Genomic DNA, 461373 nt, shown 5'->3' on the forward strand with positions numbered 1-461373 from the left:
GATGATTTCTCAAAAAACAGTGAATTAAAAATAAACACTTGCCTTAAACATATCTATAATAATCTTCCCGAAAAACTTGATCTTTATTTTTCAGATTATTACAGAGGTAAAATTGATGAGATTAGAAAAATGTTAACTGAGAAATATTCAAACAGAAAACAAATTTTAAATGAAGCTTTTGATGCTCATAATAAAGGACTTTACCACGCTTCTATTTGTATATTATTAACTCAAATTGATGGAATTTGTAATGATGTTTTAGATGCTAAATTTTTTATAAATAAGAATTACTTGCCACAGATTAAAGAAAAATTAGAGAGTAAAAATCTAAAATATTCAGACTTTATATTATCTCCTATAATTAAAAAAGCAAGTATTGATAGTTGGGAAAAGGAAATTGAAAAATTCCCAATTCGATTAAACCGTCATGAAATTTTACACGGTGTTGATATTCAATATGGAAATGAAACTAATTCATTAAAAGTAATTTCAATGATTTCCTATATAGATTTTGTATTATCCCATTATAGTTCGAACTAAATAAACAATTGCCAAGTCGTTTCATCGCAAATAACCCTTTTTGCCGAAAAAGTGTAATTTTAGAAACCAGGAAAGAAAGCATTAATCCGACAAGCCCGTCTCCCTATTTCCGCTACTTTTCCATAACCAATATCAATGAAAACACTATATCTATTTACCGCACTAATATTTACATTTTTAAATTCTACAGCCCAGGAATTAAATTGTGAAGACTTTAGAAATGGAAACTTTATTATGCCGGCAGAAGATGGATTTTCAAGTGTCCGGATCGAAAGAAACGGGAATTATCAAATTGAAATACCTTTAAATGAAGAAGGCTTACCAGACAAAAACAAGAAAGCAGAATTTATCAACCTCAAGTGGATTAATGATTGTTCTTACATTGGAAAATATGATGGAACTAAAATGGAATTAACAGAATTTCAACATTTCGTAAATAGCAATGGTGGAATTAAAGTAAAAATGAAAAAGATAGAAGATGGATGTTTCTATTTCCTTTCAACTTTAAGCATTGAAGGAGAGGAACAAAGGCTAGATGGTAGAATGTGTATTGAATAAACTTGAAATGAAAAGACTCCAAATCATATTAATTGCTTTAATAATTTTAAGCTCTTGCAAAGAAGAAAATAGAAAAATTTAACCTCAGGAAAAATAAAGATTTACGGAATAGATAATGCAAACAAGAGATTATAAAATTTTCTATTCCAGAGAAAATTTACATAAATTTAATATTAAGGGTGGAATAGAATATGATAGGGGCTCTCGGCAAAAAATAGAAGACTTAAAATAAGGAATGACGAAATGCTTCAACCACCCCGGCCTATAGGCCACCCCTCCTTAAAAGGAGGGGAGCTTAATAAGCTTTAAAAATCATTGTATTTTATTCTAATTAATTCCCCCTTCGGAGCCAGGTGCTTACACGCCAATACTCTGTACCACTTCTTTTTTGGCTTCTTTTTTACTACCGTCAAATCCGGTCACGCCGCCAACGGTGGTGTATTTAAGTACATATTTTTTATCAGGGAAAATTCGCTGGTAAGCACTTTGACACATAATCGCGGCTTCGTGAAAACCGGAAAGGATCAGTTTTAATTTTCCTTTATAGGTGTTTACATCACCAATAGCATAAACGCCGGGAATATTGGTTTGATAATCGTAAGAATTATCAACTTTAATCGCGTTTTTCTCTATTTCCAGTCCCCAGCTTCCAATCGGGCCCAGTTTTGGAGACAATCCGAAAAGTGGAATAAAATCATCCACATCTTTAAATTCCTCTCCGCGGGCTTCATCTTTATGCCTAATTACCACCTGTTCCAATTGATCTTCACCTCTAAGGCCAACAACTTCAGCATTGGTAATCATTTCAATCTTACCGAGTTTAGCCAATTCTGAAACCCTTTCCACAGAATCCAATGCGCCACGGAACTCTGCTCTACGGTGCACCAGGGCAACTTCCGCAGCAACATCGGCCAGGTAAATGGCCCAGTCTAATGCAGAATCCCCTCCACCGGCAATCACTACTTTTTTATCGCGGTAAACTTCCGGATCTTTAATAAAATAAGAAACGCCTTTATCTTCAAAATCGGTAATATTAGCGATTGGGGGTTTTCTTGGCTCAAAAGAACCTAATCCACCCGCAATTGCTACTACCGGCGCGTGGTGTTTTGTGCCTTTATTGGTAGTTACTATAAAAGTACCGTCGTCCAGTTTTTCCAAAGTTTCGGCGCGTTCTCCCAAAGTGAAGCCTGGTTCAAAAGGTTTTATTTGTTCCATTAGATTTCCAACCAAATCTCCCGCTAAAATTTCAGGAAATGCCGGAATATCATAAATTGGTTTTTTAGGATAAATCTCAGAACATTGCCCGCCGGGTTGTGGCAGCGCGTCTATTAAATGCGTTTTTAGTTTTAATAATCCCGCTTCAAAAACGGTAAACAAACCGGTTGGGCCAGCCCCAATTATCAGGATATCTGTTTTAATCATCACTCTTGTTTTTAACTTTTAAAGATTCGGTTATAGAATTCATTTGATCAACTTTCGCCTCAAAATCACCTTTTATATTACTTCGGTATTCATTTAAATTTTCTACCATCTGGTTTACATTTTCGGGAATTACTTCTTCAAAAAATTGCCGTAAACGTTTTGCCGCGGTAGGCGATTTACCGTTGGTGGAAATCGCGATTTTTACGTGGCCTTTATTTACAATGCCGCCCATATAGAAATCGCAGAGTTCGGGCGTATCGGCTATATTAGCCAGTAAATAACGTTTTTTGGCATGTTTGTAAACTCGTTTATTCAATTTTGCATCGTTCGTAGCCGCAATTACAAAATGACGGTTTTTAAGGTATTTTCTTCTATACCTGCCTTTTGTTAATTTTGCGCCGTGTTTTTTTGCCAGTTCTTCTGTTTCCGGTAAAAACCATTTTGCGACCACTTCCACCTTAGCATTAGGACTCGATTTAAACAGGAAATGCAATTTTTCGTGTCCCACCTGTCCGCCGCCAACGACCAGAATATTCAGCTTATTGACCTTTAAAAAGACCGGGTATAATTCGTTTCTTTCTTCCATAGGCCCCCTAGCCCCCAATGGGGGAATTTTTAAATTCAAACTCCTTGACGTTTTCAAAAACTGCTTTAAGCTGTCCGCTTTCTTTTACTACTTCGCCAATCACGATAATTGCCGGGGCGGTAAGTTGTTTTTCGGCAACTACTTTTTCTATACTTATAATGGTCCCAAAACCAGATTTTTCATTATCGGTAGTTCCATTTTGAATAATCCCCACCGGAGTATCTTCTTTGCCGTAGTAGCTAAAAATGTTCACGATTTCAGCGAGTTTCGCCATTCCCATCAGTATCACCACCGTAGCGGTAGATTGTGCGGCCAGCCGAACATCTTCTGAAAGTTTCTTTTGAGTTGTGGTTCCTGTTATAACCCAAAAACTCTCGGAAGTTCCCCGTTGGGTTAGCGGAATTCCAACATTGGCTGGTACCGCAATAGAAGAAGTAATCCCGGAAACAACTGCAGTTTCCAAACCTTTACTTTTAGCGTAATTGATTTCTTCAGATCCCCTTCCGAAAATAAAAGGATCTCCTCCTTTTAACCGAACCACGTGACCTCTTTCCAGGGCATATTTTACAATAAGCTCATTTATTTCGTCCTGAGAATATCTATGTTTATCTTTTCGTTTGCCAACAAAAATATGTTCAGCCTGCGGTGCATATTCCAAAAGATCACGGTTTATAAGCGCATCAAAAAGCACTACTTTCGCATCTTTTAAAGTATTTAAAGCCTTTAGGGTGATTAGTTCCGGATCTCCCGGCCCGGCACCAACCACACTTAATTTTGGTGAATTATACATTTTGTACCTCCTTTGTTCTAAATGCATCCACTCTTTTTAAAAACAAATGCGCGTCTTCTAAATATTTATTGGCAAAAGCTTCGGTTGGCTCGTGCTCGTTCATTTGATAAGCGAATTCTTTGAAGGAAGTCGATAATTCAATTTTACCGGTGTCTACAAAAAGCTCATCAAACTGAGAAATAATTCCCGCCTGGGTATTGGTTTTTACATCCTCAGCAAGTAATAAAGCCTTAGCAGAATTTACGATTGAGGTATAGGAATGATAAATACTATCGGCCCAGGCTTTTCTTTCCAGTGCACTTTTTGCGTTATCAATTTTCTCTTCACTTTCAAATAAAAGTGTTGCGATAAGGTCTATAACCACGCCGGCACATTCGCCTACTCCTACTGCTTTTATATAAGGTTCTTCGTGGCCCCAATCTACAAATTCGTTTTCTGTTAGGTTTGAAGTATCGGCCAGTTCTTTTAATAAATCATAGAAATAAGTTTTGCCCTGCCTGTCATAATATTCCGCAAATTTTTCTTCGGAATTGGCATTTGCTTCAAAGTCGTTTAGCAAGAATCGCAAAGCTTCTGGCCCGCGTTTACTGGGCACTTTCACCACCTTATCAGCAAAACGGCCCTGGCCGTCCCCAAGGGTTCCGCCACCAAGTAAAACCTGAAGTGCCGGTGCCACGGTTTTGCCAACTTTAACCGACATTCCCTGGAAACCGATCTCCGCCATATTATGCTGCCCGCAGGCATTCATACAACCGCTTATTTTTATAGTGATATCTTTTCCGTTTATAAACTGCGGATACTCTTCTTTTAAAACATCTTCCAGTACATCGGCAATTCCCGTACTACTGGCAATCCCCAGGTTACAGGTATCGGTACCGGGGCAGGCCGTGATGTCTACGGTTTTATCGTAACCGGTATCAGCATAGCCCAGTTTTTTTAATTCTGAATAGAAAAATGGCAAAAATTCTTCCCGAACGTGACGAATTAAAATATCCTGTCTTAAACTCAGTCTGATCTCATTTCCGGCGTATTTCTTTACCAAATCGGCAAGTTTTCTTGCGCCACCGGTATAAAAATCCCCTAACGGAACCCTGATTCCAACCGCAAATAAGCCTTCCTGTTTCTGCGGAAGAACATTGGTGTTTTTCCAGGTTTCAAAATCCTTCTTATCTTCAATTGTTACTGCAGGCACCTCAACATCCTGAAGCGGCGGTGCAGTTTCAAATTTTTCAACTTCAAATTTAGGATGGTTTTTTGAAAGCGCCGTGTTTTGTTCGGCTACAAGTTCCATAAAAGCCTCTTTTCCTATATCTTTTACAAGAAATTTCATCCTTGCTTTTAATCGTTTTGCACGTTCGCCGTACCGATCAAAAACCCGAAGTACACCCTCAATTAAAGGAAGGGTTTCTTCCACAGGAAGAAAATCATAGAGTTCATCGGCGTGTCTTGGTTGAGAACCGAGCCCGCCGCCTAGCATCACTTTAAATCCGCGTTTTCCGTCTTTCAACTTGGCGATAAAACCAAGATCATGAATGTAACTCAGCGCAGTATCTTCATCTGAAGAAGAGAAAGAAATTTTAAATTTTCTTCCCATTTCCTGGCAAATTGGATTCCGAAGGAAAAACTGAAAAGTCCCATGTGCGTATGGAGAAACATCAAAAGGTTCGTTTACATCAATTCCCGCGGTTGGCGAAGCGGTTACGTTTCTTACCGTGTTTCCGCAGGCTTCACGCAAAGTGATATCATCTCTTTCCAGCTGCGCCCAAAGCTCCGGTGTTCTGTCTAAACTCACGTGGTGAATCTGGATATCCTGGCGCGTAGTGATATGCAAACGGCCTTTGGAATATTCATCAGAAACATCCGCTATTCTGTGCAGCTGTTCTGAAGTTACTTTTCCAAATGGCAGTTTTATTCGAACCATTTGTACTCCCGCCTGTCGTTGCCCGTATACCCCACGCGCTAAACGAAGGCTTCGGAATTTCTCTTCATCTGCTTTTCCCTCACGAAACAACCTGATTTTCTTTTCTAAATCAAGAATATCCTGCTCTACGATTGGGTTTTCTATTTCGGTTCTAAAACTTTGCATTATCGATAATTTTTAAATTGAAACCTGAAAAACAGGTATTAATAAAAAAGTCCTTTTTTGATTTTTCATTTAAAAGGACTTCCTATATTTTTTTATAAAAAGTTTCCTTTAAGTGCAGCGAATACACATTTTTGAACGGTACATCTCGGTATAACTCTGCTCTTTTTTCATTGGGATTCATTAAGCGTGGAGGCCACATTCACGGTTTTCTAAAACTTTGGTGGGATCAAAATATTTAAATTCGTTTGGCAGTTCATGTTTTTCTAAATAGGCATCCAGTTTTTCGTCACTCCAGTGGTAAAACGGACTCACTTTTAAAATTCCGTCTTTGCTATAGCTTAAAATATCTATACTATCTCTAAAACTGGTTTGGCCCTTTCTAAGATTTGTAAACCAAACATCCGGATTTTGCTGGCGCATAGCGCGTAAAAAAGGTTCCAGTTTTACCTGTCTGGTAAATTCTTCGTGTTGCGGATTATTAATATCGGGGATTCCTCCAAACAGTGCATCACGATAAGCAGCGGTTTGCTTTGGGGTGTAAAGCTTAACATTAAGTGACAACTGGTCTATCACCTGCTTTGCGTGCTTATAAGTTTGAGGAGTATTGTAACCGGTATCGCACCAAATTACTTTTATTACCGGATCTATCTCTGAAACTGCGTGTAAAATTGCAGCTTCATAAGGTCTAAAATTAGTGGTAATCACCGGCCTGGCCGAGTTGGATACTACCCACTGTACAATCTCAGCCGGCGTAATTCCTTTAAACTGCTGGTTGAGGATTTTTAATTCTTTTTCGCTGTACCGTTTCATCTTTTACAAATTTTTTGGCCCTGCCCGAGCCTAACTATACTTTATATACTTTCTGAAATATATTTTATTCCTTACCAAAACTTATCATATTCCAAAGCCGCTCGTGGCCAAAATACAGGATCATTTTAGTGACCAATTCTACCGACCCAATGGCCAGTGCAGTTTCAATTTCTCCTGTTAGAACCCACGAAATAACTATGGTATCTACGGTTCCTACAATTCTCCAACTCACTGTTTTTAAAATACTGCGTAAGGGTTTTTCTGAAGTCCTGTCTTTTTTATAAGTGGTTTTAGATTTTGCCTGATCCAGTATCATACTCTCTTCGTTTAAATTCTATTAACCTATCGGATTAGTAGGTTATAAAACAAAAGTAACTTTGTTTTTTTATCAGACCAACTATTAAAGGCCTAAATTTCAGTATTTAACATTTAATTTTTGAATTCTTATTTTTTCGCAGAAATATCAGCTAAAGTGTTATCGCCCAGCACTTTTAATGTGCTATCCCTAACCTGGATCATTAAACTATGAACAGAACAGGCTTCTTCACTGGGGCAATCGTCGCACTTTTCGTAATAATTTAGGCTCACACAGGGCACCATCGCTATAGGACCTTCCAGTACTCTAATTACCGAAGTCATTCGGATATCTTCCGGTTCTTTTATTAAATAATAGCCGCCGCCTTTGCCTTTTTTAGACCCCAAAAATCCCGATTTTCGCAATTCCAGAAGTATGCTTTCAAGGAATTTTTGCGAGATATTTTCACTTTTTGAGATTTCAGAAGTTTGCACCGGTTTTCTATCCCCTTTTTTTGCGATAAACGCCAGGGCTTTAATACCGTATTTAGTCTTTTTAGAAAGCATACTGCGAATATACTTAAATATTGACTTTTTCGCATTTATTATTGAATTCTCTACGGAAAAATCAAAAAGCTCTATGTCTGCTGAAATTACCATAACTAAATTGAATTTAGAGCCTGTTTTAAATCTGCTATTACATCATCTGCATGTTCCAATCCTACTGAAACTCTTACCAATCCTGGCTTTATCCCGGCTTCTAACCTGTCTTCTTCACTTAATTTACTATGTGTTGTAGATGCTGGATGCGTAACAATACTGCGTGTATCGCCAAGATTTGCCGATCTTGAACAAAGTTTTATAGCATCTATAAACTTTCTACCCGCTTCAATCCCTCCTTTAATCTCAAATGAAACAATATTCCCACCTTTTTTCATCTGTTTTTTAGCAATTTCATATTGCGGATGCGACTTTAAAAAAGGGTATTTCACATTTTCAGCATTGGCTTCGGTTTCCAGGAATAGAGCAACTTTTTCTGCGTTTTCACAATGTTTATCTAAACGTACCGCTAAAGTTTCCAAACTTTTAGAAAGTACCCAGGCGTTAAAAGGCGACAAAGCCGGTCCCGTATTTCTTGAGAACAGGTATATTTCCCTTATTAAATCGGCATTTCCTACTGTTACACCACCCAAAACGCGGCCCTGACCGTCTATTAATTTTGTAGCCGAATGTATTACCAAATGCGCCCCGAATTTTATAGGATTCTGAAGCCAGGGCGTGGCAAAACAATTATCTATAATTAATATAAGATTGTGCTTTTTAGCTATTTCACCCAAAACTTCTAAATCCAATACATCTACACCTGGATTAGTAGGTGTTTCAGCAAAAATAATTTTGGTTTCGGGCTTTATTAAACTTTCAATTTTATCAACTTCATTCACATTAAAATAGGAATGTGAAATATTCCATTTTGGAAAAAACTTGGTAAACAAACTATGCGTAGAACCAAAAACCGATCTTGCCGAAATAATATGATCTCCACTATTTAAAAGAGCCGCCAAACTTGAAAAAACAGCACTCATTCCCGTTGCAAAAGCAAAACCTGCCTCTGCCCCTTCCATCTTCGCTATTTTCTCAGTAAATTCTGAAGTATTGGGATTGGTAAATCGACTGTAAATATTGCGTTCCTTTTCTTCAGAAAATGAAGCTCTCATATCTTCGGCATCATCAAAAACATAACTGGACGTTAGGTACAGGGGCGTAGAATGCTCCTGGAACTGTGTACGTTCGTTTTGTGTTCTAATGGCTTCGGTTTCAAAATGCATAATTGTTGGTTTTGTTGGATTTTTAATTAAGTCTTTGCGATAATCTAAGCACATCGCTAACTACACCGCGAGCGGTTACCGCTGCTCCTGCGCCGGCTCCCTGGATTACCAGTGGCTGGTCGCCATAAGACTCGGTATAAATTTCAAAAATATTATCGGCGCCTTTAATTTGACCCAGAGCGGTACTTTTTGGTTCAGAAATAAGTTTTGCCTCCAGGTTGGCGCTCTCTACTTCAATTTCCCCAATGTATCGTAGCACATGATCTTTGTTTTGTTCCTTTTTATGCTGAAAAAATATTTCATCCAGCTCCCCTATTCTTCGCTGAAATTCTTCTGCGGAAGTTTGTCCGTTTAATTTTTCGGGAATTAAAGATTGAATTTTAATCTCCTGAAATTCTTTTTCTAACTGAAGCTCACGAGCCAGAATCAATAATTTTCTTCCCACATCATTTCCTGAAAGATCTTCGCGGGCATCAGGCTCGGTATATCCCAATCTTCCGGCTTTTCGCAATACATCAGAAAACTTCTCTTTATTTTCAGAATAAGTATTAAAAATGAAGCTCAGCGAACCGGAAAAGACCCCTCGAATTTTGGTAACCTTTTCTCCCGCCTGGTGCAAGCCCTGTACGGTTTGTACAATTGGCAATCCTGCGCCCACATTGGTTTCATAATAAAAATACTTGCCGTGGTAATCTAATTCTTTTCGTAATTTGTTGTAGAAATCGGCAGAAAGTGTGTTCGCAACTTTATTGGCGGCTACCAGGTTAAAGCCATTTTGTATTAACCGAATATAAATTTCAACAAATTCCTTGCTGGCCGTGGCATCTATTGCTATAAGATGTTCCAGGTCATTTTCTTTGGTGAAATCCAGGATATCTTCCAGTTTGTACTTTTCGGAAGATTTTTTAAAATCTTTTTTCCAGTTTTCTGAAATACCTTCAGCATTAAAAAGCGCTTTTTTTGAATTGGCAATCACAGGAATATTTACAGAAACCCCCGAATGCTTTTCCCATTGTTTTTTTGCGTCGAGTAATTGCTGAATTAAGGTACTTCCTACATTACCTATTCCAAACAAGATGATGTTCACTTTTTTCATTTTTTATATTGTTGGTTTTAAATACGGGTTTTAAAAATCTGGACAGTTGCGAGGCTTCTATTAAAAAAGCATCGTGCCCGTGAATTGATCTTATTTCGTGAATACTTACATTATTTTTAATCAGGGAAAGGTTTACATAAGTTTCCCAATTCTCATCGGCCAGGAAAAACCAGTCAGAATTCACTGTTACAATATGAATATTTCCCTCAATTTTCTTTGCGACTTCCAGGTAATTACCGCTGCCTTTGCTAATGTCTATAGTAGTTAGCAAGTGGTTCATAAATTTATAGGAAGCGAGTTGAAAACGTTCTTCCAGTTTAACACCATGATATTGCAACCAGCCTTCTACTTTATAGCAAGGTTTTATTTCTTCTTTTGTTCTGTTAAATTTCTTACTTAAAGATTGCGGAGTACGATAAAAGGTCATTGCATGCATTCTTGCATCTTTCACCGGCTCTTTAGAGTTATTAAGAATTTGCTCCTGCACTTTACAGTTTGCCAAAACCCAATCTGTGGCTTTATAATCTGTGGCAATAGGAATAATATTTTCAGCTAGATCAGGTTTTAAAGCGGCCAGTTCCCAGGCGAGTGCGCCGCCTATTGAGCCTCCAATTATGGCAAAAAGTTTCTCAATTTTTAATTGCTGAAGTGCTAAAACCTGGATTCTTGCAATATCTCTAAGCGTAAATTCTTTATAATTTTCAATTAAATGTTCTTTTTTTCCGTTGAAACCATTACCCGGAATATTAAAAGCCAGAATGCTGAATTTTTCGGTATCAATACATTTTTGAGGCCCCACAATTTTGGTCCACCAGCCAAGCTTTCCCGTAATTTGAGAGTTACCCGTAAGCGCATGATTTATTAAAACCACCGGCGCCGTTTCTGGGTTTTTCCCAAATTGCTGAAAGCTCAAATAAATATCCTGAACCGTTCCCGCGGAATTTTCAAAATCTTTTAAACAGAGTTCCTGAAGCATTTTTTTCGTTTTTTGATTTAGAAAGAGCAAAAGGAAAAAGACTTAACCTGGCTGCTTTTTCCTTTGCCTTTCCACCAACAATAAATTATACCAGAGCTTTTTTCTCAATTTTAGCAAAAGCTTCTTTTAAATCTGTTTTTAAATCTTCAACATCTTCCAGCCCAACCGATATACGAATAAGGTCTTGTGTAACTCCAGCAGTAGCCTGTTGTTTTTCGTCCAGTTGCTGGTGTGTAGTACTTGCCGGATGAATAATTAGTGATTTCGTATCTCCAATATTGGCAACGAGGGAGAAAAGTTTGGTTTCATCGGCTACAACTTTAGCCGATTCAAAGCCTCCTTCAACTCCAAAAGTCACTACGCCGCTTTGCCCTTTAGAAAGATACTCTTTAGCGAGTTTATTGTATTTACTGCTCTCCAGCCCAGGGTAGTTTACCCATTTTACTTCTTTTTGCTGCTCCAGCCAGGTGGCCAGTTCCAAAGCATTTTGACTATGCTGCTTTATCCTTATTTCAAGAGTTTCTAAACCCTGTAAAATCTGAAAAGCATTGTACGGACTTAAAGCCGCGCCGTGATCTCGAAGCCCTTCAATTCTCACTTTTGCAATAAATGCGGCTTCTTTTAAGGCTTCGTGGTAAACTAGCCCGTGATAACCCGGTGAAGGTTCAGTGAATTCGGGGAATTTCCCATTTGCCCAGTTAAAATTACCGGCGTCTATAATGGCACCTCCAAGTGAAGTTCCGTTACCGCTAATATATTTGGTAAGCGATTCAATTACAATATCGGCGCCGTGCTCTATAGGTTTTAGCAAAGAAGGTGTAGCCACGGTATTATCTACTATAAATGGAACCTTGAGCGCGTTGGCTTCAGCAGAAATTGCTTTAAGGTCCAGAACATCAAGCTTCGGGTTTCCAAGCGATTCTACAAAAATGGCACGCGTGTTTTCTTTTGCAGCCTTTTTAAAATTTTCTGGATATTCAGGGTCTACAAAGGTGGTTGTAATTCCAAATCTTGGTAAAGTTACACTTAGTAGATTATAAGTTCCTCCATATAAACTACTGGATGCTACAATATGATCTCCAGATTTTAAAAGCGTTAAAAGCGTGGTATTAATTGCAGCTGTGCCTGAAGCTGTAACTACAGCTGCTATCCCGCCTTCCAGTGCTGCAAGACGTTGTTCTAAAATATCGTTAGTAGGATTATTTAATCGGGTGTAGATATAACCGGGTTCTGCCAGGGAAAAGAGATTGGCAGCGTGATCTGAATTATTAAAAACATAAGAAGTTGTTTGGTAAATTGGTACTGCCCTTGTTCCTCCGTTTTTTTTTGTATCGTGACCTGCGTGTAATGCGTTTGTTGAAAATTTTTGAGTACTCATAATTTCTAATTTTTTAAAGTTTTGCTTCTATTTTGAAAGCTTAATTATGTTTTTGTTATGGATTTCCGCCTTCACGGAAATGACGGTGTTTTAAATAAAAAAGTCCCCTTAAGTAGCTATTACCAAGGGGACCTTTTAATTGAACTCTAAACAAACTAAGTTACATTCGGTTTTGGCAATAGCAATTCATGTGTTGCATACACATACACATCATCATAATGCGCATCATCATTTTATTTATTGCCTTAATCATCATATTTGTTTTTGTAATTCCCATACCGATGGGAATCTAATTTTTACTAACCTATTTTCTTAATCTGGATTTCCGCCTCCGCGGAAATGACTAAGTTTTAAATAAAAAAAAGCCGCTGCGATTGGCAGCGGCTTTTTGCAATTTATCTCTTTTCAGAATTAAGCAATTGAGCGCGCTGCGGAAGTTTTCCACATCATCATACGCATCATATTGCAAATTATCTGGTACATTTCGTTGTTTTGTTGGTTACAAAGATAAGGGCAGAAATTTTTAATAACCAAATCCAAACTTCACTTTTACGAAAAATAAATTTTTATTCCTTTAAACTGATTAATCAATAATTTAATGGCTGTAAAATTATTTATTATCTATTTTTATCTAAAACACAAACCTAATTAGCTATATTTCAATAGTATAAAACTATAATTTTATACGCTATAAATTGAAGTCGAAATTTTAAAGTCTTCAACCCTATAAAAAAGAAAGTTAAAGAAAGTATGAGTTTGGGTTATTTTTATACATTTGTAACCGAATTATTAAAGGGAAGGATTTGACTGATTGCAACCCTTTTATGCTTTTTAAAGTATAAGAAAAATGCTAAAGCAGTATCACTACTCCCTTAGCTTTTCGTCAAATTCAACCCGTATTTTTTAAAATAAATTAAAAATATGGCTTATTTATTTACTTCAGAAAGTGTTTCTGAAGGACACCCCGATAAAATCGCCGATCAGATTAGCGATACCTTACTCGATAATTTCCTTGCTTTTGATGAAAATTCTAAAGTCGCCTGCGAAACTTTAGTAACTACCGGCCAGGTGGTGCTTGCCGGTGAAGTAAGAAGCGACACTTATTTAGACGTTCAAAACATTGCCCGGGAAGTAATTAATGATATTGGTTATACTAAAGGAGCATACAAATTTAGTGGTGATTCTTGTGGCGTAATCTCTTTAATCCACGAACAATCCCAGGAAATTTACCAGGGTGTAGATCGTGAAAATAAGGAGGAACAGGGCGCCGGAGACCAGGGAATGATGTTTGGTTACGCCACCAACGAAACCGAAAACTATATGCCGCTGGCTTTAGATATTTCTCACAAAATTCTTATTGAGCTGGCAAAATTAAGACGCGAAGGCAAAGATATCCCCTACTTACGTCCCGATTCTAAAAGCCAGGTTACTATAGAATATAGTGACGATAATGTGCCGCAAAAAATTGTGGCTATTGTGGTTTCTACCCAGCACGACGATTTTGATGAAGATGATGATGCTATGTTGAAAAAGATCAAGAAAGATATTCTTGAAATTCTTATTCCGCGGGTAAAACAACAATTACCAGATTATGTTCAGAAACTTTTTAATGATGATATTACTTATCATATAAATCCTACCGGAAAGTTTGTTATTGGGGGGCCTCACGGGGACGCGGGACTTACCGGAAGAAAAATTATTGTAGACACCTACGGCGGAAAAGGCGCGCACGGTGGTGGTGCATTCTCGGGAAAAGACCCAAGTAAAGTCGACCGATCGGCTGCTTATGCATCGCGTCACGTTGCCAAAAACCTGGTTGCCGCCGGGCTTGCAGACGAAGTTTTAGTACAGGTTTCTTATGCGATTGGGGTGGTAGAACCTACTTCAATTTCAGTAGAAACTTATGGTACTTCCAAAGTGGATATGAAGGATGGGGAAATTGCAAAAAAAGTAGCCCAGATATTTGATATGCGCCCCTGGGCCATAGAAAATCGTCTAAAACTTAGGAGTCCTATCTATCGTGAAACTGCTGCTTACGGGCATATGGGGAAAGAACCAAGAACGGTCACTAAAATCTTTAAAAGTCCATATTCTGGGGAAGTAAAAAAGGAAGTAGAACTTTTTACCTGGGAAAAACTGGATTATGTAGACAAGGTGAAGGAAGCCTTTAGTCTCTAAATTCTAAGCCATAATTATTACTTAAATACCGCTGCATTCAGCGGTATTTTTTTTGACGTTTTCTTCGGAAAGCTTTAACAACCGGACGCAGTTTTAATTCCTAATTTTAGAATTCCACCAATCAAACACCTTATGTCCGTTTTTAGAAAAGTAAGAAACACCATCAACCTATTAAAGTCGGTTGATATGGATCAATTAGCGAAAATTAATAAGCAGATAGACCTTTCAGAAGCGATGAAAAGTTTAGGCCAGTTAGATGAGCGTCAACTCAAGGGTTTGATGAAAATGTTAAAAACCAAGCAGAAAAAAGGCCAGAGTGACCTTCCTCCCATTACCGGCGATTTTTACAATTTAGACCTTAAACTTACCGAGGAGCAGCGCAAGCTCCAAATGGAGGTGCGAAATTTTATGGAAGATGAAGTTAGGCCGTTGGTAAACGACCATTGGAATCGTGCTAAATTTCCTCACGAAATTATTGAGAAATTCAAGAAACTAAATATTACCGGTGTGCCTTACGAAGGTTATGGCTGCCCAAATCTTCCTTTTTTAATGGAAGGTATTATAGCACAGGAAATTGCACGTGTAGATGTTTCTATTTCAACTTTTTTCGGCGTACATAGCGGCCTGGCAATGGGATCTATCTACCTATGCGGAAGTGAAGAACAAAAGCAGGAATGGCTTCCGAAGATGCAAAAATTAGATGCTATTGGTGCCTTTGGATTAACAGAACCCAATGTTGGCTCTGGTGTGGCCGGCGGACTTGAAACTACATGCAAGTTTGACGGTGAAAACTGGATTTTAAACGGACAGAAAAAATGGATTGGGAACGCCACTTTTGCTGATGTAATTATTATTTGGGCGCGGGATGTAGACAGCAACCAGGTTAAAGGATTCCTGGTAAGAAAAGGAAATCCTGGTTATAAAGCAGAAAAAATGGAAGATAAAATGGCCTTGCGAATTGTGCAGAATGCCATTATAACTTTAACCGATTGTGTAATACCCGAAAGTGACAGGTTACAAAAAGCAGATTCCTTTAAAGATACTGCAAAAGTACTTAGAATGACTCGTGCTGGAGTAGCCTGGCAGGCGGTTGGTTGCGCCCGGGGCGCGTATGAAAGCGCTTTAAAATACACCAGGAAAAGAGAACAGTTTGGGAGACCAATTGCTTCTTACCAGTTAATTCAAAATCATTTAGTAGAAATGGTTTCCAATCTTACCGCAATGCAAACACTGGTTTTTAGGCTTTCTGAAATGCAGGATGCCGACTTACTAACAGATGAACACGCATCTTTGGCGAAGGTTTTTTGTAGTATGCGTACCAGGGATGTGGTAAGCCGTGCCCGCGAAGTTATGGGCGGCAATGGTATTCTACTAGAACACGATGTTGCCCGTTTTGTAGCCGATGCCGAAGCCATTTATAGTTACGAAGGAACAAAAGAAATTAATTCGCTAATTGTAGGCCGTGCCATTACGGGATACAGTGCTTTTGTAAGTTAAATATTAACCATTCAAAAATAAAGAATAGAATGTCATTATTAATTGTTAGTCCGGGTAAAGACCCGAAAGCTTGGGTTGAAGCTTTAAAAAATCAACATCCGGGTTTAAATATTTACGTGTATCCAGAAGATCACGATAAAGAAGAGGTAGAATTTGCCTTAACCTGGAATCATCCCCGTGGAATCTTTCAAAATTATCCCAATTTAAAAGTCGTTGCTTCTATGGGCGCCGGGGTAGATCATATTACCAGCGATCAGGAACTTCCCGAAAATATAAAAATCACTAAAGTGGTAGACGATCGGCTGGAACAAGATATGGGAACCTTTGTACTTACCCTTATTCTTGCGCACCAAAGAAATTTACTCCATTACAGGGAAAGCCAAATAAACGAAAAATGGGAACCTGTTTCTTATACTCGCAATAACGATGTAAAAGTTGGGATCTTGGGGATAGGTAACCTTGGGCAAAGCGTGGCCAATAATTTATTAAAAAATGGCTTCCAGGTAATAGGATTTTCCAGGCATAAAAAAGAATTTGAAAACGTAGAAAGCTTTGCCGGAGAAGATGAATTTGATGAGTTTTTGGAGCAGTCTGATATCCTGGTAAATATGCTTCCTTTAACTCCCGATACCGAAAAAATACTCAATAAAGAATTATTCGAAAAATTACCCAAAGGCGCATACGTAATTAATGTTGCCCGTGGTGAACATTTAGTGGAGCAGGATTTACTGGCAAAAGTAGACGATGGCCATCTTTCTGGTGCGGCATTAGATGTATTTTGGGAAGAGCCAATAAGAGACGAGCATCCATTTTGGAAACATCCAAAAATAAGGATAACACCGCATATTGCCAGCGTTACTCATCCAAACTCTGTAGTGCCGCAAATTATTGAGAATTATGAAAGATTGCAGGATGAAGAAGAACTTAAGAACGTGGTAGAACGAGATAGAGGTTATTAATTAAAATATCAGCGTATGAAAACTTTCAAAAACATTTTGGTTGCAGTAGATTTTAATGATGCCGTTGGAGAACTTATGGCATACGCTGAAAGTATAGCAGAAAAATTCGGGGCTAAGATCTGGGTGGTTCACGTAGCCGCCCCAGATCCCGATTTTGCCGGTTTTGATGCCGGCCCGCAATATATTAGAGATATGCGAGCCGATGAATTAAGAGACGAGCACAAAGAATTACAGCAAATTCGCGATATGTTTATTGATAAAAATATAGAATCTGATGCGCTTTTAATTCAGGGCTCTACTGTGGAAACCGTATTGCAGGAAGCCAAAAAGCTTAAAGCCGATATTCTAATTGTAGGTACCCACAAACACAGTTTCTTCTATAATCTTTTTGCCGAAAGTGTTTCGGTAGAATTGTTTAAAAATGCCGAAATCCCTGTGCTGTCCATTCCTATTGAAGAAGAAAAATAATTTTCTCTATAATTCAAAATCTTGCTTCTGAAATTAAGCACTAAATTTTTTATTAAATCACTTCAGGATAGATTACTCAGCTGGATTATACTTTTTTACTGAATTAATTTCTTTTAATTTTATTGATTGAAATAAGTCACAATGATCAGTAAAGAAGATTTTACCAAACTACATTTAGAAATTTCACCATACACACACCGCACCCCGGTATTAACTTCAGATTTATTAAACAAATTAGCCAAAACTGAAATTTACTTTAAGTGTGAGAATTTTCAGAAAATGGGTGCTTTTAAAATGCGAGGTGCAACCGCTGCAATCCTGGCTTTAAGCAAAAAGGAACGAGCGAAAGGCGTGGTAACACATTCGTCTGGTAACTTTGCGCAGGCAGTTTCGTTATCGGCTAAAAATTTGGGAATCCCGGCTTATATCGTGATGCCTTCTTCGGCTCCACAGGTTAAAAAAGATGCGGTAAAAACTTACGGCGGCCAGATTACCGAGTGTGAACCCAACATAAAAGCTCGCGAAACCGCGGCCGAAAAGATTCAAAAAGAAACCGGTGCTACTTTTCTTCATCCTTCAAATGACCTGAATGTAATTTATGGCCAGGGAACCGGGGCAAAAGAACTCCTTGAAGATTTTCCTGATCTGGATATAATTATTACACCCGTTGGTGGCGGTGGACTTATAGCCGGAACCGCGCTGGCAGTAGATTTTTATACTAAAAAATGCAAAACCATTGGTGCCGAACCTTTTGAAGTTGACGATGCTTATCGATCTCTGAAAACTGGAAAAATCGAAACCAATTCCAGCACCAATACAATTGCCGATGGATTAAAAACCCAGCTTGGAGATAAGAATTTCCCTATAATTCAAAAGTTTGTTTCTGAAATTATACGAGTTGAAGAGGAGGAAATTATCAATGCTATGAAACTCATCTGGGAACGTATGAAAATTGTAGTAGAACCTTCCAGTGCGGTGGCTTTTGCTGCGATTTTACGCGAAAAAGAGAAATTTCGAAATAAAAAAGTTGGAATTATTATCTCCGGTGGGAATGTAGATTTAAGTAATTTGCCTTTTTAATCATCATTGAATTGCTTTTTCTGCGAGTTTTTTATACCTCGCAGGTATAATTTCTAATTAACCAAAGACCTACAAGGCTTGCTAAACCTTGTAGAAAATTAAAATGCCGAATCAATAGCGGCATACCGAAAATTTATCGTGAAATTTGAAGTGATGGCACCGTAAAATTTTAGGCTGTTTGAGCTAAATGAATTCCTTAATTTACTTTAATTCCTCTTGCGAGTTCCTAAAATTTAGGTGACGAACGATAAATTTAGATACAGTTTCGTAAGCCTAGATTTTTTGGTTCTTTTTTATCAATGGAAAAAGAACAAGTATATATTATTTAGGACTGTAACGAATCTGAACTATCTTTCAAAACACTCACCGTTACCAAAAGTTGCCCCACGTGTCGCTGACTATGTTCTGCAGCGTGAAAAAGCAATCCGATTATCGTTGAAGGCAGTTCCTTTCTTCCTACCGGTCTATATTCGGTTAAAATATTTTCAGGTGTATTTTTAAGAAAATCGATTGCTTCATTTACTTTTTCCTGAAATTTCTGAACAAGAAATTCTACAGAAATATCGTCATTTGGTTTTCCTTCATCTTTTAAATACCGAAATTGAGATTCAGATAATTTTTTGGCTTTAGCATAGGTTAGCATTCTATCGGTTACTCCGGTTAAATGCTGTAAATGAAATCCAACCGAAGCTCTTCCTGCAGGCTTTTTCCAAAGCAATTCTTCAGGAAAATCGATCATATATTTCTCCACTTCTTCCGCCGATTGCAAGAGAGCGTGCGCAGCAGGTTGTAGTAAATCTGGAACATCAGGAATTTTTCCCCGTAACCACACTTCAGGTCTATTTTTATTCATTTTTCAAGAATTAAAGTTTAGAAAATCTTAAATCAAACTTACTTAAAAGACGGAATTAGATAAAATAATCTCCAAATATTAAATCCCTTAATGCAATTAGAGCTTTTGAGCTTTTCATAGTATATTTAGCCTCGTTAAAAAATCACACTATGTTTAAAAAATTCCTCCCGGCCTTATTTATTTTATTGGCCGCTCCAAACCTATTTTCACAAGAAAAAGAAGAAGAAAAGAAATGGGACGTAAATGATCCTTATTCTGATGACTGGAACATTAAAGAAGTTCCGCTTAAAACTGATGAAGGCACCTGGATGAATCTTGATGTCTCTCCCGACGGAAAAACCATAGTTTTCGATCTTTTAGGTGATATCTATAAAATGCCAGTTAGTGGTGGAAAAGCAACACTTTTAAGAAGCGGAATGGCTTATGAAGTTCAGCCGCGATTTAGCCCAAATGGTTCTAAGATCTCTTTTACCAGCGATGCCGGTGGAGGCGATAACATTTGGATTATGGATGCCGATGGAGAAAATGCCAGCCAACTTACTAAAGAAAATTTTAGATTGCTAAACAATGCGGTTTGGACTCCAGACGGAAATGCCATTGTAGCCAGGAAACATTTTACTTCTGGCCGTTCTCTTGGGGCCGGAGAAATGTGGCTATACCACATTGGTGGCGAAGGAGGTTTACAACTTACCGAACGTAAAAACGACCAACAGGATGTAAACGAACCCAGCATTTCTCCAGATGGGCGCTACCTTTATTACAGCGAAGATATGTACCCTGGCGGAATGTTTCAGTACAATAAAGATCCTAACAAGCAAATCTATGTTATAAAAAGATACGATTTTGAAACCGGTGAAAACACTACTATTACAGGTGGTCCCGGCGGAGCAGCAAGACCACAAGTTTCACCTGATGGGAAGAAGCTTGCTTTTATAAAAAGAGTGAGAACAAAATCGGTTTTATTTATTCACGACCTGGAAACCGGCGAAGAATGGCCGGTTTATGATAAATTGAGTAAAGACCAACAGGAGGCCTGGGCGATTTTCGGGGTTTATCCCGGATTTAGCTGGATGCCTTCGGGAGAAGAAATCGTTTTTTGGAGTGAAGGAAAGATCAATAAAGTAAATATTGAAGATTATTCCTCTGAAATTATTCCTTTTGAAGTTGAAAACACCATAGAGATTGCAGAAACCCATAGAAGCGAACACCAGGTATTTTCGGAAGAATTTAATCCTAAAGTGATTCGTCACGCGGTAACTTCGCCAGATGGGAAAACCCTTGTTTTTAACGCGGTAGGTTATTTATGGAAAAAATCCTTACCAAACGGAAAACCTCAGCGAATCACCAACGGCGAAAATTTTGAATTTGAGCCCGCTTTTTCTCCTGACGGAAAAGAGATCGTTTACGTTACCTGGAGTGACTCCAAAATGGGCGCTTTAATGAAAGTAGATTTGAGTGGTAGAAATCCGCAAAAACTCACTTCAGAAAAAGGTATTTATAGAAACCCTGCTTTTTCCAACGATGGCGAACAAATCGTTTTTGTAAAGGAGCGCGGTAACAGTGACCAGGGACAAACTTTTAGTAAAGAACCGGGTATTTATACGATTAGTGCTTCCGGAGAAAATAAAAAGAAGATCTATGATTCCGGAGATTTCCCAATATTCAGTAAAGACGATTCCCGAATTTTCTTTCAAACCGGTGGCGCGCTTATGGGCAGTCTGGAAAAAAGTTTAAAAAGTATTGATCTAAGCGGAAACGACGAGCGTACGCATATCAATTCAAAACACGCCAATAGATTAGTGCCAAGCCCAGATAATAAATGGGTTGTTTTTAGTCATTTGCACCAGGCTTATTTGGCACCGCTTACTATGACGGGGCGACCATTGGATTTAGACAATAACACCAAAACTATCCCGGTAACACAAATCACTAAAGATGCGGGGATGAACCTGCACTGGTCGAACAACAGCCAAAATGTACACTGGACTTTAGGTGACGAATATTTCACTAATAAAGTTTCAGAGCGTTTTACTTTCCTGGAGAGTTCTCCTGATTCTATTCCTGATATTACCGAGGAAGGAACCAAAATCGGACTTAAACTAAAAACCGATATTCCGGAAGGGCAAATTGCTTTTACCAACGCCAGGATTATTACTATGAATGGTGATAAGGTTATTGAAAATGGAAGCATTGTAATTAAAGAAAATAAAATTGTTTCTGTAGGTGAAACTTCCGAAGTAAATATTCCGAATAATGCGAAAGTTTATGACCTGGAAGGAAAAACAATAATGCCTGGAATTGTTGATGCCCACGCGCATATTGGCGCTTTTAGATATGGCTTAACGCCAGAAAAGCACTGGCCTTTATATGCAAATATGGCATTTGGAGTTACCACCGTGCACGATCCTTCGGCTTTAAGTGAAAGCATTTTTAGTATGGCTGAAATGGTAAAAGCCGGTGAAATGGTAGGCCCACGAATTTATTCAACAGGAATTATTCTTTACGGTGCTGAAGGCGATTTTAAAGCAGTAATTAATAGCCTGGAAGATGCTAAATCGGCTTTAAGGAGAACGAAAGCCTTTGGTGCGACTTCGGTAAAAAGTTATAACCAACCTCGCCGTGAACAGCGCCAGCAAATAATGCAGGCGGCAAAAGAACTGGAGATGAATGTGGTTCCCGAAGGCGGAAGCACCTTCTTACATAATATGAATATGATTGTAGACGGGCATACCGGGATAGAACATAATATTCCCGTGGTTCCGGTTTATAAAGATGTAAAAACGCTTTGGGGAAACAGCAATACTGGCTATACGCCAACACTGATTGTAAATTATGGCGGAATAAACGGTGAGTATTACTTCTATCAAAAAGATAACGTTTGGGAAAATGAACGTTTGCTCAATTTCACACCGCGACAAATTGTAGATTCCAGATCAAGACATCGTACCAAACTTCCTGAAGAAGAATATAAAAACGGACCTATTTTGGTTTCAGAAACCGCCAAAGAACTTTCTGATATTGGCGTAAAGGTAAACCTTGGTGCACACGGACAGCTACAGGGACTTGGCGCTCACTGGGAACTTTGGTTACTGCAAATGGGCGGAATGACCAATATGGAAGCTTTACAGGCAGCTACAATTAACGGTGCCGAATATATTGGAATGGGTAGCGAAATTGGATCTTTAGAAGAAGGAAAACTAGCCGACCTGATTGTTATGGAAGAAAACCCATTAGAAGATATTCGTAATTCTGAATCGGTTATTTACACGATGGTAAACGGCAGATTATATGATGCTGAAACGATGAACGAAATTGGAAATAACCCGAAAGAACGCGGTGAATTCTATTGGGAAGACAACAAATACAATGCAGCTTTCCCGTGGCACGAAAGCACCCAGAGCTTTACCGCTCCCGGTTGTACTTGCCATAGGTTGACTAATTAAAAAACCAAAAAACACAAACTGGATAGTTAAATTTAAGTCTTGCTTAAACAAACCGAATTTGGTAACTTTTAAAGCAAATTAACTATCCAGTTTCTATGCTGAAATATGAAATTTTATGAGAAGGGTTAAATTTGGAAAGCTTTTCACTCACAGAAAGATAGATGAAAGCATCATTCGTGAACATCTGGCGCTGGAAAGAACTAAGCTTGCCAATGAACGTACGTTGTTATCCTATACCCAAGCGGCTATGTATTTTCTTTTGGGTGGTTTGGCATTAATTCAGCTAAAGGAATACGAAGAGATGCATTATATTGGCTATCTGGCCCTGGTCATTTCTGTATTGTTTCTTACTATCGGTATATGGCGATTCATCGTACTAAAAAATAAGATGAAGGATCTTTTAAAGGGCAAAATAGAGTCTTCAGCTGAAGAGGAAGAAGAGCCTGAAAATAATTAATAATTTTACTGAGGTCCAGGGTTTGATATTTTTTTAGAAGCTTCAATTTTTTAAAAACTTCAATTGCAAACATTCACCCATTATTTTCTTCATTTTATAGCTATTGCCGCTATTGCCTGGTTTTACGACAAAAAGAACTGGAAAAGGAACTGGCTTATCTTACTCGCCACTATGGCCGTAGATCTGGACCATGTTTTTGCCAATCCTCTATTTGACCCCATGCGCTGTGGAATTGGCTATCATCCTTTACATTCTCATTTTGCAATTATCGGCTATGTTTTAGGGGTTCTTTTTATTAAAAATAAGCTTCTGAAGTTAATATTCATCGGTTTGCTCTTTCATATGCTTACCGATTTTATAGACTGCCTGTGGATGTTTTCTAAATGCAATGAATGCTATACTTCTTCTGAAATTTATAAGCGGTTTAATTAAATTTTTCAGAAAAATTAAGACATCAAATTTTAGAGTCAAGCCTCGGAGCATTAAATCTCGATTATCGAGTAAAAAAACCTGAAAAACTGAATATTTAGGGTATAAACAGTTTTCAGGCATTGCTTAAGCAACAATTTAAGGGTTTAAATTCTTGTTTTCTTCATCATTCAGCATTCTTGATTTTATTAGAAAACGATAACCGGTAGGAATATCAAGCGAAAAACTTCCGCCTCTACCTTTTACAATATCTACAGTTAAATGGGTATGTTTCCAATATTCAAATTGGTCGTGGCTCATATAAAAATTTACACCGCCAACTTCCCCCAGTAGAAAATCATTATCATCAATATAAAAATCCTCTTTTGGCAGTAACATAGGTGAAGACCCGTCGCAACAGCCACCGCTTTGGTGAAAAATCACCTCACCGTGCTGTTGCTTAAGTTCTTGCAGTAGTTTTTCTGCTTCAGGAGTTATTTCTACTCTTTTATAGTCCATTTCTAAAAGAATCCTAATTTATTCTTATCATAAGAAATTAGCATATTCTTGCTTTGTCTATAATGATTCAGCATCATTAAGTGATTTTCCCTTCCGAAACCAGATTTTTTGTAACCTCCAAATGGCGCGTGTGCGGGATAATCGTGATAACAATTTACCCAAACCCGCCCGGCTTTTATAGCGCGCGGAATTTGATATAATTGATGCGCATCTCGCGTCCAAACTCCGGCACCCAAACCATACATCGTATCATTTGCAATTTCAATGGCTTCGGCTTCATCTTTAAAGGTGCAAACCGCTACCACAGGTCCAAAAATTTCTTCCTGAAAAACCCTCATTTTATTATGGCCTTTTAAAATAGTCGGCTGAATATAAAATCCGTTGGCTAAATTTCCCTCAAGTTTTGCTGCATCACCACCGGCTAAAACCTCAGCGCCTTCATCCTTACCTATCTTAATATATTCCAGGATTTTCTGATGCTGATCACTGGAAGCCTGTGCGCCCATCATCGTAGACTCCTCAAACGGATTACCCATTTTTATAGCTTTGGTGCGCTCTATCACCCTTTTAATGAATTCATCATAAATATCTTCCTGGATTAAAATCCTGGATGGTGCGGTACAAACTTCACCCTGGTTAAACGCGAAAAGCACAGCGCCTTCAATACATTTATCAAGGAAAGCATCGTCGTGATCCATAATACTATTGAAAAAGACATTAGGCGATTTCCCTCCAAGCTCCATGGTTACCGGGTGCAGGTTTTTTGAAGCATATTGCATAATTAACTGCCCGGTAGTGGTTTCTCCTGTAAAGGCCACTTTATCTACATTTGGGCTGGAAGCCAAAGGTTTCCCTGCTTCAGGACCAAAACCGTGAATAACATTAAAAACTCCCGGAGGTAAAAGATCTGCAATTTTTTCAGCTAAAAATGTTGCAGAAGCAGGCGTTTGTTCTGCAGGTTTTAAAACTACGCAGTTTCCAGAAGCTAATGCGGGTGCCACTTTCCAGGCAAGCATTAATAGTGGAAAATTCCAGGGAATAATTTGAGCAACCACGCCAAGTGGCTCGTTGATAATTAAGGAAAGGGTATTTTCGTTAAGTTCTGTAGCCGATCCTTCTTCTGCTCTAATAGCTGAAGCAAAATATCTAAAATGATCTACCGCCAGGGGAACATCAGCATTCATTGTTTCGCGTATAGACTTCCCGTTATCGGCGGTTTCCATTTGCGCGAAAGTTTCCAGGTTTTCCTGTATCACATCGGCTATTTTATGCAAAATCGCAGCCCGTTCTGAGGCCGAAGTTTTGCCCCATTCATCTTTAGCATTGTTAGCAGCTTCTATCGCGCTTTTTACATCCTTATCGTTAGATCTTGGATATTTGGCTAGTAATTTATTATCTACCGGCGAATGGTTCTCAAAGTATTTCCCATCTATGGGATCCTGAAATTTCCCGTTAATAAAATTGCCATATTTTTCTTTAAATTTTGGTGCTGAATAGCTCATAGAAATATTTTTTAAATTACATTCCTAATATCCCTAATTTTAAGAGTAAATAATTGAACTTTTCTACAAATAAGTATTACATTACTATTAACTTATTAAATTAAACGGGTTTTGAATACCAATATATCAAACTATAATCGCAATTTAAAGCTGAATACTTCTATTGAAAACAGGACGATCTACAGTGCTGATTATGCTGAATTAAATGTTTTTGAAACCCGGCAGGTAGCAGAAAGTGTAAACCTTCAGTTTAGTTTTCCAATTATTGCGAGTATGCTTACGGGCAAAAAAATAATGCACCTGGAAGGAATGAAATCTTTTGATTTTTTCCCGGGAGAATCGGTGGTGTTACCTTCAGATAAAAAAATGCTAATAGATTTTCCCCTTGCCAATTCAAAAAATCCTACACGTTGCCTCGCCCTGGGAATTGATCCCGATAAAATAAAAGAAACCGTAGAAATCTTTAATGAAAATACTCGAATAGATTTCGAAAATGATCATCATAGCTTTGATGCCAGCGCTGTTCATTTAGCTAATAATCATCAGGTTCAATTTGTGCTAGACCGCATTTTTAGCACTTTCCTGGAAGATGGTAAAGCTAAAGATGCATTGTTAGATTTAATGGTAAAGGAACTTATTATCAGGTTACTTCAAACTAAAGCAAAAGTAATGCTGCTGGATAATGAAACGCTTTTTGATAATAATAGAATGGCGTTTATCGTAAAATATATGCGGGAACATCTTACCGAAAACATTCAGGTAGATAAACTGGCAGATAAAGCCTGCATGAGTACTTCAAATTTTTACCGAAGTTTTAAAAATACGCTTGGTGAAAGTCCTATAGATTATCTAAACGGGGAACGAATTAAATTTGCGAAGAAACTAATCCAAAGAACAAATAGCAAGTTTGCCGATATCGCTTATAAGAGCGGATTTAACAATACCAGCTATTTTAACCGTCAATTTAAACGTTTCGAGAAAATAACTCCAAATCAATACAGAAAACTGGTTAAAGATAATCTCACTTAATATTTCGCTGCATTTTTACTCAAATTCTCTAAAGCATTTTTCATAGTTTCCAACTGCGAAATATTTTGGGTTAGTTTAAACCTTTTGGCTAAAAAAGCAGGATCGTTATAAGAAATCTTTACTATCCCGGCCTCGTCCCGCCAAACCAGAAATTTAACCGGAAACTCCAGGGCAATTCTGGAGTTCTCCTGCATAATTGGTGTACCAACTTTAGGATTGCCAAAAATGATTAACCTGGTAGAACGCAATCCCACACCCACCTCCTCTGCATTTTTAAAATGATCTATTTCTGAAAAAATTTTTAGATTAGGATTTTCTTCAATAGCAGTGATCAGTCGGTCGTAAGTAGTTTTAAAATCAAATTCGCTTATTTCTGAAATAATGCCTTCATGGGTATCTACTTTAAATTTTCCCGATTTCTTAACCTTTCCGCCTGAAGCTTTTGAAGCCATATCTTTAAGCCCTTTTTTCACCTTAGATAGATTCCTGACTTCTTTAAATTCAAACCTTGATTTCAGGTAATTTATACTGCAGTATGTTACTTCGGTTATATCAGCATTATTATACACCAACATTTTAAGCGGAAGATCCAAACCGGCAAGCTGATCTTTCTGTATAAGTAAACTTCCCTGCTTAGGGTTTCCAAAAATTAGAACACTGGCTTTGTTAAGTTCTAAATTCGCATCTTCGGCATTTGCAGAATGATCTATTTTAGCAAAAAGTGAAAGGGCTTCATTTTGCTTCACCACCGATTCTAATCTTGATACGGTACTTTCAAAACCATACTTACTTTCAGTAATCATAAGATGGTCGTTTTGCTTTTCCTGCGCCGAACCGATAAAAATTCCGAAGAAAAATAAAAAGAAAATAAATTTTAACATTGATGTCATAAGCCGTAATTCTTGTTTTAATTTAATCAAATTTAGGGAGATATAGATTCAAATCCTTTAGCTTTTCAAGATTTATGAGTATTTTGACAGGGTGTAAAATACAGGCCGCCTTAATTCTTGTATCTTTACACCCGCGCTTTTTTAGCGCCCCAAATAACTATCTAATTTAATGAATTTATGCACGTAGCGATTGCAGGGAATATAGGAGCAGGTAAAACCACGCTTACTAAATTATTGGCAAAACATTACAACTGGGAAGCGCAGTATGAAGATGTATTGGAGAATCCCTATCTCGAAGATTTTTATAATAAAATGGAACGCTGGTCTTTTAACCTGCAGATCTATTTTTTAAATAGCAGGTTTAGGCAAATCTTACAAATTCGTGAAAGCGGAAAAAAGATAATACAGGACAGAACTATTTATGAGGATGCCCATATTTTTGCACCAAACCTACATGCAATGGGTTTAATGACCAATAGGGATTTTAAAAATTACAGTTCGCTTTTTGACCTTATGGAAAGCGTGGTGCAGGGACCCGATCTTCTTATTTATTTAAGAAGTAGTATTCCTAATTTGGTGTCGCAGATACATAAACGAGGTCGGGACTACGAAAACTCGATTTCAATAGATTATTTAAGCAGGTTAAATGAAAGATATGAAGCCTGGGTACACAATTATATCAAAGGAAATTTGTTAATAATAGACGTAGACAATATTAATTTTGTAGATAACCCCGAAGATTTGGGAGATATTATCAACCGTATTGACGCTGAAATTCATGGTTTATTTTAAATCTAATAAAAATGGAATCAACAAAACTTAAAAGACCAAAACATAAGGGTTCTCCAAAGTTATTTGACAACCCAATTTTAGAAAAACTTACGCACACGCATATTTCTTTTCCGTTGATTATTTTTGGAGTAATTGCAGTGGCATTAATTTACTACGGAATTATCGAAAAAGGGTTTGAAACACCAATAATGGTAGGCCTCTTCGTAGCCGGACTTTTCTTTTTCACTTTTGTAGAATATATAATGCACCGGTATTTGTATCATATTCCCGCAACTAGTGAACGTAAAAAGAAAATTTCTTATACTATGCACGGGGTGCACCACGATTATCCTAAAGATAAATCACGATTGGCAATGCCTCCGGTTTTAAGCCTTATAATCGCTACAGTACTTTTTATAATTTACCGGGCAGTTTTAGGCGATTATGTATTCGGATTTTTAGCCGGATTTTTAATAGGATACGCGGGTTACCTGGCTGTGCATTATTCGGTACACGCTTTTAAAGTGCCCAATAATTTCCTGAAAACTTTATGGCACCATCACAGTATTCACCATTATCGCGAATCAGACAGGGCCTTTGGGGTTTCCTCTCCGTTATGGGATCATATATTTAGAACAATGCCAAGAAAAGCGCCTGCAAGTAGAAAAACAGCAGTTGGGCAAAGTATAGACGATTAAATTTTTAGTTTTCTAAATAAAACCGTGTCCCCTGGCATGTTCTACGGCTTCTTGAGAGGTCTCAACCATTAGTACAGGCGTGGTTTCAAAATTATCTATGATACTGCGCACGCGGCTCATTTGTTTTTTATGCTTTACGCTTCTTAAATAAATTGCCAGAATTCTATCTGGATACTGGGCAGCGATTTCGGTGTAAATAGATGCATCGTGCTCGCCACTATCACCAATAAGAATAAAATTCATTTCAGGATAAGTCTTTAAAATATTTGCGATCTCTTTTTGTTTGTGCGGTTTTTCAGGTTTTATACTCCCATCAAAAGGCGTTCTGAATTTTCGAAGCAAAATTGGCCCTTTCGGGAAAGCATTGTGCTCTAAAAATAGTTTGAGATATTCGTATAAATTCCACGGACTGTTACTTAAATAAAAAATAGGATTATTAGGCGTACCATCTCTACCGGTGTGCAGTTTTTGGTAAAATTCAGCTGCACCCTTTAGTGGGATTCTATTATAAGCATTGGTAAGCAGTGAATTTTTCAGCAACCGCAGTTTTAAAAATGAAGTTACGCCGGTGTGCAAAATAGTATCGTCTATATCGCTAATTACTCCATATTCAGCATTTGGATCGGGAATTAAAAAATCTCCCTTAAAAGGATCTTCCAACAATTCTGTCTTTTTTCCTAACGGACCTTTATAAAAAATATCATAATCCAGCCAGCCCTCTTCGTCGGCGTGTTCTGCCAGGTTTTGTTCTATTATATTATCAAATAAAAAGAAACCTTCGTCATCAGTTTGTGTGGTGGCCTGTACTTTTCCCGGAAGACTTAAATCTACCTGCGCATCAGGAATTTCAAACGTATCAAATTGTTTATAAGTGGTTTTTATCGTTTTAAAAATATTCGCATCCTGGGTGATTTTTAAGGGTTCATTATCCAACACGCGCCCTTTTATATAAAGGTGTGAATGGGTTCCATAGCTTCTATAGGGCGTAATTAAAACCTGGTCTATAAGCTTATACCGGCCAGCAAGTTTGCGTAATCTTTTCTTCATTAATTTGCACTTTACATAAATTACCCCCCGAGCAAGCTCAAGGGAGTATTTATAGAAAATATATTTAAATTTCGAGGTAAACCTGGAGCTATCAAGACTCGATTATCCAGTCAATTTAAAAATTATAAAGAAGCCTGGCCCTGCTTTTAAATAAACTTTAGGAAGATTCCAGGTTTTGCATGGCCTTCTCCATATCAATCCCCTCTTCCAGTACTTTGGTAAATAGATCTCCTTTTTTCTGAATTCGCTGCGGCATATCTGTAATGGTAAAATCGAGAATTTTAAGTCCGCTTTTCACTTCTTTCCATTCTAAAGGAGCGGAAACAGGCGCACCGGGTTTTGGGCGTGCACAATAGGCAGAAGCTAAAGTTTGGCCTCTTCGGTTTTGTAAATAATCCAGGTAGATCTTGTCTTTTCGCTTCTTTTTAGCACGATCCATACTGGTTAATTTTGGAACTTTATCTGCGATATAATAACACAGCAATTTGGTAAAATCCCGTGCTTCATCATACGAATAATTTCCGCCCAGCGGAATATAAATATGAAGTCCACTTGAACCTGAAGTCTTGCAATAACCCTCAATTTTAGCCAAATCCATCACTTCTTTTGCAGCCTGGGCAACTTCAATAACCTCTTCAAAAGTATTTTTATCTGAAGGGTCTAAATCTATTACCGTATAATCTGGTGAATCAAGATTCTTCACCCGGGAATTCCACGGATTGATCTCTATACAACCCAAATTAGCCATATATAAAAGCGTGGGTTCATTTTGGCAAAGCAAATACTCAATATCCTTTTCAGAAGATTCCGAATAAATTTCTGTGGTTGCTATCCAATCGGGTAAATTTCCTTCGTTGTCTTTCTGGTAAAATCCCTGTTTTTTAATGCCGTTAGGATGCCGATGTAAATTTTGGGGACGATCTTTTAAGTAGGGTAACATCACTTCTGAAACCTGGATGTAATAATCTATTAAATCGTATTTCCTGAACCCGGAATCAGGCCAGTATACTTTGTCCAGATTAGTAAACGGAACATCTATCCCATCTATTTCCAGGCTTTCTCCTGACTTCCTTATAGAAGATGATTTTGTTGATTTCTTTTCTTCGGAAACTTTATTTTCAACAATGTCTTCGGCTAAAATTTCTTCCGGTTCTTTATCTTTTCGCAAAGCCTTAAAAACCGGATGCCTTAATTTACCGGTTTTTGTAATTTCTGAAAACTTTACTTCAGCAATCAAATCGGGGCGCATCCAAACCGGTTCTCTTCCTTTTAAATTTATTTTTTCTGAAAAAGGAGAGGTTTTACGCTCACGACTTTTAAACTTTTTTAGCAATGCTTTCTGTTCGTCGTTCGAAAAACCGGTGCCGCAATTTCCAATATATTTTAAATCTTCATCTTCATAAGCGCCCATAATTAAGGAACCAAAAACAGCACCTTCTGAAGTGGTGTAACCGCAAATAAGCACTTCCCGGGTGTTTTCACCTTTTAACTTTAGCCATTTTTCAGTTCTATACCCGGGAGAATAGGTAGCATCGGCTTTTTTGGCGATCACCCCTTCCAATCCAAGGTCTATGGCTTTATTATAAAATGCGGTGCCCATTCCTTCTATATGATCGCAATATTGAACCATGTCCAGATCTTCCAAAACTTCAGGGATTAAACTTTTGCGTTCTAAAAGTGGTAAATCCAGCATAGAATGGCCATTGAGAAAAAGCATATCAAAAACATAAAAACGCAAGGCTCCCGGCGTGTTTTCATTATAATTTTGCAAAGCCTGGAACTGCGGAATTCCCTCTTTATTCAATACCACGATTTCACCATCTAAAATCACATCGTGCTCAATCTGTTCTAAATCTTTAACCAATTTTGAAAACTTAGAATTAAAGGAAATCCCATTGCGGGAATAAAGATCTACTTTGCCGTCTTCAATATTGGCCAGCGCGCGGTAACCGTCCCATTTTAACTCGTAAATCCAATCGGGATCGTTAAATATTCTTTTGCCCGTGGTAGCGAGCATGGGCTTTATAAATTCTGAAGGTTTTATTTTCCTGACTTTTCCTTTAGATTTATCGGAATCCTTGCTTTTAGAAGATTTTTCAGTAAAAACTTCCGCATCGTAATCCAGATCGGTAGAAAAATCGTCTTTCTTTTTAATCAACAACCACTGGTTCTTTTTATCACCTCGCTTAGTTTTCACTAACGCAAATTCACCTTTAATTTTGCTGCCACTAAAGACGATTTTCAGGTTACCATCTTCCCATTGTTCTTCAAGATTATCATTGGTTTTTGCCGCAGCTTTAAACGTGCCTTTATCCCAAATTTGCATCTCCCCTGCACCATAATTTCCTTGAGGAATTGTACCTTCAAAATGTAAATATTTTACGGGGTGATCTTCGGTTTCTATGGCAAGACGTTTGTCTTTAGGATTCATGGAGGGACCTTTAGGAACAGCCCAACTTTTTAAAACGCCTTCCATTTCCAGGCGTAGATCGTAGTGCAGGCGCGTAGCCTCGTGCCGCTGAATAACAAACCTTCCCCGGTTTTCGGTAGAAAAATCGGCACCGGGTTCGGGTGTGTTATTAAAGTTACGTTTCTTTTTATAATCTTCTAAACCCATCGCTTAGGATGCTTTAGATTTTTTCTTTTTATCTAAACTGGCTTTTAGTTTAGCCATAAGATCTTTGGCCTGGGTAGGTTCATCTTTAAATTTTTGCGGCTTCGGCTTTTTACCGGTGCTCTTAGATTCAATGATCTTCATTAATTGATCGTTATAAACATCTTTAAACTTATCTGGATCAAACTCTGTAGTGTATTGTTCTATAAGAGAAATAGCCATATCTACCTCTTTTTTGGCGACTTTAGTTTTTGGCAATTTCAGGTCTTTGGTTTCCCTGATTTCATCTGAAAACCTTATTACATGAAGTACCAGGGCTTTATCATAAACGCCAACCAGGCTTAAATGCTCTTTTTGGCGCATCACAAAAGTAGCCACACCCAGTTTCCCGGTTTTTTTTAATGCATCTCGGAGTAGATTATAAGATTTTCCTCCTTCTTTTTGTGGTTCGAGAAAGTAGGGTTTTTTATAAAGCACCTCGGCCACATCATCTTCGGCCACAAATTCTTCAATATCTATGGTTTTACTCTTTTTAAGGTTTGCATTTTCAAAATCCTCTTTCTCGAGCACAATATAATCTTCATCCTTTTTAAAACCCTTTACAATATCTTTCCACTCCACTTCTTTCCCGGTATCTTCATTCACACGTTTATACCTTATTCGGGCATTATCGTGCTTATCAAGCATATCTAAATCGAGTTTTCTACTTTCTGAAGCAGAATATAATTTTACCGGTATGGAAACCAGTCCGAAGCTAATAGAGCCGTTCCAGATAGATCTCATTCTAGTGGTTTCTAAGAGCTTTAATTAACTCATCCTTGGTCATATCGCTTCGGCCTTCAATACCAACCTCCTGGGCTTTCTCATAGAGTTCTTCTTTAGAGCGTTCTTCATATTTATCGGCTTTTCCGCCTTTTTCACCAGACTTAGAATCGTTTGCAATTCTCGCGGCTTTAGATTTACTCATTCCTTTATCGCGAAGTTCCTCATACTGTTCATCATTCTTAATTGATGGTCCGTGATCTTTAGCCATAACATTCAATTTTGGTTAATAAAAAGTTTCTAATTAAAATTAAGGGAATTACTGCGGAAGCTTAGTTGTAGCTTTGTTAAAATTAAAAAGGTAAACTTCCGCTTAAAAAATTTTAAGGAATAAACAACAAAGCTTTATCACTCATTTAACTTGCTTTAGTTCAGTTTGCTTATAATTTTATCTAACAATTTTAACCATTAAATATTTAATTATGAAAAAGTTAGAAGATCTATTCGAACACCAATTAAAGGACCTTTATAGTGCCGAAAGCCAGTTAGTAAAAGCCTTACCAAAAATGGCAAAAGCTGCGAACGATGAAAAACTGAAGAAAGCTTTTGAAGACCATTTGGAAGAAACTAAAGAGCACAAAAAACGTTTGGAAGAAGTAAGTAAAGACTTAGGGTTTAAACCTACCGGTGAAGAATGCAAAGCGATGAAAGGCCTTATTGAAGAAGCAGAGTCATTTCTAAAAGAAGATGCAGAAGATGATGTAAGGGATGCCGGTCTTATTGCAGATGCCCAGCGGGTGGAACACTATGAAATTTCCGGATACGGTACTTTGGTGAGATATGCCAAAGAATTAGGCCATAAGGATGCAGCAAAAACATTGCAGAAAACCCTTGATGAGGAATACACCGCAGATGAAGACCTAAATAAACTCGCTGAAAAACGCGTAAATAAAAAGGCTAAATAAGTCTGTATTTTAAAGAAAAGAGGCTGTTTGACATCCTATTAAAACGTCATCCTGAATTTATTTCAGGATCTAACATGATTATAATTTATTTCATGTTAGAAGCTGAAACAATCCCGAAGCATCGGGACAGCTTGACGAAAACAGAAAAAATCAAACAGCCTTTTTATTTTCTAAAAACCTTAAAATACTAGGCTTTATCTTTTAAATCCTGTACTTGTTTTTCAACTTCAGCTTTAGTACCTGTAAAGGTTTTTTGCTGAACTGTGGTTTTCCCTTTTTTGGTAGTGGTGATTCTTACTTTAGCGATGGTTTTATTTCCTTCCGAAGTCATATTTACTTGAATTTCTTCTGAAAGATCTTCAGCATTTATACTTTCTTCCATTTCTATAGAAGCCCCTTCGTTAGGAATATCGCCTTCGGTATGGCCTCCAAGAATGGGGGCGATTACCAAACCAATTAAACAGGTTAATTTTATTAGAATATTCATCGAAGGTCCTGAAGTATCTTTAAAAGGATCACCAACGGTATCTCCGGTTACTGCCGCTTTATGTGCCTCAGAACCTTTGTACGTCATTTCTCCATTAATCATTACTCCTGCTTCAAAAGATTTTTTAGCATTATCCCAGGCACCACCTGCGTTATTCTGAAAAATTGCCCAAAGCACTCCGCTTACCGTCACTCCGGCCATATAACCTCCAAGCATTTCAGCAATCAATACATTTTCATATCCAAAAAGCATCGGGATAAGGGCGATCGCGATAGGGAAACCAATGGTTAAAACTCCCGGCAACAACATTTCTTTTAAAGCCGCTTCAGTAGAAATCGCCACACATTTATCATATTCAGGTTTCGCGGTTCCTTCCATAATCCCGGGAATACTTTTAAACTGTCGTCTAACTTCTTCCACCATTTTCATCGCTGCTTTCCCAACAGATTTCATTGCTAATGCGGAAAATACGACCGGCACCATTCCGCCAATAAACAACATCGCTAAAACAGGAGCCTTAAAAATATTGATTCCGTCAATTCCGGTAAAAGTTACATACGCGGCAAAAAGCGCCAGAGAAGTAAGCGCTGCTGAAGCAATCGCAAAACCTTTCCCTGTAGCCGCGGTAGTGTTTCCTACGGAATCCAGGATATCTGTACGTTCTCTAACCTCAGCCGGAAGTTCACTCATTTCAGCAATTCCACCGGCATTATCGGCAATAGGGCCAAAAGCATCAATTGCCAACTGCATTGCCGTAGTGGCCATCATTGCTGAAGCTGCTAGCGCAACACCGTAGAAGCCTGCAAAAGCGTAAGATGCCCAAATTGCAATTGCAAATAATAATACGGAAAGAAATGTTGAGATCATCCCGGTAGCTAAACCGGCAATAATATTGGTTCCGGCACCCGTACTTGAGTTTTGTACGATAGAAAGCACCGGTTTTTTACCAAGACCTGTATAATATTCGGTTACTGCTGAAATCACACCCCCAACAACAATTCCTACTAAACAAGCGTAAAACACCCTGATAGATGAGATATCCATATATTCAAAACCTTCGGCCCCGCCAACAAAAAAGCCCATTGTTAGGGTTTCTTCAGGAAGCATCCAGGTTACCAGAAAATAACTGGCCACAGCTACAAGAATTATAGCTGTCCAGTTCCCAATATTTAATGCTTTTTGAACCTCAGCTTCTTTAGCCGAGTTACTGCTAATTTTCACTAATAAAGTTCCGATTATAGAAATGATAATTCCGGCACCGGCAATAGCCATAGGCAGTAAAATAGGGCCAATTCCACCAAATCCGGAATCAACGATATTTCCGCCCATATCTTCAATAATATAGTTTCCTAAAACCATCGCCGCAAGAACGGTAGCTACATAACTTCCAAAGAGATCGGCACCCATTCCGGCTACATCCCCAACGTTATCACCTACATTATCAGCAATGGTGGCTGGATTTCGAGGATCGTCTTCAGGAATTCCTGCTTCAACTTTACCTACTAAATCGGCACCAACATCGGCCGCTTTAGTGTAAATTCCGCCACCCACACGGGCAAATAAGGCTATAGATTCGGCACCCAAAGAGAAACCAGCAAGAGTTTCCAGGACTACCGTCATTTGTGTAGTATCTGTCCATTCGCCCCCCATGAAATAATGAAAGAAAAGAATAAAAAAACCGGTAAGTCCCAATACGGCGAGACCGGCAACGCCAAGCCCCATAACGGTACCGCCACCAAAAGAAACTTTTAATGCTTGCGGTAGACTTGTTCTGGCCGCCTGGGTGGTTCTAACATTAGTTTTGGTAGCAATTTTCATTCCCATGTTTCCGGCAAGGGCAGAGAAAAACGCACCAAAAATAAAAGCAACGATAATCAGGTAATGCGTGGTTGGCACTACATAAGCAATAGCAGCTAGTGCAATACTGGCTCCTACTACAAAAAAACTAAGTAATTTATATTCTGCATTTAAAAAGGCGAGCGCCCCTTCGTAGATGTGTGAAGAAATATCTTTCATCTTGCCGTCTCCGGCATCCTGTTTTAATACCCAGGAACGTTTGGCCCACATAAAAACGAGGCCAACGACTGCAAGTATTGCAGGCATATAAATCATCATTGATTCCATATTAATTGTTAAGTTTTAGTTAATATGGCTAATGTAGTAAATCAATGATAATTAAAAAAGCAATAACTTTTTAAGGTTATTGCTTTTAAATCATCAAAATTATATGACTGAAATTAAGGTTGTATTCCAAACTGACCTTTATCACCATCAAAATTCTCAAAGCGCTCTACACATTGTTTTATAATTTCTCGAGCTTCTTTTGCATCTCCCCAACCACCAACATCTACTTTTTTCTTCTCAAGATCTTTATAAACTTTAAAGAAATGTTCAATTTCTTTAACCATGTGACCGTTCAATTCATTTAGATCATTCAATCTATTCCAAATAGGATCTGAAACCGGTACACAAATAATTTTCTCATCGGGTCCTTTTTCATCGGCCATATGGAAAACACCAATTGGCTTAACTTCCATTACTACTCCTGGGAAAGTTGGTTCACTTACCAACACCAGGACGTCTAATGGATCACTATCCTGCGCAAGGGTGTTTGGTATAAAACCGTAATCGGCCGGGTACATCATAGAAGAAAAGATCATCCTGTCGTAACGGACTTTCTTTAGCTCAAAATCGTACTCATATTTGTTTCTACTCCCCTTTGGGATCTCTATTAATACATCAAAACTTTCTGACATTTTTCTTTCTTTTTTCTCATTTAAGGGCGGCAAATATAGTGAAAATCAATATTAATTCGGCGTATTTAGAAGTGAAAACCAAAGGAAGCTGTTACCGCAAAAGACCGCGACTCTGGAACATCAAAATAATTTCCTCTAAAATGGGCTTCAATACTTAGAAATTTAAGAATATTTCCTACTCCTACACTATACTCGTAATATGGTGCTTTACTTGGTGCTCTCAGCGGAATTCCGGACGCATTTAAAGCTTTATTTTCTTCTGAAATCTCTCCCCAAACAGCTCTGGCGCCTACCAATTCCCGTAAATTTAATTCTCGTAAAAGCGGAATTCGGGCAAATAATCGTCCATTGAAATTATGATCAAAATGCGCTGAAATATAAGTATCGGTTACAAATTCATAGAAATTAAGCACCGGAAATGAATTATACATAGCGAAATAAGTTTGGTTTCCCGGCACCACGTTTAAAAGTCCCAATGGAACTTCCCCAAAGGTTTTTCCGGCTTCTAAACTGGCATTTGCCCTTCCAAATCCGCCAATTTTAAGTGGCTGATCGTAAAAAAACTGCACCTTCTTGTAATTAAAATCGCTATTTAATACGTTTTTTAAACCCAGGGTGTAATTAAGGAAAAAGGTAGGAAATTCTTCTTCGTTCACTACATTTCGTTCAACTCCAAATCCAGAAGTTTGCCTGCCGGGAGTATAAGTGAAAATGGTAGAAATTTCGGTTTGTTTTATGGTTGAAGCAGTTTCGGTTCGAGCTTCATTAGGATAATAATCTAAACTAAACGCCGGGGAGGCCGAACTTAACTCGCGGTAAGAAGCACCAAACCGAACATTAAAATTATACCATGGCTCAATTTCAAGATTTACGGTACTTAAATCTATATTACTCAATTTATTATTATCGCCCACGCTTACCAAACCAGATGATGCTAAGCTACGCCCCAAAACATCTGTAGTATTATTGGTTAAACTTGCGCCCAGTTGTTCTATATCCCTTCTTTTTCCGCCAGAAATAATTAAACGCGACCTGGAATCTAAAAGCCATTTCCCTGAAATTCCATATTTAAATTTATCATCTTTAAAACCATAGGCTAAATAACCTTCAATTCGCCAGGGATCGTGCTGCCCAAAATAAGTTCTACCGCCCACACGGGTTCTAAATCCTTCTACCTGATTATAGTCGAACAAAGAATACACAGGGCCAAAATCCCAACCGTTAAATTCTACATAACCAGATTCTGCGATGGTTGCGATATCGTAAATTCTATTAAAGGCGGGGACATTGGTTAAGCTATCCAGCATCACATAAATATCTTCCTCTTCCTTATTTAGCTCTTCCAAACGGTTTTCTTTCCAAAATTTCTGATCCCGTTTATAGACCTCTTCGTTAAATTTATAAGCTCGTTTATCGTAAAAATCTTCTGCTTTCTTTATGTTGAATTGATACTCTTCAAAAACCCGGGTGCGTTTTGCGTAAACTCCTTTTGAACTTTCTTTTTTGGTTAATGAGAAATTAGCCTGGAAATAATCTTTAGAAATCAGAAAAACCGAATCGTTAAGCACCTCAAATTCCTGCTCTATATACAGCTCCTTTACCCAGTTTATATTGGCATCGCGGGAAGCTTCAAGATTTATTTTCTTCGCCGCCCAGGTAGTATCGTTTACCCAAAAATCTCCTTTAAAAGTTAATTCGTTCTCACGACGCGGATAATAAATTATATTGTAACACCATTTATCTTCTATATACGTACTATCGCTCAATACATAATTGTAGTTGTTGATGCCTGTTGTAGAAAGCGGACTTACAAAACTTTTATCAAAAACCTTGATATAGTTGTTGTAGACATTATATTCATCATACACATCTTTTACCACAGCAATTAGGTTTTGATTTTGCTCAAAACCAGAATTCTTATTTCCCAAGAGATCTTCGCGTTCTTCATTTTCAATATTATCGCCATAAACCTTAGAAACCGATTCGTTAATAAAAACTGGAAGAATGGTTTTCCCCGAAATTCTATTGGTATCAGAATAGTCAAAAATGAATTCCATACCATTAAAAACCGGGTTTTTCACTACAGAGCTATCAATCCCGTCTAAATCGAATTCCAGTTTTTCGTATTTTTTATACTCATATTGTTTAAAAGCAGAAACCCCATTATCGCGTTTATTTTCCCATATCTTTTTTAAAATATCTATAGCGGGATTATTCTTTTTTGAAGTTTTTCCCCTGACAATTTTAACCTCTGCAAGACTGGAGGCCTCTTCCTGTAATTCAATTTCAAGAGACAGATTGGTTTTTTGCTGAAGCGGGATTATTTCGGTTTTATAACCGATAAAAGAAATTTTGAGTTCGGTGTGGTTATTTTCACTTTGTAAATAGAACTTCCCGTTTTCACCAGAAGTTGTTCCTTCCGAAGAATTATTAAAGATCACATTTACAAATGGAAGTGCTTCGCCGTTTTGGTCTTTAACCACGCCGCCAACTTTGGTTTGTGCCATAAGCATGGTACAGCACATTAATAAGAATAGGGAAAGAAAATTTGCTTTCGTCATCTTCATTCTTCAGGGCAAAAAAAAACTTCACCGAATCAGCATCCGATGAAGTTTCAAATTTATAAGGATTTTCTATCTATTTGTAAGTTTGTTCCAAAAATGGAATTACTCACAGACTTATAATTAAATGACTGTTTATTACTAATTTTTGCGTCCAGCATCATGCTGGTTTAGTCAATATACATAACCTGTTTCACTGCTTTAATTACATCGTCGCTGTTTGGCAACCATTCTTTAAGCAATACAGGAGAATAAGGTGCCGGGGTATCGGCAGTGTTAATTTTTACAATTGGCGCATCTAAATAATCAAAAGCTTTGGATTGCACCTGGTAAGTAATTTCAGTAGCAATATTTCCAAAAGGCCAGGCTTCTTCTAAAATCACCAAACGATTGGTTTTCTTAACCGACTCTAAAATGGTCTCGTGATCCATTGGGCGAATTGTTCTAAGATCTATAATCTCGCAAGAAATATCGTCTTCAGCCAATTTATCAGCTGCCTTGTAGGCTTCTTTTATAATTTTTCCGAAAGAAACAATAGTTACATCACTACCTTCCCTTTTAATATCGGCTTTCCCAATTTCGATAACATATTCTTCTTCCGGCACCTCCCCTTTATCGCCATACATTTGCTCACTTTCCATAAAGATCACAGGATCGTCATCTCTAATTGCGGCTTTTAGCAAACCTTTAGCATCGTAAGGGTTTGAAGGAACAATAACTTTTAAACCCGGACAATTAGCAAACCAGCTTTCAAAAGCCTGGGAGTGCGTTGCACCCAATTGTCCTGCAGAAGCAGTTGGTCCCCTAAAAACAATAGGAATATTAAACTGCCCACCACTCATTTGGCGCATTTTGGCCGCATTGTTTATTATCTGGTCAATTCCAACTAAAGAGAAGTTAAAGGTCATAAATTCAATGATTGGTCTGTTACCATTCATTGCTGAACCTACTCCAATTCCCGAAAATCCAAGTTCAGCAATTGGGGTATCTATCACGCGCTCAGGGCCAAACTCGTCCAACATACCTTTAGAGGCTTTGTAAGCACCATTATATTCTGCTACTTCCTCGCCCATTAAATAAATAGACTCGTCTTTTCGCATCTCTTCGCTCATCGCTTGCTGAACGGCTTCCCTAAATTGAATTGTCTTCATTATATGCTATACTATTTATATATCTTGAAAGAACAAAAATAGTAATTCAATAAAGTTTTCACCACTAATAATCCACAAAAATTTGCAAACAGGCTATATCAATTAAAAATACACGCCTTTCAATTAATAAATAAGGAATTTTACTATTATTTTATGCTGTTAAATTATATTATTTGCTGTTTATTTAAGAATTCAATAAAATTTAAAGAACTAAAATTCCTGAAATTTATTATGCGTGCATAGCATTTTCTGAATTAAATTATGTAACTTCGTAAACGAAATCGTTATAAATTTTAAAAACTCGCTATAATGAAAATATTAGTATGTATTAGTCATGTTCCTGATACTACCTCAAAAATCAATTTTACCGAAGGCGATTCAAAATTCGATACCAACGGAGTGAATTTTGTAATTAACCCAAATGATGAATTTGGACTTACCCGTGCCATGTGGTTTAAAGAAAAACAAGGCGCAAGTGTAGATGTAGTAAATGTAGGTGGCGCTGAAACTGAACCAACTTTAAGAAAAGCCCTGGCTATTGGAGCCGATAATGCTATAAGAGTAAATACTCCTGCAACCGATGGTTTTCAGGTAGCAAAACAATTGGCAAAAGTTGCTAAAGAAGGTGGTTACGATCTTATAATCGCCGGCCGCGAATCTATTGACTATAATGGTGGAATGGTACCGGGAATGCTTGCTGCAATTCTTGACGCTAACTTCATTAATACCTGTATAAGTTTGGAAGTTGAAGGTGATAAAGCTACAGCAATTAGAGAAATAGATGGTGGTAAAGAAACCTTAACCGCTTCCCTTCCATTAGTAATTGGAGGACAAAAAGGTTTGGTTGAAGAGAGCGATCTTAAGATTCCAAATATGCGTGGAATTATGCAGGCCCGTAAAAAGCCGCTTAATGTTGTAGAACCCGATGAGGCAACTACTCACACCGAAGCTGTGAAGTTTGAAAAACCAGCTCCAAAAGGAGATGTAAAACTGGTAGATCCTGAAAATCTTGATGAATTGATAGATTTACTTCACAACGAAGCCAAAGCGATATAAATTAGAAAATAAGATTTCCGCCTTTACTGAAATAAATGTGGAAAGGAGTATAAAATAGATTTCCGCCTGCGTGGGAATGACAAAAAAATAAATAATATGTCAGTTTTAGTATATACAGAAACCGAAGATGGCAAGTTTAAAAAAGCTGCTTTTGAAGTTGCTTCTTACGCAAAAGAAGTAGCCGGCGGTGATGAAGTAGTTGCAGTAAGTTTTAACGCTACTGATGCTTCTGAACTTGGAAAATATGGTGTTAGCAAAGTGCTTAACATCCAAAACGATAAATTAAGCAAATTCAATGCTGAAGCTTATGCTGATGCCTTGACACAAGCCGCAAAGAAAGAAGGAAGCAAAATAGTTGTGGTAAGCCAAAGCGCGAACAGCAAATATGTGGCTCCACTTTTAGCCGTGCATTTAGAAGCTGGTTATGCTTCTAACGTAATGGCAGCACCAGAAAGCACAGATCCTTTTACAGTAAAAAGAAGTGCTTTTACCAATAAAGCTTTCAACTTTACCAAAATCACTACAGATATTAAGATCGTGGGATTATCTCAAAATGCTTTCGGCTTAAAAGAAAATGCAGGAGATGCTACTGTTGAAGATTTTTCACCAGAATTAAAAGAAGGTGACTTTACTGTAAATGTAGAATCGGTAGATAAAGCAAAAGACAAGGTAACAATTGCCGATGCGGAGATCGTAGTTTCTGGTGGCCGCGGACTTAAAGGTCCGGAAAACTGGGGAATGATAGAAGAAATGGCCGATATTCTTGGCGCAGCTACCGCTTGTTCTAAACCTGTTAGTGATATGGGTTGGAGACCGCACAGCGAACACGTTGGGCAAACAGGAAAACCTGTAGCTTCTAACCTTTATATTGCTGTGGGAATTTCTGGCGCTATTCAACATTTAGCCGGAATTAACGCTGCCAAGACTAAAGTAGTGATTAACAACGATCCTGAAGCACCTTTCTTTAAGGCCGCAGATTACGGGGTAGTTGGTGATGCTTTTGAGATCGTACCTAAGCTAAACGAAAAACTAAAGGAATTTAAAGCGAAAAACGCATAATTTTTATAACTTGCACCCCTTAAAAGGGCTGTCTAAATACGGTGAAAGTCCTGCTTTAGACAGCCTTTTTTAATTGATGATATATGAGTTTAGTGCGCCTTAATATAAAAGGAATTTCTTATAGTCAAACCCAGAACGGAGCTTACGCTTTAATCTTAAGCGAGGTAGAGGGAGAACGTAAACTCCCCATTGTTATTGGAGCTTTTGAAGCGCAATCTATCGCGATTGCCCTGGAAAAAGAGATTAAACCTCCCCGCCCCTTAACCCACGACCTTTTTAAAAATTTTGCCGACAGGTTTGAGATCACCGTTAAACAGGTAATTATTCATAAACTGGTAGATGGAGTTTTTTACTCCAGCCTTATTTGCGAACGCGATAAGATTGAAGAAATTATTGATGCGCGTACCAGCGATGCTATTGCTTTAGCGCTAAGGTTTGATGCTCCTATTTTTACTTATAAAAACATTCTTGATAAAGCTGGAATCTTCCTGAAAGGAGATGAAGCAGAACAGGAAGCCGCCGAAAAGCAGGAAGAAGAAATAATTTCAGAAGAATTACTTCCAGATGATATTGATATAAAATCTGACGACACCAATTACAAAAAATTATCTTTAGACGAACTAAAAACTTTGCTCTCCCAGGCCGTAAATAATGAAGATTACGAAAAAGCGGCACGTATACGGGACGAAATCTCCAAACGCAAATAATGCCCGACTTTATGAATAAAACCTGGTTTTGCCTGATTTTAGTTCTATTTAGTGTGACCAGCACTTTTTCTCAAGACATTTCAAAAACCTGGACTTTAGACCAGGACCAGCAGGAATCTGCACAGGAAAACTTTATTAATGGCAACACCTTAAACTTAGACGAGGGAATATTTAGCATCATTAAAACCGATGATACGCTTGCCAGGGGAAATTATATTTTTCAAAATAAACTGCTCGTATTATTTTACAACACTCCTAAGGATAGTATTGTAAATTATCGTGTTTCTACTCTTACAGATTCTAGCCTGGCAATTAACCACGCCAATAAAGAATTTCATTTTAAGGATACCTCATTTAATGATCCAAAAGAGGTAATTCCGGCACCAATGGTAAAAGAAATGATTCCCAGTGCGGGACTTTCAGTTAGCAGTATTGCCCGTGGAGCTTTAGGAATGCTCACCTTGCTTATTATCGCTTTCTTATTCAGTAATAATCGTAAAGCCATAAACTGGAAAACAATTGGTATTGGTCTTGGAGCCCAATTATTATTAGCAATTGGAGTTCTAAAAATTACTTTTATCCAGAATATATTTGAATTCGTAGGAAATATCTTCGTGCTAATCCTTGATTTTACCGCGGCAGGAAGTGAATTTCTTCTCGGGGGAATGATGGATGTTGATAGTTTCGGCTTTATTTTCCTTTTCCAGGTTTTACCCACCATTATTTTCTTTTCAGCATTAACCTCAGTGCTATTTTACCTGGGCGTTATCCAGATTGTAGTAAAGGGAATGGCGATGATCCTTACCCGATTATTAGGAATTTCGGGAGCCGAAAGTTTAAGTGTGGCCGGGAATATCTTCCTGGGACAAACCGAAGCACCACTTATGATTAAAGCTTACCTGGAACGAATGAATCGTTCTGAAATTTTGCTGGTAATGATTGGTGGTATGGCAACAGTTGCCGGTGGTGTACTCGCCGCGTATATTGGTTTTCTAGGTGGTGACGATCCCGAACTTAGACTTCAATTTGCAAAACACCTATTGGCAGCATCAGTAATGGCGGCGCCGGGAGCGATTGTAGTTTCCAAAATATTATACCCGCAACAGAATAAAATTAATACTAACGTTGATGTTTCTTCAGATAAAATTGGCTCCAATATTCTTGATGCCATTGCCAATGGAACTACAGAAGGTTTAAAACTTGCCGCCAATGTAGCAGCAATGCTTTTAGTATTTATTGCATTTATCGCAATGATTAATTATATACTGAACTGGACAGGTTCCTGGACGGGTATAAATGCATTTTTAGCTGAAAACACCCCATATTCAGGGTTTTCCCTGGAAGCTATTTTAGGAACTATTTTCGCTCCTTTAATGTGGCTTATTGGCGTTGCAAAAGAAGATATGATGCTTATGGGGCAATTGCTGGGAATTAAACTGGCAGCAAGTGAATTTGTAGGCTACGTTCAACTGGCCGATCTTAAAAATACCGCAAACGCGCTTAGCCTTACCTACGAAAAATCGGTAATTATGGCGACATATATGCTATGCGGATTTGCAAACTTTGCATCAATAGGAATCCAAATTGGAGGGATTGGCTCGCTGGCACCGGGGCAAAGAAAAACTTTATCTGAATTTGGGATGAAAGCTTTAATTGGCGGAACTATTGCATCGCTACTTTCGGCAACAATCGCCGGAATGATCATTGGATAATTTATAAAAATACCTTTCAGAATTTTATTTGAGAAGCTTTTGCTATTTTAGCAAAACTAATCTTCTGCACCCTAAACTTATGAAACAATATCACGAGCTTTTACAACATATTTTAGATAACGGAACCGATAAAGGCGATAGAACCGGCACGGGCACAAGGAGTATTTTTGGTCATCAATTAAGGTTTGACCTTGGCGAAGGTTTCCCAATGGTTACTACCAAGAAACTGCATTTAAAATCTATTATTTATGAATTGCTGTGGTTTTTAAAAGGTGATACTAACGTACAGTACCTACAGGAAAACGGCGTTAGAATTTGGAATGAATGGGCCGATGAAAATGGTGATTTGGGCCCTGTTTACGGTAAGCAATGGCGTAATTGGAATGGCGAAGAAATAGACCAGATTAAAGAAATTATTGAAACCCTGAAAAAGAATCCCAATAGCAGGAGAATGTTGGTTTCTGCCTGGAATCCTTCTGTACTGCCAGATTCTTCAAAATCTTTTTCAGAAAATGTAGCTAACGGAAAAGCAGCACTTCCGCCCTGCCACGCGTTTTTCCAGTTTTATGTAGCAGATGGAAAATTATCCCTTCAGCTTTATCAAAGAAGCGCCGATGTTTTCCTTGGGGTACCTTTCAATATAGCTTCTTACGCGCTTTTAACAATGATGATGGCGCAGGTTTGCGGTTATGAAGCAGGCGATTTTATTCACACCTTTGGGGATGTTCATATTTACAGCAATCATATGGATCAGGTAAAATTGCAGCTTTCCAGGGAGCCAAGAGCCTTACCAACAATGAAAATAAATCCTGAAATAAAAAATATTTTTGATTTCGACTATAAAGATTTTAAATTAGAAGATTATAATCCGCATCCTGGCATAAAAGCAAAGGTGGCGGTATAACCCAAAATAATTTAATTAAAATTTTAAAGTTTATGAAAAAGTTAATGCTTATCGCATGTTTTGTAATTGGAGGCTTAACCAGTGCCCAGGCACAACAAACTTCGCCGGTTTGGCCCGGTTGTGAAGACGCCGAAGACGTAAAAGCCTGTTTTAATCAAAAACTATCACAACACGTGAGAGAAAATTACGAATACCCGCAAACCGAGGACGGTGATTATATTCGCGGAAAAGTAAAGATCTCTTTTACAATTACTGAAGAAGGTAAAGCAGTAGTAAATTCGGTTGACGGTCCTGAACCTAAAGTAAACGCTGCCGCTAAGAAAATGATAGAAAAAATTCCTGATATGGAACCGGGAACTTTACAGGGCGAACCAGACGACCGCAATTTTACCGTTCCTTTTAATTTCTAGAAAAACAGTAAGGAAACCCACATCCCCCAAGCTATGAAAAAATTAATGTTTTGCTTCTTTCTTTTAACCGGCAGTTTTGCATTTGCTCAAGACGATGTAAATGTAGAAGGAAATACGGTTACCGTACGAGAAAAAGCACCGGTATGGCCTGGGTGTGAAAGCAGTGAAGACCTAAAAAACTGTTTCAACCAAAAATTAATGGAACACGTTAAAAACAATTATAAATACCCAAGAAATGATAAAGGGGAATTTATAAGAGGAAAGGTTGTAGTAAAAATGCACGTAGACGAAGAAGGGAAAACGGTGGTAAATTCTGTAAAAGGTGATCAAAAACCGGTAATCGCAGCTGTAGAAAATATGCTGAAAAAGATTCCCGAAATGAAACCGGGAACCCGTGGAGGAAAACCTACAAAAATAAGTTACACCCTTCCATTAAATCTATAGTAAGCAAGTTATACTTTAACTTGGCCTTAACTAGCGTTGGTTTCAGACCGAAAGAAAAAATTGTAAATTTGAGTGGTACCCAAAAAAGTACCACTCTTTTTTATGCTGTCACAAGAACAATTACTCGATTTTTTTAAGAAAACCAGGGCACATTCTGAATTGATTTGTTCCTTTCTGGAAACCGAAGATTATGTGGTACAACCTATAGAAGATGTTTCTCCCCCCAAATGGCACCTTGGCCATACCACATGGTTTTTTGAAGAATTTGTTTTAAAACCCAATGTTAAGAATTATAAACTTTTTGATAAGAATTCAGCCTACGTTTTTAATAGTTATTACGAAAGTGTTGGCGATAAGGTAATTCGTACCAATCGGGGAAATTTATCACGTCCCACCGTTGCCTGGGTTTATGAGTACCGAAACTATGTATCAAAGGCAATGCAGAAATTTTTAAAAGAAGAGAAAATTTCAGAAGAACTTTGCGGGGTAGTAGAAATTGGTTGCCACCACGAAAAACAACACCAGGAACTTTTATTAACCGATATTAAATATATCCTCGGGAATAATCCATTATTTCCTGAATATAACGATCAATTTAAAGAGAATCCTATCCAGGATTTTAAACAAGAATGGATTTCGATTTCTGAAGGCGTTTACGAAGTTGGCCATAAAACCGATGATTTCTGCTACGACAATGAACAGGGCGTTCACAAGGTTTATTTAAACGATTACCAGATTTCGAACAAATTGGTTACCAATGCCGAGTTTATAGAATTTATAGAAGCCGGAGCTTATAAAGATGTTTTGCTTTGGCACGCCGAAGGTTGGGATTGGGTAAACAATAACAATATTGAAGCGCCATTTTACTGGCATAAAATAGATGGAGAGTGGCATCAATATACATTAAACGGACTTACAAAACTGGTGCCTGAAGCCCAACTAAGTCACATTTCATATTTTGAAGCTTTTGCATTTGCCCAATGGAAAAATTTAAGATTACCAACCGAATTTGAATGGGAAACCGCACAGCAATATTTTAACTGGGGCACCCGCTGGGAATGGACAGAGAGCGCCTATTCCCCCTACCCTAATTACACTAAACCCAAAGGTGCACTTGGCGAATACAATGGTAAATTCATGGTAAGCCAAAAAGTGCTTCGCGGTTCTTCAGTTGCCACATCACCAAATCATTCCCGCCCTACTTATCGCAATTTTTTTCATCCACATTTACGCTGGCAATTCACCGGCTTAAGATTGGCTAAATAACCAACAAATTTAAATGAAAACCACACCAACCACATTTCAGTCTGCTTTTGAAGAAGACGTGTACAAAGGCCTAACCAGCTTTCCAAAATATTTACTTTCAAAATATATTTATGATGAAAAAGGAGATAAACTTTTTCAGCAAATAATGGCAATGCCAGAATATTATCTCACTAATTGCGAGTTAAATATTCTGAAAAAACATAAGTCGGCTATTGCTGAAATCATCAATAAAAAAGGCGGATTTGACCTTATTGAACTCGGCGCCGGAGACGGCAAGAAAACCAAAGTTTTATTGAAAGAACTGGTAGACAAGGAATACGATTTTAATTATTTACCTATTGATATTAGCCAAAGTGTTTTGAAGGAGCTGGAAAACTCTTTAAAAAACGAAATACCAGAAGTGAGTGTTAAAATCCAACAGGGCACCTATTTTAAAACCCTGGAAAACCTGGCCGATTATAGTAGCCGCAGGAAGATAATTTTAGTTTTAGGCTCTAATATTGGTAATCTTTTACACGAAAACGCCATTGAATTTCTTCGGAATATTCAGGAAGCAATGTCATCAGAAGATATGCTTTTTATGGGCTTTGATCAGAAAAAAGACCCTCAGAAAATATTAGATGCTTATAACGACGCAGCCGGAATTACGGAAGCTTTTAATAAAAATTTATTGAACCGAATCAATAAAGAATTAGATGCAAATTTTAATCCTGATAATTTTATTCACTGGGAAACTTACGATCCTGAAAGTGGTACTGCAAAAAGCTACCTGGTTAGCAAGGAGAATCAAAAAGTGGCTATAAATAAACTGGATTTAGAAGTAAGTTTTGATGCCTGGGAAAGTATTCATACCGAAATTTCACAAAAATACGATGATGCAGTGGTCGAGTGGCTGGCAAAAGAAGCCGGATTAGAAATCCAAACCAGTTTTGAGGATAGTAATAAATATTATAAAAATTATATTTTCAGGAAAAAAGTATAAAAAATTCAGATCCCAAAATTCCTCAATTCCTTTAAAAGCAAATTCAGCTCCTTTTCAGTATTAAAATAATGAAAACTCACGCGTATTCCTTCTCCGCGTTGTGATGTAATAATTTGTTTGCTTCTTAGGTATTCAAACAATTTATTGTTGCCTTTTATATTAAAGATAGAAGAATGTTCAGCGCGATTTACCACGCTTTCTTCCAAGAGATTCATTTTGGTAAATTCAGATTTAGCTTTCCTGCTTAAAGCCTTAATTCTGGATGAAATTTCACCTATTCCTATCTTTTTAATCAGTTTTAAAGCTTCGGCCAAACTTCCATAATTCAGCGTATCCTGGTGGCCGGGCTCAAACTTTCCTATAAAATTTCCCTCGTGAGCTTTGTATTTTCCCTGTAAAGAACCAAAACCTAAAGCTTTTGGAGCAATCTTTCCTTCCACTTCTTTTTTAAAGAGCATAAATGCATTTCCATACCCGGCGTTTAGCCATTTATAGGTGCTGCAAATTAGAATATCAATAGCACTCTCATTAAAATTATAAGCTTCAGTGCCGCAAAACTGGGTTCCATCGGCTATAAATAATGTTTCAGGATATTCCTTTTTTAGATTTTGAAGAAATTCCAGGTCTATTTTAATTCCGTTAATGTATTGTACGACGCTAAAAGCAAAGAAATCGGGTTGCTGTTTCTCGAAAGCTTCAGCGATATTTTTCTCTAGACTTTCATTAATTTCAGCATAAGATATTTCAAAATCCCTGGATTCTACGGCCCAGTTTAGCGACGGATAATCATTTTTAACCAGTAGTGCTTTTTGAGGTTTTTCAAGCCCTTCCAGCAAAGTATTAAATCCGTAAGAGAAATTGGGCACTAAAGCCACCTGTGCATGTGGGCATCCAAAAGTTTCGCCAACAAGCTCCCGGGTTTTGCTTAAAATCCCGGCTTGCTTCTCTTTAAAAACGCTTGCTCCAAGAAGAAAATCTAAATCGTGATTTTGCCTGAATTCCCAAACCGCTTCCGGCAATAATCCCGAAGCCGCGGTATTTAAATAGGTATATTGTTCTAAAACCGGAAAGCCTTTTCTTAAATTCTCCATTTTCCTCTACGAATTGTTAACAAAAACTGTAAATTTGGAATAGACACTAAAGTAATTCTAATTATGTTTTCTAAAAAGAAAAACACTTCCAAACTCGATGCAGAACAGCGTGAACTCTATGAACACGCACGTAAACGCACCCTGCAAAAAAAGAGATTATTTCAGCATTTTATAATATTTCTAATCGGGGCCGTATTTCTCATCGTTTTAAATGTGGTTATTGGCTATCAGGAGAATTTTATGCCATTGGGCTATAACTGGTTTGTATGGGCCATTTTACTTTGGGCGTTTATCTTTTTGGTTCACGTATTTAATGTTTTTATCACCAATAAATTCCTGGGTAAAGAATGGCAGGATAAGCAAATGGCAAAATTAGTACAGAAACAAAAAGAAAAAATTGCGAAAATGCAAACGCAGGTTGAGAAAGATTTTCCTGCAAATCCGCCGCAAAAAGAAACTACCCAAAAACCAGAAAATACGCCGGAATTAAAAAGCGGAAACGAGCGTTTTAAACCAAAGACTAACGATCCCGAAAAGCCAGATCAACCATACAATACTTAAAATATGATAACAATGATTGCCGCTGCCGCGGAAAATAATGCGCTGGGAAAAGATCAGGATTTAGTGTGGCACCTGCCAGACGATTTTAAGCGTTTTAAAAGACTTACTACCGGGCATCACATTATTATGGGAAGAAAAACTTTTGAAACTTTCCCGAAACCACTTCCAAATCGCACCCATATTGTAATTACCCGAAAAGATAATTATCTGCACAAAGATGCCACCGTGGTTTCTTCTTTAGAAAAAGGGCTGGAATTTGCCAGAAAAGATGAACAGCCTTTTATAATTGGTGGCGGTGAAATTTATGAATTAGGAATGGACGTGGCCGATAAAATTGAACTAACAAGAGTGCACGGTACTTTTGAAGCCGATACTTTTTTTCCGGAAATAGATGAAGAAAAATGGAAGTTAATAGCCGAAGACTTTCACCCGAAAGACGAAAAACACGATTACGCCTTTACTTACCTTACCTATGTTAGAAAATAACATTCTAAATAAAATAGCTGAAGAACATAACCTAAACAACGCAAAATTTAACCGACTAACCGGTGGAGATATCAATGATGTTTTCCTAATTACTTCGGAAGAGAAAAAGCAGGTAGTAAAAATAAATAATGCTGAAAAGTTCCCGGGAATGTTTGAAGCCGAAAAAGCCGGCCTGGAAGCTCTTCAAAAACCAAAAGTAATTGATGTTCCCACTATTCTGGGAATTGGTAAAATTGAAAATACTTCATATTTACTTTTGGAATACAAAGAGAGTACCGCCAAATCCTCCACTTTCTGGGAAGATTTTGGAAAGCAAATGGCCGCTTTGCATAGAACCACTTCAGAGGAATTCGGATTTCACCAGGATAATTATATTGGTAGTCTTCCGCAACAAAACAATGCTGCAGCCTCAGCAGCCAACTTCTATATTTCTGAACGACTGGAACCTCAACTAAAGATAGCGAAAGATAGAGGTTATGACCTTGGTGTCACTAGATCGTTTTTCAGCAATATTTCAGCAATAATTCCAGATGAAAAACCCTCGCTAATTCACGGTGATCTTTGGGGTGGTAATTATCTGGTTAATGGAAATGGCGATCCCTGCCTTATAGATCCTGCCACAGCTTTTGCTCCACGTGAAATGGACCTTTCAATGATGCAACTTTTTGGCGGATTTGATAAGGAATTATTTAATAGCTACAAAAAGGATTTTCCTTTAGTATCGGGTTTCGAAGAACGAATTCGGCTTTGGCAACTTTACTATTTATTGGTTCATCTTAATCTTTTTGGTGCCGGATATAAAGCTCAGGTTACCAGTATTATTAAGCAATTCAGCTAATTTCACAATTCTTAACAGGACACTTTATTCTTTTAGGAGTTTATTAGCGCAGATAGGCGTGGATACTCATTAAATTCAAACTTCCAACTTAAACTTAAAAAAAATGAGTACTGAAAATTTGAATAAAAACGAGGCTTTAGATAAAATGAAGTCAATGGTAAAAGACATTAAAACCTGTATGTTCGTTACAGATTTTGGCAACAAACCCTTAAGTGCCGTACCAATGACTACCAAAGAGGTAGATAAAGAAGGAAATATCTGGTTCTTTAGCAGGCTGGATAGCGACCATAATGGAGATATCGCCAAAGATAATGATGTTCAACTTCTATATAGTGATACCTCAGATATGGAATTTATCAGCATTTACGGGAAAGCTACTATAGAAACCAATAAAAATGTTTTAGAAGAATTCTACGGAAAAATGGATGATGCCTGGTTTAATGGGGTAGATGATCCTAATTTAACCGCAATAAAAGTAGTTCCAAAAGAAGCTTATTTTTGGGATAACAAGCAAAATAAATTTGTAACCTTTTTAAAAATAGGAGCGGCAGCAGTAACCGGTGACAAAAAAGGAGATATTGGAGAAAAAGGAAAATTGAATCTTTAGATTTAGAAATTCTCAAGGAAAGACCTCGTAACAGCGCATTTGTTATGAGGTCTTTTTTATTATTTCTATTTTAGCCGAATCTAAATTGAATATTATGAACGCATATATTTTTCCCGGTCAGGGAGCCCAGTTTTCAGGAATGGGATTAGACCTTTTTGAAAAATCTACTAAAGCACAGGATCTATTTAAAAAAGCCAACGCAATTTTAGGTTTTTCAATTACCGATATTATGTTTGAAGGTACTGCTGAAGACCTAAAGCAAACCAGAGTTACACAACCAGCCGTATTTTTACACTCGGTTATTTTAAGCAAGGTTTTAGGCGAAGATTTTAAACCAGATATGGTTGCCGGACATTCTCTGGGTGAACTTTCTGCACTCGTGGCCAATAACACCCTTTCTTTTGAAGACGGATTAAAGCTGGTTTATAAACGTGCTATGGCAATGCAGGAAGCCTGCGAATTAGAACCTTCTACTATGGCCGCTGTTTTAGGCCTGGAAGATAAAGTTGTTGAAGCTGTTTGCGCCGAAACAGATGGAATTGTAGTAGCTGCCAATTATAACTGCCCGGGGCAATTAGTGATTTCTGGAGATATAAAAGCGGTTGAAGCTGCTTGTGAAACTTTAAAAGAACGCGGTGCCAAAAGAGCAATGATCTTACCTGTAGGCGGTGCTTTCCACTCGCCATTAATGGAACCAGCCCGAAAAGAACTTGCTGCTGCAATAGAAAACACAACATTTAATACCCCAACCTGTCCAATCTATCAGAACGTGAGCACTTTTGCTGTAACCGACCCAGAAGAGATTAAGAAAAACCTGGTTTTTCAATTAACCGCCCCAGTGAAATGGACACAAAGTGTTCAAAATATGATTAAGGACGGTGCTACTAATTTTACCGAAGTAGGCCCCGGAAAAGTTTTACAGGGGTTAGTTAAAAAAATAGACCGACAAATGGAAACCGCTTCGGCTTCTATCTAGGACTGAAAAATCAGAATTAAAGTAGGCTTTCTGAATAACAATCTTTCGTCAAGCTGAACGCGTTTCAGCTTCTAATACGTTAGATCCTGAAATAAATTCAGCGTGACGGTAGAAACTTGGATTCCAAGAGACAGAAGAAATTCCTGAAAGTAAAAAATCCTGAAGTTGTGAACTTCAGGATTTTTTATTTCTATCTGTTTACAGAAAAAACTTCACAACTCCGCTGGAAGTGATAAAGGAATTTATTTTTTATAAATCTTTCCTTCTTTCATTACGAATTTCACTTCTTTTAAAGTCTCAATATTTTCGGTTGGATCTTCGTCTACTGCAATAATATCGGCATAAAAGCCTTCGGCAATCTGACCAATTTCATCCTCCATTTTTAAAATTTTAGCTGCCGTAATTGTAGCACTTTGAATTGCTTCTATTGCCGGCATTCCGGCTTCTGTCATATAAACAAACTCCCGCGCATTTTCACCGTGCTTAAAAACTCCGGCATCAGTACCAAAAACAATACCTACTCCCCTTTTATAGGCGCGCGCAAACATATCCTGAATTTGAGGTCCAATTTCCTTTGCCTTTGGTACTACAAGCTCAGGATAGTAATTTTCAATTTCGGCATTTTGAGTCACCTCTTTCCCGGCTGTAATTGTTGGTACCAGGTAAGCATCGTGTTCTTTCATTAAATCCATTGTTTCTTTGCTCATCTTTGTACCATGCTCAATGGTTTTTACACCGGCTCTAATGGCGCGCTGCATCCCCTCATCGCCGTGAGCGTGCGCTGCCACGTGAAAATCATAATCATTTGCAGTTTCTACGATTGCTCTTATTTCGTCTTCGGTAAACTGCGGATTAGAACTGCTTTTAGCTACACTTAGAACTCCGCCGGTAGCTGTAATTTTAATTAAATCGGCACCATTTTTATAACGTTGCCGAACTGCTTTTGCAGCATCTTCAGGACCGTTAACCACACCCTCCTTTGGCCCGGGGTCTCCGGTTAATTCCTTATTCATTCCGTTGCTTGGATCGGCGTGACCTCCTGTAGTTGCTAAAGATTTTCCGGCGGTAAAAATTCTAGGACCGTCAATTTTTCCTTTATTTATAGCATCGCGAAGGGCAATATTTACCCCGCTTCCGCCTAATTCCCTAACTGTAGTAAAACCGGCCAATAGCGTGGTTTTAGCAAAACCAACCGAGTTAAATGCCGCATCTTCTGGATCGTTTATAAAACGCTCCATATATTTTTGCGGATTTGTTTCACTTTCCAGATGCACATGCATATCGGTTAGCCCCGGAAGCACGGTTTTATCACGTAGATCTATTAGTGAATCATTTTCACTTTCCGGATTTACAAATCCGTTTTCTATACTTTTAATCCTTTTTTCAGAAACAATTATTGTTTTTTCAGTTAGTACTTTTCCTGATTTTGTATCTACCAATTTCCCGGCCTGTATGTAGAAATCCTGTGCCTGAAGCCCTGCAGATAAGAATATTCCGAAGCAAAAAATTAAAAGTTTTTTCATATTAAAAATTTAAGTGTCTAAAAAATTCTTGATGGTAGCGGTAATATACTCAATTTGTTCATCATCCAATTCGGTATGCATTGGTAAGGAAAGTACTTCCTGAACCAATTGATTGGTCACCGGGAAATCGGCTTCATTATATCTTGAATCTGTGTAGGCTTTTTGCTTATGTAGGGGAATTGGATAATAAATTCCGAATGGAATTCCCTTCTCCTGCAGGTGCTTTGCCAGGGCATCACGTTTTCCGTTTTTAATTTTCAAGGTATATTGGTGATAAACGTGAGTATCTTCTTTGTCTAGTAGTACCGGTGTAATTATATCTTCCTGGCCTTTAAAAGCTTCAGAATATTTATTGGCAGATTTTCTTCTGGCTTCATTATACGAATCTAATTTTGGAAGTTTGGCTCGTAAAACTGCCGCCTGCAAACTATCTAACCGGGAATTAACTCCCACTACATCGTGATGATAACGCTCGTACATACCGTGATTTACAATTCCTCGAATAGTGTGCGCCAAATCATCATCATTGGTAAAAATAGCACCACCGTCACCGTAACACCCTAAATTTTTAGAAGGAAAAAAAGAAGTAGCACCAATATGGCCAATTGCACCAGTTTTTTGAGTTTCGCCGTTTTTAAAATGATAATTTCCTCCAATGGCCTGTGCATTATCTTCAATTACATAAAGATTGTGCTCTTTGGCAATTTCCATAATCGCATCCATATTGGCAGCCTGACCAAAAAGATGAACAGGAACAATGGCCTTGGTTTTTGGCGTGATTGCCTTTTTTATGGCTTCGGGGTCTATATTAAAACTATCGGGTTCAACATCTACAAGCACAGGGGTTAACTGAAGAAGCGCTATCACCTCAACGGTAGCCGCAAAAGTGAAATCGGCAGTAATTACTTCGTCTCCCGGTTTTAGATCAAGACCCATCATCGCTATCTGTAGAGCATCGGTCCCATTGGCACAGGGAATTACGTGCTTAACCTGGAGATATTCTTCTAAATCTTTTTGAAATTGCTGAACTTCAGGACCATTAATAAATGCCGCATTTTCTATAACTTCCTGAAAAGAAGAATTTACCTGATCTTTTATTCCATCATATTGACCTTTAAGGTCAACCATCTGTATCTTTCTCATCTATCTATATTTTTTCTTCCCAATTTAAATTAGCAGGGACTAATGATTCTGTTCATTTACTGCCATTATTTGGGACCCGCATAATGCCGGTTTCATGTGTTTTTTTAGAGTCACGAAAATACGAAATAAGCTCCCTATTGCCAATCAATTTTAATTAAAGGCCTATTTTCGCATAAGAAACAAGTTATTTTGAAGTCACTTTACAACTTAGCTACGAAAATTGCCGGAAAAGCATTACCGCTGGTAGGCAGGTTTAATCATAAACTCAAATTGTTTACCGAGGGCAGAAAATCGGTTTTTGATAAATTAGAGGCTGAAATAGATCCTGCTTCTCAATACTTATGGTTTCATGCAGCTTCCCTGGGCGAATTTGAACAGGCTTTGCCCATTATTGAAGAGGTAAAAAAGGAATTTCCCAAGTATAAAGTATTGATTACTTTTTTTTCTCCTTCGGGTTACGAAAACAAGAAAAACCATCCGCTGGCAGATGTAATTACCTATCTGCCGCTGGACACCCCGGGCAACGCAAATCGATTTCTTGAGCTAGTTAAGCCAAAAATTGCATTTTTTATTAAATATGAGATCTGGCCAAATTTCTTAACCGAATTGGATAACCGAAATATTAAAAGTTTATTGGTTTCGGGAGCTTTTAGAGAAAACCAAATATATTTTAAACCTTATGGCGGACTTATGCGGAAAGCCCTCTCAAGATTTGATCATTTTTTTGTGCAAAATGAAGCTTCAGTAGAATTACTTAAATCTATTGGTTTTAATAATATTACCCTAAGCGGTGACACGCGATTTGATCGCGTATCAAGGCAAATACAATATGATAATAAGCTCGATTTTGCCGAAGAATTTATAAATAATGAAATCTGTCTCGTTGCTGGAAGTACCTGGCCTGAAGACGAAGAAATCTTGCTTCCATTTATCAATAAAACCTCAGCAGAAATAAAGATAATAATCGCACCTCACGAGATTAAGGAAGAAAAAATAAAGGTGCTGGAGCAAAAAATTAAGAAGAGAACTATTCGATATTCAAAAAAGGAGAACCACGACCTGGCAAATTTTGAGGTATTAATTTTAGACACCATAGGTTTATTGGGCAAGGTTTACAGTTATGCCAGTATTGCGTATGTAGGCGGCGCTGCGGGAACTTCGGGACTTCATAATATTTTAGAACCCGCAACCTTCGGAATTCCTGTTATTATAGGGAAGAATTATAAAAACTTCCCGGAAGCTATTCGGTTACGGCAGCTTGCCGGTTTATTTTCAGTAGAAAATTCTTCAGAATTTAACGAGGTATTAGTAAAGTTAGTTGCTAATAAAGACTACAGAGAAAAAACCGGAATGATTGCCGGCCACTTTATTAATAGTAATACCGGGGCTACCCAAACCGTAATTAATTACCTAAAGCGCTTACCCGGGTTTAGCTAAAGTTTCCTAAAAAATAAATACAGCTAACATTTATATTGTAATTTCGACATATAAATTAATAAACTAAACATTATGAAACGAGTACTTATTACTGGAGTAATTTTACTGTTTACCGCTGTGAGCTTTACCTCCTGCCGTGAAACTACAGAAAAAGAAACCGTGGTTAGGGAAGTTGAAGTTGAAAAAGAGGAAACAGCAGAGCCTGAAGAAGAACGTAAAGGAATCCTGGAACGTGCCGGCGAAAAAGTAGACGGCAAGGTAAATGAAGAAATAGACGAAGAATTAGATAAAATTGACGATAATTAAACAAAAGCAATAAAACAGACCTAAAGGAAGTGTTTTCGTGATTTTTTATGAAAATTTTAATATTGTTTCTGTTAAAATACACTTTTACATTTCTAATTTTGCTTTAACAAACTAGAAACAACCAAATTTATGAAACGATCAATTTTAATGCTCGCTATGTTTTTTACCCTTAGTACAGCTTTTACTTCCTGCCGTGAGGTTAATGAAGAAGAGAACGAAATGGAAATGGAGGGTGAAGAAATGGAAAGAGAGATGGAAGGCGAAATGCACGATATGGAGGATGATATGGATCATGTTGGAAACGACATTGAAGACGCCGCCAACGATGCCGGAGACGCTGTAGAAAATGCGGCCAACGAAACCGGTGAAGCAGTGGAAGATGCTGCCAACGAAGTTGAGGATGAAGTTGAAGGTAACGACGACTATTAATTCTATTAATAATTAACTAAACTTAGAACTATGAAAAAATTAATTTTAATGCTCGCTATTACCTTTAGTACCGCTGCGGTTTTTACTTCTTGTAGAGAAGAAAAATCTGGTGTGGAACAAGCTGCAGACGATGTTGAAGACGCTGCAGAAGACGTAGGAGATGAAGTAGAAGATGCTACAGACGACATGTAGGATCTAACAAATTAACCAACCAAAGAGAAAATCCTTTTTGATTAAATTCAAAAAGGATTTTTTTTATGCTTGCTTTTTAAACGATTTTAGTTCCCGTTTAAGATCTTCCATAGATTGCTTTAATTCTCTAAACAGTCCGCTTTCTGAAGGGTTGTCTAAATTAAAGGTAAGTTTAGAATTTACCTGCCAGAGTTCCTGTACTTCATTAATATTTACTTCTATAGGAAGATATTCTTCATTTAATGAAATTAAAAGGATTTTAGAAGCATCGGGCAGTTTTTGAAGTTTTTTAACCAGCACAGAATCCTGTAAAACCACCACATAAATTTTATTATTACTCGCCTGGTCTAAATCTGGTACCGCTTTGGCCAAAACCCATTCTTTGGGATAATAGTTGGGCAACATACTATCTCCTTCAATTTGAAACCCACGATAGGTGGCGTTTCTAAATTCCGGCAGGGGAATATCAAATGCTGGTAATTGCTGGTACCATTCTACATCCTGAACGTTATGAGGATAACCGGCAGCCGCTTTTTGGTTTACCATTACCATATTTTCATTATCTGAAGAATCTACGGTAACAACCTTAGGGCTCACATCGCCTTTGCTTAACTGTAAATACTTTTGACCACTCTGCCCAAATAGCCATAGAGGGTTTATTCCAAACTGACTTAAAAGCTCGGCGACCACTTTTCCAGAAAGTTTGGTACGCCCGCGTTCAATATCGGCTGTTGAGTTTTTTATCCCTAAAAGCTCGGCAAATTCAGATTGGGTAAAGTTATTTTCTTCCCTTACTTCTTTAAAATGTTTGATGTCTATAGATGGAGGCTGGCCCATAATTTCTAATGTTTAGGAATTTATCCAATATTAATCAAATTTATTGGATAAATTCCATATCTACAAAAGAAATGTATTCTATTCTTTTTGTGCGCCAAGTATTTTTTCTATCTTTTCGGTAAGGTCTTCTACTTCAAAAGGTTTTGCAATAAAATCGTTAGCGCCTGCATCTTTACATTTTGGACCGGCATCGTGCAAGGCCGACATCATAAGAACAGGAGTTTTTTCAATCTCGGAATTTTTTCTTATTCCGGCGCAAACATCGGTGCCATCAACGCCAGAAATTAACATATCTAAAAGTACGATATCTATATTTTCCCGCTGGATTAATTCTTCAGCCAATAATGGCTTTTCGGTTACAATTACTTCATAACCGTAAAATTCCAGTAATGTTTTTAACATTTCACCAATTCCCGAATCATCATCTACAACCAGAATCTTTGTATTTTTCTGCATATTTATATATTAAGAGGTAATTTGCGCAGCATCCAGAATGAATGAAAATTCTGAACCTTCGCCTAATTTGCTTTTCACTTCTATTTCTCCATTATGTCTTTCCATAATTTCATTCGCCAAATATAATCCTATACCAAAACCTGAATAAGTCTCTTCACTTTTAACCCCCACTCTATAAAATCTTTTAAAGATTTTTTTATGGTTTTCGGTACTAATTCCAATACCGTAATCTTTTATAATTACTTTTATTTTATCGCTGGCTTTCTTTACGATCTTTACGTTAATATTGAGGCTGCCAGGTGAATATTTTATGGCATTTATTATTAAATTAATAATTACCTGCCCAATACGATCCCTATCTGCCACTACCATAGCCTGCACTTCACTTTCCAGGTCTATTTTATGCTGTGTATTGGTATAATTTATATCCTGAATAGTCTCGGCAACCAGTTCATTTAAATTGAATTCTTCCTTCTTTAATTCCAACTGATTTTCCCGTATTCTGGAAAGATCCAGTATTTCTGAAATTAATCTTGTTAATCTTGAAACCTGGTGATTTATACGTTCTAAGGAAGGTTTTAATGGTAGGTTAGAAGCTTCTGCTTCCCCCTGTTTTTTAAGTAAGCTTAATAATAATTGTACATAACCTTTTATAGAGGTAACCGGGGTTTTTAACTCGTGACTAACCATTTTAAGGAATTCTTCTTTACGTTTTTCCTCTTCCTTAATTTTATCGATTTCGGTATTTGCGGCAATCCACATTTTTATGGAGCCATCGTCTTCCTTAACCGCTTCACACCTGCTTAGATGCCAAATATATTTTCCTTCTTTATTTTTTAAACGCAGTTGCATTTCAAGATCGCAGCCGGTGTCAAGGCAATTTTCCCAGGCTTCTAAATACGTTTGTTTTTCATCGGGATGAATAAATTCTACCCAGCCAATTTTCTTAAGGTTTTCACTCGCCTGCCCTGTAAAATCTAACCAGTTTTTATTAAAATAAATATCATTTCCACGGGCATCGGTTTTTGAAACCATTCCCGGCATTAAATCGGCCATTTGCCTAAAATGAAATTCACTTTCCTTTAATAGCATTTTAGACTTCACAGATTCGGTTACATCTATTGCCATATTTAAAATCCCGTAGATCTCCCCGTTTTTATCCCGCAATGGTTTGTAAGTAAAATTGTAAAAACCGGTTTGCATTTCACCATCTATAAGAAGATCTACTTTATCTTCTTTTCCCCAATAGGTTTCGCCGGTTCTATAAACATTTCTAAGTAATTCTAAAAAAGGTTGTCCGTCTAACTCGGGAAGAGCCTGGGCTAAGCGCTTTCCTATAACCGAAGTATCTTTTCCCCAAAGTTTAAGCATGGCATCGTTAGCCAGCTCAATATTCATGTCTATCCCGGTATAAATAGCGGTTGCTACCGTAGCTTCTTTTACAATTCCCTGCATGCGGTGTTCTTTTTCCCGCACCAGGTTTTCTTTTATTTTTTCGTCGTGCACATCTATTACCGTACCTATCATCCCCTCATATTCCCCGTTCGCGTCAAACCTGGGGCTTCCTTTATCCATAACCCAACGGTAATCCCCTTTTGCACTTTGAAGCCTAAAGGTAGAGCTGTATGGTTTTCTTTCTTTTTGCGCTTCAAGAAAACTCGTTTTAGCTCCATCATAATCTTCAGGATGAATTGTTTCCAACCAACCAAAAACCTTTGCAGCTTCCACTTTTTGACCAGTATAGGAATACCAATTTTTATTTAAAAAGGTACTTTCTCCTTGATCATTGGTAATCCAAATAATTGCAGGAACGGCATCAATAACTTCTTTTAACCGGTCTTCATTTTCTTCAATCTTTTTACGAGCCAGGACCTGCTCGGTCACATCAATAGCATGGACAAAAACACCATCTATTTTACCTTTTTTATTCCGGGTGGGTTCATAAACAAAATTGAGAAATGAATTTTTAAATTCCCCCTTTTTGTCCTGAAGATTAATAGCAAGCTCGTTACCAATATATGGTTCGCCTGTTGAGTAAACGGTATCTAAAAGATCTATAAAACCTTGATTCCCTACCTCTGGCAGGGCTTCCTTTACCGTTTTCCCTATAATATTCCTGTTACCAATTAATTTAAGATAATTTTCATTTGCTACCTCAAAAGTATGCTCGGGCCCTCTAAGAATACAAATTGCAGCTGGCGCATTAGAAAGAATATTGTCTACAATTCTATTAAAAACTTTTTCCTGACGGGATAACCTGCCAATTGATTTAAGCCTTTTAAAATTTATAAGAATTAACGGGTTTGTAGCTGGCAGTGAAAGTAAAGAAGCATTTACAGAGAATTTCTTTTTTGTATTTTCGGAAAAATGTAGCGCTACAATTCTATCAGAAATAGATTTCTCTCCATTTTGAAGCTCTTTCAGAATTTCTCTAAATTCAGCAGTATCTAATTGTTTCTGATTAAAATTAAAAACTGAAACCCCTTCCTCTTTTTCACTAATTTTAAATTTTTTCTCAAAATTAGCGTTGTATGCCACTACATTTTGGTTTACAGTCAATACCAATAGTGGTTCTCTAACGGTTTTAAGTAATCCGCTGGCATAATTTTTAAGATTGGCTAATTCCTCTTTAGGAAGTTTAGAGGTGTCAGATTCTACCATAAATATTATCTAAATCTTCAGTTTAAATGTGCTAAATTAAAGCCACTAAATTACTATTTTAAAACAGCAATTTCCTTTTCTATTTCTTATGAAAATCATAAAGTTATAGCTCATAAAAAGGAGAAACAAACTTCAATAAAAAAACCGACGAAAATAATTTTTCATCGGTTCTTAAGCAATTAATTTAAAAAGAATTATTGCGCTAAATACCCACCATCAATAGGATAGTAAGCGCCAGTAGCAAAAGACGACTTCTCGCTTGCCAGCCATAAAAATAACTGGGCTACTTCATCTGCCTCTCCCAATCTCCCAATTGGATGTGCATTTACCAACTGCGATAACAAATCTTTATCTAAATCTTTTAACATTGGGGTATTTATAAACGCAGGGCCAACAGAATTTACCCTTATAGCTTTGGCAGAATATTCCAGGGCTGCAGATTTTGTTAAACCTACCACCCCGTGTTTTGCCGCAACATATGCTGCCGAATTCGCAAAACCTACGCTTCCCAAAATAGAAGCCACATTTATAATTGAACCTTTACCATTTTTAAGCATTTCTGGAATTTGATATCTCATCCCGTAGAAAACGCCCGAAAGATTAATAGCAATCACCTTATCCCAGCCTTCAACCGGATATTCGCCCACGGGGTGTTGTGGCCCTCCCACTCCCGCATTATTCACTGCAATATCTAATTTACCGAATTTCTTTACTGCCTGAATAACACTGTTTTCAGAGTCCTGGGCTTTAGAAATATCTGCCTTAAAAAATACAGCTTCTCCACCATCCTCATTAATTTTCTTCGCCAGTTTCTCTCCTTTTTCAATATCTATATCGGTTAGAAAAACCCGGGCACCTTCTTTTGCAAAAAGCAAAGCTGTACTTTCTCCAATTCCCGACGCTGCTCCAGTTATGAGCGCTACTTTACCTTTTAATTCCATGGCTTGATTATTTAAATTAAACAGCTTAAAATTAGCCTTTTAAATACCAAAATAATATGAGGAATATCAGGGAATAATATTTTAAGTAACTTGGCTTAAAATTGAATACAAATGAAAAGCTTAACCTACCTTTTATTAATTTTAATTAGTTTTAATTTCGTCACGGCCCAGGATAAAAAGCTACCGGAAGGCTTTATTTACCTCAAAGAGAAAATACCTGATATTAAGCTTGACATTCGATATGCCGGAAGTAATAATTTTATCGGAAAACCGGTAAACGCCTACCAAAAGCCGGTAGCCATTTTAACCGAAGCGGCTGCAACTGCACTGCAAAAAGCTCAAAAAGATTTAATGGCAGAAGGTTATTGTTTCAAAATATTTGATGCATACCGTCCGCAAACAGCGGTTAACCATTTCATTGAATGGGCTAGAATTCCTGCAGACACGCTTACCAAACAAAAATTCTATCCAAATGTTGCCAAAAAAGACCTGTTTCAGCTAGGTTACATCGCTACTAAATCGGGGCATTCCCGAGGCAGCACTGTAGATCTTACTATTATTAATATCCAAACCGGAGAGGAGTTAGATATGGGAAGTGGTTATGATTTCTTCGGAGATATTTCTCACCACAACACAAATAAAATCACTAAAGAACAAAGAGCTAACCGTTCGTTATTGAAGCGAATAATGATTAAAAATGGCTTTAGGCCCTATCCCGAAGAGTGGTGGCATTATACCTTGAGAAATGAACCATATCCTGAAACTTATTTCGATTTTCCGGTACAATAGATTTTTAGGTGATTAAGTCTTAAGTTAAATCGCATGAGGTCTTTCACCTTCTTCTAATTCTTCCTTAAATTCAAAATTAAAGGTGTTTCTTAAAACCTCCTGGTCTAAAATTTCGGAAAGCTCCTGAGTATCTAAAAATTTATCATAGTAACCAATAACCCTACTGTATTTTAAAGCTCGATTTTGGTCTGGTTCATACATAGAAGCACTTAGTATAACTACATAAATAGAATTTTTATATTTAAAATCTTCAAGAAAATCCAAAACATCCCAGCCATTTACCCGTGGCATATTTAGATCTAAAAAAATAAGTTTTAAATGCTCTGAGTTTGCAGTTTGTTTTAGGTGATCTATTAATTCGCCACCCTGCCAGAAGCCTTTTATTGGGCAATTCACTAATTTCTTTAAACTTCTTAATTCTAACTTTAAAATAAGTGAATTGTCTTCGGCTAGTAAAATTTCATACCTGGGGGGCTTCTGCATATGCTCGCTTTTGGAGCTAAAGTTTATAGGTAACTTTAACGCCATAAAGATACGCTGTAAAGCTTCCTTCGCAATAAGAAAAATGCAATATTTATGAGGTTAACCAAAGAAAAATAATTGGTAATCCTATAAAATTAAAATTCATTATGAAATTTTAGTATTTTCACTAAAATTTTTGTTGGATCAATGAAGATAAAATTAGACGAGGAGAACAGGCAGCTAAAAATTGATGATAATATCAAAATCACCTATTGGATGCTAAAATTCGTGATGTTTACAAATATATTTCAAATGTTACTCCGGGTTTTTAAAACTCCGGTAGCCAACTGGGATTTTCTCACCTGGCTTTGGATTCCGATTGGTCTCGTGTCGCTTTTTACATTGTATTATTTCACTAATCTTAGCACTAAAGAAGTGATTCCTTTAGATGAAATTCAGCATCCTATTCTAAAAAATTTCTTCGGAAGAAAACGCTTAAGCCTAAAACTTAAAAACGGCAAAGCAAGACATATTCCAACCAATTCGATTAAAGAAATGGAACAAATTCAGAAATTTATAAACTCATCACAGAAAGCAACAACTTAGATTCTAAAATGATCCCGAAGCGTCGGGACAGAATATTGAGCAAAAAATAAAACCCCGAAAAACGTTTACGCTTTTCGGGGTTTCTATGGATTTTGCTGCTAAAAATTAAGATTCTACATCTAAGGCAGCATCTATCCTGGCGATTAAATCTTCCCAGTGATATTGAGTCAATGAATGATTCACTCCAGATTTTCTACGATTTATCTCACGCTTTAATGTTTGCATTTCACCGCGCATAAGAGGTAAAATATCAGATTTCAATAAAGCTTCGTTATCTTCAGCATTTAATTTTTTAAGATATTCTGAAGCAATATCTACATAAGAACGCTGAAGGTTTCTCCGGTAAGCATCAACCTTATTTCGATTATAAAGTTCGCTGAAAATACCTTTTCGTAAATCGCTCATTAAATTCACCGCGGAATAGGCTTTATCACCATTTACTTCTTCATTGGAGATCATTCTGTTTAAACGATCTTCATCCAGCAAACTACTTAAGGTACGAGTCTGCAAATTCTGCACTCGTTCTATAGCTCCCGAAGCTTCAATTCGGTTTAAAATTTCCTGGTTAAGCAACCAATCTGGTGTTGTGAAAGCCTCTTTAACTAAAAAGTTCACAGCTTCTTCCTGCTTTTCCTTCGGAACATTTTCATAAACCACGCCATCCTGATTAGAGGTTTTACGAGTTTCGTAAACCCCGCCAACATTGGCGACCACGTGAGATACATAACCTCTCCACATATAAGTTAACTCTCTGTACACTTCTTCAAGATCGTCATAACCGTAACCGTCTTTAGAAGTCCACTCAATTAAGTTTGGCACTACTCTTTTAAGATTCGCCAATCCGTATTCACTGGCTTTCACCTGGTCATCTCCCAAACTTTCTCGCTGCGATTGTGGATCTACTCCGCCATAACCATTTCCAAATTCATACCATGGATTTCCAGCTTTTTCTAAAATCCATTCATCTAATTTTTCTTTTTCCGCTTCGGCGGACTCGGCTTCAGGCAAATATCTATAACCCCAGTTGATGGCATATAAATCATAAGGTCCCATCATTCTAATATATCTCACTCCTTCATCTTCCGGTTGCGCAACATAATTTACCCTTGCATAATCCATGATAGATGGCGTTAAACCATATTTCTGGGTAAACTCAGCCGATCTTAACGAATCTGTTGGGTAAGCAGAACTCGCTTTCATATTATGCGGAAGTCCAAGCGCGTGGCCAACTTCGTGAGCAATTACCATACGCATCATTTCTCCGATTTCAGTTTCGGGGGTATTTAAAGTCCTGGCATCTTCGGTTTGCGCTCCGGCTTCAATCATATACCGGTTTCGGTAAGAACGCAAATGGTTATGATACCAAATAATGTCACTTTCAATAATCTCCCCGGTTCGCGGATCGGTTACCGAAGGCCCCACCGCATTCCTGGTAGTACTGGCTACGTAACGCACCACCGAGTAACGCACATCTTCAGGGCTAAACTCGGGATCTTCTTCTTTGGTTGGCGGATCTTTAGCGATAATCGCATTTTTAAATCCTGCTTCTTCAAAAGCCACATTCCAGTCTTCAATTCCCTGTTTAAAATAAGGTCGCCATTTTTCAGGCGTGGCAGGATCTAAATAATAAACTATAGGCTCTTCAGGCTCTACCAGTTCACCACGTTTGTAAGCTTCAATATCTTTAGGCACTAATTCCCAACGGCGAATCAGTTCATAATCATCGGCTTTTAATTCTTCTGAATTATAATCGTATTTATCTATAGTAAACCAGCCCACTCGATGATCTGCAATTCTTGGCTGCATTTTATCGTCTGGCAACAAGATCATAGATTGATTCATCATCATAGAAATAGCCCCAGCCTGGTCGCGTGTTGGCGGCTCTTCAGCCTCGTAAGTCATTACGTGTTTTACCTCTACGTTTTTTGGGTAAGAACTGGCAGACTCTATATAAGACCTGCTCTGGTCCAGTTTCTTTACTTTATAACGTTTCCGAAGAGAAGAAGAAAGTCCATTAATAGCTTGCACCTCGTTTTCAAACAAATCACTTACCTCAATTACCACACTTGTGGAATCTGCGTTATAAGTTTCAATTTCTGAACTAAAGAGGATCGGGAAATAATTATTGGCCTGCACCGATTTGTAAATAGGCGATTCTTCATCGCTCATATTTTCAAAACTAATCACCTTTACATCAATATTTCCTTTTCGTTTCGTCCAGCGCACTACCTGCTCGTTAACTTTAGAACCGGCATTCACATAACCGCCGCCATAACCATCGGGCACACCGGCGATACGGCTTACCAATAGCATATCTTTCTCCAGTAAATCTACAGGAATTTCAAAGTAAAGTTTATCATCTACAAAATGTGTTGTAAAAAGTCCTTCATCAGATTCAGCTTCTGAAGTGATGACTTCATCGTAGGATTTGAGTCTGCTTGTAGATTTTTTTGAAGTGTTTTCAGCCGACTTCTCTTTACTACTAAAAACAGATTTCTCACTTCCGCAGCCAGCTGCAAGTATTGCGGCCAACCCCAGAATAGGTAATTTTCTTATCATGAATTTTTTATTTTGGCTTCAAGATAAGGAAACCTGAGAAAATGTTTGAAATATAGGAAAGGAAGAATTGTTATTTATAAATAAATCAACCGTTGAACTGAACATGTTTCAAATTCTAACAGGACTAAAATACCCATAACTTAGATCCCGAAACAAGTTCAGGATGACGGGGAAAAGTTCTTAGCACCTTATTCCGAAGAAATTTTTGAGTTGCTTTCGGTATTCATCCATCTGTCCCAGAAAGTGAAATAAAGTCCGAAATTAGTTTTAAACTCGGCGTGATGAAAATGATGGTGCGTGGCACCAATAAACATTTTTCCGAAGCGGCTATTCATAAAAGCTTTAGGATAAATTTCAATATCCAAATGATTTATCACGCTGCTAAGCGTCATAAAAATCAAATAAACACCAATCACAATGGGATGAACGGGCAGAAAGAGTAGAATTACCGGAACTACTATAGCTTCTAGCAGCGATTCCCACGGATGAAAGGAAAAAGCCGTCCATGGGCTGGGCACTAAACTATCGTGATGCACTTTATGAATATTCCTAAAAACTTTTGGCTTGTGCATCCAGCGATGCACCCAATAATAATAAGTTTCGTGAAGCAGAGAAAGTAAAATAAAACTGGCTGGTAAATACCATAATCCAAATTTATCTAGCTCCAAATAAATTGCAGTAAAGCCTTTTTGCCAAAGAAAATAGGTAAGCGCGCCAAAAAAGCCAAAAATCACCGATGACCACATGCTCCAGTAAATTTCCTTTTTTAACTGCCCTTTTCTAAAACCGCGTTTACTTAACCTTTTATTGCTGAATTTTTCACTTTTCAGTCTATAATAATACCAGTAGAATATTCCCGCGGAAATTAAATATCTTAGAAAAACCGCGGCAAAAAAGATAAGCACACAAATAAAGAAAAGCCCCGGGTTATTAATTTCGAAGAAAACCATATTAACCGAATGTAGCGAATAAGAGCGTTATTTGGAAATCAACTTTTCAGAAAATATTCTTAAACTTTAAAGAATTTAATTACCCGTAAGGTTTGTAAAACCTTATAATCTTTACAATTTAGTATCTTCGGTTTAACTTAGCCAATTTCCCAGTTATGAAGAGAGAATTCAAGCCTTTTTATGTAAAATTCATATTCTTAATCGCTTTCCTATTCATTAGCAGTATACCTGCTAACGCCCAGTTTCCGTTAGGGAATAGTCAAAATAATGAAGCTGATGCCCAGGAAATTCCTGAAGATATTTTAGGCAGAAGAACCCCACGTGGTACGGTAACTGGGTTTATAAATGCTGTGGCCGGGCAAAATTATAATCGCGCCTCGAGATACCTCAATTTCCCGGGAAATATTACTTCTGAAGAAGAGAAAGAACGGGTGGTCCTGGTTTTGCAACGCCTATTTGACCAAAAGGGAAGTATGCTCCCCTATTATCTAATAAGCGATGATCCCAAGGGAAAAACCGATGATGATTTTGAACCAAAACTGGAGAAAGTAGGAAGTGTAAGCCCTGACGATGAATTGATTGAGATTTTTCTAAAACGGCACGATGATGAAACCGGAAATGGAATCTGGCTTTTTTCAGCTGAAACAGTCGAAGCCATAAGTTCGGTTAGCCTTCAAAATTCGGCTTTTGTAGACCAAATAATTCCGGGATTTCTTAATAAATATCTTTGGGGTGGGGTACCTGCCGGACAATGGATTGTGGCCTTATTACTTATTGGATTAAGTTATCTTATTTCTTTTTTGATTATTTCTTCAATAATTTTTCTATTAAAAAAACTTTGGAAAAGGATTAGAGAAGAACCCATTTCAGGAATAATTACCGCGGTAAAACTTCCCTTAAAATTATATGTAGCCGTCTGGATTTTTGTTGCATTTTCAAGAAACCTGGAACTATCTATTATTTTGCGTCAAAAATTTAGTGCTATCACCATTATAGTTGGTATTGTAGCTGTTCTTATTCTCCTCTGGCGACTATCAGATTTTATAGGAAAATTTAGTCAGGAAAAAATGTTATTACGCGGAAATCCGGCGGGAGTTTCAATAGTATTATTTCTGCAGCGGGCGGCTAAGATCGCAATTGTTATTTTTGGTATAATATTTAGTTTAGGGGCAATTGGCATTGATGTAACTACCGGTTTGGCCGCCCTGGGAATTGGTGGTATTGCTCTTGCCCTGGGAGCTCAAAAAACGATAGAAAATTTTGTGGGAAGTGTGACCCTAATTGCCGACAGGCCCATTCGTGTTGGCGATTTTTGCCGGGTGGGGCAAATCACTGGAACAATTGAAAAGATTGGTATTCGATCTACCAGAATTAGAACTTTAGACCGCACCGTAGTTACCATTCCCAATGGAGCATTTTCATCTGACACGATTGAGAATTATGCCCACAGGGACAGGTTTAGATTTATAAGTGTTTTAAATTTTAGATACGAAACATCGCCAGATCAGCTACGCTATTTACTTACCGAATTGAGAAAAGTGCTTTATGCGCACCCTAAGGTCTATGAAGAACCGGCTAGAATTAGGTTTATTGGTTTTGGAGCCCATTCACTGGATATTGAAATTTTCGCCTATTTGGAAGCTAAGGATTATAATGGATTCCTGGAAATTCGTGAAGATCTCATGCTACGAATGATGGATGTTGTAGACCGTAGTGGTACCGATTTCGCTTTCCCATCGCAAACTATTTACTTCGGAAAAGACCAGGGACTTTCTAAAGAAAAAACTGCTGAAGCAGAAGCCGTAGTTGAAAACCTGAAGAAAGAAAGAGAAATGCCACTTCCGCAATTTACCCGCGAACAAATTGACGCATTAAAAAACAAATCCAGTTACCCACCTGAAGGTTCGAGTACATCTATTTAGAATACTCAGCATTCAAAATCGAGTAGGAAGATAGGGATTATCTTATTAAGATTATTGTTCCCTATCTGTCCTCTCACACCACTCAGCGTACGGATCCGTACTGAGCGGTTCCCTAATTTACGTTCTAACTTTAAGATATTAATCCAGCAGAAAAGGGTAGCCAGCCTTTCTCAGTCTGTGCGTGGTAATGGTCCTTGTGAGGATAAAGCTGTTGGCGATATGCCAGTGACTTCTCCTCGTGTTGGCATATTCCCACGCTTTCCACTTGTTCAAGCCAAGCTTGATAAGCATCTTTTCTTTCGTGCGAATGCGTTTCCATTGTTTCCAGATACACATCCTTAGACGTCGACGATACCAGCGATCTATGTTTCTCAGCAGGCTTTTTATATCTGCCATTTTAAAGTAGTTCATCCAACCTCTAACGTAGTGGTTGAGTGTTTCCTTTCTCTGGTCTTCACCCCATCCATTGTTCCTTGATGTAAGCTGTTTTAACCGCTGTTTCATTTTTCGGATACTTGTTGGATGGGCTCGGAGTCTACTGATACACATCCTGATTTTTATAAATAAGAACAATGATTCTTAGTTTGCGGCTAATGCTGTTAAATAGATCAAATAAAAGAACCACAATCCTATGCGACCTATGCTGTTTTTACTTAACGCTTAACTTCCCGTATACTATAAAAACAGCATAGGATCCGGCGCAAGGTTATGGTAGATATGGGGCAAAAGACAGAATAAACCTAATTACTGGGTTTATTATAATACACATATTAAGATTTTTAGCTATATTTGTTTATTATAACATACATTATGCTCGAACTCGTCACTATAAAGCAAACCAAAGAAGAACTAGGTAAATGGTGCAAACTTCAGAGAGGTCGTTTTGAATTAAGCCAGCAAGAATTGGCTGATCAACTGGGAATATCCCGATATACTATTCAAAAATTTGAAAGTGGTAAAAACTCAACAATTGATACCATTTTAAAAATTGCCCACCATTTCGATGATTTGGAGAAGTTTTATAAAGGTGTAAAAGCTTATAATGAAAAAAATACTAATCGCTCCTTATATTAACCATTATGGCTAAAAATACTATCTTAAATGTAAAGCTATTTGATTATGAGGTTGGAAAGTTAGGTTACGATTTGGATCAACGAAAAAGTTTCTTTCAGTATAATCCTGAATTTTTAGAAACCAATGAATTGCGAAACATTTTTCCATATATCATTAAACGAATAAAACCTGTACAGGTATTCTCTGAATTTGAAGGAAATACTTTTAAAGGTCTTCCTCCGGCCATAGCTGATTCCCTTCCAGATATGTTTGGAAATATCATTTTCAAGGAATGGTTTAAAGCCAATAATAAAGATAAAACTAAACTCACCCCACTGGAGCAGTTAACCTATGTAGCTAATCGTGGTATGGGTGCTTTGGAATATGAACCGGCACAAAATATCCCAAAAACTTCAGCAATTGACCTTGAAGAAATTATTAGTGTATTAAAGCAAGTTATAGATCAAAAAGAGCAAACTTCAGAAAAGAAATTTGATAATCTTGCTTTATTAAATATTTTTAAAATGGGAACCTCTGCTGGTGGAGCCAGGCCTAAACTTTTAATTTCCGAAAACATTGAAACAGGAGAGATTATTCCGGGTGATATCGTTTCCTCTAAAGATTACAAGCATTACCTGGTAAAGCTTTCTCTAAATGAAGATAGTTATAATAAAGAAGTAATAGAATATGCTTACTACAAGGTGGCTACCGCTGCAGGAATAACAATGATGCCTTCTAAACTGATTAACGATAAACATTTCACCACCTTGAGATATGATAGGCAAAATGGAACAAAACAACACGTTTTAACCGCAAGCGGACTGACCGGATGGGACTTTCAAAAACCAGAGAACTCATCTTATGAAAACCTTTTCAAATTAGCTCTGGATTTAAAAGTACCTTACAATGAGATTCAGGAACTTTTTAAGCGAATGGTTTTCAATTTGGTCTTTGCCAATATTGATGACCACTTAAAAAATCATTCCTTTATATATGACAAAAAAACAGACAAATGGAACCTCGCTCCTGCTTACGACCTCACCTACCCATTAAACGTAGACTTTAATTATCATAAAGTGAGTCGTGTACTTTCCTTAAATAATAAGCGAGAGAACATACAGTTACAGGATTTGCTTACGTTAGCAGAAGAATTTTCGATAAAAAATCCAAAAGGCATAATTGAGAAAGTCCAGGAACAGATTTCTAATTGGCCGGTATTCACAAAGGAACTTAATATCCCAGAATACGTAGTAGAAAAAATCTCCAAAGAATTCAAAATCTTATCGTAAAATAGATTTCAAAGATTTTGAATAAAGATGCAATTTTATATACAATTCACACTCAATATTAAATATTGTCATTCCAGTTTCAATCTAATGGCAATTCATTAACTTAAAAAAGCTACTGAAACATCATTATTTATATCACGTATCGCGATGCGCAATATTTAAAATTCAGTTGTTCCGTAATTTATAAACTTCGATAATGAACCTGGAATATATAACTCCAAAAAGAAAAACCAACTAAAAGTATTGAGAAGAAAAATATAGGTTATTTCCAATCATTTTTAAAATCACCCATAAAATATAACTGATCGATAAAATATATTATTTAGTGTTATTCTTCAATATTTATTGTTATTAGTGGTTACTTAATGTTATTTGTGAGTTTTTATAAGTAGTAAAGCAATTTATGTTAGATTGATTCAATAATATCGGAAAAATCTTACAGGAGAAAGTTAAAATAGTGAATCTGATATTTTTTAACATTTTGCGTACAATTTAACGTACAAATACAATTTTCAAAAACAAAAAAGCCTTGAAAATCAAATGATTAACAAGGCTTTAAGTACTCGGGACGGGACTTGAATAAAAACACCTCTTAACCTCTCTTAATACCTAAACTCCTTAATATACAGGCTAAAGTACATATAAGTAGGGTTTTGAAAGTATCATTAGATATCATAAAAGTAAATAAAGGAAACAAATTAGGGCGAAAATAGGGCGAAAGAATTATCTTTGAATATTCTTAATCAAACTATATGGCTTCAGTTAAATTCGAGATAAGAGGAAAAAAGAATCCCGCTACAATATTTTTGAGGTTTAGAGATAGTGGAATTAGTATTTACAGGAAAACCGGAAAAGTGATTAATCCGATCGATTGGAACCACGATAAGAAAATGCCTTATGGACGATCTCCACAACTCAAGAACCTTTCTAAGAATTTAAGAGACCTGGGGAACTTTATTGTAGATGCTTATAATGAAACTAATTTTAATGAAATTAATCCAGAATGGGTCCAAGAGCAAGTAGATAGATTTAACGGGGTTTACGCCGAAGAAGATCAGCAAAGCGATCTCTTGATAGATGCTATTCATTATATGATTGATAATGCAAATTCAAGAGAGAACTCTAAAGGTGGTCTAGGACTTTCAGCAAGCCGGATTAACTCCTACAAAACACTCCTGAAATTACTGAAAGAATACCAGGGCAAAAAGAAATTCAAAGTTCAGGATGTGGATATAAAATTTGGCAAATCATTTGTCACCTGGATGCTGGAGAAACGCAATTACGCTGAGAGCTATGCTAAGAAGAAAATAGATGATTTAAAAACAGTATGCTTAGAAGCTGAAATAAATGGAGTAAAGGTAAGTTCCCAGTTAAAAAGAGTGAAAGGCGGTAAATCCAAAACTGATTACATTTTATACCTCAGCCCTGAAGAATTGAATTCCGTAAAGAAAACTGATATGGGGGGTGAAGCTTTGGAAAATGCTAAGAAATGGCTATTACTTGGATGTAACATAGGTCAGAGGGGATCCGATTTATTGGCCCTTAAGGAATCAAATTTTGTAACTCGTCAAGGATTAGATTTAATCGAACTAAAACAGCAAAAGACCGGTAAAGATGTTACTATTCCAGTTTTAGAAACCACGAAAGAAATATTACGAGAAGGTCTCCCTCATCCCATTTCAATTCAGAAATTCAATAATTATTTAAAAATAATTTGCAAGGAAGCTGGTATAGACGAAATAATCCCTGGCAGCAAAATAGTAATGGTGGATAAAGAGGGGAAAGAATTGCCAAAAGATGAGAAAGGCAAATATATCGGTAAAGGAGTAAAAAGAAAACTGGCCGGAAATTACCCAAAGTATGAACTTGTAAGTTCCCACGTGTGTAGAAGATCTTTTGCAACAAACCTTTATGGGAAGTTGCCTACTCCATTGATAATGCAAATAACCGCGCACGGAACCGAGAAAATGTTTTTAAAGTACATAGGAAAATCTTCTATGGACTATGCACAAGCTATTGCTAATTTTTATTCTGTTCAATCAAGTGAAGAAAATAGGGAGAATAGCCTGAGGGTTATAAGAAATGCTTCAAACAGCAATTAAGAGTTAAAAAGAGTAGAAATAGGATTTTAATAATTACTACAATCCATTAAAAGCGTTTAAATGATACTTACAGAAAAGCAAATAGAAAAAAATTTAGTGGCATACAAGGCTTTAAGTTATCCAGAATTTATAAGTAATTATGAAATTGTTTTCGTGGAGTATTGCGAGAGCCACGCAGAAATACCTCCTGCTCCTTTTTCAACAACAAACGAATATGTTTTAGATAATACTGAGTACCCCTCAATTAACTATTCAGATTTAGAAATTAATTTTATTAAAGACCTAAACGCCTATAGAATAAAGAGATTGAGGATTATGATGAGTTATTTTGCTCATGTTCAAAAAACAGAAAAATACCCTGAAAATTTTTTTTATAGGAAAGTTCATGAAGAAATTACAAATGCAAAATTGAAGTATCATTTTCTATCTAAGAAAATGTATTCCTTAGATAGCTCGATTAAACTGCAGCAATCTTTAGATCAAATTGAAAGCAAAGAAATTTTAGATTTAAGGAGCGCTAATGGAAGAGAAAAAATAATTTATTTACAAGAATTGGGAATTTTAGATTTTTTGCTATCTAAACAACCTTTTAAGTCTTCTACAAATTCATTAGCCACAGCGCTAAGCGCCTTAACGGGCGAAGATGTTGGAACCCTGCAATCATATTTAAATCCTATTATCAATAGTGGAGTAGGGCAAAAAAACAATCCCTTAAAATCTATTAAGAAAGTAGAAAAAGTAAAGCAAGCATTAATTAATATAGGCTACAAAGTGAATTGATATGGCAATATTTAAAAATCTCTTATTTGATGTGCAATTATTTCTACGGGATAAAAAGAAATATGAAGATGAAATAGAAGCTTTTTACGCGGATGATTTAACGATTAGTATTCTAAATAAAATACAAAAACCCTTGTTTTATTGGGGGAAGGAAGGCCATGACAGTGAATGTTTATATGAAGATATTCTAGTGGATTCGGAGTATTACGAAATTACCCATTTAACCAAAACCCTACTCCACTACCTTCCATTGATTAAAGAAGAATTAAATCCAAATCTTTCCGACAAAATTAATAAAGCAGAAGATTTAAATAAGCAGACCACCCCTCTACAAACAGTAGAAAATTTTATCTATTCATTACGTTTATTAAATCTACAAATCAAATCTGCTGAAGGTTTGATAGAATACTTAGAGGACATTCTTCATTGCCCTCCCAATACCTGGTTAACAGATTCATATATCAGAAAAATATCCTTTGTAATAGCCGAGTTGAAAATGAAGAAAAGCATGCTTAACTATGAGGTTGAATTGTCTAATCTAAATAAGGCTAAGACCCCGGAAATTCAAAACGAAGAAACCTTTAATAATCCTGGTACGGAAAGAATGATATTCCTTAAGGAATTAGGTATTATAGATCATCTACAAAAGTTCGAGTGTTTTCAAGGCTCTACACACGCTATGGCCGCCGTAATAAGTTCTTTCACTAATATGCCTACATCCACCGTTCAATCCTACCTAAATCCAATGGTAAACCCTCAAGTATTACAGAAAAACAATCCATTATCAAACGAAAAAAAGGTCAAGAAAGTAAAACAAACCTTGATTAATTTTGGTTTTGAACCTAAAGATCAAAACAACTCATAGCGTATGCTGAATACTGAAAATGAGCGAATAAATGATTTTATTGAACCTTAATTTTATCCTTTTTAACTATTTAGGGAAAACCTAAAAAAAACCTAACTCAGATTTGTACCATAACATTAAAACAATAGTTATGGGTTTACAACTTATTCAAGACACCGAGGAATTTTCAGATCAATTAGAGAAAAGAATAACTCGCGGATTGGTTCCCTCGCTTCTTGAGGAACTGAAGAAAGAATTCCAACAAAAAAAACCTGAAGAGTACCTTACTCGTGATGAGGTATGTAGTTTATTAAAAATAAGCCTGCCCACTCTCAACCGCTATACTAAAGAAGGAAAATTAAAAAAATACAGTCTAATAGGCCGGGTTCTTTTTAAACGATCAGAGATTGAAGATAGCCTTATCCTCTTAGAGCAGTAAATCACTTACTTAAACCCATCAGGAATATGAGTAAGTTAAGATCGCTCAATACAAGCTTCTGGTCCGATCCCTGGATTGAAATATTAACCCCGGAAGAAAAACTTCTCTTTATCTACCTAATCACAAATGAGAAAACCAATATGCTTGGTATTTACGAGGTATCAACTCGTAAAATATCATTTGAAACCGGCATAAAAGAAGATACTATTTCCAATGCTTTGGAAGCCTTTGAAAAGGTTGGTAAGGTTAAATATAAAAATAACCACGTGGTCCTGGTTAATTATATGAAACATCAAAAATACAATCCTAATATGAAGAAGGCTGCCATTGATGTTCATAACAACCTGCCTAATGATATGAAGATCAAAGGTTCTAACCTCTCCAAATCTAACCCTTCGGAAGCCTTCGAAAGCCTTTTAAACCATTACGGAATGGTTTCGAAAGTAGAAGATGAAGTAGAAGAGGAAGAAGAAGATAAAACTGAAGAGGGAAAAAGAAAATTCACCCCTCCCATTTTAAAAGAAGTTTTTGCCTATATGAGGGAAATAAACCTTGATGAGAAGGCAGCGCAAACCGAATCCGAAAAATTCACAAATCACTTTCAGTCAAATGGATGGAAAGTTGGCGGAAAATCCAAAATGAAAAATTGGAAAGCAGCAGTAAGAAATTGGGTTAAAAGAGATTTCAGTGATCGAAAAAATGCCAGTAAGAAACCAACAGAGAATATTACTGTAATATGATTAACTGGGAAGACATAGATACTAAAGGAAGATCTAGCGGGCAAATAAAAGTAAAATGTCCGGCTTGTATCGATAGACGTACCAACAAAAGGGATAAGTCTTTAAGCGTTAATTTAAATACAGGGAGGGCTAAATGTCATTATTGTGATGAGGTATCATTTCGGGAATCAGAAGAAACAGAATCGCCTGTAGAATATAAATTACCCGTACAGACCTGGAAAAACTACACCACTCTTTCTGATAAGGTGGTAAAGTGGTTTAAAGAATCTCGAAATATCTCACAATCGACGCTTATAGACTGTAGAATTACCGAGGAAAACTACTATCAACCTCAGCTTAATAAAAAAGTTAACAATATAGTTTTCAACTACTTCGAAGGAGAAACTATAGTCAACAAAAAATATAGATCAGGAGACAAAAAATTTACTCAGTCTGCAGGAACTAAAAATATTTTCTATGGTATCAATGATATTATAGATGCTGATGAGGTGTACATCGTTGAAGGTGAAATGGACAAACTAGCATTATGGGAGATCGGAATTAAAAATGCCGTCAGCGTTCCCAATGGCGCAAATGACAATGATGATGTCTGGAAAAATTCTGAAAAGTACATTAAGAATATCCAGAAGTTCTATATAGCAACAGACTGCGATAAAAAGGGACAGGAACTCAGTGAGAAGATCGCTCAACGATTAGGTAGATGGCGATGCCTTAGAATTGAATTTAAAAACAAAGACGCAAATGATGACCTAATGGAAGGCAGAGATGTCTTGGAAAAGTCAATTAGTAGCCCTAAGCGTTATGCTGTTAGCGGAACCTTTAGAGTAGATGATTTATATCCATCAATTCTTGATTTATACGATAACGGTCTTCCTGAAACAATCTCTCCAAAAAGAGAATATTTTGGAGATTTAAAAGAAATATTCTCAACCATGCGCGGTCATTTAGTGACTGGTACCGGAATACCTTCTCACGGTAAATCAAACTTCGTGGATTGGTATGTATTGAATATAGTGAATGATTATAACCTGAAGGCCAGCTTCTTTAGTCCGGAACATAGCCCGATGGAACTACATCAAACAAGCTTCATCCAGAAATTTACCGGTAAACCATTCTTTGAAAACACTTATGGAGTAGAAAAAGTAACAAAAGCTGAAATTGAAAAATATCGAGATTGGGCAAATGAAAGAATTTACCTTACTGGTCCTGAAGGGAATGAATCGCCTACCTGGGGATGGCTTTTAAATAAATTCAAGGAGCAAATGTATTCCTTTGGAATTGATGTTTTCGTTATAGATGCGTTTAATAAGGTTCTATTCGACAGGAGAGGGAATAAACTGGATTTGATAAACGAATGCCTTACGGAGCTCACCAGCTTTGCACAGCGTAATAATGTTATCATCTTTCTAATTGCTCACCCAACAAAGATGCAAAAGAACGAATCCGGTGTGTACGCCTGCCCCACGCTTTATGATGTTGCAGGAAGTGCGGATTTCAGAAACCAAACCCACGATGGATTCACAATCTACAGATACTTTGGAGATCCAGATAAAGGCACTACAGAGGGTACTGAATTCATAAACATGAAAACCAAATATGGTTTCCAGGGTAAAATTGGAGAGAGCATATCATTTAACTACCACAAACCAAGTGGAAGATACTACGCAAAAGGAATCCCTTTTTCTACCGAATGCCTAATTGACAAACCTGATCCTAATACACCTCAACAAGCCTCGGAAAGTTTATGGAATGTAGAGGGTGATGAGGACGATGAAATTCCATTCTAATGAAAATAGAAAATAAAAGGCTCAGTCTTAACCCAATGATTACCCAAACTAGCCCCAATAAGAAGAAATTTAGGGTAATAGGTATTGAAAAAGATGCAAGTAAGGCCCCGGTATGGGTTTCAGGATCACTCAAGCATTACTGGATTGTGTGCATAAAGTTTATTGAATCCAAGACTGTAGTAAAATTTCATTTTGATGAATTTGAGAACTGTATAAAAAAAGAAAAATACTAACTGAAATGCCAATAACCGTGGACAGATTTAAACCTCATCCAAAGAATCCAAATATTCTAGTTGGGAAAAAATATAAGATTAAAAATTACAAGCCTCCTTATTGGGCTCAGATTGATTTACCTGATCAAAAACTAACTGAAGAAAAGAAATAACAATGTTTTATAATCAGCATAAATACAAACTCAAAGGTCAAACCGGAAGCTTAGAGCTTTCTATTGATCCTATGGGGTGGAAAGATTCTCAAACAGAGATAAGACGTAGCGAAAATACTTATGGGGTTTTCCTTACAATTTCCAATAACTTAGAATTCTACGGTGAAGCTAAAGAATTTTTAGATCGAGAATACGCTATTTATAAATATCAAGCCGATGTTGTTTTAACTAAATTTATTGCCCACCCCATCACCAACGAATGGCAGCTTGCCTATACCGGTAAGCTAAACTTTTCGAGTCGTAGAATTGAAAACAAACGGTTTATTTGTGATTTTGTGGAGGGCGGATTACGTGAACTTCTAAATAGTCAAATCCGTGAAAAGCACGAGTTGAATCGAAAAACTGATATCAAAGGGAATCCGATCAGCGACCTGATTAAAAACAAAGCTGTTATTGAGGGGCGGGATATTGACTTGGTTAGTAATTGGGAAGCTGCAAAAAGTAAATTTGAACATTACTCAGGTGAATGGGCGTCAGTAGATGAAGATAGAGAAAGTTTTCACCCTTTTCCAATTCAGCCGAGAACAAACGCTGACCCTGAACTAAATAGATCCCCCTCTCCTACTTATGAACTTGAAAGAAGATGGGAGTTGAATCCTGCTAATATGTTTAGAGCAAGGAGTGATCGCGATAGAGGTCGAACAACTTTCCAGGTGAACAACCTTAAATTTAAAGTAGATTCAGGTGATGGCAATCGTGTAAACAAGTATAATTTAAAAGTAGTCCTAAGAAAATACACCTCGGACGACAATGGTGAAAACCTTAATCTAATAGCGGATTTAATTTCTATTGATTTAGGAGGTATACCAGAAGTGGGACAAGAATTTAATCTATCTATAGATAAAACAGAAATTGAAGTTAATAAGAATGATAGCTTTGCATTTGGACTCTACGCTGTAGGGCAATACGGGGGTGGGATTGTTATAATAAGTCCAGGTTGGTTAGATGTTACTTATTCGGATTTCAGTGCGAATATTACCTGGGCTGAAGATTCATTCTTTAGAACTACTACAACCGATTTTATAAGATTAAAAGAAGTAGGCGAAAGACTTACTGAAATCTATTCAGGAAAACCAAAGTTTAAAAGCCATTTCCTTGATAATGATTGGCGAGATTTAGGACTTGCAGCCGGTGGTTGGATTCGTAATATCGATAAAGTAGATGAAGAAACAGGCGAAACCGTACAATGGCCCCTTACAATTAGTTGGGAAGATTATTTTAAAACCATTGAAGGGATTTCACCGGCCGGGTATGGAATTGTAAACCGTGGAGCCACACAAGAAATTGTTTTGGAAGATAAACGTTATTTCTTTCAGCCTTATGTTACTATAAAACTCCCGCAACTCTCAAGCATTAAAAGAAAAGATGCCACTGAGCTGATTTTTACTTCTTACAAACACGGTTTTACCGAGGGTGGCGACTACGAAAAACCTTTAGGATTAGATGAACCTAACATTCAATCAGACTGGATAAATGAGATTACTATTACGGAAGGAAAGTATGAAAAATTAAGCCCTAGCCGGGGAGATTCCTATGCCGTTGAAGATGCACGGAGATTGCAAGGATCAGATTATTCTGAACGAGATAGTCCATACGATAATTCTAATTTTTTACTCGATGCCAAATTAGAAGATAAAAACATTTACCACCTTAGAAAGTGGCAGGATGATTTTGAGGTTAAACCCACGGGAATTTACAGCCCCGAAACTGCATTCAACCTTAGATTAAGCCCTGCCAATAGTTTGCGCAGGCACGCATATTGGAGTACAGCCGCGATTAAGTTAGGAAAGATTCATTATGCCAGTACCCAGGGGAATGCACAATTAGAAACAAAATTCCCTGGCAAGCCTGAAGTAAAAGAAAATCAACCTACAGTAGATCCAATAGAGCTAAGCAATCCAATTTTTAAAACGGAATGGATAGAAGCGGAATTAGCATTCGACCAGTTAATAATGGACCAGATACAAGGTCAAAGCCAAATTAACGGGGAATGGCTGAATAATTACTACGGCTTAGTAGAATTCATAAACGAAGAAGGATTAAAAGAAAGAGCCTGGTTCTTTTCAGCAAAAATAAAAGACAAATTTCATTTTAAATTCCTGAGCGCAAACCTGTAAAGACTTTGTTGGAATCATTACGTGGATACGGGAATCAACATCAAACCTTACAAAACCTGACATCAAAAACGCGAAGTATGAAAAAGAACAAAACACCTCAACTTAAAAACCAAATTGAGGAAAGCCGTAAAAAATTAAGGGGCAATCATAGACGAATTCTTAATCTGGTAAAAGATGCCGATGGTCCCAAAATTAATGCTAAAAGCTTTAAAGAGCTTGACGATCAAATTAAGAAAATTGCGGAATATCAAGATCAGCTTAGCAAACATCAAAGCGAATCGAATAATATTCAAAATTATTTAACTGGTTTAATACAATTAGAGATTTCTGGGCTTACAGACAAGTATAATAGAGCGGTTTGTGCGCTTAATTTGTTCACCCACTCCTATTTATCCAAAAAAGACCTGCAAACGATTCTATACCTTTTAAAAAATGATGGATTTACTTTAAAAGGTGTTGACCCGGTTTCTATTGTTGAACAACTCAACAAGCAACTTGATTCTCTTATTACCTCTATTGAAAAAGGAAAAGACCAAATCATTAATCTAAATATAACCAACCTATGAGCGATAGTATTAACACCATAGTAGACAAACAAGCCTACCGGGAATTACAGGAATTAGAAGATCGATTGAGCAGCACTAATAAAGCTTTCATTAATCTTTATAAATCTTCTCAGGATCTATCCAAACAGAAACTGAACCTGGAAGTGCCAGATCAATTTGAAAGAAGCCTTAAAAAATCTACCGAACTCACGAAGCAATTAAATGCGCATCAAAAAGAAAGCGAGCGTATAAATAAGGCCCTGGCAAGTGCGCAGGCTAAGTTCTATTCGGCTCAATCAGGTACAAATAAACAATTGCATCAAACCCGATTAGAAACGAGCATTTTAAATAAAGAGTTCAAAGAAAATGCTATTTTAAACTCTACTCTGACCGGGGCCTATAAAAAATTATCAACCGAACTAAATCAAGCTAGACGAAGAGCTAAAGATTTAGCCGCAGAATTTGGAGAAGATTCAACGCAAGCAAAGAAAGCGGCCGCTGAGGTTCGGAATTTAGATAATCGTTTAAAAGACATTGATGCCTCGGTAGGCCAACATCAGCGAAATGTAGGTAATTACCAATCTGCTTTAGGAAATTTACACCCTGCTTTTGACCGCATTAATATGGGTTTGGAAGGAATGGGGACCAACTTAGACGAAATCTCTAAAAATAAAAACCCATTTAAAGCCCTTACTACTGGAATAATAAACTTCGGGAAAGCTACCTTGACTTTTTTATTATCTCCCGTAGGATTAGCTATAACGGCTTTAGGTTCGTTATTTATGCTTATCCAGAGAAATAAAGATACAGTTATAGGTTTTGATTCTGAATTACGAAACGTAGGCAAAACCACCGGATTAATGGGCGCGGAATTAGAAGGCCTGGGGAATGATATTATCAAACTCTCCCGTAACCTTCAAACAGTTGGAACCCCTGCCCTGTTAGAATATGCAACGGTAGCTGGACAGTTAGGAGTAAAAGGCCGCGAAAATATACTTGCTTTTGCTGAAGGACTTGCTAAACTTGAAACCGCTTCAAATATTTCAGGGGAAGAAGGAGCCGCTCAAATAGCCCGTTTACTTACTCTAACAGATGGCGGAGTTCAAAACATTCAGGATTTTGGTGATGAAATAGTAGAACTGGGTAATAACTTTGCTGCAACAGAAAGTGAAATTTTAAGTAATGCCACCGCTATTGCTCAGAATACAGGACAGTACAAATTCGGTAGACGTGATGTACTGGCATACGCAACCGCCACTAAAGCCGTAGGAATAGAAGCCGAGATAACCGGATCTACAATAGGTAGGTCTTTAGGGCAATTCGAGAAAGCGATAAGAACCGGTAAGAACTTAGAAACGATACTTACTCTAACAGGTCAAAGCGCAGAAGAAATAGGTGTAAATTTTAAAGAAAATTCCGCAGGTGTTTTTACTGATTTTATAATAGGACTAAGCAAAATAGATAAAGCTGGGGGAAGTGTTAATGAGCAACTGGAAAATATTGGAATAGTAGCTATAAGAGATCAAAGAGTTTTAGCTTCTTTAGCGACCGGGGGCTTTAACACGCTTGAGAAAGCAATTAAAGATGTTACCACAGCATCAGGTGCATTAGATGAGGAGTTTTCAGCCGCAAGCCAAAAATTAGATAATCAATTAAACCGTGTGGGTATTGCCTGGGATAACTTAGTATTATCTATTGAAAACGGACAGGGAATATTCGGAAAGTTTTTTGCATTCTTAGCCGGTACAGCTGCAACCGTTTTAGAGCACCTCAACAGGAATGTAACAATATTAAGTGCGTCTTGGGGAGGGTTTACCAATATGATTAAACAGTTTAAGGATGAGTTTATACAGTTATTTGAAACTATCTCAAGATTCGGGGATATCGAAATAGACTTACTGAATCCTGGTAAAATGGCAGAAAGTGCCAAGACCATATTAGGTGATCTGAAGAACCAATTAGGCGGAGAAGCAGCAAAAAATATCGGGTCTGCGTTTAAAGAAGGTTTTGAAAATACCATCTCAAAAATAAGTGCTGAAAAAGCATTAAAGGAAATCGCCAACTCCGTAAATGCAGATCCTGCTGAAGAAGATCCAGAACCGGATGATTCAGAAAAATACAATGCCGGGTCGATAAAAGCTATTGAAGCTTCTATTTCGGCATTAGAAGAGCAACGAGATAAATACGCGACTACCAAAGAAGAAGTGCAGGAATACAATAAGGCAATTGCTCATCTGGCACGTAAGTTAGAAGAAATTCAGGGTAAAACTTTTAGTGTTGGCTCTATTGGTGGACCAGTAAATGATATCCAGAAGATCGGAACTCCTGAAATGGAAACCCCGGAGGATACTTCAGAGCTTGAAATTTATCAATACGAGAAAACCGAAAAGGCGAAAACCGATATACTCAGAGAACAAGAGGATACAAGGCGGCAATTAGTCGCTGATACTTTTAGCCAGTTCGCTGAATTTTACGGAATAGACTTTTCCGCATTTGAAAACCTCATAACTAAAAAAACAGAATTAACTCAAGAAGATTATGTAGATGCCGCAGCTTCCGCTGCAACTACAATCCTAAATATGACCAGGCAAAGGTATGATGATGAAATTGCCATCGCCCGTGAAAATATGGATAGGGTTCTTAACAATGAATATGCTACCGAACAGCAGAAAGAGGAGGCTCGGGAAGAATTCAGGAAAAAGGAAAAGGAGTTAAAAAGAAAGCAGGCTGAGGAAGAGAAAAGAGCGGCTTTGTTTCAAATCGCTATTAATACCGCAGTAGCCATATCTAAAGCAATACCTAATCCTTTAGCAATTGCATTGGCCGCTGGTTTAGGTGCCGCTCAAGCCGCTTTTGTTGCCGCCCAACCTATTCCCCGATTCAAGGACGGCCATTTACTAGGAACTTATGAAGGTCCAGCTATTGTGAATGATGCCCCTGGAAATAACTACCGGGAAGTAATAGAACATAAGGACGGATCTCTATCGCTACCAACTAAAAGAAACCAGTTAATTAATATGGATAAAGGCGATAAGGTGCATAAAAATTATGAAAGTTTTTTCGGAGATATAGCTGATATTGTAAATTACGATGAGGTGCGTAAAGCATCTGTAATGCAGGATTTAGAATATAAGTTTGCCCTCAATAATACAGCTATTCCAGATAGAGATTTTCAGAAAATAATAATGGATAACAGCAGTAAAATGGAATCCGCAATTAAAAAAGGATTTTCCAACGTCAAAATGATAAACAACAATAATAATTCTGAACTTGTACTGGAATTAAGAAACAAACGACTAGCCGACAACATGTAATTTAATCCGGCTAATACACTCAATAAAGACACAATAATTTAAAAACCTTATTTATGGATCAAAAAAAAATAGAAAACGCTTATAACAGCCTCGTAAAAGACCTCAACCACCTCGATAATTCCATAATGGATCACGCAGTTATGAGCGCAGACCTAAATGAGAATATTGAGAAGGTACCAACATATTTAAAACGATTGATGAAGGAAGAGGAGTTATCTCCATTACAAAGAGAATTTAATAATGTTCTTATGGAAGTTCTTCAGAAGCACATGAAATTAGTTCATAAGCACGCTGAAATAATGGCTGCTCTGAAACAAGCTAAAACTAATGCGGAGAAAAAAAGCAGTAATCTTTATCCGCCTAACCATCCTCTCAATTAAATTAAAAGCTAATTCAAACGAAGATTTTGTAACGGCATAGAGGATCTTGAAAGTCCTCCTTTAAACTACTTTTTCTGTTTCTCAGATATATTTTTTAATTTTTGTATTAGAGATCCTACTAAACCTAAAACCGGAAATTCGATTATAAATGCTACCCACCATTCTACGTATCCGAATAGCCACAAATATGGAACTAGAAAAATAAAAATAATAGGTAGATCGTGCCAATTAACTTTCTTATTTAAAACAAAATCTCTTGCATATGCGTAGATAGTCAGAAGGTTAAAAATATTTAAAATAAAAAATGTTATCCTACGCGGAATACTAGCTAATACCACCCAATCTATGTCAAGGTATAAGATAACAAACTGACCTAATAAGAGTATCCAAATTACAATATCTAGTAAAAGAGCCAGCCTTCTTCGAGTATTATTTTTGTTTTTTTCTAAAGAGACATATGTTAGGTTTAAATTGATTGACTTCGTTGTATCTATACAAAAATTATCTCCTGGAACTTTGCGGGCTTCTGTTTTTGTTAAAATCCCTTTGTCATCATAAATGCTTTTCCATCTGGTAACATCTTTCAGAATAATTGTTTCTAATTTATTGTTCTGAGACGAAAGAAAATAATCTACAACTTTACCTGAATAAAGTTTAGGTTTTTCATTTGTTTCAACCAAGATGTCTGCAGACGTATATCCGTAAACTTTATCCGGATCAAATTTCTTATTCCTATAAGACCCTTTTATAATACTTTCCCAGTAATTATTGTATTTAAAAATTTTTAGAATTCTGGAATTTAAAAAGTATATAATGAAACCTGCTATTATAGAGAAGATGTAAAGTGCTGAAATAAAAATAAAAAAATCAAAATATGTCTTTTCAATATCCTCTACACTAGGGAATTGATTATTGCCAAGGGATTCAAAAACATTTTTGATATTAACGTACGACAAAGATTCTAATAAGGGAAGTTTTAAAACCGTTCTAACAAAGAAGAAAACTATTATTACTAAAATGAGCATGAAAACACTTGAAAACATTGTCCACAAGAATCTTTCAAAGAGATTCCCTTGATCAAATTGTTTAGAATGTGCCGCCGTATAATAAAATTTCCGGAACAAGATGCCCGGAAATAAAAATAACATTAGATAAACTATAGTGTTTAGAGCAATTTCAAACTCCATTAATCAACAATAATTGTTACCCTTTCATTGTTGCTAAGCTTTATTTCTTTTTTTCGTTCTCCTGAACTTTTAAGTTTCATGACGGTTTGATCCAAAAGCTCCTTGTCCTCTTGATTACTAAACTGATCAGTAAAGTCTGAATTAATTAAGGGTTCTTTTGAGAAAATGGAAAGTTGCGTTGAAGTCAATGCTCCAAATAAATACATCATACCCTCGATAAAATTTGGAAATAGGCTTTTCATAATATTCTTTCTCTAAACAGTCTGAAACCATACAAGAAACGAGACCAAGGATGAGTTCTTGACGGGTTAGACCTTATTTACGGTTCAAATATAAACTAAAAATACATTTTCTTATGTTAATGACAATATAACTAAATTTAAATAAAAGAAGTCTGAGTTGGGAAATCCCGCTACTATTTTGTTACCTAACAATCAAACAACCCTTACACAACCTACTAGTAATATTAATAAAAAAATTTCAAACCATTTCTTTAGACATCTTAGTCAATTGCCCCCTGAACGAACCAGATATAAATAGTAACTTAAAAAATAAGAAAGCCTAAAAACATAAAATCCAGACAATAATGAAAACAAAAGACAAAAAAAAGATGAATTAAATCAGTTGATACATAGTTTCTTTTATTTTAAAAACCTCTCCGATAAAGAAACGGTTCTACAAGAATTAACAAACTTAATGGTAAGAGCAGAATATCTCTCGGAAGGTATTAATACCCTTGTACTCACTCAATAACTGCAGTACAAATTATAGCCCAGGAATATTTTGAAAGCATAGATGCATTTGAGGAGGAATCGACTATTAAAGTAGAGAGAGATCTTGCAATGAAAACATTAAAAATACATCAGTCTCTACTCTCTCTTGAAAATATAATAGATTTATCTCAGGAATCTAATGAAAATAAGTACAATAACCCAGATGAAGATGTTTATGTTTATGTTTAAATAGAGATAATTATTTTTTAAGATTTTCTTTAATTGTTAAACTTCTTGCTAATCCGGAGAATAATCAAACGTTAATTTCCGCATTTTCTCCTGCAAGTTGTGTATTTGTACTGACAATTTCATGAAATTGACCCGAAAAATACTTCTTTGCCTACTATGTAGGAGCTATAAATGGGTTGAAAACTCATCTATTTTAACATAATTAGAAATGAGCTCAGAGGATTGAGATTTAATTAGATTCAGGCTTTACTTTGAGTAGAAATCAATTATAGAATTTTTCCTTTCAATTCAAGGAACTCTTTTTCAAAAGCTTCAGGTTTCCGATGGTACTCATTATCCACTTCGAAAAACCGCAATGAACTAGTAATAAATCCAGCACCAATATTAATAACCGCCATTAGGTCTTTAATCTGGTTTTTAATAGCTTCTTTCCACCCGTCGGAATTCCCCATATAACTGCAATACCTCACGAAAATATTTTCATCTGCATCGATTATCCAGGTAAAGACAAACATATCTATTACTTCACCTCTACGGCTTCCCGAAAAGCGATAATCAAAAGTGAATTCTGCGAGATCATTTTGAACATACTCCGCTGAAAAAATATCAGTGCAATTACTCTTCCTTAGTGGTGTTCTTCTCATGCATTACTTGAATCATTCTATAATTGATCTCTTTTGCCAGAATATCAACGACAAGTTTATTATCCTCTTCCATTACGTCCGCCATAACTCGTAACAGTATTGGCGTTTTAAAACAATTGAAGACACCATTTGTAAAGTCTTCTATATCGGGATCATCCCCTAGCTTTTTAAGCTCCTCAATCATCTCTACATTCATAAAGTAAGATGGATCAAATTCCTCCTTGGCCATAACTTTAAAGTTTTGATTTCCTACAAGTTAAAAAATTATATTCTATATTCTCTATTTCTGACTTTTTTAAAATAAAAAATAAAAACTATATTTTATATTATTTATTTAATAGTATAATTTCTAAGGTATATTGAAAATAGGTTAAAGCCTGAGCATATCAATAACTCTTAGAGTATATTTCACCCATAGAATCTGAATAAATGGAAATAATTGAGAGTATAGTCGTAATAATAGCCTCTTTGGTTGCTGTTTGGGGTATCATTAGATGGCGTTTGGAGGAGAAATGGAAAAGGAAATATGAATTAGCAGAGGAAATATTAGCATCAATTTATGAGTTTGAGCAAAATGTTGATTATATGCGGTTAGGAATCAGTACTAAGGAAGAGGTTAGTGATCGCGTGCGCCAGGAGAATGAGACACCCGAAATTTCCAGGGCCCTAGACCAAGCTTTTATAATTCGTACTCGATTTAATAAAAACAAGGAAGCATATGATAAACTAAGGTCATTAAGGTTCCGTTTTATGGCGGTATACGGAAAAGATCATGGAAAGCATATTTTAGACTTTATCACTATTGTTAACAAAGTATTCTCTGCGACAGATGAATTTATTTGGTTAAGCGCAGGTGAATTTGATTATGATCCAGAATATAAAAGAGAAAGGTTAAAGGAGATTAGGAAAATTTTATATTCTAGCTCAAAAGAAGATCCAATTAAAAAAGAATTAGGAGAAAAAATTGCAGCTTTAGAACGTATTTGTAGAACTATAATTGATAAAAACTTCTAATTAATCATTCCTGATTGTTTTACCGGAAATGAATTAAATATACTACCTAGGCCAATGTAAGTCTCCTTTTTCATTCGTTGAGGCATTTAATCAAATTTTTAGGATTGGGGTATTAACATAGAATCGTTATATTTGTTTAGAAACATTCTAAATAACAATGGCGGCCGAAAGGAATAATAAATATGCAGAAGGAGAAGGGCGACCTTCAAAGTATGACGAGTCTATGAATGACCTTGCGTATAAGTACTGTTTATTGGGAGCCACTGATGCGCAGCTAGGGAAACTTTTTGATGTTGATGAGAGAACTATAAACAACTGGAAGAAACAACATCCAAGTTTTTTTCAGTCCATAACGCAGGGAAAGGAAATAAGCGACTTAGAAGTAGCCCAATCGCTTTACAAAGGCACTCAGGATAGAATTGTTACCGAGCAACAAGCATTCAAAGTAAAAGAGGTTTCCTGGAATGATGAAGGTAAGCGAATTGAAACCGAAAGAATCGAACTCGTAGACGTTGAAAAGACTATTCCGGCCGACTTCAGAAACCAACAATTTTGGCTTAAAAACAGAAGGCCAAAAAACTGGCGAGATAGTCAGAATATCGACCACACCACCGGAGGTGATAAGATCAGTTCTAAAGAACCCGATTTAAGCAAACTCTCGGTAGAAGAATTGAAAACCCTTCAGAAACTTCATAGGAAGGCTAAACCTTCAAATGAGTAATTGTACAGATCATTCGAAATTTAAATAAACTATGCCTCAACTAACTCCTAAGCAGGAAAAATTTATAAGCGAATACCTGGTTGATCTAAATGCAACACAGGCTGCAATCCGTGCAGGATATTCAGAAAGTGGAGCGAGAACAGAGGGGGCTAGATTGCTTGCAAATGCTAACATTCAGCAAAAGATACAGGAAGAACGAGAAAAGGCAGTAGAACGCAACAAAATAAGCGTAGACGAATGCGTAGGTATTCTTGCAAACTTAGCAAGATTTGATATTGCTGAAATATACGATTCGAATGGAAATCTAAAACCATTAGATCAAATTCCTAAAGCACATAGAATGGCTATAGAGGGACTTGACACTGATGAAATGAATGTAGACGGTCGAGTAGTCGGAAACATCCGCAAAGCTCGCTTAGCAGGCAGAAAAGGAGCAATAGATATGCTTTTAAAGTATTTGGGCGGATACGAAAGAGATAATAATCAACAAGGTGGGAAAATTACAGTTTTTCAAATCCCCGATAACGGAAGAGGTTAACATTATCCAAGATGAGGTAAAAAGCAATAAGTGATGACAGACAAAACTTTCCAAAAATATAAGCTTGTTATAGACGAATGGTTTACAAATGGCTTCAATGGAGCCAAAGCTTATCAGAGAATTTATCCTAGATCTTCTGACGAAACAGCCAAGGTAGAGTTTAGCAGAATCCTAACAATTCCTAACGTTGAAAATTATAAAAAAGAGAAGCAGGAGAATGCACAAGAAGCCCTAAGAACTTCACACGAGGTGCTTTTAAAGGAGTTAGAAAATTGGGCATACTCCGATATTACCCAAACGCTTTTATTATCACCAGAAGATTTAAAAAAGCTTACGCCGGAAGTAAGAAGATTAATCGCCAGATTTGAAACTAACACCCGGAGCTACACGATAAGGACCGGCTCGTTACAGAAACAAATGTGAAACTATGGTTTGTATCCAAAGAAAAGGCTATGGATATGATCCTTAAACATACTGGTTTCTACCTCGAAGATAACATTCAAAGAAATCCGGTTATGACGGAAGATGAAAAGCTAAAACGCCTAGCAGATCTAAAAGAAAAAATTTTACAGTGAAGAACGCAAAATGATGCGAGATGGGAATAATACTCCCAATAATTAGATTTGGTTTAGTAAATTTAATTATAGCCCGTAATTATGGATTTATTAAATTCTGATATCTGAAAGTGAGAGTTCACATCGAACCACCCACATTTACAAAAATCTTCATACACTTCAACAATAGTCATTGCTGGTCCACCGCTATTCAATATTACTGATTGTCCTATTTTAAAATCTTCTTTACTAGACATACTTTAATTAATAAGTTACTCTTCTTCTACTTCCGCATAAGGTACTGAATCACTAGACTCATTTCTACCCTTCTTCCTGCCTCTATTTATACCAATGAAATAACCCCCCAAAGTTGAAGGCACAACATAGGCTAACACCTTCATAACACTTACAATTAAACCTATATTTCCCGTATAAATACAACCTCCAACGAAGGCTGATAGTAATAAGAGAACAACAATTGTGAGTGCAAACCCATATTTCATAAAAGAAGTAGCTTGCTCTCTAGATTCCTTTCGGTCTTGTTGTTGAACTTCTAAAGCCTTACATCCATACGAATAGGCATTTTTTTCATTTAATTTTCGAAGCTCAATTTCTTCTTTTTGGTTAGAAAGTTCTTTGGACTGGTTACTTAAAAATTCCCTAATTAGCTCGGTTTCATTGACATTAACCGGAGAATTATTACTAGTACTTTTTCTCGAATTCTGCTTTCCTTGGGACATTGTTAAAAGACTTTAATTTAACCTCTATTGATCCAAAACCATCAGAACCTAACTTGGGAGGGTGCACTTTTAATCTCTCCATATTATTTCTATTTCTTGAAAAGAAATCTAAAAATGAATCGAAATTACTAAAGACCCTAGTCCTAGCATCAATGTGGGTAGTATATTTAGCCCGATGAATTTTCATATTTTGAAAGTTTATTGGATACAAATTAAATAAAAATGTTTATAAAAACTAACCTATTAACAATTTGTAAATTAAAGATCCGAGGTTTTAGTCGATAAATTTAAAAAAACCTTACGGAATTCCGTAAATATAAACTAAAACATTTTACAATAACCTTTCGACATAAACTATAGCTTTGACCTAAAATAAGTTACCCCTTTATCCGGCTGTAATGTTCAATAGCATCCTTTGCCCGTTCATTTTGATTATCTGAGATCTCTATCACTTTTCTAATTGTGGAATTGTGTATTTTATTGATTTCAACCACCTTTTCAGTGAGTTTAGTCAACTCTTCCATTTCTTCTTCATTTAGTTTATGAAGAATTTTTTGAGAGAATTCCATCATATCTTCTGCGAGATTATCAAACCTCCTTTCAGATGCATTAAATGATTCCATTAAATCTCTGATCTCTACATTAGCGTCATTAGCATTATGAGCCATTTTTTTAGCTAATTCTACCCTTTCATAATAATGATCTTTATTGCCAAATAAACCCATAATATTTAATTTTTAATGGTTTGTCTTAGTGTAAGCTTATTGAGATTTGCAAGCAACTCTATAACGGCCTTATTGTAAGATTTTCTCAAGTTATTTTTAGCTGTTTTCATTCCTCCAAAATTAGCGTTAGCCTTAGATTTTGATATTTCAAATTGTGTATTGATATCCTCTCCATTACGGTTATCCGTAAATACCACGTTCATTTCGGTTTTGCCTTTCCAGGCAGCAGTATGGAATTCTGAATAATAAGCTGTTATTTGTATCTGGATAGTTATTTCACTATTCTCTTTACTTTGAGTGTATTCAGCATTAGGATAAGAGATAGCAATTAGCTGCTCTAAAGATTCTACAAGTTCCTCAGAAGAACATTTTTCCTTTCTCTTTTTGGATAGCAAACGGACATCTTCAATGTTGAGGTAAACTTTAGTTCCGTTTAATCTACCAGTTTGTTCAACCGGCTCCATTTCCTCCGGACACCATATATACATTTTTTGAGAATAAGAAGAAGCGGTAAAAAACACCGCCAGTAATAAAAGTAGAAGTTTATTCATATTTAATTTCTAATTAGGACATTGATAGATATCCGGATCCGCACCTTTCTGCAAATAACCAAAAGAAACACGAGCCCAGGGGGTACAATGTTCGTCAGGTATACAGTAATATCCTTCGCTCTCTGAAGACATTAATTCTCCATCAATATAAACATTCATCGACTCAATTGTACCGATACTCTTTCTCGCATAAGCAGAAAAGCTAATTTCATCGCACCCGGTAGAACCGTTCTCCCCTGCTTCTTCCGTATGATAAACTATTTCTTTGACAAAAGGTAACGTAACACCAAGGTCGACCAGTTCGGCTCCAGGATCTCTCTCAACCTCAGCGTTGCCTTCATTAGTTTTATAAGTTACCATATCTACTTTCCCCTGACCTATAATCTCATACTTTACAGAGTACGTTTCAGGTATTTCTTCAGTGGAAATATCCTCATCTTCTGTGCTGCATGAAAAGAGAAATAAAACAAAAATGCTTATCAATAGATTTTTCATAATTACCAGTCGGAATTTTTACTATAATTTTTCACATATTCTTTTAAGGAATCGACGAAAGCTAATAATTTATCCTCACCCTTAGGATAGAAGAATTTATTCATTTCCACAAAGCCAGCAACTTGTTTCTCTACTTCTCCACTTTCTTTAAGCTCCTGGAACTCCGAAAGCTTTCCTTGCTTTATATACATCTCTTCCATTTGATCTAAAGCTACTTGAGTGTTTACATTTTTTTTGTCTGTAAAAGGAGCTTTATTGTTCAATAAGATCTCGTCTATTAAAATCCTGTACCTCCCCTCTTTAAATTCAGTATTCAAAACGATATTTAAATGATTTGGGCCAACTATCGGAATATTTCCTTTGGAAAGAATTTGATCTTCCTTATTGATTTTAATAGCATAATTGGAATCCCCTGCATAGGTTGCTAAAAATTCCTCAATTGCATCGTGAATTGCAGATACATCTTTCTCTACACTAACAACTTCTTCGTAATATAAAATCCCCTCCTCTGTATGCTTGAGTTGGCCAAATGAAATAAAGGGAATTAGTAGGAATAGTAAAATTTTCATCATAAAGTTTTAATTGGATAGTTAGGCAATATAAGCACAAAAAAGGGAAGATGTATAAGTGGAAAATACAAGGGGATTTTTCCCCGAAAATAAAGTTGGGTTTTTTACAGCCTATACGGGCGGACGAAATAAAGGGCATTTTGTATTTTAGGAAAATAAAAGCTTAACCCATGAATACTGTTTTTCAATTAGCCATTCAACAACTTTCTCTGGAAGAAGCCAGGGAAGTAGTAGCTGTATTGGAAAGCAAAAATTCTAAGGTAGAAAAGCAAACCAGGAGGCAAAAACAAATCAACGAACTAAAAAAGCTTTTTAAATGAGCGCTTTCTTAATTTTATAATTTACTACTTTTTCAGTATCAAATTCATAATCCCCTCGGCTATTTTTTCTTCGGCCGTTAAATACGTCTCGATTATTGTAAAGCCATTTCCTGTCACACTCTAAATACTTAACCACTTCAGTAGTTTTCATCTTTGGTTTAAAGGATGTTAACTTGGATATACTTAAGCCTTTTTTATTCAAGGTTTGCATTACAATCGTTTCAACTTCTTCTTTTGTCATAGTATGATTTATTAGTTAATAATTAATTATCTGCTTAAATCCAAGGAACCTATTTCAATGTATTTTCCATCCTTCAACCGATATACAGCTTCATTTACCTGATTGACCTTGGTTGAAACGAACAACTCTTTTAAGTCTACATCAAAATTTTCAGCAATTTTTAATAGTAGCTCAGGCCGCGGAAAAGAATTGCCGCTTGCTATATTGGACATTGCTACAGGGCTTATACCTAACTGTTCGGCAAATTCCTTTCCCGTGATACCTTTTTGTTTCAAAAGCTCTTTAATTCTAAGTAGTTCCATTGATTTATATTTATTAAACAAAGATATAAAATTAAAGTAATAGATTAATATTTATTAAAATAATTAAACCATTACTTGGTTTATATATAACTATTACTTAAATTGCTGTCATAATAATTAAAGAGTTACATTAATAATAAACATTAAACCTATGCAAATTGACAGTAAATTATTCGATGAAGCGATTATTGCAATAATCTCAGATGCCATTATTGCGGATCGCATTGAGGAAAGTCTTAATGACCTCCTTTCCCTGGGTCAGAATGATGGAGAGGAATGGTTGTCTAATCACACTGGATTCTGTAACGCAATGTACCTTCTCCTTAAGCCTGAAGAATTTAAAGACGGAACAGACGTTAGGCTTTATGGGGTTTATTCCACCCGTACGAAAGATGTAAAAGGGTCTGCAATATCTAAACCGAAAGACCTGGCAACATTAATCTACAATGATGCAAAACAGTTTTTAGAGAATCACCGTAATAACAAATAATATTAACCCCTTAAATCTTAAATCATGAAAATTAATAAAGAACAATTAGCACAGAAAATAATAGTTGATACTATAATTTTTGAAAGAATGCATAACGGACTCCAAATAATGAAAGGGGCTTTTGAGCCGTCTGGAACTTGGTGCAAAAACGAGCCCATCGGACAATATAACGGTTTGGGTTTAGTGGTTGATCTGCTCTTGGTTCAAGAGAATAGTAGTTTAGAAGATGAAATTTTCAACATCTACGATAAACACCTGGAAGCTGACTCATTAAATCCCTTATCAGAGAGAGAAGCGGCCGGCCCATTGTCAAAAAGAATATTTAAGGAGATTGTATTGAAGTTAACACACGCTGAGGTAAAACAAGAAGCCATAGCTTCTCAAATATAAACCTCGTTTATATCCGGTTTTACACTAAATTCAGAAAAAGGGCGAAAATAAGGCGAAAAACAGCCCTATAAACACAAAAAAGCCTTGAAAATCAAATGATTAACAAGGCTTTAAGTACTCGGGACGGGACTTGAACCCGTACGGACACATTGTCCATTGGATTTTAAGTCCAACGTGTCTACCAATTCCACCACCCGAGCGTGGTAATTTTATGTATGAGCGAAAAACGGGATTCGAACCCGCGACCTCCACCTTGGCAAGGTGGCGCTCTACCAACTGAGCTATTTTCGCGTGTTTAAAAGAACTTCCACGTTTAACGTGGCTGCAATAGCGTATTGCGGATGCAAATTTAATATAAATCTTATAATGTCAAAGGCTTTTTATAAAAAATAAGGAAAATTTGAAATAAAAAATTTCTTCAGTAATTCTTGTCGAAAGTTTACAAACTACAACTCATTGTTTACCAATACTTAATAATATATTCCCCTATTTTTTACTTAAAACCCATAAACGAAGACTGGAAACTACCTAAGCTTTGGCTTTAGCCTTTTCTTTACCAACCAGTGTCCTTTTAATCTCATTAAGCTTCATTAATGCCTCTACGGGAGTAAGCGTATCAATATCTATATGTAAGACCTCCTCTTTTAATTCCTGTAAAATAGGATCATCCAGATTGAAAAAACTTAGCTGCATCTCTTCCTCGGCCGATTTCTTTAAAAGCTCACTGGAATCTTCCATTTTATGGGATTTCTCCAGTTTCTTCAGAATTTTATTTGCGCGGTGTAAAACCTGCTGTGGCATTCCGGCCATTTTGGCTACGTGAATCCCAAAGCTATGCTCACTACCTCCCGGCACCAGTTTCCGAAGAAAAAGCACATTATCTTTCAATTCTTTTACCGAAACATTAAAATTTTTGATCCGCTCAAAAGTATCGCACATTTCATTAAGCTCGTGGTAATGCGTAGCGAAAAGTGTTTTCGGTTTCGCGGGATGTTCGTGCAAATATTCGCTTATAGCCCAGGCAATAGAAATACCATCATAGGTGCTGGTACCACGGCCAATTTCGTCTAGAAGCACCAAACTTCTGTCAGAAATATTATTAAGAATACTGGCGGTCTCATTCATTTCTACCATAAAAGTAGACTCACCCATAGAAATATTATCGCTGGCGCCAACCCGGGTAAAAATTTTATCTACCAAACCTATGTTTGCCGCTTTTGCAGGTACAAAACTTCCCATTTGCGCCATTAAAACAATAAGCGCGGTTTGCCTTAAAATAGCCGACTTCCCACTCATATTTGGCCCGGTGATCATAATTACCTGCTGATTTTCGCGATCTAAAGTAACATTATTGGTCACATAAGATTCGCCAATAGGCAATTGCTTTTCAATAACCGGGTGCCGGCCTTCCTCAATATTTAAATCGTGATGTTCTTCAATATCAGGTTTGCAATAATTTTCAGCTTTAGCTTGCTCAGCAAAAGAGCACAAGCAATCTAACTGCGCAATAAGTTGGGCGTTTTGCTGCACAGGCTGAATATAATCGTTCATCCAAATTACCAGCTTGTTAAAAAGCTGCTGTTCCAGCTGCAAGATCTTTTCTTCAGCTCCTAAGATCTTTGCTTCATATTCCTTTAATTCTTCGGTAATATACCGCTCGGCATTTACCAGGGTTTGCTTTCTAATCCAGCTATCGGGAACTTTATCTTTATGCGTGTTGCGCACTTCAATATAATAACCGTAAACATTGTTACTACCAATTTTCAAAGAAGAAATCCCGGTATTTTGGGTTTCGCGTTTCAGCATATTATCGAGGTAATCTTTTCCTGAAAAAGCTATTTTTCTAAGCTCATCCAGTTCTTCCGAAAAACCTTCAGCAATACAATTCCCCTTTAAAATATTTACCGGTGCATCTTCGTGTAAACTTTCAGTAATTTTACTTCGCAAAACCTCGCAAGAGTGTAAATTATCGCCAATCACTTTAATGGCTTCATTCTTACTTTTCAGCGCGAGCTCTTTTATAGGAATTATGGCTTGTAAAGAATGATTAAGCTGAATTACCTCTCGTGGAGTTACCTTCCCTGTAGCAACTTTAGAAATAAGCCTTTCCAGGTCACTTATCTTTTTAATGTTTTGCTGAATTTCAGCTAAAACTGAAGGATTTTCGAGTAAAAAACCAACTACTTCGTGGCGCTTTTTTACTTTCTCGGCATTCTTTAAAGGCAATGCAAGCCATCTCTTTAAAAGCCTTCCACCCATCGGCGAAATAGTTTTATCAATCACATCCAATAAGGTCACCGCATTTGCGGCGTTAGAATGATATAACTCCAGGTTCCTAATCGTAAACCGGTCCATCCATACATATTCCTCTTCTGCAATTCTGTTTACTGAGGTTATATGCTGAAGTTTTCGATGCTGGGTTTCGGCTAAATAATGTAAAATAGCACCGGAAGCAATAATTCCTTCTTCCAAATGCTCGATTCCAAAACCTTTTAAAGATTTGGTCTGAAAATGTTCATTTAAAGTTTCGTAAGCAAAATCCTGTTTAAACACCCAGTCTTCCTGGTAGAACGTATGGAAATCTTCGCCGAAGATCTGCTTAAAATCCTTCTTATTTTTCTTCGGAATCAAGACTTCACTAGGGCTAAAATTCTGAAGTAATTTATCTATATATTCTGAATTTCCTTGCGCCGTTAAAAATTCACCGGTAGAAACATCTAAAAACGAAACTCCAAAGATTTTCTTTCCGAAGTGAATAGCGCATAAAAAATTATTCGATTTACTCTGAAGCACCTCATCGCTTAAAGCCACACCCGGAGTCACCAATTCGGTCACACCACGTTTTACAATGTTTTTGGTCATTTTAGGATCTTCTAATTGATCGCAAATGGCCACCCGTTCTCCGGCTTTTACTAATTTTGGCAAATAGGTGTTTAAAGAATGATGTGGAAATCCGGCAAGCTCGGTACGCTCGCTGCCATTGTTCCTATTGGTGCAAATAATATTTAAAATCCTAGCTGTTTTTACCGCGTCTTCACCAAAAGTCTCATAGAAATCACCCACACGAAACAAGAGCAAAGCATCTGGATACTTTGCTTTAATAGCATTGTACTGCTTCATTAACGGGGTAACTTTAGGGGATTTCTTGGCTGCCAAAATTTTAAATTTTATTTCCCGCTAAAGTACAGAATCCCATATTTTAAAGGAAAATTATCTCTGGAAGTTATTCAATTTTTTCCACAATTATTCTACAAGTATTTCCCCTTTAGATCCATTTTCTGATGGAATTAGATGGTAAATAGCCTTTGGTTCCAGACCTTTCTCTTTTCTATGCGAAACAAAAATCACCGCGGTAGGACTTTCCCTGACGATTAAATTAATGAGCGAAGTGATTTGCAGCGCACTTTTATCGTCTAGCGAGGTTGTGGGTTCGTCTAAAATAAGTAAAGGCGGATGCTTAATCATCGCCCTGCCAATAAGAACCATTCTTTTATGAAGTTCAGATAATTCTGTAAAAATCTTAGCTGATTTATCTTCCAAATTCAGGATTTTTAACCATTCTTTAGCCAACCTGATATCTGCATCTCCAGGTTTTTGGTACAAACCAACGCTATCTACCAAACCTGAAATTAGCATCTCCAAAACAGTATTTCTTCGGTGAAAAAGTTCGGTAAGCGCAGGCGAGAAATACCCGATTTTCTTTTTAATCTCCCATACACTTACACCACTGCCTTTTTTGTTTCCGAATAAGTATAAGTCTACGCCATAGGCTTTGGGATTATCGCCGTAAATCATAGAAAGCAAAGTAGTTTTCCCTGCACCATTGGACCCAGTAAGTTGCCAAAAATCTCCTTTTTTAATTTCCCAGCTAATATTTTCTAAAACCGGTTTACCCCCATAAGAAACCGAGACATTTTTCATTTTCACCAATATATTTGGCACGTCCTGGAATTTTACTGGTGCTGGAGGAATATTTACTTCTGAAAAATTGCTTTCATTATTCCCCTGGAATTCTGAAACCTCAAAGCTTTCGACAACTTGTTCGTTTTCGAGTTTCAATATTAAATCTACAAAAGGCAGTAAATCTTCTTTTCGATTAAAAATCTGAATGATAACAGTTGTTTTAGAAATATGCTGCAAGGTCAATTTTAAATCAGATACCGATGTTTTATCAAGACTATCAAAAGGATTGTCTAAAACCAGAAAATCAGGCTCCTGACTAAGTAAATATTGCAGCAAAGCTTTTCGTTTCTCCCCACTGGAAAAAGTTCGTAAGGAACGATTTTCATTAAAAATCAAGGCAGAGTTCCCGTGTTTATAATCTTCCTCAATAAATTTATTTAAAATCGATTCAGAAAAAAGCAGGCCTTTCTTTCCCTGCAATTCCTTTAATTCTTCTGGAGAATTTCCTTTCAAAAGTTGCGGTAGCCATTTTCCCAGTAGAGAAAAATCGGGTGTAAAAATTGCGTAATGATTTAAGCTCATTGTTTAAAGATCTCTTATTGATATCCCTGCGCCTGTAGGTTGAACAATTCGGCATACAGCATATCATTTTGCATCAATTCTTGATGCGTTCCAATTTCCAGTACGGCACCGTTTTTTAAAACCATAATTCTATCGGCTATTCTTACTGTGCTGAAACGATGCGAAATAATTACCGCAGTTTTCCCCTCAGTAAGCTTAATAAATCGGTCAAAAGCTTCGGTTTCAGCGCGGGCATCTAGCGCCGAAGTCGGTTCGTCTAAAATTAAAACCTCTGCATCTTTCATATAGGCACGGGCAATCGCAATTTTTTGCCACTGCCCACCCGAAAGATCTTTTCCCTGCTTAAAGCGTTTCCCCAATTGCTGATCGTAACCTCGCGGCATATCAGAAATTACCTCGTTCGCCAGACTTTTTTGCGCAGCGCTGTCAATTCGATTTTGATTACCGATTTCTTCAATTTCGCCCATGGCAATATTTTCACGAAGCGTTAATTCAAACTTTACAAAATCCTGAAAAATCACCCCGAAGTATTGTTGATATTGGGATTGATTATATTCTTTAACCGGAATATCATCGAGTAGAATCTCACCTTCAGTAGGTTCATAAAACCGAAGTAATAATTTTATCAGCGTGGTTTTCCCAGCGCCGTTTTCTCCTACAAAGGCCAGTTTTTCTCCTGCTTTTAATTCAAAATTGATGTTTCTAACCACCCAGGCTTCAGATTTAGGATATTTGAATCCGACATTTTTAAATTCAAATCCTTTTTTAATTTTCTTTGGAAGCGGTAATTTTTCTTCCGAAGTTTCATCGGAATATTTAAGGTCCAGAAATTCAAAATAATCCTGAAGGTAGAGTGCACTTTCGGTAATTGCGGTAAAGCGGGTAAAAAAGCCCTGCAATTTAGATCGAAGTCTGTTAAAAGAACCCGATAGGAAAGTAAGATCACCAATTGTAAAAATTCCCGCTACGGTTCTAAAAACGATTAAAAGATAAGCACCATAATAGGCTCCTGTACCAATCACGTTGAAAACTGAACCCCAACCGGCGCGCTGTTTTGCCAGTTTTTTACTCATTAAATAATAAGTGTCGGAAAGGTTTTTAAATCGGTTTGCCAGGTAATCTGAAAGTCCGAAGAGTTTTACCTCTTTTGCCGTTACATCACTAGCGCCTACATAGCGCAAATAATCCAGTTCCCGACGTTCTTGGGTCCAACTTCTGGCCAGGGAATAACTGGTGCCACTAAATTTGATTTCATTTATTATTGTAGGAACTACGGAAACCACCAGTAAAATTATTAGCCAGGGTTCAAAGGCGACTACCCCAGCAAGTAAAGTGAAAATTACCACCAAATCCTCAGCCTGGGTAAGAATATTAGACATTAATCCAACCCTACCGGTGGTTTGCTGCCGGGCTCGTTCCAGTTTATCGTAAAACTCAGAATCTTCTAACTGATCAAGGTTTAATTCTGAAGTTTTCTTAATAATTCGAACCGAAGTATCTATGCTATATTGGTCTCCCAACAAACCATCAGTCAAACTAATCGCCCTACTCATTAGATCTGATAAAATAGCCAGACCGAATTCTGCTGCTACCAGTAACCATAACCTATCAAGGTCTTTTTCTTCGGCCGCAATTTGTAAAACCACCTCATCAATAATCAATTTTCCTACAATAAGGATAACAACCGGTAAAATGGCGTTAATGGTCCTTGCCAATACATTAGCGTAAAACAGCAAAGGGTTTACTTTCCTGATTTCCTTAAAAAATCTAGGTACAAATTTTAAGGATGCAAAACTTCCTTTAAAACTGACTTTATTGGCTTCTAATGACTTTTTAGATCTGGGCAAGAATTATTTTTTCTTTGCAAGTTAGCTAAGATTTGAAAAAGATGGTAGTAATAAAAAAGAAGAAACACTGAAGATCTTCAATTTAAACCTTTTCCTTAGACATTATCCTTACCAGTCGATATGAAATTGAAGAACCATCCATAGGCGGATTTTTTATTTTCTTCTTCTTCACTTTTAAATGATAAATATAACCGGGCTCATAATCAAAGCCTTCTATGCTGTCCTCATAATAAAAAAGGCTCCAGTTATCTGTACCTATATGGTCTCCTTCCTGCACGAGTAAGCAATTTCCTTCCCTTTCTCCCACACATTCTTCGGTATAGCTATTCACAACCATATCTACCACTCTTATATCATCGCTAAAGCTAATACTAAGCAAAAACACCAAACCTATAAGACCACCCTGTATCATAACATTCCATTTTTATCCTATTAAAGATAAGCGATTGTATGATTTGCGAACTGGGGTTTTTCCCTTATTTATACTTGAAAATTGAATTTCGAAAATAATATATCCTAACTAATTAACTATGCTAAATTGGGCAGCTGAAACTATTATTGAATATCCTGAAGCATTTTTCCCAAATCTTCACGGGTAAACACCTTTCCGCTTTTTATTACCGCTGTGATTTCCTTTAGGTTCTGCAAATTTTCAAGAGGATTATTTTCCAAAAGCAAGAGATCGGCTATTTTTCCTTCTTCCACACTTCCATAATTATCTCCAAGATCCAGAAATTCGGGGCCGTTAATTATAGAGCTTTTTAATACCTGGGCATTACTTAAACCTGCTTTAGAAAGGGCATTTAATTCCCCGTGCAAAGATTCGCCGGGATAGACATAAGAATTAAATGCCCCACAATCTGAACCTGCTAAAAGCTTAACGCCCGCATTCTCCATTGGCTCAATCATTCGCACACTTATTTCTTCCATTTTTTCCCTCATCTTACTACCGGATGCTTTTGCTCTTTTTGCTCCTTCTATTCTACCTTGGTAGGTTTTTTGAATTCCGGGACCAATATAGTTTAACAATGAATCCTGCCTGTGATCTACTTCCAAAATTTCCGCCAAGGTTTTACCTATATAAAGTGTGGGGGTTACGTATACATTTTCTTGACTCATTTTAGCAAAAACCTCTGCTGCAAGTTCGGGATCGTAGGTATCTATTAATGGTTCTATCATTCCGTAGCCAAGATCGGGTTTAGTAAGACTGTCGGCGGCAGGAGAACAGGCTTTCAGTGGATAATACATATGCTCGGCACCATCAAGACCTAACGAAACCGCTTTCATGAAATCGGCGCTCATGGGCATATGGCCGGTGATTTTTAGGCCACGTTTTTCAGTTTCTTTAATGATATTGTAATAATTTTCTGCGGAAAGATTTCCATCATAGGTCTTTACGTAATCTACATCTAATTTCTCCAGGGAATCTAAGGCAGCTCCAATATCGCTCGAATTTGAAACTTTTATAGACCCAGGCCAGGCCGGTTTATCACCATCCAGCTTGGGCCCCGAACTAAAAATCCTGGGACCATCTAATTCACTATTAGCAATTTGATCTTTCCATTCCATTACACTCGGAGTGATATCACCACCGGCATCGCGTACAGTGGTAATTCCGTATGCTAAAAAAAGTGGTAGAAGGTCTTTGTTTTCTTCTACCAAAGTATCACCCCCTCTAAAATGAACGTGGTTATCCCATAGTCCCGGTATTACAAACTTTCCTTCGGTATCAATTAATCGATCGGCAACAAATTTCTCATTCTCAATACTTTCACGAACCTCAACAATTTCACCATCTGAAATAAAAATTGATTGTCCTTTGCTTAGACTTTCACTCTCTACATCTATAATTTGAGCATTATAAATAACAAGATCGTAGGCTTTGACTTCCTTATTCTTGCAAGATGACAGGGTAATTGCTAGCAATAAGAAATAAGTGAGTTTATTCATTTTTATAAGACTTTTAGACGCGCACCTGGTAATTCAAATTCCCGCTTTCTAAATTTAAATTAAGTCGAAAGAATATTAGTTATCAGTTTTATCAGGATATACCGGGGAAGGCACTTCTGCCGGCGGATTAGCCTCCAGCTGTTTCAGCACAATCTCAATGGCTTTTTCCAGTTGAGGGTCTCTTCCTTCAAGAACTTCTTCCGGCCATTGTTCCACCTCAACATCTGGTGCTACTCCTTCGTTTTCTACACTAAAACCTTCTTCGGTATAAAAAGCAACATTAGGTGCGGTAACAGAGCCGCCATCTATAAATTCAGGATAACCCAATACGCCTACCAGGCCGCCCCAGGTAGTTTTTCCAACGATAGTTCCAAGATCAAATTTTCTAAACATCCACGGCAGATAATCCCCACCGGAACCTGCAGTTTCATCAGTAATCATCACTTTTGGCCCCTGTATAGAAGCACTTGGCGATTTTAGATCTTTTCCATAGCGAAACCTCCAGTGTGCCTGCTCTGGTTTTTTAAGAATATCTATAACATAATCTGCCAGTTGGCCACCGCCATTAAAACGTTCATCTACAATAATCGCCTGCTTGTTCGCCTGCGGAAAGAAGTAGCGTTTGAAGTACTCATGTCCCTCCGTGGCAGTATTTGGCACATAAACATAGGCAACCCGGCCATCGGTAGCTTCGTGAACTTTTTGAATATTGCCTTCTATCCAATCGCGGTTTCTTAAAGCAATTTCATTTTCAACCGGAGTTACTTTAATTTTTCTTGAATTCTTCATATTAGGATTAGGACCCACGGTGAGCATCACTATTTTCCCGGCCGTATTTTCAAATAACTTATAGATATTATCACTAGCCTCTAGCTCTTCTCCATCTACTGCCAATAGATAATCGCCTTCTTTCACATCTACTCCGGGTTCGGTAAGGGGAGAACGCAAATTAGGGTTCCAATTGAGCCCGCCATAGATTTTTTCAAACCTATACCTGTCATCTTCTATACTGAAATCTGCTCCCAAGAGACCTCCTTTTACAGATTCTTTAGAATGAAGCCTGTCACCTCTACCGGAAAACCTGTGATGCCCAACTCCAAGTTCACTAAACATCCATTCCATCACCCGGTAGAGGTCGCTTCGGGAAGTAACATCTCCTATAAAAGGCTGATATTTTTCTTTCATTTTATCCCAGTCTACGCCGTGCATCCCGGGATCATAAAAGTAGTCTCGATTAACTCGCCAGGCCTCATCAAAAATATTTGGCCATTCTGCTACGGGATCAATTTTAACCTGAATATCACCGGTATTAAGCGTTCGCTTTTCTTCAATTTTATCAATTTCAACGAGACCCCATTTTTCTTCTGCCTTATAAAGTATCTTTTTTCCATTGGCAGATATCTCGTAAAAAGTGGCAGGCATTATCTTCTTATTCTCCCTTTCTTTAAGATTGTACAGATTTAGAGTTCCCTTGTTTTGCTCGTGAGGAGGATAAGCTAAATAATAGAGATTTCCTTCTTTTGGCGAACTTAGGTTAGCATACTTGCCGGCAGGAAGCGGTACATCCACGATCCTGTTTTCTATTCCCTCGAAATCAATTTTCAAGTCGGGAACTTTGATTTCTTTATCCTCTTCTTCCGCCTTCTTCTTTTTCTCTTCCTCTTTTTCTGCCTGCTCAATCTTTTCAACATCGTTTTCTCTTGCAAATGGAGATTCTACATCCTTCTGTAAAGTCACCAGGTAAATCGAACTGGTCATTTCCATATCCTGGTTAGACTGATCAAACCAATTCACCACCGGCCCGGCATCTGTAGAAGCTAACATATAAAGATATTTTCCGCTTGGATCAAAAACCGGACTTGAAACGCTGGAGAAACCATCGGAAATTGCATAAGATTTATCTTCTGAAAGCGAATACACATAGGCCTGTTCAAAGCTGGTTCCTGTTACTATGGTGTAACTAATCCAATTAGAATCGTGAGACCAACTACCAAAAAGGTTCCTAAAAACTCCCGGTATATATCGTTCATCCTGAGAAACTTTTGTCACTTTTCCGGAATCTATGTTTAACACATAAAGATTACGCCCATTATCTACAAAACTTATTTTCTTACTATCTGGCGACCACTTTGGATAAGCATAAAAACCTGCACCCTCAAGTTTAAATTTTTTAGCCTCTTTTTGTTCGCTTTGATCCTGAACGTGCAGTGCATATTCTCCGCTTTCATCGCTAACATACGCGATGAATTTTCCATTTGGAGACCATACAGGGTCTTGTTCGTGCACCCCCGGGGTTTCAGTTATATTAACCACATCGCCTTTTTCAGCGGGCACCGTTACTATTTCCCCTCTAAAATCCATTACCACCCTTGCACCGGTAGGCGAAACGGAGGCGGTACGAATATATTCATCACCCTTTACAAACCTTGGGCGCAGTTCAAGAAGATCTGTCGCGATCCCAACCTCTATTTTTTCAGTAGTATTAGTTTCCGGATTATAGGTATGCAGGTATCCGGCTTGCTCAAAAATGATTTCATCATTTCCTGCGGAAAGATCTAAAACCGGGAAATCTTTAAAATTGGTAAGTTGAGTAATCTCTTTGGAATTCATATCATAACTGTACAAATTGAATTCTCCATTCCTGTCACTCCTGAAATAAACTTTATCACCCAGCCATTGAGGCCTGGTATCGTTGCTTCCACCTTCCGGTTTCGAAATTTCTGTAACAGAATGGTCATTGGTATCAAAGATCCAAATTCGAGAAGCAGTACCACCACGATAATATTTCCATTGATTAAAAGCTTCGAAAAGTGGCGTATAAGCAATGTATTTTCCATCGTCTGAATAATCTGCCCAAAAGGCATTTGGAATCTCCAGTTCTTTAACCTGGCCACCCTTTACTGAAACCTCAAAGAGTTTCATATATCTATTTGTAAAAACACTACGCTGAGAACCAAATAGTACAGCAGAACCATCTGGTGTAAAACCACGAACCAGGTCGCTCCCGGGGTGCCAACTAAGGCGCTCAGGCACGCCACCATTAGCAGGAACCACATATACATCGGTATTTCCATCATATTCTGCATTAAAAGCTATTAAACTTCCGTCTGGTGAAAAAACAGGATTGGATTCAATCCCATCATCTACTGTAAGTCTTCTTGGTGAAGAGCCATCTTTATTTGCCACCCAAAGATCTTCGGCATAAATAAAAGCGATTTGAGAATCACTCATCGCGGGTTTTGAAAGTAAACGGGTATCTTCTTTATTAATATCCTGGGCTGCAAGAGTGACAGACAGGAAGAAAAAAAGTAGCAGGGAAGTAGTTTTATATATCATACTAGAGGAATATTTTATCATTTACTAATATAAAACTAAAATGTAAATAACCTATGAAACCCGTAATTACGAAAGATTCGAATTAAAAATCCCTGCTTATCAACTCCAGTCTTTTTAGATTTAAATTAATTTATTTCCTCGCATTCTTATTAATTTTGCCGCTATGGAAAACCGAAAATTAAAAAACAGCGAACTGGACCGAAAATCTATTGAGGAATTCAAGAAAGCTGAGAAGACACCTATTATTCTGATTCTAGACAATATTAGAAGCTTAAATAATATTGGTTCGGTTTTTCGTAGTGCCGATGCTTTTTTAATCGAAAAGATTTATCTCTGCGGAATTACCGCACAACCACCTCATAAAGATATTCAGAAAACCGCTTTAGGCGCAACTGAAACCGTAGACTGGGAATATACGGAAAACACGCTGGAGGTAGTGGAAAAACTTCAACGAGAGAAAACAAAAGTATTTTCAATTGAACAAGCTGAAGGCTCGGTGATGCTAAATGATTTTAAAGCCCAACCGGGTGAAAAAATCGCCGTGGTTTTTGGTAACGAGGTAAAAGGAGTACAACAAAAAGTAGTTTCGGCGAGTGATGGAATTATTGAAATCCCGCAATTAGGTAGTAAACATTCGCTAAATATTGCGGTTAGTGTAGGCGTGGTTTTATGGGATCTATTTTCTAAAATAACCACCAATAATCGTGAGCAATCTTATATGGCTCACTAGAGGAACTTCCTACTTCTAGGAAATCATTAGGCTTTGATCTCTTCTAAAATCGACAAATAATCCAGGCGGTTATTTACAAAGTCTTTCCCGGAAATATCTACAATCTGCACCTTCATATTGGTTTGGGTCTTTATAAAATTCAGGTAACTTTTATTGATTTCCACTAAATAATCTGGCTGAATATTCTGCTCGTAATCACGACCGCGAGCCTTGATATTCTCCAATAGTCGATCTGTATTTTGGTAGAGATAAATGTAAAGATCTGGCTTTACCAATTCCTTGTACATTAAATGAAAAAGCTTGTGATATAAAGCATATTCGTCTTCAAGCAGCGTGATTTTAGCAAAAATAAGCGACTTAAAAACATCGTAATCTGAGATCACAAAATCTTTAAAAAGATCATATTGCGCTAAATCGTCTGAAAGTTGCTGATAGCGATCGGCCAGAAAAGACATTTCCAAGGGAAAAGCATATCGCTCTTTGTTCTCGTAGAATTTTGGTAAAAACGGATTGTCTTTAAACCTTTCTAAAATGAGTTTTGCATTAAAATCTTCGGAAACCATGGTAGAAAAGCTGGTTTTCCCGGCACCAATATTTCCTTCAACCGCGATATAATTCAGGTTATTTAAATTGAATGCTTTTTTAGGAATCTCTAGCTTTTCAGGAATCGCTTTTATTTCTGAATTGTCCTCAACCCGCTTCAGTAATTTTTCAATAGAAACTTGAAAAATAGGATGATGCTCCTTAGCAGCGATATCGGCCAAAGGTAACAACACAAATTTTCGGTTTTGCATTGCAGGATGCGGCACTATCAAATCTGAGGTTTCTAAAATTTCATCTTCAAAAAGAAGAATATCCAGATCCAGGCTTCGGTTTTGGTAATTTTTAGCATCAGAGCGAACTCGACCGGCATCAGCTTCAATCTTTAATAATTTCCGAAGAATTTCTTCCGCAGAAAATCTGGTAGAAACGGCAATACAGGCGTTTAAAAAAGCATTGCCCTCAAAACCCCAGGCGGGCGTTTCATAAACCTGCGATACCTGTTGCACCTCGCCAATTTCTAAATATAATTTATGCAGTGCATTTTGCAGAAGCTCAAAGCGGTTGCCCACATTGCTTCCCAGGGCGATATGTACTATTTTTGGGGAATTCAAACTAACTGAAGAAAAATTATTAAAGCTTATCCTGTAAATTTCACAGCAAATTAAGTAAAACAAAATCACATACCCCTAATTTTGTAGGAAGACTTAAAAAATAAATTTGGCTAAACTTTTACTGAAAGACAAACTTGCGGCACAGCGCGTATATTTAATATTGGCCGGGCTTTTTATCGCCTCATTGGTTGTTTCGAACCTAATATTTCAGAAATTCTTTAGCTGGGATTTTTTTGGGCTCTATACATTTGAAATTTCTGTTGGAATTTTACCGTATCCGGTTACTTTTTTGATCACCGATATTATTAGCGAGATTTACGGTAAGAAAAAAGCCAACCAGGTAGTAACCACGGGAATTTTTGCTTCGTTCTTTTCTTTGTTGATAATTTACACTGCAGATGCCGTGCCCGCTACCGAATGGTCTCCCATAGGCGACGCTTTGTTTACACAGGTTTTTGGCGCTACCACTATTGCCGTTTTTGCCTCAATGGTTGCCTATTTATTGGCACAGTATATAGATATTCACTTATTCCATTTTTGGAAAAGATTGACCAAAGGAAAACATTTATGGCTCCGGAATAACTTTTCTACCTTTCTCTCGCAGTTTGTAGATACGTTTTCGGTCTTGTTTTTGCTCTGTAGTTTTAATAAAATTGAATGGGACTTATTTGGCGCACTTTTACTTAGCGGATTTTTATTTAAAGTAATCGTTGCCGCGCTGGATACTCCGCTGCTCTACGCTTCGGTCTTTGCTTTTAGAAAGCGATTTAAATTGAAGCAAGGCGAAGAATTAAAATATGATTAATTTAAATAAACCAGCTTAATTGGTTTGAATTAAATAATATAGAAATGAAACCAACATGCTGCTGGACCCAAAGATTGGTAATTCACAGGATAAAATTTGGAGCTTGTGTTTAATCTAAAATTGGAATAAAAATTTTTAAGAAATGAAAAAAGCATTAAAAATAATTGGAATTGTATTGCTGGTAATTGTAGTAATACTGGTTGCCGCTCCATTTTTGTTTGAATCACAAATAAAAGATTATGTTCGAAAAACGGCCAATGAGAGTGTGGATGCACAGGTTGAATTTAGCGACATAAGCCTTAGCTTTTTTAGGAGTTTCCCGCAAGCTACGGTGGTAATTGAGAATTTCAGCGTGATCAATAATGAACCTTTTAAAGGCGATACGCTTGCGATTGGGGAGGAAGCGCAACTGGAAATGTCTATTAAAGAATTATTTAAAGGTGCCGATGAACCTAAAATTTTAGACAATATAAAAGTCAACAACACTTATCTAAATATTAAAGTGGACTCTCTTGGCAATGCCAATTACGATATTGCAGTTGAAGATACTACCGCTGTAGCTTCCGACTCCGCTTCCACGGGATTTAGTTTCGATCTTAAACATTACGAGATCAATAATTCCCGGGTAAAATATTTAGACGAAGGCCAGAAACTGTTACTGGATGTAGAAGAGTTGCATCACGAAGGAACCGGAGATTTTTCTTTAGCTGAAAGCGAACTGGACACTAAATCTAACGCCCTGGTTTCTCTAGATTACGATGGAACAAATTACCTGAACCGAAACAAGGTTTCCCTTGATGCCGTGATCCAGATGGATCTGGAAAATATGCGTTATACTTTCCTTGAGAACGAAGCAATTATCAATCAGTTGCCGTTAACATTTGAAGGGTTTGTGCAGGTGAATGAAGATAATAACGAGATAGATCTAAGTTTCCAAACGCCTTCTTCAGACTTTAAAAACTTTTTAGCGGTAATTCCTGCGACCTACGCAAAAAACATTGAAAATGTAGAAACTAGTGGAGATTTCATTGTTAATGGGAAAATTCAGGGAATTGTAGACGAAACCTATATTCCAAAAATGGATATTAAAGTGAGCTCAGATAATGCCTCCTTTAAATATCCAGATCTACCAAAAAGTGTTCAGGACATCAACATAGATCTCCAGATATTAAACGAGACCGGGATACTTGAAGATACTTACCTCACTTTTGATAATGTAACCTTTAGAATAGACCAGGACAGGTTTGCCACCAACGGAAGCATAAAAAACCTAATGGGAAATATGTTAGTTGATATGGCGCTGCAGGGGACTTTAAACTTAGCGAACCTAGACCAGGCTTATCCGCTGGAACTGGAACAAGATCTCAATGGAATCTTAACCGCCGATGTTACCACGCAATTTGATATGAATTCTATTGAAAAAGAACAATATCAAAATGTAAAAAGTAGCGGTACGGCAAGCATTAGAAATTTCAGTTATAAATCGCCAGAAATTCCTAACGAGGTAAAGATCGCTAATGCGAGATTGAATTTTAATCAGGGTAATGTTCGCGTACCTGAATTAAAACTTACCACGGGGCAGACAGATATTACAGCTTCGGGAAATATTGAAAACCTAATGGGCTTTTTGTTTACTGAACAAAATTTAAAAGGAAATTTCAATGTAAATTCTAATGTTTTTGCCATCAACGATTTTATGATCGCTGAAACCAAAAATCAATCTCAGAGCGAAACCAAACCAGAAGATACTCCGGGAGAAATTTCTACTCCGGGCACCAATGAAGCGGTAAAAATTCCTTCATTTTTAGATACCGAACTTGCGTTTAATGTAAACACGGTAATCTATGATAACCTGGAACTTAAAAACGCTAAAGGAACTATTATCTTACGCGATGAAACCGCCACTTTACAAAACATCACAACCAATATTTTTGGTGGAAATATCGCGCTGGCAGGAAATGTTTCTACTAAAGGAGCAACACCAACTTTTGATATGGACCTGGCGCTAAACGCACTCAATATCGCAGAATCTTTTAACGGATTGGAGATGTTACAGGGCCTCGCACCGGTAGCCCAGGCTTTACAGGGTAAATTACAGACCAGCCTTAAGTTAAACGGTAATTTAAATAACGATCTTACTCCGCAATTATCAACCCTTGCCGGGAATGCACTGGCGGAAATACTAACTGCAGAGGTAAATCCTGAACAACTTGCTTTACTTTCACGTTTAGACCAGCAGTTAGACTTTATAAATTTAAAGGATATTGACCTGGACAAACTTAAAACACGTTTGACCTTTAATGATGGAATGGTGCAAATTGAACCCTTTAATTTTGATGTAAATGGCGTAAATGTAGAAGTTTCCGGGGGCCACGGCTTTGATATGAATATGAACTACAACCTGAGTCTCGATGTGCCTGCAAGAATGCTGGGAAGTCAGGTAGGTAATGCCCTTAGCAGATTAAGTGGAGATGAACTTAAGAATATGGTAGTAGCGCTGCCAATAGGTTTAAAAGGAACTTTTCAAAATCCGCAGATAAATATCAATATGGAGCAGGCGGTTAGCAATCTTACCCAGAAAATTGTTGCAAAACAAAAAGAAAACCTTAAAGAACGCGGGCAGGATGCAATTAGAGATATTATTAATAAGCAAACCGGTGGAAATCAAAAGCCACAAAATGATAGCATTACTTCTCAGGATTCTACACAAACCCAAACCCCAAAAACTGACCAAACCCCAAAAAGTCAGGAAGAGCAGGTTAAAGATGCTGCCCGGAATATTTTAGGCGGAATTCTGAAAAACAGAACTCAGAAAAAGGATACGACAAGCAATTAAAAAATTAAACCCTCACAGATTTTTAGTAATTTCAGAAATCTGGGAGGGTTTATTATATTATATCTTCAGGAATAAACTTTTCTAAATGTTAGATGCTGAAATAAATTCAGCATGACGTGTTTTCACAGCTTTTTTAAATTAAAGCACACCCAACTCCACTACAAAACCTTCGTGGGCCCGGACGTTAAAAACGGTACCGTCTTCAAAAATTAAATATTGTCCTTTAATTCCTTTTAAAACCCCTTCGTAGAATGGGTTTTTACCCAAATTGAGAGTTTTAATCTTTTTCGGAAATTCTAATACCGGAAATTCAATTTCTAATTCTTTTCTATCGCCCAGATAATATTCTTTGGCTTCGTCGGGAATAAACTCTTTAAGTTTATCTCTTTCTTCCGCCAGATTCAGATCCAAAACTTCATTGGTCAACATTTTCCGCCAATTGGTTTTATCCGAAACATGACTTTTCAAAGCCACTTCAGTTATTCCGGCGAGATATCTATTGGGAACTTCTACAATTTCAATGGCTTCGTGCGCTCCCTGATCTATCCAACGCGTAGGAATTTGCGTTTTTCGGGTTACTCCAACTTTTACATTGCTGGAATTTGCCAGGTAAACCACGTGCGGTTGCAACTGAGCTTCTTTTTCGAAATCCAGGTCTCGATCTTCTTCATCTAAATGTGCTTTACTAAGTTCGGGACTCATAATCCAATCTCCGGCTTGCGGAATGGAAGTAAAACAATCGTAACAATACCCCTGGCGGAAAATTTTCTTTTGCAATCCACAGTTTAAACACTGAAATCGAAGAAAATTAAGGCTTATTTTCTTCCCGAGAATCTGGTTCATATTAATAAAGTCTTCCTCAAAAATGAGGTAATATTGCACCTTATCGGTGATCTCAGTTCTCATTTTTCTAAACACCCCTTCGTATCTCATCTTTTTTTCCCTATTTTTAACCGAAGTTGATTTGTAAGCTTCGAAGTTTAAATTAATTTTAGCCAGCCAAACAGCTGAAGCATTGTCAGCGATAAAGATATAAAGAATAATGCCAATTCCATTAGTAAACTCCATTGCTTCGTGGTTTCTCAAGAAGCGAATTCATCAAATGGAGTTGTTTATAAAATACCCCCACGAAGTTCAGGACGAGCTACTTAGACATTTGCTTTCTAAAGCAAAAAATACCGAAATTGGCAAAAAGTATGGCTTTTCAGAAATTAAAAACCACAGCCAGTTTGCGAGCCGGGTACCTATTCAGCAATATGAAGATTACCAGGCTTGCATAGAACGCAGCCGGCAGGGAGAAACCAATATTTTTTGGCCTACGCCTATAAAATGGTTTGCAAAATCCAGCGGCACCACCAGCGCTAAAAGCAAATTTATTCCGGTTAGTGAGGATTCCCTGGAACATTGTCATTATAACGCAGGCAAAGATTTGCTTTGCATGTATTTAAATAACAATCCTCAATCCCAGTTATTTACGGGAAAGAGTTTAAGGTTAGGTGGCAGTAAAGAAATTTACAAAAATAACGGTACGGCTTACGGCGATCTTTCGGCGATTTTAATTGCCAACATGCCATTTTGGGCAGAATTTAGCAGCACGCCCAGCAACGAGGTTTCCCTAATGAACGATTGGGAAGTGAAAATGCAGGCGATTGTTAACGAAACTATTAAAGAGAATGTGACCAGCCTTGCCGGGGTTCCCAGTTGGATGCTGGTTTTACTGAATAATATTTTAGAAACCACAGGAAAAGAAAATCTATTTGAGGTGTGGCCTCACTTAGAAGTTTATTTTCACGGTGGGGTAAGTTTTGATCCTTATGCTCCGCAATATCAAAAGATATTACCCAAAGAAGATTTCAGGTTTTACGAGATCTATAATGCTTCTGAAGGATTTTTTGCCTGCCAGGACCAAAACGATTCCAAAGAATTATTGTTAATGCTGGATTACGGAGTTTACTACGAGTTTATTCCTATGGATAGTTACGGAAGCGAAAATGAAAAAGCAATTCCCCTGGCCGAAGTTGAAACCGGGAAAAATTATGCGGTGGTAATAACCACAAATGCAGGTTTATGGCGCTATAAGATAGGCGATACCGTTAAGTTCACTTCTACTAGTCCTTACCGTATAAAAGTAACCGGAAGAACCAAGCACCATATTAATGTTTTTGGGGAAGAATTAATTATTGAAAATGCTGAAGCAGCCTTAAAAAAGACTTCTTTAGTTACCAATTGCGAAATTGTAGATTATACCGCAGCGCCTGTTTTTATGGAAGGCAAAGAAAAAGGTGCGCACGAGTGGATTATTGAATTTAAAAATCCGCCACGGGATTTTGAGAAATTCAAATACGAACTCGATTTGGCATTGCAACAGGTAAACAGCGATTATGAAGCAAAACGTTATAATAATATGACGCTGAATATGCCTAAAATTCACCAGGCACGTGAAAAATTATTTTACGACTGGCTTAAGAAAAATGATAAACTGGGCGGGCAACATAAAATCCCGAGACTTTCTAATTCCAGAAGTTATGTAGAGGAATTGTTGGGGATGAATTATTTGTAATACAAAGATATACAGCTCCCCTCGTTAAAAGGATGGAAACGGATTCAGCTTTAGCCGAGGAAAGGGGTGGTTAAACATTTAATAATTAAAATAAAATTTTTAAAAATCACCCCTCCGACCTGAGACCACCTCCCTTTGAAAAAAGGTGAGGAGCTCTTTTATTTTTCTATCAACTTATTATCTTTTCAGTGTAAAATTGGCGCCAAAATGATCGTTGGTACCATCTTTTTCAAATTCAACTCTAAACCAATAATCGTCTGCGGGCAAGGTTCTACCATTGTAAGTGCCGTCCCAGCCTGCGCCTCCGGGAGTTAACTCTTTAATCAGTTTCCCATAGCGGTCAAAAACATAGAGTTTTTTAATCTGAATTTCAGTGGTATTTTCAATATTCCAGGTATCGTTATACCCATCAGAATTTGGGGTAAAAAAACGCGGATAACCAACCAGGTAGAATTCTTCAGAAGTTGTAATTCCACAGCCATTAATTTCTCTGGCACTAATGGTATGATTTCCAGGGTCTAAATTTCTAAAAACTGTACTTTCCTGCCAATTACCGTTATCAGCACTATATTCAAAAGTGGTTTCATTTCCTGGCCCAGGAGTTGCTTCTGCACTAATTATATAACCGCCGGTAAAATCACTTCCTTCAATCTCTACCTCAACCGTTTCGGGGCGGGAATAAACAAGTAAAGTAGTGTTAAATTCTATAGAACAGCCAGAGTGATTATCGGTTACAATAAGACTTACACTATTAAAATTGGGAGTTTCAGTGAAATTTAAAACCGCTTCGGTACTAATAGTATTCCCCCCGGCTATCCACTCGTAAGTATAATCGGTACCTAAATCTTCGCCTATTCCTTGTTGATCAAGCACAGTTCCGTCTACATCTACACAAATCACGCTTTCTGCCGGTAGAAAGTTTTCCGGCACAAAAGTTAATTCTACATTGAAAATAACCTCGTTTGAAAGACAACCGCTTTCGGTTCCTTCTACCTGAGCAACAATTTCCCGGGACTCTTCTACCGGGAATGCAGTGGGATTAGAAATAGGATTTTCAGCTTCAAGCTCCTGGATAGATTCATAAAAATTCACCCTGTAATTTTCTTCAGCGGAATTTCCATTCAGAATTTCGGCTGAGGCAGCGCTTAAATCTATAGTGGTTTGATTGGGATCACAGAGGTAAAGATCTTCTGGAGTATTAGCAACGGGCTCACTATAAAACGTAACTTCAATTTCATCTTCATCAGCCTGTCCCGTAATATTTTCATATACAATCACCTTATAACGTCCAGAATTTGTTATGGTTAAGGTAGGATCTTCTTCATTAGCAATTATCTCGAAATTGTTTGTGGTATTATCAAACCTAAACCATTCGTAGCGCTCTACCCCATCTGTAGTAGCATCTAAAGTTGTTTCATTTTGCCCACATAGAAACCTGTCTGGCCCCAACACTTCGTCTAAAATCCCACAATCTGTAGAACCGGAATTAGCCTGATCTGAATTTGTTTGCCGTAAACTTATAAACCCGGGCAATTCTTCATAATTAGTAATTAAAACCACGTAAACCTGTCCTTCCTCAGCATTTGGGATAAACATTTGTTCTACGGTATCGGGTTCGTAACTGCAGTCTACAATATTTAGTTCGCTTAAAGAATCGTCTGTACAATAATCTTCAGTACGGTCAAAAGGTCCCCACACAATAAAATCTACATCGTATTGAGAACCGCCACCATCTTCATTTTGAAATTGAGAAATATCAAATCGAAGATTTCCGGTTTCTTCTACCTGCAAATAAAACCAGGCAGGATAAGGTTGCGAAAGCAAACAGCCATAATCTGGTCCCGGTTGCCCATTTACAATATTACTGTTTGTTGTATTAGAATTAGGAAAAACAAGCTCCTCGTCTCCGGCGCAAAATGGATCTAGATTTTCACAAGAACTACCCTGGCCAAAAACGCTAAAACTCCCGTAAAGAAGAATTATACAAAAAAGAAGTAGGGTTTCTTGTTTCATAATAAGTTCTAGAAGTTACAAAATAACAAATATCTATTTAAACCCCGGCTTTTATGATTACATAAAAACCTATTAAATATGTATCTTTGCAAGCCAAACAATCGGTTTACGACTATTATTGTAAAAACGGTATGAAAATAGATAAAATTTTGAATGAAATTGATGAGCAGGGAGATGCCCACGTAGGCAGCAGTGCAGAAACCCCTATTCGTGAAGATGCTTTTGAATTGAGCGATATTGAAAAAGTAGCGCTCATCAATAAAGATGTAAAACATATTATGGAAACTTTAGGCCTGGATCTTACAGATGACAGCCTAAAAGGAACTCCACAACGTGTGGCAAAAATGTTTGTAAATGAGATTTTTGCAGGATTAGATCCTGAAAAAAAACCCATTGCATCTACTTTTGAAAATAAGTATAAATATGGCGAAATGCTGGTAGAAAAGAACATTACCGTTTATTCTACCTGTGAGCACCATTTACTTCCTATAGTTGGAAAAGCCCACGTAGCCTATATTTCTAAAGGTAGGGTTATTGGACTGTCAAAAATGAACCGAATTGTAGATTATTTCGCAAAAAGACCACAGGTACAGGAGCGAATGACGATGCAAATTGTTCAGGAATTACAAAAAGCTTTGGGTACTCCAGATGTTGCTTGTGTTGTTGATGCCAAGCACCTCTGTGTAAACAGCCGCGGAATTAGAGATATAGACAGTAGCACCGTAACCAGTGAATTTGGCGGAGCTTTCAAAGAAAAATCTGTAAAAAGAGAATTCCTTGACTATATAAAATTAGACACTACTTTTTAAAAAATTCTATTTCTTAATAACCAACAACTAACTATCTATGGCGCTATACCAGGAACAAAGCTTGAAAATGTACAATTCTATGACGGGGGAAAAGGAAGTCTTTAAACCCATAAACGAAGGAAACGTTGGAATGTATGTTTGCGGCCCTACTGTTTACAGTAATGTTCATTTAGGTAATTGCCGAACTTTTATCTCTTTTGATCTGGTTTTTCGCTACCTAAAACATTTAGGCTATAAAGTAAGATATGTAAGAAATATTACCGATGCCGGTCACCTTGAAAATGATGCCGATAGCGGGGAAGATAGAATTGCCAAAAAAGCACGTTTAGAACAAATAGAACCTATGGAAGTGGTACAACGCTACACCATAGATTTTCATAATATTCTGCAAAAATTCAATAACCTGCCGCCGAGTATAGAGCCTACGGCTACCGGCCATATCGTTGAGCAAATTGAGATCATTAAAACCATAATCGAAAAAGGATTTGCCTACGAGGTAAACGGATCGGTTTATTTTGATGTAAAGAAATTCAATGAAACCAATCATTATGGTAAGCTAAGCGGAAGGGATATTGACAATATGATTGCTAACACCCGCGAACTTGCTGCACAAAGTGACAAGAAGAATCCGCAGGATTTTGCGCTTTGGAAAAAAGCCGAACCACAGCATATTATGCGCTGGCCTTCACCCTGGAGCGATGGTTTTCCCGGCTGGCATTTAGAGTGCACCGTGATGAGCACAAAATATTTAGGTGAAGAATTTGATATTCACGGCGGCGGAATGGATCTAAAATTTCCACACCACGAATGCGAAATTGCCCAGGGAGAAGCGGCTACGGGTAAAAACCCCGTTCATTATTGGTTACACGCCAATATGCTTACTTTAAACGGGAAGAAAATGGCAAAAAGTACCGGCAATAATATTCTTCCCGAGGAAATTTTCTCTGGAAATAATGATGTTTTAGATAAACCATTTTCACCGAATGTGACCCGCTTCTTTATGCTTCAGGCGAATTACCGTAGCATCCTGGATTTTTCAGATGAAGCATTAAAAGCCAGTGAAAAAGGTTTTAACCGATTGATGGATGCTTACCATGCTATAGATGAGCTTCCGGTTTCAGATAAATCGAGCGTAGATATTAAGAGCTGGAAACAGTCTTGCTACGATGCGATGAACGATGATTTTAACAGCCCGATTTTAATCGCCAAACTTTTTGATGCGGTTAAGATGATCAACAACATCAAGGAAGAAGCTGCTACGATCACTTCAGAAGATAAAGACGAATTGCAAAAAACAATGTCGGCTTTTATGTTTGATGTGTTAGGCCTTTTAGACAAAGTTTCTGAAAATAATGACACTTCAGATAAGCTTTCTTCAACCGTAGAATTGCTTATAAAACTGCGTGCTGAAGCAAGAAACAATAAAGATTTTGCTTTAAGTGACCAGATAAGAGATCAATTACAGGAAATGGGTATTCAGCTTAAAGACGGAAAAGAAGGTACCACTTTTACTATTAAGTAATTAATAAAACAGGAAAAACGATGCTTAAAAAATGGTTAGCATATCCGTTTATCCTGTTGGTGAAATTTTACCAGAATTTTATTTCCCCGCTTACACCGGCAACCTGCCGTTATAATCCAACCTGCTCGCAATACAGTCTAATCGCTTTACAGCGTTTTGGTGTTTTTAAAGGTGGCTGGCTTAGCTTAAAACGCATTTTTAGCTGCAACCCGTGGGGCGGAAAAGGCTACGACCCGGTTCCTGAAAAAACAGAAACCAAAATATAGGGCAACTACTTGCAAATATGTATCTTTACCCTACTAATCAATTTTAATTTATGCTTTTTAACGCGATCACCTGGAGCCCTTCAGAAGGTTTAGACTTAGGTTTTTTCACCCTTCACTATTACAGTTTAATGTTTTTGATAGCCTTTGGACTGGGCTGGTACATTATGAAAAGTATTTTTGTAAGGGAAAAAGTCTCGATAGAGAAACTGGATTCGCTTTTTATTTACACGGTTTTAGCCACATTGATAGGTGCGAGATTAGGTCACGTTATTTTTTATGATTGGGATTATTTTCAAAATCATTTATTAGAAATATTCTTACCGGTTCGTTTTGAACCAGAATTTGAATTTACCGGCTTTAGAGGTTTGGCCAGTCACGGTGCCGCTATTGGGATTATTATCGCAATGTACCTTTACCGTAAACGCGTTTTAGACAAACCCGTACTTTGGGTTTTAGACCGAATTGTAATTCCGGTAGCTAGTGGGGCTATTTTTGTAAGAATAGGAAATTTTATGAATTCTGAAATTATAGGAAAACCCACCAATTCAGATTATGGAGTGATTTTCGCAAATTTAGGAGAAACTTTTCCAAGGCATCCGGCACAGTTATATGAATCTTTTTGTTATTTATTAATTTTTATCCTGCTATGGTATTTATACTGGAAAACCGAAAAACGCCATAAAGTAGGCTATCTTTTTGGCTTGTTCCTGGTTTTACTTTGGACGGTAAGATTCTTTGTAGAATTTGTAAAGGAAGCCCAGGTAGAAGAACGCACCACCTGGTTATTAAATACCGGGCAATGGCTTAGTATTCCGTTTATTATCGCCGGATTATACTTTATGTATCGTCCTACCAAACCCAGAACCGTATGATACGTAAATCCATAATTTTATCAGCGCTTATAGCGGTTTCATTCTTATCTTCCTGCAAGGATGATAATACTGTTGAAGAACCTATTGAAACCGAAGAAATAACTTTCACTAAAGAAGGCGAAGCAACCTTGCTGAAACCTAACGGAGATACAATAAAGCAAATTGATATTGAAATTGCCGATAATACTTACGAAAGAGAAACGGGTTTAATGTACCGTGAGAGTATGGAAGACGACCAGGGAATGCTTTTTATTTACGATGATGAAGCGCCCAGGGCTTTTTATATGAAGAATACCTATATCCCCTTAGATATTATATATTTCACTTCAGATAGAACTGCGGTGAGTTTCCAAAAGAATGCGCAACCGCAAGATGAAACTTCACTACCCTCTGGAGAACCGGCTCAATTTGTACTTGAATTAAACGCAGGACTTGCAGACGACTGGAATATTGAAGTTGGGGATAAAATAGATTTTGAGCGGGTAGATTAGGTTTTAAAGCTAAATATTTCATTTATTGAATTAGAAGTATTTCTATCGAACCCGAAATTTGTGTTGTAGTTTTCTGAAAAAGTGTACTTCTTAACGATTTTTAGATTAAATATTGCTTAAATCCTGTTTTCCGATTATTGCCATAATTTCTACAATATCGTTTTCTATGCGATAATAGATACTATCAACGCCACATACACATCTTCTATACCCAGGTTTTATGAAATCAACTGCTTCGAAAGAGAAAGGTTGCTCTGCGATTAATTCGAAATATTCAAAAAATATTTCGAAACAGATATCTGCATGAGTGACTCCAAACCTTTGTACTCCAAATTGATGAATTCTTATTAAATCTTCTTTAGCAACATTACTTAACCTATACTTACTCATTAAGTAAAGACTTTGATTGTGCTAAAATCTGTTTTTTACTATCATTTGTAAATCCGCTTTCTTCTGCTTTTTCTAATTTACTTTTAATCCAATCAATTTGAACCTGCTGATTTCTGACCTGTCTTATCAGGTCATTAATCAATTCACTTTTACTTGAATATTCCAGACTCTCAATTTGAGATTTTAACCATTCATCATTTGGTTTTGTAAATGAAATACTTTGTCTGGGCATAATAATTCCTTTTGATGTAAAATTGCACCATATTTACATCAGAAGCAAATTTTTTATTTTAAGTAATAAATTGGTTTTGCCGACCACTGGAATATTGAAGTTGGTGATAAGATAAATACTTAAAGGATAGATTCAGTTTTAAAGCTAAATATTTCATTTACTGAATTAGTTTAGCACAGGGATTTTTTATAATCTTTTGTAGTTTTTTGTTTTGATCTATCACTGAATGATCCCGGTTATTGGCAGTTGGGAGTAAGGGAACGCAGATTTGTCGACTTAATATTGGTTTCTTCATCAAGTTAACTATTTTCTTCCTATCGCTGCCACCTATTTGTAGCGAACCGTTGTTCTATGCAGGTTTTTTATTTCGTTAACTGGTAATTTGATACTAAAACAGAAGCAGAAATATGTAGAATTCCTTCAAGCTCTCTAATCATATCTACTGTCAATCTTTTCTTTTTATTCAGGATTTCTGAAACTCTACTTTTTCCTCCAATAACTCCAACTAAATCTTTTTGTTTTAGATTCATTTCTTCCATTCTGATTTTTATCGCTTCAATAGGATCAGGAGCATCAATTGGATAATGTTCATTTTCGTAATTATTAATCATCATAGAAAGGATCTCCGCTTCATCCCCCTCCTCAGAATCAGTTGGAGCATCAAATATTACGTCTAGCCTTTCTAAAGCTTTCTCGTAATCCTCTTGGTTTTTTAAAGGTTTAATTCTCATAGCTCTAATTTTTAAATTGTGTTAGCATCTATTTTATCATATTCTGCATGTGTTCCAACAAATCTTATAAAGGCCCACTGTCTTTCATAGTTGAATTTCACAATTAATCTATATGAGTTTCCTTTAATATTGAAAACAACTCTATTATCTTTTAAAATGCAAGCATTTATATAAGTTTTCTTTGCATCATTTGGAGAACTCCAATTGCAACTTTTAGCTGTTTCATGCCAGGTCTTTAAATATTGCTCTGATTCAGAATGCTTTTCCCAGAATTCTCTCAATGTCTTTTTTGAAACTATAGTCTTCATTTTAAAAAATCTAAAATAAAGATAATTAAAGTTCTCTAATTTAGAACTTTAGAATAAAAAAATTGCAATTGGATTTCCCAATTTCAAGGCGTTAAGGTTTATGCAATCAAAAACCCCATTTCAACAAAACCAAGCCATAAAAAAAGCGCCCCATTTGGAGCGCTTTTTAGTTTATCTATTTCCAAAGAAATCTTAAGCAGTAGTTGCTTCAGAATCTTCTTCAATTTTCTTCTTCTTTTCGATCTTAGATTTATCGGTCACACTGTCAAACATAACAGGTGTTGCGATAAATAAAGAGGAATAAGTACCTACAATCACACCAATGATCAAGGCAAACATAAAGCCTCTAATGCTCTCTCCACCAAAAATGAAGATGGCAAGTAAAACGATCAAGGTAGTAAGCGAGGTATTCAACGTACGGCTAATAGTACTATCTAAAGCGCTGTTTACCGTTCTGCCTAATGGCCAGCTGGTATGCTCGTTTACAAATTCTCTAATCCTATCAAATACAACCACGGTATCGTTTAATGAGTAACCAATTACCGTAAGGATTGCAGCGATAAATGCCTGGTTAATTTCCATACTAAATGGCATCACTTTGTAGAGTAAAGAGAAAATACCCAATACAATAATAACATCGTGAGCTACTGCGGCTACGGCACCAATACTAAACTGCCATTTTCTAAATCGTAATAAGATATAAAGGAATATTACCACTAGTGATCCTAAGATAGCCCAGAAAGAGTCGTTCTTAATATCATCGGCAATAGTTGGACCTACTTTCATAGACTGCATAATACCAATATCTTTCCCAGCTCCACCTGTAGTAAATTCATCAAAAGTAAGATCCTGCGGAAGGTAAGATTGTAAAGCATCAAACATAGATTGTTGAATCTCGTTATCTACTTCAGTGCTCTCTTCATCTACTTTATATTTTGTAGTTATCTTTAGCTGATTATTTGGCCCGAAAGTTTTTGCTTCGGCACTTCCAAATTCAGCGATAAGATCCTGTTCAACATCGGTAGGATTCACATCCTGATCAAAACGAACAGTGTAAGTTCTACCTCCAACAAAATCAACCCCCTGGTTTAATCCCTGTACTAATAAAGAACCAACACTTAGAATAATTAAAATTCCGGAGATTACATAAGCTACCTTACGTTTCCCAAGCCAGTCAATTTTTACATTTCTGAAAAGGTTTTTGGTAGCGCCGGTTGCGAATTCTAAAGATTTTCCGTTTTTACCATAACCATCAATAAATAACCTGGTAATGAAAATTGCGGTAAATAACGAAGTTGCGATACCTATTAATAAAGTAGTAGCAAAACCTTTAATTGGTCCTGTTCCTAAAATTAATAGAATAAAACCAGTTAAACCGGTAGTAATGTTGGCATCTAAAATTGAAGAAAGTGCATTGTTGAATCCATCTTTAATCGCATCTTTCTGCATTTTTCCTTTAGCAAGCTCTTCCCGGATTCTTTCAAAGATAAGTACGTTTGCATCTACCGAGATACCAATAGTTAATACAATACCGGCAATACCAGGTAATGTTAACACGGCACCTAAACCGGCAAGAATTCCGAAGATAAATAAGATGTTTACAGCAAGGGCAACATCGGCAAAAAGACCGGCCTTACCATAGTAAAATACCATCCATATCAATACAAAAACGAGGGCGATCCCGAAAGACCAAATCCCGCTGTCTATAGCTTCCTGACCTAAACTTGGTCCAACAATTTCACTTTGGATAATATCTGCGGAAGCCGGAAGTTTACCAGCTCTAAGCACGTTGGCTAAATCCTGACCTTCGGTTATGCTAAAATCTCCACTAATTTCACTTCTTCCACCTGAAATAGGCCCGGTTGAAACACCTGGAGCCGAATAAACAGTATTATCTAAAACAATAGCTATATTGCTCTGTTGGGTTGAAGCCTGACCGGTCATTTCTTCCCATACCTTAGCTCCTCTTCCGTCCATTTGCATAGATACTGCAACACGACCCATTTGGTCATAAGTTTGTTGAGCATCTGTAATCACATCACCACTAAGAGGCGGCTCCATGTTACGGTTTCCTTTTAATGCATAAAGACCAACTACACCTTCTTCATCTTCCGGGATTCCCCAGGCAAATTTAGCGTAACGTTGCTCGGCAGGAAGAATAGATCTTACCTGAGACATTTCAAGGTAGTTATTAACTTTTGCGGTATCCTGTACAGAAAAATATGCAATTACAGGACCTCCCTGGAAGCCTGGACTTTGCACTAATTCAAATAAAGGATTGTTTCCTGTAGCTACATCTGTAGTATCTTCACTTTCAGCAAGAAGTTCATCAATATCACTATCGGCAGCAGCCGTAGTATCAGCTTGAGTTTCTGCTTGCTCACTTTCTTTATCTACAACGTTTTTAAGAACATTATTAGCCTGAGCAAGGAAGTTCCCTAATTCAGTATTTTTATATACGTGCCAGAATTCAAGTTGTGCAGTACTCTGCAGCAAACCTTGTACACGATTAATATCTTTGGCACCTGGTAATTCAACAAGAATTCTTCCTGAATTTCCTAAACGCTGAATATTTGGTTGGGTTACCCCAAACTTATCAATACGTTTTCTCAATACTTCAAAAGCAGAAGTAATAGACTCATCAACTTTTCTTCTAATAACGGTTTCAACCTCGTCATTAGACATATCAAAATTAATCTCGTCACTTAAGGTTTTATTAGCAAAAATATCTGGAGATGCCAGTTTAGCATCTGGAATACTATTAAAAGCTTCAAAGAAAAGATCAATATAATCGTCCTGGCTATCTGTTGCAGCTGCATCAGCTTCAGCAATGGCCTGGTTAAAAGCAGGATCGTCGGTATTATTCGCTAGTCCGGCAAGAATATCTTTAACCGAAATTTGAAGAATTACGTTAATTCCTCCTTTAAGGTCAAGGCCTTTATTTAGCTCCTTGTCTTTCGCGTCACTGTATGTGATACCGGCAATTACCTCATTATTCGCTACCGAATCCAGATACCTTTCTTCTTCAGCATCTCTCAACGCCGAGTAATCTTCTACATTTTCGCTAATTCTTTGCCTGGCAAAATCTTCAGCTTCACTTTCTACATTATTGGTAATAAAAGTAAAAGACAACTGATATATACATACCAGCCCAAATAAAATTGCAAAAACCTTAATCAGTCCTTTGTTCTGCATTATTCCTTAAGTTATAATTAATTAGGTCGATTTTAAAAACGGACAAATATAGGGTTTCAAAAATGAAATGCCAACAATTTTTTTTTGAATAATTTAACTTTTAAACATAAAAAAGGCCGCAAATTCTGCGGCCTTTTTTAACATATATTCAAGTTTAAAACTACTTATAGTTCTAATAGGGCATTGGTTTTATTCACACCCTCTGCACTTTCTTTAATTTTATTAGACTCTGTATCATCAAGCTCGATCTCAACAATTTTCTCAAGTCCGTCTTTTCCAAGAATTGCAGGAACACCTATACAAATATCATTTAATCCGTACTCTCCTTCTAACATTGCCGAGCATGGGAACATCTTTTTCTGATCGCAAGCAATAGCCTGAACCAAAGCCGAAACTGCAGCTCCAGGTGCATACCAGGCACTGGTTCCTAATAACTTAGTTAGGGTTGCTCCACCAACTTTAGTATCTTCTGAAACCTGGTTTAAACGATCTTCAGATAAAAATGCTGAAACAGGAACCGAATTTCTTGTTGCCAATCTTGTAAGTGGCACCATCCCGGTATCACTGTGACCTCCAATTACCATTCCATCAACATCTGATGGTGGGCATTCTAAAGCTTCACTCAATCTATATTTAAAACGGGCGCTATCTAAAGCTCCACCCATTCCAATAATTTTGTTCTTTGGAAGTCCGGTAGTTTTATGCACAAGGTAAGTCATAGTATCCATAGGATTACTTACCACGATTAAGGTCACATTTGGAGAATGCTTAATAAGGTTTGAAGAAACTTCTTTTACGATCCCGGCGTTTATTCCTATTAGTTCCTCACGTGTCATTCCCGGTTTACGCGGAATACCACTGGTAATTACTGCCACATCACTGCCTGCAGTTTTAGAATAATCGTTTGTAGTTCCTGTAATTTTAGTATCAAAACCGTTTAAGGTTGCGGTTTGCATTAAATCCATTGCTTTCCCTTCGGCTACTCCTTCTTTAATATCGAGTAAAACCACTTCTGAAGCAAAATCTTTAATGGCTACATATTCTGCACAACTGGCACCCACGGCACCTGCTCCTACTATAGTAACTTTCATCTTATATTTTATTTAAATCGATTAATATTTGATTCCAAAAATACGAATATTGATATAGTATTACTATAAGATATGGTTAAAACTATGGGTTTTATATTCTGAAATGCATACCGGCATTAAGATGAAAAAACTTCCCGGCAGTTGCCATTGTACTAATCTTAAAACGGTCGAAATACAAATTAAAACCTAAATCGGCTTTAAATTGCGCCTGACTTTGATCTAAACCGCGTAGTGCCGAATTAATTGGCCCTAAAGCAACCCCCGAACCGCCCATTGCGTAATTAAAGCTTGAGTTTGTTACTCCTAAAGCTCCAAAAACTTCAAAACTATCGCCGTACAATTTAGATCCCATAACTGATGCCATCCATAGGTTAGAGTTTACGTTAACCAAATTCAAGTTTACTACGTTATCTATATTTACAGGACTAAATTCATACTCTACATCAAATTTACTGTAAGCGATTATAGCAGCGGCTTGAAAGTCTTCTTCATTATTAAATTTAAAATATTGCGAGAAATTATGTTTTACTCCAGCACCATAAGTTGTGATAGCTACTCCATCTACAGTTAACTGAGGTAAAAATCTTGCCGAAAATTCTGTTTCATAAGGTAAACCTACATTAGCCTGAACAAAAGGATATGCTACCACACTTTTATTCACGCCTTCGAGAGCCTGAAATTCAAAAGATTCTCCTAATAAAGTTCCTTCAAAATAAACATCAGTTTCTCCACCAAAGGCTGTAGGTACTACAGCATTACTTTCATCTCCTTTAAGACTCAAAATTGGACCACCGCTCTCGTGAACACCCGCAAGATCACCATTTGATATTGTAAAAGATTGCCTGTTAGAAGGAACAAATAAAGCATTTCCCTGAAAGGAAATCTCTACTTTCCATGGTTTTAAAGCAGTTGCTGAAGTAAACCAACCGGCCCCGGCCTGATAAGCAACCCCTTCGGCTGCAGGTCCTGCAAATTCATCCGCAATATACAGCATCTCATTTGCGAATTTTGTAACATCGCCCTCCTGAGCGTAGGAATTAACTGAAAATAAAATAAATAGAATGAGGTATTTAGCTTGAAATTTCAAAATAAGTAGGTGTTAAGTTAGGCGGTAAAAATAATAAAAAAAGCACTCCTAAAACAAGTTTAAAAAAATCATAAAAAAACCCGTAAGCTCACTTACGGGTTTTCCTTTTCAAAATATTCTCAATTATGCATCAATATTAGCATATTTAGCATTCTTCTCAATAAATTCACGTCTTGGCGGCACCTCATCTCCCATAAGCATAGAGAAAATTCTATCGGCTTCACTACTATTATCAATATTTACCTGTCTAAGTTTACGTCTTTCAGGATCCATAGTAGTATCCCAAAGTTGCTCAGCATTCATCTCACCAAGACCTTTATAACGTTGAATTTGTACGCCACCGCTGTAACTTTCAGCAATCTCATCACGTTCTTCTTCACTCCAGGCATAGCGTTTTCTGCTACCCTTTTTAACCAAATATAAAGGTGGAGTTGCAATATAAATATGACCTCCTTCTATTAATTCTTTCATATATCTATAGAAGAAAGTTAAAATAAGCGTTTCAATGTGACTACCATCTACATCGGCATCACACATTATCACTACTTTATGATATCTTAATTTATCGGTATTCAGAGCTTTACTATCTTCCTCAGTACCAATAGTAACCCCAAGAGCAGTGTAAATATTTTTTATCTCTTCGTTATCAAAAACACGATGCGTCATCGCTTTTTCAACATTCAGAATTTTCCCTCTTAACGGAAGAATAGCCTGGAATCTACGATCTCTACCTTGTTTGGCTGTACCACCTGCAGAGTCACCCTCAACAAGGAACACTTCACTTTGAGTAGGATCCTGCTCAGAACAGTCAGATAATTTCCCGGGCAAACCGCCAATACTCATTGCGGTTTTACGTTGAACCATATCTCGCGCTTTCTTGGCTGCATTTCTAGCCTGGGCCGCAAGAATTACTTTTTGAATAATGGTTTTGGCATCATTCGGGTTTTCTTCCAGGTAATTTTCAAGCATTTCTGAAACCGCCTGAGAAACCGCCGAAGTTACCTCCCTGTTCCCAAGTTTTGTTTTTGTTTGTCCTTCAAATTGAGGCTCGGCAACTTTTACTGAAATTATCGCAGTTAGACCTTCACGAAAATCATCTCCAACGATTTCAAATTTCAGCTTATCCAACATTCCAGAAGCATCGGCATATTTTTTAAGCGTAGTGGTTAAACCACGTCTAAAACCAGATAAATGCGTACCTCCTTCGTGGGTATTGATATTATTTACGTAAGAATGAAGATTTTCATTGAACGAAGTATTGTAAACCATAGCAACCTCAACCGGGATATCGTTCTTCTCACCTTCCATCGCGATCACATCCGCAATAATTGGCTCACGGTTCCCATCAAGGAATTTTATAAATTCTTTTAATCCTTCTTCAGAATAAAATCTCTCAGAAAGATATTCTCCTTTTTCATTAACCTCACGCTTATCGGTAAGTGTAATTTGAATTCCCTTATTAAGGAAAGCTAACTCACGCATTCTGCTAGACAAAGTCTCATAGCTGTAATCTACGCTCTGCTGAAAAATACTGGAATCGGGCTTAAAAGTAATCACCGTTCCATTTAGATCGGTTTCACCAACAGGCTTAACCGGGTAAAGCGGTTTTCCTATTTCATACTCTTGTTCCCAAATTTGTCCGTCACGGTAAACCGTTGCTTTTAGAGAAGTAGACAGTGCGTTAACACAACTAACCCCAACCCCGTGTAAACCACCGGAAACTTTATAAGAATCTTTATCGAATTTACCCCCGGCACCAATTTTTGTCATTACCACTTGTAGGGCAGAAACGCCTTCCTTCTTGTGAAGGTCTATTGGAATTCCCCTTCCGTTATCCTCGGTGGTTACAGAACCGTCTTCGTTAATGGTTACTTTAATTGTATCACAATGGCCGGCCATAGCCTCATCTATAGAGTTATCTACCACCTCGTACACCAAATGGTGCAAACCTCTTACACCGGTATCCCCAATATACATTGAAGGCCTAAGGCGTACGTGCTCCATACCTTCTAAAGCCTGGATACTATCGGCCGAATAACTGTGTTTTTTGGGTTCTTCGCTCATATATTTTGCTAATTAAATTCGTCTATTTTGAATAACGAACAAATATAACAAAACGCACATTTTTAATAGGCTAAGAAGCTTGACAAGGGTTTTAAGTTATTAACAATTTGTGCAAAAAAAAGCCCAAAATACAGCAAAATAAAAGCTGCATTTCGGGCATAACAAACCACACGATTGTTTACTCTATATTTGGGCTAATTCCTCAAGCTGTTTTTTAGCATTTGTTGCTACGTGAGAAGTGTTTGCTCTTCCGCTTGGATCAAGGTCTTCCTGCCATTTCGGAATCCATCTTTTTACTGTTTTTGCAGCATTTTCCTGCGGGAAATGACTGTGGAATATTTCTCTATAGAAATATGCTTCTTTAGTAGCCGGTGTGTTGTAAGGATACTTCTCTGAAGCCTTTGCTATTTGCTCATCACTAACTTTGGCTGAAGCGTAGGCAATCAACTCGTCTATCCAGCTGTAACCAACACCATCACTAAATTGTTCCTTTTGCCGCCATAAAACCTCGTCTGGTAAAAATGGCTGCTCTGGAGTATCAAAAGCTTTTCTAAGAATATATTTCTCAACGCCATCATAGGTTTTTGGCAGTTTATGCACAGCTTCAGTTTCCATTGCTGTTTTTAAGAATGCTTTATCTAAAAATGGAACCCTTGCTTCCAGCCCGTGGGCCATTGTAGATTTATCTGCTCTTAGGCAATCTGCAGTAGCCAATCTTTGCACTCTTCTTATAGTTTCCTTCTGAAAATCATCAGCCGTAGGTGCGTTTTTAAAGTAAAGGTAACCTCCAAAGATCTCATCGGCTCCTTCCCCACTTAAAACAACTTTTACGCCTTTCTCCTTAATTCCTTTTGAAAGAAAATACATTGGGGTGCTAGCCCTTATAGAAGTAACATCATAAGTTTCTAAATGCCATACCAGTTTTTTAAGGATATCAATTCCTTCTTCTACGGTAAAATGAAATTCGCTATGCTCGGTGCCCAGAAATTTAGCAACTTTTCTTGCTGCAACTAAATCTGGCGCGGTTTCATCTAAACCTATTGAAAAAGAATGTAATTTTTGGCCGCTGTCTTTCATTAATCTTGCTGCGATAGAAGAGGTTAAAGAAGAATCCAAACCTCCGCTTAATAAAACTCCCAGGGGAACATCGGCCATTAATCTTTTACGGGTGGCTTCAATTAAACTTTCTCTTATTTTTGAAAGATCTAATTCCTTCGTTGCTTTTTTATAATCAAACCAATCTGGCGTGTAATACTCTACAAAACCAGTTTCAGGCGTGTAATAATGCCCGGGAGGAAAAGCTGCAAAACTACTACATTGATCAACCAAAGTTTTCATTTCACTGGCAAACCAAATAGAACCTTCATCATCTGTTCCGTAGTAAAGTGGCTTTACCCCAATTGGATCTCTTGCTACGATAAAATCTTTACCATCTACCACTACAAAAGAAAATACGCCATCTAATTTATTAAGAAAATCTACACCGAATTCTTCATATAAATGGACAATTACTTCTGAATCTCCTGTGGTTCTAAAAGTATGATGTTTCAATTCATTATTTCGCAATGCCTGGTGGTTATAAATCTCGCCGTTGTGAATCATCCAGGCAGTGAAGTACCCTGGATAGGTTGTTTTCCGGTTTCAAGATCTACAATAGACAATCTTTCGTGACTTAACATACCCTTCTTCGGTTACATGCACATCACTTTCATCTGGACCGCGGTGCGACATTCTTTTTGATAGCCCGCCAATCTTTTCTTCTGATAATCGTTTTCCGATTACTGCTAAAATTCCACACATAACATTTGCATTATTAATTCCATTCAAATATGCGCCAGAGAATACATTATGTAAACACAAATTAGTATATTGGTATAATCTGAAAATAATTTTTGGAAAATTAGGATTCAGAAGTAAGTAAATTATACCTAAAAAACTTTCAAACTTTACATCTGTAAAAACTCAATAATTTAACAGCAACTAAATAAATCTTTAACACCTTAAGAAATAACAGTAAACTATCTTTAACCTTAAAAATCTAACACAATGAAGAAAATACTTTTAACTACGCTATGTTTAATTGGATTTTTGGGATTCCAAGATTTAAACGCCCAGGAAACAGAAAATACCAACGGACCTAATTTTCCGAAATTAGATACCAGCCCAATGGATATGATTATACATCGCGATCAAAAAGACGAGGTAATTATGCGGGTAATTTACAGCCGACCTCAAACCCGGGATCGCGAAATTTTTGGTAAACTGGTGCCTTACGGAGAAGTTTGGAGAACCGGTGCTAACGAAGCTACCGAAATCACTTTTTACAAAGACATGGAAATTGGTGGTGAAACTGTAAAGGCAGGTACTTATACTTTATACACTATTCCAGACGAAAAAGAGTGGACTGTTATCCTAAATCAATCCACGCATACCTGGGGAGCTTATGAATATACCGACAAACAAGACTACGTAAGAATTAAAGTGCCTGTAAGAAATTCCAGCCAGAAAATTGAGAATTTCTCTATGGCCATAGAGCAGAAAGAAGGGGACGCAGGAGCAAACCTATTAATGGGTTGGGCCGATAAATATATTAAAGTGCCTTTCTCTCCCGCTGGATAATATTAAATACAATTTTTACTAAAAACGGCTGTTTGATTTATAAACAGCCGTTTTTTTATGGAATATTAAGATATTTATGGGTTTGTAGTGAAACCTTCCACTTCGGGTGTTTCATCACAAAGTCTACAATAAGTGGCATCATTTTATCTCTATTACTCCACTCTGGTTGCAGATAAAGAATACAATTTTCGCTCACTTTTTCAGCCTGCTCCTCAGCAAACTTGAAATCGTGTTTGTTAAAAATAATCACTTTAAGCTCGTGGGCCAGCGGATAAATTTCTTCGGTAGGTAATTTTATTTTCTTGGGCGATAAACAAATCCAATCCCATTGGCCGGTTAGTTTATAAGCTCCAGAAGTTTCTATATGAATATCACAACCTTTAGCTTTTAAAGCGCCGGTAAGCCTCGTCATATCCCAGGTTAATGGTTCTCCACCTGTAATCACAATGGTTTTGCTACTTGCAACTGCTTTTTCAACAATCTCCCCAATATGCGTTGGCGGGTGAATATTTGGGTCCCAGCTCTCTTTCACGTCACACCAGTGGCATCCTACATCACAACCTCCAATTCTAATAAAATAAGCGGCCGTTCCTTTATGAAATCCCTCTCCCTGGATGGTGTAAAATTCTTCCATAAGCGGAAGCATAATCCCATCGTCTACCAATGCCTTAGTCTCTTCTGTAATCATAGCCTGCAAAGATACGTAATCTCTTATTTTTAAGCTGTGCTTATGGCTGAATTACTTTCTAATCTAAAATAAGCGCATTTTCTACCTGGAATTTTTCTTCGGAAAGGTCTATCAAAAATCCGTTAATAACCGCGTATTCTAATTCCCCATCTTTTTCGAGGAAGAAATGAGGCTGTAGACTTTCTGAAATTTCAAACTCTTTAGAAACAATATTAATAGGAATTTCTGCAAAATCTTCTTCTGGAAGTTCATTTAAAGCGACATAAGCATACCCTTTACGAAGTATTTCTGAAATATTTTCCTGCTGAAGCTCAGCTAAATTTTCAAAACTTTCAGGATAAATTTTTCCTTCTAATAATTTAAAACCCGAAGCATCCAGGTCTTCATAACCGTAAAACGTAGAAAGATCGCCCCTGTCTGCTATATAGGCATCGTAAAAATAATCAAGGTTTTCATCCTGAACTTCTCGCTGATTAATTCCTAAATCTAATATATATTCTTTTCCTAACAGCTCATAGGTAAGTCCGGTGAGCTTAAGATCAAAAAGTTTGCGGTCATTATTCGGTATTTTCTCGTATTCAGATATCTCAGCATTTTTATAATCTTCTTCAGCAATAGAAAAAACTGCAGCAAGAATTGAAACGAAATTTAACTTTCTAATCTCCTGCTTTTCGGGATCATTTGGGTAGCCACCAGATTCAATTAAAATAGTGCTGGTTCCCCATTTTTGAATATTATCGCCAAAAGCTCGCGGCTCGAAATCGTCGTTATATCGCCCAACCTGGCCGGGAGCGTATTCCTGAAGAATATTATTCATTTGAACAATTACCTGCATTGCCGCGGCCCGAACATCATTTATAGATTTTTCATAATTATAAGCGGGAGCCAGATATGAAATAGTTGCCGGTTTTGGAGTTCTTTCGGCATTATAATAAGTGCTTTGATCGTGAAGGTTAAATCCAAAATCGGCATCCAGACTATCCCGCACTCTTTTTAAAGTTTTACTTTCTGGCGATTGTAAACGTAGAGCATCGCGATTAATATCTACTCCCAATAAATTTCTACGCTGAAAACGCTGAGCGCCATCAGGATTCAGCATTGGTAAAAAATGAAGTTTTACCTTTTTCAACATTTCCTCTTTTTCTTCTGAAAATGCTTCGGAATCCAGGAAATTAAGAATATCAAAAATAGCCATCGTAGCTGTAGATTCATCGCCGTGCATTTGCGACCAGAGAAAAACGTCTACCTCACCTTCACCATTTGAAATTAACTGAAGTGGCCTGCCCTCAATAGATTCTCCAACTTTTGCCACTTCAAAATTCTCTTTTTCCTTAAACTTCTCAATTAAAGTTTGAATTTCAGAATGTGTAAATCGACGTTGTTCAATAGATTCTTCCTTGAAATCTTCATAGGAATTATACAATTCTTTATAAAGTTCCTTTTCCTGTGCAGAGCTGACTGAAACATTAAAAAAACCGCACAAAAACAACAGCAAGCTTATATTTTTAAAATTCATTTTAAGGATTTTTGGGTACCGGTTTAAAATTAAGGTTTTTAGTTTTTTCACGTACTTTTTGCATAAAATCTTTTCCAGGATCGGTCTTTTGGGTTCGGTAGCCCTCGTCTTTTTCCAGCCATAACTCATGGCCTTCAAACTGCGGATATTCGTAATGCCCCAGCAAATATTCTATATCATATTTTTCATTTAAATATTTCACTAAATCAATATTAGCTTTAAGTTGAGCTTTGGTAAGCGGAGTTTCTCTTGTGCCGCCAACATTTTCTACCCCAATCGCGACATGGTTTAATCCAATTACGTGCCTGGCCATAGTAGTTTCCGGCATTAACCGGTAAATTGTTCCATCACGGTCTACCAGAAAATGGGCGGAAACATTTAAAGCACCGGCTTGCTGAATATCTTCTCTAGCACCCGGTAATTTAACAGGATTAAATGCTCTAAAAGAACTTTCTAAATCTGGAATAGCGGTCCAGTGTAAGACAATCATTTTTGGAGTAATTTCTGGAGAAGATTGTTCTAAATTGTAGCGTTCCTTTAGATATTCTAAGCTAAATTCTTTTCGTTCTTCATTAAAAATGATTGGACGATCAATAATCCTTTCTGAAACATCTGCACTTTTACAACTAAACAGGAAAAGGGTGAAGATTATAATTATATACCTCATTTTATAAGTATTTAAAACCAAAATCTCCCGGGCAAGCCGGGAGATTTGAAATTATTGTTTTAATTAGGGATTATTCGTCCCAAAAAATTCTGTCTAATAAAGTTACATCTGGAACATTGCTACCGTTTCTTCCAATTTCAGAATCGGGATAACGCAATCTTCTAATAAACTGCCCATTAAGATCTGGGTTTAAGTTGGCCGGAAGATCAAAATTCTCATAATCATAATCATGTCTTCTGGCATCTACCCAGGCTTCTGGATGTAAGAACATAGCCACCCATTTTTCTTTAAAAATATGATCTATGGTGAAATTATCTTCCCCTACACTTACTGCCGAGCTATTTACATAGGCATCTATCTTTGATTGTTCTACACCCAACATTCTCATATGCGCTCTTATTCCTTCAAGATAGGCATTATAAGAACGTGTTTTATCTATTTCAAAAGCTGCTTCGGCTTCAATAAATTTTTGTTCTGCGTAGGTAGCGATTAATACAGGAGACTGTTCTGAAGTATAAAAGTCTCCCGGAACCAGCGTAGAACGCTCACCAGATTCGGCTGCACTACCGCGGCCTTCTCCATTTGGAACTCCAATATACTCTCCATCGTCAGTAGTTCCGATCATATACGGCAAACGGGGATCTTCTACACCAAAGGTGGTACCATCGGTAGCTTCTACAAATTGTTCAGAAATCCAGCCGCCCAGGATTAGGTTTTCGTTATTAATAGCCACATTCGCCCAGGGATTGAATTCTTCTTCAAAATATTCTACCTCGGCATTATCTTCATTACTTTCAAAACCTGCATCAATCGCTGCCAAAATTTCGGTAGGATTATATTGATCGGTTTTACTTAAGTGATTAGCATAACGCGCCTTTAGCATATTTCCAAACTTAATCCATTGATCTGCATCTCCATTATAGATATAATCATCTGAACCTATGGGTAAATCTGTTTCTTGCGATAGGTTTGCTATTCCATTATCAAGTAATTCAAAAACCCTATTATACAAAGCTGCATCATCATCGTAAGCCGGAGTGATGGTTTCAAAATTGAAACTTTCGCTAAACGGAGCATCTCCAAAAGCATCCACGGTCATGGCTAAATTCAATGCCATTAGAATCTGGCCAGCACCTTCGTAATGGGAAGCGCCTGTTTCGTTAGCTTCCAGAATCATATCATTAAGATCGGTCATTACATTATACAAAGAAGACCAGGTGGTATTAAAACTAAGTTCATCCATAACATCAGAGGCACTTCCCTGGTTGGGGGACGCCAAATACTGTACATAGTTGGAAGTTGTATTTCCAATTCTAAATGTATTTTGAGCAGTTTCAAATGTAGAATTCACCATCAATCCGCTCAAAGGAGCAGTAGTAGGGTTATTTGGATTCTCATTTATATCCAGGTAATCCTCACAGGCTGTAAATGTGAGAAACAGCCCGGCGATTGCTATAAAACTATATGTTTTTCTTAAAATTTTCATATTCAATATTTTTTATAAACCTAAGTTAAGTGTAAAAAACAAGCTTTGCACGCCCGGATATCCAAGTCCTGTAAAGCCTGTAGCATTCCCACCGGCACCGGCACTAAAAGATTCGGGATCAAAACCATCCCAGGGTGTGTAAAGGATGATATTATTAGCAGCTACCGATACTCTCGCGGTTTCAAGGAAAGAAATAGCATCTAACACGTTATCTCCAAAATTATACCCAAGGGAAATGTTACGTAGTTTAATAAAAGAAGCATCGTGCACAAAGTTTTCACTAACCGTACGATAATTATTTCTATAGTAACCTGCGCCATAATCCCTACCATCAGGACCTTCACCCTGGCCTAACCAAACTTCTTGAGTATTGGGCGTTCCATCGGCAAGTACGCCTTCAAAAACCCGGGTTTCGTTTCTATCTAAAGTATATTCAGCTATACCAAAAGCAGAGAAAAAGTTATCGTATTGGCTATATTGTTCTAAACCGGTTCTAAAATCAATAAGGAAAGAAAGGTCAAAATTCTTATAGGTGAAATCATTTTTTAAACCACCAATCCATTTTGGGGTGGTATTTCCTAAGATTAACTGATTACCATTTCTAACCGGAAAACCATTTTCCCCAATTACCTTAGGTAAATCTTCATTTAAGAAAAGGTTATTTGCATCGGCTCCATATCTTTCATAACTACTTCCAAATATATTACCATACGCCTCTCCTTCTATAAGTTGCATAGTTACGGTACTACCAGCGTAGCCATATTGGCTTCCCACCTGAATTTGCTCAATACCTTCTCTAATGCTTACAACTTCGTTTTGGTTATATGCAGCGTTCAAAGTAACATTCCAGGTAAAATCTTCGGTTCTAATAGGATTCCCGGTAATTATGAATTCAACACCCTGGTTTTCTATTTCCCCGGCGTTGGTTATGAAAGTAGAAAATCCTGATGATTCAGAAACAGGAACAGGAATAATTTGATCTTTACTATTAGACTTATACCAGGTAAAATCAATTCCCAAACGGTTTCCGAAGAATCTAAGATCTGTACCTAATTCTATAGAAGTAGTTCTTTCAGGTTTTAGGCCAAGATCACCAAATTGGCTAAATCTAGTAAAACCAACTTCCCCGCCTAAAGGGAAAATACCCGGTGAAGTATAGGTTTGACCTATTCTATAAGGATCGGTGTCTTTACCCACTTCAGCATAAGAAGCTCTAAGTTTACCATAAGAAAGTACTTCTGGCATTTCAAAAGCTTCAGTAAATGCAAAACCTAAGTTTACAGATGGATAAAAGAATGAATTATTCCCTTGTGGTAAAGTTGATGTCCAGTCGTTTCTCGCAGTAATATTTAAGAATAACATATCATCATAATCTACCATAAGGTCTCCATATAACCCCACCAGCCTTTTCTTACGCTTATCTTGTGAGTTTGAAATCTGGCTTGCGTAACTAAGGTCATAAAATTGAGGAATTACAAAATTCTCCCCGGTAGCATCTACTCTTTCATAATCACGTTCAAAAACATCGTTACCAACACGTAAAGTAGTGTTCCATTTATCGTCCCATTGTTTTTTTAGCGTAATAAAAAGGTTAGAGTTTATATCTCTACTATCTATCCTGGTTTCAGTTATAAACCCTTGCGAACTTAAAGGAACTTCACCTTCAATTCCTAATGGCCCCGGCGTAATTTCTGTTCGGGAATCTGTATAGAAATCGGTACCAATTAGGTAATTAACATCCATCCATTCAAACGGACTGTAAGTAAAATTAAGGTTACCAATTATACGGTTTACTTCGTCTTCAAAAGTACTAAAACGTGCATCGTAAATAGGATTGGTATTGGTTCCTATACTTTTCATAGTACCATCTTCATTTATATAATCATTTATATCCTGCATAGGAGTATTATAAACCATACGTTCCATAAATCTATCGTGTGGCACCCGGTTACCACCGGAAATTGTATAACTCATATTACCGGCAACCTTAAACTGGTCACTAAATTTCAACTCTCCATTTAATCTTGCAGAAGTTCTTCCCCAGTCACTAAAAGGAATAATCCCTTCCTGATCTAAATTATTAAGTGAAGCGTAAAAATTAGCTTTTTCATTACCGCCTGAAATATTAAAAGAATTATCTATTTGAACTCCAGTTCTCATGGCATCTCTCCAAATATCATTTATTTGAGCATCAGGATCTATTTCTCTAATTTCATCTATGGAAGGACCCCAGTTTGGCCAAAAAGAATTAGGATCGTAAACGCCACCAAATCCCTGGCCATACACATCCTGAATTTCTGGATATTGATTTACTTCTTCAAAACCAATAGAGCTGTTTACATTTATTCTTACATCTCCTGCTTTACCTTTTTTAGTGGTAATAATTACGGCTCCATTTGCAGCCCTAACCCCATAAAGTGCTGTAGCGGCAGCACCTTTTAGTACGTTCATAGATTCTATATCGTTCGGGTTAATATCTGCAGCACGGTTAGATAAACCACGAGGTGTACTACCGCTTTCGGTAGTAGAGTTATCTACCGGAACCCCATCAATTACAAATAACGGCTGGTTATCGGCATTTGGATCTAAAGAGTTTACACCCCGAATAATTATTCTTGCACTCTGCCCTGGAGCACCACCTGAATTAGTAATTTGCACCCCTGCAGTTTGTCCTTGCAGTGCGCTTACAATATTAGGCTGATTAGTTTTCGTAATATCTTCACCCTGTATTTCCTGTACAGCATAACCCAGTGCTTTCTTCTCTCTTTCTATTCCCAGGGAAGTTACTACTACTTCATCAAGACCCTCCATGTCTTCGATCATAGCAACATTAATTACACTACGGCCTTCTATGGCTTGTTCCTGGTTTTCAAAACCTAGGGAAGAAAATACCAGCACTGCATCTGCAGCAACTTCAATAGCATAATTCCCATCCATATCAGTTACCGTTCCGTCATTAGTTCCCTTTACCAAAACGTTTACCCCTGGCAAAGGCATTCCATCACTGGCCACAGTAACCGTACCGGTCACTTCAGTTTGTTGGGCCAGCACTCCAGTAATCTGGAAAAATGCCAGCAAGGCCATAATTGTTAGTTTGTTTCTCATTCCTTTTGTGTTAAAGTTTTCTGAATTATAAATTAAATATACCGAAAAGCGCCAGAACTGGGCAAATTTGTTGACTTAAAAATTAAACTTTTATTAACTTCTTGGTAATTAAATTAACTTTGTGCTAATTTTTTAAAAATATGTAAACCTGTTTAAAATTTTATAATTGTGAAAATCTACCCCACTTTAAAATTATCCTTGAAAATTGTAATTTTCCTCCTAATTACTATCTCGATTTCCTCATGTTCCACCACACGCAAAATAAGCAAGCCTTTAGATAAGATTTTTACCCAATCTCCGGTTTTTGAACAGGGATTTGTAGGATTTATGCTCGTAGATCCAGAAGAAAATAAAACTATTTATAGCCATAATGCCGGTAAATATTTCACCCCGGCCTCCAACACCAAATTATTTACATTTTATGCAGGTCTAAAAATTCTGGGAGATTCTATTCCTGCACTTAAATATTCTATTGAAAACGACACGCTTTATTTTAAAGCTACTGGAGACCCATCATTTTTAAATGAAAATTTACCAAATTCCTCAGTTTTTCAATTTTTGAAGAAAAACGAAAATCATTTGGCCTATGTGGCACCAACATATACCGAAAAGCACCAGGGACCTGGTTGGGCCTGGGACGATTATAACGCCTACTATTCGGCAGAGCGTACTGCTTTTCCCATTTATGGCAATATGGTAGGATTCAAGTTTAAAAAAAATAAGGAGTTCCCCTTGGTTTCCCCTACAATTTTTAAAGATTCACTGGTTAGTTCTAAAGACAGCCTGGTTTCAGCCCGGCTTAGACGTGATATTGTTAAGAATAATTTCCAGTTCAATAATCAGGAAAAGGAATCAGATTTTTCTCAATCTGTACCCTTTAAATATTCTTCAGAAATTCTCCTGAAACTTCTAAGTGATACGCTACAAAAACCGGTTAGCCTGGTTCAGAATTCAGAAATAAATCAAAAACTTCAAAAAACACGCTACAGTATTCCCAGCGATAGTGTGTATAAAGAAATGCTGAAAGTAAGTGATAATTTTATTGCAGAACAGATTTTAATAATGGCGGCAGGAAAATTATCTGATACTCTTAAATCTGATATCGCTATAAATTTTATGAAGGAAAATCATCTAAAAGATCTTCCAGATGAACCTATGTGGTACGATGGCTCCGGACTTTCACGCTATAACCTTTTTACTCCTCGAAGCATTGTGAAATTACTAACGAAAATTAAAGCCGAAGTACCGGAAGAAGAATTATTAGATATGCTGCCCACCGGCGGACATTCGGGAACTATCAAAAATTATTACAAAGCCGATGAGCCTTATGTTTTTGCAAAAACCGGAACTTTAAAAAATAATCACAGCCTTAGCGGATACCTAAAAACCAAAAGCGGAAAACTACTAATTTTTAGCTTTATGAATAGCAATTACACGGTTCCTACTTCAGTTTTAAAGGCTGAAATGGAAAAGGTATTGCTGCAGATTCGTGATAATTACTAACTTTAATTCTTCAAAATCTTCATACATGCAACGTAGAAAATTCATTCAAAATATAGGAATTGGGAGCTTAGCTTTTCCGCTGGCTAATTTTACTGAAATTGATAAAATTAAGCTTTCAAATAATTCGGTGATAATTCCGCAGGGATTAAAAGAAGGAGATACGGTTGGCGTTGTAAGTCCGTCTAGCGCTATTTTTGAAACCGAACCCTACGAAATTGCTAAAGAAAGTTTGGAAGCTATGGGCTTAAAAGTGAAATTCGGCAAATTCGTAAAAAGTAGCTATGGCCACCTGGCAGGAACCGATGAAGAACGGGCCGAAGAACTCAATAACATGTTTCGCGACGAAAATATTCAGGCCGTAATGGCCCTTCGTGGAGGATCTGGCGCGGCGAGAATCCTGGATAAATTAGATTATGAATTGATAAAAAACAATCCAAAAATTTTTATTGGCTACAGCGATATTACGGCCTTACACCTGGCGATTTTCGAAAAAACCGGACTCGTTACTTATCATGGACCATTGGCGGTTTCTACCTGGAATTCTTTTAGTTTTGTTCATTTTAAACGTTTGTTATTCGATAAGGAAAAAATCACTTTTACAAATCCTAAAGATAAAGGTGATAACCTGGCTCAAACTAAAAACCGTATTAGAACTATTCAACCCGGCGAAGCCACCGGCCGACTTATAGGCGGAAATCTTTCGGTTCTTACCGGAATTATGGGATCGGAATATTTTCCTACAAATTGGAAAAACAATATTTTATATTTAGAAGATGTTGGCGAACAAATTTATGCTGTAGACAGGATGATGAGCCAGTTACAATTGGGAGGAGTTCTGGATAAAATAAGCGGATTTGTCTTTGGAAAATGCACCAGCTGCAATCCCGGCGGCTCAGGTTATGGTTCTCTAACTATGGAAGAAGTTATGGATCATTACATAAAACCTTTACATATTCCTGCTTTTTCTGGAGCGATGATTGGCCATATAGACGATAACATTACCGTTCCTAACGGATTGAAAGCGAAGATAAACGCTACAAACGGAAGTATAGAACTTTTAGAAAACCCCGTAAAATAACCTGAGATTTAAAAGTAAATTGACTGAAAACCGGCAATTATTCGCAACAATTCTTATTTTTAAGGAAATTTGAAACGTGGATAAAAAACAAGAATTTGTAGATCATATTCGCAATGCCTACCAACCAAAAGGAGATTTTATTCATTTAGGTGCGGCAATGCTAGATGGTGAAACTTTCGCCGATGCGGCGGTTAAAATCCCGCTAAAAACCATGAACCGCCACGGATTAATCGCCGGAGCAACAGGAACAGGAAAATCTAAAACATTGCAAATTCTTGCTGAAAACCTTTCGCAAAAGGGTGTCCCGGTTTTATTGATGGATGTAAAGGGAGACCTTAGTGGGATCGCCAAACCATCAGCCGGAGAAGAATTTTTACATGAAAGACATAAAAAAATAGGTTTTCCGTTTGAAGCTTCAAAATCACCCGTTGAATTTCTTACAATTTCAGAACAGGATGGTGTTCGTTTAAGGGCCACGGTCAGTGAATTTGGTCCTATTCTTTTATCTCGAATTTTAGATGTTACCCCAACCCAGGAAGGAATTCTCGCTATCATTTTTAAATACTGCGACGATCATCACTTACCATTATTAGACCTGAAGGATCTTAAAAAAATGCTTCAGTATGTTACTAATGAAGGTCGCGAAAATATAGAAAACGAATACGGAAGAATTTCAAGCGCATCCACCGGTGCTATTCTTAGAAAAATTGTAGCCCTTGAACAGCAGGGAGCCGAACGCTTTTTCGGGGAACGTTCTTTTAACGTAACCGATCTTACCAGGAAAGACGAAAATGGCCACGGTTATGTAAATATCATGCGACTTACCGATATTCAGGATAGGCCGAAGTTATTTTCAACATTTATGTTGAGTTTACTCGCAGAGATCTACACCACTTTCCCCGAAGAAGGCGACAGCGACAAGCCAAAACTGGTTTTATTTATTGATGAAGCCCATCTTATTTTTAAAGAAGCTTCAGGCGCGTTGCTGGATCAAATTGAAAGTATTGTAAAGTTAATTAGGTCTAAAGGCGTAGGGCTTTACTTTGTCACTCAAAACCCCACCGATGTACCTTCCCAAGTATTGGGCCAACTGGGTTTAAAAATTCAGCATGCATTAAGAGCATTTACCGCCAAAGACCGAAAAGCGATAAAATTATCGGCTGAAAATTATCCAATTTCTGAATATTACGATACCAAAAACCAGCTTACCTCGTTAGGTATTGGTGAGGCGCTGGTTTCGGCATTAGACGAGAAAGGAAGACCTTCTGCCCTTGCTGCCACCATGTTAAGAGCACCAATGAGCAGGATGGATATTTTAACTGATACTGAACTGGAAGAACTTATTTTTCAATCTAAATTACGTCCAAAATATAACGAGGAAATAGATCGTGAGAGTGCATACGAACTTCTAAATAAAAAAATAGAAGAAGCTGAAGTTAAAGAAGCCAAAGAAAAGGCTGAAGCTGAAGCTTTAGAACGGGAAAAAGCCAGTAGTAAAACTTCCCGTAAAACCTCTGGCAAAACCCAGGGAGCAGTAATTAAAGTGCTTACCAGCGCAACATTTATTAGAGGCGTTATGGGCGTACTCAACAAATTATTAAAATAAATATCATCAATATTCAATCTAAAAAATGAAAAAATCTTTGCTACTTATTCTTGGTTTAACTTTAGGTTTAACCTCCTGCCAAAAAGATGAAGACAATCCTTTTTTAATTACCGCTAACCAGGTGGGGCCAGTAAACCGGGATATTAAAATTAATCAGTTAGATTCCCTGTTTTCTGAAGATTCTCTTGTTAAACAAAAAAGTGGCGCCGAAGAATTTCGGGCTACCAGTGAGATTAAAGTTTTTGAAAAAGGAGGCAAACCCTTAATGATCTTAGAACCACTGCAGGAATTTGATTCTACCAGCACTATTGGCTACATAAGAGTTCTTGACCCAAGGTATGAAACCAAAAGCGGCTTAAGTACGGCGAGTACATTTAAAGATATTATGAAAGATTATAATATTTCCAGAATTGAAAATACCCTTAACGCGGCAGTGGTTTTTTTAGATGAGATAAACGCTTATATCACTATAGACAAAAAGGAACTACCTTCAGATTTAAGGTATGATACCGATTCCAAAATTAGGGCGTCACAAATTCCAGACGAGGCCAGGATCAAGTATTTTATGATTTACTGGGACTAAAATTTAGAAAATGAAAATTTTTCGCTTCGGTATTTATTTAGGATTATTTCTAATTTTTTCAGCCTGTAAAACCTCAAAAGATTTGGGGAAATTACCAACCAAAACCAGTAATGGAAATTACCAGGCAGTAATTGAAATCCCGGCGGGAACCAATAAAAAGATTGAATACCATAAAACCCAAAAGAAATTTTTGGTAGACCAAAGAGATGGTAAAGATCGTATTATAAACTTTCTGCCTTACCCAGGGAATTATGGGTTTATTCCTTCAACATTTTCTGATCCCAGGAAAGGAGGTGATGGTGATGCGGTAGACGTGTTGGTACTTGGCGAAAGTCAAAAAACGGGTAGTATTATAGAAATTATCCCTATTGCGGTGCTCAAGCTAATAGACGAAAATGAATTTGATTATAAAGTTATTGCTATTCCGGCCCAAATAAAAGATCAAATTATTAATGTTGAAAATTATAAAACCTTCAGTTCAAATTATCCTGAAGTAATTAAGATCCTGGAAAGCTGGTTTACTTATCACGATAAATCCCAGGTTTTAGAAATTAAAGGCTGGGGCGATGAAGCCGATGCAATTTTAGAAATAGAAAAGTGGATTTCTAAACCTTAACCATTAAGCTCGTTTCTTTAAGAAATGTTAATCGCGCTTTGATTTTCAAACATTTGGTTACCTTTAATCTCCTAACCAAAACATTTTAGTTATGATTAAAGTCTTAGGAATTATCTTAACTGTTGGCGGTGCTATTGCACTGGTAATGGGAATTCTGGGAATTTTTGGAAGTATTGCTCTTATGTTAAGCCCCTGGGCGCTGGCCATTATTGGTTTTATTTTCTTTATTTCAGGAATTTCTCTCATTAAAAGAAGAAAGGATACCGAAGATATTGAAGCCGAGAAAAAAACTTAAATAAGAGGTTTTATAAAATCAAAAAAGGTGCCCATTGCGAGGCACCTTTTTTTATGAACAGTAATATAAAAAAGATTGGTGTTAGTCTACATTATCGTGTAAAAAAGAATTGTTTCTTCTAAAATGAAGATCATCATTATCGTCTTTCCCTAAGGTAGTGCGCGATAATTTTCCTTCTCCCGGTTGATTTTTATCCAGGTCTACGCCCTGTCTTTTGTAAGCAGGTTGTTTTTCAATTTCATCAATTTGGGCGGCATTACTTCTAAACTTGTAATTAAATTCTTTCATTTTCGCCCTACGCTCGGCAGCACGCTCAATTAAAACTTCAGAAATAGGATTATTAAACGGGTCTTCTTCGCCTTCATTTTCTTCCTGTTTCTTTTCAGGAGTTTGAGGTTCGGGTTTTACCGTTTTCTTTTCAAAAGCAATGGTTTCATCCTTTGGCTCCTCTTTCTTCTTAGTTTGTGGTTTAGACCTGTCTAAAGATTGCTCAAATTCCATATAATCGTCCAGGCTGTAACGTTTCACTCCACGAGTAGAACTCTCGGTTACCGGTACGATTTCTACCGGTTCGTTCACTTCAATATTCTTAGACTCATCTTCTTCAAGCTGATGTCTAATTTCCTTTTGCTCTGGTTTTGGCTGTTTAGTTTGAGCTTTAGGATCTTCCCGTTTTGCTTGTTCCTTTTTTGGTTCCTCTCTTTTCTCCTGATTTATAGGAAAATCGAAAGTGAACATTATTTGCTCTTCATTATCATTTTGAACCTCTTCAGGCTCATTCACTTCCATAGATTTAATTTCTTCTGAAGTATCATTAATGATAAAATCATCAGGATTTATTTCTTCATAAGAAACTTCCATATCCCGCGCTGATTTTGGCGTTTTGTAAAGCTCGTCTTCCTTTACCTGAATATTCCCGACCTCGTCTACTTCTTCTACACTATCGTCCAATGTGTGTACAATGGTATTATCAGGCTCCGGTGTATTTGATTCTTCTTCCTGTTTTGGTTCTTCAACCTGTTGATTGTGTTTTGGATAAAAACCTCTTTTCTTAGGATCTAATTTTTGTTCAGCTTTTTGATCATCCTCCAGCGTGTGGATAATCTTTTTGGTTTCGGTATTTACAATTTCGTTTTGTTGCTCTACGTTAAACCCCGTAGCGATAATTGTTACTGAAATTGCATCATCTAAAGCTTCATCTTCACCAACACCCATAATAATATTGGCGCTGTGCCCGGCTTCTGCCTGGATATGGTCATTGATTTCTCCAATCTCATCAATAGTAATTTCCTCGCCACCCGAAACAATTAGCAGTAATACGTTTTGGGCACCGGTAATCTTATTATCGTTTAATAAAGGAGAATCCAATGCTTTACTTATAGCATCCTGAGCCCTGGTTGCACCAGTGGCCTGGGCCGATCCCATAATTGCTGTTCCACTGTTACTTAATACCGTCTTAGCATCCCTAAGGTCAATATTTTGCGTGTAGTGATGGGTAATTACTTCAGCAATACCCCTTGAAGCGGTAGCTAAAACCTCATCGGCTTTAGAGAAACCGGCTTTAAAACCAAGGTTCCCATAAACTTCCCGAAGTTTATTATTATTGATCACGATTAAGGAATCTACGTGACTTCTAAGTTTTTCTACCCCAAGTTGGGCTTGCTCGTTCCTCATTTTCCCTTCAAACTGAAAAGGAATGGTCACGATCCCAACGGTAAGGATATCCATATCTTTTGCCTGTTTCGCAATAACAGGGGCTGCCCCTGTACCGGTACCACCTCCCATACCTGCGGTGATAAATACCATCTTGGTATTTACATCAAGCATTTGTTTAATTTCATCAAAACTTTCTACGGCTGCCTGCTCCCCAATTAACGGGTTAGCACCGGCTCCTAATCCTTCGGTTAGGCTTACACCTAATTGTATTTTGTTAGGAACGGGACTATTATCAAGGGCTTGTGCATCGGTATTGCAAACCACGAAATCTACTCCTTTAATTCCTAACTGGAACATGTGGTTTATAGCATTGCTGCCTCCACCACCTACACCAATAACCTTAATGACGTTCGATTGATTCTTTGGCAAATCGAATGCAATGTTGTCGAATTCTGTACTGCTCATAAATTCTGTTTTACTGGTTCTCTCTTTTACTCACTAAGTGAGATTTAATATGCTTCAACGCTTACGTTGAAATGTTTTTACTTTTTACTTCTATTCCTCGTAGGATTACCTCGAGGTATTTACTCTGCGTTATCTAAAAAATCTTTAAACTTCTCTGCCCATTTATCAAAAATGCTCTTTTTGGGCGGTCTTTTTGAAGCTTCGGGATCCTGCCTCAAATCTTCACCTTCCGGTGGATTTTGCTCAAAATCTTTCTGCAACTCCTCTTCTTCTCTTTCTCTTTCTTCTTTGCTTTTTAGCACAACTTCTTCCTGAAACTTCTTTTCACCGTGTTCCAGGCTATTCATTACCAATCCTACCGCTGTGGCATAAACCGGGCTGGTAGTTTCGGTATCGTTATTTCCTGCAAGGTGCTCGTTAGGATATCCAATTCTGGTATCCATCCCGGTAATATATTCGGCAAGTTGTTTAATATGCTTCAACTGTGCTCCACCACCTGTTAAGACCATTCCGGCAATTAACTTCTTCTTTTGTTCTTCGTGCCCGTAGTTTTTAATTTCCAGGTAAACCTGCTCAATAATTTCAACTACACGAGCGTGGATAATTTTTGAAAGGTTTTTTAAGGTGATTTCCTTAGGTTCCCTTCCGCGTAAACCGGGAATGGAAACAATCTCATTGTCTTTATTTTCTCCAGGCCAGGCAGATCCAAACTTAATCTTAAGCAATTCTGCCTGTTTTTCTATAATTGAACATCCTTCTTTAATGTCTTCGGTAATTACATTTCCCCCAAAAGGAATTACGGCGGTATGTCTAATTATTCCATCTTTAAAAATGGCTAAATCGGTAGTACCACCACCTATATCTATAAGTGCCACCCCTGCTTCTTTTTCTTCCTGACTCAATACGGCATTAGCTGAAGCCAATGGTTCTAAAGTCACTGCCGAAAGTTCTAATCCGGCGCTTTTCACACATCTTCCAATGTTTCTAATGGAAGAAACCTGGCCAACCACTACGTGAAAATTAGCTTCTAACCTCCCGCCATACATTCCAATAGGTTCCTTGATCTCTGCCTGGCCGTCTACCTTGAATTCCTGAGGTAAAACGTGAATAATCTCTTCACCAGGCAACATCACCAATTTGTGAACCTGGTTGCAAAGGCTATGTATATCATCGGCATCAATCACCTCTTCGGGGTTTGGCCTGGTAATATAATCGCTATGTTGAAGGCTTCTTATATGCTGGCCGGCAATACCAACCACTACATCACTAATTTTTAATCCTGAATCTGCCTCAGCTTCCTGAATAGCCTGCTGTATAGACTGAATAGTTTGGGTAATATTATTTACCACCCCGCGGTGAACACCAAGGCTTTTGGATTTCCCAATACCTACGATCTCTACCTTTCCATATTCGTTCTTACGTCCAATCATGGCCACAATTTTTGTGGTACCAATATCTAATCCTACGGCTATCTCGTTGTGTTCCATAATTTACTTTTTAGTGCAAACAACCTGATCTCCAAATTGTAAATTCACTTTTTTGTAGGTCTCTAATTTCTCGTCTTGTAAAGCTTTTTTATAAAATGCTTTAAAATTATTGAACTTTAAGGCTATATCATTGGCTTTGCCGAAATACACCTTAAAGTCTAATTTTCTCATTTCCAGTTCAAATTTATCTCCGGGCAAACGTTTAACACCGGTGATATGTCGGGTTAAAAATTCATCTTTCTGAATATAATCTACCAGCGGATATGCTGTAATTACGTTGCTGGAGTCTACTCCCATAAGCAGTGGTACCCGTGCAGCATAGTATGGGGAAAGCGGCATTACCTGCCCATTCCTGTCTAAATAAAAAGAAGAATTCCCCACTATTCTACCAATGGGTTTACGCTGACTTATTTTAGTTTGGAGTTTCCCATCCAGACTTAAAAAAGCTTCAGCATTTTCTATCATATCGTGATTATTCAACAGGCTCTCTACCCTATTCAAATCTAAAATTTCTTTGTCTATGCCCGCCGCGGCCACATCATTTTGTATCAACAACTTATTAACCGCTTCCTCAGTAACATACAGGTTTTCACCCGTTACAAATTGCACTTTTACCTCACTCACTTTTCGGGAATTATTCCGTTTTTCTGCAAAACCGAACAGAAATCCCACTAAAAGGAGTAAAACGGGCAGTTTTATGTAGTTTAGCTTAAGCTTCATCCTGCAATCCATTTTTTATAGATTCCACTTCTTCCCCAATACTGCCTGCGCCCATTAGCACCACCACTTCCGGATTTGATCTTTTTACTTCTTCAATAATATTTTCTTTTTGAATTAATTTCTTTGAATTATTATTTACTTTTTCCAGTAGCCAGCCTGAAGTAACACCTTCAATTGGCAATTCTCGCGCCGGATAAATATCCAGCAACATCAACTCATCAAATAAAGACAGACTTTCAGCAAAATCATCAACAAAATCTTTCGTTCTGCTGAACAAATGCGGCTGAAAAACTGCCAAAACCTTCTTCCCGGGATGCATTTCCCTTATGGCCTGGTTCACCGCAGCGATCTCTGCCGGATGGTGTGCATAATCGTCTATAAGCACCAACTTATCTGACTTAATTTTATAAGAAAATCTACGTTTAACACCTTTAAAACTATATAACGCCCTGGATAGCCTGGGGATTGGGGATCCATATTGGATAGCCATCGCCAGGGCGGTTATAGCATTTAGCAAATTGTGTTTGCCGGGTAGATTAAACTTAAAATCTTCAATAACTCCGTTAGGAGTTTTTAGATCAAAATGATACGTTCCATTTTCGATCTTTATATTTTGAGCCGAATAATCGGCATTGTCTTCTATTCCAAAAGTAATTCCATCCAGCGGCAAGCCATTTTTCACCAATAAAGTTCCATTTTGAGGAACTAGCTTTGCGAATTGCCTAAAGGTATCTTCCAGCTCTTCTTTTTTGCCATAAATATCTAAATGATCGGCATCCATAGAGGTTACCGCTGCAATATTTGGTGAAAGATGAAGAAATGAGCGATCAAATTCATCGGCTTCAACTACAATAACTTCGTCACCTTTTAGGATTAAATTGCTTTGAATATCTTCACTAATTCCACCTAAGAATCCGGTTACTTTCGCATTGGTTTCTTTAAGCAAATGCCCTAAAATTGCCGTAGTGGTAGTTTTACCGTGAGTTCCAGCTACCGCTAAAGTGGTTTTTCCTTTAGAAATTAATCCGAGCACAGAGGCTCTTTTCTTTAGGTTGAAATCATTATTCTTAAAGTAAACCAGTTGTTCGTGACCGGCAGGAACCGCGGGTGTGTAGACAACCAGCGTATTTTCTTTATCTGTAAATTCAGCTGGTACCAACTTCATTTTTTCATCATAAACCACAACAATATCTTCAGCTTCCAGCGTTCTGGTAAGTGAAGTTGAAGTTTTATCGTAACCGGCCACATTTTTTCCCAAGAATTTAAAGTAACGCGCCAACGCACTCATCCCAATACCGCCAATACCGATAAAATAAATGTTTCGTATGTGGTTTAAATCCTGCATTTATATTTTAATCTCACGTCATTCTGTCCCAATCTTTCGGGATTATTTCAGAATCTGATTTGCTTACTTCTTAATCAATTTCTCTACTTCGTCTACAATCCTTGCGGTTGCATTTGGCAAAGCCAGTTTTTTAATATTTTCTCCCAGTTCTTCTTGCTTCTCTTCGGAAGCCATTAATGCGAAAAACTCGGTCTCAAATTTTTCATCCAGTTCATTTTCCTTCAACATCATCGCGGCATTTTTCTTTACTACCGCCATTGCATTCTTGGCCTGGTGGTCTTCAGCTACATTTGGGGACGGAACAAAAAGCACCGGTTTTCCCACAATACTTAATTCTGAAACCGTGCCCGCTCCAGCTCTTGAAATAATAACATCTGCAGCGCCATAAGCCAAATTCATTTCATTCAGAAATAAATGCGTTTGCACCAAACCTGAATTGTACTTTTTATATTCTTCGAAATACAGCTTCCCGGTTTGCCAGATAAGCTGAATATTTTCTTCTTTAAATCTTTCTAAATTGGCTTCCACCAATTGATTTATTCTTCTTGCGCCAAGGCTCCCACCTAAAACCAGCACTACTTTTTTGTCTTTTTCAAGACCAAAATGTGCAAGAGCTTTTTCCCTGTTTTCGTCAATTTTCAATAAATCCTGTCTAACCGGGTTACCGGTAATTACAGTTTTTTCAGCAGGAAAAAATCTTTTAACCTCTTCATAAGCGGCACAAATCTTATCGGCCTGTTTTGCCAAAAGTTTATTGGTTATTCCTGGAAAAGAATTCTGCTCTTGAATAAGAGTTGGAATGCCATTCGAGTTTGCCACTTTTAGTAATGGCCCGCTAGCAAAGCCGCCCGTTCCAATCACCACATCTGGTTTAAATTCCCTAATTATTCTTCTGGATTTCGCCAAACTGCTTAACAGCTTAAACGGAAACATTAGATTGCTCATCGTTAACTTTCGCTGAATTCCACTAATCCAAAGACCTTCTATTTTGTAACCGGCTTGTGGTACTTTCTCCATTTCCATCCTGTCACTGGCACCAACAAACAATATTTCGGCTTCAGGATAACGTGTTTTTATCTCGTGGGCAATAGCAATGGCCGGGTAAATATGCCCGCCTGTGCCGCCTCCAGATAATATTACACGTAAATCCTTTTTCATTTTTTTAAATTTCCATCCCTATTTTTGGAACTTAATTACATTTATATCTTTCGCAATTTCTTTCGTCCAGCATCATGCTGGTTATATAGCTTCGCTTAAAATATCTAGTGGATTTTCATTATCCAGTTCCTTTTCAGCTTCTTCCCGTTCTTTCATTTCCTCACGTTTGGCGCTTACACTTAAAATAATTCCAAGTGCCATACAGGTCATCCAAATGGAAGTTCCCCCGCTACTTATTAAAGGCAAAGTTTGTCCTGTAACCGGAAATAACTCTACCGCAACTCCCATATTTATCAATGCCTGGAAAATTATTGGTAAACCAACTCCCATAACCAGTAGTTTTCCAAAAATCGTATTAGCCTTGGTAGCTACGATCACAATCCGGAAAAGCAATAGCAAATACGCCAACATTACTCCGAAGGCACCTATTAAGCCCATTTCTTCAACAATTATCGCGTAGATAAAATCTGAAGAAGATTGAGGTAAAAAATTTCTTTGCACACTTTTACCAATTCCTGTCCCTGCAACTCCGCCAGTGGCTATGGCAATTTTTGCTTTTTCAATCTGGTAATCGGCTTCGGTATCTTCATCGTTAGAAAAACTTTCAATTCGGCTTGCCCATGTATCTACCCTATTTGGTAAAAGCCCCGGAAAAGCTTTAGCCGTAAGAATAAACATAGTCAACAAAATCAAACCTGCCGCTACAATAATTCCAAGGTATTTTATTGGATATCCTCCTAAAAACATCAACACCAGCACCATAGAAAAAACGATGGCAGTTGTGGAGAAATTGGCCGGCAAAATTAAGGATAATACCACTCCTACAGGCAACCAAAGCGGTAAAATTGACTCTTTAAAAGTGAGATTCTCATTGGTTTTTTTAGAGAGGTAACGCGCCACATAAATCATTAAAACTACCGATGCCAACGTAGATGACTGAAACGAAACCCCTAAGCCCGGAATTTGGATCCATCTACTCGCATAAGCACCGTCTATCATTGTTCCCTGGGCAACCGTATAAATTAACAACACAATTACAACCGGCAAAAATAAGATGGAAAGCCCCCGGAAATAATGATAGGGAATTTTATGTACAGCAAAGAGCAAACAAAAACCTAAAAGCAAATGGAAGAAATGCACCACCACATACTGGAAAGTGCTGCCATCTCCATATAAATACGCAAGATTACTACTGGAACTGTAAACCGGCAAAAATGAAAATATTGCCAACAGCCCGGCCGTAGCCCAGATAACCTTATCGCCTTTAAGATTTGAAAAAATGTTGCTCATTTAATTCTTTAATTTCCTTTTATCGAACCTCATCCTGAACTTGTTTCAGGATCTAAGCTCTTTTTATAGATCTCTAACGGCATCTTTAAACTGACGTCCTCTGTCTTCGTAATTTTCAAAAAGGTCAAAACTTGCACAGGCAGGAGAAAGTAAAACCGAATCTCCTCTTTCAGCGAGACTATAAGCCATTCTTACAGCTTCTTTCATAGATTCTGTTTCAACAATTGTATCTACACAATTCCCAAAGTTTTGCATTAGCTTTTGGTTATCTACTCCCAGGCAAATAATTGCTTTTACTTTTTCATTTACCAGTGGTAGAAGATCGTCGTAAACATTTCCTTTATCTACTCCTCCAACAATCCAAACGGTTTCACTTTCCATACTTTCCAAAGCATAAAAAGTTGCGTTTACATTAGTTGCTTTAGAATCGTTTATATACTGAACATTATTAATTTTCAGCACTTTTTCCAGGCGGTGTTCTACCCCCTGAAAACTCTCCATACTTTCACGAATAGTTTCTTTTCTAATTCGCAATAATTGGGAAACAGTGGCCGCAGCCATCGCATTTTTAGTATTGTGTTTACCCTGTAAACCTAATTTTGTTGTTGGCATATTAAATTGTTTGTTTTTTATATTAACTATAATATTTTCGTTCTCTATGTATGAGCCATTTTCTACTTTTTGCTGAAGGGAAAACGGTATTTTTTGCGCTTTTACCGGGTGTCTATCCAACCAGTTTGTGATAATTTCATCGTCTAAATCGTAGATAAAAAAATCATCTTTAGTTTGATTTTCGGCAATCCTGAATTTTGAAAAAACGTAATTCTCCAGTTTATGTTCATAACGATCTAAATGATCGGGCGTGATATTGGTTAACACCGAAATATCAGGCCTAAATTCTTTAATCCCGTCTAATTGAAAACTGCTTAATTCCAGCACAAACCAGTCGGGATTTGTTTCAGCGACCTGTTTTGCAAAGCTGTCGCCTACATTCCCTGCCATTCCCACATTTACGCCTGCATTTTTTAAAATATGGTGCACAAATTTTGTAGTGGTGGTTTTCCCGTTGCTGCCTGTAATCCCAATAATTTTTGCTGAAGTAAAAGCGGCAGCAAATTCAATTTCTGAAATCACCGGAATACCTTTCTCTACTAATTGTTTTACAATTGAAACAGTTTCCGGGATTCCGGGACTTTTCATCACTACATCGGCATCTAAAATCTTAGCTTCAGTATGAATTTCCTCTTCCCAATCGATCTTCAATTCTTCAAAAACCGATTTATATTTTTCTTTTATTTTTCCTTTATCTGAAACAAAAACCTTAAAACCTTCCTTCACGCCTAAAATAGCAGTCCCAGCACCGCTTTCGCCGCCGCCAAGGATCACCAGTTTTTTACCGGAATTGTTAGTATTTTGAGTTTCAGTTTTCACTATTTCTTATCTTACTTTTAGCGTGATTATAGTTACAATGGCCAGAAAAATTCCAATAATCCAAAAGCGCACTACTATTTTACTTTCGTGGTATCCTTTTTTCTGATAATGATGATGTAAAGGAGACATCAGGAAAATTCTTCGGCCTTCGCCATATTTTCTTTTGGTAATCTTAAACCAGGCTACCTGCATAACCACCGATAGGTTTTCCATTAAAAAGATTCCGCATAAAATGGGGATCAATAATTCTTTTCTTGTGGCAATTGCGAGTACGGCTATAATTCCACCAATAGTTAAACTACCAGTATCGCCCATAAAAACCTGTGCAGGATAAGTGTTGTACCATAAAAATCCGACCAAAGCACCCGCAAAAGCACTTATAAAAATCGTCATCTCACCAGATCGCGGGATGTACATTATATTGAGATAATCTGAAAAAATTATGTTACCCGAAACCCAGGCAAATATCCCAAGCGTGAGCACAATTATTGCTGAAGAACCAGCGGCGAGACCATCTATTCCATCGGTCAAATTGGCGCCATTGGAAACTGCAGTCACAATAAATATTACGATTGGAATAAAGATTAACCAGGCATAATTTGCCAAAGCAGGATTTATCCAACTAATCAAGCTGGAATAATCGAACTCGTTATTTTTCACAAAAGGAATTGTGGTAGTGGTAGTTTTAATTTCCGGGCCCATTTCCCTAATATTCTGAAAGCTATCTACCAGCTCTTGTTGCTCTGGCGCCGGCTCATTTGTTTCTTCTTTTACGGTAACTCCCGGATGCAGATACAAAGTGCCACCTACAATTATTCCCAGGCCAACCTGCCCCAGGATTTTAAATTTCCCCTGCAGGCCTTCTTTATCCTTTTTAAATGTTTTAATGTAATCGTCTATAAAACCTATAGCTCCCATCCAAAGGGTGGTTACTATAAGCAGGATTACATAAATATTCTCCAATTTAGCAAAGAGTAAAACAGGAATTAGCGTGGCGAAGATTATAATAACCCCGCCCATAGTTGGTGTACCCGCTTTTTCGCTTTGTCCTCTAAGTCCTAAATCTCGTACACTTTCCCCAACCTGTTTTGCCTGTAAATAATTGATTATTCTTTTTCCGTAGATCGTAGAAATAGCCAAAGAAAGGATTATAGCCATCGCCGATCTAAAGGAAATGTACTCAAACAAGCGCGCCCCGGGCACCTGGTATTCTGCATCTAAATATTGAAATAAATAGTATAACATATTTTCTGGTTATTCTTCCAGTGGAAAAAGTGGGCTTACTTATTTAATTGTTTCAAAAATTCGGTCACTATCTTAAGGTCATCGAAATCTTTACGCTCTCCATTTACCTCCTGATAGGTCTCGTGACCCTTACCTGCGATTAAAATAATGTCGTTTTCACCGGCCATTTGGCAGGCAGTTTTAATTGCCTGTTTTCTATTGGTTACCGACATAATTTTCTTAAAATTCTGCGGTTCAACCCCGGCTTCTACATCCTCAATAATTTTATCGGGATCTTCAGTTCTCGGGTTATCACTGGTAAATATCACTTTAGTACTTAAAGCCGAAGCAATATGACCCATTTTTGGCCTTTTAGATTTATCGCGATCTCCGCCGCAGCCTACAACCGTAATAAGCTCCTCGTTTTTTGTACGAATGCTATTTATGGTTTCCAGAACATTTTTTAAAGCATCTGGCGTGTGGGCGTAATCTACGATCGCCGTAATTTTCTCTTCTTTTGAAATGATATATTGAAACCTTCCACTAACCGAATTTAACTCACTAATAATCTTTAAACTTTCCAGATTTTCAAGGCCTAAAAGTTCTGCCGTAGCATAAATAGCCAAAACATTGTAAGCGTTGAAGCTTCCTATGAGGCGTGTCCATAATTCCTGGTCGTTTACTTTCAGCAATAATCCAGTGAAAGAATTTTCAAGAATTTGCGCTTTATAATCGGCGTAAGATTTTAGGGCGTAAGTATATTTTTGAGCTCTAGTATTCTGAAGCATTATCTGCCCATTCTTATCATCGGTATTGGTTAGCGCAAATGCTGAAGCCGGTAATTCATCGAAAAACCGCTTTTTTACATCGCGGTATTCAGCGAAACTGCTGTGATAATCTAAATGATCGTGGCTAAGATTGGTGAAAATTCCGCCGGCAAATTCCAGGGCGGTGGTTCTATGCTGATCTATCCCGTGCGAGCTCACTTCCATAAAGCAAAACTCCACACCTTCATCATTCATCTGCTTTAAATACTTATTGATGGTAATAGAATCTGGAGTGGTTCTCACTGCATCATAAGAGTTTTCAGCAACCATTACTTTTACCGTAGAGAGTAAACCGACTTTAAAACCTGCTTTTGTAAATAAATTATATAAAAGTGTAGCAATCGTAGTTTTTCCGTTGGTCCCGGTAACACCTACAAGTTTTAATTTTTCTGAAGGATTATCGTAATAATTTGCAGCCATAAAAGCTAAAGCCTGTTGGGCATTTTCTACTTTTATATAGGTTATTCCATTTACAATTTCCTTCGGAAATTCTTCACAAATAACCGCGAGTGCGCCCTGATTTATAGCCTGCTCAATGAAGTTATGCCCATCTGAGATACTACCCCGAATAGCTACAAAAGCATCGTTTAATTCAACCTTTCTTGAATCAAACTGAAGCTTATTTATAGTTACCGAAGTATTTCCAACCACGGCATCGATCTGTACTTTATATAATATGTCTTTTAAGACTCTCAACCTATATTTAAATTTACTTGTTGATTAGTTTTTATTTTCTGCCCTGCCGTAATTGATTGTCCGTTAACTTTTCCGGTGCCATTGAAATTGACTTTTAAACCAAGGTTTTCTAAAAGCGAAACAGCATCCATAGCCGGCATCCCGGTCACATCTGGCATTACTATTTTCTCATTATCAATTTTCGCAAAATATGCATCAAAATCGTCTGTCACTTTATCATTCTGAATATCGAGGGAAGGCAGGGTATCCATTACCGGGGTATCAGTATAAATCTTTTGGGCGATTTGTTTAAAAACCGGTGCGGCAACGATATTTCCATAATATCCTTTACTCCTTTTCGGTTTATGAATAATCACAATACAGGAATATTTAGGATCTTCAGCTGGAAAATATCCCGCGAAAGAAGAGATATATCTTCCCGGTTCAATCCAGTATTCTACCTGACAGGTTCCTGTTTTTCCGGCCATAGAAAAGTTTGGCGTATAAATATTTGCAGCTGTACCTTTTTCTACAGTTTGCTGCATCATTTTTTGAAGTTTTTTAGCAGTTTCGGGAGAACAAATTCTAGGATTCATCACCTCACGTTCAACCTTTAAAATACTTTTGTCCCACTCTTTTACCTCTTTAATAAACCGCGGCTTTACCATTTCCCCATTATTGGCAATAGCATTGTAAAAGTTCAGAGTTTGCAAAGGTGTAATGGAAACTCCATAGCCAAAGGCCATCCAGGGGAGGCTTAAACCATTCCAGTTTTTATCTTTAGGATGAGGAATTCTAGGCGATCCTTCTCCTTTTATATCCAGGCCAATTTTACTATTTAAGCCCATATCGTATAACTTATCTACAAATTTGGCCGGATTGTCTTTATAACCTTCAGTAATAATTTTAGTGAATGCTGTATTGGAAGAAACCTCAAATGCCTTGGCCGCAGATATCTTTCCATAGCCACCGTGACGCGAATCCCTTACCGGCCTTCCATAATATCGTACCACACCATTTTCAGTATCTATAACCGAGCTGGTATCTATCACGCCATCTTCTAAAGCGGCGGTCATGGCCATTAGCTTAAATGTAGAGCCTGGCTCGTGCGACTCGTAAACCGCATAATTTCTTTTTTCAAAATAAGTCCCTGTTTCAGTCCGACCAAGATTAGACATTGCTTTGATCTCACCGGTTTTGGTTTCCATAACCACTACAGTACCGTGATCTGCTTCAAAATATTCAAGTTGCTTCAGTAAAGCGTGGTGCGCAATATCCTGAATATTCACATCTATAGTAGAGATCACATCATAACCATCTTTAGGCTCTACCTCATTATTATCACTTATAGGTTTCCACTGGCCTTTGGCAATTTTTTGTTTTAATCTACGGCCATCTGTTCCTCTTAAATAAGAACTAAAAGCACCTTCCAGTCCTACACGGGTAAAATAGCCATTCTCATCCTGGCGTTCGTAACCAACCGTACGCTCTCCCATTTTTCCAAGTGGATGCTCCCGAACTGTTCTTTGCTCTACAATCATTCCACCTCGGTAAGTTCCCAAATTGAACATAGGAAAGCTTTTCACTTTCATATATTCTGAATAGCCAAGATTTTTTGCAATAGGTAAATAACGCTGGCCGTTAGCTCTTGCCTGTCTTAAATATTGAGACCAATATGCTGCAGATTTCCCAAACATCTCGGTTAGGCTATTGGAAAGAGGCACTATATTTTCCTGGAAATTTTTATCTGAAACGGTAACCGCATCAAACCGGATATCGTATTTAGGAACTGAAGTTGCTAAAAGATTGCCTTTGGCATCATAAAGATTTCCACGGCTGGCGGGAATTTTAAAACTTCTTACCGTGCGCTCTTCTGCCAGGTTGCGGTAATGATCTCCTTCTACAAACTGAATATCCAGCAGCTTCACGCCCACCCCCACAGCGAAAATGAACATACAGGCCGCAACCACGTATAATCTATTCAATATGCCTTTTTCAGATGTAGCCATTTACTCCTTTATATTCACTTTTATTTTATAAGGAGGATTCTCGGAAGGTAGAATACCTCTATCTTTCATTTTTTGCGTAATTGTAGATTCCATTTTAATACGCATAAGCGCTGAACGGCGATCTACAAACTCACTTTTTAATTCTCTTACTTCTGTATGAAGTTTTGCAATTTTATGCACCTTCCTTTCTGCACTGTGCGAACTCGCAATCATAATAATAGCGAGCAGCGTACAAAAAACTATAAAGCGCCAGTTGTTTACCGCATCCCTGCTAATAAGAAAATTAGCCCGTAGTATGTTGTAAAAACCCTTTTTCATAAAGTTTCAAAAAACTATAATTTCTTAGCTACTCTTAGCTTGGCACTTCTTGCCCTGTTATTCTCCTTAATTTCTTCCGCCGAAGGCACTATAAGTCCGCCCACTTTTTTAAAGGGAACTGAAATATTTCCGTAGAAATCTTTTTCGGGTTCACCTTCAAACAATCCGCTTCTTATATATCGCTTCACCAATCTATCTTCCAGTGAGTGGTAAGAAATAAGACTAATTCTCCCATTTTTCACCACCAGCTCTTCGGTTTGCTTCAAAAACTCTTTTAAAGCTTCAATTTCCTGGTTTACTTCTATACGAATTGCCTGGTAGATCTGCGCCAGGATCTTATTTTCTTTTCCTTTAAAAAGGTGCGGTTTCAGCAAATCATTTAATTGTTCACTACTTTCTATAGCTTTTTCTTTTCTTGCTTCAACAATCAAATTCGCCAGCTTTGGCGCATTTTTTAAATCGGCATAATCATAAAACAGCTTTTTAAGCTGTTCTTCAGTATATTCATTGATTACCTCAAAAGCACTTAAATTGCTTCCCTGGTTCATTCTCATATCAAGACGCGCATCAAAACGCGTAGAAAAACCTCTTTCAGCTTCATTAAACTGATGAGAGGAAACTCCAAAATCACCTAAAATTCCATCAACTTTTTTTATTCCATAAAACCTCAAAAACCTTTTAATAAACCTGAAGTTTTCGTGAATAAGTATAAATCGCGGATCTTCAATTTTATTTTCCAGCGCATCCTTATCCTGATCGAACGCAAAAAGTTTTCCTTTTGGCCCGAGCCTGTTTAGAATTTCTCTGGAATGACCACCGCCACCAAACGTAACATCCACATACACGCCATCTTCTTTAATATTAAGACCGTCTACAGATTCTTTTAATAAAACCGGATTATGATATTGCATCTAAATCATCGTTTCCCATTACTTCTTCAGCCAATTCAGCAAAATCGTCTGAAGTTTCATCAATGGTGTTTTCGTATTTATCTTTATCCCAGATCTCTATAATATTTACTGCTGAAGAAAGCACGATCTCTTTGCTAATCCCGGCAAAAGCCACAAGATCTTTCGGAATTAAAAGTCTTCCATTTGAATCTACCTCCACCATCTTCACACCAGCCTGAAATTTTCTAATAAAATCGTTATTCTTCTTTTTGAAGCGGTTTAGCCCGTTAATTTTTTGCATTAAAACATTCCATTCCTGCATTGGATATAACTCCAAGCAAGACTGAAAAACCGAACGTTTTAGCACAAAACCATCCTGCAACATAGGCGCAAGCTGCTTTTTTAACGCCGAAGGGACCATTAACCGGCCCTTGGCATCTGCTTTACATTCGTATGTTCCTATGAGGTTTACCACTTCTATACTTTATAGAGTCAAATATATTGAAAATTTTACCACATTTTACCACTTTCTACCACTTTGTTGATAAGTTTCTCCACTGTATTTAGCTGAAAGACTATCAAATAGCGCTATTTGTTTAGGTTTCAGAGGCTTGGTTTTTATTGTGCTTTTAGTGTTAAAAAATTTAATTTTTGAGGCAGAAATGCATTTCTTAAATGGCTTTGCTATTTCTCAAAAATGATTATACTTGTAATGAAATCGCTATATTTGCGATTGCTAACCGCAAAGCCAATCAATGAAGAATAATTTAAGGCAAGAGGGAAAGTTTACGTACCTGGAGCAAGGAGAAGGAACCCCGATAGTTATTTTACACGGACTTATGGGCGGTTTAAGTAACTTTGATGGGGTTACAGAGTATTTTCCGAAGCATGGTTATAAAGTGGTAATTCCAGAACTACCCCTCTATTCCATGTCGCTACTTAAAACCAGCGTACAGACTTTTGCTAAATATTTAAAAGAATTTGTAGATTATAAAGGTTACGATAAAGTAATCCTGTTGGGAAACTCTCTTGGCGGGCATATTGCTCTACTGGCTACTAAATTATATCCTGAGATAGTTAAAGGGCTGGTAATTACCGGGAGCTCGGGACTTTATGAAAATTCTATGGGTGAGAGCTATCCGCGCCGTGGTGATTACGAATTTATAAAGAAAAAAGCACAGGATGTTTTTTACGATCCTGAAGTTGCAACAAAAGAAGTGGTAGACGAGGTTTACGAAACGGTAAGCGATCGTAACAAATTGGTAAAAACCCTTGCTATTGCAAAAAGCGCCATAAGACATAATATGGCCAAAGATTTACCAAAAATGAAAACCCCAACCTGTATAATTTGGGGAAAAGACGATAATGTTACTCCGCCCGAAGTTGCTGAAGACTTTCAGCGTTTACTTCCCGATGCCGATCTGTACTGGGTAGATAAATGCGGCCACGCTGCAATGATGGAACACCCAATTGTTTTTAATGAATTGCTTCACGCCTGGCTGAAAAAACGGAATTTTAAATAAGAAAGTTTAAAGATTTAAAGCTTCTTTTTAGGTCTCTTTCAAATATTACTTTTAAACATTTTAAGATGAAAATTAAGTCGGCTGAATTTGTGGTGAGCAATACGCGGGTAAATCAATGCCCTGATAGCAAACTGCCCGAATACGCTTTTATTGGCCGCAGTAACGTTGGTAAATCTTCTTTGATAAATATGCTTACCGGCAGGAAAGCACTTGCTAAAACCTCGGCAAAACCCGGGAAAACACAACTTATTAATCATTTTTTGATCAATAAGAACTGGCACCTTGTAGATTTACCTGGTTATGGTTATGCAAAGGTTTCAAAATCTACTAAAAGGACTTTTCAGAAATTCATCACCAAATATTTTGAGGATCGAGCGCAAATGATATGTGCTTTTGTACTTATAGACAGCAGGCACGAACCTCAACCTATAGATATGGAATTTATGCAGTGGCTTGGCGAACACAACGTTCCCTTCTGTATAATTTTTACCAAAGCCGATAAAATGAAGCCCAAAGCCCTGGAAAGAAACATTAATAATTACCAGGATAAAATGCTGGAAGTATGGGAAGAGATGCCTGAATTCTTTGTAAGCTCTGCTACCTCAAAATTGGGACAGGATGAGATTTTAGATTATATTGAAGCAATAAATACCGAGTTAAATTCTTCTAATTCTCCCAAATAATCAATTAAAGTTTTTCTTCAACCAAATTAATTAGGTCTTCCTCATTTTGAATTCTTTCTAACTCTTCAGTAGAAATAAATATTCCCATTTCGCCTTCATCTTCCCACAAAACTATAGGAAACGTGTATTTATACCCGAATTTTGAAGCATATCGCTTCTGAAATTCGTCTATATGCAAAAACTCCATTTTTACTTCTGAAGCCAGCCTATAATTTTTCCACCTTGAATTTTCCGAAAAAATGCCGTGGGTAACTTTGCAAATACTGCAGGCATAAGTATTAGGCCTAATTAATTTATGCAGCGCATCCAGCACCACGTGGCGGGTACCGGAATACGCGTTATATACAAAAATGAGTTTTTCCACTCGGTAATCCAGATTTAATGCACCGTCACGGAAGTATTATTTCTATATACTTCATAAACTTGCTCCAAGGTAGTTTACTTTTGAGTGATTTCAAGCTTTTCAGCAAAATAATCGCAAAAATCTTTCATTGTAGCAGTCATTTTTTCATCCTGGGTGGCACGGTTAAAAGTATCACTCATAGAAACCAGGGTTTGATGAAAGAATTTCTTCATTTCGTCTACCGGCATATCTTTGGTCCAAAGATCTATACGCAGTGTTTCCTGCGATTTGCTGTCCCAAACCGAAAGCATTAAAGCTTTGGCTTCTTCTTTATAAACGTTGCCATCTTCGGCACTCCAGGTAATTCCTTCCGGCACACGATTTTCATCGGTAACTACTTCTATGTTTATTTCTGATTTTTTAAATTCTGACATTACTTTCTTGGTTTAAAATTCGCTTTATTAAATATCGTTTCGGCATCGGTTTTTATCATTTCTTCTAAAGATGCATCGGTTTTTTTCATATAACTACGCACAATCTGCCAGCCAATATACTGGCCAAGTCTGTCGGGAGATTCGGCATCAAGTTGCAGGTAGAATTTTGAAAAAGGTGCAGGATATAGAAACCGCGAATAAAGTTCGGTATCGGTATCAAAAAACAATTCATTTTCTACAAAATACCGCCACATTTGCGCTTCATTCTTTTGGGCCCAATTGAGCTCTTCTTCAGTATATCCTATTTTTTCAGCATCAGTTACTTCAGGAATAAACTTATCTTTTAAATACAATAACTTGCCATAATATACCATATGGGCAAGAAAAGTTCTGGAACGCGGCCTTTCTACATATTTTTCGGCATACGCATTGGCAACATCCGGGATTATCTGGTCTTTTCTAAAATTCTTTTTTAAAAAATCCTGGATCCCAATATAAAAATGATGCTCTTCCCCTAAATAAGTATCCAGTGAAATAAATAAATAATCATCCTGAAGAATCACCTTGTTTTTATAATCCACTTCAGAGGTTAGCGTAAATACTTTTGGCGCCTCAAACTCGGGGAAATAATATTTTATATGCTGAAAAAGACTGTGAATTTCGGCCTTTTGATTTTCAAAAGAAGGAAAAGCCTTAGCTACTTCGGCATCTATTTCCTGCTGAATGGTATCGGTAAGTTTATAAATCCAAACGCTATCTGAAAACTGCTGTGGGAATAAGAACGGATATTCCTGTTTTAAATCCATAAGTTTTTGCGGCGTGGCTTCGGCAAATTGCCTGTCAAAACGAACCACTTCAAAATCTACCGGCACTTTTGCAATCTCTTTTTCAATTTTAGCATCCTCATTACAGGAAACAAAAACAATTGTACAAAGCAGGAAAATTATTTTCTTATACATAGGCATTCTTTATGAAGGCTTTAACGCCCTGCCCTTTTAATAATTATGTTTAAATAGTAGATTTGTGTGCAAAGGTATTATTTACAAACTTAATCACCCAAAATTATGCAAACTGAAAAAGTGGTAGATCACATAGTTAACTGGTTAAAGGAATACGCTACAAATGCCGGAATGAACGGTTTTGTGCTTGGAATAAGCGGTGGAATTGACTCGGCAGTAACCTCAGCACTTTGCGCCAAAACTGGTTTGCGTACACTTTGTGTAGAAATGCCTATTCACCAACATACAGACCAGGTGACCAGGGCCCAAAAGCATATAGACTGGTTAAAGCAACATTATGCTAATGTTACCAACCTGGAAGTTGATCTAACTCCGGTTTTTGATGAATTTAAAAAAGCGGCTCCACAGGTTGAAGCTTCAGATACTTTAGATCTCACATTAGCAAATACCCGGGCAAGATTAAGAATGTCTACTTTATATTATTTTGCCGGCCTACATAGCTACCTGGTAGCAGGAACCGGAAATAAAGTAGAAGATTTTGGCGTGGGATTTTTTACAAAATACGGAGACGGCGGCGTAGACTTAAGCCCTATTGCCGACCTTATGAAAACTGAAGTTACTGAAATCGCTAAGTTTTTAGGAGTTACTCCTGAAATTGTAAATGCCGCACCAACAGACGGACTTTTTGGGGACAGCCGTACCGACGAAGATCAAATTGGCGCATCTTATCCCGAATTGGAATGGGCGATGAAAGAAGCCGAAAACGGAAAAACCGCTGAAGATTTTGAAGGAAGAAAACAGGAAGTTTTTAAAATTTATAAAAGTAGGCATGGGGCTAATTTACACAAAATGAAACCTATCCCGGTGTGCAATATTCCCGTTAATCTTAAAAAGTAATCTTTTTATCGATTATTGTACTCAAAAAACGGAAGTAGAGGGAAAATCGGTTATTTTTAATAGTATATACGCGCTTGTCCTACCCCGGCGTGTTTTTTAACCAACCTTTTATTATGAGTACAGTATTAATTGCAGATCACCACCCTGTGGTGCATGAGGGTATCAGGTGTATCCTTAGAAAAAACCCGGCGCTTGAGTTAGTAGGCAGCGTACATAGCGGGATGGAGCTGTACGGATTTTTAAGCGAAAGCCAACCAGATGTTTTAATTATAGAAATTGACCTTCCCGAAATAAACGGGATTAACGCGCTTCGCACCATTAAAACCGATTATTCAAAAGTAAAAATTCTCGTTTGTACCGGTCATCCTGAAGAAGTTTATGCGTTAAGCGCTATAAAAGCGGGAGCGGCAGGTTATATTTCTAAACTTGCAAAACCAGAAGAACTGGAAAAAGCCATTTACCAGGTAGCCAGAGGCGGAATTTATCTCAACAAAAAAATTACCGATAAACTAAACGCAGGGATGTCTCCGGGAAGAAATTTAATCGCAAAATTTAAGAAACTTTCTACACGCGAATCTGAAGTTTTAAACCTTATCGCTTCCGGAAAACGAAATAAAGACATTGCCGAGGCACTTTCTATTAATGAAAAAACGGTAAGTACTTATAAAACCAGGCTACTTAAAAAATTACAGGTAGACAATATTGCCGATCTTATTACCAGATCAAGATTATTACAAATAAATACTACATAACGCGATTAAGCTTCTCTGAGAGAACCTTCTTCAAACTAAGATAATCTTTTACGTCTTCAAGAACATGTTGGGTGTCCTGCTCTTCAGCTGGAGTTTTTACCTTTTCTGAAAGTTCGTTTATTTTTTGATTTATTAAAAATCTGCGCAGCGAGAGGATGGTTTCACTAACGTGCCTTGAAATAGTTTCGGTTTTTGCTTTCACAAAAATGTTTTGCCGATCCCATTCATGCAATTTATATTGCTCTTCCTCCATTAAAATTGAAGTGATCTCAGAAGCCTGCTCCGGATCTATATCATTAATAAAATTCTTAACTTCAAATTTTTCTTCACTATTTAGCCGAGCCATTAATTCAGTATAAATATCCCTGAATTTAGGATTGGTAAAAGCAATTTCATCTTCCTGCAGGTCTAAAAATATTTTCTCAAAAACTCTTGTTCTTTGTATTTCCTTTTCTAAACCCAGCTCCCCGTCTTCTTTTTCTTTAAGCACCAGATCTTCAAAATCTTCCTCCACAGTTCCATACTGAAGCAGCAGACTAATAATTTTTTTCTCAAGCTCGTATTGCTCGTCTACTTTAGCTGCCTTTGGTTGCGGTTCTTCTTTAACTACATCAAAAGATTTCTTTTTCTGCTGTTGTTGAGGAGAAGTTCTTCCACTTTTCGCATTGAGCTGTGCAAGGCTGGAAAACAATACATTTTCAGAAATATCCATAATTCGGGAACATTCCTGTAAATAAACTTCCTGCTGAATAGTATCTGGAATCTTCGAAATACTATTTACTATATCCCGAATTAATTCTGCTTTCTTGACCGGATCTTTCTTCGCTTCTTCCATTAGTAAGGAAGCTTTATAACTAATAAAATCCTGTGCGTTCTCTTGAAGATATTCAGCTAAAGCTTCATCTGAATTATTCTTTGCAAAACTATCGGGATCCTCACCTTCAGGGAAAGTACAAACCCGCACATTCATTCCCTGCTCCAGGATTAGGTCTATTCCGCGGAGCGAAGCTCTTATTCCAGCGGCATCACCATCAAAAAGTACAGTAATATTTTTGGTAAGTCTGTTAATTAAGCGAATTTGTTCAGGAGTTAATGCAGTTCCTGAAGAAGAAACTACATTTTCAATCCCACTTTGATGAAACTGAATTACATCGGTATAACCTTCAACCAAAAAACAATTATCTTCTTTGGCGATGGCTTGTTTCGCAAAATTTATCCCGTATAAAACCTTACTCTTATGGTAAATATCACTCTCGGGTGAATTCAGGTATTTTGCCGCCTTTTTTTCATTGGTAAGAATTCTACCTCCAAATCCTAACACCCTGCCAGACATAGAATGAATAGGGAACATCACTCTTCCTTTAAATCGATCAAACTGCTTTTCGCCTTTTACAATGGTAAGTCCGGTTTTTTCCAGGTATTCCAATTTGTAGGCCTCAGCGAGCGCTTCTTTAGTAAAATCGTCCCATTCGTCTAAAGAATAGCCAAGTTCAAACTTTTTGACGGTTTCTAAAGTGAAACCACGCTCCTTGAAATAGCTTAATCCAATAGCTTTCCCTAAAGCGGTTTTATGCAGGTTTTTCTGAAAATGTTTATTAGCAAATTCTGAAACCAAATACATGCTTTCCCGCTCATCGGCTTGCTGTTTTTGCTCGTTGCTTTGCTGGGTTTCCTCGATCTCAATTCCGTATTTTTTAGCGAGGTATTTTATGGCTTCAGGATAGGTGAAATGTTCGTGCTCCATAAGGAAAGCAACGACGTTTCCACCCTTTCCGCTTGAGAAATCCTTCCAGATCTGTTTTACGGGAGAAACCATAAAACTTGGCGTTCGCTCATCACTAAACGGACTTAAACCCTTAAAATTAGATCCTGACTTTTTTAGCTGAACAAAATCACCAATAACCTCCTCTACCCGGGCGGTTTCAAACACATTGTCTATAGTGGATTTTGAGATCAAATTGATGTTGTTTAAGCGGTTAGACCCCACAGGTTTTGGAAACCTATGGGGTCTGTAAATTCAAAACAAAATTACAATTTAAAATTGGCTAATAATAAAAATTAATAAAGGATGGTTTCATTAATCAACATCAAACCTTAGTCCTAAAGAAAAGTTGTGTAATTCTTTATTTGGGTCTTGAAATATTGGATTTAGATCGTATTTCCCATAGAGCGTGGCACCACCCCAGCCCAGGTAAGCACTCAATCCGTAAACCAAATCGTTAGTATTATAATTGTTTTTAAGCTTCTCCTTCACCTTATCGCCATCATCCTTATACTTTAGTTTTTGGCGTTCCCCAATATTAAAACCGGCATAACCACCAAATCCAATTTTCAGCATTTTATAGGTAGAAAAATGTAACCGATCTTCGGTTTCGGTTTTTGTAGAAGGACCAATTTCAAAATGAACCGGAACTACCAGGTTGTCCATTCTAAATTTAGATTTATCAAGATCTAATGCGAATTCCTGCAGGTAAGTTTCGTCTCCATCTTCTACAAAAATGCGATTATCGGTAGGTTTTAATCCATTAAATTGAAAAGAAAGTCCGTAACGAATGCGCAACCAGTTTGTTTCTTTAAAAACCCGTGTTTTCCACGCCCAACCAAGTTCAAAAAATCGGCTACCTCCCAATTTAAAATCTGAATCGTTGAGAGATTGGCCTTCTTCCAGGGCATTATTAAAACCGGCAGCGACTACCAAATCACTGGTGGTACGTTTATCGTATTTCTTCTTTGTATTAATATTAATATCCAAGACTTTTCCCTTACCGCCAATTGCAATATAATTTCCAGAAGAATCATTTCTATCCCTCAGTTCCATTTCATTCTCCAAAATGGCTATTTTATTTTCAATATTTTTTGCGTGCTTTTCAGCGTATTCTTTTTTTTGTTTTTCGGCTTCTTCTTTAGTGATTTCACTTCTTTCCAGTTGGCCGTTTATACGCTCAATCTGGTATTTTAGTTTTGTTTTCTCCTTTTCAATAATTTCAGCTTTTTGCTTTTCAAAAAATTCTCTGGCTTTCTCATCTGAAGATATTTCTGTCTCTGCAGAAGCAACTTCTTGGGCAGAAACCTGCTGATGCGCAAAACTAAATACTAAAAGCGCGACGTAAAAAGTAAGTGTTTTCATAATAATTGATTTTGATGTTTGATGAATGACCCGTTGGTGGGATTTTGATGATTAATAGTTTCTATTGGCAACCGCAGTTTTAGCCTTGAGATATCCTTCTTTTAAAACTTCAAAAACTTTTGCTTTAAAAGATTGGTAAATCTCGTCTTCTACTTCGGCCAAAAGTGCATTGGCACTAATCTCGTTATTTGAATTGTAAAATTGCGACCTGTCTCTTTCCCTACTTATTTCTGAAGCCGCCTGGGCTAATAACGCGTCTACTTCATCTTCAGAGATTTTATCATTTTTGCTAGTGGCCGCAATCACTTCTTCAAGTTTAGATTGAATTAATTTTTCTTCTAAAATTGGAGGTTCCAAGCTTATTGGCTCTAAAACAACAGCTTCTTTATATCTATTTTCTTCGAAAATTGGCGTTTCAGCATTCTCTTCTTCTACTGAAATTTCAGGTACTACTACAATATCATTTTTCGTATTATTTTCAGTTGAAATTTCTTCCTCCTTTTTAATTTCTTCAGAAGCTATTTGTGTCTTATTTTCTTGCGTAAATTCTTGTTTTACTTCAGGTTTTTTTATGATCTCGTTTACCGGTTCTTCAACAACCTGCGGACTTTCGGAAAAATTGTTATTCCACATAAAAGTTCCTGCAATTAATAGCACTGCCACTGCAGCAGCAATATATTTCCAGGGGGTTGGAGAGGTTTTGTGTGCTTCAGCATCTAATTTAGCCTCCAACTTTTCCCAGCTTTGGGCAGAAGGCTTAATTTCCCTTTTTCCTAATATTTCCCTGGTGTTTTCTTCGAATTTATTTAATTCCATAATCCGATGTGTTTTGTGTATTTAACTGCTCCTGCAACATTTTTCTCGCTTTAGATAATTGCGATTTTGAAGTCCCTTCGGTTATCTTCAGCATTTTCGCAATCTCGGCGTGCTTATATCCTTCTACCGCATACATAACAAAAACCATCCTGTAGCCTTCCGGCAAATTGTCTATGAGGTTTTGAATATGTGCCACGTTTAGCTCTGTATTCATTTCTTCAGAAAAACCAGTGTCTGCGATTTCTTCGTTACTAAAAACAATTTTCTTTTGTGATCTTAAAAAAGAAATTGATTCCCTCACCATAATTTTTCTTATCCAGCCTTCAAAACTTCCTTTGGATTCAAAATCTTTAAGGTGGGTGAAAACTTTTAGAAATCCGTTAAGCATAACTTCTTCGGCGTGGTGCATATCCTTTATATACTGCCGGCAAACGCTAAGCATTTTTCCCGAATGCAACTCATATAATTCGCGCTGCGCCTTACGGTCTTTTTTAGCCGCACGCTTTATTAATTGAGTTTCGTTTTTAAAGAGTTGAATTACTTTCACCCGATTTTTCTAATTAAAAGGCCTTCTATTTACATAGACGCAGGAAAGTTACAAAAGGTTGCCTGTACCTTGATTATTTTTTAAAAAATTAGTTTCGCGGCGAATTCTTGTATCTTTGCAGCACAATCTTTTTTATGTCTGAACAGAAGCTTACCCGAATAAATAAATACTTAAGTGAAATAGGTTACTGCTCACGCCGCGCGGCTGATAAACTCATAGATCAGGGCCGGGTGACCATTAATGGAGCTGTACCCGAAATGGGCACCAAAATTGGTCCCGATGATGTGGTAAAAGTAGACGGGAAAACGGTTTCTGATGCAGAAAAAAAAGAACCAAATGTTTATATCGCCTTCAATAAACCGGTAGGCATTGTTTGCACCACCGATACCCGTGTGGAAAAAGACAATATTATTGATTATATAAATTATCCGAAAAGAATTTTTCCTATTGGCAGACTGGATAAACCCAGTGAAGGACTTATTTTTCTTACCAACGATGGGGATATTGTTAATAAGATTCTACGCGCCAGGAACAACCACGAGAAGGAATATATAGTTTCAGTCAATAAACCCATTACTCCAGATTTTATTAGAAGAATGGGCAATGGAGTACCTATTTTGGGAACCACCACTAAAAAATGCGAAGTAGAGAAATTAGGAAAGAATGATTTCAGAATTATACTTACCCAGGGACTAAACCGACAAATTCGTAGAATGTGTGAGTTTTTAGGTTATGAAGTTACCGCGCTTAAACGCATTAGAATTATGAATGTTAGCCTGGACGTCCCGGTGGGGCAATGGCGTGACCTTACCCAGGAAGAACTTAATACCATCAACCACATGGTAGACGAATCCAGCAAGACAGAAGAAGCTTCCCGTCTTAAAGCTTCTGCTTTAAAATCTAAAACAAAACTGCGATCTGGCAAAAGACCTCGTAAAGATTAAATCTTAACACATTATTAGCGCTGTGGCTTGCCCGCATGTTAAGATTACTTGTTAATTTTAATAGCGTATAATAATGTAATTCTATTAAGATTTATGAAGGTACAACCGTTTCATTTAGCAATCCCGGTATCAAATTTAGAAAAAGCCAGGAAATTTTATAAAGAAACCCTGGGTTGTGGCGAAGGCCGCAGCAGTGATCATTGGGTAGATTTTAATTTTTTCGGGCACCAATTGGTAATTCATTATAAACCGGCTAACGAAACCGAAAAAGCACATAGCAATCCTGTAGATGGTAAAGATGTGCCTGTACCGCATTTTGGAGTAGTTCTGGAATGGGAAGTATTTCAGGAATTTGCTAATTTATTACGATCAAAAAATATTGATTTTGAAATTGAGCCTTACATCCGTTTTGAGGGCCAGGTAGGGGAACAAGCCACAATGTTTTTTAAAGATCCCAGCGGAAATGCACTGGAATTCAAAGCCTTTAAAAATAAAGAACAACTATTTGCAAAATAACCAACCAAGCACAAAAATATGGATAGATTAAAACCGGCACTGGTACGGCAAATTTTCGTACTAATGCTCATTATCTTTTTAACGGTTTTAATTTTTAAAGAAATTATCCCATACCTCTCGGGGGTTTTAGGGGCAATTACTTTATACGTTCTTTTGCGCAATTGGATGAAAAAATTACTGGCCAGGGGTTGGAAACCTCCGGTAGCAGCAGCGCTCTTAATGGCAGGATCTTTTGTAGGTATCCTGGTGCCTATTATACTAATTGTAGTAATGCTTACTTCTAAAATTAGTAAAGCGGTTGCAAACTCTGAACGTGTCATTAGGGCCGTTAAAGAACAACTTACCGAAGCTGAAACCTATATAGGTTATAGTTTAAGTGAGTCTATAGATACCTCTTCTGTAACAAACTGGATGTCTGGAAACCTGCAAAGTTTGGCAGGCGGCACATTTAATGCCTTTATTGCTATTGGTATTATGTATTTTATGCTTTACTATATGCTGGTTAAAAGAGAGTCTATGAAATCTTCTCTTATTTCTTATATCCCGCTTGGGAATGATAACCTGGAGATAATTGCACAAGAAAGTGATCAACTTGTTAAATCTAACGCATTGGGTATTCCGCTGGTGGCTATATTCCAGGGAATTATTGCACTTATTGGATACTTAATTTTTGGTGTACCAGATCCTTTCTTTTGGTTTGTAATAACCGCCATAGGATCTATGATTCCTTTTATAGGTACGGCAATTGGTATTCTCCCGGTAGTAATACTGTTAATAGCCCAGGGCGATAACTGGCAGGCCATTGCAATGCTAATCTACGGCTTTGTTGTAGTTGGTTCTACCGATAATATTATTAGACTTTATATCCTGGATAGACTCGCCGCTGTGCATCCGCTAATCACCCTTTTTGGTGTAATTGTTGGAGTACAGCTGTTTGGTTTTATAGGATTAATTTTTGGGCCTTTGCTTATTTCCCTGTTTTTATTAATTCTGAAAATTTATAAAAAGGAATACGGAAATGCCCACGACCGACTTTAAAAAATAACTACTAACCACAAAATGAAGAATTATGAATATGTTTAGTAAAAAGAAAGAAGAAATTGATGAGAAATACCTAAAAAAAGGAGCTACTCAAATTAAAGATGGCGATATTGATATTGCCGTAAAAAATCAAAAAGAAATTGATGATAAAATTAATAATTCTGGTGCTTTAAGAAAATATACTGAGCTGGGAAAAGTGATGTTTGGGATGCTAAAAGATTACCGAAAAGGTGTTTACAAAGATATCCCGTGGTTTTCTATAGCCGCCATAGCTTTTGTGCTCCTGTACGTGCTTAATCCGTTAGATATAGTACCCGATTTTCTGCCCGGAATTGGTTATGTAGATGATTTTGCGCTACTGACCATTACCTTAAGATTTATTGAAACTGACCTTCATAAATATTTAGATTGGAAATTAGAAGAAGATTAGTTTCTATTTTTTTCTGAATCCCAATCAATGAAAAAGTCCTGTTAAATCTACTAAATGTAAGATCTAACAGGACTTTTTTTTATACTGAAAACCTGCTTAAACAGATCTGGCTTTACTGTTTTCTTTTGCTCTTTTCTTATGTCTTTCTGTAGCAAGCAAAGTGTTTTTAAGCAACATTGAAACCGTCATTGGTCCTACTCCACCAGGCACAGGCGTTATATAAGAGGCACGTTTACTTACATTATCAAAGTCTACATCACCTTTAATTACATAGCCTTTTTCCGCTTCATCATTTGGCACCCTGGTAATTCCAACGTCAATAATTACTGCATCATCCTTAATCATTTCCGCCTTCAGAAAATCTGGAATTCCAACGGCAATTATAATAATATCCGCCTGAGAAGTTATTTGGGTAATATTTTTGGTGAATTCGTGAGTTAAAGTTACGGTTGAGTTTCCAGGGAAACCACTCCGTCCCATTAAAATACTCATAGGTCTTCCCACTATATAACTTCTACCAATAACCACGGTATGTTTTCCTTTGGTAGGAATATCATAACGCTCCAGTAATTCTAAAATGCCAAAAGGAGTAGCCGGAATAAAAGACGTCATATCCAAAGCCATTTTTCCAAAGTTGGTAGGATGAAAACCATCTACATCTTTATCGGGGTCAACGGCGTTTAATACTTTTTGCGTATCAATTTGCGGAGGCAATGGAAGCTGAACAATAAATCCGTCTATATCATCATTCTGATTTAGTTCTTCAATCTTGTCAAGTAACTCCAACTCGCTTACCGTATTTGGTAATCTGTATAGAGAAGATTGAAATCCTACGCGTTTACAGGATTTTACTTTTGCATTTACATAGGTTAAGCTGGCACCGTCGTTCCCAACGATAATTGCAGCTAAATGAGGTACTTTTTCACCTCTTTTTTTAATCTTTTCAACCTCAGCAGCAATCTCATCTTTAATATCGTTGCTGGTTTTTTTTCCGTCTAAAATGATCATTATCAGTAATCTATAAGCCCCTCCCGACCTCCCCAAAGGGGAGGAGAGTTGCGATTTGTTTTTCATTAATTCCCCCCTTTGGGGGTTAGGGGGCTTTTTACTTCATTCCCTTCATCATTTGCATCATCTTCTGGCCGCCGCCACCTTGCATCATCTTCATCATTTTACCCATCTGGTTGAATTGCTTCAACAATTGGTTAACTTCCTGTACCGATGTTCCCGAACCTTTACTAATTCGTTTCTTTCGGCTGGAATTTATAACTTTTGGATTGCTTCTTTCTTCGGGAGTCATCGAGTGAATTATTGCTTCAATTCCTTTAAAGGCATCATCATCAATATCTACATCTTTCAGCATTTTTCCGGCTCCCGGAATCATTCCCATAAGGTCTTTCATAGACCCCATTTTCTTGATTTGCTGTAATTGCTTCAGGAAATCGTCAAAACCAAACTGGTTCTTGGCAATTTTCTTCTGAAGTTTTCTTGCTTCCTCTTCATCATATTGTTCCTGGGCACGTTCCACAAGAGACACCACATCTCCCATCCCAAGAATCCTATCGGCCATACGGTCTGGATAGAACACATCTAGTGCGTCCATTTTCTCACCGGTACCAATAAATTTAATAGGCTTATTAACTACAGATTTAATGGAAATCGCCGCACCACCACGAGTATCACCATCTAATTTTGTAAGGATTACCCCATCAAAATTCAACCTTTCATTAAAAGTTTTGGCTGTATTCACCGCATCCTGACCCGTCATAGAATCTACCACGAATAAAGTCTCGTGCGGTTGGATTGCTTCGTGGATATTGGATATCTCGGTCATCATCGCCTCATCTACAGCTAAACGACCCGCGGTATCTATAATAACCACATTGTGGCCATTTTGCTTAGCGTGTGCAATGGCAGCTTTAGAAATAGCAACCGGATCCTGGTTACCTTCATCTGAAAACACCTCAACGCCAACCTGCTCACCAACTACGTGTAACTGGTTGATCGCTGCAGGACGATAAACATCACAAGCAACCAAAAGTGGTTTTTTGGTCTTTTTAGTTTTTAGAAAATTAGCAAGTTTTCCAGAGAAAGTTGTTTTACCACTACCCTGTAATCCAGACATAAGAATAATAGAAGGATCTCCGGAAAGATTAATTCCTTCGGCTTCCCCACCCATTAACTGGGTAAGTTCATCCTTCACCAATTTCACCATCATCTGGCCTGGTTTCAGAGCGGTTAAAACGTCTTGACCAAGCGCTTTTTCCTTTACGGTATTGGTAAAGTCTTTGGCAATTTTATAGTTCACATCGGCATCCACCAAAGCACGTCTCACTTCTTTTAAAGTTTCGGCAACGTTTACCTCGGTAATTTGCCCGTGGCCTTTTAAAACGTGTAAGGCATTATCTAACTTATCACTTAAACTATCAAACATAATTTTTCCTATGGTTTAATTTCCCATAAAGGGTATAATTCTGCCGAGGCTCGCCCCGATATTTTGAAAACTTTTTTCAATTTAAACCTTCAGGACTTATCCCGAGGTTTTATTCTCCGTTTTTCAACGAATTGCAAATTTAATGATTTGAGCCTGAAGTGAAAACTTTTTATTTCACCTCATTTTAAATATTTAATCTATCTTTTTATTCTCCTTTCGGGGACAAGGGGGGCTTTCTACATTCTTTCTGGCACCTGGATTCCCAATAAGCCAAAAGAAGATTTTATAACATTCCCAACACTATTGGCCAATTGCACTCTTAAAATTTTTTCGGTAATATCCTCAGTACCAAGGATAGTTACATTTTGATAAAATGAATTGAATTCTTTTACCAGATCGTACGTGTAGTTAGCAATCAACGCCGGACTATGATTTTCTGCCGCCAACTGAATTGTTTCAGGATATAACTGAAGCTGCTTGATTAACGAACGTTCTTTTTCGTGAAATTCATAGCCATCGGCTACCGGTTTCTTAAAGTCGAAATCGGCTTTCCTGATTATAGATTGAATTCTCGCGTAAGTATATTGAATAAACGGACCGGTATTCCCCTGGAAATCTACAGATTCTTCAGGATTAAAGAGAATTCGTTTTTTAGGATCTACTTTTAAAATATAATATTTCAAAGCCCCTAAACCAATAATTCGGTAGAGCTCTTCTTTTTCAACTTCGGTATAACCGTCTAATTTCCCTAATTCTTCAGAAATATTTCTGGCAGTTTCGGTCATTTCAGCAATAAGATCATCGGCATCTACAACGGTTCCTTCCCTACTTTTCATTTTTCCGCTAGGTAAATCTACCATTCCGTAGCTTAAATGATATAGATAATCTGCCCAATCAAATCCGAGTTTCTTCAGAATTAAAAACAAAACTTTAAAGTGATAATCCTGTTCGTTTCCTACGGTATAAACCATCCCACTAATATCAAAATCCTTTACCCTTTGAATAGCGGTTCCAATATCCTGCGTCATATAAACAGCAGTCCCATCGCTTCGTAAAACGATTTTTTCATCCAGGCCTTCATCGGTAAGATCTATCCAAACACTACCGTCTTCTTTTTTATAAAAAACACCTTTTTCAAGTCCCTGGTTCACCACGTCTTTCCCAAGCAGGTAAGTATCGCTTTCGTAATAATTTTTGTCGAAATCTACGCCTAAAGCATCGTAGGTTTTTTCAAAGCCATCATAAACCCATTGGTTCATTTTTTCCCAAAGTGCAACCACTTCTGGATCGCCGGCTTCCCATTTTAGCAACATTTGCTTGGCTTCCACCAAAATTGGTGCTTCAGCTTTCGCGGCTTCTTCAGAAATTCCTTTGGTTTCGATTAATTCGGAAATTTCCTTTTTGTATTCCTGGTCAAACTTTACGTAGTAATTCCCAACCAGTTTATCTCCTTTTATGCCCACAGATTGGGGAGTTTCTCCATTCCCGAAGCGCTCCCATGCCAGCATAGATTTACAAATATGAATCCCACGATCGTTAATAATCTGGGTCTTATAGGCTTTATTTCCGGCAGCACTTAAAATTTCGGCAACAGAAAATCCTAAAAGTATATTCCTAATATGCCCTAAGTGCAAAGGTTTATTGGTATTTGGCGAAGAATATTCAACCATAATTCCTTTAGCATCTTCAGCGGCGGGAAGTATCCCAAAATCTTTTCTATCTTTCATTTCAATGAAGAAATCTAGAAAATAAGCATCGCTTAAAACAATGTTCAAAAAGCCTTTCACCACATTAAATCCAGAAACTTCAGCAACATTTTCAGTTAAATAATTTCCAATTTCTTCACCCAATTTCACAGGATTGGTTTTGAGCGTTTTCAGCATTGGGAAAGTCACCAAAGTAATATCTCCTTCAAAATCCTTGCGCGTAGGCTGAAATTCTAAGTGATCAATTTCAACATCATAGATCTTTTTAACAGCATCTTTTACGTGGGTAGAAAGGGTACTTTGGAGTTTCATTTTTTACTTTTATTTGTTGTTTTAAGCCCTGCAAAGATAACAGAAAATAGGCTTTTGCCTATAATTTACTCGATAATCGAGATTAAATGCACCGAGACTTGTTTCGAAATTGTAAATTATTTTTTCTTATTACTTCATGAGCATGTCCCGAAGTAATTTACTTATCTTTAAACAAAAAGCTATGTTATTAAATATCTCTTATAACCGCAGTAAAACCAAAGAGAAAATTGATAAGGAAGTTGGCAAGCCTTTTACGCTGCTTGCGCGAATGAAATTAAACGGCACAGGGTCTCCAAAACTACATATTACCGAGACAAGTATTGATATTCATAACTTATTGGTTCTGGATAATAATGCCAATACCTGTAATGTTGAAATGCGGCCCAACGGAATTATCGTGATGTTTAGGTCTTTACTGGAAACCTACGCGCTGGTTATTCCTTATTATAAACTTCATCTTTATAAGGGCAAAGCTGAAGAATATTCTATCTATAAAGATCATTCTAAAATTAAGGTAAAGGCCGATACGCCTGCGATACATAAATATTTTAAAAAGATTTTGGATTATAAAGCCGATAATGCACTTACCCAAATAGGTGATCTTTAGGTTTGTTTAGCGTTTCCCAAAAGCGAGGCCACCTATAAGAGCCAAAATACCAAAACCTATCATAGCGTAAGATTGTGTATTATCGCCGTGAGCTTCAATTTGGAGAGGTCCGGCATCGAGAGCAAATTCTGGTGTAATTAGCCGGTATAACCCATAAGCAATCATTCCAACACCAATTACTAAAAGCACTATTTTCAGGACGTTATTCATTTTATAAAGTTTTACTAATCAAAATGAAAAGTACTAATTTAATTGGTACTTTAAGCTTAAAATCTTTCTATGAGAATTCTTCTAACAGGTGCTAACGGATATATTGGGATGCGTATGCTCCCCGAACTTCTTGAAAAAGGGCACGAAGTAATTTGTGCGGTTAGAAATAAAAACCGCTTTACCTCTAACGAGGAATTACTGGAAAAAGTAGAGATCGTAGAACTCGATTTTTTAAAAGATGAAGAAGCACCAGCTATAATAAAAAATATAGATGTAGCCTATTATCTTATTCATTCTATGAGTGGTTCTACAGATAATTTTGACACGCAGGAATCCCAGGCCGCAGAAAATTTTAATAAAATTATGGCCGGCACCTCGGTGAAGCAGGTAATTTATTTAAGCGGAATTATAAACGAAGAAGAACTATCCAAACATTTAAAATCAAGAAAAAAAGTTGAAGAAATCCTTTATAAAGGAAATTTTAACCTTACTGTTTTAAGGGCGGCGATTATTGTAGGCTCGGGCAGTTCTTCATTTGAAATAATAAGAGATTTATGTGAAAAATTACCGGTAATGATCACCCCAAGCTGGGTAGAAACTAAATGCCAGCCAATTTCTATTCGGGATATTATTAAATTTCTAACCGGCGTTATTGGAAAAGAAGAATGCTATAATGAATCTTTTGATGTTGGCGGTCCAGATGTGCTCACTTACAAGGAAATGATGCTGAAATATGCCGAAGTGAGAAAACTTAAATTATGGATTTTAAGTGTTCCGGTAATGTCGCCAAAATTATCTTCCTACTGGCTTTATTTTGTAACCTCAACCTCGTACAAACTTGCACAAAACCTGGTAGATAGTATGCGGGTTGAAGTAATTACCAATGACACTCGTTTACAGGAAATACTCAACATTGAACCCATTTCTTATACCGAAGCTATTGAACTGGCCTTCTATAAAATTGAACAAAACCAGGTTATTTCCAGCTGGAAAGACTCGTTAAGCAGCGGCCGTTTTCGTAAAGAATTAAATAAATACATACAGGTACCAAAATATGGATGTCTCCAGGATAAACAAGCCGCCAAAGTGGAAAATCCCGAAGAAGTACTGGAACGCATTTGGGCTATTGGCGGACTAAATGGTTGGTATTACGGAAATTGGTTATGGAAATTTCGTGGTTATATAGACAAACTTTTTGGCGGGGTGGGTTTACGCCGCGGAAGAACACACCCTAATAAAATTGCCTCAGGCGATTCTTTAGATTTTTGGCGTGTACTTTTAGCCGATAAAGAGGAAAAAAGACTCTTACTTTTTGCCGAAATGAAAGTTCCCGGCGAGGCCTGGTTAGAGTTTTGTATCGATAAAGAAAATGTGCTGCACCAAACCGCCACGTTTAGACCCAAAGGTATTTGGGGCCGGTTATATTGGTATGCAATGTATCCCTTTCACTATTTTATTTTTGAAGGAATGCTGAATAAAATTGCTAAAGGCGAACCCAAAAAACAAATAGCCTGATTCTTTCTGAATTGTTTAAATTTGAAAAAACTACCTGTTGAAGAACTAATTATAACCTGAAAAGCAATAAATTTTGAAGCACCTTTTTCAAGCTTTTCTAAGAAATCCGCTGCTTTATATCGCTTCTGGGATTCTGTTTTTTCTTGCGCTTTTTATCTTTTTCTTTACTGAATTTTTCTATGAATTAATAGAAACCGGTTCCCTTTGGGTTCGGGAGTATTTCGGCAGATTTTATCTATGGCTGGGATTGTTGTGCGTATTCTTCCTCATTTTTATCGCTTTTTCAAGGTTTGGAAAAATAAGATTGGGAAATTCCCCGCCGGAATTTGACCGACTTTCCTGGATTGCCATGTTATATAGTGCCGGAATGGGCGCCGGTATTCTACTAAGAGCAGTGCAGGAACCGGTGTTTATGTTTTTAAATTCGCCTATAGAAACAACTTCTTCTTCTCAAGTAATCGCTTTAGAATATACATTCTATCAATGGGGTTTTACTGCCTGGGCGTTCTATGGAATTTTCGCATTACTCATCGCCTACGCTCTTTTTGTAAGAAAATCTGATATTCTTTTAGGCAGCAGCTTACCCCAACTTAAAACGATAAAATATTTGTCGCAAGGCGTAAATCTGCTCACTATTCTCACCACTGTTTTTGGCCTGGTAGCGGCAATAGGTTTGGGAACCACTCAAATTGAAGGTGGCATTAGTCATCTTACTTCAACACCCGCCGGAACCTTATGGATAACAATTCTGCTAGTTTTTCTAGTTTGTCTATTAGCTTTTATTTCGGCTTTTGCCGGAATTAAAAAAGGGATAAAACGAATTTCAAACTGGAATATTTATGTAACTGTTATTTTAATGTTTTTCGTGTTTTTCCAGGTAGATATATTAAATGTTTTCAGTCAGTTTTTTGAATCAATTTACAGCTACATTATAGATTTTGTTCCGCTTAGTTTAGCACTGGGAAAATACAATCCCGGAAAAGAATTTTTAACCGACTGGACTTATTATTACTGGGCGTTTTGGGTAGCCTGGGCACCTTTTACCGGAATTTTTATTGCCAGAATTTCAAAAGGTAGAAATATCAGGGAAATGATTTTAGGAGTTTTGCTCATTCCCTCCCTGGGAAGTTTTTTCTGGTTTAGTGTCTTTGGTTCTGCTTCTTTTGATCTTATTGAAAATATGGATTCTTACAGCGGTGAATTTGATAATGTATTTACTTCTTTATTTCGTTTTTTCGAAGCCTTTCCTTTATCTAATTTCACAAATATTGTAACGATAATTTTACTGATTAGTTTTCTGGTAACCTCTGTAGATTCGGCTATCTATGTTCTCAGTATGTTTAGTGATAAAGGAAAGGAACACCCGAGGAAAAAATTCAGGTTTATCTGGGCGGTACTGATCCTTCTTTTTTCAGAAGCAATAATTCTGCTGGGAAATATAAAACCTAATAGCGATGTACTCACCGCCATGCAGAAGTTTTTAATTATAAGTTCCCTTCCTTTTGCTTTTTTTACCGCAGGGATTATGGTCTTGTTTTTAAGGGAGTTGTATAAGAAGTATTAAACCCCTCCGGCCTGTGGCCACCTCCCTTTGAAAAAAAGGTTAGGAACTTCAAAATCGTCATTCTGAACTTGTTTCAGGATCTAAGTTGTTTATACTCTACATCATGTTAGAAGCTGAAATAAATTCAGCTTGACGAAGATCTTTAATTATTTTTTCTGAAAAATATGTAAAACTAAGCTTTTGGCAAGAAAATCTCGGCCATCATACAACGGGCGCTGCCGCCTCCGCAGGTTTCAATTACATCCAGGTCACTGCTTAGAATTTCGCAATGCTTTTCAATTTTACTTAGTTGATCCTGGTTTAGACTTTTATGAGCTCTGGCGCTCATAACCAAATACTTTTTATCAAAAGCACCCTGTACCTGTAACATATTTCCGGCAAATTCGTGCATTTGGGCTTCAGTAATTGCAATTATTTCTTTACCATCTTCTTTTAAATGTTTAAGCACATTTTTACGCTCTTTGCTATCGTCTATGGTATCCAGACAGATAACTGCAAAATTTTCAGCTAAACACATCATCACATTAGTGTGATAAATGGCTTTTCTTTTTCCGCCTACACTTTGGTTTGCATTAAAAATAACCGGGGTGAATTCAAAATCTTCACAGAATTCTATCAAAAGGTCTTCATCGGCGCGGGGCGATAGAGCACAATAGGCTTTTTGGTTTTGTCTATCTAACAAAAGGCTGCCTGTGCCTTCAAGGAATAAATCGTGCTCTTCAGCCGAAGTGTAATCTACTAATTGGGTAATCTTAAAACCGTTTTCTTCCAATTTCGCAAAATACTCCATTCGGCGCTCTTTTCTCCTGTTTTCAGCAAACATAGGATATAGAGCAATGTGTCCATTTTCGTGAAAAGAAACCCAATTATTCGGAAAAATAGAATCGGGAGTATCATCTTCCTGCTTATCGTCTACCACAATAACATTCACTCCCACTTTTTTAAGTTTTGAAGCAAACTCATCAAATTCAGCCTGGGCTCGTTCATTTACATTATCGGCAGTAAGATCTTTTTGAAAATAATTATTAACCGCGGTTTGCTCGTTCATTCTAAACGCAACCGGGCGCACCATTAAAATTGTATCTGTAATCTGTCTCATAATCTATTCTCTTATTAACGGTAAAGTTGAACAACGCAAAAGTCCTTCTTGCTTAGAAATTTCGGCATAAGGCACTTCTTCTACAGTAATGCCCTGCTCTCTTAACCAGGCATTTAATCTTGTAAAATTCTTTTCTGAAATCACTACATCTTCATCAATAGAAAATATATTAGAATTCATATAATACATTTCATCCCGGGAGATTTCGAAAACATTTTCTTTTCCAAAGAGATTTACCAGCCAGTTATACTCTTCTTCTTCCAGAAAACCGTTTCTATGAATTATAGCCTTGCCTTTTCCCACCGGCTGAAAGCAACAATCTAAATGCAAAGCATTATCACGAGGTTCAGTATTAGATTTTCTTAAGTTGAAAGAAACCACTTTTTTATGCGGAAATAACTCTTGTAAAGCTTCTACCGCCTGCACGTTGGTACGCGCCGTGATATAATCTTTATAATCTGCACCGCGGTAGGTGCCCACCAGGATATAATCTCCCAACGGCATAACATCACCACCTTCTATATGCGCTTCCTCAGGCAACTGAAGTATTTTTGAAGGATCTATTTGCTTAATTACGTGACTAATAGCTTCAATTTCCTGTTCGCGATCTGGTAAAATATTTGATTTTATAAATTTATCTTCTATTACAAAAGCAATATCGCGGGTAAAAATCTGGTTATAATCTTTTATAACTTTTGGTCTAAAAACCTGCACTTTGTACTTCTCCAGTATTTTGGCAACGGCTTCCATTTCCTCTACCATATCCTCTTCTTTGGGATAGGAACCCATCCTGATGAATTCGGCTGATTTTGGGTCGTAAGCCTCTTCAAGAGATGGAACGGGACCGTTACTTTCTGCTGTGCCTAAAACCACCGCTTTAAGGCGGGAAGTCTCATTATTGATATTCAATTTCACAAGTAAAATTTTCATCAAATATAGAAAAAGCTTCATACGATGATGAAGCTTTTTCCGAATTTATTAATATATGTAAGATATTCTTATCTTTTCTCAACCTCTTTAAATTCACGCAGGTTTGCACCGGTGTAAATTTGGCGTGGACGGCCAATTGGTTCTTTCATTAACCTCATTTCTCTCCACTGCGCAATCCATCCCGGAAGTCTACCAAGTGCGAACATTACGGTAAACATTTCTACTGGAATTCCCAATGCACGGTAAATAATTCCTGAATAGAAATCTACGTTTGGATATAATTTTCTATCTACAAAATATTGATCTTCTAAAGCTTCTTTTTCAAGACCTTTGGCGATATCCAAAACAGGATCGTCTACACCCAGTTGGGCAAGAACTTCATCGGCAGATTTCTTGATAATCTTAGCTCGTGGATCAAAGTTTTTATAAACACGGTGACCAAAGCCCATTAGACGGAAAGGATCTTCCTTGTCTTTAGCTTTTGCCATAAATTTCTTAGTATCACCACCATCTTCTTTAATTCTTTCCAGCATTTCTATCACCGCCTGGTTTGCACCACCATGAAGTGGCCCCCAAAGTGCAGAAATTCCTGCTGAAATTGAAGCAAAAAGACCTGCGTGAGAAGAACCTACCATTCTTACCGTAGAGGTAGAACAGTTTTGTTCATGATCTGCGTGCAGAATTAATAATTTATCTAAAGCATCAATAACCTCTTTGTCTACTTTGTAACTCTTTCCAGGTTTTTCGAACATCATTTTATGGAGGTTCTCCACATACCCAAGCGAGTCGTCACCGTAATTTAGCGGAAGACTATTTTTCTTTCTAAGTGTCCAGGCTGCAAGAACCGGGAATTTACCAAGAATTTTTACTATAGCCTTATACATATCTTCTGCAGAATCTACATTTACTGAAGAAGGGTTAAATGCAATAAGCGCACTGGTTAAAGATGAAAGAACGCCCATTGGGTGAGCCGATTTTGGAAAACCATCAAGGATTTTCTTCATCTCTTCATCTACCGTAGACTCCTCCTTAATATCGGCATAAAACTTATCTAATTGGGTTTTAGTTGGTAATTCCCCAAAAATAAGAAGGTAGGCTACTTCAAGAAAATCGGCTTTTTCTGCCAGGGCTTCTATAGAGTAGCCGCGGTATCTTAAAATACCTTCTTCTCCGTTAAGAAAAGTAATGGCACTCTCACAACTTCCTGTATTTTTATAACCACGATCCAGGGTAATAACACCTGCTTCAGCTCGCAGTTTCTTAATATCTATTCCCAGTTCGTTTTCAGTTCCTTCTACAACGGGAAATTCGTATTTTTTCCCATCTATTTCAATCGTCGCAACTTTTGACATATCTTAATTTTATATACTTGATTCAACTATTTTTTCGAGAGTTGCTAATTTAAGAAATCTACTGTTAATTTTGCGTTAAGCAGCGATAAGATTTTCACTGAAACAAGGGATTTTGAAAGGTTTTTTGCTGAATTATCTCAAAAAAAAATCCCTTTTGAAATTTCTTCAAAAGGGATTTGATTTTTATTAGAATCCTGTAATTAGATTTTAAAAGCTTTACGCTTTGGGAAATAGGCTACTTCGCCAAGTTCCTCCTCAATTCTAATTAACTGGTTGTATTTTGCCATACGGTCACTTCTTGAAGCTGAACCGGTTTTTATCTGCCCGGTATTTAAAGCTACAGCAAGATCGGCAATAGTATTATCTTCTGTCTCTCCAGAACGGTGTGACATTACTGAAGTAAAGCCGGCGTTGTGCGCCATATTTACTGCTGCAATAGTTTCAGTTAAGGTACCAATTTGGTTTACTTTAATAAGGATTGAATTTGCAATTCCTTCTTCAATTCCTCTTGAAAGTCTTTCTACGTTAGTAACAAAAAGATCGTCACCAACCAACTGAACTTTATCTCCAATCTTATCGGTTAAGGCTTTCCAACCATCCCAGTCATTTTCATCCATTCCATCTTCAATAGAAATAATAGGATATTTAGAAGAAAGTTCGGCAAGATACTCAGCTTGTTCCTCGCTAGATCTTATTTTTCCGCCTTCACCTTCAAATTTCTTATAATCGTATTTTCCATTTTCATAGAATTCTGCTGCGGCACAATCCAGAGCGATCATCACTTCGTCGCCACCTTTGTAACCCGCATTTTCTATGGCCTTAAGAATAGTATCTAAAGCATCTTCTGTCCCGTCTAAAGTTGGAGCAAACCCACCTTCATCACCAACAGCAGTACTTAAACCACGATCGTGTAGCACTTTTTTAAGATGGTGGAAGATCTCAGTTCCCATTTTTAGAGCGTGAGAAAAGCTTTCGGCTTTTACAGGCATAATCATAAATTCCTGAAAAGCGATAGGAGCATCACTATGTGAACCACCATTAATAATATTCATCATTGGTACCGGAAGCGTATTGGCACTAACACCGCCAATGTAACGGTACAACGGCAAACCAAGTTCGTTAGCCGCAGCTTTGGCCACAGCAAGCGAAACACCTAAAATTGCATTCGCACCAAGTTTCGCTTTATTTGGCGTTCCGTCTATTTCAATCATCGCCCTATCAATTAGGTTTTGTTCAAAAACAGAATAACCCAATAATTCTTCAGCAATTACATCATTTACATTTTCTACGGCTTTGGTTACCCCTTTGCCCATATAATCATCGCCACCATCACGAAGTTCTACAGCTTCGTGCTCTCCGGTAGAAGCTCCAGAAGGCACTGCTGCTCTTCCTAAAATTCCATTCTCGGTTAAAACATCTACTTCTACGGTTGGATTTCCTCTTGAGTCAAAAATCTGACGGGCGTGAATATTTATTATTACACTCATAATCTTTTTTAATTAGTTAATTGATTTGAATGCAAGATACAAATTGAAGCCTAAAAAATCGAGGGAAACAGGTAGTTTTAAAGCATTTATAACATTATGGAAACACGAAATGGTTTTCTAAAAGAAAGTGTTTAAAAGAATCTCAGGAAATAGTAAGATTTTTTATGAATTTACCGAAAACTGAAATAGAATAACATTTTATAAAATTCAGAAGATTTTAAATGCCGAAATTATTTGAAAAATAATTTTAGTCATTTCCTGAAGCAAAAGGATTGTAGTAAAAACGAAAACCCAGCCCAATGACAGAAGTTGAAGTTGACTGTATAAACGCATCTTCTGAAGAAAATTAGTTTGAAAGAAGCCATCCAAGCCTAATTCCTATGATTGGTGAAAAATATGAATCACCCAATTCATCAAAACCATATCCAGCTCCTAAATTTAGGTCTAATTTAAAACCGCTGCCATAGTAACGTTGCAAACCCCAAACCGGCCCTATAACTCCAAAATAATCGGCAGTATATTCAATATTCCCAATAATAGGTTTTCCCGATTGGAGGTTACCACTTAGTGCTATATAATTGGCGCTATTATTTTTTACTCTTTTATTCTTTTCAATTCTATTTTTAAAATTATAATAATAACGATACTGAGCAGAAAAGACGGGGAAAATACCAAAAAAATCTCCCGCTGAACCGGTACCAAAAGCAATACCTGAGCCAGCTCTTAAATCAATTGTAGTAGAATTTGTAAGTCCGAATTCGTATTCTAAACCGGGAGTTAAGATGTTTACTGATAAAAGTCCGTCTTCAACCGAAGCCTGATCTTGTGCATTAATGAATAGAAATGAGAAGAGAAAAAAGCTGAGTAGTAATAATTTTTTCATTGATGATTTTTTGATGAATGAGATCGCAATTTAGAATAAATTCACTTTTAAGAAAAGAAAAGCCCAAAATCTTTAAATTTTGGGCTTTTTATTCAAATTTTATAAAAAATATTTAAGCTTTCACTCTCTTTATTCGATCCATAAATTCATCAAAAAGGTAACTGGCATCATGAGGCCCCGGACTTGCTTCCGGGTGGTATTGTACCGAGAAACAGTTTTTATTTTTCATCGCGATTCCACCAACAGTATCGTCGTTTAAGCAAATATGAGTGATTTCCACTTCATTATTTGCTTCAGTTTCTGCTTTATCTACCGAGAAACCGTGGTTTTGAGAAGTGATTTCTCCTTTTCCTGTTTTAAGGTTTTTAACCGGGTGGTTTATCCCGCGGTGACCGTGATGCATTTTATAGGTTTTAATTCCATTTGCAATGGCGATTATCTGGTGCCCCAAACAAATACCAAACAACGGATGATCTTTTTCTATAATCGTTTTTGTAAGATTAATAGCACTATCTAAAGGGGCGGGATCTCCGGGACCGTTAGAAAGAAAATAACCATCTGGATTCCATTCACTCATTTCTTCGTAAGTAGCATTGTATGGAAACACTTTTACATACACATCACGTTGATCAAAATTGCGAAGAATATTCTTTTTTATGCCAACATCAAGCGCAGCGATTTTATAAGTTGCATTTTCATTCCCGAAATAATAAGGTTCTTTAGTTGAAACTTTAGAAGCTAATTCCAAACCATTCATATCAGGAACTTCAGCAAGTTCTTTTTTTAGGCCTTCAATATTATCAACATCAGTAGAAATAATTGCATTCATTGCACCATTTTCCCGAATATAAGTTACAAGGGCTCGTGTATCTACATCGGAAATTGCGAAAAGATTACTATCATCTAAAAATTCCTGAAGTGATTTGTTTGCAGCCGGGCGGGAATGGGTATAACTAAAATTCTTACAGATAAGTCCGGAGATCTTAGCTTTATCAGATTCACTTTCTTCGGCTAGAGTTCCATAATTCCCAATGTGGGCATTGGTGGTAACCATAAGTTGGCCATAATAGGAAGGATCTGTAAAGATCTCCTGGTAACCGGTCATACCGGTGTTAAAACAAACTTCACCTACGGCTTTACCATCTTTGTCTCCAACAGCCTTACCGTGAAAGATAGTACCGTCTTCCAGTAGGATAATCGCTTTTTTTCGGGTTTGATATTTCATTTTGCTTTATTTGTTGTGTTGCTGGGATTTCCGCAGCTACGGAAATTTTTTTAATCTTTAGATTTCCGCCTTCGCGGAAATGACTATTTCACTTTAATATATAAAAAAAGGATAAACCCTGAGAGTTTATCCTTTTTAAAAATTAGAACTTTAAAAGATTCATTTCTATTCCTCTTTTTTGTCTTCTTTATTTTCTGAAGATTTCTCTTCTGTTTTTCCTTCTGCCTTTGGAGCATTTGGAGTAGCTTCAGTAGATTTCTTTCTACCCGCTCTACGTGTAGATTTCTTCTTCTCTGTTTTACCAAGTTTATAAGTTTCGTTGTAATCAACTAACTCAATAAGGGCCATATCGGCATTATCTCCAAGACGGTTACCTAATTTAATTACCCTTGTGTATCCACCCGGGCGGTCACCAACTTTAGGAGCTACCTCACGAAACAATTCGGCTACAGCTTCCTTTTGGCGAAGTTTACTAAATACTAACCTACGGTTGTGGGTTGTATCTTCTTTAGACTTAGTTACCAAAGGCTCTACAAAAACTTTTAAAGCTTTTGCTTTAGCTACGGTGGTATTGATTCTCTTGTGCTCTATAAGAGAGCAGGCCATATTGGCTAGCATAGACTTCCTGTGAGCGGTCTTTCTACCTAAATGGTTTGTTTTCTTTCCGTGTCTCATTGTTTTGTTCTTAATTCATTTTCCCAAAGCGCGATCTTTTGCCGGCTTTTATGGAAAACTACTTATATATTAGTCCTTATCTAATTTGTATTTTGAAAGGTCCATACCAAAGTTAAGTCCTTTGTTACTTACCAGTTCTTCAAGCTCTGTCAAAGATTTCTTTCCGAAGTTTCTAAACTTCATCAAGTCGTTTTTGTTGTATGAAACAAGGTCTCCTAGAGTATCAACTTCAGCCGCTTTTAAGCAATTTAAAGCTCTTACTGAAAGATCCATATCTACCAACTTAGTTTTTAACAACTGTCTCATGTGAAGAGATTCTTCATCATAAGTTTCAGTTTGTGCTATCTCATCAGCTTCAAGCGTAATACGCTCGTCAGAGAATAGCATAAAGTGGTGGATAAGTGTTTTTGCAGCTTCAGTAAGTGCATCTTTTGGATGTATAGAGCCATCGCTTACGATTTCAAAAACCAATTTTTCATAATCGGTTTTTTGTTCTACACGATAGTTTTCAATGCTATACTTTACGTTCTTTATTGGTGTATAAATAGAATCTGTAAATATAGTTCCAAGAGGTGCGTTGGCTTTTTTGTTTTCTTCGGCCGGAACATAACCTCTACCTTTCTCTATGGTCATTTCCATATTCAGGTTAACTTTCTTATCTGCAGTACAAATAACCTGATCTGGGTTTAGTACCTGAAAGCCTGAAATGAATTTTTGAAAGTGACCGGCAGTAATTTGTTCTTCTCCAGATACAGAAATGGTAACGGCTTCGTTATCTATTTCATCAATTTGCCTTTTGAACCTAACTTGTTTAAGATTCAGGATAATTTCTGTTACGTCTTCAACAACTCCAGGAATAGCGGAGAATTCGTGATCTACGCCTTCTATACGAATTGAAGTGATTGCATAACCTTCTAACGAAGATAAAAGCACTCTCCTTAAAGCGTTACCAACGGTTAATCCATAGCCGGGCTCCAAAGGGCGAAATTCAAATTTCCCTTCGAAATCGGTTGAATCAATCATTATAACTTTATCGGGCTTCTGAAAATTTAGTATTGCCATATTACGACTTCTGTGAATTATTATTTCGAATATAATTCGACGATGAATTGTTCATTTATGTTTTCCGGAATCTGAATACGTCCGGGTACTGAAACAAAAGTTCCTTGTTTTGTTTCGTTATTCCAGGTAATCCATTCGTAAACACTGCTATTGTTAGCTAGTGAATCCTGAATAGCCTGTAAAGATTTTGATTTTTCACGAACACTTACTACATCACCAGGTTTCAATTGGTAAGAAGGTATATTCACCAACTCGCCATTTACCGTAATGTGCCTGTGAGATACAAATTGTCTTGCTGCGCTTCTAGTTGGGGCAATACCCATTCTATAAACTACGTTATCAAGACGTGATTCACAAAGTTGAAGTAGAACTTCACCAGTAATTCCCTGTGCTCTAGTAGCTTTCTTAAACATATTGCTAAACTGACGCTCAAGGATACCGTAAGTATATTTTGCTTTTTGCTTTTCCATTAACTGGATAGCATATTCAGATTTCTTTCCGCGACGACGGTTGTTACCGTGTTGTCCCGGAGGATAATTTCTTTTTTCAAAAGATTTATCGTCTCCAAAAATAGCTTCACCGAATTTACGGGCTATTTTAGTCTTTGGACCAGTATATCTTGCCATTAATTTAAATTTTAGAAGAAAGGGATTATGAATTAAGGTCTCTGTCCTTCGATAATCTTAACTCCTCTCTTATTATTATACTATTTATTAAACTCTACGTCTCTTAGGAGGACGACATCCATTGTGTGGTAATGGAGTAACATCAATAATTTCTGTTACCTCAATCCCGTTGTTATGAAGCGAACGAATAGCAGATTCTCTACCATTCCCCGGCCCTTTAACGTAAACTTTAACTTTGCGCAAACCAGCTTCGTGAGCTACTTTAGACGCGTCTTCTGCAGCTAACTGGGCAGCATAAGGAGTATTCTTTTTAGAACCTCTAAAACCCATTTTTCCTGCAGATGACCAAGCAATAACGTCTCCCTTTTTATTGGTTAGGGAAACAATAATGTTATTGAAAGAAGCCGTAACGTGTGCTTGCCCTACGGACTCCACGGTTACTTTACGCTTTTTTTGAACTGTCTTCTTTGCCATATTACTTACTATTTAGTTGCTTTCTTCTTGTTAGCAACTGTTTTTCTTCTACCTTTTCTGGTTCTTGAGTTATTTTTGGTTCTTTGACCTCTAAGTGGCAAACCACTTCTGTGGCGAATACCTCTATAGCATCCAATATCCATTAGACGCTTAATACTCATTTGAACTTCTGTACGTAATTCTCCTTCGATTGTAAATTCACCAACAGCTTCACGAATACGACCAATTTCTTCATCGTCCCAATCTGAAACTTTTTTGCTTTCATCTACTTTGGCCTGGCTAAGGATCTTTTGAGCCCTGCTTCTACCAATTCCGAAGATATAGGTCAATGCTATAACTCCTCGCTTTTGTTTAGGTATATCTACCCCTGCAATTCTTGCCATAATTAGCCTTGTCTTTGTTTAAATCTAGGATTCTTTTTGTTAATTACGTAAAGGCGCCCTTTTCTGCGTACAATTTTGCAGTCGGCACTTCTTTTTTTTACTGATGCTCTAACTTTCATCTCTTTAGTTTTTTTCAATTCACTGATTTTGAAATAGGCTCAAAATCAGGATTTCAGCATTCATATTTTTTTCAGGTTGCAAAAGTACTGAAAATTTTATAAATAGCTCAAATTACTTTTAGTATCTGTATGTTATACGAGCCTTACTTAAATCGTAAGGGCTCATTTCCAGTTTTACTTTATCTCCAGGTAACAATTTAATGTAGTGCATACGCATCTTCCCAGAGATATGAGCTGTCACAACGTGACCATTTTCCAATTCTACACGAAACATTGCATTAGATAATGCTTCTATAATTGTTCCGTCTTGTTCTATTGCCGGTTGTTTTGCCATAATTAAGCTACTGCTTTTCTGTTTTTACCTGTTTTCATTAATCCGTCGTAATGTCTATTCAGCAAGTAAGAGTTTACTTGTTGCATAGTATCTATTGCAACTCCAACCATAATTAAAAGCGAGGTTCCTCCAAAAAACAATGCCCATCCTTGTTGCACACCTAAGAGTTGCACCACAATCGCTGGGAACACAGCAATAAGCGCAAGGAAAATAGATCCTGGCAAGGTAATTTGAGACATAATTCTATCTAAAAACTCAGCGGTTTCAGTACCAGGACGAATGCCCGGAATAAATCCTCCACTTCGTTTTAGATCATCAGCCATCTTATTGGTAGGTACAGTAATCGCGGTATAGAAGTAAGTAAACACAATAATTAATAGTGCAAAAACTACATTATACCAAAACCCAAATATATCGCTAAAGGCAGCGGTAACCCCTTGTGCAGCATCAGAATCTGATAATCCTGCTACAGCAGCTGGGATAAACATAATTGCCTGCGCAAATATAATTGGCATTACACCTGAAGCATTAAGCTTAAGTGGAATGTACTGTCTTGATCCAAATACGTTTTTCTCGTAACCTCCAGAGGCGGTTCTTCTGGCATATTGCACCGGGATTTGGCGCACTGCCATCACCAACATTACCGAAGCAAGAATAATAGCAAACCAAATTACCAATTCAATAAGAATCATAATAAGGCCACCGTTAGATTCAAATACCCTGGAAGCGAATTCCTGAATAAATGCTTGTGGTAAGGTAGCAATAATACCTACCATAATTAATAGCGAAATACCATTACCAATACCTTTGTCGGTTATCTTTTCACCCAGCCACATTGCGAAAATGGTACCTGTAGTAAGAATTACTACTGCAGAAGCTACAAACGTAACAGTATCACCTAATAAAAAGGCTTGCTGCGGAAGTGTAGCAAAAAGGTTATAGATATAACCGGGTCCCTGTACTAATGTAATTGCAATAGTTAACCAACGGGTGATCTGATTGATCTTACGTCTACCACTTTCACCTTCTTTTTGCAGTTTTTGCAGGTAAGGTATAGCAATACCCATTAGCTGCACTACAATAGAAGCCGAGATATATGGCATAATTCCCAATGCAAATACAGAAGCATTAGAAAAAGCTCCACCTGTAAATGCGTTTAAGAGGCCTAAAAGACCTCCATCTGTTTGGGATGCCAGGTTAGATAGCTGCGAAGCATCTATCCCGGGAAGCACAACTTGCGCTCCAAAACGATAAACTAATAACAGACCGAGGGTTACTAAAATTCTATTTTTTAGCTCCTCGATCTTCCAAATATTTTTAATAGTATTGATGAATTTCATTTGGCTATCTATTATAAAGTAACAACTTCACCTCCAGCAGCTTCTATAGCTTCTTTAGCTGTGGCTGTAAATTTATGAACAGATATTTTCAACTTTGCCTTTAATTCACCTCTACCTAATATCTTTACTGGTTTGTTTTTACTCACAAGACCGTTTTCGATCAAAGTATCAACATCTACAGTATCTTTAATTTTACCTTCATCAACCAAACGCTGTAAGGTATCAAGGTTAACACCCTGGTATGCTACACGATTTCTGTTAGTGAAACCAAATTTTGGAACACGACGTTGAAGTGGCATCTGCCCTCCTTCAAAACCAATCTTCTTGGAGTAACCAGAACGAGATTTAGCCCCTTTGTGACCACGGGTGGCAGTACCACCTTTACCTGATCCTTCTCCACGGCCAACACGCTTGTTGTTACTCTTAACTGAACCTTTTGCAGGTTTTAAGTTATTTAATTCCATGTGAATTTATTATTTTGTTTCCTCAATGGAAACTAAATGTTTAACTTTATTTACCATACCAAGGATGTTTGGCGTATCGTTGTGCTCTACCGTTTGGCCAATTTTCTTAAGACCAAGAGACTCTAAAACCAGTTTCTGGTTTTTAGATCGGTTAATTGCACTCTTTACTTTTGTAACTTTTATCTTTCCCATCTTTCTCCTTGATTTATCCTTTAAAAACCTTTTCTAATGAAATACCACGTTGTTTAGCAACAGTATCCGCACTTCTTAATTGAAGTAGCGCATCAAAAGTAGCTTTTACCACGTTGTGTGGGTTTGAAGAACCCTGGTTTTTAGAAAGTACGTCGTGTACACCAACAGCTTCCAGTACGGCACGAATTGCACCACCGGCTATAATCCCGGTACCAGTTGCAGCAGGTAGCAAAAGAACTCTTGCTCCACCATACTTACCTTTTTGCTCATGAGGAAGGCTTCCTTTATGTAAAGGAATACGCACTAAATTCTTCTTTGCATCTTCCACAGCTTTAGAGATAGCATCGGCAACTTCTTTAGATTTACCTAAACCTTGCCCTACAACACCATTCTCATCTCCTACTACAACAATAGCAGAAAATCCAAAAGCTCTACCACCTTTGGTTACTTTGGTCACACGTTGTACTCCTACCAAACGGTCTTTTAATTCAAGTCCGCCCGGTTTTACATGTTCTACGTTTTTATAATCTTGATACATAATTTTCTAGAATTTTAGTCCTCCTTCTCGAGCACCTTCTGCTAATGATTTAACTCTTCCGTGATACAGGTAACCACCTCTGTCAAAAGAAATGGTTTCTACACCGGCTTTCAAAGCTTTTTCAGCAAGGGCTTTACCAACCAATTCTGCTTGTTTGGATTTATCACCTTCTACTGATACGCCCTTATCTCTTGAAGAGGCTGCAGCTAGTGTTTTTCCTTCTACGTCATCTATAATTTGAGCATAAATTTCTTTATTACTTCTAAATACAGATAATCTTGGACGGCTAGCGGTACCCGTAATTGACTTACGAACACGCTTTCTTATCTTATTTCGTCTATCTTGTTTTGAAACTGCCATATCTAAACTTTATTAAGCTGATTTACCTGCTTTTCTACGTAATTGTTCTCCAACATACTTAATACCTTTACCTTTATAAGGCTCTGGTGCTCTAAAGGAGCGTATTTTAGCAGCTACCTGGCCCACAAGTTGTTTATCGTAAGAAGTTAATTTCACGATTGGGTTTTTCCCTTTCTCAGAAATTGCTTCTACTTTAACTTCCGGTGCCAAATCTATTACAATATTATGGGAAAACCCAACGGCTAAATCTAATTTTTGTCCCTGGTTAGAAGCTCTATATCCAACTCCAACCAATTCTAAAGATTTTGTATATCCGTTAGTTACTCCTTCAATCATATTGTTTATCAAAGCACGATAAAGACCGTGTTTTGCTTTCTGATCACTTTTCTCTGAAGAACGTTCAAAAGTAATTACGCCATCTTCAATTTTTACATCAATGTCGCTAACTTCCTGCTTAAGTTCTCCTAATTTTCCTTTTACCGTTACAACGCCATCTTTAAGGTCTACATTTACACCTTCTGGAATTGTAATTGGGCTTTTACCTATTCTTGACATTTCTTTAGTCTTTTAAGTATTAGTAAACGTAACACAATACTTCACCACCAACTTTCTCGGCTTTAGCCTGCTTCCCGGTCATTACACCGTGAGAAGTAGAAACTATAGCGATACCAAGACCGTTTAAGATACGTGGCAATTCGTTAGCGCCGGCATACTTACGTAAACCAGGTTTACTTATTCTCTGGATATCTTTAATTACAGGTTCTTTTGTGATCTTGTCGTACTTAAGGGCAATTTTAATTGTTCCCTGGGCACTAGCATCATCAAACTTGTAACTAAGAATATATCCCTGATCGAATAATATTTTTGTAATCTCCTTTTTAAGGTTAGAAGCTGGTATTTCTACCACCCTGTGGTTTGCAGCCACAGCGTTCCTAACTCTTGTCAAATAATCTGCAATAGGATCTGTATTCATCTATCTTAATTTGCGGATGTGGTTTTCGTCCCGTCACTCGGGAGAACCTGCAACCAATTTATAATTTTACCAACTAGCTTTTCTAACTCCAGGAATTAATCCCTTATTAGCCATTTCTCTAAACATTACACGAGAAAGACCAAACTGTCTCATATAACCTTTTGGCCTACCAGTTAGCTTACAACGGTTATGCAAACGTACAGGAGAAGAATTTTTTGGTAATTTTTGTAGTGCTTCCCAATCGCCAGCTTCTTTTAAAGCCTCGCGTTTTTCAGCATACTTTTTTACCATTTTTTGTCTCTTCACCTCACGGGCTTTCATTGATTCTTTAGCCATAATTAATTCTTTTTAAAAGGTAATCCTAGTTCGGTTAACAACGATTTTGCTTCCTTATCGGTCTTGGCAGTAGTCACGAAGGTAATATCCATACCATTAATTCGGTTTACTTTATCAATATCAATCTCCGGAAAGATGATTTGCTCAGTAATTCCTAAATTATAGTTTCCTCTACCATCAAAACCATTAGCCTTAATCCCGTTAAAGTCACGAACACGTGGAAGTGCTGATGTGATTAAACGATCTAAGAATTCGTACATTCTGTATCCTCGCAAAGTTACTTTTGCCCCAATAGGCATACCTTTACGAAGTTTGAATGAAGCAACATCCTTTTTAGAAATGGTTTGCACCGCTTTTTGACCGGTAATTGTAGAAAGTTCATCTACAGCATGGTCAATTAGCTTTTTATCTGCTACAGCTGCACCAACGCCACGGCTCAAAACTATTTTTTCAAGTTTTGGGATCTCCATTACGTTAGCATAGCTAAATTCTTCTTTTAATGCAGGCTTTACTCGCTCTGCATATTCTGCTCTAAGTCTTGGTACGTATGCCATAACTAAATTACTTCATTAGATTTTTTGGAAAATCTTACTTTCTTTCCATCCTCTTCTTTATATCCAACTCTGGTAGTGTTACCATCTTTGTCTAACAAAGAAAGGTTAGAAATATGAATAGGAGCTTCTTTCTTTACAATACCACCTTGTGGGTTAGATGCACTTGGTTTCTCATGTTTTGAGATAGTGTTAACACCTTCCACGATGGCTTTATTCTTTTCTATGAGAACTTTTTGAACTTTACCTTCCTGACCTTTGTGGTCTCCAGCAATAACTCTTACAGTATCTCCAGTTTTTATTTTAAGCTTTCTCATCTTGTTAATGTATTAAAGCACCTCTGGTGCCAATGATACAATTTTCATGAATTGCTTATCACGAAGTTCTCTCGCAACCGGTCCAAATACACGAGTTCCGCGCATTTCTCCGGTTGGATTTAATAATACACAGGCATTATCATCAAAACGGATATAAGACCCGTCTGCTCTGCGTACTTCTTTCTTGGTACGAACAACAACTGCTGTTGAAACTGCACCTTTTTTGATATTTCCGTTAGGTGTAGCTTCTTTAACGCTGACAACTATTTTGTCCCCAACAGAAGCGTATCTTTTCTTTGTACCGCCCAATACACGTATGGTCAAAACTTCTTTTGCCCCGGTATTGTCTGCTACTCTTAGTCTAGACTCTTGTTGTACCATTACTTCGCTCTTTCAATTATTTCTACTAATCTCCAACATTTAGATTTACTTAAAGGTCTTGTTTCCATGATCCTTACAGTATCCCCTTCGTTGCAGTCGTTTGTTTCGTCGTGCGCTACGTATTTTTTCGTTTTTAAAACGAATTTTCCATACATAGGGTGTTTTACTTTCTTAACTTCAGAAACCACTATAGATTTCTGCATTTTATTACTTGTAACAACGCCTATACGCTCTTTTCTTAAATTTCTTTTTTCCATCTTTCAGCAGAATAACACTTATTGTTGTTCTCTTTTAGTTAACTCTGTAGCAAGTCTCGCTATAGTTCTTCGTACAGCTCTAAGCTGTATTGGGTTCTCTAATGGCGAAACTGCGTGAGCCATTTTCAAATCTGAATATGCTTTTCTAGATTTCCCAAGCTCTTCTTGTAATTCTGCCACAGACAGTTCTTTTACTTCTGATTGTTTCATAACTTTATAATATTAAGCTTGATAATCTCTAGCTACAATAAATTTGGTTCTTACCGGAAGTTTCTGTGCCGCAAGCCTTAAAGCTTCTTTAGCAACATCCATTGGTACTCCACCAATTTCAAACATAATTCTTCCTGGTTTTACAACAGCAGCCCAATATTCTACAGCACCTTTACCTTTACCCATACGTACCTCTAGAGGTTTCTTAGTGATAGGCTTGTCTGGAAATATTTTAATCCAGATAGAACCTTCCCTTTTCATATATCGGGTAGCAGCAATACGTGCAGCTTCTATTTGACGGGCAGTAATGAAACTAGAATCCATAGATTTAATTCCAAAGGTACCATTAGAGAGTCTATGCCCTCTTCCGGCGTTGCCTTTCATACGGCCCTTCTGCTGTTTACGGTATTTTGTTCTTTTAGGTTGTAACATTTTTCTTTACTTTAAAAAATTACTTTCTACGACGTGATTTGTTACCACCTCGCCCGGCTCCAGGTTTTCCTCCTTGTTTCTTGGACATTCCAACAAGTGGAGAAAGATCTCTTTTACCATAAACTTCGCCTTTCATGATCCATACCTTAACACCCAACCTACCATAAGTAGTGTGAGCTTCAACTAAAGCATAGTCAATATCGGCCCTAAAAGTAGACAGAGGAATTCTACCATCTTTGTATGCTTCTGAACGTGCCATTTCAGCACCATTTAAACGTCCGGAAATCTGAATTTTGATTCCTTCAGCATTCATTCTCATAGCAGCCGCGATAGCCATTTTAATTGCACGACGGTAAGAAATACGATTTTCAATTTGTCTTGCAACACTAGATGCTACTAAATGCGCATCAAGTTCTGGCCTCTTAATCTCAAAGATGTTAATTTGAACTTCCTTGTCGGTAATTTTCTTAAGTTCTTCTTTAAGCTTGTCTACCTCCTGGCCGCCTTTACCAATAATAATACCCGGTCTGGCAGTGGTGATAGTAACGGTTACAAGCTTAAGCGTACGCTCAATAATTACCCTGGATACACTCGCTTTAGAAAGACGAGCATGGATGTACTTTCTAATCTTATCGTCTTCGGCTAATTTGTCGCCGTAGTCATTTCCTCCATACCAGTTGGATTCCCATCCTCTTACGATACCGAGGCGATTCCCGATTGGATTTGTTTTTTGTCCCATACTCTACTTAGCTTTGTGTATTATTGTTTTCTCCAAGCACCAAAGTAACGTGGTTGGATCTCTTTCTAATTCTATGTGCGCGACCCTGTGGTGCAGGACGCAGCCTCTTAAGCATCGCTCCTCCATCTACACGGATTTCTTTTACAAACAATTCAGCATCTTCAATACTTGCATCTTCGTTTTTAGATTGCCAGTTGGCTATTGCAGAAAGCAATAATTTCTCTAAACGTCCAGAAGCTTCTTTTGAACTGAATTTTAATATTTGAAGCGCTTTTTCTACTTTCTCTCCTCTTACTAAATCCGCAACTAAGCGCATTTTTCTAGGCGAAGTAGGGCAGTTATTCAACTTTGCAAAAGCTACCTGTTTTTTGGCTTCTTTTATTTGCTCTGCTCTTTCTCTTTTACGAACTCCCATAGCTTCAATTATCTTTTACCTTTATTTTTTGCACCAGAATGCCCTCTAAAAGAACGTGTTGGTGAAAATTCTCCTAATTTATGCCCTACCATGTTCTCTGTCACATATACAGGTACAAATTGTTTCCCGTTATGAACAGCGATAGTTTGCCCTACGAAATCTGGAGTAATCATTGAAGCTCTAGACCAGGTTTTGATCACGGCTTTTTTTCCAGATTCAACATTTTGAGCAACCTTCTTATCTAACTTATAGTGAACGTAAGGTCCTTTTTTTAATGAACGTGCCATATCTTATTATTTCTTTCTACGTTCTACAATATATTTATTACTCGCTTTTGTTCTTGAACGGGTTTTGAAACCTTTAGCAGGTAAACCTTTTCTAGAACGTGGGTGACCACCGGAAGCTCTTCCTTCCCCACCACCCATTGGGTGATCTACAGGGTTCATAGCTACAGGTCTTGTTCTTGGTCTAATACCCAACCAACGTTTTCTACCAGCTTTACCAGAAACCTGAAGTTGGTGATCACTATTTGATACAGCTCCAATTGTAGCCATACAAGTAGACAACACTCTTCTAATTTCTCCTGAAGGTAGTTTTACGGTTGCGTATTTTCCTTCTCTTGCTAATAATTGAGCAAAAGCTCCAGCACTTCTTGCCATTACAGCACCCTGACCGGCTCTTAACTCTATACAAGAAACTACAGTACCAAGGGGAATACTAGATAACGGCATTGCATTTCCAATTTCTGGAGCAGCCGAATCTGTGCTTGATACAATATTTTGACCTACCTGTAACCCATTTTGAGCAATAACGTATCGTTTTTCACCATCCTGGTAATTCAACAACGCGATAAAGGCAGTTCTGTTTGGATCGTATTCTATACTCGCAACAGTAGCAGGAATTCCATGCTTGTCGCGTTTAAAGTCTACAATTCTGTAACGTCTTTTATGACCTCCACCTTTGTAGCGGATAGTCATTTTTCCCTGACTGTTTCTCCCACCTGATTTTTTTAACGGAGCTATTAAACTCTTCTCCGGCTTATCAGTAGTAATGGCGTCAAAACCATTAACTACTCTAAAACGCTGACCAGGGGTGATTGGTTTTAATTTTCTAACTGACATTTTTTAATCTTAAAGATTACTGTATAAATCAATAGTTTCACCTTCCGTCACCTGTACCAATGCTTTTTTGAAAGCTTTGGTTTTACCAGTGATCATACCAGATTTTGTATATCTGGTTTTGCGATCTGGACGAACATTTATAGTACGAACTTTTTCAACTGAAACTCCGTAAGCAGCTTCTACTGCATTCTTAATTTCAATCTTATTCGCCTTATTGTCTACCACAAAAGAAAAACGGTTATTCAACTCGCTATCTCCGGTGGCTTTTTCTGTAATAATTGGTTTTATCAAGATACTCATAAGGCTTATTTACTTAAATTCGACTCAATTCCTTCTAAAGAACCCTCAAGCAACACGATATTCTTAGCATTAAGAATTCCGTAAGTACTTAATTCTGAGGAATTTACAACCTCAAGTCCTTTTAAATTACGTGACGACAAATATACGTTTTTATTTGAGTCACCCAACACTATAAGCGATTTTTTGTCCTGAATACCAAGGGCTTTCAAAACATCTATCATACTTTTTGTCTTCGGCGCATCAAAAGAAAAGTCTTCAACTACAAAAATTGATTCTCCTTTTGCTTTTATTGATAAAGCCGATTTTCTTGCCAAACGTTTTAAATTTTTGTTCAATTTAAAACCGTAGTTTCTTGGTCTTGGTCCAAAAACACGTCCACCGCCTTTAAAAATTGGTGACTTAATGCTACCTGCACGTGCAGTACCGGTACCTTTTTGTTTTTTGATCTTACGGGTACTCCCAGCAATCTCAGCTCTTTCTTTAGCTTTGTGGGTTCCCTGGCGCTGATTAGCTAAATATTGTTTAACATCTAGATAAACTGCGTGATCGTTTGGCTCTATAGCGAAAACAGCGTCAGAAAGCTTTGCTTTTCTGCCTGTTTCTTTTCCTTTTACATCTAAAACTGCTACTTCCATTACTTGCTAATGATTACGTATGAGTTTTTGTGACCTGGCACACATCCTTTTACTACTAAAAGGTTTTTATCTGCCACCACTTTTAAAACTCTCAGGTTTTCTACTTTTACTCTCTCTCCACCCATTCTACCGGCCATTTTCATTCCTTTGAAAACCCGTGCAGGGTAAGACGCTGCACCAATAGAACCCGGAGCTCTTAATCGGTTATGCTGACCGTGAGTCGCCTGACCCACACCACCAAAGTTGTGTCTTTTTACAACACCCTGAAAGCCTTTACCTTTAGAAGTACCTGCAATATCCACAAATTCCCCCTCGTTAAAGTGCTCTACAGTGATAGCATCACCTAATTTATAATCTGCTTCATAGCCCTGGAATTCAACGACTTTACGTTTTGCAACGCTTCCTGCTTTTTTAGCGTGCCCTTCAGCAGCTTTATTTGCAGTCTTTTTGTCATCGAAACCAACTTGAAGTGCCTCATACCCGTCAACCTCTTTGGTTCTGACTTGGGTAACTACGCATGGACCTGCTTCTATTACGGTACACGGAATGTTTTTCCCGTTCTCGTCAAAAATACTGGTCATGCCTATTTTTTTTCCTATTAACCCAGACATAATTAATTATTGATTATTACTTATTTATTTAAAAAAATTCAGGGCAGAAAAATACTTTCGCCCTGAATGTATCTTTCTTCCGTTTTTCCCTCGCCAACTGCTCGGGACATGTTTACTTCCAAATAAATGGAAGTTTTAAGATCCCCGTCTGCACGGGGATAGACTTATACCTTAATCTCTACTTCAACTCCACTAGGCAGCTCTAATTTCATTAACGCATCAATGGTTTTTGAAGAAGAACTGTAGATATCAAGAAGCCTTTTGTAAGAGCTTAATTGAAATTGCTCTCTTGCTTTCTTGTTTACGTGAGGAGAACGTAAAACAGTAAAAAGTTTTTTGTGAGTAGGCAAAGGAATTGGTCCTGTTACCACCGCACCTGTAGTTTTTACAGTCTTCACGATCTTCTCTGCAGATTTATCTACCAGGTTATGATCGTAGGATTTTAGTTTTATTCTTATTTTCTGACTCATTTTCCTAATATTATTCGTTTGTACCCTTTGCTGCTTTAATAACTTCTTCTGAAATATTAGAAGGAGTTTCAGCATAGTGAGAAAATTCCATAGTTGAAGTTGCTCTACCAGAAGATAATGTTCTTAATGTTGTTACATATCCAAACATTTCAGCTAAAGGCACTTCTGCTTTAATAATCTTAGCACCAGACCTGTCTGACATGCTGCTTACCTGACCTCTTCTACGGTTCAAGTCACCAACAATATCACCCATGTTTTCTTCTGGAGTTACTACTTCAATTTTCATAATTGGCTCAAGAACTACAGCACCAGCTTTTTTAGCAGCGGCTTTGTAACCCATTTTCGCAGCCAATTCGAAAGAAAGTTGATCGGAATCTACAGGGTGGAAAGATCCATCCTTAAGGATTACTTTTAAAGTATCCATTTGGAAACCAGCCATTGGCCCGTTTTTCATAGCTTCTTTAAATCCTTTTTCTACCGAAGGAACAAATTCTTTAGGAATACGTCCACCTTTAATTTGGTCTACAAACTGAAGTCCTTTTCCTTCAAAGTCTTCGTCTACAGGTCCCATTTCAAAAACAATATCAGCAAATTTACCACGACCACCAGATTGCTTTTTATAAACCTCTCTATGCTCTGCAGTTTTAGTTACTGTTTCTTTATACTCAACCTGTGGCTGACCTTCGTTAACTTCAACTTTAAATTCTCTCTTTAAACGATCTACAAGAATTTCAATATGAAGCTCTCCCATTCCAGAGATAATAGTTTGTCCTGAAATCTCATCAGTCTTAACCTGGAAAGTTGGATCTTCTTCAGCTAGTTTAGCTAAGGCCATACCCATTTTATCAACATCGGCTTTCGTCTTAGGCTCTACCGCAATACCAATTACTGGTTCTGGGAAAGTCATAGACTCAAGAACGATTGGGTGTTTCTCATCAGTTAGCGTATCACCGGTTTTAATATCTTTAAAACCAACAGCTGCACCAATATCACCAGCTTCAATTCTATTAATAGGCTCCTGCTTATTAGAGTGCATCTGGTAAATACGAGAAATACGTTCTTTTTTACCTGATCTATTGTTCAATACATAAGATCCTGCATCTAAAGCTCCCGAGTAAACACGGAAGAATGCTAAACGACCAACAAAAGGATCGGTAGCAATTTTAAATGCTAATGCAGAGAAAGGAGAGTCAACGTGTGGCTTTCTGCTTTCATCTTCATTAGTATCAGGATTTGTTCCTACAATAGCTTCTACATCTACTGGAGAAGGCATATATCTCATTACTGCATCAAGCATTGCCTGAACACCTTTATTTTTAAAGGCAGAACCACACATCATAGGTATAATAGACATATCTATGGTTGCAGCTCTAAGCGCAGCAATAATTTCGTCTTCAGTAATTGAATCTTCATCTTCAAAGAACTTTTCCATTAATGCTTCATCATACTCAGCTACAGCTTCTACAAGCTCAGTTCGGTATTTATTCACATCATCCATAAGTTCTTCAGGAATATCTATAGTCTCATAGGTCATCCCGTGATCCTCATCATTCCAAATAATTGCTTTTTTGGAAATAAGATCAACAACTCCTTTAAAGTCTATTTCGTCACCGATTGGAACTTGTAATGGTACTGGGTTTCCACCTAGCATTTCTCTAACCTGCTTACACACATTAAAGAAGTCAGCTCCCTGACGGTCCATTTTATTTACAAATCCTAAACGTGGTACTTTATATTTATCAGCCTGTCTCCAAACGGTTTCAGATTGTGGCTCAACACCATCTACAGCACTGAACAATGCAACCACACCATCAAGAACACGTAAAGAACGCTCTACCTCTACGGTAAAATCAACGTGACCAGGAGTATCGATAATATTTACCGTAAATTCCTGATCTCTATACATCCACTTACAATGTGTAGCAGCAGAAGTAATTGTAATACCTCTTTCCTGCTCCTGTTCCATCCAGTCCATAGTAGCGGCACCATCATGCACCTCTCCTATTTTGTGGCTTATTCCTGTATAATAAAGGATACGCTCTGTTGTTGTAGTTTTACCTGCATCAATATGAGCTGCAATTCCAATATTTCTAGTAAATTTTAAATCTCTTTGTGCCATTTTATTTTAGAATCTAAAGTGAGAGAATGCTTTATTAGCTTCAGCCATTTTATGAGTATCAACTCTTTTCTTAACTGCAGCACCTTCTTCTTTAGCAGCAGCAAGAACTTCAGAAGCTAATTTCTGCGCCATAGTTTTCTCATTTCTCTTTCGCGCAAATGAAATTAACCATTTCATAGCGGTTGCTACTTTTCTATCTGGTCTTATTTGCATTGGGATTTGAAATGTTGCACCCCCAACTCGCCTACTTCTAACTTCAACGTGAGGCATAACATTAGAAAGAGCATCTTTCCAAATTTCCAAACCGGTTTTTTCTTCGTCTTGTTTCTTCTCTTCTATAATTGCGATAGAATCATAGAAAATTTTAAAGGCTACCGATTTCTTACCATCCCACATCATCATGTTCACAAAACGTGTAACAAGTTGATCGTTAAATTTTGGATCTGGTAAAAGCGGTCTTTTTTTGGCCTGTCTTCTTCTCATTTCTTTACATTAAAAGTTTTTAATTACTTCTTAGGGCGTTTTGCTCCGTATTTAGATCTACGCTGGCTTCTTCCTTCAACACCCGCAGTATCTAATGCACCGCGAACAATGTGATATCTAACACCTGGCAAATCTTTTACCCTTCCACCTCTAACCAATACTATCGAGTGCTCTTGTAGATTGTGACCCTCACCTGGAATATAAGCGTTAACTTCTTTTCCGTTTGTCAACCTCACCCTTGCTACTTTACGCATAGCTGAGTTTGGTTTCTTAGGTGTAGTAGTATACACACGTGTGCACACTCCTCTTCTTTGAGGACACGAATCTAAAGCAGCCGATTTACTCTTCTTGGTTATCTGGGCTCTTCCTTTTCGTACTAATTGTGAAATTGTTGGCATAATTTCTTTTACCTAATTATTAATAAATTTAATCCCCTGTTTTTTAGGGTTTGCAAATGTAGAAATAAAAACAAATTAATCAAACTATAATGAATTAATTTTCAGAAGGATAATCTGGAAGACAGAACACACCTTTTAACAACATATATATTAATAGGTATAGATCAATAAAAATAAGCTGATTAAAAAACAAGCTCATCTTACTCAAAAAGGAATATTTTAGACTTTAACTACATTTTAATAGCAAAATTCAATAATATTCTAACATTTTAACATTTCACCAATACCACTTTAACGCCTGACTCTAACCAATCTATATACAATTATTAACATTTATTTAAATAACTACCTGATATTTAAAATTAAAAGTTTGTTTTATTAACCATTTATTAGCACTTTTGGCCTTGGCTAATTCAAACAAATTTAAAAATGAGAACAAAGTTTAGTAGTATTCTAACACTATTATTAGTGTTAGCTGTGCAAATTACTTTTGCACAAGAACGAACGATTACCGGTACGGTAGTCGATGAAGACGGGCTACCCCTTCCAGGTGTAACCGTTTTAATCAAGGGAACCAATACAGGTACCCAAACCGATTTTGACGGAAATTATTCCATTCCTGCCACACAAGGAGATGTTTTGGTTTATTCTTTCGTTGGAATGGAAACCGCAGAATATACTGTAGCAAACAATGACACTATAGATGTGACATTAAGCACAGATTCTGCCCAATTAGATGAAGTTGTTGTTACCGCTTTAGGTATTCAACGTGAAAAGAAATCTCTTGGTTATGCAACTCAGGAGGTTCAAGGTGCTGAAGTTTCTGATGTACCAACCCAAAACTTTATGAACTCACTATCTGGTAAAGTAGCTGGACTTTCTATTAAAAGTTCTGGTACTATGGGGGGATCTACGAATATTGTAATTCGTGGTAATGCTTCATTAACAGGAAACAACCAGGCACTTTTTGTAATAGATGGTACTCCTATTAGTAATGACACTCCTAACACTGCCGATCAGCAAGCTGGACGTGGTGGTTATGATTATGGTAACGCTGCATCAGACATTAACCCTAACGACATTGAGTCTATCAACGTTTTAAAGGGTGCTGCTGCAACTGCACTTTACGGAGCGAGAGCTGCAAACGGAGCAATTATTATTGAAACTAAAAAAGGTTCTAAAAAACAAGGAATTGGTATCTCTATCAATTCTACTTTTATGACTACTTCAGTAGATGATAATACCCTTCCTGTTTACCAGGACCAATATGGTGCGGGATATGGCCCATTTTATGACACTCCATTTTTCAACACTTATGGAAATTTAGATCTTCCTGATGGTTTTGATCCTAATATTCCATTTACGCCATTTACTGAAGATGCTTCTTTTGGTGCTCCTTTTGATGGTCAATTAATTCACCAATGGAATTCCATTTACCCACAATTAAGCACTTATCAGCAAGCTACCCCATGGCAGGCAGCTCAAAATACTCCAAATGATATTTGGGAAAGAGGTTATACTGCTATAAACTCTGTAGCCTTAGATGGAGGAAGCGAAACCAGTACCTTTAGATTAGGTGTTACTAACCTAAACAACCAGGGAAATCTACCAAACAGTAGAATTAAAAGAAACACTATTAAATTTAGTGGAACACACGAATTTACTGATAAATTTAGCGCAGGTGCCAATATTACTTACACCAAAACAGACGGTAAAGGTAGATATGGTACAGGTTACGATTCAGAAAACCCAATGCAATCTTTTCGCCAGTGGAACCAGGCAAACGTAGATGTTTACGCACAAAGAGATGCTTACCTTGAAACAGGACAGAATATCACCTGGAACCCTAACAGTCCACTTAACAGAACTCCAATATATTCTGATAACCCATATTGGACACGTTACGAAAATTTCCAAACAGATACCCGTAACAGGTATTTTGGTAACTTTAACCTTAACTACGAAATCAACGATGTATTTAGTGTAGTTGGACGTTTTTCATTTGATACTTTTGATGAACTACAGGAAGAAAGAAGAAATGTAGGTAGTGTTGGTGTTTCTGGATACTCCCGTTACAATGGTAGAGCTGCAGAATATAACTACGACTTAATTTTAAATTTCAATACTGATATCATTGATGATTTAAACCTGGATGGTAATTTAGGTTGGAACCTAAGAAGAAATGATAATAGCTCTATTAGAGCTTCCACTAATGGTGGTCTTAACGCTCCAGACTTTTTTGCATTAAGCAATAGTGTGGATCCAATTAACCCACCAAATGAATATGATGCCACAAGAATGATTGATGGTATTTACGCAAGAGCGAGTTTAGGTTATTTAGACACTTATTATGTTGAAGGTACTATAAGAAGAGACCGATCTTCTACCCTTCCTGCAGACAATAATACTTTTTACTACCCATCTATCTCTACCAGTGTACTACTTTCTAATGTTGTAGAGGCAGACTGGTTAAGCTTTGCAAAAATAAGAGCAAATTACGCCGAAGTAGGTAATGATGCAGCCCCTTATAGTGTTCTAAATACGTATGTATTAAGTACACCATTTGCTGGAGCAGGTGTTGCTGGAAATCAAGCTACATTAAACAATGCCAACCTAAAACCGGAAAGAACTAAATCTTACGAAGTTGGACTTGAAGCTAATTTCTTAGATAGAAGAATAGGTTTTGATCTTTCTTACTACAACTCTCAAACTGAAGATCAAATTACACCGGTACCGGTATCTATGGCATCTGGGTTTACTTCTGTATTCTTTAATGCAGGGACAGTTGAGAACAAAGGTTTTGAAGCTTCTTTACGCTTAAACCCTATTAGGACTGAAGACTTTAACTGGAACATGAATATTAACTGGGCAAGAAACCGTAGTGAGGTACTAAACCTTGCACAGGGAATTGATAATCTACAAATAGGCCCTGGTTTACAAGGAGGAGTTTCTATTAACGCAACCCCTGGTGAGCCTTATGGTAGCATTAGAGGAACAGATTATATCTACGATGACAGTGGTAATAAAGTTGTTGGGTCTAATGGATATTACTTAACCACTTCAAACTCTAACGAGATTATTGGTAATATTTTGCCAGAATGGACCGGAGGTGTACAAAACACTTTCCAATACAAAAACCTTAGCTTAGGCTTCCTTATTGACGTACAAAAAGGAGGAGATATCTACTCTCTTGACACCTGGTATGGACATGCTACAGGTGTTTATGATCAATCAGTTGGAACCAATGATTTAGGTAATCCAATGAGAAATACATTAGCAAACGGTGGTGGTATTGTGCTACCAGGAGTTAACGAAAATGGAGAGCCAAACAGCACTAGAGCAGATTTCTCTACTTATGCAAACCCTTATGGTTATGCAAGAGATGCAAATGCCGGTCACGTTTATGATGCTTCTTTCGTAAAACTTAGAGAAGCTAACCTAACATATGCTTTTGGAGAAGAAATGATAGACAGACTGCCATTTACAAAAGCTTCTGTTTCATTAATTGGTAGAAACCTATGGATTATTCATAAGAACATTCCATATTCAGATCCAGAATCAGGACTTAGTGCCGGTAACGTTCAGGGATACCAATCTGGTGCATACCCTACATTTAGAGAAATAGGTGCAAGTCTTAAACTTAACTTTTAATAAATATTAAAATGAAAAAATATATATTAACATTTATTGCTCTAGCAACACTTTGGTCTTGCCAAACTGATGAGCAATATGAAGATCTCAACAAAGATCCAAAAAATCCGACGGATGTAGCCGCAGATTTCTTGTTCACTAGTGCTACAAAAGATTTAAGCAGACAAATGGCAAGTCCTAATGTGAACCTTAACATCTTCAGATTTGTAGCGCAGTATTGGACCTCTACGACTTACTTAGATGAACCTAACTACGATTTAACTAATCGTGGAATTCCACAAAATCACTGGAATAGATTATATAGATGGGTAATTTTCAACCTGGAAGATGCTAAAGTAAAAGTACAGGAAGATGAAACGCTTAGTGAAGGTGAAAGAACAGCCAGAATTGCACAAATTGAAGTATTAGAAGTATACACCTGGCAAGTATTGGTAGACACCTTTGGTGATATACCTTATTCAGAAGCTTTAGGAGGAGCAGATAACATTTCTCCCGCTTATGATGATGCAGCAACTATTTACGAAGACCTAATTTCAAGAATAGGTGCCGCCAGTGGAAATTTAAGTGCCGGCCAGGGATTTTCTGGTGCTGATATACTTTACGGAGGCGATATGGCTAAATGGGAAAAATTTGCTAATTCTGTACAATTGAGACTTGCAATGCAAATTTCAGATGTAAATCCTTCGCTTGCGAAAACTACAGCAGAGGATGCCTATACTGATGGAGTTTTTGACAGCAATGCAGATAATGCAACTTTAGAATTCCAAACAGCCCCACCAAACACTAACCCTCTTTGGGAAGATTTAGTTCAGAGTGGTCGTTCAGATTATGTTTCAGCTAACACTGCAGTTGATATCCTTAATGAATTAGAAGATCCAAGAAGATCAGCTTATCTTGATGATAATTTAACCAGTGGAGAATACATAGGTGGTACTTATGGTGGAAGTAATTCTTTTCAGAATTATACTCATGTAGGTGATGCATTTAGAGAACCTACTCATCCTGGAATTTTAATGGATTATGCAGAGGTTAGATTCCTTCTTGCAGATGCTGCCCAGAATGATTTTTCTGTAGGAGGTACTGCTGAAGAGCACTATGAAGCTGCAATAACTGCCTCTATGGAATATTGGGATATTTCTGAAGGAGAAATTGAAGATTACCTTGCAAGTGGTGATGTGGCCTATGATGGTTCTGAGGAACAATTTGCAACTCAGTTCTGGTTAGCCATGTATGATAATCCTTTCCAGGGATGGAATGTATGGAGAAGATTTGATGCTCCTTCATTCAACCTTCCAGAAGATACAGGAAATGAAGTGCCATTGCGCTACACTTATCCAGTTAACGAGCAAAACCTAAACAACGCAAACTGGAGCGCTGCTTCAGATGCTATTGGTGGTGATGATCAACAAACTCCTTTATTCTGGGATGAAGAGTAATTGGTAATTTTGAACAATAACTTTAAAAAATATAAAATGAAAAACATTTTGAAATATATAAGCTTCTGCCTAATTGCAGTAGTTGGTTTATCGTCTTGTGAACCAGATGATAACGGATATAGAGAAGACCCAAGGGATGTAGGTGGTTATGCCTACCTACAAACCCGAAGCCTTACAATTTTTGATTATGATCAGGATTTAAGTATTGAATTGTTTACCGACGAAGGTGTTACCGTAGAATCAGTAGAAATAATTGAGGATGGAAGTACGTTGACTACCGCCGATATTTCTGGAGACATGGCAACTTTCAATGCTGCTGATCTTGGATCATTTGCCGTAGACTCTACTTATTCAGTAAGGGTTCGTGCCAGTCTTTCCAATGGTAACGTATCTGATGATCCTGCCACCATCAGTGTAGTAGAAGCTGTAGCTCTTGGAGGTGATAATCCAGAAGCAGCTCCAATCAATAAGTTGGATGATGTTGAATTAGAATATAGTGTTAGCACTACTTCTGCACCTATAGATGAAGTAAATCTTTGGGTGAAAAACGGAGAAGATGCTGAATATATGATAATTGAAGATCTTGATCTTGACACTGCCGAAGGATCTGTAAGCATGAGTGATTTTGATTACAGTGGTCTTAATCTTGAAGTTGGAGATGTTATTTTCTACCAATTTGCAGCTACACGCGGTGATTTAACCGAAGGTGCTGAAGGTGAAATCACAGTTCTTGAAGAAGAAGACGATTCTGAAGACGAGGATTAATTTCCCATTCTTTTAATATTGACTACTAAGCCACCCAGATTGGGTGGCTTTTTTTATGCTTTAACTTTATTTAAATTTCCTAACAAAGCATACCTTTGCCCTATGGAAGAAACTACACGTATTTTTGGAATTAGGGCTGTTATAGAAGCTATTCAGGGAGGAAAAAGCATTGATAAGGTATATATTCAAAAAGGCCTCTCAGGACCTTTATTTCAAGAATTGAATCACCTTCTTCAAAAGGGCAGCTATAATATTTCATTTGTTCCAGAAGAAAAACTTTATAAGCTTTCCAAAGGAAATCACCAGGGTGTGGTAGCGACTATCTCCCCAATTAAATTTGGGAACCTCGAAGAAACAATTGAAAAAATTCTTGCAGAAAAAACCACTCCCCTTTTTCTATTGCTAGACCAAATTACCGATGTCCGTAATTTTGGGGCAATTATTAGAACCGCAGAATGCACAGGAGTTGATGCTATAATTATTCCTGAAAAAGGAGGTGCGCCTTTAAATGCCGATACCGTTAAAACTTCAGCTGGTGGGGTATTCAACCTTCCTATTGTAAAAGTAAATCACATTAAAGATGCTGTTTTTTATTTACAATCTTCAGGTGTGCAATTGGTAGCTGCTACCGAAAAAACAGAAGACACAATTTACGATGTAGATTTTAAGCAGGCCTCAGGAATTATTATGGGAAATGAAGCTAAAGGAGTTTCAAATTCTATATTAAAAAGCGTAGATAAAAAGGCAAAACTGCCAATGTTTGGCAAAATAGAATCATTGAATGTATCGGTTGCCTGTGGTGTATTTTTGTATGAAGCGATAAGACAAAGACAAACTCCTTAGTTATTCAAAAAGGTTTTCCCTTACTCTTTCCTGGATTCGGATTTCTTATAAAAATAGCGATAAGTAATTTTATCTCTATCATCATTTTCATTTGCAATATATTGCTCCCCTTTCGGAACCTGTCCCGAATTTACTTCGGGAGGTTGGTAAGCCTCTTCCTCTTCCTTCGTTTCAAAGCGCCGTTCAATGAAATTCCCATTTTCATCAAAATGCTGCATAAATAGATCTTCCTTCTCGCTGTATTCAGGTTTTTCCCATTCGTATTTAGGACTTTTAATAGTATTCTTCCGATAAAAAACCGATAACACAAAACCCGAGATTAATCCCGATAAATGACCTTCCCAGGAAATTTCAGGATTTATAGGAGTAACATACCATAGCATTCCGCCATAAAGAAAAACTACGATTAGAGAAAGAGCAACTAACCTATAGTATTTAGAAAAAATACCTTTAAAAAATAAAAAAGCGGCAAGCATATATATTATTCCACTCGCGCCAATATGGTTCGCAGGCCGTCCAATGCTCCAGGTAAGAATTCCGGTAAGCAGCAAACCAATAATTAAAACCGGCCAGCTTATTTTTCTGTAGAAATAGAAAAGTGACATGGAAAGCACAAAAAGCGGGATGGTATTATTGAAAAGGTGCTTTATATCGCCATGGATAAATGGTGAGAATAAAATTCCACGTAAACCTTTAACTTCTCCCGGCCGTACACCAAAACTGTTAAAACTAATTCCGAAGCGAATCTCAAACCAGAAAACTATCCATATAAGCAGCACAAACAGGATGGGATATCCCAAAACACCGGTAGTAAAAACAAAAGGACTGGACTGTTTCAAAAGAATTAGTTTCTTTTAATATTACAAAAAAGAATCCATTTGTTAATAGATGACAAAGTGTTATTCAATTTACTAATTTTGTCAGATGAGTAAACCATTAGCAGAACGATTACGGCCACAAACTTTAGACGATTATTTAAGTCAGCAGCACCTTATTGGGCCAAAGGGAGCACTGAGGCAGCAAATTCAACAAGGCATTATTCCTTCCATGATTTTCTGGGGGCCGCCGGGCGTTGGCAAAACCACTTTAGCCAATATTATAGCCACTACTTCAGACAGGCCTTTCTTTACACTGAGCGCAATTAGCAGTGGCGTGAAAGATGTTAGGGAAGTGATAGAAAAAGCTAAAAAAAGCGATGGTTTATTCACCACAAAAAATCCTATTCTATTTATTGACGAGATTCATCGTTTTAGCAAATCTCAACAGGATTCTCTGTTAGGCGCAGTAGAAAAAGGTTGGGTTACTTTAATTGGTGCAACTACTGAAAATCCGAGTTTTGAGGTGATTTCTGCCCTACTTTCCCGTTGCCAGGTTTATATTTTAAAACCTTTTACCAAAGAAGATCTGGTAGCACTTTTGGAAAGAGCGATGCGGGAAGATAAAATTATTGCGGCCAAAAATATAAAATTAAAGGAAACCGAAGCTTTACTTAGATTAAGTGGCGGTGATGCCCGAAAGCTTCTCAATATTTTTGAACTTCTCGTTACTTCTTCTGAAGGAAACCTGGAAATTACCAACGATATGGTTTTTAATAGGGTTCAGCAAAACACAGTGCTTTACGATAAAACCGGTGAACAGCATTACGACATTATTTCGGCATTTATTAAATCTATTCGCGGGAGCGATCCCAACGCGGCTGTTTACTGGCTCGCCCGGATGATTGAAGGTGGTGAAGATGTAAAATTTATTGCCCGCAGATTACTAATTTTAGCCAGTGAAGATATCGGAAATGCCAATCCTACCGCCCTGGTTATAGCTAATAACACGTTTCAGGCAGTAACTACCATTGGTTTTCCTGAAGCCCGAATTGTATTGAGCCAATGCGTTACCTACTTGGCAACTTCCCCAAAAAGTAACGCGGCCTATATGGCAATTAACCAGGCACAAAGCGCAGTAAAAAAAACAGGAAATTTATCGGTGCCACTTTCTATTAGGAATGCTCCAACCAAACTCATGAAAGATATTGGCTATGGAAAAGATTACAAATATGCTCACAACCACGAGAATAATTTTGTAGAAGCAGAGTTTTTGCCAGATGAAATAAAAAATACAAAGTTTTATGATCCCGGGAACAATCCGCGGGAAAATGCTCAAAGAGAATTTCTTAAGAAACGCTGGAAAAACAAGTATAATTATTGATTGGCTGAAGCTTTATAAACAAGCTTAACCGATTTATTTTCGGCATTTAAATACTCGACTACCAAATTGCCACCCTCGTCAAAATAGGCTACGCCTTGCCGGGTGAGGGATTTGTAGATAAAGCTATTTTTCTCACCAGATTTGGCTAAAACAGCAAAAGGTTCCTGGGAATTTTCCTGAAAAAATGAATACCCTGAATCTGATTTTTCAAGAAAATAAGAAATATTATCTTTTTCAAATTCCGATTCCTTTGCTGAATCATTATCTATCATAGGGTTTTCAACCACTACTTCGGCGGGAGCTGTTGCAGGTGTTTGAGCGTCTTCAGGAGCTTCGGGAGCTCTGGTTTCAGGCTTGCTTTGTGCTACTTCAGCTTTTTCGGCAGCTTTCGGCTTCTTATCATTAGCAGGTGCAGTCGCTGCAACTTCACCCTGATTATAGCTGTAATTTAATGCTTCAATATCACTAAAAGCATCCCGCAAAGCTTCGTGATGGGCTGCTTTATAATCTTTTTCCCTGCTTCGCCCCTCTTTGGTTTCAAAAACAATATTACCTCTGCAGTCTTCTAACTGAATCACCAGTTTAGTCACAAATAAACCCGAATTATCTTTTACTTTGGTATTGAGCCCCAAGCAATAATTCTCCTGAAGATCGGCTGGTTTTTCTTCACTTTTCATCAATGTTTCAAATCCATATTTATCAAAGAGAAATTTAGTGAGTGCGTTTAATTGAAATTGATTTTTTTCTTTAGAAAACTCAAACTCTTCAGGAACTATAACATATTTATATTGATCAAGATCTTGCGCAAGCATTGGAATAGAACCAATAAAAAAAGTGATTATAAAAATTATTCTTTTCATTTAAATATTATTAATCATTAAAAATAAGCTGCATCCCCAATTGCAGGGAAGCACTGTGAGCTTTGGCCAAATTAGGGAAAGCCAGCAAATTATTGGCAGCCAGATAAACATTAAATTTATTAAAAGTTCTTGTATACATCAAGCCAATATTAGTTAAAGAATAATCGTCTAAAGAATAAGAGACTTTTAAGCGCTGGTTTTCATTAATTTTTCTATCCCAATAAGTAGTAAAAGCATATACAAAACCTTTTGGCCTCTTTACACCGCTTAGCTGCATTCCCAGCAAATTCATATACCTCACTTTTTTCACACTTAGGTAATGACAGGGTAAAAAAGCGGGGCCAAAACCATATTCCATAGCAAAGTTTGCTTTTATAGGTCGCCAGGTAGTATAAGATTGGTTGGTAGTTTCATCTCTAAGATTTCTATCTACTTCATCTTCAAAATCGTCCCAATATGGTAATGCTTCCTCATTTGCATCCAACTCAGGGAATAGTGGTTCTATCCCGCTGGTTTCATAAGATCCAAAATACCTGTAATTTTCTACATCTTTACGCTGAAAAACAGCACCAAGATCCTGCACAGAACCTGATAGGATAAATTGTTCATGCAAAATATAGGAAAGACCCAAATCCAAGCCGAAACCCACGTTGCCTCCAAAAAAAGACCGACTTAGCAATTCGGCGGTAGCTTGTTCTACAGTCATTCCTTCTTCCTCCTTTAAGGGAGCAAAACCTGAGGTATTAATTAAAACGTTCATATCTACCACTTCGTGATTGTAGACATTTCTACCATCGGGAGTGGTATAGGTGGTAAATCTGCCTGTATTCCCGGTACTTTCGGCATTAAAAATACTGGAATATAATTTTGCCCTCGCACCTACCGTGAGCCGGTTATCAAATTTATGGTTAATTCCCAGGTGATACACTGTCATTATTTCTCCGGTAAAAGACACATCGTCAAAATAGAAAGGTTCGTTTAAATAATCGTTATTCCCTTCGTTGGCCAGAATCGCAGGGTCTTTTGGAAAATAAGAAAACACATCCATTTCCTGGTAAATACCGGTAGACAGATAATTCTTTTTATCTATTTTCCAACCCATAGAAAAGATTTCCAATTGCTGATTTATGGAAAAATAATCCCTGGAATCCATATTGCGCATGGTTTCCTGAATTCGGGTATTTATGTTAGTACCATCATTGGCAAAAACATCATAAAGATCGGCTCCCGTAGAACCTGCAGAAAGATGGATTTGTGAAAAAAACGGAATCCCAATATGGCCAGTAAAGTTAATTTGAGCCCCGGGATTACTCATTAAAGTTTGTGGCAAATCGTCTACATTAAACAGTAGCGGTTTGTTTTGGGCTACAACCGTTCCTGAAATAATTAAAAACAATCCTATTAGTCTCCACATCATTAAAATTCAAACGAAAAGAGGCCTTTGGAAGCGAAATCTAATTCCCCTTCAAACTTCGCTGATCCCGGTTGAACCTCTAATTCAACAACCATTTTTATTGTTCTACGAACTAAATGTATACGATTTTCTTCAATAAACTCAAACTGTTCTGTTGTTACGGGATTACCATTAATCCCCGGCTTTATTGTATAGTTTACCGCAAATTGTTCCCGGTTACCATCAGATAAAAATCTTATCTTACTTTCTATCTCGTGGGGAAAAGTATTAATATGCCTGAAATAAAATTCTACTGAGGTAAGATCTTTCTGAATATAATCGTCGTCCAGAAATTCTAAGCGAACTGTATCACTTATATGGTTTCTAACATTTCCGGTAGAAGGATCTTTAAATTGAGATTGGTCTATATCGTAGATAAGAAGATCTATTTGCACATCTGGGCTTAAACTAATTTCCTCTTTTTGGTTAAGATCTATATCTTTTACGCAACCGCATAACACAACCCCAATAAGCACTAGGCCAATACTTCTTAAAATAAATTTTGAAAGTAATTTCATTAGGCACGGCTTTAGGCTGCACTAACGAAATTAACAAAAGAATACTATTACAAATAGGTCTTTAGTTCATTTAACGTTTTTATATGCATTACGCCGATGTTTTCTTTATTTCCATAGTAGTCGAAGAAGATGGGTTTTATCCCACAATTTTGAGCTCCTGTACAATCGGCTTCATAATTATCTCCAATCATAATACTATTTTCGGGGGTAGCTGAAGATTTTTTGAGTGCGGCTTCGAAAATTAATCTATTGGGTTTTTTCACCCCTACTTCTTCAGAAGTAGTGATTGTAGTAAAATACTTACTTATACCGGAATTAGAAAGTTTTTTATGCTGCACCTCTTCAAAGCCATTTGTGATAATATGCAATTCATAACTTTTATGAAGATAATCCAACACCTCTTTACTACCATCTAAAAGATGATTATGGTCGGGTAGATATTCTATATAATCTATCGCAATATTATTTATTAAATCCTTATCGGCTTCAAATTTTAAAAGATCAAAACTGTCTTTTAACCGCCCGTAGCGTAAAGCTTCTTTTGTAACCTGATCATTTCTATATCGCTCCCAGTATTTAAAATTTACCGGCATATAGATTTTGAGAAAATCGTTTATCTCTAACGGAATATTTCTGAATTTAAAAACCCGCTCAAAAGCAAGGGCAGAATTTCGATCAAAATCCCATAAAGTATGGTCTAAATCGAAAAATATATGATTGATATTACTTAATTTCATAAATCTGTTTTAGTAATGCGTAATAAGCCTGGAAGTTAGAATATTCAGAAAAATTCTGATTTTTAAATACCGCTTTAAAACTTCCACCTACTTTTTTTACTTCAGCAATCATTTTGCCAATATCGCCGGTTAATTGTCCAAAATCTGTATGTTCTACGATATTTGAATTGAATACATAAGGATGAATTTTTAAAGCGAGGGTAGATTCAGTATTAATATCATAAAACAAAAAAGGACTGCAGGTCCCCGCTCTAAAACCGGCAGTTTCAGGATATCCCATAGAATAATCCTGCGGAATTTCAAGCTCTGAGAGGAAATTATAAAACTCAGGAATATTCAAATTATATTTCACATTAATCACGCTATCTAAAGGGGTATGTACGGTATTCTCCATACGCAACTTTTCCTTCCGAAGGGTTTTAAAATCTTCCATTGCAAAATAACCGGGCATTAAACCCACTTTAGCATAATCTCCCACATATTTTATAATAGAGCGATACGGGTTTCGGTTGTAATTAATGTTACGATCGTAAATAGAAAAATCACTAAGCTGAAACATAAACAGTAAAGGAACTTTGTATTCCTTTATAAAGGCAATTAGATCTTCAAAAATATTTATAGGATCTTTTTTAATCCGCATCACTACCTGTATACGATCTAAAACTTTATTAAACTGGAGTTTTATAATATCTAAATGCATTCCTGCTAAACTGCGCAAAAACCCTTTATTCTGAAAATTAAAAACGTGCTCTACTGCTATTATGGCCCTGGTATGAAATTTCCTATTAGCAAGTGAAATTTCCGGGAATCTTTCCAGCAGAATTTCCTTAAATTTATAAGCCCAGATATCTACTACGGGAGTTTTTAAAAATCCTTCCTGAAAACCTACACTTTCTGAAGCAGGAAAACGCCCTAAATCGTCTTTTACGTGCGGTAAATATTCTTCGTACCTACTCAGTAAAAAGAAAGAAGCTGCAAAAATATCAAAAGGCAAAGCACTGTTTTCTGACACTGGGAAAAAGCAATAATTATCGCCCCAGGGCTGTACTTTTATTTCTACCTCGCTTAAACCCTGTTCTAGTAAAAGATCTACTTTTTGCACAAACAATTCGTTTCCCAGGGCTTGTTTCCCGTAAGAAAGTTTCATCCCCTCGTGGGCGATAAATTCTTCAATTTTAGTAGTAAATTTTATAGAAATCCCCAGAACATTGGTGCAAATATGTTTGAAAGTGTAAACTATTCGCGGGGTGATTTTCTGGGTATAAATTAGTAGCATTTAATCAATTTAAAGTACGCCTTCGTCTGCAAAGCTAAAGTATGATTTTTCGGTAACAATAAGATGGTCTAACACCTTTATATCTAAACTTTGCGCGGCAGTTTTAAGCTTTTGGGTAAGTTGCTTATCGGCTTCACTTGGCTTTAAAGTTCCCGAGGGATGGTTATGCGCCAAAATAATAGAAGTTGCACCAACTTCCAGCGCTTTTCTAAGTGTGAGTCGCACATCTACAAGGGTGCCGGTAATGCCACCTTTGCTAAGTTGTAATTGCTCAATAACTTTATTGGAATTATTAAGATAAATAATCCAGAATTCTTCGTGATAAAGTTCGCCAATTATAGGCTGCATCAGCTCAAAAACCGAAGCACTGGAAGTAATTTTCTTCTTCTCTAAGGCTTCTTCTGTTCTTCGGCGCCGGCCCAGTTCCATCGCAGCTACAATACTTATAGCTTTTGCCGGACCAATTCCTTTAAATTCACAGAGCTTTTTTACTGAAAGTTTTCCGAGATCGCTAAGTTGATTTCCTGTAGAAGCTAGAATGCGTTTGCTTAATTGCACTGCAGATTCATTGCGGCTTCCTGAACCAATTAATATTGCGATAAGTTCAGCGTTGCTTAGACTGAGTTTACCTTTATGAAGCAGTTTTTCCCTGGGCCGATCGTCTTCTGCCCAGGATTTAATTCCAAAACCAACCTGATTTTCCTGCCCCATAGTTTTATAAAGATAAAAAATGATTTCTTATCTACAGCGGGACAATTTAAAATGAGGTATTTAACTTAAAACAAAGTTTTCATCTCTTCAAGATCTAAACTTCCAAAAGTCCCGCTACTCATTAAAAGTAAAACCGAATTTTTAAAATCTTTAGATTCCAATATTTTTTTAAATGCTGAAGTTTCAGAAACCACTTCCAGATTTGGTTCATTGAAGGCATTTTTTATTTCCTCGGGAGAAACAGCTTGCATTTGTTTTTGCGAAATTGCCTCTGGAGAATAAAATACCATAGCTTCATCCGCTTTACCTAAAGTATCTTTATACTGCTGAATAAATTCTGAATTAAGGCTGCTAAAAGTGTGTAATTCTAAACAGGCAATAAGTTTCTTATTGGGATATTGTTCTTTGACCGCCTCTGTGCTGGCTTTCACTTTAGATGGGCTGTGCGCAAAATCTTTAAAAATAATTCCGTTCTCATTTTCATAAATCTTTTCTAACCTGCGACTAGCCCCTTCAAATTCCATCATCGCTTCATAGAAATCGTCTTCATCAATTCCCATATGCTGGCAAATCCATTTTGCACCGGCAAGGTTATTCATATTATGTCTTCCAAAGATTTCTAAAGGCATATCCCCTTCAGAAGTTTCCAGGATTGTTTCTCCATCTTCTACGTGGTATTCAGGGGTAAAATAAGGATGCTTTCTTATTTGATTTTCGGTATTTTCAGCTAAAATTTTCAAAGTTTCATCTTCTTCGTTATAAACGAGGATTCCGCCTTTTACAATAGATTTTATAAAAATTTGAAACTGCTCTACATAGTTTTCAAAAGTGGGAAACACATTAATGTGATCCCATGCAATCCCACTAAGTAAGGCTATATTTGGTTGATAAAGATGAAATTTAGGACGAAGATCTATAGCTGAAGCCGGGTATTCGTCACCTTCAATGAGCATAAAGTCATTCTCATCGCTTAGATTAATAGTATTTTCAATTCCGCGAACCGGGGCACCAAGCATATAGTCAATTTCTTTCCCATGATAATGCATCACGTGCAATATCATAGCCGTAATCGTAGTTTTTCCGTGAGATCCACCAACTACTACGCGTGTTTTCTCTTTAGAAAGTTCAAAAAGGAATTCAGGATACGAATAAATTTTCAAGCCTAATTCTTCGGCTTTCTTCAACTCGGGATTATCTTTCCTGGCGTGCATACCCAATATCACGGCATCCAATTCCCGTGTTAATTTCTCAGGAAACCACCCAAATTCTTCCGGAAGCAAACCTTTGTTTTGTAAAGCAGATTTTGAGGGTTCGTAGATAGCATCATCGCTTCCGGTAATAATATTTCCTTTTGTGTGAAGTGCAAGGGCAAGACTATGCATAGCACTACCGCCAATTGCTATAAAATGAAGTTTCATTAGATTCTTTTTCGCGCCAGTAATTATGGCAATTTCAACTCTGTTAACTGGCTGCAAATATAGTTAAGACTTTAGGAAAAGCCTTTAGCCTACATCTCTAATATTTGTTGTTTGAGTTTTTCGGCTTCAGGAAAATTAAACTTTGATGCAAGGGCCTTATTTATATGAGACAAAGCTTGATCCTGATTATTCTTTGAAGCCTGAATTTTAGCAATATGAAAATGGGCCCAGGCCGGCGATTTCAAATCTTTATAATTATAATTTTTTATATACTTTTCAAGAAAATCAACTGCCATTTCCGGCTTCAGATTTAACAAAGCCGCTCTTTCGCCTAATTCATAATTCAGGTAATTACGCGCTACCAGGCTTTTATCTTTATTGGCCGCTTCAAGGGCTTTATTCACTGCTATTTTCATTGCTTCCCGGTCTTCTTCTATTTTATGAATATAAGCCTGCGCCAGGTAAGCATCTACTTTATTTATTGACTGAAGTTCTTTCACATACTGCTGCGCAAGTTCTTTGCTACCACCAATAATAGTTGGTAATTGCATATAAAGTTCTACTAACGCCCTACGGACTTCTGCATGATTTTCATCTAAATCGGCAGCTTTATTCAGGTAGGTTTTAATATCGCCCAGCATTAAAGCCGCTTTAAATTTAGATGCTTCCATAGCTTTCATTCCCATGGCTCCGCCAAGTTTGAAGTTATAAGCCGAAGAGTTAGGCTGGTTTTCCACCAGTTTTTCATAATAATCTATTGCTTCATCCCATTTTTTCTCAAAACTGGCAATATCACCAAGGTATTCTATGGCCTTTAAATTCTCCTTGTGCTCTTTAAAAACCTTCTTTGCCTGCTTAATTTGGTTTTCATTAAGATATTTCTCCCCGGTTTCTATAGAAGACTGAGCTAAAACAGGCGTTAAAATTGAATAGAGAATTATACTGAATATTAAGAATTTGTTAGTCATCCTATTAATTTTTTCATAAATTTATCGCGAATTTCGACCTAAAGCATCAAGTAACGTTTAACAAAAAAATATAGAACCAAAATAAATGGTAAAATTTGTTAAAGTACTGCTTAGTTTACCTCACAATGTTAAAAATTATTTTAATATTTGTGCTGCTAAAATTATTTAAACCTAATACTAATAATTGAATTTTAACACCTAGCCTATGCAAAATTTTACTTTTGGGAGGAAGGGAACAAATTGGTTCCTTTTCGCCTTTGTATTGTTAATTGGAACCTTGCCTTCATTTGGGCAAGAAGACTGCCCCGAAGCAGGGGATTTCCCTGCTACTCAAGATTTCTGTTATCTTGAAACAATTGATGATTTAGATACCGACGGTAACCCGGTATTTCAAACGAATCAAGTTGGTGACAACCAGCCTATTCCTGGGGATGAGCTTCTAGAAGGAACTACTTATTATATTGGGGGTGAAGATTGTGCTCCCGAGAATAGATTGCCTTTAGAAGTAAATGTAACTAGTGCGCCACGACCAGTAAACCAAATTACCGAAAGCCGTACCCAGGGATTCGAATTTACTACCTGTGCTTCAGAAGATTTTGATTCTGAAGATTTAGCATCATTATTTGAAGCAGATACGGATTACGTCATCGAAGTATACGAGTCCGAATTCGGGGAAACTCCATATAACGGAGTGTTAAATCCAGGAGGGAGTTATTTCGTAGGACAAGTTTCTACAGGTAATGATTGCCCATCTCTAAGAACTGCAGTAGGTTTCAATCCTAATGAAATTGAAGGTCCAGATGCCGAAGCTACACAAACCTTTTGTGAAGAAGCTACTGTTGCAGACCTTGTTGCTGAAGGAACTTATGATGACACTCAAGCCATTAGATGGTACCGGTCACAAACCGCAAACTCACCGATTTCAGCAGGCACACAACTAATTAATGGTGTAACCTATTTCGCCGCTCAGGTTGTAAATGAAAGAGGAAGTGTAACGCCTCCTTGTGAGACTCCTTCAGGAGAAAGAACTCCTGTTGAAGTTACTTTGGAAGAGCCAGAAATCATCAATACAGTTAATGCAGAAGTTTGTGTTGATGATATAATGGAAAATCCAGATGCTGATGATTTTGAAGGATTTTTCTTAAATCTAATTGGAAATCCAGGAGCCGGAACTTTCGATCCTATTCCAGCGGACTTGGTTGCTCAATACGAAACTAATCCTATCGACACTTTCACTACTACATACACAATAGATGGTGAATGTGAAGCGATAACAGCTTCAGTAACTGTTTTGGACACTGAAACAGCCAACGCGGGAACATTTGATCCTATAACCTTAGATTGTGAAGCTGAGACATTCTATGATCTTACACAATTAAGCAATAACGATCCCAATTACACCGAAGGCGGAACCTTCTCGGGTGAAGGGGTTGAAAACAACCAGTTTGACACTTCTGGTGAAGCTGGATCATATACCATCACTTATACCGTTGATGACTCCATTGACTGTGTAGAAGGACAAGATTCTACTGAATTTACTATTACTTTAACGGGAGAACCGCAGGAATTTGAACCAATTCTTGTTAACCTATGTGAAGATGAAGTTGATCCTAATCCTAGTACTTTTGAAGTCAACGCATATTTAAGAAATCTCATAAGCTCCAGAACTACCCTAGATGAGGAAGCGGGTACTTTTAACCCCTCACCGGCAGAGATAAGACAACAGTTTGAAGATCAAAATGGTCTTGGTAATTTAACTACTACATACACCGTAGCAACAGATTGCGGGGAAGCCACTGTAGATATAGATATTGAAATTTCAGAATTATTACCAGCCAATGCTGGAGATTTTGATAATATAACTATAGCGTGTGATGCTCCGGAAAGTGTGGATTTAAGTAATTTAGAGAATTTAGATGAAGAGGCTAATTTAGATGGAACATTCACTGGTGAAGGGGTTGAAAACAACCAATTTAATCCATCAGAGGTTGGACCGGGAACTTACCCGATTACTTATAACGTGGATGATTCGGGATTCTGTGTTGTAGCAGGAACTTCTGATTCCGTGACTTTCGACATAATAGTTGAAGAAGCTTCCTCTAGTGAAGTAAGCAGAACTCTATGTGTTTCAGAAGCAGAAGAATTGTTAGCCAACCCTGTTCAGGCTATTGCTTTATTCAATGAACTACTCGAAGAGCAAGGGGATGACATTCCTTCAGATGGGGAATTCACACCTGGTTTACAGAGTGTAATTGGAGATATCTCAGCATATTTAAACAATCCAACGGATGAAGAAACTTTTAATACAGTTTATACTTATGGTGATGAAGATTGCCAGTCTTCTATAGAGATTGCATTGACAATTCAAGAGGACCAGGAAGCAAACGCTGGATCCTTTAATGATGTTACTATTTTCTGTGACAGTGAGCAAACAATTGATCTTACCACTCTAGAAAATTTAGATCCAGATGCTTCTACAGGCGGCACTTTCTCTGGAGTAGGTGTTGAGAACAATCAATTTGATGCTTCAGGACTTGAGGCTGACACTTATGCTATTACTTACTCGGTAGACGAGTCAGCTGACTGCGTTATAGCAGGAACTTCCAGTTCTACTACCTTCGACATAACCGTTGAAAGTGAAGTTGAGAATATTGCACCTATTAATGTATCCTTATGCGAGGATGAAGTGCAAGATGATCCAAGTACATTTGAAGTTAATGCTTATTTAAGAAATCTGGTAAGAGCCAGAACTAATTTAAATGAGGATGATGGAACATTTAATCCTACTCCGGCCGAGATTCGTCAACAGTTTATTGCCACAGACGGGATTGGTATTTTTGAAACCACCTATACAGTAGCAACTGAGGAATGTGGAGATACTACTGTAGATATAAATATTGAAGTACAAGAATTACAAGCGGCTGAAGCAGGTGATTTTGATGATATCACCATAGCCTGTGAGGCAGAAGATATGATTGACTTAACTGAGCTGACAAACCTAGATGAAAATGCTAATTCAGGTGGTACGTTTACCGGTGAGGGTGTTGAAAACAACCAATTCAATACGTCAGAGATTGGACCGGGAACTTATACTATTACGTACTTCGTAGATGATTCTGCTGATTGTGTCATAGAAGGGACTTCTGATTCTGTAACTTTTGATATTACAATTGAAAGCGGAGTTCAAAATATTGAACCTATTAATATTACTTTATGTGAAAACGAAGTAGAAGATGATCCTTCTGCTCCCGGAATAAGAGAATTCTTATTAGCCCAGGTAGCTCAAAATTCAGATTTAGATTTGGATGGAGATTTTAATCCTACTCCAGCCGAGATCCGTCAACAGTATATTGATGCAGATGGGATTGGTGTTTTTGAAACCACTTATACTCTAGAAACTGAAGAATGTGGAGTTACTTCCTTAGATATTAATATTGAAGTACAAGAACTGCAAGCTGCTGAAGCGGGTGAAATTGATAATATCACTCTAAACTGTTTTAATACAGGAATAATTATTTTAGATGATTCCATTTTAGACGAAAATGCTAACACAGGTGGAACTTTCACAGCAGAGGAAGGAGTCCTTAATGAAGATGGTAATTTTGATCCATCTATCGGCGCGGGAACATACACTATAACTTATAATGTTAATGATTCTGCAGATTGTGTGATAGAAGGAACTTCTGATTCTACAAGCTTCGATATTATTGTATCTGAAGATTTAGAAGCGTTAAATCCAGTTTCTGTCATCTTATGTGAAGATGAAGTTCAGGATAACCCCACCGAGGTGCAAATTAGATCATTCTTTACAAATCTAGTTGCTAACAACACAAGTCTTGATTCAGGTGGAAATTTTGATCCAAGCCCAGCAGAAATTTTGACACAGTTTGAAAACCAAAACGGCCTTGGAATATTCGAAACCGAATATACCGTAGACACTGGCGATTGTGGAATTGTTTCAGTCATGCTAACGGCAGAGGTTACTCCTCTACAGCAAGCTGATGCGGGAGAGTTTAGTGACATTGAAATTTGTACTACAGATGATGAAATCCAATTATCAGCAGGTCAAACAGGCGGCATTGAAGGAGGTTTCTTTACAATAGACGGAGAAGTTATTGAAGGAGGAATATTTAATCCTACAATAATGGAAGAAGGTGATTATGATGTTACTTATACAATTAATGAAGATACTGCTTGTGTAGAGGGTGAAGCTTCTACCTCCTTTACGATTAGTATTTTTGAAGGTCCGAATGCAGGAAGCGACTTAGCACTATCGTATTGCGAAAGCGAAATCGAAGAGCTTATCGCGAATCCTGGGGAAGCTCAAAACTTCTTAATCACTTTACTTGAAAATCAAGAGGAAGATGTTGATTTGAGGGGAGAATTTGATGCAAATGTAGAAGAGCTTTTCGCTTACTACAATAACGGAGATTTCTCTCAACCCTTTGTTGCAACATATACCGTTGCTAATGAAAACTGTGAAGACAGTGCTCAAATTTCAATTACTATCAACGAGATTGAAGAAGCAAATGCAGGAGAATTCGATGATTACACATTCTGTACAACAGATGAAAATATAGATCTCAACAATGAAATTACCGGCACTATGGGAGGTATGTTTACTATTGAAGGTGAAATAATAGAAAATGGAATTTTTGCACCTTCTACATTTGAAGCCGGAAATTACACAGTAACTTATACAGTGGATGAAAATTTAGACTGTGTTGAAGGAGAAGACTCAACAACCTTTGAAATTGAATTAATCCAGGGTGTTAGTCTAGGCCAGGACAGAACGATTGAACTTTGTATAAACGAAATTGATCCAGAACCATCTGTTCTTGACGTTAGAAATTATTTCCGCAATTTACTTGGAAGTAATTACTCGGAGGATGGCACTTTTGAACCTTCTATTGCAGAAATAAGAACTTCATTCCTTGAAAACCCTATCGACACGTTCACAACTACTTTTAGTGTTGGTGAAGGAGAGTGTTCGGATTCAGTTGAACTTTCAGTAGTAGTATATGCTCTTGAAGAAGCCAATGCTGGAGAAATTGAAGACTTAACCATTTGTTCTACTGAAGAAGATATAGATTTATATTCCCTTATCTCAGACGAAGCGAATGAAAATGGGTATTTCGAAGGTTACGAAAATGGAATTTTTAGTCCAACTATGAACGAGGCTGGTAGTTATGAAATCACCTATGTGGTTGACTCAACAACTGCATGTGTAGAAGGAGAAGATAGCACAACTTTCACCATTGAAGTACAACAAGGTGCTAATGCGGGTGAAGATATGAATGTAACAGTTTGCAGTAATGACGGTCAACAAGATCTTTTCTCATTGATTTCTGCAGATGCAGATACTGATGGCGAATTCACTTTAGAAGGTGAAGTTATAGCAGACGGAATTATGGATCCTTCAGCTTTTGAAGTTGGAACATATGAAGTTATCTATACAGTTACTGCCGGGGAAGATGCTGATTGTGGTGGAGACGATATGTCTACAATCACTATTACTCTTGGTGAAGCTCCTGACGCTCCAACAACTGGTGAAGCGATTGCATTCTGTGCAATAGATGGTGAAACTGCGGCAAGACTTGAGGCAGATGGAACTAACCTAACCTGGTATTCTGATGTAGACCTAACTATGATGGTTAGCGAAGAAGACCTGTTGGTAGATGGAGATTACTATGTAACTCAATCATCAGATGAAGGATGCGAATCTGAGGCAGCAGTACTTACTGTTAATATTGTAGATTCTCCTGCTCCAACTATTAGTTCCAATTACGAACTATGTGAGTTTGACAATCCAACAATTGCAGACCTTTCAGCCGAGATCAATGAAAGCGGAGAAGTAACCTGGTATGATTCAGCAGATAGTATGACTGCATTAAGCAACAATGCTACCTTAACTGATGGTATCACTTACTACGCAACACTTATTTCAGATAATGGATGCGAAAGTTCAGAAAGATTAGCTGTTACAGTTACTCTGGAAGATTGTGCTTTACTATTCCCTGAAGCGATTACGCCAAATGGAGATGGTAGAAACGACAGGTTCGTGATTGAAAATATTGAAAGAGAATATCCAAACTTCAATATTACAATCTTTAACAGATGGGGTAATGCAGTTTACAAAGGCAATGCCTCTACTCCTACCTGGGATGGAACTTCTAACCAATCTGGTAGTCTTGGAGACGATGTATTACCAGTAGGTGTATATTTCTATGTGGTAGACTTTAACGACGGAAGCACAGAGCCTCGTCAGGGTAAAGTATACTTGAACAGATAATATAAAAGGATAAACATTAGAAAGAAATGAAAAAAACAATCACAAAATATTTAATATTCGCAGTCGTTATCCTTTTCTCAGTAAAGGGTATGGCTCAGCAAGACCCGCTGTTCACTCAGTATATGTATAATATGAGTGTAATAAACCCGGCCTACGCTACCGATGATCCTGGTATGCTAAACTTAGGGGGTATTTACAGATCTCAATGGCAAAATGTTGACGGTGCTCCAAGCACCGCCAACTTCTTTGCCCATACTCCTGTAAGTGAAAGGGTAGAACTTGGTTTAACCGTAGTTCATGATGAGATTGGTGGAATTGTAAAAGAAAACAATATAACTGCCGATTTCGCTTACGTAATCCCAACTGGTGGAGAAAGCAAAATCTCTTTTGGTCTTAAAGGTGGTCTTACCACTTTTGATGCCAACCTTTCAGGTTTAAGAGTAAACGACCCTACAGATCCTGCTTTGGAAAATGTAAATGAAGTATTCCCGGTATTTGGAGTTGGTGCTTTTTGGTTTGGAGATAACTACTATTTGGGTGCTTCGGCTCCTAACTTGTTTACTTCAAAATACATTGAGAACGAACAAGGACTTGCAGCTTTAGGAGAAGAAGCAATTCACTACTATTTAACCGGTGGATATGTTTTTCAACTAAACCCAGATCTTAAATTGAAGCCTGCTTTTATGGCAAGAGGTGTTCAAGGTGCGCCGTTGGCAGTAGATGTTACTGCAAACGTTTTGTTATACGACAGGTTAGAAGCCGGTGTTGGTTACAGGTTTAATGAAACTATCACAGGACTTGTAAACTTCAAGATCACTCCTTCACTACGTGTAGGGTATGCTTACGATCACTTTACTTCAGAATTCGCTAATTACAATTTAGGTGGAACTCACGAGGTAATGTTGTTGTTTGATCTTGACCTGTTTGGCCTTACCAAAGGATATGACAAATCACCTAGATTCTTCTAAAAAACGAATAATATGAAAAATTTATATAGTACCCTTTTTATTCTTTTTATAGGCCTTGCCGCTTTTGGGCAAAACGCCGAAATAAAGAAAGCAGATAAATTGTTTGCTCAAAGAGCCTACATTGATGCTGCAGAAGCTTATGAAAAAGTTGTAGATAAAAATCAGGAGGTGCTACAAAACCTTGGAGATGCTTATTTCTACACAAACCAAATGGAAAGTGCTGCGGAAGTTTACCGCACACTTTTCCTTAGACATGAAGATATCACTGAACCTGAGTACAAATTCCGATTTGCACATTCTTTACGTGCTATTGGAGAACAGGAAGAAGCCGATAAGAATATGAGTGATTATACCGGTGAGGATATAAGCTACGAGGAATTTTCGCGTGAATTAGACACCATTGCTCCTCACGTTTATACTACGAACCAAATCATGAACAATAGTGCTTCAGCTGACTTTGGTATCGCGTTTTATGGAGACCGAATTACTTTTGCTTCCACAAGAAATCAGGAGCGTCCGGTTTATCCCTGGAACAAAAAACCAACCTTAGATCTTTATTCTGCTGAAATGTCTGAAGACGGTGAACTAAGTGACATCGTTTTATTTTCTGATGAAATTAATACCGATGAGCACGAAAGTTCAGCTACTTTCAGTGAAGATGGTCAGGTAATGTACTTTGATCGTAACAGCGAGAAAAGAGTGAAGAATGAAGAGGGAATTAGAGTTGGTCACATTAAAATCTTCCGTGCAGAAATGGTAGATGGTAAATGGGACAATATTGAAGCTCTACCTTTTACAAGTGACGAATACTCTACTGAACATCCAAGCTTAAGCGCAGATGGCAGCAAACTTTATTTTGCCAGCGATATGCCAGGTACTGAAGGTTCTTTTGACATTTATGTTGTAGATGTAAATGAAGATGGTACTTACGGTGAACCAGAAAATCTTGGTATTGGGGTTAACACGCCTCACCGTGAGCAATTTCCTTACATTAGTGAAGAGGGAGTACTTTACTTCGCTTCAGATGGTCACCAGGGATTTGGTAACTTAGATGTTTTTAGAGCTGAAGGAGATTTCGCTGAAGTTCAAAATCTTGGTAACACGGTAAACAGTGGTCACGACGATTTCGCATTCATTATAAATGAAGAAAATCAAAAAGGATATCTTGCTTCTAACAGAAGAGGATCAGATAACCTTTATGTATTCACCAGGGAAGATTATGTTCCTCCTGTAGTTGATTACGATGATAGAGAAACAAACCTTGAAACAGGAAGACAGCAATTAAGAGATGTTGGAAATATTTATTTCGATTTTGATAAAGCAACTATCAAAGCTGAGTCTAAACCAACTTTAGATAAGGTGGTAAATATTATGAACAAATATCCTGAGCTTAAAATTGAAATTGGTTCTCACGCTGATGCAAGAGGATCTGATAAATACAATATGGGCTTATCTGAAAGACGTGCAGCCTCTACTTTAGAGTATCTTGTTGAAAACGGCATAGACCGCAGCAGATTAACTTCTAAAGGTTATGGAGAAAGCATGCCGCTTAACGATTGTACTGAACCAACAGGATGTACAAACGAGCAGTATGCTAAAAACCGTCGTAGTGAATTCACTATTATGAATTAAATACTGACGAAAGTTTATAGTTAACTAGTAACTAACCAACCAAATGTGAAAAGCCCCGGAAAATTCCGGGGCTTTTTTATTGATCAAAATTCAGGAAATTGATTTAATAAATAACAATTAATCATTTGGAGGATAACCTTCTAAAGCCTTATCCACGATCTTATCAAACATCGCCCTGCGTTGCTCTGGAGAAGCATTTGCATTGAATTTAGATTCTACAACCGCCTGCCAAATTAAAGAATCTTCGGTTACATCTATAAAGTCTATAGTAACTTCAAGAATTACAGAATTATTCTCAATAGGAATTCCCCCCGAAACTCCTACTCCCCCGCTTCTGCCACCTCCACCAATACCAACGCCAATACTGCTTCGGTTCCGGTCCATAAATTCCCGGGAATAAGCATTTACATATATGCCAGGTTCTTCAGAAGTTGAAAAACCCTCTTTCTCCATCTTGTTTCTTAAACTGTTAATTAACCTGGTCTCGTCCAATTGCGAAAGTCCAGACTGAAAATCGGGGAAAAGCTGATAGGTTTTGTAATTATTAAAACTTACCGTGTCATCATAATCATAAACCGCCTTTGGAGTATTACAGGATGAAACAAAGGCACAAACAAATAGTAACTTTATAAATTTCATAAGAATCAATTTTTGACTTTTTTACAAAAAAATGCAGCGTTGAAATTAATCCACGCTGCTTAAATTTAATCAAAAACCGTTCAGAAGATCTAAAGATTAACACAAATCCAAGATATCTCTACGTGTTTCAACTTTATGATTTAAGAAGTCTCCTTATTTAGCATTTCCCATAACCTGTCCTTTAGCTCGGTTAATCCCTGTTGAGCTACTGAAGAAATAAACAAATAAGGCGCACCTAAATTTTTATCTAATTCGTGCTTCATCTCCAGTTTTAATTCGGCATCCAGCATATCACTTTTTGAAATTGCAATAAGGCGATCTTTATCCAACATCTCTGGATTATACCTTCGCAATTCATCTAAGAGAATTTCATATTGTTCAGAAATATTGGGAGCATCTGCCGGAATTAAAAATAAGAGCGTAGAATTTCGCTCTATATGCCTTAGAAATCTATGGCCAATTCCTTTTCCTTCCGCGGCACCTTCAATAATCCCAGGAATATCAGCAACTATAAAAGTTTTAAAATCACGATATTCTACAATACCCAAATTAGGTTTTAAAGTAGTAAATTCGTAATCGGCAATCTTAGGTTTTGCTGCTGTAATTACAGAAAGTAAAGTAGATTTCCCTGCATTTGGAAATCCAACCAATCCAACATCGGCAAGAATTTTTAACTCTAGCGTAATATCTACCTCCGTACCATCAATTCCCGGTTGTGAATATCTTGGCGTTTGGTTCGTAGAACTTTTAAAATGCCAGTTTCCGCGGCCACCCATACCACCTTCGGCAACCAGATATTCTTTGCCGTCTTCGGTAATTTCGTGAATAATTTTTTGGGTTTCGGTGTCGCGAATTACAGTTCCTAAAGGCACTTCAATGTACTCATCGGCTCCTTCTGCCCCAGTACTGCGTTGTTTACTACCATTGCTACCATGTTCGGCACGAATATGCCTTTTAAACTTTAAATGATAAAGCGTCCAAAGGTTTTTGTTTCCCTTCACAATCACATGGCCACCACGGCCACCATCACCACCATCGGGTCCGCCTTTCGCTACGTATTTTTCGCGGTGCAGGTGTGAAGATCCGCTACCTCCTTTTCCGGAAGCTACGTGAATCTTTACATAATCAACAAAATTCCCTTCAGTCATAGTTTAAAAATTAAATCAAAAACCTCTAGAAAAGCCCAGAAGGTTTAAATCGTAACAAGCCTCTAAGAGGTATTAAGCTTGTAGCTTATCAATTACGGCGCTAAGACGTTGGGTGATTTCTTCAATAGAACCAACTCCGTCCACTCCGTAATATTTGTCTTGTTTTTTATAATATTCCTTTAAGATTGCTGTTTCGTCATAGTAAACCTTAATCCTATTTCTTATCACAGCTTCGTCGGCATCGTCTTTTCTTCCCGAAGTTTTTCCTCGTTCCAATAGTCTATTAACCAAAACCTCATCATCTACCTCTAAAGCAATCATTGCGGTTACTTCGGTATTTTTCAACTTCAGCAATTCAGCTAAAGCATCAGCCTGGGCTGCAGTTCTTGGAAAACCGTCAAAGATAAAACCATTAGCGCCTTCGTTCTTATCAACTTCAGCATTCAACATTTTTATTGTAACCTCATCTGGAACTAACTGCCCTTTATCCATAAAAGATTTAGCGTGCAAGCCTAATTCGGTTTCGCCTTTAATATTATGTCTAAAAACATCTCCCGTAGAAATGTGAATTAGTTTATATTTTTCCTTTAGAATGTCTGCCTGTGTTCCTTTGCCGGCGCCGGGAGGGCCAAACAAAACTAAATTTGTCATGTTGTTTTCTTTAAGTTTATAGATTTGAGTAAGATTTCTACCTAAACCGTCATAGTCCAGGCCATAACCTACAATAAATTTATTGGGAATTTCAATTCCCCTATATTTAATATTGAATTCCTTTTTATAAGCTTCAGGTTTGTAAAATAAAGTTGCCACCTCATAGTTCGCCACTTCCTCTTTTAAAAGAATTTTATTGATTTCTTCTAACGTATTACCGGTATCTACAATATCCTCCAGTAAAATTACATGCCGGTCTTTTAAAGATTGGTTTAATCCCAGAAGCGTTTTTACATTTCCGGTTGTTTTGGTGCCCTCGTAAGAACCAAGTTTTACAAAACTAACCTCGCAATCTGCATTAAATCTCTTTATAACTTCACTTGCAAACATAAAGGAACCGTTAAGTACTCCTAAAAATATGGGATTGGCATCCCTATAATCTTCATTAAGCTTATTGGCCACTTTATCTATAGCGGCATTGATTTCTTCTTCTAAAATATAAGGCTCAAACTCTAAATCGTGCAGTTTTATCAAATCTCAAAAATTTTAAAGGGCAAAGATAAGGATTCTTAACAACCCAAACTGCCAGATTTCCATAAGAATAATAGCACAGCTTACCCTAAAAAATTATTTTTGCTGAAACTTTTAAGGTATGATCAATTATTTTTCTTCAGATTTTAAACTGGGAATTCTCGGCGGGGGCCAGTTGGGTAAAATGATGCTTTACGAAACCCGCAAATACGATATCCAAACCAACGTTGTAGACCCAAATCCTGAAGCACCCTGTAAAATTGCCTGTGATTATTTTGAAACCGGCGATCTTATGAATTTTGATACTGTGGTTAACTTTGGAATAAAAGTTGACGTGCTCACGTTTGAAATTGAAGGCGTAAATGTTGAAGCTATAAAACAATTGCAAAAAGAAGGCGTAAAAACCTATCCTTCAGCTGAAACTTTAGAGAAAATACAGAATAAAGGAATTCAGAAGAATTTCTATAAAAGACATGAAATCCCAACCGCTAATTTTGAAGTTTTTTCAAATAAAAAGGAATTAATTTCTGCGCTTGAAAACAGTAAAATTAATCTTCCATTTGTTTGGAAAAGTACTACTGGCGGTTATGATGGCAAAGGAGTTTCGGTTATAAAAAATAAAAAAGCTTTAAACGATCTTCCCGATGCTGAATGTATTGCCGAAAACCTCGTTCCTTTTAAAAATGAATTAGCGGTGATCGTGGCGAGATCGGCTTCAGGAGAAGTAAAAACCTATCCGGTAGTTGAGATGGAATTTCACCCTACGGCAAACCAGGTAGAATATGTAATCTGCCCGGCCAGAATTGAAGATTCCGTCGCGCAAAAAGCCAGGGAACTGGCGGTTAAAGTTTCCGAAGCATTTGAGCACGTAGGCTTACTGGCGGTAGAAATGTTCCAGACAGATAATGATGAAATCCTGGTAAACGAAGTCGCTCCAAGACCTCACAACAGCGGGCATTACAGTATTGAAGCTAGTTACACCAACCAATTTGAACAACATATTCGCGCAATTTTAGATTTGCCTTTAGGAAATACCGATAGTAAAGTGGGCGGAATTATGGTAAATTTAGTGGGTGATGCAGCTCACGAAGGTGAAGTGGTTTATGAGAATATTGAGAAGATAATGAAAATGCCGGGCGTGACACCGCATATTTACGGTAAAAAAATCACCCGTCCTTTTAGAAAAATGGGCCACGTAACTATTGTAAATAAAGACCTGGCCGAAGCAAGAAAAATAGCCGAACAGGTTAAGAATTCAATTAAAGTTATTTCCAAATAATAAACTTTTCGAAGTTTTTGAACATAAAATTATGAGCAAAGTAGCAGTAATAATGGGAAGTACCAGCGATTTACCGGTAATGCAAGATGCAATAGATATCCTGGAAGGTTTTGACCTGGAAGTAGAAGTAGATATTGTTTCTGCTCACCGAACCCCGGAAAAATTATTTGAATACGGAAAAACCGCACACGAACGTGGAATTAAAGTAATTATAGCCGGTGCCGGAGGCGCAGCTCACCTGCCGGGAATGATAGCATCGCTCTCCCCCCTTCCAGTAATTGGTGTGCCGGTAAAATCCAGCAATTCTATAGATGGGTGGGATTCGGTTTTATCTATTTTACAAATGCCAGGCGGAGTTCCGGTTGCCACCGTAGCATTAAACGGAGCAAAAAACGCAGGAATCCTTGCCGCTCAAATTATTGGAACTTCAGATAAATGTACTTTAGATAAGATATTAGTCTATAAAGAAGGACTCAAAGAGAAAGTAATTGAAGGCGCCAAAAAGGTGAAAAAATAACAAAAGCCACGTCTTGCGACGTGGCTTTCTTTGTAGTAAACTCACCTAAATCTGTACAAATTATTTATTAACCATTCTAAATATTTAAACCAGAAAAAACTTTAAAAGCTACTACAATTTTAAAACGTTCAATATTTTAAAGCCGAAATATACAGTTTTTTAAAGAAAAACAACGTTTTGTGTTAAAAAAAGTTACTAAAAACGTCAAATTTAGGTTAAGTACATTACCTGTATAGCTCAGGAAATGTTTAATAGATAAATTTGAAATTATAATTAAAAGAAAAGAGATAATGACGACTCAAAATAATCCACTTTTACAGGAATTTGATCACGCTCCATTTTCAAAAATTGAGAATAAGCATTTTAAACCCGCCATAATAAAAGCCATAGAAATGGCTCGGGAAGAAATTAATGCGATTGCAACAAATGCCGATGAAGCTACTTTTCCAAATACCATTGAAACTTTAGAATTTTCAGGAGAAAAATTAGATAGAGTAACCAGCATATTTTTCAATCTTAATTCTGCGGAAACCAATGAAGATATTCAGCAAATCGCACAGGAAGTTTCCCCACTTTTATCAGAATTCAGAAATGATATTATTCTAAATAAAGCACTTTTTGAAAAAGTGAAATCGGTTTATAATAAGAAAGACCAGCTTGACCTGAATACGGAGCAAAAAACGCTTTTAGACCGAAAATACAAGGCTTTTTCGCGAAACGGAGCCAATTTGCCAATAGAAAAGCAAAACGAACTTAGAGATATAGACAAGAAACTTTCAAAATTAAGCCTTGATTTTGGCCAAAATGTACTTGCCGAAACCAATAAATTTGAATTACATCTTACTGATGAAAATGATCTAAAAGGCCTACCGGAAAGTTTTAATGAAGAAGCTGCACAAGCAGCAGCTTCTAAAGAAAAAGAAGGCTGGATCTTCACCCTTGAATATCCAAGCTACCTTCCTTTTATGAAATATGCTGAAAACAGGGAACTGCGCAAGAAAATGGCACTTGCTTTTGGCTCTAAAGGATTTCATTGTGATGAGTTAGACAATCAGGAGAATGTGCTGCAAATTGCTAAGTTAAGATACCAGCGCGCTCAGCTTCTAGGTTATAAAACGCACGCACATTTTGTATTGGAAGAGCGTATGGCTGAAACTCCCGAAAAAGTGAATAGTTTTTTAGACGAAATTCTTGAAAAAGCAAAACCTGCTGCTGAGCGCGAATTCAAAGAATTAGAAAATTTCGCAAAAGATCTGGATGGAATTGACCAGTTACAAAAATGGGATGCCGCTTTTTACAGCGAAAAACTAAAACAGAAATTATTCAATCTCGATGACGAAAAACTGAAACCTTATTTCAAACTTGAGAATGTAATAGACGGAGTTTTCACGGTAGCCCAAAAACTTTATGGCCTTAGTTTTAAAGAAGTTTTTGATGTAGATAAATATCATGAAGATGTAAAAACCTACCAGGTACTTGATGAGAACAACAAAGAGATGGCCCTGTTTTATGCCGATTTCCACCCAAGGCCGGGAAAAAGAGATGGCGCCTGGATGACGGGTTACAAATCACAATACAAGAAAGATGGCGAGGAAGAACGCCCACATATTTCTATTGTTTGCAACTTCACAAAACCTTCTAAAAAACAACCTTCATTATTAACTTTTAACGAGGTCACAACGCTTTTCCACGAATTTGGCCACGCGCTTCACGGGATGTTGGGCGATACTGAATATCCAAGTCTTTCTGGTGCAAATGTCTATTGGGATTTTGTAGAACTTCCAAGTCAGTTATTAGAAAACTGGTGTTATGAAAAGGAAGCGCTTCAGTTGTTCGCGAAGCATTACGAAACCGGAGAAGTAATTCCTATGGAGTTGATTCAGAAAATAAAAGAATCTGCTAATTTCCAGGAAGGAATGGCCACGGTAAGACAATTAAGCTTCGGGATGTTAGACCTAAGCTGGCACGGTGTAGATCCTTCAGCAATTACTAACGTTAAAGCAAACGAAGACAAAGCTTTTGAACGTACAAAATTATTTCCAAATGTTGCTGAAAACTGCATGAGTACTGCTTTTTCTCATATTTTCCAGGGCGGATATTCTGCAGGTTATTATTCCTATAAATGGGCAGAAGTATTAGATGCCGATACCTTTGAATATTTTCAGCAGAACGGGATATTTAGCCGGGAAGTCGCCAATAAATTTAAAACAAATATCCTCTCACAAGGTGGCACAGATCACCCAATGACGCTTTATAAGAAATTCCGCGGAAAAGAACCAAAACCCGATGCTTTATTAAAACGTGCCGGATTAATTGAGAAATGATTAAACTAAAGAGGCTGTCTGAAAAATTTTCAAATAGTCATTCTCAATTTATTTCAGAATCTAAGACTTTGGTAAGTAAAACGTGTTAGAAGCTGAAACAAGTTCAGCTTGATGAAATTAGACTTTTTCAACAACCTCTTTTCTTTACTAATCCAATTTCCACCTTAAAAACCTTATAAGATCTATAACTTATAATGTCAAATACTTTTGCTAATTTTGATTCGACCTTGAAGCAAGCCTATGCCAACTCATAAACTCGATCCTACAAAATGGGTGGATAAATATTCCGATTACCTATTTAACTACGCAATTGTTAGGGTGAACGATCGCGAGGTGGCAAACGATTTAATTTCTGAAACCTTTCTTGCAGGCCTAAATTCTAAAGATAACTTTGAAGGAAGGGCCACAGAACGCACATGGCTTATTTCTATTCTGAAGCGAAAAATCATAGATTATTACCGAAAGATAAACTCCATAAAAGGTCAGGCTGAAGTTCGCATCAATTATTCAGATTCTGAAAATAATGGCGATTGGATGGAGGAACAGGTAGCCGATGCTTTTGATCGTACTGCCGAGGATGAGATGGAAAACAACGAATTGGGAATGGCTATTTTAGAGTGTCTCGATCAAATCAACGAAAAACACGCCGCCATCTTTAAGATGAAAACCATTGATGAGGCTGATACTGAGGCCGTATGTAAAGAATTCAATATTAGTCCGTCTAACCTTTGGGTAATCATTCACAGGGCGCGCACCGCATTGGCCGCATGCCTTGAAAAAAACTGGTTCTAAATTATGCCGAAAAGAAAATTTTTCATTTTTGACTGTTCAAAAGCAGAAAATTGCTGCGACAAAAGCCAATATAACGAGGCTGGAACACGCGAAAAACTATCAATGCTTATGCATTTGCTTTTATGCAAACCCTGCCGCAAGTACACCTCCAAAAACACTAAACTCACCCATTTAATAAAAAAATCTAAACTTAAAACTTGTTCTGAAAAAGAAAAAAAAGCCTGGAAAAACAGCATTGAAAAAGAAATGGCTAAAGGAGAATCTTAGCTAGCAGCCAAACTAAAAGCCAAAACACCGGAATTCCTTCCACCCAAAAAGCCGAATAATAACTTCCCTGATCTATCCGCGCTGCTTTTATAAAATACGCCGAAACCAATAAGATAAGACTTAAAGCAATTAAGTTGATTACAGAAAAATAAGATTTCAGAAACTCCAGGAACAGTATAATTCCTAATAATATATAACCGATTTTCTTAGTATTCGCTATTCCTATTTGCTGCGGAATTGTATTTAAATTCCCAGAATCAAACTTCAAGTCCCTTATCTCAAACGGAAGCGTTATAGCAATAACAAAGAAAAAACGCTGAAAAAAAGTGAGACCGATTTCCTTTAAATTAACCTGATCCATCAAGGGTAAAATAACAGTCACTCCGGCCCAAACCACGGCAATAATAAAAATTTTAATCCCACCAATATTTCTAAGATTTTGCCTGTTTTTACCTAGAGGAATAGCATACAGTAAAGTAAAAACTCCCAAAATAGCAGAAGCTAAAAGTATTTTTAATTCCTGCTGAAAAGCAAAATACAGCAAAGCCACGAAGCAAAAAAAGGAGAAAATCTGTATAAGTTTTAGGTTTCGGGCAAGGCTGGCGTGATGCAGTTTAGCGATGCCGGCATACTTCACAAAATTATAGCCGGTAATGCTTCCGAAGAAAATAAAAAACAGCAGGTTTTTATTAATTTCAATATTGAATTCCAGGAAGCTTAGTAAGCTTAATGAAACCACGGCCAAAGCCACGTGCAGACTGCTATTTATATAGAAATCTAATATATTTTTAAAACACTGCATCCTGCTAAATTAATCATTCTTCTCGCAACCAAAACTGACGTCATAAATCTTAACAAGTGTATACGTCTAATCACTAAAAAATTACGTTTAAAATATGTACTTTTGCAGCACAAAACACAACTTTATTTTAATGAGAACAGATTCTTTTGCCCTACGCCATATTGGCCCCAGAGAAAGTAATCTCCAGGCAATGTTGGACACCATTGGTGTAGATTCGTTAGAACAGTTAATATACGAAACCATCCCCGACGATATTCGTTTAAAATCACCCTTAAATTTACCTGCTGCACTTAGCGAAAATCAATATGCCGAGCATATTGGCAAACTAGCTGCAAAAAACAAGGTTTTTAAGACTTATATAGGTCTTGGTTACCACCAGGGAATATTACCGGCTGTGATACAGCGAAATATTTTGGAAAACCCGGGTTGGTACACAGCCTACACGCCTTACCAGGCAGAAATTGCCCAGGGAAGACTGGAAGCTTTATTAAATTTCCAAACTATGGTAAGCGATCTTACCGGAATGGAAATTGCCAATGCCTCGCTTTTAGATGAATCTACTGCTGCGGCAGAAGCTATGGGACTTTTATTCGCTGTTCGCGATCGTAAGCAGAAGAAAAACGAAGTAAATAAATTCTTTGTTTCTGAACAGGCCTTACCACAAACCATAGATCTTATTAAAACGCGTGCAGATTTTATGGGCATAGAGCTAGTGGTTGGTAATCACGAAGAATTTGATTTTAGTGATAAATTCTTTGGAGCTTTAGTACAATATCCAGGGAAATACGGACAGGTTTTTGACTATGCCGATTTTGTATCAAAATGTAAAGATGCTGATATAAAAGTAGCTGTTGCTGCCGATATTTTGAGTTTGGTTAAACTACAGGCACCGGGAGAACTTGGTGTAGATGTGGTTGTTGGCACCACTCAGCGTTTTGGAATTCCATTAGGATATGGTGGTCCTCACGCTGCTTATTTTGCTACTAAAGAAGAATATAAAAGAAATCTTCCCGGAAGAATTATTGGGGTAACCAAAGATCTTGATGGGAACCACGCCTTAAGAATGGCACTCCAAACCCGCGAGCAGCATATTAAACGTGACCGCGCTACTTCTAACATTTGTACCGCGCAGGTTTTACTGGCTGTGATGGCGGGAATGTATGCAGTTTATCATGGACCTGATGGTCTAAAATATATTGCTGATACCGTTCATTTTTCTACAGTTACTTTAGCTGAAGAACTTGATAAAATGGGTGTTAAGCAGCTTAATTCAGCTTATTTTGATACGCTTCAGGTGAAAGCTGATGCTCAAAAAATTAAAGCTGAAGCCGAAAAGAACGAAATCAATTTCTATTACCTAGATGCTGAAACGGTTTGTATTTCTTTAAATGAAACTACAACCCAGGAAGACATCAATAATATTTTGAAGGTTTTCGCTAAAGTTTCAGGTGAAAAATCTACTGAAATTGAAAGCTTAAAAGAGGCATCTGCAATTCCTTCAGCATTACAGAGAAAAACCGATTTTTTAACGCATAAAGTTTTCAACCTTTACCATTCAGAAACTGAATTGATGCGTTACATTAAAAAACTGGAACGCAAAGATCTTTCTTTGAACCAGTCTATGATTTCGCTTGGAAGCTGTACCATGAAATTAAACGCAGCTTCAGAAATGCTTCCTTTAAGCAATCCTCAATGGGGGAATATTCACCCATTTGTACCGGTAGAACAAGCTGAAGGCTACCAGATCGTATTAAAAAGACTGGAAGATCAATTAACCGAGATCACCGGATTTTCTGCAACTTCACTTCAGCCAAATTCTGGTGCGCAGGGTGAATATGCCGGCTTGATGACTATTAGAGCTTACCATGAATCTAAAGGGGAAGGTCATAGAAATATATGTTTAATTCCTTCTTCAGCTCACGGTACCAACCCAGCTTCTGCAGTAATGGCGGGAATGAAAGTGGTGGTAACTAAAGCTTCAGAAAACGGAAATATAGATGTAGACGATCTTCGCGAAAAAGCGATAAAACATAAAGATAATCTTGCTGCTTTAATGGTAACCTATCCTTCTACCCACGGGGTTTTTGAATCGGCTATTAAAGAAATCACGCAAATTATTCACAATAATGGCGGGCAGGTTTATATGGATGGTGCAAATATGAATGCCCAGGTTGGTTTAACCAATCCTGGCGTAATTGGTGCCGATGTTTGTCACTTAAACCTACATAAAACTTTTGCAATTCCTCACGGAGGCGGTGGCCCGGGAGTTGGACCAATTTGCGTCGCAGAACAATTAAAACCATTTTTACCAGGAAACCCAGTAATAAAAACTGGTGGAGAAAATGCTATTGGCGCAATTTCTTCAGCACCATGGGGTTCTTCTTTAGTATGCCTTATTTCTTATGGTTACATAACCATGTTGGGTAGCAAAGGACTTCAAAAAGCTACAGAATATGCAATTCTTAATGCCAATTACGTAAAAGAGCGTTTAAACGAACATTACAAAACATTATATTCTGGAGAACGTGGCCGCGCAGCTCACGAGATGATCTTAGATTGCCGACCATTTAAAGAGAATGGAATTGAAGTAGTGGATATCGCCAAGCGATTGATAGATTATGGGTTCCACGCTCCTACTGTTTCTTTTCCTGTGGCAGGAACAATGATGATAGAACCTACCGAAAGTGAAAGCAAAGCTGAACTGGATAGATTCTGTGATGCATTAATTTCTATTAGGCAGGAAATTGAAGAGTTGGATAGCGAAGAAGATAACGTGCTTAAAAACGCACCGCATACTATTACTATGCTAACTTCAGATGAATGGAAATTCTCTTATTCAAGAGAAAAGGCGGCTTACCCGTTAAATTATGTGTCAGAAAATAAATTCTGGCCGAGCGTAAGACGTGTAGACGAAGCATTTGGAGACAGAAATCTAATGTGCACCTGCCCTCCTATTGAGGAGTATATGGATGCATAAGTTTTTAAAAATGCCTGAAAATTTTCTTCGGAAATAATTCCGACACTATTTTCAGGCATTTTTTATTTTGTGACTTTCATCACATTTTAGTATATTTTTCCTTTTTCTTTAAAGCTCACTATATTTGTAATTAGTACATTCGGAGTTTAATCTTAATTAAAAGTCAGATGAATATTAAAATTACCGGCACAGGTAGTTATATCCCTAAAGTTATAACCGCAAATGCTGACTTTGACAATCATGAATTTTTCAATCTTGATGGAACAGGATTTCCACAAGACAATAAAACAACAATTGCCAAATTTAAAGCCATAACGGGAATTGAAGAACGGCGGTATCTTGAAGAGAATTTAAACACTTCAGATATGGCAGTTATCGCGGCTCAGCAAGCTTTAGAAACTTCTAATACAGATCCCGAAACCTTAGATTATATTATTGTTGCCCATAATTATGGCGATGTTAAACACGAAAGCATTCAGAGCGATACCGTACCAAGTATGGCTACTCGCGTGAAATATCATTTACGAATTAAAAATCCAAAATGTGTTGGCTACGATGTACTTTTTGGATGTCCCGGCTGGATTGAAGGATTGATACAGGCACAGGCATTTATGAAAGCCGGAATGGCAAAAAAATGCCTTGTTATTGGTGCCGAAGCCCTATCTCGAGTTGTAGATAAACACGACCGTGACTCTATGATTTTTTCTGATGGTGCTGGGGCAGTGGTTTTAGAAGAAACCGAAGAAGAAGGTGGAATCCTCGCGCACGAATCTGGTACTTATGCTTTTAACGAAGCTAACTATATTTACTTTGGAAAATCTAACCGAACGGAAGCACCAGACGATTTACGATATATTAAAATGAACGGCCGTAAAATCTACGAATTTGCACTGATGCACGTTCCCGGGGCGATGAAAACATGCCTGGAAAATAGCGGAAAAGATATTAAAGACCTTAAAAAGATCTTTATTCACCAGGCTAACGAAAAGATGGACGAAGCGATTATAAAACGCTTTTACAAACTTCATAAACAAGAAGTGCCAGATAAGGTAATGCCCATGACCATTCAGGAGTTAGGTAATAGCAGTGTGGCTACCGTTCCTACACTTTATGATCTTGTGGTAAAAAATAAAATTGCCGATCAACAACTTGAAAAAGGAGATGTGGTGATGTTCGCCAGCGTTGGTGCAGGGATGAATGTGAATGCGATAGTTTACCAATACTAGATGTACGAAAATAGCTTCCCCAATAAACGATATAAGGAAACTTTAGAGTTTTTAGAAGCAAATGTACCCGCCCCTAAAAAAATTCTTGATTTAGGTGTAAAAAACCCTTTTTCAGAAATTATGGAAAAACATAATTACAAGGTGCAAAATACTGAAGGGGAAGATCTGGACTTAAACACTACAGCCGTAGAAACTACCGCTTATAATGTGGTAACCGCTTTCGAAATTTTTGAGCACCTGGTTTCTCCTTATAACGTTTTATCAAATATTAAAGCCGATAAACTAGTAGCCACCGTTCCGCTTAAATTGTGGTTTTCCAGCGCCTATCGAAGCAAAACAGATATGCGAGACCGGCATTACCACGAGTTTGAAGACTGGCAATTTGATTGGCTTTTAGAAAAAGCAGGATGGAAAATTATTAGCAGAAAAAAGTGGACCAATCCTGTCAACAAATTGGGAATTAGACCAATTTTAAGATATTTCACGCCTAGATATTACGCGGTTTATGCAGAGCGGATTTAAGCGAAATTAATCTTTGCAGAACCTTTAAATTTCGCCACTTGAAGACCTATATTATTATTCCGGCATATAATGAAGCTGAATTTATTGGCGAAACTCTTCAGTCTTTAATCGACCAAAGTCGACCGGCTGATAAAATTGTAGTGGTAGATGACGGCTCTACCGACAATACTCCAGAAATTGTCTCAGAATTTACTAAAAAACATCCCGAAATCTCGCTGATAAAGAATACTTCAAAAGGCAAGCATTTGCCCGGCAGCAAAGTAGTGAACGCTTTTAATTTAGGTTTTAAAACACTTGACGACAATTTTGACATTGTATGTAAGTTTGATGCTGATCTAATTTTTCCGAAAAATTATTTAGAGAAAATTAGCATTCATTTTAAGGAAAATACCAAAATCGGTATGGTTGGTGGTTTTTGTGAAATTCAGAAAAATGGAGAGTGGGTCCTGGAAAATCTAACGGGTAAAGATCATATTCGCGGTGCCTTAAAAGCTTATCGCAAAGCCTGTTTCAAAGATATTGACGGCTTAAAACCGGCTATGGGTTGGGACACCGTAGATGAACTACTTGCACAGTATCACGGCTGGGAAATAAAAACCGATGAAAACCTTAGAGTAAAACATCTTAAACCTACCGGAAAGAACTACAATAAAACTTCAAAATATAAGCAGGGAGAAGCTTTTTACAGCTTGAGGTATGGTTTTGTGATCACTTTTATAGCTTCAGCTAAACTTGCTTTTAAAAAGAAAGATTTGGGCTTTTTCCTAAATTGTATCACCGGATTTTTATATGCTAAAAATGAAAAACGACCTTATCTTGTGAATAAAGATGAAGGCCGTTTTATAAAGAATTTACGCTGGAAAAAAATGCAGGAGAAATTATTCTGAAATCTCAGTTTCTTCAGCATCCAGCATCATATATAATGGTTTTCCGGTAGTTCCATTTGGAAATGAGATTCCTAAAATCGCTGATACCGTTGGTGCGATATCTACAATTTCTGTTCTTTGGGTTGTGCTGCCTTTCTTCACTCCGTTTCCGTAGAAAATTAAAGGAGCATGGGTATCGTACATCAATCCGCTACCGTGGGTAGAACCGGTTTCGGAATATACAATCGTAGCAGGATCTAAAACATACACCAAATCTCCACTCCTCTTTTGGTTAAATCCGTTTTGAATAGCTGCTCCTGCACCGGTTACAAAACTACCGCTACTAAGCTGATCCCTGGTATACACTTTATCTATTTGATCTAACTGAAGAATATAATGCGCCAATTTAGCCTGTAACTCTGAAGAGCTTATTTTGGCTTCTTCCATTACTTCATAATTAAAGAAAATCTGGCTGTTATAAACACTTTCTATAAGTTCATCTTCATCAAATTCTTTTAAAACAAAATCTTTAAGTTTATCTTCAAATACATCAGATTCAAAATATCCTGCCGGTATATTTACAGATTCAAGGTAAGCGGGAACGTCTACTCCACCGTGATCTGCGGTTAAAAAGATCGTATAATTACCTTCGCCAACTTTCGCATTTAATTCTTCTAAAAGTTGTGCTATATTTTTATCAAGCCTAAGATAAGTATCCTGAATCTCTTTAGAATTCACTCCAAAGTTATGACCTATCTTATCGGGACTTGAGAAACTTAGCGCAAGGAAATCGGTATCAACATCCTGGCCCAGGTCTTCGGCTTCAATTGCCGCCAATGCAAATTCCAGGGTAATATCATTTCCATAAGCTGAATTTTCAATGATATCAAACCCACCATTTTCTTCACTCAACTCTTCAAGGTCGTATGGAAAAGTAGCATCTTCTTTTCCTCTAAAACCACCTTCAAAATTATTCTTGTCACTTCCGCTTTCGTTATAGCTTTCAATATCATGTAAAGTATTCCACGGTTTCAGGTAAGCCTCTACTTTATCTGAATCATTAAAGTCTTTAACCCATTGCGGTAGTTCTTCCATATAAAATGAACTGGTAATCCACTTCCCTTCATCAGAGCCATGAAACCAATAAGCTGCGTTTGCAGTATGGCCTGCCGGAAGAATAGACCCTCTATCTTTAATAGAAACCCCAATTGTTTTTCCGCGCATTTGAGTATGCAAGCGGTTTTCATCGGCTACCGTAGTGGTTTTCATCCTGTGAGGAGACATTTTCCCTGCATCATCTTTAGTTCCAACCGGCTCTACAGAATCGTCTCCTGCGCAATAAACCGATTCGTGTATAAATTTATCGTACCAGCCGTTACCAATAATACCGTGATTCATTGGGCTGGTTCCTGTGTAAACCGAAGCGTGTCCCGGCCCGGTATAGGTAGGCACATAATTAAAATGATTATTCTTAAAATTATAACCGTCATTTATCAATTTTTTGAAACCGTCTTCACCAAACCTATCCCAAAATCTCGTAAGATAATCGTAGCGCATTTGGTCTACCACAATTCCTACAACCAGTTTAGGTTTTTCTTCTTCATTCTCCTGGGAAAAACCCTGAAATGCCAAAAATGTGGCCAATAATAAAAATGTAAATCGCTTCATCATATTTTGTTTTATAGAAGTAGCCCAAAAATACTAAACTTATTAGGCTAAAGATTAATTCTACGTTAAATACTTTGGAGTAATTTTTTAGTATTTTAGCTTTACAAAAATTGCTTAATGAACTATCTACACTCCATTGGGGAATATTTTTTAATGCTGAAAGGAACTTTTCACCGAATGACCAAAGGTTCGGTTTTAAGAGGTTTAATTCTTAAAGAATTAGATGACCTGATTATTGGCTCCATGGGAATTGTAGCCTTTTTATCCTTTTTTATTGGAGCTGTAGTTGCTTTGCAAACTGCTTTAAATCTAAATAATCCTTTAATTCCCAAAACCCTTATTGCCTACGCGGCCAGGCAATCTATAATCCTGGAATTCGCACCTACCTTTATTTCTATAATTATGGCGGGGAAAGTGGGTTCTTATATTACATCCAGTATAGGTTCTATGAACGTTACCGAACAAATTGATGCCTTGGAAGTAATGGGTATTAACTCTTTAAATTATCTTATTTTTCCTAAGATAATAGCCATGCTTTTTTACCCTTTTGTAATCGCTATTTCCATGTTTTTAGGAGTTTTTGGAGCTTATGCCGCAGCGGTTTTTGGTGGTTTTGTACCACCAGATCAGTTTGTACAGGGACTTCAGGAAGACTTTATTCCTTTTCACCTGGTGTATGCGTTTATTAAAACATTCTTATTTGCCTTTATTTTGGCAACAGTTCCCGCTTATCATGGCTATTATATGAAAGGTGGCGCCCTGGAAGTTGGTGAAGCCAGTACCACATCTTTTGTGTGGACCAGTGTAGTTATAATTATCACAAATTACGCAGTAACCCAATTATTACTAAGTTAATGATAGAAGTTGAAAATTTACATAAAGCATTTGATGGCGAGGAAGTTTTAAAAGGGATAGACTTTACTTTCGATAAAAGTAAAACAAACCTTATAATTGGCGAATCTGGATCAGGAAAAAGTGTACTTCTAAAATGTATGCTAGGCTTATTTACACCTGAAAAAGGAGTGATTAAATACGACGGAAAACCTTATACAGAATTTACTGAAGACGAAAAGAAAGACCTTAGTAAGCAAATAGGAATGGTTTTTCAAGGCGGGGCACTCTTTGATTCTATGACGGTTGAAGAAAATGTAATGTTTCCGTTGAGAATGTTTACTAAAAAGAAAAAGAAAGAAAACCTGGATCGTGTAAGAGAGGTTTTAAAACGTGTAAATTTAGATGGGTCTGAGAAAAAAATGCCTTCAGAAATTAGTGGAGGAATGCAAAAAAGGGTTTCTATTGCCCGGGCCATTGTAAACCGACCAAAATATTTATTCTGTGATGAACCAAACTCTGGGCTGGATCCCAAAACTGCTACGGTAATAGATAATCTTATTCAGGAAATTACTCACGAATATAATATCACTACTATAATTATTACTCACGATATGAATTCGGTTTTAGAGATAGGCGAAAAAATTGCCTTTCTAAAAGATGGGGTTTTAGCCTGGAAAGGTGATAAATCTCAAATATTTAAAACCGATGATGAAACCGTGACCGATTTTGTTTATTCTTCTAACCTTTTTCAGAAGGTAAGAGAAGCACAACAACAAGGACTTTAATTAACCGATTTTACCTGCAGCGTATCCAGTTTTAAACGCACTTTTAACCACTTTTCAAAACGTTGTTTTTGCTCGGTGATCTGCCGGTTATTTAAATTATCTTTCCAGCCTACCGTAAAAGTGGGAATAGTATCGGTTTTCGAAAAATTAGTAGTAATTAAATTAGAATAGCCTAACTCGTCTATTCCGTCATAATTTATTTTTGCTTCCTGACTTAAATCACTAAATGAAAATCCGTCGCCCCGATATCTGGAAATTTCTTTTTCTAAAAGTGCTATTTTTTCATCTTTATCTTCAATTAACTCCTGGTTTTTAATATAGAGATCTTCCAGGATTCCGCTCCTAACCTGAGTAGAAAGCTGATCTATATTTCCCGTGGGGTCTGCTCCCTGGTGTACTATTAATTCAGTTTCTTTTAAAGCTTCAATATCGTCTATTTGCTGCTGCCAGGTAGAAATTGTAGCCTGCGGCACCCGGTTTCCAATAAGATAAACTTCAATACTTTTTTCATTATAATCGTAAGAAGATTTAATAGTTTCAGTACCATCATATCTCATAACAGTAGCTATAAACTCTTTAGCTTTGGTTTCAAATAACTGTTCCTGAAGTAAGAAAACAAACAAAATCACACTGGGAATCATAACAATTACAGCAATAGTAGAAGCTATTTGCGCCGTTCTTCGTCGTTTTTTACTATTTACATATTTTACTAAAGGAAAACCAAGCACTTTAGTTACTACAAAGGTGGAAAGCGCAATAAATACCGCATTAATTGAGAATAGGTATAAAGCACCGCCGGCATAAGACCAGTTACCAATAGCCAGCCCATAACCTACGGTGCAAAGTGGCGGCATAAGTGCTGTGGCTATAGCAACCCCTAAAATTACACTGGCAATAGTGCCTTTTTTGGTTTTAGCTACAATTAACGCTAAACCACCAAAAATTGCCACCAGGACGTCCAGAATTGTAGGATAAGTTCTCGCAATAAGTTCAGGGGTTTCGGTTTTAACGGGAGAAACAAGAAAATAAATATAGGCGGTAAGTACACTTAAGCTAACCATTAAACCAAGGTTGATAAAAGATTTTCTAAGGGTAAGTACATCGTTTATGGCTACAGACATTCCCACGCCCACAATAGGACCCATTAGAGGAGAGATAAGCATCGCTCCAATAACAACCGCCGTACTACTTACATTAAGGCCTACAGAAGCCACAAATATTGAAAATATAAGAATCCAGGCATTGTGACCTTTGAAAGAAATATCTTTTTTTACCGCTTCAACAGTAGATTCCCTATCGGTATCGTGCCGAATTTCAAGAAGTTCTTTTACAAGCGCTTTTATATTTTGCCAAATCCCCTTGGCACTTTTACCCAAATCTTCAGAGTTTTCCTGTGAAGCAAGGTTTTGATTATTTTCAGGTTTCTGATTATTCTCCATATATACTTAACCTAAATCTTCTCCAAATTTCTCTATAGCCTTTTCTCTAATTTCCTTAATATCCTGTATTTTTTCCTTTGGGAAGATTAATAAAACGGCATCATTTTCTACCACCACATAGTCATTAAGGCCTTCCAAAACTACTGCCTTATTATTCTGAGTTTTAATAATATTTCCGGTGGACTCAAATGGTAATAGTCGGCCGTTCACAATGGTATTATTATACTCATCTTGCGGTAATTCATCTTCCAGAGATTTCCAGGTGCCTAAATCGTTCCATTTAAATTTGGCAGGAATCACAAATACGCTATCAGATTTCTCCATAATAGCGTAATCTATAGAAACATTTTGTGCTTTGTGATAATTTTCATCCAAAAACTTCTGCTCTTCATTAGTGTTATAAACATCGTTCCCCGCCTCAAAAAGCCTAAAAGTTTCTGGTTGATGTTCTTTAAAACTTTTTAAAATAAATTCGGCGCTCCATATAAAAATGCCGGCATTCCAGGCGTAATTTCCTTCTTTGAGAAATGTTTCAGCCTTTTTAAAAGTAGGCTTTTCGGTAAACTTTAAAACCGGTTTAGCGCCATTTCCTTCTTCCTCGTTATACTTAATATAACCGTAACCGGTATTAGGGAAAGTAGGCTCAATTCCCAGTGTTATTAATTTATCATTCTCAGCAACAATTTGAAAAGCTTCTTCTATATTTTCCTGAAACTCTAAATCACCCTGAATCCAGTGATCACTGGGCGCAACCAAAATCAGCGCATCTTTATTCTTCTTTTTAATTTTTAAAGCACCAAGTAAAATACTTGGAGCTGTATTTCTCATCTTTGGCTCCAGAACAATTTGCTCTTCTTTAACTCGTGGCAACTGTTCTTTTACAACATCTTTATATTCCTTATGCGTTAGAATAATTATATTCTCTACAGGCATAAGCTTCACTAAACGATGAAAAGTAGTTTGAATAAGCGTTGAACCAACACCTAAAATATCCTGAAATTGTTTAGGGTATTTGGAAGTACTTACCGGCCAGAAACGGGAACCAATCCCGCCGGCCATTAATATTGCGTAGTGATTTGTGTTTTTCATAAAAAAGGAATTAATTTTTTAGCAACTCCACTTCTGCATTGGGCTGAAACAAATAAACTTTACCCGTATCTACTTCCAGACATTCGTAGCGTTTTATTCTTCTTTCCCCTTTTTTAAAAGTTTTCCCGTTATATATTCGGAAAATTCCTCCAAACGGAATTTCAAAAATATAGTTTTTATCGTTCTCAGGATCAAAACTTTTAAGCGCTACCGATAATTTTGCATCGGTATCACTACTGGCTTTAGGATTTCTAAAATGCTGCGCAATTACCGGAAGCAATCCTGACGGGAAAATTTCCGGTCTTATAAATGGCAACATTAACTCCCTGAAAGTAAATTTCCATTCCTGCCCGTGTGGTTTTATTTGTCTGCCAAATTTCTCAAAAGCCAGTAAATGGGCAATTTCATGAACCAAAGTGATTAAAAACCGGTATTTATTTAAATTGGCATTTACCGTAATTTGCGGAGCACCATTGGGCATTCTGCGGTAATCGCCGTGCCTTGTTTTACGTTCATTTACAATTTTTAAATGAACATTATTGGCTTTAATCATTTCAAAAACCGGGGGAACCGCTCGTTCAGGAATATATCTTTCAAGAATTTCTCTCATTGGCTACGGAGTACTGTTAGATACCTGGAGCAATTTACCATTATAATATTTATGCCCGGTGAGGCTAAAATTGGCAATGTATTCTGCCATATCTCTGGCTGAAAGTGGAACTTCCAACCCGGGAAATGCCTCTTCCAGCATTTCGGTTTGTACAGCTCCTAATGCTAAAACATTAAAAGAAGGTCCGTTTTCTTTATATTCTTCAGCTAAAAGCTCGGTTAAAGTAATTATTGCGGCTTTACTGGAACTATAAGCTGAAAGCCCCGGAAATTTAACACTGCCCTGTACGCCACCCATGGTACTAATATTTACCACGTGCGAATCTTTCTTCATAAAGGTCAATAATTTTTGAGTTAAACCGACAACCCCAAAAACATTTGTACTATATATTTTCTGAAATTCTTCTGCTGAAATTTCTTCAAAAGGTTTATTGATAAGCGCCCCCGCGTTGTTAATAACAACGTCAACTTTTTCCCATTTTGCATCGATAAATGCTGAAACTTTTTCAATATCTTCCGGCTTTGAAATATCGCAGGAAAAAGTAGTTACGTTGTCCAGTTTTAATTCAGAAACCGGCTTGTCGTTTCGGGAAAGTGCCAGTATTTTATGCCCTTTTTCGGCAAAAAATTTTACCATTTCATAGCCCATTCCCCGGCTGGTTCCTGTTATGACAATATGTTTCATTTTTTTAATAGTTTTATTTCTTTTTGAGGCGTATTCGCCATTTTCAAAATTCCGGGAATTACGCTTTCAATTACATTGGTCATATGTACTACATCAAGCTTTTCTGCTTCATCGGCTACGTGATGATAGTAATTGTAATTGGTAAAATCGAAAGTTGAAATTGTTTGCGCAGGAACATTAAATTCCTCAAAAAACGGATAATTATCGCTTCGTTTAAATAAATTATATTCTTTGGCCTGTGGGAGAAATCCAAGAACTTTTTTGCCAGAATATTCATTGAATTTTTCGGCAAAATTAGAGTTTTCGTAACCGGTGAGATAACCTATATAATCTTTATTGTGCATAGGTATACCAATCATTTCAAAATTGAATAAAGTATAAAGATCAAGCTTATCTTCCTTAAGTTGTTGCGCTATTTTTCTTGCTCCTACAAGCCCCATTTCTTCCGCAGAAAATAATACGAACATAATGCTTCGCTTATTATCATCTATTTTGGCAAATTTCTTAGCCAACTCTACAACCGCAACGGTCCCTGCAGCATTATCGTTGGCGCCATTAGCTATAGAATCTCCTTCTACGGGTTCCTGGATCCCTATATGATCGTAATGTGCTCCCAGAATAATAAATTGATCTTTAAGCTTAGGATCGTTTCCTTCCAACATTCCAACCACATTAAATCCTTCAACACCCTTTATTTCAAAATTGTGCCGATATGTGTCGAAATATTTTTGAATCCCATTTTCTTCAAAAATGCTTTCAATTTTTTGCGCGGCCAGTTCAATTCCTTCTGTCCCGGTTTCCCTTCCTTTTAATTCATTTGAAGATAAATATTTTAGTAATTCTTCAACTTCAGCTTGTTGAACATTAGTATTTAAACTGGTTTTTACTTTTTTTGAAGTTGTAGCAGATTGTGAATTTCCGCAGGAAGAAATTAGCAGAATTGCGGCTAACAAAGTGAAACTAAGTGTAATTTTTCTCATACTGTTAAAGATAAAAAAATCCCGCAAAGCTGCGGGATTTTAATAATTAGTTATTTTTAAAAAACCGGGATTATGCTAACATAGTTACCGGGTTTTCCATATAAGTTTTAAGCGTTTTTAAGAAAGCAGCACCGGTTGCACCGTCTACTGTTCTATGATCGCAGGCAAGGGTTAATTTCATAGTATTTCCTACTACAATTTCACCATTTTTAACCACCGGTTTTTCAACAATAGTTCCTACAGAAAGGATTGCCGAGTTTGGTTGGTTAATAATACTGGTGAATTCAACTATCCCAAACATTCCCAGGTTAGACACGGTAAAGGTACTACCTTCCATATCTTTTGGTTGTAATTTCTTGTTTCTGGCTTTACCGGCAACGTCTTTTACATTATTCCCAATTTGGGTCATAGACATTTGATCGGCAAATTTTAAAACAGGAACCACAAGACCTTCTTCTACGGCCACTGCAACACCCATATGAATGTGCTTAGCAATTTTCATAGATTCTCCTGTCCATTGGCTATTTACCTGTGGGTGCTTACGAAGTGCCATCGCACTTGCCTTAATTACCATATCGTTAAAAGATACTTTAACATCTGGCATTTCATTAATTTGCTTACGTGAAGCCATTGCATTACTCATATCTACCTCTATAGTTAGATAGTAATGCGGTGCGTTAAACTTAGATTCCCCAAGTCGTTTGGCAATGGTTTTACGCATTTGAGAGTTTTTAATCTCTTCAAAGCTTTCTTCTCCTGCAGGCACATAAGGTTGTGGTGCAGCAGCTGCGTCTCCTTTACTTTTTTCTTTTGCAGCAGCAGGTTTGTCTGAAGGTTTGTAATCCTCAATGTCTTTTTTCACGATACGACCATTGCCGCCGCTACCTTTGACATCTGAAAGATCTATACCTTTATCTTCTGCCATTTTTTTGGCCAATGGAGAAGCAAAAATTCTTCCACCGTCTTTTGTAGAATCTGAAGATTTCTTTTCAGAAGATTTGCTTTCTTCTTTTTCTTCAGATTTATCTTCTTTCTTCTCTGATTTTCCTGAAGATTTCTTTTTAGACTTCCCGTCTACTGAAACATTAGAAACATCTGTTCCTTCTGGTCCTATAATAGCAAGAAGACTATCTACTTTTGCTGTTTCGCCTTCTTCAAGACCTATTTTAAGCAAAGTTCCTTCGTAAAAAGATTCGAATTCCATGGTAGCCTTATCGGTTTCGATTTCGGCAAGAATATCTCCTTCTTCTACTTTATCGCCTTCCTTTTTCAACCAGGAAGCAACAGTACCTTCTTCCATGGTATCGCTTAAACGAGGCATAGTAATAATTTCTACACCTTCAGGAATCCCCCCGTCATCGCTATCGCCATCACTTTCAGCTTCGTCTTCGCCCTCGTCTTCATCTTCATCAGAATCTGACTTATCTTCTTCTTTATCTTTTTTCTCGTCCTTTTTAGAATCTCCGTCACCTTTTAGTAAATCAGAAATATCTTCACCTTCCTCACCAATAATAGCAAGCAAAGTATCTACAGGTGCAGTTTCGCCCTCTTCGATACCAATATGAAGCAGGGTCCCTTCGTAAAAAGATTCAAACTCCATGGTAGCTTTATCGGTTTCTATCTCTGCAAGGATATCTCCTTCTTCAACTTTATCACCTTTTTGTTTTAGCCACTTCGCAACAACACCTTCTTCCATGGTATCGCTCAAACGCGGCATATTAATTACTTCTGCCATAATTTACTGAGGTTTATGTGCTAAAAACGGATAATCTTTCTGTTCGTAAACAACATCATACATCACGTTCTTTTCTGGGAAATCTGACTCTTCAGCAAATTTCTCACATTCAGACACTTTATCTTTAACGCGTTTGTTGATCTTTTTTATTTCATCTTCAGAAGCATACTTTTTATCTTTAATTATATTCAACACCGTAGTGATTGGATCTAATTCCTGATATTCTGCAACTTCTTCTTTTGTTCTATATTTTTGAGCATCACTCATAGAGTGACCACGGTAACGGTAAGTTTTCATTTCTAAAAATGTTGGTCCGTCACCTTTTCTAGCTCTTTTTATTGCTTCGTCTAAAGCTTCTGCAACCTTAACAGGATCCATAGCATCTACAGGTCCACAAGGCATTTCGTAACCATTACCAAGCTTCCAGATATCTGTTCCCTTAGAAGTTCTGGCTACAGAAGTCCCCATTGCATACCCGTTATTCTCTACACAAAATACAACCGGTAAATTCCATTTTACGGCCATATTTAAAGTTTCATGAAGAGACCCCTGTCTTGCAGCACCATCTCCTAAAAAGGTAAGAGTTACTGCATCACGCTTAAAGTATTTATCTGCAAATGCAAGACCGGCACCAAGTGGAATTTGACCTCCAACAATACCGTGACCTCCATAAAAGTTATGTTCTTTAGAGAAAATATGCATAGAACCACCAAGACCTTGAGAAGTTCCTGTAGCTTTTCCGTAAAGTTCCGCCATTACTCGTTTAGGATCTACTCCCAAACCAATTGGCTGCACGTGGTTACGATAAGCGGTAATCATTTTATCCTTTTCCAGGTCCATTACATGAAGGGCACCAGCCAGGATAGCTTCCTGCCCATTATACAAATGCAAAAAACCTCTTACTTTCTGCTGAATGTAAACCTGCGCAAGTTTATCTTCAAATTTACGCCAAAACAGCATATCCTCGTACCACTTTAAATACGTGGCTTTTGTTACTTTCTTCATTTAACTTATTAATTTTAGGCCAGACAGATGGGTTTGCCAAGCGGATAACAAAAATACTATTTTCAATAAGAATGGAAAACAGTTTTTAAGCAAAAATAACGAAAACGTTATAAGACCGAATTCTCAAAGATTAAAGGTAGTAAATCTTTTATAGAATTTGCTTTCATCACCTTACCGGTCTCACCCATAAAATAGACCGCAATATCGGTTTCCTGTTTAACTTCATATTCTACCAGCGCCTGCCTGCAAGCCCCGCAAGGTGGCACAGGAGCTTCTACCAAGTGCTTCATAGATTTAGCTGAAATGGCAATGTTTTGAATTTGAGCTTTGGGAAAAGCGGCACCTGAGTAGTAAATTGCGGTACGTTCGGCACATAAACCTGAAGGATACGAAGCATTTTCCTGGTTGCTTCCGGTAACAACTTCATTATTATTTAATGCTATAGCAGCGCCTACCTTAAATTGCGAATAAGGCGCATAGGCTTTATCCCGGGCTTCTACGGCGGTTTTCATCAAACTCTGAATGGCCTGCGGAAGTTCTTCAACAGAATCATAGACCTCAAAGTTTGAGGTAACTTTTAATGGCTTCATATAAAAATTATTGGAAGGGAAAGATAATAGAAACCTGCTAAGCTGCAAATATTAAATTAACTGAAATATAATTTAATAAACAGGGAATTGGCCTCCAAAATTAAAAGTTAAACCAAAACGAAGGGTTCCCTCCAACGGACTTGGTACCGGCGAGGTAGAGAATAAATAAGAAATATCTATGTTTACCTGCTCATATTTAAAACCTGCGCCAAAAGAAGCAAATCTCCTGGAACCTTTGGTAAGACTTTCACTAAAATACCCGGCTCTAAATGCAAAAGCCTCGCGATACATATATTCGGCGCCAAGCGCCCAGGTTACTTCACGAAGTTCCTCTCCAAAACCACCCGGCGCATCTCCCCAGGAAGTGAAAATTCCTTCTATAGCACCAATATCATTATATTCGGCATCATCTTCAGCATCAATTTCTCCATCATCATTAAAATCTCTTGGCGTTGGTACTAAAAGTTTATTGAATTCAACATAAGCACCTAAACGATTTTCTATATCAAAAATAAAGTCGAAACCAGTTCCTACTTTAAAATTTGTTGGGATAAAATTTTCCTGCCCTGCATCTTCATATTTCATCTTAGGGCCAATATTAGAAATATTTGCGCCAGCTTTCCAAACTCCGTTAAAATTTGAAAAAACCATTTGATTACTCTGGTAGTATGCTGCCACATCTACCCCAAAGCTATTGGCCGCACCTAAATCTTCTTCGTCCTGCAAGCCAAGATCTGAATGCAAGTAACGCCCGGCTACTGCCATAGAAATATTATCACTTAGGCGCAAAGAATAAGAAACATCAAAGGTAAGTTCATTTGGATTAACCACTAAAGGAGCCTGTTCAAAACTTGCCCTACGTTCTATACTACCCAGGCTAAAATATCTTAAGCTTGAAGCAACGGCACTCCTTTCATTAATTCTATGGTAATAACTAATATTCCCAAGAAAGATATCACTAACAATATCACTTAAGTATGGTGTATAAGAAACCCCTATCCCGTGTTCACTGGTAGCGAAAGCATATTTCGCTGGGTTCCATTGCTGGGAAAAAACATCAGCCGATGTTGCTACTCCCTGGTCTCCCATTCCCGCTGCCCGTGCATCAGCAGCTACTAGTAAAAAAGGGACTGCGGTTGTTATAACTCTATCCCTTTCTTCTTGGGCTGTCATTTTAAATTGAGAGCTTAAAATTAACCCGAGCAATAAGATTGTAATTTTTTTCATCATATTAATTAATGATTAACAAATATATACTAATAATCTTGTTAAGAAAAGACCTTAAGTTTAAATAATTCTAAAGGCAGATTAAAACAAGGCCAGAAGTTTATCTGGAATAATAAAACTTATAAAAGTAAATAGAGTAGGTCTATCACAACTTTAAAATAGGTGTAATATTGTACGTTTTGAATTTTAGCTACTTTTTTAAGTACAGTAACCTTCAGTTAAATAAAAAACAATTAATTTTGCTGCTTCCTGCTTTACCGGGAGCAAAAATTAACGGTACACAGGAAATCAAAAAGAGCTTTGTCTAGCCTAAGTGCTAAGGGCATCAGGGTTTTAAAGAAAACCAAAGCCTTTGAGAGAACATAAAATAAACTTGTACTTTTAGCGTTAATTACTATATTGCAAAGCCTAATATTTCTACCAAAAGAGATGATGAATATGAGAATCAATATTGCTTTTAGAGCCTTTTTAACCCTCGTTCTTGGCGTTGGTTTACTAAGCTGTAATAATTCCCGGGACTATGAAGACAACTCCAGAGCTACTGGATGGGACATTAATTCAGATGAAGGCGGATTTCAATATAACACAGATTATAAGGAACAGGAAGCCGGCCCGGGGCTGGTTTTTGTTGAAGGAGGAACCTTTACTATGGGGCAGGTGCAGGACGATGTTATGCACGATTGGAACAATACTCCTACCCAGCAACATGTACAGTCCTTCTATATGGATGAGACAGAGGTTACCAATATGATGTATATGGAATACCTGGACTGGTTGAAAAAAGTTTTCCCTCCTACCCAGGAAAATTTCAGAAATATTTATAATGGTGCAGTACCAGATACCCTTGTTTGGAGAAATAGATTAGGATTCAACGAAACAATGGTAAACAACTATTTACGTCATCCTGCTTATGGAAATTATCCTGTAGTTGGAGTAAGTTGGGTACAAGCTGTTGAATTTAGTAAATGGAGAACCGATAGGGTAAACGAATTATTACTGGAGGAAGCCGGCTACACTAAAGAAGGAGCCCGTTATACCGATGTTCAAGCCGGTACTACATTTAATACCGAAACCTACTTAAACGCACCAAGTCAGGCATACGGTGGAAATACCGAAATAAGCCAGGGAGGAGACGCATCTCAGGACATGATAGATAATCAAAATACTGATGCAGAAGGAAATGCTCTTGGTGGGCAAACTTATGTACAACGTAAAGACGGAATTCTACTTCCCGAGTATCGATTACCAACTGAAGTTGAGTGGGAATATGCCGCCTCTGCTTTAGTAGGAATTAGAGATTATAATGTTTACAGAGGAAGAAAAAAATATCCGTGGGATGGTCAATATACTCGCTCTGGTGATGTAAAAAGACAGGGAGACCAATTAGCTAACTTTAAGCAAGGTGCCGGAGATTACGGAGGAATTGCAGGTTGGAGTGATGATGGCGCCGATATTACCGCTGAAGTAAAATCTTACGAGCCTAACGATTTTGGTCTTTATGATATGGCCGGTAACGTAGCCGAATGGGTTGCCGATGTATACCGACCAATAGTTGATGATGAATTTAACGATTTCAACTACTATAGAGGGAATGTTTATACAAAACACGCTATTAACGAAGACGGTTCTGTAAAAGTAGTTGGTGTAGATGAAATTGAATTTGATACTCTCGCCACCGGTAGACTGGTTGCCAGATCTTACCCGGGAGACATTGCTCAAATACCAGTTACCGAAGAAGATACTTATATGCGTACCAACTACACCGATAGTGATCAACGCAACTTTAGAGATGGTGATAAGAGCTCTAGCCGTTATTATCAATCATTTCAGCAAGCAGACGAAGAATCGGAACGTATGTATAACTCCCCAACTTATAATGTAGCAAATACTACAGATACTACGGGAACAAGACGTGGATATGACACTGCAGACAGAACTACCCTTATTAGTGACGAAGTTAGAGTTTACAAAGGTGGTTCATGGAGAGATCGTGCTTACTGGCTAGACCCGGCACAACGTAGATATTTCCCACAAGATATGGCAACCGACTATATTGGATTTAGAAATGCAATGTCCAGAGTTGGTTCAAAATCTTTAGATGACAATAAAAAAGCAAGAAATTAGAAATTCTAATCTTCTAAAAATTATGATAAAAGCCCTATTTGTTTAGGGCTTTTTTTATAGCTTTAATTTTAAAGCCCTGGAATAACTTAATTTCAGACTTAGAAAACGCTAAATATGAAAACAGCATTAATTCATCAAAGATTCCTGGTAAGTACAGGAATTTCTACCGATACCCGAAATATTGAACCAGGAAGCATTTTCTTCGCTTTAAAAGGAGCAAATTTTAACGGCAACGAATTTGCAGCACAGGCAATTGCTAAAGGAGCTATTTGCGCCATTGTAGATAATAAGGAAGCCGCGCTAAATGATAAAGAGTACATCGTTGTAAAAAATACTCTGGAAGCGCTCCAAAACCTCGCTAAATTTCACCGAAAATTTTTAAGTATTCCAATTATAGGTATTACGGGAAGTAACGGAAAAACTACCACCAAAGAACTTATATATAATGTGCTTTCAAAAAAATATGCTGTTACCGCAACCCAGGGGAATTTAAATAATCATATTGGAGTGCCACTTAGTCTACTGGCAATGGATGAAGAAACGGAGATTGGATTAATTGAAATGGGGGCTAACCATCCCGGCGAAATAGAATTTCTCTCAAATATTGCGATGCCAGATTATGGACTTATCACCAACTTTGGAAAAGCACATCTTGAAGGTTTTGGAAGCTTAGCTGGTGTGATACAGGCAAAAACCGAATTATACCGACACCTAAAAGATAACAAAAAACTGATATTTTTAAACCTTGACGATGAAGTGCAAAGGTTAGAAATAAATTATAAACATACTTTTAGCTTCGGAAATAATAGAAAAGCCCAGGTAAAAGTAGATTATCCCGACACCTCTGATTCTGCTGAGTTAATCTTTAACGATACTAAGTTTAAAAGTCAATTAAGCGGAAGTTACAACGCAAAGAATATGGCGGCTGCGCTCTGTGTTGGTCTATATTTTAAAGTTCCCTTTAACGAGATAAAAGAGGCAATAGAAAATTATGTTCCTTCCAACAACCGTTCGCAATTAATAGAACGAAATTCAAATAAGATCTATTTAGATGCTTACAATGCTAATCCTACCAGTATGATGGCAGCATTACAGCACTTTAATTATTCAAAAACCAATACTACTAAAATTGCTGTTTTGGGTGATATGGGAGAACTTGGTACGGCTTCAGAAACCGAACACCAGGTTGTGGTAAATTACCTTGAAAATGCTGATATTTCTGAAATCTACCTTGTGGGTAAACAGTTCAAAAAAACGACTACCAATAGGGCAAACATTATAAAATTTGAGAATACCGAAAATATTAAAAAGCACCTACAACTGGCTGAATTAAAGAATTGCAGCATCTTAGTAAAAGGATCCAGATCTATGGCGCTAGAAGAAATTCTTGAAGTTTTTGAACCTAAAGCTTAATCTCTTTTACGTTCACAAAACCATAGGCACTAATTTCCAAAAGGATTAATAACAAACTATCTCCGGGGATTATTTCGGCAACTTTTAGCGTGTTTACATTTCCTGAGAGGAATACTCCCGGGGCAGCTTCCATTTCGTCTCCCAGCTTTCTATTTGCTTTTCCCAAATGTTCATTAATATGTGGCTTGAGATCCAGCTTCATTTTATTTTTAATCTTTTTATAAATTAAAGTATTGGCCAGGGTTTCAAGAGAATTATCCATAAGCCAACTTTTACTTTGGCCTTCCAGTTCGTACTCTTCTACATCTACCACCTGCTCTACTTCATGAAATCCCAGTCTTAAATGGACTAACAAAGTAACCTCCTTATTTTTAAAAAGTGTGGTGAGTGTTTTCAGTCTTAAAGTGAGGGAAAGATCAAAATTGGGTTCCTGACTTTTACCTAGATTGGCGCCCAATACCTCGGCATAATTTTTTACCGTGCCTTTAGAATCTTCCATTCCTATTTGCTCTCCCACTAATTTTTCCTGAAGTACATCTTTTAAAACCCGGTAGCTAATTTTTACCGGCAAATTGAGTTTAATATTATCGTCATCAAAAAGCTTATTCATGAGTAAATTTTCAGTTTAGTTAGTATGGTCTTACCATAGATACAACTTAAGTTTTTTCTGCTGAAATATTCTGAAAACGCAGTTAAATTTAAATACAGGAAAGATCTTTCAATTAAAAATAGCGCACCGCGGAGTATTTAAAACTTGCTTAAGAAGTAAGAGAAACCGAAGAAATAAAAAACCATATTCCGTATAAAATTCCTTCAAATTTCATTTTAATTTTCATTCAGCTTAAGGGAATTAAATGAAATCGAAATATTTACTTCAGAAAAAATAAATTTTTATACTTCTCACTCTCAGAAGGTTAACTTGTAATTACGGAAATCCGTAAAATACTAAGTAACAAAAGCTCTAAATTCGGGACACATAAGTACAAATAGATCTGTATTTGAACTTATTTTAATTTGGCAATTAAAACATGTCGGCTGCAAAAGCATAAAACTGAGTAGGGTCTGTTTGAGCTTTATGTGGCCGGCATTTTTATTTAAATTTTCTCAATGTTCTCTTTTCCAAAGTAATGTTTAAGAATCCATCCTCCCAGGAAAGTTATAATTAGCGAAAAACTACCATATAAAATAGCCACCAGGCTAATATCCTGATCCTTTAATAACTGATTGGCTATAAATAGCGCCAACACACTATTTTGCAAGCCCATTTCTACCGCAATTGTGTAAGCAGCGCTATGTTTTAATTTCATACGCCTGGCTGCGAAATAACCGGCTATAATTGTAGCGAAATTCAAAATAATTAGGGGAATTAGAAGGTTTAAATGTTTTAGATATTCCACCCCTTTTTGATTTTCGTCAAAGAAAATAACTACAATAAAAGCGAGTAGCATTATCCCCGGTAAAATATAGCGTAAAGCCTTATGAAAACTTTCTCCGAACTTATGCCCGTATAATTCGTTTATTAGAATCCCGCTCATTACAGGTAAAACTACAGTTAAGAGAACGTCTCCCATGGTTTGCCCAAAACTCAGTTGGACTTTAGCTCCATTATTTCCAAACACCGCATAACTCAACTCAATTACCAGCGGAATACTAAACAATATAATCAAACTATTAAAAGCCGTAAGTGAAACCGAAAGTGCCACTCTTCCTTTCAGCATTTTTGTCACGAGATTTGAAGCGGTACCCCCGGGACAGCCGGCAAGCAACATAATTCCAATTTTATATATAGGATCTATGGGCCAGAAAAAAATTAATAGAAAAGCAATAAGCGGCAATAAAAATATTTGGGAAACAAGACCGGTAATAATAGCTCTGGGATGAGCAAAAACCCTTCTAAAATCTTTTAAACATAATTCCAGGCCTATCCCAAACATAATTAGAGCAATAGAGAGGGGCATAAAAATATCGGCAAATTGCTGCATATTCTTTTAAAAAGAAACTCAAGATAGTATTTTTTTTAAAAGGCAGGAACCGTTAAGAATTTCGAAATTAATTTTTGGCCATCTCTTTGATTAAAAATCAAATACGACTGTTTTTAAGGAAACATAAATTTTTTAATAATATCCCCGGAAATTTCGGGATTCGCACCTTCCTTCCCAGCTACCAGAGCACCTACTGCACAGGCAAAATCCAGGGTGTTTTGCGATTCTTCTTCTTTTAATAATCCGGCGATTAAACTGGCAAGAAATGAATCTCCCGCGCCTACCGTGTCTTTTACCTTAACCTTAAAACCACTATTATAATAGCGCACCCCATCCTTTAGCAAAACTGCACCGTGTCTACCTTTAGTTACACAAATAGTTTTGGTATTGGTTTTTTCAGAAATAAAATGCAGGTTTTGTTCTAACGAATTGTGCTTAGAACCCATCATTTCAGCAATTTCAAATAATTCGTCGTCATTGAATTTTATAAAATCTGCCTGCTCCATTAGTTTTTCCAAAACTTCCTTTTCATAATACGGCGGACGTAAATTAATATCAAATATTCTGTACTTTGCTTCCGGCAGAAGTTCAAAAAGTGTTTTACGACTAACCTCATCGCGGCAAATTAAACTTCCGAAGATAAAAGCATCAGCATTTTTCACCGAATTTTTTATCGCTTCTGAAATTTCAATTTTATCCCAGGCCACAGGATGTGCAATCTCGTAAGTAGCCGAACCGCTTTCTGAAAGTTTTACGTTTACAACACCGGTAGTGAAATTAGAATCTTTGGAGATATTTTCAGTTTTAATATTCTTTGATTCCAGATAAGAGATTAGCTTTTCGCCTTTTTCATCGTCTCCCACTTTACTAATCATTTCTGTTAAAATTCCTAATCCCGATAACCTTGAAGCCACATTAAGCGGTGCACCGCCAATTCTCTCCCGGTCTGGGAATACATCGTATAATATTTCGCCGAAGCAAACGGCTTTTCTATTTACCATCTTATTAAACTTATTTTTTTCTGAAAAGGACTATAAAGTCCAGACTTAATTCTTTGGCCCCGGTAGCCCATCAATATTATTGGTATACAAACTACGTAGAAAAGATTATCCCTACCAACCACTGCAGTATGCCCCACCAGTTTTACTCGCCGGTTTTCTACTGAATAAATTATGATGTAGCTTTTATTTTATTAAAGTGCATCATAATTATAATGTTTTAGTAGCCTGTGTTTTGTACATATACGTCCTGACTAAAGTTTATTTGGGCCTGTGGGATGGGTAAATATTCTTCCCGACCTTCATCAAAAGAGGCGCCTTCGTAGTACGTAGCCTCTTCTGCTTCTTCACTATAATATTTATTTAAAGTTTCTTCTGCAATACCCCATCTTACAAGGTCAAAGAAACGGTTTCCTTCCATGGCAAATTCTAACCTGCGTTCCCAACGTAAGGCTTCACGGGCTACATCCTGAGTCCAGTTGATGTTTTCTCCGTCTAAATAAGGACTTATCCCAGTATTAGTAGCATATGAAGATATTAAAGTCGTACTTTGATTAGCTCTTTCCCGAACTTCATTAATCAGAGGAAGAGCTTCATTTTGTCTTCCAAGTTCAATTAAAGCTTCCGCCCTCATCAACAATACATCAGCATATCGAATCTCAATCCTGTTTTTAGAATTTCCATAAAAAGGATCAATATTCACAAGGTATTCCGAATCTTCAGTTACATTCTCTTTTAAGGAGGCTGTATAGCCATACGTACTAGGAGACCTAACCCAGTTTTCCTGGTAAATATTTTCCTGATCGTATTTCCAGGGTAGACCAGGTATTGCTACAGTGTGGTATAATCGAGGGTCAACCCTGTAATTCTCCAGACTGTTGAAGTCAAGGTTAGATTGGTTATAATTTGAAAAAAGAGGTAATCCCTGTTCATCAACCTTGTAGGCATTTACAAGGTTCTGGCTTGGTTTATGGAAATCGCAACATCCAATTCCCTGTGGAGTAGCAAGCACATCAGAATAATTTAGTCTTCCATGTAGGGTACCATCGTTATTGGAGAACTGAATGGAGAAAACTGCTTCCTGCCCATTTTCAAAACTACCGGGAAGAAAATTATAGGCAAAATCTTCTTCAAGTTGGTGCATTCCCATTACCTGCTCTGTTGCATCTAAAACCTGCTGCAATCTTTCCTGGTTAATATTTACTACATTATGGTTTTCATCCTGTTCATAAGCCTGATAAAGTCGTGTTTTTGCCAAATATGCATATGCTGCTGTTTTATCTGCACGCCCAACTTGAGGCTGAGAAGAAGGAAGAACCTGTGCTGCGGCCTCAAAATCACCTGCAATAGCACTCCATAAGTCGTCATTACTAAGAGCCCGGTTAGAGATTGTTCCATATTCTTCCACTGGGATATCTTCTGTCACATATGGAACATATTTGTACATTATTTTTAACATAAAATAGAAATGTCCTCTTAAAAACTTCATTTCTGCGATTCTTGTGGATTTCTCAGGAAATTCTACCTCGTCGATTTGATTTAATGCAGCCAAAGCTTTGTTTACCCTGGAAATAGCAATAAAACTGTTATACCAGAAAGCATCCAGTTCACCAAAATCTGTTCTTATGTTCTCTGATACTTCAAAAAAATGAAAAACCTGTATATCATTTGTACCACTTCCCCCCTTGTAAGCATCATCAGAGCGGACATTTCCATAAGGCCAAAGACTAAAGGGTATGTCATAATGATCATTACCCAATGCAGCATAAGCTGAGGTCACAAAACCATCTACATTTTCTGGAGTTGTTAATTGTTCTTCAGATAATACTCCATAAGGTTCTTCCTCTAGAAAATCTGAACAGGCAGTAGAAATAGTTAGAAGAACTATGCCTAGTAAATATTTTATTTTCTTCATAATAAAGAGTTTGATGTTATTAAAGTGATAGGTTTAAGCCAAGAGTTAGTGTAAGTGGTTGAGGATAACCCCATCCTGCGTTTTCAGGATCAACTCCGGTAAAATCTGAAGAAGTTATCATTAGTAAATTCTGGCCACTCACGTATAATCTTGCATTGGTGAAATTCATTCTTTCCAGAAGTTCTTCCGATAGACTATATCCAACTTGTAAGTTTCTCAATTTCAGATATCTTCCATTCTCAACATAAAAAGTTGAAAATCTCGATTCGGCGTTATCATCAATAGTTGTTAGAGCCGGAACAGAAGAGTTCACGTTTTCTGGAGACCATGCGTTAAGAAGCCGGGTTCCTTTATTCGATCCTACGTCATCCACACTCCAAAAATCTGTTTGAAATTTTCGGTTATTGATCACATCTACATTTCCAACCCCTTGCCAGAAAGATGTAAAATCGAAATTTTTGTATCCAAGTGTAATATTAAATCCATAACTAAAGTCTGGATGTGGTATTCCTATCCAGGTACGGTCATCATCGGTAATCACACCATCGCCATCCAAATCTCTGTAACGGATACGGCCAAGACCTTTCCCTGCCTGTTCCGCAGAGTTCATTACTTCTTCCTCAGAAGTGAACAAACCATCAGTAACATAACCATACATTGAGTTAATAGGTCTCCCGAGAATATTATCTTCACCACCATCTCCGCCATAATTGTTCTGTACTTCCTCTGGCAGATAAGTTATTTCATTTCTATTAGTAGCAATGTTAGCAGAAATCTCATAGCTGAAATCTCCCTCGGTTTTATCACGATAAGTTAGTGCAAATTCCCAGCCTTCATTCTCCATAGAAGCTCCGTTCACCCATCTATTTCCACCTTCACCTATTGTCCCAAGATATGGAGGTAATACCAGGATATCTTCAGTTTCTTTGAAGTAGTAATCAATGTTTCCAAATAATTTATACCCGAAGAAGCCGAAATCAAGCCCAACATTGGTTTGGGTAGTAGTTTCCCATTTCAAATTGTCATTTCCTAACTGAATTCCTCTGAAACCTGAAGGCAATAAACCAGAACCGGCTCCAGAGAGATCGTAAGCAGTTCCATAAGAAGTTCCCCAGGTGGGATCACCTCCGGCATAATCTGAAACATATAATGAGTAAATAGCGTTGTTATCTATTTCCTGATTCCCTGTTTGTCCCCATCCAAGACGAAGTTTTAAATCTGATAGGAATGAATAGTTATCCGGAATGAAATCTTCCTCACTAATACGCCAACCGGCAGAAAAAGCGGGAAAAGTTCCAAAACGATTGTTTTCCCCAAATCTTGAAGAGCCATCTCGACGTATGGTACCCGAAAGCAGATATTTTCTATCAAAAGTGTAATCTATTTTCCCGAAGAAAGAAAGTAAACTGTATGAAGTGGCAGAACCACCATTATAGGCTTCTCCACTTCCCGCATCTGGATACATATATTCTGGAGTTTCAAGAATAAAACCTTCTCTTCTTAAATTTATATTTTTATAGTCGTCTCTAAACATCTCTGTTCCGGCGAGCAAATTCAAGTTATGCTTCTCCATATCTAACTCGTAAGTAGCCGTGTTAGTCCAGGTCCATTTTAAGCTTTTCCAATCTTCGATATTCACTGCAGTTTCATCGTTTTGCAAATAACCCGATTTATAACTTCTCTGAAGTGAACGACGATAAAAGTTGCTGTAATCAATTCCCAGGTTTGTTCTTACATGCAAATTTTCAATAATTTCAAGATCGGCGTAGGCATTCCCGAATATTCGGTGATATTCATAACCGTTATCCTTATTGTATTCCAACAAACGTACAGGATTCTGCCTATCGTTCATCCCGCCAACTGGTCCTCCCCATCCTTTTTCATCTGCGGTTCGAACAGGAATAATAGGAGATGCTTTCAATACCAGGTCCAAAACTCCTGGATTTTCGATCTCATTAGTTTTATTAAAGGTGAAGTTTTCCCCTATTTCCAGTCGGTCATTAAATAATTTATAGCTACTATTCATTCTCGCGGAAATCCTGTTAAATTCAGTAGTTTCTACAATTCCCTGGTTATCATAATATCCAAGGGAAAAAAGATAGTTCCCTTTTTCTGTTCCATTCGAGACAGATAAATCATAAGATTGTGCGAAGCCTGTTTGAGAAATTTCGTCAAACCAATCCGTATCCGCTGATAGTAAAGTTTGTTCCTCATCTAGATATTCAGGTACAATAATATTGTTTAGAACCGCCCCACCATTTTCATTATTATTCCAATCAAATTGGTATCTCAGGTTATTAGAATTAGGTTCAATACCGTCATTAACCTGTGCCTGCCATAGAACACGACCATATTGCTCTGCATTAAGTACATCCTGTCTGTTAGCATAATTCGAGGCTGAAACATAAGTATTAAGGTTAACCTGCATTCTACCTTCTTTACCTTTTTTGGTAGTCACAATAATTACCCCGTTGGAAGCCCTGGAACCGTAAATACTTGCAGAAGAAGCATCTTTTAATACTTGTATAGATTCAATGTCGTTCGGATTCAATTCATGCATGCCGGCCTTTGTAGGAACTCCATCAATCACATATAAAGGGTCTGTATTGTTAAGAGTACCAACTCCACGTATTACTACCTGAGTATTTGCACCACTGGGAGAACCATCTGAAGTTATTTGAACTCCAGGAAGCCTCCCCTGTAATCCTCTAATAGGATTTGGTTCGGGCTGTTTATTTAATTCATCCATGTCTACTACAGATACTGCTCCTGTAATGTCTGTTCTCCTTTGAGAGGTGTATCCCGTTACCACCACATCATCTAGTTGCTGATCATCCACAATTAGCGAAACATCAATATTTGTTTGATTATTTACAGCTACTCTTTTAGTTTGAAAACCTAAATAACTATAGACTAAAGTAGCCTGGGGATCAATGTTTTCAATTATATAGTTTCCATCAAAATCTGTAATCACACCTTCATTTGTTCCTTCCACTTGAATAGCAACTCCGGGTAATGGCATTTGATCATCATCAGAAATCACATTTCCTGATACGTCTATTCCCTGTGCCCACATAGAAAGGGGTAAAAGAAATAGTATTAATAATTTGGAATTCATAGGTTATGGGTTAGTTGAGGTTTACTTGATTAATTTTTAGATTCTTTAAATTGAATTCATTTCCTTCAGCACTAAAGTTTCTAATAGGCTGCTCCGGAAAGAAAATTTCAGTCATCACGGTTTCACCATCGTCGAAAAAGAGTTCTATAGACATATTATCTACTATCGCTTTTACTTTTAAATTTGAATCTTTTGAAAGTCGTGGTGCTGTTGAAACTTTATCACCAAAATTCTCATTGAAATCGGTCAGACCAGAATTGCTTCGATCTAAATAAAATTCTTCTGTACTATGATCGTAGCCAAATTTCAAAACATCATCTCCCTCACTGGAAAGGCTAAAATGATATTCCTGATCTTTTAAATCCTGTATTTCAAAGGAGATCACTGAATTTGAAATATCTATTTCTTCTGAAGTTGCTATTTGCGTTTTCCCTTCAACTGAAACAGTACTTTTAGTGAATTTTTCACCCTTATAATTTTGAAGTTCCGCTGCAGGAGTGGAAACTATACGGTAAGTATCTCCTGTTTTGTTAAGTTTAATTTCCCTGGCAATAGTCATGGCGCTTCTCCAGGTTTCGGTGGGAACTTCGTTTGCATATTGCCAGTTAGACATCCAGCCAATAAACAAATGCCGGCCATCTTCTTCTGGAATATTGGCCCAGGTTACCCCGGCATAATTATCTTTTCCAAAATCCAACCAGTAATGATGATCTTCACCCAAATCCTGCATAGAATCATCTAAAGTGAAGGTCTTTCCATCAAAGTCACCCACAAAATATTGAGTCCCGGAGCCTCCATTGAAACCACCCGGATTTAAGCTTTGGATCAAAACCCACTTTTTCTCTTCAGATCCTTCCACTTTCATCTGTATAAAATCGGGGCATTCCCAAACTCCTCCATGGGCACCTATCCCCTTGCCGAATTCAGAAGCTAATTCCCAATCCTTCAAATTTTGAGAAGTATAAAACATCGTTATATCATCCGCAGAAAGTACCATAACCCATTGATCGTGTACTTCATCGCGGGTTATTTTTGGATCGCGAAAATCACGAATCCCGGGATTTTCAATTACTGGATTTCCTTCATATTTAGTAAAAGTTTTTCCTTCATCCAGGCTATAAGCAATGGCCTGGGTTTGGTAGTCTTCCCGGCCTTCTTCTTCTCCTTTAGGATCGTGATAGGTAAACATCGCAATTACCGGCGCGGTTTCTCCATCCCCAAAGCCAGATGTGTTTTCAGTATCTACTACCGCGCTTCCCGAGAAAATATAGCCTTGTTCATCGGGCTTCAGTGCTATGGGCTGTTCTTCCCACTTAATCATATCTTTACTGGTAGCGTGACCCCAATGCATAGGGCCCCAGGTATTTCCTTCAGGATAATATTGAAAGAATAAATGGTAAGTTCCGTTAAGGAAAAACATCCCGTTAGGATCGTTCATCCAGTTTTCATTGGGAGTAAAATGAAAAGCCGGTCTAAAGTCGGTATCGTTTTGAGCGGTAACTTCCGGCGTTTCCTCATTAGTCTCTTTAATGTTATCCTTACACGAAAACATCAGCATCGCGCTTAACAGACAGGAAGAAAGAAATATAAATTTATTTTTCATAATAGATTATTTTATTGTTGAAAAGCTTGATTGTTAGTACTCGGGGGATAATTCTTCACCTAAATCCTCGAGAGTTTTTCCTTTGGTTTCGGGCATCATAAAAATCACAAAGATTAGCTGTAGCACCATCATAAAGGCAAAAAATGCAAATACGTAACCGGGACCTATCGTAGCAAAAAGCACAGGTACTAAAGAAGGTACGATTGCCGCCAGGACCCAATGTGTAGAAGAACCAAATGCCTGGCCCGAGGCTCTTAAGTGGTTCGGGAATATTTCAGAAATAAATACCCAAATTACCGCTCCCTGTCCTATGGCGTGCGCCGCGATAAACAGGAATAGAAAAATAGGCACCCAAAGTCCGCCCCAATTTAGAAAGAATGCTGCAGCTACCAGGGATAAGGAGATGATATAGCCTATAGAGCCCGCAAACATAAGTTTTTTCCTCCCTACTTTATCGATTAGAAAAACTCCAAGAAGGGTGAAAAGTAGATTTACCACGCCTATTCCAATACTACTTAATAAGGCTGTGTTGGCTTCTAAGCCGGCCGATTCAAAAATCCGCGGAGCGTAATAGAGAAAAGCATTTATACCGGAAAGCTGATTAAAAAACGCAACCAGGAACGCCAGGATTAATGGAAAGCGATACTTTTTCATAAAAATATTCTCGCCGGTAATCTGACTTTCAGATTGCTTTTTAATTTCTATCATTCTTTTTTCCAGATCGGCCTCTGGATTAATATCCTGAAGTATTTTAGCTGCCTCTTCGTTTCTGGATTTAGAGATAAGCCAACGCGGACTTCTGGGAATAAATACCACAAAAAGGATATAAATAAATGCAGGAATCGCTTCTACACCTACCATCCATCGCCAGGGTTGAGCTCCGGTGTCACGAAGTAAATAATTAGAAAGGTAAGCGATTAAAATCCCTAAAACGATATTGAATTGATAAAGGGATACTAGCCTACCTCTATCTTTAGGCGGTGCGATCTCGGAAACATAAGTAGGTGCGGCAATTGTTGAAGCACCAACGCCTAATCCTCCCAGAAACCGGAAAATAGCAAAGGTAATAGGATCATTAGCGAAGGCTGAACCCAGGGCCGAAAGGAGATATAGTACTCCTATTATTATAAGGGTATTTTTTCTTCCGAACTTATTTGTGGGGATTCCTCCAAAAATAGCACCCACTACAGTTCCCCAAAGCGCCATCGCCATAACGATAGAGCCGTGAAAAGCATCTGAGGTTCCCCATAATTCCTGTAGCTGTTTATCGGCTCCGGAAATAACTACGGTGTCAAATCCGAAAAGAAAACCTGCTAATGCAGCACTAATTGACCAGGCAAAAATTTTACTCATATCGTAATTTCTAAGTGAGAAACTAAGCTATGTTTAAAACTCCTGCCTGTATTTTAGGAATCCTTAAAATGATTACAAAAATGTTAATTAAATCGAAATAAATTGTAAAGTACTTTATATACAGGGCCTTACAGGAATTCATAAAAATTTACGAAACCGTTATAGTTTAACATATGATACAAAAAGTTTAATTTTGATACCTAAATAAAAATACTATTCGAAATCGATATAGTTTATTCAAGCTAGTTTCTGAACTTTTTTGGAGTAGTTCCATATTTATTCTTAAAGGAGGTGGAAAAATAGCCCGGAGAAGCATAACCTACTTCATAGGCAATTTCAGAGATATTTAAATTAGTTTCCTGTAGAAGACTCTTAGCTTTACTCAATCTTTGTGAATTTATATAATCGCTTATGCTAATTCCCATTATCGCTTTTACCTTTCGATAAAGTTGCACCCGCGAGATTCCCATTTGTTGCGCTAAATCTTCTACATTAAAATTAGCGTGCTTTAAATTCTTTTCAATAATTTGATTCAGATCTTTAAGAAAGTTCTGTTCAGAATCTTCAAATTTATTGTCTTTTACCTGATCTATCTTGTTGGTATAATAATACCGCAATTTTTCCCTGTTAAACAACGCTGAACGTAATGATTCCTTTAAAATTTCAAAATTAAAGGGTTTGGTGATATAAGAGTCGGCTCCCGCTTTCAAGGCCTTTATGCGAGATTCTTCATCGCCTAATGCTGTAAGAATCAAAGTTGGAATGTGGGAAGTTCGCAAATCCCTCTTAAGTTCCTGGCAGATCTCAAAACCGCTTTTTTCTGGAAGGTTGATATCACAAATAATTACATCCGGAATAATTTCCAATGCTTTTTCAATAGCGTCTGTTCCATCAGAAAGTTCTACCCGGTAATCTCCCAGCAATCTTTTCTTCAAGAGATAAGATAGATCTTCATTATCTTCAATAATTAAAATAGTTTCAGCATTTCCATTTAAGGACTGCGAAAGCTCTTCCGGAATAAAAGTACTTTTTAATGCCTTTTCTGACTCTTCTTTCTTAATTTCTGAAGTATCTTCTGAAAATTCATATTCAGAAAGATGATTTTTACCCTTTAATAATTCAATTTTAAATTCCGCACCCTGATGCGATGAAACCGAAATATTACCTTTATGTAGTTCAACAAATTGTCGGGTAATATAAAGTCCGAGACCGGAACTGGGTTTGGTATTATTACCGGCCTGTCTAAATGGATCAAATATTTTTTGAAAATCTTCTTTTGGAATTCCTATCCCAGAATCTTTAAAACGCACTTCAACTTTATCTTCGCCTCTCTCTTCTACCTTAATACTAATCTGTCCATTTTTAGGAGTGAATTTAAAAGCGTTGGAAAGCATATTAAAAAACACCTTGTCCATCATATCTCTATCCATATAAATCATAATCTCCTTATTGTTGGTCTCCAGACGAAGATCAATAGACTTTCTTAGCGCTTCGGTTTCAAAATCTTCATATATATTACTTATAAATTCGTATAAATTAGTTTTTAATGGCTTAAGCCTAAAGCTCCCGCTTTCCAGTTTTCTAAAATCTAGAAGTTCATTGATAAGCCTAAGCAACCTACCCGAATTTTTGCTTATAAGGTTAGTTTCATAAGCAAAATCTTTAAGCTGTTTATAAGGATTTTGTGATATACTTTCTATCGCGCTGGTAATTAATGTTAGCGGAGTTTTAAATTCGTGAGAAAGAGCTGTAAAGAAATTGATCTTTACTTCATTTGAGACCTTTAATTGTTCTGCAAATTTTTCTATTTGATTGCGTTGGGTAATTATTTTCTCATTGTTTAGTTCCAGTCTGCGTTTTCGCTTCCTTAATTTAAATACCAAATAAACTGCCCAAAATCCAAGCAATAAGAGTAAAACAATTAGGCCAACCATAATTTTTAAAAGGTTGGACTGTGAGTTATAAGTAGCTACCTGTTCTGTGATTATTTTTTGTTGCTGTTCGATATCATTTTGCTGCTGGTTCATTTTATTGAACTGATTCTGCATGATTTCCACATTCACCTTATCTATAACTACAGTACTCAGAATATTATTTTTGTCAATCTGGTCTCCCTCAAGTAGTTTAACAGCAAGCTTAATGGCTTCAGCACCACCAGTGGGGTAAAGCACGGTAGCTGCGAGAACATCTTCTTTTACAAGTTGTATTCCTCCGCTAGGGCCAAAAAGCCCGTCTACTCCAATTATTTGGATGCTATCTTCAAGATTTTTGCTACGTGCCACTTCCCAGGCACCCATTGCCATACGGTCGTTATGCGCAAAAATATAATCTATACTTCCCACTGAATCTAAAATAGATTTCAAATTATCACCTACTGAAGTTTTTTCCCAATCCCCTGCAATGGACGCCACAATATCCACGTTCTCCTGATTGGTCACGACTTCATTAAATCCCTGGCTACGTTCAAAAGCCGGGGAAGAAGTTTGAAGTCCGGTTATTTCAATCAGCTCTAAGTTTTGATTAGGCTTTGAATTGGAAACAATATAATTTGCTGCATTTTTACCTATTTCAACATTATTTGCTCCCACATATGCGGTATAGTTGCTTCCTTCAATTTTACGGTCTATCACTATGGTTGGAATCCCGGCATTCATGGCTTTTTCTATTACCGGGGTGATAGGAACCGATTGAATGGGAGAGACGATTAAAACATCTACTTCAGTAGAAATAAACTCTTCTATTTGCTTAATTTGTCTTGAGACATCATTTTGAGCATCTTTAATGTGAAGTTTATAACCGGGGTGCATAGAAGCTTCTACCTCCATCGCTCTGTTCATTTCTTTCCGCCAATTATCGGTAGTCATTGCCTGTACAAAACCAATCTGGAATTCATCCTGCTCTGGTTCGTCAGTACAGGAACCAAAAAACAAGAATCCGGCAATAACCAACACCAAACCTAAAAACCTCATAAACAAAATATTGAATGGAAAAATTCCTCTAAAAAACCCGGGAAATAAATTAATGAAAGATAGAAAATGAATTTGGATAAATAAAAACCGCTTTTAAGACTTGTAAATTTCATTCAATTTTAAATGAACGTAAAATTCACATTTATTATCTTTGAATTCTAAAAAGCAATTGCAATTGAAAGCAGTAGAGAATAATCATACTATTCCAGAAGATTTTAGGAATTTTAAAACCGAAGTAAAAGTCGCCTCCCCTGGGAGAATTAATTTAATTGGCGAACATACCGATTATAACCAGGGCTTTGTTATGCCCTCGGCCATAGACAAGAAAATCTATTTTAAATTCAGGAAAAATAATAATGATAATCTATGCCGAATTTATAGTGAAACCTTTGAAACCTATGTAGAATTTAACCTGGATAAAATTTTAAAAAGTAAAAATTCCTGGGAGAATTATTTGCTTGGTGTAATTGATGAAATTCAGAAACTGGGGAAAACTCTTAAAGGTTTTGACTGTATTTTAAAGAGCGAATTACCCATTGGTGCCGGGATTAGCTCTTCAGCAGCGTTAGAATGTGGTTTTGCAGGCGGTTTAAATTCATTATTCAGTTTAAACCTGCCGCAAATGGAAATTGTAAAACTTTCCCAACGGGCAGAAAATAATTTTGTGGGCAGTAACTGCGGAATTATGGACCAATTTGCTTCAGTAATGAGCAAAAAGAATCATTTTATCAAACTGGATTGCGAATCTTTGGAAGCAGAATTTATTCCGGCAGAAATCAAGAATTGTAAATTGCTACTTTTAAATACCAATGTGTCCCATAACCTGGCCGATAGCGAATACAATTCCCGCCGGCAGCAATGTGAAAATGCAGTGCAGATTATTCAGCAAAAATATCCGAAAGTAAAAGCTTTAAGGCACGTAAGTTTTGAAATGCTAGAAGAATTTAAAGAAAAAATTGGTCCTGTAAGTTTAAAACGCTGCCGCTACGTACTGAAAGAAAATGCACGTGTTATGAAAACCGAGAAAGCGTTAAGTAGCGGAAACTTAAAAGAGTTGGGGAAATTAATGTATGCTTCCCACCGCGGTTTGCAACATCAATATGAAGTAAGCTGCCCCGAGCTGGATTTTCTGGTTGATTTTTCTGAAGATAAAAGTTTTATTTACGGCTCCCGAATGATGGGCGGTGGTTTTGGCGGGTGTACCATAAATTTAATTGAAAGTGATAAAATTGATGAATATATCACCGAAGTAACAAAAGCTTACCAGGAGAAATTTAATATTACTCCAACGCCAATAACGGTGGTACCTGATGAAGGTACCCAAATTACTAAAGTTTAAATAGCGAAAAATGAACACAGAACTAAACAAGCACCCGCATAGAAGATATAATATTTTAACCGGGGAATGGATTTTGGTATCACCCCACCGAACCAAGCGCCCCTGGCAGGGAAAAACCGAAAAAAATAACCAGGAAAAACGGGAAAGTTACGATGCATCCTGCTATTTATGTCCTGGAAATTCAAGAATGGGTGGAGAAACCAATCCCGATTATAAAGGTGTTCATTCTTTTGAAAATGATTTTCCCGCACTTCTCCCCAGCGGCCCCACTGATGATTTTGAAAACGGACTTTTAAAAGCAGAAAGTGAAACCGGAATTTGCAAAGTGGTATGCTTTTCTCCAGATCACTCCCTCACTCTCCCATTAATGGAGGTAGAAGATATCACAAAAGTGGTGGGCTTATGGAAGAAAGAATTTGAAGAACTGGGTAGCAAAGAGAATATAAATTATGTTCAAATCTTTGAAAATAAAGGCGCCATGATGGGTTGCAGCAATCCGCATCCTCACGGCCAAATTTGGTCTCAAAGATCTATTCCTACAGAAATTTTAAAGAAATCGCAACATTTTAAAGATTACTGGAATAAAAATAAGAGCAGTTTATTGGGCGATTATTTAAAGCAAGAACTGGAATTAAATGAGCGTATTTTAGCAAAAAATGAACATTTTGTTGTGCTTATTCCATACTGGGCAGTTTGGCCCTACGAGGCGATGATTATTCCCAAAAAACAACATCAACATATTGGGCAGTTGAATGCTGAAGAAGAAAAAGCTTTTGCTGAAATTATTAAAAAGCTCACTATAAAATACGATAACCTTTTTGAAACTTCTTTTCCTTATTCTTCAGGAATTCATCAGGCTCCAACTGATGGTAAAGAGTATCCGGAATGGCATTTTCATATGAGTTTTTATCCTCCACTATTAAGATCGGCTACGGTTAAGAAATTCATGGTAGGTTACGAAATGTTTGCCGGCCCACAAAGAGATATTACCGCAGAACAGGCAGCTCATAATTTACAGGAACTCCCTGATGTTCATTATTTAGAGCGGTAGACAATTATGGGTTTGATTTTCATTTACTGATAAACAATTTATTCTTGTTCACCTGAATTAAATTACCGGTAAATCTAAGCTATAAAAAAAGCTCCTCAATTGAGGAGCTTTTTAACGTTGCGTCTCGCTATTTTCGTAAACTCTTAGCATTTCACAAAACTTTTCAGAAAACCGATTTTCGCTTTTTCTGAAATCGGCAGCTTAATAAAAGTTTAATTATTCATTATAACTGCTCTCCTTTTGTTAGTCCAGGCATAATAAAATATATAAGCATAACAGATCATCACTAAAATTAAGGCAATTTTAAAGCTATAGGAGTCGGTTAAAAATCCATAAGCCGGTGGTATAATCGCGCCTCCAACTATCATTGTACAAAGTACACCTGACCCCTGGGCTTTATCATCTCCCAAGCCGTCTAAAGCAAGGCTAAAAATTGTTGGGAACATAATAGAATTAAATAAGCCCACGGCAATAATCGTCCACATAGCTACAAGACCTACCGAAAAGGTAGATATAAGTATCATACTTATTGCTCCTACTGCAAATACACTTAAAACCCGCGCCGGGTTAAAAATAGTGGTTAAATAAGAACCAATAAACCTTCCTATCATAGCTCCTGTCCAGTAGAAGGTCACAAAAACACCAACTACCGCCATATCACTTGACGCTGAAATACCAGTGCTTAAAATCCAGCTTGCTATGGTGCGCATAAAAGATGTTTCTCTTACAGTTTCAGCCAAATCAAGACTTAAAAAATAATTTACCATATAACTTCCTAATGCAACTTCTGCCCCTACATAACAGAAAAGGCCAATAGCTCCCAGGATTAAGTTTCGATTCTTTAAAACTCCCCGGTAATCATTAGAAGCTTCTTTATCTCCAACTTTGGGGAGATTTACAAAAAAGAAAACAATTGCAATTATTATTATAAAAGCGGCAATACCAAGGAAAGGTGTTTGCACAGCAGAGGCTTCAGAAATATAATAGCTTGTTTGCGCAGTAGGATCCAGGGCTTCAATCTCGGCAGTAGTTTTCACTTTATCCTGAAGAATGAATAAAGCTCCTAAAGCTGGTGCAATTGCCGTACCCAGGGAATTAAAAGCCTGTGATAGATTAAGTCGGCTCGAAGCTGTTTTTTCAGGACCTAAAATAGTAACATAAGGATTTGCTGCTACCTGCAATATGGTAATCCCGGCTGCGAGGGTAAAATACCCAAACATAAAAATTCCGAAGATACGATAGGAAGCTGCAGGGTAAAAAAGTAAGCAGCCAACAGCCATAGTAACCAAACCTAAAATAATTCCTTTTTTATATCCAATTTTTGATAAAATATATCCTGCAGGTATAGAAAGTAAAAAATATGCGCCAAAGAATGCAAATTGTACCATCCCTGCCTGGAAATAAGAAAGGGTAAAAACTTCTCTTAATCTTGGTATAAGTGAATCTACCAGCACGGTAATAAAACCCCATAGAAAAAAGAGGATAGTAACAAATATAAAAGCTGTACGATAAGATTTCTTTTGATTCATGTTCTACTTATTTTCTCTGTAAATTTCTTTATTTGGCTCGCTACTCATATAAAATTTTAATTCTCCTCCGTCCATAATATCTGTATGGTCTATAAAAGGCTCTTTTAGGACCTCTCCATTAAGTTCTACCTTTGAAACAAATACATTTTCTGCAGACTGGTTATTGGCAATTACTGTAAAAGTATTCCCATTATCCAGATTTATTGTTGCCCTATTAATAGCCGGACTCCCTAACGCGTATTCTGTAGAGCCGGGTGCTACTGGATAAAAACCAAAACTACTGAAAATATACCAGGCGCTCATTTGGCCAAAATCATCATTTCCACCTAAACCATCTGCACCGGTTTGGTATTGATCTTTGAGAATCATTCTTATTTTATCCTGAGATTTCCAGGGAGTATCGGTCCAATTGTATAAATAAGCAACATGGTGCGATGGCTCGTTTCCATGTACATAATTGCCAATTATTCCTTCACGCGAAATATCTTCTGTGTTTTCAAAATATTTATCGGGTAATTCCATTGAAAACAAAGAATCTAAATGTTGGGAGAATTGTTGCTTTCCGCCCATCATCTCAATCATTTCGGCCGGCTGATGTGGAACATAGAGACTATAATTCCAGGCATTTCCTTCAATAAATCCCTGCCCGTGTGTATCTAGAGCATCAAATTCCTTTTTAAATTCACCATTATCCAATTTTGGGCGCATAAAGCCAGATGCCGAATCATAAACATTTTTATAATTTTCAGATCTTTTGCTGAATTCTTCAAAAACTTCCTGGTTTCCTAATTTTTTAGCGGCTTGAGCAATGGCCCAATCATCGTAAGCATATTCCAGGGTTTTAGATACTGAAGCACCATTTTTATCTTCAGGAACATATCCTTTTTCCATATAGTACTCCAGGCCATCGTAATACCCAGTTTTTGCAGTTTGTACCATCGCCTCTAAAGCACGTTCTTCATCAAAACCAGTATTGCCTTTAACTATCGCATCAGAGATTACCGAAGCGCTGTGATAACCAATCATACACCAGTTCTCATTGGCATAATGTGACCAAACCGGTAGCATTTTATGAACACTTTGGTCATAATGTGCCAGCATTGCTTCTACCATATTGCTATTACGCTCGGGTTGTAAAATATTAAACAGCGGATGTAAAGCCCGGTACGTATCCCAAAGTGAAAAACTGGTATAATTGACAAAATTTTCTGCCTGGTGAATATTCATATCTATCCCGCGGTATTTTCCATCCACATCCATATATTCGGTTGGGCCCAAAAATGAGTGATACATAGCGGTGTAAAAGTTGGTCATTTCAGCATCATTTTCAGCATCTACCACTACTTTATTTAATTCTTTATTCCACTGCTCGCGAGCATCATTTTTAACTTTATCAAAATCCCAATGTGGAATTTCAGCCTTCATATTATTAAGCGCTCCTTCTGAACTTACCGGGGAAATTGCCAGTTTAATTTGAAGTTTTTCTTCGGCTTCCATATCAAAATCAAAATACATCCTGATTTTTTCTCCTGCTATTTCCGGGAAATTCTCATCCTGATCAAACTTCCTCCAGAAACCATTATAAGGTTGTTTATCGTAGCGTGCCCGCCCGTAATTTTTTATTGGCTTATCAAAGCTCATTGCAAAGAACACTTTACGTGTTCTAGCCCAGCCATTGGTTTGTCTAAATCCTGTTATTAAGGTGTCGTTTTCTACCCTAACAAAGGTCCATACATTTTTATCGTCGTAATTATAAATACCAGACATTAAATCCAGGATTACATGCGCCTCTTCTTTATCTGCAAAAGTGTAACGGTGCATTCCTACACGAGTTGAAGCAGTCATTTCAGCTTCAATATTATAATCTTCTAATAAAACTTTATAATATCCAGCTTCGGCTGTTTCTTTTTCGTGGGAAAAACGGGAACGATAACCGCTATCGGGATTGGTTTCTGTTCCAGGATTCAATTTTAATTCTCCTGTGGTGGGCATTATTAAGAAATCACCCAAATCGGAATGGCCGGTCCCGCTAAAATGGGTATGACTAAAACCAACAATCGTAGAATCATCATACTGGTAACCCGCGCAATATTTATAAACATCGGGGTTGTATTTGCCATCTACCGCGTAAGGAATGGTATCGGTATCTGGACTTAATTGCACGCTTCCAAAAGGCACCGTAGCGCCAGGATAAGTATGTCCCATTTTGGCTGTACCAATCATAGGATCTACAAATTGAGCGAGATCTTTTATATCATCCTTAGAAGATAAATTATTCGCTTGAGTGGTTTTTTCTTCTTTCCCGCAGGAAAAAAACAACAGGAACATTAAAAATGCTCCTGTTGAAGTAATAAAATTATTGTTGAATTTCATTCTTTTTTAATTTATGTAGATTGAAAGCTTCATCTCACATATTATAATTCATTAGTCAAAGAATACGGGAAATCTGATTTTTTAGTCCCTCGATTCTTATTAGGGGTATCACCCATTTCTATATCGATTACCGCGCCTTTCATAAGTTCCTTATGACTTAAATAATTCTTTGTGTAATTTTTGCCGTTTAATTCCATTTTCTGAATATACTTGTTGGAATCACTATTTTGAGGAGCATTAATAATAAGCTCATTTCCATTTTCAAGTTTTACAGTTACTTTTTTGAAAAGCGGAGCACCCATTACGTATTCATCTGTAGCCGGGGCGACAGGATAGAAGCCCATTGCAGAAAATACATACCATGCTGAAGTTTGTCCATTATCTTCATCGCCGCAATAACCATCTGGTGTAGGTTGGTACATTCTATCCATAGTTTCTCGAACCCAATATTGAGCTTTCCACGGTTCCCCGGCATAATTATATAGGTAAATCATATGCTGAATTGGCTGATTTCCGTGTGCATATTGCCCCATATCGGCAACTTGCATTTCCCGGATTTCATGGATAACCCCACCGTAATAACTTTCATCAAAAACCGGTGGCATTTCAAATACTTTATCTAATTGATCTACAAATTCTTTTTTACCTCCCATTAGATCGATTAATCCCTGTGGATCGTGAAATACTGACCAGGAGTAATGCCAGCTGTTACCTTCAGTAAATGCATCTCCCCATTTAAAAGGATTAAAATCTTCTACAAACTCCCCGTTCTCTTTCTTACCACGCATTAGTTTAGTTTCCGGATCATAAAGTTTTTTGTAATTAAGACTTCGTTCTTTATAAAGTTCAATTTCTTCTTTAGGGCGATTCAGTTTTTTTGCCAGTTGATATATAGCAAAATCGTCATACGCATATTCTAAAGTTCTGGCGGCATTTTCATTAATACCAACATCATAAGGAACATAACCCAGATCTTTATAATATTCAGCGCCGGCACGGCCTACGGCAGTCATTGGCCCTTCATTATTTGCTCCATTTAGAAGTGCTTCATATAATAAATCGATATCATAATCAAACTTCCCATCGGTTTTTAAATAAGCATCTGCAACAACTGAGGCCGAGTTATTTCCTACCATAATATTCCTAAGACCCGGGCTCGCCCATTCTGGCAACCAACCGCTTTCTTTGTAAGCATTAGCAAGACCTTTTTGGATATTAGCATTTAGTTCGGGGTACATTAAATTTAAGAATGGAAATAAAGAGCGAAAGGTATCCCAAAAACCGGTATCGGTAAACATATAACCAGGTAAAACTTCCCCGTTATACGGGCTATAATGCACTACTTCGCCTTCAGCATTATATTCATAAAATTTTCGTGGAAAAAGTAAGGAACGGTACAAAGCAGAATAGAATGTTGCTACTTCATCTGGAGTTCCACCTTCCACTTTAATTCTGGAAAGTTCCTTATTCCATTCTTTGCGACCTTTTTCTTTTACGGTTTCAAAATCGTCATTTCCTATTTCTTTCAGGTTCAATTCGGCCTGATCATAACTTATAAACGATGAAGCTACCTTTGCATTAATAACTTCCCCTTTTTCAGTTTTAAAACTGATCACACTCCCAACGTGTTCAGCCTCAACTTCCAGGTCTTCTGAAATTTCTTCACCATTAAAGGTATGCGAAGCGGTAAACTTTTTATCGAATTCTATAATGAAATAGTTCCTGAAATTATCTGGTACTCCTCCACTATTTTTAGTGGTATACCCAATTATTTTGTTTTCTTCAGGAATAACCTTTACATAAGAACCCATATCCAATGCATCTATAACAACATGCGAACTATCAGATTCCGGAAAAGTAAAGCGGAAACGGGCAGCTCTTGATGTTGGGGTAATTTCGGTAGTTATATCATGATCGGCAAGATATACGCTATAATAGTGCGGATTTACTTTTTCAGATTTATGTGAAAACCAACTGGCCCGGGTGTCTTCATTGAAACGAATTTTTCCGGTTATGGGCATAATAGCAAACTGGCCATAATCGTTCATCCATGGTGAGGGTTGGTGCGTTTGTTTAAATCCGCGCAATTTATCGGCAGTATACTGGTAGGCCCAACCATGACCCATTTTACCGGTTTGTGGAGTCCAAAAATTCATTCCCCAGGGCCGCGCAATGGCCGGGTACACATTCCCATTTGACATGCTTGGCTTAGAATCTGTTCCCATTAACGGTTTTACCCAATCTACAGGGTTTTCAACCTTTTCTACAAGATAGTCCTGTGCATTGACAAACGTTGCAAAAAAGCAAAACGCAAGGACAAAAAAATTAGTTTTCATATAGTAATATTTTATTTATTTATTGGATTTGGTTTAACTCCCTCGTGAGTAATAACTACTGATTTTATATACCCATTTTCATCAAAATACATTCTATCTATACAGGTCATCCTGGAGTCACGTGCGGTTTCCCCTCCCGGACGGCGGTGGTACACAATATAATAATCATCTTTACCTGGTGTTTTTATTACCGAGTGATGCCCGGCACCATTGGCAATCTCTGGATCCTGTTGTAATATTGTGCCAATTCTTTTAAAAGGGCCGGTAGGTGAGTCGGCAATGGCATAAGCTACGCTGTAATCTGGACCGGTCCAGCCACCTTCAGACCACATGAAATAATATTTTCCATCTCGCTTAAACATAAACGGTCCCTCTACGTAACCCTCCGGGGTCACTTCCTTAAAAGTTTCACCATCTTCAAAAGTTTTGAACCCGGTGAAATCATCATTTAATTTTGCTACGTTACAGTGTTGCCAACCCCCGTAGAACATATAATATTCTCCATCGTCTTCAAAAACAAATTGGTCTATAGGCTGGGCGCCGTTATGGAATTTTCCAATTAAAGGTTTCCCCAAATGATCTTTGTAGGGCCCTGCTGGACTGGAAGCTTTAGCTACACCAATACCTCCAAGCTCTTCATCACTTTGAATATCGTTAGCTCCAAAAAACAGGAAATAATCTTTATCTTTTTTAATAATAGCAGGAGCCCACATAGCCCGGTTAGCCCACTTCACTTCAGCAGTATCAATTATTCTTTCGTGTTTCTCCCAGTTTACGAGGTCTTTTGAAGAAAAAGCATCAAGAAATACCTGTTCCTCGTAAGGAGCAGAATAAGTAGGAAAGATCCAGTATTTATCATCAAAAACGATTCCTTCAGGATCGGCATACCAACCGGGAAAGACGGGATTATTGTTTTGAACAATTTCTTCTTCTGTTTTCTCTTCTTTTTCTTTATTATCTTCTGCATTCATTTTGCAACTTGTAACGGCAAGCGCTGCAAACATCAATAATAAAAGGTTTCTATAAGAATTTTTCATCTTTAGCATTTTAATTTAAACTTCGTATTTGTTCCAATCCATTACCTCATTTCTAGTCACTGGATCCATAGCTACTTTTAATAAATCTTCATCGTATTTCATTCCGTGTTTCTCAAGCACATGCGCTGGGACACCGTCCCAAACATTGGGAGTATTCCCGCGATAATCGAGATATTTAAATCCGGGCTCACTTGTAAAGTAGCCGGTAACTACCAGGTTCCTGATATTCCTAAAAAATACAGGGCCTGGAGAATTTTCTTCAAAGGCTCTGGGGTAAGCCATGTTATCTATAATTTCCATTTGATTTTCTTTTGAAATCTCATTGAAAGCTGCTTCAAAACGTTTATTGCTTTCCCTATTAATCCACATTAAACCACCACGCATTGGAATTTGATGCTCGGGAATGTCTTTTACAATAAACTCGATGAATTCCGGTACGCCTGCTTCAGTAGCGGAAACCGATTCTTCATCTTCAGGAATAATAATATCTGATAATATAGAAATAGTAGCCATCTCTTCTTCAGAGAAAAATGTCTCAGAATATAAATCTTCATCTCTTTCCTCTTCCGCCGGAGTTCTTCCGTACCCCTCTCTTTCTTCAATTATATCTCCTGCAGCAATAGGTGATTTTTTATCGGTCACACAACTGCTAAGGAACAAGCTAGAGCCTACGCCTCCCAGAACCAGTGCTTTTAGTGATTCCCTTCTATCCATAATTATAAATTTTATAAATTCCCTTTTTTAAGCTGTTCGGTCAAATAATCAGTAGCACGCCAGGCCAGTGCCAGGATCGTCCAGGTTGGATTCTTATCTGCCTGGGATACAAAGGGACCGCCGTCCATAACAAATAAATTAGGTACATCGTGCGCCTGGTTAAATTCATTTACAACAGAACTTTTAGGATCTTTACCCATCCTTGTGGTTCCCACTTCGTGGATAATCTTTCCAGGATTTTCTAGTCCGTAATTTTTTTCTTTTCCAGGCTTGTCCCCTAATGGAACTGCGCCCATATTATGCATCACCTCTTCAAAAGTATCTTGCATATGCCTGGCTTGTTTTACTTCTTCATCAGACCAGCTGTAATTGAATTTTAGCACCGGGATTCCATACTTATCTACTGTATTTGAATCAATTTCGCAATAATTTTCTTTTCGTGGAATACTTTCTCCACGTCCGGCCATTCCAAAGGTAGCTCCATAGAATTTTTTTACATCTTTTTTGAGGCCCGTGCCATAAGCATTTCGTGAAGTATCACCGGTAATTTCTTTTAAGGCCTGGGTATTAAACCCAAATCCATAAGCAGGCATACTCATTCCGCCCCAATATTCAATATGATATCCACGAGTAAAACCAAGGTCTTTACTATCGTTTAGCCACCATGGTGTATAAAGGTGCATTCCGCCTACGCCGTCTTCATTATAACGTTCTCTATCTACCAGTTGGGGAATAAATCCCATCCTGGAAGATCCCGTTGAATCGTGAAGGTACTTCCCTACCACTCCGCTGGAATTTGCCAGTCCGTTAGGGTGCTGTGCCGATTTTGAATTAAGTAAAATACGTGCCGAACTACAGGCGCTAGCGGCTAAGATTACTACTTTTGCTTTGATTTCGTAATCTCTTAGATCGTCTTTATCTATATAAGAAACCCCGGTAGCTTCCCCTTCCCCATTGGTTAAGACTTCTCTAACCATGGCATTTACATAGAGGTCTACATTACCAGTTTTTACAGCTGGTTTCACTAAAACAGATGAAGAAGAAAAATCGGCATAAGCCATACAGGAACGGGAACACTGGTTACAAAAAAAGCATGCGCCACGCTCCTTATTCACCGGTTTTGTGAGTATAGATAAGCGAGAAGGAATCATAGGAACTCCTGCTTTATTAGCCCCTTTTTTGATGTATAACTCGTGTAATCTGGGCTTTGGAGGTGGTAAAAAGAACCCATCTGGTTCGTTTGGTATATTTTCTTTAGTCCCAAAAACCCCAATTAATTTATCTACTTTATCGTAATATGGTTTTACGTCTTCGTAACCTATTGGCCAGTTATCACCTTTTCCATCAAAATCCTTTCGTTTAAAATCCAGGGGACCAAAGCGAAGAGAAATACGCCCCCAATGGTTGGTTCTTCCACCTAACATCCTTGATCTAAACCAGGCAAATTCTGTATTTGCATTTTGGGTATAGGGCTCCCCTTCTAATTCCCAGCCACCATAGGCCATATCGAAATCTCCAAAAGGCCTTGTAGTAGAAGCTCCTCTACGTGGAGACTCCCAGGGCCACCTAAGTTGGGTGCGCTGTTCTTTGTTAGCAGGATCAAAATCTGGTCCCGCTTCCAGCAATGCTATTTTAAACCCGGCATCAGCAAGTAGTTTGGCCGCCATACCGCCACCAGCACCCGAGCCTACTATGCAGACATCATATTTAGTTGATTGCTTCTTTATTTGAAATGACATTAATTCAATTTATGTGGTTATACCTTCTCCTTCTTCTCCAGTACTCTTCCAGATTTCGATAAAGCTACTGCGTAAGCTCCCAACATAGTAGCATTGTTGGTGCCCAACCTGGAAATACCCACCGGGACTCTTTTATCTTCTACGAATTCAATTTCCCTGGTAGAAAATGGAACTTTAATTTTTTTCATTGCAGTTTTATAAAATGCCTGCTTAGTTTTTTGTTCTTCAAAAGAAAAAGCCTGAGATACTATTCTATTAAACCTGTCTTTGTTCCTATTCTCAATTTTTCCATTAAGATGCTCTAATATTTGTGGCAACAGTAATTTAGAAGAACCTGCTATGCCCCCACCAATAACTACACCTCCATCAATTATATTCATAACATTGGCCAGTGCTTCTGCGGCAACTTTCGCAACACTATCATAAGCCATAACTGCGGCTTCCCTATTTCCATTTTTATCTCCTACGGCAATTTGAAAAATATCTTTTGGGCTTAACTCAAAGCTTTCTTTAGAGTAATCTTTATAGTAGGATTGGATTCCCCTTACACTTACACTTTCTTCGGCAATAATTTTTGGCTCTAAGAGATTTCTCATCAACCAAATTTCTCCCCCCGCAGAATTATCTCCTGCACATATTTCCTGGTTTATAACAACCCCGGCGCCAAAACCGGTTCCTAAAGTAATACCTATTAGATTTTTAAATTCTTTTTTTATTCCGAATTCTTTAAAACCATTATTAACCTCTGGAAGAAAGCCACCAATAGCCTCTCCATAGGTAAAAAGATCTCCGTCATTATTAATATAAGTAGGCAAGTTAAAATAATCCTCCAACATTGGTCCCAAGGCCACGCCCTCTTTAAAAGAGGGGAAGTTTGGAGGGCTTATAATAATCCCTTTTTCGTATTCTGCAGGTCCTGGGAAAGCAAAACTAATAGCCACTGCCTTTTCTGGCAATAAAAGCTTTTTTACTCTTTTGAAACCTTCAATAATATTTTCCAGGCATTTTTCTAAATCTGTTGAGTTGGATGGTAAGGTGATAAGTGGAGTAATTGGTTTTCCTCCTTTTAAAGCGGAAAAAACAAAATTAGTCCCACCTGCATCTAATGTTAAAACTATTCTTTCGTCTTGAAATATTTTCATTTGCAAACTTAGCAGTAAGATTTTCGGTTTTTATAATTTTGTTATTTCAACAAATGCGGCTTTTCCTGGTAAGTTTTCCAAAGAAATTCTCCAAATAGCGTATTGGCCCAGGCAAACCATTCCCGGGAGAAATTTGTGGGATCGTCTTTATGGAAGGTTTCGTGCATAAAGCCAGTATCTCCATGAGTATTTTTAAGTGTATTTATACACCATTTAATTTCTTTATCATCCTTACTGGTTAAACCTTTCATGGTAATAGACATAGGCCAAATCATATCTAGCGCAACGTGGGGGCCACCTATTCCTTCAGCTGCAGTGCCTTCGAAAAAGAAAGGATTGTCTTTAGACCAAATATAATCTCTTGTATTTTGATAAATAGGATCATCTGCAGCTACGGCGCCTAGATAAGGTAATGAAAGGAGACTAGGAACATTAGCATCATCCATTAACAATTGGTTGCCAAAACCATCCACTTCAAAAGCGTAGATCTTACCATATTTTTTATGATCTACAACGGCATACTCATCCAAAGCTTCTTTCACCTCTTTTCTTAACTTCAGGAGTTCATTTGCTTTATCGGTCTCTCCATGGATTTCTGTTAACATTTCTGCAGCTTGCTCCAGGCTAACCACTGCAAAGAAATTTGAAGGAATTAAAAACGAAAACACCGTGGCATCATCACTAGGTCTAAATGCCGAACAAATTAGGCCTACTGGATTAACTGGATAGCCATACCCCTGCAACGCACGGGTATCGGTAGCTTTTGGAGTTTCTCTTTGAAAAGAATATGCGCCTCTATCATCCTTTTTTTGCTGATCTTTAAATACCTTAAGGATAGAATCAATGGCTTTTATCCAATTATCATCGAAAGGGCTGGTATCGCCAGTAGATTTCCAGTAATGGTAACCTAACCTAATAGGATAACATAGGGAATCAATCTCCCATTTACGCTCGTGTACACCAGGCTTCATATCGGTTAAATCGCTAAACCATTCACCTTTCTTTTCAGAATCATCATAAAAAGCATTAGCATACGGATCTTTTAATATATACTGAGTCTGCTGGTTTATAACACCCGCTATAAGTTTTTTAAGTTTTTGATCTTCCTCGACAAAAGTCATATAAGGCCAAACCTGCGCTACACTATCCCTTAACCACATGGCATCGATATCCCCGGTTATTACATAGGTGTTTGGTTTGCCATTTATTTCTGAATAGGTTACCGTGGTATCTAAAGTATTAGGGAAGCAATTATTAAAAAGCCATCCCAGTTCTTCGTCTTTTACATTTTTCTGAAATTCTGCAATAACCTTTTCAATTATTTTACTTTCGAAATTTCGATCTCCCTTAGGAGTTCTAACCACGGGGAATTTTTTAAAAAAATCGCTTATTTCTGAAGCATTAAGATGAAATGGATCCAACATTGTTAGACCGCCTGCTAATGCAGTATTTTGTATAAATTTTCTACGTTTCATATATTAAAATTTCTGTAGGACTTAATAGTGATAGTTCTTATTCCTCTTGTATATACGCTATTTTTTTTCATTAAATATTATCAGGATTTTCTGCGTAAGCTTCCCATAACTCATCGAGTGTAGCACCCGTAAGTTCTTTCCATAATACTTCGGAATAGGTATTTTCCCGCATATTTCTATCCAGAGCTACAACAAGATTCTGATTATAATTATTTGAAATCCAGGCTAAAAACCTGGCGGTTATTCTATAGCTATTTTTATAAGATTGATCGGGTGAATATTCTGGCAGAAACCATTCTGCACCTTCATTATTAACACCATATTTATAACGTACATAATCGGCAATTCCCTCGGTAAGCCACCCTGGACCCGCTTGATGTGGATAGGATTGTACAATATGCATGGCTTCGTGAGTAATTACATCTAAATCGTTTGGTTTCTTTTCAAGCCATTGGGAGCTTATTGTGATTTTACCATTGTTCGCAAAGGCAACCCCGGTATAGGAAGTATCAATTTTAACAAAAATGGTATCCTTAGCTTCAGGATTAAAATCTTTTACCATTTTTGGATAAACCTTAAAGAAGGTTTTTACTAAACCGTTCTTTACCTCGCTATCTAAAAAAGGCGAATCGTTGGTAAACATTAGAGTTTTATCTTTTTCCTTAAAAACTTCAGGTTGCTGAGCTTGCATTTCGATTACCACAAGGAGGGTAAACAAGGTGATAAGCAGGCAGGTATTTTTCATTTTTTAATTTCTTTCAATTCTATTCCAAGCTCTTTATTCTCTTTAAAGATTTCTAGAGGAAAAGATTTAATGTATTACAAGGCTAAGCTTTGTCAATACTTTCAAATAGGTATTAAATTTATATAAGAAAAAGCGGAGGTGGAATTAATTAGGCTAACAACTAAATATGAAAAAACTATTAAAACATGATTGCCTCACCTCCACTATTTCTATTTATAAATTCTTTTTAATTTAAATTGATTCACTCTTAGGTAATCCTGGATTATTATTACCAGATAAAAATTAAGAGGTCAAAATACTTAGTTTGACCTCTTTGGCTAAAACTTTATTCTGGAATTGATAATAGGCGCCACTCACTCATTTGGAATAGACCTCCGCCATTATTATTTACTACATTAAACCTATAATGAGTATAAGCCGTTTCATTCTCAAAATAAAACTCCCTGGTTAAATTTCTTCCGCTAAAAGTTTGATCAACTCTTTCATCCAAAACTTCCCAGTTTTCACCATCATTAGAACCCTGAATTTGCCAATCGCGCGGATCTCTATCTGGTGCATCATTTCCAGAGGTTAATTGATAAAAACTCACTACTTTCTCTTCTTCAAACTCAAGGTTTACCCAAAACGGTTGCTCGTAACCGGCTAAATATTTCGAATTTAAATCTCCATCAATTAATTTTAGGGAGCCTTCATTGCCCTCTGGGCCACCGCCATTCTCTCTATTTACAGATATTACCGCTTCATCAGTAATATCTACCGGGGCTGAGGCAATCACTTTTAATTGTGCTTCAGCACTTATACTCTCCTGGTCCTGAGAAACTATTCTTAAAACAGTTTCTCCAGCTCCTACGGCAGTAATAGTTACTGACTTATCTTCGTTCATAACAAGATCGGCAACACTAGGATCATCAATCTCCCAAACATAGTCCCTGGCTGGAAAAATATTGGGTACAAATCTTGCTTTAATCTCCTCTGTTTCTCCTGAAATAAGTAAAATATCAGTATTGTCTAGAGTAACTCCAGTCTCCACCAAATCTGGGAAATCCCTGCGCCCCTCACAGGAAAACAGGCCTACTAAAATAGTAGCGAGGATGATATTCTTTAAATTGAAAATTTTTGTCTTCATATTATATTTTTTTAATAACCTGGATTTTGTTCTAAATTAGGATTGGTTTGCACCTGTCTTAGAGGTATTGGATATAATGTTCTAAAATCTTCACTAGGTTCGTGATCCCACCATGTTCCCGTGGTAAATTCACCAAATCTTATAAGATCTGTACGACGTTTCCCTTCAAAAATAAATTCACGACCTCTTTCTTCCAGTAACTCATCTAATGTTAAAGTAGCCGTGGTATAAGAAGCCTCAGTCCAGTCTTCATCATTAAAATAACGACTCTTACTTTCGTTAATAAGGTCTACCGCTTCAGCGGTTGCACTTCCACCATTTAATCGCATTAAAGCTTCAGCTTTGTTAAAATACATTTCGGTTAACCTGTAAATCACAAAATCGTTTTCTAAATAGTTTTCATCTGTTTGTGTTCCCGAACGATATTTATGAAAACGAGCACCACTGTTCTCTTCTCCATCTGTCATACTTCCTTCTCCCGTTTGGCCTTCAGTATTTCTTCTAATATTGTTTACATAAACCAAAGGCTGTCCATTATATTCTTCTGATCCTAAAATTGGCTGATCTGTACCGAATCTATATTGAGGTCCGAATAAAAACCACTCCTGTTTTCTAATATCGCTCTCTTTATATTCATCAAAAGCTGAAGGAATTACAACAAAAGCATTCCAACCTGAATAATTTACATCTAATGCAGGGGCCATATTGGAGAATCCTGAATAAAAAGCGCGCCAATCATAGCCAAATCCATTTTCTCTACTAAATGGAAACTGGAAAATATTCTCTGGAGAAAGTTCATTCTGGTTACTAAAAGGACCTAATGGATCCTGGTCTAAGGCCATACTTCCCATGAGTGCCCCACCTTCTCCATTAATTACTTTATCGGCATACTCAATGCTTTCCTGCCATCTTGGTTCTCCACTCCAAACTTCGGCATTAAGATAAAGTTCAGATAACATAGCGTATCCAACAGCTTTAGATACTCTACCAAGTAAGGATTGTGACAACGGCTGAAGGCTTTCTACATTCTCCAACAATTCACTTTCTACAAAGGCAAAAACCTCTTCTCTGGATGCAGTAGCTGGATTCTGGGGCTCGCCCACTTGAGTAACAATTGGAATATTACCAAAAAGATCCATTAATTTCATATAATGGTAGGCTCTTAAAACTTTTGATTCTGCTACTAAAGATTCCAAACGCTCCTGAGATATATTTGCAGATTCAGGATCAATATTTTGGATATCAGTAATGGCCGAGTTTACATATCCTACTCCAGTCCACATTAAACTCCAGGTATTGGCCAGTCTCCCTTCCTGAGGAGTCCAGGTGTGATAATGTTGTCTAATATGATCTCCACCATCAAATCCATGAGGCCCTTTTTGAGGCCAGGCTACCTGATCAGCTGATAATTCATTGTGATAATAATAGCCATTTTGGCCAGACCAGGACAACCAGGCCTGCATGTGTGTAAAAGGTCTTAGTGTAGCCTGAATAATTTCTAATTCATTATTATAGAAATTTGATTCCTCTAGTTCAGAATATGGACTCTCATCCAAATCCATACAGCCGAAGAAACTAAATACTAGCGCGAAGCAGGCTAAATTTTTTATACTTAATAAATTCTTCATTTCTTGTTTGTTTAAAATTTAACATTCATACCAGCAGTAATCGTAGTAGTTCTAGGATAGAAATTTCTATCATCTACACCAGGATAAAGCCCGGTATCCTGAACTTCCGGATCTCTACCTGTATATCCAGTTATTACAGCAAGGTTACGTGCGTTGGCATAAACCCTAAGGGCATTGAAAGGACTATTTTCTCCAAATTTGAAGTTATATCCAAGAGTTACGTTATCCAGTTTTACAAAATCGCCGCTTTCCAGGTAATAATCTGAATATTGAGGCTGCTCACTAATATGGCTATACTGGTCTAAAGCAGAAGTCAAAACATTGCCTCCAATATTTGGGTTGCCATAAAACAAGTCTACTGTATTCAAAATATCATAGTCAAATTTACCTCTTAAGAAAACAGTAAGATCAAAGTTCTTATAGCGAAAGGTATTGGTTAAGGATGCATTGTACTTAGGCATTCCGTTTCCTATTATAGCATTATCTTCTCGCGGACTAATCTCACTGGCTGGCACTACAGAGCCATCGGCCTTATAAAAAAGCCATTGGCCATCTTGTGTGAAGCCGGCAAAACGTTTTCCGTAGAAATTTCCAATTGGCCCTCCTTCGGTATTTCTAATTGCATCTCCTAAATTTCCTGGGTTTCCAATATTTCCTCCATAAATTTCACTGGCAATAAATTGATCATTAGAAAGTGTAGTTAGTTCATTTTCCTGATAACTACCAGCCATATCTATAGTCCAGCTAAAATCTTCAGAATTAATAGCTCTAAAAGTCATTCCTAATTCTACCCCTTTATTAGTTATGGTACCAACATTAGTATAAATAGTACGCTGAACAAACGGCGGTTGTGGCACTTCATAACTTAGAAGTAAATCTTCGGTGCGGCGGTTATAAACATCTAAAGCACCAGTTAATCTATTATTAAACAGCCCAAAATCCAATCCTAAGTTCCATTCCTTTTTCCTTTCCCATCTTAAATCTGGGTTAGGGTTTTTATTAGCTCCGTAGGTTTGATAGAACGTTGGAATATACTGTCCATCGGCATTTGGAGAGTCTGGGTAAATTGGATAACGCCCACCGGTCCCAAGTGTTACCAGAGATTGATAATTGGGAATACCCTGATTACCGGTAATACCATAATCTGCTCTTAGTTTAAGATTAGAAACAAAGTCTGTATCTTCCATAAAAGCTTCATCTGAGATTAACCAGGCAGCAGAAACAGCAGGAAAATTACCCCACTTATTATTAGCTCCAAATTTAGAAGAACCTTCTCTACGCATAGATGCCTGTAGGAAATAACGATCTTTAAAAGAATAATTTACTCTGGAAAAAAACGCGATTAGCGTATTATCATTTTTAAAACTGTTTAGACCAGGTCGGGGTAAATCGGTATCAATAATTGCGTTTCCAGCACCAAAATTCCAGTCTAAAAATGCATCAGTAGTAAAACCACTGTTATTCATATCAAAAGTTTCCAAAGTAGTATACTGGTAACTATAGCCTCCTAATAGATCAAAAGCATGATCTCCTATTTCCCGTTCAAAGGTTAAGGTAGGCTCAAAAGTAGTGGTATGATCCAGTAAGTTTGATTTATAAGCATAACCAGTTCCCAGGTACTGACTTCCATCGTTGTACTGGTTCCAATCCTGAATAGATCTATACTGCCTGTCATTCCAGGTATTACGTTGGTAAGACCCAAAGGCAGCTACTATTAGACCTTCTGTAATTTCAAAGGAAGCTTTAGCATCACCAGAAAAAGTTTGCTGCTGTCTCTTATTAAACCTGTTTTCATATTCCGAAAAAGGATTGTATCCTCGCTGAGGCTGATAAAAACCGAATTTTCCTTCGTTATACAACTCGGTTCCTTCTTCAACGGAATAAGGAGCATATATAGGTGCAGTAGGGTTCCAATCGGTTACAATACCAAATTGACCTCCTCCTAATAAATTAGCATTATTAAAGTTAGTTACAATGCTAGACTGAAAATTTAATCGATCGTCAAAAGCGGATTGATTAAAACTAGCTCTAACCCCAAATTCTTCTCTTTCATTTTCCAATGCAATTCCTTCAAGATTCCTATAGTATAAGGAAACCCTGTAATTACTATTTTCGCCTCCACCAGAAGCAACAAAATTATGATACTGACTAAGGTTTGCTTCGTTAACAAGTTCATCAAATATATCTGTAGAATATCCGAAATCATTTGAAGAGAAAACGCCATCTTCCATAGCCTGCCTATACTGGGCTGCAGATAAAAAATTTGGTTTAGCGTTTACAAAATCTCTTGATAAAAACGTAGAATAATCAAAACTAGTTACTCCAGATTTACCTTTTTTGGTAGTTATTAGTATAACACCATTGTTTCCTCTGGTTCCATAAATTGCTGAAGCAGCACCACTCTTAAGAACATCAAAAGACTCAATATCATTTTGCTGTACAAGGTCTAAGTTACCACCTGGAATACCATCTATAACGATTAAAGGTTCTGTATTACCAGTTATTGAGGTAACCCCTCTAAGCTGAATTGATGTCCCTGCATTTGGGTTATTTCCGGCAGGTCGGGTAATTGACAATCCGGGTACTTTACCCTGAATAAGAGATAAAGCATTAGTTACTACTCCCTGGTTAAAATCATCTTCAGTCACCTTGGTAATAGAAGTAGTAACAGACCGTCTATTTTGGGTACCATACCCTACCAATACTACCTCATCCAGAGATTCCTGGCTAACTTCCATTTGAACATCAATCAAAGATTGTCCATTTACATTTTGCTCAATCGTTTGCATTCCAACAAAAGAAAATACCAGCACCGCATCCTGGTTTTCTAATGTAATAGAGTAATTCCCATCAAAATCGGTCTGTACTCCATTGTTCGTTCCTTTTTCCTGGACAGTCACCCCGGGAAGAGGTAATCCGTTAGAATCAGTAACAGTTCCTGTCACCGTATTTTGATTCAGCGCATAAGGATATGCCTGGGCAATCTGAAATACCATTAATAAGAAAAACAAAAAATATTTGAGATTCAATCGAAGGTAAATAGACCGAACAAACAGGCTAGTCTTTTTTTCCATATTAGTTTAAAGTTTAGTTAGTATTTAACATTAAATTAGTAAAGCTAATATACTAAAACGGTTTAGTTAAAAAAATAATATTTAAAATTTTAGTAATTTTAACATTCTATGTAGGTGTGAAATAAATGTTTAGGGGTAAAAAGATTAAGAAAAGTTCTATTTCCAGGGATAAAATGGTAACTATCTGAAAGGAAGACCAGAAAGAGATTCAATTATTTTAATAATTATTTCTCTTATTAAACATTTTATTCTGACAGATATAAATTCAGAAATATTTATTTAAATAATTGCCAGGGATTTTTATTTCTCCTTTCTAATATAATAAGCGGACTATTATATAGCAACAGTTTCCTAAGTCACATAATTAATAGCTTCAAAAAATGCTAAAAGTGATTAGAGTATAATATTATAAAAATATACCTTCAATAAAATAGCCCTTCTAACCCCCTCAGATTTTTTTTAAACCATTTCTTGTTTTGCTAAATCGTTTTAGTATATTAGCCGTAAATACTTAGGCAAGTACCTATTTAACCGATAGAAAATGAACATTCTTCTTAAATATTCTCACTATTTATCAAGAAGATACTACACAAAGAACTTTTCTCATCTTGATGGAAGCTCTAATTCCCTTATGATTTTCACAAACTTAAATACAAATAGTTTAAACGATTAACTTTTTAAACCAATTAAAATGGATAAAAAAAATAAGGATTTAAATAAACTTTCAAGAAGAAAGTTTATAAGCCGTACCGCCACAGTTGCCGCCGGTATTTCTATTGTTCCAAGACACGTACTTGGGGGAGTTGGCTACAAAGCACCGAGTGATACTTTAAATATTGCTGGAATTGGTGTAGGTGGTATGGGAAGAGCTAATCTAAGAGAAATGGCCGGGGAAAATATTGTAGCCCTTTGTGATGTAGATTGGAAATATGCTCAAAGAGCTTTTAACGATTATCCCAAAGCCAAAAAGTTTAAAGATTATCGTAAGATGTTAGAAACTATGGGTGATGATATTGATGCGGTAGTAATTGCAACCCCCGATCATACTCACGCAGTTACAGCTGCTGAAAGTATGAAAATGGGTAAACATGTTTACCTGCAAAAACCCCTTACCCATTCTATTTATGAATCTCGATATCTTACAGAACTGGCAAAGGAAACAGGTGTAGCTACCCAAATGGGTAACCAGGGACATTCGGGCGAAGGCACCCGGCTTTTTGCGGAATGGATTCGGAATGGCGAAATTGGTGATCCTATAGAAGCACATTGTTGGACCAACCGTCCCATTTGGCCACAAGGATTAGAAAGACCAGGAAACGAACCTGCTATCCCTTCTACCCTAGATTGGGACCTCTTTATAGGACCGGCTGAATACAGACCTTACCATCCAGCTTATACTCCGTGGAATTGGAGAGCATGGTGGGATTTTGGAACTGGCGCATTAGGTGATATGGGCTGTCATATTATGGACCCGGTATATTTCGCGCTAGATTTGGATCATCCTACAGCCTTTCAAGGTAGCTCTTCCCAGGTAAATACTGAAAGTGCTCCCATAGCAGAAAAAGTAATTTATTACTTCCCTGAACAATCTAAACTGAATAAAATAAATAGACCTGAATTAAAATTAACCTGGTATGATGGCGGATTACTGCCTGAGAGACCAGAAGGTATTAAACCAGGAAAAGTGCTTGGTGATAATGATGGCGGAGCTATGGTAGTTGGAACCAAAGGAACCATTATTTGCGGAACCTATGGTCGTGATCCTTATATAATAGGAAGAGAAGACAATCCACCTCAAACTAAAAAAGTGATTCCGCGTGTTGAAACCAGCCATGAGATGGATTGGGTAAGAGCATGTAAAGAATCTAAAAACAACCGCCGTGAGGCAAGTTCTCACTTCGGTTATTCGGGACCATTTAATGAGGTGGTAGTAATGGGGAATTTAGCTGTTCGTTTACAGGACCTGAATAAGAAATTAAATTGGGATGGAAAAAATATGAAAATCACCAATATTGGAGAAAGTGAAGAAATTAAGGTAGTAACTACCGATAAATTCACTGTGGTAGATGGCGATCCAAAATTTAATACCCAGTATGCTACCATTAATGCGAGAGAAGCAGCCGAACAATATATTAAACATAATTACAGAGAAGGCTGGAAATTATAACCCATTCAACTAAACAATTTATCACACAATTTAAATCACAAATACTATGACATATTTACCTAAAATCAAAAAGAAAAACATCGCACTACCCCTCTTGCTTCTTGGCGCTATCTTTACTAGTTGTAAAGATCAAAAAGAAGAAAATAAAGACCAGGACAATGCTCAAATAGAAGCTAACTCAGAAGAATTAGAAGATGAAGCAGGTTTAAATGAACTTTCAGCAAAAGAAAAAGAAGAAGGTTGGGAATTACTCTTTGATGGAGAAAGTACAGATGGCTGGCGAGGTTATGGAAAAGATTCCTTTCCTAAAGGATGGGTTATTGAAGACGGTGCCTTAAAAGTGCAGGGAAGTGGAGCCGGGGAAGCCGGTGGTGGCGGAGACATTATTTACAAAGAGGAATTTAAAGATTTTGAGCTTTCCCTGGAATGGAAGGTTTCTGAAGGTGGAAATAGCGGGATCTTTTACCTGGCGGAAGAAATTGATGGCGAACCTATTTATACCTCAGCTCCTGAATTTCAGATATTGGATAATGAAAAACATCCTGATGCAAGATTGGGAAAAAATGGAAATAGACAGTCAGCCTCTTTATATGACCTAATACCCGCTGAACCTCAAAATGCCAAGCCAGTTGGAGAATGGAATAAAGCTTCTATTATTGTATATAGAGGCACGGTAGTTCACTCTCAAAACGGAGAAAATGTTGTAGAATACCATCTATGGACTGATAAGTGGAAGGAAATGGTAGCGGACAGTAAATTTAAAGACTGGGAAAACTTCTTAAATGCTGGAGGAGAAGATAAACAAGGCTATATAGGCCTTCAAGATCACGGTGACGATGTATGGTTTAGAAACATTAAGATTAAAAAATTATAGCTAATTTATAAGCATTTCCTACGGTGATTATAAATTCAAAAGAACCTCTTTACTCCTGGTAAAAACCAGTGAGTTTAGAGGTTTTTCATTATATAAAAGTTAGAAATCTCTAAAATTATTTATTCTTCTATTATGAAATTTACATCTTCAAATCTAAGTTTAGCTGGGCTCTTAAAACCCTTCGCACCAATTTTCATATTAATTACACTCGGCGCTCATAGCCTGGTTTTTGGAAAAGAAAAACCAACTTCAGCACCTTCCAAATTGGTTACTCTAGAAAATAATAACAAATGGTCTCACCTTGCCAATTCTCTTCAGGAGTCTACCTATAAAAATTACCTGGGAGAAAATGGAGTGTTTACTCAGGATAATAAGGAACAAAATAAATTTCATTACTGGTGGAATGCTCATATGGTAGACATTTTAATTGATGGTTATTTAAGAACAAAGGACGAATCTTATTTACCAAAGATTAAAGATCTGGTTAGGGGAATAAAAAATTCCAATCAGGATAATTTTCAAATTTACTTTAATGATGATATGGAATGGCTGGGAATTGCCTGTGTAAGGGCTTATCGAGCCACGGGAGATGAAGAATACAAACAGGTAGCAGAATACCTTTGGGAGGAGGTAAAAAAAGGATGGACAGATGTACACGGCGGAGGAATTATGTGGAGAACAGATACACCAGAAGAAAAAAATGCCTGTTCTAACGGTCCGGGCGCTTTGCTAGCACTTAATTTATATGCTATTAATAGTAACGAAGATGAACTTGAATGGGCTAAAAAGATTTTTGAATGGCAAAAAAATACGCTGGTAGATCCTTTAACCGGGCTGGTTTGGGATAATATATCTTATCAAGATGAAGAAGCAGTAATAAATAAAGATCTGGTGTTGTCTTATAACCAGGGAACTTATATAGGAGTAGCTACGCAATTGTTTAACCATACCGGAAATAAAGAATATTTGGAGGAAGCCTGGAAAACTACAAACTCTTTAATGAGGAGCCCTAAACTTACTTTCGAAGGTATTCTAAGAAGCGAAGGCCAGGGTGACGGCGGATTATTTAAAGGGATTTTGGTAAGAAACCTAACTCTTCTGGCAGAAAATCCCGCGCTGGCAAACCAAAGAAAAGAACTCCTATTAGATTTTTTAGCTTTTAATGCAAATACTCTAAGAACTTTTGGATTAGATAAGAAAGAAATGGTAGTAAGTCCTAATTGGGCACAAAAACCGAAGAATCAAACAGATCTTTCAACCCAATTGAGTGGGGTTATGATGATGGAAATGGCTGCCAGGTTAAATTTGAAACAAGAAAATGTAAAAAGGTATTGCCAACAAAACGAGGCAATTTATAAAAAGCCTCATTTTACAACTTTATCTAAAGAAGAAATTGTAATTGTAGTGCTTGGATCTTCTACAGCGGAAGGAATAGGACCCACCAAAAAAGAAAATGCATGGGTACCAAGATTTATAGACTACCTTCAGGAAAGCGATACTAATTTTAAGGTTATTAACCTGGCAAAGGGGGGGTTCACCACAGCAGATCTTCTTCCTGATGGCCACCCCGATAAAAATATCTCTAAGGCACTTTCTTATAATCCCGATGCTATTATAATTAACTTACCATCTAATGATGCTGCAGAAGGCCGCAATACTCCAGAACAATTAGAAAATTACCAGAAAATATTTAATTCTACTAAAAATGAAATTCCGGTATGGGTAACCACTCCACAACCCAGAAATTTTGAAAAGGCAAAAGTTAATATTCAAAAAGATATGGTAGATGCTACTTATGCATACTTTGATAAAGAATTCATCATTGATCTATGGACCTGTTTTGCTACAGAAAAAAATCTTATTAAAAAGGATTATGATAGTGGAGATGGCATACATTTAAATGATGAAGCACATAAATTAATTTTTGAACGTGTAGTTTTAAGCTTATCAAACTTTTTGAAGCAAGGATAATTCATCACCGAATGCTATAACGTCTAATTCTTAATGGAAATAAAATAGGTCCCGGAAAAACATTAGATACTTCGCCGGGACCTATTCAACAAAAGTTACATTTTATTCTGTTATTATCTCTACTTCTCCCCCACTTTTAAACAAATCATGAGATATAAAGTAGCCTTTCAGCTCCTCATCGTTTACCATTATTTGCTTTAGATTTCTACCTGAATTTGCCCTATCTATTGTGAGTGTTTTACCGTTAGGAAGGTTCCATTTAACTTCCTCAAAAATTGGAACTGTCACTAAATATTCGGGATCTGCAGGAGATAAGGGATATAGTCCCATTGCTGAAAAAACATACCAGGCAGACATTTCACCCGCATCATCCATTCCTGAAAGCGCCAGGCCATCTTCCCCAACTCCGTAGAAATCTCCAAGAATTTCATCAATAATCTCCTGAGATTTTTCAGGTTTATCTACAAAATAATAGGAAAATGGCGCTTCATGTGCAGGTTGATTGCCGTGAGAATATTGACCTATAAAACTGGCAACATTTCTCGCTATATGGTCTGGATTCCAGGGCAACGTAAATAAAGAATCTAATTTTTCTTCAAATTTATCTGCCCCTCCATATAGTTTTACTAATTCAGGCATATTATGTGGCGCAAAAAAAGAAACCTGCCAAGCATTGGCCTCACGGTACATATATTCATAATAAGGATATTCGGTATCAAATGGACTAATCCAATCTCCGTTTTCAAGTCTTCCACGCATAAAATTAGTTGAAGTATCAAAAACGTTTTTATAATTTTCAGAACGTTTTATTAAATCTTCATATTTTTCTTCATCGCCCAATGCTTTGGCTAATTGTGCTACAGAGTAATCATCATAGGCATACTCTAAAGTTTTTGAAACTCCAGCTTTGGCTTTGGTTTCTACTTCAGGGTTCTTCACGTCTGGATCTGAAATATAACCCTTCTCAATGTATTCTTTAATATGTGGCCTGGGACCACCATCTTTATAAGCGTTATTCAGTAAGAGTTCATAAGCCTTTTCTACATCAAAGCTTGAATTTCCTCTTAAATAAGTCCCGGCAATGAAAGGTGCTGCATGATCCCCGTGAAAAAATGTGGGGATAAAACCTGTTTTTTCACCTTTATCAATTAAGGTTTTAATAATATCGGTAGTTACTTCAGGAGAAACAATACTTAAAAGTACCAGTTTATTTCGGTAAGTATCCCAAAAAGAAGGGTTGGTATAGTAATTAAAATCTTTTTTCTGAATTTCTCCTTTTACATCTTTAAATTCACCATTCACATCGCTTCTAAGTGCCGGCCATAAAAAAGAACGGTAAAATGAAGAATAAAACATTTCGTTTTGTTTTTCATTTCCTCCTGTAACTTCAATAGTTTTAAGTAAATCTTCCCAGGTATTATTCGCACGTTTTTTAATCTCCTCAAAATCAGCTTTACCAATTTCTTCTTTTAAATTTTGAGCAGCATTTTCAGTATTTACATAAGATAAACCAATTTTTAGGCTCACAGGATTCTTCCCATCTTCTAAACTTAAAATAGCGTAGCCATCTTTTTCTCCCATTTTTTGCACGTCAAGCTTTTTTATATTGACATTACTTTCTGCATAAAAATGAATTTTATCGCCTCCCACATGCTGAAAACCGGATATTGAATAATCATCTTCTTGTGTTATTTCCCAGTTAGATACCCCGTGATTTGCTTTAGCCAAATCAAAAAGGATCTTTCTATCCGTTTCATTTTCATAAGTGTACTCGTGAAATCCGCTTCTCAACGTAGAGGTAAGTCTTACTTTAATTCCATAATCGTCCAGGTTAACTTCGTAATACCCAGGAGATGCAGATTCTGTGTTATGAGAAAATGAAGATTTAAATGGAGCTTTAGCATTCCCCGAAACCGGAAGAATTGGAATATTACATAAATTCCAGTGCCCTTTATTGGTGTGGGTAAATCCAAGTATTTCGGTATCTTCATATTCATAACCAGCACCGGTCCCATACTCAGTTATAGGACTAAGTTGAACCATTGCATTAGGCAAAGAAGAACCCGGAAACACTAATCCCGCCCAAACCCGCCATCCTTCTGGAGGTGTATAACCTATAAATTCCGGATCGGTTAAAGGAGCAGTTCCTATAAATGGATTAACCATTGAAGTATAAGATTTTTGAGGCTCATCATCTTCTACTTCTTCATTATCCTGATTAGTAGAATTGCAGGAGATAAATAAAAAAGACAAGAAAAATAAAAGAAACTTTCCTGTCTGGAAATAAAGGGGTTGTACTAGGTTCATTTTAGGATGTATATTATTTTAAAATTCTATTGTCTATCTAAAAGGGCTTTAGCTTCCATGAGCATAACGCCACTTAGTTGGGTAGATAAATCTACACGACCACTGGGTTCGTCATTCCAATTTGGCCCCGCAAGCCCTGCAGTGGTTAATCCATTGTGATACAGAGTTTCTGCATTAAATTGAATAAACTCTTTGAATTCTTCCTGTTTATCATCTGGAGTATTGGGATTAAGGGTAAGTTGCGTGAAATATCTAACTAATATTCCTTTAAAAAGTCCGCCGTCTCCCTGGCCTTCATTTTTTAAAACTCCACCCGTAGTTATTTGACCGGGTGCTACAACTGAACTCGCAGATTTTATAGCATCCTCTAAGTACATTTCTTCCCCGGTGGCCTGGTGCAATAAGTTTGCAGCACCAATATAAGTTCCCACATTGTAAGTAAATATCCAGTCACGATTTATAACTGCTTCTCCATCCTGGTAATCTATGTTATCCCATACCAAACCTGATTCCGGATCTACCAGGGTATCGTTTAACCACTGGTAAATTTTCTTTGCCCATTCCAAATCTTCCTGGTCCTGGTCAATTTCATAAAGATAAAGAGCAAATATTGCAGCTGGGCCGTTAGAACAGGCGTTTTTACTATTGGGAGTATCTGTTTTCCAGGCAATACCTCCGCCGTGTACATCACTCCATCCTTTTTTCACTTCTTCCCATAGCAAATCTGCCACTTCCTTGTATTGCTCATCATTCGTAAGCTTGTAAGCACGTAGACAGGCAATCCCAAGCCACTCCATATCGTCTATAAAGACGTTTTCATATTTATTCCCATTTTTAATTTTAATTCCTTCCAGCAAAGACTTCATTTTTGGAAGGTAAGACTCATCTCCTGTTCTCTGGTAACCATCAATTAGAACATCCAGCATATGAGCATTCCACCAATAGTTAAAGTTCTCATTACCTTCATTATCCTGCCGAAAAGTTCCATTGGAGGCCAAATAAACACTATATGTTTCTTCCTGTAGGTTTTCTGCAACTTCTGCCCAATTATCTACCTCATCTTCCTCTTCATCCCCAGGGTCTAAAGGTTGTTCCTCTTCTTCCTCTTCCTGAATATCCTCAAGATTATCATTATCTGTGGAGCAGGAAATTAAAAATAAAAGGCTGCTCAGAAAAAAGATTCCAAAAACTAAAATTCTCATAATAACATAATTTTTATGTCGCATTTAATGCGGCTATCAATAATACTTTCTAAAAGATTGAAGCTAATATACTAAATCGTTTTAGTTTAAAAAAATGTTAATTTGACTGAAAATTTTTTAAGGAATTAACTAATGATTTTTTAGAAGGGTGGATTGACGCGGTAATAACTCCGTTTTTAATATAATCTCTTTAGGAGGTAAATCTTTAGTTGACTTCTTAAGTAGCATCAACATTAACTTCATTAGTTCTGAAGCCATCGCATCTTTAGGCTGAGCTATTGCTGAAATTGTAGGGGTGTGGATTTTAAAAAATTCGTGATCGTCAAAAGTCAGAATACCAAATTTATCAATAAGCTCTGGTGAATTCTCTTTGAAAACTTCCAATCCACTTTGTGTTAGATAATTTGTAGAAAAATAAATAGCATCAAGGTCTTCCTTAAATATAAATTCCTTGATAAGTTCTTTTTTACTCTGGGGGTTCCCTGCCTCAAACTCAATTTCCAGAACCCTCTCTGAGAGCCCATGCTCTTTTGTAGCTTTTAAATAACCTTTTTTTCTATTTGCCATTTGAGTTTGTGTAGTGGCAAGAGTAATAAACCCAATTTTTTTAAAACCATTCTCAATTAAATGAAGCGTCGCTTTGTAGGAGGCTTCTTCATTATCTATACCCACAAAATGAGTTTTTAAACCTGGAAAATAACGGTCAAATAATATCACAGGGATATCCTCCTGGATTAAAGCTTCTATATCCTTTTTTATCCCAGGACTAGGGTTTATAATATATCCATCTACCTGTCTATCTTTAAAAAGCTGAATAAGATCCCTGGATTTTTTATCTTTATTCTCGTTACTACAAAAGAGTACCTTATAATCCTGTTCGTAGGCCAGATCTTCTATTTTTCGGGCTATACTGGCGAAGAAATGGTTTGAAATATCTTCTACCATAAAAACTATAATCTTGGATTTTCCTGTACGTAAACTTTGTGCAAGTTGATTGGGTTTATAATTTATTTCTTTTACGTAAGCTAAAACCCTTTCTATCATCTCATCAGATATCTTCTTCTCTTTAGCTTTCCCATTAAGAACAAAAGATACAGTAGTAGGTGAAATGTTTAATTTTTCTGCAATTCCTTTTACAGAATGTTTTTTAGCTTTTTTCATAAATATGCCCCTGTTAATAATATGCACCCTGGCTTGAAATCTTCTTAAGCCGGATTTAATTAATATTAAATTTCACTGTTCAACAAAGAAAATAAGAATAATTAATTAAATTACTATTATTAGAGGAATAAAACTCTATCAATATGCCTTTTTGATTAGAATCTTTAAGTAAAATAAAGAAAAAAACCGAAAAATTTGCTTTTTACATATTTTTACAATTAGCATATAAAAAGAAAATTTCGGCTCTTTATTTAAAAAACCGATATTTTCTTAAAGTCAAATTCCAAAATGTTATTTCTTTAAAGCAAGTTTTATGAAAACCATAAAACTAATCTTTCAGGATATTTATCACTTCCTGATTTACTTTTCTAATTCTTTTAATATTCATTTTATCTTTTTTACGATCGTAAGTCATTAAACCGTTTACCTCCCCTTCCACATCTGTGGTTTGCGTATATACAGCAGCAGAAAAACCGGAACGAACAAGATCTTTTAGGGTTTCTGCATATTCAATATATTTATCAGTAACTTCCTTACTACTTTTAAATTCTACATAACCCCAATTTTTATCACTTGCCCAAAGATGGTCTTCCATAGGGAATCCAATTCCGCCATATTCGCCTAAAACAGTAACCCTATTTGCATCGTATAAATATAATTGCGGGTCTGGGTATTGATGTAAATCCAGAATATCTCCTGTTTGAAAATGGTTCCCCCCACTAGCAGAATTTATAAGTCTGGTTGAATCGTAATTACTGGTCCATTCTGTAATTTCTTTTGTCTTAAACTGCCCCCAGGCTTCATTAAATGGAACCCAAACAACAATACTTGGATATGGCATAAGATAATCAAGGATTTCCTGCCACTCTTTTCTAAAAATTTCTTCTGATTCATTAGACCTTACCAATTCATTACCCTCAAAATATTTCCGCATTTGCCAGTCTTTTTGTTCATCTCCGCTTGGCATATCCTGCCATACTAAGATGCCCAGTTCATCACAATGGGTATACCAACGAGCTGGTTCAACTTTAACGTGTTTTCGTATCATATTATACCCCATCTCCTTTGTCTTTAAAATATCGTATTTCAAAGCTTCATCGGTAGGAGCTGTATAGAGACCATCTGGCCACCAACCCTGGTCCAAAGGCCCAAAATGAAAGTAATCTTCATTATTTAACTGCATTCTAACTATCCCATTTTCATCTCTTTTTTTAGAAATTTTACGCATTGCAAAATAGCTCTTTACCTCATCTACGGTCTCTTTATTACTTATTAGCTTAACAATAGTTCGGTATAAAAAAGGAGTCTCAGGAAACCATAGTTTTGGATCCTCCAATAGGATCTCTAAACTTTCTCCAGCGGCGAATTTTGCCCTAGTAATTTCTTTATCGTCTTCTAAAACTATAACCTCAATAATATCTCCAGTTTCTAAATTTGTAGTCTCGGCCTCCAATTTAACCGTGTTATTATCAATATTAGGAGTGAAATTGATTTTTTTAAAGCTTTTAGGGTTCATTGGTTCTAACCATACGGTTTGCCATATGCCCGTTACAGGTGTATAATATATTCCTTCTGGTTCTCTAACTTGTTTTCCTCTAGGCTGCGGCCCCTCATTTGTAGGGTCCCACACTTTTACACTTATTTCCTGCTCTCCTTTTGTTAAAAAAGGAGTTATATCAAAGGAAAACGGTACATATCCTCCTGTATGACTTCCAATTTTTATATCGTTTATCCATACATCGGCTTTCCAATCTACCGCACCAAAATTTAAATTAATTCGTTGACCATCCCATTCTGTTGGTATGGTGAAATTTCTTTTATACCATAAAACCTGTGACGGTTCTACCCTTTTCATTACTCCAGATAGGCTGGATTCAACCGCGAATGGCACTAATATTTCTCCATCATTAATTTTAGAAGGAGCGCTATTTTTATCTGTAATACTGTAGTCCCAAAGGCCATTTAAATTTTTCCATTGTTCACGCTTCATAATTGGGCGTGGATATTCTGGTAAGATATTTTCAGGATCAAGCTCGCTCGCCCATTCCGTTTTTAATTTATCCCCGGCAGGCTGCCATTGGGAAAACATAGAATATGAGAATAGTACTAAAAAGGAGAAAACACTTACTTTTATCAACTTCATAATTTTTAATTTTAGGAGTTATGATTTATTAAACTAAAACCGAAATATTTAATCAAAATCTGGATAATAAACGGGTTTTAAATTATTTGAGCCTCAATTATTTATTCAGAAGAAATGTGAACTTTTTTACTTTGAGTGTTGTATTAATTGATTTAACCGATTAGGGTAATCAGTAATAATTCCATCTACACCAACAAGGTCAATTAATCTTTCCATATCAGCTTCCGCGTTCACTGTCCACGGTACAAGCTTCATCCCGGCTTTGTGACTTTTTTCTACAAGATCTGGCTTTACCAAATTAAAATTTGGACTATAAATCTGGGGGGTAAACCCAAGTTTATTTATATTTTCTTCCAGTGAATTTTCTTTATTACCGGTTAAGAATGCAGTTATAACCTGAGGATAATCCTTCTTAATTTGCTGAAGCAGTCTAAAATCAAACGATTGTAAATAATACCTGTCATAGCCTAAATCTTGTTCTCTTATAACTTCCATTATCAGATCTATAAACTCTGGGGGAGCAGGTTGATAAATCCCGTCTTTTTCGGGAGTTGCTTTAATCTCAATATTATAGATCACTTTCGGATATTTATTTTCCGCAGCAAATTGCTCTACCGAATCTATAAGTACACTGAGTAATGGTATGTGAGCTTTTGTTGTCTTTTGACCATTTCTTGAGTAAAACTTGCTACCTACATCATACTTTCGAATATCAGCATAATTCATCTGGTAGACAGCATATTCTTCAGCATTTCCCTCTTCCAATTCCTCACCATTAGGCAATAAACTAATTGACCGATTTATACGAGGATCATGGGTCACTACTACCTTTTTATCCTTACTTATATGTACATCCAATTCAATTACGTTTGCTCCCTCTTCTATAGCTTTAGTCATTGCAACAATCGTATTCTCAGGCTTAAGGCCGCTTGCCCCTCTATGAGCTTCATTTAAAAATTTAGGAAATGACTTAATAACAACTTCAGCAGGCGAAGAAGATGATTCCTGCTTTACCTTACACCCTGTTATACAAAATGAAACGATACAAAACGTAAATAGATAAAATATACTTTTTTTCATTATTCGGTAATTTTCAATTGAATTAAATTATATAAGTAATAAATTCAGAAACAAACCTCTGAATTATGGATTTCAGTTCCCTGGGCTAATACGTTTCCCGGTAATTTGCTGGTTTACCGAAATGTTTTTATGAGGATTACAGTACGATCTAAAAGTAAATCTTCAAAGTTCTGCTCCAAAGCAAGTTTTAATGATGTCTCCTCTGTCTTTTTTATTTTGATTTTTAAACGGAAACAATAAAACTAAGAAAAATACTAAAACGTTTTAGTTTTTTTCTTGATTTTCTGTTGGGATTAATCGATTATTTCTGAAACTATCTCTCTGGCGGATTTCAGTAAGTCCCAGGATCTTCAGAGAATCTTCGGTCTGCCATTTGGTTTCTATAGGTTTCTGTGCAAAACAAAAAATATGAAAAATAAGAACTTAGGAAGTAAGAATTTCTTTATAACAGACCGCCAGTAAATTATGAAGATAAAAAAGGTATTTTAAAGCCAAAAACCTATAAACTGGCCCAGTTTTTATTCTTTACTTTGATCTATACAATTCCATAGAATAATAACCAGGTTTTTATCATTTAAAATGACAAAAAATAAAAAAATAAAAAAGCCGTGGCCAACAAAGGCTGCCATGGCGCAGATTTATGAAAACAATCTTTGGGGTGGTAATAAATATGAATTTCACTCTGGTTTGGGCTCACATCATCCTGAGGTAGTAAATCCCTATATAACTATAGTATCCGGTTTCTTAGAAAAAATCGAAACACCAGCGGTTGTTTGTGATCTGGGTTGCGGCGATTTTAATATTGGTAAAAAATTGGTGAAGTACGCTCAAAAGTATATAGCTATAGATATAGTTCCAGATCTTATAACTCATAACAAACAGGCGTTTAAAGCCGATAACTTAGAATTTCATACTTTGGATATTGCAAAAGATAATTTGCCTAAAGGGGATTGTGCAATTCTAAGACAGGTGCTACAACATTTATCGAATGCTGAAATAAAATGTGTAGTGGAAAAGTTATATGACTATAAATATGTTATTCTAACAGAGCATTTACCTAAAGAAGATTTTGAACCCAATAAAGATATTATCTCAGGACAGGGAATAAGACTAAAAAAGCAAAGTGGTGTAAACCTTTTAGCGCCGCCGTTTAACTTTTTAGTTGAGGAAGAGAAACAGTTATTATCAATTAAGTCGCACGGCTTTAAAGGAATTTTGGTTACAACGCTATACAAAGTAAAATAAGTAACTAACCAAATTTTGCGATCTAGTGATTTAGACGCACTTCAATCAGAAAGAATAAAAAAAGATTAGAGAAGTGACCTCTACTGTAGCTTCAAAAATAGAACGACCCTACTCATAATATTTTCTTTGAAAACCACCCAATTAAGGTGTAGCTGCCACCTACTCTAATTTGTTATAAAACTAAAGATTTTGTTAAAGCGGCGCATGCTTGTTTAGTAAACGTATGGAATCTTAAAGTTATCGTTATACTTCAAGTTTAATGGAGACAGAAGTCCCTTCATTTTTAGCGGAAATTATTTCAACTGCTTCCTTCACATTGTAACCCAGTAGTGCTAATCGCTCTTTTACGAGGGAAACTCCTTTGGACTCGTGAAGTTTATTAGATGAATTTTCAGAAAATCCAATTCCGTTATCTTCTATTTTACATTGCAGAACATCTTCTGAAAGCATCTTAAAAGAAATTTTTAAGGTTGGATTACTTACACCAGGTGGAAAAGCGTGAACAAAAACATTTTCCACGAAAGTTTGTAAAAGCATAGTAGGGATTTCTATCGCCTGCGGATCAATTAAAGGATCTGTTTCAAATATTACCTTAATTCGATTATTAAATCGTGTATTTTCAACCCTAATATAGGATTGCAAATATTCAATTTCCTCACTCAATAAAATAGTTGGCTTGGTACAGTGATCCAGGTTTAACCTGATCAATTTTGAAAAATCTCCTAAAAATATGGTGGCCTTATCTATATCACTTTCCATAATATAATATTGAATCGAATTCATCGCGTTAAAGATAAAATGCGGATTCATTTGCGCCAGTAAAGCTTCCATTTTGGTTTCTTCAAAACGCTTTTGGATCAAGCCTTTTTGTGCTTCAAACTTTCTGGCCTGCCTTATTTGAAATTTATAAAAGCTATAAACTACCATAACTATAATACTTATACTAAGTAAGGCAAACCACCAGGTTTTCCAAAAGGGCGGAAGCACAGTTAAATTTAGTAAGGCCTGGGTATAACTTAAACCTGTACTTTCATCTAATACTTTCACCTCTAGCTCGTAATTATCTGTTGGTAGCGAAGGCAGGAAAATTTCTGGCCTGGAAAATGAAAGACTCCAGGGTTCCTCCTCATTTAACCGGTATTGATATTTTAATTTATTAGGATAAGGGTGCGCGTTTGTGCTAAATTTAAGCAATACTGTATTTTCATTGTACTTCAATTTTAGCTTCTCTCTTTCAGCAGATGATCCCAAAGAAAATTTATTATTATTGATGAAAATTTCTTTCAGTTCTATTTGATCTACCAGAGTAGTTGAATCCTTTACGGCATCAAGATCTATATTATAAAACCCATTGTTGCTTCCTATAGATAAAGTGCTTTGAGTCACTTCAGCACTCAGTAAAGGTTGCTCGAGGCCCTGTTCTTTATCCAAAAATATATATCGGCCATTTTTGTAGAGCGTTAATCCTTTTTCTGTGCCAATAATTAAAGTTCCCTGGTAATTCTCTAAAAAAGAAATAGAGTTTCCCTGAATTTTGGCCCTGGGAATTTTCTTTTGAATTTTGAATGATTCATCATCATTAACGATAAACACGTCACCGAACTCATTTGAAATGGCGAGATCCCTTCCTAAACCTGTGATGTGCTTTAATTTTTTTTCGCTCCATATTCCGTTTTCTAAATAGGATTCAAAACGATTATTCTCCCAGGCATAAAGACCGGAAAAAACAGACAAAAAATAAGTTTTATTTCCCCTCTGCAAACTACTCACCACCATAGTAGGAGTTTGAGGGTTTTCCTTTTCAAAGTGGGTATATTTAAAAAGTTCCAGGTCACTATACACTCTAACGCCGCCGTAAGGATTGGTTTCTATAAGATTCCCCGTTTTTGTAAAATTGATCTCTTCTGAATGCAATGGTAAATACCGATGCAATTCCCCCGAATCTTTTATGGCAAACACTCCAATATTGGTATTTATCCAAAACGTATCCTTAAAAACTTTTATATCATAAAAATTGATATCGGCAGCCTTTGTAGAATAATCCAGTTCGTAGAAATCATCTTTATGTTTAGGTAAAGGCAAGGCAGTATTCAATACATATTCTTCCTGCCAATTTTTAAACTGTGATAAAGTAATCTTTTGCTCATTTCCAGCTCTTTTTAATACGATTCCATCGTGGAATAATACTGCGGAAGTTTTTTCTGTTCTCGCAAATCCAATAATATTCTTACCCGGTAGTTCAGGAATTTTAATCTGGGGATTTAAAGCTATTTCAAATAACCCGGCATCCCGGGTTCCTGCATATAACTTTTCAAATTTTGAATCATAGGCCAGGGAAATAACTTCTTTGCTAGATATATTAAATTCAGAAGCCCTGGATATTAATTGCTCCTCTACCAATTCATAAATTCCTCCGTTAGTATCGTAAATGCCCCAGGCCGCAGTAAAAATTCTATGGTCGTCTGTTTTTGCATAATCCCAGATAATGGAAGTTCCGCTTTTTTCTAAAGGAATAGAATCCTTTTCACTCACGTAATCGGGAAGATGACTTTTCGTGAAAAAACCTTTATTACTGCTGTAAATACTATCATTATCTGGGAAAACGGAATAAATAAATTTATGCTTATTTACTTTAACCAAAGCGGTCTGCTCCTCCTCATTTAGAATCCTGAAGATCCCAGATCTATACGTGACCACGTAGATTTGGTTTTGGTATTCAAAAAAATCCTGAACCCTGAAAAGCTCCTTCCCGGCCGGAGTCTTTAAAGAATTTACTTTGAAAGTATTTAAATTTATAAGAGAAACGCCATCACTGGTTCCTACATACATATAGTTCCCGGAAGTAAACAGTTTGGTTATTTGGTTGTGAACCAATCCATCTTTTTCTGAGAGAATTTTGAATTTATAACCATCATACACACTAAGCCCTTCTCCGTAGCTACCAAACCATAATTTGCCGTTTTTGTCTTCTGCAATGGCCCAACAGCTGTTTTGAGCTAAGCCATCCTCTTCAAAGAAATATTGAAATTCGTCATTCTCCTTTTTAACTATACCATTTTCAGTACCTATCCATAGACTATTTTTACTGTCAATTAGTATGGATCTAACCGAGTTATTTGGTAAATCTTTGGCTGCAGTATAATTTTTAGTGGGATAATTTTGAGAAAAGGCGAAATTAAACCATAAAAATATTATGAGAAATAGTTTAATGGTTTTGTAGAATGGCATTGATAAACTCTTCTTCTTTTCGAAAGGAAACAGGAAGTTTCTCTCCGTTGGTTAATTCAATTTCCTTGTTTGCCTTATGGTATCTAACCACGTAATTTAAATTGATGACGTAGCTTTTATGAATTCTTTTAAAAGTAGTAGCCGGAAGTACTTCTTCAACAAATTTTAAGGTCTTTGAAGCTGTTTTTGCAGAACCATCGATTTTTTTAATACTGCAGTAGTTACTTTCTGCCTTGCAATATAGTATTTGATTGGTATGGATTAGTTCGAACCCTTCAAGGGTGGGAAAAGCAATTTTACTTACGTTTTGGTCATTTACATTCAGATTTTCTAAAAGCAAAGACAATTTTCTTTGAGCAAAATTCCTTTCATTTTTCTTTTCAAACTTTTTTACGGCTTCAGCTAAATCTAAATGATTAATTGGCTTCAATAAATAATCCAGCGCGCTACGCTTAATTGCTTTAATGCCAAATTTATCATGTGCAGTGGTGAAAATGACTTCAAAATTTATCACCTCGAAATGCTTGAAAAGTTCAAATCCATTCTTTTCTGGCATTTGAATATCTAAAAAAACCAGGTCTGGTTCGTATTTTTTGATGGCAAGCACCCCGGAATCTACTGAAATGCATTTTTCAACAATATTAAATTTATTTGGAAAATACCTGTCCAGGGTTTTCTCCAGTAAACTTTGCGCATTTATTTCATCGTCAATAATTACTGCCTTTATCATATACCAAAATTACAATTAAAATTATGAGTTGTTTAGACCCTGAAAAAGCTTCCGAAACTACCAAATAATTTCAATAAAATTAACTCACTTACCCCCCTAATAATTCCACTTTGAAAAGACAGTGTATCAAAAAAGAGATTCCTCAGGGATGAGTCAAAAAGCTTTAAAATGATTAAAATACTTTTTAAATTTTTAAGAAGAAAGACTGATGTAGATGCCCAACAATTAATTTCAAAGTAAGCAATAAGAAAAGTTTTGAAATTATTATTTTAAAAAAATACCAACAATAAAGCTAGAATTTTTAAAAATAAAGAAACAACTATAGAGAGCATATTTAAATTAGAATTTAAACTCCAGGTTTATGGAAATAGTAATTATCTTTTTGCGATTCTCACATTTGATGGCACAATAATAATGTGATCGTTAAAACTAAAAAAGGGTGTTTTCCCCCTTCTTTAATCGGCAGAAATAATTTCTATTTTTAATTCCAATAGGTTTAATATCACCTTTCCATTTCATATTAAATCGGATAAATTTTTATTTAATCATACTCATATAAAGTAAACCTCTGTATAGAAACATCATCAATAAAAGAACGAATATGCCTTCCCTGATGGGTTTGATCGCCATTTAAATGCTGGAAAACTTTCCATTTTCCTTCTTCAAAATATCCGCGATCTGTTTTTAAAATTCCTACCCTGGAATTTGGCTTTTTCAGGTTTTTCATTTTTAAAGAAACCCCATATCCCGCATAGAAAAATTCATTATCGGCTGTTTGAACAATAATTGCCCCAGCTGGTTCCCAAACATCCTCATTAGAGTTGGGCTCCCAACCAAGGTTAAAGGTATGTTCTGCAGTGAATTCATAGTCTCCCAGGGTAAATATCATTTCATTTACTTCCTTATTGAGCAAAACTCCTTCTAATCGATTTTGTCCTCTATTGGCTTCTAAAATCGGTTCTATTTGGTGAATTATTTCATACACCTGCGCTAATTTCTGCTCTTTTGGCGTGAAGGCTTCGCTGGGTATTTGCTCTACGGAAAATGGAGCAAATCCCAGGGCCTCGTAGTGCCCAATGGCGAACAAAGCTTTTGCCGCTACAGTGTTATCAAAATTATGTTCGGGTATGAATAACGGATTCCCCTGTCTTACATACAAATCGTTCCAATGTTTAAACCTCGGGTTATAAAAATCGGGAGCGTAAAAATCGATATTAGGAGATCCTGCTTTCCAGATATCAAGTAGATGGGGAAGCGGACCTCCACTGGGATAATCTCCCGGTTTTACATTTGGCCGGTTTAGTGCTGCATTAACATATGCGGGTAACGGGTATTCCTCTTTTCCTGCTTTTGTAACCTCATTGGCATAATGCGAAAAATAATAAGCCATAAAAATTTCATCCGTATGAAGTCCTTTTCCAAAAACTTCTTCCCAGCTGCCTTGTTCCCTGGCTCCATTATTCTTCCAAATTTCAGAAAATTCAGAATTTAAAATATCTTCATTATTGATTATATAATCCAATAGCTCCCTGGGAACTTCTTCTTTAAATTTTTGATTTGCCAGGGAATGATAGTCTCTGGCAGAGGGCAACATTCCAATTTCATTTTCAGGTTGCATAAGTATAACTGTATGATGCGAGCAGTCTATTTTTTTAATATACTTAAGGAGATGTTGGTATGCATTCAAATCTGCCTTCATATTATTTTCTGAAAAAGCTGTGAGAATCTCCTGGCTTTTCCCTTCTTTACTTACTGCCCTGGGGAATCTCTTTTGATTTAACTTCACCCAGGAAGGTACGTGACTGGACATACTATTCTTCCAGGAACCAAACCAGAGTACAACAAGTTTAAGATCATACTTACGAGCTTCCAGAATTAAATCTTCTATAAGTTTATAATCAAATTTCCCTTCTTCTGGTTCAAATAACTCCCAGTAAATAGGAAGTAACACCGTATTAAGGTTTAATTCTTTCAGCCTTGGCCAAACTGGTTTCATGGATTCCATAGTACTCGCTGTAGAATTTCCAAGCTCACCCGCAAGCATAAGATAAGGTTTACCATCAACCACCAACTGATATTTATTTCCTACTTGTTGTAAACGAGGAATTGCTTCCTGCGCAAACAAATCTGAAGAAAGAAAAAATAAAGAAAACAGGGTAAGGAATAAAATTCTTTTCATAGGATAGGTAATTGAATAGTTTTGTAAAAACCTTTTATAGTCAATTGTACTAAACTAAGATTTATTTTACACTCCCGAATTGTGACCTTCAGTATCTTTAAAAATTAATGTAAGAGCCCTCGTTATTGCACAAAGAAAAAGCCCCGGAACTCCAGAGCTTTTGCTTTTGCCTTATTTTCAACCTGGTTTAATTATTCACCATAAGGACTTAATCAATCAAACTGTAAATTTGACTCGGGCTCGATTTCTGAAATCGACTTCCCTCCTCCTATTCGGTAGGAGATCCCGAGATTTATTAGATAATCAGCAAATGCAGCATCTCCATTCCTGGGTTCTCCGGTTGCGATTTGAGTTTCAAGATCGGTAACACTTTGTGGCCGGTTTCTTCGTACCGCCACAGGCACATTTAAGTTTATTGAAAAGTTATTTTTCATATAAGAAATTCCGGGATCTATAGAAAGCACGTTTCCTGGCCTTCTAAATCCTCCGCTTCCGCCAAGCACATCTTCTACAGGAACACCTTCAAATCGGGCACCAAGAGATGCAGAAAAATTTTGTGATAAGCTATAACCTAAACCAATGCGCAACGCAAACTGATCTGGCACCGACATTACGGATTCATTTTCCAAAATAGGACTTAGGGTTTCCCTAAAAGTTCTAATTCCATTCGTTTCCTTGGGATTAAAGAGATAAAATCCGCCTCCGTAAACAAACAAATTTGTGCTTATTGCCTGGTAAAACTGAAAATCAGCAGTAAACCCAAAACCGCCATCTCCCGGCTGAATAGATTGATCTACCGGTCTCACCTGTGGCGAACCTTCAGGACCCACGTTATAAAAAACATCAGTCGCATTATAATTTCCGGTAGGCAATTTTAAGCCAAGTCCTAATGCTAAATTTCCATTTACATGATCCACGGGGTCAAAAAGCCAATATCCAACACCCAATCTAATATCGGCAAGTCCCCGCGAAAATGTTTTATGTCTTTCTTCACGTCCGTGCTCATACAAAGAAGAACGTTCGTTAAGCACGGTGGGAATAGTAATTCCGGCATATAATCTATCTGTTAAACCATAATTAAGACTAAAATCCCAGGAATGGGAATAGTTTATTACTTCGGTATTATTTGAAACGCGGTCCGGTTCCTCTTCTGTACCCTTAAAGTGTCTAAAAGATTTAAAGTACCGGTAATTCATCCCCACCTGAAAATCCCCTTTCCCCAGCAAGTTACTTTCCAGTTCATTCCCCATACTACAGGAAAAGTGTCTAATAGCCACACAGCCTTGTGCGTTTATTGTTTGTTGGAAAAATAAACCGAATAATAATGCACTAAAAAGGCTACAATTTAACTTCATACAGGTAGTTTATATTATTGATAAGAACCAAAGTAGATTTAATTAGTACAGGTTTTGGATAATGAAAAATCAAATAGATTAATGAAAGGTTAATTGAATTAATAAAAGACTAATTGCGAACTTGAAAGCTAAATTTTAGTAATATAGTTCTCGATTTGAAACGGAGAAAAATTTATATCGCAGTATTTATCATTTCGGTGGTAGGATTATTCGTGGTACAATATCAATACTTAAGAATTGGACTCAACCTCGCTGAAGTACAGTTTGAGCAGAAAATTGAACGGGCCGGAAACAATTTAAAAAAGGATCTTGCAGCGGAAAATCAGCTTAGTTTTTTAATTGCACAGTCGCTTACCGGCCAAAACTACTTTAGTTTAAGTCGTGACAGTTTACAGGATGCTTCCCGTCATTTCTTAAATGATTTTGTAAAAGATAGGTTAGCCGCCAATAAAATTGACACCGACTTCTCTTACCATCTTTACACTGAAGATGATAGTTTAACGCTAATATCACCAACAACTTTCAGCAGCAAAGATTCTATTATAAAATACCCGATTAAATTAGAAGGTTATCTTCCTCTAATGCTGGAAAAGGAAGTCACCCTTGAACTTCAGTTTAAAAACCTCAATTCCTATTTTTTATCGCAATTGCATGGCTTGCTAATCCCTGGCTTACTTTTCCTTGCTATTATTATTTTTGTGGTGATTTGGATGTTGCGATTGTTTTATTGGCAAAGAAACCTCATTACCATTACCAACGATTTTATTAACAACCTCACTCACGAACTTAAAACTCCGGTCTTTTCAATTGGGGTCGCCACAAAAATCCTGGAAGCAGATATAGAAGAAAGCAAAAAGCCCATAGTTTTACAAATTAGAAAACAGGTAGCTCGCTTAAATAAACATATTGAGCAGGTATTAGACCTTGCCAGCCTGGAGAATAGGAAAAAGTATATTCAACTCGAAGAAAAAGACTTGCGACCGGAACTTCTACAATGGTGTGAAGATTTTAAATTGCATTCGCAACTGGAAAATTTTAACTTCAATTTCCATTTGGAACCGGGACCATACAATATGAAAGTTGCTCTGTCCCATTTTGAAAATGCCATAAACAATTTGCTGGATAATGCTAAAAAGTACGCTGAAGATCCTGTTATTAGTTTAAAAGCTTTTTCAAAGAAAAATGATTTATATATAGTAATAAGTGATAATGGGAGCGGTATTTCAGATAAAGAAAAACGCCGTATTTTTAAAAAATTCTACCGGGTTCCTGAAGGTGATTTACATAGCGTAAAAGGCTACGGCCTCGGATTAAATTATGTTCAGGAAGTTATAAAAAGACATAAAGGCCAAATTAAGTTAGAAAGCAAACTACAAGTTGGAACACAAATCATAATAATCATACCCTTAATCAATGTTAATTAAAAAGAACAAAATATTATTGGTAGAAGACGATGAGTCCTTAGGATATCTACTTTCTGAATATTTAAAAATTAAGGATTTTGATGTTCGTTGGGCGCCAACAGGAAAGAAAGCTTTAGATCTTGTTGAAGCTCACTCTTACGAATTGGTTATCCTGGATGTTATGCTGCCTGACATTGATGGATTTACACTTGCGCAAAAAATAACGACAAATTATCCAGACTTGCCTTTTATTTTTCTTACCGCCAGATCATTAAAAATAGATGTTTTAAAAGGTTTTTCTGTTGGTGCCGTAGATTATTTAAAAAAACCAATTGATGAAGAAGAACTGGTAGCCAGAATCCAGGTGCTTTTATCACGACTTCAAACTCAAACAGAACCTGAAACCCAGGGAGACTTACATTCTATTGGAAAATATACTTTTAATTTTAAAAGTCAGGAATTAATTTTTGAAGATGAAGTGATTCATTTAACAGGAAGAGAAAATGAATTATTAGGTTACCTGGTGCAAAATAAAAATGGACTCTGCAGCCATAAAGACATTTTAGTTCTTCTGTGGGGTAAAAACGATTATTTTAACCGAAAAAGTTTAAACGTTTTCATTTCTCATCTTCGAAAGTATTTAAGTCGGGATCCAAATATTAAAATTGAAAACCTGCATAAAAAAGGATTTGTTTTAAAAATTAATTGAGATAATCCTTTTCCAACATACGAGACCGGTTAAAATAAAAAAGGTTTGAGATATAATTATTAGTCAGCATAGGAATTATAGCAATCCAAGAATTTACTCCACACAAAAGCCTCTCATTTCTGAAAGGCTTTTGCTTCCGATGCTTCGGAATGCGGTCTGGACGAGACTCGAACTATTTCCAAACACCCTTATTTTACAAGGCTTTCGAAAGCGCCTATTTTAGGACTCACCGAATTCGGCACCTTTAACAAAGTTTAACATTTTGTAATTATGAAGAGCCTTACTTCTCAATTTTTAAGAGGGACCCTTATTTTATAGTTTTAAATACATAAATAAAGATAATAACCATAGGATGGATAATAATAACTTCCAAACATTCCTTGCGAACAGTTTCTGAGAGAATATGATTGGACTTAATCAAAAATTTTCAAAAGAAAACCGCCCCCGATGATCGAAGACGGTCTTCCCACTAACTAACACACTTAATGGATAAAAAAATCTACTTAACAATATCAATTTCCGCAAAAACCGGTCTATGGTCTGAAGCGTATTCTTCTGGAATTACTTTATGAGATTTTACTTGAAATTTAGCTTGAGGATGTTTATAGTAAATAAAATCAATTGCTCGTTTAGGGTTCTCCACCGGAATAGTCGGTGGACAGGTTTTGCAGGTCCTTTTGAGTTCAGAATCTAACAACTGGATGGTTTCTGAGTTCGGACCATCGTTAAAGTCTCCTCCCAATATTAAAGGCTCGTTCCATTCGCTTGCCATCTCAATTAACTTCTTCACCTGTAATATTCTGCTCTTTGAATCCGTTTTATAATCTAAGTGGGTACTCCCGAACAAAATATTCTGATTTGCATTAATTTCAATTAAGCCTAAAGCTACCACTCTATTTTCAGTATTGTCTTCCGGGTGGTTAGGAAGAGCTAAAATTTCGCTATTCTTTATTGGGAATTTTGATAAAATTGCATTCCCATATTCACCATTATCATAATCAATAGCTTTGGCAAAATAATATTCCTTATCCAGGGCTTCAGCAATCAATTCTGCCTGGTTCCCCTCTCCCGACCTTTCAGTATTAAAATCTACTTCCTGGAGAGCAACTAAATCAGGATTTTCTGCTTTAATTACCTTAACGATAGCTTCTATATCAATCTTATCTTCTATAGAGGGAGGGTTAGCGTGATGAATATTATAAGACATTACTCTTAGTGTGCGCTCTACCACCACTTCATTTTCCGCTTCATTTTCATTAGCCGTGGCAGTTTTATTACCACTTTCCTCACACGAGATAAAAGAAGCCGCCATTAAAACGGCTCCTATTAGGTATTTGATTCCGATCATTTGAATAAGATTTACCATCCTGGATTTTGTACTAAATCGGGGTTTCTTTCTAATTGAGGAAGGGGTACTGGCCAGAGATAGTGTCTTTCAGGGTCAAAAACCCTGTCAGTTAACGCAATAATAAATCCATTCTCATCTGTCCTTAAATTATCAGCCATTGCAGGATTTGGTAACCACTTCACATTGGTTCCTTTGACGTCCGATGCTAATAATTCTCCCTGTTTCCAGCGTTTAATATCAAAGTATCGCTGACCTTCCAGTGCTAATTCAACTCTTCTTTCCCTTCTGATTTCCTCTCTTAGATCTAATCCATTAGATTCCAAATCAGCCAAAACCATAGGTTGCATTGCTACTCTTTCTCTTAATAGGTTGATGGATATATCCAGGTCTTCCTGAGATAAAACTCCCTGTTCAAATCTGGCTTCAGCATACGTTAATAAAACCTCCGCATAACGCAGTAAATGAATATCATTAAAATCACGATTATAAGTTGGTACTGCAGAAGGTTCTGCATATTTCGTAAAATAATACCCGGTCAGGGTTACAGCACCACGTCCATCAGATTGAAATTTCGGGACTTCAAAAATTTCTGGATTTTCATTATTTTCCCGGCCATCATAACGACCACCCCATTCAGAACCTGGTTCTAAAATAGTTTGTGTCATTCTTGGATCTCTATTTTCAAAAACGTCTTCATAAGTTTCAACACTATATAAAGGCGACTTATCAATTGGTAATCCATCAGCCATTAAATAAGAATCTACCAAGGATTTGGTTGGGTTCCATCGAATAACCTGATCGGGAACGTGTATTTCCCGGCTAAGATTATGCATAGCTTCATCCTCTAAAGATAGCCTGGCAATAATAGTTTCTTTGTTATTACCATTGGCAAGTTTTCCTTCATAAGTAAATAAATCATAGTAATCACTTTCTGGATTTCCGGTAGAATACAATTCATAAACCCCCATATCCATTACTCTTTTAGCAGCATCTTCAGCAACATCGTATCTTTCATTATACAATGCCATCCTGGCTTTTAATGCAAGGGCTGCACCTTTATTCATTCTACCCAGATTTTCTCCTGAAGGTATCTCTTCAGGTAGGTACTGAGCAGCATCTTCTAAATCATTGAGTACAAAATCCACTACTTCCTCTTTAGGATCTCGAGGTATCATAAGCTCATCAATATTAAGTGGCTCTGTTACTAAAGGCATATCGCCCCAGAACTCTGTTATATAAAGGTACATTAATGCTCTTATCACCCGTACTTCGGCAGCATATCTCTCAGCAACCAAAGGATCATCAACTTCTGCTTTTTGATAGTTAGCCAAAAAGGAATTAGCCTGGCGAATCCCGCGATATTGTGTGGTCCATTCTGTATTCAGGGTATTTAAATCTGAATTGTAATTTCCACTTCCTATACGTTGATACTGGGTTGTGGAAGGCCACAAGGTATTGTCCCCCATATTTTCCTGGTCAACAGTATTCTTAGCTTTCACATTGGCATATAATGCATTCGCAGCCAACCTAAGGTGTTCTTCGTTCTCCCAAAAGGTTTCATCAGTTAGTTCATCATTTGGTGCTCGATCCAGAAAATCTTTTTCACACCCTACTAAGCAAAACATGCTCAGTATCACACTAAATACAACTATTTTCTTCATCTTTTTTTACTTTAAGTTAATGTTTAGACCGATAGTAAATGTCCTTATCTGTGGATAAAAACTTCCACTACTTACGGGAGATTCAGGATCGTAACCGTCAAAATAATCAGTAAACGTTAGTAAATTTTCGCCCGACACATACGCTCTTAAACGATCTACTCTAAATCTGCTTGTAAAATTCTCCGGTAGTGTATATCCAACCTGAACATTTTTCAATCTTATATAAGACGCGTCTTCTAACCAATAAGTAGATAATCTTTGATTATAAGATTGTTGATAGGTCAATCGGGGATAGGAGGCATTTGTGTTTTCAGGCGTCCATCTATCCAAATGAACAGCTTGTGGAATAGCACTTTCAGAAATTAACGCATGACGCGCCGTTCCCGTCAGTAACCCGTTCACTTTTCCTACACCTTGAATAAATACACTTAGATCAAAATTTTTGTAGTCAAAATCTCCACGGAAACCATAGGTATATCTTGGAATATGACTTCCAATAACTTTCCTATCATTAACCAAGTCTACTTCTCCATCTCCATTTAAATCTTTATAAATTAAATCTCCGGGCTGGACCGGGTCCCCCTGGATATAAGGGAAGTTTGGAATATAAGTATCCGAACCTGCATCATAAGTGAAATCAGATTCTTGTGCTATCCTATCGGCTACTAAACCATAAAATGCATCTAGTGGATCCCCTACCCTTCGAATTCGGTCTCCAATTGTAGGTTCAGTCCCTCCAAGATCAGTAACCTCGTTACGAACATCGGAGATGTTGAAATTCAAATCATAATTAAATTCTTTTATTTGATCTCTCCATCCCAGTTCCAGTTCCCAACCTGTATTTTCTACAGAACCGGCATTTTGATATGGGTAAGCAGGACCTCCAAAAACGTCTGGAATAGGTAATCTCAATAAAATATTGTTGGTATTATTCTCAAAATAATCTGCCGTGATGTTTAATCGATTATCTAAAAAGCTAAGATCTAAACCAACATTTAATTTTTCAGCAGATTCCCAGGTTAAGAGTTCATTCCCAACAGCCGTTTGTCTATAACCAATGGTTACAGCATTTCCTATTGGCATTGTACTTACCGGTCCAAGAACATCCATAAATGCCCAGTCGGCAATCCTGTCATTTCCCTGGGTTCCGTAAGAAGCACGAATTTTCCCAAAATCCAAGATATCATTTTCTAAAAATTCTTCTTCAGTAAAAACCCAACCTAAAGAGGCGGAAGAGAACAAATTCCAACGAACATCTTTAGCAAAACGAGAAGACCCATCATATCTAAAATTTGCTTCGGCTAAATACTTGTCTTTAAATGCATAATTTAATCTTCCAAATACAGATTGTAAGGCATTTTGTGCATTACCCCCACTATTTCTTTGATTATCGGTTCCTAGATTAATATGGCCCACAGAAGTAGACGCTACATCAGTTCTTGATGCCGATAAATCATCGTTTATGGTTTCCTCCTGGGAAACCCCTAATAGGGCCTGAACACTATGATCTTCAGCAAAGGTTCTATCAAATTCGGCCGTACCAACAAAGGTCTGGTAGGTACCTTTATAACTACTTGTTGTAATCTGACTCGGGTTATTAATCTGCCAAACTAGATTACCAGTATCGGCATCATAATAATTTACAGTTCTATCAAATACATTTCTTCTTGAGTTGTATTTCACCAAACCATACCTTCCGCGAATTTTAAATCCATCGAAAATTCTTATTGCTGCGTCAACATTGGCTGTGAATTCCTCAGAAGTAAAATCATTAGTTCCCGCTTCATACGCCGTAGCTACAGGATTACTTGAACCTCCTATATATCCCCAACCTCCATTTGTATTTCTAACAGGAACCAATGGTCTGACAGTAAGAGCCTGGTAAAGTGGGGCGAATCCCTGAGAAGATCCGATATAATTTCTGTCAATATACCCGAGGTTGGTATTTAATTCAATCCTATCTAATAAAGTAGTACTTACCTTAGCTCTAATATTGTGTCGTTTGGCTTCAAACTTATCACCTACTACTAAACCACCTTCTTTAAGTAACCCATAAGAGAGATAGTAATTAAGATTTTCTTCCCCTCCATTTACACTCAGATTATGACTTTCTTGCGGAGCATAGTCTTTGTACACTTCATTTACCCAGTTAGTATTCGCGTAATAATTGGGATCTGAACCATCTCGAGCGATTTGAATCTCTTCTTCAGAATAAGTAGGGTTTCTACCCACATTGATTTGTGACTCATTTAACAACTCCATATATTCGGGAGAACCAAGTTTTTCGGGAATAGCTGTGGGACGCTGCATACCGTAATAGGTATTATAGGAAAGGGTAGGTTCTCCCCCTTTACCAGATTTTGTAGTCACAACAATCACTCCGTTCGCACCCCTTACACCATAAATAGAGGAAGAAGCGGCATCTTTTAATACAGATATACTTTCTATATCACTTGGGTTTAATATATCTAAATTTCCACCCGGCACCCCGTCTATAACTATTAAGGGAGAAGCATTACCCCAGGTTCCAATTCCACGAATCCTGATATCGCCGGAATTATTACCAGGAGCTCCGGAAGCTCCTGTAACAGTAACTCCTGCCATTGAGCCCTGAAGACCAGAACTCACATTAGTAATAGGGCGATCTTCCAGAGTTTCTGAATCGACCTGACTTACCGCTCCGGTTAAATTAGCCTTCTTTTGTGTACCGTATCCTACTACTACTACTTCGTTTAGACCTTCAGAACTCTCTTCTAAAACTATTTCAAATTCAGTTTGCCCATTTAGCATAATCTCCTGAGTTTGAAAACCCAAAAAGGAGAAAATCAAAGTAGTATTTTCATCATCTGTAACACTAAATTCAAACTCACCTTCCATGTCGGTAACGGTACCATTAGAAGTACCATCTTCTGCAACGGTTACCCCTGGAATAGGTAATCCCTCGTCATCTAATACCCTTCCGGATACTTCTCTCTCCTGAGCAAAGCCCACCCAACTGAAAAGGGTACAAAGTACTATAAGTACCTTTTTAATGTTTTTCGTCATAATTTAATTTTTAGTTTTTAGTTATTCATATTGGTTAATTTTTAGAAGGCTTCAAATGTCGGCTTAATTGAATCTCATCCTAAAAAGTTGATTTTAAATAATTATGAAAAAATCATTTCAAATCAGTTAACTAAAGATGTCTTAGGTTAATATTTCACCCCAGGGCCTTTACCCCTCGTGAATCTTAAGCGCAACTTTTCCGTTAACCTGTTTTATTTTTTCATTTGAAAATGAAAAATTTTCTGTCCGCTGATAGAGAACTACTATACATTCTAAAGCTTTTTAATTTTTATATTCCTGAACCAGGTATAGCTGCCGTGATCCTGTAAGCCAATTAGACCGGATTTTGCCGTACCGTAATCAGGAAAATCTTTCCATTTCCCTTCTTTTTTTCTTTGTTCCCATTCTTCTGACCAAGGCTCAAATTCCACCGTCTTTTGACCGTTTAGCCAGTAAGTAACTTTATCCTGAGTAAACCTAATTCTTGTGGTATTCCATTCTCCCACTTCTTTAAGATTATCTTCATCATACTCAGGGTCATACATCCCATAATCTGCCCCAATAGATTGCCAGGGTTTTAATTCCTGAGGAAAACCTTTCTGATCAATAATCTGATATTCGGGAGCTGCATAATACGGGGAGTCATAAGCTTCGTCTTCAACTACGTGATAAAACACCCCACTATTACCTTCCTGCGATATCTTCCATTCCAAATACAGTTCAAAGTTTTCAAACTTCTCTTCTCCGTACACGATATCACCACCTATATCACCACCTTTTCCCAGGGATTTTAAAGTTCCATTTTCTACGACCCAACCCTCTGGAAGACCATCTGCATTTTTCTCATTAAACCCCCGCCAGCCTTCAGCATTTTCCCCATCAAAAAGATATTGCCACTGCTCATCTCTTTCATTGGCCGCTATAGTTTCTACATTATCCTTTTCTTTTATTTCTGTTTTATCTGAATCTTTACCTTCATTTTTACAAGCCACCAGGCACGCAAGAGTAAATATGCTTAGTATTATTTTTTTCATTTTTATATTTTAAAAGGTTATACTATTTTCATTTGTTCTGGATCCCACTGAATAAATTTATTTTGTCGATAACTGTCATTGCATAACAATGCAGGTGCAGCAGCTCTAAATCCGAATACAGGATCTTCTACTACGGTTCCGCCTGTTCTAATAGCATGGAAAAAATTAGCGAAGTGATCGTAATGAGCGCCCTTATAACCGCGTTCAGCTTCGTAAAAGGTATTGGAAGGGGGTAAGATCTTTTTTCGATCGCTACGGGTCATACTTTCTTCAGATGCCTTCTCTGCCGTAAATGGATCATTATCATTCGAAGCCGTGTTTTGTTTAAGCATAACATCGTCCCAGGTAACATCCATGGATCCTTTACTACCCACAATTTTTAAATAAGTACTTCCACTGGTGCCATCTACGAAATTACAGCGTAAAGAAAGATTGAATGCCGGGTGGTTATCGGTATCTGGATAATCAAACATTCCCATTAATACATCCGGAACTTCTCTGCCGTCCTTCCAATATCTTAATCCACCCGTAGCTGCTACTTTGTTTGGGCCATAAGAACCCGTTATAAAATGAAGGCTTGAAAAAAGATGTACGAATAAATCACCGGACATCCCGGTACCATAATCGGTATAGTTTCTCCATCTAAAAAAACGATCTTCATCAAATGGTCTTTTGGTAGTAGGCTCAATAAATTTCTTCCAATCTACTGTTTCCTGGGAGGCATCATTAGGAATAGGATATTGCCACGCCCCTAAAGGAGAGTTTCTGGCCCAAAATCCTTCCGCATAATTAATTTCTCCAATTGCACCTGCTTCCAGTAATTGCTTGGCTTTTTCATTACCAAGAGAAGAAAGACCCTGGCTCCCAACCATAAAAATTCTTCCCGATTTTTCCCACGCTTTAATTACCTCATGCCCCTCCTCTATAGAATGGACCAACGGTTTTTCACAGTACACATGTTTACCTGCCTTTAAAGCATCAATACTGATTTTTTTATGCCAATGATCTGGCGTACCAATTATCACCGCATCAATATCGTCACGCTTAAGGATATCTTCGTACTTTTTGGTAAGGAACAGGTCACTACCCCATCGTGCTTTGGATTCTTCCAATCTACCCTCATATAAATCACAAACGGCAAGTAAATTAATATTGTCATGCTTTAGAGCGGTATTGGTATCTGCAACCCCCATCCCTCCAGCTCCAATTAACGCTATAGCTATTGGCTTGGTGTTTCTTTTAGTTTCGATTCTATTAAGAAAATTTAAGGGTTTTCCTTCTGAGGCAAAAACTGAAGGGATAATGGCCGCAGTGGCTCCTGCTACCCCCAGTTTTTTTATAAAAGAACGTCTATTATTCTCCATAGTTATTAGATAGATTTAATTTTTTAACTGCGTAAATCTAACTAAGGAAGAAGTAATGTTAGGGGTAATAAATGGGGTAAAAAATGAAGAAATTTCTGATTTATTTAACTATTTTCATAAATTCCGGGTCAATAGTCTCGTTGTAATAGCTTTCGTAAAGTTTTTTATAGTTTTCAACGGTTTTTTTTGCGGAACCATATTTTTCCTGTTGTAATAAACAAGAAACTTTTTTCCTAACTGCAGGTTCAAATAAAGGATCTACCACCAAAATTGCTTCAATAACTTCAATTTTTTCAGCGCTATTTAAAACTTCATTTTCAAGAAATGGACTTAATAAGTCCAATACCCTGGAATTATATTCGGCTTTAATAGCATCCAGCCACTCTACCTCTACCTGGGGTAATAAAGGTCCTTTCGAAACAATTCTGGCAAATTCAATAGCCTGAACCTCAGAATGAATTTCCTTTTCTGATGACCAAAAATCAGGTAGTATTTTATTTAGAGTGAAGACATCTATTTTACCATTTTCTGCAATTTCAAGTTGCCATTTCTTTTCGTCAAACAAGATTTCAGATTCAAGCTGTTTCTCTAAAATTTTTCTTAATTCCTTTATTTGAGTACTTCTGTTATTTTTTTTGTTTTGAGCAGGAAATCCAGGCCAAAGGATATCACTGAGTTTTTTGGAAGTAATTCCGCTATCCTTCAATGTAAATAATAAGATCAGGATTAATAGTTCTCGGCGCTTTGGAGAAAACTTAGAAGTAATATCTTCTCCATTCAAGTTCCACACCTTAAACCCATTTAATAAGTTAATGCTGTTTAGTTTGATATTTTGATGAATTGGAGCCAGGGCTTTGTCCTCCAGGGTCGGGGTTTCTTGTTTTGCTGTGGGCTTTTTTCGGAAAATAAAGAATGCAGGGATTATTAGAATCAAAAAAAGACCGGATAAATACAACCAATTATCGGCAAGGAAAGAATGATGATTATCATCCGTTTTCTCCAAATAAACACTTTTGATTTCATCATCACTTAATGCTCTATCCCATATTTTTAAATCACTCATTAGCCCGGAATAGTATTGACCCCAGAGATTTGTTCCTATGAGTAAAGCATGATCGGTCTGTCGAATATCCGAAGCAGCTATCTCCTCTACCAAACTCCCGTTTACATACAAATAAAGCTTTTGTTTTGGCACATATACAAAAGCCACTTGAGTCCACTCCCCCTTTTTTATTACACGCTTTGATGTAGTATGATCTTTAATTCCGGTAGTAGTAAATTGTAATCTACCAAAATAAATTTTAGCTGAAAAGGCTTCCCCTTTACCAATTAAACTAAAACTTCCATCTACCTCATCAGGTTTTATCCAGGCGCTAATACTTATTTCTTCTAGCCACTCCTCCGGTTTATTCCTAATATCTATGTAACTCGAGGCACCATTAAAAATACTGACGCTTTTTTCTCTATTTATATCTTCTACAAAATCTATATCTGTTGGAGTACTTTTGTCAGTCCGATTTGCCAGATTATTAATTTCATCCTCCAGAGGTAAGGAGTATCTTAACCTTTCCCCTAATTCATATTTTATGGCGCGAAATGTTTTAGGGCCGGAGATTCTTGTATTCTTATCGGTAAAATTGTAGATGTCAGGAGAAAACATAAATCCCCTTTTTTGCGGTGATAAGGTCGAATCACTGGTTCTAAAGACACCACAGGTTTCTAAATGGGGGAATTCTTTCCAACTTACATTATTTAATTCTTCATTATTATATGTAACCTTCGCTCTATATACTGGCTCTTTATAGTACTTCTCTTTTAAATATCCTATATCCGCTATATAAGGAGATACAATAAGATCCGGTACCACTCCCTTCGTATGTAATAAATCTTGCAGAAAAAAATCGATCTCTTTTTTACTTTTTAAACTGTCTGTATTAACGCGGTTAAATTCTTTACAAAGTCCTAAATCAGTAAGGGAATCAGGCTGATAAAGGATATTATTAAATCGTTTATTTTCTACAATAAACAGCTTTATTTCTTCTGAGGATTCAAAAAGATTACTGGATATTTTTAATGTGTCCGGGGAAATATTCTGTAATTCTTTCGGCTTAAAATCATGTATAAAAAGAATCTGCTTTTCGGAAGTAAATAATGGCTTCAGACCATTAAAATTGCTTTGAAATTCAGGTAGGGTTTCAATAAAAAAAGCATTATATCCTTTTTGTAGATCACCTGGAAAATCAGAACTTTCTGGTTTTGAAAGCCACAAGGAATCAGGGTGTTTGTTTTGCCCCCAGCTGGAAACACTCCATAAAATAGCAACTAAAATGAAGAATCTCATCATAGGTTTTAAACAGAGGTTAAAGTGGGAGAAAGTTAGTAAAAAAACTCAGAGTTTTGGTTCGACAACCTAATGCACATCCCATTTTATTTATAAGCTCATCGTCTCTAACATTTAAGAAACAAAATTTAATTTCTGAAGTAAATTTTTAGGAATCCATATTAAAAAGAAAATGCTCATCGTATGAGGATGGGCATTCTCAACTATAAATTTTAATGGATAAATTAATCTACTATTTATCTTGTGGAACAATCCTGTACTCGTGGGTCTGCGTAAATATTCTTCCAAACATATCTTCAACTTTTACTTCAATAGTATGAACTCCTTCAGCTAATTTCGTTGGAATCTTTGCACGCCATAGGTGTTTACTTTTAATAGGATTAGATGGTCGTCTACCGGAAAACAATTCTTCGGTTAAATCCCATTCATAAACCATAGCTACGTAAGATGGATCATAATCTTCTACATATTTCATAACTGACCACGATCCGTCATCAATTCGGTATTCAACTTTATCATTTTCGCTTCCCATAAAATAATTAACATAAATACCTGCCTTGGTATTTTGGTCCTTAGCCACTACTCTAGGCGAAAATATCTGCATTTTATAATCTTTGGACTCACCTGCAACCTGGTAATCTATGGTGTATTTATTATCCTTAAAATTTATAACTGCATACCCCTTAGGTGTCCCGTCACGCATAGTTGATACTGGAATACCATTATCATTGAGTTTACCGGAATACCAATCCCCACTAGTTGTTCCCACGTTAAAATGGTGATGGGGGTTTTCTCCGTGCCAGCCGTCATCTTTATTAAAGAAATCCTGTTTCTGAATATGGGTATGTGCCGAGAGAGAAAGAGTATTTGGGAAATCTTTTAATATTTCAAACAGTCGTTGCCTATCCTCATTCCTAAAAGCGTCTCCATTAGGTTCGCTTAATGGAATATGGAAAGACAGAACAATTAAATGATCTTTGGGAACATGTTTTAAGTCGTTTTCAATAAAGTTAAGTTGGTCTTCCCTAAAACCTCCCCAATATCCTTTATTATCCCGCGGATCCGGGTATAATATATCATCCAGGACAATAAAATGTACCTTACCATAATTAAAAGCATAATTAGAAGGACCGAAAAACTTTTCAAAAGTTTCATCACTATGCTCATCCCTATCCACATCAAAATTGAGATCGTGATTACCCAAAACATTATACCACGGTAGTTCTATTTTTTTTATTACCTGGATATATGGATTAAATAAATCTAAATTATTTCCTACAAGGTCTCCCAGCGAAATTCCAAATAATATATTTTCATTTTTATTTACCTGGGAAACCAGACCTTTTTCAAAATAACTCACTTGATCTTCATTATACACCTGGGGGTCCCCAAATATCAAAGCTGAAAAATTTTCTTTTTCATCGTCGTTTTTAATTAAAGGGAAATCCAATTTCCTCGGTAAATCACTCGTAGCTTCAACCCCTTCATATTTTAGATCTGGTGAGCCCTTGGGTTTATGGTTATAATAAAATAGAGGTAAATTATTTTCGTTTACTGGATAATCATATCCAGAAGGTTTGATTACGGAAATGATAAAATCGTTGGAGGCCTGTAATTTATATTTTCCCTTTTTGTCTGTAAGCACTACATTTTCGCCATTGGTTACGGCAACATTTGGTATTCCTGCTTCATTGGAATCCAGCTTTCCGTTACCGTTTTTATCTTCGAAGATAGTGCCTGTTGCGTTTTGCGCTATTACCAACCCAGGGATTGTAATTAATAAATAAGTAATAAGTTTAAAAATCTTCATGCTAATCTATTTTGAGGTGTAAATTTCAGTTTTAAATTGAAAGCTATTATTTATAAAACGTAATCAAAAGGTTATATCTTCTAATGAATGTATGTCATACCTAAGATGTCTCCAGATATTTTCTCTCTTAGATTTCAGCTTAGGAGGTTTCAGTAGTTTCATTTGGAGGTCAGGATTTATCCAGCATATAAAACGAATTAATTCTTATCATATCATTGTTTTTGGGTCTATTTGTCAAATTCTTACTACATCAAATAAACAAACAAAATAATTTAAAATCAAAAATAAGTATAAAAAATTACTTTTTGTTTGTTTTAGTTTCATTTTGATAATATATTTGAAACAGAATATTAGTCAAAATAGAATGAAAAAAACAAATACTCGTGAGAATTCGGATAATGATTCTTTTAAAAGAGATCACATACTTTCTAAATTAGACCTTTCTAAAATTTGGGATGTAATAATTATTGGCGGAGGGGCAACAGGACTGGGGACAGCTCTGGATGCCAGCTCAAGAGGCCTTAAAACATTACTTTTAGAGCAGGCAGACTTCGCAAATGGGACGTCGAGTAGAAGCACAAAGCTTGTACATGGAGGAGTAAGATATCTAGCGCAGGGAAACTTAGGCTTAGTTATGGATGCCCTGAAAGAGAGAGGGCTAATGATTAAGAATGCACCTCATCTTGTAAAAATGCTACCTTTTATAATTCCAAGCTATAAAGCCTGGGACAAGTATTATTATGGAATTGGCTTGAAGATTTATGATTGGATGGCAAAAAGTTTAAGATTTCAAAAAACTAAATTCTTGAACAGAGAGGAAACTTTAAGCCATTTACCAAACATAAATAAAAAAAACCTTAATGGAGGAGTGCTTTATTTCGATGGGCAGTTTGACGATACACGTCTTGCAATAAATTTAGCCCAAAGTGCAGCTGAGCAGGGGGCCAATCTTCTTAATTACTTTGAAGTAACCGAACTTAGCAAGGATGAAAACAAAAAAATAACGGGTGTAAAAGCAAAAGATATCGAAAGCGGCAACGTGTATAATTTTAAATCGAAAGTTGTCATCAATGCCACGGGGGTTTTTGTAGATAACATTCTTAAGATGAATGATTCTTCGAAAATCCCGTTAGTTAAGGCAAGCCAGGGAATTCATTTAGTGTTAGATAAATCTTTTATGAAAAGTGATCACGCGCTAATGATTCCTTCAACTTCAGATGGAAGAGTATTGTTTGCACTGCCGTGGCACGACCATCTTCTTGTAGGAACTACCGACACCCCTGTAGAACAGCACCTTTTGGAACCAAGTGCCCTTGATAGTGAAATAGACTTTATATTAAACAATCTTGAAGAATACCTAACCAGGAAACCATCTAAGAAAGATATTTTAAGTGTGTTTGCGGGTTTGAGACCATTAGTGCAGCCTAATAAAGACAAAGGAACTAAAGAAATTTCCAGAGATCATAAACTAACGGTTTCCAGATCTAACCTTATAACGATTACCGGGGGAAAATGGACTACCTATCGTAAAATGGCTGAAGACACCGTTGATTTCGCTATTGAAACGGGGAATTTGAAAAAATCACCCAGTAAAACTGATCATTTAAAAATACACGGTGCTACCCAGAAAGTAACGGGGAATCATCTAGATATTTACGGTAGTGATGCAGACTTAATTATGAAATTAGCCGAGGAGAATCCAAAACTACAGGAACGACTTAACCCAGAATTTCCAGTTCTGAAAGCTGAAGTGGTATGGGCGGCAAAGTATGAGATGGCCAGAACAATAGAAGATTTTTTAGCCAGAAGAACGCGTTTGTTATTTTTGGATGCAAGAGCAGCTATTGATGCAGCTGAAGAAACGGCAATAATCATGGCTGATGTTTTAGGAAAAGATTCTTCCTGGCAAAATCACCAGATAAAAAATTTCATTAAAATGGCACAAAATTACTTACCCGAACCTTATAACCCAGTAAATAGAAAATCCCAAGAAATAGAAACCAAATAATTATGGAAAAGTATATACTATCATTTGACCAGGGAACCACGAGCTCCAGGGCTATTATATTCAATAAAAATGGAAGCCCGGTTTCTGTTGCGCAGAAAGAATTTGAGCAAATATTTCCAAAACCTGGCTGGGTTGAACATGATCCAGGAGAAATTTGGTCTTCCCAGATCAGTGTCGCTGCGGAAGTAGTTTCCAAAGCTAAACTTAAGTCAGATGATATTCAGGCAATAGGAATCACCAACCAAAGAGAAACCACGGTGGTATGGGATCGTGAAACAGGAGAACCAGTATATAACGCCATAGTTTGGCAAGATCGTAGGACCTCTGACTATTGCGATTTTTTGAAAAAAGAGGGACACGAAGAGATGGTAAGAGAAAAAACCGGTTTAGTTTTAGATGCTTATTTTCTCGCTACCAAAGTCAGGTGGATACTCGAAAACGTTGTAGGGGCTAAAGAAAAAGCCAAAGCAGGAAAACTGGCCTTAGGAACTATTGATTCCTGGCTGGTTTGGAATTTAAGTAATGGTAAAGACCATATAACGGATGTAACAAACGCTTCTCGAACCTTACTCTATAATATTCATACCTTAGAATGGGACGAGGAACTATTAGCTTTGTTTAAAATTCCAAAAAGCATGCTTCCCAGAGTTTGTGATTCCAGTGGAGATCTATCTATGACTTCAGGAGAGATTTTTTCGAAAAAAATTCCCATAACCGGAATTGCAGGTGATCAGCACGCCGCTCTATTTGGACAAATGTGTACCGAAAAAGGAATGGCAAAAAACACCTATGGTACTGGATGTTTTCTTTTAATGAATATTGGTGATAAACCCATAATTTCAAAAAACAAATTGGTTACAACTATTGCCTGGAAAATAGGGGATAAAATAAATTATGCTTTTGAAGGAAGCATCTTCATTGCTGGGGCTGTAGTACAATGGTTACGGGATGGAATGGGATTAATTTCATCTGCTTCAGAAATAGAAGCATTAGCTGCAAAAGTAGAAACTACTGATGGACTTTATCTTGTACCCGCCTTTGCAGGTTTAGGCGCTCCTCACTGGAATCAGCACGCTAGGGGTACTATTGTAGGAATTACCAGGGGAAGCAACCAAAGTCACATTGCCAGGGCTGCCTTGGAAAGCATAGCATACCAAACCTATGATGTAGTAAAAGCTATGGAAGCTGATAGCAAAATAAGTATTAAAGAATTAAGGGTAGATGGCGGGGCTACGGTGAATTCCCTTTTGATGCAAATCCAGGCGGACATTCTGAATACTCGTATCTTACGGCCTGAAATCACGGAAACTACCGCTTTGGGAGCAGCTTATTTAGCCGGATTAGGTGCAGGAATATGGAAAGATATAGAAGAAATAAAAGCAAAATGGAAAGTTATGGAAAGTTTTAACCCTAATGATAAAATCCCCTTGAAAGAAATGCTAGAGGGTTGGCAACGTGCTATAAACACCACTAATTGTTGGTCTAAAAACTAAAATATCATGAATGAATTTACCGCTGAATTTATCGGTACCATGTTTTTAATATTAATGGGGAATGGTGTGGTTGCCAACGTGGTTTTAAAAGGAACGAAAGGAAATAATGGGGGTTGGATAGTAATTACCACCGGCTGGGCGTTGGCGGTTTTTACAGGTGTAGTGATCGCCGCACCTTATAGTGGCGCACATATTAATCCTGCAGTAACTTTAGGATTATCCATAGCTGGAGAATTCCCCTGGACTAAAGTACCTATATTTATAGGTGCACAAATGTTAGGTGCAATGGCTGGAAGTTTTCTAGTTTGGGCCATTTATCGCGAACATTTTAATTGCACCAGTAATTCTGCATTACATTTAGCTGCGTTCAGTACAGCCCCTGCTATTAGAAATAAATTTTCAAATTTACTAAGTGAAATTATTGGAACCTTTACCTTAATATTCGTTATTTTCTATGTAACAAATCCTGTAATGGGAAATGAAAGTGAAACTCCTATAGGTATGGGTTCTCTGGGTGCCATACCAGTTGCTTTTTTAGTATGGGCTATCGGTCTTTCTTTAGGAGGAACTACCGGTTATGCTATCAATCCTGCCAGGGATCTAGGTCCCAGAATTATTCATTCTCTGGTTCCTATAAAAAATAAATGCGAAAGCGATTGGAATTACTCCTGGATACCAATTATAGGTCCTTTAATTGGTGCCACTATAGCAGCGGCCATATATCTTCTTTTAAATATTTAAATTCATCTATCAATTTTTTATTAAAGCCCTATCCATGAAAGCTAAATATCTTTTAATAATTTGTCTCTTATTTATTTCAAAAAACTACGCTCAAAAGCGAGAAGAACCACAAAAACCAAAACTCGTAGTAGGTATTGTGGTGGATCAAATGCGATACGACTATCTTACCCGCTTTTGGGACCGTTTTGAAGACGACGGATTTAAACGTCTTGTCACAGAAGGATATAATTTTAAAAATCATCATTTTAATTATGTGCCAACCTATACTGGGCCGGGCCATGCTTCAGTATGGACAGGTACAACCCCTATGAATCATGGTATTATTGGCAATAATTGGTTTGATAAAGTAAAGGGAGAATCTGTGTATTGTACTGATGATGATTCCGTATCCCCGGTAGGAACCAATTCAAAGGCCGGAAAAATGTCACCGGTATTACTCAAAACCACCACTGTAAGCGATCAAAACAGATTACATACCCAAATGAAGGGTAAAACTATAGGTGTGGCGTTAAAAGATCGAGGCTCAATTTTGCCAGCCGGGCATACCGCTAATGCAGCTTATTGGTTTTATGGAGGAAATGAAGGAAAGTTTATCACAAGTTCATTCTACAGGGTTGATTTACCAAAATGGGTCCAGGATTTCAACAACTCGGGAAAGGTTGAATCCTACCTAAAAGAATGGAATACACTTTACGATATTGAAACTTATACGGCAAGTGGAATAGACGAGAACGATTTTGAACGCGGATTTACAGGAAAGGAAACAGCCACTTTTCCCTACGATTTAAAATCGTTAAGCGGAAAAAATGGTGATTTTGGTATCATTAGTTCTACACCTTTTGGCAATGATTTAACTACTGATTTTGCTCTGGCAGCCTTAAAAGGAGAAAATCTTGGCCAGGATAACATCACAGATTTTTTAACATTGAGCTTTTCCAGCACAGACTATGTTGGCCATAATTTTGGTGTAAACTCTAAAGAAGTAGAAGACACCTATTTACGTTTGGATAAAAATATAGCAAAACTGTTAGAATTCCTCGATAACTATGTTGGTAAAGGAGAGTACACGATATTTCTTACTGCAGACCATGGAGCTGTAGATGTTCCATCTTATTTACAATCGGTAAAGATTCCAGGTGGATATTTTGATGATATCCAATTTACAAAGGACCTGGAAGAATACGTGTTTAATGAATTCAATGAAGAAGATTTAATTCAGAATATTTCCAATGGACAGATATTTTTTAATTATGAAAAGCTCAAAGACGCAAATATCGGTGTTGAAGAGCTGGAGAACTCTGTGGCTTTCTATTGTATTCAACAGACTCAGATTGATAAGGTAGTTACACGTAGTCAACTTACTGGCGCTAACTTTAGCAGTGGTATTAGGGAATTACTTCAAAATGGGTTTAATCAAAAACGCAGCGGGGATGTGGTTTTTGTCTTGAATCCTGCTACTATTGTATATTCTAAAACCGGATCTACTCATGGCAGCGGTCTTACATATGACACCCATGCTCCACTCATCTTTTTCGGCGCAGGAGTAAAGCCAGGAAGTACTACAGAGCGCTCTGAAATCCCTGATATTGCACCAACTGTAGCCAGCCTATTGGGCATTGCTTTCCCTAGTGGAGCTAGTGGAGCACCTCTGTACATGATGTTAGATCAGTAAGCTTAAATATATCGATTGGAATAACACTCTCTAAAATATTTAACACGGAATCTCCCCGAGGGAGGAGTTCAGGAAAGAGGGAAAAAATCCAAATAAAATTTACTTTTAAAATTTGAATAATGAAACTTACTAACTTTTTACTTGTAATTCTACTAGTTACTACCACCTCGCTGGTTTCCCAAACTATTGAGGTAGACAGTTTGCATAGACCGCGAAATTACCACATCCAGGTAAATCAATTTCAAGGCTATCCTGATTCTAATGAGGATATAACATTCCTTGGCAATAGTATTACAGCAGGGACTAATTGGAATGAATTACTCGGTTTACCGAATGCGAGAAATCGTGGTATTTCCGGGGACACCACCTTCGGTATATTGGAAAGACTGGATGAAGTTATTGAAGGCGAACCTTCAAAGGTTTTTATTCTTATAGGTATAAATGATATTGCGAGAAATTATCCTGATGAATTGATCATTTCTAACTATGAAAAAATAATCAGTAGGATTAAAGAAGGAAGTCCTAATACTGAAGTATTTATTCAGAGTATTCTGCCAGTCAACAATACCTTTACACGATATAAAAACCATTATAATAAAGATGAACATATACTGGCCATAAATAAAGAATTGAAAAACTTATCGAAAACCTATGATGTTAACTTTATTGATATTCATCCACATTTCCTAGACAAAGAAAATCGGTTAAGTAGAAAGTTTACGGAGGAAGGCCTGCATTTAAACGCACATGCCTATAAAAACTGGGCTAAGATCCTTAAACCCTATTTAAATTAAACTACTTAATAAAGGTAATTTATAGAGCATAAAACTTATTCAGGAATATAAAAAAAGAGAGGGCCAAAACCCTCTCTTTTTGTAATAGAGATCAACAATTTTAATAATATAACACCTATATTTTATTTAACACTCTTTCCGGATAATCAGTAATAATACCATCAACTTTGAGTTCCAACATCTTATTTATAGCTTCCTCTTCATTTACCGTCCAGGGAATTAAATCCATATTTCTTTCTTTAATAGAATCTACTACTTCTTTATTCTTTAAGAGCTTGTAATTAGGGCTGTAAATATCTGGTATGAATCCAAGTTTCTCTAAATTCTTATTTATACTTTCTTTGGATACTAAATACGCAACTTCAATATCCGGATATTTCTCATTTAAAATTTGTAAAATATTGACATCGAATGATTGTAGGTTCACCTTATTTTTAATGCCTTTTTCTTCAATTATATTCATCACCAGATCGACAAAATCAGCTGGTTCCGGCTGAAAAATTCCATAATTCTTTTCAGAGGATTTGATTTCGATATTATATTTAACCTCATCTAAATCATTAACCTGAATATAATTCTCTACAGTATCAATAACCTCACTCAATAAAGGTTTATAGGTTTTTTGAGGTTGTTGATTAGGAAATAAACGGTTTTTTTTCGATCCACTGTCGAACTTTCGAATACTATCATAATCCATCTTATAAAGATTATAATTTTTCTCATTTTCTTTAGCTATACTATCTCCATCTGGGGTTAGCATATACAAGGCTAACATAACGGGTTCATGCGAAACAACTATTTTTTTATCCTGAGAGACGACAACATCCAGTTCCAGAACGTCAGCACCTTTCTCTACTGCACTTAAAAAAGCAGGAATAGAGTTCTCAGGTAAATTACCCCTATCCCCTCTATGACCTTGCACTTGCACTTTTTTAGACCCTGGATTATCCTTTCTTGAGTTATCATCCTGGTTATTTTCACGGTTATTCTTACAACTAAGTGAAGCGATAAGAGATAAACATACTAGTAATCTAATTCCTTTCATTTTTCATATAAATTTTGGTTAATATAATTTTGTCAAATTTCACATTCTAACAGGTTAAGGCTAATTAAAAGAATTTTACTGAATCGGAATATTGATGGTTATTTTGTAAATAGCTATAAAGATTAATTCTTCACTTTTAATACCCTAAATCTAATTGGGATTTAACTGGTTTTATAGTCTTTTGATGTTCTTTATAAATATCTTTTATTTCTTCAATGATTTCAGGGTGATGTTCTCCAATTTCATATTTTTCCGAAGGATCGACATCAATATTAAACAATTTAGGAGTTTTGTGAATTTTTGGTTTCTCCTTGGAATAGGAAGGCTTAGTTATAAAATGAGCTTTCCAGCTACCCTTTCTTATTGCATACAACTCATCTCTTAAATAATAATAAACAACGTCATTGACCTTCTTTTTTTCTCCGCTTAACAATGGCATAAGGTCTACACCATCTAAAGTAAGATCATCAGGCAATGGCGAGCCCATAAGATTTAAAATCGTTGGATACAGGTCCATCGCAGTGGTAATTGCATCAAAGGTTTGATTTGCAGGAATCTTTCCTGGCCATCTAACCACAGCAGGGACTCGAAACCCTCCTTCATAAGTAGAAGCTTTACCTTCATAAAGTAGTCCGGCAGAACCTCCTTTTTTCCCTCTTTTAAGCCAGGGACCGTTATCACTAGTAAAAACCACAAAAGTGTTTTCGTCAATATTTAAGTCCTTCAGAGTTTTTAGTATTTCTCCCACACTCCAGTCGATTTCCTCTACTACATCTCCATATAATCCCCTTTTACTTCTATTTTCAAAATCATCCGAAACATGTAATGGAGTATGAGGAAAATTATTTGGATAGTATAAAAAGAATGGATTATCCCTGTTAGCTTCTATAAAATCAATAGCTTTTTCAGTATACCTTTTGGTTAATAGCTTCTGGTTAGGATCGTGTTCTATAATCTCTTCATTCTCATAAAGTGGTAATTTAGGAGCTTTTTTATAACGTGGAGGGAGCATATCATTAGAGTAAGGGATTCCAAAATAATAATCAAATCCGTGATTTAATGGTAAATACTCAGGTAAATGTCCTAAATGCCACTTACCAATAATTCCGGTAGTATAATTTTTCTCTTTAACTGCTTCTGCTATTGTTTTTTCCGATTGTGGCAACCCTCCTGTAGATCTTGGATAGAGAACGTTTCCACTATTTTTGGAGCCAGCCATACCACTACGTATAGGTAGCCTGCCGGTTAATAAAGCAGCTCTACTTGGGGTACATATGCTAGCCCCTACATAAAACTGAGTGAGCTTCACCCCTTCCTGCGCCATTTGATCTATATGTGGCGTTCTAATGGTGGGATGACCAAATGAACTGAGATCGCCATATCCCAGGTCATCTACAAATATCACAATTACATTGGGAGGTTTTTCCTGTCCTAATAATAAGCCCTGAATTCCCACAAGAAAAAATAGAAAAAGGATTTTTTTTGAAGTTACAGTTCGGTTAATGATTTTAATTATTTGTCCTATTTTTACCAAATTTCTCTAATTAAAATTAAACCTGCCGAGAAAGAAACGGCAGGTTTTGGCTAATCAATTCCTATAATAATTAATCAGTTCAAATGATAAACTTTTATTATTTTGAATATTGCAACTGCACTTACCAGCCAGGGTTTTGCTCTAAATTTTCATTCAGTTCTAAATCTTCCAGCGGTAAGGGGTAAAGATAATCCCTGGTTTCGTCAAAATTCCCACCTTCGAATAGCAGTAAATTTCCAGAGGTACCTTCTGTAAGTTGTCTTTCATTTATATTTATCGTTGTGGTTACTTCGTCTGGTGCACCAGAGGCATCCCCATCGTGAACATATACATCATAATTACCATCATTATTAAAATCGTGAGCTCCTAATTCCGAAAAGTATATTCCTTCAATAGGATCCTCAATTTTTTGTCCTTCTTTCCATCTCATAAGATCATCCCATCGTAAACCTTCATTAACCATCTCCACTCTTCGTTCACGACGAATCTCCAGGATCACCCCTTTATTTGGTCCTTCTACATTCTCATAAAGACTATCCTGATAAGGATCGGGGTTAGCATTAGCTTCGGCCATATTTAAATGTGGTAAACCTACACGATCTCTTAATTTATTTATTGAAATATCAAGATCACCCTGAGTTAATGTACCCAGCTCTGCTTTTGCTTCAGCATAAATCAACAAGGCTTCCGCATATCGGAAAAGTATAAGGTCATTAAATGATCCTCCCGATCCCCACTGTGGTCCTTTTGGTGGAAGGGCTTTTATTACTCTATAACCCGTCCTTGTTATATCTAAATTAACTGGCTCACGTTCCTCTGAGCCATAGGTAGAAAAGTCAGGTCCTGCTGTAGTTTGGGTTAATCTAGGGTCTCGGTTTTGCATCTCCTCATAAAACTCCATAGTGTTAAACCCGGGTTGATCAGTAAATGGAGTGCCATCAGCCATTAAATAGCTATTCACCAAATCTTTGGATAACCCCCATCTTCCCTGGGTAGGAGCAGTCATGCGATAAGCAAGATCATGAGTTCTTAATCCAAATTCATAATCTACTGCTAAAATAGTTTCCGTCATGTTTTGGTCTTCCATTGCGAATAAATCCAGGTATGCCTGGTCCTCCCCCCCACTTGTATAAAGTTCATATGCACCCGAATCCATCAACTGCTTTGCCGCGGAAGCTGCTTCCGACAGAAACCTTTCATAATCATCCATTCCATGATATTTTCTATATGTTCCTTCGAATAGGGCGATACGAGCTTTTAAAATTAATGCTGTATATTTTGTTATTCGATTTAATTCTTTCTCAGCAGGTATATTTTCAATGGCATAATCAATATCAGCCATAATGGAATCCATTACTAATTCTCTGGAATCTCTTGCTTTTAATAATAGTTCCTCGTCATCCTGGTTAATTACTTCACTATACCAGGGCACATCACCAAATCGTTGCACTTTTTCGAAATAAAAGTAAGCTCTGAAAAATTTTGCAATTCCGGAATATTTCGCCGTAGCTTCGGCATCATCTACCCTATCGTAATTTTCTAGAAAATAGTTAATCCTACGCAAATAACCCCAGGACCATCCTCCGCTCCCACGGTCAGTTGGAACTCTTCGAGTCCCTCTAAGCCTATCTCCTGCACTTACACCTAAAATATTATCTGAATCCGAATCGTCCATGTACACGGATGTACTCGGCAATACATCATATAAGTCATTGGTATATGCTTCCAGGTCAGCACCTGTATTGAAAAACTCGTCTGAAGTTACTGCATCCCCTGGTGGTTGGTCTAGTATATCAGCGTCACAGCTTATCAAAAAAAGCGATAAAGCTACTAGCGACGATACACGAACTATCTTTTTCTGTATATCTATTTTTTTCATTTTGAACATTGTTGATTTATATATTTTATTAACCTTCTATCCCAAAGGGAAAATTATAGGTTGATTTGTAGGCCTGCCGAAAAGGTTTTACCCATAGGATACAATTGGGTATCCGTTGCTGATCTTCCACTCACGCTATTTGGATTGGAATAACTTACGTGAGCTCCCACCTCTTCCGGATCCAGATATTTCGTCAAACCTCCAAAACTCCATGTAAATATATTTTCTCCACTAAGAAAAACTCTTAGTCTCTTTACATTAATCTTTTTAGTAAAAGTTGGCGGAATGGTGTATCCCAGGGTTAGGTTTTTAATTCTTAAATAACCAATATTGGTTAAAAAGTGGTCATTATAATTATAAGACATACGACCATTACTTAAAGCATTATATGCTCTTTGTCTTTGTGGAAATATTCTGTTTGGATCGTTAGGATGTGCTGGATCCCATACCTGGTTTAATAAATCTTTTCTGATAAAAGATGTATAAGGCCTATGGAAAGTTGCCCAATATAAAGGCCCGTTAGGATACCAATCTTGTTTTGCAACTCCCTGTCCTATAACAGTTAGGTCAATATTCTTCCATGTCGCACTTATATTAAAACCAAAAGGAAATTGAGGTAAAGCATTTCCAATCGGAACCAGGTCCCCATGATCTTCCAGGGTATTATTACCATTGTCTATACTTCCATCACCATCAACATCTACATACCTAAGATCTCCTCCGCGCAATAGGTTCCAGTCACTATTTGATCCGTAATCCAATATTCCTCTATAAACTCTAAACAGGTTATCTCTTCCGTATTCACTTTGAAAGGCGGCAGCCTCCTCATCTGACTGGAACTGTCCATCTATACGGTAACCCCATATTTCGCCTATTCGCTGTCCTTCATAAAAAGTACTTAATAAACCATTTGGATTATCAAATTTTGTTATTTCTGCTGTATTATTAGACACATTTGCTTGAGCACTTAGAGATAACTCAGAACCCAAAACCATAAACTCATCATTATATCCCAGGGTTACTTCAAAACCTCTATTCCGCATGGCAGCATAATTTCTTCTAGGTTCCGAAGCTCCAAAAACGGCTGGAAGCGGTTGACCAGGTAAATACATATCTCGGGTATTACGTTCGTAAACTTCAAGAGAGGTCGTTAATTTATCCTCGAAGAATCCCATATTTAATCCAACATTTGTAGAGGTTATTTTTTCCCATCCAATATTAGCCGGCAGTGGTGAAGGTACTCTGGCATAATTACTCTGTTCACCATTGAACAACCAGGTTGTTCTCCCCATTCCAATTAATTGTCTAAAGGTATTTACCCCTACGCTTTGATTTCCAAGCTTACCATAAGAGGCTTTTAGCTTTAAAGAAGAGATGACATTTTCCAGGGAAGGCGTCCAAAAGTCTTCTTTATCAATAATCCACCCACCAGCTATAGATGGAAATAACCCCCATCTATTCTCTTCAGGAAAACGGGATGAACCATCATAACGCGCATTAACTTCCAAAAGGTATTTACCGTCATAATCATAATTAAAACGTCCAAAGTAACCTTGAATAGCCCATTCCAGGGTAGAACCTTCCATATCCAACATTTCGGTTCCAAAAGATATATTAGCTTTATCCCTTGTTAGCAAATCCTCTATCCTCATTCCCACTCTATCGCGGTCAAACTCTTCTTGGTTAAAACCAAGCATTACCTTAAAATTATGTTTATCGGCGATTTCAGTGGTATAGGTTCCGTAAATATTGATCGCAGTATAATAATCTTTCCAACGATATTCATTATGTCGATTTAAACCTTCGTTTTCTAATAGCTCGAGTTTATTTCCAGAGAGATAACTAAACGGTTTATAATTAAATGTTCTATCTGTTCTATCAATGCTATAGTTATAATTCATATTAAGCACTAAGCCTTTGAGTGGCTTTATTTCAGCCCCCAGAGTATTCGTTTGATTTTCATACGTCCATTGACGATGAGCCGCTCCTTCTTTTAAAGCACCCAGCCGACCAACATAACCATTTCCGGTACGACCTACACTAACACCATACCCATCAACAAAAGCAGGATGGTTAGGGAAAAGATCTCTCCATTTACTAACCCCAAATTCATCGCCCCAACCATTTTTCGTTCCGGCATATTGTTCATCATACCTGCTACTAAACCTACTCAAAGCATTTAATTCTAACCACTTATAAGGCTTAGCAGTCAATTTAAGCTGGAGATTGTACCGTTTCATTTCCGCATCCTGGATATTTTGAATTTTTTCTCTTTCATAGGTTCTTCCAGAAATCACTCCTCGTAATTTTTCAGAACCACCCGAAACAGAAATGTTATTTATCTGGTGGGATCTACGATCTTTAAATAAGACATCGTAAAAATCTGTGTTTCCAAAGAATTTATAGGTCCCGTCAGGTTGTTGTTCATAAAAAGGTTCACGCTCACCATTCCCCACTTGTTGAGCAATCTCCCAATCTTCGTCTTCATAACACACGTAACAGCCACTATGATAAGAACCTATAGCATCGTCAACCCATTTAGCATATGTATATGGGTTAGTAACGAAATCGGTTCGGGTAGTATTTGTTGTAAAACCAATATTATTAGAGTATTCCACGTTAAACTCACCTTCTTTTCCGGATTTTGTAGTTATTAAGACTACACCAAATGAACCTCTTGCTCCATAAATAGCCGCTGCACCAGCATCCTTTAATACCGTTACGCTTTCTATGTCGTTAGGGTTTATATTTGCGAGATCACCTTCAATCCCGTCAATTATAACAAGCGGAGACCCACCATTTATAGAATTAAAACCCCGAATATTAATCTCTGGAGTTGTTGAGGGATCACCACCGGATGCCGAACGAATATTTAATCCCGGCACTGCTCCTTGCAAAGAACTTGCAATATCGGCTGATGGTCGAGTTTCGATATTACCCAAATCTGCAGTGCTAACTGAACCTACTAGGTTCTCCTCCCTTTGTGTTCCATAACCCACAACTACTACCTCATCTAAACTTTCTGAATCTTCTTCTAATGTAATATTAAATGTAGCTTGAGATCCAATATTAACTTCTTTAGATTCATAACCTAAAAAGGAAAAAACCAAAATAGTATTATTGCTATCAGAAACTGATAGAGAAAATTCTCCATCAAAATCTGTAACGGTTCCATTAGAGGTTCCTTTTTCCTGAACAGTAACACCAGGTATAGGCATCCCTATTTCATCAGACACCACCCCGGAAACCGGTCTTTCCTGGGCATGTATAACCCACCCGCCAAGAACGAAGGTTAGTAACATTAATCGTTTTAAAATTTGTTTCATAATTTTTGGATTATATTTCATAGTTAGGTTTGCAAATATTTGGTTTAGTTTTCACTTCTTCCCTTAATTAAAAGTTGCCCTTTTATTAATTTTATGTTAGCTAACTCTTGTCTACGCCTCACTACGTAAGGCGAAAACGATATCGTAAACCGGAAAATGTTCCCACTAAATCATTTATTCACATTAGGTTAACATAATCAAATGTAAAAAATAAAAACAAAAGAAAACAAATTAAAACCAAAAAAAGTTCATTTTTTATTTTCATTTGTTATTTTTGATACCATTTTATCATTTAAAATATTAATGAATGAATATAGAAACCTTTCCAAATGGCTTAGAAATAGATAATTCTTTAACAAAACTTAAAGATTCTAAAAAGGTTTGCAATATTTGAACAGGCCTATTCAGTTGGTAGCACGTATAATCACTCTAATAAAAACAAAAGGAAGAATACAAGTCTTTAATTGAAAAAAAATCCGCAAATAATTCAAGTTCTGAAAAGAAAAAAGTACAGTTTTAAAATTCTATAAAAAAAAACCAGAATGAAACCAAAACTAAGATGTTGTACAATTGTTTTATTATGTTTTCTTGGATTATCTGCAAAATCGCAAGAAATTACAGAATCCACTTTTGGCAATGGCCTTATTAATGTAGTTGCGAAAGATAGTTCATATAGCCTAAAATTTGCTACTAGGTTCCAGACGCTATTTTCTTCTCGGTGGACCTTCACGGAGGATGACACCTCCACTTCTGGAGAAACGAATATGCTAATTAGAAGAGCAAGATTAAAATTTGAAGGCTTTGCATATTCTCCCAAGCTTGAATATAAAATCGAACTAGGGCTTTCAAATAGAGATATTTCTGGAGGTAATGAATTTACAGGCAATGCTCCTCGATATATTCTGGATGCCGTGCTAAAGTGGAACTTCTATAAAAATTTCGTATTGTGGGCTGGCCAGACTAAACTGCCTGGTAACAGGGAAAGGGTTATTTCATCAGGAGATTTGCAATTAGTAGATCGCTCTCTTTTAAATAGCCGATACAACATAGATCGGGATATAGGTGTGCAATTACATCATTCTCATCAACTAGGAGAAAATATTCTAATAAAAAAAGCTATAAGTTTTTCTCAGGGTGAAGGACGAAATATTATTTCGGGAAATCTGGGAGGTTTTCAATACACCGGAAGATTGGAATTATTTCCCTTCGGGAATTTTAATGCGTATGAACAGGCAGATTTAGATCGATATAAATCCCCAAAACTTGCAGTAGGATTTACATTTGACCACAACAATAATGCAGTAAGAAATCGCTCTAATATGGGCAACTATATGCGTACAGATTATGGATTCCACGAGACAGATATAAACACCTATTTTATTGATGCAATGTTTAAATATAGAGGCTTATCAATTATGGGCGAGTATGCTAAAAGGAATGCAGAAAGTCCAATAGCGCTAAACTCCAATGGAACTCCAACTGGAGATAAGGTTAACGAGGGTACCGGAATAAACTTTCAAATTGGGTATTTACTTGACAATAATTATGAATTGGTAGGACGAGTTACCCATATTGATCGAAAATTCCAGCTTCCAAATAACATTGAAAATCAATACACCATAGGGTTATCCAAATACATCATAAACCATAAACTCAAAATTCAAACTGATATTAGTTTGAACGATATGGACCACAGCATTACCAACCGAACGTTATATAGACTTCAAATTGATTTCCATTTCTAGGGTAATAAGCATACAAAAAGTCATCTTCTATAAAAAAAAGAGAAATAAGTGATAGCTACGCGCAATAAAACGCGGTAGATAAAATTATTCTGAAAACTGATGAGATATTAAACAATCGTGATTTTAATTCCATGTTCCTCCAGGGCCTCTCTTGTAAACTTAGAAATCCCGGTATCAGTAATAATTTCATCAATACTATCAAAACCACAGATTCTACCAAAGCCTCGTTTACCAAACTTCGTGGAATCAGCAAGCACAACTGTTTTTTGAGATACTTTTATCATTTCTCTATTAAGTCTCGCTTCCATCATATTCGCAGTAGTAAGTCCAAATTCCAGATCAATTCCATCAACTCCCAGGAATAACTTAGAACAGGAAAAATCAGAGAGGTTATTTTCAGCATATAAACCTGTCACCGAAGAAGAGCGTTTACGAAGTATACCTCCCAGTTGAATTACTTCAATTTCTTTATGTTGATTTAATTCCAGGGCTACATTTAAAGCGGGGGTTATAACGGTTAGATTTTCAAGAGGCTTTATGTTCTTAGCTAAAGACAGAACTGTAGTACCGGAAGCGATTAAGATAGAATCATTCGCAGTAACCATTTTCGCTGCAATTTCACCAATTCCCATTTTTTCTGAAAGATGAATTTTCTCCTTTTCATTCACATGTCTATCCGTAGTATAAGGGTTAGTATGTGTCGCTCCCCCATGCATTCTGTAAAGCAACCCCTTTTCTTCGAGAAATTTTAAATCTTTCCGCACTGTTACAGAAGATACATCAAATTCATCACATAAGTCCTGAACCTTTACTTGTCCATCTTTATTAATTTTTTCAATAATTATTTGATGCCTATCTACTGTTCCCATTGAGCTGCTTGTATACTAAAGTTAATAATAGCAAAATACGATATTTTCATTAGACTCTCAAAATTGAATATATCTTATATTTGATCTACGTAGATTAAGAATTATATTGCGAATGATTTAGACACACTGTATTTCATCCTCACCGATTTCGGTAATTTTAACAAAGTTGTACGTTTTGTGCACTTATTTCTTTTAACTCCCTATATAATAACTTTTAGGTAGCCTAAAACTTCAAAAATACCTTTAGGAGTACCGGATATTATCTCAATAAAAACAAAAAAAAAGCCATTATTTCAGAAATCAATAATCCGATAATGAGCTGCTTCAAATAACAAGTCCTAAATCAGGAAACGACACCCTGGGAAATCGTATTTCTTCAGTAAAAGGAAATATTTATTTTGAAAGTAAATTAAAACAGCATTAAAAATATATTGAAGTTTCTTCTGAATGATTCTTTCCTATCGTTATAATTAACTTCAAAGTTTTTCTTTTCAAATCATAAAAAACAGGATGTAGTTTTTAAATATTTAAAGTGGTATTAAATTCAATTTAATAGTCGAAGCTTTTGTCCCTGTGGGACGAAAAGGTAGAGCAAGAGGGTAACGGGCAGAGCCCCGTTAAGAATTACCTTTCAAAACACAAACAACTGTTTATCAGTTATTTAAGTAATTTCATTCAAGGGTCATAATTAAAAATAAGCTGTTTTATTACTAAAAACCCTTGAAACCCATTGAAAAATGGTAGAAATTTTACTAAAAAATGGATGAAGAATATAAAAAAAGAGAAGTTCGAGACTCTTAAGATCAAGACTTCCGTAGCCAAAAAGTTTAGAAGGGTTAGCCGGGATTTATCTAAATCTCACTCAATGACACTATTATCGATGGTCGTTTTTTTTGAAATGAATAGTATTTCCCCCCATGAAATGATGGGTCCAAAAATGCAGACTCTCGAAAACCTAGTCAAAAAAAAGAATAAATGCAGTTATCGCAATTTTGAAAGATATAGAGAAGAATAAAGTAAACCCCACTTTGGCTATTTTAATGTCACTTATGGAAGCAGCAGATCCTAAAAATAACCACTCGAATAGGAAAAGGGATTATGAGCAAGACGATACTCATCCTGATTTTTATAAATAATTACCCGATTTGAATTTCAGTTTTTTATTTCGGTAATTTATATTCCAATGCCTTCCCTTTTGCTGCGAAAGAAACAAGCTTTGAAATTAACCGGAGCGCCTTTAGATTTGTTATATAGGATATTTCTATTGTTATGATAGTGTTGAAAAGAGGGGGTCTGGGGGAGACTGATAACTTATAAAAATGTGCATAACTTTATAGAAAACAAAAAGAATGGGGTGAACTTTCCGGAGCGCTAGGTTAATGACCTCTTTTATGTAATAGTCCCCATTCTTTCTAACCTGGTTGCTAGGACCAAATAGGATTTTAGCCTTTGCTTTTAAAGGTTTTAGTTTAAGCAACCCTTTAACTATTTTAAAAATTATGAAACAAAGGATGTTCTTGGAATAGATGCCAGCAAGTCATCATTAGACTGTTGTATCCACATGAGTGGTTTGCAGTCAAAGTTTGACAATGATCCTGATGGCATTTATCAAATGATTAAATGGGCACTGGAGAGCACCAAGCTTGTTAAGGAGCAGGTTCTTTTCATCTTTGAACACACTGGGCTTTATACAAATCAGCTCACTCAGGCCTTAAGCGAAAAGGAATGTACTTTTTATATAGCAGCTGGATTAGAGGTTAAACGTTCCCTGGGTATTTCCCGTGGAAAAGATGATAAAGCAGATGCAAAACGGATAGCCCAATACGGATATCGGATAAGGGAAGAGCTAAAAGCTTCAAAGATGACCAGTATTCCAGTAGCAAGACTAAAACGCCTGGCATCTATGCGTCGAAAATTGGTTTCCCAGCGGGGAGGCCATAAGGCTACTTTAAAAGAACAAAAAAGGGTATTGGAAAATGAATCAGTTCTCTTTGAAGTTCAAAAAAAATTATTGATTTACTTTCGAAACAGATAGTTATAATTGAAAAAGAGATGGATAGTGTTATCGTGCAGGATTCTGAACTTAAGAATTTGCTCCGGCTTTTGCTCAGCATCAAGGGTATTGGAAAAGTCACCGCCCGTTTTTTGATTATTCATACAAATGGTTTCACAACTTTTAAAACTTGGAGAAAATTCGCTTCCTATTGTGGCATCGCACCCTTCCCTTATAGATCCGGAACAAGTATTAGGGGGCGTACAAAAGTAAGCAGGTTGGCTAATACCGAAGGAAAAGCATTATTACATTTATGTGCGGCCGGTTCAATCCAGTACAATCCGGAATTGAAAGCATACTATGAAAATAGGGTTAATCAAGGAAAAAATAAAATGAGTACCCTGAATATAATCAGGAACAAACTATTAGCCAGGGCATTCTCAGTTATTGGAAGAGGCACTCCTTATGTAGACATTATGAAGTACGCCTCCTGAATAACTTACAAATTACTGTAAACACAAATAAGGATAACTGACTGTTACTCCACTTATTCTAAGTTTTCAGACTATAAAATAGTGGGCAAGGAAAAATATTGCTTAAAAGTGACTTAGCTATTGATTCTGAAAATATCTTAGTCAATGTTGAGTTTTACTGGGATGTTGATTCTCTTCCATATTCTAATTGAATCACTTATAACTCCTGCCATGCCCACACCATACCTTTTTTCTAGCAAAAAAACAACATCCTTTCTTGGACAGCGGCATAAAGCCGCTCCGGCGTAGCGCCCCAATTTGTACAAAGCCTGTCCTTTCAAGCCTTCACAAGGTTCACCATGGCAGGTAGTATAATTATTCTTTGGCTCCATTTCTATTATGAGGTCAACATCTTTAATCGTATTTTCATAATCCCTGTAGAAATAAAGTAAAGACCAGGCACGGTATTGCAGGGCAAAAGTATTGTCCTGTTCAATATCTCTTTCAACTGCCTCATTTAATATTTCCATAGCTTTAATATGCTCACCTCTTTTTTTATAGGAATAGGAAAGTGGTACATACCCATTGATAGATCATGATATAAAGTTGCAACGGAATCCCGTTCCTTTTCGGTAAGATCATCAAACTTATTTTCAACCGACGATTCAGATTTACAACCGACAATTAAACCTATAAACAGAAAGACAAGAAAAATTCTTATGTACATAGATCTGTTATTTTTCCGTTTGTGATCTTGAACATCAAAAAGGAGTGAATATCTTTATAAAACCATCCCGGTTCAACCTCTGGCCATTCCTTCAGCTTCATCACTTCGTTTATTAAATGCTTTACAAGAGCGGGCTCAAAAGAAGTTGATTTATAGTCCCGGTCCATCTGTTCCAGTCCAAGATTACCCATTTTTCCTTCACAGTTTAGGGTAAAATGCACAGTAATATATCCATCTCCCGAAGCTTCCGGAGCGTTTTGACCTATTTTTCTGTTAAGAAATTCATTACCCTTGAGATAGGTTAAATCCTTATGATAGTACTCCCCGGGCTGGCCTTCCATACATCTCTCAAATATGTAGACATTTTTAGGTTTTTGGCTTTTTTCGGAAACTACAAATTGTTCAGTCACTTCATCATTATTCCTAAAAGTTCTTAAGCTGAAAGATTCAGTAGTAGCTTCTAAAATCTGGAATAATGTTTCGTCTTTATCTGTTGTATGATCTTTGGTAAAAAAGACTTTTCCCTTTCTTTCAAATATCTGATACTGGGAAACCTCTTTTTCGGCATACACCGGTTCATCATTATAAAAATAGGTAAAGACTGTTTGCAGGCTATCTTTGAAAAAGCTAATTTCTTTTAGCACTTTTAGATCCCGGTTAGGACTTGCAAAGTGAGCCGATTCAACTTCAGTTTGATACGTCTTACCCTGAAGATTTTCAGAAAAAGACGATAAATTGATTTCTTTAGATTTTACTGTTTAAACAAATTGTGCAGCAAATACGGGGTGCTGATAAGGGTAATTCACACTATCGCGAATATCGGTAAGCCAAAGATTAGGCGAAGATTTAAATACTATAAACTCATGGTTCTGCATCTTCATGGTATCCATCGGCTCATAATTTAGCTGAGTCCCGCTACTACTGTCTATAATCTGATTCCTATGATTGATAAGATAATAACCGGTCCCTGTTTTTTCTAAAAGAAAAGGAAAAGGTTGATTTTTGTCTATTTTTTTAACCGTTCCTACCAAAAGTTCAGAATCCAATTCAAGGTCGTCATTACATGAGGTGAAAATGAAAATCAGGATGAAAACAGGAATAAGAAATTTTCTACCCACTTAAAATATTATTGATGTTTCGAAAATAGGAGAATTATTCCCATCAAAATTTATTTTTCTGTAAAAAATTGAAAATACATTTAAATTAGATCAAAAATTAGCAACTATTTAATCAAAGTTTGATAGTTCACAGCTTAAATATCCAGTTTTCACAAGCCAAGCAATTAACTCTTCACAGAATAAATTATTTATAAAATTCTAATTTTTAATTTATCCATCTATATTTGAATGGCACGGCTCCTTACAAACTATCATTAGAAATAAAGAAGAGGAAAAAGGAATATGAGTAAATATTTAAAAGTTAGTTTCGTTTTTTTATTTGTGGTCTTTACGTTAGTAGCAGTAGCACTATGGCAAGGTCTACACTCCTTTATTTTTGCATGGGTATTAAACTTTATGCTAATGATGGGCGTTGCCTACTTTACTCAGATCTTTAAACCGAAATTAAGTTCTACATATTTTAATCCGAAAGAATGGGAAAACGAGGGAAAGATATATAAATGGTTTGGTATCCATGCATTTAGAAAGATACTGGTATGGACTGGTTGGGAAAAACTCAACAAAGCTTCCAATCCTGTAAAGAAGAATTTTACTGCATTAAAACATTTGGAATATAACACTCGACAATCTGAATTTGGACATTTGATTATATTTTTAATAGTATTGGCTTTTACTATTTTCGTAATATTATACTACGGGTTTCAGCAATCTCTATCACTAATTATTCTCAACATTCTTCTTAATGTTTACCCAATCGGAATTCAACGATACAACCGACCTCGGCTGCGGAAGGCTATAAACAATTATAGGAATTTCTCCATACTTAATAACAATTAGAACAGATATAAGGACGATCTTATAACCAAGACATATCCTCAAAGATAAATGGCTAAGAAGCGTTTATTGAAGTCAGGAAGAAAAGAATAAAAACCCGCTACACTATTCTACATAAGGTTTAGATGTTTTTTCTAACAACTCCACAATTTGCTAAGCAAAGAACTGATCAAAAATTTTATAATATTTTCAGGGGAAGGGAATTTTAAACCTGTTTCTCATGTCTATAGTATGGTCCGCTTAGAACTTCTTGAATGCATTAATGTCCCTGGTTTTATAATCTTCAAATAGCATCGCTATTCTTATCTTTTTCTGTTAACTTTAATTATTAAAAAATTTACCATGTTGGATAACAACCCACCAAAACAGTCTCCAAAAAATGAAGCGGTTCTTCATTCGGGTGGAAAAAAATTATTTTTCAATAAAGAATATATAGGTGAATTTGTCTATGGAGGTATAGATGGAGCAATAACCACTTTCGCTGTCGTAGCCGGTGCTGAAGGTGCCAGCCTGGGGATTTCGGTAGTGATCATACTTGGGTTAGCTAATTTAATTGCAGATGGTTTTTCTATGTCTGTAGGTAATTTTTTCTCTACCAAAGCCGAGAAAGATAATTTCGATAAACACAGGCAGGTAGAATATTGGGAAATTGAAAATCTAAGGGAAAAAGAAGTCCAGGAAATAAGGGAAATCTATAGCGCCAAAGGCTTTAGTGGAGAATTACTGGAACAGGTAGTTGAAGTAATAACAGCCAACAAGGAGGTGTGGGTAGATACTATGATGAAAGAGGAACTCGAGATGGTAAGAGGTGAAAAAACTCCGTATAAAACAGCCGGAGTAACGTTTATAAGTTTTATAGTAGTGGGAGCCGTTCCTCTGCTTTCCTATGTATTTATGAGTGATGATACCTCAAACATAAATTCTCAACTTTTTCTTTATTCCTGTATTCTTACCGCAATTGCACTTTCAATTGTGGGAGCACTAAAAAGTTTGGTAACCGAAAAAAATGTAATTATAGGAATTCTCGAAACGCTATTATTAGGCGGAATTGCAGCTTTTCTTGCCTATTACGTGGGAGATGTACTGGAAAAAATGTTTTTATAGGTGTTTTAATTAATCCGGTGGGAGAAAGATAGTAACCCCTAAATTGATTATTTAATAATTAAACATTGCTCCATTTTTTTATTAAATTAATTCCTGGTCTGGCTCCTCTTTATTATTCTTCTTTTCCTGCGCCAGCCTAAGTTGCTCCTGCAACTTTTCCATATCCTAAAATATGCACCGAATTGAGCACCAATTACTTAGGTTAATTTGGGATATTTTGATATGTTGTGGAATAAAAAAAGCCTCTAAATCATTGATTTTGAGGCTTTTTGAGTGATTTTGGTATTTTAAAAGCGGTCTGGACGAGACTCGAACTCGCGACCCCCTGCGTGACAGGCAGGTATTCTAACCAACTGAACTACCAGACCGTTGCTTTATTGCGAGTGCAAATATACATCTGTTTTATTATTACACAAACCTTTTTTTAAAATTTTTTCAGCATTATTTTTATACCATTAGGCAAACTTTTGTCTTTCAACAAAATAGGTTGTCAAAATTTTATCGAAGTTTTTATTAATATCCGCTTCTACATAATTAATCTTGTATTTAGCGCATTCTAATTTCAGGTCAGCAACATATTTTTGTACCGCCTTTTGATAACTTTCTCGAATATTTTCAGAATAAAGATCTATTTCGGCCCCGGTTTCCACGTCGGTAAATCGTTTCGGGATATTTTCAAAGTCAAATTCTAATTCCCGCTTTTTATCCATTACGTGAAACAAAACAACTTCGTGCCTATTGTATTTTAAATGCCGCAAAGCTTCAAAAAGTGCTGCTTCTTCGGTATCGGCCTGGAACATATCGGTAAACAAAAACACCAGGGAACGGCGTTTTAACTTTTCGGCAATTTGATGTAGAAAAGTGTAAGTTTTAGTTGCTTTATGAGTTGTTTTCTTTTCAAGACTTTTATTAAGCGCATCCAGTAACATATGCTGATGGCGATCGCTGCCTTTTTCAGGCGCGTAAAACTCAAATTCATCACTATATATGCTAAGACCCACAGCATCTCGCTGGCGTTTTAAAATCTGCATAATACTGGCGATAGATAATACCGAAAAACCGACTTTATTAAGTGAGTCTGCCGAAAATTTCTTCACCTCAGGATAATGCATCGAAGCCGAATTATCCATTATAAAATGGCAACGCAAATTGGTTTCTTCTTCGTAGCGTTTTGTGTAGAGTTTATCGGTTTTGGCAAAAAGCTTCCAGTCTATATGTTTGGTGCTTTCGCCGTTATTATAAATCTTATGTTCGGCAAATTCCGCAGAAAACCCGTGAAACGGACTCTTGTGAATTCCCGAAATATAACCTTCTACCACCTGTTTCGCCAAAAGTTCTAACTGGGTAAACCCCGCCGCCGAACTATATATTTCTTCCTTTAAATCCATCCTGTACTAAGATAAATAAAAGCCGCTGTTTTAAAACTAAAAAACCGGCAATAAAAAACCCGGTACAAGACCGGGTTTTCAAATTATATAAAATGCTAAAATTTATAGCAATTCGTCTAAAGCCTCAGCATAAGTATTTTTTGGTGCAACACCTACCTGGCGGCCTACTACTTCTCCATTTTGAAAAATAAGCACGGTTGGGATATTTCTCACTCCGTATTTCGCAGCAAACTCCTGGTTAGCATCAACATCTAGTTTTCCTACAACGGCTTTCCCGTCATATTCAGTACTAATTTCCTCAATAATTGGTCCTACCATTCTACAAGGTCCACACCATGCAGCCCAAAAGTCTACCATTACAGGTTTGTCACTTTTTAGTACCTGCTCTTCAAAATTCGCATCAGTTATTTCAATAGCCATAATTATCTATTTTTAATTTCTGTTATTATCATTAAAGTGTAAAATTAGTCAAATATTTTTGCTTTCCTTACACAAGCGATATTGTATTTAATTATACGCTTATTCAACTCGTTTATTTGGCGGTTTCCCCACGCTCGTAGCGCGGGGTCGGGCTTTCAGCGCTACACGGTAGCTTGCTTCAATACCTAACCGGAAAAATCAGTTTCTAGTTGGCAGTGAGCAGTGAGCAGTGAAAAATAAATATTCGTGCATTCGTGGCCTTAAAAAACATATTACTGCATACTGCTACTGAAAAACTGCCAACTGAAATCAATTCAACTTATACATTACCTGTTCATCTTCTAAAGTATGTAAAAGCTCTTGTGATATTTTTACTTTTTGTTTCTTGCTCGGCATATGTAATTTCACCTGTTCTTTCATTTCATAAACCACAAAATTCAGTTTATGGTCACCTCTGTGGGTTCTAAAAACATCTTTAAACCAATTGATTTTCTCCTCGTGCAGATCGGCAATATCCAGTTGAATCGTTAGCTTTTTCGCAAATTGATCCATCACATCGTGCAGCAAATAAATGTTATTGAACTGAATTCTTGGCTCTCCCTTTTTACCGGTTTCTTTATTGGTCCAGCCTTCTTTTACAAAGATCTTGATATGCACAAAAGAATTCGGCACCAAAAAATGTCTGAATTTTAAATATTCCTCTCCAAACATCCTAAACTCATAGGTATCGGTATAATCTTCAACCGAAAACATCGCCCAGCCTTTACCCATTTTTGAAACCCTGTGCTGCACATCACTAATCACACCCCCAAAAGTTAGGTCACGGTTTACGCATCTTTCCAAATCATTAAATTCTCCCAATTTGGAGTTACAGAAATAATCCATCTCATACCTAAAATCGTCCAGCGGGTGACCCGAAATGTAGATTCCTACCACTTCCCGTTCTCTTCTCAGTTTTTCCATAGTGCCCCACTCTTCACAAGGCGGCACAACAGGTTCGGGAATTTGGACCTCACTGGCTTCCCCAAATAAACTGACCTGGGAAGAGTTTTCATTTTCCTGGAATTTTGCAGCATATTTTATCACTTTCTCCAAGAAGGTAATTCCGTCGCCATCATCGTGAAAATATTGCGCACGGTGTGTATCTCCAAATCCGTCGAAACCGCCCGCTAAAGCAAGATTTTCAAAAGCTTTTTTATTAGCCGAACGCAAATCGATACGTTTCGCCATATCAAAAATAGATTTATATGGTCCAGCTTCTGTTCTTCGGTTTTCTACAATAGTAGCAACCGCACCGGAACCCACACCTTTTATAGCGCCCATTCCAAAACGAACGGCATAATCTTTATTTACCGAAAACTTATAAAAAGATTCATTCACATCTGGCCCCAACACGTCAAGCTTCATTCGCTTACATTCTTCCATAAAAAAAGTAACCTGCTTAATGTCGTTCATATTATTAGAAAGCACCGCTGCCATATATTCCGCAGGATAATGCGCTTTTAAATAGGCGGTTTGGTAAGCAATCCAGGCATAACAGGTAGAGTGAGATTTATTAAAAGCATAAGCTGCAAAAGCTTCCCAGTCTTTCCAAATCTTCTCTAAAACATCTCTTGGATGACCTTTTGCTTCACCACCATCCAAAAATTTTGGCTTTAATTGCTCCAGCAAAGCGAAGATCTTTTTACCCATCGCTTTACGTAAAACATCGGCTTCACCTTTACTAAAGCCGGCCAGCTTTTGCGAAAGTAACATCACCTGCTCCTGGTAAACCGTAATTCCGTAGGTTTCCTGGAGGTATTCTTCCATTTCAGGTAAATCGTAGGCAATTTCCTCGTCGCCGTGCTTTCGGGCAATAAAACTCGGGATATATTCCATTGGCCCGGGACGGTACAATGCATTCATAGCAATAAGATCATCAAAAACCGTTGGCTTAAGATCTTTCATATGCTTCTGCATTCCCGGCGATTCATATTGAAAAATCCCTACCGTTTCCCCACGTTGGAAAAGCTTGTAAGTCTCTTCATCATCTAACGGAAATTCATCGGGCACCAAATCTATATTATGCCTGCCTTTTACAATTTGAACCGTATCTTTAATCAAGGTTAACGTCTTTAACCCCAAAAAGTCCATTTTTAGTAGTCCGGCGCTTTCTACAACCGAGTTATCAAACTGTGTAACATAAAGATCGGAATCCTTTGCTACCGAAACCGGCACATAATTAGTAATATCTCCCGGAGTAATAATCACCCCACAAGCGTGAATCCCGGTATTCCTAACCGAGCCTTCAAGAATTCTCGCCTGGTTTACTGTTTGTGCTTCCAGGTCATCCCCTTCAGCTATATTTAAAAGTTCGTTTACTTTTTCCAGATCTTCACTCCTGAATTTCTTTTTGAGTTCCTTCTCATCCATTCCAAAGATCTTTCCGAGCTTTGACATGGTAGGGATCAATTTCGAGATCCTATCGGCATCTCCTAAAGGAAGATCCAGCACCCTGGCGGTATCTCGAATGGAAGATTTAGCAGCCATGGTTCCGTAGGTGATGATCTGTGCCACCTGGTTAGCACCATATTTTTGAATTACATAATCCATAACCCGGCTTCGACCTTCATCATCAAAGTCAATATCAATATCGGGCATACTTACACGATCGGGATTTAGGAAACGCTCAAAAAGCAGATCGTATTTAATGGGGTCTATATTGGTAATTCCTAAACAATAGGCAACGGCACTTCCAGCCGCTGAACCACGGCCGGGCCCAACCGAAACATCCAGATTCCGGGCCTCGCGAATAAAATCTTCTACAATAAGAAAATAGCCTGGATAACCGGTATTTTCAATAACCGAAAGCTCAAAATTAAGTCGGTCTTCAATATCGGGAGTGAGTTCCCCGTAGCGCTCTTTAGCACCAACAAAAGTGATATGTTTCAGGTATGCATTCTCCCCTCGTTTACCACCATCGTTTTTATCTTCCTCAACTAAAAATTCTTCAGGAATGGTAAATGCAGGTAAAAGTACATCACGAGCCAGCTCAAAAGGCTCAATCTTATCTACAACCTCCTGCACATTACTAATGGCCTGCGGTAGGTCTTTAAAGAGATTTTTCATCTCTTCGCCACTCTTAAAATAATATTCCTGGTTTGGCAAACCATAACGGTAACCACGACCACGACCTATTGGAGTCGCCTGCTTCTCGCCGTCTTTTATACACAATAAAATATCGTGGGCGTTGGCATCTTCTTTCGCACAATAATAGGTGTTATTACTAGCCACCAGTTTTACATTATGCTTTTTAGCAAAATCTACCAGCACTGTATTTACACGATTTTCATCTTCCTGGTCGTGACGCATGATCTCTATGTAAAGATCTTCGCCAAATTCTTCTTTCCACCAAAGCAAAGCTTCTTCAGCCTGGTTTTCTCCAACATTTAAAACCTTACTCGGCACTTCCCCGTAAAGGTTACCGGTAAGTACAATAATATCTTCTTTGTACTCCTTTATAATCTCCTTATCAATTCGCGGCACATAATAAAACCCATCGGTATAAGCTTTAGAAGACATTTTGGCCAGGTTGTGATAGCCTCTTTTGTTCTTGGCCAACATTACTACCTGGTAGCCATTATCCTTTCGGGATTTATCAGCGTGATTTTCACAAACAAAAAATTCACAGCCTACAATAGCTTTTAATTCCCTGGCTTCTGCCGGTTCGTTATTGGCAACTGCCTCTTCATTTTTTGCTCTAATTGCTTTATTATAATCGCCAATTTCTTTTACAAAATGAAAAGCGCCCATCATATTTGCATGATCTGTAAGCGCTACAGCAGGCATATTATTTTCTACAGCAACATTTACAAGATCTTTTATACTAATTGTAGACTGTAAAACCGAAAACTGTGAATGGTTATGTAAATGCGAAAAAGGAACCTCATCAAGCTTTTCAAGGTTTTCCTCAATTTCTTCAGTAGTGATTTCTGAAGTAGGTTGTTGCTTTTGAAGCCTTTTTCTTATTTCTTCGGAGGCCTTTTTAAGGTTAATGTGTTTTAATCCAATAAGCTCTATAGGCTGCGGATTAGCTTCTGAAAAATTCTCAAAATAATCTGCAGGTACATCAAGCTGCTCCTTTGTAAAAGCTCTTTGACGCACTAATTCTAAAAAACACCTGGTAGTTGCCTCCACATCGGCAGTGGCATTATGGGCTTCGCCAAAAGGTTCATCGAATAAAAATTCGTGTAATTCGGTTAAGGTGGGTAATTTAAATTTCCCGCCACGCCCACCGGGGATTTTACACATTTGTGCGGTTACTTCGGTACAGGTATCCAAAACCGGTAACTCCTGGAGGTTATTTTCCATCGCTTCCCTATGGAATTCGGCCCCCATAATATTCAGGTCAAAACCTACATTTTGCCCTACTACAAATTTGGTTTTATTCAGCGCTTCCTGGAATTTCTCTAGCATTTCAGTTAAAGAGATTCCTTCTTCAGCAGCAAGCTCGGTAGAAATTCCGTGGACTTTTTCAGCATCGTATGGAATATTGAAACCTTCGGGCTTTACCAGATAATCCTGACTTTCAACAAGCCGCCCCATTTCATCATGTAACTGCCAGGCAATTTGTATACATCTTGGCCAGTTATCAGAATCGGTTAAAGGAGCATCCCAGCGTTTGGGAAGACCGGTAGTTTCGGTATCAAAAATAAGGTACATGTGCGGCGAAAATTAGGAATTAAGCTGAATATGAGATGTTTATTTCAGAAGAAAAAACACCTGCTTCGAGGCTAAAATTACATATAATTTAGCGCAGCCTCAAGTTAATTTTTCAGGATTTATTAACGATACTTTTTCACTTAAAAGAAGTTCCTATTTTGCATAAATAAAAAAACCTCACAAACACCGTTTCCGGTAAGTTGTGAGGTCTATACGAACACTAAAAACTACTACTTCAATCAAACATCTGTTCGTACACTTTTACGTTATTAATGCTGCTTTGTATATTTTGTTGCTGCCTGTTAAGTTTAGAACTTAAACTTGGCGGTAAATCTTTTTCTTTAGTTATTTCTTTATAATCTTCTAAAGCGGCCTTTTCCCCACGCAAGCTTTCTTCCAGCATAGCTTCATCATTGTCACTCTCTACAGAAGATTTTAACTTCATCCAGGTGCGGTGGATATCTCCTTTTGCACTACCATCTTCTTTGGGTATCTGGCCATAGCCTGTAATCTCTTCCCTTAATTCTTTAATAAAGATTTCCCGCTCCTGTGACTTTTGTTTAAAAAACTCCTGAAGCTTTCTGTTTTTTGCATTTTTAGATGCAGCGTTAAAGCCTTCTCGTGCATCATAACTCTTTTCAAGTAATTCGTTGAGCTTATTGCCCATTTCTTCTTTGGTTCTCATAGTTGATTAATTTTTTATTGACAATTAGGCTTCTAATTCCAGACTCTTTAATTTATTGAGTGAGGCTACTATCCCATTCTTTTGTTTTAATAATAGATTTGCCGTTGTTGGCGGTATTTCGGGATCTTTTAAAACCTCTTCATACTCATCTACAGCTACCTTCTCGCCCCTTATTGCTTCTTCAAGCGAAGCTTCATCTTTATTTCCTGAAAAATTTGTTTTTAGGTTCATCCACGTACGATGGGCGTCACCGGCTAAACTGGAACCTTTTTCGGGATTTTCCCCAAAATCACGGATTTCAGTTTTAAGCTCGTGGCCAAAATCGTATCGTTCCTGAGCCCTTTCAGAAAAAAAAGCTTTAAGCTGTGGGTTTTGAGAGTTTTCAGAAGCATATTTATAGCCTTTCTCGGCATCATAATTCTTTTCAAGTAAGGCGTTCAATTTTTTTGAAACTTTTTCAGGATATCTCATCTTCACTTCGCTTTTTTAATAAATTCAGTTATAAAGATAAAGCGCCCAATCTACAGCAACAACCTGTTTAACAGGGTTTAGCACTAATTAACTGCTTTTAACAACAGCGTCTTATTTTAACCTAAAAACTTCCCAAATTCGGTGATTTATAGCCTGCCGGCATCTAAAATTTATTTTAAGTCCAACTCCTTGTGAATTAGAAAAATGTAGTATCTTTGCAGCCTTATTAATAATCGGGGTCGGGAACCCCACAAATTAATTTTTATGCCAGTAAAATTAAGATTACAAAGACACGGTAAAAAAGGAAAACCTTTTTTCTGGATCGTAGCCGCAGATGCGCGCTCAAAAAGAGATGGTAAATTCTTAGACAAATTAGGAATCTACAATCCAAACACCAACCCTGCTACAATCGAGTTAGATGTAGACGGAGCGGTAAAATGGTTAGAAAACGGTGCGCAGCCAACAGACACTGCTCGTGCTATTCTTTCTTACAAAGGAGTTTTACTTAAAAAACACCTTGCAGGTGGCGTTAAAAAAGGCGCTTTAACTGAAGAAGAAGCTGAGAAGAAATTCGAAGCCTGGTTGGAAGAAAAAGAAGCTAAAATTGCTGCTAAGAAAGATAACCTAACCAAAGAACAACAAGAAGCTAGAAAGAAAGCTCTTGATGCTGAAAAAGAGGTGAACGCTAAGCGTGAAGCTGAAGCAAAAGAAGCCGAAGCGGCCGCTGCTGCTGAAGCCGAAGGTGCTGCGGTAACCGAGGAGGGTGAACCTGAGGCTAATGTGGAAAAGGAAGTTGATCAAGAGACTGCCGAAGAAGCAAAAACCGAAGAAAAAAAAGGCTAAAACCTTAACTGGCGATGACTAAAGACGAATGTTTCTTTTTAGGTAAAATCGTTGGTAAATTTAGCTTTAAGGGCGAGGTGCTTATTAAATTAGACACCGATGTTCCCGAAATGTATTTAGAAATGGAATCAGTGCTCATTGAATATAATGAGAACCTGGTTCCATTTTTTATTGAAAGAAGTTCGCTGCAAAAAAGCACCTTACTTCGCGTTAAATTTGAAGATATTGAAACCGAGCAGGATGCCGAAGACCTTGTAGGCGCTCTTACTTATCTTCCACTTACTATGCTTCCAGAGCTGGAAGACGACCAGTTCTACTTTCACGAAATTATAGGTTTTGACGTAATAGATGCCACCCACGGTAATATTGGCAAAATCACTTCTATAAACGATAGTACTGCACAGGCTCTCTTTGAAATTCAAAAAGGCGAAAAGCAAATCCTTATCCCTATGAACGATGAGTTTATAGATAAAATAGATAAGGAAAACAACACCATTTATCTAACTACTCCAGAAGGTTTGGTGGAGTTGTATCTCAGTTAGCAGTTTTTAGTAGGCAGTTTGCAGTGATGGTTTTCACCTGACGCAGAAATACATTCATGATAACTCGTCATACTGAACTTGTTTCAGCCTCTAACAACTTAGACCCTGAAATAAATTCAGGGTGACGATAAGTGACAAATCGTTCCAAAATAAAAAATCCGTTCCCCAATACCAGGAAACGGATTTTTCAAATTATATAATCTTTAAACTTTTAACCTACAATATTTACAATTTTACCTGGAACTACAATCACTTTTTTAGGTGTTCTTCCGTCTAATTGTTTCTGAGTTCTTTCATCTGCCATCACGGTTTTTTCGATTTCATCTTTTGGCATATCCAGTGGCAATACCATTGTAAATCGCATTTTCCCATTGAAAGAAACCGGGTAGTTTTTAGTGCTTTCTACCAAATATTTTTCTTCAAAAACCGGATATTCAGCCGTTACTACAGATTCTGAATGCCCTAATTTACTCCAAAGTTCTTCTGAAATATGAGGCGCATATGGCGCAAGTAAAATCACTAGCGGCTCCAGGATTTCCCTGCTATTGCATTTTTGTGCTGAAAGTTCATTTACACAAATCATAAAAGTAGAAACCGAAGTATTGAAACTGAATTCCTCGATATCTTCAGTAACCTTTTTAATGGTTTTATGCAGACTTTTCAAAGAATCGGCTGAAGCTTTTTCTTCCGAAACTTCAAATTTTTCCCCACTATGATACAATTTCCAAAGCTTTTTCAGGAAATTATGCACCCCGGTGATTCCAGCGGTATTCCAGGGTTTTGCCTGTTCCAACGGACCAAGAAACATCTCGTACATTCTTAAAGTATCAGCTCCGTAATCTTCACAAATATCATCGGGGTTTACCACGTTGTACTTGGATTTAGACATTTTTTCGACTTCGCGACCTACTATATAAGAACCATCCTTTTCGTTTAAAAATTTAGCATCCTTAAATTCGGGACGCCATTCTTTAAAACCTTTAATATCCAATTCATCAGAATGATTAACTAAAGAAACATCAACGTGAATAGGCTGAACCTGATTCTTTCCAACCAGACTTTTAGAAACCAGCACGTTCTCTCCTTCCAGTCTATAAACAAAAGCACTCTGCCCCAGGATCATCCCCTGGTTAATCAACTTTTTAAAAGGTTCTTCTACCGAAAGTTGTCCACGGTCATGCAAAAACTTTGTCCAGAAACGGGAATACAATAAATGGCCGGTGGCGTGTTCACTTCCGCCTATATATAAATCGACGTTCTCCCAGTATTTTTGAGCTTCTTTAGAAACAAATTCATTATCGTTTCCGGCATCCATATAGCGGAAAAGGTACCAGGAACTCCCGGCCCAACCCGGCATAGTATTTAATTCCAGTGGAAATACCGTTTTATCATCTATCTCCTTATTGCTTACCACCTCGTGGGATTTTGTGTCCCAGGCCCAGGTAGTCGCATTTCCTAATGGCGGTTCGCCGGTTTCGGTAGGTAGATATTTTTCAACTTCGGGAAGTCGCAAAGGTAAATGCTGGGCATCTATCATTTGCGGCATTCCGTTTACGTAATAAACAGGAAATGGCTCTCCCCAATAACGCTGGCGGCTAAATACCGCATCGCGCAATCTATAATTTGTTTTTCCGTAACCGTGACCGGTTTTTTCTAATTCCAGAATCACTTTTTGCAGCGCTTCTTTATATTCCAGGCCGCTAAGGAAATCGGAGTTCGCGATTACCGTACCTTCTTTTCCGGAGAAAGCAGCCTCAGAAATATCGGTGTTTTCAAAAATATTAGGAATAGGAATTTCCAAATGTTTTGCAAAATCATAATCCCGCTGGTCACCACAAGGCACCGCCATTACGGCACCGGTTCCATAACCGGCAAGCACGTAATCCCCAATCCAGATTGGTACCGGTTCTTTGGTGAAAGGATGCTCGGCATAAGCCCCGGTAAATACACCGGTTATACTTTTTACATCGGCCATACGTTCACGCTCACTTCTTTTTGCACTGGCAGCGATATAGGCTTCAACTTCTTCTTTTTGTTGCGGGGTTGTAATCTTTTTAACCAAATCATGTTCCGGCGCTAAAGTCATAAAACTCACGCCAAAAATAGTATCAGGTCGGGTAGTAAAAACTGAAATCCTTTTTTGATGTTCAGCGAGGCTTCCATCATCTTTTACTTTTTTCAGAGTCTCACCGTATAAATTGAAATGAACCATTGCCCCAACCGATTTCCCGATCCAGTTACGCTGACTTTCTTTCAAGCTTTCGGTCCAGTCCAGTTGATCTAAACCTTGTAATAAACGCTCTGAAAATGCTGAAATTCGCATAATCCATTGCGTCATTTTTTTTCGCACCACGGGATAGCCTCCACGCTCTGAAACGCCGTTTACAATCTCGTCGTTAGCTAAAACGGTTCCCAGTTGTGGGCACCAGTTTACTTCGGTTTCAGCTAAATAGGTTAGTCTATATTTTAATAATATTCTTTGCTTTTCTTCAGAAGAAAAATTATTCCAGCTATCTGCAGAAAAATCTTCCACATCATCATCGCAGGCAGCATTTACCCGGGAATTCCCTTCAGCAGCAAAAATTTCTTCTAATTCTGAAATTGCCCTGGACTTTTCAGCTTCCATATCATACCAACTTTCAAAAAGCTCAATAAATATCCACTGTGTCCATTTATAATATTCGGGGTCACTGGTGCGCACTTCCCTGCTCCAATCAAAAGAAAAACCTATTTTATCGAGTTGCTCGCGGTATCTTTTAATATTCTTCGCCGTGGTAAGCGCAGGATGTTGCCCGGTTTGAATTGCATATTGCTCGGCAGGCAAGCCAAAACTATCGTAACCCTGTGGATGCAAAACATTAAAACCTTTGTGACGTTTGTAGCGAGCATAGATATCACTGGCAATATAACCCAGCGGGTGTCCTACGTGAAGTCCGGCACCAGATGGATAAGGAAACATATCCAGCACGTAATATTTTGGTTTATCTGATGAATTGCTGGCACGAAAAGTTTGGTTTTCGGCCCAGTAGTTTTGCCATTTGGCTTCAATTTCGTTAAAGTTGTAACTCATTGTTATATTTTTCTTACCTGCTAAATTACGCGCAACGCGACTTTTTATTAATGCCTGCAAATTTACAATTTTAAACCACTTATGGGAATTTAGGTGTAATGGATTAGAAGATAAGTTTCTATCTGAAACAAATCTTAATACCAAATAGAAACAGTTTTAAGACTTCCTTAATGCAGCTTATCCTATTATTTCAGTAGATTTATAGGGAAATGGTGATTTCAATGGCTATGATTTTAAATTTTCATAAAAAAATCATCCTAAAATTCACTAAAAAACACCTGGTTAAATCAATAATCTTTCAAAGATTTTTATATGAACGTAATACACGTAAGCGCTGAATGCTACCCAATTGCAAAGGTTGGTGGTTTGGGAGATGTAGTTGGTTCTTTACCAAAATACCAGTCTGAAGCTGGTGTTGGTGCTAAGGTAATTATGCCATTTTATGATAATAAATTTAGTGCAGCTCACAGTTTTAAAAGTATTTACGAATCAGAATTGGTTTTGGGCGAAGAGATTTATCCTTATAAATTCTTGAAATTAAAAGAAGAGGTTTTAGATATTGACGTGCTGTTTGTAGATATACCAAAACTCTTATTTAAAAATTTCGTGTATTCCGATGATGACACCGCGCGTTTTACGGCTTTCCAAATTGCGGTAATGGATTGGTTACTTACTTTAAAAGAAAAACCCTCTATAATTCACTGTCACGACCATCATACGGGATTAATTCCATTTATGGCGCAGGAATGTTTTAAATATGAATCCCTGAATCAAATTCCGGTTATTCTCACAATTCATAATGCCCAATATCAGGGTTGGTTTTCGCACGATAAAGTGTATTACCTCCCGGCTTTTGATATTTCTAATAACGGTTTACTAGATTGGGATGGCGTGATAAACCCTTTAGCTGCAGGCATAAAATGCGCCTGGCGGGTAACTACGGTTTCCCCGAGTTATATGGAAGAATTGCAACAGGCTGCGAATGGATTGGAAAGTTTATTGAGTCACGAAAATAAAAAATGTGTTGGAATTCTAAACGGAATTGATACTGAAGTTTGGAATCCTGAAACCGATGAATTTATCGAAAAAAATTATTCAGCTAAAAATATTCAAACCGGAAAAACAGCTAATAAAAAATGGCTGTGTAAACAATTTGGTTTTTCGGCTTCAAAGCCTTTATTCGCTTTTATTGGAAGACTGGTTTACGAAAAAGGAGCCGATTTACTACCCACAGTTTTAGAAGAAATTCTTTTAAAAAAAGAATGCAATATTCTCATTTTAGGTTCTGGAAATTCTGAAGTAGAAAACGCATTAGAGAATTTGAAGAAAAAATATAAAGGGGTTTATAATGTTTTTATTGGTTACGATGAAAAGCTTTCGCACCTCATCTACGCCGGGGCAGATTTCTTATTAATGCCTTCCCGCGTAGAACCCTGCGGACTCAACCAATTATACTCCCTGCGCTACGGAACCATTCCCTTAGTGCGAAGTATTGGTGGCTTAAAAGACACTGTAATAGATATTGAAGATGGCGGATTTGGATTTTCTCACGCTGAAGCTTCAGAAATAGATATTTCTAAAACCATAAATAGGGCCGTACAATTCTACAAGGAAGAGCGTACCTTTAAGAAAACCAGGAAATACATAATGAGCATTGACCATTCCTGGAATGTTTCGGCTAAACAATATATTGATTTGTATAACTCCTTAAAAAGCGGCTAATTATGTTAAACGACAAAGTATTATCGGTTATTCTTGGAGGCGGCCAGGGCACCAGGCTTCACCCATTAACAGAAAGTAGATCTAAACCCGCCGTGCCAATTGCGGGTAAATACCGCCTGGTAGATATTCCAATTTCCAACTGTATTAACTCCAACATTAAAAGAATGTATGTGTTAACTCAGTTTAATTCGGCGTCGTTAAATAAGCATATTAAAAACACGTTTCACTTCAGCTTTTTTAGTTCGGCTTTTGTAGATGTTTTAGCGGCAGAGCAAACACCACACAACAAAACCTGGTACCAGGGCACGGCAGATGCGGTTAGACAGGGAATGCATCATTTTAAAAAGCATAAATTCGATTATTTCCTAATCCTTTCCGGCGATCAATTATATCATATGGATTATAATTTAATGGTTCAGCAGCATATAGATACTGGCGCCGATATTACTATTGGTACTGTACCCGTAAATGCAAAAGAAGCCCCGAGCTTTGGGATTATGAAAACCGACCAGGATAACAATATCACTTCATTTATAGAAAAACCGAAATCTGATCTTTTACCCGACTGGACTTCCCCGGTAGGCCCCGAAATGGAAGCTGAAGGCAGAAATTATCTCGGCTCTATGGGAATTTACGTGTTTAACCGGGAATTGTTGGTAAAATTAATGGACGATGAGAGTACGGTAGATTTTGGTAAAGAGATAATTCCGCAGGCTATAGGAAATAAAAAGGTTTGCGGTTATCAATTTGAAGGTTACTGGACCGATATTGGAAACATAGAATCTTTTTTTGAAGCAAATATTGGCCTGACAGACGATATCCCTAAATTCAATCTATATGATATGGAAAACAGGGTTTATACGCGAGCACGGATTCTTCCCACTTCAAAAATTTCTGGTACTAATTTGAAAAAATCGGTTATTGCTGAAGGCTGTATTATTCACGCCAAAGAAATTGAATCTTCGGTAATTGGTGTGAGATCGAGGATTGGAAAAGGTTCAGTTATAAAAAACTGTTATATGATGGGAACCGATTTTTATGAATCTTTAGAAGAAATTGAAGGAAATAATATTGAAATCCTGGCCGGGATAGGGGAAAATTGCAACATTCAAAATGCAATAATCGACAAAAATTGTAGAGTTGGAGACAATACTACCATAAACGGTGGCCCACATTTAGAAGATGATGAAACCGATGCTTACGTAATTAAAGAAGGAATTGTAGTGCTTAAAAAAGAAGCAGTACTTCCCCCTGGAACAACCATAGGATAGTATGACAAAAGTTATAACGCACAGTTTATTTTCAGAATTTGATATTAACCTGTTTAAATCGGGTAAGCATTTTCGTCTTTACGAGAAATTTGGATCACATCCCATTACGCTTAATAAGCTTAAAGGAACTTATTTTTCAGTTTGGGCACCCGGCGCCAAACAGGTTTCGATAATTGGCGATTTTAATTCCTGGAAAGATGACGAACATCTACTAAACGTGCGTTGGGACGGTAGCGGTATTTGGGAAGGTTTTATTCCCAATGTTGAAAAAGGAAATTTGTATAAATATAAAATCCATAGTCACCATAATAGCATTATTACCGAAAAGGCCGATCCTTATGCCAGGCGCTGCGAACACCCGCCAAATACTGCTTCTGTAGTTTGGGAAGACAGTTATGAGTGGAAAGATAAATCATGGCTTGAAAAACGAAAAAAACATAATTCATTAAACGCTCCTTTTTCGGTTTATGAAGTGCATTTATCTTCCTGGAAGAAAAAAACTGAAGAAAACAGGTCACTTTCTTACTGGGAACTCGCTACAGAGCTGGTTTCCTATGTAAAAGAAATGGAGTTTACTCACGTAGAGTTTATGCCTATTATGGAATATCCATACGACCCAAGCTGGGGATATCAAATTACCGGATATTTCGCGCCAACCTCGCGATTTGGCTATCCCGATGAATTTAAATATTTAGTAGACAAACTTCACGAAAATGATATTGGAGTAATCCTGGATTGGGTACCTTCTCATTTTCCGGAAGACAGCCACGGACTCGGTTATTTTGACGGAACACACCTTTATGAACACCCCGATCCAAAAAGAGGCTATCATCCCGACTGGAAAAGTTTAATCTTTAATTATAACCGAAACGAAGTAAGAGCATTTTTAATTAGTAACGCTTTATACTGGTTAGAACAATTTCATATTGACGGGATTCGGGTAGATGCCGTGGCTTCTATCTTGTACCTGGATTATTCCCGGGAAGAAGGCGAATGGGAACCCAATCAATATGGGGGAAATCAAAACCTGGAGGCGATATCGTTTTTAGAAGAATTAAACAAAGAAGTTTACGCCTCTTATCCAGATGTACAAACCATTGCCGAAGAATCTACTGCTTATAGCGGGGTTTCAAAACCGGTATTTCTCGGCGGACTCGGTTTTGGGATGAAATGGATGATGGGCTGGATGCACGATACGCTTCAGTATTTTGCGAAAGAACCCATTTACAGAAAACATCACCAAAACAACATTACTTTTTCCCTCACCTATGCATTTACCGAAAATTTTATGCTTCCACTATCTCACGATGAAGTGGTGTATGGCAAACATTCAATTTTAGGAAGAATGCCGGGAGACGAATGGCAACGTTTTGCCAATTTACGCTTGCTATATGCGTATATGTTTATGCATCCGGGAACAAAATTACTGTTTCAGGGTTGTGAATTTGCACAAAGTGAAGAATGGAATTTTCAAAAGAGTTTAGACTGGCATTTACTGGAATATGATTCGTACAAAGGAATACAGGAAATAATAAAAGCTTTAAATCAATTTTATAAATCCCAACCTGCTTTATATGAAAAGCAATTTGTGCAAGATGGTTTTGAGTGGATAGATTATAGCGATGCCGAGAATTCGGTAATTAGTTTTATTAGAAAAGGAAATACGCCGAAAGATAATTTAATTATTGTTTGTAATCTAACCCCTATTCCGCGGGAGAATTATCAAATTGGCTTACCTGAAGCAGGTGAACTTGAGGAAATCTTCAACAGCGATAAAAAAGAATATCACGGTACAGGGAAATATAAAAATCCAAGGAAACCCGCAACCTCAAAAGAATGGCAGGGTAAAAAACATTCTGCCACTATCAAACTTCCACCACTGGCGATGCTTGCTTTTAAGTATTTGGCTTAGTTAAATGAAAAACAACGATATAGTTAATAAACGCTCATAAATATTTTGTGAATACTAACTTATATATCAAAACAATTCAGTTCTTTTATTGCCCAGTAATCCATTATAAAATATGATCACCAATACCGAGTTAGAACAAAAAGGAAATGCTTTTCCATCTAATGTAGTTTCCTTCCGTAAAGATGTGGACACACTCTATTTTACCACAGAAAATGATGTTGCATTGCAAATTACTATCCTACGAGATGGCTTGCTTCGCTTTAGATATTCTACCACCGGGATGTTTGCTAAAGATTTTTCTTATGCAATTACCAAACACGCAAGCATAGGCTATAATCAATTAGATATTGAAGAAAAGGAGGACAATTATAGCATTACCACTACCAAAATTATTTGCGAAGTTTCAAAAAAGGGTTTAAGAGTTAAGATTTATGATCGGGCAGACGGTACATTAATCAATGAAGATGAGCTGGGCTTCCATTGGGAAGAAAGCTACGAATTTGGGGGTGACATCGTAAAAATGAGTAAAGTTTCTCACGATGGAGAAAGCTATTTTGGACTTGGGGATAAACCGGGACACCTTAATTTAAAAGGAAAACGCTTTGAAAATTGGGTAACCGATTCTTATGCCTACGGAAAAGATACCGATCCTATTTATAAAACCATTCCGTTTTACACCGGGCTTCATAATAAAAAAGCCTACGGAATTTTCTTTGACAACACCTTTAGGTCTTATTTTGATTTTGCGCAGGAACGGCGTTTTGTAACCAGTTTTTGGGCACAGGGAGGCGAGATGAATTACTACTTCATTTACGGCCCAAAAATGACCGATGTTGTAGAATACTATACCGATTTAACCGGAAAACCAGATTTACCACCCTTGTGGGCACTTGGTTTTCATCAATGCAAATGGAGCTATTACCCTGAAAGTAAAGTAAAAGAAATCACTTCTAAATTCAGGGAATTGCAAATTCCCTGTGATGCTATTTACCTGGATATTGATTATATGGAAGGTTTCCGCTGCTTTACCTGGAACAAAGAATATTTTCCAGATCCAAAACGAATGGTAAAGGAACTTGAAGCCGATGGTTTTAAAACCGTTGCGATTATAGATCCCGGGATTAAAATTGATAAAAATTACTGGGTTTATAAAGAAGGACTGGAAAACGATTATTTCTGTAAACGCGCCGATGGCCCTTATATTAAAGGAAAAGTTTGGCCGGGAGAATGCTATTTCCCCGATTTCACCAATCCGAAAGTTCGGGAATGGTGGTCCGGACTTTTTAAAGAATTAATTGAAGATATTGGGGTTAAAGGTATCTGGAACGATATGAACGAGCCCGCGGTGATGGAAGTGCCAAATAAGACTTTTCCGCACGATGTAAGGCACGATTATGATGCAAATCCCTGCAGCCACAGAAAAGCGCATAATATTTACGGAATGCAAATGGCCCGGGCAACCTACCACGGCGTAAAGAAATTCTCCCACCCAAAAAGGCCTTTTGTGATTACCAGAGCAGCATATTCCGGTACTCAGCGTTACACCTCAACCTGGACTGGCGATAATATCGCCAACTGGGAACATTTATGGATCGCGAACGTGCAGGTACAGCGCCTGGCAATGTCCGGATTTTCTTTTGCCGGAAGTGATATTGGCGGTTTCGCTGAACAACCTCACGGTGAACTTTTCACAAGATGGATTCAATTAGCAACTTTTCACCCATTTTTCAGGGTGCATTCTTCCGGAGATCACGGCGACCAGGAACCCTGGACTTTTGATGAAGATATTACCGATATTGTTCGAAAATTTATTGAATTGCGTTACCAATTACTTCCTTATCTTTACACCGCATTTTGGGATTATACTGAAAAAGGCGTTCCGCTGATAAAATCTTTGGTAATGTTTGACCAGGAAGATGTGAACACGCACTATAGAATAGATGAATTTATTTTTGGAGATAGTATTCTTGCCTGCCCCGTAATAGAGCCAAATGCCAAAGGTAGACGTATGTATGTACCACGTGAAAATTGGTATAACTACTGGACCGACGAATTGGTAAAAGGCGGCAAGGAAATGTGGGTAGATGCCGATATAGACAGTATGCCAGTTTTTATTAAGGAAGGTACTATTATTCCCAAATATCCTGTTCAACAGTACGTCTCGGAGAAAAAAATAGAAGAAATAACTCTTGAAGTTTATTACAAAAAAGGCAAGGAAGATTCTCAATTCTTTGAAGATGCGCACGATGGATACGATTATACTAAAGGGCGTTTCTGCTTAAGAAGTTTTAAACTTACCGGAAGGAAAAACCAGTTAATTATTCAGCAGCATAAAGAAGGCTCTTTTGAAAGCGATTGCAAAAATTTCAAATTAAAAATCCACGGGTTACCGTTTGAAATAAAAACGATTCAGCTGGATAATGAAACTAAATCTTTGGAGCATTTACAGGTTAACGGGTGCCTCACTATGATTATAGATGAGAACTTTTCAGAATTGGATTTCAATGGGGAAAACGGGGAGAACTAATTATCCCTCGCTTCACTTTCCATAGGCAGTAAACACTCGTAGATCATTTTATTTACGGGTGTTACAAGGCCTAATTTTTCGGCTTCTTTTACTATAAATCCGTTGAAATTTTCTAATTCTGAAGGTTGTCCCGCCATAATATCACGTTGTGTGGAAGCTGTGGTTCCCGTGGGCTGATTTTGAATAATTTCAAAAGCTTTTTCCAGGTGTTCGTCTGCTAACGGTATTCCTTTAGCATTAGCCACTAATTTAATTTCCTGAGCGGTTTTTTGTAAAAGTTCATATAAATATTCGCTTTCCCTTATTTTATCTATGGAAACCCGTGTTAATCCGCCAAGACCACTTATGGTAGTTATGAAGAGGAATTTCTTCCAAATTTCCAGCTGAATATTTTCAGGAATAAAATTGGTGATTTCAGCCTTATCCAATACCTTTTTTAATTGCTGAATTCTTTCTGAATTTGAATTATCAATCTCACCAAAAGTGATTCGGGGTTCAAAAGAAATGTGTTTTATTTTTCCGGGTTTTTCTACAAAACTCACAATATGGCAGAGGCCAGCGAGTATATTTTTCTTCGGAAGAATTTCCTGTAATTTTTCAACATTATTTGCACCGTTTTGTAAAGGCAAAACAATTGTTTCGGGCGAAATTAGTGGCTTCAATTTATTTGCTACTTCCTGGATTTGCCAGGATTTAACTCCTAAAATCACCAAATCTGGAGTAGGAACTTCGGCTAAATTATCGGTAACCAAATCAGGTTTCACTTTAAAATTCCCGTTGATACTTTCAACTACGAGCCCGTTTTTCTTAATTGCTTCCAAATGTTTTCCGCGGGCAATCATCGTTACATCATAACCCGTCTGGGCGAGTTTCGCACCAAAATAACCACCAACACCACCAATTCCGAAGATTAAAATTTTCATATTATTTGTGCTTTTCATTGCAAAATAGAATTAACCTACCTTTCCTGCGAGGTTTTTTTATACCTTGTAGGATGTAAAATTTGGTCTCTTACAATAAGCTAGGATTTTAAACTTATTATAACCTCTAAGTTATTAAACATGTTAGAAGCTGAAACAAGTTCAGCTTGACGAAATTAGATTTTTTTGAGACAACTTATAGATATTTCTGAGATTCCTGACTAAAATATTTTTTGTACTTGCTAATTTTTTTAAACTTTAAACGTTTTAAAGATATTGCAAGCTTATCTTTTTTATTTTTACAAAAAATCTAAAGTTACCTATGAGCACATCTTTTGAAAAGTACCAAAGACGTCGATTAATTTCGTCTTATTTTTCGGTAGTGATTAGTATTGCTTTAGTACTTTTTTTATTGGGAATGTTAGGTTTACTGGTTTTAAACACCAAAAAAGTAGCCGATCATTTTAAAGAGCAAATTGCGCTCACCGTATATTTAAAAGATACCGCCAAAGAAGTTGAGATAGAACAACTCAAGAAAAGCCTGGCAATGGCAGATTATACAAAATCTACCACCTATGTTTCTAAAGAAGAGGCCGCCGAAGCCCACAGCAAGGAAATAGGTGAGGATTTTATGGAGTTTTTAGGCTATAATCCTCTGCAGAATTCTATAGATGTTTATATGAACGCCGATTATGTCTCTGGCGAACAGGTAGATGAAATAGCAGCCGATCTTACTTCTAAAAATTTTGTAGATGAAGTAATTTATGATAAACCTCTTATTGCACTTTTAAACGAAAATGTAAAGAAAATTAGTTTCTGGGTGCTTATTGCCAGCGGGGTTTTCACCTTTATCGCGGTATTGCTTATAAACAGTTCTATTAGACTTTCGGTATATTCTAAACGATTTATTATTAAGACCATGCAAATGGTAGGCGCTACAAAAGGCTTTATTCGCAGGCCATTTATTTGGCAAAGTGTAAAACTGGGAATAATTGGCGCCATAATCGCACTTATTGGTATGGCCGGGGCACTCTATTATCTTAACAATAGCTTCCCACAACTCTCATTAACTTCAGATGTAAAATTACTCGCCGCTTTGTTTATAGGCGTTTTCGTTATGGGAATCCTTATTACCTGGCTAAGTACATTTTTTGCTACCTCCCGGTTTTTAAACCTAAAAACCGACGAGCTTTATTACTAATAAGCTTGCTTTAGCCTTCTTTTTTCTCAGAAACAGGAATAATTCAGAATAATTTTCTAATTTTTTTCGGCTAAAATATCTTGGTATATTTGATAATCGCAAACGTTTTAGTAAGCGAAACCCCTTGTAAACACTATAAAGTTCCTTATCGTGTCTCCTAAAAATCATTTAAATAAACATTCTCAAAACTGACTCTCGTCATAGATTCTGCTGCATTTCTGCCCCAACTTTGTACCAAACTTAAAAACCTAATATCATGAAAGTTTTAAAATCATATCAAGTAATTCTTACAGGTGTATTTTTTATGTTGCTAACCGCAGGCAACATGTTCGGGCAAAATTTCAAAATGGATAATTCTTCTGAAATTATTGTTGAAGGAACCTCTAACATCCACGATTGGGAAATGAAGGCAACCTCAAAGCAAGGAGGTGCAACCATTACCACTGAAGACGGGAAATTAACAGGAATCTCAAAACTTCAGGTAAGTATTCCAGCTGAAAGCCTGGAAAGTGGAAAAGGCGGAATGGACAAAAATGCTTACAAAGCACTTAATACCGATAAATATAAAAACATCGAATTTAAGTTAGACGAGGTTAAGAAGATTGAAGCCAACGGCAGCAACTCTTACAAAGTAAATGGCCTTGCGACTTTAAAAATTTCGGGAGTTTCTAAACAAGTACCGGTAGAATTCACTGCTAAGCTTAACGGAAACAAATTGGAAATAAATGGTGAAGAAAGCCTTAATATGACCAATTACAAGATTGACCCTCCTACTGCTATGTTTGGAACAATTACCACCGGCGAGGAAGTAACTATTAAATTCAAATCTACATTTTCTAAATAACTATTCAATTTTAAAAATTATTACAATGAAAAATTCAATCAAATACTTCGGCTTAATTGCATTCGTTCTTTTTGGCTTGCAAATGCAGGCACAGGACAGAGACCTGGATAACTATAGAGCTCCAGATAAAAGAGGAATCAACGTTTTTGAGGCTCCTAAGGATACCATCACAGATTTTGACGGTGTAAAAGTAAGAGTTGGTGGTGCTTCTACTATTCAATTCCAGGCTATAGATCACGAAAACTCTGGTGAACCACTAATTGAAATTGGAGACAACTTTAACCTGGCTACTGCCAACCTTGACCTGGATGTTGCTCTATACGATGGAGTTAGAATGCACCTTAGAACATACCTATCTTCTCGGCACCACCCAGAACCTTATGTAAAAGGTGGTTACATCCAGATTGATAAATTAAACTTTGTAAGAGAAGGTTTTATGGAAGACTTAATGGACAAGGTAACTGTGAAAATTGGTCATATGGAAAACAACTATGGTGATGCTCACTTTAGAAGAACCGATAACGCACAGGCAATCCACAACCCATTTGTTGGAAACTATATAATGGATGGCTTCACTACCGAAGTTGGTGCTGAAGTATACTACAGAGACAACGGTTTTATTGGAATGGTAGGACTTACAAACGGTAAATTAAACCAGGCCGTAAATAACCCCGGAACAACTGGAGCTTCTTTCCTTGCAAAATTAGGATACGACGATTATGTAGCTGAAGATCTAAGAGTAAGATTAACAGGATCTGTTTATCACACCGGTAAAAGTTCTAACGCATATTTATACAGTGCAGACCGTGCAGGTTCTAGATACTACCTTGTAATGGAGAACCCAGATGCTTCTTCTGCAGGAAACTTTAGATCTGGACGTTATAATCCTGGTCTTAGAAATGAGCTAACTGCCTTTATGTTCAACCCTTTTGTAAAATACAAAGGATTAGAATTCTTCGGAACTTATGAAAGAGCGAGCGGAAAAGCAGATGCTGAAACAAGCGACAGAGATTTTGACCAAATTGCAGCTGAATTGATCTACAGATTCGGTCAAAATGAAAACTTCTATATAGGTGGACGATACAATACTGTAGAAGGAACTGAAATGGGCGGTAACGACATAGATATTACCAGATACCAATTAGGTGCAGGTTGGTTTATGACCAAGAACATCCTTGCGAAAGTAGAATATGTAACTCAGGACTACAATGGATTTAACCCTGGAACTATTCTGCACGAAGGTAATTTCAACGGACTTATGCTAGAAGCAGCGATTAGTTTTTAAGTTGAATGTTGAGCCCCGGTTGCTATCTCACAAGAGATTCACCGGGGCTTTTTATCTCCTGTTGCCAACCATTTCTTAACCAGAATTCAATTACTTATCTTTATAGAAATGCCCTAAATTAAACCAGGATGAAAACTTATATTCCTTTACTTTTTATATTATTTTTTACTATTACGGGAGTAGCGCAAACCGGTTTGGAAACCAGAAAAATTGATATTCTTCCAGATAGTCACTTAAGCATTAAAGGCACAACCAATATCAACGATTTTGAATGTGATTTTAATACCCTTAGGTTTAAAAATGAAACTTTTAAAGTGCATTATACAGAGAATGGTGAAATTCTTCATTTTAAGAATAGTGTTTTACCCCTGGAAAATGTGAATTTTGATTGTGGCAACCGAAAAATAAATAAAGACTTTCACGAACTTCTAAAATCTAAAGAACATCCTGAAATCCTCTTGAAACTAAAGAAAATAGATATGAGCGAGGAAGGAAATTCTATAGTAACCATAGGCTTTACCATTGCAGGGGTTAATAAAGATTATAAGTTTCCGGTAGAGATTACAAGAGATAAACAACTATGTTTTGATGGGAAATTGAAGCTTAATATTAAAGATTTTAACCTGGAAGCACCCAGTAAAATCTTTGGGCTCATCGTCCTGGATGAAGTAATAGAAATTAATTTCAATTTAAACGTTAAAACCTAAAATGCTGAATCATCTAAAAATATTATCAGCTCAGGATGCGGTTGCCAAAGTAAAATCTGGTGACCGCATTTTTATTCAGGGTGCCGCAATGACGCCGGTAACCCTAATTGATGCATTATGCGATCGTTATAATGAATTGACCGATGTTGAAATTATACAAATTCATACCGAGGGAAAAGCAAAATACACCGAAGAACCTTACGCCGGTTCTTTTAGCATCAACACGTGTTTTGTTGCCGGCAACGTTAGAAATGCGGTCAATTCTAATAAAGGAACCTATATTCCCATATTTCTAAGTGAGATTCATAACCTTTTCCGCAGGGATATCTTGCCTTTAGATGTTGCTTTTATCCAGGTTTCCCCACCCGATAAACACGGATATTGTTCGCTGGGAGTTTCAGTAGATATCACGTTACCCGCTATTCAAAAGGCTAAAAAAGTAATTGCGCAAATAAACCCAAATGTACCAAGAACCCACGGGGACGGAATTATTCACAGCAGCCAGATTGAGGCTGCCATAGAAGTGAATCAGCCTATTTTTGCTACCAGTGTTACTGCTCCTACCGGAATTGAAAAACAAATTGGTAAACATGTAGCCGAACTAATTGATGATGGCGCTACCCTCCAAATGGGAATTGGGGGTATTCCCAATGTAGTTTTAAATAATCTTCAAAACCACAAAAACCTGGGAATCCATACTGAAATGTTTTCTGACGGAATTTTGCCATTGGTAAAATCGGGAGTAATTACCGGGGCAAGTAAGGAAATAAAAACCGGAAAACTGGTGACCTGTTTTGCCATAGGTTCACCTGATTTATACGATTTTATTGATGATAATCCTATTGTGCATTTTAAAGAAGCGGCTTATACCAACGATACGGCTATAATTAGACAAAACCCTAAAGTAACCGCTATAAATTCGGCTATAGAAATAGATCTTACCGGCCAGGTTTGTGCCGATACTATTGGGAAATATCAATTCTCTGGCGTTGGCGGGCAAATGGATTTTATAAGAGGAGCAGCACTTTCTGAAGGTGGAAAACCTATTATTGCAATGCCATCTATCACCAAAAACGGTATTTCCAAGATTGTACCTTTTCTAAAAGAAGGCGCCGGCGTAACCACAACCCGGGCACACGTGCATTATATTGCTACAGAATATGGCGTTGTAAATCTCTATGGAAAAAACCTGAAACAAAGAGCTAAAGAACTTATTTCTATAGCGCATCCAGACCATAGAGAGCAATTAGAGAAAGAATCACATAATCAATTTAGATAGAAGCACTTAAAATATTTTTAAAGCCTGGAGAAATTCAATTTTTCCAGGCTTTTTTAATTCAATTATGATTATGCTCATAAGATTCCAGCAGCTTCAACCTTAATTTTACCTCACATTTAAAATTAAAAACTATGAAACTTTACAAAACTTTGCTGGCCGATTTTGAAGAAATGAGTATGGGATATTCAGCAATTGGTATTATCGCATCCAGCTGTTTAGGATCTGTGGCTGCAATGCTAATTTTAATGAACGGACATACATTTATAGATATGCTTCAGCTTTTTATTGTAGTTATAGTTTGTATGGGCTTCAATACCGTGATTTTAGCGCAGTTTAAATCTAAAATTGTATTTAATGCACTTTTGCTTAGCCTTGCAATATCCTCTATCTTTATCCTTATAAATATATTCTAGCACCACTGTATGAAAAATGATATTAAAACCCGGGAAGATGTTTTTTTACTGGTTTCCGGATTTTATAAAAAAGTAAGGCAAAATCCTGAAATTGGTCATTTTTTCAATGAGGTAATAAAAGACTGGGATGCCCATTTCGAGAAATTAACCGATTTCTGGGAAAGCAATCTCTTTTTTAAAGCAACCTACAAGGGCAATCCTCAAAAGGTTCACGTAAAAGTAGACCAGGAAAACAACCAGGAGATTTCCAATTACCATTTTGGGATTTGGCTAAACTTATGGTTTGAAACTATAGACGAATTGTACGAAGGTGAACTCGCCAACCGGGCAAAAAATAACGCCAGGAAGATGTCTTCACATTTATATTTAAAGATGTTTCAGGCTAGAGAAAACAAAGCATAAAAAGGTTGTCTAGAAAGATTTTAAATCATCATTTTAAATTGATTTCAGAATTATTTAAAAATTAATCCTAAATAAATAAAACAATCTTAAAACTTCGGAAAAGATCTAAATTAGATCAATCTAGACAGCCTCTTAAAATTTATTTTATTGATAAATAATTACCCAGAACAACTTTCCTAAGGAAAGAGCTGTAACTATTATTTTAGCCTGTAACTTGAGTTACACCTAAGGTTTGTATTTATTAACTATCTAAATGATAGATTTTCATCACATCTTTCAGGATTTCTGAAAAATCGATTTTAAGGTCAATTAACTTACCAGAATGAATATCGAAAACCCAACCGTGCACGGTTATCCCTCTATCTAAAAATGCTCTCTGTACTTCTGCAGTTTTTATTACATTAATACACTGTTCTTGCACGTTTAATTCAACAAGTCTTTTATAACGTGCTTCTTCGTCTTTAATATCATCCAGTTCATTTTGGTGAATACGGTATACATCCCTAATATTTCTTAACCAGGGATTTAGAATACCCAAATCCTGAGATTGCATAGCGGCTTTAACACCCCCGCAATAATAATGGCCACATACAACTACGTGTCTAACCCCAAGATGGGCAACCGCATAATCTATTACAGACATGGCGCTTAGATCAGTATTGGGCACCATATTAGCAATATTTCTATGTACAAAAACATCACCTGGCGCTACTCCCATTAGTTCTTCAGGTGTAACCCTACTATCTGAGCAACCTATGTAAAGAATATCCGGGTCTTGGCCTTTAGACAGATCGCTAAAGTAATTTGCGTCTTTTTGTAATTTTTCCTGAATCCAGTTCTTATTGTTTTCAAAAATTTCTTTAATCTCCATTTCTTTCGTTATATAAAGTTATCATCTTCTTCCCAAGTTTAATTTTATGCATTCCTTCTAAATAAAAGCAGGAGCTGCATTTTGGGAACGTGCATAAACATAAGGTTTTCTACTATAATTAGCAAAGTAGCACGCAGCTAAAGAGCTAACTTTAATAGCTAAACAGAAAACTTTAACCAAATTTTAGAAATTTAGCCGTGAAGAATAAGCACCGGAAGGTTTTGTTTCCGGGTTTCGGTAGCCGAAAGCCTGTTTAAAAGCTTTTCAGTAATATGAAGCTGGCGGGCAAAAAACACTATAATATTGGCCTTTACATTTGCTTCTGGCCAGAACTTCCCAAAGAAATCTGATTCTTCTTTGAGCGTTTTTCGGTTAAGTTTATAATTGGGCAGTTTAAAATCTTCTATTTGTCCTTCAGAATTATTCAAATTAAATTCCCATACATCCAGGCTTACATTAGGAGCAACGGGCAACTTTTGCAATAATTGTAAAGCTTCAGTATGAACAGGAAATCGTAAATCTATAGGAAGATAAAGTCTTTCCCATTGTTTAAATTCACAATTAGGCACTACCAATACAGGGCATTTTACCTTTTTTACTACATTACACGTATTCCCACCTAAACCCTGGAAATTAGAAGTATTTTTTCCAGATGCACCCATCACAATTAGGTCTATCCTTTTTTCGGTTACTGCCTTTCGGGTTGCATTTATAAGGTTATCGGCAAAAGGAAGAGTATAAAATGAATGGCCAGTTGCAGCAGGCTCTTTTTTAAGCCTGGCAACAAAGTCTACAAGCGCCTCATCTATTTTTGATGCCACGCCGGTAGAAGAGGCATGAAGCACATAAAATTTTGATGAGCCTGAATTTGAATTCAAGGCATAGCGTGCAGCATTATAAGCCTGGGGAGAAAAATCTGTAAGTATTAAAATATTCATAGGCTTGACCTTTCAGCACTAATTTTGGCCAAAAGTAGCGTGAAAGATCAATCCTAAATATGATTCCGGTCAGTTCTGTAAAAATTAACTAATTGCCTCCAGCTTTTCTGCATCTAAAAGCTTCACATTTCTGCCTTCAATTTCAATAAGTCCTTCTTTTTTAAAATCGGAAAGGGTTCTTATTAGCGTTTCTGAAGCTATACCAGCGACTCCTGCCAGGTCTGCCCGCGAAATTCTAATACTGTGTAATGGGTTTTTCTTAATTTTATGAGCGAAAAGTAAAATAGTTCTGGCTGTTTTTCTTCTTACTGAAGCATAGGCAATTTCCATTAATTGCTCTTTTACCCCCATAAGATGATCGCCCATTTCCTGGAGCAATTCCATACTAATATTACTATTGCTCTTAAGGATTTCCCTTAATTCGTCTTTAGAAACCACGTAAAGCACACTGTCTTCTAAAGCCGTGGCATATTCGCCATAAGCCGAATTCTTATTAAAGCTTAAATTTCCGAAGAAATCTCCTTCTTTGTAAAGTTCGGTAATCATTTCTTTACCGCGGCTATCATATTTGTGGGCTTTTACAACCCCGCGTTCTACCATATAAAAATGCAGGGAAGATTTTCCTTCTTCATAAATATTTTCACCAGCCTTAAAACTAATCTGCTCGCGGTTTCTCATCATTTCGCGAAAAGCCGAAAGATTTTGAACGGTTTCTCCATTATTATCCTTTTTCTGGGCTTGCAAAATCTCTACTTTTGCCAGCCTGCTTTCTATAGCGCTCAAAAGGTCTTCTTCTTCAAAAGGCTTGGTTAGATAATCGTCTGCGCCAAGGTCCATTCCTCTTCTTACATCTTTATGTTCGGTTTTCGCCGAAAGGAAAATAAAAGGAATGCCTTTGGTTTCTGAATCTTCTGAAAGGCGCGTAAGTACATCGTAGCCATCCAGTTCTGGCATCATGATATCACACACTATTATATCAGGAATTTCTTCTTTTGCTTTATCTACACCCTTCTTCCCGTCTGGTGCGGTTACTACTTCATAATTTGAGAGCTCCAGCAATTCTGCAGTATTCTCCCTAACGGTTACATCGTCTTCAATTAAAAGTATTTTTTTCATCTTAAATTATTTTCAATGTCCGCTCAAGTAACATAAGCGGTTATCTATTTTGGCTAGGTAATGTTACAGTAAATTTAGTGCCTTTATTTTCTATACTTTCAAATTTAATATTGCCTCCCATATTTTCAAGATGAACTTTAACAATATTAAGCCCTATGCCGGTGCCCTGGTTAAGCAAAGCATTTTCGGCCCTAAAATAACGTGTAAAAATATGCTTTTGGTCTTTCTCCGGAATTCCCATTCCTTCATCTTCCACCTCAAAGATAATTTTTTCTTCAGTAGGAAATATTCTAAAATAGATAGTGGAATCTTCTGGAGAGTATTTAATAGAATTTCCAATTAAATTTGAAAGAATAAGCTCCAGAATTTTTTCATCCTGATATAGGGTTACATCTCCCATTTCACTATCATATTCTATCTCCTGCCCATATTTTAAAGTCACATTGGCATTGTAAATTACCTCGTTAATAAGTTTGTTTAGGCTAAAAGCTGTGTATTTATAGTTCACGTTCCCAGATTCCAGGCGTTCTAACGAAAGGAAATCATTTAAAATATTATTTAAATAATGCACCTTGTTTTTTATGGTAGTAAGGTGTTTTGTTCTTTTTTCCTGCTGTTCGGTTTGTGTATATTTTTCGGCCAAAGTAGCCGAAGTAAGAATTCCGCTTAACGGAGTTTTAAATTCGTGACTCACCAGGGAAAGAAATTTTGTCTTTAGCTCATTGAGCTCTTTTTCCTGTTTTAGTGCAAGTTTAATACGTTTTTCGGCTTCTTTTCGCTTGGTGATTTCCTTTTCAAGGTCATCCACCGTATTTCTAAGTTCCTGGGTACGAATTTTAATTTTGTCTTCCAGCTCGGCATTGAGTTCTCTAATGCGCTGCTGATTTTCTTTTCTAATGGTAATATCTACAATTAAAGACATTACAAAACGCTCCCCATCTACCTGAAACGGATTTAATCCTGCTTCTACCGGAAATTGTGTCCCATCTTTTTTTACCCCGAACAAATCCCTGCCATGACCCATTTGTCTTTTCTCACTATCTTTCATAAACCTGTCAAAATGCTGATGGTGATTAGATTTATAGCGTACAGGAATTAAAATATTGAGATGTTCACCTAAAAGCTCCTCCTTGTCGTAACCAAACATAATTAAGGCCGCTTGATTGGCGGTAACTATTGTTTGCTGGCTGTTTACCACGATAACGCCTTCTGAAGCCGCCTCGAATAATGTATTGAATATTTGTTCGTTTTCTCTAAAAAATTCTAAAGCCACAATTTATAGGTTAGGTATTTAAGGAAACTAAATTACAAAGTGTTTAATGATTTATTAAGCAAACAGAGTTTTTATTTTAGAATACCAGAAAGAATAAAATCGGTTTTTGAATAAGGTTATCAATACTTTTTATCTTTGTTTTGCCAAAAACTTTTAATGCACTGGAGATTCCTATTATTATTTCTACTTCTACCCTTTTTGGGGCAGGCGCAACTGGTTAATATTGAAACCAAACGCCTTCAAACCGATTCTACCCGATTTGTATTAAATGCCGATTTTGCTTTTAACCATTCCAACAACGACGGGGTATCGGTAAACCAGATAAACGGAACGCTAACTACCCAGTTAAAATCAAAAGATTTAAAAAAAACCTATCTCTTTTTAGGAAATTACCGTTTAATAGATGCTGATGAAGGAAATTTGCAAAATTCCTGGTTTCTACATACCCGTTTTAACTATAAATTTAATCAACTCTTAAGGTTTGAAGCTTTTCTGCAAGGCCAATACAATCAACTGCTGGTGGTTGAACAAAGAAATCTTGTAGGTGCAGGTTTAAGACTAAAATGGATGAACCGCGAGAATTTCTCAGGTTATCTTGGCAATAGCTATATGTATGAAGTTGAATATAGCGACAGGGCCGGGACAACAGAATACAAGCATAGAAACAGCACTTATCTTTCTGTTTCCTATTTATCGAAATCAAAAAATTTCTCGGTCACCAATACGGTTTACTACCAGCCGCTTTATAAAAACCTTAAAGATTACAGGCTCTTAGAACAATTTAGATTGGACATCCCGCTGGCAGAATGGTTTAAAGTTTTTACTATTTACGATTATTACTTTGACAGTAAAACTCCTTTAAATACCCGGGAATACACCTCGCAATTACAAATTGGTGTTGGGTTTAGTTTTTAGGGATAAAAAAAGTTTCTATTGTGGAGATGTCTTTGGGCAAAAAGCTGAAGCTAAAATTTTTACAGGACTTTAAAAATAAAAAAACCGAACTCTTTTCAGAATTCGGTTAATTTTGTTGGCCTACTAGGGCTCGAACCTAGACTCTTCTGGACCAAAACCAGACGTGTTGCCAGTTACACCATAGGCCATTGCTGTAATGCGGATGCAAATTTAAAACAAACTTTCTATTGCGCAAACTTTTTCTGCAAAAAATAAACCTATTTTTTTCGAGTTCAATTTAAACGGAAATATCTACAAATATAAAAATCCCAAAACAGCTTTATTTTCAGTCATTTCAGAAAATATTTCGCTTTAACTTCCGTTAGTAAGCTATCTCAGAACAAAGCCTACAGCTGGCTTAATGGAAAAATACATCCTGGCTTCTAAGTAAGCCTAATAGCATTTAATTATCTATTATAGAGCATTCATAATTTTATTATTAAATTCGCCACATACTACTCAACTTTACTCAATAATGACAGATTTTAGCTTCAGGAAGTGGAATAAAATACTAGGATGGCTGGTATTTGTAATTGCGCTCACTACTTATACCCTCACCTTAGAACCCACCGCAAGTTTTTGGGATGCAGGTGAATACATTGCAACCTCGGCAAATCTTGAAGTAGGCCACCCACCGGGAGCGCCTTTCTACCAGATGCTGGGAGCATTCTTTTCAACATTTGCACCAGATAATTCCCAGGTGGCGCTTATGGTGAATTTTATGTCGGCCGCAGCAAGTGCATTTGCTATTTTATTTATGTTCTGGTCTATTAGTTTATTGGTTTTAAAAGTAGCCGGCCCTATAGAAAAATTAAAACCTGCCAATAAAATGGCTGTTTTAGGTAGTGCGCTAGTTGGCTCTTTAGCTTTTACTTTTACCGATAGTTTTTGGTTTAGTGCGGTAGAAGCCGAAGTTTATGCCATGGCCGCCTGCCTAATGGCGCTTATGTTCTATTTAGGTTTGTTATGGGAACGTGATATGTTTAAACCCCGCGGAAATAGATGGCTAATTCTTATTTCCCTGGTTGTGGGTTTATCTTTTGGCGTTCACTTTATGGGATTACTTACCATTCCTGCCATAGGATTTCTATATTTCTTTAAAAATTATAAAAAGGTTACCGTAAAGAATTTTATAATCGCCAATATTGTGGTGGTAGCTGTATTGATGTTTATTTTTAAACTGCTTCTGCCCTACACGCTTACTTTCTTTGCTGCTTCAGAATTATTCTTTACCAACTCGCTGGGGCTTCCGTTCAATACAGGAACCGTAATTGCACTCCTGGTAATTGTTGCTGCTTTTTACTTCGGAATCAATTATACCCGAAAGAAAAATTATTTTCAGCTTAATACATTATTCCTTTGTATTCTTTTTATCCTAATTGGATTTTCCAGCTGGGTAATGCTTCCTATAAGATCTAATGCTCCTACGGTTATTAATGAAAACAGTCCCGATAATGCGCGGGAGTTGCTCGCTTATTACAACCGGGAACAATACGGCGAAACTCACTTATTCTACGGCCCGCAGTTTTCTGAAATGTACGCCGGTTTAGATGAAGATAATCCATATACCGATGCTAAACCAAAGTATGAAAAAGACGAAGAAGCCGGGGAGTATATTATTGTAAACGATTATAAAAATGCAAAACAAAACCTGGACGATTCGCATAAAGCAATCCTGCCTAGGATGTGGAGTACGCAGCACGCTGCTAATTACATGGATTTTACCGGCCCCTTAGATTTTACCATAAAACCAGAATACCAGAGTGAAGAGAGATTGGTAAGTGCGGTAAACGAATTCCAGAATCGTTTTTCCCAGGGCGAACTGGATAATAACGATTATCACAACTTCTTGAGACAGTTTGGTGATTACTTAAATATCGAGAAACCTTCTTTCGCTTCAAATATTGGCTATTTATTAGAGTACCAGATTGGTTATATGTACTGGCGATATTTTATGTGGAATTTTGTTGGAAGACAGGACGATATACAGGGAAAATATACCGATGTTCACGGTAACTGGATTAGTGGGATAGATTTTATAGACGAGATGCACGTTGGCCCACAAGACAATCTTCCCAGCGATGTAAAAAATAACAAAGCCAGAAATACCTATTATTTTCTTCCACTGATTTTAGGATTAATAGGTCTTGTTTTTCAATTTAAACGAGATAAAAATAATTTCTGGGTCTTACTGGTGTTTTTCCTTTTTACGGGTATTGCACTAAAAATTTACTTAAATGAAAGACCTTTTGAACCCCGGGAACGCGATTATGCTTTAGTTGGTTCGTTTTACGTTTTTGCCATTTGGATTGGTTTTGGAGCCTACGCCCTCTTTGACTGGGCTAAAAAATTCCTGAAACCAAAATTGGCTGCACCAATTGTAATTGCAGCATCAATTTTAGCGGTTCCTGTACTTTTAGCTTCAGAAAACTGGGACGATCACGATCGCAGCGGTAGGGATTCTACACTTACCATGGCCAAAATGTACCTGGATTCTGTAGATGAAAATGGTATTATTTTCACCATTGGAGATAACGATACTTTTGCGCTCTGGTATGTGCAGCAAATTGAACGTTACCGTACCGATGTTAGAGTGGTAAACACAAGCCTTTTTGCCACCGACTGGTATATAGACCAAATGAAGCGTAAGGCTTTTGAAAGTGATCCTATTCCATCACAATTTGAAAATGAGGATTACAATGGAGTTAACGATGTGGTTTTTGCTAAAGAAGTTACCCGCGATACCATTCCCATTAAAACCTGGCTGAATTATATTCAAAATGATGACCCAAGAACAAAAGCCGAATTACAAAGTGGGCAAACAATAAACACCTTCCCTACCCGAAATATAAGTGTTCCTGTAGATAAACAAGCTGTTTTAGAAAATGGAATCGTAGAAGAACGCTTTGCAGATCAAATTGTAGATGAAATTGTAATTAATATAGAGTCGCAGGCTATTTATAAGAATACATTATTAATGCTGGATATTATTGCCAACAATAATTGGGAAAGACCAATTTATTTCTCTGGCGGAAGCTTTAGCGACGAAGATTATCTTTGGATGAAAGAATACCTGCAGCTTGAAGGTGTAGCATATAAACTTGTTCCTATTAAAACACCAATAGACCAAAGAAACCCATACGATATGGGGCGCATCAACACCGATAAGATGTACGATATTGTGATGAATTGGGATTGGGGTAATATGGGATCAGACGATATTTATCACGATACTGAAACGCGCCGAAATTCCATCACCTACAGAAGTAACCTTGCCAGGTTGGTAGAAAACCTGTTAAACGAACAGGACACTACCCGTGCTAAAAAAGTGCTTGACCTTGCAATGGAACATATGCCGGTAGAACATTTTCAATATTATGCGCTTTTAGAACCTTATGTTAGTGGCTATTATGAAGTTGGCGAACCCGAAAAGGCAAGGGAAATTTGGGAGAAAATTGCTAAAAACTACCAGGAAAACCTTGAATATTACAGCAGCTGGGATATAGACAGGCAGTATCGAAATTTCAATGAAATTGTATCTGATATTGAGCGTTACCGCGCGCTGGTAGATTTACTCGTAGTTCACCAGGATGAAGAAATTCTCGAAGAAAAAGCCGACGAATTTAATGAACACCTGGAAATGTTCCGTCATTTTTATGGTGAAGAAGAAGAAATAGATCCGCAAGATTCACAGGAAAGTGCTATTCAGGAGGGTTTGAATTCTGAATTGAACCGGGGAAATAATTCGCTTAGAATAGATTCTGCGGTAGAAGAATAAAAAAATTAAAAATATTCCTGCAAGGTTTATAAAACTGGCAGGAATATTTTTTCAAAATACGGAGTGGCAGCATTTGGATTTCAGGTCGCAACCCGATTCAGCTTTTCTCTGAACCACTTTTCTAATATGAACCCGTTTTTTATAAAATATCCTTCAATTTTAAGGAAACTCTATCCCAACCGAATTACCCAAATTCAGGATAAAAAAAGTATTTATCTCACGTTTGATGATGGTCCTATTCCCGAAATCACGCCCTGGGTTTTAGAGCAATTAAAAAAGTATAAAGCAAAAGCGACATTCTTTTGTATTGGTGACAACATCAGGAAAAATCCAGAAATCTTTCAGCAATTGTCAAAAGAAAATCACCGTATTGGGAACCATACGTTTAACCATTTAAATGGGTGGAAAACTAAAACCGAAGTCTATGTTAAAAATGTACAAAAGACGGAGGAAATACTTCAAGAAAAGAGAAAAAAAAGAGAAGAGAGAAGAGATAACAGAACCCAGAACCAGGAAAACGCGAAACCCGTGACCTGCAACTCGCAACCCGAAACTTCAACGCAAAAACTCTTTCGCCCTCCTTACGGGAAAATCAACAATTCACAGGCCTCAGCACTTGTAAAACTGAATTATAAAATAGTGATGTGGGATGTTTTAAGTGGAGATTTTGAAAACAGGATTTCTAAAGAAAAATGCTTTAAAAATGTGATAAATAATGCTTCAGGTGGAAGCACTATTGTTTTTCACGACAGCCAAAAAGCCTTTAAAAATTTGAAATATACACTACCTAAAGTTTTGGAGTATTACGCTGAAAAAGGCATCAGTTTTAAAGCGCTTTAAATATATTCCTTAAGAATACCTACCAGCGTTGCAGCGTCCTGTTCCCCGGTTTGGCGCCATTTCATCTCACCAGATTTATAAATCATTAAGGTTGGCAAAGCTTTCACCCTAAGCGCTTCGGCAAGTTGAGCATTTTTATCTACATCGATTTTTATCACTTTTGCCTTATTGCCCATAGAAGCGGCAACTTCGCGTAAAACAGGACTCATAGCCTTTGAATCTTCATTCCACTCGGTGTAGAAGTCTAACAAGACCGGAATATTGAGATCTATTAATTCTCCAAATTTTGACATGTAGTTTTTCTTTTAATTAGACTCACCAAGTGAGATTCAAAATGGGAAACGCACTTCATACTTTTTTTCGGAGCAAATACTAATTCAAATATAGCAAATTCTCCAGATTATGCAGGTTTTGAGCCTTTTTTGAGTTCAATTACACTTATTTCTGGCCAAATTCCCACGCGCCCGGGAAAAGCCAAATAGCCAAATCCGCGGTTTACGTTAATATAACGGCCAAATTCTTCATATATTCCAGCCCAGTTTTGATAACGATATTGCACCGGGCTCCATCTAAACCATCCTGGAATTTCAATACCAAACTGCATTCCGTGGGTGTGACCACTAAGCGTCAAATGATAATGTTTAGGATCTTTCTTTATCTTTTCCTGCCAGTAAGAAGGATCGTGACTCAATAAAACTTTGAAATCTTTCTCGCTTAGTCCTTCCCCAGCCCTATCTAGATCTCCTTCTTTTTTAAATCCGCCGGCGCCCCAGTTTTCTACACCTATTAAAGCGATTTTTTCACCGTTTCTCTCAATTATTTTATGCTCATTCAGTAAAAGTTGCCAACCCATTTCAGCATGGGTTTCCTTCAAAGTATCTAGGTTTTGTTTCTTTTCTTCAGAAGAATTCCAGTTTTTATAATCTCCATAATCGTGATTTCCCAGGATAGAATACACCCCATCTTTCGCTTTTATTTGACTGAACATTTCTTTCCAGGGCTCCATTTCTGAAGCTTCGTTATTAACAAGATCCCCGGTAAAAACAACCATATCACTTTCTTGCTCGTTTAGAAGGTCTACCCCGTATTTAATCTTGTTTTTGTTATCAAAACTACCACTGTGAACATCGCTAATTTGGCTTAATCGGTAACCATCAAAAGCATCGGGTAGATCTTCAAAGTATAATGTATAACGCAAAACTCTAAAATTATATTTCCCCTGGTACATTCCATATAAAACCGAGGCCAAAGGAATGGCAGCAAGTCCCATAGCTAACTGGCTCAAAAATTTTCTACGTGAAGGGAGAGCAAAATTTCCTTTAGAAGAAGATAATTTTTCATATCCAGCGATACCCATTCTGTAAATATCTTCCCCAAACATAATGAGGGTGAGAATAAGTTTAAAAAGCAATACTGAAAGTAGAAACCCAAAGGCATAACCCCGTGCCCCGGTGAGGACACTACCTTCTACTGGCGTAAGCCATTGGTATAGGAAATTACCCAAAACCGCAGCGGTAATAACAAAATATAAAATTATCACCCAGTAATTACGGGTAAGTGTTTTTAAAACCTGGTAGGCATAAATCTCTATTAAAAGGAAAAAAACTATTAATATAATCCAGCGCATGAGTACTCTTAAATTTTTGCGAATATACTTTTAATCATTACTTTATAAATTTCGTTTGGGTTTATTTTAACGCCTGTTTTAGTTATAATAACCCGACAAATTTTTATCCTAAATAGTGCCATAAATGTCATATAGCATAAAATTTGACTATACCACTAATTGCAAAATAATAGTTAGCAGGTTACCTCAAGTTTTTAAGACCCACTAAAGCCAGTATGATAATATCTTTGTAGTTTTGGGATATTTAGAAAAACAATATTCCAAAATATATGTCTGCTCAAAAACGCTTATTCTTACTGGACGCTTACGCGCTTATTTTCCGTGGTTACTACGCTTTTATAAAAAACCCCAGGATTAATTCTAAAGGCTTTGATACATCAGCAATTATGGGTTTTATGAATTCCCTTTTTGATGTTATTAGACGGGAAAAGCCAGATCATCTAGCCGTTTGTTTTGACAAAGAAGGCAGCCAGGTTAGAACCGAAATGTTTGCTGAATATAAAGCAAACCGCGATGCTACGCCAGAACCAATAAAAGAAGCTATTCCAATTATCCAGGATATTTTAAATGCGATGCACATCCCGGTGGTAGTGCTTCCCGGTTGTGAGGCCGATGATATTATTGGCACCCTCGCCCTACAAGCCGAGAAAGAAAACTACCAGGTTTTTATGGTAACTCCAGATAAGGATTTTGCTCAATTGGTGAGCGAAAATATTTTTATGTACCGCCCGGCAAGAATGGGTAACGGAATAGAAATTTGGGGCATTCCCGAAGTACAGAAGAAATTTGGGGTTGAACGGCCGGAGCAAGTGATAGATTTTCTTGGAATGATGGGCGACGCGGTAGATAATATACCCGGACTTCCCGGAGTTGGTGAAAAAACCGCTAAAAAGTTCCTGAAGCAATTTGGAAGTATGGAAGAATTACTGGCTAATACTGACCAGTTGAAAGGTAAGATGAAGGAGAAAGTAGAAAGTCATGCCGAGCAGGGAATTCTTTCTAAAAAACTTGCAGCTATTCTTACCGATTGTGATGTTAAATTTCACGCTGAAGATTACGAACTTTCGCAACCTGATGCCGAAAAAGTGCAGGAGATCTTTGAAGAACTTGAATTCAGAAGGTTAAGAGATCAATTTATAAAATTATTTAGTGGCGAAGAAGATCAACCACAAACCCAGGTCACAAATTCTCCTTCAGCTAAAAAAGTTTCCAAAACTGCAGGCGAAGGCCAGTTTTCTTTGTTTGGAGGTGATAATTCAGAAAAAATTGAAGCCAGTTCTGGCGGAAGAAAATCTTTAAAAGATACGGCTCACGTCTACCAAAGTTTAAAGACTGAATTGTCCAGAAAATTATTCCTTCAAAATTTAATGAAGCAAACAAGCGTTTGCTTAGATACTGAAACCACAAGTTTAAATGCGCTGGAAGCAGAGCTGGTAGGTATTGCGTTTTCCTGGGAACCCGGTAAAGGTTTTTACCTGCCTTTTCCCGAAGAACGAGAAAAAGCCCAGGAACTTATTGAAGAATTAAGACCATTCTTTGAAGACGAAAAAATTGAAAAAATTGGTCAAAACCTAAAATATGACATCAAGGTTTTAGCAAAATATAATATTGAAATAAAAGGAAAACTTTTCGATACTATGATCGCGCATTATTTGATCAATCCAGATATGCGTCATAATATGGATGTACTTGCCGAAACTTACCTTAATTATACCCCGCAACCTATTTCAGAATTAATAGGAAAAAAAGGAAAGAATCAGAAGTCGATGCGGGATGTTCCGGTTGAAGAACAAACCGAATATGGTGTAGAAGATGCCGATGTTACCCTTCAGCTTAAAAAATTCTTTGAACAGGAATTAAAAGAAGCAGAAACCCGAAAGCTTTTTGATGAAATTGAAATTCCGCTAGTTAGAGTGCTTGCCGCAATGGAATTGGAAGGCATAAAATTAGACGAGAATTTCCTAAAATCCCTTTCTGACGCACTGGATAGCGACATTAAAGATTTGGAGCAAAGCATTTATAAAGAAGCCGGGGAAGAATTTAAAATAAGCTCTCCAAAACAATTAGGGCTTATTCTTTTTGAAAAAATGGAGTTGGTTAAAAAACCCAAAAAGACCAAAACAGGCCAATATTCAACCAGCGAAGATGTGCTCTCGGTTTTAGTTAAAGAACATAAGATCGTAGAGGATGTTTTAATGTATCGTGCGCTGGTAAAACTCCAAAATACCTATGTAGATTCATTACCAAACCAGGTACAAAAAGCTACCGGCAGAATTCATACCGATTATGTGCAAACTATTGCAGCTACGGGAAGATTGAGCTCCAACAATCCTAACCTTCAAAATATACCGATAAGGACCGAGCGTGGTCGCCAGGTGAGAAAAGCTTTTGTTCCGCGAGACGAAAATCATATTCTGCTGGCTGCCGATTATTCTCAAATTGAATTGCGAATTATTGCGGCGCTTAGCGAAGAAGATAATATGATCAAAGCTTTCAAGGAAGGTAAAGATATTCACGCTTCTACCGCCGCCCAGGTTTTTAACGTAAATATAGATGAAGTAACCCGTGAGCAAAGAAGCAACGCTAAAACTGTAAATTTTGGAATTATTTATGGCGTTTCAGCCTTCGGCTTAAGCAATCAGACCAATTTATCTCGTGCCGAAGCAAAAGAACTTATTGACACCTATTACAAAACCTATCCCAAATTAACCGGATACATTGCAGACCAGATAGCTTTTGCCAGGGAGAACGGTTATGTTCAAACCATTTTAGGTAGAAGGCGTTATTTAAAAGATATCAATTCACAAAATGCGGTAGTGCGTGGCGCTGCAGAACGAAATGCGGTAAATGCACCAATACAAGGTAGCGCAGCAGATATTATAAAACTGGCAATGATTAATATTTACCGAAAACTCACAGAAGGAAAATTTAAAACCAAAATGTTACTCCAGGTACATGATGAATTGGTTTTTGATGCTCATAAAGATGAAATTGAAGAAGTAAAGAAAATGATTCAGTTTGAAATGGAAAACGCCTACAAACTGGATGTTCCTTTAGACGTAGAATTAGGAGAAGGCAATAACTGGCTGGAAGCACATTAGAATTTCTCCGTCATTGCGATGGAGGCACGACTGAAGCAATCTTTAGTAAAACAAAAAACCTCGCAACCAAAGCTGCGAGGTTTTTCTATCTAACACTAAAATTTATAGGTTAGGTTCCTAATTCACTCTAGTGTATTCTAAAGATAATACATCTACATTCCCGGCATCGGTCCCATCTGGGCTACCGTTTAAATATTGTTGAGATTCTAATTTGTTTACTTCAAATGCAAAGGTATTTGTGGTTCTTTCTAATATACGTTTATGAGTATAGGTTTCTCCATTAATAGTCATAGTAATCACTAACCTTTCCTGGTCGTTTTCATTTTCAACATCCCAGAGCCCGGTATCTGTTCTGCCAGAAAGACATTCAAAATCATTATTATTTACCCCGGCTCTAAAATCAAGCCTGGAGTTAGTAGTGGTCATATCACCACCGGCATAAAATATAACCCCCATATCCTGGAAACAATCGGTTTCCAACAAAATATTAGAATTAAATACTTGATCGTTGTTAAGATCTACAGCGGTATCGGTATTCATTGCAGAAAGTTTCCATTCTCCTTCAAGATCTTCAGGAGTAATAGTTGCCATTGCATTAGTTGCGGTAATTTCAGTTTCGGCTACGTGATCCTGGTTTGGCTCACAAGAAGCTAAAACAAGCACCAACCCGAACACTGCGTAAAGGTTTCTAAACATAAATAGGTTTTTCATAGCAAATAAATTTGGGGCTACAAATATAAGGTGCATTAGAAGATATTTATGACTTTATTAACATAAATATTACCGTTTAACGTTCATTATGTGCTTTTTAACGATTCAGATTAGATGAAAAATGTAGGAGTAATGCTGTAATAGCCTCATATAGCTACAAAAACTTTATAAAAAAGCGCAATCTTAAAATTCTGAGGTACAGCTATCTTCCTCAAAATAAATTAATTAATTTCGGATTTGCTATATGAATTTATAATTGTACATTTGCACCCCGATTTCCCGACATGAATCATGCTGGGAATGGGAATGGAATGTTTAATAATAAGTAAATTTAATTAGTGTGGACACATTAAGCTACAAAACAGTATCAGCCAACAAGGCTACCGTGACCAAAGAATGGGTACACGTGGATGCTGAAGGACAGACGTTGGGCCGCCTATCATCTAAAGTAGCCAAGCTACTAAGAGGTAAGCACAAACCTAACTTCACCCCGCACGTTGATTGTGGTGATAACGTAATTGTTACCAACGCAGAAAAGATCAACTTAACCGGTAAGAAATGGGATTCGAAAGAATACATTCGTCACACCGGCTACCCGGGTGGACAAAAAAGTCTAACAGCCGCTGAATTATTCGAGAAAAATCCAGAGAGAATTATCGAAAAATCAGTAAAAGGAATGTTACCAAAGAACAAACTTGGAGCAGACCTATTTAGAAATTTAAAGGTTTACGCAGGAACAGATCACGATCATACTGCACAAAAACCTAAAACTATTAACTTAAACGATCTTAAGTAATGGAGGTTATTCACAAAATTGGCCGTAGAAAAACGGCGGTTGCGCGTGTTTACGTTTCTGAAGGAAGCGGAAAATTTAGCGTAAACAAAAAAGACCTTAAAGACTACTTTACCACAGGTCCTTTACTTTACAAAGTAAACCAGGCCCTTAACCTTACCGGTAATGACGATAACTTCGACATTATTGCTAATGTTTACGGTGGTGGAATTACAGGACAGGCAGAAGCTATTCGTCTTGCACTTGCAAGAGCAATGGTAGAACTGGATGCAGAAAACAGAGCGGTGTTAAAACCAGAAGGTTTAATGACCAGAGACCCAAGAATGGTAGAGCGTAAGAAGTTTGGACAGAAGAAAGCTCGTAAGAAATTTCAGTTCTCTAAACGTTAATTTTTATTGGAATCTATATTCCAAAGTTCATTTAATATTAAAAAGAATTTTGTTGTTATCCCAAATGCTATTGGGAGTTAGTTTAGCATCTAAACAGGTAAGGCCGTGTTTATAATAAACAGCCACTTACGTGTTGCTATCTTCAACAGAAAGTAAACTATTACAAAAATGGCAAACAAAGTAGAAGTAAAAGAATTACTTGATGCAGGTGTACATTTTGGACACCTTACAAGAAGATGGAACCCAAATATGGCCCCATATATCTATATGGAGCGTAATGGGATTCACATCATCAACTTATATAAGAGTGCTGCTAAAATGCAGGAGGCAGGTGATGCCCTTGCAAAAATTGCAGCCAGCGGTAGAAAAATACTTTTCGTAGCTACCAAGAAACAGGCTAAAGAAATAGTAGCCGAACAAGCTGAAAAAGCAAACATGCCATACATTACCGAGCGTTGGCCCGGTGGTATGCTTACCAACTTTGTAACTATTCGTAGAGCTGTTAAGAAAATGGCATCTATTGATAGAATGAAGAAAGATGGTACCTTTAATACACTTTCTAAAAAAGAACGTCTTCAGGTAGATCGTTTAAGAGCTAAATTAGAAAAGAACCTTGGTTCTATTTCTGATATGAGCAGACTTCCAGGAGCGCTTTTTGTAGTTGATATTACTCGTGAACACATTGCTATTAAAGAAGCTCAAAAATTAAACATTCCAATTTTCGCTATGGTAGATACAAACTCAGATCCTCGTGAGGTTGAGTACGTAATCCCATCTAATGACGATGCTTCAAAGTCTATCAACAAAGTGGTTTCTTATGTTGCAGATTCTATTGTAGAAGGCCTTTCTGAAAGAAAAGCTTCTAAAGATTCTAAAAAAGAGAAAGCAGAAAATGAAGAAAAAGAGCCAAAAGCACCAAAGGCTGCTGTAAAGCAACCAGAAGCTGAAGCTCCTTCTAAAGATGCCGAAGATAAAAAGGCAATGCAAGAAGCCAAGAAAGATGTAAAACTTGAGTCTAAGAAAGAAACCTTAGACAAAGCTTCATCTAACGAAGAAGAATAAAACAACATTTTATAACATCCAAAAAAGTCGTTTAGTTTCTTTCCTAACAGTTGGTCTCTAAGCGACTTTTTTAAATAAAACACAATACTATGGCTAAGATAACCGCCGCAGAAGTAAACAAATTAAGAAAATCTACCGGTGCCGGTATGATGGATTGCAAAAAGGCACTTGTTGAAGCAGATGGTGATTTTGATAAAGCTATTGAAGTACTTCGTAAAAAAGGTCAGAAAGTTGCTGCTAAAAGAGCCGATAGAGAATCAGCTGAAGGAGCTGCAATCGCTAAAGTAAACAACGATAACACTAAAGGTGTTATTATCTCTCTTAACTGTGAGACCGACTTTGTTGCTAAAAACGATGATTTCGTAAAAATGGCCAACAGCTTCGCAGATATCGCCTTAACAGTTTCTTCTAAAGAAGAATTACTAAAAGCAGATTACAACGGGATTTCAGTTGAAGATAAATTAACTGAGCAAACAGGTGTAATTGGTGAAAAAATAGAAATTGGTGCTTTTAAAACTTTAGAAGCTCCTTTCGTAGGTTCTTATATTCACGCAGGGAACAAAATTGCAGTAATTACTGGTCTTACAAAACAAACTGAAGGAGCTGAGGAAGCTGCAAAAAACGTTTCTATGCAAGCTGCCGCTATGAACCCAATCGCACTTAACGAAGAAGGTGTAGACCAGGAAACCATAGACAAAGAAGTAGAGATCGCTAAAGATACACTTCGCCAGGAAGGAAAACCTGAAGATATGCTAGATAAAATAGCAAAAGGAAAAATTCAGCGTTACTTTAAAGACAACACTTTGGTTAACCAGGCTTTTATTAAAGACGGAAAACAAAGCGTTGCAGACTACGTAAAATCTGTAGATTCAGATCTTACTGTTGTAGGTTTCGAAAGAGTTGCTTTAGGAGAGTAATTAAAATTTATCATTTCCGCGCAGGCGGAAATCCTAATAAATCAAAAACCGCTTCACTAATCTGAAGCGGTTTTTTTAATTTTACCAAATGTCAGAAAAAGCATTTCAGTTTAAAGAATTCAAGATAGAACAAGATCGCTGCGCCATGAAAATTGGCACCGACGGCGTTTTACTCGGCGCCTGGGCTTCCCTGGAGCACCAACCAGACAGCATTCTGGATATTGGCACAGGAACAGGTTTAATTACATTAATGCTCGCACAGCGCTCCCCTGCCCTTCTTATTGATGCTTTAGAAATTGACGAAGATGCTTACGAACAAGCTGTAGACAATTTTGAACAAAGCAATTGGGGAGACAGGCTATTTTGTTATCACGCGGCTTTTGATGAATTTGTAGAAGAAATGCAGGATGAAGAGAAATATGAACTCATAATTTCCAATCCGCCATTTTATGCGGAAGATTATACTTCAGAAAACGCAAGTAGAAATAAGGCACGTTTTGCTGAAGCCCTGCCTTTTTCAGAATTAGTAGAAGGCGTGTCAAAATTGCTTCATCCAGAAGGGGAGTTCAATACAATTATTCCACATAAAGAAGAAAAATATTTTTTAGCCCTGGCCAGTGAATTTGGTCTTTTTCCGAAGAAAATCACCAGGGTACGCGGCAATGAAACATCAGCAATAAAAAGAAGTTTATTGAGTTTTAGCTTTAAAGAAATTGAGCTGCAAGAGAATGAACTTATCATTGAAATTTCACGACATAATTATACAGAAGCTTACAAAAATCTTGTAAAAGACTTCTATCTTAAATTATAATCTTAAAATTGTTTGCTTTCAAAAGCTTGGTTACATTTGTGTAAAACACCACACAAATGAAAACAGATAACTTCCAGGCTCCAGATTATTACAATATTGACGAGCTGCTTACCGATGAACATAAAATAGTTCGCGATGCCGCCAGAGAATGGGTGAAACGCGAGGTCTCCCCAATAATTGAAGACGCTGCTCAAAAAGCAGAATTCCCTAAATCTATAATTAGCGGCTTAGCTGAAATTGGAGCTTTTGGCCCATATATTCCGGAAGAATACGGTGGCGCTGGTCTGGATCAAATCTCCTACGGACTCATTATGCAGGAGATTGAGCGAGGCGACAGTGGCGTGCGTTCTACCGCATCTGTTCAAAGTTCCCTGGTAATGTTCCCTATTTATAAGTACGGCACCGAAGAACAACGCAAAAAATATTTACCAAAATTAGCCTCGGGAGAATTTATGGGATGTTTTGGGCTTACCGAGCCAGACCACGGTTCTAATCCCGGTGGGATGACTACCAACTTTAAAGATAAAGGCGATCATTATTTATTGAATGGTGCTAAAATGTGGATCTCTAATGCACCTTTTGCCGATGTAGCCATTGTTTGGGCAAAAGATGAAAATGGACGAATCCACGGACTTATCGTGGAGCGCGGAATGGAAGGTTTTTCTACTCCAGAAACACATAACAAATGGTCACTTCGCGCCAGCGCCACCGGCGAACTTATTTTTGACAATGTAAAAGTTCCAAAAGAAAACCTAATGCCTAATAAAAGCGGACTTGGCGCTCCTTTAGGTTGCCTTGATTCTGCCCGCTACGGAATTGCCTGGGGCGCCATTGGTGCAGCAATGGATTGCTATGATACCGCTTTGCGTTATGCAAAAGAGCGCGTGCAGTTTGATAAACCAATTGCCGGCACTCAACTTCAGCAGAAAAAATTAGCAGAAATGATCACCGAGATCACCAAAGCGCAGCTTATGGCGTGGAGACTGGGTGTTCTTAAAAACGAAGGAAAAGCAACTTCGGCTCAGATCTCTATGGCGAAAAGAAATAATGTAGAAATGGCCATAAAAATAGCCCGGGAAGCAAGGCAGGTTTTAGGCGGAATGGGAATTACCGGCGAGTATAGTATTATGCGCCATATGATGAATCTGGAAAGTGTAATTACTTATGAAGGCACACACGATATTCACCTATTAATTACGGGAATGGATATTACCGGGATTCCGGCTTTTCAGTAAATAGACATTTTACTAAATACATAAAATCTTCAAGCTGAATTCATTTCAGCAAGAGGGCCTATTAAAATTCTAAACATTTTATATCCTGAAACAAGTTCAGGATGACGTACTGAAAAAAGTTCAGAGGGACGTTTCACTTCAACTACAACAAATCAAAACAAGGGCAGCGTTTACAACGTTTGCCCTTTTTATATTTTTCACAGCATTCTTTTTTAAGTGGTTTGGGATTTTTAGCCACCACACCGTCTATTTTCAAATAATCTTTTGATTTTTTTGAATAAAAAACAATGACATTATATGAATTTAAAAACTGTTTCGCCATATTTTGAATATACTTTAAAAAGCTGAAATTGAGCGTTAATTCAGTTTTAAATGAATGTTTAAATTTTATAAATCCTAAAGAGAATCTTATTTTTGCAAAATGGGAGAAAAAAATAGGATAAAAGAGATAAATAAAGCGCTAGAGCCTAAAATAAATCAACTTTTAGATCATTCCTTATATCGAAAAATAACCACTCCAGAGCATCTTCAAATCTTTATGGAGCATCACGTTTTTGCTGTTTGGGATTTTATGTCTTTGCTAACCGCTTTACAGGAAAAACTTACCAAAACCACCAATCCCTGGGTGCCTGTAGGCAATCCTGAAACTCGTTATTTAATCAATGAAATAGTACTTGCTGAAGAAACCGATGTCAATTATTTTGGCGATCATCAAAGCCATTTTGAGATGTATCTTGACGCGATGGAAAAAAGTGGCGCCGATACTGGCAGGATAAAAGATTTTTTGCTCCAGGTGACCCACGGCACCGATATTTTTTTACTTATTGCAGCCACAAAACTCCCGCTTAATATTAAGATATTTCTAAAAAATACCTTTGAAGTAATTTCAGAAGAAAAACCGCATAAAATAGCTGCAGCCTTCACCTTTGGACGCGAAGGACTTATTCCCGGCATGTTCACTTCTATTATAGAAAATGTGCAACAGAATTTCCCAAAAGAAGATTTAAGTCTATTTAAGTATTATTTTGATCGTCATATCGAATTAGACGGGGATGAGCACGGGTCTATGGCCTTTAAAATGGTAGCAGAACTCTGTGGAAATGATGAGGAGAAATGGGAAGAAGTAAAAATTACCGCTGAAGAAGCGCTTGATGCCCGGTTAGAGCTTTGGAAAGGCATTGAAGAAGAGATTTCAGAAAATATAGATTCTAAAAACCTGCAAACGATTTAAAGAGATTTTTTCTGTAAAAATAAACCTCAAAGGTTTTGATAACCTTTGAGGTTTATTTAATATTTCTAATCCCCTATCCTGAGCTAGAAGCTCAAAAGATTTCACCACCTAGATCCTGAAATGAATTCAGAATGGTGATCACTATCTACTCGATAGAAGAATTAAGGTGCTTCAGGAGCAAGCTTTACTTCCAGCCCATCTAATTCTTCAGTAATGGGAATTTGGCAGCTTAAACGACTATTGTCTTCCACAAAAAATGCCTGATCCAGCATGTCTTCCTCTTCAATACTTTGTTCGGGCAGCATATGCTCAAAATTGAGAATATAACACTGGCAGGAAGCACACATTGCCATACCGCCACAAATACCAATGGTTCCTTCGGCAGCAAGTTCGTAAGAGCGAACCACTTCCATAAGGTTCATATTCATATCTGTTGGAGCGTCTACCACGTGGGCTTCGCCTTCCCTGTCTATAATGGTTATTTTAATATCAGACATATCTTCTAATAAAAGAATATTCAAGATGGACGTCATTCTGAACTCGTTTCAGAATCTAAGCTCTTAGAACCTGAAACCATCCCGCCACTTCGGGACAGGTTGACGACACTACAACTGAATTTTTCTGTTTTAATTTATACTTTTTACAACTTCTTTTTTTGCTTCTTTCTTACTGCCGTCAAATCCGCTTACGCCACTTACGGTAGTATATTTCATCACATATTTCTTGTCTGGGAAAATGCGTTGATAAGCGCTCTGACACATAATCGCTGCTTCGTGGAAACCACAAAGAATCAGCTTTAATTTGCCTGGATATGTATTCACATCTCCAATGGCATAAACCCCGGGAATATTTGTTTGATAATCGTAAGCATTATCAACTTTAATCGCATTTTTCTCTATCTCCAGACCCCAATCTGCAATAGGCCCTAATTTAGGCGAAAGCCCAAATAATGGTATAAAATAATCGGTTTCTTTAATTTCTTTTTCTCTTGCGGAATCCTTGTGAGTAATCACTACACTATCCAGTTCTTCCTCTCCTTTAAGATCGGTAACCTCAGCATTGGTAATAAGATTTATCTTTCCAATTTTTGAAAGCTCTTCTACTTTTTCTACTGAATCTAACGCTCCACGAAAATCATTTCTTCGGTGTACCAGTGAAACTTCTGAAGCAACATCGGCTAAATAAATAGCCCAATCTAATGCTGAATCACCCCCACCGGCAATTACTACTTTTTTATCGCGATAATCTTCTGGTTCCCGAATTATATAAGCTACGCCTTTATCTTCAAAATCGGTGATATTGGCAATAGGTGGTTTTCTTGGTTCAAAACTTCCAAGACCACCGGCAATTACTACCACCGGGGCGTGGTGTTTTGTTCCTTTATTAGTGGTAACTATAAAGCTACCATCTTCCTGTTTATCTATGGTTTGAGCTCTTTCTCCCAGAGTAAAACCCGGTTCAAAAGGCTTTATTTGCTCCATTAGATTAGTTACCAGGTCTCCTGCCAATACTTCGGGGAAGCCCGGGATATCATAGATAGGTTTTTTAGGATAAATTTCGGAACATTGCCCGCCAGGTTGCGGCAGTGCATCTATTAAATGACATTTTAGTTTTAATAATCCTGCTTCAAAAACCGCAAAAAGGCCCGTTGGCCCTGCGCCAATTATAAGTATATCGGTTTTAATCATTCTACTGGTAAATTTGATAGTAAGCCAGGTGCTTACCTTTGAATATTGATCACACTTTCTATTTGTGGAACATATTTTTTAATAGTCATTTCTACCCCAGATTTTAGCGTCATCTGGTTTACTGTGCAATCTACACATGCGCCTTCCAGACGAACCTTAACCAGGCGATCGTTCTCAATAGCGATAAGGGAAATATTGCCCCCGTCACTCTCCAAAAAAGGTCTGATTTCAGCCAGGGCCTTTTCTACATTTAATTTAACTTCTTCGCTCGTCATCTATTTTTTATTAACTGCACTGCATCCTGCCATTGTAGTGATCTTAATCGCTTCAGTTGGAGGCAGACTTTGGTTTCTATTCACTGTTTCCTGAACCATCCCACGGGTAATTTCTTCAAAAGCTTCTTCCAGGGGTGTTGACTCCTGCATAGCAGCAGGACGGCCAATATCACCAGATTCTCTTAAGCTTTGTACCAGCGGAATTTCGCCTAAAAATGGCGCCTCAATATCTTTTGCGAGGTTTTTAGCACCTTCTCTTCCGAAGATATAATATTTATTTTCAGGAAGTTCTTCTGGAGTAAAATACGCCATATTCTCTATTATTCCCAGTACCGGCACATTTATACTTTCCTGACGGAACATCGCTACTCCTTTTTTAGCATCGGCTAAAGCCACGTTTTGTGGAGTACTTACAATCACAGATCCTGTTACAGGAAGAGACTGCATAATTGAAAGATGAATATCTCCCGTTCCCGGTGGTAGATCTACTAAAAGAAAATCTAACTCGCCCCAGGCCGCATCAAAAATCATTTGATTTAAAGCTTTAGAAGCCATTGGTCCACGCCAAATAACTGCCTGATTTGGTTGGGTAAAGAACCCGATAGAAAGAATTTTCACCCCGTAGTTTTCTACAGGTTTCATTTTAGATTTCCCATCTACATTTACTGAAAGTGGTCTTGAAGCTTCTACATCAAACATCATAGGGATAGACGGCCCATAAATATCGGCATCTAAAATTCCTACTTTAAAGCCCATCTTTGATAAAGTTACCGCAAGGTTAGCGGTTACTGTAGATTTACCTACGCCTCCTTTTCCTGAAGCCACGGCTATAATATTAGAAATCCCGGGAATTGCTTTCCCTTTTATTTCTGGTTTTTTAGAGGTAGACTCTATTTTAATATTTACTTTAACTTTGGCTTTTTGTTCTACATGTTCGTGAATTGCTTTCATCACATCCACTTCTGCCCGCTTTTTAATATGCAAGGCAGGAGTTTGTAAAACCAGGTCTACAACCACCTCATCACCGAAAGTCATTACATTTTGAACAGCCCCGCTTTCTACCATATTTTTGCCTTCTCCGGCTACAGAAATAGTTTCCAGCGATTTTAATATTTCTTTTCTGTCTAACTTCATTTAAAAGATATTTATAATCCCAAAAATATCAGGACAATTTTAAGCTGAAATAGCGAGTTTTATCTAAAATCTCATCAGCTTATATAGATTCATTCTAAACGCAAATATAGGGGGAAAAGCTAAGAAAACGAAGTATTTACCCATAATTGATCTATGGAATAATAAAGCCCCATTATAGTAAAACTTCAGAAGAAAAATTTATCTCAAATCTTCCTGAGGATCCCAAAAGTGCTTTTTAAAATCCTGAACTTTATTATCTTTTACCGTAACCCCTTCAGAAGTTAGCATTTGCTGCATCGCGCTATGATCTCCAAAATGACTTTTGCCGGTAAGGAGTCCGTTTCTATTTACCACCCGGTGCGCCGGCACATCGTCCAGATCTTTAGCCGAATTCATTGCATACCCAACCATTCTTGCACTTTTTGCGGCACCTACGCTTTTTGCTATAGCGCCGTAAGAAGTCACTTTCCCTTTTGGAATTTGTCTCACTACTTCATAAACCCTTTCAAAAAAGTTCTTTTCTTCCAAACCTAAGAGTAATAAATTCTTAAAAGTGTTACAATTACCAAAATAAGCATTAGGGCGGTCATAAAATAATTGGAGTATTTTGAAAATGCTTCAGCCTGTTTTTCAATTCTAATAAAGGAAAGTACGTAAACATATAGTGTTGTAAAACTTCCCATGGATGCAGCCAGAATAAAGGCTATAATTCGGGACCAATCGTAAGTGGCCCCAACGCCAATATGAAGGGCTCCTGCAATAGCCACAAAATACGGAACGGGAAAAATATTTAGGGCCGCCACGAGCATTCCTTTAAAAATACTGTTGGAATTTGCTTTGCGGGATTTATGTTCTATGCCGCCCCGTTTCTTTGCCTGAATAAAAAAGTAAACAGCAAGGAGAATAAATATTACCAGGCCGGCACGTAATAAAATATTCTGAACAAATTCATTTCCGAATATATATTTAGCGAGTAACACGGCCACTGTTGCCTGAATAATTACTACAATTGTGGCACCCAACGCAACATAAAGCCCATTTTTCTTTCCTTTTTCAACACAGGTTTTAGCCACGGTCATATTCACCAAACCGGGAGGAATCACCCCAAGCAAGGCCGCGAAATAAGTAATTAGAAAAAGTTTTGTTTCCTCCAAAGAGACTTATTTTATCCTAAACTGAATGTAAGTTATAGGTTTTCCCTGGTCAAGATACTGTTTTTCGTAGAAAGTTTGAATTTCCCTAACCGCTTTGGGCGAATATTCATTTTCATAAATATCGTGATGCGCATATAGAATTTCGTGACCTTCACCGTGAAGCAAGCCAAGCGTGTAACCGTGCATAAATTCGCTGTCGGTTTTAAGATTCACCAGACCTTCAGGTTTTAAAATATGATTATACTTCTGAAGGAATTCAGCATTTGTTAAGCGATGCTTGGTACGCTTGTATTTAATTTGAGGATCGGGAAAAGTGATCCAGATCTCATCTACTTCATTTTCGGCAAAAACGCGATCTATTAATTCAATTTGAGCTCTTAAAAAAGCTACGTTTTCCAGATTTTCTTCTATAGCAGTTTTTGCACCTCTCCAAAACCTGGCGCCTTTTATATCTATTCCTATAAAATTCTTTGTAGCATCCTGCTTAGAAAGGCCAATGGTATATTCTCCTTTTCCGCAGCCTAATTCCAGTACTATAGGGTTATCATTTTTAAAAAAATCTTTATTCCATTTTCCTTTTAAACTGAATTGATCTTTCTCCAGCTCTTCCCGAGAGGGTTGTATCACATTTTCAAATGTTTCATTCTCCCTGAATCGTCTTAATTTATTCTTACTTCCCACGCCTTAATTTAATATTTTGGTAAAATTAAAGAAAATAGCGCACAGGCACTTAATATTATATTTGATATATGCAGAAGAAAAGAATTTTAGTGGCTGTTTTAAACTGGGGGCTTGGTCATGCTACACGTTCTATTTCTATTATCAATGAATTACTGAATCATAATTTTGAAGTTCTTATCGCCTCAGATGGAGTGGCGTTACAGTTATTACAGAAAGAATTCCCAGATATTAAATGCCTGGAACTTCCCTCCTATAATATTTCCTATAGCAAATCTGCGAGTTCTTTTAAATGGAAATTATTTACTGAAACTCCAGGTATTCTACGTGCTATAAGACTTGAAAAAAAAGCGATAAAAGAATTTGTTGATGAATATAATTTAAACGGAATAATCTCTGATAACCGATTTGGATGCCGGCATAAAAAAATCACTTCGGTTTTTATCACACACCAGTTAAATGTGCTAAGTGGAAATACTACTTATTTAAGCAGTAAATTACATCAAAAATATATTTCAAAATTTGATGAATGCTGGATTCCCGATACTCCCGGCAGTAAAAATTTAAGCGGAATAATGGGGCATTTAAAAGAAATGCCCGAAAACGTAAAATACATTGGTCCACTGAGCCGATTTAATAAATTCCGAGGACAAAAAAGATATGACTTCGCAGTAGTTTTATCTGGTCCAGAACCTCAGCGAACAATGTTGGAAGAAAAATTACTTGTGACCTTCCAAAATTCAGATAAAAAAATTGTTTTTATAAGAGGGATAATAGGCGGGGAAAGTATTACTTCTTTAAACAAAAGCCTGGAAATTATAAACTATCTAACTTTTAAAGAACTGGAAGAAGTAATTCTAAGTAGTGAAATTATTATATGCAGGCCTGGTTATACCAGTATAATGGATTTGGCTAAACTGGAGAAAAAAGCATTCTTTATTCCCACTCCCGGCCAGTACGAACAGGAATATTTAGCTGAACGTTTTATGAAGTTAGGAATAGCTCCTTTTTGCAAACAAGAGAAATTTGAAATTTCAAAACTTGAGGATTTAAGAGATTTTTCAGGCTTTAGCAACCTAAATTTCAGAAGTAATTTCGGGGATATTTTTGCTCTTTTCCAGCGTGAATGAAAATTCACTACCTACCCCAAAAACACTTTCTACATAAATTTTTTCATCGTGCGCTTCAATAATATGCTTTACGATAGAAAGTCCTAAGCCAGAGCCACCTTCCTTCCTGGAGCCGCTTTTATCTACACGATAAAAACGTTCAAAAACACGCGGTAGATTTTCTTTTTCTATTCCTTCACCATTATCGGTTACACGAACAATCACTTTATTCTTGATAAGGTTTTCTATGCTAACTTCAGTAGTACCATCTTCCTTTCCGTATTTAATAGAATTCACGATTAAATTGGTAAGGACCTGCTGAATTCTATCCCTATCGGCATTTACCCAAATAGGTTCGTCGTAATCAATATCAAAAGTTAGGGTGATGTTCTTTTTGGCTGCTTTCATTTCCAAAAGATCAAATGAGCCCTGCACAAGTTCCACAATATTAAAATCTTCCTCTTCTAAATGTAGGTCCCCGGCCTCCAGTTTGGTGATCATATCTAAATCGCGCACTATATAAATAAGGCGTTCTACACCTTTGCTGGCACGTTGCAGGTATTTTTTTCGCACCGCTTTATCTTTCATTGCGCCATCAAGCAGCGTAAGAATATATCCCTGAACGGTAAAAAGTGGTGTTTTAAGCTCATGCGAAACATTTCCCATAAATTCTTTCCTATAGGCTTCACGAACTTTAAGAGTATCTATCTCCAGCTTTTTATCTTTGGTAAATTTTTCAACTTCGCGGGTAAGCGTAGCCATATCTGTAGTAACCTGGCTGGGTTTTAGAGTGGTAGAATCTAAAAGGGAAACATTATCGTAGATCTTTTTAATTCTTTTATATATAAAATGTTCTACTCTATACTGAATTATAAAAAAGCATACCAAATAGGTTATAAAAATAAAAGCAAAAAAGGGCCCGGGAATAAATCCGCTGGTAAAATATGCAAAACCTGCCAACACCACACTCAAAACAAGTGTGATATAAAGTGAAGTCTTTATTGCGAATTTATATGAGCGTTTAAACTTTTTTGCCATTAAACAACAAACTTGTAGCCTACACCTTTTACGGTTTTAAAACATTCGTCTCCAATTTTCTCCCTAAGTTTTCTAATATGAACATCTATGGTTCGCCCGCCAACAATAACTTCGGCACCCCAAACCTTATCTAAAATATCTTCCCTTTTAAAAACTTTCCCCGGTTTTGATGCTAATAAAGAAAGTAATTCGAATTCTTTTCTTGGTAAAATAATTTCTTCGCCGCTTTTAATCACTTTATACTCATCGCGATTAATAATAAGATCTTTAATTTTCACCACATTAGAAGATGCGGTATCATCTTTAAATCTTCTAAGCAAAGCTTTCACTTTACTCACCAGCACTTTAGGTTTAATTGGTTTAGTAATATAATCATCGGCTCCCGCATCAAAACCGGCCATTTGAGAATAATCTTCGCCCCGTGCGGTAAGAAAAGTAATAATGGTTTCTTCCAGCTCTGGCAGCTTTCTAATTTGTGCACAAGCTTCAATCCCATCCATTTCAGGCATCATTACATCAAGGATAATAAGCTGCGGTTTCTTCTTTTTGGCAAGTTTTACAGCATCAGCGCCATTATCTGTAGTAATTACCTGGTATCCTTCGGCTGAAAGGTTATATCCCACTATTTCCAGGATATCCGGTTCATCGTCTACCAGTAAGATTTTAATGTCCTTTTTTTTCATTTTGGTTTAGTTGATTTGGTATAATGTGAGGTAAAAGTAACCATAAATTTGAACTTACGTAAGCTCTACTCCTTTGGTAACCTTAAGCTAACATTATAATCATAAACACATAATTTCAGCTTAACAGAGGCTTTACAATGCTGCCGTTAATTTGCGCCAGAGAACTAAACACAGTAATGAAGAAGTATTTATCTATCCTGAGCTTACTTATTTTAAGTGTAGCTATGCAAGCGCAAAATGATACAACCGGTAGTATTGCCGGAAAATTATCTGACAATGAAGTGGAGGGACAACCTCTTCCTTTTGCGAATGTAATCATTAAAGAAACAAACAAAGGAACCACTTCAGATTTTGACGGGCTATACTCCCTAAAAAATATTGAACCCGGAACCTATACAGTAGAATTTAGCTTTATAGGCTACGAAACATTGCAAATTCCAAATGTTGAAGTAGTAGCAGGAAAAGTTACCGAAGTAAACACCGGTCTTGGAGCCAGTGCAGCAGCTTTAGACGAAGTTGTTATTTCTACGGTTTCAAGACAGGATTCTGAAGTTGCTTTACTTTTAGAACAAAAAAGTGCAATTCAAATTAAGGAAAGTATTGGTGCCCAGGAATTAGCCAAAATTGGGGTTACTGATGCCGGCACTGCCACCACAAAGATATCTGGGGTTACCAGTAGTGAAGCTTCGGGAGATATTTTTGTGAGGGGATTGGGAGATCGTTATCTATATTCTACACTAAACGGTTTGCCTATTCCATCAGACGATGTGGAGCGTAAAAACATAGATCTGGGTCTTTTTCCAACCCGTGTTATTAAGAGTGTGGGAATAAGCAAGACGTATTCACCTTCTTACTCGGCCGACCAGGCTTCCGGGAATATAAATATAGAATCACGCGAACTTGCAGGAAGCAAGGAACTTGATTTTGGAATTAGAGTTGGGGTAAATACCAATGCAGTAGGACAATTTTCAGACTTTAAGGTTAGTCCGAATCAGGACAACGCTTATTTCGGATTTCATCAGCAAAATATTCCCATTCAATATACTTTATACAACCAGCCCTGGGACCCTCAAACTGCAAATGCCCCTGTAAACAGAAGGTATGCTTTAACCGCCGGAAAGAAATTTGGCGAAGATCTAAAAGTACTTTTAACAGCGTCTCAATCCAGTAAATTTGAATATCGTGCAGGGGAGTTTACCGAATACAGAAACAACAACCGTTACGATTATTTTACCGATGTAGAGAATTTCACTCAAACCGATAATACTACCGGGATGCTGAATGCTATCTATGAAGTTTCTGATAATCACGAAATAAAAGCAACCAGCCTCTTTATAAATAAACTTACCGATGAAGTTTACGAAAGCGGCAGAAATGGTGAAGGAGTTGTGTTTGAAGAAACCGGCCCTGCGGAGGGATTGAACCAGTTTGTACGCGATCAGAATATCAAACAAACAAGGTTATGGATAAATCAATTCCACGGAATCCATAATTTTTCAGAAAAAAATGAATTGAATTGGGGCGTAGGATATAATCTTGTTAATGCCGATGAACCAAACCGTATTAGAAACGAAGTAAATTACGACGGCGAAAATTTTATTCAGTTGGGAAGAATGGGTGGTTATCAGCAAAGAAAGTCGTCCCAAAAGATTGAGGATAATGAAATTAATGCTTTTGTAGAAGATAAAATTACTTTTAGCAAACCGGAAGATGATGCAGAAACCAAAAGCATATTCGTAGACTTTGGCGGAAATTACCGTAACAAACAAAGAGATTTTGTTTCGCGATTTTACGGAGTTATAGAGCGGCCTACCAATACCTATAACCCAACCTCATTAGATAATCTTTCCAGCGTTTTTACCATAGATAATTTTAGAAGTGGAAACCTTAAAATTAACGAGCTTACGCCCGATTTTTACCAGGCCGAATTACAGTCTTATGGTGGATTTGTAAGCTTTAACTATGGTAAAAACAACTGGAACCTTAACCTTGGTGCCAGATTCCAAAAAGACGAACTTAATGTAGATTTCAGGGTAAATAACTATCCCGCAAACCGGCCACAGTTTTCCAATCAATCTTACAACAATGTTTATCCTAGTTTGAATTTTAAATATTCACCAACCGAGAATTCCAACATTAGGTTATCAGCCAGCAAAACCATTACCCTTCCGGAATTTAAAGAAATTGCACCTTTTGAATATGTTTCTCAAACCGGGCAAGTTACCCGTGGTAATCCAGATTTGGCAGCCTCCAATAACCTGAACTTCGACCTAAAATATGAATTTTTCCCAACATCAGGTCAGTTAATTTCTTTAACCGGATTCTATAAAAATATTGAAGATCCTATCAACAAAGTACAGGATAGAGGTGCAGCGGGTGTATTCTCTTATTTCAATGCTGGGGAAGAAGCAAACATTTACGGTTTGGAACTTGAAACGAGGCTGGAGCTAATCGATAACGAAAGTCCCGAAGGTTTAGACCTAGAAATCGCGTTCAATGCTTCAAGAATGTGGCACCAACAAGACCTTAGAGAGGTTTTTGATGGTGAAAGCTTCATTAGAACTTTCAGATACAATAATAAAAGTGAAATAGGTTTGCAGGGCGCCTCAGACTGGATCTTTAATGGCTCACTTAATTTCTCTACAGAATCAGACGATCCATTTAGAGCTTCTATAGTCGGAAATTATGCTTCAGATAAAATTTATGCGCTTGGAGCACCAGAAGCCCAAAACGAAGGAGATGTATTTTATAACGACGAGATTATAGAAAAAGGCTTTGTAACATTAGACCTTATAGTAAGTAAAAGTCTTGGTGATCACTGGGATTTCCAGTTACGTGGGCAAAACCTTCTAAATCCTGAAATAGAAAGAGTGCAGGATATTAGACCCAGCTCTACGGGTATAGAAACCACCCAAACCGTAAGGTCCTATACAAGAGGGGCAATTTTGAGCTTAGGAATCAACTATTCATTTTAACCATAAATATTAACCATTCTATTTTTATTAAAACTTAAATTATGAAAAATTTTAAAAACCGGTTTTTACCAACCTTGGCCCTTGCTCTAGGGCTGGCAATTTCAGGGTGTAGCTCTGACGATGATTTTGAAAGACTGGATGGCGACGATCCAACCCCAACCCCTGAAGGCACAGAACTTAACGGCAACCTTGAAGATGACCGCGTGTTAGACGCGAGTGAAATTTACAATCTTACCGGTGTTTACTCAGTAGAATCGGGAGCGACATTAACAATTCCCGCTGGAACCGAGATTGTTGCTGATACAGATGAAGACGCGACAGGAGTGTATATCGTAGTACAAAAAGGAGGGATGATAGACATTCAGGGTACATCTTCGGCTCCGGTAGTTATGAGGTCTTCTAACGGTGAACGAGGAAGCTGGGGCGGACTCGTAATTGCCGGTGATGCTGAAAGCACTGCTGGTGTTGATGCTACTGCAGAAGTTGGGGGTATTATCTATGGTGGAAGCAATTCTGAAGACAATTCGGGTTCAATAGAATACCTTGTACTTTCTGATGCCGGTGCGCAAATTAATTCAGAATCACAATACAACGGGATCTCTCTTTACGCAGTAGGATCTGAAACAACTATAGAAAATATTGCGATCTTAAATGGTTCTGATGATGGAATTGAATTCTTTGGAGGTTCTGTTGCTGCTACTAATCTTTATTTAGAAAATAACGAAGATGATGCTGTAGACTGGACAGAGGGATGGAACGGTACCATTACAAATACTTACGTACTACACAGTATTGAAAACTTCTCTACTGCAATTGAGGCAGATGGTGTAGATGGAAATCCTACTATCGAGAACTTCACCGCAGTTTCTTCTACCGGTGGTGTTGCCTTACAATTTAAAGCACAATCGGGGGCAACTATTACTGGTCTATCACTTTCTGGATACGATACCGCTTTAGATATCGCTGAAGAAACAAGAACCGACCTTTCCGGAATACAGTTAAACGGTGCTACCGCAGAATTGGATTTGGATTATTCTGAAGCTCAAACCGTAGACCCCGCGATGTTTGATTGGGTAGACAACCGTGGTAGAGTTTCTGTTCTACCCGGAACTATAGATGAAGATTTCTCATTAGATGGAAATTCAGAATACATCATTAACGGTGTGGTTTCAGTAGAGGAAGGTGCGACCTTAACTATTCCTGCAGGAACTAAAATTACTGCAAGAAGTGATGATAATGACGATGGAACTAGCATTTATCTAGTTGTTCAAAAGGGAGCAATGATAGACATCCAGGGAACTGAAGAAAAACCTGTAGTTATGTCTTCTACTTCTGGGGCACCTGGAAGCTGGGGCGGACTTGTAATTGCAGGTAATGCAGAAACTACAGCCGGTATTGATGCAACTGCAGAAGTTGGCGGTATTATCTACGGTGGTGACGATCCTGAAGACAATTCAGGTTCTATCGAGTATCTTATACTTGCAGATGCGGGAGCGCAAATAAATTCAGAATCCCAATACAACGGGCTTTCCCTTTACGCAGTTGGTTCTGAAACCAATATCGAAAACATTGCTATCTTAAATGGTTCTGACGACGGAGTTGAATTCTTTGGAGGATCGGTTTCTGCAACTAACCTTTATTTGGAAAATAACGAAGATGATGCTGTAGACTGGACAGAAGGTTGGAATGGTGCCGTAACAAACACTTATGTTTACCATACCATAGAAAACTTTTCTACTGCGATTGAAGCTGACGGTGTAAATGGAAACCCTACAGTTGAAAACTTCACTGCGGTTTCAGAAACCGGTGGAGTAGCTTTACAATTTAAGGCACAATCTGGCGCTACAATCACAGGACTTTCACTTTCCGGGTACGAAACTGCTATTGATATTGCTGAAGAAACCAGAACAGATCTTTCTGGAATTCAGATTGAAGGAGAAACTGCTACCCTGGAAGATACTTACGAAACCGATGCTACGGTAGATGTAGCAATGTTTAGCTGGGTAGAATAGTGCATTCTCATTATTAAATAATTATGTATTAGCCAAAGAAAAGGCTGCCGATAAGGGCAGCCTTTTTTAATATAACATTATGATTAAATACACAATAATTCTGGCATCGTTTTTGAAATTTTATTGTAGTTTTGTATAAACCTCGATATTAAAGAATGAAGCAATACTACTTCTATACTTTCATATTAGCTATTTTCCTCACATTCTCTGCGCCAAATGCAGTGAATGCGCAGGATACTACCAGCTCGGGGAATAAAACCGAAATTCCCATAGAGGGCCTATCTATATACCCTAACCCGGTTACTAACGGGAAAGTTTATATTAGTACTTCCCAAAATAAAGAAAAGGAAATCCAGATTTACAATGTTTTGGGTAAACCTGTACAACGCACCAAATTAAGAGGAAAAGAACTTGACGTTTCTTCACTTAGTGCAGGAATTTATATTCTAAAAATCAAGGAAGAAGAAGCCTCTGCCACCAGAAAATTAGTGGTGCGATAATGCAAACTTCACGCATTTCCTAGAATTCTTAACTTCGCCTCTCTAAATTTAACCACGAGAATGTTATCTGAAAGAATTTTTAATATTTCTAATCAGAAAGATTTTAATGAAATTACTCTTGAAGTATTTTCTTATCAATATCAGCATACTAAGGTTTACCGGGAGTTTTGCGAGTTATTAAATCGGAATCCCAAAAATGTTCAAGCTCTTGAACAGATTCCATTTCTACCTATAGAATTTTTCAAAAAGAAAAAGGTAATTTCTGGTTTAGCTTTAGAAGAAATAATTTTCACCAGTAGCGGCACTACCGGTTTAACCACCAGTAAACATTACGTAACCAATTTAAAGGTTTACGAGCAAAGTTTTTTAAAAGCTTTTGAACTTTTCTACGGGAAACCCGAAGAAATGGTAGTTTTAGCGCTTTTACCTGCTTATTTAGAACGCCGGGGCTCTTCGCTAATCTATATGGCCGATAGCCTTATAGAACGAAGCAAATATCCTGAAAGCGGATTTTACCTGGACGAACTTGAGAACCTTCAAAAGAAACTTTCAGCACTAGACAAAAGCGGAAAAAATATTCTTCTTCTAGGCGTATCTTTCGCCCTACTCGATTTAGTTGAAAATTACGATTTCAACTTAAAGAACACTACTATTATGGAAACCGGTGGGATGAAAGGCCGGCGTAAAGAAATGATTAGAGCAGAACTGCATCAAATTCTTTCTCAAGGTTTTGGAGTAGAAAAGATTCATAGTGAATACGGAATGACCGAGTTACTTTCGCAAGCCTATTCAAAGGGAGACGGAATTTTTGATACTCCACCCTGGATGAAGATTCTTATTCGTGATGCCGAAGATGCGCTAAGCTATCTCCCAGCGCATAAAACAGGCGGAATCAATGTAATAGACCTGGCTAATTTTAACTCTTGTTCATTTATTGCTACCCAGGATTTAGGCAGAAAAATCCAGAAAGATCAAACTGAAATTCTTGGAAGATTTGATAATAGTGATATTCGGGGATGCAACCTTCTAATTCTATAAGCTTTCTGCTATCAACATTCGCCAATAAAAACTTAAAGATCAGTGCTTTATAGTTAAAGTTTATTAAAGCATGTAAATTTTAAGCAGTTTTCTCGTCTTATTAAATGTAAGATGAATTATGATTAAAATAAGTCTTACAGGCTAAGTGAAATTTTTTCATATTAGATTGGTTAGTTAGTTGCAAGCCCCATAAACGTCCTGTTTGTGGGGCTTTGTATTTTATTAAACCAACCAGCAGCTTAAATTGCCCTTATAATATAGGTATTCTTCTTTCCTTTATTAATAATTACATATTTATCATTAATAAGGTCTTGCGGAGTGATGGTATAATCTTCCTTTACTTTCTCCTTATTTACAGAAACTGAATTTTCTTTAAGAGCCCTTCTGGCTTCACCATTTGATTGCAGAAAATTAGTTTTTGCCGATAAAGCCGCGATCATATCCAGGCCTTCTTCTATTTCGGCTTTAGCTACTTCAGCTTGTGGTACGCCTTCAAATACATCTAAAAATGTAGCTTCATTTAAAGATTTTAAATCGGCTGCGGTACTTTTTCCAAAAAGGACTTCAGAAGCTTTTACCGCGTTCTCAAAATCTTCTCGAGAATGAACCATTACCGTAATTTCTTCGGCTAAAGTTTTCTGAAGCACACGTTTATGAGGCGCTTCTTTATGCTCGTCAACAATTTTATCTATTTCGGCTTTACTTAACAATGTAAAGATCTTGATATATTTTTCAGCATCAACATCACTGGTGTTTAACCAATATTGGTAGAATTTATAAGGAGAAGTACGGTTTGGATCTAACCAAACATTTCCGCCTTCGGTTTTCCCAAATTTAGTCCCATCAGCCTTTGTAATTAGCGGGCAGGTTAAAGCGTAGCCTTTTCCATTTCCAATACGGCGAATCATCTCGGTACCGGTCGTGATATTTCCCCACTGGTCGCTACCGCCCATTTGCAGCGTACAATCTTTTTCCCTGAATAAATGCAGAAAATCGTAACCCTGAACCAACTGGTAAGTAAATTCGGTAAAAGACATTCCCTCGGCAGCATCAGAAGATAAGCGCTTTTTAACCGAATCTTTGGCCATCATATAATTTACCGTAATATGCTTCCCCACATCACGAATAAATTCCAGAAAACTGAAATTTTTCATCCAGTCGTAATTATTTACCATTTCGGCAGCATTTTCCTCTTCTTTTCCAAATTCAAGAAATTTAGAAAGCTGGTTTTTTATAGCCTGCTGGTTGTGCCGTAAGGTTTTTTCGTCAAGCAAATTTCGTTCTGCAGATTTCCCTGATGGATCACCAATCATTCCTGTAGCACCACCCACTAAAGCAAAAGGTTTATGCCCGCAAAGCTGAAAATGTCTAAGCATCATCACGCTCACAAGATGGCCTATATGCAGGGAATCGGCCGTTGGGTCTATGCCCACATAAGCAGCACGCATTCCTTCTTTTAAATGGTCTTCGGTTCCAGGCATGACATCATGCACCATACCTCTCCAGGTAAGTTCTTCTACAAAGTTCTTATTCATAATTCAAATAATTTTGCTCAAAAATAATAGTAAATAAGCTCGGAGCAAGTCACCGAACCCGTTTTACGAAATAATATTTAGATTTTTTGGAAAATTTTGGAGATTAAATCTCAACTATCGAGTAAAGATACCATAAACTCTTATTTTTCCTAAGTGGTTTTGGTATATTTACCACATGATTTTAGTTACAGGCGGCACCGGACTTGTAGGTTCACATTTATTGCTGAATTTATTAAAAGCCGGAAAAAAAGTTAGGGCTCTTCACCGAAAAAATAGCGACCTCGCAGCGGTTGAGCACGTTTTCAACTATTATACTTCTACTGAAGAAGCCAAAAGCTTATTCCAACAAATTGAATGGTTTGAAGCAGATATCACCAACGTACCTCAACTAAATAAAGCGTTTGAAAATATAAAATACGTTTACCACTGTGCTGCGCTTGTTTCCTTTGATCCCGCAGATGATAAAAAGCTGCGAAAAATAAATATTGAAGGCACTGCAAACATCGTAAACCTTTGTGTTGCTTTTAAAATTGAAAAACTGTGCTATGTTAGCAGTGTTGCTGCACTTGGCAGAAGTTTAAACAACAAAGAGATTAACGAGCGCGCTATGTGGAACCCCGAAGAAGACCATAGCGATTATGCAATTTCTAAATACGGTGCCGAAATCGAAACCTGGAGAGGCTCGCAAGAAGGCGTACCAACGGTAATAGTAAAACCCGGAATTATTATAGGACCAGGCTTTTGGAAAGAAGGCACGGGTCAAATTTTTTCTAAAATTGATAAAGGAATGAACTATCATTTTCCCAAAATAGCCGGTTTTGTGGGGGTAAAAGATGTAGTAAATGTGATGCAACAGCTAATGGAAGCTGAAATAAAAAATGAAGCTTATATCCTGGTTTCTAAAAATATAAGTTTTAAATCTGTTTTTGAGCAAACTGCAATTGAATTGAATAGAACTGCACCTAAAAAAGCGCTCAAAAAATGGATGCTTTGGGTAGGTTGGTTTTTTCAGAAAATTGGTGGATTTTTTGGCGCAAAAAGACAAATTACCAAAAATACGGTAAGAACCCTTTTCCAACATTCAAAATATTCAACCAAAAAAATTAAAGAAAGCCTGGGTTTTGAATTCACCCCAATAAAAAATGTAATTGCAGAAACAGCTAAATTCTACAAACAGGACAAATCTTAGTCTCGCGATCTTGGTGGAGGCAAACTGTCTATAACGCTCATGCTAAGCGAATCTTTTTCTTTAACTAAGGAATCAGAAATTTCTTCAATTTCCTTATCAGGGTTTAAAGAATCTTTTTCCACTCCCAGTGAATCACGTCTTATTTTTGCAATAGAATCTTTAATTCGTTGTTCTTGCTTTTGCAGTGTATCTAGCTCAATTTTTAATTTTTCAAAACGATTCTTTACACTATCGTAGATGCGCTGATAAATTTCAAAGTTATCGGCATAATAATCGTTGCTACGCTTAAACTGAACGCTATCTATATCGTATTTCTCGAAGATATATTCCTGGCCTCTAATCCCGGTATTTTCGAACATACGCTTATTAAAATTCCTGGCCGATTGCATTATGGAAACTTCGGCAATTATATCTATCATTTTATCTTCAGGAATAAGATTTTCTGGCCTTTCAGATTCATCAATATTCTGGCAGGCAGCAAATGCCGCACCTATAAAAAACAGGAAGAAGAATTTTTTACACATATTATCTGTCAAACTGCAAACGCTCTGCCACATTCGCAAAAGGCTGATGTTTAAAATTCTTATACACCAAATTACCGTTCACAAAAGTATGTGTAACCCTAGATTTAAAAGTTACCCCCTCAAAAGGAGACCAGCCACATTTATACTGAATATTATCTGGCTGTACAGCCCACGGCGCATTTAGATCTACCAGCACCAAATCGGCTTTGTAACCCTCTCTAATAAATCCGCGATCTTTTATCTCAAACAAAATAGCCGGATTATGACACATTTTTTCTACAATCTTTTCTAAAGAAATTTTCTCCTGATGGTAGAACTGTAACATTGCAGCAAGCGAATGTTGTACCAACGGGCCACCACTGGGTGCCTTGGTATATACATTTTTCTTTTCTTCTTTAGTATGCGGAGCATGGTCTGTAGCTACCACATCCAAAAGATCATCGTTTAAAGCTTTCATTAAAGCCTCCTGATCCTTTTTAGTTTTAACCGCAGGATTCCATTTAATCAAAGTTCCTTTTTTCTTATAATCAGAATCATTGAACCACAGGTGATGTATACAAACCTCGGCCGTAATTTTTTTGTCTTTAAGTTTCTTTTTATTGCTGAATAAACTCAGCTCCTTTGCTGTAGAAACGTGAAAAACGTGTAATCTCGCCCCGGTTTTTTTGGCCAAAGCTACCGCTTTGGATGAAGACCTATAGCAAGCCTCTTCGCTCCTAATTTGTGGATGCAATTCAATTGGAATATCATCGCCATAGCGATCTATACATTCCTCAAGATTCTTTTTAATGGTTTCTTCGTCTTCACAATGCACAGCGATTAACAATGGAGATTTTGAGAAAATTTGCTCTAATGTTTTTTCGTCGTCTACCAGCATATTTCCGGTAGAAGAACCTAAAAACAGTTTTAAAGCTGCTGTGGTTTTAGGATCTACTTTTAGAATTTCTTCCAGGTTATCGTTAGTACCGCCAAACATAAAAGAATAATTGGCATAAGATTTTGCTGCAGCCAATTCAAACTTCTTTTCTAATTCTTCTATGGTGGTAGTTTGCGGAAGCGTGTTGGGCATTTCTATAAATGAAGTAATTCCGCCAGCCACAGCCGCGCGAGATCCCATTTCTATGTTTTCTTTATGGGTAAGCCCCGGCTCCCTAAAATGCACCTGATCGTCTATTACACCAGGCAACAAATGGGTTCCTTCGGCATCAAAGATTTGTACATCTGGGGATTTGGCGCTAATGCTTTCGGCAATTTCCACAATTATTCCACCTTCAATAAAAACATCGGCTTCTTTAATTTTACCCTCGTTTACAATCTTCGCGTTCTTGATTAAGACTTTCTTCATTTCAATTTAATCTGCTTAAAAAGACTTTTAATCTTCATTATTATTACCCCAAAAATGGCTTCAGAAATTATGGAGCCACTCATTTTTGAAGTTCCTCGTGTTCTATCTGTAAAGATTACGGGAACTTCTTCTAAATTATAGTTCAGCAAATATGCTTTAAACTTCATTTCTATCTGGAAGGCATAGCCAACAAATTGTATGCTATCCAAATCTATTGTCTCCAGCACTTTTCTTTTATAACAAACAAAACCGGCGGTGGTATCGTGAATATCCATTCCGGTAATAAATCTTACATATTTAGATGCCAGCCAGGATAATAAAACCCTGCTCATAGGCCAGTTAATTACATTTACCCCGGTTTTATATCGGGAACCTATGGCAACATCGGCATTATTCCTTTTGCAGGTATTGTATAATCTTATAAGATCGTTAGGATTATGAGAAAAATCGGCATCCATCTCAAAAACATACTCGTAATCCCTTTGCAGCGCCCATTTAAAACCGTGAATGTAAGCCGTTCCCAAACCTAATTTCCCTACTCTTTCTTCAAGAAAAAGACTATCATGAAATTCGGCTTGCAGGGTTCTTACCAGGGTTGCAGTGCCATCGGGAGAATTATCATCTACCACCAAAATATGAAATTGTGTAGGTTGAGAAAACACGTTTCTAACCAGTCGCTCAATGTTTTCAATTTCATTAAAGGTGGGTATAATGACTATCCCCTTTACCATCTTATCAATTTTTGCACAAATGTATGCATTTTAAATCTTCGTTTCCCGGCATCACCTTCAAGTTTTAACCTCAAAATAATTATACATTTGCAAAAAAAGTTTTAATCCTGGAAGCCATAGAAAGACATATTGTTTCACTAGACTGGATCACCCTCACGCTAATGGGTGCGTTTCTATTACTGGCTATTGTAAGAACAGCATATCCACAACGTTTCGAGGATTTTCTTTCACTGCTTTCCTCTAACAAATTTATGATGTTTAGAGGAAAGAAGAACAAAGCTTTTCATCCTTTTAACATTTTGCTTTTCTTTGTTCACCTCATCTCTTTTTCCCTGCTTTTCTATCTGTTTTTCAGTTTCTTTTGGAAGGATACAACTTTAAACCCGGCTTTTGTTTTTATACGTATTGCTACTGCTTATGGTAGTTTTGTTCTATTAAAATTTGGGCTGGAAAAAATAGTGGGCAACGTTTTTAATTTAGACCCGCAAATAGACTCTTATCTCTATCAAAAAATAAGCTACCGCAATTTTATAGGACTTATATTATTAATTCCTAGCTTAATATTCGTCTATACCTTTACTCCTACCGCTTTTGCCCTATATACTTTATTGGGTATTTTAGTCCTAAGCAATTTTTTTAGCCTGTTATTGATTTACCGGGAAAATCAAAACCTGATTACTGGCAATTGGTTTTATTTTATTTTGTACCTTTGCGCTCTCGAAATTGCCCCCTATATTATTTTGTACAAGCTAATTACAATTTAAACAAAGGACCAAATAAAAGTATTGATATATGAAAGTGAAAACAATTTTAGTTTCCCAGCCCGAACCTAAAGTAGAGAACTCTCCTTATTTTGAGCTTGAGGAAAAACAAAAAGTAAAAATTGATTTCATCCCTTTTATTCACGTAGAAGGTGTCTCTTCTAAAGAAGTACGCCAGCAAAAAGTAGATCTTACCAAATATTCTGCAATTATTCTTACCAGCCGTAATGCTGTTGATCATTTTTTTAGAATTGCCGAAGAATTGCGTTTTAAGGTGCCAGACACCCTAAAATACTTTTGTTTGAGTGAAGCTGTAGCTTATTATTTACAAAAATATGTGGTTTACCGCAAGCGGAAAATTTATGTTGGGAAAAGAACTTTTGCCGATCTTTCTCCGCTTATTAAGAAATATAAGAACGAGAAGTTTTTACTTCCATCTTCAGATATGCTGAAGCCAGATGTTCCAAAAACGCTAAACAAACTGGGCGTAGAATGGAAACAAGCTACGTTTTACAAAACCGTGGTAAGTGACCTTTCTAACCTACGCGATGTAACCTATGATATCCTGGTATTTTTTAGCCCAAGCGGAATCAAATCTTTATTTGAAAATTTCCCAGACTTTGAGCAGAAAGAAACAAAAATTGCAGTATTTGGAAATACAACCATAAAGGCCGCAAAAGAACACGGGCTAACCGTTAATATAAAAGCGCCAACTCCAGATACCCCATCTATGACCATGGCGTTGCAAAAATATATTGCAGAAGCAAATAAGAAATAACATATAGAAGAATTTTAAACCTCACTCTAGTGAGTTAAGATTACCTTCCATTTATATTTTTTTAAATAAAAAATCCGGTGCACTTTACACCGGATTTTTTTGAATCAATTAACTAATTAAAAACAATGCTAGGATGAAGTTGGCCCGCCGGCCATAATTTCATCATTAGCATATGCTTCAAACTTTTCAAAGTTCTTTTTAAAGGAATTTGCCAGTTCTCCTGCTTTTTTATCATAAGCTGCAGTATCTTTCCAGGTATTTCTGGGATTTAAAACTTCTGCAGGCACGTTAGGACAATTTAATGGCATCTGTAGCCCGAACATATTATGCGTACTAAATTCCGCATCTTTTAATTCGCCATTTAGCGCAGCGCTAATCATAGCCCGGGTATATTTTAATTTCATTCGGTTTCCGGTACCATATGGCCCACCGGTCCATCCAGTATTAATTAACCAAACATTTACTCCGGCTTCTTTCATTTTAGCGCTTAACATTTCGGCATATTTTGTAGGGTGCAAAGGCATAAAAGGCGCACCAAAACAGGCTGAAAAACTTGGTACAGGTTCATCTATTCCAGCTTCGGTACCCGCAACTTTTGCCGTATAACCGCTTATAAAATGATAAGCCGCCTGGCCCGGCGTAAGTTTACTTATTGGGGGCAAAACCCCAAAAGCATCGGCGGTTAAAAAGAATATATTCTTGGGATTTTCACCTACCGATGGCACCTGAATATTATCTATATGATGAATAGGATAACTAACTCTTGTATTTTGAGTTATGCTGGTATCAGAAAAATCTACATTCCCGTCCTCGTCCAAGATTACATTTTCCAAAATAGCTCCCGGCTTGATGGCTCGGTAAATATCTGGTTCATTTTCATCGGTAAGGTTTATCACCTTAGCGTAGCAGCCCCCTTCAAAATTAAAAATTGTATTTTCTTTGGTCCAACCGTGTTCATCATCACCAATTAGTTTTCTGTCAGGATCTGCAGATAAAGTGGTTTTTCCCGTTCCCGAAAGTCCAAAAAATATGGCGGTATCACCATCTTCACCAACATTAGCAGAGCAATGCATTGGAAGCGTATTTTTATCTACCGGAAGTATAAAATTTAAGGCTGAAAATATTCCTTTTTTAATCTCCCCTGTGTAGCCGGTTCCACCAATTAAAGCAATTTTTTTTCTGAAATTAAGAATAGCAAAATTCTCCTGGCGGGTTCCATCTACTTCAGGATTTGCCTTAAAACCGGGAGCGTTAAGAATTAGCCATTCTTCCTTAAAGCTTTCGAGTTCCTTTTCTTCCGGCCTTAAAAACATATTATAGGCAAACATATTAGACCAGGGATACTCATTTACCACCCTAATATTTAAGCGGTATTTTTCTTCGGCGCAGGCATAGGCATCGCGAGCGTAAATTTCCTTATCAGAAAGGTAATTGGCAACCTTATCATAAAGTTTGTCGAATTTGGCAGCATCAAAAGGAATATTGATATCTCCCCACCAAACTTTGTCGCGGGTAATTTCATCTTTTACAATAAAACGATCTTTTGGCGATCTCCCGGTATAAGCTCCCGTGTTAATAGCCAGGGCGCCCGAATTTGTTTCGGTACCAAGACCATGTTCTAAAGTATCGTAATGAAGTTCTTCAGGAGATAACTGGTAGTGTACCGTTGCATTTCTGATCCCGTAGTTTTCTAACGAAATCGTTTTCGTAGTTTGGGTGTGTGCAAGCATAAATTTAAAGTGTGTGGTTTGTTATGGGTACAAAATTATAAATCTTATACACATAAACTGCTAAACTTTCTTAAATTATTTAGACTTAAATTTTATGAATTCCACCAGTAAAAAAATCCACGCGGCTATTAATAGCGTACCTCCCAGCGGGGTCACTAATGCAATTGCCGTAAAATCTATAGTTGTTAAATTATTGGTGGCGAGTAAATATATAGATCCAGAAAAGCAAATTACGCCAAATAGGAGCAGATAAAAGATTGGTTTTTGAAAACGAAATGAGGGCATTTTAAAACCTCCAATAAAAAGAAGTAACAAACCATGATACATTTGATATTTAACCCCGGTTTCAAAAGATTCCCTTGCGGCGATATCTAATAATGGTTTTAAACCATGTGCACCAAAAGCACCAATTATTACTGCTAAAAGTCCAAAAATCGCCCCGGTTATTAAAAATTTCCTATTCATTTAGGTTATTTTTTATGAGTTAAAGATTTAATACATTCGTAAACCACTACACAAAACTAATTTATTTTATGAACAACATTTTAATAATCGGGGCAGGAAAATCTACTTCTGTCCTAATCGACCATCTTTTGTCCAAAGCCGGGACCGAAGATCTCTTTTTAAGAATTGGAGATATTGATCTTGAGAATGCTAAAAAAGCCTGCAAGAATAAAAAGCATTGCGAAGCTTTTCATTTAGATGTTTTTAATGCTGAAAGCAGGGAGAATGCAGTTAAAAGTGCCGATATCGTGATTTCCATGCTGCCGGCGAGATTTCATATAGAAGTTGCCAAAGCTTGCGTAAAGTTCAAAAAGAATATGGTGACCGCCTCTTACATAAGCAAAGAAATGAAAGCTTTAGATGAAGAAGTAAAGGAAAACGGACTCATATTTATGAATGAAATTGGGGTAGATCCCGGTATTGATCATATGAGTGCAATGCAGGTTATAGATCGTATTCGTGATAAAGGCGGAAAAATACTTTTATTTGAATCTTTTACAGGCGGCCTTGTAGCTCCTGAAAGCGACACCAATCTCTGGAATTATAAATTTACCTGGAACCCAAGAAATGTAGTGGTTGCCGGGCAGGGCGGCGTGGCCGAGTTTATACAGGAAGGAAAATATAAATACATTCCTTATCACCGTTTATTTAGAAGAACCGAGTTCCTCCACATTGAAGGTTACGGCAAATTTGAAGGTTATGCCAATAGAAATTCGCTAGACTATATGAGCATTTATGGCCTGGAAGATGTACTTACACTTTACCGCGGTACCATTAGGCGGGTTGGCTTCAGCCGTGCGTGGAATATGTTTGTGCAACTTGGAATGACCGATGATAGTTTTAAAATGAAAGATTCAGAAAATATGAGCTATCGTGATTTTGTGAATTCCTTTCTCCCTTATTCCCCTACAGATACTGTAGAACTTAAACTTCGGCATAATTTAAAAATAGATCAGGACGATCTTATGTGGGAAAAACTGTTGGACCTGGATTTATTCAATAAAGACAAAAAAATTGGAATTAAAGAAGCTACGCCTGCCCAAGCCCTACAGAAAATCTTAATGGATAAATGGAGCCTGGCCCCAGACGATAAGGATATGATTGTAATGTACCATAAATTTGGTTACGAATTAAAAGGCAAGAAAAAACAGATAGATTCAACTATGGTGCACATTGGGAAAGACCAAACTGAAACTGCAATGGCAAAAACCGTGGGGCTTCCTGTAGCCATAGCTACTTTAAAAATCTTAAAGGGCGAAATAACCACACCCGGCGTTCAGCTTCCTATTAAAAAAGAAGTTTATGAACCCATTCTAAAAGAATTAGAGAAACACGATATTGTTTTTAAAGAAAAAGAGACCGAATATTTGGGTTATAACCCTTTTGGAGAAGTAGGAAATTAAATTTTTGAATTCAATTTGCTACTTTAGCTCTTTAACCAATAAACCTCCCAAATGAAAGTTGTAAACGAGACTGTTGTTATAGATGGTATAGATAAAACCATCCTGAATTTCTTAATGGAAGATGCCAAAAAATCTATTTTAGAAATCGCCAGGAATATCGGGATTACCGGTGCAGCAGTTCACCAGCGTTTACGCAAATTGGAAAAAGCAGGTTTAATTGAAGGCTCTAAACTTATGATAAACCCCCGCAAGTTGGGCTATAAAACTATGGCCTTTGTAGGGGTTTACTTAGATAAAGCAGTTAGTAACCCGCAGGCTGTAAAACAGCTAAGCCGAATTCCTGAAGTAATTGAATGCCATTACACCACCGGGAATTGGTCTATTTTCATCAAAATATTATGTAGAGATAACGAGCATTTAATGAATGTACTCAACAAAGATATTCAGGCTATAGAAGGGGTTTCAAGAACCGAAACCTTTATTTCGTTAAATCAACAAATAAAAAGGCAAATCAAAATTTAATATTCTTTGGATTTATTCTAAATAAGAATTAATTTTGGCTGCAGTATGAAAGTATTACACCAGTCTCAATTCTTTACTTCTTATCAATGTGATAAGCAGCGATGCTTTTTTATTGAATTTCCGCATAAAACCATTCAGCTTGGTTTTTGCCAGTTTTTAGCGTTTAGACAGCAAGTTAAAGAAATTGACCTGGATTCTCATTTTAATGGGCAAAACCCGCACGGTTTGGAAATGCTTATGCTATGCAATAGGCAACACTTCTTTGTTTTTAATACTTTAGAATGTATAGATCTTAAAGAATTTATTACCGGTTCTTTTGCTATGCTTGAACTTAATTCCCTGCTTACCAATTCAGTTTAATCTATTTCACTTTAGACTATTTCTAAATTCTATTCCTAATTAGGTTCTTACCGCCTATTTGGCTAATTTTATAGAAAATGACTAATAAACCGGCACAATGCTGGTCGCAAAAAAATAGTTAAGCACAAATCTGGTGAAGTAAGCCTTTACCGGCCATTTATAGCATTAAAAATACAAAGAAAATGAAAGATTTAGTAAGACAAAATTTAAGTATCCATGTAGATGTCATGGATCTTTTAAATAAACAAATTGAAAAAGAAGCACATTCATCATCAGCTTATTTAGCTATGGCTTCCTGGTGCGATCACAATGCCCTTTCTTATAGTGCCGATTTCTTTTACGAGCAAGCTGCAGAAGAAAGAGAGCATATGATGAAGATCTTTAGATTTATTAACGATAATGGTGGTACCGCGTATTCTCCAGAAGTTAGTGGTGTAAATCACGATTTTAAATCTTTGGAAGAAATCTTTGAAACTGCTTTAGACCAGGAAATTGCTATTACCAAAGCAATTCACAATATTGTAGGTAAATGCCGAAAATTAAACGATTATACTACCGAGTATTTTCTACAGTGGTTTATAGCAGAGCAAATGGAAGAAGAGCAAACAATGCGCCGTGCGCTAGAGTTATTTGATCTTATGGGCACCGAAGGCCTGGGTCTTAAATTATTAGATGAGCGCATCCCGCAAATTAGAGACAAACGTGCAGAATAGATTTTTATAAGAAAATATGCATCATTCTGAATTTATTTCAGATCATTAAATTAAAAAACCCGCTTCAGTTGAAGCGGGTTTTCTTTTATAAAATTTTCCGAAGAAATATTTTCAATATTAATCTCTTCCCATATAAATACTAAGAAAGTAAAGCAAAGTTGCTAAAGAACCAACTGCGGCAACCACATAAGTTCTGGCGGCCCATTTTAGAGAATCTTCGGCAGCTTCATGTTCCGGTCCAGAAACCATATTTTCGGTTTCTAACCACGCTAAAGCGCGTTTACTCGCATCATATTCTACGGGTAAAGTTATAAAACTGAATAAGGTTCCCATTCCAAACATGATAATTCCAATAAGTAAAACGGTGCTTCCTATAGCCGTAGTGGCCATTAAGATTAATCCTCCAAAAATCACCCATTGGGAAAATCTTGAGGCTATACTTACCACAGGCACCAACTGGCTTCTCATGGTTAACCAGCTATAAGCATTAGCATGCTGAATAGCGTGACCGGTTTCGTGCGTTGCCACAGCAGCGGCAGCAGCGTTTCGTTGGCTGTAAACCCCTTCAGAAAGGTTAATTGTTTTTTTCTGTGGATTGTAATGATCGGTCAACATTCCCGGTGTAGAAATTACTTTTACATCAGTAATATTGTTGTCTCGTAACATTTTTTCGGCGAGCTCTTTTCCACTCATTCCGTTTTGTAAATGGACTTTAGAGTATTTTTTAAATTTACTCTTCAGTTTATTACTCACATACATACTCACTATAAAAATGAGCCCTGCAATAATATAATATCCTAACATTTTCTTTTCTATTTAATTAACCCAAAGATAGCAAAAACCTCGCCATTTGTATTTTCAATTAAGACTTGACATTTTAAAATAAACTCACAAAATTTTAACTGAAATGAAACTTAGACTCCAATAAAAAAATTGGTAATTAGCGGAAGATTGATTGTGAATATGTTATTTTACAATTTAAGATATTACCTATATTTGCACCAATCACTACAAAAAGGCTATGCAATACAAAAGAATACTTTTAAAATTATCGGGAGAAGCATTAATGGGACAACGCCAATATGGCATAGATCCCGATCGCCTGGCAGAATATGCCGAGGAGATTAAAGAAGTTACCGATAAAGGAATAGAAGTAGCCATTGTTATAGGCGGCGGAAATATTTTTAGAGGAGTTGCCGGGGCAAGTAAAGGAATGGATCGGGTGCAGGGAGACCATATGGGTATGCTTGCTACTGTAATTAACGGTTTAGCTTTACAAAGTGCGCTGGAAGATGCCGGAGTTCAAACCAGGTTACAATCTGCTATAAAGATCAATGAAGTTGCTGAACCTTTTATTAGAAGAAAAGCTATGCGCCATTTAGAAAAAGGCCGCGTGGTAATTTTTGGAGGCGGAACTGGAAATCCTTATTTCACCACAGATTCTGCTGCAGTTTTACGTGCTATTGAAATTCACGCCGATGTTATTTTAAAAGGAACCCGTGTAGACGGAATTTACAATGCCGACCCTGAAAAGGATAAAAAAGCTACAAAATTCGATTTTATTTCTTTTGACGATGTAATTAGAAAAGGCCTGAAAGTGATGGATACCACCGCGTTCACCTTAAGCCAGGAAAATGAACTCCCAATAATTGTTTTTGATATGAATACCCCCGGAAATCTTTTAAAAGTAGTGACCGGAGAAAGAATAGGTACAAAAGTTAATTTATAAAGATTTACGCTCAACTAATATTTTTTAAAAATGGAAGACGAAATTGAATTTATTATAGACACCGCCAAGGAAAATATGGACAAGGCAATTGAACATTTAAAGAAACAATTGCAAAACATTCGGGCGGGTAAAGCCAACCCGGCGATGCTTGGAAGTGTAATGGTAGAATATTATGGAGCTCAAACCCCGCTTCAACAGGTTGCCAATGTGAATACACCAGATGCCCGAACTATTTCTATTCAGCCTTTTGAAAAAAGCCTGATTAAAGATATTGAAAAAGGAATAATGCTGGCAAACCTTGGTTTTAATCCAATGAACAACGGTGAGAGTGTAATTATAAACGTACCACCCTTAACTGAAGAGCGCCGTAAGCAACTTACAAAACAGGCAAAAGCGGAAGCGGAAGATGCCAAAATTGGAGTAAGAAACGACCGAAAATCAGCTAACAACGAATTGAAGAAACTTGATATTTCTGAAGATTTACTTAGAGATGCTGAAAATGAAGTTCAGGAATTGACTGATGCCCACATTTCCCGTATAGATTCTATCCTGGAAAACAAGGAAAAAGAAATTATGACTATATAATAGAAAGTCATTTTCTCTTGTTATTTTAGAGGCTGTTTGAAGAATTTTAAAATCGTCATCCTGAACTGGCTTCAGGATCTAAACTGGAAGCTGAATACTCCCGAAGTTTAGGGAAAGGAAAGCTTGACGACAATAAGTTTCTCAAACAGCCTTTTTTATTTTAGTGATTAATCAATTTGTTCATAATTCAGAAAAACCTATGCGCTCTCCGTTATTGCTTATTTTTCTGTTTTTTTCCTTTAATGTTTTTGCTCAGCAAAACCTAAGAGGAAGAATTGTAAACGAACAAACCGGCGATCCCCTCGCCTACGCTAAAATAACCTATGGTGATAAAGAAGATTTAAGCAAAATAGACGGCAGTTTTTCAATTACGCTTACAAAAAATGAAACGCAACTTAGTATTTCTTATGTGGGTTTTGAAACACAAAACTTCAAAGTTTCAAAAGATGTAGAATTTGTAAGAATTAAATTGACTCCTAAAATTGAAAGCCTTGCTATTGTAACTATTTCTTCAGAAAAAAATAAAGCGAATGCAATAATTGAAAAAGCAATCGCCCGAAAGCCCGAAAACGATCCTGAAGAAAAACTGCAAAAATTCAATTTTAAAAACTATAATAAATTTATTGTAGACAATGAAACCGCCGCATTGGAAATGGCGAGCGATAGCACCAATCTCGAAATTGGCACCATTATAAATTCGGCTGCAAGTTATTTTTCAGAAAAAGTTTCAAGATTTTATTTTTCCCAGGCAGATGGTTTAAAAGAAGAAGTTCAGGCTTTAAAAACCGCCGGATTTGGAGACCCGGTGTACGAGATTTTATCGCTTTCGGTAAATCCATTTTCACTCTACGATAAAGATTTTAGAATTTTTGAAACAGATTATGCCGCGCCCTTGCAAAATTCTGCTTTCAGAAATTATTCGTTTAAAATTTTAGATACCACTACCACTTCCCGCCCCGCTTATGTAATTTATTTTAAACCTAAAAGGCAACGTGCGGTTGCAGGTTTAGAAGGGGTGCTTTATTTAGACACCAAAACATACGCCATACAGCAGACAAAAGCCCAGCTTTTGGGTGCTATAAAACTAGAAATAGATCAGGAATACAAATATTTCCCCGACGAAAATTTATGGTTTCCAAAAACTCAAAAAATCACCATTAGACCAGGAAATGGGGACCAGGCGATTTCGGTTTTTGGCGGAGTTATTTCTACAGGAACACTTCAGAAAAAAGAATCTATTCTAAATAATATTCTTGCCCCGGGAAGAAGTGATCCTAACCTGTTTTTAAATGTAACCAGCACTAATTTTGATATTCAGTTGAATTCTGAAGAGAGCTTAGAAAGCTCAGCTGAAATTTTGGTTAAAACTGATGCGAATTCCCGGGAAGATCTTTTTTGGAAAGAAAACAGAACCGAAATTTTAAGTACACAAAATAAGCTAAGTCGCCAACGAGCAGAACGACTTATTAGGGAAAAAGAAGTTGAAGAAAAAATAAGCTTTCAAAAATCGATTGCTACAGGTTATTATCCGGTGGGATTTTGGGATTTTGATCTTGGCAAATTCTTTAAATTCAATAACTACGAAGGCATTCGCCTGGGATTTGGCGGGAAGACCAACGAACAATTATCTAAAAAATTCAGTTTAAACGGCTACCTGGTATATGGCACCAAAGATGAAGTATTTAAGTATAACCTCGGGACCTCAATTCATTTAAATAAGACTACCGAAACCGATCTTAAATTCAACTACACCCGCGATATTGTTGAAACCGGAAGTTTTAATTATCTACAAGGCAAAAACGATTTTTCTATTATAGAACCACGCTTTGTAAATATTAATTTTTTCTACGAACATCGCACGTTAAGCAGTGGTTTAACCCATAGATTCGGGTCTAATTTTAAAACTGAACTTCGGTTGTCTAAAAGCAATATTTATCAAATTCGAGATTACAGCTTTTTGCTGAACGGCCAGGAATTTTCTAAATACACGCTTTCTGAAGCTACATTTTCTTTTTTATGGCGGCCATTTGCTAAATTTCTAAAAACACCAAATGCTACCAAATTAATAGAAAAAGGTTACCCAAAGTTTACGGGCCAAATCACTAAAGGAATTTCTGGAATTGGCGGAAGCGATTTTGATTATACCAAATTTGGGCTTTTGGTAGAACACGAAATAAAAAGACTTAACCAATCCCGAACCGAAATTATCCTGGAAGGTAATTATGCCACAGGCGAAGTTCCGCTTACGCATTTATTTCATTCGCTGCCAAACAGCCCCAGGCGGAAGGGTATCCTTAGGCGGTTTTCAGTAGCGGGAAGACGCAGTTTTGAAACCATGTTTTATAACGAGTTTTTTAGCGATAAGCAGGCTATGTTGCACATAAAGCATCAATTAAGACCCATAAATATTCACCGGTTAATTCAGCCAGAACTTGTATTTATTTCCCGCCACGCCATTGGAGATATTAGCCATCCCGAAAGGCATAGTATTCCGTTTAAAAGTTTAGAACAGGGTTATCATGAATTTGGAATAGAACTACAAAAAATACTTGTAGGTTTTGGCCTGGGAGCGGCCTACCGCTATGGCCCCTATAGTCTGCCTACTTTTGATGAAAATTTCGCATTTAAATTCACTTTTCATTTAGATATTTAATCCTGAGCTACTTTAGGAGTTTAAACAGCATTAAATAGGCTTCCTTTTTATACCTTTGCGCTCGCTTAAAAACTTCCCATGGCCAAGATTTTTAGTTTCGGATTCTGGAACTCAATTGCGCGATTAATTTTGCGGAACAGGATTATTATACTTTTACTTATAATCGCCACTACGGTATTTCTTTCCACACAGTGGAAAAATATGCGTTTTTCTTATACCGAAGCCAACCTTTTACCAGACGATCACGAAGACAATATTGCCTATAATGAGTTTCTAGATAAATTTGGAGAGGAAGGGAATTTGGTTTTGCTTGGCGTAAAAGATTCTACCCTCTTTAAACCGGAAAATTTTGAAGCGTGGAAAGAGCTTACCAAAACTTTAGAAGCCTTCCCTGCGGTAGATTATGCAATTTCGGTTAGTAATCTTCAGCAATTAAAGAAGTTTGAAGATCCCAGCCGATTTGAGATGGTGCCTTTTATTACTGAAGATAATCCTACCGAAGAAGAACTTCAACAATATCAGGATCAACTTTACAATGAGTTACCATTTTATGAAAACCTGGTCTATAGTTCACATTCCAACACCTTACAATCGGCTATTTATTTAAATAAAGAAATCGTTAATTCTAAAGAACGCAAAACCTTTGTTATAAATGAGCTGCAACCCCTCATTGCTAATTTTGAAGAAAAAACAGGCATAGACGTAAAAGTCTCTGGAATGCCTTACATAAGAACCTTGAATTCCCAGAATATAATTGATGAAATAGGGCTTTTTATTCTCGCAGCACTTGGGGTGACATCGCTTATATTTTTCTTCTTTTTCAGATCTATTAGAGCAACGATTATTTCTATGATCACGGTTTGCATTGGGGTAATGTGGGCCTTTGGGGTAATAGGCTTGTTTAATTATGAAATCACGGTACTTACTGCACTTATCCCGCCATTAATTATTGTAATAGGAATTCCCAACTGTATTTTTCTGATAAATAAATATCAACAGGAAATTAAAAAACACGGAAACCAGGCAAAATCACTTCAAAGAGTAATCACCAAAGTGGGAAATGCCACTTTAATGACCAATATTACCACCGCATCTGGTTTTGCAACTTTTATACTTACCGATAGCACGCTCCTAAAGGAATTTGGTATTGTAGCTTCTATAAATATTGTGGCGATTTTTATTCTCAGCCTGCTGATAATTCCAATTATCTACAGTTATATGAATTTGCCAAGGCGTAAACACCTTAAACACCTTAACAAGCGATGGATTGGCGGTTTTGTGAACTGGATGGAGCAAATGGTGAGACACCGCCGCATTAGTATTTATATAACCTCTATAGTTCTTCTGGTTGTGAGCATTATTGGAATTTACACCATAAAGATCTCGGGAAGTTTATTAGAAGATATGCCCGAAGAAGCTGAATTCTTCCAGGATATTAAATTTTTTGAAGAAGAATTTGACGGGGTAATGCCTTTAGAAATTCTTGTGGATACAAAACGTAAAAATGGCGTTTTAAAACCTGCCACGCTTAAACGCATGGAAGAACTGGAAAATCATCTCGCTGAAATTCCTGAACTTTCCCAACCAATTTCCATAACCCGGCTGGTAAAATATTCTAAACAGGCTTTTTATAATGGCGATGCCCAATATTATCAATTACCGAGTTCACAGGAACAAAACTTTATAATGCCGTACACCAAAGGATTTTCTTCAAATGAAAACCTACTCACTTCGTATATAGACAGTACGGGAAGGTATGCGAGAATTACCACCTATATGAAAGATGTGGGAACCGATAAAATGGAAGAACTGGAAGAAGACCTCTGGCCCCAGATTAATAAAATTTTCCCCCAGGAACGCTACGAAATTTCAATGACGGGTAAAGCTTTTATCTTCCAAAAAGGAACCAATTACCTGGTAAAAAATCTTATTATTTCGCTTTCCTTGGCCATTTTATTAATTGCAATATTTATGGCCTGGATGTTTAGATCGTTCAGAATGATTATTGTTTCCCTTGTTCCTAACCTACTACCCTTGCTGGTAACTGCAGGAATGATGGGCTTTTTAGGTGTTCCTATAAAACCTTCTACAATCCTGGTGTTTAGTATAGCTTTTGGAATTTCGGTAGATGATACCATTCATTTTTTAGCAAAATACAGGCAGGAATTAAAAGCTAATAATTGGAGAATTAAACGATCGGTTTACGCGGCGCTACGGGAAACAGGAGTTAGTATGTTTTATACTTCTATTGTGCTGTTTTTCGGATTTTCGGTATTTATGATTAGTAGTTTTGGCGGAACTGTAGCCCTGGGTGGTCTTGTTTCGGCAACCTTACTTTTCGCAATGCTGGCTAATTTATTATTACTTCCTTCTTTATTGCTTTCCTTAGAGAAAAATATTGCCAACAAAGAGGTTATGAAAGAACCCGCAATGAAGATTATTGAAACCGACGAAGACGAAGCCGAAATTGAAAAAGAGGAATCTAAAAATTCAGAAAGATAATCAACAAAGCGCTTGGGGAATCAACCTCCTAGTGTGATTAATAAAAACCGGCTTGCTTTGCAGGCTGAGACGGATAAATTATATTTGTTTTTTCTAAATCTAACATAAATGATACAAGCAAAAATTGCTGAAATATTAGACAGCAATCAATTTCTACAGGAATTTGAGGTGAACGGCTGGGTTCGTTCTTTTAGGAGCAATCGCTTTATTGCCTTAAACGATGGATCTACCATTAACAACCTGCAATGTGTAATAGATTTTGAGAATTTTGACCAGGACGAGCTTAAAAGAATCACCGTTGGTGCTGCCGTTTCTGTAAAAGGAACTTTGGTTGAAAGCCAGGGAAATCAGCAACGAGTTGAGATTGAGGTAAAAGAGTTTAAAATTCTTGGCGATGCAAATCCCGAAGAAGTAAAACTTACCATTCTTTCACCAAAGCGACACAGCCTGGAAAAACTAAGAGAGCAGGCACATTTACGTGTGCGCACAAATACTTTTGGCGCCATTATGCGTGTGCGATCTAAACTGTCTTTTGCCGTGCATAGTTATTTTCAGCAAAATAACTTTCATTATGTAAACACTCCAATTATTACGGGAAGTGATGCCGAAGGTGCCGGCGAAATGTTTAGAGTTAGCGCTTTAGATATGGAAAACCCGCCAAAGAATGAAGATGGCAGTATAGATTTTCGTGAAGATTTCTTCGGAAAAGAGACTAATTTAACGGTTTCAGGACAACTGGAAGGTGAAGCCTACGCGATGGGACTTGGGCAGATCTATACTTTTGGTCCAACATTTAGAGCTGAAAATTCTAATACTTCCCGCCATTTAGCCGAATTCTGGATGATAGAGCCTGAAGTTGCTTTTTGTGATCTGGACGGCAATATGGATTTAGCTGAAGATTTTATAAAATATGTACTTAAATATATTTTAGATCATTGCCAGGACGACCTTGAGTTTTTAGACAAACGTTTTAAAGCTGAAGAAGAAGCCAAACCAAAAGCAGACCGCAGCGGATTGGGATTATTGGAGAAACTTCATTTTGTAATAGATAACAACTTTAAGAGAGTTAGTTATACTGAAGCTATCGAAATTCTTAAAAATTCAAAGCCCAATAAAAAGAAGAAGTTCAACTATATTATTGAAGAATGGGGCGCCGATCTGCAAAGTGAACACGAACGTTTTTTAGTTGAAAAACATTTTAAATGCCCGGTAATTTTATTCGATTATCCCGCAAATATTAAAGCTTTTTATATGCGTCTTAACGAAGACGGTAAAACCGTAAGAGCAATGGACATACTTTTCCCAGGAATTGGAGAAATTGTTGGCGGTTCACAAAGGGAAGAGCGTTTAGACGTGCTTCAAAATAAAATGAAGGAATTAAATATAGACGAAAAAGAATTGTGGTGGTACCTTGATACTCGTAAGTTTGGAACCTGTGTTCACAGTGGCTTCGGACTTGGGTTTGAGAGACTGGTACAATTCGTAACCGGAATGGGAAATATCAGGGATGTAATTCCATTCCCAAGATTCCCCGGTAACGCTGAGTTTTAAGATATTTTAAAAACCTCACAGGCTTTCAAAACTTGTGAGGTTTTTTTATTCTTGTCTATGTCCCGTCCTGAATTTATTTCAGGATCTAATTTGATTAAAAATTTGCATCATGTTAGAAGCTGAAACAAGTTCAGCTTGACGAAAGCTTTTAGTTTATAATAACCACCTGACCATTGAAAATTAGAGAAACGCATATTGTTCCCGTAATAACTGAAAAAATCAGGTTACAAGAATATGCGGTTTCTATCTTTGCTTCCCTTCCCACCAAAAGCTCGCTTAAGAAGGCTTTAAAAAAAGAACTTATCCTTTTAGACAGGCAACCCGCAAAAACTTCAGACTGGATTAAAGAAGGTCAAAAACTGGAATTGCTTGAATCCGAAAATCCAGTAAGAAAAGTATTCACTTTAAAACTGGAAGTGATTTTTGAAGATGATTACCTGGCGGTTATTCATAAACCAGCCGGAATTCCCACCAGCGGAAATTACTTTAAAACTATTGAGAATGCTTTAGGTTTTAATTTAAATGAATCTAAAGCCAAAGATGCACTACCGGCTCCCCTACCCGTTCACCGTTTAGACAATCCAACTTCGGGTTTATTGCTTATTGCTAAAAACAAAGCGGTGCAGGTAGATTTAAACAGGTTATTTGAAGAAAAAAAGATTCAAAAAAGTTATGTTGCGCTTGTCTTTGGAAGTCTTTCTGCTTCAGTTATTTTAAACGATAAAATTGAAGAAAAAGATGCGGAAACCCACATTGAGGTTCTAGAACATTTTCAGCTTAAAAACGAAGATTTTAGCCTGGTTAAAGCTTTTCCTAAAACCGGTAGAACCCACCAAATAAGAATTCATCTTGCAAAACATAGAAATCCAATTGTGGGCGATAAACTTTATGGTAAACCTTCAAAAATCATAAAAAAAGGTGGCTTATTTCTAGCAGCCACCGGGCTTGAATTTATACATCCTGTGAATAAAAATAATTTGAATTTAGAACTTCCGCTTCCGAAGAAATTCAGAGAAATTAAGAGTTTCTCTAAGAATACTTAACAAAATTTTACCACAATCATTTACTATGCCAAAGGCTGTGTCGCATTGTTTTGCTTATTTTTGTAATAAACAACAATTGTTTTGACCTTGCGTTAAAATAGAATAAATCTCACCCGCAGGTGAGTAAAGGAAAATAAATATATGCTTAAACAGCAATTAAATCTCAAATTATCCCAAAAGCTTTCCCCCCAGCAAATCCAGCTGATGAAGCTTATACAACTTCCTACGCAGGCTTTTGAGCAGCGTATAAAACAGGAACTGGAAGAAAATCCGGCTTTGGAAGATGGTAAGGTGGAAACCAAGGATGAGTATGAGGAATATGAAGACGATTATAGTGATAGAGAGCGAGAAGATGAAGGAACCGAATCTATAGAAGCTGAAATTGATGTTGATGAATATTTAAGCGACGATGAAGTACCAAGTTACAGGCTGCAAGCCAATAATTACAGTGCAGACGATGACGAGAAAAGCGTGCCTTACGCTTCTGGAACTTCGTTTACACAATATTTAACCACGCAATTAAGTACGCTTAGGTTTGATGAAACCGAAGAACAAATTGCCGCTTTTTTAGTAGGTAGCGTAGATGAAAGTGGTTATCTGAGAAGAGAACTACAGGACGTGGTAGACGACCTGGCTTTTACCCAGAATATTTATACAGATGAAGCTTCGGTAGAGAAAGTGCTGAAAAAGGTGCAGGAACTTGATCCAGCCGGCGTAGGTGCCAGATCGCTTCAGGAATGCCTACTTATTCAATTAAGACGCAAAGAGCCGACAAAAGGCGTAGAAATGGCTGAAGACATACTGGAAAGATCTTTTGATCAATTCAGTAAAAAACATTACACCAAAATTCTTTCAAGACACGATATTTCTGAAGATGAATTAAGGGAAGCCATAGATGTTATTGAACACTTAAATCCAAAACCCGGCGGTTCTTATTCAGGAAACACCCGAATGGTAGAACACGTAATTCCAGATTTTACCATTAAAATTGTAGATGGAGATTTAGAATTAAGTCTTAACGGAAGAAATGCACCACAAATGCACGTCTCTCGTGATTATAGCGATATGCTGAAGGGTTACAAGGAATCTAAAGAAAAAACAAAAGCGCAGAAAGATGCGGTGATGTTTATAAAACAAAAACTCGATGCTGCAAAGTGGTTTATTGAAGCTATAAAACAAAGACAGCAAACCTTAATGGTAACGATGAGTTCTATTATGAACTATCAAAAAGAATATTTTCTTACCGGCGACGAACGAAATCTACGTCCAATGATTTTAAAAGATATCGCCGATGAGATTGAAATGGATGTTTCTACCGTTTCACGTGTAGCCAACAGTAAATATGTAGACACTCCCTACGGAACAAAGCTCATAAAAGAATTCTTCTCTGAATCTATGAAAAACGACCAGGGAGAAGATGTTTCTACCCGGGAGATTAAAAAGATCCTGGAGATGTCTATTGAAGAAGAAGACAAGCGAAAACCGCTTACCGATGAGAAGCTCGCTAAGGTTTTAAAAGATAAAGGGTATCCAATTGCCAGGCGAACCGTAGCAAAATACAGGGAACAATTAGATATTTCGGTTGCAAGATTGCGAAAAGAAATTTAATGAAATTCCTTTTAAAAAGCGCCTCCTTTATATTTCATCCGCTTTGGATACCGCTAGCAGGGAGTTTACTTTATTTTTTATTTACACCGAGATTTTTCCCGCCGGGTGTAATGCAGGCAAAACTTCTTGCCATTGCAATTTTAACCGTATTTATTCCCGTTGTATTTTACTTTTTGCTTAAAAACCTGGGAAAGGCTCAATCAATCTTTTTAGAAGATGTACGCGAGCGTAGATGGCCTTTGCTTTTCTTTGCCATTTTAATCACCATGGTGCTCAACCAGATTTTGAATGCTTATAATTATGCCGCATTATATTATTTTTTTGTAGGTATTCTTTTTTCCACTTTACTGGCCTTTACTCTAGTATTATTCCGGTTAAAAGCAAGTTTACATATAATGGCGCTTAGCGGGCTTATAATATTCTTAATAGGTGTAAGCCTCAACTTTCAATTAAACTTAACCTACACCATTAGTTTTTTAATTCTCGCGCTGGGTATTACTGCTTCCTCAAGGCTTTATTACAAAGCACACACCTATAATGAACTTTTACTTGGTTTATTTTGTGGGGTAATTCCGCAGTCTTTGGTTTTATATTTCTGGTTATAGAATATAGAACATAAGTCCAACCCTAAAGACCGAAATATCTATAGTCTCTTCATTTAAACGAGCTTCAGGAAAAAGGGAATTTAGGCTGTAATAAACATGAAAATTGAAAGTATTATAGCCAAAAGTAAAGGTTGCCCCCAGCCGGAAACGATCTAACTCTGGCACATCAGTTTGAACCACCTGATTATCTGGTTGTACAAAATTACTCCTAAAATGATAGATATAACCGAATTTTAATCCGGTATAAATTCTCCAAAATTTATAAGTTTCTGGAGTGGAAGTACGCCAGCGAAACTCCAGGGGAGCTTCAATTAATTGTGCAGTAAAGCGATTTGTACTATAATCAATGTCTCGTGTTAAGCTTCTAAAGATGGTTTCTCCGTTATCATCTTCCCCTATAAACAAATTGTGACTATAGCTATTCAAAGACCAGCCTAAACCGGCTGCAATAGCGATATTTCGACGTTTATTTATGGGGAAATCTCTTGTAAATCCGGTGTGAATCCCTCCGGAAAATCCAGATTGGGATATAGCTTCAGGTTTGTTGCTTATTAAATTAAAGGTTAGCCCAATGTAAAACTGATCTTCCCGGTACAAACTATCTATTACCACCGGAACGGAGTCTGGGATGCTTTTTAATCTAATTTCTTCTTCGGTTTGGGCCAATAACGGCGTAGAAAAAAATATAAAGAAGAAAACAAGGTAGTATATTCTATTCATTTTAAACCACGGCTATATTGAGTTTAAAGATAAAAAAACATCCTGCCAAATATTATATTTTGACAGGATGTTTATACAGTTTTGAAAAAATACCTATTGGTAATTATTGCATATTTTGCAGTGCGTCACCTTCTTTAGTGGTATAGTTAATTTTAAGAGCTTCAGCTTTTCTCAATTCTTGTTTGATATCTGAAACCAATCCCATATTTGTTTCTTCATCTACCTTAAGGGCAGTTGTAAGATATGGTATTAACTCTTCACGTTTAGTTTCCCTTTCAGCAAAAATGAATTGTTGTACTTCGCCAACACTGGCAAACTTATCATTTAACTGAATCCTTGCCTCACTACCAAATCTTTCCTGGTAGCGTGGGCTGGGTTTACCGGCGTAAATGTACATTACAAGATCCTTCTTATCCAGTTTTTCAACCTGATCAGCGAATGGAAGTTTATTTTCAACCATTAACGTATTCTGACGCATCACGGTAACAACCATAAAGAAGAACAGTAACATAAATACAATATCTGGTAAGGATGCTGTACTAATGGCTGGTTGCCCTTCGCTCTTTTTCTTTTTGAATTTAGACATAATTAAGTCTTAAATTTAAGTTTTATATTAAGGTTATTAACTCGTAGGCTCGGCTTCAGAAAGCTTTTGAGGGATCATATCTTTAATAAGTTCAATTCTCTCCTTCAAAGTTTCTTTATCACCTTCGCTTGTACGTGAGTCGTTATACCTGGCTTCCATTGCTGTAAAGCTAGTACCAAATAAACGTTCGGCTTCCCTATCTCTAAGTTGGTTATAAGCCGCTACAAGTTCGTTTTGTACCGCGATATAAGTTCCATACTCGGTTCCCCTGTTATTTACCAAAGAAATAATAGCTTTCGTTGGGTTAACAGAAGAAGCTGGGTCTCCGGCTCCCTGGCAGAAGTCACAAGCCTCTTCGCCTGTTCCTCCTCCATTGTCAAGAAATTCTACAGCTGCCTGTCTTAATTCCTCAATCTCCATCTCCTCATCTTCTACCAGTAATTGGTTATTTGCATTAACCAGTACCTGGAAGATGTTTCGTTCTTTAATTACCGGCGGATCCTGTTCTTCAGGCTGCCATTCCGGCAACTTCCTGCTAATCCCGCTATCTGTCTCAATGGTTGTTGTTACCAGAAAGAAGATTAGTAGCAAGAAAGCAATATCGGCCATAGAACCGGCATTAACCTCTGGTGCTTCTCTTCTTGCCATATTCTTATTTAGTTAATTTTTTAACTCCTGAAATAACCATTGCTAAAATTGCAATTCCAGCAAGGATATAGAATGTTACTAAACCTGCACTTATCCAATGTGCCGCATTAGCAGAGAGTATATCTCCATCTTTAAGCGTCATTTGAGTTCCATCGGTTACAAGGTATGCAATTACAATAACTGCAATAAATGCACCAACAGCGATAAGTGTGTTTTTAATATTTCCTTTAAACAGACCTTTTATCACAAAGATTGCAACCAATACAAGAACAACCAGTAACACGAAATAAGACAAATACATTATTGGTGTAAGCAGACTATTCTGTAAATCGGCCGAGGCCTCTATAGCATCACCGTCTTCGGCAAGGATCCTTCCCAAAAGGATAAGACCTACAACGCCTAATACGATAGATACATATTTTAATATTTTATGTAAAGTCATAATTTAATCTGGTCTTAGATTCTTTTTTTGTTTTTGTAAGCTACCAACATATCGATAAGAGTGATAGATGCATCTTCCATATCGTTTACAATACTATCTATTTTAGCGATAATATAGTTATAAAATATTTGAAGAATAATAGCCACGATCAAACCAAATACGGTTGTAAGAAGTGCCACTTTAATACCTCCGGCAACAAGAGATGGTTGCATATCACCAGCAGCTTCAATTCTATCGAAGGCGGTAATCATACCAATTACAGTACCCATGAAACCAAGCATAGGAGCAATAGCGATAAATAAAGACAACCAGGAAACGTTTTTCTCTAACTGTCCCATTTGTACTCCACCGTAAGCTACAACAGCTTTTTCTGCCGCGTCAATACTTTCGTCTGCACGGTCAAGACCCTGATAGTAGATAGAAGCAACAGGTCCTTTTGTATTTCTACAAACTTCCTTAGCAGACTCTACACCACCACTATTTAAAGCGTCTTCTACATCTCTAGCCAATTTTTTGGTGTTAGTTGTAGAAAGGTTTAAAAAGATAATTCTCTCTATGGCAACAGCCAAACCAAGAATTAAACATAAAAGAACAATCCCCATAAATGCAGGACCACCTTCTATAAATCGTTTTTTAAGTTCCTGATGAAAACCAAGAGTTTCTTCCTCTGCCTCATCTGCGGCAGCTGCAGCCTCTTCATCTTGTACAAAGTTTACAATTGTACCAGGTAATGTGTTAACATTATTGGCCGCATTAAGGTTTCCGGCTCCAAGTACCATCACCGCGGCGATTACCAAAATAGAAAATAATCTTTTCATTACTGTTTGTCTTAATTTAATTAGTTAAAGGGTTAAAGATATAAAAATAAATTTTTAATAAAAATATAATAATTATTGCAGAGAGGAAGGGATTCGAACCCTCGATACGCTTGTGGCGTATACACACTTTCCAGGCGTGCGCCTTCGACCACTCGGCCACCTCTCTTTCTTAACGTTTTCTAAACGGTGCGCCAAATAACGAAAAAAAATATACTTCGTCAAGCATCTGCCGTTAATTTTATGACATTTCCCCTCTAAGAGAAGTTTCAAAGATAGTTTTAAACACTTTAGGAGACAATTCTTTTCCTAAAAGATACATTAATTTTGCAACCGCAGCTTCAGTACTAATATCTTTGCCAGATACCACCCCTATTTTTTTAAGTTGAACACTGGTTTCGTACTGACCCATAACTACGCTTCCTCCAATACATTGGGTAACATTTACTACGAATAATCCTTCAGAAATTTTTCTTTTTAGAATATCCAGAAACCACTCATCACTGGGGGCATTTCCGCTTCCGTAAGTTTCCAAAACCACTCCTTTTAGACCGGGTTTTGACAACATATATTCTACGGTTTTTGCATTTATCCCCGGAAAAATCTTTAAAATAAGCACTTCATTATTAAATCCTGTGTGCAATTTTGTTTTTTGTCGGCGATTTGGACGCCATAAAGCATTGTAATTAACAGAAAGATATACACCAGATTCAGCTAAGGGATGATGATTTAACGAAGCAAAAGCCTGAAAATGTTCGGCATTAATCTTTGTAGTTCTATTGGCGCGATATAATTTATATTCAAAATAAAGCCCAACTTCAGAAATAACCGGTTTTCCATTCTTCTGTAAACCGGCAATTTGAATACTGGTAATAAGATTTTCTTTAGCGTCTGTTCTTAAATCTCCAATAGGTAATTGTGACCCGGTAAAAATAATGGGTTTGGTTAAATTCTCAAACATAAAACTAAGCGCGGATGCTGTGTAAGACATAGTATCGCTGCCATGCAATACCACAAAACCATCGTAGGTTTCAAAGTTTTCATTAATTGTATTGGCAACTTTCACCCAGCATTCCACATTCATATTAGAGGAATCTATAGGATCGTCAAAACTTAGGGTGTCTATTTCGTGCTCCAGAATTTTAAGCTCTGGAATATTTTGTAGTAATTCATCAAAATTAAAGGCTTTAAGGGCTCCAGAATCATAATCCTTAATCATACCAATGGTCCCCCCGGTATAAATAAGTAAGATTTTAGCTCTTTTCTTCATATAGCGCTTCTTTATTTATTACAGGATTTGCATACATTAATAAATAACTGTTTAGTTCCAGGGAATTTTTTACATCTACCCTTCGGCTAAGTCGGCGCTCAAACTGCCTTTTTTCTTTATCTGAATATTTTTCAGCGTAAGTTCCTGAATTCTTCAACAAATCGAAAGCAATATAATTTGCCGGCCACAATTTGTAATTTTTATAGATATGTTCATCTACTTTAGATGCCACGGCTTTAAGCTGTGCATTTAAAGAAGAATGTTCATTTTCAATCTTTTCAAAAACTTCTTTACCAAGCACTTTTCCAGCACTTATATGAATACGCCCTTTATTGCCAAGAGCACCTTGCATAATAGAATTAAAATCTTCGTTAGCCGATTTTACATATTCTTCTTTCATTCGTTTGGCAAGAAGTTCGGGCATTTTTAAAATATCGGTAGGATCAAATTCATAAGAAATCGCTACCGGAACAATTTTTAGTTCGGCAAAATACTCGGCCAGGCTTTTTTTGCCTTTAGCCATAGCAAGCATTTTTAATACTCCTTGTTGAGTGTAATCGCTGCCATCTTTGGTTCTACCCTCTCGCTGCGCCATCCAAACCGATCTACCTTCTTCCAGGAGCAACTGCTTTATATATTCTGAAAGTACCATGGAACTTTTAAGCATTTCCCTGGGGCTAAGTCCGCGTTTTACCAGGAAATTCCTGTTTAAGCGGGATAGGGCCATGAGAAAAGGCTTTTGTACCAGATTATCTCCAATAGCTGAAGCCGTCATAATAAGATCCTGCTCATACAAAGAAGTATTCAGCAAGGAAGTATCCAGAATAATGTCGCGATGATTGGATATATAAAAATAAGGTTGATCGCTGTCTAATTTTTCAAAACCATTGTAAGTAAGTCCTTCCGTACTTTTTTCAATAACTTTTAATACCGAATTATAAATTACTTTAGTTTGAAAATCCCTAATAGAATGGCATTCTCCTATAATTGCAGCAATTTCCCCTGAACTTTTCTCAGGAAACGTAAACTGCAACAGTGTTTTAAACATGGGATGTCTCATGTGCTCCTGCAAGGCAGGTTGCACCTCATTCTCGTTGTAAAACCTTATGTCTTCAAATTCTTTCACGCAAAATTGTGTTAGCTAGGCAAATGAACAAATTTTAATTTTAACCTCCTTTATATCCCAAATATATCTTTTGAATTCTGAGTAGTTATTTCAGCAATTTCGGCTAGTGGTTTTTCATATATTTCAGCAAGTTTTTCTGCTACTTTTATAAGATATTCAGGTTCGTTACGCCTTCCACGGAAAGGCGTTGGGGACAAATACGGCCCATCGGTCTCCAAAACGATTTCTTTAAGTGGAATTTCATTCAGAAATTTATCTATTTTTCCATTTTTAAAGGTAACTACCCCGCCAATTCCGAGTTTCAGGTTATAAGAAAGAGCGCGTTTCGCCTGCTCCAGGTTTCCGGTAAAACAATGAAAAATCCCAAAAAGATCGTCGCTTTTTTCTTCTTCTAAAATATCAAAAATCTCATCAAAAGCCTTCCTACAGTGAATTACTATGGGAAGCTTGTATTTTTTAGCGAGTTTTATTTGCCTTCTAAAAGCTTCCTGTTGAATTGCCAGTGTACTTTTATCCCAATGCAAATCTATCCCTATCTCACCTACGGCATAAAACCTTCTTCTTTCAAACTGCTCTTCTACATGTATTAATTCCTCTTCATAATTCTCCTGCACGTGGGTTGGATGCAAGCCCATCATTAAAAAAACATTTTCTGGATACCTGGCTTCCAACTCGTACATAGCCTCGGTAGTTTCAGAATCTATGGCCGGAAGAAAAAACCGTTCAATATTTTGCTGAAAGGCGTTTTCTATAAGTTCGTCACGGTCTTTTTCGTAATCTTCGCTATAAAGATGTATGTGCGTATCGGTTAAAATCATAAAAGCAAAAATAATTTATTTTGAAGACCTATCTTTGCGAAAAACATAAAGAATGTCATCTTTAAAAAAATTCCTAAAAGAAAAAGGTTTTAAACGCATAAAACTGAAATACACCAAAACCCAACACCTGGAATTGGTAGCCAAAATTAATAATATTGAAGGAAACTTTATCCTGGATACAGGAGCTTCCAGCACTTGTGTAGGCCTGGAAGCGGTAGAACATTTTAAACTTCTTGCCGAAGATAGTGATATTAAAGCTGCGGGTGCAGGTGCCACCAATATGCTCACACAAATTGCCCAAAAAAACCGAATTGAAATAAAAGGTTGGAAAAAGAAAAAAGTAGACCTGGTGCTATTTGATTTAAGGCATGTTAACGAAGCTCTTATTAATCACGAAGCCGAAAAAGTTCACGGTATTATTGGTGCCGATATTTTAAAGAAAGGGAAGGCTGTAATAGACTATAAAACACCTTCTCTTTATTTAAAATAGAATTTTATAAAGGGGAATTATCCCCTTGATTCGCGAACGCCTGTTAGCTAAGTTTGATTAAATTAATGTTAGCAATGCCTGTAGTGTCTAAAAATAAACTTCGCGACCAACTCCTTTATATTATATTAAGCATCTTCGTGGTATGCGTTTTATTTTTAAACATCTTAAATTTATTTTTGTTTTAATTTATTATTTAAAAATTGAAAAGGCAGCCGTGTGGCTGCCTTTTTTGTTTTATATGTATTCTAATGCTTAAAGCTCCAGGGCTCTTTTTACATCGTTATCCATCAATAATTCTTCAGGGTTTTCTATAGCTTCTTTAATTGCTACAAGGAAACCTACAGATTCTTTTCCATCAATTATTCTATGATCGTAAGAAAGGGCTACATACATAATAGGACGAATTTCTACGTGACCATCTATAGCCACAGGACGTTCTACAATGTTGTGCATTCCTAAAATTGCACTTTGCGGCGGATTAATAATTGGAGTAGAAAGCATAGAACCAAATACTCCACCATTTGTAATAGTAAAAGTACCACCGGTCATTTCATCTACGGTAATTTTCCCGTCACGGGCTTTAGTAGCTAAACGTTTTACCTCATCTTCTACTCCTCTAAAACTAAGATTTTCAGCATTTCTTATTACCGGCACCATTAAACCTTTTGGACCAGAAACCGCTATACTAATATCTTTATAATCAAAACTTACCTGGTGATCGCCATCTATCATAGAATTCACACCTGGATATTGATCTAGTGCACGAACCACGGCCAATGTAAAGAAAGACATAAAGCCAAGACTTACGCCGTGCTTATCTTTAAATTCCTCTTTGTATTTCTTTCTTAAGTTGAAGATAGGCTGCATATCTACTTCGTTAAAAGTAGTAAGCATCGCGGTATCATTTTTAACTGAAACCAATCGAGAAGCTACCTTTCTACGCAACATAGACATTTTCTTCTTAGACTCCCCGCGTTTTCCTTTACCCGGGCTTCCCATAGAAGCTTTTGCCTGTACAGCATCTTCTTTAGTTATTCGGCCATCTTTTCCACTTCCTTCTACATCCTTAGCATCAACGCCTTTTTCGTCAAGGATTTTTTTAGCAGCAGGAGACGGACTACCTTTTGCATGAGAATCCTGTTTTTGAGAAGGTGTTGAAGATTTAGAAGGTTCCTGGGTTTTAGCCTCGGCCTTATCCTTATCTTCTTTTTCCTTTTTATCTGAAGAATCATCTTTAGACTCTTCTTTATCTTCTTTAGATTCCTTTTTATCATCACCTCCACCAGGCTTTTCAGCTTCGGTATCGATTAGACACACCACTTCTCCTACAGCCACAGCATCACCTTCCTCGGCTTTGAGCGTGATAATACCGCTGGCTTCAGCCGGAAGTTCCAGTGTAGCTTTATCGCTATCTACTTCTGCAATTGGCTGATCTTTTTCTACGTAGTCGCCGTCTTCAACTAACCATTCGGCTATTTCAACTTCGGTTATAGATTCTCCCGGAGAAGGAACTTTCATTTCTAAGGCCATGATCTTTGTTTTTATTTTTTATTGTTATTTCCGCGAAAGCGAAAACCTTAAATTCTATATTAATTTATTCTTCTAAATTTTTGTCAAAAACACTTGCAATCACTTTATCGTGACGCTTTTTAAATCTTACAGAACTTCCAGCAGCCGGAGAACCATAAAATTTTCTACTGCAAACCCTAAAGTTTTTAGCTTCATCAAAATGCAATAACATATGCCCGTAAGCCCCCATATTTCTTGGTTCTTCCTGGGCCCATACTACATCATCTGCATTTTTGTATTTCTTGATCGCTTCTTTCATTTTTTCAATAGGCAGCGGGAATAATTGCTCCACACGTACTAAGGCTACATCGTCACGATCGTTTTCTTCTTTATATTCCAATAAATCGTAATAAAATTTACCGGTACAGAAAACTAAAGATTTTACGCCTTTAACTTTCGCTTTTGGATCGTCTAATACAGGCTGAAAACTTCCCTCTGCAAAATCTTCTTTAGTTGAAATTACTTTAGAGTGTCTTAGCAAACTTTTTGGAGTAAAAATAACCAATGGTTTTCTAAAACCTGCTTTCATCTGCCTACGCAAGATATGGAACATATTGGCCGGTGTAGTAACATCTGCCACATACATATTATCTTTTGCACAAAGTTGCAGAAAACGCTCCATTCTGGCTGAAGAGTGTTCTGCACCCTGGCCTTCGTAACCGTGAGGTAAGAAAAGCACCAATCCGTTTTGTAATTTCCACTTATCTTCTGCAGCAGAAATATACTGATCTATCATTATTTGCGCACCATTTACGAAATCTCCAAACTGGGCTTCCCAAATAACCAGGGTTTTAGGACTTGCCATAGCATAGCCATAATCAAACCCCATTACGCCGTATTCTGAAAGCGGGGAGTTATACACAAAGAAATCGCCATCTCTGCCCTCTATATTATTATGAAGAATAATTTCTTCTTCACTATCTTCTACTTTTACAATAGCGTGACGGTGAGAGAATGTACCTCTTTCACTATCCTGACCGCTAATTCTAATATTATACCCTTCTTTCATTAAAGAACCATAAGCGAGATGCTCGGCCATAGCCCAATCCAGCTTATTATCTTCAAAATAAAGTTGATTACGCAGGTCTATAATCTTTTTCACCTTACGCATAAACTTCTTATCCTCGGGTAATTTAGAGATCGCCTCAGCCACTTTATCAAGATCTTTTATCTTGTAGGTGGTATCAAACTCCTTCATCATTTCCTCTTCACGCACATTATCAAAACCTTCCCACTCATCGTACATAAAAGGAGTGATCTTGGTGGTTTCTTCTTTCCTGGAATCTTCTAAATTCTCTTCAAGATCTGCCTTATACTCTTCTTCAAGCTTTTTAAGGTAATCGTCGTCTATAATATTTGCCGATTTAAGTTTTTCGGCATAAATATCCATCGCATTTTTATGTTTTGCGATGGCTTTATATAATTTAGGCTGGGTAAATTTAGGTTCATCACCTTCATTATGCCCGTATTTTCTATAACCTAATAAATCTATAAATACATCACGCTTAAACTTCATTCTAAAATCTAAAGCAAATAAAATCGCATGAACTACAGCTTCAGCATCATCAGCATTAACGTGCAATACTGGAGAAAGCGTTACTTTCCCAACATCGGTACAATAGGTTGACGATCGCGCATCAAGGTAGTTTGTGGTAAATCCAATTTGGTTATTTACAACAATATGAATGGTTCCGCCGGTTTGATAACCTTCCAGCTTAGCCATTTGCACAAGTTCATAAACAACTCCCTGCCCTGCAATAGCGGCATCACCATGCACAAGTATAGGAAGCACTTTCATATTATCACCACCATAATGCCTGTCTTGCTTGGCTCTTGTAATACCTTCTACAACAGGTCCTACCGCTTCTAGATGCGAAGGGTTTGGCGCTATATTTATGTTTATTCCTTTTCCATTATCTGTAAGTCTACAGGAAGTCCAGCCCAGGTGATATTTTACGTCTCCATCAAAGATATCCTGCTCATAATCTTTTCCGTCAAATTCGCTAAAAATATCTTTAGCGCTTTTTCCGAATATATTAGTAAGGGTATTTAAACGCCCACGGTGGGCCATACCCATTACAAAATCTTTTACCCCATAATCTGCTGCTTTTTCAATAAGCGCATCTAAGGCCGGGATTAAACTTTCTCCACCTTCTAGCGAGAAACGTTTTTGACCTACATATTTTCTATGTAAAAATGATTCAAAGGAAACGGCCTGATTTAACTTCTTCAGGATTTTCTTTTTTTCCTCATCACTAAAGTTAGGATGATTCTCATTCTTATTCAGCTTATCCTGAATCCATTGAATTTCTTCAGGTTTCCGAATAAACATATATTCTATCCCGATAGATTCACAATAAACTTTTTCAAGATGTTTTATTATATCCCGAAGCGTGCTGGGCCCGATGCCAAGCATCTCCCCGGCATTAAATTTAGTATCCAAATCGCTTTCTTCCAGGCCAAAATTCTCAATACCTAAGGTTGGGCGATATTTGCGGCGCTCTCTTACCGGGTTTGTTTTGGTAAACAAATGGCCGCGGGTTCGGTAACCATCTATAAGTCTAATTACCTTAAATTCTTTTGTAACGTGTTCGGGAATTTCTCCTTCCTGGAAATCTACTGGAGCTTCTTCCATAGTTTCCGCAGAAACTCCGTTTTGTTGCATTCCAAAGTCAAAACCTTGAAAAAAAGCCCTCCAACTGGGCTCTACACTATCGGGGTACTGAAGATATTGATCGTAAAGTTCGGCGAAATATGCCGTATGTGCAGCATTTAAAAATGAAAATCTATCCATAATTTGAAACTAATGTTTCTTTTGAGTGTAAAACACAGCAAAAATACAATTTTTAGCAAAAACAGGGGGTAGCAAACTATATATTTATCTTATGAATTATAAGAAGTTTAACATAGTAGAAACTTCAGGATGTCCCCAAAATTGTTTATTGTTTGCAAATACATTAGGTGTAACCGCCTAAAAATTAAGAATCTCTCAATCGGGATTTTGCCGTAAATTAGACCTTACGATTCATAAGCATTTCCCCGAATTGTCTTAACGGAATTTTTTTCTCTTCAGCAATTTCAATTTTATCTAAAACATCAAAAGCTTTATTGGTATATTTTTCTATTTCCTGCCGCGTTAATTCTGCAGCGCCACTACTTTCAAAAAGATTTTTAACCGCTTCTATTTTTCCTGAAGTTTCTGCCGGATTAATCGTGTATAAATGCTCCAACTGCTGGGCTTCACTTGCTCCGGAAGTTTCCAGAGCTGTTAAATAAAGGAAGGTTTTCTTGTTTTCAATAATATCACCACCGGGTTGTTTTCCAAATGTCTCTGGATCTCCAAAAGCATCTAAATAATCGTCCTGAAGCTGAAATGCAATTCCCAACAAGCGTCCAAATTCGTAAACCGCTTCTTTACATTGCGTAGAAGTGCCGGCCACTATGGCTCCCATTTGCAAGGAAGCCCCAACCAGAACCGCGGTTTTAAATTCTATCATTCTTATATAATCCTCTATGGCAACATCATCCCGGGTTTCAAAATCTATGTCATATTGCTGGCCTTCACAAACCTGAATAGCTGTTTTGGTAAATAAACGCGCTAATTCTTTAAAAGTTTCGCCTTCATAATTTTCAAAAAGCTGATACGCATTTATAAGCATGGCATCGCCAGAAAGAATTCCGGTATTTATATCCCAGCGTTCGTGAACAGTTTCCTGGCCACGTCTTAAAGGCGCATCGTCCATAATATCATCATGAACCAAAGAGAAATTATGAAAAACCTCTATGGCAAGTGCGGCATCTAATGCCTTTCTATAGTCTGCCTCAAAAATATCGGTGGCCATAAGTACCAAAACAGGCCTTAAGCGTTTACCCCCCAAACCCAGAATATACTTCATAGGTTCGTAAAGATTTTCAGGCTTTCTTACCTGCATTTTAAGATCTAAATACTCCTGGAAAGCTTCTCTATATTCAGCAACAGACTTCATACCAAAAAAATTTTCCGGCTAAAATACATAATTGAGCGTACTTCAAATTCTATAAGAGAAGTTAAATTACTAAAAACTAAGGAAACTTTTGTTGTTTTTTAAGTTTCCTTGCTTTAGTTTTGCACGAAATTACAGAAAAAGTGAAAGAAGATATTTTAAAAAATGCAGCAGACCTCTTTCTAAGACTCGGTTTTAAAAGTGTAACGATGGATGACATTGCGCAACAAATGGCTATCTCAAAGAAAACCATTTATGCACATTTTAGCACAAAAACCAAGTTAGTGAAGGCTACAGTAGAGTATTTAATTAAAGAAATTGAGCAGGGAATTAGCATTCTTAGCGCTAAAAAATTAAATCCTATTGTAGAATCTTATGAGATGAAAAAGTATGCCATGCAAATGCTGAAAAATGAAAAGAGTTCCCCTCAATTTCAGCTAAAAAAGTATTATCCCGAGGTCTATTATCCGCTAAGGGACAAACAATTTGAAATTGTACAGCGTATTGTAATAGACAACCTGGAACGAGGCATTACTACCGGTCATTACAAGGGCGACATTCCTATATCTTTTGTAAGCAGAATTTACTTTGTGGGAATGCTGGGTATAAAAGATAAAAACCTCTTCCCAGAAGACGAATACAGCAATGCAAAATTGATGGACTATTTTTTAAGATACCACCTCAACTCCATTTGCACACAGAAAGGTTTAAATACCCTGGAAGAATTAATTAAAACTAATAAGCAAAAAAATGAAATTTAGATACCTGCTAATTTTACTGATTTCGCTAAGCAGCATAGCTCAGGAAACTCCGGAAGATTACAGTTTTTCACTGGAAGAAGCTATACAGTTTGGCCTGGAGAA

The 461373-nt window shown here is 37.2% G+C and carries 409 protein-coding genes, 5 tRNA genes and 1 pseudogene (2 of these 415 only partly in view); 169 read left to right on the plus strand and 246 right to left on the minus strand.

Features of this window, described 5'->3' with window-relative positions; all coding sequences use genetic code 11:
- A protein-coding gene (locus tag B4F31_RS05950; protein WP_286760885.1) for a hypothetical protein crosses the window boundary here: on the plus strand, positions 1 to 540 show its 3' portion. It extends 168 nt beyond the left edge of the window; the window shows 540 of its 708 coding nt (coding positions 169–708); its start codon lies off the left edge, out of view; the stop codon is at positions 538 to 540.
- 135 nt (positions 541 to 675) lie between these two features.
- On the plus strand, positions 676 to 1098 hold the full coding sequence (locus B4F31_RS05955; RefSeq protein ID WP_075324800.1) for a hypothetical protein: 423 nt from the start codon (positions 676 to 678) through the stop codon (positions 1096 to 1098).
- Positions 1099 to 1455: 357 nt separating this feature from the next.
- Here the strand turns inward: B4F31_RS05955 and B4F31_RS05960 are convergent, their stop codons facing one another.
- The 11 genes from B4F31_RS05960 to B4F31_RS06010 form a co-directional block, all read right to left on the minus strand.
- On the minus strand, positions 1456 to 2520 hold the full coding sequence (locus B4F31_RS05960) for an NAD(P)/FAD-dependent oxidoreductase (protein WP_286760886.1): 1065 nt from the start codon (positions 2518 to 2520) through the stop codon (positions 1456 to 1458).
- Positions 2513 to 3106, minus strand: coding sequence for a precorrin-2 dehydrogenase/sirohydrochlorin ferrochelatase family protein (locus B4F31_RS05965; RefSeq protein ID WP_057480526.1), 594 nt, complete (start codon positions 3104 to 3106; stop codon positions 2513 to 2515). Before B4F31_RS05965 ends, B4F31_RS05960 begins: the two co-directional genes overlap by 8 nt.
- Positions 3107 to 3113: 7 nt before the next feature.
- On the minus strand, positions 3114 to 3896 hold the full coding sequence (gene cobA, locus B4F31_RS05970; RefSeq protein WP_075324802.1) for a uroporphyrinogen-III C-methyltransferase: 783 nt from the start codon (positions 3894 to 3896) through the stop codon (positions 3114 to 3116).
- Positions 3889 to 5982: a HEPN domain-containing protein gene (locus tag B4F31_RS05975; protein WP_075324803.1), complete on the minus strand. Its 2094-nt coding sequence runs from the start codon at positions 5980 to 5982 to the stop codon at positions 3889 to 3891. The genes cobA and B4F31_RS05975 overlap by 8 nt, the downstream gene beginning before the upstream one ends.
- A gap of 180 nt (positions 5983 to 6162) precedes the next feature.
- On the minus strand, positions 6163 to 6792 hold the full coding sequence (locus tag B4F31_RS05980; protein ID WP_286760887.1) for a phosphoadenosine phosphosulfate reductase family protein: 630 nt from the start codon (positions 6790 to 6792) through the stop codon (positions 6163 to 6165).
- A 64-nt stretch (positions 6793 to 6856) separates the two neighbouring features.
- Positions 6857 to 7108 carry a DUF2061 domain-containing protein gene (locus tag B4F31_RS05985; RefSeq protein ID WP_075324805.1) on the minus strand — a complete coding sequence of 84 codons (252 nt, stop codon included), beginning with the start codon at positions 7106 to 7108 and terminating at the stop codon, positions 6857 to 6859.
- Positions 7109 to 7236: 128 nt separating this feature from the next.
- Positions 7237 to 7653 (minus strand): RrF2 family transcriptional regulator, encoded by a 417-nt coding sequence (locus B4F31_RS05990; protein ID WP_075327842.1) that lies wholly within the window; start codon positions 7651 to 7653, stop codon positions 7237 to 7239.
- A gap of 95 nt (positions 7654 to 7748) precedes the next feature.
- On the minus strand, positions 7749 to 8912 hold the full coding sequence (locus B4F31_RS05995; RefSeq protein ID WP_075327843.1) for a trans-sulfuration enzyme family protein: 1164 nt from the start codon (positions 8910 to 8912) through the stop codon (positions 7749 to 7751).
- A gap of 22 nt (positions 8913 to 8934) precedes the next feature.
- Complete coding sequence (locus B4F31_RS06000; RefSeq protein ID WP_075324806.1) at positions 8935 to 10008, minus strand: aspartate kinase; 1074 nt, start codon at positions 10006 to 10008, stop codon at positions 8935 to 8937.
- Positions 9971 to 10984 carry an alpha/beta fold hydrolase gene (locus tag B4F31_RS06005; protein ID WP_075324807.1) on the minus strand — a complete coding sequence of 338 codons (1014 nt, stop codon included), beginning with the start codon at positions 10982 to 10984 and terminating at the stop codon, positions 9971 to 9973. The genes B4F31_RS06000 and B4F31_RS06005 overlap by 38 nt, the downstream gene beginning before the upstream one ends.
- An 85-nt stretch (positions 10985 to 11069) precedes the next feature.
- The gene (locus B4F31_RS06010) at positions 11070 to 12362 is read right to left on the minus strand and encodes an O-acetylhomoserine aminocarboxypropyltransferase/cysteine synthase family protein (protein ID WP_075324808.1); all 1293 of its coding nucleotides are present in this window, start codon (positions 12360 to 12362) and stop codon (positions 11070 to 11072) included.
- 921 nt (positions 12363 to 13283) lie between these two features.
- On the opposite strand from B4F31_RS06010, the gene metK reads away from it, so the two are divergent.
- The 5 genes from metK to B4F31_RS06035 all read left to right on the plus strand — a co-directional run bounded on the left by metK (position 13284) and on the right by B4F31_RS06035 (position 18544).
- Positions 13284 to 14540 carry a methionine adenosyltransferase gene (gene metK, locus B4F31_RS06015; RefSeq protein WP_075324809.1) on the plus strand — a complete coding sequence of 419 codons (1257 nt, stop codon included), beginning with the start codon at positions 13284 to 13286 and terminating at the stop codon, positions 14538 to 14540.
- A gap of 132 nt (positions 14541 to 14672) precedes the next feature.
- Positions 14673 to 16037, plus strand: a complete 1365-nt coding sequence (locus B4F31_RS06020) for an acyl-CoA dehydrogenase family protein (RefSeq protein ID WP_075324810.1) — start codon at positions 14673 to 14675, stop codon at positions 16035 to 16037.
- 29 nt (positions 16038 to 16066) lie between these two features.
- A complete protein-coding gene (locus tag B4F31_RS06025) occupies positions 16067 to 16996 on the plus strand; it encodes a 2-hydroxyacid dehydrogenase (protein WP_075324811.1) in 930 nt (309 codons plus the stop codon).
- A gap of 15 nt (positions 16997 to 17011) precedes the next feature.
- Positions 17012 to 17464: a universal stress protein gene (locus tag B4F31_RS06030; RefSeq protein WP_075324812.1), complete on the plus strand. Its 453-nt coding sequence runs from the start codon at positions 17012 to 17014 to the stop codon at positions 17462 to 17464.
- A gap of 141 nt (positions 17465 to 17605) precedes the next feature.
- Complete coding sequence (locus tag B4F31_RS06035) at positions 17606 to 18544, plus strand: pyridoxal-phosphate dependent enzyme (protein WP_093302829.1); 939 nt, start codon at positions 17606 to 17608, stop codon at positions 18542 to 18544.
- A 325-nt stretch (positions 18545 to 18869) separates the two neighbouring features.
- On the opposite strand, the gene B4F31_RS06040 is transcribed toward B4F31_RS06035, so the two are convergent.
- Positions 18870 to 19397, minus strand: coding sequence for a DinB family protein (locus tag B4F31_RS06040; RefSeq protein ID WP_286760888.1), 528 nt, complete (start codon positions 19395 to 19397; stop codon positions 18870 to 18872).
- A 149-nt stretch (positions 19398 to 19546) separates the two neighbouring features.
- Between B4F31_RS06040 and B4F31_RS06045 the strand changes: the two genes are divergently transcribed.
- The 3 genes from B4F31_RS06045 (at position 19547) to B4F31_RS06055 (ending at position 23729) form a co-directional block, all read left to right on the plus strand.
- On the plus strand, positions 19547 to 22840 hold the full coding sequence (locus tag B4F31_RS06045) for an amidohydrolase family protein (RefSeq protein WP_286760889.1): 3294 nt from the start codon (positions 19547 to 19549) through the stop codon (positions 22838 to 22840).
- A gap of 115 nt (positions 22841 to 22955) precedes the next feature.
- Positions 22956 to 23297, plus strand: coding sequence for a DUF202 domain-containing protein (locus tag B4F31_RS06050; protein WP_075324816.1), 342 nt, complete (start codon positions 22956 to 22958; stop codon positions 23295 to 23297).
- A gap of 63 nt (positions 23298 to 23360) precedes the next feature.
- Complete coding sequence (locus B4F31_RS06055) at positions 23361 to 23729, plus strand: DUF6122 family protein (RefSeq protein ID WP_286760890.1); 369 nt, start codon at positions 23361 to 23363, stop codon at positions 23727 to 23729.
- 135 nt (positions 23730 to 23864) lie between these two features.
- On the opposite strand, the gene B4F31_RS06060 is transcribed toward B4F31_RS06055, so the two are convergent.
- A complete protein-coding gene (locus B4F31_RS06060; RefSeq protein ID WP_093302822.1) occupies positions 23865 to 24224 on the minus strand; it encodes a DUF779 domain-containing protein in 360 nt (119 codons plus the stop codon).
- A 2-nt stretch (positions 24225 to 24226) separates the two neighbouring features.
- Entirely contained in the window at positions 24227 to 25726 is a 1500-nt protein-coding gene (locus tag B4F31_RS06065) for an aldehyde dehydrogenase family protein (RefSeq protein ID WP_075324819.1), read from the minus strand.
- Positions 25727 to 25837: 111 nt separating this feature from the next.
- Here B4F31_RS06065 and B4F31_RS06070 point away from each other — a divergent pair, with 111 nt between their 5' ends.
- A complete protein-coding gene (locus tag B4F31_RS06070; RefSeq protein ID WP_075324820.1) occupies positions 25838 to 26755 on the plus strand; it encodes an AraC family transcriptional regulator in 918 nt (305 codons plus the stop codon).
- Here the strand turns inward: B4F31_RS06070 and B4F31_RS06075 are convergent.
- A complete protein-coding gene (locus B4F31_RS06075; RefSeq protein ID WP_286760891.1) occupies positions 26752 to 27645 on the minus strand; it encodes a DUF302 domain-containing protein in 894 nt (297 codons plus the stop codon). The two genes, B4F31_RS06070 and B4F31_RS06075, sit on opposite strands and share 4 nt — an antisense overlap.
- Before the next feature lie 177 nt (positions 27646 to 27822).
- Here B4F31_RS06075 and B4F31_RS06080 point away from each other — a divergent pair, with 177 nt between their 5' ends.
- Together B4F31_RS06080 and B4F31_RS06085 are read left to right on the plus strand one after the other, a co-directional pair.
- Positions 27823 to 28437 carry a deoxynucleoside kinase gene (locus B4F31_RS06080; RefSeq protein WP_075324821.1) on the plus strand — a complete coding sequence of 205 codons (615 nt, stop codon included), beginning with the start codon at positions 27823 to 27825 and terminating at the stop codon, positions 28435 to 28437.
- A gap of 11 nt (positions 28438 to 28448) precedes the next feature.
- On the plus strand, positions 28449 to 29114 hold the full coding sequence (locus B4F31_RS06085) for a sterol desaturase family protein (protein ID WP_075324822.1): 666 nt from the start codon (positions 28449 to 28451) through the stop codon (positions 29112 to 29114).
- Positions 29115 to 29126: 12 nt separating this feature from the next.
- On the opposite strand, the gene B4F31_RS06090 is transcribed toward B4F31_RS06085, so the two are convergent.
- The 4 genes from B4F31_RS06090 to B4F31_RS06105 form a co-directional block, all read right to left on the minus strand.
- A complete protein-coding gene (locus B4F31_RS06090; protein ID WP_286760892.1) occupies positions 29127 to 30161 on the minus strand; it encodes an App1 family protein in 1035 nt (344 codons plus the stop codon).
- Between the two features lie 157 nt (positions 30162 to 30318).
- Positions 30319 to 32778: a DNA ligase D gene (gene ligD, locus B4F31_RS06095; RefSeq protein ID WP_286760893.1), complete on the minus strand. Its 2460-nt coding sequence runs from the start codon at positions 32776 to 32778 to the stop codon at positions 30319 to 30321.
- Positions 32779 to 32781: 3 nt separating this feature from the next.
- The gene (locus tag B4F31_RS06100) at positions 32782 to 33558 is read right to left on the minus strand and encodes a Ku protein (protein WP_075324825.1); all 777 of its coding nucleotides are present in this window, start codon (positions 33556 to 33558) and stop codon (positions 32782 to 32784) included.
- 1 nt (position 33559) lies between these two features.
- Complete coding sequence (locus B4F31_RS06105; protein ID WP_075324826.1) at positions 33560 to 33808, minus strand: DUF7218 family protein; 249 nt, start codon at positions 33806 to 33808, stop codon at positions 33560 to 33562.
- A gap of 211 nt (positions 33809 to 34019) precedes the next feature.
- Here B4F31_RS06105 and B4F31_RS06110 point away from each other — a divergent pair, with 211 nt between their 5' ends.
- Positions 34020 to 34502, plus strand: coding sequence for a ferritin-like domain-containing protein (locus tag B4F31_RS06110; protein ID WP_075324827.1), 483 nt, complete (start codon positions 34020 to 34022; stop codon positions 34500 to 34502).
- Between the two features lie 187 nt (positions 34503 to 34689).
- Here the strand turns inward: B4F31_RS06110 and B4F31_RS06115 are convergent, their stop codons facing one another.
- From B4F31_RS06115 to B4F31_RS06130, 4 genes are all read right to left on the minus strand, one after another.
- A complete protein-coding gene (locus B4F31_RS06115) occupies positions 34690 to 37113 on the minus strand; it encodes a sodium-translocating pyrophosphatase (RefSeq protein WP_075324828.1) in 2424 nt (807 codons plus the stop codon).
- Between the two features lie 113 nt (positions 37114 to 37226).
- Complete coding sequence (locus B4F31_RS06120) at positions 37227 to 37745, minus strand: inorganic diphosphatase (RefSeq protein ID WP_075327845.1); 519 nt, start codon at positions 37743 to 37745, stop codon at positions 37227 to 37229.
- Between the two features lie 65 nt (positions 37746 to 37810).
- Positions 37811 to 40306 carry a DUF5686 and carboxypeptidase-like regulatory domain-containing protein gene (locus B4F31_RS06125; protein ID WP_286760894.1) on the minus strand — a complete coding sequence of 832 codons (2496 nt, stop codon included), beginning with the start codon at positions 40304 to 40306 and terminating at the stop codon, positions 37811 to 37813.
- A 170-nt stretch (positions 40307 to 40476) separates the two neighbouring features.
- Positions 40477 to 41457, minus strand: coding sequence for a pyruvate dehydrogenase complex E1 component subunit beta (locus tag B4F31_RS06130; RefSeq protein WP_075324830.1), 981 nt, complete (start codon positions 41455 to 41457; stop codon positions 40477 to 40479).
- Positions 41458 to 41766: 309 nt separating this feature from the next.
- On the opposite strand from B4F31_RS06130, the gene B4F31_RS06135 reads away from it, so the two are divergent.
- From B4F31_RS06135 to egtD, 9 genes are all read left to right on the plus strand, one after another.
- Positions 41767 to 42513, plus strand: coding sequence for an electron transfer flavoprotein subunit beta/FixA family protein (locus B4F31_RS06135; protein ID WP_075324831.1), 747 nt, complete (start codon positions 41767 to 41769; stop codon positions 42511 to 42513).
- 96 nt (positions 42514 to 42609) lie between these two features.
- The gene (locus B4F31_RS06140) at positions 42610 to 43572 is read left to right on the plus strand and encodes an electron transfer flavoprotein subunit alpha/FixB family protein (protein WP_075324832.1); all 963 of its coding nucleotides are present in this window, start codon (positions 42610 to 42612) and stop codon (positions 43570 to 43572) included.
- Positions 43573 to 43655: 83 nt separating this feature from the next.
- Positions 43656 to 44279: a bifunctional nuclease family protein gene (locus B4F31_RS06145; RefSeq protein ID WP_093302808.1), complete on the plus strand. Its 624-nt coding sequence runs from the start codon at positions 43656 to 43658 to the stop codon at positions 44277 to 44279.
- Positions 44280 to 44290: 11 nt separating this feature from the next.
- Positions 44291 to 45991, plus strand: a complete 1701-nt coding sequence (locus tag B4F31_RS06150; protein WP_075327846.1) for a NupC/NupG family nucleoside CNT transporter — start codon at positions 44291 to 44293, stop codon at positions 45989 to 45991.
- 79 nt (positions 45992 to 46070) lie between these two features.
- Positions 46071 to 46895 carry a thymidylate synthase gene (locus B4F31_RS06155; protein WP_286760895.1) on the plus strand — a complete coding sequence of 275 codons (825 nt, stop codon included), beginning with the start codon at positions 46071 to 46073 and terminating at the stop codon, positions 46893 to 46895.
- A 32-nt stretch (positions 46896 to 46927) separates the two neighbouring features.
- Positions 46928 to 47305, plus strand: coding sequence for an energy transducer TonB (locus B4F31_RS06160; RefSeq protein WP_075324835.1), 378 nt, complete (start codon positions 46928 to 46930; stop codon positions 47303 to 47305).
- Between the two features lie 33 nt (positions 47306 to 47338).
- A complete protein-coding gene (locus tag B4F31_RS06165; RefSeq protein WP_075324836.1) occupies positions 47339 to 47749 on the plus strand; it encodes an energy transducer TonB in 411 nt (136 codons plus the stop codon).
- 102 nt (positions 47750 to 47851) lie between these two features.
- Positions 47852 to 49015: an ergothioneine biosynthesis protein EgtB gene (egtB, locus tag B4F31_RS06170; RefSeq protein ID WP_286760896.1), complete on the plus strand. Its 1164-nt coding sequence runs from the start codon at positions 47852 to 47854 to the stop codon at positions 49013 to 49015.
- 13 nt (positions 49016 to 49028) lie between these two features.
- A complete protein-coding gene (gene egtD, locus B4F31_RS06175) occupies positions 49029 to 49997 on the plus strand; it encodes an L-histidine N(alpha)-methyltransferase (RefSeq protein ID WP_093302803.1) in 969 nt (322 codons plus the stop codon).
- A gap of 5 nt (positions 49998 to 50002) precedes the next feature.
- On the opposite strand, the gene B4F31_RS06180 is transcribed toward egtD, so the two are convergent.
- Positions 50003 to 51088 (minus strand): aminotransferase class V-fold PLP-dependent enzyme, encoded by a 1086-nt coding sequence (locus tag B4F31_RS06180; RefSeq protein ID WP_286760897.1) that lies wholly within the window; start codon positions 51086 to 51088, stop codon positions 50003 to 50005.
- A gap of 63 nt (positions 51089 to 51151) precedes the next feature.
- Here B4F31_RS06180 and B4F31_RS06185 point away from each other — a divergent pair, with 63 nt between their 5' ends.
- The 5 genes from B4F31_RS06185 (at position 51152) to fabD (ending at position 54556) form a co-directional block, all read left to right on the plus strand.
- Complete coding sequence (locus tag B4F31_RS06185; protein ID WP_075324840.1) at positions 51152 to 51649, plus strand: 2TM domain-containing protein; 498 nt, start codon at positions 51152 to 51154, stop codon at positions 51647 to 51649.
- Between the two features lie 3 nt (positions 51650 to 51652).
- Positions 51653 to 52135: a dihydrofolate reductase gene (locus B4F31_RS06190; protein ID WP_075324841.1), complete on the plus strand. Its 483-nt coding sequence runs from the start codon at positions 51653 to 51655 to the stop codon at positions 52133 to 52135.
- Positions 52122 to 52973 (plus strand): fructosamine kinase family protein, encoded by an 852-nt coding sequence (locus B4F31_RS06195; protein WP_286760898.1) that lies wholly within the window; start codon positions 52122 to 52124, stop codon positions 52971 to 52973. The genes B4F31_RS06190 and B4F31_RS06195 overlap by 14 nt, the downstream gene beginning before the upstream one ends.
- A gap of 103 nt (positions 52974 to 53076) precedes the next feature.
- Complete coding sequence (locus B4F31_RS06200) at positions 53077 to 53580, plus strand: pyridoxamine 5'-phosphate oxidase family protein (protein WP_286760899.1); 504 nt, start codon at positions 53077 to 53079, stop codon at positions 53578 to 53580.
- Positions 53581 to 53674: 94 nt separating this feature from the next.
- A complete protein-coding gene (fabD, locus tag B4F31_RS06205; protein ID WP_286760900.1) occupies positions 53675 to 54556 on the plus strand; it encodes an ACP S-malonyltransferase in 882 nt (293 codons plus the stop codon).
- A 242-nt stretch (positions 54557 to 54798) separates the two neighbouring features.
- Here the strand turns inward: fabD and B4F31_RS06210 are convergent, their stop codons facing one another.
- Together B4F31_RS06210 and B4F31_RS06215 are read right to left on the minus strand one after the other, a co-directional pair.
- Positions 54799 to 56079: a metal-dependent hydrolase family protein gene (locus B4F31_RS06210; protein ID WP_286760901.1), complete on the minus strand. Its 1281-nt coding sequence runs from the start codon at positions 56077 to 56079 to the stop codon at positions 54799 to 54801.
- Positions 56080 to 56088: 9 nt separating this feature from the next.
- Positions 56089 to 57222 carry a DegT/DnrJ/EryC1/StrS family aminotransferase gene (locus tag B4F31_RS06215; protein WP_093302792.1) on the minus strand — a complete coding sequence of 378 codons (1134 nt, stop codon included), beginning with the start codon at positions 57220 to 57222 and terminating at the stop codon, positions 56089 to 56091.
- A gap of 189 nt (positions 57223 to 57411) precedes the next feature.
- Here B4F31_RS06215 and B4F31_RS06220 point away from each other — a divergent pair, with 189 nt between their 5' ends.
- From B4F31_RS06220 to B4F31_RS06235, 4 genes are all read left to right on the plus strand, one after another.
- Positions 57412 to 58659 carry a 3-deoxy-D-manno-octulosonic acid transferase gene (locus B4F31_RS06220; RefSeq protein WP_286760902.1) on the plus strand — a complete coding sequence of 416 codons (1248 nt, stop codon included), beginning with the start codon at positions 57412 to 57414 and terminating at the stop codon, positions 58657 to 58659.
- Positions 58660 to 58731: 72 nt separating this feature from the next.
- Positions 58732 to 58965, plus strand: coding sequence for a hypothetical protein (locus B4F31_RS06225; protein ID WP_208222810.1), 234 nt, complete (start codon positions 58732 to 58734; stop codon positions 58963 to 58965).
- Positions 58966 to 59094: 129 nt separating this feature from the next.
- Positions 59095 to 59394 carry a hypothetical protein gene (locus B4F31_RS06230; protein WP_208222811.1) on the plus strand — a complete coding sequence of 100 codons (300 nt, stop codon included), beginning with the start codon at positions 59095 to 59097 and terminating at the stop codon, positions 59392 to 59394.
- 30 nt (positions 59395 to 59424) lie between these two features.
- Complete coding sequence (locus B4F31_RS06235; RefSeq protein ID WP_177195648.1) at positions 59425 to 59586, plus strand: Vmc-like lipoprotein signal peptide domain-containing protein; 162 nt, start codon at positions 59425 to 59427, stop codon at positions 59584 to 59586.
- A gap of 63 nt (positions 59587 to 59649) precedes the next feature.
- Here B4F31_RS06235 and B4F31_RS06240 read toward each other — a convergent pair whose 3' ends face one another.
- The 4 genes from B4F31_RS06240 to B4F31_RS06255 form a co-directional block, all read right to left on the minus strand.
- Entirely contained in the window at positions 59650 to 60423 is a 774-nt protein-coding gene (locus B4F31_RS06240; RefSeq protein ID WP_075324850.1) for an XRE family transcriptional regulator, read from the minus strand.
- Positions 60424 to 60501: 78 nt separating this feature from the next.
- On the minus strand, positions 60502 to 60879 hold the full coding sequence (locus B4F31_RS06245; protein ID WP_093302781.1) for a response regulator: 378 nt from the start codon (positions 60877 to 60879) through the stop codon (positions 60502 to 60504).
- A 9-nt stretch (positions 60880 to 60888) separates the two neighbouring features.
- Complete coding sequence (locus B4F31_RS06250; protein WP_286760903.1) at positions 60889 to 63540, minus strand: PAS domain S-box protein; 2652 nt, start codon at positions 63538 to 63540, stop codon at positions 60889 to 60891.
- 194 nt (positions 63541 to 63734) lie between these two features.
- Positions 63735 to 64481 carry an SDR family NAD(P)-dependent oxidoreductase gene (locus B4F31_RS06255; protein ID WP_075324853.1) on the minus strand — a complete coding sequence of 249 codons (747 nt, stop codon included), beginning with the start codon at positions 64479 to 64481 and terminating at the stop codon, positions 63735 to 63737.
- A gap of 111 nt (positions 64482 to 64592) precedes the next feature.
- Here B4F31_RS06255 and B4F31_RS06260 point away from each other — a divergent pair, with 111 nt between their 5' ends.
- Positions 64593 to 65270: a M15 family metallopeptidase gene (locus B4F31_RS06260; RefSeq protein WP_093302776.1), complete on the plus strand. Its 678-nt coding sequence runs from the start codon at positions 64593 to 64595 to the stop codon at positions 65268 to 65270.
- Positions 65271 to 65294: 24 nt separating this feature from the next.
- On the opposite strand, the gene B4F31_RS06265 is transcribed toward B4F31_RS06260, so the two are convergent.
- Complete coding sequence (locus B4F31_RS06265; protein ID WP_286760904.1) at positions 65295 to 65753, minus strand: response regulator; 459 nt, start codon at positions 65751 to 65753, stop codon at positions 65295 to 65297.
- A gap of 186 nt (positions 65754 to 65939) precedes the next feature.
- Between B4F31_RS06265 and B4F31_RS06270 the strand changes: the two genes are divergently transcribed.
- The gene (locus B4F31_RS06270; protein ID WP_075324856.1) at positions 65940 to 66338 is read left to right on the plus strand and encodes a hypothetical protein; all 399 of its coding nucleotides are present in this window, start codon (positions 65940 to 65942) and stop codon (positions 66336 to 66338) included.
- A gap of 105 nt (positions 66339 to 66443) precedes the next feature.
- On the opposite strand, the gene B4F31_RS06275 is transcribed toward B4F31_RS06270, so the two are convergent.
- Both B4F31_RS06275 and B4F31_RS06280 read right to left on the minus strand, forming a co-directional pair.
- Positions 66444 to 68897: a zinc-dependent metalloprotease gene (locus B4F31_RS06275; RefSeq protein WP_286760905.1), complete on the minus strand. Its 2454-nt coding sequence runs from the start codon at positions 68895 to 68897 to the stop codon at positions 66444 to 66446.
- 188 nt (positions 68898 to 69085) lie between these two features.
- On the minus strand, positions 69086 to 69847 hold the full coding sequence (locus B4F31_RS06280) for a sterol desaturase family protein (protein ID WP_075324858.1): 762 nt from the start codon (positions 69845 to 69847) through the stop codon (positions 69086 to 69088).
- Positions 69848 to 70002: 155 nt separating this feature from the next.
- Here B4F31_RS06280 and B4F31_RS06285 point away from each other — a divergent pair, with 155 nt between their 5' ends.
- Positions 70003 to 71769: a mechanosensitive ion channel family protein gene (locus B4F31_RS06285; protein ID WP_093302768.1), complete on the plus strand. Its 1767-nt coding sequence runs from the start codon at positions 70003 to 70005 to the stop codon at positions 71767 to 71769.
- Between the two features lie 138 nt (positions 71770 to 71907).
- On the opposite strand, the gene B4F31_RS18130 is transcribed toward B4F31_RS06285, so the two are convergent.
- Positions 71908 to 72318, minus strand: coding sequence for a group II intron maturase-specific domain-containing protein (locus tag B4F31_RS18130; protein ID WP_414706132.1), 411 nt, complete (start codon positions 72316 to 72318; stop codon positions 71908 to 71910).
- Positions 72319 to 72579: 261 nt separating this feature from the next.
- Between B4F31_RS18130 and B4F31_RS06290 the strand changes: the two genes are divergently transcribed.
- The 13 genes from B4F31_RS06290 to B4F31_RS06350 all read left to right on the plus strand — a co-directional run bounded on the left by B4F31_RS06290 (position 72580) and on the right by B4F31_RS06350 (position 87604).
- Positions 72580 to 72843 carry a helix-turn-helix domain-containing protein gene (locus B4F31_RS06290; protein ID WP_093302765.1) on the plus strand — a complete coding sequence of 88 codons (264 nt, stop codon included), beginning with the start codon at positions 72580 to 72582 and terminating at the stop codon, positions 72841 to 72843.
- 5 nt (positions 72844 to 72848) lie between these two features.
- Positions 72849 to 74111 carry a type II toxin-antitoxin system HipA family toxin gene (locus tag B4F31_RS06295; protein ID WP_286760906.1) on the plus strand — a complete coding sequence of 421 codons (1263 nt, stop codon included), beginning with the start codon at positions 72849 to 72851 and terminating at the stop codon, positions 74109 to 74111.
- Positions 74112 to 74863: 752 nt separating this feature from the next.
- Positions 74864 to 76213, plus strand: a complete 1350-nt coding sequence (locus tag B4F31_RS06300; RefSeq protein WP_286760907.1) for a phage integrase SAM-like domain-containing protein — start codon at positions 74864 to 74866, stop codon at positions 76211 to 76213.
- Between the two features lie 60 nt (positions 76214 to 76273).
- Positions 76274 to 76993, plus strand: coding sequence for a hypothetical protein (locus B4F31_RS06305; RefSeq protein ID WP_286760908.1), 720 nt, complete (start codon positions 76274 to 76276; stop codon positions 76991 to 76993).
- A 1-nt stretch (position 76994) separates the two neighbouring features.
- Positions 76995 to 77858, plus strand: a complete 864-nt coding sequence (locus B4F31_RS06310; protein WP_286760909.1) for a hypothetical protein — start codon at positions 76995 to 76997, stop codon at positions 77856 to 77858.
- Between the two features lie 130 nt (positions 77859 to 77988).
- Positions 77989 to 78276, plus strand: a complete 288-nt coding sequence (locus B4F31_RS06315; protein WP_286760910.1) for a helix-turn-helix domain-containing protein — start codon at positions 77989 to 77991, stop codon at positions 78274 to 78276.
- 26 nt (positions 78277 to 78302) lie between these two features.
- A complete protein-coding gene (locus B4F31_RS06320) occupies positions 78303 to 79016 on the plus strand; it encodes a hypothetical protein (RefSeq protein ID WP_286760911.1) in 714 nt (237 codons plus the stop codon).
- Positions 79013 to 80803: a toprim domain-containing protein gene (locus tag B4F31_RS06325; protein WP_286760912.1), complete on the plus strand. Its 1791-nt coding sequence runs from the start codon at positions 79013 to 79015 to the stop codon at positions 80801 to 80803. Before B4F31_RS06320 ends, B4F31_RS06325 begins: the two co-directional genes overlap by 4 nt.
- The gene (locus B4F31_RS06330; protein ID WP_286760913.1) at positions 80803 to 81036 is read left to right on the plus strand and encodes a hypothetical protein; all 234 of its coding nucleotides are present in this window, start codon (positions 80803 to 80805) and stop codon (positions 81034 to 81036) included. The genes B4F31_RS06325 and B4F31_RS06330 overlap by 1 nt, the downstream gene beginning before the upstream one ends.
- Before the next feature lie 154 nt (positions 81037 to 81190).
- Complete coding sequence (locus B4F31_RS06335) at positions 81191 to 83365, plus strand: hypothetical protein (protein ID WP_286760914.1); 2175 nt, start codon at positions 81191 to 81193, stop codon at positions 83363 to 83365.
- Between the two features lie 77 nt (positions 83366 to 83442).
- Entirely contained in the window at positions 83443 to 83931 is a 489-nt protein-coding gene (locus B4F31_RS06340; RefSeq protein ID WP_286760915.1) for a hypothetical protein, read from the plus strand.
- The gene (locus tag B4F31_RS06345; RefSeq protein WP_286760916.1) at positions 83928 to 87224 is read left to right on the plus strand and encodes a phage tail tape measure protein; all 3297 of its coding nucleotides are present in this window, start codon (positions 83928 to 83930) and stop codon (positions 87222 to 87224) included. The genes B4F31_RS06340 and B4F31_RS06345 overlap by 4 nt, the downstream gene beginning before the upstream one ends.
- A gap of 53 nt (positions 87225 to 87277) precedes the next feature.
- Entirely contained in the window at positions 87278 to 87604 is a 327-nt protein-coding gene (locus tag B4F31_RS06350; protein WP_286760917.1) for a hypothetical protein, read from the plus strand.
- 65 nt (positions 87605 to 87669) lie between these two features.
- Here B4F31_RS06350 and B4F31_RS06355 read toward each other — a convergent pair whose 3' ends face one another.
- The 4 genes from B4F31_RS06355 to B4F31_RS06370 all read right to left on the minus strand — a co-directional run bounded on the left by B4F31_RS06355 (position 87670) and on the right by B4F31_RS06370 (position 90626).
- Positions 87670 to 88791, minus strand: coding sequence for a hypothetical protein (locus tag B4F31_RS06355; RefSeq protein WP_286760918.1), 1122 nt, complete (start codon positions 88789 to 88791; stop codon positions 87670 to 87672).
- On the minus strand, positions 88791 to 89033 hold the full coding sequence (locus B4F31_RS06360) for a hypothetical protein (protein WP_286760919.1): 243 nt from the start codon (positions 89031 to 89033) through the stop codon (positions 88791 to 88793). The genes B4F31_RS06355 and B4F31_RS06360 overlap by 1 nt, the downstream gene beginning before the upstream one ends.
- A gap of 986 nt (positions 89034 to 90019) precedes the next feature.
- Positions 90020 to 90397: a hypothetical protein gene (locus B4F31_RS06365; protein WP_286760920.1), complete on the minus strand. Its 378-nt coding sequence runs from the start codon at positions 90395 to 90397 to the stop codon at positions 90020 to 90022.
- On the minus strand, positions 90369 to 90626 hold the full coding sequence (locus B4F31_RS06370; protein ID WP_286760921.1) for a hypothetical protein: 258 nt from the start codon (positions 90624 to 90626) through the stop codon (positions 90369 to 90371). Before B4F31_RS06370 ends, B4F31_RS06365 begins: the two co-directional genes overlap by 29 nt.
- A 200-nt stretch (positions 90627 to 90826) precedes the next feature.
- On the opposite strand from B4F31_RS06370, the gene B4F31_RS06375 reads away from it, so the two are divergent.
- From B4F31_RS06375 to B4F31_RS06390, 4 genes are all read left to right on the plus strand, one after another.
- A complete protein-coding gene (locus tag B4F31_RS06375; protein ID WP_286760922.1) occupies positions 90827 to 91411 on the plus strand; it encodes a hypothetical protein in 585 nt (194 codons plus the stop codon).
- A gap of 157 nt (positions 91412 to 91568) precedes the next feature.
- Positions 91569 to 92132, plus strand: a complete 564-nt coding sequence (locus B4F31_RS06380; protein WP_286760923.1) for a terminase — start codon at positions 91569 to 91571, stop codon at positions 92130 to 92132.
- 31 nt (positions 92133 to 92163) lie between these two features.
- The gene (locus tag B4F31_RS06385) at positions 92164 to 92670 is read left to right on the plus strand and encodes a terminase small subunit (RefSeq protein ID WP_286760924.1); all 507 of its coding nucleotides are present in this window, start codon (positions 92164 to 92166) and stop codon (positions 92668 to 92670) included.
- Between the two features lie 33 nt (positions 92671 to 92703).
- Entirely contained in the window at positions 92704 to 93093 is a 390-nt protein-coding gene (locus tag B4F31_RS06390) for a terminase small subunit (protein ID WP_286761031.1), read from the plus strand.
- A 214-nt stretch (positions 93094 to 93307) separates the two neighbouring features.
- Here B4F31_RS06390 and B4F31_RS18135 read toward each other — a convergent pair whose 3' ends face one another.
- The 7 genes from B4F31_RS18135 to B4F31_RS06420 all read right to left on the minus strand — a co-directional run bounded on the left by B4F31_RS18135 (position 93308) and on the right by B4F31_RS06420 (position 96307).
- A complete protein-coding gene (locus tag B4F31_RS18135; protein WP_414706125.1) occupies positions 93308 to 93481 on the minus strand; it encodes a DUF2158 domain-containing protein in 174 nt (57 codons plus the stop codon).
- 15 nt (positions 93482 to 93496) lie between these two features.
- Positions 93497 to 93964, minus strand: a complete 468-nt coding sequence (locus B4F31_RS06395) for a hypothetical protein (RefSeq protein WP_286760925.1) — start codon at positions 93962 to 93964, stop codon at positions 93497 to 93499.
- A complete protein-coding gene (locus B4F31_RS06400) occupies positions 93927 to 94151 on the minus strand; it encodes a hypothetical protein (RefSeq protein WP_286760926.1) in 225 nt (74 codons plus the stop codon). Before B4F31_RS06400 ends, B4F31_RS06395 begins: the two co-directional genes overlap by 38 nt.
- 190 nt (positions 94152 to 94341) lie before the next feature.
- A complete protein-coding gene (locus tag B4F31_RS06405) occupies positions 94342 to 94689 on the minus strand; it encodes a hypothetical protein (protein ID WP_286760927.1) in 348 nt (115 codons plus the stop codon).
- A 5-nt stretch (positions 94690 to 94694) separates the two neighbouring features.
- Positions 94695 to 95240, minus strand: a complete 546-nt coding sequence (locus B4F31_RS06410) for a hypothetical protein (protein WP_286760928.1) — start codon at positions 95238 to 95240, stop codon at positions 94695 to 94697.
- A gap of 9 nt (positions 95241 to 95249) precedes the next feature.
- Positions 95250 to 95735, minus strand: a complete 486-nt coding sequence (locus B4F31_RS06415) for a hypothetical protein (RefSeq protein WP_286760929.1) — start codon at positions 95733 to 95735, stop codon at positions 95250 to 95252.
- A gap of 2 nt (positions 95736 to 95737) precedes the next feature.
- A complete protein-coding gene (locus tag B4F31_RS06420; protein WP_286760930.1) occupies positions 95738 to 96307 on the minus strand; it encodes a hypothetical protein in 570 nt (189 codons plus the stop codon).
- A 167-nt stretch (positions 96308 to 96474) separates the two neighbouring features.
- On the opposite strand from B4F31_RS06420, the gene B4F31_RS06425 reads away from it, so the two are divergent.
- Positions 96475 to 96624, plus strand: a complete 150-nt coding sequence (locus B4F31_RS06425) for a hypothetical protein (RefSeq protein WP_286760931.1) — start codon at positions 96475 to 96477, stop codon at positions 96622 to 96624.
- Here the strand turns inward: B4F31_RS06425 and B4F31_RS06430 are convergent.
- Together B4F31_RS06430 and B4F31_RS06435 are read right to left on the minus strand one after the other, a co-directional pair.
- The gene (locus B4F31_RS06430) at positions 96617 to 96865 is read right to left on the minus strand and encodes a hypothetical protein (RefSeq protein ID WP_286760932.1); all 249 of its coding nucleotides are present in this window, start codon (positions 96863 to 96865) and stop codon (positions 96617 to 96619) included. The genes B4F31_RS06425 and B4F31_RS06430 overlap by 8 nt on opposite strands.
- 26 nt (positions 96866 to 96891) lie before the next feature.
- On the minus strand, positions 96892 to 97167 hold the full coding sequence (locus B4F31_RS06435; protein WP_286760933.1) for a helix-turn-helix domain-containing protein: 276 nt from the start codon (positions 97165 to 97167) through the stop codon (positions 96892 to 96894).
- Positions 97168 to 97318: 151 nt separating this feature from the next.
- Between B4F31_RS06435 and B4F31_RS06440 the strand changes: the two genes are divergently transcribed.
- Both B4F31_RS06440 and B4F31_RS06445 read left to right on the plus strand, forming a co-directional pair.
- Positions 97319 to 97657: a hypothetical protein gene (locus B4F31_RS06440; RefSeq protein ID WP_286760934.1), complete on the plus strand. Its 339-nt coding sequence runs from the start codon at positions 97319 to 97321 to the stop codon at positions 97655 to 97657.
- 24 nt (positions 97658 to 97681) lie between these two features.
- Positions 97682 to 98047 (plus strand): hypothetical protein, encoded by a 366-nt coding sequence (locus B4F31_RS06445; RefSeq protein ID WP_286760935.1) that lies wholly within the window; start codon positions 97682 to 97684, stop codon positions 98045 to 98047.
- A gap of 115 nt (positions 98048 to 98162) precedes the next feature.
- Here the strand turns inward: B4F31_RS06445 and B4F31_RS06450 are convergent.
- The 8 genes from B4F31_RS06450 to B4F31_RS06485 form a co-directional block, all read right to left on the minus strand.
- A tRNA-Leu gene (locus B4F31_RS06450) sits at positions 98163 to 98247 on the minus strand.
- 18 nt (positions 98248 to 98265) lie between these two features.
- Positions 98266 to 98338 (minus strand) — tRNA-Gly (locus B4F31_RS06455).
- A 237-nt stretch (positions 98339 to 98575) separates the two neighbouring features.
- Positions 98576 to 101167 carry a DNA mismatch repair protein MutS gene (gene mutS / locus B4F31_RS06460; protein ID WP_414706133.1) on the minus strand — a complete coding sequence of 864 codons (2592 nt, stop codon included), beginning with the start codon at positions 101165 to 101167 and terminating at the stop codon, positions 98576 to 98578.
- A 123-nt stretch (positions 101168 to 101290) separates the two neighbouring features.
- The gene (locus B4F31_RS06465; protein ID WP_286760937.1) at positions 101291 to 102532 is read right to left on the minus strand and encodes an ATP-binding cassette domain-containing protein; all 1242 of its coding nucleotides are present in this window, start codon (positions 102530 to 102532) and stop codon (positions 101291 to 101293) included.
- A gap of 14 nt (positions 102533 to 102546) precedes the next feature.
- Complete coding sequence (locus B4F31_RS06470) at positions 102547 to 104379, minus strand: ABC transporter ATP-binding protein (protein WP_286760938.1); 1833 nt, start codon at positions 104377 to 104379, stop codon at positions 102547 to 102549.
- An 82-nt stretch (positions 104380 to 104461) separates the two neighbouring features.
- Complete coding sequence (locus B4F31_RS06475) at positions 104462 to 104791, minus strand: DUF4377 domain-containing protein (protein WP_075324865.1); 330 nt, start codon at positions 104789 to 104791, stop codon at positions 104462 to 104464.
- 143 nt (positions 104792 to 104934) lie between these two features.
- Positions 104935 to 106329, minus strand: a complete 1395-nt coding sequence (locus tag B4F31_RS06480; RefSeq protein ID WP_286760939.1) for an amidohydrolase family protein — start codon at positions 106327 to 106329, stop codon at positions 104935 to 104937.
- Between the two features lie 75 nt (positions 106330 to 106404).
- On the minus strand, positions 106405 to 109665 hold the full coding sequence (locus B4F31_RS06485) for a S41 family peptidase (protein ID WP_286760940.1): 3261 nt from the start codon (positions 109663 to 109665) through the stop codon (positions 106405 to 106407).
- A 163-nt stretch (positions 109666 to 109828) separates the two neighbouring features.
- On the opposite strand from B4F31_RS06485, the gene B4F31_RS06490 reads away from it, so the two are divergent.
- Positions 109829 to 110395 (plus strand): RNA methyltransferase, encoded by a 567-nt coding sequence (locus B4F31_RS06490; protein ID WP_075324868.1) that lies wholly within the window; start codon positions 109829 to 109831, stop codon positions 110393 to 110395.
- A gap of 26 nt (positions 110396 to 110421) precedes the next feature.
- On the opposite strand, the gene folK is transcribed toward B4F31_RS06490, so the two are convergent.
- Positions 110422 to 111549, minus strand: a complete 1128-nt coding sequence (gene folK, locus B4F31_RS06495; RefSeq protein WP_093304312.1) for a 2-amino-4-hydroxy-6-hydroxymethyldihydropteridine diphosphokinase — start codon at positions 111547 to 111549, stop codon at positions 110422 to 110424.
- A gap of 106 nt (positions 111550 to 111655) precedes the next feature.
- Here folK and B4F31_RS06500 point away from each other — a divergent pair, with 106 nt between their 5' ends.
- Together B4F31_RS06500 and B4F31_RS06505 are read left to right on the plus strand one after the other, a co-directional pair.
- Positions 111656 to 112354, plus strand: a complete 699-nt coding sequence (locus B4F31_RS06500; RefSeq protein ID WP_075324870.1) for a queuosine precursor transporter — start codon at positions 111656 to 111658, stop codon at positions 112352 to 112354.
- A gap of 142 nt (positions 112355 to 112496) precedes the next feature.
- Positions 112497 to 115190 (plus strand): AsmA family protein, encoded by a 2694-nt coding sequence (locus B4F31_RS06505; RefSeq protein ID WP_286760941.1) that lies wholly within the window; start codon positions 112497 to 112499, stop codon positions 115188 to 115190.
- Positions 115191 to 115328: 138 nt separating this feature from the next.
- On the opposite strand, the gene B4F31_RS06510 is transcribed toward B4F31_RS06505, so the two are convergent.
- The gene (locus B4F31_RS06510) at positions 115329 to 116123 is read right to left on the minus strand and encodes a DUF2797 domain-containing protein (protein WP_093304348.1); all 795 of its coding nucleotides are present in this window, start codon (positions 116121 to 116123) and stop codon (positions 115329 to 115331) included.
- 109 nt (positions 116124 to 116232) lie between these two features.
- Between B4F31_RS06510 and B4F31_RS06515 the strand changes: the two genes are divergently transcribed.
- On the plus strand, positions 116233 to 117750 hold the full coding sequence (locus B4F31_RS06515) for a GH3 auxin-responsive promoter family protein (RefSeq protein WP_075324872.1): 1518 nt from the start codon (positions 116233 to 116235) through the stop codon (positions 117748 to 117750).
- A 177-nt stretch (positions 117751 to 117927) separates the two neighbouring features.
- On the opposite strand, the gene B4F31_RS06520 is transcribed toward B4F31_RS06515, so the two are convergent.
- Positions 117928 to 119763, minus strand: a complete 1836-nt coding sequence (locus tag B4F31_RS06520) for a T9SS type B sorting domain-containing protein (RefSeq protein WP_286760942.1) — start codon at positions 119761 to 119763, stop codon at positions 117928 to 117930.
- 131 nt (positions 119764 to 119894) lie between these two features.
- Here B4F31_RS06520 and folE point away from each other — a divergent pair, with 131 nt between their 5' ends.
- Genes folE through B4F31_RS06545 form a run of 5 tightly spaced genes read left to right on the plus strand, consistent with a single transcriptional unit; the run spans position 119895 to position 123723 of the window.
- Complete coding sequence (folE, locus tag B4F31_RS06525; protein WP_075324874.1) at positions 119895 to 120572, plus strand: GTP cyclohydrolase I FolE; 678 nt, start codon at positions 119895 to 119897, stop codon at positions 120570 to 120572.
- A 37-nt stretch (positions 120573 to 120609) separates the two neighbouring features.
- A complete protein-coding gene (gene cysS / locus B4F31_RS06530) occupies positions 120610 to 122094 on the plus strand; it encodes a cysteine--tRNA ligase (protein WP_075324875.1) in 1485 nt (494 codons plus the stop codon).
- A 20-nt stretch (positions 122095 to 122114) separates the two neighbouring features.
- Positions 122115 to 122360, plus strand: coding sequence for a membrane protein insertion efficiency factor YidD (gene yidD / locus B4F31_RS06535; protein ID WP_075324876.1), 246 nt, complete (start codon positions 122115 to 122117; stop codon positions 122358 to 122360).
- 50 nt (positions 122361 to 122410) lie between these two features.
- Positions 122411 to 123232: a prolipoprotein diacylglyceryl transferase gene (lgt, locus tag B4F31_RS06540; protein WP_075324877.1), complete on the plus strand. Its 822-nt coding sequence runs from the start codon at positions 122411 to 122413 to the stop codon at positions 123230 to 123232.
- Complete coding sequence (locus tag B4F31_RS06545) at positions 123229 to 123723, plus strand: DUF192 domain-containing protein (RefSeq protein ID WP_286760943.1); 495 nt, start codon at positions 123229 to 123231, stop codon at positions 123721 to 123723. Before lgt ends, B4F31_RS06545 begins: the two co-directional genes overlap by 4 nt.
- Positions 123724 to 123828: 105 nt before the next feature.
- Here B4F31_RS06545 and B4F31_RS06550 read toward each other — a convergent pair whose 3' ends face one another.
- The 9 genes and pseudogenes from B4F31_RS06550 to asnB all read right to left on the minus strand — a co-directional run bounded on the left by B4F31_RS06550 (position 123829) and on the right by asnB (position 134621).
- Complete coding sequence (locus B4F31_RS06550; protein WP_093304306.1) at positions 123829 to 124113, minus strand: type II toxin-antitoxin system RelE/ParE family toxin; 285 nt, start codon at positions 124111 to 124113, stop codon at positions 123829 to 123831.
- A complete protein-coding gene (locus B4F31_RS06555; RefSeq protein ID WP_093304303.1) occupies positions 124106 to 124345 on the minus strand; it encodes a ribbon-helix-helix domain-containing protein in 240 nt (79 codons plus the stop codon). The genes B4F31_RS06550 and B4F31_RS06555 overlap by 8 nt, the downstream gene beginning before the upstream one ends.
- Before the next feature lie 362 nt (positions 124346 to 124707).
- The gene (locus B4F31_RS06560; protein WP_286760944.1) at positions 124708 to 125076 is read right to left on the minus strand and encodes a helix-turn-helix domain-containing protein; all 369 of its coding nucleotides are present in this window, start codon (positions 125074 to 125076) and stop codon (positions 124708 to 124710) included.
- Between the two features lie 11 nt (positions 125077 to 125087).
- On the minus strand, positions 125088 to 125384 hold the full coding sequence (locus tag B4F31_RS06565) for a type II toxin-antitoxin system HigB family toxin (protein ID WP_286760945.1): 297 nt from the start codon (positions 125382 to 125384) through the stop codon (positions 125088 to 125090).
- A 192-nt stretch (positions 125385 to 125576) separates the two neighbouring features.
- A complete protein-coding gene (gene secDF, locus B4F31_RS06570) occupies positions 125577 to 128579 on the minus strand; it encodes a protein translocase subunit SecDF (protein WP_075324882.1) in 3003 nt (1000 codons plus the stop codon).
- A gap of 164 nt (positions 128580 to 128743) precedes the next feature.
- Entirely contained in the window at positions 128744 to 129670 is a 927-nt protein-coding gene (gene mdh / locus B4F31_RS06575; protein ID WP_075324883.1) for a malate dehydrogenase, read from the minus strand.
- Positions 129671 to 129761: 91 nt separating this feature from the next.
- The gene (locus tag B4F31_RS06580) at positions 129762 to 130757 is read right to left on the minus strand and encodes a DUF6588 family protein (protein ID WP_349675920.1); all 996 of its coding nucleotides are present in this window, start codon (positions 130755 to 130757) and stop codon (positions 129762 to 129764) included.
- 123 nt (positions 130758 to 130880) lie between these two features.
- Complete coding sequence (gene gyrB / locus B4F31_RS06585) at positions 130881 to 132821, minus strand: DNA topoisomerase (ATP-hydrolyzing) subunit B (protein WP_075324885.1); 1941 nt, start codon at positions 132819 to 132821, stop codon at positions 130881 to 130883.
- 183 nt (positions 132822 to 133004) lie between these two features.
- A pseudogene (gene asnB, locus B4F31_RS06590) lies at positions 133005 to 134621 on the minus strand (asparagine synthase B).
- A 246-nt stretch (positions 134622 to 134867) separates the two neighbouring features.
- Between asnB and B4F31_RS06595 the strand changes: the two are divergent.
- Positions 134868 to 135440 (plus strand): DUF2911 domain-containing protein, encoded by a 573-nt coding sequence (locus B4F31_RS06595; protein ID WP_093304286.1) that lies wholly within the window; start codon positions 134868 to 134870, stop codon positions 135438 to 135440.
- A gap of 55 nt (positions 135441 to 135495) precedes the next feature.
- Here the strand turns inward: B4F31_RS06595 and B4F31_RS06600 are convergent, their stop codons facing one another.
- The 5 genes from B4F31_RS06600 to B4F31_RS06620 form a co-directional block, all read right to left on the minus strand.
- Positions 135496 to 136128, minus strand: coding sequence for a 7-carboxy-7-deazaguanine synthase QueE (locus tag B4F31_RS06600; RefSeq protein WP_075324888.1), 633 nt, complete (start codon positions 136126 to 136128; stop codon positions 135496 to 135498).
- A gap of 58 nt (positions 136129 to 136186) precedes the next feature.
- The gene (locus B4F31_RS06605) at positions 136187 to 137644 is read right to left on the minus strand and encodes a M14 family metallopeptidase (RefSeq protein ID WP_286760947.1); all 1458 of its coding nucleotides are present in this window, start codon (positions 137642 to 137644) and stop codon (positions 136187 to 136189) included.
- A gap of 1 nt (position 137645) precedes the next feature.
- Positions 137646 to 138311: a peptidoglycan recognition protein family protein gene (locus B4F31_RS06610; RefSeq protein ID WP_286760948.1), complete on the minus strand. Its 666-nt coding sequence runs from the start codon at positions 138309 to 138311 to the stop codon at positions 137646 to 137648.
- 70 nt (positions 138312 to 138381) lie between these two features.
- The gene (locus B4F31_RS06615) at positions 138382 to 139797 is read right to left on the minus strand and encodes a SusD/RagB family nutrient-binding outer membrane lipoprotein (protein ID WP_286760949.1); all 1416 of its coding nucleotides are present in this window, start codon (positions 139795 to 139797) and stop codon (positions 138382 to 138384) included.
- Between the two features lie 12 nt (positions 139798 to 139809).
- Positions 139810 to 142902 carry a SusC/RagA family TonB-linked outer membrane protein gene (locus B4F31_RS06620; RefSeq protein ID WP_075324892.1) on the minus strand — a complete coding sequence of 1031 codons (3093 nt, stop codon included), beginning with the start codon at positions 142900 to 142902 and terminating at the stop codon, positions 139810 to 139812.
- A gap of 168 nt (positions 142903 to 143070) precedes the next feature.
- On the opposite strand from B4F31_RS06620, the gene dacB reads away from it, so the two are divergent.
- From dacB to B4F31_RS06650, 6 genes are all read left to right on the plus strand, one after another.
- The gene (dacB, locus tag B4F31_RS06625; protein ID WP_286760950.1) at positions 143071 to 144405 is read left to right on the plus strand and encodes a D-alanyl-D-alanine carboxypeptidase/D-alanyl-D-alanine endopeptidase; all 1335 of its coding nucleotides are present in this window, start codon (positions 143071 to 143073) and stop codon (positions 144403 to 144405) included.
- 25 nt (positions 144406 to 144430) lie between these two features.
- Entirely contained in the window at positions 144431 to 145483 is a 1053-nt protein-coding gene (locus B4F31_RS06630; RefSeq protein WP_075324894.1) for a S66 peptidase family protein, read from the plus strand.
- A 76-nt stretch (positions 145484 to 145559) separates the two neighbouring features.
- Positions 145560 to 147089: a helicase HerA-like domain-containing protein gene (locus B4F31_RS06635; protein WP_286760951.1), complete on the plus strand. Its 1530-nt coding sequence runs from the start codon at positions 145560 to 145562 to the stop codon at positions 147087 to 147089.
- 25 nt (positions 147090 to 147114) lie between these two features.
- Complete coding sequence (locus tag B4F31_RS06640) at positions 147115 to 147672, plus strand: hypothetical protein (protein WP_075324896.1); 558 nt, start codon at positions 147115 to 147117, stop codon at positions 147670 to 147672.
- A gap of 10 nt (positions 147673 to 147682) precedes the next feature.
- The gene (locus tag B4F31_RS06645) at positions 147683 to 148288 is read left to right on the plus strand and encodes an inorganic diphosphatase (protein WP_286760952.1); all 606 of its coding nucleotides are present in this window, start codon (positions 147683 to 147685) and stop codon (positions 148286 to 148288) included.
- Between the two features lie 91 nt (positions 148289 to 148379).
- Complete coding sequence (locus B4F31_RS06650; protein ID WP_075324898.1) at positions 148380 to 148583, plus strand: hypothetical protein; 204 nt, start codon at positions 148380 to 148382, stop codon at positions 148581 to 148583.
- 81 nt (positions 148584 to 148664) lie between these two features.
- Here the strand turns inward: B4F31_RS06650 and ftsZ are convergent, their stop codons facing one another.
- From ftsZ to mraZ, 13 genes are all read right to left on the minus strand, one after another.
- Positions 148665 to 150704, minus strand: coding sequence for a cell division protein FtsZ (gene ftsZ, locus B4F31_RS06655; protein WP_286760953.1), 2040 nt, complete (start codon positions 150702 to 150704; stop codon positions 148665 to 148667).
- Between the two features lie 119 nt (positions 150705 to 150823).
- Positions 150824 to 152191: a cell division protein FtsA gene (ftsA, locus tag B4F31_RS06660; protein ID WP_075324900.1), complete on the minus strand. Its 1368-nt coding sequence runs from the start codon at positions 152189 to 152191 to the stop codon at positions 150824 to 150826.
- Between the two features lie 3 nt (positions 152192 to 152194).
- Positions 152195 to 152911, minus strand: coding sequence for a cell division protein FtsQ/DivIB (locus B4F31_RS06665; protein ID WP_075324901.1), 717 nt, complete (start codon positions 152909 to 152911; stop codon positions 152195 to 152197).
- The gene (murC, locus tag B4F31_RS06670) at positions 152901 to 154256 is read right to left on the minus strand and encodes a UDP-N-acetylmuramate--L-alanine ligase (RefSeq protein WP_075324902.1); all 1356 of its coding nucleotides are present in this window, start codon (positions 154254 to 154256) and stop codon (positions 152901 to 152903) included. The genes B4F31_RS06665 and murC overlap by 11 nt, the downstream gene beginning before the upstream one ends.
- Before the next feature lie 63 nt (positions 154257 to 154319).
- Positions 154320 to 155414: an undecaprenyldiphospho-muramoylpentapeptide beta-N-acetylglucosaminyltransferase gene (gene murG / locus B4F31_RS06675; RefSeq protein WP_075324903.1), complete on the minus strand. Its 1095-nt coding sequence runs from the start codon at positions 155412 to 155414 to the stop codon at positions 154320 to 154322.
- An 81-nt stretch (positions 155415 to 155495) separates the two neighbouring features.
- The gene (locus B4F31_RS06680; protein ID WP_075324904.1) at positions 155496 to 156704 is read right to left on the minus strand and encodes an FtsW/RodA/SpoVE family cell cycle protein; all 1209 of its coding nucleotides are present in this window, start codon (positions 156702 to 156704) and stop codon (positions 155496 to 155498) included.
- 63 nt (positions 156705 to 156767) lie between these two features.
- On the minus strand, positions 156768 to 158135 hold the full coding sequence (gene murD / locus B4F31_RS06685; RefSeq protein WP_286760954.1) for a UDP-N-acetylmuramoyl-L-alanine--D-glutamate ligase: 1368 nt from the start codon (positions 158133 to 158135) through the stop codon (positions 156768 to 156770).
- A 6-nt stretch (positions 158136 to 158141) separates the two neighbouring features.
- A complete protein-coding gene (mraY, locus tag B4F31_RS06690) occupies positions 158142 to 159380 on the minus strand; it encodes a phospho-N-acetylmuramoyl-pentapeptide-transferase (RefSeq protein WP_075324906.1) in 1239 nt (412 codons plus the stop codon).
- Positions 159381 to 159415: 35 nt separating this feature from the next.
- On the minus strand, positions 159416 to 160882 hold the full coding sequence (locus B4F31_RS06695) for a UDP-N-acetylmuramoyl-L-alanyl-D-glutamate--2,6-diaminopimelate ligase (RefSeq protein WP_286760955.1): 1467 nt from the start codon (positions 160880 to 160882) through the stop codon (positions 159416 to 159418).
- Positions 160879 to 162870, minus strand: a complete 1992-nt coding sequence (locus B4F31_RS06700; RefSeq protein ID WP_286760956.1) for a penicillin-binding protein — start codon at positions 162868 to 162870, stop codon at positions 160879 to 160881. The genes B4F31_RS06695 and B4F31_RS06700 overlap by 4 nt, the downstream gene beginning before the upstream one ends.
- Positions 162871 to 163188, minus strand: coding sequence for an FtsL-like putative cell division protein (locus tag B4F31_RS06705; RefSeq protein ID WP_075324909.1), 318 nt, complete (start codon positions 163186 to 163188; stop codon positions 162871 to 162873).
- Between the two features lie 14 nt (positions 163189 to 163202).
- Complete coding sequence (gene rsmH / locus B4F31_RS06710) at positions 163203 to 164099, minus strand: 16S rRNA (cytosine(1402)-N(4))-methyltransferase RsmH (protein ID WP_075324910.1); 897 nt, start codon at positions 164097 to 164099, stop codon at positions 163203 to 163205.
- The gene (gene mraZ / locus B4F31_RS06715; protein ID WP_093304274.1) at positions 164086 to 164553 is read right to left on the minus strand and encodes a division/cell wall cluster transcriptional repressor MraZ; all 468 of its coding nucleotides are present in this window, start codon (positions 164551 to 164553) and stop codon (positions 164086 to 164088) included. The genes rsmH and mraZ overlap by 14 nt, the downstream gene beginning before the upstream one ends.
- Before the next feature lie 280 nt (positions 164554 to 164833).
- Between mraZ and B4F31_RS06720 the strand changes: the two genes are divergently transcribed.
- A complete protein-coding gene (locus tag B4F31_RS06720; protein ID WP_075324912.1) occupies positions 164834 to 165601 on the plus strand; it encodes an alpha/beta fold hydrolase in 768 nt (255 codons plus the stop codon).
- 65 nt (positions 165602 to 165666) lie between these two features.
- Positions 165667 to 166284, plus strand: coding sequence for a ribosome biogenesis GTP-binding protein YihA/YsxC (yihA, locus tag B4F31_RS06725; RefSeq protein WP_075324913.1), 618 nt, complete (start codon positions 165667 to 165669; stop codon positions 166282 to 166284).
- Positions 166285 to 166288: 4 nt separating this feature from the next.
- Here yihA and B4F31_RS06730 read toward each other — a convergent pair whose 3' ends face one another.
- The 3 genes from B4F31_RS06730 to gldB all read right to left on the minus strand — a co-directional run bounded on the left by B4F31_RS06730 (position 166289) and on the right by gldB (position 168020).
- A complete protein-coding gene (locus B4F31_RS06730) occupies positions 166289 to 166648 on the minus strand; it encodes a GTPase (protein WP_286760957.1) in 360 nt (119 codons plus the stop codon).
- Positions 166649 to 166722: 74 nt separating this feature from the next.
- Positions 166723 to 167061, minus strand: coding sequence for a gliding motility protein GldC (gene gldC, locus B4F31_RS06735; protein WP_075324915.1), 339 nt, complete (start codon positions 167059 to 167061; stop codon positions 166723 to 166725).
- Positions 167061 to 168020 (minus strand): gliding motility lipoprotein GldB, encoded by a 960-nt coding sequence (gene gldB, locus B4F31_RS06740; RefSeq protein WP_075327849.1) that lies wholly within the window; start codon positions 168018 to 168020, stop codon positions 167061 to 167063. The genes gldC and gldB overlap by 1 nt, the downstream gene beginning before the upstream one ends.
- A 105-nt stretch (positions 168021 to 168125) precedes the next feature.
- Between gldB and nadE the strand changes: the two genes are divergently transcribed.
- Positions 168126 to 168917 (plus strand): NAD(+) synthase, encoded by a 792-nt coding sequence (nadE, locus tag B4F31_RS06745; protein ID WP_075324916.1) that lies wholly within the window; start codon positions 168126 to 168128, stop codon positions 168915 to 168917.
- Positions 168918 to 169030: 113 nt separating this feature from the next.
- Positions 169031 to 169669, plus strand: coding sequence for a response regulator (locus tag B4F31_RS06750; protein WP_075324917.1), 639 nt, complete (start codon positions 169031 to 169033; stop codon positions 169667 to 169669).
- Here the strand turns inward: B4F31_RS06750 and dnaG are convergent.
- The 4 genes from dnaG to B4F31_RS06770 form a co-directional block, all read right to left on the minus strand.
- Positions 169662 to 171626, minus strand: coding sequence for a DNA primase (gene dnaG / locus B4F31_RS06755; protein ID WP_286760958.1), 1965 nt, complete (start codon positions 171624 to 171626; stop codon positions 169662 to 169664). The two genes, B4F31_RS06750 and dnaG, sit on opposite strands and share 8 nt — an antisense overlap.
- A gap of 120 nt (positions 171627 to 171746) precedes the next feature.
- Entirely contained in the window at positions 171747 to 172796 is a 1050-nt protein-coding gene (locus B4F31_RS06760) for a YbaB/EbfC family nucleoid-associated protein (RefSeq protein ID WP_093304272.1), read from the minus strand.
- Between the two features lie 51 nt (positions 172797 to 172847).
- Positions 172848 to 173612 (minus strand): hypothetical protein, encoded by a 765-nt coding sequence (locus tag B4F31_RS06765; protein ID WP_286760959.1) that lies wholly within the window; start codon positions 173610 to 173612, stop codon positions 172848 to 172850.
- Entirely contained in the window at positions 173599 to 174159 is a 561-nt protein-coding gene (locus B4F31_RS06770) for an RNA polymerase sigma factor (protein ID WP_075324920.1), read from the minus strand. The genes B4F31_RS06765 and B4F31_RS06770 overlap by 14 nt, the downstream gene beginning before the upstream one ends.
- Positions 174160 to 174293: 134 nt before the next feature.
- On the opposite strand from B4F31_RS06770, the gene rluF reads away from it, so the two are divergent.
- From rluF to B4F31_RS06790, 4 genes are all read left to right on the plus strand, one after another.
- Positions 174294 to 175103 (plus strand): 23S rRNA pseudouridine(2604) synthase RluF, encoded by an 810-nt coding sequence (rluF, locus tag B4F31_RS06775; protein WP_075324921.1) that lies wholly within the window; start codon positions 174294 to 174296, stop codon positions 175101 to 175103.
- 93 nt (positions 175104 to 175196) lie between these two features.
- Positions 175197 to 175619, plus strand: a complete 423-nt coding sequence (locus tag B4F31_RS06780) for a VOC family protein (RefSeq protein ID WP_075324922.1) — start codon at positions 175197 to 175199, stop codon at positions 175617 to 175619.
- An 18-nt stretch (positions 175620 to 175637) separates the two neighbouring features.
- Positions 175638 to 176657 (plus strand): AI-2E family transporter, encoded by a 1020-nt coding sequence (locus tag B4F31_RS06785; protein WP_075324923.1) that lies wholly within the window; start codon positions 175638 to 175640, stop codon positions 176655 to 176657.
- A gap of 31 nt (positions 176658 to 176688) precedes the next feature.
- A complete protein-coding gene (locus tag B4F31_RS06790) occupies positions 176689 to 177090 on the plus strand; it encodes a YkvA family protein (RefSeq protein ID WP_317040656.1) in 402 nt (133 codons plus the stop codon).
- Positions 177091 to 177186: 96 nt separating this feature from the next.
- On the opposite strand, the gene B4F31_RS06795 is transcribed toward B4F31_RS06790, so the two are convergent.
- The 3 genes from B4F31_RS06795 to argS all read right to left on the minus strand — a co-directional run bounded on the left by B4F31_RS06795 (position 177187) and on the right by argS (position 181542).
- Entirely contained in the window at positions 177187 to 178098 is a 912-nt protein-coding gene (locus B4F31_RS06795) for a bifunctional 5,10-methylenetetrahydrofolate dehydrogenase/5,10-methenyltetrahydrofolate cyclohydrolase (protein WP_075324924.1), read from the minus strand.
- A 97-nt stretch (positions 178099 to 178195) separates the two neighbouring features.
- Positions 178196 to 179524, minus strand: coding sequence for a signal recognition particle protein (ffh, locus tag B4F31_RS06800; protein ID WP_075324925.1), 1329 nt, complete (start codon positions 179522 to 179524; stop codon positions 178196 to 178198).
- A gap of 236 nt (positions 179525 to 179760) precedes the next feature.
- A complete protein-coding gene (gene argS / locus B4F31_RS06805; protein WP_075324926.1) occupies positions 179761 to 181542 on the minus strand; it encodes an arginine--tRNA ligase in 1782 nt (593 codons plus the stop codon).
- 181 nt (positions 181543 to 181723) lie between these two features.
- Here argS and B4F31_RS06810 point away from each other — a divergent pair, with 181 nt between their 5' ends.
- Complete coding sequence (locus tag B4F31_RS06810) at positions 181724 to 182149, plus strand: hypothetical protein (protein ID WP_075327852.1); 426 nt, start codon at positions 181724 to 181726, stop codon at positions 182147 to 182149.
- A gap of 6 nt (positions 182150 to 182155) precedes the next feature.
- On the opposite strand, the gene B4F31_RS06815 is transcribed toward B4F31_RS06810, so the two are convergent.
- The gene (locus B4F31_RS06815; RefSeq protein ID WP_075324927.1) at positions 182156 to 182359 is read right to left on the minus strand and encodes a hypothetical protein; all 204 of its coding nucleotides are present in this window, start codon (positions 182357 to 182359) and stop codon (positions 182156 to 182158) included.
- Between the two features lie 69 nt (positions 182360 to 182428).
- Here B4F31_RS06815 and B4F31_RS06820 point away from each other — a divergent pair, with 69 nt between their 5' ends.
- Both B4F31_RS06820 and B4F31_RS06825 read left to right on the plus strand, forming a co-directional pair.
- Entirely contained in the window at positions 182429 to 183874 is a 1446-nt protein-coding gene (locus B4F31_RS06820) for an SDR family oxidoreductase (RefSeq protein ID WP_093304264.1), read from the plus strand.
- Between the two features lie 73 nt (positions 183875 to 183947).
- On the plus strand, positions 183948 to 185438 hold the full coding sequence (locus B4F31_RS06825) for a BCCT family transporter (RefSeq protein WP_093304261.1): 1491 nt from the start codon (positions 183948 to 183950) through the stop codon (positions 185436 to 185438).
- Positions 185439 to 185610: 172 nt separating this feature from the next.
- On the opposite strand, the gene ctlX is transcribed toward B4F31_RS06825, so the two are convergent.
- From ctlX to rpsL, 38 genes are all read right to left on the minus strand, one after another.
- A complete protein-coding gene (gene ctlX, locus B4F31_RS06830) occupies positions 185611 to 186537 on the minus strand; it encodes a citrulline utilization hydrolase CtlX (RefSeq protein WP_075324929.1) in 927 nt (308 codons plus the stop codon).
- A 3-nt stretch (positions 186538 to 186540) separates the two neighbouring features.
- A complete protein-coding gene (locus tag B4F31_RS06835; protein WP_286760960.1) occupies positions 186541 to 187467 on the minus strand; it encodes a dimethylarginine dimethylaminohydrolase family protein in 927 nt (308 codons plus the stop codon).
- Between the two features lie 68 nt (positions 187468 to 187535).
- Positions 187536 to 188819 carry a citrate synthase gene (locus tag B4F31_RS06840; protein ID WP_286760961.1) on the minus strand — a complete coding sequence of 428 codons (1284 nt, stop codon included), beginning with the start codon at positions 188817 to 188819 and terminating at the stop codon, positions 187536 to 187538.
- 200 nt (positions 188820 to 189019) lie between these two features.
- Complete coding sequence (gene eno / locus B4F31_RS06845) at positions 189020 to 190306, minus strand: phosphopyruvate hydratase (protein WP_075324932.1); 1287 nt, start codon at positions 190304 to 190306, stop codon at positions 189020 to 189022.
- Positions 190307 to 190652: 346 nt separating this feature from the next.
- Positions 190653 to 191189 carry a hypothetical protein gene (locus B4F31_RS06850; RefSeq protein WP_075324933.1) on the minus strand — a complete coding sequence of 179 codons (537 nt, stop codon included), beginning with the start codon at positions 191187 to 191189 and terminating at the stop codon, positions 190653 to 190655.
- Positions 191190 to 191301: 112 nt separating this feature from the next.
- Positions 191302 to 192414: a glutamine-hydrolyzing carbamoyl-phosphate synthase small subunit gene (gene carA / locus B4F31_RS06855; RefSeq protein ID WP_286760962.1), complete on the minus strand. Its 1113-nt coding sequence runs from the start codon at positions 192412 to 192414 to the stop codon at positions 191302 to 191304.
- Positions 192415 to 192579: 165 nt separating this feature from the next.
- Positions 192580 to 193089, minus strand: coding sequence for a 50S ribosomal protein L17 (gene rplQ, locus B4F31_RS06860; RefSeq protein ID WP_075324935.1), 510 nt, complete (start codon positions 193087 to 193089; stop codon positions 192580 to 192582).
- A 69-nt stretch (positions 193090 to 193158) separates the two neighbouring features.
- Positions 193159 to 194151, minus strand: a complete 993-nt coding sequence (locus tag B4F31_RS06865; protein ID WP_075324936.1) for a DNA-directed RNA polymerase subunit alpha — start codon at positions 194149 to 194151, stop codon at positions 193159 to 193161.
- Positions 194152 to 194171: 20 nt separating this feature from the next.
- The gene (rpsD, locus tag B4F31_RS06870; protein WP_075324937.1) at positions 194172 to 194777 is read right to left on the minus strand and encodes a 30S ribosomal protein S4; all 606 of its coding nucleotides are present in this window, start codon (positions 194775 to 194777) and stop codon (positions 194172 to 194174) included.
- Positions 194778 to 194864: 87 nt separating this feature from the next.
- Entirely contained in the window at positions 194865 to 195251 is a 387-nt protein-coding gene (gene rpsK, locus B4F31_RS06875; RefSeq protein ID WP_037319270.1) for a 30S ribosomal protein S11, read from the minus strand.
- 8 nt (positions 195252 to 195259) lie between these two features.
- On the minus strand, positions 195260 to 195634 hold the full coding sequence (gene rpsM / locus B4F31_RS06880; RefSeq protein WP_075324938.1) for a 30S ribosomal protein S13: 375 nt from the start codon (positions 195632 to 195634) through the stop codon (positions 195260 to 195262).
- A gap of 2 nt (positions 195635 to 195636) precedes the next feature.
- On the minus strand, positions 195637 to 195753 hold the full coding sequence (gene ykgO / locus B4F31_RS06885) for a type B 50S ribosomal protein L36 (protein ID WP_013305171.1): 117 nt from the start codon (positions 195751 to 195753) through the stop codon (positions 195637 to 195639).
- 118 nt (positions 195754 to 195871) lie between these two features.
- The gene (gene infA / locus B4F31_RS06890; protein WP_013073244.1) at positions 195872 to 196087 is read right to left on the minus strand and encodes a translation initiation factor IF-1; all 216 of its coding nucleotides are present in this window, start codon (positions 196085 to 196087) and stop codon (positions 195872 to 195874) included.
- Positions 196088 to 196089: 2 nt separating this feature from the next.
- Positions 196090 to 197427: a preprotein translocase subunit SecY gene (gene secY, locus B4F31_RS06895; protein WP_075324939.1), complete on the minus strand. Its 1338-nt coding sequence runs from the start codon at positions 197425 to 197427 to the stop codon at positions 196090 to 196092.
- 11 nt (positions 197428 to 197438) lie between these two features.
- Positions 197439 to 197891, minus strand: coding sequence for a 50S ribosomal protein L15 (gene rplO / locus B4F31_RS06900; RefSeq protein ID WP_075324940.1), 453 nt, complete (start codon positions 197889 to 197891; stop codon positions 197439 to 197441).
- A 9-nt stretch (positions 197892 to 197900) separates the two neighbouring features.
- Positions 197901 to 198083 (minus strand): 50S ribosomal protein L30, encoded by a 183-nt coding sequence (gene rpmD, locus B4F31_RS06905; RefSeq protein WP_075324941.1) that lies wholly within the window; start codon positions 198081 to 198083, stop codon positions 197901 to 197903.
- 13 nt (positions 198084 to 198096) lie between these two features.
- On the minus strand, positions 198097 to 198621 hold the full coding sequence (rpsE, locus tag B4F31_RS06910) for a 30S ribosomal protein S5 (RefSeq protein ID WP_075324942.1): 525 nt from the start codon (positions 198619 to 198621) through the stop codon (positions 198097 to 198099).
- A gap of 6 nt (positions 198622 to 198627) precedes the next feature.
- Positions 198628 to 198981 carry a 50S ribosomal protein L18 gene (gene rplR, locus B4F31_RS06915; RefSeq protein ID WP_075324943.1) on the minus strand — a complete coding sequence of 118 codons (354 nt, stop codon included), beginning with the start codon at positions 198979 to 198981 and terminating at the stop codon, positions 198628 to 198630.
- Positions 198982 to 198993: 12 nt separating this feature from the next.
- A complete protein-coding gene (gene rplF / locus B4F31_RS06920; protein WP_075324944.1) occupies positions 198994 to 199536 on the minus strand; it encodes a 50S ribosomal protein L6 in 543 nt (180 codons plus the stop codon).
- 19 nt (positions 199537 to 199555) lie between these two features.
- Positions 199556 to 199954: a 30S ribosomal protein S8 gene (rpsH, locus tag B4F31_RS06925; protein ID WP_075324945.1), complete on the minus strand. Its 399-nt coding sequence runs from the start codon at positions 199952 to 199954 to the stop codon at positions 199556 to 199558.
- Between the two features lie 66 nt (positions 199955 to 200020).
- Positions 200021 to 200290, minus strand: coding sequence for a 30S ribosomal protein S14 (gene rpsN / locus B4F31_RS06930; protein ID WP_057482226.1), 270 nt, complete (start codon positions 200288 to 200290; stop codon positions 200021 to 200023).
- A 2-nt stretch (positions 200291 to 200292) separates the two neighbouring features.
- Positions 200293 to 200844 carry a 50S ribosomal protein L5 gene (gene rplE, locus B4F31_RS06935; RefSeq protein ID WP_075324946.1) on the minus strand — a complete coding sequence of 184 codons (552 nt, stop codon included), beginning with the start codon at positions 200842 to 200844 and terminating at the stop codon, positions 200293 to 200295.
- Positions 200845 to 200846: 2 nt separating this feature from the next.
- Positions 200847 to 201158 (minus strand): 50S ribosomal protein L24, encoded by a 312-nt coding sequence (rplX, locus tag B4F31_RS06940; RefSeq protein ID WP_075324947.1) that lies wholly within the window; start codon positions 201156 to 201158, stop codon positions 200847 to 200849.
- A 12-nt stretch (positions 201159 to 201170) separates the two neighbouring features.
- On the minus strand, positions 201171 to 201539 hold the full coding sequence (gene rplN / locus B4F31_RS06945) for a 50S ribosomal protein L14 (RefSeq protein ID WP_075324948.1): 369 nt from the start codon (positions 201537 to 201539) through the stop codon (positions 201171 to 201173).
- Positions 201539 to 201796 (minus strand): 30S ribosomal protein S17, encoded by a 258-nt coding sequence (rpsQ, locus tag B4F31_RS06950; protein ID WP_037319236.1) that lies wholly within the window; start codon positions 201794 to 201796, stop codon positions 201539 to 201541. The genes rplN and rpsQ overlap by 1 nt, the downstream gene beginning before the upstream one ends.
- Before the next feature lie 18 nt (positions 201797 to 201814).
- On the minus strand, positions 201815 to 202006 hold the full coding sequence (rpmC, locus tag B4F31_RS06955) for a 50S ribosomal protein L29 (RefSeq protein WP_037319233.1): 192 nt from the start codon (positions 202004 to 202006) through the stop codon (positions 201815 to 201817).
- A 12-nt stretch (positions 202007 to 202018) separates the two neighbouring features.
- The gene (rplP, locus tag B4F31_RS06960) at positions 202019 to 202438 is read right to left on the minus strand and encodes a 50S ribosomal protein L16 (protein WP_057482229.1); all 420 of its coding nucleotides are present in this window, start codon (positions 202436 to 202438) and stop codon (positions 202019 to 202021) included.
- Positions 202439 to 202457: 19 nt separating this feature from the next.
- Entirely contained in the window at positions 202458 to 203177 is a 720-nt protein-coding gene (gene rpsC, locus B4F31_RS06965) for a 30S ribosomal protein S3 (RefSeq protein WP_075324949.1), read from the minus strand.
- A 7-nt stretch (positions 203178 to 203184) separates the two neighbouring features.
- Positions 203185 to 203592, minus strand: a complete 408-nt coding sequence (gene rplV / locus B4F31_RS06970; RefSeq protein ID WP_075324950.1) for a 50S ribosomal protein L22 — start codon at positions 203590 to 203592, stop codon at positions 203185 to 203187.
- 8 nt (positions 203593 to 203600) lie between these two features.
- On the minus strand, positions 203601 to 203879 hold the full coding sequence (rpsS, locus tag B4F31_RS06975; RefSeq protein ID WP_057482232.1) for a 30S ribosomal protein S19: 279 nt from the start codon (positions 203877 to 203879) through the stop codon (positions 203601 to 203603).
- Positions 203880 to 203885: 6 nt separating this feature from the next.
- Positions 203886 to 204713 (minus strand): 50S ribosomal protein L2, encoded by an 828-nt coding sequence (rplB, locus tag B4F31_RS06980; protein WP_075324951.1) that lies wholly within the window; start codon positions 204711 to 204713, stop codon positions 203886 to 203888.
- 9 nt (positions 204714 to 204722) lie between these two features.
- Positions 204723 to 205013, minus strand: coding sequence for a 50S ribosomal protein L23 (gene rplW, locus B4F31_RS06985; protein ID WP_075324952.1), 291 nt, complete (start codon positions 205011 to 205013; stop codon positions 204723 to 204725).
- Between the two features lie 5 nt (positions 205014 to 205018).
- A complete protein-coding gene (gene rplD / locus B4F31_RS06990) occupies positions 205019 to 205648 on the minus strand; it encodes a 50S ribosomal protein L4 (protein WP_075324953.1) in 630 nt (209 codons plus the stop codon).
- Complete coding sequence (rplC, locus tag B4F31_RS06995) at positions 205648 to 206259, minus strand: 50S ribosomal protein L3 (RefSeq protein ID WP_075324954.1); 612 nt, start codon at positions 206257 to 206259, stop codon at positions 205648 to 205650. Before rplC ends, rplD begins: the two co-directional genes overlap by 1 nt.
- A gap of 164 nt (positions 206260 to 206423) precedes the next feature.
- Complete coding sequence (gene rpsJ / locus B4F31_RS07000) at positions 206424 to 206729, minus strand: 30S ribosomal protein S10 (RefSeq protein ID WP_037319211.1); 306 nt, start codon at positions 206727 to 206729, stop codon at positions 206424 to 206426.
- A gap of 10 nt (positions 206730 to 206739) precedes the next feature.
- The gene (fusA, locus tag B4F31_RS07005; RefSeq protein ID WP_208222909.1) at positions 206740 to 208848 is read right to left on the minus strand and encodes an elongation factor G; all 2109 of its coding nucleotides are present in this window, start codon (positions 208846 to 208848) and stop codon (positions 206740 to 206742) included.
- Between the two features lie 6 nt (positions 208849 to 208854).
- A complete protein-coding gene (rpsG, locus tag B4F31_RS07010; protein ID WP_070053719.1) occupies positions 208855 to 209331 on the minus strand; it encodes a 30S ribosomal protein S7 in 477 nt (158 codons plus the stop codon).
- A gap of 23 nt (positions 209332 to 209354) precedes the next feature.
- Entirely contained in the window at positions 209355 to 209729 is a 375-nt protein-coding gene (gene rpsL / locus B4F31_RS07015; RefSeq protein ID WP_037319203.1) for a 30S ribosomal protein S12, read from the minus strand.
- Between the two features lie 429 nt (positions 209730 to 210158).
- Between rpsL and B4F31_RS07020 the strand changes: the two genes are divergently transcribed.
- The 4 genes from B4F31_RS07020 (at position 210159) to rlmB (ending at position 216424) form a co-directional block, all read left to right on the plus strand.
- A complete protein-coding gene (locus B4F31_RS07020) occupies positions 210159 to 213380 on the plus strand; it encodes a SusC/RagA family TonB-linked outer membrane protein (protein WP_286760963.1) in 3222 nt (1073 codons plus the stop codon).
- Positions 213381 to 213391: 11 nt separating this feature from the next.
- On the plus strand, positions 213392 to 214816 hold the full coding sequence (locus tag B4F31_RS07025; RefSeq protein ID WP_286760964.1) for a SusD/RagB family nutrient-binding outer membrane lipoprotein: 1425 nt from the start codon (positions 213392 to 213394) through the stop codon (positions 214814 to 214816).
- Positions 214817 to 214852: 36 nt separating this feature from the next.
- Entirely contained in the window at positions 214853 to 215581 is a 729-nt protein-coding gene (locus B4F31_RS07030; RefSeq protein ID WP_075324958.1) for a hypothetical protein, read from the plus strand.
- Positions 215582 to 215683: 102 nt separating this feature from the next.
- Positions 215684 to 216424: a 23S rRNA (guanosine(2251)-2'-O)-methyltransferase RlmB gene (gene rlmB, locus B4F31_RS07035; protein ID WP_075327854.1), complete on the plus strand. Its 741-nt coding sequence runs from the start codon at positions 215684 to 215686 to the stop codon at positions 216422 to 216424.
- Between the two features lie 20 nt (positions 216425 to 216444).
- On the opposite strand, the gene B4F31_RS07040 is transcribed toward rlmB, so the two are convergent.
- A complete protein-coding gene (locus tag B4F31_RS07040; RefSeq protein ID WP_075324959.1) occupies positions 216445 to 217263 on the minus strand; it encodes a rhomboid family intramembrane serine protease in 819 nt (272 codons plus the stop codon).
- Positions 217264 to 217348: 85 nt separating this feature from the next.
- On the opposite strand from B4F31_RS07040, the gene B4F31_RS07045 reads away from it, so the two are divergent.
- Positions 217349 to 218623, plus strand: a complete 1275-nt coding sequence (locus tag B4F31_RS07045) for a replication-associated recombination protein A (protein ID WP_093304241.1) — start codon at positions 217349 to 217351, stop codon at positions 218621 to 218623.
- On the opposite strand, the gene B4F31_RS07050 is transcribed toward B4F31_RS07045, so the two are convergent.
- The 8 genes from B4F31_RS07050 to B4F31_RS07085 all read right to left on the minus strand — a co-directional run bounded on the left by B4F31_RS07050 (position 218617) and on the right by B4F31_RS07085 (position 226564).
- The gene (locus B4F31_RS07050) at positions 218617 to 219483 is read right to left on the minus strand and encodes an SPOR domain-containing protein (RefSeq protein ID WP_286760965.1); all 867 of its coding nucleotides are present in this window, start codon (positions 219481 to 219483) and stop codon (positions 218617 to 218619) included. The genes B4F31_RS07045 and B4F31_RS07050 overlap by 7 nt on opposite strands.
- Before the next feature lie 10 nt (positions 219484 to 219493).
- Positions 219494 to 220900 carry a DUF5723 family protein gene (locus B4F31_RS07055; protein WP_286760966.1) on the minus strand — a complete coding sequence of 469 codons (1407 nt, stop codon included), beginning with the start codon at positions 220898 to 220900 and terminating at the stop codon, positions 219494 to 219496.
- Positions 220900 to 221454: a hypothetical protein gene (locus tag B4F31_RS07060; RefSeq protein WP_075324963.1), complete on the minus strand. Its 555-nt coding sequence runs from the start codon at positions 221452 to 221454 to the stop codon at positions 220900 to 220902. The genes B4F31_RS07055 and B4F31_RS07060 overlap by 1 nt, the downstream gene beginning before the upstream one ends.
- Positions 221455 to 221501: 47 nt before the next feature.
- Entirely contained in the window at positions 221502 to 222191 is a 690-nt protein-coding gene (locus tag B4F31_RS07065; protein WP_075324964.1) for a YjjG family noncanonical pyrimidine nucleotidase, read from the minus strand.
- A complete protein-coding gene (locus B4F31_RS07070; protein WP_286760967.1) occupies positions 222178 to 223467 on the minus strand; it encodes a polysaccharide deacetylase family protein in 1290 nt (429 codons plus the stop codon). The genes B4F31_RS07065 and B4F31_RS07070 overlap by 14 nt, the downstream gene beginning before the upstream one ends.
- Positions 223468 to 223476: 9 nt before the next feature.
- Positions 223477 to 224178 (minus strand): RadC family protein, encoded by a 702-nt coding sequence (gene radC, locus B4F31_RS07075; RefSeq protein ID WP_075324966.1) that lies wholly within the window; start codon positions 224176 to 224178, stop codon positions 223477 to 223479.
- Between the two features lie 65 nt (positions 224179 to 224243).
- The gene (locus B4F31_RS07080) at positions 224244 to 225596 is read right to left on the minus strand and encodes a UDP-N-acetylmuramate--L-alanine ligase (RefSeq protein WP_093304339.1); all 1353 of its coding nucleotides are present in this window, start codon (positions 225594 to 225596) and stop codon (positions 224244 to 224246) included.
- A gap of 89 nt (positions 225597 to 225685) precedes the next feature.
- A complete protein-coding gene (locus B4F31_RS07085) occupies positions 225686 to 226564 on the minus strand; it encodes a tetratricopeptide repeat protein (protein ID WP_286760968.1) in 879 nt (292 codons plus the stop codon).
- 205 nt (positions 226565 to 226769) lie between these two features.
- Here B4F31_RS07085 and B4F31_RS07090 point away from each other — a divergent pair, with 205 nt between their 5' ends.
- Genes B4F31_RS07090 through B4F31_RS07100 form a run of 3 tightly spaced genes read left to right on the plus strand, consistent with a single transcriptional unit; the run spans position 226770 to position 235456 of the window.
- Positions 226770 to 232856 (plus strand): gliding motility-associated C-terminal domain-containing protein, encoded by a 6087-nt coding sequence (locus B4F31_RS07090; protein ID WP_286760969.1) that lies wholly within the window; start codon positions 226770 to 226772, stop codon positions 232854 to 232856.
- A 26-nt stretch (positions 232857 to 232882) separates the two neighbouring features.
- Positions 232883 to 233824: a PorP/SprF family type IX secretion system membrane protein gene (locus B4F31_RS07095; RefSeq protein WP_286760970.1), complete on the plus strand. Its 942-nt coding sequence runs from the start codon at positions 232883 to 232885 to the stop codon at positions 233822 to 233824.
- 12 nt (positions 233825 to 233836) lie between these two features.
- Positions 233837 to 235456 (plus strand): OmpA family protein, encoded by a 1620-nt coding sequence (locus tag B4F31_RS07100; protein WP_286760971.1) that lies wholly within the window; start codon positions 233837 to 233839, stop codon positions 235454 to 235456.
- 117 nt (positions 235457 to 235573) lie between these two features.
- On the opposite strand, the gene B4F31_RS07105 is transcribed toward B4F31_RS07100, so the two are convergent.
- The 3 genes from B4F31_RS07105 to B4F31_RS07115 all read right to left on the minus strand — a co-directional run bounded on the left by B4F31_RS07105 (position 235574) and on the right by B4F31_RS07115 (position 238428).
- Entirely contained in the window at positions 235574 to 236095 is a 522-nt protein-coding gene (locus B4F31_RS07105; protein WP_093306047.1) for a DUF4136 domain-containing protein, read from the minus strand.
- Positions 236096 to 236235: 140 nt separating this feature from the next.
- Positions 236236 to 237243 (minus strand): GTPase ObgE, encoded by a 1008-nt coding sequence (obgE, locus tag B4F31_RS07110; RefSeq protein WP_075324972.1) that lies wholly within the window; start codon positions 237241 to 237243, stop codon positions 236236 to 236238.
- A gap of 72 nt (positions 237244 to 237315) precedes the next feature.
- Positions 237316 to 238428, minus strand: a complete 1113-nt coding sequence (locus tag B4F31_RS07115; protein WP_075324973.1) for an adenylate kinase — start codon at positions 238426 to 238428, stop codon at positions 237316 to 237318.
- A 118-nt stretch (positions 238429 to 238546) separates the two neighbouring features.
- On the opposite strand from B4F31_RS07115, the gene B4F31_RS07120 reads away from it, so the two are divergent.
- The 4 genes from B4F31_RS07120 (at position 238547) to B4F31_RS07135 (ending at position 243337) form a co-directional block, all read left to right on the plus strand.
- A complete protein-coding gene (locus B4F31_RS07120; RefSeq protein ID WP_286760972.1) occupies positions 238547 to 239704 on the plus strand; it encodes a 5-(carboxyamino)imidazole ribonucleotide synthase in 1158 nt (385 codons plus the stop codon).
- Positions 239705 to 239735: 31 nt separating this feature from the next.
- Positions 239736 to 240221 carry a 5-(carboxyamino)imidazole ribonucleotide mutase gene (gene purE / locus B4F31_RS07125; protein ID WP_037319155.1) on the plus strand — a complete coding sequence of 162 codons (486 nt, stop codon included), beginning with the start codon at positions 239736 to 239738 and terminating at the stop codon, positions 240219 to 240221.
- A 290-nt stretch (positions 240222 to 240511) separates the two neighbouring features.
- The gene (locus tag B4F31_RS07130; RefSeq protein ID WP_075324976.1) at positions 240512 to 242545 is read left to right on the plus strand and encodes a M3 family metallopeptidase; all 2034 of its coding nucleotides are present in this window, start codon (positions 240512 to 240514) and stop codon (positions 242543 to 242545) included.
- 240 nt (positions 242546 to 242785) lie between these two features.
- Positions 242786 to 243337, plus strand: coding sequence for a sigma-70 family RNA polymerase sigma factor (locus B4F31_RS07135; protein ID WP_075324977.1), 552 nt, complete (start codon positions 242786 to 242788; stop codon positions 243335 to 243337).
- 250 nt (positions 243338 to 243587) lie between these two features.
- On the opposite strand, the gene B4F31_RS07140 is transcribed toward B4F31_RS07135, so the two are convergent.
- Positions 243588 to 244406, minus strand: coding sequence for a hypothetical protein (locus tag B4F31_RS07140; protein ID WP_075324979.1), 819 nt, complete (start codon positions 244404 to 244406; stop codon positions 243588 to 243590).
- Between the two features lie 130 nt (positions 244407 to 244536).
- Here B4F31_RS07140 and gcvP point away from each other — a divergent pair, with 130 nt between their 5' ends.
- The 4 genes from gcvP to B4F31_RS07160 all read left to right on the plus strand — a co-directional run bounded on the left by gcvP (position 244537) and on the right by B4F31_RS07160 (position 250018).
- The gene (gene gcvP / locus B4F31_RS07145; protein WP_286760973.1) at positions 244537 to 247383 is read left to right on the plus strand and encodes an aminomethyl-transferring glycine dehydrogenase; all 2847 of its coding nucleotides are present in this window, start codon (positions 244537 to 244539) and stop codon (positions 247381 to 247383) included.
- 167 nt (positions 247384 to 247550) lie between these two features.
- On the plus strand, positions 247551 to 248609 hold the full coding sequence (locus B4F31_RS07150) for a 3-oxoacyl-ACP synthase III family protein (protein ID WP_075324981.1): 1059 nt from the start codon (positions 247551 to 247553) through the stop codon (positions 248607 to 248609).
- A complete protein-coding gene (locus B4F31_RS07155) occupies positions 248610 to 249131 on the plus strand; it encodes a methyltransferase domain-containing protein (RefSeq protein WP_286760974.1) in 522 nt (173 codons plus the stop codon).
- Between the two features lie 38 nt (positions 249132 to 249169).
- Positions 249170 to 250018 carry a glycosyltransferase gene (locus B4F31_RS07160; RefSeq protein ID WP_286760975.1) on the plus strand — a complete coding sequence of 283 codons (849 nt, stop codon included), beginning with the start codon at positions 249170 to 249172 and terminating at the stop codon, positions 250016 to 250018.
- On the opposite strand, the gene pafA (B4F31_RS07165) is transcribed toward B4F31_RS07160, so the two are convergent.
- On the minus strand, positions 250010 to 251665 hold the full coding sequence (gene pafA / locus B4F31_RS07165; RefSeq protein ID WP_286761032.1) for an alkaline phosphatase PafA: 1656 nt from the start codon (positions 251663 to 251665) through the stop codon (positions 250010 to 250012). The genes B4F31_RS07160 and pafA (B4F31_RS07165) overlap by 9 nt on opposite strands.
- Before the next feature lie 117 nt (positions 251666 to 251782).
- On the opposite strand from pafA (B4F31_RS07165), the gene B4F31_RS07170 reads away from it, so the two are divergent.
- Together B4F31_RS07170 and B4F31_RS07175 are read left to right on the plus strand one after the other, a co-directional pair.
- On the plus strand, positions 251783 to 252520 hold the full coding sequence (locus B4F31_RS07170; RefSeq protein WP_075324985.1) for an MlaE family ABC transporter permease: 738 nt from the start codon (positions 251783 to 251785) through the stop codon (positions 252518 to 252520).
- A complete protein-coding gene (locus tag B4F31_RS07175) occupies positions 252520 to 253284 on the plus strand; it encodes an ABC transporter ATP-binding protein (RefSeq protein WP_286760976.1) in 765 nt (254 codons plus the stop codon). The genes B4F31_RS07170 and B4F31_RS07175 overlap by 1 nt, the downstream gene beginning before the upstream one ends.
- On the opposite strand, the gene B4F31_RS07180 is transcribed toward B4F31_RS07175, so the two are convergent.
- The 9 genes from B4F31_RS07180 to porV all read right to left on the minus strand — a co-directional run bounded on the left by B4F31_RS07180 (position 253281) and on the right by porV (position 262643).
- A complete protein-coding gene (locus tag B4F31_RS07180; protein ID WP_286760977.1) occupies positions 253281 to 254723 on the minus strand; it encodes a DUF389 domain-containing protein in 1443 nt (480 codons plus the stop codon). The genes B4F31_RS07175 and B4F31_RS07180 overlap by 4 nt on opposite strands.
- A gap of 6 nt (positions 254724 to 254729) precedes the next feature.
- The gene (locus B4F31_RS07185) at positions 254730 to 255812 is read right to left on the minus strand and encodes a mannose-1-phosphate guanylyltransferase (RefSeq protein ID WP_075324988.1); all 1083 of its coding nucleotides are present in this window, start codon (positions 255810 to 255812) and stop codon (positions 254730 to 254732) included.
- Between the two features lie 10 nt (positions 255813 to 255822).
- Positions 255823 to 256422 carry a SprT-like domain-containing protein gene (locus tag B4F31_RS07190; protein WP_075324989.1) on the minus strand — a complete coding sequence of 200 codons (600 nt, stop codon included), beginning with the start codon at positions 256420 to 256422 and terminating at the stop codon, positions 255823 to 255825.
- A 3-nt stretch (positions 256423 to 256425) separates the two neighbouring features.
- A complete protein-coding gene (locus tag B4F31_RS07195; RefSeq protein WP_286760978.1) occupies positions 256426 to 257106 on the minus strand; it encodes an SDR family NAD(P)-dependent oxidoreductase in 681 nt (226 codons plus the stop codon).
- Entirely contained in the window at positions 257103 to 258086 is a 984-nt protein-coding gene (locus B4F31_RS07200; protein WP_075324991.1) for a M20/M25/M40 family metallo-hydrolase, read from the minus strand. Before B4F31_RS07200 ends, B4F31_RS07195 begins: the two co-directional genes overlap by 4 nt.
- Before the next feature lie 70 nt (positions 258087 to 258156).
- Positions 258157 to 259821: a pyruvate dehydrogenase complex dihydrolipoamide acetyltransferase gene (locus tag B4F31_RS07205; protein ID WP_075324992.1), complete on the minus strand. Its 1665-nt coding sequence runs from the start codon at positions 259819 to 259821 to the stop codon at positions 258157 to 258159.
- 3 nt (positions 259822 to 259824) lie between these two features.
- Entirely contained in the window at positions 259825 to 260826 is a 1002-nt protein-coding gene (pdhA, locus tag B4F31_RS07210) for a pyruvate dehydrogenase (acetyl-transferring) E1 component subunit alpha (RefSeq protein WP_075324993.1), read from the minus strand.
- A gap of 107 nt (positions 260827 to 260933) precedes the next feature.
- Positions 260934 to 261416 (minus strand): cytidine deaminase, encoded by a 483-nt coding sequence (cdd, locus tag B4F31_RS07215; protein ID WP_075324994.1) that lies wholly within the window; start codon positions 261414 to 261416, stop codon positions 260934 to 260936.
- Between the two features lie 72 nt (positions 261417 to 261488).
- Complete coding sequence (gene porV, locus B4F31_RS07220) at positions 261489 to 262643, minus strand: type IX secretion system outer membrane channel protein PorV (RefSeq protein WP_093306064.1); 1155 nt, start codon at positions 262641 to 262643, stop codon at positions 261489 to 261491.
- A gap of 438 nt (positions 262644 to 263081) precedes the next feature.
- On the opposite strand from porV, the gene gldJ reads away from it, so the two are divergent.
- Both gldJ and B4F31_RS07230 read left to right on the plus strand, forming a co-directional pair.
- Positions 263082 to 264767, plus strand: a complete 1686-nt coding sequence (gene gldJ / locus B4F31_RS07225; RefSeq protein WP_075327856.1) for a gliding motility lipoprotein GldJ — start codon at positions 263082 to 263084, stop codon at positions 264765 to 264767.
- Positions 264768 to 264881: 114 nt separating this feature from the next.
- Positions 264882 to 266180 carry a UDP-N-acetylmuramoyl-tripeptide--D-alanyl-D-alanine ligase gene (locus B4F31_RS07230; RefSeq protein WP_286760979.1) on the plus strand — a complete coding sequence of 433 codons (1299 nt, stop codon included), beginning with the start codon at positions 264882 to 264884 and terminating at the stop codon, positions 266178 to 266180.
- Here the strand turns inward: B4F31_RS07230 and B4F31_RS07235 are convergent.
- The 8 genes from B4F31_RS07235 to B4F31_RS07270 form a co-directional block, all read right to left on the minus strand.
- Positions 266170 to 266790 carry a DUF4403 family protein gene (locus tag B4F31_RS07235; RefSeq protein ID WP_286760980.1) on the minus strand — a complete coding sequence of 207 codons (621 nt, stop codon included), beginning with the start codon at positions 266788 to 266790 and terminating at the stop codon, positions 266170 to 266172. The two genes, B4F31_RS07230 and B4F31_RS07235, sit on opposite strands and share 11 nt — an antisense overlap.
- 484 nt (positions 266791 to 267274) lie before the next feature.
- Positions 267275 to 268162: a bile acid:sodium symporter family protein gene (locus B4F31_RS07240; protein ID WP_075324998.1), complete on the minus strand. Its 888-nt coding sequence runs from the start codon at positions 268160 to 268162 to the stop codon at positions 267275 to 267277.
- Positions 268163 to 268275: 113 nt separating this feature from the next.
- Positions 268276 to 269163 (minus strand): carbohydrate kinase family protein, encoded by an 888-nt coding sequence (locus B4F31_RS07245; RefSeq protein ID WP_286760981.1) that lies wholly within the window; start codon positions 269161 to 269163, stop codon positions 268276 to 268278.
- A 217-nt stretch (positions 269164 to 269380) separates the two neighbouring features.
- The gene (locus B4F31_RS07250) at positions 269381 to 271075 is read right to left on the minus strand and encodes a RagB/SusD family nutrient uptake outer membrane protein (protein ID WP_286760982.1); all 1695 of its coding nucleotides are present in this window, start codon (positions 271073 to 271075) and stop codon (positions 269381 to 269383) included.
- Positions 271076 to 271094: 19 nt separating this feature from the next.
- Positions 271095 to 274193 carry a SusC/RagA family TonB-linked outer membrane protein gene (locus B4F31_RS07255; RefSeq protein ID WP_286760983.1) on the minus strand — a complete coding sequence of 1033 codons (3099 nt, stop codon included), beginning with the start codon at positions 274191 to 274193 and terminating at the stop codon, positions 271095 to 271097.
- A 10-nt stretch (positions 274194 to 274203) separates the two neighbouring features.
- Entirely contained in the window at positions 274204 to 275796 is a 1593-nt protein-coding gene (locus tag B4F31_RS07260; RefSeq protein ID WP_093306072.1) for a glycoside hydrolase family 32 protein, read from the minus strand.
- Between the two features lie 33 nt (positions 275797 to 275829).
- Positions 275830 to 277149, minus strand: coding sequence for a sugar porter family MFS transporter (locus tag B4F31_RS07265; protein WP_286760984.1), 1320 nt, complete (start codon positions 277147 to 277149; stop codon positions 275830 to 275832).
- 242 nt (positions 277150 to 277391) lie between these two features.
- Positions 277392 to 280118 carry a substrate-binding domain-containing protein gene (locus B4F31_RS07270; protein ID WP_075325004.1) on the minus strand — a complete coding sequence of 909 codons (2727 nt, stop codon included), beginning with the start codon at positions 280116 to 280118 and terminating at the stop codon, positions 277392 to 277394.
- A 175-nt stretch (positions 280119 to 280293) separates the two neighbouring features.
- On the opposite strand from B4F31_RS07270, the gene galK reads away from it, so the two are divergent.
- Together galK and B4F31_RS07280 are read left to right on the plus strand one after the other, a co-directional pair.
- Positions 280294 to 281457, plus strand: a complete 1164-nt coding sequence (galK, locus tag B4F31_RS07275) for a galactokinase (protein WP_286760985.1) — start codon at positions 280294 to 280296, stop codon at positions 281455 to 281457.
- 10 nt (positions 281458 to 281467) lie between these two features.
- Positions 281468 to 282508 carry a UDP-glucose--hexose-1-phosphate uridylyltransferase gene (locus B4F31_RS07280; protein WP_093306076.1) on the plus strand — a complete coding sequence of 347 codons (1041 nt, stop codon included), beginning with the start codon at positions 281468 to 281470 and terminating at the stop codon, positions 282506 to 282508.
- Between the two features lie 212 nt (positions 282509 to 282720).
- Here B4F31_RS07280 and B4F31_RS07285 read toward each other — a convergent pair whose 3' ends face one another.
- The 12 genes from B4F31_RS07285 to B4F31_RS07340 all read right to left on the minus strand — a co-directional run bounded on the left by B4F31_RS07285 (position 282721) and on the right by B4F31_RS07340 (position 301426).
- Positions 282721 to 284037 carry a sugar MFS transporter gene (locus B4F31_RS07285; RefSeq protein WP_075325006.1) on the minus strand — a complete coding sequence of 439 codons (1317 nt, stop codon included), beginning with the start codon at positions 284035 to 284037 and terminating at the stop codon, positions 282721 to 282723.
- A gap of 3 nt (positions 284038 to 284040) precedes the next feature.
- Positions 284041 to 286410: a GH92 family glycosyl hydrolase gene (locus tag B4F31_RS07290; RefSeq protein WP_286760986.1), complete on the minus strand. Its 2370-nt coding sequence runs from the start codon at positions 286408 to 286410 to the stop codon at positions 284041 to 284043.
- Positions 286411 to 286451: 41 nt separating this feature from the next.
- A complete protein-coding gene (locus tag B4F31_RS07295; RefSeq protein ID WP_286760987.1) occupies positions 286452 to 288746 on the minus strand; it encodes a GH92 family glycosyl hydrolase in 2295 nt (764 codons plus the stop codon).
- Positions 288747 to 288757: 11 nt separating this feature from the next.
- Positions 288758 to 289783: a glycoside hydrolase family 43 protein gene (locus B4F31_RS07300; RefSeq protein ID WP_083634117.1), complete on the minus strand. Its 1026-nt coding sequence runs from the start codon at positions 289781 to 289783 to the stop codon at positions 288758 to 288760.
- A gap of 15 nt (positions 289784 to 289798) precedes the next feature.
- On the minus strand, positions 289799 to 290497 hold the full coding sequence (locus B4F31_RS07305; RefSeq protein WP_075325009.1) for a gluconate 2-dehydrogenase subunit 3 family protein: 699 nt from the start codon (positions 290495 to 290497) through the stop codon (positions 289799 to 289801).
- Positions 290498 to 290508: 11 nt separating this feature from the next.
- Entirely contained in the window at positions 290509 to 292236 is a 1728-nt protein-coding gene (locus tag B4F31_RS07310) for a GMC family oxidoreductase (RefSeq protein WP_286760988.1), read from the minus strand.
- 17 nt (positions 292237 to 292253) lie between these two features.
- Entirely contained in the window at positions 292254 to 293378 is a 1125-nt protein-coding gene (locus B4F31_RS07315; RefSeq protein ID WP_037317837.1) for an ROK family protein, read from the minus strand.
- 41 nt (positions 293379 to 293419) lie between these two features.
- Positions 293420 to 294853, minus strand: a complete 1434-nt coding sequence (locus B4F31_RS07320) for a glycoside hydrolase family 125 protein (RefSeq protein ID WP_093304475.1) — start codon at positions 294851 to 294853, stop codon at positions 293420 to 293422.
- A 70-nt stretch (positions 294854 to 294923) separates the two neighbouring features.
- On the minus strand, positions 294924 to 295598 hold the full coding sequence (locus tag B4F31_RS07325; RefSeq protein ID WP_286760989.1) for a basic secretory protein-like protein: 675 nt from the start codon (positions 295596 to 295598) through the stop codon (positions 294924 to 294926).
- Between the two features lie 325 nt (positions 295599 to 295923).
- On the minus strand, positions 295924 to 296724 hold the full coding sequence (locus tag B4F31_RS07330) for a discoidin domain-containing protein (RefSeq protein ID WP_075325012.1): 801 nt from the start codon (positions 296722 to 296724) through the stop codon (positions 295924 to 295926).
- An 11-nt stretch (positions 296725 to 296735) separates the two neighbouring features.
- The gene (locus tag B4F31_RS07335) at positions 296736 to 298352 is read right to left on the minus strand and encodes a RagB/SusD family nutrient uptake outer membrane protein (RefSeq protein WP_093304471.1); all 1617 of its coding nucleotides are present in this window, start codon (positions 298350 to 298352) and stop codon (positions 296736 to 296738) included.
- A gap of 11 nt (positions 298353 to 298363) precedes the next feature.
- The gene (locus B4F31_RS07340; RefSeq protein WP_286760990.1) at positions 298364 to 301426 is read right to left on the minus strand and encodes a SusC/RagA family TonB-linked outer membrane protein; all 3063 of its coding nucleotides are present in this window, start codon (positions 301424 to 301426) and stop codon (positions 298364 to 298366) included.
- A 691-nt stretch (positions 301427 to 302117) separates the two neighbouring features.
- Between B4F31_RS07340 and B4F31_RS07345 the strand changes: the two genes are divergently transcribed.
- The 3 genes from B4F31_RS07345 (at position 302118) to B4F31_RS07355 (ending at position 306438) form a co-directional block, all read left to right on the plus strand.
- The gene (locus B4F31_RS07345; RefSeq protein ID WP_286760991.1) at positions 302118 to 303593 is read left to right on the plus strand and encodes a Gfo/Idh/MocA family protein; all 1476 of its coding nucleotides are present in this window, start codon (positions 302118 to 302120) and stop codon (positions 303591 to 303593) included.
- Between the two features lie 46 nt (positions 303594 to 303639).
- Positions 303640 to 304467: a 3-keto-disaccharide hydrolase gene (locus tag B4F31_RS07350; RefSeq protein WP_083634118.1), complete on the plus strand. Its 828-nt coding sequence runs from the start codon at positions 303640 to 303642 to the stop codon at positions 304465 to 304467.
- Positions 304468 to 304599: 132 nt separating this feature from the next.
- Positions 304600 to 306438, plus strand: a complete 1839-nt coding sequence (locus tag B4F31_RS07355; RefSeq protein ID WP_286760992.1) for a glycoside hydrolase family 76 protein — start codon at positions 304600 to 304602, stop codon at positions 306436 to 306438.
- A 102-nt stretch (positions 306439 to 306540) separates the two neighbouring features.
- Here the strand turns inward: B4F31_RS07355 and B4F31_RS07360 are convergent, their stop codons facing one another.
- The 5 genes from B4F31_RS07360 to B4F31_RS07380 form a co-directional block, all read right to left on the minus strand.
- Positions 306541 to 308745, minus strand: coding sequence for a GH92 family glycosyl hydrolase (locus B4F31_RS07360; protein ID WP_075325017.1), 2205 nt, complete (start codon positions 308743 to 308745; stop codon positions 306541 to 306543).
- A 26-nt stretch (positions 308746 to 308771) separates the two neighbouring features.
- Positions 308772 to 309947, minus strand: coding sequence for a glycoside hydrolase family 76 protein (locus B4F31_RS07365; RefSeq protein WP_286760993.1), 1176 nt, complete (start codon positions 309945 to 309947; stop codon positions 308772 to 308774).
- 129 nt (positions 309948 to 310076) lie between these two features.
- Positions 310077 to 311108: a LacI family DNA-binding transcriptional regulator gene (locus B4F31_RS07370; RefSeq protein ID WP_093304465.1), complete on the minus strand. Its 1032-nt coding sequence runs from the start codon at positions 311106 to 311108 to the stop codon at positions 310077 to 310079.
- A 328-nt stretch (positions 311109 to 311436) separates the two neighbouring features.
- Positions 311437 to 313251, minus strand: a complete 1815-nt coding sequence (locus B4F31_RS07375; protein WP_075325019.1) for a glycoside hydrolase family 2 protein — start codon at positions 313249 to 313251, stop codon at positions 311437 to 311439.
- 126 nt (positions 313252 to 313377) lie between these two features.
- On the minus strand, positions 313378 to 314331 hold the full coding sequence (locus B4F31_RS07380) for a glycerophosphodiester phosphodiesterase family protein (protein WP_286760994.1): 954 nt from the start codon (positions 314329 to 314331) through the stop codon (positions 313378 to 313380).
- Between the two features lie 579 nt (positions 314332 to 314910).
- On the opposite strand from B4F31_RS07380, the gene B4F31_RS07385 reads away from it, so the two are divergent.
- Entirely contained in the window at positions 314911 to 315576 is a 666-nt protein-coding gene (locus B4F31_RS07385) for a class I SAM-dependent methyltransferase (RefSeq protein WP_075325021.1), read from the plus strand.
- Positions 315577 to 315819: 243 nt separating this feature from the next.
- Here B4F31_RS07385 and B4F31_RS07390 read toward each other — a convergent pair whose 3' ends face one another.
- The 4 genes from B4F31_RS07390 to B4F31_RS07405 all read right to left on the minus strand — a co-directional run bounded on the left by B4F31_RS07390 (position 315820) and on the right by B4F31_RS07405 (position 323068).
- Positions 315820 to 318804, minus strand: a complete 2985-nt coding sequence (locus B4F31_RS07390) for a sensor histidine kinase (RefSeq protein WP_286760995.1) — start codon at positions 318802 to 318804, stop codon at positions 315820 to 315822.
- On the minus strand, positions 318782 to 319534 hold the full coding sequence (locus tag B4F31_RS07395; RefSeq protein ID WP_075325023.1) for a LytR/AlgR family response regulator transcription factor: 753 nt from the start codon (positions 319532 to 319534) through the stop codon (positions 318782 to 318784). The genes B4F31_RS07390 and B4F31_RS07395 overlap by 23 nt, the downstream gene beginning before the upstream one ends.
- 541 nt (positions 319535 to 320075) lie before the next feature.
- Complete coding sequence (locus B4F31_RS07400; protein ID WP_075325024.1) at positions 320076 to 321713, minus strand: DUF5597 domain-containing protein; 1638 nt, start codon at positions 321711 to 321713, stop codon at positions 320076 to 320078.
- Between the two features lie 212 nt (positions 321714 to 321925).
- Entirely contained in the window at positions 321926 to 323068 is a 1143-nt protein-coding gene (locus tag B4F31_RS07405) for a protein involved in meta-pathway of phenol degradation (RefSeq protein WP_075325025.1), read from the minus strand.
- A 155-nt stretch (positions 323069 to 323223) separates the two neighbouring features.
- On the opposite strand from B4F31_RS07405, the gene B4F31_RS07410 reads away from it, so the two are divergent.
- Positions 323224 to 324492 carry a sensor histidine kinase gene (locus tag B4F31_RS07410; RefSeq protein ID WP_075325026.1) on the plus strand — a complete coding sequence of 423 codons (1269 nt, stop codon included), beginning with the start codon at positions 323224 to 323226 and terminating at the stop codon, positions 324490 to 324492.
- Positions 324482 to 325180, plus strand: a complete 699-nt coding sequence (locus tag B4F31_RS07415; protein WP_286760996.1) for a response regulator transcription factor — start codon at positions 324482 to 324484, stop codon at positions 325178 to 325180. The genes B4F31_RS07410 and B4F31_RS07415 overlap by 11 nt, the downstream gene beginning before the upstream one ends.
- Before the next feature lie 499 nt (positions 325181 to 325679).
- On the opposite strand, the gene B4F31_RS07420 is transcribed toward B4F31_RS07415, so the two are convergent.
- From B4F31_RS07420 to B4F31_RS07450, 7 genes are all read right to left on the minus strand, one after another.
- The gene (locus B4F31_RS07420) at positions 325680 to 326528 is read right to left on the minus strand and encodes an endonuclease/exonuclease/phosphatase family protein (RefSeq protein WP_286760997.1); all 849 of its coding nucleotides are present in this window, start codon (positions 326526 to 326528) and stop codon (positions 325680 to 325682) included.
- Between the two features lie 11 nt (positions 326529 to 326539).
- The gene (locus tag B4F31_RS07425) at positions 326540 to 328189 is read right to left on the minus strand and encodes a RagB/SusD family nutrient uptake outer membrane protein (RefSeq protein WP_093304455.1); all 1650 of its coding nucleotides are present in this window, start codon (positions 328187 to 328189) and stop codon (positions 326540 to 326542) included.
- A gap of 6 nt (positions 328190 to 328195) precedes the next feature.
- On the minus strand, positions 328196 to 331234 hold the full coding sequence (locus tag B4F31_RS07430) for a SusC/RagA family TonB-linked outer membrane protein (RefSeq protein WP_075325029.1): 3039 nt from the start codon (positions 331232 to 331234) through the stop codon (positions 328196 to 328198).
- Positions 331235 to 331506: 272 nt separating this feature from the next.
- Positions 331507 to 332268, minus strand: a complete 762-nt coding sequence (locus B4F31_RS07435; protein WP_093304453.1) for a 3-keto-disaccharide hydrolase — start codon at positions 332266 to 332268, stop codon at positions 331507 to 331509.
- Between the two features lie 17 nt (positions 332269 to 332285).
- Positions 332286 to 333632, minus strand: a complete 1347-nt coding sequence (locus tag B4F31_RS07440) for a Gfo/Idh/MocA family protein (RefSeq protein ID WP_286760998.1) — start codon at positions 333630 to 333632, stop codon at positions 332286 to 332288.
- Positions 333633 to 333732: 100 nt separating this feature from the next.
- A complete protein-coding gene (locus B4F31_RS07445) occupies positions 333733 to 335976 on the minus strand; it encodes a LamG domain-containing protein (RefSeq protein ID WP_286760999.1) in 2244 nt (747 codons plus the stop codon).
- A gap of 229 nt (positions 335977 to 336205) precedes the next feature.
- On the minus strand, positions 336206 to 337783 hold the full coding sequence (locus tag B4F31_RS07450; RefSeq protein WP_093304447.1) for a calcineurin-like phosphoesterase C-terminal domain-containing protein: 1578 nt from the start codon (positions 337781 to 337783) through the stop codon (positions 336206 to 336208).
- A 364-nt stretch (positions 337784 to 338147) separates the two neighbouring features.
- On the opposite strand from B4F31_RS07450, the gene B4F31_RS07455 reads away from it, so the two are divergent.
- The 5 genes from B4F31_RS07455 to B4F31_RS07475 all read left to right on the plus strand — a co-directional run bounded on the left by B4F31_RS07455 (position 338148) and on the right by B4F31_RS07475 (position 344491).
- Positions 338148 to 339791: a glycerol-3-phosphate dehydrogenase/oxidase gene (locus tag B4F31_RS07455; protein WP_075325034.1), complete on the plus strand. Its 1644-nt coding sequence runs from the start codon at positions 338148 to 338150 to the stop codon at positions 339789 to 339791.
- Between the two features lie 2 nt (positions 339792 to 339793).
- A complete protein-coding gene (gene glpK / locus B4F31_RS07460; protein ID WP_093304445.1) occupies positions 339794 to 341284 on the plus strand; it encodes a glycerol kinase GlpK in 1491 nt (496 codons plus the stop codon).
- 6 nt (positions 341285 to 341290) lie between these two features.
- A complete protein-coding gene (locus tag B4F31_RS07465; RefSeq protein ID WP_075325036.1) occupies positions 341291 to 342025 on the plus strand; it encodes an MIP/aquaporin family protein in 735 nt (244 codons plus the stop codon).
- A 34-nt stretch (positions 342026 to 342059) separates the two neighbouring features.
- A complete protein-coding gene (pafA, locus tag B4F31_RS07470; RefSeq protein ID WP_286761000.1) occupies positions 342060 to 343697 on the plus strand; it encodes an alkaline phosphatase PafA in 1638 nt (545 codons plus the stop codon).
- Between the two features lie 119 nt (positions 343698 to 343816).
- Complete coding sequence (locus B4F31_RS07475) at positions 343817 to 344491, plus strand: GDSL-type esterase/lipase family protein (RefSeq protein ID WP_286761001.1); 675 nt, start codon at positions 343817 to 343819, stop codon at positions 344489 to 344491.
- A gap of 115 nt (positions 344492 to 344606) precedes the next feature.
- Here B4F31_RS07475 and B4F31_RS07480 read toward each other — a convergent pair whose 3' ends face one another.
- The 4 genes from B4F31_RS07480 to B4F31_RS07495 all read right to left on the minus strand — a co-directional run bounded on the left by B4F31_RS07480 (position 344607) and on the right by B4F31_RS07495 (position 352275).
- Positions 344607 to 345536, minus strand: coding sequence for a glycerophosphodiester phosphodiesterase family protein (locus B4F31_RS07480; RefSeq protein WP_075325039.1), 930 nt, complete (start codon positions 345534 to 345536; stop codon positions 344607 to 344609).
- 136 nt (positions 345537 to 345672) lie between these two features.
- Positions 345673 to 347070, minus strand: a complete 1398-nt coding sequence (locus B4F31_RS07485) for a sulfatase family protein (protein ID WP_198036132.1) — start codon at positions 347068 to 347070, stop codon at positions 345673 to 345675.
- Positions 347071 to 347191: 121 nt separating this feature from the next.
- Entirely contained in the window at positions 347192 to 348949 is a 1758-nt protein-coding gene (locus tag B4F31_RS07490; RefSeq protein ID WP_177195684.1) for a RagB/SusD family nutrient uptake outer membrane protein, read from the minus strand.
- Positions 348950 to 349002: 53 nt separating this feature from the next.
- Positions 349003 to 352275 carry a SusC/RagA family TonB-linked outer membrane protein gene (locus B4F31_RS07495; protein ID WP_286761002.1) on the minus strand — a complete coding sequence of 1091 codons (3273 nt, stop codon included), beginning with the start codon at positions 352273 to 352275 and terminating at the stop codon, positions 349003 to 349005.
- A gap of 542 nt (positions 352276 to 352817) precedes the next feature.
- Here B4F31_RS07495 and B4F31_RS07500 point away from each other — a divergent pair.
- Positions 352818 to 354020: a porin gene (locus B4F31_RS07500; RefSeq protein WP_286761003.1), complete on the plus strand. Its 1203-nt coding sequence runs from the start codon at positions 352818 to 352820 to the stop codon at positions 354018 to 354020.
- Positions 354021 to 354127: 107 nt separating this feature from the next.
- Here B4F31_RS07500 and B4F31_RS07505 read toward each other — a convergent pair whose 3' ends face one another.
- Complete coding sequence (locus B4F31_RS07505) at positions 354128 to 354889, minus strand: DeoR/GlpR family DNA-binding transcription regulator (RefSeq protein ID WP_093304436.1); 762 nt, start codon at positions 354887 to 354889, stop codon at positions 354128 to 354130.
- A 763-nt stretch (positions 354890 to 355652) separates the two neighbouring features.
- Here B4F31_RS07505 and B4F31_RS18140 point away from each other — a divergent pair.
- The 4 genes from B4F31_RS18140 (at position 355653) to B4F31_RS07515 (ending at position 357376) form a co-directional block, all read left to right on the plus strand.
- Positions 355653 to 355904: a BfmA/BtgA family mobilization protein gene (locus tag B4F31_RS18140; protein WP_414706129.1), complete on the plus strand. Its 252-nt coding sequence runs from the start codon at positions 355653 to 355655 to the stop codon at positions 355902 to 355904.
- Entirely contained in the window at positions 355882 to 356025 is a 144-nt protein-coding gene (locus B4F31_RS18145) for a hypothetical protein (protein ID WP_414706130.1), read from the plus strand. Before B4F31_RS18140 ends, B4F31_RS18145 begins: the two co-directional genes overlap by 23 nt.
- A 425-nt stretch (positions 356026 to 356450) precedes the next feature.
- Entirely contained in the window at positions 356451 to 356924 is a 474-nt protein-coding gene (locus B4F31_RS07510; protein ID WP_286761004.1) for an IS110 family transposase, read from the plus strand.
- Between the two features lie 17 nt (positions 356925 to 356941).
- A complete protein-coding gene (locus B4F31_RS07515; RefSeq protein ID WP_286761005.1) occupies positions 356942 to 357376 on the plus strand; it encodes an IS110 family transposase in 435 nt (144 codons plus the stop codon).
- 137 nt (positions 357377 to 357513) lie between these two features.
- Here the strand turns inward: B4F31_RS07515 and B4F31_RS07520 are convergent, their stop codons facing one another.
- The 3 genes from B4F31_RS07520 to B4F31_RS07530 all read right to left on the minus strand — a co-directional run bounded on the left by B4F31_RS07520 (position 357514) and on the right by B4F31_RS07530 (position 359200).
- The gene (locus tag B4F31_RS07520) at positions 357514 to 357885 is read right to left on the minus strand and encodes a hypothetical protein (RefSeq protein ID WP_286761006.1); all 372 of its coding nucleotides are present in this window, start codon (positions 357883 to 357885) and stop codon (positions 357514 to 357516) included.
- Between the two features lie 187 nt (positions 357886 to 358072).
- Complete coding sequence (locus tag B4F31_RS07525; protein ID WP_286761007.1) at positions 358073 to 358726, minus strand: hypothetical protein; 654 nt, start codon at positions 358724 to 358726, stop codon at positions 358073 to 358075.
- Positions 358727 to 358840: 114 nt separating this feature from the next.
- Positions 358841 to 359200, minus strand: a complete 360-nt coding sequence (locus B4F31_RS07530; protein ID WP_286761008.1) for a hypothetical protein — start codon at positions 359198 to 359200, stop codon at positions 358841 to 358843.
- Positions 359201 to 359605: 405 nt separating this feature from the next.
- On the opposite strand from B4F31_RS07530, the gene B4F31_RS18150 reads away from it, so the two are divergent.
- Positions 359606 to 360037, plus strand: coding sequence for a hypothetical protein (locus B4F31_RS18150; RefSeq protein ID WP_414706134.1), 432 nt, complete (start codon positions 359606 to 359608; stop codon positions 360035 to 360037).
- A gap of 339 nt (positions 360038 to 360376) precedes the next feature.
- Positions 360377 to 361138, plus strand: a complete 762-nt coding sequence (locus B4F31_RS07535) for a VIT1/CCC1 transporter family protein (protein ID WP_286761009.1) — start codon at positions 360377 to 360379, stop codon at positions 361136 to 361138.
- Positions 361139 to 361432: 294 nt separating this feature from the next.
- Here B4F31_RS07535 and B4F31_RS07540 read toward each other — a convergent pair.
- The 6 genes from B4F31_RS07540 to B4F31_RS07565 form a co-directional block, all read right to left on the minus strand.
- Positions 361433 to 361506, minus strand: a tRNA-Asp gene (locus B4F31_RS07540).
- An 87-nt stretch (positions 361507 to 361593) separates the two neighbouring features.
- Complete coding sequence (locus tag B4F31_RS07545) at positions 361594 to 362526, minus strand: DUF58 domain-containing protein (protein ID WP_286761010.1); 933 nt, start codon at positions 362524 to 362526, stop codon at positions 361594 to 361596.
- Between the two features lie 102 nt (positions 362527 to 362628).
- A complete protein-coding gene (trxA, locus tag B4F31_RS07550) occupies positions 362629 to 362946 on the minus strand; it encodes a thioredoxin (protein ID WP_075325050.1) in 318 nt (105 codons plus the stop codon).
- 309 nt (positions 362947 to 363255) lie between these two features.
- Entirely contained in the window at positions 363256 to 367647 is a 4392-nt protein-coding gene (gene dnaE / locus B4F31_RS07555; RefSeq protein WP_286761011.1) for a DNA polymerase III subunit alpha, read from the minus strand.
- 235 nt (positions 367648 to 367882) lie between these two features.
- Positions 367883 to 368332, minus strand: coding sequence for a ferritin-like domain-containing protein (locus B4F31_RS07560; RefSeq protein WP_075325052.1), 450 nt, complete (start codon positions 368330 to 368332; stop codon positions 367883 to 367885).
- A gap of 24 nt (positions 368333 to 368356) precedes the next feature.
- Complete coding sequence (locus B4F31_RS07565; RefSeq protein WP_075325053.1) at positions 368357 to 368803, minus strand: ferritin-like domain-containing protein; 447 nt, start codon at positions 368801 to 368803, stop codon at positions 368357 to 368359.
- A gap of 264 nt (positions 368804 to 369067) precedes the next feature.
- Here B4F31_RS07565 and B4F31_RS07570 point away from each other — a divergent pair, with 264 nt between their 5' ends.
- Together B4F31_RS07570 and rimM are read left to right on the plus strand one after the other, a co-directional pair.
- Complete coding sequence (locus tag B4F31_RS07570) at positions 369068 to 369646, plus strand: 30S ribosomal protein S16 (RefSeq protein WP_075325054.1); 579 nt, start codon at positions 369068 to 369070, stop codon at positions 369644 to 369646.
- 14 nt (positions 369647 to 369660) lie between these two features.
- Entirely contained in the window at positions 369661 to 370188 is a 528-nt protein-coding gene (gene rimM, locus B4F31_RS07575) for a ribosome maturation factor RimM (protein ID WP_075325055.1), read from the plus strand.
- 211 nt (positions 370189 to 370399) lie between these two features.
- Here rimM and leuS read toward each other — a convergent pair whose 3' ends face one another.
- Entirely contained in the window at positions 370400 to 373258 is a 2859-nt protein-coding gene (gene leuS, locus B4F31_RS07580; protein WP_075325056.1) for a leucine--tRNA ligase, read from the minus strand.
- Positions 373259 to 373570: 312 nt separating this feature from the next.
- Here leuS and B4F31_RS07585 point away from each other — a divergent pair, with 312 nt between their 5' ends.
- From B4F31_RS07585 to B4F31_RS07600, 4 genes are all read left to right on the plus strand, one after another.
- The gene (locus B4F31_RS07585; RefSeq protein WP_075325057.1) at positions 373571 to 374980 is read left to right on the plus strand and encodes a glycogen synthase; all 1410 of its coding nucleotides are present in this window, start codon (positions 373571 to 373573) and stop codon (positions 374978 to 374980) included.
- A gap of 2 nt (positions 374981 to 374982) precedes the next feature.
- The gene (locus B4F31_RS07590) at positions 374983 to 376251 is read left to right on the plus strand and encodes a glucose-1-phosphate adenylyltransferase (RefSeq protein ID WP_075325058.1); all 1269 of its coding nucleotides are present in this window, start codon (positions 374983 to 374985) and stop codon (positions 376249 to 376251) included.
- Position 376252: 1 nt separating this feature from the next.
- The gene (gene glgB / locus B4F31_RS07595) at positions 376253 to 378163 is read left to right on the plus strand and encodes a 1,4-alpha-glucan branching protein GlgB (protein WP_093304416.1); all 1911 of its coding nucleotides are present in this window, start codon (positions 376253 to 376255) and stop codon (positions 378161 to 378163) included.
- A 112-nt stretch (positions 378164 to 378275) separates the two neighbouring features.
- Entirely contained in the window at positions 378276 to 380690 is a 2415-nt protein-coding gene (locus tag B4F31_RS07600; RefSeq protein WP_286761012.1) for a glycoside hydrolase family 31 protein, read from the plus strand.
- Here B4F31_RS07600 and B4F31_RS07605 read toward each other — a convergent pair.
- A complete protein-coding gene (locus B4F31_RS07605) occupies positions 380687 to 381613 on the minus strand; it encodes a ketopantoate reductase family protein (protein WP_286761013.1) in 927 nt (308 codons plus the stop codon). The genes B4F31_RS07600 and B4F31_RS07605 overlap by 4 nt on opposite strands.
- A 319-nt stretch (positions 381614 to 381932) precedes the next feature.
- Here B4F31_RS07605 and B4F31_RS07610 point away from each other — a divergent pair, with 319 nt between their 5' ends.
- From B4F31_RS07610 to B4F31_RS07640, 7 genes are all read left to right on the plus strand, one after another.
- Positions 381933 to 382811 (plus strand): cell division protein FtsX, encoded by an 879-nt coding sequence (locus B4F31_RS07610; protein WP_075325062.1) that lies wholly within the window; start codon positions 381933 to 381935, stop codon positions 382809 to 382811.
- 346 nt (positions 382812 to 383157) lie between these two features.
- Complete coding sequence (locus B4F31_RS07615; protein ID WP_286761014.1) at positions 383158 to 383655, plus strand: YceI family protein; 498 nt, start codon at positions 383158 to 383160, stop codon at positions 383653 to 383655.
- Between the two features lie 25 nt (positions 383656 to 383680).
- On the plus strand, positions 383681 to 384940 hold the full coding sequence (locus B4F31_RS07620) for a hypothetical protein (protein ID WP_075325064.1): 1260 nt from the start codon (positions 383681 to 383683) through the stop codon (positions 384938 to 384940).
- A gap of 128 nt (positions 384941 to 385068) precedes the next feature.
- Positions 385069 to 385647, plus strand: coding sequence for a YceI family protein (locus B4F31_RS07625; protein ID WP_093304407.1), 579 nt, complete (start codon positions 385069 to 385071; stop codon positions 385645 to 385647).
- Position 385648: 1 nt separating this feature from the next.
- The gene (locus B4F31_RS07630; RefSeq protein WP_093304404.1) at positions 385649 to 386926 is read left to right on the plus strand and encodes an acetyl-CoA hydrolase/transferase family protein; all 1278 of its coding nucleotides are present in this window, start codon (positions 385649 to 385651) and stop codon (positions 386924 to 386926) included.
- A gap of 131 nt (positions 386927 to 387057) precedes the next feature.
- On the plus strand, positions 387058 to 387339 hold the full coding sequence (locus tag B4F31_RS07635) for a hypothetical protein (protein ID WP_075325067.1): 282 nt from the start codon (positions 387058 to 387060) through the stop codon (positions 387337 to 387339).
- Between the two features lie 9 nt (positions 387340 to 387348).
- The gene (locus B4F31_RS07640; RefSeq protein ID WP_075325068.1) at positions 387349 to 387741 is read left to right on the plus strand and encodes a group III truncated hemoglobin; all 393 of its coding nucleotides are present in this window, start codon (positions 387349 to 387351) and stop codon (positions 387739 to 387741) included.
- Between the two features lie 241 nt (positions 387742 to 387982).
- Here the strand turns inward: B4F31_RS07640 and B4F31_RS07645 are convergent, their stop codons facing one another.
- The 4 genes from B4F31_RS07645 to B4F31_RS07660 form a co-directional block, all read right to left on the minus strand.
- On the minus strand, positions 387983 to 388612 hold the full coding sequence (locus B4F31_RS07645) for a carbonic anhydrase (RefSeq protein WP_286761015.1): 630 nt from the start codon (positions 388610 to 388612) through the stop codon (positions 387983 to 387985).
- Between the two features lie 191 nt (positions 388613 to 388803).
- Positions 388804 to 389550, minus strand: coding sequence for a universal stress protein (locus B4F31_RS07650; RefSeq protein ID WP_093304398.1), 747 nt, complete (start codon positions 389548 to 389550; stop codon positions 388804 to 388806).
- A gap of 84 nt (positions 389551 to 389634) precedes the next feature.
- Entirely contained in the window at positions 389635 to 390666 is a 1032-nt protein-coding gene (locus tag B4F31_RS07655) for a response regulator (protein ID WP_075325071.1), read from the minus strand.
- Between the two features lie 40 nt (positions 390667 to 390706).
- Complete coding sequence (locus tag B4F31_RS07660; RefSeq protein ID WP_075325072.1) at positions 390707 to 391939, minus strand: PAS domain-containing sensor histidine kinase; 1233 nt, start codon at positions 391937 to 391939, stop codon at positions 390707 to 390709.
- A 156-nt stretch (positions 391940 to 392095) separates the two neighbouring features.
- On the opposite strand from B4F31_RS07660, the gene B4F31_RS07665 reads away from it, so the two are divergent.
- The gene (locus B4F31_RS07665) at positions 392096 to 392854 is read left to right on the plus strand and encodes a DUF481 domain-containing protein (RefSeq protein WP_075325073.1); all 759 of its coding nucleotides are present in this window, start codon (positions 392096 to 392098) and stop codon (positions 392852 to 392854) included.
- 115 nt (positions 392855 to 392969) lie between these two features.
- Here B4F31_RS07665 and B4F31_RS07670 read toward each other — a convergent pair.
- A tRNA-Gln gene (locus B4F31_RS07670) sits at positions 392970 to 393042 on the minus strand.
- Positions 393043 to 393368: 326 nt separating this feature from the next.
- On the opposite strand from B4F31_RS07670, the gene B4F31_RS07675 reads away from it, so the two are divergent.
- On the plus strand, positions 393369 to 396671 hold the full coding sequence (locus B4F31_RS07675; protein WP_286761016.1) for a DUF2723 domain-containing protein: 3303 nt from the start codon (positions 393369 to 393371) through the stop codon (positions 396669 to 396671).
- A 126-nt stretch (positions 396672 to 396797) separates the two neighbouring features.
- Positions 396798 to 397511 carry a polysaccharide deacetylase family protein gene (locus tag B4F31_RS07680; RefSeq protein ID WP_286761017.1) on the plus strand — a complete coding sequence of 238 codons (714 nt, stop codon included), beginning with the start codon at positions 396798 to 396800 and terminating at the stop codon, positions 397509 to 397511.
- On the opposite strand, the gene B4F31_RS07685 is transcribed toward B4F31_RS07680, so the two are convergent.
- Positions 397508 to 397804 (minus strand): thioredoxin family protein, encoded by a 297-nt coding sequence (locus tag B4F31_RS07685; protein ID WP_075325076.1) that lies wholly within the window; start codon positions 397802 to 397804, stop codon positions 397508 to 397510. The genes B4F31_RS07680 and B4F31_RS07685 overlap by 4 nt on opposite strands.
- A 107-nt stretch (positions 397805 to 397911) precedes the next feature.
- A complete protein-coding gene (locus B4F31_RS07690; RefSeq protein ID WP_075325077.1) occupies positions 397912 to 399138 on the minus strand; it encodes a metallophosphoesterase in 1227 nt (408 codons plus the stop codon).
- Between the two features lie 269 nt (positions 399139 to 399407).
- Between B4F31_RS07690 and polA the strand changes: the two genes are divergently transcribed.
- Positions 399408 to 402239, plus strand: a complete 2832-nt coding sequence (gene polA / locus B4F31_RS07695; protein WP_093304391.1) for a DNA polymerase I — start codon at positions 399408 to 399410, stop codon at positions 402237 to 402239.
- Positions 402240 to 402356: 117 nt separating this feature from the next.
- Here the strand turns inward: polA and B4F31_RS07700 are convergent, their stop codons facing one another.
- Complete coding sequence (locus B4F31_RS07700; protein ID WP_286761018.1) at positions 402357 to 402950, minus strand: hypothetical protein; 594 nt, start codon at positions 402948 to 402950, stop codon at positions 402357 to 402359.
- 340 nt (positions 402951 to 403290) lie between these two features.
- Between B4F31_RS07700 and rplM the strand changes: the two genes are divergently transcribed.
- The 6 genes from rplM to B4F31_RS07730 all read left to right on the plus strand — a co-directional run bounded on the left by rplM (position 403291) and on the right by B4F31_RS07730 (position 408157).
- Positions 403291 to 403746: a 50S ribosomal protein L13 gene (gene rplM, locus B4F31_RS07705; protein WP_075325080.1), complete on the plus strand. Its 456-nt coding sequence runs from the start codon at positions 403291 to 403293 to the stop codon at positions 403744 to 403746.
- Positions 403746 to 404132, plus strand: a complete 387-nt coding sequence (gene rpsI / locus B4F31_RS07710) for a 30S ribosomal protein S9 (protein WP_075325081.1) — start codon at positions 403746 to 403748, stop codon at positions 404130 to 404132. The genes rplM and rpsI overlap by 1 nt, the downstream gene beginning before the upstream one ends.
- A 168-nt stretch (positions 404133 to 404300) precedes the next feature.
- Positions 404301 to 405194: a 30S ribosomal protein S2 gene (rpsB, locus tag B4F31_RS07715; RefSeq protein ID WP_075325082.1), complete on the plus strand. Its 894-nt coding sequence runs from the start codon at positions 404301 to 404303 to the stop codon at positions 405192 to 405194.
- An 89-nt stretch (positions 405195 to 405283) separates the two neighbouring features.
- Positions 405284 to 406111, plus strand: a complete 828-nt coding sequence (gene tsf / locus B4F31_RS07720) for a translation elongation factor Ts (RefSeq protein WP_286761019.1) — start codon at positions 405284 to 405286, stop codon at positions 406109 to 406111.
- Positions 406112 to 406199: 88 nt separating this feature from the next.
- Complete coding sequence (locus B4F31_RS07725; protein ID WP_075325084.1) at positions 406200 to 406922, plus strand: tRNA1(Val) (adenine(37)-N6)-methyltransferase; 723 nt, start codon at positions 406200 to 406202, stop codon at positions 406920 to 406922.
- Between the two features lie 56 nt (positions 406923 to 406978).
- Positions 406979 to 408157 carry an acyl-CoA dehydrogenase family protein gene (locus B4F31_RS07730; RefSeq protein ID WP_075325085.1) on the plus strand — a complete coding sequence of 393 codons (1179 nt, stop codon included), beginning with the start codon at positions 406979 to 406981 and terminating at the stop codon, positions 408155 to 408157.
- A gap of 142 nt (positions 408158 to 408299) precedes the next feature.
- Here B4F31_RS07730 and B4F31_RS07735 read toward each other — a convergent pair whose 3' ends face one another.
- Complete coding sequence (locus tag B4F31_RS07735; protein ID WP_075325086.1) at positions 408300 to 408479, minus strand: hypothetical protein; 180 nt, start codon at positions 408477 to 408479, stop codon at positions 408300 to 408302.
- Between the two features lie 99 nt (positions 408480 to 408578).
- Here B4F31_RS07735 and B4F31_RS07740 point away from each other — a divergent pair, with 99 nt between their 5' ends.
- The gene (locus B4F31_RS07740; protein WP_286761020.1) at positions 408579 to 409388 is read left to right on the plus strand and encodes a DUF3050 domain-containing protein; all 810 of its coding nucleotides are present in this window, start codon (positions 408579 to 408581) and stop codon (positions 409386 to 409388) included.
- A gap of 161 nt (positions 409389 to 409549) precedes the next feature.
- Here the strand turns inward: B4F31_RS07740 and B4F31_RS07745 are convergent, their stop codons facing one another.
- The 7 genes from B4F31_RS07745 to trmB form a co-directional block, all read right to left on the minus strand.
- Complete coding sequence (locus B4F31_RS07745; protein WP_075325088.1) at positions 409550 to 409885, minus strand: 2Fe-2S iron-sulfur cluster-binding protein; 336 nt, start codon at positions 409883 to 409885, stop codon at positions 409550 to 409552.
- A gap of 129 nt (positions 409886 to 410014) precedes the next feature.
- Positions 410015 to 411076 (minus strand): NAD(P)/FAD-dependent oxidoreductase, encoded by a 1062-nt coding sequence (locus B4F31_RS07750; protein WP_075325089.1) that lies wholly within the window; start codon positions 411074 to 411076, stop codon positions 410015 to 410017.
- 32 nt (positions 411077 to 411108) lie between these two features.
- Positions 411109 to 411351 carry a NifU family protein gene (locus tag B4F31_RS07755; protein WP_075325090.1) on the minus strand — a complete coding sequence of 81 codons (243 nt, stop codon included), beginning with the start codon at positions 411349 to 411351 and terminating at the stop codon, positions 411109 to 411111.
- Positions 411352 to 412485, minus strand: a complete 1134-nt coding sequence (locus B4F31_RS07760) for an Mrp/NBP35 family ATP-binding protein (RefSeq protein ID WP_075325091.1) — start codon at positions 412483 to 412485, stop codon at positions 411352 to 411354.
- Positions 412486 to 412683: 198 nt separating this feature from the next.
- Positions 412684 to 413013 carry an MGMT family protein gene (locus tag B4F31_RS07765; protein WP_093304378.1) on the minus strand — a complete coding sequence of 110 codons (330 nt, stop codon included), beginning with the start codon at positions 413011 to 413013 and terminating at the stop codon, positions 412684 to 412686.
- A 2-nt stretch (positions 413014 to 413015) separates the two neighbouring features.
- Positions 413016 to 413639 carry a LysE family translocator gene (locus B4F31_RS07770; protein ID WP_079735149.1) on the minus strand — a complete coding sequence of 208 codons (624 nt, stop codon included), beginning with the start codon at positions 413637 to 413639 and terminating at the stop codon, positions 413016 to 413018.
- A 6-nt stretch (positions 413640 to 413645) separates the two neighbouring features.
- Positions 413646 to 414320, minus strand: coding sequence for a tRNA (guanosine(46)-N7)-methyltransferase TrmB (gene trmB, locus B4F31_RS07775; RefSeq protein ID WP_075325094.1), 675 nt, complete (start codon positions 414318 to 414320; stop codon positions 413646 to 413648).
- 68 nt (positions 414321 to 414388) lie between these two features.
- Between trmB and B4F31_RS07780 the strand changes: the two genes are divergently transcribed.
- The gene (locus tag B4F31_RS07780) at positions 414389 to 415447 is read left to right on the plus strand and encodes a glycosyltransferase (RefSeq protein ID WP_286761021.1); all 1059 of its coding nucleotides are present in this window, start codon (positions 414389 to 414391) and stop codon (positions 415445 to 415447) included.
- On the opposite strand, the gene B4F31_RS07785 is transcribed toward B4F31_RS07780, so the two are convergent.
- A complete protein-coding gene (locus B4F31_RS07785; protein ID WP_075325096.1) occupies positions 415394 to 416464 on the minus strand; it encodes a sensor histidine kinase in 1071 nt (356 codons plus the stop codon). The genes B4F31_RS07780 and B4F31_RS07785 overlap by 54 nt on opposite strands.
- Positions 416464 to 417147, minus strand: coding sequence for a response regulator transcription factor (locus B4F31_RS07790; RefSeq protein ID WP_075325097.1), 684 nt, complete (start codon positions 417145 to 417147; stop codon positions 416464 to 416466). Before B4F31_RS07790 ends, B4F31_RS07785 begins: the two co-directional genes overlap by 1 nt.
- A gap of 176 nt (positions 417148 to 417323) precedes the next feature.
- Here B4F31_RS07790 and B4F31_RS07795 point away from each other — a divergent pair, with 176 nt between their 5' ends.
- The 4 genes from B4F31_RS07795 (at position 417324) to B4F31_RS07810 (ending at position 423672) form a co-directional block, all read left to right on the plus strand.
- Positions 417324 to 420122 (plus strand): TonB-dependent receptor, encoded by a 2799-nt coding sequence (locus B4F31_RS07795; protein ID WP_286761022.1) that lies wholly within the window; start codon positions 417324 to 417326, stop codon positions 420120 to 420122.
- A gap of 41 nt (positions 420123 to 420163) precedes the next feature.
- Positions 420164 to 422134 carry a hypothetical protein gene (locus B4F31_RS07800; RefSeq protein WP_075325099.1) on the plus strand — a complete coding sequence of 657 codons (1971 nt, stop codon included), beginning with the start codon at positions 420164 to 420166 and terminating at the stop codon, positions 422132 to 422134.
- A 155-nt stretch (positions 422135 to 422289) separates the two neighbouring features.
- The gene (locus B4F31_RS07805) at positions 422290 to 422634 is read left to right on the plus strand and encodes a T9SS type A sorting domain-containing protein (protein WP_075325100.1); all 345 of its coding nucleotides are present in this window, start codon (positions 422290 to 422292) and stop codon (positions 422632 to 422634) included.
- Between the two features lie 60 nt (positions 422635 to 422694).
- Positions 422695 to 423672, plus strand: coding sequence for an acyl transferase (locus tag B4F31_RS07810; protein ID WP_286761023.1), 978 nt, complete (start codon positions 422695 to 422697; stop codon positions 423670 to 423672).
- A 239-nt stretch (positions 423673 to 423911) separates the two neighbouring features.
- Here the strand turns inward: B4F31_RS07810 and tyrS are convergent, their stop codons facing one another.
- Positions 423912 to 425207, minus strand: a complete 1296-nt coding sequence (gene tyrS / locus B4F31_RS07815) for a tyrosine--tRNA ligase (protein ID WP_075325102.1) — start codon at positions 425205 to 425207, stop codon at positions 423912 to 423914.
- 175 nt (positions 425208 to 425382) lie between these two features.
- Between tyrS and B4F31_RS07820 the strand changes: the two genes are divergently transcribed.
- The gene (locus tag B4F31_RS07820) at positions 425383 to 426396 is read left to right on the plus strand and encodes an NAD-dependent epimerase/dehydratase family protein (protein WP_075325103.1); all 1014 of its coding nucleotides are present in this window, start codon (positions 425383 to 425385) and stop codon (positions 426394 to 426396) included.
- Here the strand turns inward: B4F31_RS07820 and B4F31_RS07825 are convergent.
- The 3 genes from B4F31_RS07825 to B4F31_RS07835 are packed head-to-tail and all read right to left on the minus strand — an operon-like array spanning position 426393 to position 428996.
- Complete coding sequence (locus B4F31_RS07825) at positions 426393 to 426920, minus strand: DUF4296 domain-containing protein (RefSeq protein ID WP_286761024.1); 528 nt, start codon at positions 426918 to 426920, stop codon at positions 426393 to 426395. The genes B4F31_RS07820 and B4F31_RS07825 overlap by 4 nt on opposite strands.
- 1 nt (position 426921) lies before the next feature.
- Positions 426922 to 428265 carry a dihydroorotase gene (locus B4F31_RS07830; protein ID WP_286761025.1) on the minus strand — a complete coding sequence of 448 codons (1344 nt, stop codon included), beginning with the start codon at positions 428263 to 428265 and terminating at the stop codon, positions 426922 to 426924.
- On the minus strand, positions 428262 to 428996 hold the full coding sequence (locus tag B4F31_RS07835) for a polyprenol monophosphomannose synthase (protein WP_075325106.1): 735 nt from the start codon (positions 428994 to 428996) through the stop codon (positions 428262 to 428264). The genes B4F31_RS07830 and B4F31_RS07835 overlap by 4 nt, the downstream gene beginning before the upstream one ends.
- A gap of 146 nt (positions 428997 to 429142) precedes the next feature.
- Between B4F31_RS07835 and B4F31_RS07840 the strand changes: the two genes are divergently transcribed.
- Together B4F31_RS07840 and B4F31_RS07845 are read left to right on the plus strand one after the other, a co-directional pair.
- Entirely contained in the window at positions 429143 to 429760 is a 618-nt protein-coding gene (locus tag B4F31_RS07840) for a DUF4271 domain-containing protein (RefSeq protein WP_262506676.1), read from the plus strand.
- A gap of 28 nt (positions 429761 to 429788) precedes the next feature.
- Positions 429789 to 430535: a uroporphyrinogen-III synthase gene (locus B4F31_RS07845; RefSeq protein ID WP_075325108.1), complete on the plus strand. Its 747-nt coding sequence runs from the start codon at positions 429789 to 429791 to the stop codon at positions 430533 to 430535.
- A 128-nt stretch (positions 430536 to 430663) separates the two neighbouring features.
- On the opposite strand, the gene pckA is transcribed toward B4F31_RS07845, so the two are convergent.
- Both pckA and B4F31_RS07855 read right to left on the minus strand, forming a co-directional pair.
- Positions 430664 to 432265 (minus strand): phosphoenolpyruvate carboxykinase (ATP), encoded by a 1602-nt coding sequence (pckA, locus tag B4F31_RS07850; protein ID WP_286761026.1) that lies wholly within the window; start codon positions 432263 to 432265, stop codon positions 430664 to 430666.
- A 75-nt stretch (positions 432266 to 432340) separates the two neighbouring features.
- Complete coding sequence (locus B4F31_RS07855) at positions 432341 to 432730, minus strand: DUF423 domain-containing protein (protein WP_075325110.1); 390 nt, start codon at positions 432728 to 432730, stop codon at positions 432341 to 432343.
- Positions 432731 to 432798: 68 nt separating this feature from the next.
- Between B4F31_RS07855 and B4F31_RS07860 the strand changes: the two genes are divergently transcribed.
- The 4 genes from B4F31_RS07860 to B4F31_RS07875 all read left to right on the plus strand — a co-directional run bounded on the left by B4F31_RS07860 (position 432799) and on the right by B4F31_RS07875 (position 435767).
- The gene (locus B4F31_RS07860; RefSeq protein ID WP_075325111.1) at positions 432799 to 434172 is read left to right on the plus strand and encodes a saccharopine dehydrogenase family protein; all 1374 of its coding nucleotides are present in this window, start codon (positions 432799 to 432801) and stop codon (positions 434170 to 434172) included.
- Between the two features lie 51 nt (positions 434173 to 434223).
- The gene (locus B4F31_RS07865; RefSeq protein ID WP_075325112.1) at positions 434224 to 434694 is read left to right on the plus strand and encodes an Lrp/AsnC ligand binding domain-containing protein; all 471 of its coding nucleotides are present in this window, start codon (positions 434224 to 434226) and stop codon (positions 434692 to 434694) included.
- A gap of 45 nt (positions 434695 to 434739) precedes the next feature.
- Complete coding sequence (locus B4F31_RS07870; protein ID WP_075325113.1) at positions 434740 to 435054, plus strand: hypothetical protein; 315 nt, start codon at positions 434740 to 434742, stop codon at positions 435052 to 435054.
- 182 nt (positions 435055 to 435236) lie between these two features.
- A complete protein-coding gene (locus B4F31_RS07875) occupies positions 435237 to 435767 on the plus strand; it encodes a ferritin (RefSeq protein WP_075327864.1) in 531 nt (176 codons plus the stop codon).
- A 117-nt stretch (positions 435768 to 435884) separates the two neighbouring features.
- Here the strand turns inward: B4F31_RS07875 and B4F31_RS07880 are convergent, their stop codons facing one another.
- A complete protein-coding gene (locus B4F31_RS07880) occupies positions 435885 to 436571 on the minus strand; it encodes a zinc metallopeptidase (protein WP_075325114.1) in 687 nt (228 codons plus the stop codon).
- 217 nt (positions 436572 to 436788) lie between these two features.
- Here B4F31_RS07880 and pyrH point away from each other — a divergent pair, with 217 nt between their 5' ends.
- The 8 genes from pyrH (at position 436789) to B4F31_RS07920 (ending at position 448043) form a co-directional block, all read left to right on the plus strand.
- Positions 436789 to 437496: a UMP kinase gene (gene pyrH, locus B4F31_RS07885; protein ID WP_075325115.1), complete on the plus strand. Its 708-nt coding sequence runs from the start codon at positions 436789 to 436791 to the stop codon at positions 437494 to 437496.
- Positions 437497 to 437526: 30 nt separating this feature from the next.
- Positions 437527 to 438081, plus strand: coding sequence for a ribosome recycling factor (frr, locus tag B4F31_RS07890; RefSeq protein WP_075325116.1), 555 nt, complete (start codon positions 437527 to 437529; stop codon positions 438079 to 438081).
- Between the two features lie 199 nt (positions 438082 to 438280).
- Entirely contained in the window at positions 438281 to 440734 is a 2454-nt protein-coding gene (locus tag B4F31_RS07895) for a DUF5686 family protein (protein ID WP_286761027.1), read from the plus strand.
- Positions 440735 to 440812: 78 nt separating this feature from the next.
- Positions 440813 to 443236 (plus strand): efflux RND transporter permease subunit, encoded by a 2424-nt coding sequence (locus tag B4F31_RS07900; protein WP_286761028.1) that lies wholly within the window; start codon positions 440813 to 440815, stop codon positions 443234 to 443236.
- A 108-nt stretch (positions 443237 to 443344) separates the two neighbouring features.
- Positions 443345 to 444787, plus strand: a complete 1443-nt coding sequence (asnS, locus tag B4F31_RS07905) for an asparagine--tRNA ligase (protein WP_093306457.1) — start codon at positions 443345 to 443347, stop codon at positions 444785 to 444787.
- A gap of 173 nt (positions 444788 to 444960) precedes the next feature.
- Complete coding sequence (locus B4F31_RS07910) at positions 444961 to 445830, plus strand: RluA family pseudouridine synthase (protein ID WP_075325119.1); 870 nt, start codon at positions 444961 to 444963, stop codon at positions 445828 to 445830.
- A 141-nt stretch (positions 445831 to 445971) separates the two neighbouring features.
- Complete coding sequence (gene rpoN, locus B4F31_RS07915; protein WP_075325120.1) at positions 445972 to 447438, plus strand: RNA polymerase factor sigma-54; 1467 nt, start codon at positions 445972 to 445974, stop codon at positions 447436 to 447438.
- The gene (locus tag B4F31_RS07920; RefSeq protein WP_093306455.1) at positions 447438 to 448043 is read left to right on the plus strand and encodes a hypothetical protein; all 606 of its coding nucleotides are present in this window, start codon (positions 447438 to 447440) and stop codon (positions 448041 to 448043) included. The genes rpoN and B4F31_RS07920 overlap by 1 nt, the downstream gene beginning before the upstream one ends.
- Here the strand turns inward: B4F31_RS07920 and B4F31_RS07925 are convergent.
- The 9 genes from B4F31_RS07925 to B4F31_RS07965 all read right to left on the minus strand — a co-directional run bounded on the left by B4F31_RS07925 (position 448038) and on the right by B4F31_RS07965 (position 454468).
- Positions 448038 to 448763, minus strand: a complete 726-nt coding sequence (locus tag B4F31_RS07925; protein ID WP_075325122.1) for a porin family protein — start codon at positions 448761 to 448763, stop codon at positions 448038 to 448040. The two genes, B4F31_RS07920 and B4F31_RS07925, sit on opposite strands and share 6 nt — an antisense overlap.
- A 103-nt stretch (positions 448764 to 448866) precedes the next feature.
- Positions 448867 to 449349 (minus strand): ExbD/TolR family protein, encoded by a 483-nt coding sequence (locus B4F31_RS07930; RefSeq protein WP_075325123.1) that lies wholly within the window; start codon positions 449347 to 449349, stop codon positions 448867 to 448869.
- A gap of 36 nt (positions 449350 to 449385) precedes the next feature.
- A complete protein-coding gene (locus B4F31_RS07935; protein WP_075325124.1) occupies positions 449386 to 449997 on the minus strand; it encodes an ExbD/TolR family protein in 612 nt (203 codons plus the stop codon).
- 4 nt (positions 449998 to 450001) lie between these two features.
- Positions 450002 to 450439 (minus strand): hypothetical protein, encoded by a 438-nt coding sequence (locus B4F31_RS07940; protein ID WP_075325125.1) that lies wholly within the window; start codon positions 450437 to 450439, stop codon positions 450002 to 450004.
- A 14-nt stretch (positions 450440 to 450453) separates the two neighbouring features.
- A complete protein-coding gene (locus B4F31_RS07945) occupies positions 450454 to 451257 on the minus strand; it encodes a MotA/TolQ/ExbB proton channel family protein (RefSeq protein WP_075325126.1) in 804 nt (267 codons plus the stop codon).
- A 78-nt stretch (positions 451258 to 451335) separates the two neighbouring features.
- A tRNA-Ser gene (locus tag B4F31_RS07950) sits at positions 451336 to 451423 on the minus strand.
- A gap of 72 nt (positions 451424 to 451495) precedes the next feature.
- Complete coding sequence (locus B4F31_RS07955) at positions 451496 to 452524, minus strand: asparaginase (protein WP_075325127.1); 1029 nt, start codon at positions 452522 to 452524, stop codon at positions 451496 to 451498.
- Positions 452508 to 453650 (minus strand): 1-acyl-sn-glycerol-3-phosphate acyltransferase, encoded by a 1143-nt coding sequence (locus tag B4F31_RS07960; protein ID WP_093306452.1) that lies wholly within the window; start codon positions 453648 to 453650, stop codon positions 452508 to 452510. The genes B4F31_RS07955 and B4F31_RS07960 overlap by 17 nt, the downstream gene beginning before the upstream one ends.
- Before the next feature lie 50 nt (positions 453651 to 453700).
- On the minus strand, positions 453701 to 454468 hold the full coding sequence (locus tag B4F31_RS07965) for a TatD family hydrolase (protein ID WP_177195731.1): 768 nt from the start codon (positions 454466 to 454468) through the stop codon (positions 453701 to 453703).
- A 52-nt stretch (positions 454469 to 454520) separates the two neighbouring features.
- Here B4F31_RS07965 and B4F31_RS07970 point away from each other — a divergent pair, with 52 nt between their 5' ends.
- Positions 454521 to 454958, plus strand: coding sequence for a retropepsin-like aspartic protease (locus B4F31_RS07970; RefSeq protein WP_075325130.1), 438 nt, complete (start codon positions 454521 to 454523; stop codon positions 454956 to 454958).
- Between the two features lie 252 nt (positions 454959 to 455210).
- Here the strand turns inward: B4F31_RS07970 and odhB are convergent, their stop codons facing one another.
- The 3 genes from odhB to B4F31_RS07985 form a co-directional block, all read right to left on the minus strand.
- Positions 455211 to 456488: a 2-oxoglutarate dehydrogenase complex dihydrolipoyllysine-residue succinyltransferase gene (gene odhB / locus B4F31_RS07975; RefSeq protein WP_075325131.1), complete on the minus strand. Its 1278-nt coding sequence runs from the start codon at positions 456486 to 456488 to the stop codon at positions 455211 to 455213.
- A gap of 64 nt (positions 456489 to 456552) precedes the next feature.
- Entirely contained in the window at positions 456553 to 459321 is a 2769-nt protein-coding gene (locus tag B4F31_RS07980; RefSeq protein WP_286761029.1) for a 2-oxoglutarate dehydrogenase E1 component, read from the minus strand.
- A 217-nt stretch (positions 459322 to 459538) separates the two neighbouring features.
- On the minus strand, positions 459539 to 460513 hold the full coding sequence (locus tag B4F31_RS07985; protein ID WP_075325133.1) for a polyprenyl synthetase family protein: 975 nt from the start codon (positions 460511 to 460513) through the stop codon (positions 459539 to 459541).
- 119 nt (positions 460514 to 460632) lie between these two features.
- Between B4F31_RS07985 and B4F31_RS07990 the strand changes: the two genes are divergently transcribed.
- Positions 460633 to 461271 carry a TetR/AcrR family transcriptional regulator gene (locus tag B4F31_RS07990; RefSeq protein ID WP_286761030.1) on the plus strand — a complete coding sequence of 213 codons (639 nt, stop codon included), beginning with the start codon at positions 460633 to 460635 and terminating at the stop codon, positions 461269 to 461271.
- Positions 461261 to 461373, plus strand: the 5' end (the start) of a protein-coding gene (locus tag B4F31_RS07995) for a TolC family protein (protein ID WP_075325134.1). It continues 1243 nt past the right edge of the window; only the first 113 of its 1356 coding nucleotides appear in the window; it begins with the start codon at positions 461261 to 461263; its stop codon lies beyond the right edge, outside the window. Before B4F31_RS07990 ends, B4F31_RS07995 begins: the two co-directional genes overlap by 11 nt.

The sequence above is a fragment of the Salegentibacter sp. UBA1130 genome, assembly GCF_002311535.1.
Taxonomy (GTDB): Bacteria; Bacteroidota; Bacteroidia; order Flavobacteriales; family Flavobacteriaceae; genus Salegentibacter; species Salegentibacter agarivorans.

Excerpts from the sequence above, each read along its gene's own strand:
- B4F31_RS06000 (WP_075324806.1), bottom strand. The coding sequence starts at position 10,008 with ATGAAAAAAGTGAACATCATCTTGTTTGGAATAGGTAATGTAGGAAGT.
- B4F31_RS07875 (WP_075327864.1), top strand. The coding sequence starts at position 435,237 with ATGAAAGATTTAGTAAGACAAAATTTAAGTATCCATGTAGATGTCATG.
- B4F31_RS06285 (WP_093302768.1), top strand. The coding sequence starts at position 70,003 with ATGAAGAGAGAATTCAAGCCTTTTTATGTAAAATTCATATTCTTAATC.
- B4F31_RS06085 (WP_075324822.1), top strand. The coding sequence starts at position 28,449 with ATGGAATCAACAAAACTTAAAAGACCAAAACATAAGGGTTCTCCAAAG.
- B4F31_RS07395 (WP_075325023.1), bottom strand. The coding sequence starts at position 319,534 with ATGATAAAGGCAGTAATTATTGACGATGAAATAAATGCGCAAAGTTTA.
- B4F31_RS07865 (WP_075325112.1), top strand. The coding sequence starts at position 434,224 with ATGAAAGTTGTAAACGAGACTGTTGTTATAGATGGTATAGATAAAACC.
- lgt (WP_075324877.1), top strand. The coding sequence starts at position 122,411 with ATGCTTTTTAACGCGATCACCTGGAGCCCTTCAGAAGGTTTAGACTTA.
- B4F31_RS06340 (WP_286760915.1), top strand. The coding sequence starts at position 83,443 with ATGAAAAAGAACAAAACACCTCAACTTAAAAACCAAATTGAGGAAAGC.
- B4F31_RS07855 (WP_075325110.1), bottom strand. The coding sequence starts at position 432,730 with ATGAATAGGAAATTTTTAATAACCGGGGCGATTTTTGGACTTTTAGCA.
- B4F31_RS07800 (WP_075325099.1), top strand. The coding sequence starts at position 420,164 with ATGAAAAATTTTAAAAACCGGTTTTTACCAACCTTGGCCCTTGCTCTA.
- B4F31_RS07785 (WP_075325096.1), bottom strand. The coding sequence starts at position 416,464 with ATGGCAAAAAAGTTTAAACGCTCATATAAATTCGCAATAAAGACTTCA.
- B4F31_RS06295 (WP_286760906.1), top strand. The coding sequence starts at position 72,849 with ATGGCTAAAAATACTATCTTAAATGTAAAGCTATTTGATTATGAGGTT.
- rplN (WP_075324948.1), bottom strand. The coding sequence starts at position 201,539 with ATGGTACAACAAGAGTCTAGACTAAGAGTAGCAGACAATACCGGGGCA.
- B4F31_RS07780 (WP_286761021.1), top strand. The coding sequence starts at position 414,389 with ATGCAGAAGAAAAGAATTTTAGTGGCTGTTTTAAACTGGGGGCTTGGT.
- rplQ (WP_075324935.1), bottom strand. The coding sequence starts at position 193,089 with ATGAGACACGGAAAGAAAACAAACCATTTAGGTAGAAAGACCGCTCAC.
- B4F31_RS06025 (WP_075324811.1), top strand. The coding sequence starts at position 16,067 with ATGTCATTATTAATTGTTAGTCCGGGTAAAGACCCGAAAGCTTGGGTT.
- secY (WP_075324939.1), bottom strand. The coding sequence starts at position 197,427 with ATGAAATTCATCAATACTATTAAAAATATTTGGAAGATCGAGGAGCTA.
- B4F31_RS07825 (WP_286761024.1), bottom strand. The coding sequence starts at position 426,920 with ATGTGTAAAAAATTCTTCTTCCTGTTTTTTATAGGTGCGGCATTTGCT.
- B4F31_RS07245 (WP_286760981.1), bottom strand. The coding sequence starts at position 269,163 with ATGGTAAATAGAAAAGCCGTTTGCTTCGGCGAAATATTATACGATGTA.
- B4F31_RS06420 (WP_286760930.1), bottom strand. The coding sequence starts at position 96,307 with ATGATGAAAATTTTACTATTCCTACTAATTCCCTTTATTTCATTTGGC.
- B4F31_RS06545 (WP_286760943.1), top strand. The coding sequence starts at position 123,229 with ATGATACGTAAATCCATAATTTTATCAGCGCTTATAGCGGTTTCATTC.
- B4F31_RS07465 (WP_075325036.1), top strand. The coding sequence starts at position 341,291 with ATGAATGAATTTACCGCTGAATTTATCGGTACCATGTTTTTAATATTA.
- B4F31_RS07925 (WP_075325122.1), bottom strand. The coding sequence starts at position 448,763 with ATGAATAGAATATACTACCTTGTTTTCTTCTTTATATTTTTTTCTACG.
- B4F31_RS07390 (WP_286760995.1), bottom strand. The coding sequence starts at position 318,804 with ATGCCATTCTACAAAACCATTAAACTATTTCTCATAATATTTTTATGG.
- B4F31_RS05980 (WP_286760887.1), bottom strand. The coding sequence starts at position 6,792 with ATGAAACGGTACAGCGAAAAAGAATTAAAAATCCTCAACCAGCAGTTT.
- frr (WP_075325116.1), top strand. The coding sequence starts at position 437,527 with ATGGAAGACGAAATTGAATTTATTATAGACACCGCCAAGGAAAATATG.
- B4F31_RS07070 (WP_286760967.1), bottom strand. The coding sequence starts at position 223,467 with ATGCTACTAATTTATACCCAGAAAATCACCCCGCGAATAGTTTACACT.
- rplO (WP_075324940.1), bottom strand. The coding sequence starts at position 197,891 with ATGGAATTAAATAACTTAAAACCTGCAAAAGGTTCAGTTAAGAGTAAC.
- B4F31_RS07565 (WP_075325053.1), bottom strand. The coding sequence starts at position 368,803 with ATGAGATATCCTGAAAAAGTTTCAAAAAAATTGAACGCCTTACTTGAA.
- B4F31_RS07615 (WP_286761014.1), top strand. The coding sequence starts at position 383,158 with ATGGATAATTCTTCTGAAATTATTGTTGAAGGAACCTCTAACATCCAC.
- B4F31_RS07340 (WP_286760990.1), bottom strand. The coding sequence starts at position 301,426 with ATGGAAAAAAAGACTAGCCTGTTTGTTCGGTCTATTTACCTTCGATTG.
- ctlX (WP_075324929.1), bottom strand. The coding sequence starts at position 186,537 with ATGAGACAGATTACAGATACAATTTTAATGGTGCGCCCGGTTGCGTTT.
- B4F31_RS07920 (WP_093306455.1), top strand. The coding sequence starts at position 447,438 with ATGAAATTCCTTTTAAAAAGCGCCTCCTTTATATTTCATCCGCTTTGG.
- B4F31_RS07170 (WP_075324985.1), top strand. The coding sequence starts at position 251,783 with ATGAACTATCTACACTCCATTGGGGAATATTTTTTAATGCTGAAAGGA.
- B4F31_RS07135 (WP_075324977.1), top strand. The coding sequence starts at position 242,786 with ATGCCAACTCATAAACTCGATCCTACAAAATGGGTGGATAAATATTCC.
- rimM (WP_075325055.1), top strand. The coding sequence starts at position 369,661 with ATGACTAAAGACGAATGTTTCTTTTTAGGTAAAATCGTTGGTAAATTT.
- B4F31_RS06320 (WP_286760911.1), top strand. The coding sequence starts at position 78,303 with ATGAGTAAGTTAAGATCGCTCAATACAAGCTTCTGGTCCGATCCCTGG.
- B4F31_RS07585 (WP_075325057.1), top strand. The coding sequence starts at position 373,571 with ATGAACGTAATACACGTAAGCGCTGAATGCTACCCAATTGCAAAGGTT.
- B4F31_RS06065 (WP_075324819.1), bottom strand. The coding sequence starts at position 25,726 with ATGAGCTATTCAGCACCAAAATTTAAAGAAAAATATGGCAATTTTATT.
- B4F31_RS18130 (WP_414706132.1), bottom strand. The coding sequence starts at position 72,318 with ATGTGTATCAGTAGACTCCGAGCCCATCCAACAAGTATCCGAAAAATG.
- B4F31_RS06195 (WP_286760898.1), top strand. The coding sequence starts at position 52,122 with ATGTTAGAAAATAACATTCTAAATAAAATAGCTGAAGAACATAACCTA.
- B4F31_RS07645 (WP_286761015.1), bottom strand. The coding sequence starts at position 388,612 with ATGGAGATTAAAGAAATTTTTGAAAACAATAAGAACTGGATTCAGGAA.
- B4F31_RS06040 (WP_286760888.1), bottom strand. The coding sequence starts at position 19,397 with ATGAATAAAAATAGACCTGAAGTGTGGTTACGGGGAAAAATTCCTGAT.
- B4F31_RS07700 (WP_286761018.1), bottom strand. The coding sequence starts at position 402,950 with ATGAAAAACCTATTTATGTTTAGAAACCTTTACGCAGTGTTCGGGTTG.
- B4F31_RS06345 (WP_286760916.1), top strand. The coding sequence starts at position 83,928 with ATGAGCGATAGTATTAACACCATAGTAGACAAACAAGCCTACCGGGAA.
- B4F31_RS06240 (WP_075324850.1), bottom strand. The coding sequence starts at position 60,423 with ATGGGCCAGCCTCCATCTATAGACATCAAACATTTTAAAGAAGTAAGG.
- B4F31_RS07630 (WP_093304404.1), top strand. The coding sequence starts at position 385,649 with ATGCTGAATCATCTAAAAATATTATCAGCTCAGGATGCGGTTGCCAAA.
- fabD (WP_286760900.1), top strand. The coding sequence starts at position 53,675 with ATGAACGCATATATTTTTCCCGGTCAGGGAGCCCAGTTTTCAGGAATG.
- ftsA (WP_075324900.1), bottom strand. The coding sequence starts at position 152,191 with ATGGAACACAACGAGATAGCCGTAGGATTAGATATTGGTACCACAAAA.
- rpsH (WP_075324945.1), bottom strand. The coding sequence starts at position 199,954 with ATGAATACAGATCCTATTGCAGATTATTTGACAAGAGTTAGGAACGCT.
- pyrH (WP_075325115.1), top strand. The coding sequence starts at position 436,789 with ATGCAATACAAAAGAATACTTTTAAAATTATCGGGAGAAGCATTAATG.
- B4F31_RS07500 (WP_286761003.1), top strand. The coding sequence starts at position 352,818 with ATGAAACCAAAACTAAGATGTTGTACAATTGTTTTATTATGTTTTCTT.
- B4F31_RS06125 (WP_286760894.1), bottom strand. The coding sequence starts at position 40,306 with ATGACGAAAGCAAATTTTCTTTCCCTATTCTTATTAATGTGCTGTACC.
- B4F31_RS06785 (WP_075324923.1), top strand. The coding sequence starts at position 175,638 with ATGGATAGATTAAAACCGGCACTGGTACGGCAAATTTTCGTACTAATG.
- B4F31_RS07030 (WP_075324958.1), top strand. The coding sequence starts at position 214,853 with ATGAAAAACATTTTGAAATATATAAGCTTCTGCCTAATTGCAGTAGTT.
- B4F31_RS07250 (WP_286760982.1), bottom strand. The coding sequence starts at position 271,075 with ATGAAGAAAATAAAATATTTACTAGGCATAGTTCTTCTAACTATTTCT.
- B4F31_RS07260 (WP_093306072.1), bottom strand. The coding sequence starts at position 275,796 with ATGAAAAATAAATTTATATTTCTTTCTTCCTGTCTGTTAAGCGCGATG.
- B4F31_RS07315 (WP_037317837.1), bottom strand. The coding sequence starts at position 293,378 with ATGAAAATATTTCAAGACGAAAGAATAGTTTTAACATTAGATGCAGGT.
- B4F31_RS06005 (WP_075324807.1), bottom strand. The coding sequence starts at position 10,984 with ATGCTTCAGGAACTCTGTTTAAAAGATTTTGAAAATTCCGCGGGAACG.
- B4F31_RS06815 (WP_075324927.1), bottom strand. The coding sequence starts at position 182,359 with ATGAATAACGTCCTGAAAATAGTGCTTTTAGTAATTGGTGTTGGAATG.
- B4F31_RS07400 (WP_075325024.1), bottom strand. The coding sequence starts at position 321,713 with ATGAAAAGAATTTTATTCCTTACCCTGTTTTCTTTATTTTTTCTTTCT.
- B4F31_RS06110 (WP_075324827.1), top strand. The coding sequence starts at position 34,020 with ATGAAAAAGTTAGAAGATCTATTCGAACACCAATTAAAGGACCTTTAT.
- B4F31_RS07930 (WP_075325123.1), bottom strand. The coding sequence starts at position 449,349 with ATGTCTAAATTCAAAAAGAAAAAGAGCGAAGGGCAACCAGCCATTAGT.
- B4F31_RS06605 (WP_286760947.1), bottom strand. The coding sequence starts at position 137,644 with ATGAATTTTAAAAATATAAGCTTGCTGTTGTTTTTGTGCGGTTTTTTT.
- B4F31_RS07965 (WP_177195731.1), bottom strand. The coding sequence starts at position 454,468 with ATGATTTTAACCGATACGCACATACATCTTTATAGCGAAGATTACGAA.
- trxA (WP_075325050.1), bottom strand. The coding sequence starts at position 362,946 with ATGGCTATTGAAATAACTGATGCGAATTTTGAAGAGCAGGTACTAAAA.
- cobA (WP_075324802.1), bottom strand. The coding sequence starts at position 3,896 with ATGTATAATTCACCAAAATTAAGTGTGGTTGGTGCCGGGCCGGGAGAT.
- B4F31_RS07090 (WP_286760969.1), top strand. The coding sequence starts at position 226,770 with ATGCAAAATTTTACTTTTGGGAGGAAGGGAACAAATTGGTTCCTTTTC.
- B4F31_RS06400 (WP_286760926.1), bottom strand. The coding sequence starts at position 94,151 with ATGAAAATTCATCGGGCTAAATATACTACCCACATTGATGCTAGGACT.
- B4F31_RS06265 (WP_286760904.1), bottom strand. The coding sequence starts at position 65,753 with ATGCAGAAGCCCCCCAGGTATGAAATTTTACTAGCCGAAGACAATTCA.
- B4F31_RS07440 (WP_286760998.1), bottom strand. The coding sequence starts at position 333,632 with ATGGAGAATAATAGACGTTCTTTTATAAAAAAACTGGGGGTAGCAGGA.
- rplB (WP_075324951.1), bottom strand. The coding sequence starts at position 204,713 with ATGTCAGTTAGAAAATTAAAACCAATCACCCCTGGTCAGCGTTTTAGA.
- B4F31_RS06385 (WP_286760924.1), top strand. The coding sequence starts at position 92,164 with ATGCCTCAACTAACTCCTAAGCAGGAAAAATTTATAAGCGAATACCTG.
- B4F31_RS06480 (WP_286760939.1), bottom strand. The coding sequence starts at position 106,329 with ATGAATAAACTCACTTATTTCTTATTGCTAGCAATTACCCTGTCATCT.
- B4F31_RS06260 (WP_093302776.1), top strand. The coding sequence starts at position 64,593 with ATGAAAAGCTTAACCTACCTTTTATTAATTTTAATTAGTTTTAATTTC.
- B4F31_RS07985 (WP_075325133.1), bottom strand. The coding sequence starts at position 460,513 with ATGAAGTCTGTTGCTGAATATAGAGAAGCTTTCCAGGAGTATTTAGAT.
- B4F31_RS06030 (WP_075324812.1), top strand. The coding sequence starts at position 17,012 with ATGAAAACTTTCAAAAACATTTTGGTTGCAGTAGATTTTAATGATGCC.
- mutS (WP_414706133.1), bottom strand. The coding sequence starts at position 101,167 with ATGAAGCAGTACAATGCTATTAAAGCAAAGTATCCAGATGCTTTGCTC.
- yihA (WP_075324913.1), top strand. The coding sequence starts at position 165,667 with ATGAAAATTAAGTCGGCTGAATTTGTGGTGAGCAATACGCGGGTAAAT.
- B4F31_RS07055 (WP_286760966.1), bottom strand. The coding sequence starts at position 220,900 with ATGATGTGGAGACTAATAGGATTGTTTTTAATTATTTCAGGAACGGTT.
- B4F31_RS06680 (WP_075324904.1), bottom strand. The coding sequence starts at position 156,704 with ATGAGCAACATTTTTTCAAATCTTAAAGGCGATAAGGTTATCTGGGCT.
- rpsC (WP_075324949.1), bottom strand. The coding sequence starts at position 203,177 with ATGGGACAAAAAACAAATCCAATCGGGAATCGCCTCGGTATCGTAAGA.
- B4F31_RS07100 (WP_286760971.1), top strand. The coding sequence starts at position 233,837 with ATGAAAAATTTATATAGTACCCTTTTTATTCTTTTTATAGGCCTTGCC.
- murG (WP_075324903.1), bottom strand. The coding sequence starts at position 155,414 with ATGAAAAAGGATTTACGTGTAATATTATCTGGAGGCGGCACAGGCGGG.
- folE (WP_075324874.1), top strand. The coding sequence starts at position 119,895 with ATGAAAATAGATAAAATTTTGAATGAAATTGATGAGCAGGGAGATGCC.
- leuS (WP_075325056.1), bottom strand. The coding sequence starts at position 373,258 with ATGAGTTACAACTTTAACGAAATTGAAGCCAAATGGCAAAACTACTGG.
- B4F31_RS06485 (WP_286760940.1), bottom strand. The coding sequence starts at position 109,665 with ATGATATATAAAACTACTTCCCTGCTACTTTTTTTCTTCCTGTCTGTC.
- B4F31_RS06510 (WP_093304348.1), bottom strand. The coding sequence starts at position 116,123 with ATGAGATACGAAGGGGTGTTTAGAAAAATGAGAACTGAGATCACCGAT.
- fusA (WP_208222909.1), bottom strand. The coding sequence starts at position 208,848 with ATGGCACAAAGAGATTTAAAATTTACTAGAAATATTGGAATTGCAGCT.
- rplE (WP_075324946.1), bottom strand. The coding sequence starts at position 200,844 with ATGGCATACGTACCAAGACTTAGAGCAGAATATGCAGAGCGAGTAAAG.
- B4F31_RS06390 (WP_286761031.1), top strand. The coding sequence starts at position 92,704 with ATGACAGACAAAACTTTCCAAAAATATAAGCTTGTTATAGACGAATGG.
- B4F31_RS07895 (WP_286761027.1), top strand. The coding sequence starts at position 438,281 with ATGCGCTCTCCGTTATTGCTTATTTTTCTGTTTTTTTCCTTTAATGTT.
- B4F31_RS06130 (WP_075324830.1), bottom strand. The coding sequence starts at position 41,457 with ATGAAGACAATTCAATTTAGGGAAGCCGTTCAGCAAGCGATGAGCGAA.
- B4F31_RS07370 (WP_093304465.1), bottom strand. The coding sequence starts at position 311,108 with ATGAAAAAAGCTAAAAAACATTCTGTAAAAGGAATTGCAGAAAAATTA.
- B4F31_RS07880 (WP_075325114.1), bottom strand. The coding sequence starts at position 436,571 with ATGTTAGGATATTATATTATTGCAGGGCTCATTTTTATAGTGAGTATG.
- rplP (WP_057482229.1), bottom strand. The coding sequence starts at position 202,438 with ATGTTACAACCTAAAAGAACAAAATACCGTAAACAGCAGAAGGGCCGT.
- B4F31_RS07680 (WP_286761017.1), top strand. The coding sequence starts at position 396,798 with ATGAACCCGTTTTTTATAAAATATCCTTCAATTTTAAGGAAACTCTAT.
- B4F31_RS07635 (WP_075325067.1), top strand. The coding sequence starts at position 387,058 with ATGAAACTTTACAAAACTTTGCTGGCCGATTTTGAAGAAATGAGTATG.
- glpK (WP_093304445.1), top strand. The coding sequence starts at position 339,794 with ATGGAAAAGTATATACTATCATTTGACCAGGGAACCACGAGCTCCAGG.
- rpsM (WP_075324938.1), bottom strand. The coding sequence starts at position 195,634 with ATGGCAAGAATTGCAGGGGTAGATATACCTAAACAAAAGCGAGGAGTT.
- rpsL (WP_037319203.1), bottom strand. The coding sequence starts at position 209,729 with ATGCCAACAATTTCACAATTAGTACGAAAAGGAAGAGCCCAGATAACC.
- argS (WP_075324926.1), bottom strand. The coding sequence starts at position 181,542 with ATGAAACTCCAAAGTACCCTTTCTACCCACGTAAAAGATGCTGTTAAA.
- B4F31_RS06230 (WP_208222811.1), top strand. The coding sequence starts at position 59,095 with ATGAAACGATCAATTTTAATGCTCGCTATGTTTTTTACCCTTAGTACA.
- B4F31_RS06840 (WP_286760961.1), bottom strand. The coding sequence starts at position 188,819 with ATGTCAAAAGTTGCGACGATTGAAATAGATGGGAAAAAATACGAATTT.
- B4F31_RS05985 (WP_075324805.1), bottom strand. The coding sequence starts at position 7,108 with ATGATACTGGATCAGGCAAAATCTAAAACCACTTATAAAAAAGACAGG.
- B4F31_RS06650 (WP_075324898.1), top strand. The coding sequence starts at position 148,380 with ATGATTAAAGTCTTAGGAATTATCTTAACTGTTGGCGGTGCTATTGCA.
- B4F31_RS07195 (WP_286760978.1), bottom strand. The coding sequence starts at position 257,106 with ATGAAACATATTGTCATAACAGGAACCAGCCGGGGAATGGGCTATGAA.
- B4F31_RS06760 (WP_093304272.1), bottom strand. The coding sequence starts at position 172,796 with ATGAAAACACTTACTTTTTACGTCGCGCTTTTAGTATTTAGTTTTGCG.
- B4F31_RS07590 (WP_075325058.1), top strand. The coding sequence starts at position 374,983 with ATGTTAAACGACAAAGTATTATCGGTTATTCTTGGAGGCGGCCAGGGC.
- B4F31_RS07060 (WP_075324963.1), bottom strand. The coding sequence starts at position 221,454 with ATGAAATTACTTTCAAAATTTATTTTAAGAAGTATTGGCCTAGTGCTT.
- B4F31_RS06330 (WP_286760913.1), top strand. The coding sequence starts at position 80,803 with ATGAAAATAGAAAATAAAAGGCTCAGTCTTAACCCAATGATTACCCAA.
- rpsS (WP_057482232.1), bottom strand. The coding sequence starts at position 203,879 with ATGGCACGTTCATTAAAAAAAGGACCTTACGTTCACTATAAGTTAGAT.
- B4F31_RS06520 (WP_286760942.1), bottom strand. The coding sequence starts at position 119,763 with ATGAAACAAGAAACCCTACTTCTTTTTTGTATAATTCTTCTTTACGGG.
- B4F31_RS06280 (WP_075324858.1), bottom strand. The coding sequence starts at position 69,847 with ATGGTTTTCTTCGAAATTAATAACCCGGGGCTTTTCTTTATTTGTGTG.
- rplC (WP_075324954.1), bottom strand. The coding sequence starts at position 206,259 with ATGTCTGGGTTAATAGGAAAAAAAATAGGCATGACCAGTATTTTTGAC.
- B4F31_RS07185 (WP_075324988.1), bottom strand. The coding sequence starts at position 255,812 with ATGAAAAACACAAATCACTACGCAATATTAATGGCCGGCGGGATTGGT.
- B4F31_RS07755 (WP_075325090.1), bottom strand. The coding sequence starts at position 411,351 with ATGACGAGCGAAGAAGTTAAATTAAATGTAGAAAAGGCCCTGGCTGAA.
- rpoN (WP_075325120.1), top strand. The coding sequence starts at position 445,972 with ATGCTTAAACAGCAATTAAATCTCAAATTATCCCAAAAGCTTTCCCCC.
- B4F31_RS06060 (WP_093302822.1), bottom strand. The coding sequence starts at position 24,224 with ATGGACTATAAAAGAGTAGAAATAACTCCTGAAGCAGAAAAACTACTG.
- egtD (WP_093302803.1), top strand. The coding sequence starts at position 49,029 with ATGAAAACCACACCAACCACATTTCAGTCTGCTTTTGAAGAAGACGTG.
- B4F31_RS07420 (WP_286760997.1), bottom strand. The coding sequence starts at position 326,528 with ATGATCGGAATCAAATACCTAATAGGAGCCGTTTTAATGGCGGCTTCT.
- B4F31_RS06225 (WP_208222810.1), top strand. The coding sequence starts at position 58,732 with ATGAAACGAGTACTTATTACTGGAGTAATTTTACTGTTTACCGCTGTG.
- B4F31_RS06700 (WP_286760956.1), bottom strand. The coding sequence starts at position 162,870 with ATGGCTACATCTGAAAAAGGCATATTGAATAGATTATACGTGGTTGCG.
- B4F31_RS06515 (WP_075324872.1), top strand. The coding sequence starts at position 116,233 with ATGCCAATTCCATTAGTAAACTCCATTGCTTCGTGGTTTCTCAAGAAG.
- B4F31_RS07095 (WP_286760970.1), top strand. The coding sequence starts at position 232,883 with ATGAAAAAAACAATCACAAAATATTTAATATTCGCAGTCGTTATCCTT.
- B4F31_RS06565 (WP_286760945.1), bottom strand. The coding sequence starts at position 125,384 with ATGAAGACTATAGTTTCAAAAAAGACATTGAGAGAATTCTGGGAAAAG.
- egtB (WP_286760896.1), top strand. The coding sequence starts at position 47,852 with ATGCTGTCACAAGAACAATTACTCGATTTTTTTAAGAAAACCAGGGCA.
- B4F31_RS06410 (WP_286760928.1), bottom strand. The coding sequence starts at position 95,240 with ATGAATAAACTTCTACTTTTATTACTGGCGGTGTTTTTTACCGCTTCT.
- B4F31_RS07625 (WP_093304407.1), top strand. The coding sequence starts at position 385,069 with ATGAAAACTTATATTCCTTTACTTTTTATATTATTTTTTACTATTACG.
- B4F31_RS18135 (WP_414706125.1), bottom strand. The coding sequence starts at position 93,481 with ATGTCTAGTAAAGAAGATTTTAAAATAGGACAATCAGTAATATTGAAT.
- B4F31_RS07345 (WP_286760991.1), top strand. The coding sequence starts at position 302,118 with ATGGATAAAAAAAATAAGGATTTAAATAAACTTTCAAGAAGAAAGTTT.
- B4F31_RS06445 (WP_286760935.1), top strand. The coding sequence starts at position 97,682 with ATGAAAATTAATAAAGAACAATTAGCACAGAAAATAATAGTTGATACT.
- B4F31_RS07445 (WP_286760999.1), bottom strand. The coding sequence starts at position 335,976 with ATGATGAGATTCTTCATTTTAGTTGCTATTTTATGGAGTGTTTCCAGC.
- B4F31_RS07050 (WP_286760965.1), bottom strand. The coding sequence starts at position 219,483 with ATGAAAAGAATAATTTTTATAATCACTTTTTTTATTGGTTCTATTCCA.
- asnS (WP_093306457.1), top strand. The coding sequence starts at position 443,345 with ATGATACAAGCAAAAATTGCTGAAATATTAGACAGCAATCAATTTCTA.
- B4F31_RS06505 (WP_286760941.1), top strand. The coding sequence starts at position 112,497 with ATGAAAAAAGCATTAAAAATAATTGGAATTGTATTGCTGGTAATTGTA.
- B4F31_RS06865 (WP_075324936.1), bottom strand. The coding sequence starts at position 194,151 with ATGGCAATACTAAATTTTCAGAAGCCCGATAAAGTTATAATGATTGAT.
- B4F31_RS06140 (WP_075324832.1), top strand. The coding sequence starts at position 42,610 with ATGTCAGTTTTAGTATATACAGAAACCGAAGATGGCAAGTTTAAAAAA.
- B4F31_RS06395 (WP_286760925.1), bottom strand. The coding sequence starts at position 93,964 with ATGTCCCAAGGAAAGCAGAATTCGAGAAAAAGTACTAGTAATAATTCT.
- mraY (WP_075324906.1), bottom strand. The coding sequence starts at position 159,380 with ATGTTATACTATTTATTTCAATATTTAGATGCAGAATACCAGGTGCCC.
- nadE (WP_075324916.1), top strand. The coding sequence starts at position 168,126 with ATGCAAACTGAAAAAGTGGTAGATCACATAGTTAACTGGTTAAAGGAA.
- B4F31_RS07155 (WP_286760974.1), top strand. The coding sequence starts at position 248,610 with ATGTACGAAAATAGCTTCCCCAATAAACGATATAAGGAAACTTTAGAG.
- B4F31_RS06780 (WP_075324922.1), top strand. The coding sequence starts at position 175,197 with ATGAAGGTACAACCGTTTCATTTAGCAATCCCGGTATCAAATTTAGAA.
- gldC (WP_075324915.1), bottom strand. The coding sequence starts at position 167,061 with ATGTCAGAATTTAAAAAATCAGAAATAAACATAGAAGTAGTTACCGAT.
- B4F31_RS07835 (WP_075325106.1), bottom strand. The coding sequence starts at position 428,996 with ATGGTAAAGGGGATAGTCATTATACCCACCTTTAATGAAATTGAAAAC.
- B4F31_RS06115 (WP_075324828.1), bottom strand. The coding sequence starts at position 37,113 with ATGGAATCAATGATGATTTATATGCCTGCAATACTTGCAGTCGTTGGC.
- B4F31_RS06050 (WP_075324816.1), top strand. The coding sequence starts at position 22,956 with ATGAGAAGGGTTAAATTTGGAAAGCTTTTCACTCACAGAAAGATAGAT.
- radC (WP_075324966.1), bottom strand. The coding sequence starts at position 224,178 with ATGGGGCAGGAAAATCAGGTTGGTTTTGGAATTAAATCCTGGGCAGAA.
- rpsD (WP_075324937.1), bottom strand. The coding sequence starts at position 194,777 with ATGGCAAGATATACTGGTCCAAAGACTAAAATAGCCCGTAAATTCGGT.
- B4F31_RS06185 (WP_075324840.1), top strand. The coding sequence starts at position 51,152 with ATGTTTTCTAAAAAGAAAAACACTTCCAAACTCGATGCAGAACAGCGT.
- B4F31_RS07415 (WP_286760996.1), top strand. The coding sequence starts at position 324,482 with ATGTTAATTAAAAAGAACAAAATATTATTGGTAGAAGACGATGAGTCC.
- ligD (WP_286760893.1), bottom strand. The coding sequence starts at position 32,778 with ATGGGTTTAGAAGATTATAAAAAGAAACGTAACTTTAATAACACACCC.
- B4F31_RS18140 (WP_414706129.1), top strand. The coding sequence starts at position 355,653 with ATGAAGAATATAAAAAAAGAGAAGTTCGAGACTCTTAAGATCAAGACT.
- B4F31_RS06255 (WP_075324853.1), bottom strand. The coding sequence starts at position 64,481 with ATGGAATTAAAAGGTAAAGTAGCGCTCATAACTGGAGCAGCGTCGGGA.
- rpsN (WP_057482226.1), bottom strand. The coding sequence starts at position 200,290 with ATGGCTAAAGAATCAATGAAAGCCCGTGAGGTGAAGAGACAAAAAATG.
- ftsZ (WP_286760953.1), bottom strand. The coding sequence starts at position 150,704 with ATGAGCAGTACAGAATTCGACAACATTGCATTCGATTTGCCAAAGAAT.
- B4F31_RS07955 (WP_075325127.1), bottom strand. The coding sequence starts at position 452,524 with ATGAAGAAAAGAGCTAAAATCTTACTTATTTATACCGGGGGGACCATT.
- B4F31_RS06475 (WP_075324865.1), bottom strand. The coding sequence starts at position 104,791 with ATGATACAGGGTGGTCTTATAGGTTTGGTGTTTTTGCTTAGTATTAGC.
- B4F31_RS06250 (WP_286760903.1), bottom strand. The coding sequence starts at position 63,540 with ATGGTAGAATCTGACACCTCTAAACTTCCTAAAGAGGAATTAGCCAAT.
- B4F31_RS07335 (WP_093304471.1), bottom strand. The coding sequence starts at position 298,352 with ATGAAGAATTTATTAAGTATAAAAAATTTAGCCTGCTTCGCGCTAGTA.
- rpsE (WP_075324942.1), bottom strand. The coding sequence starts at position 198,621 with ATGTATCAAGATTATAAAAACGTAGAACATGTAAAACCGGGCGGACTT.
- B4F31_RS07690 (WP_075325077.1), bottom strand. The coding sequence starts at position 399,138 with ATGCGCTGGATTATATTAATAGTTTTTTTCCTTTTAATAGAGATTTAT.
- B4F31_RS06550 (WP_093304306.1), bottom strand. The coding sequence starts at position 124,113 with ATGAGTAAGTATAGGTTAAGTAATGTTGCTAAAGAAGATTTAATAAGA.
- B4F31_RS07545 (WP_286761010.1), bottom strand. The coding sequence starts at position 362,526 with ATGGATTTAAAGGAAGAAATATATAGTTCGGCGGCGGGGTTTACCCAG.
- B4F31_RS07735 (WP_075325086.1), bottom strand. The coding sequence starts at position 408,479 with ATGGCGAAACAGTTTTTAAATTCATATAATGTCATTGTTTTTTATTCA.
- B4F31_RS06720 (WP_075324912.1), top strand. The coding sequence starts at position 164,834 with ATGAAGAATAATTTAAGGCAAGAGGGAAAGTTTACGTACCTGGAGCAA.
- B4F31_RS07455 (WP_075325034.1), top strand. The coding sequence starts at position 338,148 with ATGAAAAAAACAAATACTCGTGAGAATTCGGATAATGATTCTTTTAAA.
- B4F31_RS07140 (WP_075324979.1), bottom strand. The coding sequence starts at position 244,406 with ATGCAGTGTTTTAAAAATATATTAGATTTCTATATAAATAGCAGTCTG.
- ffh (WP_075324925.1), bottom strand. The coding sequence starts at position 179,524 with ATGTTTGATAGTTTAAGTGATAAGTTAGATAATGCCTTACACGTTTTA.
- B4F31_RS07730 (WP_075325085.1), top strand. The coding sequence starts at position 406,979 with ATGAAAACAGATAACTTCCAGGCTCCAGATTATTACAATATTGACGAG.
- metK (WP_075324809.1), top strand. The coding sequence starts at position 13,284 with ATGGCTTATTTATTTACTTCAGAAAGTGTTTCTGAAGGACACCCCGAT.
- B4F31_RS06610 (WP_286760948.1), bottom strand. The coding sequence starts at position 138,311 with ATGAGGTATATAATTATAATCTTCACCCTTTTCCTGTTTAGTTGTAAA.
- B4F31_RS06370 (WP_286760921.1), bottom strand. The coding sequence starts at position 90,626 with ATGGCCAAGGAGGAATTTGATCCATCTTACTTTATGAATGTAGAGATG.
- B4F31_RS07290 (WP_286760986.1), bottom strand. The coding sequence starts at position 286,410 with ATGAAATTCAACAATAATTTTATTACTTCAACAGGAGCATTTTTAATG.
- cysS (WP_075324875.1), top strand. The coding sequence starts at position 120,610 with ATGGCGCTATACCAGGAACAAAGCTTGAAAATGTACAATTCTATGACG.
- B4F31_RS06305 (WP_286760908.1), top strand. The coding sequence starts at position 76,274 with ATGATACTTACAGAAAAGCAAATAGAAAAAAATTTAGTGGCATACAAG.
- B4F31_RS05975 (WP_075324803.1), bottom strand. The coding sequence starts at position 5,982 with ATGCAAAGTTTTAGAACCGAAATAGAAAACCCAATCGTAGAGCAGGAT.
- B4F31_RS06215 (WP_093302792.1), bottom strand. The coding sequence starts at position 57,222 with ATGAGAAAGATACAGATGGTTGACCTTAAAGGTCAATATGATGGAATA.
- rpsB (WP_075325082.1), top strand. The coding sequence starts at position 404,301 with ATGGCAAACAAAGTAGAAGTAAAAGAATTACTTGATGCAGGTGTACAT.
- rplD (WP_075324953.1), bottom strand. The coding sequence starts at position 205,648 with ATGGAAGTAGCAGTTTTAGATGTAAAAGGAAAAGAAACAGGCAGAAAA.
- carA (WP_286760962.1), bottom strand. The coding sequence starts at position 192,414 with ATGAAATATCAAACCCGAAAAAAAGCGATTATCCTACTGGAAGACGGT.
- B4F31_RS07270 (WP_075325004.1), bottom strand. The coding sequence starts at position 280,118 with ATGAGGTTTTTAGGTTTGGTGTTGGTTATTGCCGGATTCTTGTTTTTT.
- B4F31_RS07515 (WP_286761005.1), top strand. The coding sequence starts at position 356,942 with ATGGATAGTGTTATCGTGCAGGATTCTGAACTTAAGAATTTGCTCCGG.
- odhB (WP_075325131.1), bottom strand. The coding sequence starts at position 456,488 with ATGGCCTTAGAAATGAAAGTTCCTTCTCCGGGAGAATCTATAACCGAA.
- B4F31_RS05990 (WP_075327842.1), bottom strand. The coding sequence starts at position 7,653 with ATGCTTTCTAAAAAGACTAAATACGGTATTAAAGCCCTGGCGTTTATC.
- B4F31_RS07280 (WP_093306076.1), top strand. The coding sequence starts at position 281,468 with ATGAACACAGAACTAAACAAGCACCCGCATAGAAGATATAATATTTTA.
- B4F31_RS07025 (WP_286760964.1), top strand. The coding sequence starts at position 213,392 with ATGAAAAAATATATATTAACATTTATTGCTCTAGCAACACTTTGGTCT.
- B4F31_RS06600 (WP_075324888.1), bottom strand. The coding sequence starts at position 136,128 with ATGATTACAGAAGAGACTAAGGCATTGGTAGACGATGGGATTATGCTT.
- B4F31_RS06210 (WP_286760901.1), bottom strand. The coding sequence starts at position 56,079 with ATGAAAAAACTTTTAATTTTTTGCTTCGGAATATTCTTATCTGCAGGG.
- pckA (WP_286761026.1), bottom strand. The coding sequence starts at position 432,265 with ATGCTTGCACACACCCAAACTACGAAAACGATTTCGTTAGAAAACTAC.
- B4F31_RS06705 (WP_075324909.1), bottom strand. The coding sequence starts at position 163,188 with ATGAAAAAGGGTTTTTACAACATACTACGGGCTAATTTTCTTATTAGC.
- B4F31_RS06425 (WP_286760931.1), top strand. The coding sequence starts at position 96,475 with ATGAATACTGTTTTTCAATTAGCCATTCAACAACTTTCTCTGGAAGAA.
- B4F31_RS06135 (WP_075324831.1), top strand. The coding sequence starts at position 41,767 with ATGAAAATATTAGTATGTATTAGTCATGTTCCTGATACTACCTCAAAA.
- B4F31_RS06615 (WP_286760949.1), bottom strand. The coding sequence starts at position 139,797 with ATGAAAATTTTAAGAAAAACATATAGTTTTATAGCAATCGCCGGGCTG.
- pafA (WP_286761000.1), top strand. The coding sequence starts at position 342,060 with ATGAAAGCTAAATATCTTTTAATAATTTGTCTCTTATTTATTTCAAAA.
- B4F31_RS07385 (WP_075325021.1), top strand. The coding sequence starts at position 314,911 with ATGACAAAAAATAAAAAAATAAAAAAGCCGTGGCCAACAAAGGCTGCC.
- rpsI (WP_075325081.1), top strand. The coding sequence starts at position 403,746 with ATGGAGGTTATTCACAAAATTGGCCGTAGAAAAACGGCGGTTGCGCGT.
- B4F31_RS07325 (WP_286760989.1), bottom strand. The coding sequence starts at position 295,598 with ATGAAAAATACCTGCCTGCTTATCACCTTGTTTACCCTCCTTGTGGTA.
- pdhA (WP_075324993.1), bottom strand. The coding sequence starts at position 260,826 with ATGAAGAAAGTAACAAAAGCCACGTATTTAAAGTGGTACGAGGATATG.
- B4F31_RS06200 (WP_286760899.1), top strand. The coding sequence starts at position 53,077 with ATGAGTACTGAAAATTTGAATAAAAACGAGGCTTTAGATAAAATGAAG.
- B4F31_RS07560 (WP_075325052.1), bottom strand. The coding sequence starts at position 368,332 with ATGAGAACCAAAGAAGAAATGGGCAATAAGCTCAACGAATTACTTGAA.
- B4F31_RS07860 (WP_075325111.1), top strand. The coding sequence starts at position 432,799 with ATGAACAACATTTTAATAATCGGGGCAGGAAAATCTACTTCTGTCCTA.
- rplX (WP_075324947.1), bottom strand. The coding sequence starts at position 201,158 with ATGAGAAAGCTTAAAATAAAAACTGGAGATACTGTAAGAGTTATTGCT.
- purE (WP_037319155.1), top strand. The coding sequence starts at position 239,736 with ATGAGCAAAGTAGCAGTAATAATGGGAAGTACCAGCGATTTACCGGTA.
- B4F31_RS07235 (WP_286760980.1), bottom strand. The coding sequence starts at position 266,790 with ATGAATAAGCTTTTTGATGACGATAATATTAAACTCAATTTGCCGGTA.
- B4F31_RS07740 (WP_286761020.1), top strand. The coding sequence starts at position 408,579 with ATGGGAGAAAAAAATAGGATAAAAGAGATAAATAAAGCGCTAGAGCCT.
- B4F31_RS07750 (WP_075325089.1), bottom strand. The coding sequence starts at position 411,076 with ATGATTAAAACCGATATACTTATAATTGGCGCAGGGCCAACGGGCCTT.
- B4F31_RS06355 (WP_286760918.1), bottom strand. The coding sequence starts at position 88,791 with ATGGAGTTTGAAATTGCTCTAAACACTATAGTTTATCTAATGTTATTT.
- B4F31_RS06665 (WP_075324901.1), bottom strand. The coding sequence starts at position 152,911 with ATGAAGCTTAAGCTAAACTACATAAAACTGCCCGTTTTACTCCTTTTA.
- rplV (WP_075324950.1), bottom strand. The coding sequence starts at position 203,592 with ATGGGAGTTCGTAAAAGAGAAAGAGCAGAGCAAATAAAAGAAGCCAAA.
- B4F31_RS07820 (WP_075325103.1), top strand. The coding sequence starts at position 425,383 with ATGATTTTAGTTACAGGCGGCACCGGACTTGTAGGTTCACATTTATTG.
- B4F31_RS07935 (WP_075325124.1), bottom strand. The coding sequence starts at position 449,997 with ATGGCAAGAAGAGAAGCACCAGAGGTTAATGCCGGTTCTATGGCCGAT.
- B4F31_RS07970 (WP_075325130.1), top strand. The coding sequence starts at position 454,521 with ATGTCATCTTTAAAAAAATTCCTAAAAGAAAAAGGTTTTAAACGCATA.
- obgE (WP_075324972.1), bottom strand. The coding sequence starts at position 237,243 with ATGACTGAAGGGAATTTTGTTGATTATGTAAAGATTCACGTAGCTTCC.
- B4F31_RS06595 (WP_093304286.1), top strand. The coding sequence starts at position 134,868 with ATGAAGAAAATACTTTTAACTACGCTATGTTTAATTGGATTTTTGGGA.
- B4F31_RS06105 (WP_075324826.1), bottom strand. The coding sequence starts at position 33,808 with ATGGCTAAAGATCACGGACCATCAATTAAGAATGATGAACAGTATGAG.
- rpsK (WP_037319270.1), bottom strand. The coding sequence starts at position 195,251 with ATGGCAAAGAAGACAGTTCAAAAAAAGCGTAAAGTAACCGTGGAGTCC.
- B4F31_RS07085 (WP_286760968.1), bottom strand. The coding sequence starts at position 226,564 with ATGACTAACAAATTCTTAATATTCAGTATAATTCTCTATTCAATTTTA.
- eno (WP_075324932.1), bottom strand. The coding sequence starts at position 190,306 with ATGAGTGTAATAATAAATATTCACGCCCGTCAGATTTTTGACTCAAGA.
- B4F31_RS06325 (WP_286760912.1), top strand. The coding sequence starts at position 79,013 with ATGATTAACTGGGAAGACATAGATACTAAAGGAAGATCTAGCGGGCAA.
- B4F31_RS06835 (WP_286760960.1), bottom strand. The coding sequence starts at position 187,467 with ATGAAAATTTTACTTGTGAAATTGAATATCAATAATGAGACTTCCCGC.
- B4F31_RS06490 (WP_075324868.1), top strand. The coding sequence starts at position 109,829 with ATGGAAAACCGAAAATTAAAAAACAGCGAACTGGACCGAAAATCTATT.
- B4F31_RS07830 (WP_286761025.1), bottom strand. The coding sequence starts at position 428,265 with ATGAAGAAAGTCTTAATCAAGAACGCGAAGATTGTAAACGAGGGTAAA.
- B4F31_RS06795 (WP_075324924.1), bottom strand. The coding sequence starts at position 178,098 with ATGATCATTTTAGACGGAAAAAAAACCAGCAACGATATTAAAGATGAG.
- B4F31_RS07620 (WP_075325064.1), top strand. The coding sequence starts at position 383,681 with ATGAAAAATTCAATCAAATACTTCGGCTTAATTGCATTCGTTCTTTTT.
- B4F31_RS06850 (WP_075324933.1), bottom strand. The coding sequence starts at position 191,189 with ATGAAAAAATTATTACTACTCAGCTTTTTTCTCTTCTCATTTCTATTC.
- B4F31_RS06465 (WP_286760937.1), bottom strand. The coding sequence starts at position 102,532 with ATGAGCTTAAATCATTACGCAATTTTTACACCCGATTTTTCTCTACTG.
- B4F31_RS06360 (WP_286760919.1), bottom strand. The coding sequence starts at position 89,033 with ATGAAAAGCCTATTTCCAAATTTTATCGAGGGTATGATGTATTTATTT.
- rpsG (WP_070053719.1), bottom strand. The coding sequence starts at position 209,331 with ATGAGAAGAAGACAGGCCAAAAAAAGACCGCTTTTACCAGATCCAAAA.
- B4F31_RS06090 (WP_286760892.1), bottom strand. The coding sequence starts at position 30,161 with ATGAAGAAAAGATTACGCAAACTTGCTGGCCGGTATAAGCTTATAGAC.
- B4F31_RS07355 (WP_286760992.1), top strand. The coding sequence starts at position 304,600 with ATGAAATTTACATCTTCAAATCTAAGTTTAGCTGGGCTCTTAAAACCC.
- rsmH (WP_075324910.1), bottom strand. The coding sequence starts at position 164,099 with ATGCAATATCATAATCCGGTTTTATTAAAAGAATCTGTAGACGGTCTT.
- B4F31_RS06155 (WP_286760895.1), top strand. The coding sequence starts at position 46,071 with ATGAAACAATATCACGAGCTTTTACAACATATTTTAGATAACGGAACC.
- B4F31_RS07265 (WP_286760984.1), bottom strand. The coding sequence starts at position 277,149 with ATGAGTAAAATTTTTGCCTGGTCAATTAGTGCTGCATTAGCAGGTTTT.
- B4F31_RS07520 (WP_286761006.1), bottom strand. The coding sequence starts at position 357,885 with ATGGAAATATTAAATGAGGCAGTTGAAAGAGATATTGAACAGGACAAT.
- porV (WP_093306064.1), bottom strand. The coding sequence starts at position 262,643 with ATGAAAAAAATTACAATCTTATTGCTCGGGTTAATTTTAAGCTCTCAA.
- B4F31_RS07570 (WP_075325054.1), top strand. The coding sequence starts at position 369,068 with ATGCCAGTAAAATTAAGATTACAAAGACACGGTAAAAAAGGAAAACCT.
- B4F31_RS07795 (WP_286761022.1), top strand. The coding sequence starts at position 417,324 with ATGAAGAAGTATTTATCTATCCTGAGCTTACTTATTTTAAGTGTAGCT.
- B4F31_RS06380 (WP_286760923.1), top strand. The coding sequence starts at position 91,569 with ATGGCGGCCGAAAGGAATAATAAATATGCAGAAGGAGAAGGGCGACCT.
- B4F31_RS06375 (WP_286760922.1), top strand. The coding sequence starts at position 90,827 with ATGGAAATAATTGAGAGTATAGTCGTAATAATAGCCTCTTTGGTTGCT.
- B4F31_RS07685 (WP_075325076.1), bottom strand. The coding sequence starts at position 397,804 with ATGTCAAAATTTGGAGAATTAATAGATCTCAATATTCCGGTCTTGTTA.
- B4F31_RS06365 (WP_286760920.1), bottom strand. The coding sequence starts at position 90,397 with ATGAGAAGAACACCACTAAGGAAGAGTAATTGCACTGATATTTTTTCA.
- B4F31_RS06290 (WP_093302765.1), top strand. The coding sequence starts at position 72,580 with ATGCTCGAACTCGTCACTATAAAGCAAACCAAAGAAGAACTAGGTAAA.
- B4F31_RS07790 (WP_075325097.1), bottom strand. The coding sequence starts at position 417,147 with ATGAAAAAAAAGGACATTAAAATCTTACTGGTAGACGATGAACCGGAT.
- B4F31_RS06160 (WP_075324835.1), top strand. The coding sequence starts at position 46,928 with ATGAAAAAGTTAATGCTTATCGCATGTTTTGTAATTGGAGGCTTAACC.
- B4F31_RS07190 (WP_075324989.1), bottom strand. The coding sequence starts at position 256,422 with ATGAGAGAAATTCTTGAAAGATATATTCCTGAACGAGCGGTTCCCCCG.
- B4F31_RS07805 (WP_075325100.1), top strand. The coding sequence starts at position 422,290 with ATGAAGCAATACTACTTCTATACTTTCATATTAGCTATTTTCCTCACA.
- gcvP (WP_286760973.1), top strand. The coding sequence starts at position 244,537 with ATGAGAACAGATTCTTTTGCCCTACGCCATATTGGCCCCAGAGAAAGT.
- gyrB (WP_075324885.1), bottom strand. The coding sequence starts at position 132,821 with ATGAGCGAAGAACCCAAAAAACACAGTTATTCGGCCGATAGTATCCAG.
- B4F31_RS07980 (WP_286761029.1), bottom strand. The coding sequence starts at position 459,321 with ATGGATAGATTTTCATTTTTAAATGCTGCACATACGGCATATTTCGCC.
- B4F31_RS07600 (WP_286761012.1), top strand. The coding sequence starts at position 378,276 with ATGATCACCAATACCGAGTTAGAACAAAAAGGAAATGCTTTTCCATCT.
- B4F31_RS06270 (WP_075324856.1), top strand. The coding sequence starts at position 65,940 with ATGAAGATAAAATTAGACGAGGAGAACAGGCAGCTAAAAATTGATGAT.
- B4F31_RS07725 (WP_075325084.1), top strand. The coding sequence starts at position 406,200 with ATGTCAGAAAAAGCATTTCAGTTTAAAGAATTCAAGATAGAACAAGAT.
- rlmB (WP_075327854.1), top strand. The coding sequence starts at position 215,684 with ATGGAAGAAACTACACGTATTTTTGGAATTAGGGCTGTTATAGAAGCT.
- murC (WP_075324902.1), bottom strand. The coding sequence starts at position 154,256 with ATGCAGGATTTAAACCACATACGAAACATTTATTTTATCGGTATTGGC.
- B4F31_RS06300 (WP_286760907.1), top strand. The coding sequence starts at position 74,864 with ATGGCTTCAGTTAAATTCGAGATAAGAGGAAAAAAGAATCCCGCTACA.
- gldJ (WP_075327856.1), top strand. The coding sequence starts at position 263,082 with ATGAGAATCAATATTGCTTTTAGAGCCTTTTTAACCCTCGTTCTTGGC.
- B4F31_RS07020 (WP_286760963.1), top strand. The coding sequence starts at position 210,159 with ATGAGAACAAAGTTTAGTAGTATTCTAACACTATTATTAGTGTTAGCT.
- B4F31_RS07105 (WP_093306047.1), bottom strand. The coding sequence starts at position 236,095 with ATGAAATTTATAAAGTTACTATTTGTTTGTGCCTTTGTTTCATCCTGT.
- B4F31_RS06620 (WP_075324892.1), bottom strand. The coding sequence starts at position 142,902 with ATGAGAAACAAACTAACAATTATGGCCTTGCTGGCATTTTTCCAGATT.
- B4F31_RS07945 (WP_075325126.1), bottom strand. The coding sequence starts at position 451,257 with ATGAAAAGATTATTTTCTATTTTGGTAATCGCCGCGGTGATGGTACTT.
- B4F31_RS06435 (WP_286760933.1), bottom strand. The coding sequence starts at position 97,167 with ATGGAACTACTTAGAATTAAAGAGCTTTTGAAACAAAAAGGTATCACG.
- B4F31_RS07080 (WP_093304339.1), bottom strand. The coding sequence starts at position 225,596 with ATGAAACTTCATTTTATAGCAATTGGCGGTAGTGCTATGCATAGTCTT.
- B4F31_RS06630 (WP_075324894.1), top strand. The coding sequence starts at position 144,431 with ATGCAACGTAGAAAATTCATTCAAAATATAGGAATTGGGAGCTTAGCT.
- B4F31_RS07150 (WP_075324981.1), top strand. The coding sequence starts at position 247,551 with ATGAATATTAAAATTACCGGCACAGGTAGTTATATCCCTAAAGTTATA.
- B4F31_RS07350 (WP_083634118.1), top strand. The coding sequence starts at position 303,640 with ATGACATATTTACCTAAAATCAAAAAGAAAAACATCGCACTACCCCTC.
- glgB (WP_093304416.1), top strand. The coding sequence starts at position 376,253 with ATGACAAAAGTTATAACGCACAGTTTATTTTCAGAATTTGATATTAAC.
- infA (WP_013073244.1), bottom strand. The coding sequence starts at position 196,087 with ATGGCAAAACAACCGGCAATAGAACAAGACGGAACAATTATAGAAGCA.
- B4F31_RS07535 (WP_286761009.1), top strand. The coding sequence starts at position 360,377 with ATGTTGGATAACAACCCACCAAAACAGTCTCCAAAAAATGAAGCGGTT.
- B4F31_RS06750 (WP_075324917.1), top strand. The coding sequence starts at position 169,031 with ATGAGTACAGTATTAATTGCAGATCACCACCCTGTGGTGCATGAGGGT.
- B4F31_RS07200 (WP_075324991.1), bottom strand. The coding sequence starts at position 258,086 with ATGAGAAAAATTACACTTAGTTTCACTTTGTTAGCCGCAATTCTGCTA.
- B4F31_RS07180 (WP_286760977.1), bottom strand. The coding sequence starts at position 254,723 with ATGGAGAATAATCAGAAACCTGAAAATAATCAAAACCTTGCTTCACAG.
- mdh (WP_075324883.1), bottom strand. The coding sequence starts at position 129,670 with ATGAAAGTTACTATAGTAGGAGCAGGTGCCGTGGGTGCCAGTTGTGCA.
- B4F31_RS07120 (WP_286760972.1), top strand. The coding sequence starts at position 238,547 with ATGATCAATTATTTTTCTTCAGATTTTAAACTGGGAATTCTCGGCGGG.
- rplW (WP_075324952.1), bottom strand. The coding sequence starts at position 205,013 with ATGAGTATCTTGATAAAACCAATTATTACAGAAAAAGCCACCGGAGAT.
- B4F31_RS07300 (WP_083634117.1), bottom strand. The coding sequence starts at position 289,783 with ATGAAAAATTCTTATAGAAACCTTTTATTATTGATGTTTGCAGCGCTT.
- B4F31_RS06275 (WP_286760905.1), bottom strand. The coding sequence starts at position 68,897 with ATGATAAGAAAATTACCTATTCTGGGGTTGGCCGCAATACTTGCAGCT.
- B4F31_RS06350 (WP_286760917.1), top strand. The coding sequence starts at position 87,278 with ATGGATCAAAAAAAAATAGAAAACGCTTATAACAGCCTCGTAAAAGAC.
- rpsJ (WP_037319211.1), bottom strand. The coding sequence starts at position 206,729 with ATGAGTCAGAAAATAAGAATAAAACTAAAATCCTACGATCATAACCTG.
- yidD (WP_075324876.1), top strand. The coding sequence starts at position 122,115 with ATGCTTAAAAAATGGTTAGCATATCCGTTTATCCTGTTGGTGAAATTT.
- B4F31_RS07425 (WP_093304455.1), bottom strand. The coding sequence starts at position 328,189 with ATGAAGAAAATAGTTGTATTTAGTGTGATACTGAGCATGTTTTGCTTA.
- B4F31_RS07320 (WP_093304475.1), bottom strand. The coding sequence starts at position 294,853 with ATGAAACGTAGAAAATTTATACAAAATACTGCATTAGCAGGCGGTCTA.
- B4F31_RS05955 (WP_075324800.1), top strand. The coding sequence starts at position 676 with ATGAAAACACTATATCTATTTACCGCACTAATATTTACATTTTTAAAT.
- B4F31_RS06045 (WP_286760889.1), top strand. The coding sequence starts at position 19,547 with ATGTTTAAAAAATTCCTCCCGGCCTTATTTATTTTATTGGCCGCTCCA.
- B4F31_RS06145 (WP_093302808.1), top strand. The coding sequence starts at position 43,656 with ATGAGTTTAGTGCGCCTTAATATAAAAGGAATTTCTTATAGTCAAACC.
- B4F31_RS07450 (WP_093304447.1), bottom strand. The coding sequence starts at position 337,783 with ATGAAGATTTTTAAACTTATTACTTATTTATTAATTACAATCCCTGGG.
- B4F31_RS07285 (WP_075325006.1), bottom strand. The coding sequence starts at position 284,037 with ATGAATCAAAAGAAATCTTATCGTACAGCTTTTATATTTGTTACTATC.
- rpsQ (WP_037319236.1), bottom strand. The coding sequence starts at position 201,796 with ATGGAAAAAAGAAATTTAAGAAAAGAGCGTATAGGCGTTGTTACAAGT.
- B4F31_RS06790 (WP_317040656.1), top strand. The coding sequence starts at position 176,689 with ATGAATATGTTTAGTAAAAAGAAAGAAGAAATTGATGAGAAATACCTA.
- B4F31_RS06150 (WP_075327846.1), top strand. The coding sequence starts at position 44,291 with ATGAATAAAACCTGGTTTTGCCTGATTTTAGTTCTATTTAGTGTGACC.
- B4F31_RS07510 (WP_286761004.1), top strand. The coding sequence starts at position 356,451 with ATGAGTGGTTTGCAGTCAAAGTTTGACAATGATCCTGATGGCATTTAT.
- tyrS (WP_075325102.1), bottom strand. The coding sequence starts at position 425,207 with ATGAATAAGAACTTTGTAGAAGAACTTACCTGGAGAGGTATGGTGCAT.
- rplR (WP_075324943.1), bottom strand. The coding sequence starts at position 198,981 with ATGGCAGTTTCAAAACAAGATAGACGAAATAAGATAAGAAAGCGTGTT.
- rluF (WP_075324921.1), top strand. The coding sequence starts at position 174,294 with ATGTCTGAACAGAAGCTTACCCGAATAAATAAATACTTAAGTGAAATA.
- B4F31_RS06315 (WP_286760910.1), top strand. The coding sequence starts at position 77,989 with ATGGGTTTACAACTTATTCAAGACACCGAGGAATTTTCAGATCAATTA.
- B4F31_RS06405 (WP_286760927.1), bottom strand. The coding sequence starts at position 94,689 with ATGGGTTTATTTGGCAATAAAGATCATTATTATGAAAGGGTAGAATTA.
- B4F31_RS07130 (WP_075324976.1), top strand. The coding sequence starts at position 240,512 with ATGACGACTCAAAATAATCCACTTTTACAGGAATTTGATCACGCTCCA.
- B4F31_RS07065 (WP_075324964.1), bottom strand. The coding sequence starts at position 222,191 with ATGAAATTAAGTAATATCAATCATATATTTTTCGATTTAGACCATACT.
- B4F31_RS06120 (WP_075327845.1), bottom strand. The coding sequence starts at position 37,745 with ATGTCAGAAAGTTTTGATGTATTAATAGAGATCCCAAAGGGGAGTAGA.
- B4F31_RS07605 (WP_286761013.1), bottom strand. The coding sequence starts at position 381,613 with ATGAAAATTTTAATCTTCGGAATTGGTGGTGTTGGTGGTTATTTTGGT.
- rplF (WP_075324944.1), bottom strand. The coding sequence starts at position 199,536 with ATGTCAAGAATAGGTAAAAGCCCAATTACAATTCCAGAAGGTGTAAAT.
- B4F31_RS07380 (WP_286760994.1), bottom strand. The coding sequence starts at position 314,331 with ATGAAAAAAAGTATATTTTATCTATTTACGTTTTGTATCGTTTCATTT.
- B4F31_RS07940 (WP_075325125.1), bottom strand. The coding sequence starts at position 450,439 with ATGACTTTACATAAAATATTAAAATATGTATCTATCGTATTAGGCGTT.
- B4F31_RS07845 (WP_075325108.1), top strand. The coding sequence starts at position 429,789 with ATGAAAGTGAAAACAATTTTAGTTTCCCAGCCCGAACCTAAAGTAGAG.
- rpmC (WP_037319233.1), bottom strand. The coding sequence starts at position 202,006 with ATGAAACAATCAGAAGTAAAAGAACTGTCTGTGGCAGAATTACAAGAA.
- B4F31_RS06035 (WP_093302829.1), top strand. The coding sequence starts at position 17,606 with ATGATCAGTAAAGAAGATTTTACCAAACTACATTTAGAAATTTCACCA.
- B4F31_RS07475 (WP_286761001.1), top strand. The coding sequence starts at position 343,817 with ATGAAACTTACTAACTTTTTACTTGTAATTCTACTAGTTACTACCACC.
- B4F31_RS06415 (WP_286760929.1), bottom strand. The coding sequence starts at position 95,735 with ATGAAAAATCTATTGATAAGCATTTTTGTTTTATTTCTCTTTTCATGC.
- B4F31_RS07175 (WP_286760976.1), top strand. The coding sequence starts at position 252,520 with ATGATAGAAGTTGAAAATTTACATAAAGCATTTGATGGCGAGGAAGTT.
- B4F31_RS05995 (WP_075327843.1), bottom strand. The coding sequence starts at position 8,912 with ATGCATTTTGAAACCGAAGCCATTAGAACACAAAACGAACGTACACAG.
- secDF (WP_075324882.1), bottom strand. The coding sequence starts at position 128,579 with ATGCAGAACAAAGGACTGATTAAGGTTTTTGCAATTTTATTTGGGCTG.
- B4F31_RS06180 (WP_286760897.1), bottom strand. The coding sequence starts at position 51,088 with ATGGAGAATTTAAGAAAAGGCTTTCCGGTTTTAGAACAATATACCTAT.
- B4F31_RS07900 (WP_286761028.1), top strand. The coding sequence starts at position 440,813 with ATGGCCAAGATTTTTAGTTTCGGATTCTGGAACTCAATTGCGCGATTA.
- B4F31_RS06100 (WP_075324825.1), bottom strand. The coding sequence starts at position 33,558 with ATGAGATCTATCTGGAACGGCTCTATTAGCTTCGGACTGGTTTCCATA.
- B4F31_RS07330 (WP_075325012.1), bottom strand. The coding sequence starts at position 296,724 with ATGAAGACAAAAATTTTCAATTTAAAGAATATCATCCTCGCTACTATT.
- B4F31_RS07760 (WP_075325091.1), bottom strand. The coding sequence starts at position 412,485 with ATGAAGTTAGACAGAAAAGAAATATTAAAATCGCTGGAAACTATTTCT.
- B4F31_RS06765 (WP_286760959.1), bottom strand. The coding sequence starts at position 173,612 with ATGGAATTAAATAAATTCGAAGAAAACACCAGGGAAATATTAGGAAAA.
- B4F31_RS07365 (WP_286760993.1), bottom strand. The coding sequence starts at position 309,947 with ATGAGAATTTTAGTTTTTGGAATCTTTTTTCTGAGCAGCCTTTTATTT.
- B4F31_RS06075 (WP_286760891.1), bottom strand. The coding sequence starts at position 27,645 with ATGACATCAATGTTAAAATTTATTTTCTTTTTATTTTTCTTCGGAATT.
- B4F31_RS06555 (WP_093304303.1), bottom strand. The coding sequence starts at position 124,345 with ATGCCCAGACAAAGTATTTCATTTACAAAACCAAATGATGAATGGTTA.
- B4F31_RS07650 (WP_093304398.1), bottom strand. The coding sequence starts at position 389,550 with ATGAATATTTTAATACTTACAGATTTTTCTCCCCAGGCTTATAATGCT.
- B4F31_RS07430 (WP_075325029.1), bottom strand. The coding sequence starts at position 331,234 with ATGACGAAAAACATTAAAAAGGTACTTATAGTACTTTGTACCCTTTTC.
- B4F31_RS07310 (WP_286760988.1), bottom strand. The coding sequence starts at position 292,236 with ATGTCATTTCAAATAAAGAAGCAATCAACTAAATATGATGTCTGCATA.
- B4F31_RS06645 (WP_286760952.1), top strand. The coding sequence starts at position 147,683 with ATGAAAATTTTTCGCTTCGGTATTTATTTAGGATTATTTCTAATTTTT.
- B4F31_RS06440 (WP_286760934.1), top strand. The coding sequence starts at position 97,319 with ATGCAAATTGACAGTAAATTATTCGATGAAGCGATTATTGCAATAATC.
- B4F31_RS06560 (WP_286760944.1), bottom strand. The coding sequence starts at position 125,076 with ATGAGAATTAAACCTTTAAAAAACCAAGAGGATTACGAGAAAGCTTTA.
- B4F31_RS07870 (WP_075325113.1), top strand. The coding sequence starts at position 434,740 with ATGAAAGTATTACACCAGTCTCAATTCTTTACTTCTTATCAATGTGAT.
- B4F31_RS06245 (WP_093302781.1), bottom strand. The coding sequence starts at position 60,879 with ATGCAGAAAAATACAAAGATTCTGGTTGTAGATGATGATTCGGGAATT.
- B4F31_RS07375 (WP_075325019.1), bottom strand. The coding sequence starts at position 313,251 with ATGAAGTTGATAAAAGTAAGTGTTTTCTCCTTTTTAGTACTATTCTCA.
- B4F31_RS07305 (WP_075325009.1), bottom strand. The coding sequence starts at position 290,497 with ATGGATAGAAGGGAATCACTAAAAGCACTGGTTCTGGGAGGCGTAGGC.
- B4F31_RS06335 (WP_286760914.1), top strand. The coding sequence starts at position 81,191 with ATGTTTTATAATCAGCATAAATACAAACTCAAAGGTCAAACCGGAAGC.
- B4F31_RS07490 (WP_177195684.1), bottom strand. The coding sequence starts at position 348,949 with ATGAAAAAAATAGATATACAGAAAAAGATAGTTCGTGTATCGTCGCTA.
- polA (WP_093304391.1), top strand. The coding sequence starts at position 399,408 with ATGTCTGCTCAAAAACGCTTATTCTTACTGGACGCTTACGCGCTTATT.
- B4F31_RS07745 (WP_075325088.1), bottom strand. The coding sequence starts at position 409,885 with ATGTCTGATATTAAAATAACCATTATAGACAGGGAAGGCGAAGCCCAC.
- B4F31_RS06640 (WP_075324896.1), top strand. The coding sequence starts at position 147,115 with ATGAAAAAATCTTTGCTACTTATTCTTGGTTTAACTTTAGGTTTAACC.
- gldB (WP_075327849.1), bottom strand. The coding sequence starts at position 168,020 with ATGTATAAGAAAATAATTTTCCTGCTTTGTACAATTGTTTTTGTTTCC.
- B4F31_RS07045 (WP_093304241.1), top strand. The coding sequence starts at position 217,349 with ATGAGTAAACCATTAGCAGAACGATTACGGCCACAAACTTTAGACGAT.
- B4F31_RS07240 (WP_075324998.1), bottom strand. The coding sequence starts at position 268,162 with ATGCAGCAATTTGCCGATATTTTTATGCCCCTCTCTATTGCTCTAATT.
- B4F31_RS06820 (WP_093304264.1), top strand. The coding sequence starts at position 182,429 with ATGAGAATTCTTCTAACAGGTGCTAACGGATATATTGGGATGCGTATG.
- B4F31_RS07230 (WP_286760979.1), top strand. The coding sequence starts at position 264,882 with ATGAAAACAGCATTAATTCATCAAAGATTCCTGGTAAGTACAGGAATT.
- B4F31_RS06010 (WP_075324808.1), bottom strand. The coding sequence starts at position 12,362 with ATGAGTACTCAAAAATTTTCAACAAACGCATTACACGCAGGTCACGAT.
- B4F31_RS06020 (WP_075324810.1), top strand. The coding sequence starts at position 14,673 with ATGTCCGTTTTTAGAAAAGTAAGAAACACCATCAACCTATTAAAGTCG.
- tsf (WP_286761019.1), top strand. The coding sequence starts at position 405,284 with ATGGCTAAGATAACCGCCGCAGAAGTAAACAAATTAAGAAAATCTACC.
- B4F31_RS07810 (WP_286761023.1), top strand. The coding sequence starts at position 422,695 with ATGTTATCTGAAAGAATTTTTAATATTTCTAATCAGAAAGATTTTAAT.
- pafA (WP_286761032.1), bottom strand. The coding sequence starts at position 251,665 with ATGAAGCGATTTACATTTTTATTATTGGCCACATTTTTGGCATTTCAG.
- B4F31_RS07360 (WP_075325017.1), bottom strand. The coding sequence starts at position 308,745 with ATGAACCTAGTACAACCCCTTTATTTCCAGACAGGAAAGTTTCTTTTA.
- B4F31_RS07205 (WP_075324992.1), bottom strand. The coding sequence starts at position 259,821 with ATGGCAGAAGTAATTAATATGCCGCGTTTGAGCGATACCATGGAAGAA.
- B4F31_RS07295 (WP_286760987.1), bottom strand. The coding sequence starts at position 288,746 with ATGAAAACTAATTTTTTTGTCCTTGCGTTTTGCTTTTTTGCAACGTTT.
- B4F31_RS07640 (WP_075325068.1), top strand. The coding sequence starts at position 387,349 with ATGAAAAATGATATTAAAACCCGGGAAGATGTTTTTTTACTGGTTTCC.
- B4F31_RS05960 (WP_286760886.1), bottom strand. The coding sequence starts at position 2,520 with ATGATTAAAACAGATATCCTGATAATTGGGGCTGGCCCAACCGGTTTG.
- B4F31_RS07480 (WP_075325039.1), bottom strand. The coding sequence starts at position 345,536 with ATGAAAGGAATTAGATTACTAGTATGTTTATCTCTTATCGCTTCACTT.
- B4F31_RS07675 (WP_286761016.1), top strand. The coding sequence starts at position 393,369 with ATGACAGATTTTAGCTTCAGGAAGTGGAATAAAATACTAGGATGGCTG.
- B4F31_RS06190 (WP_075324841.1), top strand. The coding sequence starts at position 51,653 with ATGATAACAATGATTGCCGCTGCCGCGGAAAATAATGCGCTGGGAAAA.
- dnaE (WP_286761011.1), bottom strand. The coding sequence starts at position 367,647 with ATGTACCTTATTTTTGATACCGAAACTACCGGTCTTCCCAAACGCTGG.
- B4F31_RS07405 (WP_075325025.1), bottom strand. The coding sequence starts at position 323,068 with ATGAAGTTAAATTGTAGCCTTTTTAGTGCATTATTATTCGGTTTATTT.
- B4F31_RS06080 (WP_075324821.1), top strand. The coding sequence starts at position 27,823 with ATGCACGTAGCGATTGCAGGGAATATAGGAGCAGGTAAAACCACGCTT.
- B4F31_RS06430 (WP_286760932.1), bottom strand. The coding sequence starts at position 96,865 with ATGACAAAAGAAGAAGTTGAAACGATTGTAATGCAAACCTTGAATAAA.
- B4F31_RS07255 (WP_286760983.1), bottom strand. The coding sequence starts at position 274,193 with ATGAATTCCAAATTATTAATACTATTTCTTTTACCCCTTTCTATGTGG.
- B4F31_RS07435 (WP_093304453.1), bottom strand. The coding sequence starts at position 332,268 with ATGAAAAAAATAATACTAAGCATATTTACTCTTGCGTGCCTGGTGGCT.
- B4F31_RS06310 (WP_286760909.1), top strand. The coding sequence starts at position 76,995 with ATGGCAATATTTAAAAATCTCTTATTTGATGTGCAATTATTTCTACGG.
- B4F31_RS06235 (WP_177195648.1), top strand. The coding sequence starts at position 59,425 with ATGAAAAAATTAATTTTAATGCTCGCTATTACCTTTAGTACCGCTGCG.
- B4F31_RS07655 (WP_075325071.1), bottom strand. The coding sequence starts at position 390,666 with ATGAAAAAAATACTTTTAATTGAAGACGATGTAACCGTTAGGGAGAAT.
- B4F31_RS05965 (WP_057480526.1), bottom strand. The coding sequence starts at position 3,106 with ATGGAAGAAAGAAACGAATTATACCCGGTCTTTTTAAAGGTCAATAAG.
- cdd (WP_075324994.1), bottom strand. The coding sequence starts at position 261,416 with ATGAAGCCATTAAAAGTTACCTCAAACTTTGAGGTCTATGATTCTGTT.
- B4F31_RS18150 (WP_414706134.1), top strand. The coding sequence starts at position 359,606 with ATGGGCGTTGCCTACTTTACTCAGATCTTTAAACCGAAATTAAGTTCT.
- B4F31_RS07665 (WP_075325073.1), top strand. The coding sequence starts at position 392,096 with ATGCACTGGAGATTCCTATTATTATTTCTACTTCTACCCTTTTTGGGG.
- B4F31_RS07610 (WP_075325062.1), top strand. The coding sequence starts at position 381,933 with ATGAGCACATCTTTTGAAAAGTACCAAAGACGTCGATTAATTTCGTCT.
- rpmD (WP_075324941.1), bottom strand. The coding sequence starts at position 198,083 with ATGGGAAAGATAAAAGTTACAAAAGTAAAGAGTGCAATTAACCGATCT.
- B4F31_RS06165 (WP_075324836.1), top strand. The coding sequence starts at position 47,339 with ATGAAAAAATTAATGTTTTGCTTCTTTCTTTTAACCGGCAGTTTTGCA.
- B4F31_RS06810 (WP_075327852.1), top strand. The coding sequence starts at position 181,724 with ATGTTATTAAATATCTCTTATAACCGCAGTAAAACCAAAGAGAAAATT.
- ykgO (WP_013305171.1), bottom strand. The coding sequence starts at position 195,753 with ATGAAAGTTAGAGCATCAGTAAAAAAAAGAAGTGCCGACTGCAAAATT.
- B4F31_RS07495 (WP_286761002.1), bottom strand. The coding sequence starts at position 352,275 with ATGAAACAAATTTTAAAACGATTAATGTTACTAACCTTCGTTCTTGGC.
- B4F31_RS07505 (WP_093304436.1), bottom strand. The coding sequence starts at position 354,889 with ATGGGAACAGTAGATAGGCATCAAATAATTATTGAAAAAATTAATAAA.